We start from the raw sequence: 459,720 nt of genomic DNA, 5'->3' as shown, positions 1-459,720 counted from the left end.
AGGTATACCAGAACTACAAAGCCGCAATTGAGCGCGCCGGCATGAACATTCTGTTCGAATGCAGCCGCGATGAGTGCGGCAACCAGCGCCAGATCCAGGAGCTTGGCGCAAAACTGGCTATCAGCAATAGCGTATTTACCTTCTGGCAGGACCCCTATTACATTCTCGCTGAAGCCGATGAGGGCAAGGCCCACGTGGCGGTGTTCATTGGTGGCGACGACGGAGAAGCCGCGGTGCAACAGGTCATCATCGAGGAGTCCCAGATTCGCGACGACCTCATCGAAATCGACCTGACGTATCTCGATCAGCCACGTGAGCTTGATACCGAGATCGCTGTGATCACCCCCGCGCAGCGGGCACGGGACCATGCGCTGCTGTCGCGCTATCCAGGAGCGCGTATTCGCGAACGCACACACAGTGAATACGAACATTTCGTCATCCCGGTCAGCGTTGTGACTGCTTCACGCAACGTAGATGAATTCGAGAAGATCGAATTGACTGGCGAGCTGACCCGGCATTTCTATGAACTGAACAAGGTGTCCACGCTCAAGGTATACCGCAACTATACGTCCGCGCTGGCGGATGCCGGCTTCGAAATCCTCTATGAATGCTCAAGGGAGGCGTGCGGCAATTCCACAGAGATTCGCGCGCTGGGTGCCCTCATCGCCAATACCGGCAACGTCTATAACTACTATCGGGACCCGCATTACCTCGTGGCACGCCGCGAGACTGTCAACGGCCTGGCGTATATCGCCCTGTTTATCGGCGAGTACCGCGGCGATACCGCTGTCCAGCAGGCCGTTATTGAAACCGGCCCCATCGAGATGGGCCTGGTGGCAGTGGATTCGGACCTGCTGCACACCGAGCTGGAGGAATCCGGCAAGGCTTCGATAGAGGGGGTTCAGTTCGACACCGGCAAATCGACCATCAGAGCGGAATCCAAGCCGGCGCTCGAAGCGGTTGCCCAACTGCTGAACGATTACCCTGAGCTCCGCTTTTATGTGGTCGGGCATACCGATGATGTGGGTTCGCCCGAGCTCAACCTGCGCCTGTCAGCTGCGCGGGCGGAGTCTGTGGTTCAGGCGCTGGTCAAGGATCACGGGATAGCTCCCGCACGGCTGCACTCTGCCGGTATGGGGCCCTATGCGCCACTGGCGAGCAATACAACCGAAGATGGGCGATCCCAGAACCGTCGCGTCGAACTGGTCAGCCGTCTGCCCTGAGCGTCGCCACTGGCGGACACTGCAAAGCTGCTGAAAAGCATTCAACCGGCGCGTGGAGCTGATCCAGCGTATCAATTGAAAGCGCAGCTGATTAGCTTGTCCCAAGGTTGTCGAGCGCCTCGGGCCATCTTCGGACTCGACGACTGGCCACGGAGTGGCGCCAAAATCGGCGTAGCGCAGGCGCGCTACACCCCCAGAACAGCAATGCCACTTCCCTCGGATTGTCGGCGCCTCGGGCCATCTTCGGACTCGACGACTGGCCACGGAGTGGCGCCAGAATCGGCGTAGCGCAGGCGCGCTACACCCCCAGAACAGCAATGCCACTTCCCTCGGATTGTCGGCGCCTCGGGCCGTGTTCGGACTCGACGACCGGCCGCGCAGTGGCGCCAGAATCGGCGTAGCGCAGGCGCGCTACACCCCCAGAACAGCAATGCCACTTCCCTCGGATTGTCGGCGCCTCGGGCCATCTTCGGACTCGACGACTGGCCACGGAGTGGCGCCAAAATCGGCGTAGCGCAAGCGCGCTACACCCCCAGGTAGACACACTATCAGCGGGGGCTTTCTGGGAGTGTCGAGCTCCGTCTCGACAGCAAGGCTACGCCGAGCCCCGGCAATGCCAGGCACAAAAAAACCGGCCTGATTAATCATGGCCGGCTTTTTGATAGCACGTCGAATCAGAAGCTCAGCGCACGATCGCCTTGCTCATCGCGAATCCGCGTTGGCAGGCCAATTTCGTTGAGCAGATTGATAAACGGCTTGGGCGGTAGCTCCTCGACGTTCACCATCTTCTGCACGTCCCACTCGCCCTGTGCGATCAGGAGAGCAGCGGCCACTACCGGTACACCTGCGGTGTAGGAGATGCCCTGGCTGCCGACCTCTGCGTAGGCTTCAGCGTGGTCGGCGACATTATAAATGAACACTTCCTTCTGCTCCCCGTTCTTCTGCCCTTTCACCAGATCGCCGATACAGGTTTTGCCCTGATAGTCAGGCGCCAGCGAAGACGGATCAGGCAGCACAGCCTTGACCACTTTCAGCGGTATCACTTCCAGCCCTTCGGCTGTCTTAACTGGCTGTTCGGAGAGCAGCCCGAGATTCTTCAGCACAGTAAAGACATTGATGTAGTGCTCACCGAAGCCCATCCAGAAACGGATGTTGGGCACATTCAGGTTCTGCGACAGGGAATGCAGTTCGTCATGTCCGGTCATATAACTGGTGTGCTGGCCTACTACCGGCAGATCGTCAGTGCGCTTGACCTCGAACATCTGGTTTTGCGTCCACTCGCTGTTCTGCCAGGACCACACGCGGCCGGTGAACTCACGGAAATTGATTTCCGGATCGAAGTTGGTAGCGAAGTAGCGACCGTGGCTGCCGGCATTGATGTCGATGATGTCGATCTCGTCGACCTTGTCGAAATACTCGTTTACCGCGAGCGCCGCATAGGCATTCACCACGCCCGGATCAAAACCGACGCCAAGAATGGCGGTGACGTTGTTTTCAGCGCACAGCTCGCGGCGTTTCCACTCGTAGTTGGCGTACCACGGCGGCGTTTCGCAGATTTTGTCCTGCTCTTCGTGGATAGCCGTATCGAGGTAGGCGGCGCCCGTTTCGATACAGGCCTGCAGCACCGACATATTGATGAAAGCCGATCCGACATTGATGACTATTTGCGATTGTGTCTTGGCAATCAGCGCCTTGGTTGCTTCTATATCCAGCGCATCCAGGGCATGGGCTTGCAATTCACCGGCAACCTTGAGGCTGCCCTTTTCCCGCACGCTGTCGACTACCTGCTGGCATTTCTCGACAGTGCGCGAAGCGATGTGGATATTGCCCAGGATGTCATTATGCTGCGCAGATTTATGCGCAACTACCTGTGCAACGCCACCGGCACCAATAATCAGAACGTTTTTCTTCATGTCTCTTCCTCGAAACGCCTCCTTGGAAAAGGCTTGGGTGATGGCCTCAGGAGAGGCCGTTAACAAAGTCTTCGAAGCCGAACTCCTTGACCAGTTCAACCTGGCCGTCGAGTTGGCGCACCGCAATAGACGGCATCTTCACGCCATTGAACCAGTTCTTCTTGACCATGGTGTAACCGGCAGCGTCGATGAACGACAGCCTGTCACCAATCGCCAGTTCCTTATCAAACTGGAACTCGCCGAAGATATCCCCCGCCAGACAGGATTTACCGCAGACCATATAGGTGTTCGGTCCATCGCAGGGCTCCATCCTGGCAGGCTGACGATAGATAAGCAGGTCGAGCATATGCGCTTCGATCGAACTGTCCACGATCGCCAGGTTCTTGCCATTGAACAGGGTGTCCAGCACGGTCACTTCCAGCGAGGTACTCATGGTAATGGCCGCTTCGCCCGGCTCGAGGAACACCTGAACCCCGTACCGCTCGGAAAATGCCTTGAGCCGGGCGCAGAACTTGTCCAACGGATAGCCTTCGCCGGTGAAGTGAATACCACCACCAAGACTGACCCACTCAACCTGTTGCAGCAGCGAACCGAACCGCTGCTCTATCTGCGTGAGCATCTGGTCAAACAGATCGAAGTCACTGTTCTCGCAGTTGTTGTGAATCATGAAGCCGGACACCTGATCGATCACATCGGCGACCTTCTCGGCATCCCATTCGCCTAATCGGCTGAACGGACGCGAGGGGTCGGCAATCAGGTAATCCGAGCTACTGACCTGCGGGTTGAGGCGCAGGCCGCGGACGTGATGGCTGGAGGCGTCGGCAAAGCGCTGCAACTGGCTGATGGAGTTGAAGATGATCTTGTCGGAGTGCGCCAGAACCTCCTCGATCTCGTCGTCGGCGTAGGCCACGCTGTAGGCATGTGTTTCGCCGCCGAACTTCAGCTTGCCGAGCTTGACCTCATACAAGGAGGACGACGTGGTGCCGTCCATGTACTGGCTCATCAGGTCGAATACTGACCAGGTGGCAAAACACTTGAGGGCCAACAACGCCTTGGCGCCGGAGTGTTCCCGTACATAGGCAATCTTTTCCAGATTGCGCAGCAGCTTGCTTTTGTCGATCAGGTAATAAGGCGTATTGATCACTGAGTCACCCTCCGTCCAGCCCGACAGCCGGGGTCGCCCCCGGCGTGAAGAAAGCGCGCGATTATAGTGGAAACGGGAACGGGCTTCGAGGGAAAGATGTGGCGGGGGGTTTCAGGGCTTTTAAGCTGGAAACTGGAAGCTGGAAGCTGGAAGGGAGAGTTTGGTGGAGGGCAGTGGTTATGTGTCTGAATGTCCGGCGCTGTGTCCGGACATTCAGACAGGTTACTGCTTAGAAGTTGTAGCGTAGGCCGATGGAGATGAAATCAACATCCTCTTCGCTTTCTGTGAGGTCTTCACTCATATCCTTATAGCGTTCATATTCGGCCAAAACTTCAAGCTCCGGCATCAGAGCAAAGGAGGCACCAACGGCAAATGACTGAATATTTTCATCTTCGTCTTCGCTGAGCACGGTAGAACCGGCGAATATAATTCGCCCTTCAGTTTCCATCTTGTGGTAACCCACTTTGCCGTACAGCTTGAACCTATCGACTGGCAGCGTGGCTACAAGATTGGCTCCGAGGCCAGTGGAAGTGATTTCGGCTTTCGCTGATCCCGTCTTAGCAGTAAATTCGCCCAGATCGACATATTGGAATTCTATGCCTAGGTAACGGTTCAGCTGAATGCCGGCGCCAACCTTGAAAGCCGAAGAGTTGTCATCCGTAGATAGGCCAGCATCAGACAGAGCATCCAAATCGACCTCGCTTTGACCAACGTTACCAAACAAATAGCCATTCGGCTGAATCTCGGCCGCCTGGACGCCAGAAATCATGACGCCGGATACCAGCGCAGCAAGCAATGTTTTCTTGAGCATTGAAATGTCATCTCCTGATGATGTGATAGGCCGCCTTCATGGCAGCTCGTCCTTTATCCCGGCGCATCCATTGTCCGGGTGTCCGATACTACTCCGCAGCCACAACCCAACGCTACCCGAAAGAAGTTAGACTCCGCTTGGCGTAGCCCGACCGTGATATATTGGGCTGGGCCTCTAAATCAGCCATGTTGCTCATATCATTGCAGCGGGATCATCCATCTCCCCTGCTTGCCAGCGCAGCGTGCGCGGTGCGCCGGAACCTTCTTCGATAACATGAGCCACCCTCGGCACGGCATAGCACTGGTCGCCACGCTTCGGCTGCCAGTTATTGAACTGAGCATGGGTAATACCAACCTCCCAGGGCTCTGCCGATTCCCAGCCGATGGGAGAAAGCTCAAGACGCACTTCAGCACCAACAAGACTGACCGACTCGATGCGCAGCGGCAGATGGGCATGGGCCGCCGACATGGACTGCAAGCGCACCTCATGGGAGCGCATGTACAGCTGCAGTTCTTTTGATGTTACGGGCTCTCCCAGTCTTACCCAAGCCTCGCCTTGCCGTACTACTTGCTCTTCCAGCCGGCCGTCGAATACGTTGACGTGCCCCAGGAAATCAAACACGAATCGGCTGCCTGGCTCAGCGTACAACCTTTGCGGCGAATCGACCTGCTCGATCTTGCCTGCACTCATCACGGCCACCTGATCGGACAACTCCAGTGCCTCCTCCTGATCATGCGTCACGAACACGCTGGTGAAGTGAAACTCGTCGTGCAGCGTGCGCAACCAGCGGCGCAGATCCTTGCGCACCTTGGCATCCAGTGCACCGAAGGGTTCATCCAGCAACAGTATCTGCGGTTTCATCGACAATGCGCGGGCCAGCGCAATGCGTTGTTTCTGTCCGCCGGACAGCTGTGCAGGATAGCGGTTGGCCAAATGACCAAGCTGGACCATCTCCAACAAGGTATCGACGCGCTGGCGGATCTCCGCCGCCTTGGGCCGCTCCTTGGCGGGCAGCACTTCCAGCCCGAACGCGACGTTCTGCGCCACCGTCATGTGCCGGAATAGTGCGTAATGCTGAAACACAAAACCAACGCGCCGCTCACGCACGTGCAGCCGGGTGACATCCTCGCCCTGAAATAGAATACGTCCGCTATCGGCGGTTTCGAGGCCGGCGATAATGCGCAACAAGGTCGTCTTGCCGGAGCCCGACGGGCCCAACAGGCCAATCAGTTTGCCGTCCGGTACTTCAAGGGAGATGTTGTCCAGCGCCTGAAAGGAGCCAAAGCGTTTGGTGATACCTTCGATGGAAATACTCATCAGCGGTTGTCCGATTGATCATCCAGGGGAGCACGCTGACGAGCCTGCCGCCACTCCACAAAACTCTTCACAACGATGGTTATCAGCGCGATGCCTGCCAGCAACGAAGCGCTGGCAAACGCCCCCACCACGTTGTAATCCTGATAAAGAAGCTCGACATGCAGCGCCAGCGTATTGGTCTCGCCGCGGATATTGCCCGAGACGACCGATACCGCGCCAAACTCCCCGACTGCCCGGGCGTTGGTCAGCACAACGCCGTACAACAGTGCCCACTGAATATTGGGCAGGGTCACCCGGCGGAACAGCTGCCAACCAGTGGCACCCAGCACCACCCCCGCCTCTTCTTCTTCGCGCCCCTGCTGCTGCATCAGCGGAATCAATTCACGCGCGACAAAGGGACAGGTCACGAATACCGTGACCATGACGATGCCCGGCCAGGAGAACATCAGCTGCACGTCCCGGTCGGCCAGCCAGCTGCCGAGCCAGCCGTTGCTGCCGTACAAGAGTAAATACAACAGGCCAGCTACGACGGGTGAGACAGCGAAGGGAATATCGATCAGCGTGATCAGTGCCTTGCGTCCGGGAAATTCGAAGCGCGTGACCAGCCACGCGAGAAATACCCCAAAAACCAGGTTGATCGGCACGGTCAGCGCGGCTACGAAAAGCGTCAGGCCAATCGCATGCAGGGTGTAGCTGTCGGTCAGGTTACCCAGATAGGTCTGTAACCCACCGGAAAAGGCCTGAGTAAAAATGATCACCAGTGGCATGACCAGCATGGTGATCGTCAGCGCCAATGCCAGCCCTATAAGCGTCCATTTGACCCAGGGCTGATCGCCAGCGCGCATGGTTCTGCGTTGATGCATAGCGATTACCGTCCTTGCAGCCGGCGCAGATAACGCGCCTGCCATAGATTGATGCCAAGCAACAGGATCAGCGAAGCCACAAGCACGACCGAAGCGATCGCGCTCGCGGCCGCGTGGTCAAATTCCTGCAGACGGACAAAGATCATCAAGCTGATAATTTCACTGACGTAGGGCATGTTGCCTGCAATAAAGATGACCGCACCGAACTCACCGAGGCTGCGGGTGAAGGACAGCGCCACCCCGGTCATCAGGGCTGGCCACATTGCAGGCAAAAGAATGCGGCGAAATACGGTCCAGTCCGACGCACCCAGGCTGACAGCAGCTTCTTCATCTTCGGGTGCAAAATCCTCCAGCACCGGCTGCACCGTTCTGACGACAAACGGAAGGCTGGTAAAGGACATCGCCACAATGATACCCAGCGGGGTGAAAGCGACCTTTATTCCGAGCAATGCGAACAGCTGCCCGTACCAGCCATCCGGCGCGAAAAGCACCGTCAGGGTGATGCCCGCTACGGCAGTCGGCAAGGCAAACGGCAGGTCAACGAGCGCGTCCATCAGGCGCTTGCCGGGGAACTCATAGCGCACCAGAACCCAGGCCAGCAACAATCCAACCACGCCATTGATGATGGAGGCCAACGCGGCAGCCCAGAGCGTCACCTTATAAGACGCCACCACACGCTCATCGGTGACTACTGCCCAGTATTCAGCCCAGCCCATGCCTGCGGTCTGCACGATCAAACCTGTGACAGGCAGTATGAGCACGAGGCTGATAAAGAACAGCGATACGCCGAGGCTCAACGCAAAACCCGGCAAGACGCGCTTGCCGGGTTGGCTGGAACGGCCCGGCAACAAGCCGGAGGGAGATTGATTCATTTAGGGTATGAGTTACCGACGTTGAAGTTGGTCGAGCTTTCCACCGCTGGCGAAGTGCACTTTCATCACATTTTCCCAGCTGCCGCCGATCTCTTCGACGGGCAGCAGCTCCACTTCAGGAAACTGGTCAGCGAACTCGGCTTTGACCGTTTCGTTATGCACACGGTTGTAGAATCCGGCGATCAGGCGCTGCGCATCTTCCGTATAAAGGTTTTCGAGATACGCCTTGGCCAGCTCTTCGGTCCCGTTTTTCTCGACGCTCTTGTCGATCCAGGTCACCGGGAATTCCGCCAGGAAGCTGATCTTGGGAACCACGACTTCGTAGCCCTCATTCTGCGCCGCGATGTTGTTGACCTCGGCTTCGAAGGTGAGCAATACATCACCAATTCCACGCTCAACGAAGGTAGTGGTCGCACCCCGTCCGCCCGTATCGAATACAGCTACGTTACCCAACATGTTCCGCAGGAAGTCATCAATGGCGTCCTGGTCGTCACCAAATGTCTTCTGAGCGTAGCCCAGCGCGGCAAGGTAAGTGTAACGACCGTTACCAGAGGTCTTCGGGTTCGGTAGAACAGAGCTGACATCGTCGCGGACCAGGTCGTCCCAGTTACGAATGTTCTTCGGATTGCCCTCGCGGACCAGGAACGCCATGGTGGAGTAGTAAGGTGAGCTGGCATTTGGCAAACGCTCGCGCCAGTTCTCCGGAATCAGGTTGCCCCGTTGATGCAGGATATCGACATCGGTGACCTGGTTGTAGGTCACCACATCAGCGCGCAGTCCTTGCAGGATAGCTTGTGCCTGACGGGAAGAACCGGCGTGAGACTGCTTGATCTCAACCGTCTTGCCGGTTTTTTCCTGCCACTGCTTTGCGAATAGTTCGTTGTATTCGGAGAACAGTTCGCGGGCGATATCGTAGGAGGAATTCAGGAGTTCCTGGTCAGCGGCCTGGGCTGGAAGCGTCAACCCAACGCTCAGAAACAATGCGGCAACTTTTGAACCGGTACGCTTAGATAAAGCGATGAAACTGGCCATGCAATCCTCCCGATATGCTCACGCATTTTAAATGTTCGATCAGAGCAGGCAGGTTACCCAAGCCAACCAGATAGAACAAATTGTTTATTAGACAGATTTGGTTATTACTTAATCCGCTAAAGCATATAGCTTGGTGGGAATCCTAATAGCAAAAGAACAAACCAAAGGGTTCGGCCGTGAAAAAAAGCATCAGTTCACATTCGTCGTGACTGAAGCATCTGCAGACTGAGCACTCGTATTTCGAAGCATTAAAACGATATTGCGGTTTCCAGGCGCATAAAAGAACACCCCGACCTGTCTCCAGATCGGGGTGTTCTCGGTATAAGCGCTTGACGATGACCTACTCTCACATGGGGAGACCCCACACTACCATCGGCGATGCATCGTTTCACTTCTGAGTTCGGGATGGGATCAGGTGGTTCCAATGCTCTATGGTCGTCAAGCAATTCGTTGCTATGCGGTTGTTAGTCCACACGGCGTAAAGGGTTGGGAGCGTGATAGAAGCTCAGACAAGGTGGTAACTGTGATCTCTGCAGTTCCAGACTGTCGTTCAATCGGTGTCTTGTATAACACCGTAAATTGCTTGGGTGTTATATGGTCAAGCCACACGGGCAATTAGTACTGGTTAGCTCAACGCCTTGCAACGCTTACACACCCAGCCTATCAACGTCGTAGTCTTCGACGGCCCTTCAGGGGAGTCAAGCTCCCGGTGAGATCTCATCTTGAGGCAAGTTTCCCGCTTAGATGCTTTCAGCGGTTATCTTTTCCGAACGTAGCTACCCGGCAATGCCACTGGCGTGACAACCGGAACACCAGAGGTTCGTCCACTCCGGTCCTCTCGTACTAGGAGCAGCCCCTCTCAAATCTCAAACGTCCACGGCAGATAGGGACCGAACTGTCTCACGACGTTCTAAACCCAGCTCGCGTACCACTTTAAATGGCGAACAGCCATACCCTTGGGACCGGCTTCAGCCCCAGGATGTGATGAGCCGACATCGAGGTGCCAAACACCGCCGTCGATATGAACTCTTGGGCGGTATCAGCCTGTTATCCCCGGAGTACCTTTTATCCGTTGAGCGATGGCCCTTCCATACAGAACCACCGGATCACTAAGACCTACTTTCGTACCTGCTCGACGTGTTGGTCTCGCAGTCAAGCGCGCTTTTGCCTTTATACTCTACGCACGATTTCCGACCGTGCTGAGCGCACCTTCGTACTCCTCCGTTACTCTTTGGGAGGAGACCGCCCCAGTCAAACTACCCACCATACACTGTCCTCGATCCGGATAACGGACCAGAGTTAGAACCTCAAAGTTGCCAGGGTGGTATTTCAAGGTTGGCTCCACGCGAACTAGCGTCCACGCTTCAAAGCCTCCCACCTATCCTACACAAGCAAATTCAAAGTCCAGTGCAAAGCTATAGTAAAGGTTCACGGGGTCTTTCCGTCTAGCCGCGGATACACTGCATCTTCACAGCGATTTCAATTTCACTGAGTCTCGGGTGGAGACAGCGCCGCCATCATTACGCCATTCGTGCAGGTCGGAACTTACCCGACAAGGAATTTCGCTACCTTAGGACCGTTATAGTTACGGCCGCCGTTTACCGGGGCTTCGATCAAGAGCTTCGCCGAAGCTAACCCCATCAATTAACCTTCCGGCACCGGGCAGGCGTCACACCCTATACGTCCACTTTCGTGTTTGCAGAGTGCTGTGTTTTTAATAAACAGTTGCAGCGGCCTGGTATCTTCGACCAGCCAGAGCTTACGCAGTAAATGCTTCACCCTAGCCGGCGCACCTTCTCCCGAAGTTACGGTGCCATTTTGCCTAGTTCCTTCACCCGAGTTCTCTCAAGCGCCTTGGTATTCTCTACCTGACCACCTGTGTCGGTTTGGGGTACGATTCCTAGTTACCTGAAGCTTAGAGGCTTTTCCTGGAAGCATGGCATCAACCACTTCGCGTTCTAAAAGAACGCTCGTCATCGGTTCTCGGCCTTAGGATCCCGGATTTACCTAAGATCCCAGCCTACCGCCTTAAACAAGGACAACCAACGCCTTGCTGGCCTAGCCTTCTCCGTCCCCCCATCGCAGTAACTAGAAGTACGGGAATATTAACCCGTTTCCCATCGACTACGCCTTTCGGCCTCGCCTTAGGGGTCGACTCACCCTGCGTCGATTAACGTTGCGCAGGAACCCTTGGTCTTCCGGCGTGGGAGTTTTTCACTCCCATTGTCGTTACTCATGTCAGCATTCGCACTTCTGATACCTCCAGCCAACTTCTCAATTGACCTTCACAGGCTTACAGAACGCTCCTCTACCGCTCATCTTACGATGAACCCGTAGCTTCGGTGTATGGTTTGAGCCCCGTTACATCTTCCGCGCAGGCCGACTCGACTAGTGAGCTATTACGCTTTCTTTAAAGGATGGCTGCTTCTAAGCCAACCTCCTAGCTGTCTAAGCCTTCCCACATCGTTTCCCACTTAACCATAACTTTGGGACCTTAGCTGACGGTCTGGGTTGTTTCCCTTTTCACGACGGACGTTAGCACCCGCCGTGTGTCTCCCGTGCTGACACTCACTGGTATTCGGAGTTTGCATGGGGTTGGTAAGTCGGGATGACCCCCTAGCCCAAACAGTGCTCTACCCCCAGTGGTGATACACGAGGCGCTACCTAAATAGCTTTCGAGGAGAACCAGCTATCTCCGAGCTTGATTAGCCTTTCACTCCTATCCACAAGTCATCCGCTAACTTTTCAACGGTAGTCGGTTCGGTCCTCCAGTGCCTGTTACGGCACCTTCAACCTGCCCATGGATAGATCGCCCGGTTTCGGGTCTATACCCTGCGACTAAACGCCCTATTAAGACTCGGTTTCCCTACGCCTCCCCTATACGGTTAAGCTTGCCACAGAATATAAGTCGCTGACCCATTATACAAAAGGTACGCAGTCACGGAACAAGTCCGCTCCCACTGCTTGTACGCATACGGTTTCAGGTTCTATTTCACTCCCCTCACAGGGGTTCTTTTCGCCTTTCCCTCACGGTACTGGTTCACTATCGGTCAGTCAGGAGTATTTAGCCTTGGAGGATGGTCCCCCCATGTTCAGACAACGTTTCACGTGCGCCGTCCTACTCGATTTCACAGCTAAGAGCCTTTCGTGTACGGGGCTATCACCCACTACGGCCGCCATTTCCAGGGCGTTCCACTAAACTCTAAACTGCTTAAGGGCTGCTCCCCGTTCGCTCGCCACTACTTGGGGAATCTCGGTTGATTTCTTTTCCTCGGGGTACTTAGATGTTTCAGTTCCCCCGGTTCGCCTCACACACCTATGTATTCAGTGTGTGATACCTGGCTTATGCCAAGTGGGTTTCCCCATTCAGAAATGTCCGGATCATAGCTTGTTTGCCAGCTCCCCGAACCTTATCGCAGGCTACAACGTCTTTCATCGCCTCTGACTGCCAAGGCATCCACCGTATGCGCTTATTCACTTGACCATATAACCCCAAACAATCTTGCTGTTGCCAGCGCGACCGATCGAAGTCACATGTTATATCGACATGATTTCACGACAATCCGGAACTTGCGTTGAGATTACAAGTTACCTTAGCCATAACCCTGTGCAGTGAAACACAGTGCTATGTCTTGTCTTACTTCTATCACTTTCCCAAATTTTTAAAGAGCGGCTGGCTATTAAAGACCAGACATCAATGATCCACCCAATGGTGATCATTCATGTATGAACTCTAGGTCCAGCTAAGGCGTTGTCATTGCGTTCGGTACGTCGGTCTGTCTTGGTGGAGCCAAGCGGGATCGAACCGCTGACCTCCTGCGTGCAAGGCAGGCGCTCTCCCAGCTGAGCTATGGCCCCTTTAAGAACCGTCGCACCTCGACAATTGGTGGGTCTGGGCAGATTCGAACTGCCGACCTCACCCTTATCAGGGGTGCGCTCTAACCAACTGAGCTACAGACCCAATTATCTCGGGTACCTTGCAGCACAAAGCGCTGCAACCCAATCGCCTTTCTGTTGAATCAAGTAATTCGTGTGAGTGCTTGAAGAGTGTCGAGATCTATCGATTAAGGAGGTGATCCAGCCGCAGGTTCCCCTACGGCTACCTTGTTACGACTTCACCCCAGTCATGAATCACACCGTGGTAACCGTCCTCCCGAAGGTTAGACTAGCTACTTCTGGTGCAACCCACTCCCATGGTGTGACGGGCGGTGTGTACAAGGCCCGGGAACGTATTCACCGCGACGTTCTGATTCGCGATTACTAGCGATTCCGACTTCACGGAGTCGAGTTGCAGACTCCGATCCGGACTACGAACGGTTTTTCGGGATTAGCTCCACCTCGCGGCTTGGCAACCCTCTGTACCGCCCATTGTAGCACGTGTGTAGCCCTGGCCGTAAGGGCCATGATGACTTGACGTCATCCCCACCTTCCTCCGGTTTGTCACCGGCAGTCTCCTTAGAGTGCCCACCATTATGTGCTGGTAACTAAGGACAAGGGTTGCGCTCGTTACGGGACTTAACCCAACATCTCACGACACGAGCTGACGACAGCCATGCAGCACCTGTGTCTGAGTTCCCGAAGGCACCAATCCATCTCTGGAAAGTTCTCAGCATGTCAAGGCCAGGTAAGGTTCTTCGCGTTGCTTCGAATTAAACCACATGCTCCACCGCTTGTGCGGGCCCCCGTCAATTCATTTGAGTTTTAATCTTGCGACCGTACTCCCCAGGCGGTCAACTTAGTGCGTTAGCTGCGCCACTAAGAACTCAAGGTTCCCAACGGCTAGTTGACATCGTTTACGGCGTGGACTACCAGGGTATCTAATCCTGTTTGCTCCCCACGCTTTCGCACCTCAGTGTCAGTATCAGTCCAGGTAGTCGCCTTCGCCACTGGTGTTCCTTCCTATATCTACGCATTTCACCGCTACACAGGAAATTCCACTACCCTCTACCGTACTCTAGTTCAGCAGTTATGAAAGCAGTTCCCAGGTTGAGCCCGGGGATTTCACACCCATCTTACTGAACCACCTACGCGCGCTTTACGCCCAGTAATTCCGATTAACGCTTGCACCCTCTGTATTACCGCGGCTGCTGGCACAGAGTTAGCCGGTGCTTATTCTGCCGGTAACGTCAAAACTGACACGTATTAGGCGTCAGCCCTTCCTCCCGGCTTAAAGTGCTTTACAATCCGAAGACCTTCTTCACACACGCGGCATGGCTGGATCAGGCTTGCGCCCATTGTCCAATATTCCCCACTGCTGCCTCCCGTAGGAGTCTGGACCGTGTCTCAGTTCCAGTGTGACTGATCATCCTCTCAGACCAGTTACGGATCGTCGCCTTGGTGAGCCATTACCCCACCAACTAGCTAATCCGACCTGGGCTCATCTGATAGCGCAAGGTCCGAAGATCCCCTGCTTTCTCCCGTAGGACGTACGCGGTATTAGCGCCCGTTTCCGGACGTTATCCCCCACTATCAGGCAGATTCCCAGGTATTACTCACCCGTCCGCCGCTCTCAAGAGAAGCAAGCTTCTCTCTACCGCTCGACTTGCATGTGTTAGGCCTGCCGCCAGCGTTCAATCTGAGCCATGATCAAACTCTTCAGTTTAAAAACTGCTTGGGTTTTGAGAAAACCCTAAACTTGGCTCAGCTTTACAAATAAACTCGATGAATTCACAGAGTTACTTGCTTGGCTGATAATCTTGCGATCATCGAGCAATTCAGCAAGCACCCACACGAATTACTTGATTCAGATTGTTAAAGAGCGATTCGGCCGGCGTTTCCGCCTTGCCAAGGCCGCGTATTCTACGCTAACCTTCTGATCCGTCAAGCAATTTTGTGAAGTATTTTTGCTGCTTCACTTGCTGCCTGAATGGCCTGAACAGCGCTGCTGTTCCGTGCCAGGGAGGCGCATTCTACAGGAGCCAAGCTCGCTGTCAACACCTTCCGTAAACCTTGATGAGCTTCACTCATCGCTGCGAACAACCGATCCACCCAGCCCTTCGCAGAGCGGCGCATTCTACGCCTTCTCTTCAGCCTGTCAACCCCTAAATTATCGCTAACTTATTGATTGCAAAGCGCTTATTCCGTAGCGCCATGACTTGAGAGAGGCGCATTATAGGCGCTTGAATTGTGCCGTCAAGGCGTTTCTACTCGGATACGTGCAAATTTCTTCTTACCGGCCTGGCACACATATTCAGAGCCCGGATTGAACTCGAAGCTGCGCTCGACAACCTGCCCGTCTACCTTTACAGAGCCAGCTGCGAGAAGGTCCCGTGCAGCGGCCGCATTCTTTACCAGTCCAGCACGATTCAACACGGCGGAGACCGGTAATGGCCCAGCAGATTCCAACACAACCTCCGGCATATCGTCGGGCAACTCCCCATCAGCCAAGCGGTTACCGGCGGAACGATGTGCATTGGTAGCTGCCTCCTCACCATGGAAACGCGCTACCAGCTCTTCGGCCAGCCTGATCTTGATATCCCTTGGGTTCGCGCCCTTCTCGACATCAGCACGGAAACCCTCTATCTCGACCATGCTGCGGAAGCTGAGCAGCTCGAAGTAACGCCACATCAATGCATCTGGCATCGACACAATCTTGCTATACATCTCGCCCGGCACATCGTTGATACCAACGTAATTGCCCAGCGACTTGGACATCTTCTTGACGCCATCCAGCCCTTCGAGCAAAGGCATGGTGAGTGTGATTTGTGGCTCCTGACCGTACTGCCGCTGCAGCTCACGCCCCATCAGCAAGTTGAACTTCTGATCCGTGCCACCCAACTCTACGTCAGCCTTCATCGCTACCGAGTCGTATCCCTGCACCAGCGGATAGAGAAACTCATGGATTGCTATCGACTGACCACCCTTGTAACGCTTATCGAAATCATCTCTCTCCAGCATACGGGCTACGGTGTATTTGCCCGCCAACTGGACCATGTCGGCCGCACCGAGCTTATCCATCCATTCGGAGTTAAACAGGACCTGGGTCTTTTCCGGATCAAGAATCTTGAAGACCTGCTCTTTATAGGTTTCCGCATTAGCCATAACCTGATCGCGCGTCAACGGCTGCCGGGTGATGTTCTTACCCGAAGGATCACCAATCATTCCAGTGAAGTCACCTATAAGGAACAGCACCTGATGACCAAGCTCCTGAAACTGGCGAAGCTTGTTAATAAGGACGGTGTGTCCCAGGTGCAGATCCGGGGCAGTCGGATCAAACCCGGCCTTGATTCGCAGCGGTACGCCACGCTCAAGCTTGGCGCGAAGTTCGCCTTCTACGAGAATCTCTTCCGCACCGCGCTTGATCAGCGCCAACTGCTCGTCAACCGGCTTCATGTCGGGAATCCTGTGGCTGTCTGGAATAAAAAAGGAGCAAACCTTACAACATTGCCGCTCAATTTCAAGCTTGCACGGCCGATGAACAGATTATGCGGCGCCCGGCATGACGGAAAAACGTCAAGAGCCTGCGTTGTAAAAATGACGGATGATGCACATTATGACTTGCGCCTTCAGGGTTTCAGTTATAATTTAGCAAGTTAGTCAACATTCCATAGAATCAATCACAAGAGCGCTTATGCCTCCTCAAAAGACAAAGACGCCGCGATACCCAAAAAGCCATATTATGGCAGCCAGCGGAATCGCTGCAGCGCTGAGTATCTTCCTGCTAGTCATCCCTACGGCGGATGTCGAAGCGCGCCGGACGTTCGTTCCACTTGAACTTGAATCGTCCCCCATACTGGAAACCCAACCCTCTGTTTCAGAACAGCTGGATGCACTGATCGGCGAGACAATTACCCCACTCCAAGTGGCCGAGCCTGTTGATGCTCCCGTTCAAGCTGAAGCGTCTCCCGCGATTCTGCAATCGCTTACTCTCGCTCCGCCGATGAGCCCCGAACCTGCCGAAGCGACAGCAGCGCCCCCAACTGACTGGATCAGCGTCACCGTGGCCGCAGGCAATACGCTGTCAGTATTGTTCAGCCAGCTCGGATTCTCCGCTGCCTCGCTTCACTCTGTGGTATCCAGCAGTAAAGATGCACAACGGTTCACGCGGCTCAAAGTAGGCCAGGTCGTTGAATTCAAGAAGGACGACACAGGCGACCTGTTGGCCATCCGCTCCAAGCTCAACGATCTCGAAACGATCCGGCTCGACCGAAAGGGGGACACCTTTGCTTTCACGACTGAAAGCATCAAGCCGGATGTTCGGACACGGTTTGCCAACGGGGAAATCAACAGCTCGCTGTTCCTTTCAGCCCAGAAAGCCGGTTTGTCGCACAACCTGACCATGCAGATGGCCAACATCTTCGGCTATGACGTCGATTTCGCCAGAGAAATCCGTAAGGGAGACTCCTTCGAAGTGCTTTTCGAAGAGCTACATGTAGGCGAAAAGCGCGTGGGCACCAATAACATCCTGGCGGCCCGCTTTACCAACCGCGGCAAGATTTTCACAGCTGTTCGGTACACCGACAAAAACGGAAATAGCAGCTATTACCGCGCAGACGGCACCAGCATGCGCAAGGCTTTTATCCGGACACCGGTCGAGCTGGCTCGCATCAGCTCGCGCTACAACCCGAACCGCCGCCATCCGGTACTGAAAACCGTGCGCCCACACCGTGGTGTTGATTACGCTGCAGTGACCGGCACGCCGATCCGCGCGACGGGCGATGGCCGTGTCGTACATGCCGGACGCAAAGGCGGTTATGGCAACACTGTAGTGATCAAACACGGACAGAAATATCAGACCTTGTACGCTCACATGAGCCGCTTTGCCAAGGGTCTGAACGCCGGCGACAACGTCTCACAGGGTCAGGTAATCGGCTATGTTGGCACCACCGGGCTTTCTACCGGGCCGCACCTGCACTATGAATTCCTGGTAAACGGGACGCACGTGGATCCGCTTAACGTCAAACTGCCGGTATCCGACCCTATTCCAAAAGCCGAGCGCACAGCCTTTCTGGAGATCAGCAATAGCCTAATGGCCGCGCTGGATCAGCAAGGCAGTACTCAGCTGGCATCGCTGGCAGAATAATGTCCGAGCTTTATGTCGGTATCATGTCAGGCACCAGCCTGGATGGTATCGACATCGCGCTGGTTTCCTTCGAAGGCCAGCAGGCCGCATTGATAGGCGCGACCTGCCTGCCTTTTCCCGATTCTCTCCGTAACAATTTGCTCGCACTTTGCAAACCCGGCCCTGATGAAATCCAGCGGGCCGGGCATGCCGGTATCGCGTGGGCCGAACTCGCGGCCAGCGGAGTGCGTACGTTACTCGCCGAGCATTCAATTGACGCGTCACAGGTCAGCGCTATCGGCAGCCACGGCCAGACGATTCGACACCATCCCGAGCTGGGGTTTAGCTGCCAGATCGGCGCTCCTGCCCTGCTCGCCGAACTTAGCGGGATTTCCGTTATATGCGACTTTCGCAGCCGCGACGTAGCAGCCGGCGGCCAGGGCGCACCGCTGGTTCCGGCGTTTCATCATTGGCTGCTCAGCTCCCCGCAAACCGTTCGCGTTCTGGTCAATATCGGTGGCTTTGCCAACCTGACGGTTCTGAGGCCCAACCAGGCTGTATCGGGTTTTGATAGCGGCCCGGGAAATGTGCTGCTTGATCACTGGATCAGTCAACATCATGGCGAAGCCTTCGATCGCGATGGAGACTGGGCACGAAGCGGCACAGTGAAAGACGAAATCCTCAGCCGAATGCTGGATGATCCCTATTTCCAGCGTAAGCCGCCGAAAAGTACTGGCCGTGAATATTTCAATGCGTCCTGGCTGGAAAGCATACTGCAGCAGGCAAGCGAAACCTTCGATCCTGCCGATATTCAGGCAACCCTGCTAGAGCTCACCGCCCGATCCATCGCTCAGGATGTTTTCACCAGCGTCACCGATACGGCAGACATCTACCTGTGCGGCGGCGGTGCACGCAATGGCTGGCTGATGCAACGTCTCGAGCAATTACTGGCACCGCTATCGGTCAGCAGCACTCATGCGGTCGGTGTCGACCCCGACTGGATGGAAGCTATCGCCTTCGCCTGGCTGGCGTGGCGCTTTGATAAACGAGAAACCGCGAGCCTACCCGCCGTCACGGGAGCGCGAGGCAAGCGGATTCTCGGGGCGTTGTATCCGGCTTGATCAAGGTCGTGCTGTTTTGCCGGGTACGTTTCTGAACCTGAGCAGGAAAACCAGCAAACCGAGAAACGCCACACTCCAGCCAGTGGCAGCCAACACATGCATTTCCACGACCGGAATCAGCGTACCAGCGAAGATGCGGGCTACGGCAGCGAGACTGATCAACCCTGTCGCAAGGTAGATTGCCGGCGCAGCGTTGGGGTCCTTTCGAGTCCGCTGCGCCTGGCTACGCGCCATGACAGAAAGCGTCAGGCTCCCCAACGCTCCGACGCTAACCCCATGCAACGCCGTCGACAACGGCAGCGCCTGGAAAAGCAGCGCACCACCGATCAGGAGCCATCCAACAACCAACCAGGTATAACCTGCCGTCAAAGCAAGCAGATCCGACCGATCCAGACATTGCCAGACAGGCCAACGCAGCAGCCGGACCAGGGCCACACCCGCTGAAACAAGGAGTGAAATCCCCACAATTAACTGTGCCGCTTCGCCTGGAAGCAGATTGGCGATCAGAGCCGAAGCCAGCAACAGGAGCACATATCCCTCCAACCGCGGCTGAAGTCGGGCTTGAAGCTCGCGGTTCTGTTTCAACAGATGCGTCGCTATGGCGGGCGCGAGCATTCTTCCGCTCATGAAGAACATCAGCGCACTTAATAACAGAATGGCTTCGAACAACAATCCATGCGCCGGTCCAGGGTGATCCGCCAGCAGCAGAGTCTGAAACACGGCCGCAGCCACACATAGTCCAAGCAAAATGGGCGCAAGCGTTTTGTTGCGCCATTTTTTCGCGCCAGCGAAGCGCGGCACCACTTTGTAGGCAAGAACCGCAGCAAACAGAATATTGGCCAATGCCGACAGGTAACTTGCAGGCCAGCCGAGAAAAGCAACACGTGCAGCAAGCCAGAGCGAGAGCATCGTCCCCAGCCACCGCCGAGGCTGCGGACCAAGCACGTACCCCGCCACAACCGCGATGGCAAAGCCAAACAGCATTTCGTGGGCGTGACCTAGAGAACCGACCAGACCAGGAGGAGCAGCCAGTATTCCAAACTGTGCCAGCACGGACCACGGCAGGATAAATGCGCCGTAGGCGGTGGCGACAGGAAAAAAGATCAGACTGGCCAAGGGTTGTTTCGCTTGCTTGGACAAACCCTTTCTCCTACTCAGCGAAGGGAAGCCGGCGCTGCATTTGTTCGGATTTTCAAAGGGGGTACGACAACCACGAACAACGGTTATCGGGGCGGCGCCCAATGAGATGACAGGACACCGGTACGGCCCGCCGTAGCGGACAGGCTACTGACTCAGATAGAGAATGATGAACCGCAGCCGCACGTGCTAGCCGCGTTAGGATTGTTGATCACGAAACGGGAACCTTCGAGACCTTCCTGATAATCAACTTCTGAACCAGCGAGATACTGGAAGCTCATCGGATCCACTACCAGCCTCACACCGCCACGCTCGACAACCGTATCGTCCTCAGCCAGCTCATCGTCGAAGGTGAATCCGTATTGGAACCCCGAACAGCCGCCCCCCGTAACAAACACACGCAGGCTCAGGCGCTCATTGCCCTCTTCTTCGATGAGAGCACGCACCTTACCAACCGCGCTATCCGAGAAGTTCAGCGGAGTGGGGGTAAAGATTTCAGCAGTCGACATACAACCTCCAGCAGCGGGTACCGCAGCACAACAGACCCGGTATTATGGTTAACCCGAGTCTTTTGGTCAACTATTCACCCGGCTCGCTTCCTATCGAAGCCAGATTGACCGGCAGCTCGTCATTGGCCAGCTCGTTGCCCAGATATTTCAGCTGACCGCTTATCTGTGCGCCCATTACCATTTCCATGAAACGGTAATGGAGATCTCCGTTGATGCGGGCGTTGGTGTCCAGTTCCAAATGCTCGAACGCATACACATCACCCATTATCTGGCCATTCACTTTCACGCTGGGCGCCCTGATCACACCTTCAACCTGACCGTGCTCGCTGACCCGAACCAACCCCTGCTCGGCTTCAATGCTACCAATCACACGCCCATCAATTTGCAACGCTCCCTGGAAGCGGATATCACCGCGCACCACCGCGTCCTGGGCAATGACGGTCGTCTTCCCACCAAACTGACTGATGTCCATTTTTTTTAGCTTTTCGGTTTTCCACATCAGGATTTTGCTCCCGTTACTGTCCAGTCGAACATCTGTTCCACCAACGTCTTGCCGTCATGCTCGGCACGTAGATGCACACGTTTAGGTTGAAACCCTTCTGGAAGCGACAATTCGGCTTCCCTGCCACTGGCCGGCAGCACCTGAAAATAGCGAAAATCCAGCGCCAGCCCTTCATCGTCTCCGACCGCAGTCATGCTCGATAAAGGTATCACTACTTCCTCACCGTCGCGCGAGCCGTGCACCTCAATAAACAGGGTCGCCTGTGTTGTTTCGCTCTCGCTGCCTACCCGGCTGACCATAACCTTGTAGCGAAACACATCCGGGCGCTCGGTGGACTGCAACTCAAACGCCTGGAAGCGCAAGCCCGGCACCATCGCATTGGGCGCCAATGCACCCTGATAGGTAGCAAGATCCTGCTGCAACTTGAAGAGCTGCTGTTCCAGATCGGTGATAATCTTTCGACCATCTCTCACTGCTTCGCGGGCGACCAGCAGATCGACTTCCAGTTGCTGGTAACGCTGCTGCGTCTGGTCCAGCTCAGCCTGAAGCGTTTGATGGCTGTCACGCAGCTGGGAATGATTTTCGACTAATTGCGACCGCAGGGCGGCATCCCACCCAAGCCAGGCGGCAGCCGGAAATGCCAGTAACACAAATATCGCCAGGACGCGCCTGGCCAGGCGGGCGAACCGTGATTCCACCGGAACCACGGCAAGACGATGTCCGCGCCGTAACGGAACCCGGCGCAGCAACTGGTCGGTCAAGGCATCAGCGCCGGATGAGCGAGTCCGAGGCTTTCTTCGAGCCCCAGCGCAATGTTCATATTCTGGATCGCCTGTCCGGATGCGCCCTTGACCAGGTTATCGATCACCGAGAGCACCACCACCAGGTCGCCTCCCTGCGGACGATGAACCGCCAGCCGGCACTGGTTCGCGCCGCGTACGCTTCGCGTTTCAGGATGACTTCCTGCCGGCATCACATCGACGAAAGGCTCGTCTGCATAGCGGTCAACGAATAGCTGCTGCAGATCGACAGAATGATCCGTGACTGTGGCATAAAGCGTAGCGTGAATACCGCGGATCATGGGCGTCAGGTGTGGTACGAATGTCAGACCTATCTGCCCCCCTGATGCAATGCGCAAGCCCTGGCTGATTTCTGGAAGGTGCCGGTGTCCTATTACGCCATAGGCTTTCATGCTTTCACCCGCCTCGCCAAACAGCGCACCGACGCTCGCGCCACGTCCAGCACCGCTAACACCAGACTTGCAATCGGCAATCAGTCGCGTGGTATCGGCCAATCCGGCTTCAAGCAGAGGCAGTAGCCCCAGTTGCACGGCGGTCGGGTAGCAACCTGGCACAGCGATCAGCTGCGCGCTGCGTATTGCCTCCCGGTTTACTTCCGGCAGACCATAGACGGCCTGGCCAAGCAAATCGGCAGCGCCATGCGGCTGACCATACCATTGCGCCCACTCCTCGGCATCTTTGAGCCGGAAATCGGCGGACAGGTCAATCACCCGAACGCCCGTGGCCAGCAACTCGGCAGCCATCGAATGGGCAACACCATGTGGCGTGGCGAAAAACACGACGTCGCAGGCGCCGAGCCGCTGGACATCCGGAACACTGAAGGCCAGATTGTCATAATGGCCGCGCAAATTAGGGTACATGTCGATGACGCGGACGCCCTCTTCCGAACGGGAAGTGATGACCTCAACCTGCGCTTCAGGATGCTGAGCCAGTAACCGAAGCAGTTCCACTCCGGTATACCCGGTGCCGCCGACAATGCCGATCCTGATCATGATTGCTCCCCAAAACGATTGAACATGGCAAATAGACCTCTATGATAAGAGTCCGCTGGAGCAAATTACCAGTAAAGCTATCCCATCATCGGCAGCGTGCCGAAACTTGTTAAGGATCGTCAGGTGTATCTCTGGATCAAGGCATTCCATATCATCGCTGTCATCACCTGGTTTGCGGGCCTGTTTTATCTGCCTCGCCTGTTCGTCTATCACGCCGCTGCAGATGATCGGCTGAGCCTGGAGCGGTTCAAGGTGATGGAGCGCAAGCTTTATCGGGGCATCATGATGCCGTCCATGCTGGTAGCGGTAGTGCTGGGGCTCTGGATGGTGATGCTGCAGCCCGGGTATCTTGAGCAGGCCTGGCTACATGCCAAGCTCACGCTGGTCGCGCTGATAGTGCTCTACCACTTCGCCTGCGGTGCCCTGCTACGAACCTTCGCCGCTGACCAGAATACGCGCTCGCACGTGTTTTACCGCTGGTTTAACGAAGCTCCGGTATTGGTATTGATGGCCATCGTGCTGCTGGTAGTGCTCAAGCCATTCTGACCGACCGCTTTGCAATATGCCGTGGTTTCATTCTCGCCACGGTTGGTTAAACTGAAACTCTGCACGCGAAACGAGGAGCACCTAGTGGACTGTCTGTTCTGCAAGATAGCTGAAGGCAAGATCCCGGCTAAAACCCTGTTTGAAGATGACCAGGTCATCGCCTTTCATGACATCAATCCACAGGCGCCGGTGCACTTTCTGGTATTGCCTAAAAAGCATATCGCCACGTTGAACGACATGACCGAAGATGACCGCGCGCTGGTCGGGCATATGACCTACATCGGGCAGAAACTGGCGCTTGAACAGGGCTGTGACCAGGGGTTTCGGACAGTTTTCAACTGCAAGGAATTCGGTAGCCAGTCGGTATACCATATTCATCTGCATGTGCTCGGACAGCGGCAAATGGGCTGGCCGCCGGGCTAAACGGCCGCATCAGAACAGCCGCCGACCCATCTACCTGCCCTAGGAGTACGCGATGAGCGCTTCACGTCATTACAGTCTGATTGATCGATTACTGGTGCAAGCTGATCAGTCGCTGCGCACGCTGATCCCCGGCGCGGCTCAAGCCAACCGACCATCCCCGGCACAGCACATCACCAGTGACGATATACCCGAAAACGCGCGACGGCATATTGCCGGCCTCATGCGTATCAATCACACGGGAGAAGTCTGCGCGCAGGCTTTATATCAAGGGCAGGCTCTCACCGCGAAACTTCCGGATGTGCGAGGCAAAATGGAGCAGGCCGCGGCCGAGGAAATAGACCATCTGGCCTGGTGTGAACAGCGGCTGCGCGAGCTGTGCAGTCATCCCAGCGTTTTCAACCCGTTGTTCTATGGACTGTCATTCGGAATGGGGGCTGCCGCAGGACTGGTCAGCGATCGAATCAGTCTGGGCTTTGTTGCAGCAACCGAGCAGCTGGTAGAAAAGCATCTCGATGATCACCTCGAAGACCTGCCCGGGAACGACGCAAAATCGCGCGCTATCCTCGAACAGATGCGTGAAGACGAGATCGAACACGGGAACCAGGCCCTCGATGCAGGGGGGGCAGTGTTCCCGGCGCCCGTCAAATTGGCGATGACATTGATGTCACGGGTCATGACAAAGGCCAGCTACCGCACCTGAGGCGCAGCTGGCCATGGCGGGTCAGTCTACTTCGATGATCTCGTAATCGTGCGACATCTTCACGCCAGCGCGGCCAAACATGATCGAAGCAGAGCAGTACTTCTCGGCTGAAAGCTCCACCGCACGTTTGACGTGTTGCTCCTTGAGGTTCTTGCCGCTGACGATAAAGTGCACGTGCACCGCCGTGAACACCTTTGGCTCAGTCTCGGCGCGCTCGCCTTCAAGCACGGTCTGTACATCCCGGATATCCTGCCGCGCCTTGCGCAGGATGCTCACCACATCATAACTGGCGCACCCCCCCAGACCGATAAGCACCGTTTCCATCGGCCGGACACCCATGTTGCGTCCGCCTGCCTCAGGCGGACCATCCATAACCAATGTGTGGCCGCTGCCGGATTCGCCGACGAACATTGCCCCATCAACCCACTTGATATGCGCTTTCATATGCTCTCCAGCGGCACCAATTCACAATTCGAAAGACCGGCAGAATAACACAGGCCAAACGGGCCAGTGGCGGTATGGTCATTTGCAGTGAAACTGGACATAATCAGATTTGGTCTCGGAAATGAGGCTGCATGGATGCCAGGCATCCTATGATAAGGACCACAATAACGGAGCAAAAGGATAGTCCGGTTTTTTTGTCCAAGGACCCAGTTTATCAGCCCACTGCAAGGACACATCACATGGTTGCTATAGCCCCCATACCAAAAATAAAGAATATCGACGCTTATCTCTCTTATTGTCATCGCCGCCGCTTCGCCGCACGCAGCACCATCATCCACGCTGGCGACTCTTCCGAAACCCTCTTCTATATCGTCAAAGGATCGGTGACCATCCTCATCGAAGACGAGCACGGCCGGGAAATGATCATTGCCTATCTGAACCAGGGCGACTTTTTCGGCGAGATGGGCCTGTTCGATCAGCATCTCGCGCAACAGGACCGCAGCGCCTGGGTGCGCGCCAAATCGGAATGCGAAGTCGCGGAGATGAGCTACAGCAAATTCCGCGAGCTAAGCCAACGCGACCCCGAGCTGCTCTATGCGGTCGGTCGACAAATGGCCGAGCGCTTACGCAACACCACCCGCAAGGTAGGCAACCTGGCATTCCTCGACGTGACCGGTCGCGTCGCAGGCAGCCTGCTCGAGCTGTGCAAGCAGCCTGATGCGATGACCCATCCTGACGGCATGCAAATCAAGATTACCCGACAGGAAATCGGTCGTATCGTCGGCTGCTCACGCGAGATGGTCGGCCGAGTGCTGAAAAATCTTGAAGAGCAGGGTCTTATCGATGTGAAGGGCAAGACGATGGTGATCTTCGGCACCCGCTGAGGGCCTGCAGCAACATAACGGCTCATGTACAATCGCCGCATCATTTTCTCGTGGTGAGGCGATTATGGGCTTGAACAATCAGTGGATGCAGCGCGATATTTCTGTGCTCTGGCACCCCTGCACCCAGATGAAAGATCACGAACACATGCCGGTCATCCCGATCCAACGGGGTGAAGGGGTATGGCTGCATGACTTCGAAGGCAACCGCTATCTCGATGCCGTGAGTTCCTGGTGGGTCAATATTTTTGGCCATGCCAATCCGCATATCAATCAGCGAGTCAAGGATCAGCTCGACACCCTTGAGCACGTCATTCTGAGCGGCTTCAGTCATCCTTCGGTAATCGAGTTGTCCGAACGGCTGGTCCAGATGACGCCGGCCCCGCTCACCCGCTGCTTCTATGCTGACAACGGCTCGTCCTGTATCGAAGTCGCGTTGAAAATGAGCTTCCATTATTGGTTGAACATCGGCCAACCACGGAAAAAGCGCTTTATTACCCTGTCCAACAGCTACCACGGCGAGACCCTCGCCGCGCTGGCTGTGGGCGACGTAGCGCTGTACAAGCAAACCTATGAACCGCTGTTGATGGATGTGATCACCGTCCCTTCGCCCGATTGCTACGAGCGCGAAGAGGGCGTCAGCTGGGAAGCCCATAGCCGGCAGATGTTCGAGCACATGGAGAAAACCCTCGCCGAGAATCATGAAGAGGTCGCGGCTGTCATTGTCGAACCGCTGATCCAGTGCGCCGGCGGTATGCGGATGTATCATCCCGTCTACCTCAAGCTGCTGCGCGAAGCCTGTGATCGCTACGGCGTGCACCTGATCCATGATGAGATCGCCGTCGGCTTCGGCCGAACGGGTTCGATGTTCGCCTGTGAGCAGGCCGATATCAGTCCGGATTTCCTGTGCCTGTCCAAGGCGCTCACCGGAGGGTATCTCCCCATGGCTGTGTGCCTGACGACAGACAAGGTGTACGACGCCTTTTACGATGACTATGAGAACATGCGCGCGTTTCTGCATTCTCACAGCTATACCGGCAATCCGCTGGCCTGCGCCGCGGCCCTGGCGACTCTCGACCTGCTCGAGCAGAACGATGTAATCCAGGCCAACCGCAGCCTGGCAGCGCATATGAACAAGGCGACCAGCCATTTCACTGACCATCCGCACGTAGCGGAAGTGCGCCAGACCGGCATGGTTCTGGCTATTGAGTTGGTCAAGGACAAGCGCAGCCGCACGCCCTTCCCCTGGCAGGAGCGCCGCGGCATCCGTGTCTACCAACACGGCCTGAAGAACGAATCCCTGCTGCGCCCGCTGGGCAATGTAGTGTACTTCATGCCTCCCTACGTCATTACTCCGGATCAGATCGATCACCTGGCAAGCGTTGCCTGGGAAGGTATCCAGCTGGCGACGCGGGACTGATTGCATGCGCGTATCCCGCTTCTATCTGGACCAACTTCTGACTGAGGGCGAACATTCGCTCGCGGGCGATGTTGCCCATTACATCGGGCGGGTGCTGCGCCTGGCACCCGGAGCGCCGGTGCAGATTTTCAATGGTTCAGGCCAGGAGTGGGCGGGAGAAATCATTCAGGTCAGCAAGCGGGAAGTGATCGTGCGGCTGGATGCACCCATACCCGGTTTGCCGGAGTCGTCTCTGCGTATTCATCTCGGTCAGGCGATGTCCCGCGGGGAACGCATGGATTGGGTGATTCAGAAGGCCGTGGAGCTTGGAGCGGCCGAAATCACGCCGCTGTCTACCGAGCGCTGCGAAGTGAAGCTGCAGGGTGAGCGGGCAGAAAAGCGGCAGAACCACTGGCAACAGATCGCTGTCAGTGCCTGCGAACAATGCGGCCGTAGCGTCGTGCCGCGGATAAACCCGCCTACTGCAGTGGATGACTGGCTCACCAGCGTCGAGGCCGACCTGCGCCTGGTAATGCATCACCGTACCGATGAGAATCTGACCAGCATTCAGCCGCCCAAGAGCCTTGCTCTGTTGATAGGTCCCGAAGGTGGGTTAAGCGCTGATGAAATAGCCCGCGCCGAAAAAACGGGCTTCCATGCCACGCGTTTCGGCCCACGGGTATTACGTACCGAGACCGCTCCGGTTGTCGCTCTGAGCATTGCCCAGCATCTCTGGGGTGATTTCTAGAAACAGGTACCCTGTTCGGTGGAACCGGACGAAAACAGCTGGTGCTGAGATAGGGATCACATGGACTACTGGCATGTAGTATTGATCGCCATGGGAGGCTTTGCCGCCGGCGCGATGAACGCTTTGGCGGGAGGCGGCACCTTCTTCTCGTTTCCCGCCCTGCTCGCCGCCGGTATCGCCCCCGTCAGCGCGAACGCAACGAACGCCGTCGCTCTGTGGCCGGCAAGCCTTTCCGCTGCCATGGCCAACCGTCGTGTATTGCGTCGATTACCGCTGCGCAGCTATTTACTGCCATTGATGGTCGCTGCGCTGATTGGCGGTTTAGTGGGTGGCCTGATCCTGCTGATCACCACTGATCAGACCTTCACGTTATTGATCCCGTGGCTTCTACTGGTGGCTACACTGCTATTCACTTTCAGCAGGCAACTCGGCCGGCTTGTACGCAAAGGCGAAGAACTCCAAAGCGAAAACCGCATCGGACCGACCGGTTTCGTCTGCCAGTTACTCGTATCAATCTACGGCGGATTCTTTGGTGCCGGTATGGGCATTCTGATGATTGCCAGCCTGGCCATCTCCGGTCGTACCGAAGTGCTGGAAATCAATGCCATCAAGAACCTCATGTCTTCTACTATCTACAGCGTAGCGGCCGTGACTTTCATCATCGCTGGTGCGATTCACTGGCCGGCCTTGCTGATCATGCTGGTAGGAACGGTCAGCGGCGGCTATGCCGGCGGGCTGTTTGCTCGCGCTTTGCCTGATGCCTGGCTGCGCTGGCTGGTCATCGCCATCGGCTGGGGCCTGAGCCTGTATTATTTCTATGTCATATACGGCTGATTGACCGGCTCAGCGGGCTTGGGTAAGGTTCAGCCCGAGCGGATCAGCCCAACCGAGGTAATCATCATGGCCCGAAAGAAACCCATCGATTTCGAGCAGTCACTAGGTGCATTGCAGCAACTGGTAGAACGCTTGGAAAGTGGCGAACTCAGCCTCGAGGATTCCCTCACTGCCTTCGAGCAAGGCGTGGCACTCACGCGCGATTGCCAGCTCGCGCTCACACAAGCCGAGCAGAAGGTCCAGCAGCTGGTGGAGCAGAATGGCACCCCAACGACGCTGCCGCTGGATAACACCCCGGATGAGTGACTTTGATAGTTACCTGCGCCATTGCCAAGCCCGTATCAATGGCTATCTGACTCGGCGCTTCGACAATAACCACCCCCGTCTCGAACAGTTGTTTTCGGCGATGCGTTACAGCGTCACCATCGGTGGTAAGCGCGTGCGTCCGCTATTGGCCTATGCCAGTTGTGAAGCGCTCGACGGTCAGCCGGAGCAGGCCGATGTCGCCGCAGCCGCGGCTGAGCTGATTCACGCCTATTCGCTGATTCATGACGATCTACCGGCCATGGACGACGATGATTTGCGCCGCGGCCAACCCACCTGTCATCGCGCCTACAACGAAGCGACCGCGATATTGGCAGGGGATGCCCTCCAGGCTCAGGCCTTCGAATGGCTGAGCGGCGCGGAGCACATACCCGCAGAAACGCGTCTGCGCATGGTGCAGATACTCGCCGCAGCTGCCGGCCCCCGCGGCATGGTCGGTGGTCAGGCTATCGACCTCGCTGCAGTGGGCCAGCAGCTGGACGTACAAACCCTGGAAGATATGCACCGCCACAAAACCGGAGCCTTGATATGCGCCAGCATTCAGCTTGGCGCCCTGGCTAGCGGCAAGGCTTCCGAGCAACAGCTGACAGCACTCAACGACTATGCCGGCGCCATCGGTCTCGCCTTTCAGGTTCAGGACGATATCCTGGATGTCGAAAGTGAAACCAGCATACTCGGCAAACAACAGGGCGCTGATGCAGCCCGCGACAAGCCGACCTATCCTGCCCTGCTTGGCCTGCAAGGGGCACATAATCTGGCGAGTGAGCTGCGCGACCAGGCCATCTCAGCCTTGCAGCCCTTCGATGCCGGTGCCGACCGGCTTCGGCAAGTGGCGGACTATATAATCAAACGCCAATTCTGAACCGCCGGTAAGCCAAGGTTGGGCTATTGACCTGCATCGGGTAAACTGCTCGTTTATTTTCTTGCCACCGGGCGTGGCCACAAGAGCCCTGTTTGATGCCTAGCACTTTCCACGAGATACCTCTTGAGCGTCCCAGCACTCCGCTGCTGGACCGCATCAGCGACACCGACGTTCTGCGCGGTATGGATGAAGAATCCCTTCCGCAGCTGGCCGACGAGCTGCGCGCCTTTTTATTGTGGACCGTCGGCCAGACCGGCGGGCATTTTGGTGCCGGGCTGGGCGTCATCGAACTGACCCTCGCGCTGCATTACGTCTACCAGACGCCTGAAGATCGGCTGGTATGGGACGTCGGCCATCAAGCCTATCCGCATAAAATCCTGACCGGTCGCCGCGAATTGATGCATACCCTGAGGCAGAAGGAGGGTCTCGCAGCTTTCCCCCGGCGCGCTGAAAGTCCCTACGACACCTTTGGTGTCGGGCATTCCAGTACCTCGATCAGTGCCGCTCTGGGCATGGCTATCGCATCGCGCCTGCAAGGACTGGATCGCCGCTCGGTCGCTGTGATTGGCGATGGCGCGATGACCGCCGGCATGGCCTTTGAAGCCCTGAACCACGCCTCCGATGTCGGCGCCGACATGCTGGTGGTATTGAACGACAATGACATGTCGATTTCGCGAAATGTTGGCGGACTGTCCAACTATCTGGCGAAGATTCTTTCCAGCCGCACCTATTCGCATATGCGAGAAGGCAGCCGCAAAGTGCTTTCCAAGATTCCAAAGGCGTGGGAACTGGCGCGTCGTACCGAAGAGCATGCCAAGGGCATGCTGGTACCTGGCACTCTGTTTGAAGAGCTGGGCTGGAACTATATCGGCCCCATCGATGGTCATGACTTGCCGCTGCTGATCAGCACCCTGCGCAATATGCGTGGGTTGCCCGGTCCGCAACTACTGCACGTGGTCACACAGAAGGGCAAGGGCTTCTCTCCTGCCGAAGCAGATCCCATTGGCTATCATGCCATTACCAAGCTGGAGCCCTCCCGCTCCGCCAGCCCTCCAAGCGGCCCGGCGAAGCTGAAGTACTCAGCAGTATTCGGTCAATGGTTGTGCGATATGGCTGCGCTCGATAAACGCCTGGTCGGTATCACACCGGCTATGAAAGAAGGCTCGGATCTGGTCGCTTTCAGTGAGCGCTTCCCCGACAGGTATTTCGACGTCGCCATCGCTGAGCAGCATGCAGTGACCCTGGCGGCGGGCATGGCCTGTGACGGTGTGAAGCCAGTGGTCGCGATCTACTCTACCTTCCTGCAACGGGCCTATGACCAGGTCGTTCACGATGTCGCCGTGCAGAATCTTGACGTGTTGTTTGCCATCGACCGTGCCGGATTGGTAGGCGAAGACGGCCCGACCCACGCCGGCAGCTTCGATCTGTCGTTCCTGCGCTGCCTGCCGAACATGATGATCATGGCGCCAGCCGACGAGAATGAGACCCGGCAGATGTTGACGACCGGCTTTCTGCACCACGGCCCGACCGCCGTGCGCTATCCGCGCGGTACCGGCACAGGCGTAGCCATAGATTCCATGCTTCAGCCCCTCCCCATCGGAAAGGGCATCGTCACCCGTCAGGGTCAGCGAGTAGCCATTCTGTGTTTCGGCACCCTGCATGCCAATGCGCTGGTCGCTGCTGAAGCGCTCAACGCAACAGTGGCCAACATGCGCTTTGTGAAACCACTGGACACCGAGCTGATCAATCAGCTGATCGAGCAGCACGAGCTGCTGGTCACGCTTGAAGAAAACGCCGTGATGGGTGGTGCCGGCAGTGCGGTGAATGAATGGCTCATGGCTCATGGCATCAATCAGCCGGTACTCAATCTGGGATTGCCGGATATTTACGTCGAACATGCCAAGCCCTCGGAAATGCTTGCCGAATGCGGGCTGGATGCAGCCGGCATCGAGCGCTCGATTCGCGACAGGCTTTCCCTCCCCCCCGTCATCAACCACGCTTGACCTCTACTGGCAAAGCGCCTAGAGTCCTCTCCGCTTCCAGTCGCACTGGGTGCCTGGTAGTTCAAACTGCCAGGTGAAACGGGAAGTCGGTGCAACCCCGACGCTGCCCCCGCAACGGTAAAGGATCGCAGGCCTGCCTGCCGGTAATGTCATCCGCCACTGTGTTTCGTACATGGGAAGGCGACATTATCCTGGGGATTTTCACCAAGAGAATCCCACGATCCTGAGCCCGGAGACCGGCCCTGTGCGAAGACTCTATTCGGTGCGATATGTCCTTGTGGGCGCGCTGGATGGATTCGTAGCTGAGGTGTCGCGGAGGGCGTCACCCGGTCGGTGCATGCTGCCCTCCGTCACAGGCAACTCCACTGGCTCCTCGCCCTCCTCAAAAGCTTCTTTTGAGGATCAACATGAACAAGTTCGCCCTGTTTTTTCCCGCCATGCTGGCGTCCGCCGTCACTGCAGCCAATAGCCTCGACTTGCCGGATACGGTAGTTACTGCCTCGCGCATGGCACAGCCGACAATGAGCAGCCCCGCCGCGAGTAGTATATTTGATCGCGCCGATATCGAACGTCTGCAGCCGTCCAGTGTGGCTGATCTGCTACGCCGTGTACCAGGCGCTTCGCTGACCACCAATGGCGGGCTTGGGAGCCTGACTACATTATCGTTACGCGGGACCAGTGCAACCCAGACGCTGGTGCTGGTCGACGGACAACGCATCAGCAGCGCTTCAGCGGGACAGCCAAGTCTCGAGTTCCTCGATATCGAACAGATCGAGCGTATCGAAGTGATCCGCGGCCCTCGCTCAGCCGTTTACGGATCTGATGCAATCGGCGGCGTGATTCAGATATTCACCCGCCAGGGCGAGCCCGGCCTTCGTCCGCGACTCAAACTCGGAGTCGGCAGCAATCAGAGCTTCGTTCGCAGTGCCGGCCTTTCCGGCGGCGACCAGCGCACCACCTTCGACCTCGGCGCCACGCTCAGCGAAACAGCCGGCATAGATCGCACCCGCCACAACACCGGCGGCGATGAAGACCGCGACGGATTCCGGAACCGCGCTTTCAATCTCAGCCTCAACCACAACTTCAGCGACAGACTTAGCGGTGGCATCAAGCTCGCCGAACAGACAGGCAATACTGAATATGATCTGTTCGGAAACCCCGAGGATGATTTCGCGCTGAGCACGGTCTCGACGCACCTGCAGTGGGATGTAAGCGAAGCCTGGACGACCCGTCTGGAGGCCGGACATGCCGAGGATAAACGCGACAGCATCTATGACCTGGCCACTTATACCTACAACACCTACCGCGACTCAGCCAGCTGGCTGAATACGTTGAGCGTAGGCGATCAGCATCGGCTACAGCTGGGCATCGACTGGTATGAAGATCGCTTGCGGAGCAACTCCGCATTCACGCAGACCGAGCGCTACAACAATGCAGCCTTTATCCAGCATCAGTTCAAGGGCGAAGGCTTCACCACCGAGCTCGGCTGGCGGCATGATGATAACGAGCAGTTCGGCCACCACAATGCTTTCAATGCCGCTGTAATCCTGCCTGTGACCGCTAACCAGCAGCTTGTCGCGTCCTACGGTGAAGGCTTCCGCGCACCGACCTTCAACGACCTGTACACGAGCTTCGGCGCTAACCCGCTGCTCCAGCCTGAAGAATCACAGACCTATGAGTTGCAATGGCGCGGCCAGCACGATGGCGCTGAGTTGCAGGTGGCGGCGTACCGCACTGATATTGACGACATGATCCTTCTGGATCCATTTTTCGTTGCCCAGAACATCAGCCAAGCGCGCATCCACGGACTCGAAGCCAGCCTTGGCAAGCATCTGTTTGGCTGGGATACCTTGTTGGCCGCTGCCTGGCTGGACCCGCGTGAGCGCAGTACCGGCAATCAACTGCCACGACGCTCCAAGCGAACGCTGAGTCTGGACGCAGACCGTCAGCTTGGCTCGTTCGGCGTAGGCTTCAGCGTGATCGCCAATAGCGAGCGATTCAACGATCGTGAAAACGAGCAGCGGCTGCCTGGCTTTGGCACTCTGGAGCTGCGCGGTCATTGGCGCGCTACGTCCAGCCTGCGTCTGGATGCCAAGCTTAGCAATGTGCTTGAACGGGATTACGGCGTGGCGAACTACAGCACCGGCGGTCGAACCTATGCGTATCAAGAGGAAGGACTGAATGCACGACTCGCTGTGAGCTGGACCCCGGAGATCTAGCGTCAGGGCAGCCGGCAGCCGCAAAGCTGCCGGGCGCTTGCAGGTGCTCCCCCAGGTGCCTGTAAGACTGACGTTTCCGACAGAGCTGATCACCCTTTGTCTAGTACTGAAAACTTCCTGCAATAAATACTGTCGATACTTGGGCTAACCCCCAAGTCGCCGGCAGTCTTCCATGTTCAACAACCGTACCCGCGCACTCATCGTCGTTCCCTTGCTGGCCATCTCCTGGCTGGTTTACACAGGGCTCGACAGTACACCTGAGCCCGAAGAGGCCTTGCAGACGCTGGTTTTTCTACGGCATGCCGAGAAGCCTAACGATGGGCTTGGACAGCTGAACTGCCAGGGCCTGAACCGTTCCCTGGCCTTGCCCGCATTACTTCCGGAACGCTTCGGCGCGCCTGATTACGTATTTGCCGCCAATCCCGACAGAAGGGTGGAAGAAGGACCGGACGACGCGGAATTCAACTACCTGCGCCCACTGCTGACCATCGCCCCCACTGCTATTGCCCACGGGCTACCGATAAACACCTCGTTCAATGCCAACGACGTCGGGGATATCGTGGATGAGCTGACCGACCCGCAGTACCGCAACAGCACCATTTACACCGCCTGGTCCCGGGGATACGTGTCGGAAATCATGAACGAGCTGCTGGAGGAGGTGGACGCGGACGAAAGCCTGGCCGTCGACCGCTGGCACCGGGAAGACTTCGACAGTGTCTATGTCATCAAATTGCATTGGAGAAATGGTGTTGCTAAAGCCTCGCTGGAAGCTCAAGCGCAAGGCCTGAACGATACCGGATCAGCCTGTCCCGGCGAGCCACAGCAAGCGACGCCTCAATTGGCGGCCCGCGACAATTCGCGCTGACGCGCGATCAATTCGCAAAGTTGCGCAACGCCATCCAGCACATCTGGCGTCGGTCGAACCAGGCGGTCACTGTCGAGCACATGCAAGCCGTCCTGGCGCACCGCATTGAGTTGCGGAAACCGCCGCCAACGGTCGAGCCATTCTGTTACGGCCTTGCCGTCGTCTGCCAGAACCAGAATCAGATCAGGGTTAGCCGCCAGCACGCCCTCCCGGCCGACCTGCGGAGCCAATCCTGGCAAAGCATCGAATACATTGATCCCACCGCAGTGATTGACCGCATCACCAATCAGCTGGTTTCCGCTGACGGTGTATATCGGATCGTCCCATAGCTGGATAAATACGCGGGGCGCATCATCGCCCACCGGCACCGCGAGTTGCGATAGCGCCGCATTGTAGCGCCCAGTCACAGCAGCGGCCCGCTCGGCAACCTGAAGTACATCTCCCAATTGCTCGACCGCCGAGGCGATACTCTCGAGATCCTTCGGGTCGAAACGCAGCACCTGGATGCCCCAACCCTCCAGACGACTGAGCAAAGCCGGCGGATTGCCGGACTCCCATGCCAACACCAGGTCAGGTTTCTGCGAGACGATCAATTCCAGCGACAGGCTTTGATGGCCACCCACGCGCGGTACAGCGTCGAGCTCCGCGGAGCGTTGCCCTTCGTCGAGCACACCCACCAACCGCTCCGTTGCGTCGAGCATGATGACAATGTCGGTGAGAAACGGAGCCAGACTGACCACGCGCTCGGCAGCGGGTACGCAGATACTGTGGAAAAACAAGCCAGCCAAGAGCCAGCCACGCATCACTGCATCCGGGCCGTCGGAGGACGATAGAGCAACATGGCGCCCTGGCTGGCCAGTACCAGCAGAATCAGCGGTACGATTTCACCAACGGCAACGTAATGCAGCATCCCGATCCAGCCCGGCAGCTTCGCATTCAGCAGCCCGAGCAATTGTTGATGGTGCAATCGAGCCCAGGCCTGTTCGGCTGCAGGGGAGTCGCCATTGTTATCGGCTTCGACCAGCGCGAACCGGTATTGTCGGAAGCGCCACACCGTGAGCAATGTGCTGGCCAGTCCGACTATGAAGATGGGCACTGCGGCGTTGTCCAGCACCGGCTGCCAGTTATCACCCAGCAACCAGACCAGGGCAATGGGCAACAACAATGAGGCGGCGCACTGCATGCGCCAGTTACGCTGCAGCGCCTTCCAATGAGTATGAGTGTCCAGCATCAGTCTGCCTCGGCTTGATGAAGCTTGCCGAGCAGATGGCCCAACTTGCCCGCCTTGGTCGCGAGATATTTGCTGTTGTGGGGGTTTTCGCCAAACTGCAATGGCAGACGCTCGACCACCGGAATACCGAAACTTTCCAACGCCTTGACCTTGCGTGGATTGTTGGTAAGCAGCTTGAGACTGGTAATGCCCAAGTGGGCCAGCATGGGCTTGCAGATGGCATAATCGCGCTGATCCGCACCGAACCCCAACTGGACGTTGGCTTCGACGGTGTCGGCGCCGTTATCCTGCAAGTGGTAAGCGCGAATCTTGTTCATCAGACCGATGCCGCGACCTTCCTGTCGCAGATAGAACAGCGCGCCGCGGCCCTCTTCGGCAATAGCCTTGAGTGCGGCTTCGAGCTGAAAGCCGCAATCACAGCGCAGACTGAATAGCGCGTCGCCGGTCAGGCACTCGGAATGCAAGCGTCCCAACACCGGGCGGCCATCCGCTACATCTCCCATTGTGAGCACCACGTGTTCCTTGCCAGTTCCCGGTTCGAGGAAGCCATGCATGGTGAAAGTACCCCACTGGGTGGGGAGTTGGGATGACGCGACGAAGGTGACAGGCACACCGGTCTCCTGTGTGGACCACTGCAATAAAAGGGCATACATATTATCAGAGTGACGGGGGCGCGGCGATTGCAGTCGTAGGCGAAGCAACGCTGACGGAGATCAGTATCGGCGCTCCATGACCAATATATTGCCCTCGTCGACCAGGCGCAGCCGGCTGAGAAACGTCATACCCAGCAGAACTTCGGTGGGGTAGCTGCCCTCAAGCACCATTCCTTCGATATTGTAGAGCTCGATCTCGCCGGCCTTGATACGGTCCAGCCGTACGCGATACCCGTCCGCGATGCCGCTGGCGGTGGTCACGCCCACTCGGGTACCGGTCACCTTGTAGTCGATACCCAGACGCCGCGCATGAGCGGAGTTCATCGCCACGCTGGTGGCGCCGGTATCGATCAGAAAAGGGACGCCGTGGCCATTGATCGAGCCCTGAATGCGAAAATGACCACCCTGCCCGCGCGGCACCATCACCCGTTGCTGCTCTTGCTGCGCATTGCTCTGCGAGAAATCCTTTTGCAGCCGAAACTCCCGAGGCTTGCCCTTGATAGCCAGGCGAGCACTGCTGCTGTCGGCCGAGAGCAGTTCTATGCCCTGCGGTCCCGGCTTGCCAACACGGAGCATATGCCGCTGGCCATCGATGGTCACCACCGCCGCGCCGGAGAACAGCCCCACAACACGTATGGCGGGTTCGGCCAATGTCGGGCCAGCAATCAATAACAAGGTGAAGAACAGTGCGCAGCGGTGCGGGATATTCATTGAGCGGCATCCATTGTCAGTCTCAAGGCCGCGGCAATGATCAGCCGCGAGTATGCATCCTACGGTTAATCAAATCCGACCCAGCGCGAACTCGGCAATCAGCAGCACGATCAACGCCATGAACCCAGCAAGAATATCATCGAGCATGATGCCCAGCCCGCCGTGCACCTTTCTATCCACCCAGCCAATAGGCCAGGGCTTCCATATATCAAACAAACGGAACAGCACGAAGCCGGCAACCAGCCATCCCCAACCGTCCGGCGCCAGCCACAGGGCAATCCATACGCCGACAAACTCGTCCCAGACGATACCACCATGGTCATGCACACCCAGATCAGCCGCGGTGCGGTGACACAGCCAGATCCCGAGTAGCGTGCTGAGCACCAGCACCAGGCTGTATCCACCCGGCGGCAGCTGCTGCCACAGCAATATGAACGGCATGGCAGCCAGCGTGCCAAAGGTACCGGGCGCCTTGGGCGCAGCGCCGCTACCGAATCCGAACGCCAGAAAATGAATCGGATTACGCCAGATGGATGCGGGCGTTGGCTCGCGTAAGTCAGCCATATTATTCGGCTCCTTGAAAATGGTTGTAGCCGGCTGGCCGCCCGACGCGCTGCGGCCCCGTGCCCTCGTCCAGCCAGACGCCCTCTCCGGCCCGGATTTCGCCGATTACGCTGACGCTCCAGCCACGAGCTTGCCATTCATCAAGCGAAGCACGATGGGAGGCCGGCAGGCTGAACAGCAGCACGTAATCATCGCCACCGCCCAACATCCACTGCAACCGTTGCGATGCTTGCCAATTACCAAGCGCTGGCGAATGCGGGAGATCATCAGCACCAATATGCACGGCTACACCGCTACGGCTGGCGAGGTGGCCTGCATCAGCGAGCAGACCATCCGACACATCCAGTCCGGCGCTGGCGATACCTGCCAAGGCCTGTCCCAGCTCGCATTGAGCGCGTGGCCGCCAGAAGCGCTGATAAAGGTAATTCCGGTCGGCGATCGATAGCGTTGCGGGCATATCCTGCCCCAGCACGACAGCGAGACCGCCGGCCCCATCACCCAACGGGCCTCCAACACAGAGCAAATCACCGGGCATGGCACCGCTGCGCTGTAAACCGAGCCCGCACGGTACATCACCGAACACGGTAACGCCGATATTCAATGGACCGCGGGTGGTATCGCCGCCGATCAGACTGATCTGAAATGCCTGTGCCGCCTCAGCCAGGCCGCGGGCAAAATCGTTCAGCCAGTTTTCTTCAACGTCGGGCAGGGTCAGAGCAAGCGTGAAAGCCAGCGGCCGGGCAGCCATCGCCGCCAGATCACTGACGGCAACCGCCAGCGCGCGGTAACCCAGATCATCCGGCGAACAGTTGGAGGGGAAATGCGTGTCCTGTACCAACGAGTCGGTGGAGATCACCAACTGCCGGTAGGACGGGATGTTCAGCAAGGCCGCATCGTCACCAATACCCAGGGCAATGGCCGACTGATCGCCGGCAGCTTCCAGGGCAGCGCCCCGGAAATAGCGTTTGATCAGTTCGAATTCACCTAGGGTCTGTTCCCGTTTCATCGCGAGCCGCGTTGCTGTGTCAAATGGCGCCAGGCCGGGCGGCGATCCGCAAGGCGCGGGGCGCAGGTAATGGTTGTTCCCTTGTCAAGTCCGGCAACGCCGCATGGCGTCATTTGACACGCAACCTAGGCGGCCCCACCCGAAGGGACGGGGCCCGTTTAGCGCAGCACTGCGTTACTCGTCGCTCATTTGGAACAACCAAATCACGCTCCTCGCGCCTTGTTCTGCACCAAACGGGCCTCCGTCGCGGCCGTGATGAAACGGGAACAGACCCTAGCGGCATGACTGCGCTCCAGCCGTTGGCTTCAACGCCCCCGGCGGGATGCGTTGACCTCGACACTGCGCAGGCGTGGCGCCAGCTTGTCGAGAATGCCGTTGACGTATTTATGGCCATCGGTAGCGCCAAAAATCTTGGCCATCTCGATGCCTTCGTTGATAACGACCTTGTAAGGGACGTCGATGCGCTTGCTCAGTTCATACACGCCGATGCGCAGAACCGCCAACTCGATCGGGTCAATATCCTTCACCGGCCGGTCCAGCACGCTATCGAGATAGCCATCCAGCTCAGTGAGATTGCGCGGCACGCCGGTGAGCAACTCATGAAAATAGGCGCCATCAACCTTGCTGAAGTCATTGTCGGTACGGAACTGCGCCTCGATGTCAGACAACGGCATGCCCGCGATCTGCCAGGAATAAAGCGCCTGCACCGCCATGCTGCGCGCCTTGCGACGCGCTGAAGCCTTGGGGCGACCGGCCGCCGGCGGTTGCTGCTCGGAATCGCTCACTTAAGCCCCCAACTGCTTGATCACGCTGACCATCTCGATTGCGGACAAGGCTGCCTCAGCGCCCTTGTTGCCAGCCTTGGTGCCGGAACGCTCAATGGCCTGCTCGATGCTGTCGACAGTCAATACACCGAAAGCTACCGGCACGCCGAAGTCCAGCGACACCGCGCCGACGCCCTTGACGCATTCGCCCGCGACATATTCGAAGTGCGGGGTGCCGCCACGAATGACCGCGCCCAGAGTGATGATGGCGTCGAAGTCCTTGAGCTCAGCTACCTTCTGCACCATGAGCGGAATCTCGAAGGCGCCGGGAACCCGAATGATAGTGATATCGGCTTCCTTGACGCCGTGGCGCTTGAGCGTGTCAACGGCGCCAGCGACGAGGCTTTCCACCACAAAACTGTTGAAGCGACCTACAACCAGTGCGTAACGTCCGTCGGCTGCAATGAAATCGCCTTCAATGGTACGGATAGCAGTCATGTTTACTCTCTCTTAAAGAACCGGCTGCACTCCATGGCGCAGCCGCAAATCGATGCGTTTATTCGCAGGGCAGATATTCTACTACTTCCAGGTCGAAGCCGGATATGGCATTGAACTTCATCGGCGTGGACAACAGGCGCATCTTGCGTACGCCAAGGTCGCGCAGGATCTGCGAGCCGGCGCCCACAGTGTTGTATGTCGCCGGGCGCCGCGCCGGAGCTTCGTCGCCGGTCAGCTGCCTGACATGGTGCAACAGTTCTTCACCGTTCATCTGATTACCCAGCAGCAGGACCACGCCATTACCCTGTTCGGCCAGTTTGGCCATGGCGGCGCGCAAGCTCCAGCGGCCCGGCTGCTTGACCATGAACAGATCGCGGAGCGGATCCATGTTATGGACACGCACCAGGGTCGGCTCTTCGGGTTCGATTTCGCCAAGGGTCAGCGCGAGATGCACCGAACCGTCGAGGCTGTCGCGGTAGGTGACCAGGTTGAAGCTGCCCAGCTCGGTATCCAGCGGTTGTTCCGAAAGGCGCTGCACGGTGTGCTCGTTGAGCAGGCGATAGTGAATCATGTCGGCAATGGTGCCGATTTTCAGACCGTGTTCTTCGGCGAAGGCTTCAAGCTCGGGGCGGCGTGACATGCTGCCGTCCTCGTTCATGATCTCGCAGATTACGCCGGACTCACCAAACCCGGCCATCCGCGCCAGATCGCAAGCCGCTTCGGTATGACCGGCACGCGCCAGCACGCCGCCGGGCTGAGCCATCAGCGGGAAGATGTGGCCGGGGCTGACAATATCTTCAGCAACCGCGTCACGCGCTGCGGCAGCCTGCACAGTGCGCGCCCGATCGGCTGCGGAAATACCTGTTGTGACCCCTTCAGCCGCCTCGATCGAAACGGTGAATTTGGTGCCGAAACCGGAGCTGTTGCGTTGAACCATCAGCGGTAACTTGAGCCGCTCGCAATGCTCCAGGCTCATTGGCATGCAGATAAGGCCGCGACCGTGCCGCGCCATGAAGTTGATATGCTCTGCCTGGCAGGCCTCGGCGGCCATGATCAGATCGCCTTCGTTCTCGCGATCTTCGTCATCCATGAGGATGACCATCTTGCCCAGACGGATATCTTCAACCAGTTCTTCGATTGTATTCAGTTTCATAAGGCCCTCCCGGGCTCGCAATTCAGGGCTTGAGAAAGCCGTTTTCGGCCAGAAAAGCCAGGTTGATTGTGCTGCCTGAGCCGGACTCGGCAGCCTTGTCGCCGAGCAACAGGCGCTCCAGATAACGGGCAATAACGTCTACCTCCAGATTGACCGGGTGTCCGGGCTGGTATTCACCCATCACCGTCTCCTGAATGGTATGCGGCACGATATTCAGATCGAACACAGCGCCATCGACCGAATTCACGGTGAGGCTGGTGCCATCAACCGTAATCGAACCTTTCTCGGCGATGTATTTGGCCAGTGCCGCGGGCGCTTCGATACGAAAACGCACCGAGCGTGCTTCTTCGCTACGCGACAGTACATGCCCGACTCCATCAACATGACCGCTGACCATGTGACCACCCAGACGTGTACTCGCAGTCAGCGCCTTCTCCAGGTTGACCTGGCTGCCGGTCGTGAGCCGGGTAAACGCAGTACGACGCATGGTTTCCTGGCTGACATCCGCCCAGAACCCGTCGCCAGATAACTCTACCGCCGTCAGACACACGCCGTTTACGGCAATGCTGTCGCCCAGCTTCACATCGGCAAGATCCAGTTTGCCGGTCTTTACATACACTCGCACGTCACCGCTGCGCGGTTGCATGCTCTGAATTTGGCCCACCGCTTCGATAATGCCGGTAAACATAGACGCCTCTATTGGGGTTGGATGTCAGCCCGCGGTCACTCGATCATCAATCCGGTTAAATATACCGCCACGAAACCGACGGCGAAGGAAAGGAACAGCAGGCCGAAGCTGCGTAGATAAGACATGAAGGTCAGCCCCGGCACCTTGCTCATCGCCACGATGCCTGCGGCGGAGCCAATTATAAGCAGGGAACCGCCCACTCCGACAGCATAAGTCAGCCCCATCCACTCAGCCACGCTCATCTCGAGGTCGGATTTCAGCAGCGCGGCGGTCAGGGGTACGTTGTCGATCAGTGCCGACAGCACGCCCATCAGGAAGTTGGCGAACAACACCGGTACCACGTCATACAACGCAGTGAGGCCATGCAACACGCCAATAAACTGCAACATGCCGACCAGCAACAGGATGCCCAGGAAAAACAGCAGCGTCTCGAATTCGATGGCGCGGATATATTCCAGGATCGGATCCTTGGAAACATCTTCGTGTAGAAAATGGGCTACCAGAAACATCAGCGCCAGCCCGCCCAGAAAACTGAGCAGCGGTGGAATGTCGAACACCAGGCTGCCGAGGATTGTCCCGATGATCGTCAGCAGGAAAATAGCCGCGATAACGCGCTCTACCTTCTGCGAGTGCACCTTGGAGCTCTTGTCGATGACCACCTGATCGTTCATGCCGATGGAGAGCAGCGTGGCCAGCAACAGCACCGCAGCCAGCGAGGGCAGGATCAGAAATAGCAGATGGGTTATTTCAACTTTGCCGGCAAGAAATATCATCAGGGTGGTGACATCGCCAGTAATCATCGCAACCCCGCCGGAGTTCACCGAGAACACCACCAGCGTGGCGAAACGCAAGGTTTTGCGCAGTTCCAGTCGCAGGCTCAACACCAGTGCCATGGAAACCAGCGTGGCAGTGATATTGTCGGCGATCGATGAGAAAAAGAAGCAGAACAGCGCGGTAAGAAACAGCAGTTTACGTTCGCTTACCTGCGTCGGCAGTATCTTGAAGATGACGCTGTCAATCAGGCCTTTCTTGTTCAGGTACGCCACGAAGGTCATGGTCGCCATCAGGAACAACCAGAGCCCGGCAATATCCAGAATATTGTGATTCAGTGCCTCCTGTACCCTGGCACGGGCCAGTTCATCCGGCGCGGCAATAAACATCAGAATCCACGCCAGCGTGCCGAAGAACAGCACCACCATAGCCTTGCTTACATGGGTAACCTCTTCCAGCACTACGCCTGCCACAGCCAGCACCGCCAGCAGAATCAGAACGACCTCAATTGCACTCATATCACTGTCTCAGGAAGGAAAAACCGGTCGCGCGGTGATGCGCCAGTCCCGACCGACCGCACGCATGTCGATGATGTCGAGATCCTGGGCTTCACTCATGGAATCAAAGGGCAGCTCGACCAGCGGACGACCGCGACTGCCAAGCAAGCGGGGGGCCATATACACAACCAATTCATCTACCAGCCCGGCCCGGTAGAACGCGCCCGACAATCCGGCGCCGGATTCAACCAGCACCTCATTGCAGCCACGGCTGGCCAACTCGCGCAACAAGGCGTCGAGATCAACCTTTTCACCGGCCTCGTCTGGCAAGGACAGCAATTCGGCACCAGCGAAACCGTAATCCGGCACACGGCCTCGCAGTGTGCGACAGGCCACCAGCACCGGACCGGATTGGCGAAACAGCCTGCTCTCCAGTGGCACCCGCAGTCGCCCGTCAACCAGGACCCTGAGCGGTTGGCGCGCTGCGGCGGCGATTGCTTCGGCCTCAGGTAATCCGAGCTCGCTGGCACGCACGGTCAACGCCGAATCATCCAGCAGCACGCTGTCTGCGCCGCTGATCACCGCACCGCTGCGCGCCCGGAGACGCTGCACATCAGCGCGCGCATCCGTGCCGGTAATCCATTGGCTTTCACCGCTGGCCATTGCCGTGCGCCCGTCGAGGCTCATTGCCAGCTTCATGCGGACCCAGGGCAGACCGGTTTCCATGCGTTTGATGAAACCCGGATTCAGCGCCCGCGCCTCGCTCTCCAGCACGCCGCACTGCACGTCGATACCCGCGTCGCGCAGACGCGTAAGGCCTCGACCTGCAACCTGTGGGTTGGGATCCTGCATGGCTGCGACGACCCGCGCCACGCCCGCCTTGATCAGACCATCGGCGCAGGGCGGCGTCTTGCCGAAATGACTGCAGGGTTCAAGCGTGACGTAGGCGGTTGCGCCCCTGGCGTTATCACCCGCCATGGCCAGCGCATTAACCTCTGCATGGCCTTCGCCTGCCCGCACGTGCCAGCCTTCGCCAACGATTACGCCCTCGCGCACCAGCACGCAGCCAACGCGCGGGTTAGGTTCGGTGGTATAGAGTCCGCGCGCTGCCAGCTGCACGGCGCGGGACATCATCTGGCGGTCGCAAATGTCACGATCAGACATCCGGCTCGGCCTTTTCACGGCGCGACAAGCGTTCGATTTCTTCCCGGAACTGATCCAGGTCCTGGAAGCGGCGATACACCGAGGCAAAGCGGATATAGGCCACTTCGTCCAGCTGCTTGAGCTCGTCCATCACCAGTTCGCCGACCACCATGGCCTTGATTTCACGCTCGCCGGTGGCGCGCAGTCGATGCTTGATACGGCTGATGGCAGCCTCGATTTCCTCCACGCTCACCGGGCGTTTCTCCAGGGCCCGTAGCAGGCCGGCACGCAGCTTGTCTTCATCGAAGGGCTGACGGCGGCCGTCCTGCTTGACCAGCCGCGGCATCACCAGCTCGGCAATCTCGAAGGTGGTAAAGCGCTCCTGACAAGCCAGACACTCGCGGCGACGGCGTACCTGATCCCCGTCGGTCACCAGCCGGGAGTCAATCACCTTGGTGTCGTGAGCGCCACAGAACGGACAATGCATAGAGGAATCCTGAGGATGAAATAGCGGCCCCCATGTTACTCCCAACCAGACTGCTAATAAATCGTTGCGAAGGGTTACACTGCCCGTCCTTACGACCTACAAGATGCTCTCGATGCTGTTGAATCAACTCGAAACCACGCTGCAAGAGGTGCTGACCGAGGCGCGTCTGGTGCCTACCGAGCTGCCGGGGCTGCCCGAATTGCGCCTGTGGCTGCTGGATCCGGTCAATCTGGATCGCGCCTTTGCCGAGCAGGAGACGCGCGCCCTGCTCGATAAACCTCCGTACTGGGGGTTCTGCTGGGGCAGCGGCCTTGCGCTGGCCCGCTGGGTGCTGGACCATCCCGAACAGGTACGCGGCAAGCGCGTGCTGGATTTCGGCGCCGGATCGGGCATTGTCGCCCTCGCCTGCCGCGCCGCCGGTGCCCGCGCCAGCATTGCCTGCGACCTGGATGCCCCGGCGCGCTGGGCCAGCCAGTTGAATGCTGAACTCAATGAGCTCGACATCGAGCTCGCGGAGGACTTTTTCGCGGTCGACGGCAAGCTGGATATGATCCTGGCTGCGGATGTGCTTTACGATGCGGCCAACCGCGTGTTTCTCGATCACTTCGCCGCGCGCAGCAATCAGGTGCTGGTCGCCGACTCACGCGTTCGCGATCTTCGTCACCCGGGTTATCGACGCCTGGACACGCTGGTCGGCCAGACATTGCCTGACCTCGGCGAACCGCTGGAATTCCGTCAGGTTGCGCTCTACTGCGCTGGTCTTGAATATCCCTGACTCGCCACCATATTACTCCGATAGCCACCTTTGCCCTGGAAGCCCCATGAGCCAATCGCCTTATATTTTTGATGTTACCGCCGAGGATTTCGACCGCTTCGTTCTGGAAAACTCCTTCCATAAACCTGTGCTGGTCGATTTCTGGGCCGAGTGGTGCGCGCCCTGCAAGGCACTGATGCCGGTCTTGGCATCCATCACCGAGAGTCTCGGCGGCGAACTCTTGCTGGCCAAGGTGGACTGTGACGCACAGGCGGCTCTATCGGAGCGCTTCGGTATTCGCAGCCTGCCCACCGTGGTGCTGTTCAAGGACGGCCAACCGGTCGATGGCTTCGCGGGTGTGCAACCTGAAAGCGCAATCCGCACGATGCTCGCACCGCATATCACCGAGCCAGCCGAAGTCCCGCAGGATGAGTCGATGGATGTGGCTGGCCAAGCGCGGGAACTGATCGCTACCGGCGCCTATCAACAGGCCCAGTCGCTCTTGCAACAGGCGATTGACGCACAACCGGATGACGAGTTACTGGTGTTGCTGGCTAAAGCTCTAGTAGCGGGCGACCAGCTGGACGATGCTGAACAGGTGATTGGTTCGGTTACCGATAAGGACGCCCATAAACAGGCCATCAACGGGTTGAAGGCCCAGATCAGATTCCTGCGGGAGGCAGCCGGTTTCCCCGGCCGAGCCTCGCTTGAGGCACGCAGCGCGGCCGATGCAAGCGACAGCGAAGCTAGCTATCAACTGGCAATACTCGATCTCGCCGATGGGAATTACGAGTCCGCTCTCGCTACGTTACTGCTCCTGTTCCAGACCGACCGCGGGTATGCAGACAACAGTCCGCAGCGCAGCATGCTGGAAGTATTCGATCTGCTCGGGAACGACGACCCGCTGACCATTCAGTATCGGCGCAAGATGTATCAGGCGCTATATTGAGTAAATTGCGGGGAGCCGGCTTCGTCCATAGCGAGCGAGGGTCGGCAGCGCTGGCAGCCTGAGACCACACGTGCCTTGGAGGGGTCAGGTTCCATCCTGACCGGCTTGCTAGCCGGCGATATCGCTCGTCGAGACGGAGCTCGACACGCCATAGCGCCCGGTTTCATTTCGGAACAATGTGCTCATCGGCAGTGCCTCTGGTCGAGCCGGTGCTCGACGTTCCCGGGAGGTCCGGTTTCGCTATCAGCGATGTGCTTGCCGGCATTTCTGGTTGGAGTGCATGCGCTATGGAGGGTCAGGTTCCATCCTGACCGGCTTGCTAGCCGGCAATATCGCTCGTCGAGACGGAGCTCGACACGCCATAGCGCCCGGTTTCATTTCGGAGCAATGTGCTCATCGGCAGTGCCTCTGGTCGAGTTGGCGTTCTACCTTCCCGGGAAGGCCTGTCTCATACAAACCAGTGTGTGCGCGATAGCGCGGTCGTCGCTCAGCTATTGCCCACAGCCAGCGCATTCTGCGCGTACTGCTGCCACTGCCGTATCAAATCACGCTGCTCGGCACTGGCGCCGGGTTCAGCCTGTTTGAGACTACTGAGCAACTGATCCCATTGCCCCTGTTCCAACTGTATGCCCGCCGCACGCAGCCAATGTTCGGCTTGTCCACTGCGCGACGCGAGCGCCAGCCAGGCAGCGTGGGCCCGCTCGTGGTCGCGTGCCTGATGCCATAGCTGCGCCAGACGCTCACTGCGCGTCGCATTGCCGGTCAGTAACTGTTCATCAAGCAACGCCTGTAACAGACGCGCGGCCTGCCAGGGCGCACCGGCGCGTACCTGTAGCGCCACCAGGTTATCCAGATCTGACGCACTGAACCGGATACCCGACTCGTAGGCCAGCCGGAGTGTCGCCGCGGCAGCCACCTGGCGACCGCCCTGACTCTGCACGCCCGCCAGCTGCCGCCAGGTTTGCGTATTCTCCGGTTCACGCTTGAGCAATACCTTGAGCCAGCGCTCCGCTTCACGGTAGCGTTCCAGACGTTGATTCATTCCGGCGAGCAACTGATACCAGGAGGATTCGACACCCGGCTCCACCGCGACTACCTGCTCGGCAATGGGGATCGCCTTGCTGTACTGCTGCAAGCGACTGTACGCCTGAACCAACAATCGCTTCGGCTGATTACTCAATGCCTCCTGCGCATGTTCGCGCTCCAGCAAGGTGACGGCTTCGCGGTAGCGCTCCTGCATGATCAGCAACTGCGCCAGATTGATCCGGTCCTGTCGTGCGGCTTCATCAGACAATTGATCATGCGCCAGCGCCTTGCGCAGCCAATCGATCGCTTCGGCATTGCGGTCGCGGGCGATGGCCAGATATCCCAACCGCTGCTCCACCAGAGCGCGCTCCAGGCTGCCGTCGCCCGCTTGCTCCAGGGCAGATTCCAGGCGGGACTCAGCGCGGGCGTGGTCGCCAGCTTCCTGCGCCTGTTGCGCCGAATTCAGGGCGCTGAATACGCCGGGATTAATGGCCTGCTGCGCGTGTGCAGCGCCAGCAGAGAGCACCAGACAGACACCCAGAACAGATAGGGAATAGCGCAGGCGATTCATCAGCGTCCTCCATCAAGTCTGAAATACAGCGTCTTGGTTGCTTCCCTTGCCACTGGCTGGCCGTTTTCCCTACGGGGAGCAAACCGCCAACGGCTTGCCGCCCGGCGCGCTTCACGATCAAACACACCCCGTGGCTCGGCATGCGTCACCCGCAGATTATCCACCCTGCCCTCTGCAGTTATGGTGAAAGCCAGCGTCACCTCACCCTCAATACCGGCCGCCAATGCCCGTTGCGGATAGTTGGGCGGGATGTCGTTGAGCGGCGTAACCTCTTCCGACAGCGCGGGCTGGGTGTCCATCGCCGGCGCCGTTACTGGGGCCGGCGGAGTGCTTTGAACTTCCGCGGCGGTCAGTCCTTCGAGTTTGGGAGCAGTGCTCAGGCTGATCTGAGCGTCAATACTCGGAACCTCGATGTTCAGATCAAGCTCTGCACTGACTTGCGGCTGCTGTTGTGGGGGCGTGGGCTGGGGCGTCGGCTCAGGCGGCTGCGGCCGGTCAGGCGCTTCGCGCGGCTGACGCTCGCGGCTTTCGCTGGTGCTATCGCTGACACTGCGCACGAAGCTGACCCGCGCCAGCTCCTGATCCGGGGTACTGTCATCACGCGGCGGCATCACCAACACCACCATCAGCGCAAACAGCGCCAGGGCTATCAGCAGCGCACCGAGAAAGCTCAACAGCAATCGCATCAGCGGCTTCCGTTGCCGGCGGTCGCAGCCAGGGCGACATCCTGCACACCGGCCAGACGCACCTGGTCCATCACCTGGATCACCAGACCGCTGCGTGAATCCTGATCGGCCTGCACCACCACACTGCTGTCGGGCTGGTCTACGCGCATGCGCTCTACCGCAGCACGCACTGCACGAATATCCACCTGCTGGCCATCCATCCAGATTTCACCGCTCGGGCTGACGGCAATCAGAATATTACCCTTGGGCTGCTCGGAGGCGCTGGCGGCCGAGGGCGTCTGCACGGTAATCCCAGCTTCCTTGATGAAAGAGCTCGTGACGATAAAGAAGATCAGCATGATGAAAACGATATCCAGCATCGGGGTCAGATCGATCCCGGCTTCTTCATCATTGGTTGCGGTATGTCTGCGCATGCGCATAAAAATAAACCCTAGTCGTGACGCAGTTTGTCGGTCAGGCGCTGGAAGGCGCGACGGGACTGTTGATCCAGCCGTGCCAGGCAGAACAGTCCGCTGATGGCGATGACCATGCCGGCCATGGTCGGCACGGTCGCGCGGGAAACGCCGGAGGCCATGGCGCGCGGGTTGCCATTGCCGCTCAACCCCATGACATCGAATACCTGGATCATGCCGGTTACCGTTCCCAGCAGTCCCAGCAGCGGGCACAGAGCAATCAGCACCCGCACCATCGGCACGCTGCGGTTGAGCCGCATCTGCGCCTGAGATAGCCAGGCAGTGCGGATATGGCGCGCTGCCAGGCTGCGTCGCTCGGTTCGCCCCAGCCAATCACTGCGAAGCGCGCGGGCTTCCCTGGGGAAGACCCGAGCAAGAAACCACAGCCGCTCAAGCATTAGCGTCCACAGCAGAATGGTGGCGCACAGAATGGCCCACAGCACCCAGCCGCCGCTGTCAAAAAAGTCCTGCAGATGCAGCAGGCCTTCACTCACCCTTGCGCTCCTCACCGCCGAGATGCAGCGCGATCAGGCCGGCACTTTGCTGTTCCAGCACCTGGGTCAGGGCTTTGCTGCGTGCCGCCACCAGGCCATGCAGGAACAACAACGGAATCGCCACGACCAGGCCCAGTACCGTGGTGACCAACGCCTGGGAAATGCCCCCGGCCATGAGTTTCGGGTCTCCCGTGCCGTACAGCGTGATCGCCTGGAAGGTGGCGATCATGCCGGTAACCGTCCCCAGCAGACCCAGCAGCGGCGCCACGGCCGCAAGCAGCTTGATCAGCCCCTGCCAGCGATCGAGCTTGGGGGTTTCCTTCAGGATGGCTTCGTCCAGTTTGAGCTCGAGTGTGTCCAACTCCTCAAGCTTCGGCTGACTGCCAATAACGCCCAGCACACGGCCCAGCGGATTGTCGTCGCTCAGGCGATCCAGGCTGTCAATCTGCCGATCGACCCGCGCATTGGTGCGGTGCAGCCATACCAGCCTGGCTAACGCCAATAGCAAACCAAGCACCCCCAGCGCCATGATCACGTATCCCACTACGCCGCCCTGCCGCGCTCGCTCCAGCAGTGACGGAGTCAACTGGATCTGCTGGATCACGTTGCCGCGGGTCGGGTCGACGTGGAGATCCGCCAGCGAGTCGCGGGGCGCGACAAAATCTTCGACCAGGCCGCGCCCGGCAGGCTGGCGTGCTGCGACAAGCAGCCGGTCAGCCTCGGGCTGATAGATCAGATACTGATCATCCTGCAGCGCAGTAAAAGGACCGACGCTGACCACCGGCAAGGTTTGCTGTTCACCGTCCAGGCCGACGACTGGCGCTTCAAAGCGGCTGACCTTACCGCTGGCGGTCATGTCCTGCTGGAGCATGAACCAGAACTGTTCCAGCGATTCGATAGTAGGAATACCGCGGCTCTGCGATAACGCCTCCAGCTGATCCATGCGCTCGGGGAACTGCAGATTCAACAGCGAATCCTGCCACTGGCCCTGGGTATCGCCGGCGATCTGCCGGACCACACCGAACAGCTCGCCAAGATTTCCGCTGCGCTGGGCAAGCTCCGCCTCGCCTTCAGCCAATGCCGCTTCCAGCTCATCAAACTCGGCCTTCAGCCGATCAGCCTCGGCCTGGACTTCCGCCAGCTCGGCTTCAGCCGCTTCAACTTTACGTTGTTGCTGGTCACGCTCGGCAATAAACGCCGCTTCGCGGGCCTGCATGGCCTGCTGCTCCTGGCTGCGCACTTCGCGAATATCGCGCAGCAACTCATCAAGGCTGACAGGTTGAGCCGCGGCAAGCGGCGCCAGCGTGGCAAGGATACAACTGATGACGAGGCGCTTCATGGTGCGTCTCCCTGCGACTCAACCGGCGGCAACGGCAACCGCAGCATGACCGGCGTCTGTTGCTGATTAGCGATATTCAGCCCTTGCTGTAACGTGCGGTGATAATCATCCGACAGCTCAGCCCATTGCTTTCCGGCGGCGTCCCAATAACCCTGACGACGCCCATCGAGCGTCTGGTAGAACAGCATCACCCTGCCCAATCGCAGAAAGTCGACGACGCGTTGGCTGCCGTCCACTTCCAGCGGGCCGCGCCAGGCTTCGAGGGTGCGGCCGTAGTCACTTTCGATCTGATACGCCTCGAGCACGCGGCGGTATTTTTCCGCCACGCTGACATCGGGCTGCGCCATCAACTCGCGCAGCTGCGCGAGCCGTTCGTTGCGCTCATCCAGCTGAAACGGCACATCAAGCGAAACGAATGTTCCCAGCGAATCGAGCATGCGCTGCAACATTGGCAAGACTTCACGCTGGGTTTCCTCGATGCTCTCCAGCTGGGCTTGCAGCGACTCGAGTTCGCCGCGCTGAGTCTCCACCATTTCAGCCAGCTGCTGATTGTATTCAACCAGTTGCTCGCGCTGCTGTATGGCCTGGCGATATCGCTGCAGGGCGTCACGGGTGGCGTCGTCCAGCGCCTCGATACGTTGTTGGGACTCGCGAGCCTCGCCCATCAGTCTTTCACTTTCGGATAACGCTCGGTCGCTGGCATCCTGCGCCAGCAACGCACCTGGCATGCAGGCCAGGATCAACAACCAGACAACCTTCATTAAACGTCTCCCAGACGCCGGCTCGATTGAGCTCGACCACAAAAGAGACTCATTATCATCTGTGCGCCGGCAGACTTCAACCGTGCGTGGCGCCCCGTCGCAGGTCAGGGCGGACGTCCATTGCTCCAGGTCAATGTTTGGATGATCTGAACCACGTAAAGTCAGCCCATCGATACCCATCCAGGAGTACCCATATGTCACGCTTCGCTACAATCGCCGCTAGCCTTCTCATTGCCCCGGCACTTCTCGCCGCTTCCGTCGCTCAGGCTCACCAGGCGGGGGACGTTATCGTCCGTGCCGGTGCGGTGACTGTTGATCCGCGGGAAGATAGTTCGGGCATCGAAGCAGGCGGGCAGACTCTCGGCGGTAAGGCGACCTTGGATAGCAATACCCAGCTAGGCCTGAACTTCGCCTATATGCTCACCGATAATGTTGGGATTGAGTTGCTGGCCGCGACGCCATTTAAGCATGACGTTGGGATATCCGGGCTCGGGGGTCTTGATGGCAAGCTAGGCACTATCAAACACTTGCCACCGACTCTGAGCGCCGTCTGGTACCCGATGCAAAACAGTTCCGCGTTCCAGCCTTATGTCGGCGCGGGCGTGAACTTCACCTGGTTCTTCGACGAGGAACTGAGCAGCGCCCGGGAGGCCGTTGGGTTTGATGGTTTCCGACTCGATAACTCCTGGGGCCTGGCCGGTCAAGTCGGCGCGGATTTCATGCTGACTGATAACGTCATGCTGAACGCGCAGGTGCGCTATATCGACATCAGCACCACCGGCAAAACCAGCCTTGGCGGCGCCCGGGTAGAAGTGGATGTTGACGTCGACCCATGGGTCTACATGGTCGGCCTGGGCTACAAGTTCTAAGTATTCTCGAGCTGCCACAAGCAAACGGCCGCTGATGCGGCCGTTTTCGTTATGCGGACTCGAAACTCTTGAGCAGTTCCGGCAACTGGCTACGCCATGAACGTGGCTTGATGCCGTAGGTCATCAGAATCTTGCGGCTCACCAACGAGGCGTTCTGCGGCTCCAGGCCTGCCATCGGTTGAGTATTGAACGGTACGGGTTGAATTACCGGATCCTTGTCCAGCCGGTGGGTAGCCAACAACTCTTGAGTCACACTCTGTGCAAAGCTGATCCAGGTGGTGGGCTCGGTGCTACCGTAATGGTAGACCCCATGCACCGGCGCCTCGCAATCCAGCTGTTTGAGTACGGCCAGCATGACTCGCGCTGCGTCCGCGACCGGCGTCGGATTACCGCGCCACTCCTCGGCCAGCTGGACTGGATCCTGGTGTTGCAGTTGGTTAAGGAGGCGACCGAGTTGACCGTCCGGCGAACTATCGAGCAGCCAGCTGAAGCGCAGAATCAAATACCTGTCGCCGGCATTGCGAATCAGCTTCTCCAGTGTCGCGTGCAGCTCACCCACCGATTCGCCCGGGGCCGGCTTGTCCCGTTCGGTATAGGTGGTTTTCTTCAAGCCATCAAACACGCGGGTGCTTGATACCATAAAAGGGGTGATACCGCGCGACAAGCACGCCGTGATCAGTTGCTCACCATAAGCCCGCTGGCTGGCCAGCTGGGGCTCATTGTGCAGGCTCAGTTGGAACTGTTCATGGTAATAGGCAAGGTCGATGACGAGATCAGGCTGAAAGATGTCGAGGCAATCGTCTATCGTGCCGTCTAACCAGCCACCCTGTGGGCGTGCTGGTGCGTCAACTCTGATTGACTCTGTCGCCGCCTGGGACAGGAAGGCCTGTCCCAGCCGGGACTCCCCTCCAAGCAGCAATACCCGCATTCGCATTCACTTGCCCTTGTTTCTGCTCGTAGGCGCACATTGTGCAGTGTTTGCCCCGCTCCCGTCACCCCAGCCGTACTGCCGGGCTACGAGCGTATCGCTCAGGCATAGGTGATCAGTGACGCTCGGTCCGGCCGATCGAGATGCGGGACGCTGTTGAACCCACATAAACGCATTAACCGTGCATTGAATACGCAATGTATCAGCGCTGTATTACGGGTTTGCAGGTTTAACTCGATCATGGTTTCGCAGGGGGCCTGCAGCAACTGGCGCATCACCATCGCTATTGCGCCGCCGGAGCTCACTGCGAGCACGCGCTTGCCAACGCAACGCGCCATCAGATCCTCGCGCAAGCGCTGCACCCGGGCTTCAAAACAGGACCAGGTTTCCGGCAGTTCGCCCGCCAGTTCGTCCCGCGACCAGAGAAGAATGCCCTTGCGCAGCTGCTTGAAAAAATCCGCTATCGCCGGCTTCTCGGGCAGCTTTTCGTCCGGGAATTGCGCACAGTAGGCCGCGCGAATGGAATGGAAGTCGAATTCGTTAAGCTCTTCGAATACTTCGAAGGCCGTGTCAGACAAACCCAACCCCTGGCAGATCCCTTCGGCCGTTTCGCGGTGGCGCACCATGTTGCCGGTGAGAATGTGATCGAACTGCATATCACGTTCACGAAAATACTCACCCAGCAGTCGGGCCTGCTCGTGGCCGGTCTCGGAAAGCTTGTCGTAGTTGTCGGAACCAAAGGAAGCCTGGCCATGGCGTACAAAATACACTTCGGACATATCCGTCCCGCTCTATAAAAAGGCAAAAGAAAACCCGGCAACCGAAATATCCTCTCGGTCAAACCGGGTCCGGTCTGGCAATCAACTCCAGTTCAGCGATGCCCGCTCAGAACGGTTCTATCTACCTGAGCCAGGTTTTCTGCTTATTTTTCAGATGCCCCCGGTGTCAGGGTAGTTGTCGCTTGATCGGTTTTACCTGAATCCAATCCCGGGGACGGTATGAGTCATGCAATGCCACGTTATGCACCAGAGCGAAAAGAAGCCCTGCTGAGAAAGCTGTTGCCCCCGCACAACCTGTCTGTTGCTGAGTTGGCCCGGCAGGAAGGTATCTGCGAGCAGACGCTTTATAATTGGCGCAAACAAGCCAAAGCCGGAGGAGCTGTTGTGCCGGGAGATCAAAAGCTGACTGACAACTGGTCGGCAGAAGCCAAGCTGGCGGTCGTTATTGAAACCGCCGCATTGTCAGAGATTGAGCTGAGTGAGTACTGCCGCAGCAAGGGTCTCTATCCACAACAAGTAAAGGCTTGGAAAGCCGCCTGTCTGGCCGGCCAGCAAAGCGCCAAGACGCAAAGCCAAGCTGATCGTGAGCAGGCCAAGACAGACAAGAAACGCATCCGCCAATTGGAACGTGAACTCAACCGCAAAGAGAAGGCCTTGGCCGAAGCCGCCGCACTGCTGGTGTTGCGAAAAAAGCTGAATGCCTACTGGGGCGACGACAGCGAGGATATATGACCTCGCTGCCAGTCAGGCAGAACTATGTCGAATGGCTCACTGAGGCCATCACCAACGGTGCACGCAAGAAGCCGGCGTGTGGTGAGCTGGGCATCAGTTTGCGCACCTTCCAGCGCTGGACTCAAGAGAACACCATGAAGCCTGACGGCCGTACCACTGCCATACGCCCCGTACCAGCTAATGCGCTCACCAAGGCAGAACGTCAGGCCATTCTGGAGCTGTGCAACAGCGAAGAGTTCGCGCATTTGCCGCCAAGCCAAATTGTGCCGCGACTGGCTGACCAGGGTCGTTATGTCGGCTCTGAAAGCAGCTTTTACCGTGTGCTGCACGCCGCCGATCAGCAGTACCGTCGTGGCCGCAGCCAACCGCCTCGTCGGCATCCTGCGCCCACAACACATGTAGCCACAAAGCCCAACCAGGTCTGGTCCTGGGACATTACCTATCTGCCATCGCCGGTGCGTGGTCAGTATTACTACCTGTATCTGATTGAAGATATTTACAGCCGCAAAGCCGTTGGCTGGGAGGTGCACAGCGCCGAGTCTGGCGAAGAGGCTGCCGCCTTGTTGCAACGCAGCATTCTCAGCGAAAAATGCCTGCGTGAGCCGCTGGTGCTGCATTCTGATAACGGTGCACCCATGAAGTCTGCGACCTTGCTAACCAAAATGTATGACCTTGGCGTCACGCCTTCGCGCGGCAGGCCCCGCGTAAGTAATGACAACGCCTTCTCGGAATCACTGTTCCGAACATTGAAGTACTGCCCTCAATGGCCGCAGAACGGCTTCGCCAGCCTGGATGACGCCCGGGCCTGGGTCAGGGACTTCATGTACTGGTACAACCACGAGCACCGGCATAGCCGGATCCGCTTCGTGACGCCAGCGGAGCGCCATCTGCGCCTGGATGTGGATATCTTGGCAAAGCGTCATTCGCTGTATCAACAGGCACGCTCAGCGCACCCGGAACGATGGTCAAGGAATACGCGAAACTGGGACGCTGTGAGGGAAGTAACACTCAATCCAGAGAAGCAGCAAAACCTGCAAGAAGAACCGCAGCTACAGGCTGCATAAAAGTATGGTCTACGCGACAACTACGTTGACAAACACCGGATGGTTAAACCACTTTGTGGCGTTTTAAGTAAATTTTTTATCCTAGTCGCAGGAAAAACTTTACATTGCTGCTTTAGGCCAGCTGCCTTTGCGCGAGGAGCGCTAGCGGCAGGTACAATATCACGGCAGGTTCTCGAAGCCAGCCGGGTTATCACAAATGTACTGTAATTAGGCGGAGACTTTGCTCTGCATAACAGCACAAACCGACGGTGAGCTTCGATCGGGTGCAGTACACCAATCAGAAAATTTCCCCAGCCTGCGTGCAAGAGCCAGTGCGGCTGGGGCGCGCGGCGGCGGCGGCGGCGGCGGCGGCGGCGTGCTTACGCTGACCGGCGACTGGTGTCGCCAGTTACGACGATCCGGTGGTAGTAAGGCGACAACAAAAGCCCGCCCAGCCGGAAAGTTGGCTATTATCGATCCGTATGACTAAATGGGACCCCATCGACCGCATCGCATTCTCCAACCACATTCCCAGCGCTCTCACAGCCGATGAGAGCTTGATCGAAGCCAACCGGCTAGTTTCATGCGGAATGTGACGGACGACGTCGACCAGTCCGGCCAACCCTTGGATTCCCTGCGAAACATTCAGCGCTTGGCCTGATCGGAGCGTTCCCGGTCGATCTTTGGTAAAGGCTCATTGAGTTGACCGCCCTTCAGTCCATATTTGTAAGCGTTGTATTGCCACACCACGAATTGCTGCTTATACATCCTATTTTGCTCTCTTATCGCCGCTAGCTCCCTTTCAAGGTTAGCTATTCTCGAAGCCGCAGCCGCCAAGCTTGAAGGACGCGGCTTCGCTGGCTCCCCCTCCCGCTTACGCTTCTTTGCCAGACGATAAGCGGTAGCAATGTCCGTATTGGCGTTCAGAGATTGTCGTGTAGGCTTCTTTCCAACTAGCGGCTCTGCGCAAGAACAGATTCTTTCCCAGGTAAGTCTCTGTTCGTTCCAACTATGGATCAAGCTAATGATTGCACGCACGTCATGCTTATCGAGATGCTTAGCCAACGCCGCCTCCCCCTAACAGGTCTTTCAAGTCGGCGAGCACTGCCAGATCATCGTTATTACGTTCGGCGGCTGCCTCTGCTTTCTTTATGACGACACGCCGAAGCTGGGAAGAGTCATTTCCTTTGAGCTTGATCTGAGCACCATCCGCTATATTTGGATTCTCCAACACCGCAACCAGCTCGCGAAGTCTGGCAACTGTTTTCTCGTGGTACTGATACCAGCGGTCGGCTCCCATTTCTCCTTGTTGGACAGCCTCTTGCGCTTGCAGAAATAATCGCTCCGATTTTTCTAAGCGGATCTTTATGTTTGCCAGCTTAGCACTGTTACCTTTAATGCATACCTGTTCAGTACAGTTGACGCAATCCCTATATTTTGAGCATGGAGAAATAGTGTAATCATGGACGCAGTAGCCATATTCCGTTACGTGCGCAGCAGCCTGCTCCAGCGTATTGAACTCAAACATAGAAATTGGGCTATGGTTCGACACCTCGCCAACTGGACCGAAAAGCGATTTGGAGGGATCTATTTTCTCAGCGAGACCAACCATTTCTCTCTCGCTCATATGATTGTAAGTGCGGTTCTGCTTGACGTCAGCGCGTCCCGACCACTTCGCGATTTCCAAATTGGAAAGCCCACCTCGTTGCGCGATGGTATTTAGCAGGTGCCTGGCCTGATGCGATGTCATGCTAAGCCGCCCCCCACTGTCCGAACTGTAACCATGGCGATCGAAGATACTACGATGGGAGCCTTCACTAAGGGATGCACGCCGCGACAGATCGTTGTTGAAGTAGTTATTGGTCGGCTTGAGCAACTCTACCGGTGAGCAGGTCCGGTTCCCGTGGAATTGATGCTTGTTTAGCGTAAATAATGCATTGCTAAATTTAATATTTTTTTCACGGTCGTACCAAGGAAATTCTGGTGGGAGACGAGCTAGCACGTGCTCCCAAAGGGTTTCGAGCGTATGCACATTATCTTTTGCAGCAAGCCCTCGATTCCCCAAAGAAGTGTGACATTCTGCTCTCGTTTCGCAGGCGAGGCCTAAAGCTTTACATGCCTGCACCATCGTCAAAGGCTCCCGTTCACCGGCCTTAGGGCAATTAGAGTGACGATAGAATTTTGAAGGGTCTCTCTCGATCCAAATCGCAAGTTTTCGAGCGTGGCGGGAGAGTTCAGTGACCCTTCGCACTGCTTCTCTCGCTACCGAGACCATCACCGACGGTATCCACTTGATGTCGGCTTCGAAGCCTTTGCCAGCGTAAAATCGCCAACCATAGCGCTCCACGCCGCCCCTATCGTTCTCAAAAACCTCACAATCGACCGGTAGTGCCAGTACCTCCGAGATGCGTGACGGGGCGGACATTAGCATCGCAAAGGTCGCGGTGGTGAAGACATCTCGTTGGCTGGAGGGGTTACTTGCAAAGATCTCTGCTAGAGCATCCAATGCGAGCGGGTGAGGAAGCTTCTTTTCTCTGTTTGCTCTCCCTTCTCTACCGGTTTTGTTCCTATCCGCGGCTCGCTTGATGGGATTACGCCATCCTGTCAAACTCGTTGCGATGAGCGTATTCTCGGACAGAAATGTGGCCATCCGCTCGATCTCTCGACCACACTGATACGCGGCGCCCTGCGAATAGTGTTGTTTAGCAAGCATCGCTGCCTCATCAAGCACGGTCACCGAGACTCTCGCAACATCGGCTTCTCCCGTGACTTGAGTTAAGGCTAACTCTACAGCTCTTAGCGCTTTGAGTTCGTTCTTTGTTCCGGTGGGATTATGCCCTTGTTGATACCTGAAATATGCTTTCGCGAAATCTATGAAATCGCTGCCCATGATTTGATCAGGCGAAGGCTTCCGTGTCGTCACTCCTAGCTTCGAAAAGACTGCGAAGCTTGGCCAAACGACCGCGTCCCAATCGAGGTTCGCTCCGAAGACCGACAATTCACTTCTGCACTTTCTTATAAACGATTCTCTGTTGGCGTCAGAAGATGACCATAAAGCCGGCTGAAAATTAAAGATATCAGCCATGAGTATCCGCCATTATTTGCGAAGAGCGCCCCCTCCTCGCTGCGCAGCGCTGAATTACTTCTGCCACCGCAATGATGCTTCGATCGAGCACAGCGGCGATTTGGATATCTCCGGTAATTTTTTTTATGCGCTCTCGCTCTTCCAAGAGAGAACGGTAGACATCCTCATGCGGCCCCTCTACCCATGGCTGAAAATGCATGCACGTATAGCAAGGAATAGGCACGTTCGCTCCGCAGAAACCATGCTCTCCGCATGTCCCGACGGACTTACCCTCCTCACTACGAATCCGGCTGGAAGAATCGGCTCCACGTCTGGCATGTTCCTCGGAATCGACCAAGACCCCTGCAAAAGCCTGCGCATACGGTGCCAACTGGAATCCTACTGCCTCGTCCAAACGCTCGACGTGCTCGGGTACGTTCTCGACATAGCTTTTCGCGTTCTGATTATCAGAATGGTCTAACAATTCTGCGATAACCATCACGCCAAATCCTTCACGGGCTGCCCTGGTACCTATCGTATAGCGGAAACGCTGAGCGTTGCTATGTAAGAGATCTCCCGTGCGTTCGGATCTGATATCGGCGGCTGCAGCTACGTGATGCAAAGTGCTGGTCACCTCCGCTGAAGTCATATGGAGCTTGTCGGTTCGAACGATCTGGCGAAAATGTTGAGGAGAAGCGATGGTCCCGGCCACATCAAGGTCGGGAAATAGCGGCACCTGCATCCGGTCCGCATCCTGAAGCGCGAACCCCAACCGATTCTCAACCAGCCTAATCGCGTTCCTCGCCTGGCTGTGTAAAATTGCCCACAATTCATGCGGCATAGCAAATGACTTAAAGCTGACCCTGAAATCAGATCCTTGTTTCGCACGGGGTATGTTCAATATGTGAAACGGTTCGTTCTTGCTGTTGCGACCACTCGCCACATCGGCCACCCGAAGATGCGATATCTGGACAGGCCTACGACCGGTATTGCTCGCGATAACACATATTGCTAACTCACGGACGGTTATCAACCCTTTCTCGTAGCAGCGCACTGCGCCTTCGTTAAACGCTTCAAGCTCGATATCGGTGAATGCGCCTCGGCGCGGATCTTTACGCTTAACAGCGTCTCCCTTGCGGTTCCCCTTCAGCCGCCACCCATCAAGCATGGTGATGAGCGCTTCGTCAATGCCAGCATAACCGCGCTCATACCATTCCCGAAGGAAGCTTCGAATATGACCCACATACCATTCGTTGGTGTTCCTAAGCGATGAACGGTAGTTTATTAACGTTACATCGGTGATCTCGCTAGAACCCGTTTGACGCAGCAGGTGATAGAGACGCCCCACGATGTTCTTGGTGTAGCTAGCGGAATACTTAGAAGCAAAATCGGCGAGAGCGGACAGAAAGCCGCCTCTAGTCGTATCATTAAGCAGAGCCGCGACGTGCCCCACATCGACAGTTACGTTTTTATCTAGTACCCACCTCTCCTCCGTTAATGCGAAATCGTATCCCTCAGCCCTAGCGCGTATCCTGGACGACTTAAGCGGATGCAAACAGTTCTTCTTAATGGCCATCACCCACTCCCAATGGCTGTCTGATCCCAACTTTTTGCTGCAGTAGGAGCGCAGCCTCCATCCCTTTAAGAGCGACAAAGCGCTGGTTGTATGTTGCCGCCGTCCCAGAACCTTGCTTCCAACCCATTAGATACGAACGCATCTGCTCCTGCCGCTCCGGAGAAGGAGGAGCGTCCATACTGTCCATCTTTTCAGAGAACTTCCTGTTCCAGGTATGGCGCAGTTTGTGGCCTGTGACTGCGTGCAGCGTAGGTGAAACGTACCGCACCACTGCTACTACCTTGTGATACGCCGCAATAGACAACGGTTGCCCATATGTCGGGCCCGTCTTATGTGTAACTATTAGAAAATCGTGATTCTTGGCGCTACCAAGCATCCTGCGGTCTTGAATGATGTATTCGTGTAACTCTTTCACAAGCGTGTCGCCTAAAGGGAGACGACGGTCAAGAGTTTTGGCATTTGGTTCCCTAGTGCGCGGGTCGTCTGTCTCGTCCGGGCGCCGTACGACCTTCAGCTGATTCGATTCGAAGCATATATCTCTAATGCGGACATTGAGCAGCTCCCCGCCCCTTATTCCCAAATGGTATAGGAGAAGTATCATCAATCGATTGCGCCGCTGTATCGACTCATGAAAAGGATTCAAAGCCGACCTGGGGCGAAGCACCTCAAACAGGGTGTCTAGCTGGATATCTGTCAAAGACCTGTCCGACAACCCCTCATTCCTACCTCGTTTTCTAGGCCTGCCCGCCTTCAGATGCCGCGTCATACTCGCGGTCCGCTCTGCTTCGCCCGGTGTCGGAGAGGCTACAAGATGCTTACAAAGCCAACTCAAGTAGCCTGCTATCGTAGTCAAACGAGCATATTGCGTTCCGCTACTGACCACATCCGCTGACTGCTCCATCTCTTCCATAGTGAACATTTCGTTCACAGCTTCGGCTGCTCTCGCCTGCCGAACGTTGCGCTGCGTGAAGTCACGGAGGCCATCAAGCTCGTTGTCTTGGAGAAGATTTTTCGAAGTTATCCGCAACTCCAAGTCAATCCCGCGCTTTTGGAAAAAGCTAAGCATCACAGAAAGATGCGCGGCGGCAGCCTCCATCGAAGAAGAAGCGTCACCCTTGTTTCGGACCTGCGTGGTCAGGTACAGATTCGGATGATACAAGGGAAGGCTCGTTGTGCGGTCCACCACCAAGCAATAGCGCTCTCCGCTGTCCAGTACGAAGCTGCTGATTCCGAAAGGCACTTGGTAACACCTCGGCTTTTCCGCATTGATAAGTTACGACGTAGGTTGTGCACACCGACGATCGACTTAGGCCGCATAATGCCTAACAGCCCGTTACGACCAGCCTCTGTAAGCTTCTAGAATATAGTTTAAATACGCTTGAGATCGCCAAACGAAACGGACAATTTCAGAGAAAGCGAGACGTTTCACTTTCCGCCGGACGATCCGAAGCGACTCAGTGACTCCCCTGACCGGGGGCGGAGGGTCATTACCGACGTGATCAATCCTGCGAGTCGCTTCGCCGACTTTGGTTTCTTGAGGCCGCTAGCTTTGGCCGATGACGCCGCTTCGCAGCACATCGGCATCCGTTTCCCCGGCTTCACTCTCGCCCTTACCGCGCCGGCCGCCCATCGCGTTTCCCTGCGCAGCCCGAGTCGAATCAAGTCAGGACGATCGCCGTGCCGCTAACAGCGCTGAGAGTACCAAGAAGTTGCCGGGCGCCGAACACATACAGCTATCATTCAAATAGGGGGTTCAGGCTGGTCGACCGCGCCAACAAACGAGTACTCAAGATTGGATGGGGGTTATCACGCATGGAAATGAGCAGAGAAAGGAAATGCGAGACCACCGCAACCCGTGGCTGTGATGCGTGCCGATGCGGCTCGACAGCAGGCGGGGAATTTCAGTTCGCTACGTTGGAGGCCGACTGGAACAAAGGCTCTCGACATGAGGGAGAAAAGTACCAGTTACACCTGTGCGAGAGCTGTTTTTTTGGAACGCTAGGCTATGTCAAACAGCTACGACGCTCGCACCACATGTTTGAGGAGGACTACGACCCCAACGCAGATGCTCGCTTGGGTTTGATTGTTGAGGACGGCCACTGCGATGAGGACAAAACATGACGATGCCCGACGAACGAACGCGCTCCATTATTCAAGCCAGAGAGTTTTTGATCGCTGTGCGTCATGATAAGTCCTTGCCCCAAAGCGTACGCGATCAAGCGTATCGCTTACTACGACATTACCCGACCGCCGAAGAGGTGCTGCTTGCCGGAAAGAAAGAGGAACTGCGCGGCGAGGGTCTCATGGGTCGCTTTCTGAGCTCGCGCGCTGATTAGCGCTTTGCAACTCCGTGACGTGAGGCAGCAAGAGCGACGGCGTGCAGGTCAAGGCCTGGGCAATACGATATAGCTTGGCGACGGTGATATTCACCTCACCCCGTTCAATGCGCCCCATATAGCTTCGATCGATATTGCAGGCCAAAGCCAGGGCGTCCTGTGAAAGCCGGCAAGACATTCTCTGCGTCCGGATACGCGCTCCTAACGCTTTCGCCAACTGATCCATGACCGCCTCAATCTCACTTGAGGCAGCACTATCGCTCGATTGCGGACGACGGAGCCACGGATTATAATCCTCGTAGGCGTTTTGCCGAATCGCAAACAATCGACTGCACGCGCGCTCAATGTGTTGCTTGGGTCAGTCAAAGCGAAACGTTGTGTGAGCTTCTCATTTACAGCCAGCTCCAGAGCATCGGCAGCTAGAGCATACCGACGCGGACTCGAAAAACATGAGCGAAGATCAGCCAAAGCCCTCCCTCGCGGCGCAGGCCACGCCTTCTACGCCAGTTTACGAAGCAGAGCAGCGCCTCGGTGCGCTTTTTGAGGCGATCCGGCTCGACCTAGTTTCAGCACTAGGCGAAGAAGAAAAATTGAAGCAGTTAGTCGAAGATATGCCCTACTTGCGGGACAAGGTGAATTACGAGCTCCGAGATGCTCAGGATCGCAGCTCACGCCTTTTGGGACAGCTTCGCGCGGTCGAGAAAACACTCAGGGCTTTTCAATCCATATGAAGAGCCAACGCTGATGGCTCGCAGTCGCAGCCGTCGCCAGCGATCCGCTCATTTCGTACCTCGCATGCGTCGGAGCAAGCTTGAGGAGCATGCGAGATGTATTCCTTGAACCTCGGGGTATCCATCCTTCCCGCGCCGAAAACTGGCCTTGTTGGAAATGTGACGTTCAGTTGTTTGAGTGCGCCTATTCCCGCCGCCGGAATAACGGTCGCGGCTCTATCGCGGACTGCCCGTACAATACGCTCATTGAGCAAGGCCTTTGTAAGCGTCATGCGCCGAATATTGCCCGGCGAGATAACGTATTGATAGTTGGCCTGTACTACCGCCTGACCACGCATTTCGTCCGGGATTGCGAAGCGGCAGTGAAGCTCCCCATTTGATGACGACTTGAACAACACCTTCACCGCTGAAGAGGATTCGCAGCACCTGGATTCCGGAAGGCGCAGCAAAAATCAATGTGCGAAACCCGGGTCGCATGAAAGGCTCCAGCCATGCGGAGCGAGGATCGCAAGGCACACGCGACGTCAGTAGCGTATTTCGAGCCGCTTAAGGCGTGATGCCAGCGTGGTCGGCTTGATACCCAGAAGTGCTGCGGCCCCGTCTTTGCCAAAGAGCTTCCCCTCGCAGGCGGCGAGAGCCGCCTTGAGATTATCCCTTTCTAATGCACGTAGCTGCGCCTCGGTGAGAATGCCGCTGGCTGGTGCTTCCTCTGCCACGTTCGCTGTGACAGTCTGACCTACGGGCACATCCAGAGTCAGATCCCGCCCCTTGCTAGTGATCAACGCCCGTTCGATGACGTTCTGCAGTTCGCGGATATTGCCGGGCCAGCTGTAACTCTGCATCCGCTCGACATCTACCTTGCGCAGCCGTGGCGCAGGCCGGCCCAGGCGCGAGCAGATCTGTTTGACGAAGTGACTGGCCAGCAGCGGAATATCTTGTGGCCGGTCACGCAGCGCCGGCGACAGGATGGGGAACACATTGAGACGGAAATACAAATCTTCACGAAAGCGCTTGGCCTTCACCTCAGCCAGCAAGTCCCGATTGGTGGCGGTGATGATGCGCACATCGACGTTGCGCGTGCGCTCTTCACCGATGCGCTCGAACTGCCCCTCCTGCAGCACGCGCAGCAACTTGCTCTGGAGCTCCAGGGGAATCTCACCGATCTCGTCCAGAAACAGAGTACCCCCGTCGGCCAGTTCAAAACGCCCGACCCGGTCACGTATGGCACCGGTGAAAGCACCTTTGACGTGGCCGAAGAACTCGCTCTCAAACAGCTCCGCCGGAATGGCGGCGCAGTTGACCCTGATCAGTGGATTCTCACTGCGCCGGCTGGACTGGTGAATAGCCCTCGCTAAGAGCTCTTTGCCGGTACCAGATTCGCCGTGGATCAGCACACTGGCGTCGGTAGGGCCGACTACGTCAATCTGCTTGATGATGGTCAGGATGGGCTCGCTCTGACCCACTATCTCCCGATAATGATGCTCGATCAGGATTTCTTCCTGTAGGTAGGCATTCTGCTGCTCCAGACGCTGTTTGAGTTCCCGCAACTCATTCATTGCGCTCTCCAGGCGCTGCAGTGTCAGCCGGCGCTCGGTGATGTCACGGAACACCACCACTGATCCAATGATTGACCCTTCGGAAATGACCGGCGTGCTAGTGAACTCCACCGGAAACATGCTCCCGTCGCGGCGCCAGAAGACCTCCTGCTGCCCTTCGTGGACCAGGCCATCATGAACAGCCTTGTAGATAGGGCAATCCTCGACCGGGTAGTGACTGCCGTCCGCGTGGCTATGATGGTGAATTCGGTGGATGTTCTTGCCGATCACCTCGTTGGTCTTCCATCCAAGCATCCTGGCCGCGGCTGGATTGACGTAGGTAGCCAGGCCTGCACTATCGATGCTGTAGATCCCATCGCCAACCGCGCTAAGCAACTGCTGGTTCTCGCGCTCGTTCTCCTGAAACAATGTGAGAATGTTCTGCCACTCGATCAGCCCCGCCCGCATGGTGCGCTCGACGCTAGCCTGGCTCTGGCGATAACGCTCCTCATCCCGCTTTCGCACCACCAGAATCAGGTACATCACGCCTTTGAGCTTTAACGTAGAGGCCGATAATTCCAGCTCGACCCGCTCACCATCCTTACGCGCGCAGGTAAATGAATCAGACCAGCCCTTGCCGTCCTCCAGCACGGCCTGAGTGAACACGATCAGTTCGGGCAACGCATGACCAAAAAGCTTAGTAACAGTCAGCTCAAGAAGCTCATGCCGGGGATAGCCAAAGAGTTCGCAAGCGGCGATGTTGATATCTGCAAAGCGATTACCCACCGGATCGAACTGCACGATGCCGACGTTGCAATGCTCCAGTACCAAATGGCGCGAGGGGTAGGCCATGCCTGACCAACCGGATAGATAGTCCACATCGTCCAAGCTCATGCCTACGACCTTTCGTTATTTGTATCTACGGATTGTCGTATTTATACGACATCTCGTAGGTTAACGACAGCATCAGTTCGCCCCGAAAAAAGCAGATCAGATTCTTAACCTTTTCAAATACAAAGACTTGCAGCAAATCATAGTTTCTTGGCACAGGCATTGCTCTACCGAGGTTAACCGCAGGCAATTACTGCGTAGTCAACCTAATCGGAGAATCACAATGCCTACAGTCGAAACGCCCCACTACAAAGATGGTGACTTTCTCGTCAACTACGAAGAAAAGGTTTTTGAGGATGTTAAAGCCGAGCCTGGCGAAAAGTGCCTGCTGACCTTCCACACCATCGCCTTTGAAGGCTCAATCGGCCTGGTCAACATGCTGCAGGCCAAGCGTCTGCTGCGCAAAGGTTTCGAAACCAAGGTACTACTGTACGGCCCAGGCGTGCAGCTAGGTGTGCAGCGCGGCTTCCCGACTCTGGGCGCCGAAGCCTTCCCAGGCCACCTGGCCGTCAATAATCAGATCAAGGCATTCATGGAAGAAGGCGGCGAAGTCTATGCCTGCCGCTTTGCCCTGCAGGCTCTTTATGGACAGACCGAAAAGGCCCTGATTGAAGGTATTCGCCCGATCAACCCGCTGGACGTCATGGACCTGCGCCTACTCATGCGCCGTGAAGGTGCCCTGATCATTGATACCTGGACCGCCTGAGCCAATTCCCTCCCGTCAGCGGGAGGGAGCTGCACCCCTTCAGTCTTTCCAGCCGAGGATCAGGTATGACGATTATCAAAGCCGCCGCTGTTCAGCTCAGCCCCGTACTCTATAGCCGCGAGGGCACTGTCGATAAGGTCTGCCAGACCATAGCCGAGCTTGGCCGCGAAGGGGTTCAGTTTGCGGTCTTTCCGGAAACCGTAGTCCCCTATTACCCCTATTTCTCCTATGTGCAGCCACCTTTCAAGATGGGCAAAGAGCACCTTCGCCTGCTTAACGAATCCGTGGTGGTGCCCTCGGCGACCACTGCCGCGATTGGCGAAGCATGTCGTCGCGCCGGCATGGTAGTGAGTATCGGCGTCAATGAACGCGACGGCGGCACCATCTACAACGCCCAGTTACTCTTCGATGCCGACGGCACACTGCTGCATCACCGCCGCAAGATTACCCCCACCTACCACGAGCGCATGATCTGGGGTCAGGGTGACGGTTCAGGCCTGCGTACCGTGGATAGCCAAGTCGGACGTATCGGCTCACTCGCCTGCTGGGAGCACTACAACCCCCTGGCTCGCTACGCTCTGATGGCCGATGGCGAGCAGATTCACGCCGCCATGTTCCCCGGCTCGCTGGTCGGGTCCATTTTCGCCGAACAGATGGAAGTCACCATCCGCCATCACGCCTTGGAATCGGGCTGCTTTGTGGTGAACGCCACTGCCTGGCTCAGCCCCGAGCAGCAGGAACAGATAATCGCCGATACCGGCTGTGAGCTGGCGCAAATCAGCGATGGCTGCTTCAGCGCCATTGTCAGCCCGGAGGGCAAGCTGCTCGGTGAACCGCTGCGCTGCGGCGAGGGTGCAGTGATCGCAAACCTGGACCTGACACTGATCGACAAACGCAAACGCATGATGGACTCGGTAGGGCATTACAGCCGCCCCGAACTACTCAGCCTGCTGATTGATCGTCGGCCGGCTCCCCACGTGCATGAGCGCAACGCCGCTGCGGAGAACAGCAGCCAGATGATTAACGAGGAGCTTGACTATGCAAGCACGTGACCTTGCTCCCACGCAACTAATCGTGACCGACCTGCTCAGCGAGCTGCAGTGTCACGGCGTACGCTGGCAGGATCCTACTGGCCTGTCGCGCCAGGGCGGTGCTGGCCCCTCCGATCACAAGGCGCTGACTGCCGGTGATCATACCGCGATGATCCCGATACTTAACCGCGCCTCGCTGGACTCCCCTTATCTTGCTCGCCCCTTAGCCAACGGCAGCGGGGCAGAGATTCTGCGCGACGGTCTTGTGGTCGGTCAGGTCAGCATGCCCGGCGTACCCAAGTTCTATGCCATGAGCACTGATGACGGCACGCCCTACTGGAAGATCGCCACGCTGCACAGTAAGGATGTGCTGGCAACCACCATCTTGCAGCACTGTATCCGCATGAATGACGCCGCCAGCGCCTGCCAGTTCTGCGCTATCAATCAGTCGCTGAAGAACGACAAAACCATCGCCCGGAAACGCCCTGCGCAACTGGCGGAAGTTGCCAAGGCCGCCGTCGAGCTGGACGGGGTGAAACACATGGTGATGACCACGGGGACCCCGCAAACCTCCGATCGCGGCGCGGCCATCCTCTGTGAATCGGCAGCCGCCGTGACCGCAGCGGTCGATCTGCCGATCCAAGCCCAGTGCGAGCCACCGGATGACGACCGCTGGTTTCAGCGCCTCAAGGACAGCGGCGTGGACTCCTTGGGCATGCATCTGGAAGCGGTCACCGACCCGGTGCGCGCGCGCATCATGCCAGGCAAGGCAGAGGTGCCGCTGTCACGCTATTTCTCAGCCTTCAAGGCCGCTGTCGAGATCTTTGGCCGGGGCCAAGTCAGTACCTACATCCTCGCCGGGCTGGGCGATTCAGAGGACGCCATCGTCGAGATGAGCGAATTGTTGGCTGCCATGGGCGTGTATCCCTTCGTGGTGCCCTTTGTTCCCATTGACGGAACACCCCTGGCCAATCATCCCAAACCGGATAACGCCATGATGCAACGCCTGTACCCGCAGATCGGCGCCAGCCTGCAGCGGCACGGGCTGCATTCCGACGAAATTAAGGCCGGCTGCGCCAAGTGCGGTGCCTGCTCGGCACTGAAACGACACGAGTGAGGATCTGACCATGGCCGAACATCTCTTTGCCTTGACGGAAGATAGCTTCCCGGATTTCCGCGCCGACGATGTACTGGTCAAACCCGCCAGCGAAGCCTGGGAAAAATCTGAGTACTTTGCCTTGCGCCGCCGGGTGTTTTCCGAGGAGCAACAACTGCTGCCTCAGGACAAGGATGAAAACGACTTCCGGGCCATCCCCATAGTCGCTCTGGCTTGCCAGTGCGGCATGCCCAATGCTGTGGTCGGCGCCGTGCGCATCTACCAGTCAGAGCCGGGTCTCTGGTGGGGCGGCCGCCTCTGTGTCGCCGCGGACTACCGGCGTAACGGCTTGATCGGTACTGCCTTGATCAACGAGGCCGTATCCCGTGCAAAGGGCATTGGCTGCAACCGTTTCCAAGCCACGGTCCAGCTCTGTAACGAAACCTACTTTCAGCGCCTGCACTGGCAAACGCTCGATCATATCGAGCTACTCGGTCAGCCACATGCCGTGATGCAGGTAGAACTGCAGTATTACCCCTTTATGCCGCGAGAAATATCGTTGCTGCCGCTGAGAGCACGCCGTCATGGGTAAGCCGCTACAGGTCCAAACCCAGGAAAGCTTGGATGCATTGCTCGACGCACTGCGCGATACCCCGGCCATGCGGTCCAAATTTTCGATTCAGGGCCCGGCCGCGGCCCTAGGCCAGGCACAAGCGCCGGACCGTGATGCGCTCTACGCTCTACCTGGGGACGACACCGCGGCCATCCGCTGCGGCGATCACTACCAGTTGCTGGCTATAGAAGGGATGATTCCGCGCTTCGTTGAGCAAGCGCCCTGGTTTGCCGGCTGGTCGGCGGTCATGGCCAACGTCAGTGATATAGCCGCCATGGGCGGACGGGCTACTGCCGTGGTCAACGCCTATTGGCACCATGACGAGGCCTGCGCAGGTCAGATGCTCACGGGCATTCGCGCCGCCTGCCAGGCTTACGGTCTGGTGTTGGCTGGCGGCCATACCAGCCAAGCAACAGGTAACCCTGCTGCTCTGGCCGTCGCTATTACCGGCATGGCGAATCGTTTGCTGTCCACCCTGCACGTAGCCCCAGGGCAGACCTTAGGACTGGCCGTAGATCTGAACGGCAAATGGCATGCGGATACGCCCTACTGGAAGGCCTTCGAGCAGGTGCCTGCCGAGGTTCTGCGCAGCAAGTTGGAGGTGCTGCCGGTGTTGGCTGAAGCCGGCCTGTTGCAAGCCGCCAAGGACATCAGCAACGCCGGCCTGCTTGGCACGCTGCTGATGTTGCTGGAGCCCACCGGCTGCGGCGCGGAGATCGATCTGGATGTACTGCCGCGCCCTGACGACGGTGACATGTTGCGCTGGCTGCAGGCCTTCCCCAGCTTCGGTTTCCTGATAACTCTTAACTCCGATGACTGGGGCCCGGTGCAGGCTGCTTTTGTCGAGCAGGGTTTGAGCTGTGCACGGATCGGCAGCATCAATGCCAGCGCTCGGCTAGACGTACAGCAGGCCGGACGAGTCGTCACTTTCTGGGATCTCGCCAGCACACCCTTTACCGGCTTCACCTACCCGAAACAGGAGCACTAACATGCCCGCCGTAACATTCAAGGTTCGCTGGCCGGATGGCCGGGAGACCGCTGCGTACTCGCCCTCCACGGTCATTCACCAGCACCTGAAGCACAACGCCTTCTATCCGGTAGACGAATTTCTGCAGCGTGCCGAAACCGCACTGAATGCCGCATCCGAGCGCGTGCGGGAGGTCAAGGGCTTTCATTGCAGTGCCGCGATGGACACCCTGGCCCAGTTGCACCAGATCTCCAGAACACTCAGTCAGGGTGAGGTGCATATTAGCTTCACGCATACACCCTGATCCATTCCTCAATTGAAGGGACCGCATCATGACTTCAGCGAAGAAACCAGCGCACTTCAGCGTTATCATCATCGGCGGCGGCCAGGCCGGCCTGTCCGCCAGCTACTATCTGCAGCAGCAAGACATCGATCACCTGGTACTGGAGAAAAAGACGCTCACCAGCGCCTGGCGCACTCAGCGCTGGGACACTTTCTGCCTAGTCACCCCCAACTGGCAATGCACTTTGCCGGGCTACCCGTACGCCGGCGATGACCCGCACGGCTTTATGAAGAAAGACGAAATCATTGCCTACCTGGATGGTTTCATTGAGATGGTCAACGCCCCCTGCCGCACCGGGGTGGCAGTGCAACGGGTCCAGCCACGTCCCCAGGGCGGCTACTTGATCCATACCAGTGACGGCGATTTCAGTGCCGATCAGGTGATAGTTGCTTCCGGTGGCTATCAGATACCAATCATTCCGCGCCTCGCCGAGCGTGTTCCAGCCGAGATTCAACAGATTCATTCCGAGCAGTACCGCAACCCTGAGCTGCTGCCCGCAGGAAACGTTCTGGTCGTCGGTTCGGGCCAATCGGGCGCGCAGATTGCCGAAGACCTCCACCTGGCCGGCCGCAAGGTATACCTGGCCGTAGGCGATGCACCGCGCTGCGCCCGCTTCTACCGGGGGCGGGACGTGGTCGAATGGCTAGCGGACATGGGTTACTACGACATTAGCGTGGACAGCCACCCTCTACGCGAAGGAGTGCGTGACAACACCAATCATTATCTGACAGGCCGCGACGGTGGGCGTGATATAGACCTGCGCCGCTTCGCCACCGAGGGTATGGAGTTGTTTGGCCTGCTCACCGGTATGGATGGGGGTACTCTGCAGTTCGCACCCGACCTGTCCATCAAACTGGATGCGGCAGATGCGGTATATGAGCGTATCAACCGCAGCATCGACAAGTACATCGACGAGCAGGACATCGACGCCCCTCCCGGAGCGCCTTACAAGCCCCTGTGGCAGCCACCGGCTGAACGCGAACAGCTGAACCTGCAGGACGCCGGGATAACAAGCATTATCTGGTGCATTGGCTTCGCCCCTGACTTCCGTTATGTGGAGGCAGGCGTATTCAACGGCCACGGCCACCCGGTACACCAACGCGGCGTCACCGCCCAGCCAGGCCTGTACTTTCTTGGCCTACCTTGGCTGCACACCTGGGGCTCTGGCCGATTCAGTGGCATCGCGAGAGATGCCGAGTATCTAGCCGAACAAGTCAAAGCGAGATACCAGATGGCGTCTGTAGGATGAACACTAAGAAAAGCAGCGCGCTGGACCATGCCTAACCGCCGAGAGCTTGTACAGCTTATCTAGTCTAGATGCCTCATTATCGCATTCATCCATTGGTGCATGCCCATCGTGAGTAGCTGAGGTGTCCCACGACGCCTCAGCGCCGCTACCGAACGAGACGCCAACCTCGCAGGGACTGGGTTTCAGCTACGACTGGCTGGCACCAAACCAGTGGGAGCCCAGCTCGGACACGTTCGTCTCGGCCTTGCCCAGATATCTGCAAGCGTAGAACGCGCTGGCGTACGTGATAGTCATCTCGTGCAGCATCCACTGGCCGTTCGAGACTACGCTTACCAACCCATCCGCTAGGTCAAAACCCGTCCTCTGGATCGCTGTGATCACGAGCCAGAAGCGGGCTCTGAGACGCGTTCGAGCTGATACGGTAGTTCAACCTGCGGTAGCACCTATTCGCCCCCCTGACGTGCTTCGCTTGTGAGCAAATTGCCGTCCGCCATGAGCCGGTGAGGTGGCGCAAATAGGATCTGCAACTAGAAAGCTCACATGTCTCAAGCTCTCCGGTGCGATTCCATCGGCTAGAGCGCCTGCTCGGCTTGAACCTATGTCTAAAGAAGGCATCGACCCGGCGAGCATCGCTCTAATGGGCGCAGGGGACTTTACCGCTGACCCGCTTCGTACGAAGTCACCTATAAAAGAATCAAAGGTCAAATAGCTTTCTCGCGTTCATGCGTTTGCAAGATTAGTGGACTACTCACTGCTTCATATTGGGAAAATTCAAGAAGCTCTTCGTATTAATCGTCAGTCTATAGAGCCGTTCGCTCCTGGCCGTACGTGGCCGTCCGCTAGCTGACTTTCTCCGCACGAACCGACGCCCGCGACTACAGCCAGCGTGCTTTTGTTTCGACCACTTCCGCGAGACGCGCGGCGCCTTTCTTCGACTTGTTCGATCGCCTGAGCGCCGAGAAAGTCATCCGCAGAGCAGACAGACGATGCGTAACGAGTTTGAGCAGTATCCAGCAATCCGAGATTGACTAGTGGTCCTGCGGATGTTCAAGGGCGCTCTCTTCGAAGGCGTTGCTGGCGTAAAAAGTCTCATTAGTCCACTTTGGTCGGAAGCTGGCTCCACGATGGCAACTTCCGGGCCAAAAGCAGTCGTAGACGTGATGCACCCATCTCGCTGTCCTGCCCTAGCGAGCGACGTAGAAAGCGCCTGCCATCCAGATCGCTCACCTGACCTTTGCGTCTACTCCCGCCGCCGGAACAACGGTCGCGGCTCTACCGCAGACCGCCCGTACAATACGCTCATGCCAGCAAGGCCTTTGATAGCGTCATGCACCGACTTATCTTCACGTATGGCAAACGTATCAAATCCACATTGCCGCATGAGTGCCAGCTGGTCTCGAAGTACGTCACCGACTGCACGCAGCTCACCGGTCCAACCGAGCCGGGTACGTAGGAGGTAAGCCTGGCTGTAACCACGGCCATCGCGAAAACTCGGAAAATCGACGGCAATAATCGGTAGCACCGCCAACCAATCTGCGATGTCTTCTGGTTCATCATCAGGCTGAAGCAGCATGCCGTGTTCACTCGCCGATGCGCCGCTGAGCACGGCTTCGCTCTGGCTGCTCAACCATGTCGCTTTCGGAACGATGCAAGGCCCCGCAGGAAGGTCGCCTGCTTCGCGCACAAGCTGCCAGGGATCATCGTTGACGATTTCGCCTTGGCTGCCGGTCAGGCGAATAAGGTTGTTCATAGCCCCTCCTCTGTAGCACGGGCATAAACCTTCGCTTTGAACGGCTCCAAGCCGACTCGCGCAACCGTGTCTACAAACAGCTCGTCGCCTTCGCGCTGCTCGGTGTAGGTAGCAACGAGCCGCTCGATAACCCCAGGGACATCATCCGCGGCAAAGGCCGGACCGATTACCTTGCCGAGGCTACTCGTCTTGCCTTGCGCGCCACCGATGGTGATCTGATACCACTCACTGCCGTTCTTATCGACGCCTAGAATGCCGATATTCCCGATGTGGTGGTGCCCACAGGCGTTCATGCAACCCGAAATGTTAAGGCTGATTTCACCGATATCATGGAGATAGTCGAGGTCATCGAAGCGCTGCTGGATCGATTGAGCAACCGGAATCGATTTAGCGTTCGCCAGCGCACAATAATCGCCACCCGGGCAGGCAATGATATCGGTTAGAAGTCCGATGTTAGGCGAGCCGAGGCCTGCCTCGCAGGCTATCTGCCACAGCTCATACAGATCGGCCTTGCGCACGTCTGGGAGAACCAGATTCTGCTCATGGGCTACCCGCATTTCACCGAAGCCAAACTGTTCCGCCCATCGAGCAACCGCTTCCATTTGATCGGCGGTAGCGTCCCCCGGCGGTGCGCTGATGCCTGGCTTGGTGGAAAGCACAACCGAAGCGTAGCCTGATACTTTGTGCGGCTTCACATTCCGCTCTATCCAACGAGCAAAGGCCTTATCCTGACCCAGCTGACGACCCAGATTCGGGTCGGTCTGATCAAGCAAATCGTAAGTCGGGGGCTCGAAGAAAGAGGCGACGCGCTGATGCTCAGAAGTGGTAAGCTCAGCTGGACCTTCCTTGATGTGTTGCCATTCGCGCTCAACTTCTTCTGAAAAGGCCTCGATCCCGAGTGCTTTCACCAGAATCTTGATCCTTGCTTTATATTTGTTATCGCGGCGGCCGTACCGATTGTAGACACGGAGAATCGCTTCGACATAAGAAAGCAGGTGCTGCCAAGGCAGCGCATCACGGATTTGCTGGCTCAAGATGGGGGTGCGTCCAAGACCTCCCCCGACCATCACACGTAGCAACTTATCTCCGTTCTCGCCCCGGTAAAGATAGATGCCAATATCGTGCATCATGATCGCCGCACGGTCTTCCTCGGCAGAGCAAACCGCGATCTTGAATTTGCGCGGTAAATAGAGGAATTCGGGGTTGACGGTGGACCATTGGCGCAGCAGCTCAGCCATCGGACGCGGGTCCATCAACTCATCGGCCGCCACACCAGCAAACGCTTCGGTCGTGACGTTGCGCACACAGTTGCCGGACGTTTGGATAGCGTGCATATCCACGTCAGCGAGTAATTCGAGGATATCCGGCACGCGCTCAAGTTCGATCCAGTTGAACTGGATATTTTGTCGCGTAGTGAAATGACCGTAGCCCTTGTCAAATTCCCTCGCGATCCTTGCAAGCACCCTCATTTGCGTGGATGAAAGTGTTCCGTAGGGGATCGCTACGCGAAGCATATAAGCATGACGCTGCATATATAGGCCATTCTGCAAGCGCAACGGCAGGAACTCTTCTTCGGTGAGCTCACCGGAGATGCGTCTGGCTACCTGGTCTCGGAACTGCGCGACTCGCTCATGAACGAGGGCTCGGTCGAACTGATCGTATTGGTACATGTCTTGCCTCTCCTGCGGGACATAAGCTGCGAGCAACCAGTCGGAGGCTCTGCAGTTTTGTGTGCTCACTCTAATGTTGCGCTGAACTCATAAACAGATTCAGAACTGCCCGCAAAAGACGTATCAGATTTAGGTGGATTACGACATGCACCGCCTGTAACGGCAGCCGGCGCAAGCAGTGACCCGCTACAGATTGCCGCACCCAGATGGTCTGATACGGTTTTGTACATCATATCTGAGACTGTTTTCGGATCACCTTAGAGCTCACTATCTGCCCTGCCTCTCGTACAGATCAGCACTCGTTTTCCTCAGCTGGCTCTCCGGAAACTCCCACGCTGCTGCGCCGCAGCGACGGCCGGCAAGAGGCATCCTAGAATCTTGATAAGGGTCCGATAATGAGCGAACAAATTCCGGTCAAGCTGGTCGAGACGATCGACCGTGGCAAGCCAGCTCGGCTTACTCCTGCGCAGTCCGGTGGTCCTATCCACACTCGCAGTTTTACGGGGTTCTTCCGGAACGTTCGGTTGCTGGGAGTGGGCGCCCTGTTCCTGCTCTTTTTTGGAACGGTTTGGCTGGACTGGGATGGCCGGCAAGCCGTGTTGTGGGATTTGACCGCCAAAAAATTCTACATTTTCGGCGCGACGTTCTGGCCCCAGGACTTCGTGTTGCTGTCAGCTTTGTTGATGATCTGCGCATTCGGCTTGTTCTTTATTACTGTCGTCGCAGGCCGCATTTGGTGTGGTTATGCCTGTCCCCAAAGCGTATGGACCTGGGTTTTCATGTGGGCAGAGAAAGTGACCGAAGGCGATCACCTGCAACGATTGAAACTGGATGCTGCGCCTTGGTCTGGAAGTAAGATCCTCAAGCGAAGTGCGAAACACGCGCTTTGGGTCGCTGTCAGCCTGGTGACGGCTATCACTTTCGTGGGCTATTTCACGCCCATCAAACCGCTAGTCAGCGATCTTGTTTCGCTGGAAGTCGGACTGACCGCGGCGTTCTGGGTATTTTTCTTCTCTGCTGCCACCTACATCAATGCTGGCTGGCTGCGAGAAAAAGTTTGCACGCACATGTGCCCCTACTCGCGGTTTCAAGGCGCCATGTTCGACCAAGACACCCTGCTGGTCACGTACGACGCTGCGCGAGGCGAAGCGCGTGGCCCACGCAAGCGTGATATCGATCACAAAGCGGCGGGACTGGGTGACTGTATCGATTGCACCGTGTGCGTACAGGTATGTCCGACAGGCATCGACATCAGAGACGGGTTGCAACTTGATTGCATCAGTTGTGGCGCTTGCGTGGATGCCTGCGACGACATCATGGAAAGAATGGGCTACGAACCAGGCTTGATCCGCTACACCTCGGAACGCGGTCTGAATGGCGGCAAGACTCAATGGTTGCGCCCCAGAATGGTCGGTTACGCTGCCCTGCTAGCGCTAATGATCGGCTCGTTCGTCTGGGCGTTGGACTCGCGCTCGCTGGTATTGCTTGATGTAACGCGGGATCGTCAAATCTTTCGGGAAAATGCCGAAGGTCAAATCGAGAACGCCTACACTTTAAAGGTGATCAACAAGTCGCAACAGCAGCGGGACTTCAATCTCAGCCTTGCAGGGTCTTCGGATTATGTGCTCGGTAGCGTGCCCTCGCTTTCCCTTGCACCCGGCGAGATTCGCGACGTACCAGTGTATCTGGTTCGGGTGAACGATCACTTGAGGTCAGGATCGGACCAAGTACGCTTTGTCGTAACGGACCGGAACGACGCGTCCATTAGCCAAGTGACCGACTCGACCTTCGTTTCGCCAAGGCTGCGCTAAACCCATGCAGATGCCGCAGAATGAAATAATGGGCTTTCGCCCTGAACCCCTCGTCAAGCCAGACACGGGAACCATGAAGCGCTACGAAAAGTTTGCAGAAGAGATCGCAGAGCTTATACGAACCGGTGTATTGGCACCTAACGAGAAAGTGCCGTCTGTCCGGCACGCAAGTCAAACGTACGGGATCAGTCCGTCGACGGTTTTCCAAGCTTACTACCTGCTGGAAGACCGCGGACTGATTCAGGCACGTGCACGGTCAGGCTATTTCGTTCGCGAGCACGCGAAACGTTCCTTAAAGGAGCCCGACATCAGCAGCCACGAGATGGCTAGTACGGATGTTGATGTAAGCGAACTGGTTTTTTCGGTACTTGACTCCTTGCGTGACCCGCATACGGTGCATTTCGGCTCCGCCTTCCCAGGTCCGGATCTCTTTCCGTTGGACCGCCTTGCGAAATCTATGTCGCAAGCGTTGAAAGCACTTCCGTCACATTCATTCATTGCGGATCAGTCAGCGGGCAACCCTGACTTGAGGCGGCAATTGGCGCTTCGCTACATGATAAGCGGAGTCATGCTTCCTTCGGACGAACTGGTTATCACCAATGGAGCAATGGAAGCACTGAATCTGTGTCTTCAGGCCGTTACCCAGCCCGGCGATCTCGTGGCGATAGAGTCGCCATCTTTCTATGCTTGTCTGCAGGCTTTGGAGCGCCTGCAGCTTAAGGCTGTTGAGATCCCGGTACACCCCAGGGAAGGCATTGACCTTGATGCATTAAGCGAAAGCATGAACAGACTGCCCATCAAGGCTTGCTGGCTAATGAGCAGCTTGCAGAATCCAATCGGGGCAAGCATGTCAGAAGACAAGAAGGAGGCGCTTTATCATCTTTGCGTGCGCCATCAGATTCCGTTGATCGAAGATGATGTATTCGCTGAGCTCCACTTCGGGCAAAACCCGCCGAAGCCGATCAAGAGCTATGACAAGGAAGGGCTGGTCATGCACTGCAGTTCATTTTCCAAGTCTCTCGCTCCGGGTTATAGGGTGGGCTGGGTAGCTGGCGGGCGTTTCTCCGAGTGGATCAGCCGATTGAAACTGATGAATACAATCTCCCCATCCATCCCGGCCCAGGCGGCGATAGCTGATTATCTTCAGCATGGTGGCTACGATCGTCACTTGCGTCGGCTGCGCTACACATTGGAAACCCAGCAACATGCAATGCTTGTCGCAGCCGAAAAACATTTCCCGGCCGGTACCCGAGTAACCCGTCCCAAAGGCGGCTATCTGCTGTGGTTCGAATTTCCTGAGAAGGTGGATTCGTTGCAGCTGTTCCATAGCGCTCGTGCACAAGGTATCAGTCTCGCACCGGGTCCTATCTTTTCTGCCAGTCACCGCTTTCGAAACTGCGCACGCCTCAACTACGGGCAACCATGGGGTCCCTCAAGTGAGGATGCGATGGCTCTGCTCGGGAAGATGCTCTGTTCGTTTTGACTCTACGCTGTACTGTATTGTCGCATCCACTCATAAACCGATCTGCTTCTAAATCGACAGAAAACCTTATAACTAATTGAAAAACAAGCTTAATCTCTGCGTAACGCGCGATGGATCGGCTGCGACAGCGCCCGTCTGATCTGCATTTTATTCGACAACCTGAGACTGTTTGCTCCTCCTTCGCATCGATACAGTGCCGGCTATGTCGACAGAGTCTGCTCGACTTCCACCTCGCAGCAGGAAGGCACTTATGCATTCAACTCAAGCCAATCCATATAACTACAAGGTCGTTCGTCAGTTCACGATTATGACCATCATATGGGGCATTTTGGGTATGTCAGTTGGGCTACTGGCTGCCTCGCAACTGGTGTGGCCCGCTTTGAACTTCGATTTGCCCTGGACCAGCTTCGGACGAATCCGACCCTTGCATACCAGTCTGGTGATTTTCGGTTTTGCCGGGTCGGCCCAGTTCGCTGCCAGTTATTACACTCTGCAGCGCACTTGCCAGGTGCGGCTGGTATCCGACAGGCTTGCCGCGTTTACGTTCTGGGGCTGGCAAGCGGTCATTGTTACTATGTTGATTACGCTCCCGCTAGGCTATACCACGACTAAAGAATACGCCGAGATCGAATTCACTGGTGCGATAGGAATGGCAATCGTGTGGGTGGCATACGGAGTGCTGTTTTTCGCGACGCTACGCAAGCGGGCAACTAAACACATCTATGTTGGAAACTGGTTCTTTGCAGCCTTCATAGTGACGATCGCAGTGCTTCATATAGTCAACCATTTGGCAGTACCGATCAGCTGGTTCAAATCCTATCCGATTTACGCGGGCGCCACTGATGCGATGGTTCAGTGGTGGTACGGTCACAACGCGGTAGGTTTCTTCCTGACCACCGGCTTTCTCGGGATGATGTATTACTTTGTGCCCAAGCAAGCTAACCGGCCTGTGTATTCCTATCGCCTCTCGATCGTCCATTTCTGGGCATTGATTGCCCTTTACATTTGGGCCGGCCCCCATCATCTGCATTACACCGCGCTGCCGGATTGGGCTCAGTCGCTAGGCATGGTGATGTCGCTCATTCTGCTCGCTCCGAGCTGGGGGGGAATGATCAATGGAATGATGACCCTCTCGGGTGCGTGGCATAAGTTGCGTGACGATCCGATTCTGCGTTTTCTCGTTGTCGCGCTGGCTTTTTATGGCATGTCCACGTTCGAAGGTCCGATGATGGCAATCAAGACGGTCAACGCGCTTTCCCATTACACGGACTGGACCATCGGTCATGTCCATGCGGGTGCGCTCGGGTGGGTCGCCATGATCACCTTCGGATCGCTTTATCATATGGTCCCACGTCTTTATGGACGCGAAACAATGCACAGCGTCGGCCTGATCAACGCGCACTTCTGGCTGGCCACCATCGGAACCGTCCTGTACATCGTGTCAATGTGGGTTAACGGCATCAGTCAGGGTTTGATGTGGCGAGCGGTCAATGTGGACGGAACACTTACATACTCGTTCGTTGAAGCTTTGGAAGCGAGTCATCCCGGCTTCATCGTCCGTGCCATCGGCGGCCTGTGTTTCCTGACCGGTATGCTGATCATGGGTTACAACACGCTGCGCACCGTGCGGGCAGCACGCACGGCTGCCGCAACCTCCAGCCCGCAACTCATCTGACTGAGCAAGGCGAATCCTCAAGAGGTGAACATATGTTTCAGGATATCTGGTTGTTGATGTCGATCGGCATCCCCGCATTGGGCCTATACTACTGCTTATCGGCCCGCGGCCGGCAGGATTACGACGAGGCGTCTCGCCTGCCATTCGGCGACGAGCTGAATGATGCGTTCACGGTGGATGAGAAGATTTCCGCAAAAGTGCGAGCTGCCAAAAGCGGCGATGACGAAACGTTGACTGCCTGAACGCGAGCCACTAGTAGAGACCGCAGCGGCGCACGGCCCTCCGGTTTCGTTTTGGGCTATTGCGAGCGCCCGTTCGGAACAGCAGGCTATCTTGGCGGCTGTCAGCCCAAAAGCAGTCATCCAGCGCCCAACAGATCGCTGGTGATTTGATGATTTGGTGTCTTTTCTCTAACTACTAGTTCGCCTTGGCTAGTTTCCGAATTCGGCATGCGGATACCCCAAGGGTAGGGGTCTTCATTTTGAGCTTGCTGATATTGGTAAATTATTAATTCAGGCATATTGCGACCCGCATAACACGAGCCAAGTCTGATGGAGAGAATACTGGGAGCGGCTAGTATGAGGTGAATTCTCTTTGTGCCCTTGTATTTTAGGGTGGCTATGCAGCTCATGAAGTCTTGCATGAGTCTCTGGATAGATACTTCGCTGACCACTATGCCGGGAACTGGGTTTTCTATTTTAAGCTCAATAATATTAATTCCAGGGAAGGCGATTGTGAGCTCTAGGCGTTCAATGGGGTACGAGACCGAAAAAGCTAAGACTACGTCTTGGAATGTTGGCTCATAGTTTATAGGTAAAGAGTCCGTTAGATCGGCGCCCTCACACGGCGATACCCACATAGATGCTTTTCTATTCCAGTCAAGCCAATGGACTTTGCTTTCTGCTGCTAGTAGGTTCCCTGTGAGAAACAGGAGTGGAACAGGTGCCAGCCCTCCAGCATAGACGCTCAGATCGTCGCGATCTCTACCATCTTTGAGCTGCTTGAGACGAATGGGGATTAGGTTAACAGCGCTTACAGCTTCTTGCTTTTGTGCTGTTGTGCCTTGAACCAGCTGGCGTACATCAATGAATATGGATTCTCTTCTGCCGAGAATCAGAGAGGGAATCGCGCGTTGAATTGAACTATCTGCGGTTTGGCTCAGCCCGCGCAGTTCTAGAGCTATTACTAATTTCCTGCGCTGCTCCTGAAATGTGATCCAGGCGAAGTACAAGCCGACTGCTATGAGCAGTGCTCCGACACCTAAGCATGCGGCATTGACCCACCACTCCGCTTCGGTCGTATTTATTTCTCCTACGATATAACCACCATCATCGGACTCTTTACGGAAAACCAGTTTTGCAGCGAGCCATGGCCCGCCCAGCATCAAGGTGACTCCGGCACTAAGAAGCAGACCTGTCGGGCTCCTTCGAAAATATAAGGTGGCTAGATCAAATATGCTATCCATCAATTGAGCGGTTTTCATGGTTTAAAATGCCCTAGAAGAATTAGTGGCCGACCAGACTGCGCATGCCAGCAGCCAATAGTTTGTGTGCCTACAATTAGATAAAGAATTCCATTGCAGTCAAATTTGCCATTTCTTAAGACGCGCTCACAATCACTGAGGTCGGTACTGGAGGGCGTAGGATTAGCTTCAGGGTGAGTATGCCAAAGGCCTAGCTGAGTACCTTTGCCATTTGTTTGCATGTTCCAGAGTTCGGCTTCTCGTTGATGCCTCTCGCTTCTGAAAAAGCTTGTCCTAGAGCGTTGGTCTCCCAGTCCAGGAACTGTAAGCTCCTCGGCCAATAAACCATTCGTACCGCTATCGACGAACCCCAGAATCAACCCGCCTGCCTCTTTCGAGTAGAAGCGCCTTTGCGACCAGCCGAAAAGCTTCCTCACCACGTCTGGCGATAGAGATCCGCAGGCGCCTTCTTTTATCTCCCAAACGACGTGTCCACTAGTCAAACGCCGCAGCATGGGCACCTCGGCTGGGCGAGTTCGGATGGATTTATGTCCGAGGCGATGCGTAAGGTGCGCAGGGCGTCGTATGTAGCAGACGGCTGTATCCCTTCTTCTTTGGCGAGAGCCGCCTCCCCCGCCCAGCGTGAGTAGAGAGGAACATTGGTTAGTACACGCTCAGCAGCCAGGATCGCTGTCCGAGTTGCGTCTAGTGCTGAATAAGGCGTGAATGCGCCGCAGCCCGTCAATTGGCGAGTTACTTTTTGGCCGGGCTCCATGAGGGCGGTGCGCATACTAGGAAGGGAGCGCTGCGTGTCCGGATCTAAGTACAGACAGTCCAGGCATCCTGGAGTACCTGGGCGCATAGCAATTGCGTGCCCGCCCAAGCCAGCGGCTTCAACACTTGTTGATACGATCAATGATTGCCACTTCTCTCTGAATGCTCTTCGAACGATCGAGCGTTCAAGAGTCGAGTTACCGGTTGCAAGCACGATAGCGTCAGCCACGGCTAGCTTTCCTTTAGCCAGCACTGTTTGAACACTGGTCGCTCTAGCTTCGATCCGAATACCAGGCATCCGCTCTTTCAGAAGGTTTGCCAGCTCATCAACCTTGGACTTGGAGATCGACTGCTTCCCAAGTAAATGCCTGCCCAGGTTGTCAGGGCTGAATTTGTCATTGTCCACGAGGGTGATTTTGCTAACCCCTGCTAGGGCTAGATGTTCGGCCACGCGAGACCCTATAGAGCCACAGCCGGCAACAATGACGTGGCGCATGACTGGTTCTCCGCCTGTACGTTGAACCAGGTACTCATGGTCCTGCCGCTGTAGGAGATACGTGGATCGGATCTTCGCTGGGCGCAGTCCCCAATAGAGCAGTAGTAATGAGTGCCCAAAGCTGCTAGGGACGCGTAGAACGACGCCCCGGTTTTTTGATGCGGTTGCAACAGCGCGCAGAGCGGGCGACAGCCTACTGAGGAAGATGTCCCACCAGTCATTTTCCCACTCACTCAGAAGACCAAAGATTTGATGGATGGTGACATCAAGGAGTCCTAAACGCTCTTGATGACAGGCGGACAGCGTTGTTGTTCCTTGATTAACCCTGCACACTTTTGGCGTGATGGGGCCGCTTCTGCCCCTTCTCATGAAGGCGACTTCGGCATACAGGGACTTGGTGGAATCGAGCTTCTCGTCGAGAATTGCTGATGATGAGCCGTCATTGCGCAAATAGCCTTCCAGCTCATCGGCAAAGGCAAGCTGGCGCTCTTCCTCCGCCATGGCTGAGCTGTGGGCGAGCAATCTGGTTGCCTCTTGGAGTAACCATTCGATTACCCCAGGCACATCCTCTGGGTCGTACTCCAGCCCCTCGCGATCACTTACACATACATCGCCTGTGCAGCTGACGTGAGGCCATCCCCAAATTGGTGTTGGCCTGCGCCAATAGACGACAGGAAGTTCATCAACGTTCCAGCCAACTGTGACTAGTCGCAACGGCCATACGTGTCCCTCTCTATCAAGGGTGATGTCCCACGCAGGCACTTGAAGCTCTTGATCGAACACAACGATTTTAGCGCCAAGCTCTCGTAGCGCTAGCTCAACCTTGGCGACAAAAGCCTTTTGGATTTCGGTCAAGCGGAGCGACCAGAAGTGCTCACCCCCGCAGAGGTTTGCTTGGTAGTGTCGGACTTCTCTGGAACAGCGAAGTCTTCGCCAAATTTCTTACGCAGTATTTTGCACGCCTCATAGGTATCGGCCTGTGCTTCCGCTTCGTTTAAGGCATCACGCAGTTCTTCAAGTCGGCTCTTGAGATCGATCATTTGGTTGTCTGTCATCCGCTCGAAGAGATCGCTGTATGGCGCAACCGAAAGATGGACCTGTAGGCGCGAGCCCGTCCACCTGGCAAGCATTGCATCTACGAGGTCTCGTAGTGCAATCAGGTCTACGGATTTGCCATCGATGCTGTCATAGCGAGGTACGAACCAGTTGTACGCCGCCACCGTCAGACCGATGCTCGGGGTGTTTTTGTGGCCGATTTTTTCATCTCGCCACCGCTTGAAAGCTCGGACACATCGACGGAACTGGTCACGGTCTCTACCAGAGAACTGGCTGGTGATCTTTTCCGTAAGTTCCTGAGCCTCGGACGGCTTCCACTCCCTGTCAGCTAATGGGGTGCTTTCTCTGCACCAGGCGATTTGAGTTTGTCCTGCGGCGTTAGAGCAATAAACGGCAAGATCGATGTGATGGAGGGGAGCTTCGTCCCTGGAATATGTGACTGTTACACAGGGGCGGCGAATGTTAACTGTGCGGTTGTGCCGCTCTAGTGCATCGCGAACATATTTTTTCAATACCAGAGGATCGGGATAGTCGCCGGGCGAGCATTCAAAGAGGACTCCTATGTCCATATCCGGGTTGCCATCCAGCGGGTGGATACCAGTGTTCAGCGCATAGCTACCCTGATTGAAGGTTGTGTAAGGAGGCGCATTCGCACTGATGTTTTTCTTCAGGTCGGCGAGCAGAGTATCCCTTCTGTCACGGAGGTCCTGGCTGCTTTCGTAGCCGAAAAGAATTGTTCTATGAAAGCTTTCAAACTGGGTTTGCGCGCGAGCCATTTGCTGTCCTTGCTAGGTGGTTTGCTTATATATTGAAGCATGGCGTTTTGATTTCAAGGTGACCTTAAGTTTCTTTCTGCTGGTCTTTTGTTGAGACGCGCTAACCTCGAATGCGCACCGCGTTTTGCTCTCCTGGCTAAACTTTGACAATGCGGTTTCGGAGAGACGCCATCCAAATCGTACATGCGCATGCCCGCTGTCGATGACTGCTTCTGGCCCGATAACTGCCTTTCAGTATCCGCTTTGGGTAGGACTCGACCGTTGATGCCCTTCAACCGAAAGCGGATTTATTTTCGTTGCCGCGCCCGGTCCGAATTATGAGCGAGCGCTTCGCCTTGAAAAATGCTCGCTGCCCATTCTTCGAAGCAGTAAACAAAGCGCCTTGGAGATGATCCCACCGCCGCGCAACAAGCTTAGAAAAACGGGGCGATGTTTAGCAGCAGCTTCCGTCGAGGCAATGCGTTCCTCTATCTCGCCCGCAAAGCTGCAGGGAAACCCATGGTCCGCCCACTCCAAGCATTAGCTCCCCGCTGTTGACCCCGAGTATCACCTGTGGACATTCTTAACTCTTTACGTTTGTGCGAGGTACGACATAGCCTTCTTAGCTCAACGAACAAATCCATATTATTTATCTTGGTTAAAAGATGCGAAAGCCCCGTAAAACGGGGCTTCGCAAGCTTACATTTGACATTAACGTCCCAGGTAAACTCTAGAAGGGGATATCATCGTCAAAGCTGTCATAGTCCGGTGCAGGCTGCTGCGGAGCCTGTTGTGGGCGCTGTTGCTGTTGCGGAGCAGATTGCTGCGGCTGCTGCTGGGGCGCCTGACGCTGAGACTGTTGCCGCGGTGCCATCCCCTGTTCGCCGCCCTGCGGACGACCGTCGAGCAACTGCATCTGGCCGCCGATATCCACCACAATCTCGGTGGTGTAGCGCTTGACGCCGTCCTTTTCCCATTCGCGGGTTTGCAGGCGCCCTTCGATGTACATCTTCGAGCCCTTGCGCACGTATTCCCCAACGACTTCAGCCAGGCGACCAAAGAACACCACGCGGTGCCATTCGGTCCGCTCCTGTTGCTGTCCGGTCTGCTTGTCCTTCCAACTGTCACTGGTCGCGAGAGTCACGTTGGCGACCGCATTGCCATTAGGCAGATAGCGCACATCCGGATCGCCGCCTACGTTACCAATCAGAATTACCTTGTTGACGCCTCTGGCCATCTCACTAATCTCCTGTGTGCTGCCTGATTCAGGCCGGACTCAACACGCGGTCCAGCTGCTCACGATTCAGCACTTGAATGTCTACTTTGATGTATACAGCGGCTTCTTCCGCCACGATAACCGCCTCAGCCACCCCCGGTACGGCAAGTATTCGCCGGAGCAGATCCTCATCCCTGACTAGCTCGAGGGGCAACGGCAGACGGTAGCTGATTACATAGGCTGGTTGACGCATCTTAACACCAATCAGCAGCCATGAAAGGGCAAGCACGGCGCAGCAGACGAATACCCCGCCAAGGCCATAACCCCCGTATACCGCGCCGCCGAGCACGCCGCCCAGGGCCGCCCCAATGAACTGACTGGTTGAGTAGATGCCCATCGCAGTGCCTTTCGCGCCAGCCGGGGCAAGCTTGCTGAGCAAGGACGGAAGAGTGGCTTCCAGCAAATTGAAGCCGACGAAATACAGCACAATTGCTGCAACCAGCCAGCCAAGCGACGACATGCTCGCCCACAGCATCGGCTGCACGAGCGCTAACAAGAGGATCGCCGCCAACACCACCTGCTTGACCCGGCGGCGACGCTCAGCGTAGATAATGCAGGGCACCATCGCGGCGAATGAAATGACCAGCGCTGCGAGGTACACCCACCAATGCTGCTCGCTGGGCAAGCCGGCCTGCTCGCTCAGCGCCAGCGGGATCGCTACGAAACTCGCCATCAGGATTGCATGCAGCACCGCGATGCCATAGTTGAGCCGCCATAATTCAACATTGCGCAAAGCAGGCAATACTGCGGAACGAACGATGCCTGCATCGCGGTGGCGTGCGACGTGATGAGCAGGAGTGGGCACCACCCATAGCACCAGGAGCATGCCAGCAACTGCCAGCAGACTGGTCACATAAAACACGCCCTGCAAGCCGGCCATGCTGGCGATCAGCGGGCCGGCGACCATCGCCAGGCCGAAGGATACCCCAATGCTCATGCCGATCATTGCCATGGCTTTGGTGCGATGTTGATCACGGGTCAGGTCAGCCACCAGCGCCATGACTGCCGCAGCAATGGCGCCCGAACCCTGCAATATGCGGCCGGCGATCACCCCTTGAATACTCTCAGCCTGCCCCGCCACCAATCCGCCAAGTGCGAACAACACAAGCCCGCCAACGATGACCGGCTTGCGACCGATACGGTCGGATAACATGCCAAAGGGGATCTGCAGGAAGGCCTGGGTAAAGCCGTAGGCACCAATTGCCACCCCTATAAGCAGAGGTGTAGCGCCGTCGAGTGCCTGCCCGTAAATCGCGAGAACCGGCAGCACCATAAACAGTCCGAGCATACGGAAGGCGAACACCGCTGCCAGTGATGCGGCGGCACGGCGCTCGGCGGGCATCATGCTATCGGCCTGGTTCAATGGAAACTCCTGCCTGAACAAAAGGTGCGCATTTTAGCATGCTTGCAGGCAGCTTTTGCGAGCGCGACTCACGGGCGCTTCAGATCGATGCGCCATGATCCGAGCGCATCCGTTTTTGGCGCGTATGCCATGAGCAACGTATACTAATCAGCTTTGCTGGCCTTGGGTGGATGTACAGTGGATACCATCGTTATTCGTGGGGCCCGTACCCACAACCTGAAGAACATTGACCTCGACCTGCCCCGTGACAAGCTCATCGTCATCACCGGCCTGTCCGGTTCCGGGAAATCCTCTCTGGCGTTCGATACGCTCTATGCCGAGGGCCAACGTCGTTACGTTGAGTCACTTTCTGCCTATGCCCGGCAATTTCTGTCGATCATGGAAAAGCCCGACGTCGACCATATCGAAGGCTTGTCACCGGCGATTTCCATTGAACAGAAATCAACGTCGCACAACCCGCGTTCGACCGTCGGCACCATTACCGAGATCTACGACTACCTGCGGTTGTTGTTTGCACGGGTAGGCATCCCTCTTTGTCCGGATCATGGCGAACCACTCGCCGCCCAGACCATCAGCCAGATGGTCGATCAGGTGCTGGCGTATCCCGAGGGAAGCAAGCTCATGCTGCTCGCGCCGGTCATGCGTGATCGCAAGGGCGAGCACCTGGCGCTGATTGACGAGCTGCGGGCCCAGGGTTTCGTTCGTGCCCGGATCAACGGCCGCATCCATGACCTGGACGAAGCGCCAGTGCTGGAGAAAAACCGCAAACACACCATCGAGGTCGTAGTGGATCGGTTCAAGGTCCGCGAAGACCTCCAATTGCGTCTGGCAGAGTCCTTCGAGACCGCCCTCAAGCTGGCCGACGGTGTTGCGATAGTTGCTCCCATGGAGGGCGAAGACGGCGATGAAGTGACCTTCAGTGCCCGCTTTGCCTGCCCGATTTGCGGTCATTCGATCAGCGAGCTGGAACCGCGCCTGTTCTCGTTCAACAATCCAGCCGGCGCCTGTAGTACCTGTGATGGACTGGGGGTAAAGCAATTCTTCGATGCACGGCGGCTGGTCAATGGCGAGCTGACGCTGGCCGAAGGCGCCATACGCGGCTGGGACCGGCGCAACGTTTACTATTTCCAGATGCTCAGCTCGCTGGCCGGGCATTACGGCATCGACCTTGATACAGCTTTTGATGACCTGTCAGACAAACACCGCAAGCTTGTGCTGAACGGCACCGGCAGCGAAAAGGTGCCCTTCCGTTATCTGAATGACCGTGGCGACATCGTCAAGCGTGAGCATCCATTTGAGGGCATTCTGCCCAATCTGGAGCGCCGCTACAGGGAAACCGAATCGCAGACCGTGCGTGAGGATCTGGCCAAGTTTCTCAGCACCCAGCCCTGTCAGGATTGCCATGGCACGCGTTTGCGCCGCGAAGCGCGGCATGTGTTCATTGACGATCGCAACCTCCCGGGTATCACCACCATGCCGGTGGGGGCTGCGGCAGAATATTTCATGCAGCTGCATCTGCCCGGCAACCGCGGCGAAATTGCCGAGAAAATTCTCAAGGAGATCCGCGCGCGGCTGATGTTTCTGGTCAATGTCGGGCTGGATTACCTGAGCCTGGACCGTAGCGCCGATACCCTGTCGGGCGGCGAAGCTCAGCGTATCCGTCTGGCCAGCCAGATTGGCGCTGGCCTGGTGGGCGTCATGTACATTCTCGATGAGCCCTCAATCGGCTTGCACCAGCGCGATAACGAACGACTACTGGGCACGCTTATTCACCTGCGCGATCTGGGGAACACTGTCATCGTTGTTGAGCATGACGAGGATGCTATTCGCATGGCCGACTATGTGCTGGATATCGGCCCGGGCGCTGGTGTGCACGGCGGCCAGATAGTGGCGCAGGGCACGCCTGCTCAGGTGATGGAACACCCCGACTCCCTGACAGGCAAATACCTGTCCGGACGCGTCAAGATACCGGTACCAGCCGAACGGCATCCGCCGCGCAAGGATGAATGGCTGCGCCTGAAGGGTGCCTGTGGCAACAACCTGCAGAACGTCAATCTGGAAATCCCGATCGGCCTGATGACCTGCGTGACAGGCGTTTCCGGCTCAGGCAAATCAACACTGATCAACAACACGCTATATCCGATCAGTGCCACCGCACTCAATGGCGCCACCACCCTTGAGGCTTCCCCCTACGACAGCTTCGATGGCCTGCAGCACCTGGACAAGGTGGTGGATATCGACCAGAGCCCAATCGGCCGTACGCCGCGCTCCAATCCGGCCACCTATACCGGGCTGTTCACGCCGATACGGGATCTGTTTGCCGGCACCCAGGAGGCACGTTCGAGGGGCTATAAAGCCGGGCGTTTTTCCTTCAACGTCAAGGGTGGACGCTGCGAGGCGTGCCAGGGTGATGGCCTGATCAAGGTGGAAATGCACTTTCTACCGGACATCTACGTGCCCTGCGATGTCTGCAAGAGCAAGCGCTACAATCGCGAGACGCTGGAGATCAAGTACAAGGGCAGGAATATCCACGAAGTGCTGGAAATGACGATCGAGGAAGCCCGCGAGTTCTTCGGTGCCGTGCCGTCGCTGGCGCGCAAGCTACAGACGCTGATGGATGTAGGCCTGTCTTACATTCGTCTGGGTCAGTCGGCGGTGACGCTGTCGGGTGGCGAAGCGCAGCGGGTAAAGCTGGCTCGGGAACTGTCCAAACGTGATACCGGTAAGACGCTGTATATCCTCGACGAGCCGACCACCGGACTGCATTTCGCTGATATTCAACAGCTGCTGGATGTGCTGCATCGTCTGCGTGATCACGGCAATACCATTGTGGTGATCGAGCACAACCTGGATGTGATCAAGACAGCCGATTGGTTAGTGGATCTCGGTCCTGAAGGCGGGTCTAAAGGGGGGCAGATCATCGCGACCGGCACGCCGGAGGATATCGCCAAGGCCAAACAGTCCCATACCGGGCATTTCCTTGGTCCTTTGCTGGAGCGTGATAGCTGATTTCTGCACCAGGGAATCGGGACAGCGCCGAGAGACGCTGTCCCGTTATCCGCTCATAGGGCCAACAGTAAAAGTTGACCACCGTCTGGCGTCCAGTAACCAAGATTATGGGCTGTGATATCCCACCGCATAACCCCTTTCACTGCCTGCAGACGGCGCACAAAAAAGCCTGCAGCTGAACGCTGCAGGCTTCTACGGACCGAGCTCCCCTGTTAGCCGAGAACTTCCGTCAACGGGATTCCCAGCGCACCGGCCATGCCCTGACCGTACGCCGGATCAGCCTGGATACAATGACGTATGTGGCGGATCATGATGTGCCTATCAGCTCCGTCCATCGCCCGGGCAGTGTTCTGGAACAGACGCTGCTGCTCTTCCGATGACATCAAACGGAACAGGTTGCCTGCCTGGGTGAAATAGTCGTCATCATCAGCACGGTAGTCATAGCGCGCTGCAGCGCCTTCGAGAGCCAGAGGGGGCTCGCTGAAATCAGGTTGTTCCTGCCATTCCTGATCGCTGTTCGGCTCATAGGAAACGCGGCCGCCCTGGTTACCGTCCACCCGCATGGCGCCGTCGCGGTGATAGCTATGGAACGGGCAGCGCGGCGCGTTGACCGGAATCTGGTGATGGTTTACCCCCAGGCGATACCGCTGAGCATCCCCATAGGAGAATAACCGGCCTTGCAGCATCCGGTCTGGCGAGAAGCTGATCCCTGGAACCACATTGGCCGGTGTAAACGCAGCCTGCTCGACGTCCTGAAAGTAGTTTTCCGGGTTGCGGTTGAGCTCGAAATAGCCCACCTCGATCAGCGGATAATCGCCCTTCGGCCAGACCTTGGTCAGATCGAACGGATGGTAAGGCACCTTCGCCGCGTCCATCTCGGGCATGATCTGCACGAACATAGTCCAGCGCGGAAAATCCTTGCGCTCAATGGCTTCGTACAGGTCACGCTGGGAGCTTTCACGGTCACCGGCGACAAGCGCCGCCGCCTCTTCGTCCGTCAGGTTCTTGATGCCCTGCTGGGTCTTGAAGTGAAACTTGACCCAGTAACGCTCGTTATCGGCGCTGATGAAGCTATAGGTATGCGAGCCAAAACCGTGCATGTGCCGATAAGAAGCCGGGATGCCGCGGTCACCCATAACGTAGGTCACCTGATGCAAGGCTTCGGGCAAACTGGTCCAGAAATCCCAGTTGTTGTTGGCGCTGCGCATGTTGGTGCGCGGATCACGCTTGATGGCGTGGTTCAGATCAGGAAATTTCAGGGGATCGCGGAAAAAGAATACAGGCGTGTTGTTGCCCACCAGGTCCCAGTTACCTTGCTCGGTATAGAACTTCATGGAGAAACCACGAATATCCCGCTCTGCATCAGCAGCCCCGCGCTCACCGGCGACCGTAGAGAAACGCACGAACATGGAGGTTTTCTTGCCTACGGTAGAAAATATCCTGGCCTTGGTATAACGGGTAATGTCGTGGGTGACCACAAAGTCGCCGAAGGCGCCGGAACCTTTTGCGTGCATGCGGCGCTCAGGTATGACCTCGCGATCAAAATGGGCAAGCTTCTCCAGAAACCAGACGTCCTGCAACAACATGGGACCGCGCGGCCCGGCTGTCATCGAGTTCTGGTTTTCGGCAACCGGGGCACCGGCTACGGTGGTGAGTTTAGGTTTATCTGTCATGGGGAAGCTCCTTAGGTTGTCAGCATTCGGTGCATCCAGTGCGGTGTTCTGCCTTTCTGCGTAGGTGCGATGATAGGTAAACAAGCGCAGCGACCCCAATGACATAAATCAAGGCATGCAATAGAAAAAATTTAGGCAAAAAAAAGCCGGATCCAAGGATCCGGCTTTTCTCTTGCGCTTTACGTCTTACTCGTCGGCAGCTGCACTCAGCTCCGGACGATCAACCAGCTCCACATAGGCCATGGGAGCCGCATCACCAGTGCGGAAGCCGCACTTGAGAATACGGACATAGCCACCGGGACGCTCGGCATAACGCTTGCCCAGATCGTTGAACAATTTACCAACCGCTTCCTTGCTACGGGTACGATCAAATGCCAGACGACGGTTGGCTACGGTGTCTTCCTTAGCCAGGGTGATCAGCGGCTCAGCTACACGGCGCAATTCTTTGGCCTTGGGCAGAGTCGTTTTGATCAATTCGTTTTCGAACAGCGACACCGCCATGTTTTGAAACATGGCCTTACGGTGTGAGCTGGTCCGATTCAGGTGACGACCACTTTTACGATGACGCATCTCTCAATTCCTCGGTGTCGAGACGATCAGGCCGAAACCTTGTCGTCCTTCTTCAAGCTTGCAGGCGGCCAGTTGTCCAGACGCATACCCAGTGACAGACCACGTGAAGCCAGGACATCCTTGATCTCGGTCAGGGATTTCTTGCCCAGGTTCGGGGTCTTCAGCAATTCCACTTCGGTACGCTGGATCAGATCGCCGATATAGTAAATATTTTCCGCTTTCAGGCAGTTGGCCGAACGTACAGTCAACTCCAGATCATCAACCGGGCGCAGCAGGATCGGATCGATCTCGTCTTCCTGATGCTCAATCACAGGTTCGTGATCGCCTTTCAGGTCAACGAAAGCGGCCAGCTGCTGCTGAAGAATGGTAGCAGCGCGGCGAATAGCTTCTTCGGGATCCAGGGTACCGTTGGTTTCCAGGTCGATGACCAGTTTGTCCAGGTTGGTACGCTGTTCTACACGAGCGCTTTCCACTACATAGGCCACACGGCGAACCGGGGTATAGGTAGCGTCAAGCTGCAAGCGGCCGATCGAGCGGCTCTCATCGTCTTCAGACTGGCGAGCATCGGAGGGCTCATAGCCCCGACCGCGTGCCACAGTCAACTTCATGTTCAGGACACCATTGTCAGACATGTTGGCAATGACGTGATCCGGGTTAACGATCTCGACGTCATGGTCCAGCTGAATGTCTGCGCCGGTGACCGGCCCCTGCCCTTTCTTGGAAAGAGTCAGGGTAACGTGATCACGGCCGTGCATCTTGATCGCCAACCCTTTCAGGTTAAGCAGGATCTCGATGACATCTTCCTGTACGCCTTCGATGGCGCTGTATTCATGCAAAACGCCGTCGATTTCCGCCTCTACCACGGCACAACCGGGCATGGAGGAGAGCAGGATGCGACGCAGCGCATTGCCCAGGGTATGGCCGAAACCACGCTCAAGCGGCTCAAGGGTAATCTTGGCACGCGTAGGCGAGCTTTCCTGTACGTCGATATGACGTGGTGTTAGAAACTCGGTAACCGAACTCTGCATGGGGGCACCTTTTGCTTACTGACGCTTACTTGGAGTAAAGCTCGACGATCAAACTTTCGTTGATGTCGGCGTACAGGTCACTCCGTGCAGGCAGGGCCTTGAAGACACCTTCCTTCTTGGCTGCATCAACTTCCAGCCATTCGGACTGACCACGCTGTGCAGCAAGCTCCAGAGAACCGCTGATACGCAGTTGGTTCTTGGCCTTTTCGCGAACAGCAACCACGTCGCCCGGAGAAACCAGGAACGAAGCAACATTCACAGTCTTGCCGTTAACGCTGATCGCTTTGTGCGAAACCAGCTGACGCGCTTCGGCACGCGTTGAGCCGAAGCCCATGCGATAAACAACGTTATCCAGACGACGTTCGAGCAACTGCAGCAGGTTTTCGCCGGTCGCACCCTTCAAACGGGCAGCTTCCTTATAGTAATTAGCGAACTGACGCTCCAGAATGCCGTACATACGACGGACTTTCTGCTTTTCACGCAACTGAGTGCCGTACTCGGACAAACGACCACGACGCTGGCCGTGGACGCCCGGAGGGCTTTCCAGCTTGCACTTGGAGTCAAGGGCGCGAACACCGCTCTTGAGAAAAAGATCGGTGCCTTCGCGACGAGACAGTTTACATTTGGGACCAATATATCTAGCCATTTCCGTCTCCTGGTTACACGCGGCGCTTTTTAGGCGGACGACAGCCGTTATGTGGGATGGGGGTGACATCGGTGATGCCGCTGATCTTGTAGCCACAAGAGTTCAGAGCACGAACAGCCGATTCACGACCCGGGCCTGGGCCCTTCACATTAACGTCGAGGTTTTTCAGACCGTATTCCAGAGCAGCCTGACCAGCACGCTCCGCTGCAACCTGGGCAGCAAAGGGGGTGCTTTTACGCGAACCACGGAAACCGGAACCACCAGAAGTCGCCCAGCTCAGAGCGTTGCCCTGACGGTCGGTGATGGTGATGATGGTGTTATTGAAAGACGCGTGGATGTGGGCAATCCCATCGACCACCGTCTTTTTGACTTTCTTACGAACACGAGCAGCAGGCTTAGCCATATCTGTATATTCCTTCGCGATTACTTACGGATCGGCTTGCGTGGGCCCTTACGGGTACGCGCATTGGTCTTGGTGCGCTGACCGCGGACCGGAAGGCCCCGACGGTGACGCAGACCGCGATAGCAGCCCAGATCCATGAGACGCTTGACGTTCATGTTGATCGCACGACGCAGGTCACCTTCAGTGTTGCTCTTGCCCACTTCGGTGCGCAGCAGATCAACCTGCTCCTCGCTGAGATCCTTGATTTTTGCATCCGGCGCAATACCGGTTGCGGCACAGATCTGTTGTGCCTTGGTTTGACCAATACCAAAGATATAGGTCAAAGAGATAACAGTATGCTTGTTATCCGGGATGTTGACGCCTGCAATACGGGCCATCCAAATTTACTCCGTCTGACAGCTACTCTGACTCAACCCAAAACGAACTGTGTGTGAAAAAGGGTGCAGTAGGGTAGCGCTAACAAAAATAAAAATCAACCGCCCAGCCAGTTATCTGGCCGGGCGGCGGTTATCCTGAGACGTAGTCATCAATCAACGGGAAGGATTATTAACCTTGACGTTGCTTGTGACGGGGCTCAGCACTGCAAATAACCCGCACGCTACCATTGCGACGGACCAATTTGCAGTTACGGCAAAGCTTCTTGACTGATGCTGCAACTTTCATAACCGACTCCTAGAACCTTCAGATTCTCAGCGCAGCATTCCGCTGCCGTAGCCTTTCAGGTTCGATTTCTTCATAAGAGACTCGTACTGCTGAGAAACGAGGTGCGATTGTACTTGGGACATGAAGTCCATCACAACAACAACTACGATCAACAGTGACGTCCCGCCCAGGTAGAAGGGAACATTAGCCGATACCACCAGGAATTGCGGCAACAAACACACCGCAGTCATGTACATGGCACCAAACATGGTCAGTCGAGTCATCACCCCGTCAATATAACGAGCTGATTGCTCACCCGGACGAATACCCGGGATAAACGCGCCTGACTTCTTCAGGTTTTCAGCCACATCCTTGGGATTGAACATCAGCGCTGTGTAGAAGAAGCAGAAGAAAATGATCCCTGCGCTAAACAGAATAATGTTCAAAGGCTGTCCTGGGGCAATTGCCTGCGACAAGCCCTGCAGCCAACCCATGCCCTCGCCCTGGCCGAACCAGGTACCCAGAGATGCCGGGAACAGCAAGATACTGCTGGCAAAGATCGCTGGAATCACACCGGCCATATTCACCTTGAGGGGCAAATGACTGGTCTGGGCAGCGAATACCTTGCGACCCTGCTGACGCTTGGCATAGTTGACCGTAATCCGACGCTGACCGCGTTCGACGAATACCACGAAGGCAATCATCGCTACTGCCAGCAAAGCGATCGCGATCAGCGCGAAAATATTGATATCGCCCTGACGTGCCGCCTCGAAAGATTGGCCGATAGCGCTTGGCAATCCGGCAACAATACCGGCAAAGATCAGCATGGAGATACCGTTGCCGATACCCCGTTCGGTGATCTGCTCGCCCAGCCACATCATGAACATGGCACCCGCTACGAAGGTTGTCACCGCTACAAAGTAGAAGCTGAACCCAGTATCAAATGTCACGCCCTGTCCGGCCAGACCAACGGACATGCCGATCGCCTGGATAAATGCCAGTACCAGAGTCAGATAGCGGGTGTACTGGCTTATCTTGCGACGCCCGGATTCACCCTCTTTCTTCAACTGTTCCAGCGACGGACTAACCGCCGTCATCAGCTGCATGATAATCGATGCAGAAATGTACGGCATGATGCCCAGAGCGAAGATACTCATCCGCTCCAGAGCACCACCCGAGAACATGTTGAACAGGCTAAGTATGGTTCCCTCGTTCTGCCTGAACAGGTCAGCCAGTCGATCAGGATTGATACCGGGCACGGGTATGTGTGCCCCGATGCGGTATACGATGATCGCCAGGAACAGGAAGCGCAAGCGCCCCCACAGTTCCGTCAGGCCGCCTTGCTTCATTCCAGAGAGAGCGCCTTGCTTAGCCATTTAGTCCTCGATCTTGCCGCCAGCTGCTTCGATCGCTGCACGCGCACCTTTGGTGGCCATCAGCCCTTTGATGTTGACCGCTTTGGTCACATCACCGGAGAGAACGACCTTGGCACGTACGAATTTGTTGCCGATGATGTTGGCATCTTTCAAAGCCTGCAGGTCAACCACATCAACGTCCAGCTTGTTCAGCTCACTGGTACGGATTTCAGCGGTGACCATTGCAATCTTGGAAGTAAAACCAAACTTCGGCAAACGGCGATGCAGCGGCTGCTGACCGCCCTCGAAACCCGGAGCGACGGTGCCGCCCGAACGCGAGCTCAAACCTTTGTGGCCGCGGCCGGCAGTCTTGCCCAGGCCGCTGCCGATACCACGGCCGACGCGCAGCTTTTCACGGCGTGCACCCGGCGCGGAACGCAGATCATTCAGTTTCATGTCTTAACCCTCAACCCGAACCATGTAGGCGATCTGATTGATCATCCCACGCACAGACGGGGTATCTTCGACCTCGACGGTGTGATTGATACGGCGCAGACCCAGGCCTTTAACGCAGGCCTTGTGGTTCGGCAGACGACCAATCGCACTCTTGTACAGGGTCACTTTGATTTTTGCATTAGCCATTACAGGTTACCCCACGATGTCTTCAACGGTCTTGCCGCGCTTGGCCGCTACAGACTCGGGAGACTGCATTGACTTCAGACCCTTGTAGGTGGCCTGGACGACGTTAACCGGGTTAGTGGAACCGTAACACTTGGCCAGGACGTTATGCACACCAGCAGCTTCGAGGACGGCACGCATCGCGCCACCGGCGATAACGCCGGTACCTTCGGAAGCAGGCTGCATGAACACCTTGGAGGCGCCATGGGCAGCACGGACCGGATACTGCAAAGTCGAACCATTCAGATCCACCTGGATCATGTTACGACGTGCGGCTTCCATGGCCTTCTGAATCGCAGCTGGCACTTCACGTGCCTTGCCGCGACCGAAACCCACTCGACCATTACCATCGCCAACCACCGTCAATGCGGTGAAAGCGAAGATACGGCCACCTTTTACTACTTTGGCGACGCGATTAACCTGAACCAGTTTCTCGATATAACCTTCGTCGCGCTTCTGCTCGAAATTAGCCATAGCTCTACCCTTAGAATTCCAGCCCGCCTTCACGAGCGGCGTCGGCCAGCGCTTTCACGCGGCCATGATACTTGAAGCCGGAACGGTCGAAGGAGACCTGACTAATCCCAGCGGCCTTGGCGCGCTCGGCTACCAGGAGCCCGACTTTCTTGGCGGCTTCGACGTTGCCAGTACCGCTGCTGCGCAGGCTGGCATCCAGAGTGGATGCGCTGGCCAATACCTTCCCACCGTCGGCTGAGATCACTTGCGCGTACATGTGCTGCGAAGAACGGTACACGCACAGACGTACGGCTTCCAGCTCGCGCTGCTTGAGACGCGAACGGCGAGCGCGACGGAGACGGATAACTTTTTTATCGCTCATTTGCTATGCCCTACTTCTTCTTGGCTTCTTTACGACGCACGACCTCATCGGAGTAGCGTACACCCTTGCCTTTATAAGGCTCGGGACGACGGAAATCACGGATCTCCGCGGCTACCTGACCGACCAGTTGCTTGTCGATACCTTTAATGATGATGTCAGTCTGGCTCGGGGTTTCCGCAGAAACACCTTCAGGCAGCTGATAGTCGATCGGGTGGGAAAAGCCCAGCGCCAGGGACAGAGTCTGACCCTTGGCCTGCGCCTTGTAACCCACACCCACCAGCTGCAGCTTACGCTCGAAACCTTGGGTGACACCGGTAACCATGTTTTGTACCAGCGCACGAGTCGTGCCGGCCATGGCCATGTTTGGGCTGCCAGGACGTGCGGTGAACTTCAGTACGCCGTCTTCCTGAACAACTTCTACTGTCGAGTGGAGGTTCAGATCCAGAGAGCCTTTGGCACCCTTGACTGAAAGTTCCTGACCGTTCAGCTTTATTTCTACGCCCTGCGGTAATTTGACAGGGTCTTTAGCGACGCGAGACATCGTAACCCCCTATCAGAATACGGTGCAAAGAACTTCGCCGCCGATACCGGCTGCGCGAGCGGCACGATCAGTCATAACACCTTTATTGGTGGAGACGATCGAAACACCCAGTCCACCCTTGACCTTGGGAATCTGGTCAACGGACTTGTACTGACGCAGGCCTGGACGGCTGATGCGCTTGAGATCTTCTATAACCGGCTTGCCTTCGAAGTACTTGAGGTCGATCGACAGCACAGGCTTTGCATCGCCCTGAACTTCGTAACCGGCTACATAGCCTTCTTCTTTAAGTACTTTGGCGACAGCCACCTTCAGCTTTGCCGCAGGCATGCTGACACTGGACTTTTCAGCCATCTGGGCATTACGGATGCGGGTCAGCATATCTGCTAACGGGTCCTGCATACTCATGGGCTTTCTGCTCCTGAAACTGAGTAATTGAGGTCTGGATTACCAGCTGGCTTTAACCAGACCGGGTACATCACCGCGCATCGCAGCTTCACGCAACTTGATGCGCGAGAGGCCGAACTTGCGATATACGCCGTGTGGACGGCCAGTCATGCGGCAGCGGTTACGCTGGCGGACAGGGCTCGCATCACGCGGCAGTTTTTGCAATGCCATCTGAGCATTCCAACGGTCTTCAACAGACGCGTTGATGTTGCCGATGATGGCTTTGAGCTCAGCACGCTTAACAGCGTACTTGGCAACCGTACGAGTGCGCTTCAACTCGCGGTTCTTCATACTGACTTTTGCCATTACCTGACTCCTAGTTACGGAACGGGAAGTTGAACGCACGCAGCAGCGCACGACCTTCGTCGTCCGTCCGTGCAGTGGTTGTCAAAGTAATGTCCAGACCACGCAGGGCATCGATCTTGTCGTAATCGATTTCCGGGAAGATGATCTGCTCTTTGACACCCATGCTGTAATTACCGCGACCGTCGAACGACTTGATGTTCAGGCCACGGAAATCGCGCACGCGGGGCAGAGAAATAGCCAACAGACGATCCAGAAATTCGTACATCTGCTCACGGCGCAAGGTTACCTTGACACCGATCGGCCAGCCGTCACGAATCTTGAAACCGGCGATAGACTTGCGAGCATAGGTCACGATGCCTTTACGGCCAGTGATCTTCTCGAGGTCAGCCATTGCGTTTTCGATGACTTTCTTGTCACCAACTGCCTCACCAAGGCCCATGTTCAGGGTGATCTTGGTGAGCTTCGGAACTTCCATCACATTCTGCAGGCCCAGGTCTTCCTTGAGCTTGGGAACGAGAGTAGTCCGGTAGTGTTCTTTCAATCTTGCCATGGTAAGCACCTAGATTCTCAAGCGTCGACGGACTTTTGCGTCGACTTGAAAATACGAACCTTCTTACCGTCTTCGACCTTGAAGCCGACACGGTCGGCCTTGCTGGTCTCGGCGTTGAAGATTGCCACGTTGGAGACGTGGATGGGCGCCTCCTTCTCAACGATACCGCCTTGCGAACCAGCCATGGGATTTGGCTTGGTGTGCCGCTTGATAATGTTGACGCCGGAAATCAGCAGGCGAGAGTCAGCCAGGACCTTGAGGACCTTGCCGCGCTTGCCTTTGTCTTTACCGGCGATGACGATTACGTCGTCGTCACGTTTGATCTTTTGCATGACCGGGCTCCTTACAGCACTTCGGGCGCGAGGGAAACGATCTTCATGAACTGCTCGTTACGCAATTCACGCGTCACTGGCCCAAAGATGCGGGTACCGATCGGCTCATTCTTGTTGTTGAGCAGAACGGCTGCGTTGCCATCAAAACGGATCAACGAACCGTCTGTACGGCGTACACCGTGACGGGTACGCACGATGACCGCATTGAGCACCTGGCCTTTCTTTACTTTGCCGCGGGGAATCGCTTCCTTCACGGTCACTTTGATGATATCGCCAATGCCAGCGTAGCGGCGGTGAGAACCGCCCAGAACCTTGATACACATAACGCGACGTGCACCACTGTTGTCAGCCACATCCAGCATGGATTGAGTCTGAATCATAACTTTCTCCGACCCTTGAAAATTCCGCCAAGAAGCGCGGGCTTAAACTTGCGCCGCGCGCTCGTCGACCTGTACCAGGGTCCAGTTCTTGGTTTTAGCCAAGGGACGGGTTTCCCGAATAGTTACCAGATCACCGATGCGGCATTCGTTGTTCTCGTCATGTGCGTGCAGCTTGGTAGAGCGGCGCACGTACTTACCGTACAGCGGATGCTTTACCTGGCGCTCGATGAGCACAGTGACGGTCTTTTCCATCTTGTTGCTGACCACACGGCCAGTAACGGTACGAACTGTATTGGTCTCGGCCATGATCACTTACCACCTTTCTGGTTGAGCACGGTCTTGACTCGAGCGATGTCACGCTTGGCCTGCTTCAGCAGGTGGCTCTGACCGAGTTGACCGGTTGCCTTCTGCATGCGCAGATTGAACTGGTCACGCAGCAGCGTGAGCAGCTGCTCGTTGAGCTGCTCGGCAGATTTTTCACGAAGTTCTGTCGCTTTCATTACATCACCGTCCGCTTAACAAAGGTGGTAGCGAGAGGCAGCTTGGCAGCGGCAAGAGTAAATGCCTCGCGCGCCAGCTCTTCGGAAACACCTTCAATCTCATACAGGACCTTACCAGGCTTGATCTGGGCTACCCAGTACTCGACGTTACCCTTACCTTTACCCATCCGCACTTCCAAAGGCTTCTTGGAAATCGGCTTATCCGGGAAGACACGGATCCAGATTTTACCGCCACGCTTAACGTGACGAGTCAGGGCGCGACGGGCGGCTTCGATCTGACGGGCAGTCAGACGACCGCGGCCGACGGCCTTGAGTCCAAATTCGCCAAAGCTCACTTTACTGCCGCGATGCGCCAGGCCACGGTTGTGGCCGGTCATTTGCTTGCGGAACTTCGTACGCTTGGGTTGTAACATGTGCGTACCCCTTACTTAGCAGCTTTTTTCTTGGTCGCGACGGTTTTGATTTCTTCGGGCTGACCACCAATGATCTCGCCTTTGAAAATCCAAACCTTCACACCGATCACACCGTATGTGGTGTGGGCTTCATACGTTGCGTAGTCGATGTCGGCACGCAGCGTGTGCAACGGCACACGGCCTTCACGGTACCATTCGCTCCGGGCGATTTCGGCACCGCCGAGGCGGCCACCAACCTGGATCTTGATACCCTTGGCACCAATACGCATCGCGTTCTGTACGGCGCGCTTCATGGCACGCCGGAACATCACGCGGCGCTCCAACTGCTGAGCAACGCTCTGTGCTACCAGGGCAGCGTCGAGCTCCGGCTTGCGGATCTCTTCGATGTTGATATGCACCGGCACACCCATCTGCTGTGTCAGTTCCTGACGCAGCTTCTCGACATCCTCGCCCTTCTTGCCAATCACGATGCCTGGACGGGCAGTGTGAATGGTGATCTTGGCGGTTTGAGCCGGACGCTGAATCTCAACGCGACTGACCGAAGCGCTTTTCAGCTTCTTCTGAACGTACTCGCGTACCTTCAGATCAGTGTTCAGATAGTCCGCGTAAGTGCGGCCATCTGCATACCACACCGAAGTGTGCTGTTTAACAATACCGAGGCGAATGCCCGTCGGATGTACTTTCTGACCCATGATCGACTCCTACTTGTCAGCAACCTTGACCGTGATGTGGCAAGACCGCTTTACGATGCGATCAGCACGGCCTTTGGCGCGTGGCATGATGCGCTTCAGAGAGCGACCTTCGTTTACAAACACGGTGGAGACCTTCAGGTCATCCACGTCCGCGCCATCGTTGTGCTCTGCGTTGGCAATTGCCGACTCGAGCACTTTCTTGATGACTTCAGCGGCCTTTTTGTTGCTGAAAGCCAGCAGATTCAGGGCCTCTTCAACTTTCTTCCCGCGGATCTGGTCAGCGACCAAGCGCGCTTTCTGGGCAGAGAGTCGGGCGCCTTTATGACTAGCGGCTACTTCCATCTTCTAACCCCTTAGCGCTTGGCTTTCTTGTCTGCAGCGTGACCGCGATAGGTACGCGTAGCAGAGAATTCGCCTAACTTGTGACCGACCATGTCTTCGGAAATAATTACCGGTACATGTTGACGACCGTTATGTACTGCGATGGTCAAACCAACCATCTGCGGCAGAATCATCGAACGGCGCGACCAGGTTTTGACCGGCTTACGCTCGTTCTTCTCAACTGCAACTTCGATCTTCTTTAACAGGTGAAGATCGATAAAAGGTCCTTTCTTCAGAGAACGCGGCACTGTCGTTTCCCCTCTAATTACTTGCTGCGACGACGGACAATCATCTTGTCAGTCCGCTTGTTTGACCGAGTCTTGGCACCCTTGGTCGGGAAGCCCCATGGCGACACCGGGTGACGACCACCGGATGTGCGGCCTTCACCACCACCGTGCGGGTGATCAACCGGGTTCATGGCAACACCACGAACGGTCGGACGAACACCGCGCCAGCGCTTGGCACCAGCCTTACCCAGGGAGCGCAGACTGTGCTCACCATTGGACACTTCGCCCATAGTGGCACGGCACTCGCCAAGCACCTTGCGCATCTCGCCGGAACGCAGACGCACAGTTACATATGCGCCTTCACGCGCAACCAGCTGAACGGAAGCACCAGCACTGCGAGCTACCTGAGCGCCTTTACCCGGCTTCAGTTCGATCGCGTGGATAGTGCTACCCACTGGGATGTTGCGCAGCGGCAGCGTATTACCCGGCTTGATCGGCGCCTCGGCACCCGATACCAGCTGATCACCGGCAGTCACGCCCTTGGGGGCGATGATGTAGCGGCGCTCGCCGTCGGCGTACTTGAGCAGAGCAATATGAGCGGTACGGTTTGGATCATATTCGATACGCTCAACGACAGCAGGAATGCCATCCTTGTTGCGACGAAAATCAACCATACGGTAGTGCTGCTTGTGACCGCCCCCACGATGACGCGTGGTGATACGGCCATTATTGTTACGACCACCTGACTTGCCTTGCTTCTCTAGCAAAGGCGCATACGGAGCACCTTTGTGCAGGTCAGCGTTCACGACCTTGACAACGAAGCGGCGGCCAGCGGAAGTAGGTTTACATTTTACAATTGCCATGATGTACCCCTTAACTTATTCAGCGCTGGCAAAATCGATGTCTTGACCGGGCTGCAGGCTTACATATGCCTTTTTCCAGTCATTACGTTTGCCCAGGCCGCGTACGGTTCGCTTGGTCTTGCCTTTGACATTCAAGGTCGAAACGGTCTTGACCTTGACGTTGAACAGCTGCTCAACGGCCTTCTTTATTTCCAGTTTGGTCGCGGTGTTTTCCACCTTGAACACGAACTGGTTTTTGCTGTCAGCCAGCACGGTAGCCTTCTCGGACACATGCGGGCCAAGCAGTACTTTGAAAATGCGCTCTTGGTTCATCCCAGCATCTCCTCGAACTTCTTAACAGCAGGTACGGTGATCAGTACCTTGTCGTAAGCGATCAGGCTGACCGGATCCGAACCTTGAACATCGCGTACATCAACATGCGGCAGGTTGCGCGCAGCGAGGTACAGGTTGGAATCAAGACTGTCAGTAACGATCAGCACGTTCTCCAGGTTCAGATCCTTGAGCTTGCCGACCAATGTCTTGGTCTTCGGAGCGTCAACGGAAAAGTCTTCAACCACCACCAGGCGCTCAAGACGAACCAGTTCGGACAGAATGGAGCGCAGTGCACCGCGATACATCTTGCGGTTCAACTTCTGCTCGTGGTTCTGCGGACGTGCAGCGAAAGTGGTACCGCCCCCACGCCAGATCGGGCTGCGGATAGTACCAGCACGGGCACGGCCAGTACCTTTCTGGCGGAATGGCTTCTTGCCGCCGCCGGAAACGTCGGAACGTGTCTTCTGCTGCTTGGTACCCTGACGACCACCAGCCATAAAGGCAACTACGGCCTGGTGAACCAGAGTCTCGTTAAATTCTGTGGCAAAGGTCAGATCGGAAACTTCGATCGCGTTTGCGCCAGCTACATTCAAATTCATGGTAACTCCCCCTTAACCCTTGGCCTTGACAGCCGGGCGGACGACTACGTCGCTGCCGGGTGCGCCAGGTACCGCGCCCTTGATGAGCAGCAGGTTACGTTCGGCGTCAACGCGTACGATTTCCAGGGTCTGCACGGTCACTTGTTCAGCGCCCATGTGCCCGGCCATCTTCTTGCCCTTGAATACACGGCCCGGAGTTTGGCATTGGCCAATGGAACCTGGTACACGGTGGGATACGGAGTTGCCGTGGGTAGCATCTTGGCCGCGGAAGTTCCAGCGCTTGATCGTACCGGCGAAGCCCTTACCTTTGGACTGACCGGTGACATCGACCTTCTGGCCCGCTTCAAAAATGCTGACAGTGATTTCAGCCCCAGCCTGGTATTCGGTATCACCTTCCAAACGGAATTCGCATACCTGACGCCCTGCTGCGGTGTTTGCCTTGGCAAAATGTCCTGCCATCGGCTTGCTGACGCGCTTGGCGCGACGCTCGCCCACGGTGATCTGAACAGCTTGATAGCCATCCGAATCGAGGGATTTTACCTGGGTGATGCGGTTCGGCTCTACTTCTACAACCGTAACCGGAATGGAAACGCCATCTTCAGTGAAAACGCGGGTCATACCGCATTTCCGGCCGACTAAACCAATAGTCATCTTGTAAACCTCATGAGTGCACGGGGCTATTACCCGCTATGGCCGCCCATTTCAGGGCGTTGCACGACTTATAGCCCCCGTCGTGTGGGGCTATCAGCCGAGGCTGATTTGAACCTCAACGCCAGCTGCCAGATCCAGCTTCATCAGCGCATCGACAGTTTTGTCGGTAGGCTGAACGATATCCAGAACCCTTTTATGGGTGCGGATCTCGTACTGATCACGGGCATCTTTATTGACGTGCGGGGAAACCAGCACTGTAAAACGCTCTTTGCGCGTCGGCAAAGGTATCGGACCACGGACCTGAGCCCCAGTACGTTTCGCGGTATCCACGATTTCCTGGGTTGACTGATCTATCAGGCGGTGGTCAAAAGCCTTCAACCGAATACGAATCTGTTGGTTCTGCATTTGACCAGAAACTCCAAGCTTCAATTCTTCAGAGCACACCTCAATACCGCAGGTAGGCCCATCCAAGGGAGGCGCAATTCTACTGATGCACCTATCCAGTGTCAACCAAAATACAAAAGCCCCCGTTGAACGGGGGCTTTTGTTTATGGCATCAGATTATCAGGCGATAATCTTGGCAACCACACCGGCACCAACGGTACGTCCGCCTTCGCGAATAGCGAAGCGCAGGCCGTCTTCCATGGCGATCGGAGCGATCAGAGTAACAACCAACTTCACGTTGTCACCCGGCATTACCATTTCCACACCTTCCGGCAGCTCACAGGAACCAGTCACGTCAGTTGTACGGAAGTAGAACTGCGGACGGTAGCCCTTGAAGAACGGAGTGTGACGGCCGCCTTCATCCTTGCCCAGCACATACACTTCAGCTTCGAACTGGGTGTGCGGCTTGATGGTGCCCGGCTTGGCCAGTACCTGACCACGCTCAACGTCTTCACGCTTGGTACCACGCAATAGAACACCAACGTTCTCACCGGCACGGCCTTCGTCCAGCAGCTTGCGGAACATCTCGACGCCAGTACAGGTGGTCTTGACGGTATCCTTGATACCCACAATCTCCACTTCTTCCTGGACCTTGATGATGCCACGCTCGACACGACCCGTCACAACAGTACCGCGACCGGAAATAGAGAACACGTCTTCGATCGGCATCAGGAACGGCTTGTCGATGGCACGCTCAGGCTCAGGGATGTAGGCATCCAGAGTCTCGACCAGCTTACGTACGGCAGAAGTACCCATTTCGTTGCCGTCTTCGCCATTCAGTGCCATCAGCGCGGAACCGATGATGATCGGCGTGTCGTCGCCAGGGAAGTCGTACGCGCTCAGCAGATCGCGAACTTCCATTTCGACCAGCTCCAGCAGCTCTTCGTCATCAACCATGTCAGCCTTGTTCAGGAACACGACGATGTACGGGACACCTACCTGACGGGACAGCAGGATGTGCTCGCGAGTCTGTGGCATCGGGCCGTCAGCTGCAGAGCAAACCAGGATAGCGCCGTCCATCTGCGCAGCACCAGTGATCATGTTTTTCACATAGTCAGCGTGACCAGGGCAGTCAACGTGCGCGTAGTGACGAGTCGGGGAATCGTATTCTACGTGCGAGGTGTTGATGGTGATACCGCGAGCCTTTTCTTCCGGCGCGTTATCGATCTGGTCGAAACCACGGGCGGCTCCACCGTACGCCTCAGCACAAACGCGAGTCAGTGCTGCGGTCAGTGTAGTTTTGCCATGGTCAACGTGGCCGATAGTGCCCACGTTAAGGTGCGGTTTCTTACGTTCAAATTTCTCTTTAGCCACGGTTCATAACCTCTGTAATTAGCTTAGGTGCAAGTTAGCCTTGCTTCTTGATGATTGCTTCGGCGATGTTATTAGGGGCCTCGGCGTACTTCGAAAACTCCATGGAGTAGCTCGCACGCCCCTGGGACATGGAACGAACATCCGTGGCGTAGCCGAACATCTCACCAAGCGGAACCTCAGCGCGGATAACCTTACCGGAAGGGGAATCTTCCATACCCTGTACGAGACCGCGACGACGGTTCAAGTCGCCCATTACGTCACCCATGTAATCTTCCGGAGTGACAACTTCTACCTTCATGATTGGCTCGAGCAGAACCGCACCACCCTTCTGGGCCAATTGCTTGGTAGCCATGGATGCTGCGACCTTGAATGCCATTTCGTTCGAGTCGACATCATGATAGGAACCATCATAAAGCGTCGCTTTAAGGTTAAGCAGCGGATAACCGGCAAGGATACCGTTTTTCATCTGCTCTTCGATCCCTTTGTTCACCGCGGGAATATATTCGCGCGGGACCGAACCACCAACCGTTTCGTTAACGAAAATCAGGCCATCGCCTGCTTCCTCGGACGGCTCGAAGCGAATCCACACATGACCATACTGACCACGACCGCCGGACTGACGGACAAACTTGCCTTCGATTTCGCACTTGTTGCGAATCGCTTCACGATAAGCAACCTGCGGCTTACCGATGTTGGCTTCGACATTGAACTCGCGCTTCATGCGGTCAACCAGGATGTCCAGATGCAACTCGCCCATACCGGAAATGATGGTCTGGCCAGATTCTTCGTCAGTACGCACCCGGAACGAGGGATCTTCCTGAGCAAGCTTGCCCAGAGCGATACCCATCTTTTCCTGGTCGGCCTTGGTCTTCGGCTCAACGGCAACCGAGATAACCGGCTCAGGAAATTCCATGCGCTCGAGAATGATCGGGCTATCGGCTGCACACAAGGTATCGCCAGTAGTGACGTCTTTCATACCGATCAGAGCAGCAATATCACCAGCGCGAACTTCCTTGATCTCTTCGCGGGTGTTGGCATGCATCTGAACCATACGGCCGACACGCTCTTTCTTGCCCTTGACCGAGTTGATGACAGCATCACCCGAGGACAGAACGCCAGAATAGACGCGAACAAAGGTCAGCGTGCCAACAAAGGGGTCGGTAGCGATCTTGAAGGCCAGAGCAGAAAAAGGCTCGGCATCATCAGCGTGACGCTCGTCAACGCGCTCTTCGTCGTCAGGATGGATACCCTTGATCGCCTCAACCTGATCCGGAGCAGGCAGATAATCGATGACCGCGTCCAGGACCAGCGGCACCCCCTTGTTCTTGAAAGAGGTACCGCAAACCGCAGGAACAATTTCGTTAGCCAGGGTACGCTGGCGCAGACCGGCCTTGATTTCGTCGTAGGTCAGCTCACCGCCTTCCAGGTACTTGTTCATGAGCTCTTCATTGGCTTCGGCAGCAGCCTCAACCATTTGCTCACGATACTTCTCAGCCTGCTCCATGAGCTCAGCCGGGATCTCTTCCTCACGGAAGGTCATGCCACTGTCGGCGTCATTCCAGTAAATCGCCTTCATGCGCAACAGGTCGATCTGGCCTTCGAAGTTCTCTTCGGCACCGATCGCCAGCTGAATCGGCACAGGAGTGTGACCGAGACGCTTTTTGATCTGCTCGACAACGCGCAGGAAGTTTGCACCCTGGCGATCCATCTTGTTGACATAGACCAGACGCGGAACGCGATACTTGTTCGCCTGACGCCAGACAGTCTCGGACTGCGGCTCCACACCGGATGTGCCACAAAATACCACGACCGCACCGTCGAGGACGCGCAGCGAGCGCTCCACTTCGATGGTGAAGTCAACGTGACCGGGGGTATCAATAACGTTCACACGGTGACGCTTGTATTGCTTCTCGGAACCTTCCCAGAAAGCAGTAGTAGCAGCGGAGGTAATGGTAATGCCTCGCTCCTGCTCCTGCGCCATCCAGTCCATGGTCGCCGCACCATCGTGAACCTCACCCATCTTGTGGTTCACGCCGGTGTAAAACAGAATCCGTTCCGTGGTGGTGGTTTTGCCCGCATCGACATGCGCGCAGATACCGATATTACGGTACAGATTAATTGGTGTAGTACGAGCCACGGTATTCTCCTGAGTCGTTTAGAAGCGGTAGTGAGAGAAGGCCTTGTTGGCTTCAGCCATACGGTGCACATCTTCACGCTTCTTGACCGCAGCACCTTTGCCTTCAGAGGCATCGACCAGCTCACCGGCCAGGCGCAGGGCCATGGATTTTTCGCCACGCTTCCGGGCGGCATCGACCAACCAGCGCATCGCCAAAGCGTTGCGACGGGAGGGACGCACTTCAACCGGAACCTGGTAGGTAGCACCACCAACGCGACGGGATTTAACTTCAACCAGCGGAGCGATGGCATCCAGTGCCCGCTCGAATAGGTCGACTGGATCGTCGGTCTTGGTGCGATCCTTGACCTTGTCCAGCGCGCCATACACGATGCGCTCAGCGACAGCTTTCTTGCCGCTTTCCATCACGTGGTTCATGAATTTCGCGAGAATCTGACTGCCATACTTAGGTTCTGGCAGGATCTCACGTTTTGCCGCTACACGACGTCTTGGCATGATAAGCCCTCAAAACGGTCTTCAGGTTAGCCCGGGATCATAACGCTCACGTTACACCCGACCTTACTCTTATCGACTCAGGATAAATGAAATCAAAATTTACTTAGGACGCTTGGCGCCGTACTTCGAACGACCCTGACGACGATCCTTGACACCGGACGTGTCCAGCGAACCGCGCACGGTGTGATAACGCACACCCGGCAAGTCTTTTACCCGGCCGCCGCGAATCAGTACGACACTGTGTTCCTGCAGGTTGTGACCTTCACCACCGATGTACGAAGAAACTTCGTAACCGTTGGTCAAACGGACACGGCAGACCTTACGCAGAGCCGAGTTCGGCTTCTTCGGCGTGGTGGTATATACACGAGTACATACTCCACGACGCTGCGGACAGTTCTGCAGCGCTGGCACGTCGCTTTTTTCAGCAACGCGCTTGCGCGGCTTGCGAACCAGCTGGTTGATTGTTGCCATCTAGCAAAACTCCACTGATGTCTCTGGGACATATTTAATAAAAAATGGCAGGACAAGATGCCCCGCCAATTTTAGGGGTACGGAATTCTATAGAGCGCACCCCTTATCGTCAAGGTCCCGGCATCTGAGGACGCCGGGACACTTGTCAGTTGCCGCTCGAATTCAACGCATCGGAAAGTGCCTGTTCAACTTCACTGGCGCTTACCTTGACCGGCTTGTCGACCTGGCGCTGACGCTTGCGCTCAGCGTGATAGGCCAGACCGGTACCGGCGGGAATCAGACGACCAACAACTACGTTTTCTTTCAGACCGCGCAGATGATCGCTCTTGCCGGTAACGGCGGCCTCGGTCAGCACGCGGGTTGTCTCCTGGAAGGAAGCCGCCGAAATGAACGACTCGGTCGACAGCGACGCCTTGGTAATACCCAGCAGAACCCGGGAATACTTGGCCGGGAACTTGTCCTGAGCGCTCAACCCTTCGTTCGCTTCCAGCACCTGAGTCAGCTCGACCTGGTCACCCTTGATGAAGCTGGAATCACCGGATTCGGTGATCTCAACCTTCCGCAACATCTGACGAATGGTCACTTCGATGTGCTTATCGTTGATCTTCACACCCTGCAGGCGGTACACGTCCTGGATTTCGTTGACAATGTACTTGGCCAGCGCGCTGACACCCAACAGACGCAGGATATCGTGCGGATTGCTAGGACCATCGGAAATGACTTCGCCCTTGGTAACCTGCTCACCTTCAAACACGTTCAGGTGACGCCACTTCGGAATCAGCTCCTCGTAAGGATCGCTGCCGTCGGTAGGCGTAATGACCAGACGACGCTTGCCCTTGGTTTCCTTGCCGAAGGAAATCGTACCGCTGGTTTCGGCCAGGATCGAAGGCTCCTTCGGACGGCGCGCTTCAAACAGGTCGGCAACGCGCGGCAGACCACCGGTGATGTCGCGGGTCTTGGACGTCTCCTGCGGAATACGTGCAACAACGTCGCCCACGTTTACCTTGGCGCCATCGGTCAGGTTGACCAACGCATTCGGCGGCAGGAAGTACTGGGCCGGCACGTCGGTACCCGGCAGCATCAGTTCCTTGCCATTCTCGTCAACCAGTTTGATGGTCGGACGGATATCCTTGCCTGAAGCCGGACGGTCCTTCGGATCCATCACTTCGATGTTGGTCAGACCAGTCAGCTCGTCGGTCTGGCGCTTGATCGTGATGTTCTCGTCCATGCCGAAGAAGGCAACGGTACCGTCGATCTCCGTGACGATGGGGTGAGTGTGCGGATCCCACTTGGCGACGACACGGCCCGCTTCGACCTGGTCACCTTCCTTGATATTGATGAAGGCACCGTAGGGCAGCTTGTAGCGCTCACGCTCGCGGCCGTACTCATCTGCCACTGCCAGCTCGCCCGAACGGGAAACCGCAACCAGCACGCCGTCAGCACGCTCTACGTGCTTCAGGTTGTGCAGGCGAATGGTACCGCCATTCTTCACCTGTACGCTGTCCGCAGCGGAGGTCCGGCTCGCGGCCCCACCGATGTGGAAGGTACGCATGGTCAGCTGGGTGCCCGGTTCACCGATCGACTGGGCTGCGATAACACCTACCGCTTCACCGATATTGATCAGGTGACCACGCGCCAGATCGCGACCGTAACAGGTACGGCATACGCCGTAGCGTGTTTCACAGGCGATCGGCGAACGCACGATAACCTCATCGACGCTATTCTGCTCAAGGAACTCGACCCATTGCTCGTCAATCAAGGTGCCTGCTGGCACGATGGTTTCTTCGCTACCCGGACGAACCACGTCACGGGCGATGGTGCGGCCCAGTACGCGCTCACCGAGAGGCTCAACGATGTCACCGCCTTCGATGTGCGGCGCCATCAACAGACCCTGGTCAGTACCACAGTCGGTCTCGGTGATAACCAGGTCCTGGGCGACATCCACCAGACGGCGCGTCAGATAACCGGAGTTAGCTGTTTTCAGTGCCGTATCTGCCAGACCCTTACGGGCACCGTGAGTAGAGATGAAATACTGGAGTACGTTCAGACCCTCACGGAAGTTCGCGGTGATCGGCGTCTCGATGATCGAGCCATCCGGCTTGGCCATCAGACCACGCATACCTGCCAGCTGACGGATCTGCGCCGGGGAACCCCGGGCGCCGGAGTCGGCCATCATGTACATCGAGTTGAAGGACTCCTGCTCGACTTCGTTACCTTCCCGATCGGTAACCATCGACGACTTGAGGTTATCCATCATGGCCTTGGAAATTTCATCGTTGGCCTTGGACCACAAGTCGATGACCTTGTTGTACTTCTCGCCCTGGGTTACCAGACCGGAAGCGTACTGGTCTTCGATTTCCTTAACTTCTTCGGTGGCTTCATCAATGATCCGCGCTTTCTCATCCGGGATGACAAAGTCGTTCACGCCAATGGACGCACCGGAGATTGTCGAATAGGCAAAACCGGTATACATCAGCTGGTCAGCGAAAATGACTGTTTCCTTCAGACCGACAATCCGGTAGCACTGGTTGATCAGCTTGGAAATCGCCTTCTTCTTCAACGGCTGGTCACACAGCTCGAACGGCAGACCTTTCGGCAGGATCTGGAACAACAGCGCCCGACCGACCGTGGTATCCACGATGCGCGTTTCGGTGGTCCAGCTTTCATCCTTGTGCTTGATGGTCTCGGTTATACGCACCTTGACCATGGCATGCAGTTCCACCTGACCACTGCGATACGCCATCTCGACTTCGTTCACATCGGCGAAGCGCATGCCTTCGCCCTTCGCGTTAATGCGCGAGCGAGTCATGTAATACAGTCCCAATACCACGTCCTGCGACGGCACGATGATTGGCTCACCGCTGGCCGGAGACAGGATGTTGTTGGTCGACATCATCAGCGCGCGCGCTTCCAGCTGTGCCTCGAGGGTCAGCGGTACGTGCACGGCCATCTGGTCACCGTCGAAGTCGGCGTTATACGCAGCACACACCAGCGGGTGCAGCTGGATCGCCTTGCCTTCAATCAGTACCGGCTCGAATGCCTGGATACCCAGACGGTGCAGAGTCGGGGCGCGGTTAAGCAGTACCGGGTGCTCGCGAATCACTTCAGCGAGGATATCCCAGACCTCAGGCAGTTCGCGCTCAACCATCTTCTTCGCAGCTTTGATGGTTGTCGCCAGGCCACGGTGTTCCAGTTTGCCGAAAATGAACGGCTTGAACAGCTCCAGGGCCATTTTCTTGGGCAGACCGCACTGGTGCAGACGCAGGGTCGGGCCTACCACGATCACCGAACGACCGGAATAGTCGACACGCTTGCCGAGCAGGTTCTGACGGAAACGACCCTGCTTGCCCTTGATCATGTCAGCCAGGGATTTCAGCGGACGCTTGTTGGTACCGGTGATCGCACGACCGCGACGACCGTTATCCAGCAACGCATCTACCGACTCCTGCAGCATGCGCTTTTCGTTGCGCACGATGATGTCCGGAGCCGACAGATCAAGCAGACGCTTGAGACGGTTGTTACGGTTGATGACCCGGCGATACAGATCGTTCAGGTCGGAAGTCGCGAAGCGGCCACCATCCAACGGTACCAGCGGACGCAGATCCGGCGGCAGTACTGGCAGAACAGTCAATACCATCCACTCGGGCTTGTTGCCGGAGCCGTCGAAGGCTTCCATCAGCTTCAACCGCTTGGACAGCTTCTTGATCTTGGTCTCGGACGTTGTTTGCGGGATTTCCTCGCGCAGGCGAGCAATCTCGTGCTCCAGGTCCATCGCAGTCAGCAGCTGGAAGACCGCTTCGGCGCCCATGCGGGCATCGAAGTCATCGCCAAACTCTTCGAGCGCTTCAAAATACTGCTCGTCGTTCAGCAACTGCCCTTTTTCAAGGGTGGTCATGCCCGGTTCGATAACCACATAGCTCTCGAAATAGAGCACGCGCTCGATGTCACGCAGGGTCATGTCCAGCAGCAAACCGATACGGGACGGTAGCGACTTCAAGAACCAGATGTGAGCAACGGGCGATGCCAGCTCGATGTGACCCATGCGCTCACGACGCACCTTGGCCAGAGCGACTTCTACGCCGCACTTTTCACAGATGACGCCACGATGCTTGAGCCGCTTGTACTTACCACACAGGCACTCGTAATCCTTGACCGGGCCAAAGATCTTGGCGCAGAAAAGTCCGTCGCGCTCAGGCTTGAACGTACGGTAGTTGATGGTCTCCGGCTTTTTTACTTCGCCGTATGACCAGGACCGGATCATCTCCGGTGATGCCAAGCCGATCCGGATCGAATCGAACTCTTCAATCTGTCCCTGGGACTTGAGCAGGTTCAGTAAGTCTTTCAAGGCCTATACTCCTCGCAGTGTCTCAAGGGCGGAGCACTTCTCCGCCCGAGACGTGGGCAACCCGGGTTACTCGGTATCCAGTTCCATGTCGATGCCGAGTGAACGAATTTCTTTGACCAGCACGTTGAAAGACTCGGGCATGCCCGGCTCCATGCGGTGATCACCGTCCACGATGTTTTTGTACATCTTGGTACGGCCGTTCACATCGTCAGACTTCACAGTCAGCATTTCCTGCAAGGTGTAGGCGGCGCCGTAGGCTTCCAGCGCCCACACTTCCATCTCACCGAAACGCTGGCCACCGAACTGGGCCTTACCGCCCAACGGCTGCTGTGTTACCAGACTGTAAGACCCGGTAGAACGGGCGTGCATCTTGTCGTCGACCAGGTGGTTCAGCTTGAGCATGTACATATAGCCAACAGTGACCGGCCGATCAAAAGTATTACCGGTCCGTCCGTCGTACAGTTTCATCTGCCCCGAATCCGGTAGATCCGCCAGACGCAACATCGTCTTGATTTCGTGCTCCTTCGCGCCGTCGAAGACCGCAGTGGCCATCGGCACACCCTGGCGAAGGTTATTGGCCAGATCCAGTACTTCCTGGTCGGACAGAGAATCGAGGTCCTCGTTACGGCCGCCAACCTGGTTGTAGATCTCGTCGAGGAACTTGCGCACGTCAGCGATCTTGCGTTGCTCCTCGAGCATCACATTGATCTTTTCGCCCAGCCCCTTGGCCGCGAGGCCGAGGTGGGTTTCCAGGATCTGACCAACGTTCATACGCGAAGGAACACCCAATGGATTCAAGACCACATCGACAGGCGTGCCGTTCTCGTCGTGGGGCATGTCCTCGATCGGCATGATCACCGAGATAACACCCTTGTTACCGTGACGACCAGCCATCTTGTCACCCGGCTGAATGCGACGCTTGATGGCCAGGTAAACCTTGACGATCTTGAGTACGCCCGGCGCCAGATCATCGCCCTGTTGCAGCTTGCGCTTCTTGTCTTCGAACTTGTCGTCGAGCAATTTGCGACGATCGGTCAGATAGGCCTGAGCTCGCTCCAACTGCTCGTTCAGGCTGTCTTCGGTCATGCGCAGCTTGAACCACTGGCCGCGCTCAATGCCGTCCAGGGTCTCGTCGTTGAGCACGGCGCCCTTCTTCAAGCCGGCACCGCCTTCTACAGACTGACCATTCAGCGCAGCACGCAGACGCTCGAACGTTGCAATCTCAACGATGCGGAACTCTTCCTGCAGATCCTTGCGGATCTCGTCAAGTTGCTCCTTCTCGATGGCAAGTGCACGCGTGTCGCGCTCAACCCCATCACGAATGAAGACCTGAACGTCGATGACCGTACCCTTGGTACCGGTCGGAACGCGCAGCGATGTATCTTTAACATCGGATGCCTTCTCACCGAAGATGGCTCGCAAGAGCTTCTCTTCTGGCGTCAGCTGGGTCTCACCCTTCGGAGTGACCTTACCGACCAGAATGTCGCCAGCACCGACTTCCGCACCGACATACACAATGCCCGCTTCGTCCAGCTTGCCCAGCGCCGCTTCGCCCACGTTCGGGATGTCGGAAGTAATTTCTTCCGGCCCAAGCTTGGTGTCACGCGATACGCAGGTCAGCTCCTGGATATGGATAGTAGTGAAGCGATCTTCCTGGACCACCCGCTCGGAAACGAGAATGGAATCCTCGAAGTTGTAGCCGTTCCAGGGCATGAACGCGACGCGCATGTTCTGGCCCAGGGCCAACTCACCCATATCAACGGAGGAACCATCGGCCAGAATATCCTTGCATGCAACCACGTCACCCTTTCTTACCAGCGGACGCTGATTGATGCAGGTGTTCTGGTTCGAACGCGTGTACTTGGTCAATGCGTAGATATCGACACCGGCTTCGCCCGCTTCGATCTCGTCCTCGGAAACCCGAACAACGATACGGCTGGCATCAACAGAATCGATCACACCACCGCGGCGTGCTGTAACGCAAACGCCGGAATCGCGCGCAACGTTGCGCTCCATGCCGGTACCCACGAGCGGCTTTTCGGCACGCAAGGTCGGTACGGCCTGACGCTGCATGTTCGAACCCATCAAGGCACGGTTGGCATCATCATGCTCAAGGAACGGAATCAACGACGCAGCCACAGAGACGACCTGACGCGGCGAAACATCCATCAAGGTCACTTCGTTCGGTGTCTTGACGGTAAATTCGTTCATATGCCGAACAGCTACCAGATCGTCGGTCAGCTGACCGTCTTCGACCTTGGCGCTGGCCTGTGCGATGACGTGATCACCCTCTTCAATCGCGGAGAGGAAAACGATCTCGTCGGTAACCTTGGCATCACGAACCCGACGGAACGGGCTTTCCAGGAAACCGTACTGGTTGGTACGGGCATAGGTAGCCAGCGAGTTAATCAGACCAATGTTCGGGCCTTCCGGCGTTTCGATCGGACATACACGACCGTAATGCGTCGGGTGTACGTCACGTACTTCGAAGCCTGCGCGCTCGCGCGTCAGACCACCCGGCCCAAGAGCCGATACACGGCGCTTGTGGGTAATTTCCGACAGCGGATTATTCTGATCCATGAACTGGGACAGCTGGCTGGAACCGAAGAACTCCTTCACGGCCGCTGCAACCGGCTTGGCGTTGATCAGGTCCTGCGGCATCAGGCCTTCGCTTTCTGCCATGGACAGGCGTTCTTTAACAGCCCGCTCAACACGCACCAGGCCCACCCGGAACTGGTTTTCTGCCATCTCGCCGACCGAACGGATACGACGGTTACCCAGGTGATCGATATCGTCGACCACGCCTTTGCCGTTGCGAATGCCGACCAGGGTCTTGAGGACCTCAATGATGTCTTCTTTGCTCAGTACACCGGCGCCTTCGATCTCGTCACGGCCGATCCGGCGGTTGAACTTCATACGACCCACCGCAGACAGGTCATAACGATCACTGCTGAAGAACAGGTTGCTGAACAACGTCTCGGCGGCGTCCTTTGTCGGCGGCTCGCCGGGGCGCATCATCCGGTAAATTTCGACAAGCGCTTCCAGCTGGCTGGTAGTGTTGTCGATACGCAGCGTGTCGGAGATAAACGGACCGCAATCTATGTCGTTGGTATACAGCGTCTCGACGCGGGTCACCTGCCCCTTGATCAGCTTGCCGATGACCTCGGGAGTCACTTCGGTGTTGCACTCAACCAGGATCTCGCCAGTCGACGGATGCGCAATCGTCTTGGCGATGGTGCGGCCGATGATGTAGTCAAACGGCACGGACAGGCTGGTAATACCGGCCTTTTCCAGCTGATTGATGTGGCGTGCAGTGACGCGACGACCTTTCTCGACGATTACCCTGCCTTTGTCATCCTGGATATCAAACGTAGCGATTTCGCCGCGCAAGCGCTGTGGAACCAGCTCAAGTTGCAACTCTTCGCCCTGAACATCGAAGACGTTGGTTTCGTAGAAAATATCCAGCATCTCATCGGTCTGATATCCCAAAGCACGCAGCAGAACAGTCGCTGGCAACTTGCGACGACGGTCGATACGGACGAACACCGCGTCCTTGGGATCAAATTCGAAGTCCAGCCACGAGCCGCGGTAAGGAATCACGCGGGCGGAGTACAACAGCTTGCCGGAACTGTGCGTCTTGCCACGGTCGTGGTCGAAGAACACACCCGGGCTACGGTGCAACTGGGAAACGATGACACGCTCGGTACCATTGATGACAAAAGTACCGTTCTCGGTCATGACGGGGATTTCCCCCATGTAGACTTCTTGTTCCTTGATATCCTTGATCGCCTTGTTGGACGATTCGCGATCAAAGATGATCAGGCGCACTTTCACACGCAGCGGGACCGCATAGGTCACACCACGGAGTACGCACTCCTTGACATCGAAAGCCGGGTCACCCAACCGGTAACCGACATATTCGAGCGCCGCATTACCGGAATAGCTGATAATGGGGAAGACAGATTTGAAGGCCGCGTGCAGACCGATATCGCGGACATTCTCTTTTGCCGTACCGGCCTGCAGAAATTCCCGGTAGGAATCCAGCTGAATCGCCAGTAGGTAAGGGACATCCATGACATGCGGCAGCTTGCCAAAGTCCTTGCGGATACGTTTTTTCTCAGTATATGAGTAAGCCATCAGCGTTCCCCAGCTTGGTCACCTGCTTGATTGGCTAGCCCTGACGGGATAGCCTGAAAATGCGTGCAAGCCCTAAGTCTTGCTCACTCGCCTGGAGTGGCTCCGTCTGCGACATCGAAGCCGGTCAGAACGGAAAAAGGCCGGTGGCACACGGGCCACCAGCCATCAATCTGATTCAGCAAATCAGACTGTCGACGCAAGGTCGCGCAAGCTTACTTGAGCTCAACCTTGGCGCCAGCATCTTCCAGAGTCTTCTGAGCAGCCTCAGCTTCGTCCTTGGATACGCCTTCCTTGATCGCGCCAGGAGCGCCATCAACCAGCGCCTTCGCTTCTTTCAGGCCCAGACCTGTCAGCTCACGAACAGCCTTGATCACGTTGACCTTCTTCTCGCCAGCTTCCAGCAGCACGACGTTGAATTCAGTCTGCTCTTCAGCAGCAGCCGGACCAGCAGCCGGACCAGCAGCAACCGCGGCAGCAGCAGAAACGCCAAACTTCTCTTCCATAGCGGAGATCAGTTCTACGACCTGCATGACGGACATTTCGGATACTGCGTTGATGATATCTTCGTTAGTAAGAGCCATGACTCTAATATTCCTGTATTGGGGGATGGCTTTCAGGCCATCAAAACTTGTAAATCGAACGGCAAACCCAAGCACGCATCAAGCGGCTTCGGCTTCCTTCTGATCGCGAACAGCTGCCAGAGTACGAACGAACTTGCTGGTGGCGCCTTGAATAACGCTCATCAACTGGCTGATAGCCTCGTCGTAGGTTGGCAGTGTGGCCAGAATGTCGATTTGTTCAGCTGCAAGGAAGTTGCCTTCAAACGCTGCGGCCTTGATCTGGAACTTGTCCTGACCTTTTGCGAACTCCTTGAACATGCGAGCAGCAGCGCCCGGATGTTCATTGGAGAATGCAATCATGGTCGGACCGACAAAGACGTCGTTCAGGCACTCGAATTCGGTACCTTCAACTGCACGGCGCATCAAGGTGTTACGTACGACCCGTACGTAAACACCGGATGCGCGTGCTTCTTTGCGCAGACCAGTCATGGCAGCAACGCTCACGCCGCGGGCATCAGCCACAACGGCAGACAGCGCACCTTTGGCAGCTTCGTTGACTTCAGCGACGATGGCCTTCTTGTCTTCGAGCTTAATTGCCACGGGTTTCACTCCTGGATTTACCATGTGCCACTCTTTCGAGCGGCCTGTTTTGGTGTCTGATCCAGCCTGCACTGAATCGGGAGCACCATCTGCGTAGGCCTGAAAACAAAGGTTTTCGGTTTAAGGCTCGCACCACCTACGGTCTTGGATAGCCCCCACTACGCAGGGACCCCAATAAGTGACACGCCGCCAGGCGTGTCGATAAATCAGATTGCCAGCGATGCCTGGTCGATCTGAACGCCCGGACCCATGGTAGTGCTCAGGGAGACGCGCTTCAGATACACACCCTTGGAGGTGGACGGCTTGGCCTTCTTCAGGTCAGCCAGCAACGCTTCAACGTTTTCCTTCAGCTTGACCGCATCAAAGCCGACCTTGCCTATGGAGCAATGAATAATGCCGTTCTTGTCAGTACGATAACGGACCTGACCAGCCTTGGCGTTCTTTACGGCGGTGCCGACATCAGCAGAAACCGTACCCACTTTCGGGTTGGGCATCAGACCACGCGGACCGAGCAGCTGACCCAGCTGACCAACCACACGCATGGCGTCTGGCGATGCGATCACCACGTCGAAGTCCAGGTTACCGGCCTTCATGTCAGCTGCCAGGTCGTCCATACCGACCTTGTCTGCACCGGCGGCAAGCGCCGCTTCAGCATTAGCGCCCTGGGTGAACACGGCAACGCGAACGGTCTTGCCAGTACCATGGGGGAGCAAGGTCGCGCCACGGACTACCTGATCGGATTTACGCGGGTCAACACCGAGGTTGACCGATACGTCGAACGACTCAACGAACTTGACGTTGGACACATCAGCCAGCAGGGTGGCGGCATCTTCAAAGTTGTAAACCTTGTTGGCCTCGACCTTCTCGGCAATAGCCTTCTGACGCTTAGTCAACTTAGCCATTTACACACCCTCCACGGTAAGGCCCATGCTGCGAGCAGAACCTGCGATGGTGCGTACAGCAGCATCAAGGTCAGCAGCAGTCAGGTCGGCTTGCTTGGTATTCGCAATCTCTTCCAGCTGGGCACGTGTGACGGTGCCTACCTTCTGAGTATTAGGACGAGCAGAGCCGCCTTTCACGCCAGCAGCCTTCAGCAGCAATACGGCTGCTGGAGTACTCTTGGTTTCAAAGGTAAAGCTACGATCGCTGTATACGGTGATAATTACCGGAGTCGGCAGACCAGGCTCCTGGCCTTGGGTCTTGGCGTTGAACGCCTTGCAGAATTCCATAATATTCACGCCATGCTGACCCAGGGCCGGGCCCACTGGCGGACTTGGATTAGCCTGACCGGCTTTGACTTGCAGCTTGATGTAAGCTTGAATCTTCTTTGCCATGTTTCTTCTCCAGAGGGTGATAGCGCCTGACGGCTCCCCTATTGACTATATTCCCCACTGACAACAAAACCCCGCAACGCCTAAGGCAGTGCAGGGTTCAGGGGGACGAAAGAACTCAGCCCTTTTCGACCTGACTGAATTCTAGCTCCACAGGCGTGGGGCGACCAAAAATGAGAACAGCCACCTGAACTCGGCTTTTCTCATAATTAACTTCTTCAACAACACCGTTGAAGTCAGCAAAAGGACCATCGGTCACTCGCACAACTTCACCAGGTTCAAACAATGTCTTGGGCTTCGGCTTGTCGGTGCCTTCGGATACGCGGCGCAAAATCGCTTCGGCTTCACGATCAGTAATCGGAGCCGGCTTGTCAGCGGTGCCACCGATAAAACCCAAGACGCGAGAGGTATCTTTCACCAAGTGCCAGGTGCCTTCGTTCATTTCCATTTGAACGAGCACATAACCGGGGAAGAATTTCCGTTCACTCTTGCGTTTCTGGCCATTGCGCATCTCCACCACTTCTTCGGTGGGCACCAGAATTTCGCCGAATTGGTCTTCCATTCCAGCCAGCTTCACGCGCTCATGCAACGAGCGCATGACATGCTTTTCGAATCCCGAATAGGCATGCACGACGTACCAACGCTTAGACACGGATCACCTTTAACCAATAAACTGAGAAATGATCCAACCCAGAAGGGTATCGAGACCCCACAGGATCAGCGCCATCACCAACACCACCGCCACGACAATCAGTGTTGTCTGCGTGGTTTCGGGACGGGTTGGCCAGACGACTTTACGAATTTCGATGCGCGCTTCCTTAACCAGCGCCCAGAAGGACTTTCCTCTGGCTGTCTGCAGAGCTACAAAGCCTGCGACCAGCCCCAGTACCACCAACGCTACGGCACGATACAAAACAGGTTCTGCGGCAAAATGATGATTACCATAAACCCCAGCCAGGACCACAATGGCCACGACGATCCACTTGATTACATCTAAGCGATCATCGTGAAGCTCTGCTTTGGTGCTCATGAATCGTCAAATCCTGTCTTGGTAGCCAAAGCCAGATAAAATCTGGCAGGCCAGGAGGGAATCGAACCCCCAACCTGCGGTTTTGGAGACCGCCGCTCTGCCAATTGAGCTACTGGCCTGTAATCGCAGTCGAGCCGGCAATAGTACCGACTCAACAGCTCAAGATCAATTGCTAATTAAGCAATAATCTTGGCAACCACACCGGCACCAACGGTACGTCCGCCTTCGCGAATAGCGAAGCGCAGGCCGTCTTCCATGGCGATCGGAGCGATCAGAGTAACAACCAACTTCACGTTGTCACCCGGCATTACCATTTCCACACCTTCCGGCAGCTCACAGGAACCAGTCACATCAGTTGTACGGAAGTAGAACTGCGGACGGTAGCCCTTGAAGAACGGAGTGTGACGGCCGCCTTCATCCTTGCCCAGCACATACACTTCAGCTTCGAACTGGGTGTGCGGCTTGATGGTGCCCGGCTTGGCCAGTACCTGACCACGCTCAACGTCTTCACGCTTGGTACCACGCAACAGAACACCAACGTTCTCACCGGCACGGCCTTCGTCCAGCAGCTTGCGGAACATCTCGACGCCAGTACAGGTGGTCTTGACGGTATCCTTGATACCCACAATCTCCACTTCTTCCTGGACCTTGATGATGCCACGCTCGACACGACCCGTCACAACAGTACCGCGACCGGAAATAGAGAACACGTCTTCGATCGGCATCAGGAACGGCTTGTCGATGGCACGCTCAGGCTCAGGGATGTAGGCATCCAGAGTCTCGACCAGCTTACGTACGGCAGAAGTACCCATTTCGTTGCCGTCTTCGCCATTCAGCGCCATCAGCGCGGAACCGATGATGATCGGCGTATCGTCGCCAGGGAAGTCGTACGCGCTCAGCAGATCGCGAACTTCCATTTCGACCAGCTCCAGCAGCTCTTCGTCATCAACCATGTCAGCCTTGTTCAGGAACACGACGATGTACGGGACACCTACCTGACGGGACAGCAGGATGTGCTCGCGAGTCTGTGGCATCGGGCCGTCAGCTGCGGAGCAAACCAGGATAGCGCCGTCCATCTGCGCAGCACCAGTGATCATGTTTTTCACATAGTCAGCGTGACCAGGGCAGTCAACGTGCGCGTAGTGACGAGTCGGGGAATCGTATTCTACGTGCGAGGTGTTGATGGTGATACCGCGAGCCTTTTCTTCCGGCGCGTTATCGATCTGGTCGAAACCACGAGCGGCTCCACCGTACGCCTCAGCACAAACGCGAGTCAGTGCTGCGGTCAGTGTAGTTTTGCCATGGTCAACGTGGCCGATAGTGCCCACGTTCAGGTGCGGTTTTTTACGTTCGAACTTCTCTTTAGCCATCGAGAGATCCCCTATTCCTGAGTGCAATCGGTCACGCGACCATTAAATAAAAGGCAGATATTTGCATATCTGCCTTGATGCTGGAGCTCATGAGCGGATTTGAACCGCTGACCTCACCCTTACCAAGGGTGTGCTCTACCAACTGAGCTACATGAGCCTTTTACCTATTGCAGTACCAAACTGGAGCGGGTAGCGGGAATCGAACCCGCACCATCAGCTTGGAAGGCTGAGGTTCTACCGTTGAACTATACCCGCCGACTGCTCGGCTCGTGCGAAATCTGGTGGAGGGGGAAGGATTCGAACCTTCGAAGGCTAAGCCGTCAGATTTACAGTCTGATCCCTTTGACCGCTCGGGAACCCCTCCGTAAAAGAGGCGCCATTTTCATCACTAAGCGCTGACGTGTCAACACTTTTGTCAGAAAAAACCGTTACTTGAGCAAGCCCAGGGGCCGGCCTTGCATATTTCGACCCGCAACGCCTGCTGCTCGGACAGAAATCGCTCTGAGCGGTCATTGGAAACAACCCCGGCAGCGCTACCTATTTGGGCTGGCGCACGGTTATGCTCAACAACAGCCCTGCGCGCCAGTAGAAAACTACGCACCATTGCTAGCTGGATGATTGGTCCTGCTGTGCCTCTTTATTCTCCGCGCACACCTGATACTGCTGCTGCAGCTCAGGAAAATCCACTTGCAGCCGCGTGAGCAGAGCTTGATCCACTAATCGTCGGGCTTCCTGCGCAACCTGTACCAGATATTCGATATTCGTTTGATTGACCCGCTGCACCCTCGCCGGATACCCCTCGTTTCCCAACTCCGCCTGACGGCTGGCGGCTTCCTCTTCGCTTTCGAATATGCCAAATGAAACATTGTCAGCTAAAGGACCTTCAGTGATCAGATAACTTTCAACATCTCTATCCTGCAATATGGTGATCTGGGCCAGCGCCTCCCGCCGGCCGCCCTCTATATCCATCACCACCCAAAAATCTGGCTCGCCAGGTATCTCCCGCTCGATGACGGAGGACTGAATACCTAAGGCCAACAGGCGCTGCAAAAGCTGCTCAGCCCTGACCTCCCGGCTGAAGGTGCCAAAGTTAATGCACAGCGGCGCTGCAGCCTCGCGAACGGGCGGCACAAGCGGAATTACTTCGGCATCTGCGGGAACAACTGGCAGCCCCTCCTCCAGCGTTTGATCAGCCACCTCTCGCAGGGCGCGCTCGGCGCTGCGATCCTGCAACTGCCACAAACCGTACAGAATATTGAGGAGCAGCAGACACAGGAATATAGATTTCATCAGTCCACCTCCAGTGGGCACGCCAAAGCCAGTCCTTCGAATACCAGATCGCCAATCACATGGCAGCCACCAGGGAGTAGCTCTGCCATCCGGACAGCATCGCCTCCGGTGAGGATGACGACTATGCTGTCACCCAGCAGCTGGTGCGCTATGCGCAACTGCTCGCGCACGAAGCCCGATAACATAAGATCACACCCGTACTCCACGGCTTCGCCTGTTGACGTTCCGGGTTTGGGCAACTGCAGGTCACCCAGTGGCTGCTCATCGTAACGGACCAAGCGCGTATGACGCACCAGGGCAGTCCTCAGTAACTTGCTACCGGGTGCAATATATCCCCCGAGGTGCTTCCCGCTCGCGTCGACAAAATCGACAGTGACCGCTGTCCCAAGATCAATCACGACGCAGGCTTTCTTACACAACTCATAACCCGCAACCAAAGCCAGCCAGCGGTCCATGCCCAGCTTCGCACAATCATCGTATCCGTTCGTTACGCTCGCCAATGTCTTGCTAGCGCGCGCAAGCAAAGGGTGCAGCTTGAGCCAGCTAGTGAGCTGATCCATCACCAGTTGAGTCTCTTCAGCTGATCGAACGCTAACCAGCCTACACCCGCGAATTTCGCGCTCCTGCCCTCCAAGCAGTCGCTGCAGCTCGACCAGATCAGGAGCCATATCACGGTCACGCACTCGCCCCTCACGATCGACAAGACGCCATTTGATCAACGTGTTTCCACAATCGAGTTCAAGTAGCATCATTCAACCTCAAGCTTACCTCGCCACCGTTTATATGGGTCTCGCCTTGTGTCGAGACGAGCCTTAGCGCACCTCGTGCGGTCACCCCGCGGCTTACCCCTTCCTGCACCTGGTTTCCCGCGGTCACCTTGACGGCACGGTTGCGCCATGCATCCCGCTGCTCCCAACGCTCAACAAAGGGTAAGAAGCCGTCCTGCTTGAATACTTTCAGTGACCCGGCCAGACAGGATAGAAAAGCTGCGATCAGGCGGTTCCGATCAAGCTCTTGTTTTTGTCCGGACATCAAGAGCGATGTCCAGGGCTGGTCTATTTCCGGCGACTCATTCCGCATTAGCACGTTTACCCCCACGCCAATCACCACCAGGCATTCCGAGGTAAGATCGCCCGATAGCTCTGTAAGAATGCCCGCCAGTTTTCTTCCATCAAGCAGAACATCGTTAGGCCATTTCAATTTACATCCACGGTATCCGGCATCCTCAAGCGTTTCCACGAGTGCAAGGCCGACCACCAGGCTCAACCCTTCAAGCGACCGCGCCCCCCCCTCAAAAGGCTCGGCAATGGATAAGTATATGTTTTGAGCAAAGGGACTCGCCCATACTCGCCCACGCCGTCCACGTCCGGCCAGTTGCTGCTCACTGAGACAAACCAGCCGCCTAGCCCCAGCCGATTGCAGTTGACGCTGAGCCTCCGCATTGGTGGAATCAACTTGCTGGGACAGATGCCAGTCCCAGCTATCTCTCAAGGCTTCAGGAAGCGCAGCCTGGATCTGCATCAGGTCGAGAAGAACCGCATTGGGTGGAATGCGATAACCCTTCCCCCGCACCCGCTGCAGAGGGAACCCTTGCTTTTCCAGGCGGCTGAGAACTTTCCAGATCGCCGCGCGACTTACGCCCAATTCAGCTCCAAGCCGCTCACCTGAATGGAAGCGACCATCAGCCATCAATACGAGCAAGTCGTTCAGCATATTAATAAGCCATCTTGATTAACAGGCACGCATGATAGCGCTCAGGAGATCCAGTTTGAACGAATATGTTAGTTCATTCGCTGGTCACTGAGCGCTCAAGCACTTTCCAAATGATGGGCGCAGCTACCGCCTAGCGCCGTGAGACCATAGTTATGAGTTGAGCCTATCAGGAGTTGCCCGCAGGTGCAGTAGGATGTGATGGACGAGCTTAAGGCCTTTAGAAAACTACAGAGCGGCGCGTATCGCTGGCGGGAACCCCAACGATGCTATGGAGCTTTTGTTGCCCAGCCGCAGATACCGGCGCCTGGATCAGCATTAGGATATGGGTAAGTAATACGGTCCAGTCAGCACCCTCGCGTATTTTCCAGGCGCATAAAAGAACACCCCGACCTGTCTCCAGATCGGGGTGTTCTCGGTATAAGCGCTTGACGATGACCTACTCTCACATGGGGAGACCCCACACTACCATCGGCGATGCATCGTTTCACTTCTGAGTTCGGGATGGGATCAGGTGGTTCCAATGCTCTATGGTCGTCAAGCAATTCGTTGCTGTGCGTTTTTTAGTCCACACGGCGTAAAGGGTTGGGAGCGTGATAGAAGGTTTGGACAAGGTGGTAACTGTCATCTCTGCAGTTCCAGACTGTCGTTCAATCGGTGTCTTGTATAACACCGTAAATTGCTTGGGTGTTATATGGTCAAGCCACACGGGCAATTAGTACTGGTTAGCTCAACGCCTTGCAACGCTTACACACCCAGCCTATCAACGTCGTAGTCTTCGACGGCCCTTCAGGGGAGTCAAGCTCCCGGTGAGATCTCATCTTGAGGCAAGTTTCCCGCTTAGATGCTTTCAGCGGTTATCTTTTCCGAACGTAGCTACCCGGCAATGCCACTGGCGTGACAACCGGAACACCAGAGGTTCGTCCACTCCGGTCCTCTCGTACTAGGAGCAGCCCCTCTCAAATCTCAAACGTCCACGGCAGATAGGGACCGAACTGTCTCACGACGTTCTAAACCCAGCTCGCGTACCACTTTAAATGGCGAACAGCCATACCCTTGGGACCGGCTTCAGCCCCAGGATGTGATGAGCCGACATCGAGGTGCCAAACACCGCCGTCGATATGAACTCTTGGGCGGTATCAGCCTGTTATCCCCGGAGTACCTTTTATCCGTTGAGCGATGGCCCTTCCATACAGAACCACCGGATCACTAAGACCTACTTTCGTACCTGCTCGACGTGTTGGTCTCGCAGTCAAGCGCGCTTTTGCCTTTATACTCTACGCACGATTTCCGACCGTGCTGAGCGCACCTTCGTACTCCTCCGTTACTCTTTGGGAGGAGACCGCCCCAGTCAAACTACCCACCATACACTGTCCTCGATCCGGATAACGGACCAGAGTTAGAACCTCAAAGTTGCCAGGGTGGTATTTCAAGGTTGGCTCCACGCGAACTAGCGTCCACGCTTCAAAGCCTCCCACCTATCCTACACAAGCAAATTCAAAGTCCAGTGCAAAGCTATAGTAAAGGTTCACGGGGTCTTTCCGTCTAGCCGCGGATACACTGCATCTTCACAGCGATTTCAATTTCACTGAGTCTCGGGTGGAGACAGCGCCGCCATCATTACGCCATTCGTGCAGGTCGGAACTTACCCGACAAGGAATTTCGCTACCTTAGGACCGTTATAGTTACGGCCGCCGTTTACCGGGGCTTCGATCAAGAGCTTCGCCGAAGCTAACCCCATCAATTAACCTTCCGGCACCGGGCAGGCGTCACACCCTATACGTCCACTTTCGTGTTTGCAGAGTGCTGTGTTTTTAATAAACAGTTGCAGCGGCCTGGTATCTTCGACCAGCCAGAGCTTACGGAGTAAATCCTTCACCCTAGCCGGCGCACCTTCTCCCGAAGTTACGGTGCCATTTTGCCTAGTTCCTTCACCCGAGTTCTCTCAAGCGCCTTGGTATTCTCTACCTGACCACCTGTGTCGGTTTGGGGTACGATTCCTAGTTACCTGAAGCTTAGAGGCTTTTCCTGGAAGCATGGCATCAACCACTTCGCGTTCTAAAAGAACACTCGTCATCGGTTCTCGGCCTTAGGATCCCGGATTTACCTAAGATCCCAGCCTACCGCCTTAAACAAGGACAACCAACGCCTTGCTGGCCTAGCCTTCTCCGTCCCCCCATCGCAGTAACTAGAAGTACGGGAATATTAACCCGTTTCCCATCGACTACGCCTTTCGGCCTCGCCTTAGGGGTCGACTCACCCTGCGTCGATTAACGTTGCGCAGGAACCCTTGGTCTTCCGGCGTGGGAGTTTTTCACTCCCATTGTCGTTACTCATGTCAGCATTCGCACTTCTGATACCTCCAGCCAACTTCTCAATTGACCTTCACAGGCTTACAGAACGCTCCTCTACCGCTCATCTTACGATGAACCCGTAGCTTCGGTGTATGGTTTGAGCCCCGTTACATCTTCCGCGCAGGCCGACTCGACTAGTGAGCTATTACGCTTTCTTTAAAGGATGGCTGCTTCTAAGCCAACCTCCTAGCTGTCTAAGCCTTCCCACATCGTTTCCCACTTAACCATAACTTTGGGACCTTAGCTGACGGTCTGGGTTGTTTCCCTTTTCACGACGGACGTTAGCACCCGCCGTGTGTCTCCCGTGCTGACACTCACTGGTATTCGGAGTTTGCATGGGGTTGGTAAGTCGGGATGACCCCCTAGCCCAAACAGTGCTCTACCCCCAGTGGTGATACACGAGGCGCTACCTAAATAGCTTTCGAGGAGAACCAGCTATCTCCGAGCTTGATTAGCCTTTCACTCCTATCCACAAGTCATCCGCTAACTTTTCAACGGTAGTCGGTTCGGTCCTCCAGTGCCTGTTACGGCACCTTCAACCTGCCCATGGATAGATCGCCCGGTTTCGGGTCTATACCCTGCGACTAAACGCCCTATTAAGACTCGGTTTCCCTACGCCTCCCCTATACGGTTAAGCTTGCCACAGAATATAAGTCGCTGACCCATTATACAAAAGGTACGCAGTCACGGAACAAGTCCGCTCCCACTGCTTGTACGCATACGGTTTCAGGTTCTATTTCACTCCCCTCACAGGGGTTCTTTTCGCCTTTCCCTCACGGTACTGGTTCACTATCGGTCAGTCAGGAGTATTTAGCCTTGGAGGATGGTCCCCCCATGTTCAGACAACGTTTCACGTGCGCCGTCCTACTCGATTTCACAGCTAAGAGCCTTTCGTGTACGGGGCTATCACCCACTACGGCCGCCATTTCCAGGGCGTTCCACTAAACTCTAAACTGCTTAAGGGCTGCTCCCCGTTCGCTCGCCACTACTTGGGGAATCTCGGTTGATTTCTTTTCCTCGGGGTACTTAGATGTTTCAGTTCCCCCGGTTCGCCTCACACACCTATGTATTCAGTGTGTGATACCTGGCTTATGCCAAGTGGGTTTCCCCATTCAGAAATGTCCGGATCATAGCTTGTTTGCCAGCTCCCCGAACCTTATCGCAGGCTACAACGTCTTTCATCGCCTCTGACTGCCAAGGCATCCACCGTATGCGCTTATTCACTTGACCATATAACCCCAAACAATCTTGCTGTTGCCAGCGCGACCGATCGAAGTCACATGTTATATCGACATGATTTCACGACAATCCGGAACTTGCGTTGAGATTACAAGTTACCTTAGCCATAACCCTGTGCAGTGAAACACAGTGCTATGTCTTGTCTTACTTCTATCACTTTCCCAAATTTTTAAAGAGCGGCTGGTTATTAAAGACCAGACATCAATGATCCACCCATCGGTGATCATTCATGTATGAACTCTAGGTCCAGCTAAGGCGTTGTCATTGCGTTCGGTACGTCGGTCTGTCTTGGTGGAGCCAAGCGGGATCGAACCGCTGACCTCCTGCGTGCAAGGCAGGCGCTCTCCCAGCTGAGCTATGGCCCCTTTAAGAACCGTCGCACCTCGACAATTGGTGGGTCTGGGCAGATTCGAACTGCCGACCTCACCCTTATCAGGGGTGCGCTCTAACCAACTGAGCTACAGACCCAATTATCTCGGGTACCTTGCAGCACAAAGCGCTGCAACCCAATCGCCTTTCTGTTGAATCAAGTAATTCGTGTGAGTGCTTGAAGAGTGCCGAGATCTATCGATTAAGGAGGTGATCCAGCCGCAGGTTCCCCTACGGCTACCTTGTTACGACTTCACCCCAGTCATGAATCACACCGTGGTAACCGTCCTCCCGAAGGTTAGACTAGCTACTTCTGGTGCAACCCACTCCCATGGTGTGACGGGCGGTGTGTACAAGGCCCGGGAACGTATTCACCGCGACGTTCTGATTCGCGATTACTAGCGATTCCGACTTCACGGAGTCGAGTTGCAGACTCCGATCCGGACTACGAACGGTTTTTCGGGATTAGCTCCACCTCGCGGCTTGGCAACCCTCTGTACCGCCCATTGTAGCACGTGTGTAGCCCTGGCCGTAAGGGCCATGATGACTTGACGTCATCCCCACCTTCCTCCGGTTTGTCACCGGCAGTCTCCTTAGAGTGCCCACCATTATGTGCTGGTAACTAAGGACAAGGGTTGCGCTCGTTACGGGACTTAACCCAACATCTCACGACACGAGCTGACGACAGCCATGCAGCACCTGTGTCTGAGTTCCCGAAGGCACCAATCCATCTCTGGAAAGTTCTCAGCATGTCAAGGCCAGGTAAGGTTCTTCGCGTTGCTTCGAATTAAACCACATGCTCCACCGCTTGTGCGGGCCCCCGTCAATTCATTTGAGTTTTAATCTTGCGACCGTACTCCCCAGGCGGTCAACTTAGTGCGTTAGCTGCGCCACTAAGAACTCAAGGTTCCCAACGGCTAGTTGACATCGTTTACGGCGTGGACTACCAGGGTATCTAATCCTGTTTGCTCCCCACGCTTTCGCACCTCAGTGTCAGTATCAGTCCAGGTAGTCGCCTTCGCCACTGGTGTTCCTTCCTATATCTACGCATTTCACCGCTACACAGGAAATTCCACTACCCTCTACCGTACTCTAGTTCAGCAGTTATGAAAGCAGTTCCCAGGTTGAGCCCGGGGATTTCACACCCATCTTACTGAACCACCTACGCGCGCTTTACGCCCAGTAATTCCGATTAACGCTTGCACCCTCTGTATTACCGCGGCTGCTGGCACAGAGTTAGCCGGTGCTTATTCTGCCGGTAACGTCAAAACTGACACGTATTAGGCGTCAGCCCTTCCTCCCGGCTTAAAGTGCTTTACAATCCGAAGACCTTCTTCACACACGCGGCATGGCTGGATCAGGCTTGCGCCCATTGTCCAATATTCCCCACTGCTGCCTCCCGTAGGAGTCTGGACCGTGTCTCAGTTCCAGTGTGACTGATCATCCTCTCAGACCAGTTACGGATCGTCGCCTTGGTGAGCCATTACCCCACCAACTAGCTAATCCGACCTGGGCTCATCTGATAGCGCAAGGTCCGAAGATCCCCTGCTTTCTCCCGTAGGACGTACGCGGTATTAGCGCCCGTTTCCGGACGTTATCCCCCACTATCAGGCAGATTCCCAGGTATTACTCACCCGTCCGCCGCTCTCAAGAGAAGCAAGCTTCTCTCTACCGCTCGACTTGCATGTGTTAGGCCTGCCGCCAGCGTTCAATCTGAGCCATGATCAAACTCTTCAGTTTAAAAACTGCTTGGGTTTTGAGAAAACCCTAAACTTGGCTCAGCGTTTACAAATAAACTCGATGAATTCACAGAGTTACTTGCTTGGCTGATAATCTTGCGATCATCGAGCAATTCAGCAAGCACCCACACGAATTACTTGATTCAGATTGTTAAAGAGCGATTCGGCCGGCGTTTCCGCCTTGCCAAGGCCGCGTATTCTACGCTAACCTTCTGATCCGTCAAGCAATTTTGTGAAGTATTTTTGCTGCTTCACTTGCTGCCTGAATGGCCTGAACAGCGCTGCTGTTCCGTGCCAGGGAGGCGCATTCTACAGGAGCCAAGCTCGCTGTCAACACCTTCCGTAAACCTTGATGAGCTGCCTCATCGCTGCGAACAACCGATCCATCCAGCCCTTCGCAGAGCGGCGCATTCTACGCCTTCTCTCCAGCCTGTCAACCCCTAAATTATCGCTAACTTATTGATTGCAAAGCGCTTATTCCGTAGCGCCATGACTTGAGAGAGGCGCATTATTATAGGCGTCTGACGTTTGCCGTCAAGCAGTTTGAAGCAACTTTCTAGCGAAGGGACGATAAAGCCCGCTCCTTATACAGGGACGGGCTTATCCGGCGGTTAAACAGAGAGGAATTTGCTGATGTAAGCCTTGTCGATTTGCTCGCCTTCGGCTTCGTGAACGATTCTGCCCTTGTCGATCACCAGCATGCGATCAGCGACGGCGGTGGCGAAGCTCAATACCTGCTCGGATACGACGATGCTGATCTTGCGCAGCTGCTTGATTTCATTCAACGTCACTGCGAGCTGTTTGATAATCGAAGGCTGAATGCCCTCCGTTGGTTCATCCAGCAGCAGCACCTTGGGATCAGCCGCCAGCGCGCGCCCGATAGCCAACTGCTGTTGTTGACCGCCGGAGAGGTTTCCGGCTTTACGATGACGCATGTCGAACAACACCGGGAACAGCTCATAGATATCGTTCGGCACTTTCTTGCGTCCCGACGCTTCCAGCCCGGCCTTGATATTTTCCTCCACGGTCAGCGTAGGGAATACCATTCTGCCCTGGGGTACATACGCGATCCCCTTCGCCACACGCTGGTAGGATTCCGCCCGGGTCAAATCATCGCCCCGGAAGCGGATTTCGCCCGCGGTGCTTGGCAGCATGCCGATCAGCGATTTGAACAGCGTGGTTTTGCCCATACCATTGCGGCCCATGATAGCTACCGTTTCATTGGCCCCCACGTTCAATGAGACCCCGTGGATCACTTCGCTCATGCCGTAACTGACGCGCAGTTCGTTGACACTTAACATGTCCGGACTCCCTATTTAATGACCGAGGTACACTTCGATGACCTTCTCGTTTCGCTGCACGTCATCCATCTTGCCTTCGGCCAGTAATTTGCCCTGGTGCAATACGGTTACCCGGTGCGCGATATCCTTGACGAAATCCATGTCGTGCTCGATGACGATGACTGAACGGTTCTGACTGATTCGTCGCAACAGGTCCGCGGTGGCTTCGCGTTCGGAAACGCTCATGCCTGCTACTGGCTCGTCAAGCATCAACAGCTCCGGATCCTGAATCAGCAACATGCCGATCTCCAGCCACTGCTTCTGCCCGTGACTGAGCAAACCCGCGCTGGTATCGAGCCGATCGATCAGGAATATGTCGTCGGCGATCGCTTCGACCCGTTCCCGTACCTGGTCAGTGACCTTGAAAAACAGGCTGCCAAAAACGGTTCGTCCGGTTGGGTAGGACAGCTGCAGATTCTCCCGGACCGTCAGGTTCTCGTAGATGGATGGCGTCTGGAACTTTCGACCCACGCCTGCCTTGACGATGTTGTTCTCCGCGAGCCTGGTGAGCTCGGTGTCCTTGAACCTGATGGAGCCTGAGGTAGCACGTGTTTTGCCGCAGATCAGGTCCAGCAGCGTGGTTTTACCGGCGCCGTTGGGGCCGATTACCACGCGCACTTCGTTTCGCTCTACATAGAGGTTCAGTCCATCGACCGCCTTGAAGCCATCGAACGAAACAGTGAGATCCTCGACCGCCAATAAAATAGGAGCACTCATGACGTCACCTCCTGCGGCTTACCACTCGTTGGCGCTGGCTCGGCTGCCTGCTCATGCTTGACTGGCGCTGGCTTGCGCCGTGACGCGAGGAAACGATCAATGTGCGGCTGCACGAAGTCTTCATAAAGACCGGCCAGGCCGCGCGGAAACAGCAACACCACGCCAATGAACAACGCACCCATGAAGATGATCCACAGTTGCGGGAAGCTTTCCGACAACAGGGATTTCGCCAGGTTGACCAGCAAGGCGCCGTACACCGCACCAATCAGCGAGAGACGTCCGCCTACTGCGCAGAAGATAACCATTTCGATGGAGACGACGGTGCCTACAAAAGTGGGAGACATGAAGCCGACCTGCAGTGCAAACATGGCTCCGCCAATGGCCGAGAAGATGCCAGCCAGCGCGAAGACAAAGATCTTGATATTGGCGACGTCGTACCCGGAAAACCGCACCCGGTCTTCCTGATCGCGCATGGCGATGAGCAGTTTCCCGTAGCGACTGCTGAGCACGAACTGGCCAATCAACAGACAAAGGATCAACAGCACGCAACAGAGGAAATACAGTATGTATTTGGCGCTGTCCGGACGGATGTCCCAACCCAGCAGGGTACGCAGATCAGTGATTCCGTTGATCCCGCCGGTGTAACCTTGTTGGCCAATAATCAGAATGGTCGCAATCGAAGCAATTGCCTGCGTGATGATCGCGAAATACACCCCACCGACTCGACGCTTGAACATCGCTACCCCGATCACAAATGCGAACAATGCCGGCACAGTCAGGATCAACAGAACGGTCAAGGTCAGACTGTGGAAGGGCATCCAGAAAATCGGTAACTCGGTAATCTGGTTCCAGTCCATGAAATCAGGAATGCCTGGGGTACTCTGAATGGCGGTGTTTTCTGGACTCGAAGCTTCAAGTTTGAGAAACATTGCCATGCAGTAACCGCCCAGGCCAAAGAAAATCCCCTGCCCCAGACTAAGCACTCCACCGTAACCCCAGCACAACACCAGTCCGATCGCGACAAACGCGTAGGTCAGATATTTACCGATCAGGTTCAGGCGAAAGATATCCAGCGTCAGCGGCAGCACCACGAGCAATACAACGGCCAGCGCGGCCAGTTGCAGTAGACGCTGCCGCCCCCCGAATGCGCTAATCCAGTTTTGCATCACGTTAACCTCCAGCCGGCGCGCCAATCAGCGGCGCACCTTGCTTGCAAAAAGTCCCTGGGGACGGAACATCAGGATCCCGACGACGACCAGCAAGGTAATCACCTTGGCCATGGAGCCGCTGAGGAAGAATTCGAGGATCGACTGGGATTGGGCAATACCGAAGGCCGATACCACGGTACCGAGCAAGCTCGCTGCGCCGCCAAATACCACCACCAGAAAGGTGTCCACGATATAGAGCGAACCCGTGGTCGGGCCGGTAGACGCAATAGTGGTGAACGCCGCGCCCGCAACGCCGGCGATACCGCAACCCAACGCAAAGGTAAAACGATCGACGCGCTTGGTATTGATGCCCGCCGCGTTTGCCATCAAGCGGTTCTGGGTTGTCGCGCGCAATTTGATGCCCCAGCGCGAGCGATACATCATTATCACTACGCTTACGGTCATCAGCAGGGTTACCCCCATGACGAACAGTCCATTGAGCGGAATGTCGATCATGTCGCTTACCGCCCATGAGCCCATCAGCCAGTCCGGCATGCCGACACTCACTTCACGCGGGCCAAACGTTGAGCGATAGATCTGCTGGAGAATCAATCCCAGGCCCCAGGTCGCCAACAGGGTATCCAGCGGTCGATGATATAAACGACTGATCATCAATCTTTCAACGATGTAACCGAGCAGGAAAGCCCCAGCGAAGGCTGCAACAATTGCGAAGGGAAAGTAGACCTGCTGCAGCCAGGGCGAGGTGGTGGCCAGCTCGGAAACCAGCCAGGTAATGTAGGCTCCGAGGGTCAGAAACTCCCCGTGGGCCATATTGATAACACCCATCTGCCCGAAAATAATGGCCAATCCCAGGGCCATCAGCAGAAAGACGCAGAATAGACTCAGGCCACTGAATCCCTGCATGACAAAAATGGCCGCGAGCTCTTGCCCTGAATAACCGCCCATATTGGCTCTCCTGATTTACCGACGATGCGGTCGTAATCGACCGCATCTGCTACGTGGCTTATTGATAGCCTTCCGGGAAGGGGTTCGGCTCGATCAGTTCCGATTCGTACACCACCTCGGCCTGACCATCAGCCTTCCACTGTCCCATGCGCAGCTTGCTCCACAGGTGATGGTTTTCATGGACCTTGACGTAACCTTCGGGCGCAGTTTCCAGCTCGATATCGGCAGAGGCCGCAGCCACCGCATCAACGTCGAAGCTGCCCGCTTTCTCGACAGCGGCTTTCCACAACCAGGGTCCCAGATAGGCAGCCTGGGTCACGTCACCGATCACGCTGTCTTCACCCCAGCGCGCCTTGAACGCCTTGACGAACGCCTGGTTGTTCTCGTTTTCCAGTGACTGGAAATACTTCATCGAGGAGTAATAACCGGCGATGTTTTCACCACCAATGCCCAGCACTTCGTCTTCAGTGACCGAGATGGTAACGATAGTCTGACGTTCCGGTGTGATACCTGCTGCCTTGAGCTGCTTCCACCAGGCAACGTTGGAGCCGCCGACGATGCTGGCGTAAACCACATCAGGCTTTTTCAGGCGGATCTTGTTGATAAGTGAACCGAAGTTGGTGTTGCCGAGCGGGTAATACTCTTCGCCGATGACTTCGCCGCCGAGTACGTTCTCAATATGCTTGCGGGCGATCTTGTTCGAGGTGCGGGGCCAGATGTAATCCGAACCAACGAGGTAGTAAGTCTTGGCATCCTTTTCTTTGGCGATCCAGTCCAGTCCGGCGAGGTTTTGCTGGGTAGCTTCCTGCCCTGTATAGATCACGTTCTTGGACTGCTCGAGCCCTTCATAAAAGGTCGGGTAATAGAGCATCCCGTTTTCTTTCTCAAAAACCGGTAGTACGGCTTTGCGAGATGCAGAGGTCCAGCAACCGAACACCGCTGCGACCTTGTCCTGGGTGAGAAGCTTGCGAGACTTTTCCGCGAAGGTTGGCCAGTCGCTCGCGCCGTCCTCCTGAATTACCTCAATCTGCCGCCCTAGAACACCGCCCATGGCGTTGATCTGCTCGATGGCGAGCTTCTCAGCTTCGACCGAGCCGGTTTCACTGATAGCCATGGTGCCGGTGACGGAATGCAGGATGCCAACCTTAACGGTGTCATCGCTTACGGCAAGGCCTGTCGTATTGACCTTGTCAGTCGGGTGGTCCGCCGCGCCAGCGGCGCCAGCAAAGCCCAGGCCAGCGCCCAGGGCAACTGCCAGCAGATGGCGCTTCCAGGCCGGCGTCTTGCGAGTTGAGTCATGCATGAGGTGCTTCTCCTTGATTTGGATGTAACTGGCGAGCATGTCCAGTCCCCCGCTTCACTCGCCTGTTGAATCCACCTGAGCAACCCCTGTGCCATCTCAGCCTGTCCCGCTGCAAATTTTGCCAAATAAGCAGCTAAATTGTTGTAATACGGGAAGTTTATATTTCTGGCCACAGCCGTCCTCGCCTCACCGGAGCAACGCAGCGCCTGCTCCGAAATAGCGCGCTCCGACATTGTCATGCCATTGTCATAGCCCAATGCTGGACATTGTCATCCCGGCGCCGGCAGGCCTGCTGGCTATAACTGACAATTCGCTAACAACCCTCTGTTTTTAAACGTTTTTCTACTTCAATGACAAAGCTGGCACGGCATCTGCTCTATGCGTCATACCGGACCGATTGACCGGACCGAAACGCAACATCAAAAACGAGGATGCCCCCGTCATGGCTGAAACACTGATCAAGATCGACCTGAGCAAGAGTCCCAAGGAACACGACAACATTCATAACCGCTGGCACCCGGACGTGCCCATGGTGGCAACCGTCAAGCCCGGGGCAGATTTCATTATCGAGTGCATGGACTGGACTGGCGGCCAGATCGCCAATAACGACAGCGCCGAAGACGTCCGCGATGTCGACCTGACCAAGGTGCATTACCTGAGTGGTCCGGTAGCGGTCGAGGGCGCCGAGCCGGGCGATCTGCTGGTTGTCGACATTCTGGATATCGGGGCTTTTGCCGATCAGATGTGGGGCTTTAACGGCGTGTTTGCCAAGCAGAACGGCGGCGGCTTTCTTACCGAACATTATCCCGAAGCGCGCAAAACCATCTGGGACTTCAACGGCATCTACACCAAATCCCGCCATATTCCGGGGGTCGAGTTCATTGGCCTGATGCACCCGGGCCTGATTGGTTGCCTGCCCTCGCAGGAGCTACTGGATGAATGGAACACCCGTGAGCAGGCGCTGATTGATACTGACCCGGAACGCGTGCCCGGCCTGGCCAATCCGCCCTACGCACCCACTGCGCATGTTGGCCGCGCCGCCGGCGATGTCGCCAGCAAGATCGCAGCGGAAGGTGCGCGCACCGTACCGCCGCGTGAACATGGCGGCAATTGCGATATCAAGGATCTGACCAAGGGCTCGCGTGTGTTCTTCCCCGTCTATGTAAAAGGCGGCGGCTTGTCGATGGGCGATCTGCACTTCTCCCAGGGTGACGGCGAGATCACATTCTGTGGTGCCATCGAGATGGCCGGCTGGATCCATGTCAGGGTCAACCTGATCAAGGACGGCGTAAAGAAATATGCCGTGAAGAATCCGATCTTCCAGCCAAGCGATCTTTCTCCCAGCTACAAGAAGCACCTGATCTTCGAAGGCATATCGGTCGACGAGAACGGCAAGCAGCATTATCTGGATGCCCACGTTGCCTATCGCCAGGCCTGCCTGAACGCCATCGAGTACCTGAAAAAATTCGGTTACAGCGGCGCTCAGGCCTATTCGATCCTCGGCACCGCACCGGTGCAGGGCCACATCAGCGGCATCGTCGACGTGCCCAACGTCTGCGCAACGGTATGGATTCCTACCGAAATATTCGACTTCGACATCCAGCCCAACGCCGACGGACCCACCATCGCGGTCAGCGGTGACGAAATACCTACGGCCATCTGGAATAAATAAAGCGCTGATAGACGGTTGCTCCGCCATGGAGCAACCCGTCAGCCCCCGTTGCACCGTCAGGAAGCATCCATATGCCGATTTATGATTTCGACTGCCCAGCGTGCGGGGTCTTCGAAGCGCTATTGCCCAGCGCCGAGCGCGATACGCCGCGCAACTGTCCCGACTGCGGACAAGCCATGCAGCGGCTGGTGTGCGCGCCGCGTCTGCAGATCCTCAACACACAACAACGCACCGCTCATGAGACCAACGAGCGCAGCGCCCATGCCCCGAAGGTAAGCCACGGGCACAGTTGTTGCAGTTCCGGTGCTTGTAGCCATACGCCACGCGCCGATGGTCAACCGCCGGCACTCAAGCAACAAACCGGCCCCCGCCGTCCCTGGATGATCAGCCACTAACCGCTGCGCAGCCGGGCCGGGGACGTTCACCCCAGATACCGGAGCCCGCACAGCATGATGATTTCCTCCCCGGAACGGGTAACCCAACAGATGAAGCGTGAACTGGTGGTCATCCTGGAAATGGCCAAGCTGATGGAGAAACCCCTGGACGCGCCGCGCACCATTCAGGGACTGCTCCGGCTGCTGTCGCAGCTCTATGGTCTGAATTGTGGCCGGGTTAGCCTGCCGGACGCGCCCACCAGCACCCTTCAGGTGCGTTATTCCTATGGCCTGTCGATTGACGACCTGAAGGCCGGGCGCTTCAACCTCAACTTCAACGAGGGGGTAACCGGCTACGTCATGCGTACGGGTTCCATCGGGCTGGTGCCGGATGTGGATAAGGAGCCGCTGTTTATCCGCCGCATCACCGAGTTGTCTCACCACCGGGGCGGCCGCATGGCCTTTATCGCCATACCCATTCTAGAGACCGGGACGCCAATCGGCGTCTTGTCGGTACAGCGTGAGGGATTGCACGAACGGCCCTTCGATAACGACATAAGCTTGCTGCGCGTAGCGGCGGCGATGATCGGCCAGCTACTGCGCATTCATAGTTTCGTCGTGGAACAGACCGCTCATCTGGTCAAGGAAAACCAGCATCTTCGCCACAGCATCGCTGTCGAGGGGATGCTCAAACAAAGCCTTGCGCACGGCATTCTCGGCACCAGCCAGTCGCTGATGGACGCGGTGCGTTCGGCCATTCAGGTCGCACGAAGCGATGCCCCGGTCATGCTGTTGGGCGAGTCAGGGACCGGCAAGGAAAAATTCGCGCGCATGATTCACCAGCAAAGCGACCGCCGGGAACAACCCTTTATTTGCATTAACTGCGCTGCGATTCCGGCCGATCTTCTCGAGTCCGAGCTGTTTGGGCATGTCAAAGGTGCCTTCACCGGCGCCTCGCACAGCAAGCTGGGCAAGATCATCCAGGCCGACCGGGGCACGCTGTTCCTCGATGAAATCGGTGATATGCCGCTCTCGTTGCAATCCAAGCTGCTGCGCGTGTTACAGGAAAAGAAGGTCGACCCGATCGGCAGCATGCAGTCGGTCCCGGTGGACTTCCGGGTGATCACCGCTACCCACGTCAATCTGCAGGAGTCGGTCAACCAGGGCAACTTCCGTCTGGATCTGTTCTACCGGCTGCACGTGGTACCGGTGCACCTTCCGCCCCTGCGTGATCGCCAGGACGATATCAGGCAATTGGCGCTGCACTTTCTCAACGAGCTCAATCATCACTACGAGCGCAACTGGAGCCTGGCGGCGGATGCCTTCGCCGTGCTGGAGCACTTTGACTGGCCGGGCAACATCCGCCAGCTACAGAACGTGCTTGAACGCACCGCGCTGACCAGTGATCAGGATCTGATCAACGGCGAGCAGCTCCACCAGAGCCTGGCCTCGGAAAGCGCCATTACCATTCCGCAAAGATCCCATGGCCTGCCGCACGTGATCGCGACAGTACCCGAACCAAAAGCCGCCGGTGATGACCGCCGCAGCTACAGCCGTTCCTATAACTGGGTCCAGCAGGACGAAGCGGAGGTCATCCGCAGCATGCTCGCGCTGACCAACAACAACCAATCCGAAGCTGCACGGCGATTGAATATAAGCCTGAGGCAGCTTCGCTACCGGGTCAGCAAGCTGGGTATCGAACGCCCACACATCTGACCCATCTGATACGGAGAAAGAACCATGCGTCACGGTGATATTTCAAGCAGCCCGGACACTGTTGGTGTGGCGGTCGTCAACTACAAGATGCCACGTCTGCACACCAGGGATGAGGTATTGGAGAATGCCCGCAAGATTGCCGACATGATTATCGGCATGAAGCGCGGGCTGCCCGGCATGGACCTGGTGGTGTTCCCGGAATACAGCACCATGGGCATCATGTACGACAACGACGAAATGATGGCCACCGCCACCACCATACCAGGGGACGAAACCCGGATATTCAGTGAAGCCTGCAAGCAGGCCCGCACCTGGGGCATCTTCTCGTTGACCGGCGAACAACATGAAGAGCATCCGCATAAAGCGCCATACAACACCCTGGTGCTGATCAACGATCAGGGCGAAATCGTGCAGAAGTACCGCAAGTGTATTCCCTGGTGTCCGATCGAAGGGTGGTATCCCGGCGACCGCACCTATGTCACCGAAGGCCCCAAGGGCATGAAGATCAGCCTGATCATTTGCGACGACGGTAATTACCCGGAGATCTGGCGCGACTGCGCGATGAAAGGCGCCGAATTGATCGTACGTTGCCAGGGCTACATGTATCCGGCCAAGGAACAGCAGGTGATGATGTCGAAAAGCATGGCCTGGGCCAACAACTGCTATGTCGCCGTGGCCAATGCCAGCGGCTTCGATGGCGTGTATTCCTACTTTGGTCACTCGGCGATCATCGGCTTTGACGGTCGCACCCTGGGCGAATGCGGCGAAGAGGAAATGGGCATTCAGTACGCCCAGCTATCCGTCTCGCAGATCCGCGATGCGCGGACCAACGATCAGTCGCAGAACCATCTGTTCAAGTTGCTACACCGTGGCTATACCGGTGTGTACAACTCCGGCGACGGTGATCGCGGTGTAGCGGACTGTCCGTTCGACTTCTACCGTACCTGGGTGCTGGATGCGGAAAAGGCGCAGCAGGATGTGGAGAAAATGACCCGCGGCACCATCGGCGTGGCTGACTGCCCGGTCGGGGAGCTCCCGCATCCCGGACGTGACCGGGAAGCCGGCGCTTGAGGCTGAACTGCGGCCCAACGGGGCCGCTTGACTGCTTCGTACAAGCCGCAGACAAGGATGCGAGACATGCCCTTCATCAATGACGTACTGGAGCAAAACCAGCGCGCCAGCGGTACCTTGCCGCTGACGCACACCTCGCGTTTTCGCTTTGATCCGCAGCAGGTGATGACGCTGCTGCGCTCACGCATCGTCGGCCAGGGTGCCGCCCTCGATACCATTGAAGCCAGCCTGATGGTGATCAAGGCTGAACTCGGCGATCCGCGTAAACCGCTCGCGGTGATCCTGCTCATGGGACCCACTGGCGTGGGCAAAACCGAAACCGTGCGACTGCTCGCCGAGGCGATTCATGGCAAAGCCGATGCGCTGTGTCGGATTGACATGAATACCCTGGCGCAGGAGCACTACGCCGCCTCCCTTACCGGTGCCCCACCCGGCTACGTTGGCAGCAAGGAAGGCACCACACTCTTCGACAAGACCGCGATCGAAGGCAGTTACAGCGCCCCCGGCATCGTCCTGTTCGATGAACTGGAAAAGGCCAGCGAGCCGGTGGTGCGGGCCCTGATGAATATCTTTGATAACGGCCAGCTGCGCCTCAGTTCCGGTACTGCCACCCTGGATTTTCGCAACAGTCTGATTTTCATGACCAGCAACATCGGCGCGCAGGCGCTGTGGACCTATCAACAACGCCAGCAACAGGGGTGGCGCAAGCTGCTACCAAACCCGTGGCAATTACGCCGCGAAGCAAGACTGATCGATCAGGCGCTGGAAAAGCACTTCACACCCGAGTTTCTCAACCGTATAGATCAGCGGTTGCGCTTTCAGCGACTGGGCGATGAGCAGGTCGGGCAACTGGTAAGTCTGGCGTTGGCCCGTTTGAATCAACGCCTGACGCGGCACGGTCTGGAACTCGTGCTTTCGCCCGACGCTCACGAATGGCTTGGAAAACAGGGGTTCGACAGACGCTACGGAGCACGCTCCATGACCCGTGCGTTTCGCCAGCATCTTGAGCCAAAGGTGGCGCGCTGGCTGCTTGATCAGTCCGGCGCGGAAGCCGGCGAACAGTTGCTGGCGACGTTGGCACCGGACGGAATACGCCTCACCCTGGTGCATCCAGCTCAGTCTGGCTCGTCCGCCTGATCGGCCCGGCTGGATACGCATCTGGTCAGCTCGCTGGGCAACAGGCACAAAAAAACCCGCCGAAGCGGGTTTTTTGTTTACCGGCTGAATCAGATGCAGTCTTCGACTGACTTCAGCGGGTAATGCGCCGGGTATGGCAGGGTAGCCACGCCGGAGTCGATCGCAGCCTGGGCAACTGCAGCAGGCACTTCTTCGATCAGACGGACATCCATCGGCTTGGGAATGATGTAATCCCGGCCGAATTCCAGGTTGATCCCGCCGTACGCAGCAGAAACATATTCCGGTACTGGCTCTTTGGCCAGCTTGCGGATGGCGTGAACGGCTGCAATCTTCATTTCTTCGTTGATGCGAGTAGCACGAACGTCCAGTGCCCCACGGAAGATGAAGGGGAAGCCCAACACGTTGTTGACCTGGTTCGGGTAGTCCGAACGACCGGTCGCCATAATCACGTCAGGACGTGAAGCATGCGCCAGCTCCGGGTTGATTTCCGGATCAGGGTTCGAGCAGGCGAATACGATCGGGTTCTCAGCCATCAACTTCAGCTCGGCCGGTTGCAGCAGGTTCGGGCCGGACAGACCGACAAATACGTCGGCGCCTTTCATGGCATCAGCCAGGGTGCGCTTGTCGGTTTCAGTGGCGAAGATTGCCTTGTATTCGTTCAGATCGTCACGGCCAGCGTGGATAACGCCTTTACGGTCGAGCATGTAGATGTTTTCAACGCTGGAACCGAGGCTCACCAGCAGCTTCATGCAGGCGATAGCTGCGGCGCCCGCGCCCAGGCACACGATCTTGGCATCTTCGATCTTCTTGTCGGCCAGCTCCAGCGCATTGATCATGGCTGCAGCAGTCACGATAGCGGTACCGTGCTGATCATCATGGAAAACCGGAATATCGCACTGCTCGATCAGAGCGCGTTCGATTTCAAAGCACTCAGGTGCCTTGATGTCTTCCAGGTTGATGCCACCGAAGGTGCAGGAGATGCGCTTGACGGTGTCGATGAAAGCCTGCGGGCTTTCCGCTTCGACTTCGATATCGAATACATCGACACCGGCAAAACGCTTGAACAACACACCCTTGCCTTCCATTACCGGCTTGCTGGCCAGCGGGCCGAGGTTACCCAGACCCAGGATAGCGGTGCCGTCGGAAATCACCGCGACCAGGTTGCCCTTGCCAGTGTATTTGTAGGCATTGTTGGCGTCCTTGGCAATCTCGCGGACAGGCTCGGCAACGCCAGGGCTGTAGGCCAGCGCCAGGTCCCGGGCAGTGGCAGTCGGCTTGGTCAGCTCAACGCTCAGCTTACCCGGACGCGGGTGGGCATGGTACTCGAGTGCATCGGTTCTCAAATCAGACATGTTCAAAATTTCCGGTCAGGTTGCTCATGCGGACGGCCGAGAATACAGAAAACCCACTATACGAACAAGATCATTCATGAGATCAATGTCAAGGACATATTCTTATATCCATGTGTCATTGCAATGAAGCGACGCAGGCATGGTTTTCGCTGCGGATCAGTAGCGCTGCAGCATGAGGGGATGACTGGCGGGCAACATGAAAGGCTTATGCCCCGGCTTCAACCTGCCTCGGGTACGGTCGATCACCCAGCCGCGTGCTTCAACTTCGCTGCCCGCCAACTTCTCGACCTGGAGCTCTTTGAAATAGCCAAGCTCCCGAGTGGCGATACGTAGCACCAGCGGACCGTCAAGCTCCAACCAGTAGTACTTTCCTGCCTTGCTGACCGATTGCACCCGACCGCGGACAATCTGAAATCCGCCGGAGGCCACCTTGGCCGCCGGCGTGAAGGCAGCGCCTTTCCACACGCCCAGGGAACCTTGGCGCGCAACGCGCTCGGCCACAGCATGGCAATCAACCAGTTCGACATTTGGCGGAACGGCCAACGCATAGCCCAACCCTTCGCGCAGAAGTTGCGCTTCGACATTGGCGCCCGCCGCAAACAGATGGCCGAGCGTGCGTCCGTAATGATCCCTGGGTTCATCGCCGACCGACAGCAGCAGCTCCCGGGCGTCGGTCAGCTGCTGCAGCCGACGACGAGCCGCCTGCGCAAAGGGCTCGGACGCTTCACCTCGCCGACCAATCTCGGGCGTATTGATACCGATCAACCGGAGCCGTCGACCGTCCCTCAGTTCAAGGGTATCGCCATCTATGACATGGCGAACCGACACCGGCTCGCTGGGGCCGACGAGCTTGCAGGCATCGGCAAATACTGACTGGGCTGAAAGCCAGACAATAAAAAAGGCGCCCGTGAGGAGCGCCTTTCTGGTATCGAGCATTGCCAACATCTGGCAGCCGATCCTTACTTCTTGGTGCTGAGTGCACCGAAACGCTGATTGAAGCGCTCGATACGACCACCGGTGTCCAGCATCTTCTGCTTACCGGTGTAGAAAGGGTGGCACTCGGAGCACACGTCAAGGTGGATAGTTTCACGCAGTGTGGAACGGGTCTTGATCACGTTACCGCAGCTACAGGTCGCTTCGAGATCTTGGTACACAGGATGCAGATCAGCTTTCATGGTGATTCCTCGGTTTTTTGTGCCGCCACCGGACCAACATGATCAGGCACCGCACTGGACAATCGCACCGCTACCATACACTGGTACCGGAAAACAGGCCGGCGATGATAACAGAAACAAGGACAGACGCAAGCATCCCCGAGATGCGCCTTGGTGCTACCATCAGCGACGAATTATTCAGGGAGTGTTTCGTGTCCGGCCCGATTCTGCAGGTTGCCCTGCCTTCACCCTTGCGTCGCCTGTTCGATTATCTTGCGCCAGCCAATACGCCATTGGAAGCCCTGCGTCCGGGCCTGCGCGTTCGGGTGCCCTTCGGTAACAGACAACTGGTCGGCCTGATCGCGGAGGTGAGCGATAGCTCCGAGGTACCGGAAAACAAGCTCAAGCGCGCCACGGAGCTGCTGGATTTCGAGCCGCTGTTACCTGATTCGCTCTGGCAACTATGCACCTGGACGGCCAGCTATTATCAGCACGGCCTGGGCGACACCTTGAGCAGCGCGCTGCCGATACTGCTTCGCCAGGGCGAGCCAGCGCTGGCGCGTCAGGACCTGATCTGGCAATTGCTACCCGGGGCTTATCCGGAACATCCCGCAGTCAGTCGCGCCGCCAAACAGAAACACGCCATCCAGACGCTGCAGCAACATCCACATGGTTTGTCCCATGCCCTGTTGAGCCAATGGGGGCTGGCACGCGCCACGCTCGAGGCGCTGGAAAAGAAGGGGCTGGTGCAGCAGACCAGTCAGTCGCAGCATCATGTGCACGAGCCCCTTCCTTTATTACGTGAAGCGCCGCTAACAGCCAATGCTGAACAAGCGGCGGTACTTGCCGAAATATTGCCTGCCGAGCCAGAGCCCGAACACGCGACGGCAAACAGCCAGCCCGCTCCCGGCTTCCGGGCCTGGTTGCTGGAAGGCGTAACCGGCAGCGGCAAGACCGAGATCTACCTGCAGGCGATCGAACACTGCCTGCGCCAGGGACGTCAGGCCCTTGTGCTGATACCGGAGATCGGCCTCACGCCGCAGACACTGGAGCGCTTTCGTCGCCGCTTCAGCGTGCCGGTGGTCATCCTGCATTCCGGCCTGAATGACCGCGAGCGCCTGGATGCCTGGATTGCCGCCCGCGACGGCGAGGCTGGCGTGGTGATTGGCACCCGTTCGGCTATCTTCACCCCGCTTGCCCGGCCCGGCCTGATCATCATCGATGAAGAACATGACCTGTCCTATAAACAACAGGAAGGCCTTCGCTATAACGCACGGGACCTGGCGGTGTACCGGGCGCGCCTGGAAAAGATCGGGATTCTGCTTGGCTCGGCTACGCCTTCACTGGAAAGCCTGCACAACGTACAGCGCGGCCGCTACCAACTGTTGCGCCTGACCCAGCGCGCCGGGAACGCCCGGCCGCCCAGCTTTCAATGCCTGGACATCCGCAGTCGTCCACTGGATGCAGGCCTGTCCCGGCCGCTGGTGCAAGCAATGCGCGACCATCTCAACCAGGGCAATCAGGTGCTGGTGTTCATCAACCGCCGCGGCTTTGCGCCGACGCTGATGTGCCACGATTGCGGCTGGATTGCCGAATGCAAACGCTGCGATGCGCGCATGACGGTGCACCAGTCGCCTCACCATCTGCATTGTCATCACTGCGGTAGCCAGCGCCCGGTCGACCGGGTCTGCCCCAAATGCACGGGAGAGGATCTGCGCCCGTTAGGCGCGGGAACCGAACGCACCGAAGAATTTCTGGCCAGCGGCCTGCCGGACTATCCGGTGCTGCGCATCGACCGCGACACCATGTCCCGCAAACAGGCCATGCAGTCGATGCTCAAGACCATTCACAGCGGGGAGCCCTGCGTGCTGGTCGGTACGCAAATGCTTGCCAAGGGACATCACTTTCCCGACGTCACGCTAGTGGCCATTCTGGATGCCGACGGCGGCCTGTTCTCGGCTGATTTCCGCGGCCCCGAACGCATGGCGCAGATGATCACCCAGGTGGCCGGACGTGCCGGGCGTGCGGACAAGCCCGGCCAGGTACTGATCCAGACACACATGGCCGAGCATCCCTTGTTGATTGATCTGACCGAGCATGGTTACGCGGCGATCGCCGAGCGCGAACTTGCCGCACGCCAGGCTTCGCTCCTGCCTCCTTACAGCTTCCTGTCATTGCTGCGCGCCGAGGCCAATTCGGCCGCACTCGCCAACCAGTTTCTCGAAGAGGCCTGCGAACTCGCGGAACAGATATGCGAAGCCGGTAACTGGACCGGTGTCGACCTGCTCGGCCCGGTCCCCTCCCCAATGGAGCGGCGGGCGGGGCGTTTCCGTGCGCAGTTGCTGATTCAGGCCGACCAGCGCTCGACCATGCACCAGCTTTTATATAACTGGCTGCCACAGCTGGAACAGCATCCGCTTGCGCGCAAGGTGCGCTGGTCAATTGATGTTGATCCGCTGGATATGTTTTAGGGCGGGTGGTTCGTGATGACTTCAAAAGCAAATCCCCCCCTAGCCCCCCTTTTTCAAAGAGGGGAACTGTCCGTGCTTCGTTCAACCTGACTCGCACGTAGCGAATATCGAGCATCGGTTGAACTCGCCGCCACACGCTGCCCGATCGAGCCAGCTGTCTGTCAGGGTGGAGCAAGTGTTGAAAACAGGGATGTTTTCATCAAGCCCCCCAGGGACGGGTTCACGGCGTCTTGCGTAATCCTGGCAGATGGCTGGCGATCGGCTCCGATCTCATCGCCGCACCCCCTATAACGACAATGCGATTTGGCAAGCCGCTCTAGAAAACGGATAATGCCGGGTTTTCCACAGGCATTTGCCGGATACCCGATTACCCATGAAAAACCTCATCAGCCAGCTCCTTGCCAGCGCCGTTAGCAGCCTGCAAAGCCAGGGCGTTTTGCCCGCCGACCTTACGCCTAACATTCAGGTCGAGACCGCCCGCGATAAGGCCCATGGCGATTTTGCCAGCAATCTTGCGATGATGCTGGCCAAGCCCGCCGGTATGAAGCCCCGGGATCTGGCTGAAAAACTGATTGCTGCGCTGCCTGAGCACAACGCCGTCGCCAGCGTCAGCATCGCCGGTCCCGGCTTTATCAACTTCTTTCAGGATTCAGGCTGGCTTGCAGGCCAGTTGGAAGCAGCGCTGGCTGATGACCGGTTGGGTGTCGCGCAGGCAGATCCGGCGCAGCGTGTGGTGGTGGATTATTCCTCTCCTAACCTGGCCAAGGAAATGCACGTTGGCCATTTGCGCTCCACCATTATTGGTGACGCCGTGGCGCGCATTCTGGAGTTTCTCGGGCACAAAGTAATTCGTCAGAACCACGTGGGCGACTGGGGCACACAGTTCGGCATGCTGCTGGCCTATCTGGAAGAAAACCCGGCCGACGCCGAATCTGAGCTCGGCGATCTGGAGAATTTTTACCGCCAGGCCAAGCGCCGTTTCGATGAAAGCGAAGCGTTCGCCAACCGCGCCCGTGAGCGCGTTGTCCAGCTACAAGCCGGCGACCCGCAATGCCTGGCCCTCTGGCAACGTTTCAATTCGATTTCACTGGGTCACTGTCAGGCCGTTTACGATCGTTTGGGCGTCAGTCTGAGCGAGCAGGACGTGCGCGGCGAAAGCACCTATAACGACAAGCTCGCTGACGTCGTCGACAGCCTTACCGACAAGGGGATGCTGACTGAAAGCGAAGGCGCCCGTTGTGTGTTCCTCGATGAGTTCAAGAACAGCGAAGGCAAGCCCCTGCCCGTGATTGTTCAGAAGGCTGGCGGCGGATATCTCTACGCCACCACCGATCTCGCTGCGATGCGCTACCGCCATGAGCAGCTGCAGGCTGACCGCGTGCTGTATTTCGTCGACCAGCGCCAGGCGCTGCATTTTCAGCAGGTTTTTGCCGTCGCGCGCAAGGCCGGCTTTGTGCCCGCCGACATGCAGCTTGAGCACATGGGCTTCGGCACCATGAATGGCGCTGACGGGCGGCCCTTCAAGACCCGCGATGGCGGCACGGTCAAGCTGATCGACCTGCTCGACGAAGCAGAGCTGCGGGCCCATAGGCTGGTAAAGGACAAGAATCCCGAACTGGGCGAAGATGAGCTGAACCAGATCGCCCGGGCAGTGGGCATCGGCGCGGTCAAGTATGCCGATCTGTCGAAGCACCGCAGCAGCGATTACAGCTTCAACTTCGAGCAGATGCTCAGCTTCGATGGCAATACTGCGCCCTATCTGATGTACGCCTATACCCGCGTCGCCAGCGTGTTCCGCAAACTGGGCAGCGGTATGGATCAGCTGGACCAGCTCGGCCCACTGGTTCTCGAAGAGGAAGCCGAAAACGAACTGGCCGCTCACCTGGCGCAGTTCGGCAATACCCTGAATTACGTCGCCCGTGAAGGCACACCCCACGTACTCTGCCATTACTTGTACGAATTGGCCGGGCGCTTCTCCAGCTTCTACGAACGCTGCCCTATCCTTGCCGCCGAACAGGCCAGCCAGCGCGACAGCCGTCTGCGCCTGGCCGCCCTGACTGGACGAACACTGCAGCAAGGCCTTACTCTGCTCGGCATTGAAACCTTGGAGCGCATGTAAGCAGTATGGCCAAAGGACGCAAAGCCCCAGTACGTGGCGCCAGCCGCGCTAAAGCTTCCGCCGGGCGAGGGATTCCGCCGTGGTTGTGGCTGGTCAGTGGCCTGGTTATAGGCATTTTTGTGGCATTTCTGTTCCAGCTGGAACCCGGCCGGGAGACTGTCAAACGCGACACGAATCCGCCAGCGCAGATACAACCGAAAAAGCCCACAAAACCTGCTGAGCCGCAGCCGCGTTACGACTTCTACACCTTGCTGCCGGAATCCGAGCAGCTGGTTCCCGAGTCCTCAGTGCCCAAGCAGGCGCCACCTGCACCGGCAAAAAAAGAAGAAGTCGCCAAGCCGCAGGACAGTACACGGTTTTTCCTGCAGGCCGGATCATTTCGCAAGCGTGGCGATGCTGATCGGGTGCGGGCGCAGATTCTCATGCTCGGGCTGGATGTCAAACTGGAAGATGCCAAGCTGGGCGACGGTGAAACCTGGTACCGCGTTCAGGTAGGCCCCTTCCAGGATCGCAGCAGCGTCAGTGAGGCGCAAAAAACCCTCGCCGGCAACGGTTACGACAATCTGCTGCTACAACAGCGTTCCGAGACACGCTGAACTGCAATTGCAGCTTGAAATCCGCGCTCCTGACCCCAGATAGGTTTCATTAGGGGATCTCTGCAAAACGTAACGAGCGAAGGTCAGGCAAGGCGAAATCGAGCGAAAACGCGCAGCTTACGCGGTTGTAAGTGAGCATTTTTCGCGAGGTTTCAACGCAGCATGGCCAAGCGCAGTAGTTTTGCAGAGGTTCCGAAGCGGTGATGCAGTCATGTGTCACCGATCTTTTGACAGCCAATCAGGAGCTGCGTGTGACTACTATCGTTTCAGTCCGCCGCCACGGCAAAGTGGTAATCGGTGGCGACGGCCAGGTTTCCCTCGGCAACACCGTCATGAAAGGCAACGCGCGCAAGGTGCGCCGGCTCTACAAGGATCAGGTCATTGCCGGGTTCGCTGGCGGTACCGCAGACGCCTTCACGCTGTTCGAGCGCTTTGAAGCCCAACTGGAAAAACATCAGGGCAACCTGGTACGCGCCGCCGTCGAGCTGGCCAAGGATTGGCGTACCGATCGCGCCCTGCGTCGTCTTGAAGCCTTGCTGGCCGTGGCCAACAAGGATGCATCGCTGATCATCACCGGCAATGGCGATGTCATCGAGCCGGAAGAAGGCGGCCTGATTGCTATCGGCTCCGGCGGCCCCTTCGCTCAATCATCTGCCCTGGCGCTACTGCGCCATACCGACCTGTCAGCCCGTGAGATCGTGGAATCCAGCCTGAACATAGCCGGCCAGATCTGCGTCTTCACCAACCACAACCCGACCATCGAGGAGCTGGACGCCAATACCTGAGGCGTTCGGAATCAGCATGTCCATGACCCCCCGCGAAATTGTCCACGAGCTGGACCGCCACATCATTGGTCAGCAGGACGCCAAGCGCGCAGTGGCCATTGCGCTGCGCAACCGCTGGCGCCGTCAGCAGCTGCCCGATGCGCTGCGCAATGAAGTGACCCCCAAGAATATTCTGATGATCGGGCCAACCGGTGTCGGCAAGACCGAAATTGCCCGCCGCCTGGCCAAGCTGGCGCAGGCGCCCTTTATCAAGGTTGAAGCGACCAAGTTCACTGAGGTCGGTTACGTTGGCCGCGACGTCGAGTCGATTATCCGTGACCTGGTCGATGCCGCGATAAAGATGCTGCGCGAACAGGAAATGAGCAAGATGGGCCACCGCGCCGAGGATGCTGCAGAGGAACGGATTCTCGATGCGCTCCTGCCGCCGCCGCGCCAGGGCGTAAGTGACGAGCCGGCCCGGGAAGATTCCAGCACCCGTCAGCTGTTCCGCAAACGTCTGCGTGAAGGTCAGCTGGATGACAAGGATATCGATATCGAAGTGGCCGACGCCCCGGTCGGCGTCGACATCATGGCGCCGCCCGGCATGGAAGAAATGACCAGCCAGCTGCAGAACATGTTCTCCAACTTTGGCAAGGGCAAGCGCAAGACCCGTACCCTTAAGGTCAAGGATGCGATGAAGTTGGTCCGTGACGAGGAAGCCGCTCGCCTGGTCAACGAAGACGAACTGAAAACCCGCGCCATCCACGTGGTAGAGCAAAGCGGCATCGTGTTCCTCGACGAGATCGACAAGGTCAGCAAGCGCGCCGACAGCGGAAGCGGTGCGGATGTGTCCCGGGAAGGGGTACAGCGTGACCTGCTGCCGCTGATCGAAGGCAGCACGGTGAACACCAAATTTGGCATGGTCAAGACTGACCATATCCTGTTCATCGCCTCAGGTGCCTTTCATCTGACCAAGCCGTCGGATCTGATTCCGGAACTGCAGGGCCGCCTGCCGATTCGTGTCGAGCTGCAATCGCTGTCGCCGGATGACTTCAAGCGCATTCTTACCGAGCCGGATGCATCGCTGACCGAACAGTACCGCGCGCTGATGCAGACCGAGGGATTGGGCATCGAGTTTGCCGATGACGCCATTGCCCGCCTGGCTGAAATCGCCTGGCAGGTAAACGAGAAGACCGAAAACATCGGCGCGCGCCGTTTGCACACCGTGCTCGAACGCCTGCTGGAAGAGATTTCCTTCAGCGCCGCCGACCTTGCCTCCAGCCAGGATGGCAAGGCGATGGTTATCGATGCGGCTTATGTTGACGAGCACCTCGGAGAACTGGCGGTGAACGAGGATCTGTCGCGGTATATCCTCTAGTCGTTTAGCTGGAAGCTGGAAGCTGGAAGCTAAAGGCTGGAGGCTGGAAGCCTGAATGTTGAAGTGTTTGTCGGTTGACGAGTTTGGGACATACCAAATTCGAGCCCCCCACACATCACTACGACTTCCAGCTTCCAGCCTCAAGCTTTCAGCCCCGCGCCCCAAACCTAAACTCCTAACCCGAACCTCCACCCAGCCATCCTCCTGAACACAGCGACCGAGACCCTGCCATGCATACCGCAATCCCCACCGATATCAAACTCAAGAAGGCCTCCCGCACCCTGATGCTCAGCTATGCCGATGGGCAAAGTTACTCGCTGCCGGCGGAATACCTGCGGGTCTATTCACCTTCGGCTGAAGTGCGTGGGCACGGCAACCCTGTGCTGCAGACCGGCAAGATCCATGTCGGCTTTACGGGCATCGAGCAGGTGGGCAACTACGCGGTAAAACTGGAATTCGACGACGGCCATGAAACCGGGCTGTATAGCTGGGATTATCTTTACGAGCTTGCGACGCAGCGGGAGCGTTTGTGGCAGGCCTACCTTGACCAGCTCGCCGAAGCCGGCGCCAGCCGCGATCCCGACGAGGCAGTGGTGCGCTTCGTACCCTGATCGGGTGTAGCCAGGCTCTGATGTATTAAACGCTCCCCTTCCAACCGGCGGAACTTCACATCGCCGGCACAGGTCTCTTGTCCTTGCTGCATACCGTTGCGTTAATGGTCTCGGCTGAGCGGGCCGCTGCCCTACGCAGCGCTTGAGCAACCCTCGCTCCAACGCATCGACGCCCTCTCGATCCTCGACGAGACCAGGACAAGGAAAGCTTGATGTCAGGCCATAGCGACCATTCACTGGACGATCTGGAGCGATCTTTAGCCGCGACGTTGCGCAAGCTGGCAGGCTCCGCGGTCTCACAACCCTGCCACCATGCACAGCACACGCTGGCGCTGCTTGCTGAGCTTAGCGACGCGTTAACCGGCAGGCCCACCGAAGAAGCCGTCTGGCAAGACGCACGTTTTGCCCATCCCGCGTGGCAAAGGCCATTACGCCGCAGGCTTGTGGGCGCCTGGTCTGCCTGGATGAAAGGCACCCATGGCTGGGTGGACGGGCTTGATGTATCCGCTCATGACCGAGCGCGACTGAAACTGGCCCTGCGGCAACTTCAGGATGCAATTGCGCCGTCCAACAGCCCCTTCAACCCCGCTTTGGCGGAACGCCTGAAACAAACCGGCGGGAGTTGTCTGCGCGAAGGTATCAGCAATCTGCTGGAAGACATCGTCGCTCAGCGTGTGTTGCCAGCTGCGGGTAACCCCAACACTCTTCTGGTCGGTCGGGATCTGGCGACTACGGCAGGACAGGTGGTTCACCGGACGCCGCTACTCGAACTGATTCAGTACCTGCCGCTTACCAGCGCAGTGCATGCCGTGCCTTTACTGGTTATCCCTCCACCACTCAATCGCTATTACTTGCTCGATATGCAGCCCGACAGCAGCTTGACCCGTTACGCCCTCGCACAGGGTATGCAGGTGTTCATGATCAGCTGGCGCAATCCCAATCCGAGCAATGCGGCATGGGGTCTGACGCATTATATCCAAGCAGCTGCCGCCGCCCTGGAAGCAGTTTGTGCCATCTCCGGTAATCCCCAGGCAAACCTGCTCGGGGTGTGCAGTGGCGGGGTAATAGGGTTGGGGCTGCAGGGCTGGCTGACCGGCCAGAACATGTCAAGCCCGGTCAGCGCTGCAAGTTACCTTGGCACACCCCTGCATGTTCGCCAGCACAGTGAGTTGAGCTTGCTGGCCAGCCCGGCCCTGCGACAGCGCCTGCGCAATCTTGCGTGGCGCAAGGGTTGCATTGATCACCGTCAGCTCGCTGCAGGCTTCGCCTGGTTGCGCCCCGGGCAACTGGTGTGGCCGCACTTTCAGCGTTACCTGCTGGCTCAGCCAGGGCCGCCTGACCCACTAACTTTCTGGAGTCAGGACAGCACACGGTTGCCCGCTCAGCTGGTTCACGATCTGCTCCATCTGCTGGAGCGGGACGCCCTGAGCGTGTCCGGCGCCCTGGTAATCGATGGTATTCCCATCGAACTGGATAAACTGCGAACCCCATCCTGGCATCTAGGGGCCGAGCGTGATCACATCGTGCCCTGGCAAAACGCTTATCCGGGCGACAGTCTGGGTGGCGATAAAACCTTCACGCTCAGCCATAGTGGACACATCCAGAGCCTGGTCAATCCGCCGGGCCACCCAGGCGCCTGGTATCAAAGCGCGGCGGCCAGAACCGGCATGACGATCGATCAATGGCAAGCCGCCAGCGAACGGCAAGCGGGCAGTTGGTGGCCTGATTGGGTTACCTGGCTTCGGCGCCACAGCGGCGATTTACGCAACGCGCCGGCCGTGATGGGCAACACAACCTATCCAGCGCAATATCCGGCACCAGGCCGTTACGTACATCAGCTATAGGAACGTGATGGCGACATTGACGGGGACCACATGAAAACGCGAGATCGCATCCTCCTGTGTGCGCTTGAACTGTTCAACGAACACGGTGAACCGAACGTCACCACGCTGGATATCGCGAACGAGCTGGATATCAGCCCCGGGAACCTCTACTACCATTTTCGCGGCAAGGAAGCGCTGCTTGTCAGCCTGGTGGAGCAGTTTCAGGATCACACCCGCGATCTGCTGGAAATGCGTGGCGACCCGCAACAGCTCGAGCCCGAAGACTACTGGCTGTTCATGCACCTGTTGTTTGAAGCCATCACCGACTTTCGCTTCCTGTTCCAGGACCTGTCCAACCTGACCGGGCGCTACGACTTCATCAGACGCGCCATGCAACATTGGCTGGCCGCCCTACGTGACAGTCTGAACAATATGTTGATGGCGCTGCGCGAGCAGGGACATCTGACCGCCGACGATGCCGATATCGAACGACTGCTTGATGCCCTCTGCCAGACGTTTGTGTTCTGGCTGGATTTTCAACGCGTAACACGCCGCGACGATATGGGACCGTCGCAAGCCGTTCGCCAGGTGTTGGGATTGATGCTGCCCTACCTTGATGAGCCCAGCCGGGACTGGATGCGCACGCTGATAGACCGTTACAGCTAACCAGGGTCTATTGACGTCTCATCGCGAGCCGCGATGAAACGTCAACAGACCCTAACCCTGCCAATAAAAAACCCGACCGGTAGCCACCGATCGGGTTCTGGTTCCAGCTGACACATCAGCGGGTCAGACGGGGTACGTCAGGTTCCCGTCTCGCCCGGCTGCGTCTTCTTGTCTGAACCCTCATCGGCAGCCGACTTCGATGGCGCCTTGGCTTTGGTTGCGGCCTTGGGCTTGGTCGGACGCTGCTTGTTCGCTGCTGCCGACTTGCCATTCGCCCTGGTATCCAACTCTGGCTCCAGTTTGGCGGGTTCCTCCGGTGCGACCGGGGCGGCAGCTACCTCTGGCTCGGTCTCCAGCTTATCGGTCGTTTCATGCACTGCTTCGGCAGCCGGTGAGGCTGGCGCAGGCGCGGGGGATACGCTGGCTGCGCGGTGCGCTCCCAACTCACTGACCAGTCTGGACAACTCCTCGATCTTGTCATCCAGAGCCTGCAGCTCGCTGCGAGTAGGCATGCCCAGACGGGACAGAGCGCTTCCGAGTCGCTTGTCAAACGCCGCTTCCAGTTCAGTCCAGCGGCCGCTGGCTCTACTCCAGGGCTTGTCACCCTTAGACTCGAAGCTGTCAGCAGCGCCATCCTTGGCCTTGCCTGCGCGAGATTTGAACTCCCCGACCTTTTTTTCGATATTGGCCTTGGCCGTCTGCTCGGCTTCCTCGCCGTCCTTGATCAGCGTCTCGAAGAGCTTGACCCCTTCCTTGCCAACCTTGGCATAGGCACCCAGGCCTGCGAGCCAGATCTGCCGTGAATAATTTTCCAGATCATTGGCCCATTTTTCCTTGTCGTGCTTTTTATCGTCCGTCATGGAAGCACCTCCTCTGAAAGCTTACTTGGCCTGCATTGATCTCAGCGAAGCGCTCAGCATGTCCAGCTTGTTGGACAACTGCTCGATATCCGATTTGCTCGGAATACCCATGCGCTCCAGCGCCGAGGCCACGCGCTCGTCGAACATTTCTTCGACTTTATGCAGATTTCCGCCGTTACGCTCCTGCAAGCGGTCCTTCAGGCTGGCGACCTTGCTGCCGGCAGCATCGATGCGCTCGGAAATGAATTCCTTGCTGTTCTGCTCCAGCTGCTCGCCTTCGCTGACCAGTGTCTTGAAGTAGTCGGCGCTGTCCTTACCGGCCTTGGCATACACGCCAAGTCCAGCAAGCCAGATCTGGTGAGCGTATTTGCGCACGTCTCCAGCAAACGCCAATGCATTTTCTTCTGCTTCGATGGTATTGAGCTTGACCATGGTGTAACTCCCGACTGTTGAGTGAGACGTAAGCCGGGTCAATTACCGGCTTCTGATGGTCAAACTACGCCGGAGAATTAGAAAAAACATACTAATCACAGAGGTCTGCTGACCGTTCATCGGCGGCGCGATGTCCAGGTCAGCAGATGCCAGGTCAGGCCAGGTACTTGTCCAGCGCCTTTTCGATTTCGTTCCTTACCATGCCGGACATGGGCGTGAACATCATGCCGAGTTTGACCACGACCCTGACGCTTTCCTCGGCCACATAGATGGTGCCGTCGGCGCCACTGCGCTTGAACGTCAGCTGATCGCCATCCCATTCGCACTTTGCATCGAGCTTCTGGGCCAGTTTATCGGCCAGCTTCTGTGCGCGTTCCCGGGCGGTTTCCTTACCCAGAGCGTGTTCTCGCGTGATATCTACGGTTGCCATGAATTGTATCTCGTCTGCGAATTGATCCAGGCGGCATCATGCCGCAATGCCGGCTTTGCGTCATCCGCGACTGCGACAGCCTGTCCGCTGCAAAACCAGCCCCGGCCCCTCGATTTGCGGTTAGAATGTCGGTTGATTTGCCAAGGCGCCGACCCAATGACTGACAAGCACAACTCAGACAACACCACTCATTTCGGCTTCAAGAGCGTGCCGGAATCGGAGAAAGCCGCAAAAGTCGCGGATGTATTCCATTCCGTGGCGGCCAAATATGATTTGATGAATGACCTGATGTCGGCTGGCGTCCATCGACTGTGGAAACGCTTCACCATCGAGCTTTCAGGTGTCCGCCGGGGCAACCGGGTTCTCGATATTGCCGGTGGCACCGGCGATCTGGCCCGCAAGTTTTCGTCTCTGGTCGGCCCCGATGGTGAAGTAGTGCTGGCCGATATCAATGCATCGATGCTGAAGGTCGGCCGGGATCGTCTGCTCGACTGCGGCGTGTCCGGCAATGTCCGCTTTGTTCAGGCGGACGCCGAAGCGCTGCCCTTCCCTGACAATCATTTCGATTGCATCACCATTGCCTTCGGCCTGCGCAACGTTACCCACAAGGAAGCGGCGATCGCCTCGATGCTGCGGGTGCTCAAACCCGGTGGCCGGTTGTTGGTGCTGGAATTCTCCAAGCCGCGTAACCAGTTGTTCTCCAGAGTCTACGATCAGTATTCCTTCAAGCTCCTGCCGTTGATGGGCAAACTCATCACTCAGGATTCCGAAAGCTACCGTTATCTGGCCGAGTCGATCCGCATGCATCCGGATCAGGAAACCCTCAAGGCGATGATGGAAGAAGCCGGTTTCGCCCGCGTCACCTACCACAACATGACCGGCGGAATCGTGGCGTTACACCGAGGAATCAAACCCTGATGCTGACGCAGGCCATGCTCGCGGGAATCGAGTACAGCCTGGAACAGGCTATTGCCCGTGACCCGCTGACCGCCAGGCGCCTCGGTGCGCTGGAGGCTAAGGTTATCCTGATACGCGGCAGCGCGCCTGACTGGCAGGTGTTTGTATTGCCCGGCGAAGGCAAAATCCGCTTGATGAGCCAGTCCGAGCTTGACCCCGACTGCACTCTCGCAGCGCCCAGCAGCCTGCTGGCGCAGCTGGCATTCAGCGATCAGCGTCAACGCTTGCTGCAAGATCAACAGGTGGTCCTGAGTGGCGACAGTCAGGTATTGGTCACCCTGCAGAATATCTTCGGCGACCTGCGGATTGATGGCGAAGCCGAACTGGCACGCTGGCTGGGCCCGGTTCCCGCGCATGGCATTGCCAATCTGCTGCGCAGCGGCCGCGACTGGGGCACGCAGACGCATCAGAGCCTGAACCACAGCCTGGGCCGCTATCTGACTGAAGAAACCCGCCAACTGGTGGGCAAAGCCGAGGCCAACGTCGCCGCAGAAGAACTCCACGCGCTGCAACTGCGCCTGGACCGGCTTGAAGCCCGCCTGCAACGCCTAGAGAATCCGCCTCAGGACACCCCCGACGCATGAACCTCACCGCGTTTGTTCGCCTGTTTCGCATACTGCAAATCTTTACCCGCTATCGGCTCGATCAGCTCATTCTGCAGCTGCCGCTGCCGTGGTTTGCGCGGTTCGTGTTGAAAATCGGCCCCTGGCGTTTGCATCGCGCGCCGAAGATGAGCCGCGGCGCCCGCTTGCGCCGTGCCTGTGAGGATCTGGGCCCGGTATTCATCAAGTTCGGGCAGATCCTGTCTACGCGCCGCGATCTGCTGGCGGACGACGTTGCAATCGAGCTGGCCTGGCTGCAGGACAAGGTCCCGCCCTTCCCCTCCGAGCTCGCCAGGCAGCGCATCGAAGAACAGCTGGGTCAGACCATTGACGAGGTGTTCGCCAGCTTTACCGACCAGCCGCTGGCCTCGGCATCGGTGGCCCAGGTACACGCAGCGCGTCTGCATGACGGTACCGAGGTGGTGGTAAAGGTCACCCGACCCGGCGTTGGCGCAACTATTCACCAGGACATCCAATGGTTGTTTCTGGCCGCACGCACACTTGAACGCTTTTCCAGTGAGGGCCGTCGGCTACGCCCGGTGGAGGTCGTCAGCGATTACGAGCGAACCATATTCGACGAACTCGACCTGTACCGTGAAGCGGCCAACGCTTCACAACTGCGGCGCAATTTCGAGAACTCCACACTGCTCTATATCCCACAGGTCTACTGGAACTGGTGCCGTCACAAGGTCATGGTGATGGAGCGCATCAGCGGGCTGCCGGTTACGGATATGGAGGCGCTGCTCGATCAACGCACCGACATGAAGAAACTCGCCGAGGCCGGCGTGGAAATTTTCTTTACCCAGGTGTTTCGCGACAGCTTCTTCCATGCCGATATGCATCCGGGCAACATTTTTGTGTCGCGTAGCCATCCCTGGCAGCCGCAATACATTGCCATCGATTTCGGGATCGTCGGCAGCCTCAACCCGGAGGACCAGGATTATCTCGCGCGCAACCTGCTGGCGTTCTTCAAGCGCGATTACCGCCGCGTGGCACAGCTGCATATCGACTCCGGCTGGGTGCCAGCGGGCACGCGCGTCAATGAATTCGAAGCGGCGATCCGCAGCGTCTGTGAACCGATCTTCGCTCGGCCGTTGAAGGATATTTCCTTTGGTCAGTTGTTGTTGCGCCTGTTTCAGACCGCTCGACGCTTCAATATGGAGATCCAGCCGCAGCTGGTGCTGCTACAGAAAACGCTGCTCAACATTGAAGGCCTGGGCCGGCAGTTGTATCCCGATCTGGATCTTTGGAGCACCGCCCAGCCCTATCTGGAACGCTGGATGCGTGAGCGCATGATGCCGCAGCAGCAGGCACGTGTGCTGCACCAACAACTGGAGCAGATCCCACCGCTGCTGACCTCCACGCGGCGCGCCATGGACCGTCTGGCGGAGCGAGAACCGGAGCCAGCAGCTCGCAAGCACGATTCCAGCCGCGCTTTGCGGCTGATTGGTGTCGTGCTGGTGGTGCTTGGCGCCAGTGGTCTGGGCACGGATGTCAATCTGTGGACCCAGGCGCAGCCGCTCCACTGGCTGCTGGTGGGCACGGGTGGTTGGCTGGTGATCCGTAAACACTAGACCCTGTCTATAGACCCTGAGGGATACCGTCGAACTGGCATCCGTCCCCTGATAACTGGCACACTTGTACGCATGATAGATACTTCCTTGAATACGGCCTGGCTCGACGAAATAAAGTGGGACGCAAATGGCCTCATCCCTGCGATTGCCCAGGATATTCACAGCAATCGCGTGCTGATGGTCGCCTGGATGAATCGTGAGTCGCTGCAGCTCACCGTGCAGGAGAATCGGGCGGTATACTGGTCCCGTTCGCGCCGCAAGCTATGGCGCAAGGGCGAAGAATCCGGCCATATCCAGGTACTGCACGAACTGCGCCTGGACTGCGACAGCGATGTGCTCGTGATGATGGTCGAGCAACTCGGCGATATCGCTTGCCATACCGGCCGTCAGAGCTGTTTTTACCGGGTATTCACTGACGGTGAATGGCAGACAGTCGAACCGGTCATCAAGGACCCACACCACATTTACGAGCATAAACATGAGTGACACGCTGAGCCGGTTGGCCGAAGTACTGGAGCAACGCAAACAGGCTGGAGCGGACGCTTCCTACGTGGCCAGTCTGCACGCCAAGGGGCTGAACAAGATCCTGGAGAAAGTCGGCGAGGAATGTACCGAAACGCTTCTGGCCGCCAAGGATTGCCAGCACAGCGATGACAAGTCGGAGCTGATCTATGAAACGGCCGATCTGTGGTTCCACAGTCTGGTCATGCTCAGCCATCTGGGTCTCGGGCCAGAGGATGTACTGAAAGAACTTGAAAGACGTTTTGACCTTTCCGGTCTGGCCGAAAAGGCGTCGCGTCAACATAACTGAGGGCGTTGCCCTGGAGGTTTGCAATGGGTTTTGGCGGCATTAGTGTTTGGCAATTACTGATCGTATTGCTGATCGTGGTCCTGCTGTTCGGCACCAAGCGCCTGAAGAGCATCGGCGGCGATCTGGGCGAAGCCATCAAGGGCTTCCGCAAATCGGTCAATGATGAAGATGAAAAGCCCTCGGTTCAGAACAAGACCGGGGACACCCTGGACGTTCAGCCTGAGAAAAAGTCGGAAACTCACCCCCGGGACTGATCGTCCATGTTTGATATCGGCTTCATTGAAATGCTGGTGGTGGCCATCGTCGCCCTGTTGGTACTGGGGCCCGAACGGCTGCCCGGCGCTGTGCGCACGGCCGGGCTGACCATTGGTCGCATCAAGCGCGGTTTTGCTGACGTGCGCTCTCAGGTCGAGCGTGAGATCGGCGCTGACGAGATTCGCCAGCAGCTTCATAACGAGCGGATCATGTCCAACCTGGAGAAAAGCGGTAAACAGGGCAAGCAGGACGGCAAGCCGGAAAAACCTGCCAGACCGGATCCCGGTGCCCCGGTCGCAGACCCCAAGGTCACCGATTCAAACGTCAAGCGTGCCGGTAACACGCCCGTAACATCCACCGAGCAGACTGCCCCGACAGCCGATACAGTGGCGACCCTCGACGGCCCGACGCCGTCGGTTGACGATACCACCGATGACTCTCCGACACGTCCCGATGAGCGATAAGCGCACCCCGGCCCAGCTGGCCGAAGACATGCCCCTGGTGGCACACCTCACCGAACTCCGCTCGCGACTGCTGCGTATAGTCGTGATCTGGATGCTGGTGTTCGCTGGCCTGTTCTACTTCGCCAACGACCTGTATACCTTCATATCCGAGCCGCTGCGCGTGTTCCTGCCGGAAGGCACCAGCATGATTGCCACCGACGTGGCATCGCCCTTCCTGACGCCCTTCAAACTGGCCCTGATCAGCGCATTGTTCCTCGCCATGCCCTTCGTGCTGCATCAGATCTGGGGCTTCATCGCCCCGGGCCTGTACCGCCACGAAAAACGACTGGCGATACCCTTGCTGGCGTCCAGCATCATTCTGTTCTATTCCGGCATGGCGTTCGCCTATTACGTGGTGTTCCCGCTGGTGTTCGGTTTCTTCACCAGTACCGCGCCGGCCGGCGTGGCTGTCATGACCGACATCAACAAGTATCTGGATTTCGTCCTGACCCTGTTTATGGCATTCGGGCTGTCGTTTGAAATCCCGGTGGCGACGGTTCTGCTGGTTCTCACCGGGGCGGTGGATGTAGCCAAGCTGCGTGAAATACGGCCTTACGTGATCGTGGGCTGTTTCATCATCGGTATGGTGCTGACGCCTCCGGATGTGATTTCCCAGGCCTTGCTGGCAGGTCCCATGTGGTTGCTGTACGAGGTAGGGATTCTGTTCAGCCTGCTGCTCAAACGTAAGAAGGACGCCGAGCAGGACGCGCAGGACAATCCACCAGCATGAACCTGCTCTTGCTCGACGAGCAGGATTTCAGCGATGCCTCCCATGTAAAACTGAGCGGTCGCCGTCTGCGTCATATGCTCGAGATTCAGCAGCTGAGCACCGGCGATACGCTCCGGATTGGCCGGATTGGCGGGATGATGGGACAGGCACAGGTTCTCTCGCTCTCGGATAACCAGGCCGAACTCAGCATTACCCTGGACGCTCCTCCGCCCCCCAAGCTCCCACTCACGCTGCTGCTGGCGATGCCGCGGCCCAAGATGTTCCGCCGCATCATGCAGCACTGCGCCACCCTCGGTGTGCCGCGCATTATTCTACTCAACAGTTATCGCGTCGAGAAAAGCTTCTGGCAGACACCTTTTCTTGAACCGGCTGCGCTACGCGAGAATCTGTTGCTGGGGCTTGAGCAGGCCCGGGATACGGTTTTGCCTGAAATCATCATCGAGAAGCGCTTCAAGCCCTTCGTTGAAGACCGTCTCCCCGAGCTGATTACCAATACCCGGGCCCTCGTTGCCCATCCCGGCGATTACCCACCCTGCCCACGCGCCCTGAATTCCCCGGCAACCTTGGCTATCGGGCCGGAAGGCGGCTGGATACCCTATGAGGTGGAAAAACTGGTGGAAGCCGGTTTCGCTCCGGTGCAACTGGGCGAGCGGATTCTGCGGGTGGAAACGGCCGTTACAGCCTTGATATCCAGGCTGTATTGATCAGCCCTGTGCGGGGGCGATAATCTGCTGCGCCTCGTCCTGCCAGCCCTCCCCCGCTTCCACTCTTACATCCCGGGCTGTAACCGGTTCACCACACTCGGAACAGACGGTAACCGGTCGCATAGCCAGTCCGCAGCCTTTGTGGAGATGCCGGACCGGAGCGCCGCGCTCGTCCGCCATATACCTGTCCCCCCAACTCACCAGTGCCAGAATGGCTGGATGCAGTTCGAGTCCTTTATCGGTTAACCGATACTCTTCACGCAGCGGACGTTGCTGATAAGGCACCTTGCTCAATACGCCGTGCTCCACCAGCTTTTTCAGGCGCTCAGCCAACACATGCCGCGTGATGCCAAGCCGCTTCTCAAACGCATCGAAACGCCGCACGCCAAGAAAACAATCGCGCAGAATCAACAGCGTCCACCGATCTCCCACTACAGCTAGCGTTCGAGCTATGGAACAGGGCTGCTGCTCGAGTTCTTCCCAGCGCATGGTTAATCCTCTTCTCGACAAGGGCTCAAGCGTAACTTGACAAGTTCCAAAAAGAAACTGACTATCAGTCAAGTTCCAAAAAAGAACTTAACTTACACAAGTAGGAGCGTTTCATGTCCAGACCACCCATCGCCGTAGTGATCGGCGCAGGCGATGCCACTGGCGGCGCTATAGCCCGGCGTTTTGCTCGTGAGGGCTTTGCGCTGTGTGTCACCCGCCGTCAGGCAGACAAGCTGGCGCCACTGGTCACTGACATCGAGGCTGCCGGTGGCAAGGCTTACCCGTTCGGCTGTGATGCCCGCCGTGAGGAGCAGATGGTCGCGCTATTTGATGAGATTGAACGCGACCTGGGCGAGATTGAGGTGGTGGTGTTCAATATCGGCGCGAATGTGCGTTTCTCCATTACCGAGACCACCGAGCGGGTGTATCGCAAGGTATGGGAGATGGCCGCGCTGTCGGGCTTTCTTACCGGTCGCGAAGCGGCCAGGGTAATGCTGCCGCGCCAGCGCGGCACAATTATCTTCACCGGCGCCACGGCTTCACTGCGCGGCGGCAGCGGATTCAGCGCCTTTGCCGGCGCCAAGTTCGCACTGCGTGCCCTCGCCCAGAGCATGGCCCGCGAGTTGGGACCGCAGGGCATCCATGTCGCGCATCCGATCATCGACGGCGCCATCGACACCGCGTTTATCCGGGACACCTTTCCTGAACGCTACGCACTGAAGGACCAGGCAGGCATTCTCGATCCCGTGCACATCGCCGAGCAGTATTGGCAGCTGCACTGCCAGCCACGGGACTGCTGGACCCATGAGCTGGACCTGCGCCCCTGGATGGAAACCTTCTGAAAATCTCTGGATAAGGATCACACTATGAGCAAAAAAATCGAGTTCTTTTTTGATGTCGGCAGCCCGGCCAGCTATCTCGCATGGACTCAGATCAAGGCCATTGCACAACGCCACAATGCTGCCGTGGAACTCAAGCCAATGCTGCTTGGCGCCGTGTTTCAGGCCACGGGCAATAGCTCACCGGCGAGCGTACCGGCCAAGGGCAATTACACCCGCCAGGATTTTCAGCGCTTCGCCCGGCGTTACGGCGTCCCGCTCAACCACAACCCGTTTTTTCCGATCAATACGCTGCAGCTGATGCGCGGTGCCGCCGCTTACCAGAACACGGAACACTTCGAGCGCTATCTGTCTGCGGTCTTCACTGCCATCTGGGTGGAAGAACTGGACATGGGCAAGCCGGAGATCGTTGCCGGGGTGCTCGAACGTAACGGATTCAACCCGGCCGAAGTGATGGGCTTGATCGGTGATCCGGCAGTGAAGGACCGGCTGCGCCAGACCACCGACGAGGCCATATCCAGAGGCGTATTCGGCGCACCGAGTATTTTCGTTGGGGACGAACTCTTCTTCGGTCAGGATCGACTTGAGTTTGTTGAAGAGGCGCTAGCGCGAGAGGACTAGCACCGACTCATACCTCCAACAGAAAGGTAACCGGTCCGTCGTTAACCAGATGCACCTGCATGTCAGCACCGAACCGACCGCTGCTGACCTGCGGGTGCCGCTCACGGGCCTGGCCGAGCAGGTATTCGAACACCTCAGCGGCTCGCTCTGGCGGAGCCGCTGTGGAAAACCCCGGCCGCAAGCCTTTGCGGGTGTCAGCTGCCAGGGTGAATTGCGATACCAAGAGCAGCCCGCCATCGACATCCTGAAGCGAGGCGTTCATGCGGCCTTCGGCATCACCGAACACCCGATAACGTAGCAACCGTTGCAATAATTTATCGGCGCTGACCTGGTCATCCTCCGGCTCGATGCCGATCAGCACCAACAAACCGCGATCAATGGCTCCGACAATCTCGCCATCCACTTCCACCCGCGCCTGGCTGACCCGCTGCAGCAATCCCTTCATGCCTATTCTGCCTGGGGAGGCAGGTGTAACAGGCGTTGCGCCATGGACTGTGTGGCACGAACCAGCGCGTCGGCCGTGCCGGCCTCGGACGCAGCGTGCCCGGCGTCACGGATAATCTGTAGCTCACTGCCCGGCCAGCTCTGGTGCAAGGCGTAGGCATTATCCAGCGGACACACCATGTCATAACGACCATGGATAAGAATGCCAGGGATATGTGCAATAGACGGCATGTCACGCAGTAGCTGATCCGGCTCAAGAAAAGCCTTGTTGATAAAGTAGTGACACTCGATCCGGGCCATTGCATAAGCACGACGTGAGTCATTGAACCGGTCGAGCACTTGCGCACTGGGACGCAACGTGGCGCAGCGGCCTTCCCATACTGACCAGCTCCTGGCCGCGTGCATCCGGCGGATCTCGTCATCACCAATCAACCGGCGATAATAGGCCGAGACCATATCGCCACGCTCGACCTCCGGAATAAGCGAAGCATAGTCCTCCCAGTAATCCGGAAAGATGTGGCTCGCGCCTTCCTGGTAAAACCAGCGTATGTCCTGGTCGCGGCAGAGAAAAACACCACGCAGGATAATGCCACTGACCCTGTCCGGATGCGCCTGGGCATATGCCAATGCCAGCGTCGAACCCCAGGAGCCACCGAACAGCACCCATTTATCGATCTTCAGATACTCACGCAGCGCTTCCATATCGCTGACCAGATGGGCTGTAGTGTTGTTCTCGAGACTGGCGTGCGGCGTCGAGCGACCCGCTCCGCGCTGGTCGAAAGTGATGATGCGATACACCGAAGGGTCGAAGAAACGCCGGCTTAGCGCGTCGCAACCGGCACCCGGTCCGCCATGCAGAAAGACCACCGGCAGACCGTCCGGCTCACCGCTTTCATCAACATATAAAACGTGGGGGGCCTCGACGGCCAGTTCATGGCGAGCGTAGGGTTTGATCTCCGGATACAACAGTTGCATGGTCGGGCTCCTGAATGTCGACTCGTCTCAACCGATACTGTTTTTACCAACATTACTCACCGGCGTTATTACTGTCACCTGCCTGCGTCATCTAGCCGAACGGACGCACACCAATCAACCATTGATGCAACCAGAGCGCGAATATAACCCAGAGTACCAACCCGACTACTACCGCCATCACATCACGGCTGAACTTGCCTGCAGGCCGTATCACACCGGCAGCGCGATCACGTCGGCGCAGGACAATAAACAGCGCTACGGCCCACGCCAGGAAGCCTCCAAACAGCAGCAGATCGGCCAGGGTGCCGTTGGCCAGAAGGTGCGCAATGGCCCAGAACTTGACGCCGAGCAGCATCGGGTGCCCTATCCGCGCTTTCATCTTCGTGCCGGGCAGATAGGTGGCTACCAGCAGAATGAATGCCGGTATCGTCAACAGCGCCGCAAGATGCCGTGTCCAGACCGGCGGGATCCATAACCATGTGGGATCAAGCCGTGCCTGACCATAACCCCAGACGATAAGCACCAGACCGATCAGCGCGGCTAATGAATAGATACCCTTCCAGGCATTCTCCCCGAGCCGCTGTTTTTGCGCAGCGCGCCAATCGGGAGCGAACAACCCCGTCGAATGAATGCCGAGAAAGATCACCAAACCTGCTACCAGAGCTAACATTTTCTATCCTTTCTGTTGTTATGGGTGTGCGGGCAGCATGGGGATCAGCGCACACCCGATGCGACGCCGCGTTGACTCCCGATAACGGCAACCCGCAAACCGTTTTAGCGCATTCTTGCCGTCAGCGATTCGCCTTCCGCAGTAAGCAGAACCAGCGCATCCTGTTCGTTGAACCTGAATTGCTGCACACGCTGCAGCATATCGAGAAAGCGATGTTCCTGCTCCATTAATGCCGGCGGGCAGGCTTTTTTAGTGCTGATTACGTCCCCCACCACCAGCGCTTCTGTGGTCAATTCATACTCGGCCGAGTAGTTATTGCAGGACGCCTGTCCCGCCAGTCGATCATTATGCAAAAAGGCCAACTCGACCCGCGAGCCATCGATAATCCCTCCGCCGTTGATATCCTCAACAACCCACTCAGCGCCCTGCAGCAAGCGCGCTGGGTCTCCGCCACAACCCTGCAACGCCTCTCCATCAACTGTCAGGGAAACCTCGCGCGGGTACGGCATCGCGGTCATGCTGTCGTAACAGATGCTGCGATGGGCGGTCAGGCGTAACCCGTGATCACTGCCCTCCTGGCCGGCTTCGATGGTCACGCCCTCGCTATTGTCGTCAATGATCTGGTACGGCGCTGTGAATTCCTGATCCTGATCGGGACGCTGCCAGGTCAATTCGCCGTTCTCCAGCCGCACATGCCAGGCCGGCTCGTTGCCAGAGGCGAGGAATGGTTTGGGCAGCGCTCCCGGGGGCACGCATTCGGGGTAAGCTTTGCCTTGGAGTGTCAGCAAGGCGCTGTTCCCGCGGCTCCAGAAACGCGTCGCAGGGTCCCCTTCAGCCTCGAACCGGGCGCCAGCATGCGTCTCAACCGGGAGCAATATGTATTCGTCGTCTGCCACCTCGAGAATCAGATCATCGCCTTCATAACCAACGCTGATCTGAGCCTGCCCACAGGACAGGATGCTGGAGAAGGCTGCCTCTCGATGCGGTAGCAGTACCAACTCACCGAGGTTGATTTCCTCCGCTGTTGGGCCGATCTCCACGGGTTCGGCCAACCAGGTGGCCCGTTCACCTTCCATGATCATGGCGCGTAACTGATAGGCATCGGCGCGCTGCAATTGCTCGGGGTCGACCTCGAGCACAAAATGCACGGGGACGTTACGGCCGATCAGATCGATGCGCTGGCGGGCCAGAACACTTTCCGGCTCAGTTTCACCCGGCGCTGCGTAGCGCAGCTCGATCACAGCCTGACTTTCCGGTTGCAGGGCCGTGCGCGCCTGATAGGTCAGGTCGCCTGTGATGCGCAACATCTGCGTCTGTTCATCCCCCGCCGGAGAGGCGTCAACGGGGGGCGTTTGAGCAGGCGCGGGCGAGTCATCGCTACAGCCGGTCAACATGGACAGCGAGACACTCATGAGCATGGCAGATAGCAGATACCGCATTAATGGACTCCTCTGATGGCATCCCGTCAGACTGCCACATCCCTCACCGCGTTCACAGCACAGCAATCAGGGGCAGAGTCAACTGACCCGCCACCAGCGATTCACGAAGTCAAATCAGAAGGCAGCAACGGGATCAGAAGCTGGAGCCCGGCTGTTTGAGAAAGGCGATTTCGGCATCAGTGGACGGGCGACCCAACGCCGCGTTGCGATGAGGGTAGCGACCGAAACGCTCAAGAATCTCCTTGTGGCGCTGCTCAACGCGAAAACTGGTCTCCAGGCCTTCGGTTGAAAACAATCGCATTGCCTGCTCATGGAGCACTAACGATTCACTGTGCATGAACGGCATATACATAAAACCACGTTGCTCGACAGGTAGTTCACGGTCGGCGCCTGCGGCAATGGCCTCCTGCGCCAGCACCAGAGCCATGCCATCCCAGGCGAACGCCTGGGGGCGGTCGCGGTAGATATTTCGCGAGAACTGATCCAGCACTATGATCTCTGCCAGCCGGCCCTCGGCACTCTCGCGCCAGCTAAAGAGCTCGCCGCGAGTAGCCTGCCCGTGCACCGCGCCAAAGCGGTCAACGATGAGCCGGTCAAGTTGCGGATCTTTCTTCCACCACATCGCTGGCTTGAGTTCGTTGAACCAGAAATTCAGAACATTGGAGTACATACGCTCATGCTCATCAGTAAGAACTGCCCCGCTGCTGGTATCACGCCAATAGTCACACGCCTCGAACTTCACAATATGAAGCTGGCGGGACGCTCGGTCCTGCCAGCATCAGGCTCAGAAAGCCGCGACAATGTCTGCGCCTAGATCACGCCGCAGGCAATCCGCTTCCCGCCACCACCAAGAGGCTGGGGCTCGTCAGAATGATTGTCACCTCCAGCATGAATCATGAGCGCACGACCTTTGATTTCTTCCAGCGTTTTGATTCGCGGCGCGAGAACCGGGTAATGGGCATTGCCATCATCGCCGACATACAGCGCCGGCAGGTCACCCAAGTGGCCTTGACCATAGGGCCCGTCATGCTCGCCCTTGTCGTCTGGATCGAAATGACCACCGGCCGACTTGGCTGCCACGTTCTCGCCCTCGCTCATGGCCGGCTCACAGTTTCCTGTTTCATGTACATGGAAGCCATGAATCCCGGCGGGCAGTGAATTCAACTTGGGGGTGAAGACCAAACCATGTTCGGTTTCATTGATAGTTATCTGACCAACGAATTCGCCTACTCCATCGCTGCTGACCTGGTTCATGGTGACTTCGCTGGACGCAGCCTGGACAGTCCCTACGGACATCGCCGCACCCAATGCCAGCCAATGAATTGCTCTCATAATGTCTCCTTTGTTTGCTTGGTCGAGCTTTAAAGCTCGGTTATGCATCGTTTCTATCTATTCCGCCGCCCCAGCGTTTCAGGAAGCCTGCGACGACCATGCTGAGGCAGTGGCTTGCTCTTCAGTAAAACCACGGCATACCGCCGCCAGTTTGTTGCCATCCGGATCGCGAACATAGGCCGCAAAAAAGTCATCCGCGTAGTGCGGACGCAGCCCCGGTTCACCCTCACTGGTGCCACCGTTATCCAGCGCCGCCTGGTAAAACGCCCGTACGGCGCTCCAGCTATCAGCTTTCAGCGCAACCATGGTGCCGTTACCAACCGTGGCAGCACCTCCATCGAAGGGTCTGCACAGCCACAACGCCAGCTCCGTTGCGCCCTCCTGTTCGTATACACCCCAGCCGACGATATCTTCCCATCCCGCTTCGTCCTGAGATCCACCACAACGGGAGATACCGAGCGGAGCAAGGGCCTGGTCGTAAAAGCGCGCCGAGCGCTCCAGGTCGCTACTGCCAAGTGTGATATAGGTGAACATGGAATGTCCTGCCTTTCGCCTGCCTGACAATACAGCCTAGTTCAGTTTAGCCAGCTGATACGCGGGAAACTCGACAGCCAGCTCAAAATCGCAGCAGGCCCTGAAACGAAACAGGGCTGCGCGAAGGCAGCCCTGTTGTTCTACTCATGCTTAATCCTTACCACGGGTCACCATGCCGTAAATCACCAGCAGGATGATCGCACCAATGACCGCACCAATGAATCCTGCGCCTTCTCCAGCCTCGTAAAGCCCCAGCGCCTGCCCGCCATAGGTCGCCAGGAGAGAACCGCCGATACCGAGCAGAATGGTCATGATCCAACCCATACTGTCGTTGCCCGGTTTGAGAAAACGGGCGATCAGGCCCACGATAAGGCCAATGATGATCGTACCGATAATACCCATGGATATACCTCCTCTGGTCTCAAGCGCAAACATTGCGTAACGCTTGAGACCAGAGAGGTGCAACTCAGTTCGCTAACGACAGGGTCGGCATAAACAACGCCGCGCCTTGTTCGAGCGATGCGGTCGGCATTGCAGGGCTAAAACTGGCAGCGACCCGCCCCGGCATTGGCCATCACATGGCTCTTGACCTGACTGGTCGGCAGCAGATCATAGCGATAAGGTGGCGTGTAACTGACAGCAGCGCCGGGGTTCGGACCGGCAATACTGCAATCGGAGCCATCCTGCCAGGTCACGTTGTTGAACTGATTGTTGCGAGCATCCCAGAAGCCGATCTGGCTGCTGTAACAGGAAACAATCGGGTTCCTGGCGTTCTCGAAGACGTTGTTGTCGATCCGCACCCGGTTACCCATGCGGGTATTGATACCGGTATCCAGAATCCGGCTGTAGTAGTTGTTGTAGATATGCGTCTGGCCGAAGCGCAACAAGGGCGCGCGGGAGTAGACGTTATCGAAGTGGTTGAAAGCAAAGGTAATGCGACGGTCATCCTCGCTGCTGTCACTGTGGCCCCAGAGCGAAGTTTTCCAGCTGTCGCGAAAGATGTTGTACGACAGGGTGACGTGGCTGACGTCGAGCTTGCCGTCAATCAGGCTGTCGTAGTAATCCTTGTCCACGTCCAGCGTGTTGTAGAAGGTATTGTGGTCGACCCAGACGTTGCGCACCGGCCGCGTACCATCAAGCTCGATACCGTCACCACTGCCGTCGCGAACGTGATGAATGCTCAGGTTACGGATAATGATGTTGCTTGAGCCCCTTACCAGCAGCCCGCGCCCGTCCAGTACGCCGCGGTTGCCAACACCGGTAATCGACAGGTTACCGGTATCCTTGATATCAAACCGGTTTACCCCGGAGTTGCCCGCATTGATGGTGCCGTTGACGCGGATAACGGTACGGTGCGACTTGTTGCTCTTCCATGCATTGGTGTGATTGCTGATAGCCGCGGACAGCTCACGTCCGGTGCTGACCGTCACTTCCTGACCGCCGGCCCCACCGGTAGTGCCGTTACCCTGCGCGGCAAAGCCCGGCGGGCTGGAAAGGCAGGCCGTTGCGCCGGGCGTGCCGCCGCCACCGGTATCGCCAACCGCGCGAAACTCCCACTGCTGGTTCACACCGCCAGTATCAGTCCACTGGCGAATATCACCGCCACCGCGCGTGCTCCACTCCCACACATCCAGTGCCAAGCCACTGTGCCGCGAGATAATCTTGTGGTGGCGATCGCCGGCTTCCTTGATCTCCCATTGCTGGTTATAGCCTTGTGTAAAGGACCACTGGCGTATATCACCTCCAGGCTCGGTACTGAATTCATACACATCCAGCGATTTCGTGCTGTGCGCCGGACGGATCGAATAAAAACCGTTGCCCAGATTATCCACGTCGAATTGCTGGTTAGCCGCACCGTTCAGATTGCTCTGTATGACGTTGGCGCCATCGGTATTGCTGTTCCCCTCTACCGCAAGCGCCAGCCCACTGTGGCGCGAGACGATGGTATAGCGACCGTCTTCAACCTCCGCATGCGCGGCGGCAGAAATAAGCAGACTGAGCAGCAGCAGACCCGGCCGTTGTAATCGATGGGTATTAATAAGAGGCATGGAAAGTCTCCAGTCAGGTGAGTTGGGTGCGCTACTGCCCGGTCAACCGGTTGCCGCTACGCGCGTGCTGGCGGTTATCTCTGCTCCCGGCTCCGGTGTCGGCACCGGATTGGCCGAAAGCATCATGGTCCCGGGCAAAACAGGGAGACCGGACCCGGCAGTCACTGGCTCCGGGGCGGCTAAAATAAAGGTGGGTGCGACGAGGGCCGCGAGCAAACGGAGGGCTGAGCATGGTGGCATTGTTGGCTTCCTGATTGTGTCCCGGCCAGGGTGCAGTAACCCTAGTCGGCGCGCTCAGAAAGGCATAACGCCAAAACCTGAAAAAGCGGGGCAGTTCGCAAACCCAATCGGGTGGGCAGCCGCCGCAGGCCAGCCCTTTCACACAAATGGGTTAAGTCGTTGATCTATATGTGAATTGACCACTACCCGAGAAGCATGATGTGGTATTCATCTCCGCGCAAAAGCGGACGAGCAGACACAAAAAACCCGCCGGAGTGGCGGGTTCTTTGATCAGCGTAAAGCCTTAGCCCTTGCTGGCGCGCTTGCGCAGGTTCTCGTCGAGAATCTTCTTGCGCAGGCGAATCGACTTCGGCGTGACCTCGACCAGCTCGTCATCATCAATGAACTCCAGCGCCTGTTCGAGGGTGAAGCGGATCGGCGGAACCAGTGCAATGGTCTCGTCCTTGCCGGAAGCGCGCATGTTGTCGAGCTTCTTGCCCTTGGTGGGGTTGATCACCAGATCGTTGTCACGGCTATGGATGCCGGCCAGCTGACCTTCATAGATCTCATCACCCGGTGCAAGAAACAGCTTGCCGCGGCTCTGCAGGGTTTCCAGCGAATAGGTCAGCGCCTTGCCCGAAGCCATGGAGACCAGCACACCGCTCTGACGCTGGCCGACTTCACCACTCTTGATCGGACCGTAATGACTGAAGGTAGAGGTCAGAATACCGCTGCCCGAGGTCATGGTCAGGAAGGAGTTACGGAAACCGATCAGCCCGCGTGCCGGTACGGTGTACTCGAGACGGATACGGCCCTTGCCATCCGGAACCATGTTGCTCAGGTCGCCTTTACGCAGACCCATCTGCTCCATCACCGGACCCTGGTGAATTTCTTCGATATCGATGGTGACGTTTTCGTACGGCTCCTGCTTCTCGCCGTCGATTTCCTTGATAACCACTTCCGGACGGCCTACGGCCAGCTCGAAGCCTTCACGACGCATGGTTTCAATCAGTACCGACAGGTGCAGTTCGCCACGACCGGAAACCTTGAACTTGTCAGCGTCATCGCCCTGCTCAACACGCAGCGCAACGTTGTGCAGCAGTTCCTTTTCCAGACGCTCCTTGATGTTGCGGCTGGTAACGAACTTGCCTTCCTTACCGCAGAAGGGTGAATCGTTGACCTGGAACGTCATCGAGACGGTCGGCTCGTCGACTGACAACGGTGGCAGCGCTTCGACATTGTTCATGTCGCACAGCGTGTCGGAAATATACAGCTCGTCCATACCACTGACGCAGACGATATCGCCAGCCTGAGCCTGATCGACTTCAACGCGCTGCAGACCCGAGTGACCCATGATCTTCAGGATCCGGCCCTGGCGCTTCTTGCCATCGGCACCAATGGCGATAACCGGCGTGTTGGTCTTGACGGTGCCGCGGGCGATACGACCGATACCGATTACACCCAGGAAGCTGTTGTAGTCCAGCTGGGAGATCTGCATCTGGAACGGGCCGTTAACGTCAACATCAGGCGCCGGAACGTGGTCGACGATTGCCTGGAACAGCGCATCCATGTCGTCGTCCATATTCTCGTGGTCCAGACCGGCGATCCCGTTCAGGGCGCTGGCGTACACGATAGGGAAGTCCAACTGCTCATCGGTAGCGCCGAGGTTATCAAACAGATCGAAGATCTGGTCGACGACCCAGTCGGCACGCGCGCCGGGACGGTCAATCTTGTTGATGACCACAATCGGGCGCAGACCCGCCTTGAATGCTTTCTGGGTAACGAAACGCGTCTGCGGCATGGGACCATCCTGCGCGTCAACCACCAGCAGCACGGAGTCGACCATGCTCATTACGCGTTCTACTTCGCCACCGAAATCGGCGTGGCCGGGGGTGTCGACGATATTGATGTCGTAGCCATTCCATTTCAGAGCGGTGTTCTTCGCCAGAATGGTGATACCGCGCTCTTTTTCCTGGTCATTGCTGTCCATCACGCGCTCGTTCTCGAGCTCCTTACGGTCCAGGGTGCCGGACAGACGCAGCAGCTTATCGACCAATGTGGTCTTGCCGTGGTCGACGTGGGCAATGATGGCTATGTTACGGAGATTCTCGATCACTATGGACGTCCTGGGAAATGCGCGGCAGTTCGCCGGCTTATAAAAATGAGGGGGGCATTATACAGAGACAGCCGTGACAGTGTATGTTTTTTGTACGAAACACCGCCACGCGCTATTTTTCGAACCGTCTGCAGCTCTCGCTCAGACCTTGGGCAATCGTAGCACACGGATGTTGCCATGCCCCGCATCGAGCAGATACTGAGCGTGCAGCTGGCTCATTACGCCCTTGTCGCAGTACAGGAGATAAGCGCGCGAAGCGTCCAGTTCGGAGAAGCGGCTGTTCAACGTATAGAACGGAACGTGCATGACCTCAACGCCCGACAGTTGTAGCGGATTGAGCTCCTGCTCGTCCGGCGCACGGATATCCAGCACTACCTGACCGGGCAGCGCCTGGCTTACCAGCTCCACGGCGTCGGCTCCCTCGAGGTCCAGTTCAAGCTCGCTGCAATCGGTATAGCGAGCATTCTTTACCGCCTCGTCGAGAATCGCGAAATCGAACCCGGCTTCAGCCTCGGCCACCTTCGCCGGCGTCGTGCGGATCGCCGGATTGACCGAGATCACCCCGCAATACTCCGGCATGCTGCTGGAAAAGGCTTCGGTACCGATGCGCCGCGCCGTATCGATAATGTCCATCTTGCTGCTGGTAATCAGCGGACGCAGCACCAGCAGATCGCTGACCTGATCGATCACCGCCAGATTCGGCAGGGTCTGGCTGGCCACCTGCGAAATGGCCTCGCCAGTGACAAGGGCGTTCAAATCCAGTCGCCAGGCGATGCGGTTGGACGCTCGCAGCATCATGCGCTTGAGCACAACACCCATCTGGCTGTTCTCCACGTTTTGCAACAGCTCCGCCACCACACCCTCGAACGGAACGCTGATAAACCGCAGGCGATGGCTGGCGGCGTAGCGTTCCCACAAATAATGCGCTACCTGCCGTACGCCCAGCTCGTGGGCGCGGCCACCGAGATTGAAGAAGACGAAATGTGGCAGAAGCCCGCGCTGCAGCATCTGATAACTGGCGACAGTGGAATCGAAGCCACCGGAAAGCAGGCTGAGCACCGGCTCCAGCGTCCCCAGTGGAAACCCGCCCATCCCTTCATGGCGCGCCTGGATTAGCCACACCCGGTTGTCCCGAATCTCCATTTTTACTGCGATCTCGGGTGCCTTGAGCGATACGCCCGCCGCACCGCAACGCAACATCAGCTGCTCGCCAACCAGCCGCGCTGCGTCCTGGGAGCTGAATGAATGCCGTCCCACACGCTTGCAGCGCACTGCAAAAGTGCGTCCACGAACCTGCTCTCCAAAGCAGGCGATACACAGCTCCGCCAGCTCCTCAAGTGTGCCCAGCGGGTAATCACGCACCTCAAGCAGATGGGCGATACCCGGCGTATTACACAGGCGCTCGATACATTGCTGCTGCAGGGCCGGATCATCACCGAGAATCACTTCAAGACTGTCCCAGGAACCAGCCACCCGCGCAGCAGGATCGATCGCCGCGAGCAGCACCCGGACGTTAGTCTTGAGCTGGTGCACGAATCGCTTGCGCACCTGGCGCGTCTTGATGGTGATTTCGGGAAAGAACTTGATAATCAGTTTCATGGGCAGCTACAACCAGGCAAAGCGCAGCATTATACGCGCTTACCGGGGGTTGATGGGGCGTTGAGCGTCGAACGGCGGGGCTGGAAGCTGGAAGCTGGAAGCTGGAAGCTGGAAGCTGGAAGCTGGAAGGGTTAGGTCGGAGTTGTTGGTTGATTGTTGCGCTTGCTCCGCCAGCGATGGTCAATTTATGAAGCGACCGTTGGCGCAAACAGCACGACAGCTGCGAAGTGTGGACAGGTCTTTCGACTCACCCGGCTGATGGCCGGACCTCACCTGCCAACGCAAGGTTCGACCTTCCAGCCTGAAGCCTACGCTTCCAGCTTCCGCCTCCAGCCGCGCGACAATCTGCACCATTTTTGATCACTAACGTGCTTTACTGCACTCTTATTGCGCAGCGCAACGGCACCTTTTTGCACCAAAAGCCGCGCTACTGCTCTATCATGCTCATTTCAGCGTGCACTTAGAAATGGCACAGCTTTTGCTACCTTGTAGCTCAGCGGATGCGGGAACTGAATTCCGCTCGAATTTGAAGATCCGGGCGAGACGCCCGGGCAAATGTTTCTTTGGAGGAAACCATGTCGAAAGCGATGCAACTGATCCAGGAATTTGACGTGAAGTGGGTCGATCTACGCTTCACGGATACAAAGGGCAAGCAACACCACGTAACCATGCCGGCCCGCGATGTAAAGGATGACTTCTTTGAAGAAGGCAAGATGTTCGACGGCTCCTCCATCGCTGGCTGGAAGGGAATCGAAGCTTCCGACATGATTCTGATGCCTGATGACGAAACCTCGGTCCTCGACCCTTTTACCGAAGAGCCGACCCTGATCATCGTCTGCGACATCATCGAGCCGTCCACCATGCAGGGTTATGAGCGCGATCCGCGCAGCATCGCCCGGCGTGCCGAGGAGTATCTGAAGTCCACCGGCATCGGCGATACCGTTTTTGTCGGCCCGGAGCCCGAGTTCTTCGTGTTTGACGAAGTGAAGTTCAAGTCCGACATGTCAGGCTCCATGTTCAAGATCTTCTCCGAGCAGGCGGGCTGGAACACTGACGCCGACTACGAAACCGGTAACAAGGGTCACCGTCCCGCTACCAAGGGCGGCTACTTCCCGGTGCCGCCGGTTGATCACGACCACGAAATCCGTACCGCCATGTGTAACGCCATGGAAGAAATGGGCCTGGTCATCGAAGTACACCACCACGAAGTAGCCACCGCTGGCCAGAACGAGATCGGTGTGCAGTTCAACACGCTGGTGCACAAGGCTGACGAAGTACAGACTCTGAAATACTGCGTGCATAACGTGGCGGATGCCTTCGGCAAGACTGCTACCTTCATGCCCAAGCCGCTGTATGGCGATAACGGATCCGGCATGCACGTGCACATGTCGATCTCCAAGGATGGCAAGAACACCTTCGCAGGTGAGGGCTATTCCGGTCTGTCCGATACTGCGCTGTTCTTCATCGGCGGTATCATCAAGCATGGCAAGTCATTGAACGCGTTCACCAACCCGTCGACCAACTCCTATAAGCGTCTGGTTCCGGGCTTCGAAGCACCGGTCATGCTGGCCTACTCGGCTCGCAACCGTTCCGCGTCGATCCGCATTCCCTATGTCTCCAGCCCGAAAGCGCGTCGTATCGAAGCACGCTTCCCTGATCCGGCTGCCAACCCCTACCTGGCCTTTGCTGCACTGTTGATGGCTGGCCTGGATGGCATCCAGAACAAGATTCACCCTGGCGACGCTGCAGACAAGAACCTGTATGACCTGCCGCCGGAAGAAGCGCAGCAGATTCCGCAGGTCTGTGGCAGCCTGAAGGAGGCACTCGAGGCGCTTAGCGGCGACCGCGAGTATCTGACCAAGGGCGGCGTATTCACCGATGAACTGATCGATGCGTTCATCGAACTGAAAGCGGCAGAAGAGCTGAAAGTGCGCACTTTCGTTCATCCGCTCGAATACGACCTGTACTACAGCGTCTGATCGATTGCAGACATGCAGGAGGGCGTCCGTTTGGACGCCCTTTTTTTTCGTCTGTCAGCAACTGTGACATAGCAACTTGCCAGCCACCCCGCGGAGTGCAACTCTAGGGTCTGCCCAAGGGTAATCCACAGGAGTGAAGCAGCATGTTTCGCATATCGATTCTGGCCAGCATGATCTTGCTGGCGCTATACGCTGGCAGCCTTTCAGCCCAGGTCTATTCGTGGACCGACGAAAACGGCAACCGTGTTTTCTCCGATCAGCCTCACCCGAAGGCAGACAGCATTGATCTGGGGCCGGTGAATACCATCGAGCCACCATCACCCTCAGCGATGGAATGGCAAAACGACCGGGACCGTTCGCAGACGTCCGGACAGCAATCCCAGACGGTTTACCAGCGCCTGGCGATTACCTCACCCACACATGATCAGGCCGTTCGCGCCAACGACGGTACGTTAAGTCTTACCGTGGAGACCAACCCACCGCTGAGCAGCAACCACCTGCTACGTGCAGAAGTGGATGGCAAACTTGCCGAAGAGGCGGTACCCGGAAACGGCAATGCAGCCCATCAGCTGCAGATCAACGAGCTGGATCGGGGCAGCCACACGGTCACCGCTGTCGTCGTTAACGCTCGAGGCGAAATCATCCAGCGCAGCGACCCGCTGCGGATTCACATCCAACGCACCTCGCTCAACCAGCCTGGCCGCGCCAACGCCAATCAGGCGCCGCGTGCTCCCGCCGCGCCACGCGCACCTAACGTCCCCGCCCCCAGCCGATCGGGTAACTGAAACAGAACACCCACCCTACAGGTGCGCACCTGTTTGGTGCACACTTGTCATTTCAATGCCCATCTCAACAGCATCATCGACTCGCCTGGACCAACCCGGCCACATGGGGTGCAGGGTTCTGGTGCGTTGCCATCCATTCAGGCGAACAGTGGATTGATCGACGGCTCCATAAACGGGCCTTTTTTGAGGGTATGGTCTGAAATGTAGCCTTCCCACTGTTTATCCGCCCTCATTTGTGAGCAGTGCTCCAGGGTGGTTCGCTTTTTGCATTTATCTGATCAAACAATGGGGACCACTATGCTGCCAGACCGAATTCAGATTCTCGAAAACCTCACCACTGCAGTCGTTTTGTTGGACGACCAGCTGTGCCTCGGTTATCTGAACCCGGCTGCGGAGATGCTGCTGGAGGTAAGCGGTCAGCGGCTTCAGCAGCAGCCCGTCGGGGATTTCTTTCATGACCGTGCCTCAGCGCTGGCTTCCCTGCATGATGCGCTGGACAACATGCACGCTTTCACCAAACGCGAAGCCCAGCTCAGCCTGAACAACGGCAACAGCCTGGTGGTGGACTATACGGTGACTCCGCTTGCCGCGGCCGGGTATAACTGGATCCTGATGGAAGTGCACCCCCGGGACCGCTTGCTGCGCATCACCAAGGAAGAAGCCCAACTGGCCAAGCAGGAAGTCACCAAGGTACTGGTGCGCGGCCTCGCCCACGAGATCAAGAACCCGCTGGGCGGCATTCGTGGCGCAGCGCAGCTGCTTGCCCGTGAGCTGCCCAGCCAATCACTGCGCGACTATACCGACGTCATCATTGAAGAAGCTGACCGTCTGCGTAACCTGGTCGACCGTATGCTTGGCCCCTACCGCCCGCCGAGCCTGCAACCCCTGAACATCCACGAGATCACCGAGCGGGTTGCTCATCTGATACAGGCCGAAACCCATGGGCAGATCGATCTGCAGCGTGACTACGATCCGAGCATTCCCGAACTCATGGGTGACCGCGAACAGCTTATCCAGGCAGTGTTGAATATCGTGCGCAATGCCATGCAGGCGATCACCGAAAATGGCCAGGTTGAGCAGGGCCGCATCATCCTGCAGACCCGGGCACTGCGACAGTTCACCATCGGCCACAAGCGCCACCGGCTAGTCTGCCACCTGCGCGTAATCGATAACGGGCCGGGCATTCCGCCTGCACTGCTCGATAGTATTTTCTATCCCATGGTCAGCGGCCGTGCCGATGGCACGGGATTGGGCCTCTCCATCACGCAAAATATCATCAGCCAGCATCAGGGACTGATCGAGTGCGAGAGCTCACCCGGCCATACTCAATTCAACCTGTTCCTTCCGCTGGAACAACACCCGGAGACTAATGCATGAGCCGAGCCGAAAACGTCTGGATTGTTGATGATGACCGCTCAATACGCTGGGTTCTGGATAAGGCACTGCAGCAGGAAGGAATGGAGCCGGTCTGTTTTGACAGCGCCGACAGTGCGCTGGCCAGGCTGTCGCGCCAGCACCCGGACGTATTGATCAGCGATATCCGTATGCCCGGCACCAGTGGTCTGGATCTGCTGGCGCAGATTCGCGATCAGCACCCCAATGTTCCAGTCATCATCATGACGGCGCATTCCGATCTGGATAGCGCCGTGGCCTCCTACCAGGGCGGCGCATTCGAATATCTACCCAAGCCCTTCGATGTCGACGAAGCGGTAGCCCTGGTTCGACGCGCCCTCGCGCACAGCCGCGAACAGCAGAGTGCCGCGCAGGACACGACGCAGATGCGTACCCCGGAGATCATTGGCGAAGCGCCAGCGATGCAAGAGGTATTTCGGGCCATAGGACGCTTGTCCCATTCCAATATCACCGTGTTGATCAATGGCGAATCCGGGACCGGCAAGGAGTTGGTTGCCCATGCCCTGCACCGGCACAGCCCGCGCGCGCGCAACCCGTTCATCGCGCTGAATATGGCCGCAATTCCCAAGGATCTGATGGAGTCGGAGCTCTTCGGTCACGAAAAAGGCGCTTTTACCGGCGCCGCTGTACAACGTCGCGGGCGCTTCGAGCAGGCCGACGGCGGCACACTGTTTCTTGATGAAATCGGCGATATGCCAGCGGAAACCCAGACGCGGCTGTTGCGCGTACTGGCAGATGGTGAGTTCTACCGGGTCGGTGGTCACACCCCGATCAAGGTCGACGTTCGCATCATTGCCGCCACACACCAGAACCTGGAAGGTCTGGTCCAGGCAGGAAAATTCCGCGAAGACCTGTTCCACCGCCTGAACGTTATTCGCATTCATATTCCGAAGCTCGCCGAACGCAGCCAGGACATACCCACCCTGGCACAGCATTTTCTGGCCCGCGCCGCGCAGGAATTGTCAGTTGAACCCAAGGTTCTCACGGCACAGACCCAGGAATATTTGAGCACCCTACCCTGGCCAGGCAACGTCAGGCAGCTGGAAAATACCTGCCGCTGGATCACGGTTATGGCTTCAAGCCGTGAAGTCCTGATTGAAGACCTGCCGCCCGAGATGCTCACTCAGCACCAGGAAACGGTCGGGGACGACCACTGGGAGCTCAGCCTGCGCAACTGGGCCGATCAGGAGCTGGCCCGTGGCGTGACCAATCTACTGGATGCTGCAGTGCCGGCATTTGAAAAAATCATGATCGAAACCGCGCTGAAACATACCGCTGGCCGACGTCGGGACGCCGCGCAATTGCTCGGCTGGGGGCGCAATACCCTGACCCGCAAGATCAAGGAGCTGGGCATGAACAGCGAAGGCGCGGAAGAGGAGGAGATGGAATAGACATAGGAAGCTGGAAGCTGGAAGCTGGAAGCTGGAAGCTGGAAGCTGGAAGCTGGAAGCTGGAAGCTATGAGCTTGGGAATGCTGCTGGGTTGCACAAGCCTGCGATATGAATAATTTTTGATATGTGGCGGCTTGCTGCTGGTGACTTGGGCCGCATACACTGCCGTCCACTCCCCTGACTCGATACGCCAGCATGTTTCATATCGCCTTGCTTGAACCGGAAATCCCGCCCAATACCGGCAACATCATCCGCCTGTGCGCTAATACAGGCTGCACCTTGCATCTCATTGAACCGCTGGGCTTTGAGCTGGACGACAAGCGGCTACGCCGCGCGGGACTGGATTATCACGAGTTTGCCGAGCTGAAAACCTACCCGGACCTCGCCAGCTGTCTTGCCCAGGTTCAGCCACAGCGGGTGTTTGCCCTGAGCACAAAGGGTACGCGCAGCTACACCGATGTGCGCTTCAGTGAGGGGGATATGTTTCTGTTCGGTCCGGAAAGCCGCGGCTTGCCAGCGGAGGTTCGTGAGAGCCTGCCAGCCGACCAGGTGCTACGCATACCGATGCTGCCAGACAGCCGTAGCCTGAACCTGTCCAATAGCGCAGCAGTACTGATATTCGAGGCCTGGCGCCAGCAGGGCTTTGCTGGCGCGCTGGGGTAAGCAGCCTCACAACTCTTCAAGGTCTGCTCCGTTTCCTCGCGAGCCGCGACGGAACGGAGCAGACCCGCACCATACTAGCGAACCTGCATGACTACCTTGCCCACCGCTTTGCGCGAGCTGAGCAGTTCCAGGGCCTGCTCATATTCGCCCAATGCGAAGCGCTCAGACACCAGCGGCTTCAGCTTCCCTTCGGAATGCCAGGCAAACAGCTGGCGGAAGTTGTCCAGATTGGCCTGTGGCTCGCGTGCGGCGAAGGAACCCCAGAACACCCCTACAATTGACGAGCCCTTCAGCAGCGCCAGGTTGATCGGGAAATCGGGAATACGGCCACTGGCGAAACCGACGACCAGCAAGCGGCCTTTCCAGTTGATTGCGCGAACCGCCTCGTCGAACAGATCGCCGCCGACCGGATCATAGATCACGTCCGCGCCCTTGCCCCCGGTGAGCTCCTTGACCGCGTCCTTGAGGCTGACTTCGCTGTAGTTGATCACCTCATCGGCGCCGGCATTGCGAGCGACCTCGAGTTTTTCAGCAGAAGACGCCGCAGCGATAACTCGAGCGCCCATGGCTTTGCCAATTTCGACCGCCGCGAGACCGACGCCACCGGACGCGCCCAGCACCAGGAGCGTCTCACCCGGCTTGAGCTCGCCACGTTGCGTCAGGGCATGCATGGAAGTGCCGTAGGTCATGCTGAAACCGGAAGCGGTGGTGAAATCCATGTCATCAGGCATCGGCAACACCTTTGTGGCATCTGCAACGACCTTTTCGGCAAAACTGCCGTAGCCGGTCAAGCCCATCACCCGATCGCCAGGCTTGAGGTGCTTTACATTGCTGCCCACGCTGGCCACCACCCCTGCGGCTTCACCGCCCGGGGAGAACGGAAAGGGCGGCTTGATCTGATACTTGCCCTGAATGATCAGCGTATCGGGGAAGTTGACCCCGGCAGCGTGGATATCGATAACGACCTGGTTATCGCCGGCGACCGGATCGGTAGTCTCTTCCAGAACCAGGCTGCTGGCCGGTCCGAACTCTTTGCATAATACGGCTTTCATGATGTCTCCCTTGGGCGGTTTTCCAACAGTCTAGCGGCATACGCCGCGCACGGGTCAATTACCATGTCTGCGGTTGATCAGCATGCATAAGACCGGCGGGCGTAATGAATTGGCGCTACAGCCCTGCTCGGATATGCTGTGGCAAAACCAGCGGAGTAGTAGACGTGAAAGGATTGAAGAAGGCATGGCTGGCATTAGCTTTGGCAATTTCTGCGGGATTGCCGGCCCAGGCGGCGACCGACACCCCAGGCACCTCACCCTACGTGGATCTGAAACCCGCTTTCATAGGCACCATCGGCCCCGGTCCGCGACTGCAGTACCTGAAAGTGGACGTGGCGCTACGTGCCAGCGATAACGCTGCGGTGTCACGTATCGAATATCACAACCCACTGATACGCAACATCCTGGTCACGCTCTTCGCTCGCCAGACCCCGGACGCTCTGGCAGGACTGGAAGGCAAGGAGCAGCTGCGCAGCGAAGCACTGCAAGCGGTCCAGCAGGTACTGGAAGAAGAGGAAGGTCAGCCGCTGGTCAGGGATCTGTTGTTCAATAATCTCATTACGCAGTGAGTTAAAAGTGGCACCCGGCGCTGTCGCCCGCCAGCTGTCAGGATTGCGCAAGACGCCGTGAACCCATCCCTGGGGGCTTGGTGAAAACGTCCCTGTTTTCAACACTTGCTGCACCCTGACAGCCGGCGGGCTCGATCAGACATTGATGTGATGCGGAGAATGAACCCGTATTGGCTTGTGCCATCCGGAAACTCAAATCTTTCTGCGAAGCAAGGCGACAGGGTTGCGTCGACCGTCCGATGACATGGATGTCATCGACGAGCTTACAGGGACGTACCTGCAGCGTGTCGGCGCGGCCCTGTCGGCTTGCGGCAGCTGTCCCCGAACTTCCACCAGAGCCGGACTCGTCTAGCTTGGGGTCAGGCTCCGACATTGAGATGGCTAACTATCGAAGTTACTGGCTCAGGTAGGTACTGACGAAGGAGTCAAAATCCACATCGTCCCTCGCCTCGATAGCGGTCTGCTCGGCCAGCGATTCCTCCACCTGTGTCCGAAAGTCGTCGAGACTTTCGGCATCGAGCGGCCGCGCCATGAAATATTCCCGGTGCGCTTCCGATTGCGCCAGGGCAAAACGGAAGAAACTGTTGCCGTGTCGCTGAATCTCCGCAAGCACCCGCGCCGAAGGCGTTAGATCGGGATCGTGCAATTTGTCCCGCTGCTGACTCAGGCTGTCGCTGAAGTCGGACGTCGCATGCGCCTGATCGAGCAGTCGTGAGCAGGCAGCAATGTCGTTCAGCAGTTCCAGCCCCCAGTCCTTGAGCGCGACCGCGGTTCCGTTCTGCTGCAGATTCAAGCCCGGTTCCCGGCCGCGTTTCACCGCCAGGTCGAAATTCACGCCCGCTTCCTCACATTCCGCAGGCTCGAATTCGGGACTGTCCTGTAGCGCGCAAAATAACAGGAAGCTATCCAGGAACCGCGCGGTGGTGGGCTCGATCCCCAGCGGCGCGAAGGGGTCAATATCCATGCAACGCACTTCAATATATTCCACGCCGCGCGCTGCGAGCGCGTGCACCGGTTTTTCGCCACTGCGCGTGACGCGCTTGGGACGAATCGGGCTATAGAACTCGTTTTCAATCTGCAGCAGATTGGTATTGAGCTGCTGCCAGTTGCCCTGCGCATCATGGGTGCCCATTTCAGCGTAGGGCTCATAAGGCATGCTGATGGCTTGCTGCATGCTCTGGATATACTGATCCAGCCCGTTGTGGCAGATATTCAGGCCCGACTGGGCGTTGTTGTTGTAGCCCAGGTCGCTCATCCGCAGACTGGTCGCGTAGGGCAGATACAGACTCTTGTCACCCAACCGCTGCAACCTGTGGTCGCGTCCCTGCAGGAAGCTCGCACACACCGCAGGTGACGCGCCGAAGAGATACATCAACAACCAGGCGTAGCGACGGAAATTGCGGATCATCGCCATGTAACGGGCCGACTGGTAATCCTGCGCCGGGCGCTGATCGCCGTCATGCTGCTGCAACACTTGCCAGACCTGGTCGGGTAGCGAAAAGTTGTAGTGAATGCCTGCGATGCACTGCATGGCCTTGCCGTAACGAATCGCCAGACCGCGGCGATAGACATGCTTGAGCATGCCGATGTTGGAAGTGCCATACCAGCCAATCGGAATATCCTGATCACGCTCCGGTAATAGACAGGGCATGGACTGGATCCACAACCGCTCGTCACCCAGCTGGCTATAGGTGAAGCGGTGAATACGGTCGAGGCTCTCGAACAAACTGTCGATGCTGGTACAAACCGGCGTGATCAGCTCCACCAGTGCTTCGGAATAGTCCGTGGTAATGGTCGGATGCGTCAGGGCCGAGCCCAGAGCCGTGGGATGCGGGGTCTGAGCCAAAGCACCCATTTCGGTAATTCGCAGACTTTCCTTCTCGATGCCGTGCTTGCAGTCGAGCAACTGCTCACGGCAGGTCGGCTGACCAAGAAGTTCGAGATACTGGCTGAGCGTTGGTGACAAGGTTGTCACTCCTTGGGCATGGAAACCGGTGACACCCTGCGCACCGGATTTTTTAACAGTATAGAAGCGTTCAGATGCGTGCAAAGGTACCCAGACACTTGGCTACCAGCACGCCGTCCTGCCAAATTTCACCGTCGACGATGATGGTGCGTGTACCGGCATGAACCACCTTTCCGGTGCATTCCAATTCGCCGCCGGTTACCGCGCGGGTGTAATTAATCTTGGCTTCGATGGTTGCCGTGCTTTCATCAGGCTCCAGCACGCTGAAGGCGGCAGCGCCCATGGCGGAATCCAGCAGACTGAAAATCACCCCGCCGTGTACCCGCTCGGTGGAATTGAAGTGATGTTCCAGCACCGGCAGGCGCAAAACACAGCTGCCCCGCTCGATCGAGTGAAATTTGACACCGAGCGACTGGGTAAAAGCGCTCATGCGGCTCTCCATGATCTCGGCCAGCTTCGGATGTTCGGTCATATCAGCGCTTCTTCAGGTTTTTCGCGTTTGCGAACAGGTTGGCAAACGTACCAGTCGCAGCGGGCTGAGCGCCAGCTTTTGATGTGCCTTGCTTGGCCGTGCCCCGCGATCCAGAGCGATGGGGGCGACGTTCGCCATTGCGAGTCGAAGCAGACCCAGCTACAGCGGACGCAGCGGCACCCGACGCAGTGGCGCCCAACTGATCATCCATGCGCATGGTGAGACTGATACGCTGGCGTGGCACGTCGACTTCAAGCACCTTCACCTTGACAATATCCCCGGCCTTGACCACGTCACGCGGGTCTTTGACGAACTGGTGCGAAAGCATGGAAATGTGCACGAGCCCGTCCTGATGAACGCCGATATCAACGAAGGCGCCGAAATTGGCTACGTTGCTGACTACGCCTTCGAGCACCATGCCGGGCGTCAGGTCGCCAATCTTCTCGACGCCTTCCTGGAATGCGGCGGCCTTGAATTCGGGGCGCGGGTCACGGCCCGGCTTGTCGAGCTCCTTGAGGATGTCGCTGATAGTCGGAATGCCGAAGTGTTCGTCGGTGAATTTGGCCGGCTCCAGCTTGCGAAGAAAAGCGGAGTCGCCAATCAGGCCACGAATGTCCCGGCCGGTTTCCCCTGCGATACGTTCGACCAGAGGATACGCCTCGGGGTGAACGGCGGAGGCATCCAACGGATTATTGCCGCCCATCACACGCAGAAAGCCGGCTGCCTGTTCAAAGGTCTTGGCGCCAAGCCGGGTGACCTTGAGCAGCTCGCGACGGCTGGCGAACGCACCGTGGGCGTCACGATAGTCCACGATATTTTGCGCAATGGTCGGATTCAGGCCCGATACACGCGTAAGCAAGGGCATTGAAGCCGTGTTCAGGTCCACCCCCACGGCGTTTACGCAGTCTTCGACCACAGCGTTGAGGCTACGCGCCAGCTTCAGCTGGGACACGTCGTGCTGGTACTGGCCAACGCCAATCGATTTGGGCTCGATCTTCACCAGTTCCGCCAGCGGGTCCTGCAGGCGCCGCGCGATGGAAACCGCGCCACGGTAGGTAACATCCAGATCGGGAAATTCCTTGGCAGCCAGTTCGGAAGCCGAATACACCGAGGCGCCCGCTTCGGAAACCGTGATCTTCTGCATTTCCAGGTCTGGACACAGCTTGAGCAGGTCCCCGGCCAGCTTGTCACTTTCGCGTGATGCCGTGCCGTTACCAATGGCAATCAGATTCACTCCATGTTTCTTGCACAGCGACGTCAGCACCGCAAGTGACTGATCCCACTGGTTACGGGGCGCATGGGGAAAGATAGTGGCGGTGTCGACCAGCTTGCCGGTGGCATCGACGACGGCCAGCTTGACGCCTGTGCGCAGACCCGGATCCATTGCCAGCGTGACTTTGGGGCCGGCGGGTGCGGCCAGTAACAGGTCTTTGAGATTGTTGGCGAAAACGCGGATCGCCTCGTCTTCTGCTGCCTCACGCAGATCGCCCAGCAGCTCGGTTTCGACATGACCCAGCAGTTTGACCCGCCAGGTCCAGCGGACGACCTCGGCCAGCCATTTGTCAGCCGGGCGACCCTGATCAGTAATATCAAAGGCTTCGGCGATCATGCCCTCACAGGGATGCGTAGCAGTCGACGGCGCATCCGGATCGCCCAGCTGCAACGAGATGCTCAATATCCCTTCGTTGCGACCGCGCAGAATGGCCAATGCCCGGTGCGAAGGCACATTGCGAAACGCCTCGTCATACTCGAAATAATCACGGAACTTGGCGCCTTCCTGCTCTTTGCCGGCAATCAGACGTGACGTTACGCGGGCGTCCTGGCGCATCGCCTGACGCAGACGCTCAAGCAGTCCCGCATCTTCGCTGAAGCGTTCCATGAGGATGTACTTGGCGCCATCAAGCGCAGCTTTGACGTCTGCTACGCCCTTGTCGGCGTCAACGTATTCGGCCGCCAGTTGGCTGGGGTCCTGGCCGGGATCGTCAAACAGCTGGTCGGCCAAGGGTTGAAGGCCGGCTTCAATGGCAATCTGACCCTTGGTGCGGCGTTTAACCTTATAAGGAAGGTACAGATCTTCAAGACGGGTTTTGGTATCGGCCTCGCGGATGCTCTGCTCCAGCTCCGCCGTCAGCTTGCCCTGCTCGCTGATACTGGCAAGTATGCTCTGGCGCCGATCATCCAGTTCGCGCAGATAGCGCAGCCGCTCTTCAAGAAAACGTAACTGGGTATCATCAAGACTGCCGGTGACTTCTTTCCGGTAGCGTGCGATAAACGGAACGCTGGCACCTTCATCAAGAAGGCTTACGGTAGCGATCACCTGTTCGGGGCGAACTGCCAGCTCGCTGGCAATACGTGAAGCAATACTTTCCATCGGCACGGGCACCCAGTCTTTTCAACGAGCCGCGCAGTATAACCGAGTCTCGCGGTAAACGAGGAAACTGGACGCAGCAGCCCTTGCTGCCAACGGCTAAGGTGTACTAATACGAAGCTGGAAAAGGTGACGAGACGGCGCGGCGTCATAGCCCGGATCAAACGCCACCAGACATTTCCTGTAACAAGGGGTCAATGAGCAAACCCGACGGCTTGCGCGACAATGATCTCTATATCAGACAAGGCGAGACGCATGAACAGCGAAGGCGAAAAAATCCTTATTGTCGATGACGACGTACGATTGCGGCGGCTCTTGGAGCGTTTCCTGACGGAGCAGGATTATCGCGTGCGCGCCGTTGAGAACACCGAGCAGATGGACCGTTTGCTGGCCCGTGAACTCTATTCTCTGATCGTGCTCGATCTCATGCTGCCCGGTGAAGATGGCATGACGGCTTGCAAACGTCTGCGCGATCAGGGCAATCGCACGCCGATCATCATGTTGACCGCCAAGGGCGACGAGACCAGCCGCATCGAAGGGCTGGAGATGGGTGCCGATGACTATCTGCCCAAACCGTTCAATCCCCGGGAGCTGGTGGCACGTATCAAAGCCGTACTACGTAGACAGTCGCCGCAGGTGCCAGGCGCGCCGAGCTCGGATGATAACGAAGTAACCTTCGGCGATTTCGTGCTCAGCCTGGCGACCCGCGAGCTCAAACGGGGCGACGAAGTCCATATGCTGACCACCGGGGAATTCGCCGTGCTCAAGGCGCTGGTCCAGCATCCACGCGAGCCGTTGACGCGGGACAAGTTGATGCAGTTGGCACGCGGCCGCGAATGGGATGCGCTGGAACGCTCGATTGACGTCCAGATTTCCCGCCTGCGCCGCATGCTTGAACCCGACCCGTCAAAGCCACGCTATATCCAGACAGTCTGGGGCGTGGGCTACGTATTCGTACCGGACGGCAAGTGAAGGGAGGTCCCGGCTGGCATCCTTTACTGCCGCGTAGTTTTTTCGCCCGAACCCTCCTCCTGGTGCTGGTGGTCACGCTGTTCTCCAAGCTGCTCACCATTGTCTATCTGATGAGCAACGAGGATCTGCTGGTCGACCGCCAATATAGCCATGGCACGGCGATGCTGGTACATGCCTATTGGACCAGCAATCCCGAAGCGCGTAGTGACCTTGAACGTATGACCGGCATGGAGCTGGTTGCCGAGGAAAATGTTCCGCAAGGGGAAATCCATTGGCCTTATTCAGGCATTTTCACCAATCAGGTACGCGACGAGCTCGGTGACCGCACCCAGGTACGGGTGCGGACCCAGGAAGAGCCAGCCATCTGGATCCATCAAGCCAATTATGGGAATAACTGGCTGAAGGTTCCGCTTTATGCGCATCCGCTACGCGGCCAGCGCATCTGGTGGGTGGTCACCTGGCTGTTATTGATCGGTATGTTGTCCACTGCAACCGCCTGGATCTTCGTGCGCCAGCTGAACAGACCGCTCAAGGTACTGGAACTGGCCGCCCGGCGGGTCGGACGCGGGCAGCGAATCCGGCTGCTGGATACCGGAGGGCCGGCAGAAATTGCCGAGGTATACCGGGCCTTCAATCAGATGGCACATGACGTCGAGCAGGCCAACCGTGATCGCACTCTGTTGCTCGCGGGGGTGTCGCATGATTTGCGCACACCGCTGACACGCATGCGGCTATCAACCGAAATGCTGTCATCCAGCGACCCTGAACTCACCGAGGGAATGATCAGGGATATCGAGGATATGGACGCGATCCTCGACCAGTTCATGGCATTCATCCGCGAAGGTAATGCCGAGGCTTCCGAGCCGGCGGATATCAATGAGCTGATCAGGGAAGTAGCCGCGCCGCTCAATACCGGAGAGGAAAAGGTACGACTGTGTCTTGAGCCCGTTCCGATCACACCGCTACGTCGACTATCGATCAAGCGCGCGATAACCAACCTGATTGAAAACGCGCTCAAGCACGGCGGCGCAGGGGTTGAAGTCTGCACCTACGAAACCCGCACCGGTGCCCAGCGTTATCTAGTCGTTGCAGTGCTGGACAGGGGGCCCGGCATCGAACCGGCCGAATCGGAATCGCTGTTTACGCCCTTCACCCGGGGCGACCGGGCGCGCTCGATCAAGGGAACCGGATTGGGCCTGGCGATCGTCAAGCGCATAGCCGATACCCACGGCGCAACGGTACAGCTGCTCAACCGCGGCGGCGGTGGTACCGAAGCCCGCTTCAGTATTCCGGTAGCAGACTGAAGAACCGGCCGGGATCAAACCCGGCCAAAGGATGTTGCGAGCCGCCTGTCAGGCGCGTAGCAATCCGGTATCGGCCAACGCCTGTTCGATGGCCAGCAGATCGGGGATCAACATGCTCTGCGAATCGCCACCAAGGCTGACTTCCTGGAGGACGAACTCAGCACCTTCGTCTGTGGTTTCGATTTCGCCACGAATCACTTTGCGTGACCGCGGGATGGCAGAGATCCGCATGCCAACAAACTTCAGCCCTGACCCGCCGCCCAGCGCGTTGAGCACCAGTGTACGAGGCTGGGCGGAGCTGTCCGCCGAAGGGGTTTGTCCCAGCAGGCGTTCCGGATCAATCAAGGGGACCAGCTGATCCCGCCAGGTTGTCCAGCCGAGAAACCATTCGGGCCCCTCGGTAGCTGGCTGGCTCAGGCGGTATCCCACCAGCTCGGCAACCGCGATGTTAGGCAGTAACAGGGGTTTTGAAGCGAGCGGTACAACCAGTCCGTTCAAGCTTTCCAATGCATCTGACGTTGCCATCTTGTCCTCTCGATAATATCCGTGGCGCCAGGTCTATCGACCCTTCGTCGTGATCATGTTGTCACCCCGCCGCTTTGCAGCAGGCACGCCATGCATTGACGCAGCCTGCAACCTGCCAATTCGCATGAGTGTATCGGGCCACGGCTGCGCTGATTTTTCCGCAGCGCTAGAGCGCAACGAGCCATTCCTGGTCGACCCACTGTTGCATCGCCGTTGCGAGCTCCTCCGGTGATCCCTGCCGACTGCTGTATCCGGCAAGCTGGACCGCCAGCGGCATCGTCGCGCAGGCTGCGCTTTCCGCACTCTGCGTCCACACCTGCATGCCCTTTGCGTGCATGCGGCCGCACGCACTCACTCCGTCTTCACCCATACCGCTGAAGATGATCGCGCCACATCCCGGACTGAAAGCCCTGACGACCCCATCCAGCAACACCTCGATAGCTGGCTGATAAGCGCCTGGCCAGGGCTGATCAGACAATCGCACCTCACCGCCGGGACCAAACTCGATTGCGCGCTTGATAGGCGCGACCATCACCTCGCCTTCGTGCAAACGCGAGCCTTCCTCGCAATTAAAGAACCGCCAATTGTTGTGACGGCCCAGAATGTGCGGAAGTTTGTACTCGAAGCCTGCATCGATGTGTTGTGCGTAAACGAATGCTACTGGCAGATCTGCAGGCAACGCATCCAGAAAACTTTTTACTGCTGCCGGGCCGCCAAGCGAGGCCGCGAGCAACCAGACGCAACGCGCAACAGGCACCCCTGACTGGTTTGGAGGCGCTACCGACAAGTTCGGCGCTTGCCCCTCGGGCGGGTCGCCCAGCAGAGGCTGAAGCTTGTTATACAACCTGCGTTTCCAGCGTGGGTACTCCTCGTTGTGCCGGTCAGGTACTTCCCCCGTCCCCAATAGAACCGGGACCGGGCTATGTTCAAGCAGCCACTCGGCAAGCTCTGATTCTTCCGATAACTCGAGCAACCATGCGTCAGTATCAACCGCCGCCAGTTGCGCACAATCCAGCCGCTCAGGCTCATTGGCGAAGACAACCCGATAGCCGAACTCGACCAACACCTCAGCCAGCAGCTTTCGCTTGGCTGGCTGGCTGGCGAGCAAGGCAATGGCCGGTGCCGGCGTCTCATTCACGAATGGTAACCAGCTTGCCTATCGCCTCGAGCAGCTCGGTTTCCTGATAGGGCTTGCCGAGGTAATCGTTAACACCGATAGTCCGCGCCCGCTCGCGGTGTTTTTCACCGGTTCGGGATGTGATCATGATGATCGGCAGATTCTGGAGCCGCTCATCGTGACGCACCAGGGTGGCTACTTCAAAGCCATCCATGCGGGGCATCTCGATATCCAGCAGCATGATATCCGGCTGGATATCCTGCAGCATGGCAATAGCTTCGACGCCGTCCTTGGCAGTCACCACTTCCATACCGTGACGCTCAAGCAGTCGCGTAGTGACCTTGCGAACCGTAATCGAGTCATCCACCACCATGACCAGCGTCGAGCGCTCTTCGAGCGGCGCAGCAATGCTCTGAGCGCGCTCAGCGGCCAGTCGTTGCTGTGACTGCAACGCCTGCTGGGCACGAATCACGGCCAGCAGATCAAGGATGACGACGACCCGGCCGTCACCGAGGATGGTGGCACCCGAGATACCCGGTACGACCGCAAACTGTTTCCCGAGGCTCTTCACAACGATTTCCCGCGAGCCTGCCAGCGCGTCCACCTGGACAGCCATGCTGTGTTCGGCCCCCCGCACCAGGATCACCGGAAGAGGCAAGGAATGCCCGGTTAGTCGGGGCTGTTGGCCGGTGACCAGCAACTCTCCGAGATACCGCAGATCATAGGTTTTACCGGCGTATTCAAAGGGTGGCGCATCGGGAGCATAGTAGGCCTCCAGCTCGTAGCCCGAGACACGAACGATACCTTCAATGGTATTCAGCGGAATGGCGAACAGGTCATCGCCGGAGTAAACCATCAGCGCGCGGTTCACCGATACGGTAAAGGGCAGGCGGATGGTAAAGGCGGTGCCCTGGCCCGGCTCGTTCACCAGCGTCATGCTACCGCCGAGCTGCTTGACCTCCGCGTTGACCACATCCATGCCGACGCCGCGGCCCGATATCTGGGTAATCTTGTCGGCGGTAGAGAAGCCTGCCTCGAGGATCAGCTGCAAAATCTCGTCGTCAGACAACTCGACATCAGAATCCAGCAAGCCTCGCTCGATGGCCTTGCGGCGTACCGCATCCAGGTTGATGCCCTTACCGTCATCAGCGAGCTGTAGCACGATCTCGCTGCCTTCACGGCGCAGATCCAGGGTAATGCGTCCTTCTTCCGGCTTGCCGGCGGCTTCGCGCCCCGCCGGCATCTCGATACCATGGTCAACCGCGTTACGCAGCATATGCTCCAGCGGGCCGATCATGCGCTCCAGCACGCTGCGGTCCATTTCCCCTTCAGCATTACCGACGACCAGTTCGACCTGTTTTCCCAGTTCGCCGGCGACCTGTCTGACTACCCTGCGCATGCGTGGCAACAAGCGGTCGAATGGCACCATCCGGGTACGCATCAGACCTTCCTGCAGTTCGGTATTCACCCGAGCCTGCTGGATAAGCAGAGTTTCCGCATCGCGGCTCTTGGAGGCCAGGGTTTCTTTCAGATCAAGCAAGTCGGACGCCGACTCGAACAGCGAGCGGGACAGTTGCTGCAGCTGCGAATACCGGTCCATTTCCAGCGGATCGAATTCTTCGTAGGCCTGTTCTATTTCTTCCTGATGGCGTGAAAGGATCTGCGCCTGGGTTTCCATATCCAGCCGGCGCAGCTGATCCCGTACCCGCTCGATAGTACTTTCCACGTCCTGCAGCGTATGGCTCAAATCGGTCACTTGCTGCTCGATACGGCCGCGGAAGATGGAGGTTTCACCCGCCAGGTTCACCAGGTCCTCGAGCAGGCCAGCCGGCACTTTAACGGTTTCCTGAGCGCTGTTACGAGCGTTCGACCGACGCTCGTCACCCGCTTCCATCGCCTGCTGAAGGATCGCCTTGACGTCGGCCAGTGTCTTGCCGGAGTCGATAACGCGAGGCTTTTCCGCGGACTTGCTGGAAGTCGTTACAGAGCCGGGCTGTGTATGCGCCGTCAGCGACCAGTCGATTGCCGACAGTTCCTGCCCTGAAGCGAGCATTTCGATCGCCGACTGAAGCTCGCTCAGTGAGCGCTCCAACAGCTCGACATGGTCAGGCTCGCTTTCGTGCAGCGCGGTTTCGAGCAACTTCGCCTGCTCTGCCAGATCGTGCTGGTTGGCGAGACGGGCGCTGCCTTTCAGTGTCTGCACCCTGTGCAACAGATCGTGCGCAGCCGTGGGGTCGTCTTCCCTGCGCTGCAACAGCGCAGCGCAGGGCTCGAGCAGCTCCCGCGCTTCCTCGAGGAACATCGCGAGCATGCCTTGCATGGGCTGGGAGAATGCCGAAGGTTGTGCCGCAGCTGGAGAGCTCGTCGCCTTGACATTGAATTCCGACTGCGCGGCTGAATCGCGGGATGGCAATTCCACTGGCTGATCAGGATGTGCCCGATAAGCGCGTATTGCGCCGATCAATCCCAAGCCATCGCTGATCGGGCGTCCGGCGGTGACGCCCTCTACCATATCGGCAAGGCTGTCGTGGCAGGCATGCAGTAACGCGGCGAGATGCTCGCTGGGTTGATAGCGGAACTCGCATATCCCCTCGTAGAGAAACTCCAGCTCGTGCGCCAGATCGCCAACCGGGCGAATCTCGGCCATGCGGGCGCCGCCTTTGAGGGTATGAAGATCGCGCTGCAAGGCTTCTACCGCAATGTTGTTGCCCGTGTCGTCGAGCCAGGTGCGCAAGCTTTCGCCTGAACTCTCGATAATTTCCTGCGCCTCTTCCAGGAAGATATCGACCAGCTCATGATCGGTAACCGCTTCGCGCGGATGCCACATGCCTGGCGGTGTATCGTCCTGCGAGCCTTGCGAAACAGTCTGTTCCTGCGCCTCGGCAGATCCGGTCGGCTCCTCTTCCGCCAGGGAAACGATGGCGTCCGGCGTACGCTCGTCAACAAACAGTGCGTGCAGCGCCGCCATCTCGTTCTCGGCAGGCACCACAAACTGATGGGAGGCGACCTGATCCATCATTACGATCAGACGATCATGGGCCGCTTCGAGCGCTAACGCGACACTGTCATCAAGCTGCAATCGACCGTCGAGAATAGCCTCATGCACTTCTTCCAGACGCAGGCACAACGTCTCCAGCGTATTCAGCTCGACATCGCCGGCGACCTCTCCCAGCTCTCTCAAGCTACGCACCAGACCGTATCCGTCGATATCACCTTCCCCACGGCGCCATGCCTGCAGCGCATCGGCTGCATCCAGCAACAGCTCTATGCCCTCGGTAAGGAAAATGGACAGTAAACCTGCCTGGTTATCGCGACTGTCTTCCGCGTCGGAGCGACGGCTTTCCAGCTGGCTGAGTCCCTCATCATGGAGCGCTTTCACCCGTCCAAGGAAGCTATCGGAGCCTGCAATGGCTTGTTCGGGGTCCGATTGCAGCTGTACCAGACCTGTTTCGATCATACCGACGACTTCGGCAAGCAGCGCTGCCAGCGACGCATCGGCGTCGATCAGGTTGCCCTTGAAATCCTTCGCCAGTTTTTCCAGTGGCGTGACCAGTCTGGCGATCGGCTGAATACCAGCCATGTGCGCGCTACCCTTGAGCGTATGCAGCGCACGCTGCAACGCATCACTGATTGGCTGCGGCACGGAGTCTTCACAGCGGGCGATGAAGCGACGAATTTCCTCTATATGCACCTGTGTTTCATTGTTGAAGATTTCCAGCAACACTGGATCCATGCCTTCGGACGCTTCAGCCACGCCGGCGTCTACCGCAACCAGCGCTTCGGCATCATCAAGGTGCAACTCGGCCTCGGCCTGCTCAGTTTCCGGCATCGCGGCAGTCGCGTCGGCGTCGGTTTGCAGTGCGTCAGACTGGTCACCTGTTTCCAGTGCTTGAGCCTGCTCTTCGTCCACATCACCTGGAGCTGCCGGTAGCAATTGAGTGGTCTCGTCGTCTGGCTCGAGCCCCGCAGGTTCAGCACTCAGCAGTTCAGCGTCTAGCTGGGCGTTTATCCAGTCCTCTTCCGGCTCATCCCCTTCGCGAGGCTCTGAAGCCTCGACCATAGCTTGCTCGGACGAGGACTCGGTCAGCTCGCTCTCGGGCACAACAACAGGCTCTTCGTCGAGCGCTGGCGATTGGTCTGAAACACAACCCGCAGCCAACGCTTCAGTATCAACCACTTCTTCAGGCTCGGCTTCACCCAGGCTGGCTGCTTCACCCGCCAATTGCACGGGCGCGGGCGCGTCTTCGGGCAGTGTCAGCCCTTTGGATAGCGCGTCGGCATGAGCGGACAACCGGGAGACTTCCGGCAACTGCTGCTGGGTGTTTGCTGCAAAGTCTTCTACCAGACGGGGCATGAGCTCACGTACAGCATTGATTACCGAGAACACTGTCGGCGTCAGCTCGATACTGCGGTCTATCACCCGGTTGAGCATGTTCTCCACTGACCAGGAGAGTTCGGCCAGTACGCCAGCCCGAACCATCCGGCCGCTACCCTTGAGCGTATGGAAAGATCGGCGCACTTCGGCGCGCGCCTTGTGGTTTTCCGGCTCGGCCTGCCAGATCGGCGTGAACTCGGCCAAGGCCTCCAGCACTTCGCCCGCTTCTTCGATAAAGATCTCGACCAGCTCGGTATCCAGCTCCTCGACGTCTTCCATCTCTTCTGCCGGCGTTTGCACCGCAGTCGCCTCCCCCGGGATTACCGAGGTCGGCTGATTGTCGGCTTCAGCCTTGCGCCGGGAGACGCCAGCGGGGTCATAATCAAGCACCGCAAGGCGTTCCTCGGCTACCGAGAGAATACTGTCACCGCGGTCACTGTCGTCTTCCGCCAGGCGCTCGAGGTAATAGTCGATGCTGGTAATTACATCAGCCAATGCGTCGAGCGATTCCCAGTCGGGAATGGACTGGGTGGTGATCAACTGCTCGATAACGTACAAACGACAGGCACCGAGGGTATCGGCGGCGCGTTGCAATCCGAGCATTTCCATGCCGCCGCGAACGCTGTTGAGGTATTCATCTACAGGCTGGAGTTGATCATGATTCCATTGCTGGGCAATGAAAGAATTGATGGCGTCGCGAGTATGCTCGAGCGCATTTCGCGCCTCCTGAACTACCTGCTGATGCACCTGCGCCATGTCCTGGCTAACCGGAGCCTGACTCGTCTCGGACTCGCCGTCTGCCTCGGCAGCTTCGCCACGCTCCTGCCCTGAAACGCCTTGCAAGCTGGCTTCAACGAATAACAACCCGCCGGCAATGTCCATCAGGCCAGCATCATCGACTTCGATGTCGCCATTTGCGAGCTGTTCCAACCGCACGATCTGATCCTGCAATACACGCCGCGGCTGGCCTAGCCCAAGCATCGCCAGCGTGTCGGCAATCTGTTTCAGGGTTGGCAACAAGGCCTTGAGGTTCCCCAGATCGGAACGGTCGCTGCGTACGAACAGGTCGAGCCGCTCCTTGACTTGCAAAAGCTCTTCGCCCAACGCCACAACTACTGACTGCATGGCACTGCGATCCGGCCCCACCAATCGGCTGCCCGATGACTGGGCATCGCGTTCGGCCTGGGTCCACAGGGTACGCAGTTGGTAACGATCCTTGAGCGCATCCAGCCTCGGACTGCTGCCCAGGCTTTTGGCAACATAGAACAACAGATTACGCTGCAATTCCGGAGGAGGTGTCTCACCGCGCGCAGCAATGCCTTTCTCCACCAGCCTGCGAAGCTCACGATCACCCTCGCGCAACAGATTGCGAATTGCCGTACCTGTCTCGATCGTTCCCAGCTCGAGTCCTTCGGCCACGCCCGCGAAAATGGTCCACAGGTCGCCAAAGGGAACCCCTTTGAATAGCGACTCCAGGCGAGCGAAAACTCTGCCCAGCTGATGGCTATTGGCAGCGACGTTTTGCTCTCGAATGATGCCGGCCTGGGCGATCTGCATGGCCTGACGCAATTTGCGCAGGCGCATGACGATCAGATCATCAGCAAATTCGGGGGCCGGCGACAGGTCGATATCACCTTGCTCCCCAAGGTCCGGACTGAAGAGTGCATTTTCGGATAACAGCTTTTCGCCACGAGCCGAACGCATATCGTTAAGCAGCGGCAATAGCACCAACGGCAAGTCGCGACGCCCACTCTGCACCCGGTCAAGGTATGCCGGCATCTGCAATATCGATTGCATCAGGACTTCCAGCGCCTCCCCTTCACGGCTCGCGGTGCCATGCATCAAGGATTGCGCCAGCTGTTCCATTTCTTCAGCCAGCAACGCTGCGCCATAAAACTCGACCATCTGCAGTGTGCCGTGAACCTGATGAATATAGGTCAGGCAAAAACGCAGACGTGTTGAGTCCTCGGGGTTTTCTACAAAAGCTTCCAGAGCCTGGCGTGCCTGGCCCAATGTCTCGGAAATTTCGCCTTTGACCCAGTCGAGGGCGACATAATCATGCCGATCACCCATATTCACTCCAGACTTCCGTTACTTTCCCGTCGCACATAGGCCTGCACCCGGTCATCGGGTACACGCTCGAGCAAGGGATTTTTCCAGTCCACAATCTCACCTAAACCAATGACCAACATGCCGCCCGGTGCCAATCGGCTGGCCAGCAGGTTGAGCAAGTCGCGGCGACGCCAACGACGGAAATAGATGAGCAGGTTCTGGCAGAAAATGATATCCAGATCCCGGATCGGGGCCTGGGCCAGTTCGAGAATATTCAGGCGGGTAAAGCACACCCTGTCGCGCAGCGCCGGTATGACTTCATACCGTCCGTCCCTGAGAGCGCTAAACCAGGTGGATCGTTCTGTCTGTGTGAGCCCTCCCAACCGGGCAGTGGAATACCGGGCGACGCGCCCCTGTTCGAGAGCCTTGGGGCTGATATCACTCGCCCAGATACCAAAGCCATCCTCGTTCATGCCAGCTGAACGCAGGCATTGGGCGGTCGTTACTGCAAGTGAATAGGCTTCCTCACCGCTAGCGCAGCCGACACTCCAGAGGTGCAACGGCCGCTTTTCGGAAACACTGCTCAAGCGTTGTTGAAGATGCCGGGTCACACAATCGAACGACGGTCTGTGGCGCATGAAACTGGTTTCGCGAACCGTCACGTTGTCCAGCAATGCCGACCACTCAATGGCGCCTATCGCTCCCTGAGTTACATGCTCGTAGTAGGTCTGGTAGTCGGTCATCTGTTTCTCGCGCATCCGTGCACACAAACTGGTCTGCAAAAACAATCTGCGTTGATCCCCCACACAGACACCTGTGCGCGATTCAAGCAATGCCTGCCACTGACGGAACTGTGTGTCGTCCATATCCGGCAGGTGCTGCAATGACCAGTTCGACGCTTTCACAGTAAGCCCCTCGCGTTAGCCGGCTACAGGGGGCCCGTAGGCCCCCTTGCATCGGTCAGCCGTCCTGCTGCGGCAGGGTGAAGCCGTCAACTGACTGGCGCATGCTTTCTGCCAGCTTCGCCAGTTCGCCAATGCTTCGTGCGGTAGTGGTCGTACCCGCGGAGGTCTGCGAAGTAATCTCCTGGATCACGTTCATGGTGTTGGAAATGTGACCGGCAGAGGAAGCCTGCTGTCGGGCAGCGTTGGAGATGTTCTGAATCAGCGCAGCAAGGCTGGTCGATACCTTTTCGATCTCCTCCAGAGCGACACCGGCGTCCTGCGCCAGCCGGGCTCCCTGCACCACCTCGGCAGTGGTATGTTCCATGGAGATTACCGCTTCGTTGGTGTCGGTCTGAATGGTCTTCACCAGTGCCTCGATCTGCTTGGTCGCACCGGATGAACGCTCGGCCAGGCGCTGTACCTCATCGGCGACCACGGCAAAGCCGCGGCCGGCATCGCCCGCCATAGATGCCTGAATCGCAGCGTTCAAGGCGAGGATGTTGGTCTGGTCAGCAATGTCGTTGATCAGACTCACGATATCGCCAATTTCCTGGGAGGATTCACCCAGACGCTTGATGCGCTTGGAAGTATCCTGGATCTGCTCGCGGATGGTATCCATACCCACGATGGTGTTCTGCACCACTTCGTTGCCCTTGTTGGCAATCGCCACTGAGCGCTCGGCCACTGCTGAGGACTCTGCGGCGTTGGCTGACACCTGGTCGATGGACACGGCCATTTCGTTGACAGCAGCCGAGGCTCCGGCAATTTCCTGGGCCTGATGCTCGGAAGCCTCGGCCAGATGAATCGCGGTGCTCTGCGTGCTTTGGGCGGCTGTAGCGACCTGCAGGGCTGTATGGTTGATGGTTTCCACCAGGGCGCGCAGCTGGTCGATCGAGAAATTGATCGAGTCGGCGATGGCACCCGTAAAATCTTCAGTCACTGTGGCTTCGGCTGTCAGGTCACCATCGGCCAGGTCAGCAATTTCGTCGAGCAGACGCAGAATAGCGGCCTGGTTGCGTTCGTTCTTTTCTGCGGTTTCGGCCAGGCGCGCACGGGTTTCTCGCGTCATCTGGACGCCGATCAGGAAAATGCAGCCAAGCGCTATAAGAGCAAGCGCGTAACCCACCAGGGTATTCGTCCAGCGCGCGTCGCTACGCTCTTCAAATCCGCGAGACAAGTCAGACGCGTTTTCCAGCAGTAGCTGGGAATCGGTGAAAATATCATTGGCGGCCAGGCGTACCTGATACAGCTCCGGCGAGGTCAGCAGGATCTCGTCGACCGAATCCGATACATAGCTGAACATGTCGGCAACGTCGTTCAGACGCATGATGGCGTCTTCATCGGTTACCTGGGCGATGCCCAGATCCTCGTCACCCTGCAACATGCCTTGTAGAACACGTCCGAACAGACTCGCGTCCCGACCAAAGCTGTCAGCAGCCAGTACCGAGTCAGCATCGCCTGACAACACCCGGTTTACCGAACCCAGAATACGCTCGGCGAGTAGCGACTGGCGCTGCGCCAGAGAGACCTGGCTGGCGCTGGCACCGGCCGTGATAAGCACATCCACAATGTCCTCATATTCGACCTGTAGCTGCGGAACCGTGTCAGCCAGGGTGACGGCTACTTCATGTAGAGACAGAACCGTGGCTTCACTGGCGAGAATCACATCGGCGTTCTGGCGCACCCGATCCCAGTCGTCCTGTACCCGAGCGACCTGCTCCTGCAGGGCTGCCGGAGCCGCGGGCAAGCCAGTTTCTTCGCGGCCTTCGGACAGATAGTCCCAGCGCTCCTGAAAGTCATCGCGGGCGGAAGCCAGCAGGCCGAACGCTTCAGGCGTACCGGTAGCTGCTTCGGTTGCAGATTTGGAGATCTGCTGCGACAGCACCCTTAACTCACCGGAGTGACCGATATATTCAGTGTCGTATGCACTCTGAATATTCAGGTAAAGGAAGTTGACGAATAGCAACAACAACGAAACGATCAGGACGGCAAACAAGCCGGTGATAGTTCGGTTGCCACGCATGGCGGATAGTTTCTGTGTATCGAGCTTTTTCATCATCTGGCCCCTACCTGGCCCACGGCATTTTCTTTATGAAGCTTGAACTCTTGCGTACCGGCAAACACCGGCCGCCCCTGGTCAGATCGCTACGTCGAGAAACGTCTGATCGCGCGCCAACGCACGGAAATTAAATACCAGCGAAACCTGTTCCCGAACATAGGCGCCGACCACATAAGGCTTGAACGCCTCGGCCGCATCCTGTGTCTCGGATGTAAAGGTGCTGACCGGGAAATGCTGCATTCCCAACACCTCGTCCACCAACAGCCCGACGAACACGTCGTCCCGGTCCAGCACCAGAACGCGGCGCTGTTTACGCGGAACGCTTATCGAAGAACCGAAAAAGCGACTGAGGTCGATGATGGGCAACAGCCGGCCCCGAACGTTCGCCACCCCCCGTACCCAGGATTTCACCCTTGGCAAGGCGGTATAACGTGGTTCGTGCAGTATTTCTGCGACTTCTCCCATAGCGGCGACCATCGACTGGCCCGCCAGTCGGAAACCGACTCCGCTCCAGGTCTCGCTTACCACTTCCTGGGCAGGCAGACCCGCGGCCTGTTGCCGGCACTGGGCAACGAGCTGCTGGAGAACATCGAAAGGGTGAGTAGAATCTGCCATGCCATCCCTGTTCTGGTTGCAAACGTGGCATTAGACGAGTGTGCGCTCGTCTTTAGCTGCCAAGTACTGACTTGAGAGTATCGATCAGAGTGGATTCGTCGACAGGTTTAGTCAGGTAATCCCTTGCACCCTGACGCTTGCCCCACACCCTGTCGGTTTCCTGATCCTTGGTAGTAACGATAATGACCGGAATATGCGAAGTTTCGGCATCCTTGGTCAGTTGCCTGGTGGCCTGAAACCCATTCAGCCCGGGCATCACGATATCCATAAGCACCGCGTCAGGCTTTTCCTGACGGGCAAGCGCCACCCCATCAGCACCATTTTCGGCCTTGAGAACTTCGAAACCATTTTTTTCGAGCATGCCGGTAAGCTTGTATAGCTCGGTCGGCGAATCATCCACTACTAGAATTCGAGCCATCGGACTCCCCCGGAGAATCTAATCGGCGAGCAGGGCTCAGGCCCCGGCAGCACCAGCGACTTTGTTTTGGGTTTGCGGAACATGGGCGCGGATCGCGCCGAGAAGCTCTTCCTTGCTGAAGGGCTTGGTAAGGTATTGATCAGAACCCACTATGCGGCCCTTCGCTTTATCGAACAGGCCATCCTTGCTGGACAACATGATCACAGGGGTAGCACGGAAGGCACTGTTGTTCTTGATCAGCGCGCAGGTCTGATAGCCGTCGAGACGCGGCATCATGATGTCGACAAAAATGATATCGGGGTGATTGTCAGCAATCTTGGCCAGGGCGTCAAAGCCGTCCACCGCAGTGATGACAGTGCATCCGACTTTTTTCAGCAGCGTTTCTGCCGTCCGTCGAATGGTCTTGCTGTCATCGATGACCATGACCTTCAGGCTCTCGAAATTTTCTTCCATTAGACCAGCCCTTTTTATATATGGGTCGATTTGAGCGGCATGGTGCCTACCCCCCGACCAGCCATTCCCTTAGAGCGTACTTTTAGCACAGTTTATATGACCAATCTATAAAGGTTGTTCATATCTGAAGCATTCTGCGAGTTTAATCAACCTTTTGCCGAAAGCGCCCCAGAGGGTAAACTCGAACGCTTCCAGAACATCACAGCGGTGGCACCGAATGCGTACACGTCTTGGTATTGTCATGGACCCAATCAGCGCTATCCATTACAAGAAGGACAGCTCCCTGGCCATGCTTCTGGCCGCTCAAGCCAAAGGCTGGGAGCTACATTATCTTGAGCCTCGGGATCTCTTCATGCAGAACGGCAAGGCAATGGGTTGCATGCGCCCCCTCACTGTCCACGCCGACCCGCAGACGTGGTACGCATTGGGCGAAGAACGTCACGCCAGCCTGGCGGAAATGGATGTCATCCTGATGCGCAAGGACCCGCCCTTCGACAATGAATTCCTCTACGCGACGCACATCCTCGAAGCGGCTGAAAAGGAAGGCGTATTGGTGGTGAATCGACCTGCCAGCTTGCGCGACTTCAACGAGAAACTGTTCGCCACTCAGTTCCCACAATGCGCGCCACCGAACGTGGTCACGCGCCGAGCAGACATACTGCGCGCTTTCGCCCGCACGCACCGTGACGTGATTCTCAAACCGCTGGATGGCATGGGCGGTACGATGATCTTCCGCGTACGCGAAGATGACCCCAACCTCAGCGTCATAATTGAAGTCCTGACCAATCACGGGCAGCAGCAGATCATGGCCCAGCAGTATCTTCCGGAAATCAAGGATGGCGACAAGCGCATCCTGATGATTGAAGGCGAGCCCGTACCTTATTGTCTGGCGCGCATTCCACAAAAAGGCGAAACGCGCGGCAACCTGGCCGCTGGTGGCACAGGCGAAGCACGCCCGCTTACCGAACGGGACCGGTGGATCGCCGCCCAGGTCGGGCCAGTGTTACGCGAACGGGGCCTGTTGTTTGCCGGGCTCGATGTGATTGGTGACTATCTAACCGAGATCAACGTGACCAGTCCCACCTGTATCCGTGAGATCGACGCTGCGTACGACACCGACATCGGCGGTCAGCTTATGGATGCCATTGCTCGCCAACTGGAAGCGCGACCGGGCGCATAGACTTTTTCACTGATCGGCGGCAGACTGCGATGCACAATGGATAGCACGGTTTGCCGCCATCAGACCCTAGGGTCTGTTGCCGTTTCATCGCGGCCGCGACGGAGGCCCGTTTCGTGCAGAACAAAACACGAGAAGTGAAGTTTGGTTGTTCCAAATGAGCGACGAGTAACGCAGTGCTGCGCTAAACGGGCCCCGTCCCTTCGGGTTGCGTGGCAAATGACGCCATGCGGCGTTGCGGGACTTGGCAAGGGAACAACCATTGCCTGCGTCCCGCGCCTTGCCTGGCGCCATTTGACACAGCAACGCGGCTCGCGATGAAACGGCAACAGACCCTAGCAAACCCTCGCACTTATCAGCCTACGGAAAGCATGAAGAACGCAGCTACAGCCAGCTCCCCTGTTACAGAGCAGACCGTCACGTCCCGTGACCGCCTGGGGTTCACCCTGTTCCTGGCGGCAGTACTGCACGCGCTGCTTATTCTCGGCGTCACGTTCGACCTGCCGACACCCAGCGAGCTGTCCAAATCGCTGGAGATCACGCTTGCCACGCAACAATCGGACGAGGCTCCGGAGGAAGCTGACTATCTGGCGCAAATGAACCAGGAAGGTAGCGGTACCCTGGATGAAAAGGCCGCGCCCAGCACCGTCGAGGAAGCCCCTTTCCAGGACACCGAGATTCTTGAGGTCAGCCCGGCCCAGGAAATCAGCGCGCCACCACCTGAGCCGGAGCAACCACAACAGACTGTGACCACCACCGCGCCCAGCCCCGACCGGGTCAGCAAAGCCCCGGAAAGACCTGAGCCAGTCGAGTCACCGCGGCCGACCCAGCGCTTCGATATGTCGCGTTTGTCTCAGGAAATCGCCAGTCTTGAGGCCCAACTCGCCGAAGAGCGCCAACAGTATGCCAAACGTCCACGTATCCACCGCCTGAATGCCGCTTCGACCATGCAGGACAAGGGCGCCTACTATAAGGAAGCCTGGCGGCGGAAGGTCGAGCGCATCGGCAACCAGAACTATCCAGCCGAGGCCCGTGACCAGCGGATCTACGGCAGTTTGCGTATGCAGGTGCAAATCAACCGTGACGGCACCCTGCGTGACGTGAAGATTCTTGAAAGCTCAGGGCAACGGGTGCTCGACAATGCAGCGCTGCGCATCGTTCGTCTCGCCGCGCCCTTCGCTCCCTTCACCGGCGATCTGATGGATGTCGACGTTCTGGAGCTGATCCGCACCTGGCGTTTTGAACCGGGTGACCGGGTTTCCAGCTTCTGATTGGTATCGTCCTCCAATCTCCGCCGATGCGCCCAGCCAATTGCATAATCCGACATCCTCTGTAGCTTCGCGCTTGCAGCGGTCAGTGCTACCCCCAATACTATGGGCATGACCGACATTACCTCGAACTATCTGACCCATCATTTCCTGATCGCCATGCCGCACATGGCGGATCCGCGATTCATGCACAGTCTCATTTACGTGTGCGATCACAGTGAAGAAGGCGCAATGGGGCTGGTCGTCAACCAGCTCAGCGGCCTGAGCATGAGCGATATTCTCGAGCAGACTTCCCCTGAGCTGGATGTACCCTCCGATATCGCCGACATACCGGTGTACAGCGGCGGGCCTATCCAGACCGAACGGGGCTTTGTTCTTCATAGAGGAACGCGGCGCTGGGAAGCCACCCTCGATCTGGGGTCTATTCAGCTAACCACCTCACGGGACATCCTGTTTGACATGGTCAACGGTCAGGGCCCGGAAGAATCACTGGTGGCGCTGGGTTATGCCGGCTGGGAGCCAGGTCAGCTCGATCAGGAACTGGGCGATAACGCCTGGCTGAGCTGCCCGGCGGATCACCACATCCTGTTCGGGATGCCGAGCGAACAACGGCTTGGTGCAGCGGCGCGCACGCTGGGAATAGACCTCAGCTTGCTGACCAGCCAGGCAGGGCACGCCTGATGACCCCAGCGGTACGCGTACTGGGTTTCGACTTCGGTACCCGACAAATCGGCGTTGCGGTTGGCCAGAGCCTGACCGGCAGCGCCGAGCCGCTGATTGTACTGCGCGCCCGCGACGGTATTCCTGACTGGAATCAGATCGCCCGGTTGATCGATGAATGGAAGCCCGACGCACTCGTGGTAGGACTGCCGATCAACATGGACGGCACGCCTAGCGCGATGAGCGCTCGCGCCGAGAAATTCGCCAGACGGCTCGAAGGCCGTTTCCGCGTGACCGCCCATTGCATTGACGAGCGCCTGTCCACTTTCGAAGCCAAGCAACAGCTGCGTGACACCGGCCGCAGCCCGACCAGCTATAGAGACAGCCCGGTCGACAGTCTGGCAGCAGCCCTGCTGCTCGAGACCTGGCTGGGTAATCTGTCCAAGGAGAGTCAATGACCGCCCTACCCGAGGTTGACCCGCTGCTCGACAGCATGGCCGAGGAACTGACCCGTTATCTGGAGCACCATCAGCGCAGCGACCCGGCCTTCGTCGGCATCCATACCGGAGGCGTGTGGATTGCCAAGCAACTGCATAGCCGCTGCTTCCCTGATGCGCCCCTGGGTACGCTGGATATCGCTTTTTATCGCGACGATTTCGAACAACACGGTTTACCTCAACGGGTGCGCCCGTCGGAACTCCCGTTCAGTATTGATGACCGTCACCTGGTGCTGGTCGACGACGTACTGATGACCGGCCGTACCATTCGCGGCGCGCTCAACGAATTGTTCGATTACGGTCGCCCGGCCTCGGTCACCCTGGTCACGCTACTGGATATTGAAGCCCGCCAGCTGCCCATCCGCGCGGATATCCTGGGAGCCAGCCTGGTGCTGCCCCCCGGGCGCCGCGTTAAACTGACCGGCCCTTCGCCATTAAAGTTGACCCTGAACCCCGCAGACTGAGAGCCCCATGAGCGTGAATTCCAGCCAACTCCAATTGAACCAGCAGGGCCAGCTTCGACATTTTCTGACCATCGGGGGGCTTCCCAGAGAGCTGCTCACCGAACTGCTCGACACCGCCGATTCGTTCCTTGAAGTGGGCGAGCGCGCGGTGAAGAAGGTGCCGTTACTCCGCGGCAAGACGGTATGTAACGTGTTCTTCGAGAACTCGACCCGCACCCGAACCACCTTCGAGCTGGCTGCCAAGCGCCTGTCAGCCGACGTACTCAATCTGAACATTTCCACCTCCTCGACCAGCAAAGGGGAAACACTGTACGACACCCTGCGCAACCTCGAGGCCATGGCGGCAGACATGTTCGTGGTGCGCCACGGCGATTCCGGCGCGGCGCATTTCATTGCCCAGAACGTCTGCCCTGACGTGGCGATCATCAATGCCGGGGACGGCAATCACGCGCACCCGACCCAGGCCATGCTGGATATGCTGACCATCCGCCGGCACAAGGGCGGCTTCGAGAATCTCTCAGTGGCTATCGTGGGCGACATCCTGCATTCGCGGGTCGCCCGCTCGAACATGCAGGCACTGCGCACCCTGGGATGTCCTGATATTCGGGTGATCGCTCCGCGCACATTGCTGCCGTCAGGTATCGAGCAATACGGTGTGCGAGTGTTCAACGACCTGCGCATCGGCCTGCGAGACGTGGACGTCGTCATCATGTTGCGCCTGCAGAAGGAACGCATGCAGAGCGGTCTGCTGCCCAGCGAAGGTGAGTTCTATCGCCTCTATGGCCTGACCAGCGAAACCCTGGCGCTGGCCAAACCCGACGCACTGGTCATGCATCCTGGCCCCATCAACCGCGGCGTAGAAATCGAATCCGCCGTCGCAGACGGACCGCAATCGGTCATCCTCAATCAGGTGACCTACGGGATCGCCGTGCGGATGGCCGTTATGTCGATGGCCATGGCCGGTCAGAACACCCAGCGCCAGCTCAATCAGGAAACCCAGTAACCATGCGACTGACTATCGAAGGTGCGCGCGTCATCGACCCCGCCAGCCAACTTGACGAGATAACCGACCTGCACATCGCTGACGGCCGAATCGAGGCCATCGGCTCGGCACCGGAGGGGTTCAAGGCGAAAGTCATCGACGCCCGCGGGCTGATTGCCAGCCCCGGACTGGTGGATCTGAACGTCAGCCTGCGCGAGCCCGGCCTGTCCCAGAAGGGCACCATTGCCAGCGAAACCCGCGCTGCGGCGGCAGGCGGCGTAACCAGCCTGTGCTGCCTGCCGGACACTAATCCGGTGCTCGACGAACCGGCGGTTGCTGAACTGATACTCGACCGCAGCGAGCGGGCTGGCCAGGTTCGCGTATTTCCTGTTGCCGCATTAACCAAGGGCCTGGATGGGGAACACCTGAGCGAACTGGTGTCGCTGCGTGATGCCGGCTGCGTCGCCTTCACCCAGGGGCTGGCGCCGATGAAAAGCAACCGCATCCTGCGCCGGGCGCTGGAATACGCCGCCGGGTTCGACCTGCCGGTTATATTCACGCCGCAGGATCCGGCGCTGGCTGAAGGCGGCCTCGCCCACGAAGGGGCCACCGCATCGCGTCTGGGCCTGACAGGCATTCCGGAAGCAGCAGAAACCGTCGCCCTGGCGCGGGATCTACTGCTGATCGAGCAGACCGGTGTACGCGCACACTTCAGCGGCCTGACCAGTGCCCGCGCCATGGATATGCTGGCCGATGCCCAGGCCCGCGGCCTGCCGATTACTGCTGATCTGGCGATGTACCAACTGATGCTGTGTGACGAGGACCTGGAAGGCTTCTCAAGTCTGCTGCATGTGCAGCCGCCGCTGCGCAGCCGCGAAGACCAACATGCGCTGCGCCAGGCGGTACAGTGCGGCGTCGTGCAGGCCATTTCATCACACCATCAACCCCACGAGCCTGAAGCCAAACGGGTACCTTTTGCTGCGTCTGCCCCAGGCATCAGCAGCGTCGAGGTATTGCTACCGCTGGCGCTTACTCTGGTGGCAGACGGCTTGCTGGAACTGCCGGCGCTGCTGGCGCGCCTGACCTGCGGTCCGGCCAGAGCATTGCATCTGCCGGCGGGACAGTTGAGCATCGGCGACTGGGCGGACATCACCCTGTTCGATCCGGCCGCCTCCAGCGAAATCGGTCAGAACTGGCTATCCAGGGGGGCCAACTGTCCCTTCCTGGGGCTGGGCGTGCCGGGCGCGGTTACCCACACCTTCAGCGCCGGCCGTCTGGTCTATCAGGCGTAGGATTTGAACTGGAGAAAGCCCGCTCCGGGTCCGGAGCGGGCTTGACTGATGATTAGCGGCCGGGGTTAGCGGCGAGGCTTAGCGCCGCCGGAATTCGTCCGCGTCAGGCTCAAGGGACAGGCCGGTGTTGCTATCACCCATGAGATGCTTGCCATCTGTCTCCGAGCCCAGCTTGATCAGCAGACGCAGATCGTTAGCCGAGTCGGCGTGGGCGAGTGCATCTTCGTAGGTAATCTCACCCTGGCTGTAGAGTTTGTATAACGCCTGATCGAAGGTCTGCATACCCAATTCGTTCGAGCGCGCCATCAAAGGCTTGAGCTCATGCACTTCGCCCTTGCGAATCATGTCCGCAGCCAGCGGCGTGTTGAGCAACACCTCAATGGCCGCGCGCCGCCCCTTGCCATCCGGTGTCGGGATCAATTGCTGGGCAACGATCGCCTTGAGATTCAGCGACAGATCCATCCACACCTGCTGATGCATGTCAGTCGGGAAGAAGTGGATGATCCGGTCCAGCGCCTGGTTGGCGTTATTGGCATGCAGCGTGGCCAGACACAGGTGGCCGGTTTCGGCGAAGGCCACCGCGTGGTCCATGGTTTCCTTGGTTCGCACCTCGCCAATCAGGATCACATCCGGCGCCTGACGCAGGGTGTTCTTCAGTGCCGTCTCGAATGAATCGGTGTCGATCCCGACTTCACGCTGGGTAACGATGCAGTTCTGGTGCTGATGAATAAATTCGATGGGATCTTCGATCGAGATGATATGGCCGCTGGAGTTCTTGTTGCGATAGCCGATCATCGACGCCAGCGAAGTGGATTTACCGGTGCCCGTGGCACCAACAAAGATCACCAGGCCCCGCTTGGTCATCGCCAACTTCTTGAGGATCTCCGGTAATCGCAGATCCTCCATGGTCGGAATGTTCACTTCGATGCGCCGCAGAACCATCCCTACCAGATTGCGCTGATAGAAGGCACTCACCCGGAAACGCCCGATACCCCGGGCGCTGATCGCGAAATTACATTCCCGCTGGTCAGCGAAATCGCGCCGCTGGGCCTCGGTCATCACGCCGAGTACCGTTTCGCGGGTCTGTTCGGGCGAAAGCGGCGTCTTGGTCACGGGCATGATTTTCCCGTTCACCTTCATGCTGGGCGCTACGCCCGCAGTGATGAACAAGTCGGAAGCACCCTTCTCGACCATCAGCCGCAATAATTTTTCAAATTCCATTACTATCCCTCGATCGCCGTCCGGGCCGGTAGCTGAGTATCGGCCTGCGTTGGCAAATAGTTAGATGCCATCAGCCACTTTGGCTTTTTCGCGCGCCGCATCCCGAGTGACGAGTCCTTTAGCCACCAGGCCCTTCAAACACATATCCAGCGTCTGCATGCCGATATTCCCACCGGTCTGGATGGCGGAATACATTTGCGCAACCTTGTCCTCACGAATCAGGTTACGAATCGCTGGCGTGCCCATCATGATTTCATGGGCCGCGACCCGGCCGCCGCCGATCTTCTTCAGCAGCGTCTGGGAGATAACCGCCTGCAGCGACTCCGACAGCATCGAGCGCACCATGGATTTTTCCTCCGCCGGGAACACGTCCACTACCCGGTCGATGGTCTTCGCGGCTGAGGTGGTGTGCAGCGTGCCGAATACCAGATGGCCGGTTTCTGCGGCGGTCAGTGCCAGGCGAATGGTTTCCAGATCGCGCATCTCGCCGACCAGGATGATGTCCGGGTCTTCACGCAGCGCCGAGCGCAGCGCTTCGGAGAAGCCCAGCGTGTCGCGGTGCACTTCGCGCTGATTGATCAGGCATTTCTTGGATTCGTGAACGAATTCGATCGGGTCTTCGATGGTCAGAATATGCTGATACTTGGTGCCGTTCAGATAATCGAGCATGGCCGCCAGGGTCGTCGACTTGCCCGAGCCCGTTGGACCAGTGACCAGCACCAATCCACGCGGCACATCAGAGATTTTCTTGAACACCTCGCCCATGCCGAGGTCTTCCATGGTCAGCACCTTGGACGGAATGGTCCGGAAGACCGCGCCTGCGCCACGGTTCTGATTGAAAGCGTTAACCCGGAAGCGGGCAACGCCGGGCACTTCGAAGGAGAAGTCGGTTTCGAGAAATTCTTCGAAATCCTTGCGCTGCTTATCATTCATTATGTCGTAGATCAGCGCGTGCACCTGCTTGTGCTCCATCGCCGGCACGTTGATCCGACGCACATCGCCATCCACTCGAATCATGGGCGGCAATCCGGCCGAAAGATGCAAGTCCGACGCGCCCTGTTTGGCGCTGAAGGCTAACAGCTCAGTAATATCCATAGGGTTCCCCATAGCGTCCTGCATGCATGTAGAATGCCGGCAGATCAAATCCGATTGGCAAGGTATCCAGAGACAGTAATGTCCACGATAGCAGACAATATTGCAAACGTTCGCGACCGCATTTTCCGCGCCGCAGAGAGCGCCGAGCGCGACCCGCAGGAAGTGACGCTGATGGCGGTGACCAAGACCCGGGAAGCAACTGCAATACGGGACGCATGGGCACACGGTATACGCGATTTTGGCGAGAATTACCTTCAGGAAGCGCTGGACAAGATAGCCGCGCTGCAAGACCTACCGCTCACCTGGCACTTCATCGGCCCCATTCAATCAAACAAGACCCGTGCCATCGCAGAGCATTTCGACTGGGTGCACAGCGTTGACCGCCTGAAAATCGCCCAGCGACTCTCCGATCAGAGGCCTGCGGACCTGCCGCCGTTGAATATCTGTCTGCAGGTCAATATCAGCGCTGAGGCAAGCAAATCCGGCGTAATGCCCGACGATTTGCCCGCGCTGGCAGCTGCGGTATCCAGCCTGCCCCGGCTGCGGCTGCGCGGGCTGATGGCGATTCCGGCGCCAGCGGATGACAGCGCGGCGCGGCGCGTTCCGTTACAACAGTTGCGTCAGGCCATGCAGGCTCTGCCGCAAACGCTTGATACCTTGTCCATGGGCATGACCGATGATCTGACTGAAGCCGTGCAGGAAGGCTCGACAATCGTACGTATCGGTACCGCGCTGTTCGGCCCCCGGGACTATTCAAACCCTCTTTCCGATCAAGGATAAATCATGACCGCTCCGACTATCGGCTTTATCGGCGCCGGCAATATGGCCACCAGCCTCATCGGCGGCATGCTGCAGCAGGGCATGCAACCCGAGCGCGTCCTGGCCAGCGATCATAGCGCCGAGCAGGCCGACAAACTGGCCGCCGAACTGAACATCCGCACCACCACGGACAACGCCAGGCTGGCCGCCGAATGTGACGTACTGGTGCTGGCGGTAAAGCCTCAGGTCATGCAGACGGTGTGCCGTGCGCTGCCCACCGAGCGCAAGCCGGGTCAGTTGATCATCTCCATTGCCGCCGGCATCAGCAGTGCCAGTCTCAGCGACTGGCTGGGCGAGCACTCAGCTATCGTGCGCTGTATGCCCAATACGCCTTCGCTGCGCCGCCAGGGTGTCAGTGGTCTGTTCGCCAACGCCGCCGTGTCGCCCGAGCAGAAACGCCAGGCCGAAGACATCCTCAACGCGGTCGGCATCAGCCTGTGGCTCGAAGAGGAATCACAGATCGATGCGGTCACTGCCGTGTCGGGCAGTGGTCCGGCCTACTTTTTCTACATGATGGAGGCGATGATCGCCGCAGGGGAACAGCTCGGATTGCCACGCGCCACTGCCGAACGCCTGACGCTGTACACCGCGCTGGGCGCAGCGGACATGGCCGTACACAGCGATGTCGACGCTGCGGAACTGCGCCGCCGCGTCAGCTCGCCAGGCGGAACTACCGAACGGGCAATCAACAGCTTCGCCAATGATGACCTGCCGGAAATTGTCGCGCGGGCCATGCAGGCCGCCGCCGCACGTGCGGCCGAAATGTCCAGGGAACTTGCATAAGGAACCACTATGAATAACGTCAACATGGCAGCAATATATCTGGTGCAGACGCTTGGCAGTCTGTATCTGCTGGTGGTTTTGCTGCGTTTCATCCTGCAGCTGATACGCGCCGACTTCTACAACCCGCTTTCCCAGTTCATCGTGCGCGCCACCCAACCTCTGCTCAAGCCGCTGCGCAAGGTTGTGCCAGGCTTTGGTGGGCTGGACATGGCCTCCCTGGTGCTGGCGATTCTGATCCAGCTGGTACTGATTGCGATCATCGTCATGCTGATGGGGTACGCGCTGCCAAACATCGGGCAACTGCTTGTCTGGTCACTGATAGGCGTCACCGCCCTGTTCCTCAAGATCTTCTTTTTCGCCCTGATTATCAGCGTGATCCTGTCCTGGGTCGCACCGCACAGCAGCAACCCTGCAGCCATGCTGGTACAGCAACTCTGCGAACCCGTGCTGGCGCCCATTCGCGGCATACTTCCGTCGATGGGCGGGCTGGATCTCTCGCCGATTTTCGCCTTCATTGCCCTGCGCCTGGTCGACATGCTGGTCGTCGCCAATCTGGCTGCCGCGACCGGTATGCCCCGTGGTTTGACCCTGGCGCTCTAAGGGCCAGCGACACGCAACGGGGCGAGCTTATGGCGTTCTACTCATGGCGCGACGACAGTCTGATTCTGGACTGTCACCTGCAGCCTGGCGCCAGGGCCGTGGGCTTTGCCGGGCTGCACGGCGAACGCCTGAAGATTCGTATCAGCGCCCCGCCAGTGGATGGCAAAGCCAACGAGATGCTGTTGAAATTCCTGGCCACAGCGTTCGCCGTGCCGAGGCAGCGGGTCAGCCTGCTCAGTGGCCAGCAAAGCAGACAGAAACGCGTTGCCATTGAGGCGCCTGGCGTATTGCCGCCCGAACTGAAGATCAGCCGCTGCTGATATTGCACCCACCCGTTGCGCTCTTTAGACTGGCGCCTCGTTCGCTGGGTGCGCGCGCTGTATCTATCCTCTCCTGCGCTACCAGTTAATAGGGTCTGTTGACGCTTCGTCGCAGCCGCGTTTAAGGAACAAACTCCCGATGTCCGGATTTCCTGCTGATTCAGTTGGCCTGGTCGCTCCCCAGCGTCAGTCCTTCTCAGAGCCGCTGCGGCTGGCCTGCGGCAAGACTCTGACCCAGTTTGACCTGGTATACGAAACCTACGGCACACTTAACGCCAGCCGCACTAATGCCGTGCTGATCTGCCATGCGTTGTCCGGGCACCACCACGCCGCTGGCTATCACAATGTGGATGACCGCAAGCCCGGCTGGTGGGATGCCTGCATTGGTCCCGGCAAGCCGATTGATACCAACCGTTTCTTTGTGGTCAGCCTGAATAATCTGGGCGGTTGCCACGGTTCCACAGGTCCCGGCAGCATCAATCCGCAAACCGGCAAGATCTACGGCGCAACCTTTCCGGTTCTGTCAGTTGAAGACTGGGTGCATAGCCAGGCGCGCCTGGCTGATGTGCTGGATATCGATTGCTGGGCCGCGGTAGTGGGCGGCAGCCTCGGCGGTATGCAGGCCATCCAGTGGGCGATCAGCTATCCCGAGCGCCTTCGCCATTGCGTGGCAATCGCCGCGGCACCCAAGCTGTCGGCGCAGAACATCGCCTTCAACGAGGTCGCGCGACAGGCCATCATCACTGACCCGGATTTTCACAACGGTGACTACGCCGCCTTTGGCGTCATCCCCAAACGTGGCCTGATGCTGGCCCGCATGGTCGGCCATATCACTTACCTGTCGGATGATTCGATGGGCGAGAAATTCGGCCGCGAGCTGCGTACCGATCGGCTCAACTACGATTTCACCAGTGTGGAGTTCCAGGTCGAAAGCTATCTGCGCTACCAGGGCCAGGAGTTTTCCGCGCGCTTTGATGCCAACACTTATCTGCTGATGACCAAGGCGCTGGATTATTTTGACCCCGCCGAGAGCCACGGTGGCGACCTGACCAAGGCGTTGCAAAACGTCAAAGCTCGCTTCCTGGTGATTTCCTTCACCACCGACTGGCGCTTCTCTCCGGCGCGCTCGCGGGAGCTGGTCAATGCGTTGATGGCCGCTAACAAGCCGGTAAGCTATCTGGAAATCGAGGCAGCCCAGGGCCACGATGCCTTCCTGCTGCCGATACCCCGCTATGCCGACGCGCTGAGTGGTTATATGAACCGTATCGAGGTGGACGCATGACCTTGCGCGCCGATCTGCAAATCATCGAACAATGGATTCGGCCCAACAGCCACATACTCGACCTGGGTTGCGGCGATGGCGAGCTGTTGAGCTACCTGCGTGACAGCAAGGGCGTGCACGGCTATGGCCTGGAAATCGATCCGGACAAGATCAGTGCCTGCGTGCGCAAGGGCGTCAACGTGATCGAGCAGGACCTGGACAAGGAACTCGACAACTTCGAGGACAAGAGCTTCGATACAGTGGTCATGACCCAGTCCTTGCAGGCCATGCACTATCCGGATCGCGTCCTCGAAGACATGCTGCGCATCGGCAAGGAAGGCATTCTGACCTTCCCCAATTTCGCACACTGGCGTTGCCGTTTGTATCTCGGATTACGCGGCGAGATGCCGGTGTCCGATTTCATGCCCTACACTTGGTACAACACGCCCAACATTCACTTTTGCACATTCAGGGATTTTGAGGATCTGTGCCGCGAGCGCTCTATTCAGATCCTGGACCGGCTGGTAGTAGACCAGTCGCATCAGGCTGGAAGACTGAGCGCCCTATGGCCGAACTTGTTGGGTGAGATCGCAATCTACCGTGTTACACGCTGATCAAGGAGTACCGTTATGCTACGCAAGCTGCTATGCACCATGCTGTTTCTGGCCGCCCCTCTCGCCATGGCACAAGCACAGAGCCCCGCCGAGCCCGAGCGCTTTGGCGATCTGCTGGTGTACCGCACCGTATTCAACAGCAGTTACCTGCCCCCTGAAACCGCTGCCAACGTAGGACTGGAACGCGGCCCGACCCATGGTGTGATCAATATCGCCGTCCAGCGTCAAACGCCGGAAGGTCCCGAGCCGATCGATGCCATTGTCGAGGGCAACGTACGAAACGTGCTGGAGCAGCGCCAGGATCTTGATTTCATTCGCGTACAGGAAGAAGAAGCCATCTACTTCGTAGCGAACTATACAGCTGCCCAGCGTGGCGTTTTGCGCTTTGAAGTCTCGGTGCAGGCAGAAGAAGGCGCACCGGAACACACCATGACCTTCATGCAGGAATTCTATCCGGATGAGTAAGGCGTTGCCTTTTCGCCAGCTGGTGCTGGCCAGCGGTAACCGCGGCAAACTGGCCGAGCTGCAGGCCATGCTGGGGGATGCGGTGGACGTTCTGCCGCAGAGCCAGTTTCTCAGCGAGGAAGCTGAAGAAACCGGCCTCACCTTCATCGAGAACGCCATACTCAAGGCCAGGCACGCTGCACGCGCGTCCGGCCTGCCGGCGTTGGCCGATGATTCCGGCTTGGCTGTGGATGCGTTAGGCGGCGCGCCGGGCATCTATTCCGCACGGTACGCAGGGGGCGGCGGCGATGCAGCGAACAATACCAAGCTGCTTGAAGCGCTTGCTGACGTGCCGGAAGCCGAGCGTGGAGCGCGATTTATTTCCGTAGTGGCGCTACTGATGCACGCGGATGATCCGACGCCCATTGTGTGTGAAGGCGCATGGCGTGGACGCATTCTGACCGACCCCCGCGGCAGCAATGGCTTTGGCTATGATCCGCTGTTCTGGGTGCCGGAGACCGGGTGCTCCAGCGCCGAACTGCCGGCCGACGAAAAGAACCGCCTGAGTCACCGTGGTCGGGCCATGGCGCAACTGCGTTCCCGCCTCGGGCTGTCGTGATCAATCCCCGCCGCGCGCCAGGCTCAACTGGCGCGGCTGCCATCCTGCAACGACCGCCTCTTGCCGCCTACGTGCATATCCCCTGGTGCGTGCGCAAATGTCCGTATTGTGATTTCAACTCGCACACCAGCGACTCAGGCCTGCCTGAAGACGCCTACATCGATGCGCTGATAGCCGATCTCGAAGAGGATCTGCCCGGCACGCACGGGCGCGAACTCACCTCTATCTTCTTTGGCGGTGGCACACCAAGCCTGTTTTCCGCGGCGAGCCTCGGTCGGCTGCTGGAAGCGATGGCCACTCGGTTGAATTTCGCCGCGGATATTGAAATCACGCTGGAAGCCAATCCGGGCACCTTCGAACAGGACAAGTTCGCGGACTATCGCAGCGCGGGCATCAACCGGCTGTCGATCGGCATTCAGAGCTTCAACCCGGCGCACCTGAAGGCCCTGGGTCGCATTCACGACGACCGCGAAGCGCTGAGCGCCGTGGACATGGCCCGCCGCGCCGGTTTCGATAATCTCAATCTGGACCTGATGCATGGCCTGCCCGGCCAGACCCTGGCGGATGCGCGCGCCGATATCGAGCAGGCGATCGCCCTCGGTCCTGAACACCTCTCCTGGTACCAGCTGACTCTTGAGCCCAATACCGTGTTCTATTCACGGCCGCCAACCCTGCCGGTGGAAGACGTGCTCTGGGATATCCAGGAAGCGGGTCAGGCGCGGCTGGCCGAAGCGGGATTCATTCAGTATGAGATTTCAGCCTATGCCCGCGGGCAGCAGGCAAGGCACAACCTCAACTATTGGCAGTACGGCGATTTTATCGGTATCGGTGCGGGCGCCCACGGCAAATTCAGCCATCCCGATGGTCGCATTGAACGCTACTGGAAGACCCGCACGCCGAAGGATTACCTGGATCCGGCCCGCCCCTTCTGCTCCGGGCGCAAGGAGCTGGGGGCAGCGGAACTGCCCTTTGATTTTCTGATGAATGCCCTGCGTCTGGTCGAAGGTGTGCCGACCGGGTACTACGCGGCGCGAACGGGCCTGGCGCTGGCAGACATCACTCCGCAACTACAGCTGGCGATGGACAAAGGCTTGCTGGAACCATGGGAAGAACGCCTGCGCCCAACCGAGCGCGGGCGGTTGTTTCTCAATGATCTGCTTGAGATGTTTCTCGAGTCATAGCTCGATGGGGATGAACCGCCAATCCGCGTCGCCAGCTTGGAACAAAGCTCCACGCTCCACGACAGCACCAGCTATGGAGGGTCAGGTTCCATCCTGGCCAACCTACGAGCCGGCGACGCCTATGGTCGAGATGGAACTCGACCCTCCATTCACCTGGGCGTTGTTTTGGACGGCGTGCTTGTCAGCGAAGTCTCACTTCCGAGCGCGCGCCGCGGCCAGGAATGCCGCCATCTCTTCTTTCTTGTCCGCCTCGATCTTCTGGACATGCGGGTTCTGGCTCAGCTGTGTGAGCAGCGCCTTCGCCTCGGGGAAGTCTTCCAGCAGATCCAGCCCGAACAGCTTTTTCGCCACCGCAGAAGCCAGGTCGATACTGAACAGGAACATGATATCGGCGATGGTCATTTCCTCGCCCGCCACATAGGGGGCAAATTTGCCGTGGCGCTTCAGCGCTGCGACGCCACCCAGCAGATCCGCCCTGGCCTTGTCCTTGACCAGCTGATCGACCTTGCCGCCAAAGAAGACTTCCGGATAACAGCTACGCGCCGGCAATTCGATATACAGCTCGATTTCCTTGGTCAGCGCGCGGACCTCCGCCCGGCGGAACGGATCCTGCGGCAGTAGCGGTTTGCCCGCTTGCGTTTCCTCCAGATACTCGAGAATGACGTTGGTCTCGCTGATGAAACCCTGCCCGGTTTGCAGGCATGGCACCTTGCCCCGCGGACTGATGGCCAGGAATGATTCATCCTGGCTCGGATGCACGATATTGACCTCGAATTCGATGCCTTTTTCCAGCAGCGCCAGCTTGACCATGTTGAAATAGTTACTGACGTTGAAACCGTGAAGCCTGAGCATGCTGCGTCTCCTTCTTATGTTTGGACCCTGATTGCTACAGTTGTATCGATCGGCGCGCCAAAGGTACATCGACATAAACCCAGTGAATGATTAGTACCCATTGCCGAAACAGCCACCAACTCGCACCGGTTTAGGGCTAGACTGCCCATATCGAAGCGGCTTCAACCCACCAGAAGGTAATGCCATGCTGACACCTGAAGAAATCGAAGACATCAACCTGCTAGGCCAATTCAACCTGGCCAATACGCTGGAGGGGCTGAAAATACACGCCCACGATGCTCCAGAGCAGACCGTAGCTGCCGCCAGGCGCTTGCATGAGAAAGGATTGGTGACACAAACGGATGGAGGGTATCTGACCAGCCTGGGTATAGAAGCTGCCGAGCACTGTCAGGCGTTGCTGACGATTCTTCGCTGAAAAGAGCTAACCGACTTTCCCGCAGGCCGCTGAGGGGCGCGATAAACCCATGTGGTGCTGCGGGTTCAAGCAGGTGGATGCCACCCGCGCCTCAGTCAATATCCAGCTCAATGTCATCCCCCACCAGATCGCCCAACACCCGACCGAGCACCTCGCCCAGCGTCTCGTCATCATTGTCGTACATCCAGCCCTGCTCCGAATCGAAACCGAAATGCAGGGTAGCCCCAGGGGCTGCAAGCCAGAGTTCGCGTGACGCAGGTTGACGACCCAGCACGACGCGCGCTCCGTCTGCCGTATGCAGAATAAGTGAGCCTTCAACGTGCTCCATCTCGAGATCCAGGCCGCAGGCATCGACTGCATGCTCAATCTTGTCCTGGACAAGGTCGACCTGCTTGTTGAAATCCGCTTCAGTGAGTTCGTTCATGTTTGTCCTCTAATACAACGCGACGTCAGCAGACCCTAACCAGACCAGTCCGGGTGCGTCGAACCTGACGGCTGGGTATACTGCCGGATATTCTCTGTTTATCAACAAGGTTTTTTCCATGAAGCGATCCATCGCGCTGTTCTTCGGAATCCTGGTACTGGCCGGTTGTGGCCAGAAGGGTCCATTGTTCCTGCCCCAGCAAACCCCAAGCGAGACAGTCGAGCCGGCCCGGGACGAACTGAACCAGCAACCCACCGAAGAGCAGTGAAGCGCCCGATGACAGCCTTTGAATACCAGAATGGTGAATTACACGCCGAATCCGTAGCCCTGTCCGCTATTGCGGCAGAGTATGGCACACCCTGTTTTGTCTACTCGCGCCAGGCAATCGAGCAGGCCTACCGGGCCTGGGACGACGCGCTTGCAGACGTGCCGCATCTGGTCTGCTTCGCAGTGAAGGCCAACTCCAACCTCGCTGTGCTGAATGTTCTGGCACGCCTCGGCGCCGGCTTTGACATTGTTTCCGGCGGCGAGCTGGAGCGGGTCCTGGCCGCCGGCGGTGATCCGTCCAGGGTTGTATTTTCCGGGCTGGGCAAGACCGCCGAGGAAATGCGCCGCGCCCTGGAGCTGGGTATCCACTGCTTCAATGTCGAGTCCGAACCCGAGCTCGAGCGTCTGCAGCAGGTGGCGGCTGAACTGGGCGTGCAGGCCCCGATATCCTTGCGCGTGAACCCGGACGTGGATGCCGGCACCCATCCGTATATCTCCACCGGCCTGAAAGAGAACAAGTTCGGCATCGATATCGCTAACGCGCCGGCCGTATACCGCCGCGCCGCCGAGCTACCGAATATCGTCGTGCGCGGTGTGGATTGCCATATCGGCTCGCAGCTGACCGACGACACGCCCTTCATTGATGCACTACAACGTCTGCTGGGGCTGATTGATGCACTGGCCGCGGACGGCATCCAGATTCGCCATCTGGATCTTGGCGGCGGCCTCGGTGTGACCTACCGCGATGAACAGCCGCCCGCGCCGGGTAGCTATCTGCGCAAGGTGCTCGAGCAGCTGGCTGGACGCAACCTGGAACTCATGTTCGAGCCGGGGCGTTCAATCGTTGCCAACGCAGGGGTACTGTTGACTGCGGTGAACATGCTCAAGCCGACCCGGCACAAGAACTTCGCCATCATCGATGCGGCGATGAACGACCTGATCCGCCCTGCGCTGTACAGCGCCTGGATGGGAATCGACGCGGTGCGGCCCCGCACCGATATTCCAGCTTCCACCTGGGATATCGTCGGACCGGTATGTGAAACCGGTGACTTCCTGGGCAAGGACAGAGAGCTCGCCCTCGCCGCCGGCGACCTGCTGGTGGTGCGCTCCGCCGGTGCCTATGGCTTTGTCATGAGTTCGAATTACAACACCCGTCCGCGCGCCGCTGAGATCATGGTCGACGGCGTCCATACGCATCTGATTCGCCGGCGCGAGACAGTCAGCGAGCTGTTTTCTGGCGAGTCACTGCTGCCCGAGGCCTGACATGCTGCTGCGATTTACCAAAATGCATGGGCTAGGCAATGACTTCATGGTCATCGACCTGGTCACCCAGCATGTCCAGCTGTCGCCGCGGCTCATACGCCTGTGGAGCGATCGGCACACCGGCGTCGGCTTCGACCAGTTGCTGGTGGTCGAGCCGCCACGCAGCCCGGATGCGGATTTTCGCTATCGGATTTTCAATGCCGATGGCAGCGAGGTCGAGCAGTGCGGCAATGGCGCGCGCTGTTTCGCGCGGTTCGTCCAGGACAAACGCCTCACTGCGAAATCCGAGATCCATGTGGAGACCGCAGGCGGACCCATCGTTCTCAATGTGGCCGAGGATGGGCGGGTAACAGTCGATATGGGTGCACCGCGTTTCAACCCGGCGGACATTCCCTTCGAAGCCGACGCCGAAGCCGTCATTTACGCGCTGGAAGTCGAGGACGAACAGCTGGAGGTGGCTGCAGTTTCCATGGGTAACCCCCACTGCGTCACCCTGGTAAACGATATAGATACGTTTCCCGTCGAGCGGCTCGGCCCGGCTATCGAGCGCCATCCGCGTTTCCCACGCCGGGTCAACGCCGGCTTCATGCAGATCATCAATCGGCACAGTGCGCGCCTGCGGGTGTACGAGCGCGGTGCCGGCGAAACCCGCGCCTGCGGTACCGGCGCCTGCGCCGCTGCCGTAGCGGGCATCCGCATGGGGCTGCTCGACTCGCCGGTTGATATCACTCTACCCGGCGGAACCTTGCACATCCGCTGGGACGGAGACGGCCGACCCGTCATGATGACCGGCCCGGCCAGCCGGGTTTACGAAGGACAGGTACGCGTATGACCGAGAAGACCGAGCCACGCGAGACGCAACTGGATGCCGAGCAGGTCGCTGAATACCTGCGCCAGCATCCGGCGTTTTTTGCCGAATATGACGAACTGCTGCCCGATCTCATCATCCCGCACCAGCGCGGCCAGTCGGTCTCGCTGGTTGAGCGTCAGGTCAAACTGCTGCGTGAGCGCAATATTGACGTGCGGCACCGCCTTAATGATCTGATGGAAGTCGCCCGGGATAACGACCGGCTGTTCGAGAAAAGCCGCCGTCTGGTATTGGGGCTGCTTGAGGCTCAGAGCCTGGACCAGGTGATCGCCAGCATCGAAGACAGTTTGCGCAACGACTTTCAGGTGCCCTTTGTCAGCCTGATCCTGTTCAGCGAAGCCAACCGCTTTACCAACGCTCGCTGCGTGACTCACAGTGAAGCACGTGAAGCCATCGGACATCTGCTCGACAGCAACAAGACCCTGAGTGGCGTGTTGCGTCCCGATGAGCTGGGCTTTCTGTTCGGCGAATCCGGGCAGGAGGTCGCCTCCACCGCCCTCGCGCCGATCCAGCATCATGGTTTGCATGGCGTGCTGGCCCTTGGCAGCCGCGACGCACAGCAATACAAGAGCGCGACGGGGACGCTATTCCTGGGTTACGTAGCCGATGCCCTCGCCCGCGTACTGCTGCGCCAGCGCCCGATGATGGATGAACCCAAGGATTAAAACCTTGCGCGCCGCCATCGTGGTCGTCTCCGGCCAGCCGCCAAGCGCTGCCGCATTGAATCTATGGCGCACTGCAAGGGAGCCCGCATGACATCCGGAACGCCTCTGCAGACAGATCTGGACGCCTTTCTTGAGCATCTGCGCAGCGAGCGCCAGCTGTCTCCGCGAACCCTTGAAGCCTACCGGCACGATCTGTCGGGGCTGGCGGATTACCTGCATGAACAGGGCGTGCGCGACTGGTCCATGGTGGATACAGAGTACCTGCGCCGCTTTGTAGCCAGACGGCATGAGCAGGGGCTGTCCGGCCGAAGCCTGCAGCGGGCGCTCAGCTCGGTGCGCAGTCTGTATCGCTATCTGATCCGCGAGCGCCGCTGCCGGCATAACCCGGCACTGGATCTGCGTGCTCCAAAGTCGCCGAGCAAACTGCCCCGGGCTCTGGATGCAGACCTGACTGCGCGGCTGCTCAACGAAAACGACGATGATGACTGGCTGGCCGTCCGCGACCACGCCATGCTCGAGCTGTTCTACTCATCCGGGTTGCGCCTCGCCGAACTGGCGGGGCTCAACGTGCATGAGGTGGAATTGACCAGCGGCGAAGTGCGAGTGCTCGGCAAGGGCAACAAGATCCGCATCGTGCCGGTCGGCCGCCATGCCCGCGAAGCCCTGCAGCGCTGGCTGAAGGTGCGGCTGGCGCCAAATGGCTCCGAGCAACCGCTGTTTATCGGCAAGCAAGGGCGACGCCTGACTCCCAGAGCTATCCAGCTGAGAGTGCGCCAGCGCGGCGTGCAGCACATCGGTCAGCATCTGCACCCACACATGCTGCGACACTCCTTCGCCAGTCACATCCTGGAGTCTTCCGGCGATCTGCGCGCCGTGCAGGAGCTGCTCGGCCATGCCGACATCAGCACCACCCAGATATACACGCATCTGGATTTCCAGCATCTGGCCCAGGTGTATGATCAAAGCCATCCCCGTGCCAGGAAGTCATCCGACAAGCCTGGCGAACCCAAGAACCGAGACAAATCATGATCCGCCTGCTGACATTCGATCTGGATAACACGCTCTGGGAAACCGAGACGGTGGTCGCAGCCGCCGAACTGACATTGCTCGAGTGGCTGAAGGTTAATGCACCCTTGTTTGCCGAACGGCTGGACGCGGAAGCTCGTCGTCAACTGCGCAAGGAGGTGTTGGCGATCGACCCGGACCTGAGCCACCGGGTTACTGCGCTGCGCATTGCCATATTGGAACTGGGGCTGCGCAAAGCGGGTTATGCCGAGGATCAGGTGAAAGATCTGGCGCAGCGGGGTTTTGATGTGTTTCTCGAGGCGCGCCATGCGGTGACCTTCTTTCCGCATGTGGAAAACCTGTTGCAGCAACTGGCTCCGCACTATCAGCTCGCGACGATTTCCAACGGCAACGCCGATGTGCGCCGTCTGGGACTTGAGAAGTATTTTCGCATTATCGTGTCAGCCGACGACGTCGGCCGCAGCAAACCCGATCCTGCGCCCTTCCTCGCTGCGTTGGAACGCGCCTCGGCGGAGCCCAGCGAAACCCTGCATATCGGTGACCATCCGGTTGACGACATGCAGGGTGCCCAAGCAGTCGGATTGCATACGCTCTGGTTCAATCGATTGGGTTTGCCCTGGCCGGACCAGCCCAGGCCCCACGGTGAAGTGCGCTGCCTGAGCGAGATACCGGAGTGGCTACAGCGCTATGACATTCGAACGGCTGATCCCTCAGAGCGTTAGACTCTAGATAGGTCTGCTGCCGTATTTGCTGTCCGGTTTCCTGGGCGGGTCGCTGACCACATTGGAATCGATCTCCTGCACCTGCCCGCCGCGCGCCATGAACTCGGCAATCTGCCGCTCCAGCATCTCTCGCTCGCGCGCCTTGGCCTCGATAGACAGCCCTTCCAGCGGATCCTCCACAGGAGCCTTCTTGCGAGTTTTTACGACCGGCGCGTCTTCATCATCGTCTGATGTGTCGTCCACATTGGGGTCGTTCAGCCCGGTCAGCTCCTGATCCTGATCCTGCTCTTGATCTTCGATGTCGTCGTCACTCATTACCTTGGTCTCGCGCAGAAAAAAACAGGCTATTTATAGCGCAACCAGAAAATTTGGCCAGCGACAAATTCAGATTTTTTCCAGTTGCGTTTCCGGTTCAAAAAGCCTGGCGTAGAGGCCTCGCCATATTTTCAGTAGTGTGCGCGCCGACAAGCGTCCGGCATCACGCAGCCTGGCTACATTTCACGTGAGCTGCTGATCCGGTCCGCCATCTGCCGAAGCACGCCCTGCTCGGCGTCCAGAACCTTTTCCATCAACTCCTGGGCCTCGGGAATTGCCGCCTTGTTTGCCATCGACTCATAAGTATTGACGATCTGGTTATGCACATCGACAACCTCACTGGCGATGTCTTCGAAGCTCATGGTGCCGAACGGCAACTTGCGACGATCGTTCGGCGGGAGCGTTTCGGTCAGATGTTCGTACAGCCAGGTATTGAGCGCCTTGGGATCAGCCTGACGTTTGAAGCCCTCCACTTCCGTTGCAAGCGTACGCTCATGCTCGGCCACGTATTTCATAAGCCATTTGGCGCAATCGTCCTGCTGCTCATCGAGCCCTTCTTCCAGGCAAGTGGCCATGTGGTTATGGAACTTCGTAGTCCATTCCAGCAAGTACTGGAAAGTCTCAGCCTGCATAGTCTTCTCCTGTCGTTGTTCTTAGCTGTGACCGCGCTCACCTCTGCAAGTTTAGCCCTGAAGCGTTGCAAGCACGCGCCGGCTGCCGGCATCTTCCCGGTGCTCACCCAGGTAGATTCCCTGCCAGGTTCCGGTGGCAAGCCGGCCCTTGGTGACCGGAACGCTCAGCTGAACGCCCAGCAGGCTGGCTTTGACATGCGCAGTCATGTCGTCCGGCCCTTCATAGGTGTGTTTGAAATAGGACGTGTCATCCGGCACCAGGCGGCGCAGGAAGGCTTCCAGATCACCGCGTACCAGCGGATCGGCATTCTCATTGATACTCAAAGAGGCGGAGGTATGCAGCAACCACAAATGAAGCATGCCCATTTCCACCTTCGCCAGTTCAGGCAATGCGGAGACGATCTCCTCATCGACCAGATGAAAGCCCCGGGAGCGGGGCTTGAGACTGATGGTTCGTTGCAACCACATTGCGGTTCTCCTCGAGTGAAACGCAAACAGGGCGCCATCGGGCGCCCTGTTTTGCATAACTTACCTTTTCAAAGGTTTGGCAGGCGACGCTGCTCAGCCTTTGGTGCTGGTAAATTCCGGATAGGCTTCCATTCCACATTCGGAAATATCGGCGCCTTCGTATTCCTCTTCCTCGCTGATGCGAACACCAATGATTGCCTTGATGATATACCAGACAAGCAAGCTGGCCAGGAACACCCAGAGGAAGATGCCGACCACACCCGCCAACTGGCCGCCGAAGGTCGCTTCGGCGTTGGTCAGCGGCACCGCCATTACACCCCAGATACCGGCAGAACCGTGGGCGGAAATCGCACCGGCCGGATCGTCCTGCTTCAGCTTGTCCAACGCCAGGACGCTGAAAACCACGATCACACCACCAACCGCACCGATCATCATTGCCGAAAGGGCACTGGGTGAAAGCGGATCAGCAGTGATAGAGACCAGGCCTGCCAGCGCACCGTTGAGGATCATGGTCAGGTCAGTCTTGCCGAACAGGATACGTGAGACGATCATCGCCGCAATCAGACCGCCCGCCGCAGACATGTTGGTGTTTACCAATACCTGAGCCACGTTGTTGGCTGAATCGATGTCGGAAATTTTGAGTTCCGAGCCGCCGTTGAAGCCGAACCAGCCCATCCACAGGATGAAGATACCCAGTGTCGCCAGTGCAAGGTTGCAACCCGGAATGGCGTTGACCTGACCGTTGGGACCGTATTTGCCCCGACGTGGCCCAAGGACCAGTACACCCGCCAGAGCCGCCGCAGCACCTGCCATGTGCACAATGCCAGACCCGGCATAATCCGAGTAACCGACATCAGACAACCAGCCGCCGCCCCAGCTCCAGGCGCCCTGGATCGGGTAGATGAAGCCAGTCATGACAACCGCGAACAACAGGAAGGACCAGAGCTTCATACGCTCGGCGACCGCACCCGAGACAATCGACATACAGGCGCCAGCAAAGACGATCTGGAAGAAGAAATCCGCGCGGGAAGAGTAATAGGGCGCATCGTCCCCACCTGCCAGCGCCGCATCGGCGGTGTTTTCGCTACCGATCAGAAAACCCAGGCTTGGAAAGATCGGGCTGTCGGAGGAGTACATGATGTAGTAGCCGATCAGCAGATACATGACCGACGCGATAGCGAACAGTGCAATGTTCTTGGCCAGAATTTCGGTAGTGCTCTTGGCGCGGACCAGGCCGGCCTCAAGCATGGCGAAGCCGGCGGCCATCCACATCACCAGAATGCCGCACAGCAAAAAGTAGAACGTATCCAATGCATACGTCACTTGCGAGATATCCATAATAAGCCCCCCAAATAGGCTTGGTTACTGCGTCAATTAACGATCCCTAGATTGCGTCCGTATCGGTTTCCCCGGTTCGGATGCGGATCGCCTGCTCCAGGTTAACTACGAAGATCTTCCCGTCACCGATCTTCCCGGTGTTTGCTGCCTTGGTAATCGCCTCGATAACCCGATCCAGCATGTCGTCTCCGATTGCCACATCGATCTTCACCTTGGGCAGGAAATCGACTACGTATTCCGCGCCACGATAAAGTTCGGTATGCCCCTTCTGTCGACCAAAACCCTTGACCTCGGTTACCGTGATGCCCTGGACCCCGATCTCGGACAAGGCTTCACGCACGTCATCCAGCTTGAATGGCTTGATAACAGCCGTTACTAATTTCATATCGATACTCCCGTGTATATGGACTGCCCTGGGGGACAGGGACAAGTCTATGCCGAGTTAGAGGCTTTTAGAAACGGGACGACGCATGGAGGTTGTCGCAGTTATCGGTCCTTGCGGCGAAACTGGTCTGGCAACGGTCCCTATGCTCAGTGCAACTGCTTCGTCTCCGTGCTCCCTTCGGTAAAGCCAAGCTCGCTTCCGGGAAGCAACCCAATTTGGTTCGCCTACCAGCTGCAGCTGCGGATTGCCCTGCAGAATCCCTGCCACATTATGATTTCCCTTTATAATCAATGCGTTATTCCCCGCATGGCATTTTGCCAAGCGAACCGGCCAGCGGCCCCGTGCCCCACCGTGGTGCAGGCAATACCCGTCCGTGCGCCATTGATGAACATCGATGACCGCTTACAAAGTACCCTCAAGGGCTGTGCTAAACTGCGATTTTGTCGCCCGCCGGCAGGACAATTTCTCAAAATGCAGCGTGATCGAGCGCAACCGTTTTCAGGAAGCCGTATTCTGCCCGGGCCCAGCGAGAGCGAATCGCCATGTTGCATAAAGTCCTGATTGGCGCGGTCAGCAGCCAGGCCGCACGATTGTTGATCAATGAGAAAGGTCTTCCGGGGCCTGATGTAGAACAGCACCTCAAAGCCTTGCTGCAGAGCGCGCTTTCCAAGCTCGACGTGGTGAGTAGAGAGGAATTCGAGACGCAGCAGCTGGTTCTTGAACGTACCCGCGCACGGCTTGAAGCCCTGGAAAAGCGCGTGGAAGTCATCGAGCAAGGCACGCAAGCACCGTCCACCTGATTCGCAGGTGGGCCTGATCAAGGAGCGATCATGTCCCTGGCGATTGTCCACAGCCGCGCCAAACTAGGCGTGCAGGCGCCTGCCGTCACCGTTGAGGTGCATCTGGCCAATGGAATGCCCAGCCTGACACTGGTCGGGTTGCCTGAAACCGCCGTGCGCGAAAGCAAGGATCGCGTACGCAGCGCCCTGCAGAATGCCCGCCTCGAATTCCCCGGCCTGAAGCGCATCACCATCAATCTCGCGCCCGCTGACCTGCCCAAGGAAGGCGGACGCTTCGATCTGGCGATTGCACTGGGCCTGTTATCCGCCAGCGGTCAGATTCCCGCCGACGTGCTGGACCAGTGCGAATGCCTGGGCGAGCTGGCGCTGTCCGGCGAGTTACGCCCGGTTCAGGGCGTGTTGCCAGCGGCGCTGGCGTGTCGGGACCAGGGCCGCACGCTGTTGTTACCACGCGCCAATGCCATGGAAGCGGCATTAGTCCGGGGCTTGCACATTGTCGCCGCCGACCACCTGTTGGAGCTGTGCGAACACCTGCGCGGCGAACGCACCCTCGAACCAGTATCACCAAACCCTGCGCCAGAGCTGCCTCGCTACCATGCCGACCTTGACGAGGTGCAGGGTCAGGCGCAGGCCAAACGCGCGCTGATCGTCGCGGCCAGCGGCGGTCACAATTTACTTTTATTTGGCCCTCCGGGTACGGGGAAAACCCTGCTGGCGAGTCGCCTACCCGGAATCCTCCCGCAGCTGGTCGAGGGCGAAGCACTGGAAGTGGCGGCCATCCAATCGGTGTGTGGGCAGGGCCCGCTACAGACCTGGCCAACACGGCCCTTCCGTGCGCCCCATCATGGTGCATCTGCTGCAGCGCTAGTCGGCGGCGGCAGTCAGCCGCGCCCCGGAGAGATCAGCCAGGCCCACCGGGGCGTACTGTTTCTCGACGAATTGCCCGAGTTTGATCGCAAGGTCCTTGAGATGCTGCGTGAGCCGATGGAGTCAGGCGAGATACACATCGCTCGCGCACGTGAACAACTGAGCTTCCCTGCCCGTTTTCAATTGATCGCAGCGATGAACCCATGCCCCTGCGGATACCAGGGAGACCCATCCGGACGCTGTCGCTGCTCCGCTGAGCAAGTGGAACGCTACCGCGGCAAACTGTCCGGCCCGCTGCTGGACCGGATCGACCTGCACGTCGCCATGCACAATGAAGCCTTCAGCCTTGCCAACAAAGAGCCTGGCAAACCCAACAGCGCGGAAGCCGCCGCCCAGGTAGCCGCTGCACGCCAACAGCAGCAACAGCGCCAGGGTAGATTGAACGCGCATCTGGATCTGGCGGGCTTGCGTGACCATTGCCCGTTGAAGGATGAGGATGCACGCTGGATGGAGCGCGCTATAGAGCAGCTGGGTTTATCCCACCGCGCCAGCCATCGGGCATTGAAAGTGGCGCGGACATTGGCGGATCTTGATAATCAGACGGCTATCGGCCGAGCGCATCTGGCGGAGGCGTTGCAATACCGGCAACTGGATAGAAGGCCCAGCTAGGGTCTGACTCAGAGGCTACCGAGCAAGTCATCTTCGCGGCCCATCCGGTAGGCGTCCAGAAAATAGCACAACTCCTCAAAGGGCAACGCCGGACTGATGAAGTAGCCCTGTACCTGATCACAGCCCATCGCGGTCAGCGCGTCCAGCTGGCTGCGCTCTTCCACACCCTCCGCCACCACCGCCAACCCAAGGCTGTGGCCCATGTCCACCACGGCATTCACCAGCTTGCGGTCGCCTTCGATCTCGCTGATTTTCCTGACGAAGCTGCGGTCAATCTTCAGCAGACTGATGGGCAGGCTGTGCAGATGCACGAAGGAGGAATAACCGGTTCCGAAATCATCCAGCGAGAAGCGCACCCCCAGTTCCGTAATGCCTTGCATCGCCGCGAGCACCTGCTCGGAACGTTGCATGATGGCGGTTTCAGTCAATTCGAATTCAAGGCGGTGTGGGTCGATGCCAGTGGTTCTCAGTACCCGGCGGACATTGCTCAGCAACTGGCTGTCCTGGAATTGCCGAAAGGACACGTTCACCGCAATGTGAATATCGGCGAACCCGCGGCGACTGAGCTGGTTCAGGTCATGGCAGGCACGGGCCATGACCCAGTAGCCCATGGGGACGATCAGGCCGGTCTCTTCTGCCAGTGGAATGAACTCGTTTGGCCCCAGCAAGCCACGTTCCGGATGGCGCCAGCGTATGAGCCCCTCCAGACCGACAATCTGCCCACTGCGAAGATCCACCCGCGGCTGGTAATGCAGCTCGAACTGATTGCGGCGCAAAGCCAGACGCAGCGCAGCCTCAAACTCGATCAGGCTGCTCGCGTGCAGATTGACCCGGTCATCATAGAAGTGAAAGTTGCAACCGCGCTGTCCTTTCGCTTGTTGCATGGCCATATGGGCATGCAGCAGCAGACCATCCACCGTAAGGCCGCCCTCGGGATAACTGGCGATACCGATGCTACAGCCCAACAACAGGCTTTCGCCGTCAATGTTGAACGGCTCGGCCAGCTCGTTGGTCACCTTCTGAGCGATCAACAGGATATTCGCCGATTCGCTGTAATCCTCGACCACCACGCCGAATTCATCGCTACCCATGCGTCCTACGGTATCGGTACTGCGCAGGACGCGACGCAGCCGCTCAGACACTTCCCGTATGATGCGATCGCCCGCTGTGTGGCCAAGCGTATCGTTGACGTGGCGGAAATTGTCGAGATCGATGACCAGCACCGCAAGCGGCTGCTTGTTTCGCGACGCGCGGTGCATTCCCTGACGCAGACGATCATTCAGCAGCTGACGATTACAGCATCCGGTAAGCGGATCGTAACTGGCTGCGCGATCAAGCGCTGTCTGCAAACCGTGCCGTTCGATCGAATATTCCAGGCAACGGATCAACTCGCTAGTTCTGGCCTGAATCCAGATACTGTCGTCCACGCCTTCAGGCAACGCGGCAACAGACGATGTATCGGTCAGCTGGATAAGCGGTACAGTGCAACCACCGGGCGGATTGAGCAGATCGCCGCGTGCCAACACAGCGGCTACGGATCCTGCCTCGATCATGGCGTAAGCTCGACTCCAACCGTCGCAGCGACGCAACTCGAAGATACCGGCATGCGTGGCCGAAAGCGTGCGGCAAAGCTGCGCAAACGCTCCGTCGTCCTTGTCCAGCACTACTATTAGCTGGGTACTACGGTCGGCGAGCAAACGATCCTCCCTGGATCACGGTTTTCTACATGTAATTCAAAAGCTTCAAGCAGTCCGAAGCCAATCATGGCAATTCGGCATTATCAGAACCGAGTCCAGCAAGACTATCTGGCGACCACAGCGCTGTCGAGCCCCGCGTAGGCTGGTAGAATGCTAGCCCAATGCAGGAGAAGATCATCGGTGGCTACCCTTAACCCTCGTCAAAACGAAGCAGTCCGTTATATCAGCGGGCCGATGCTGGTGCTCGCCGGTGCCGGGAGTGGTAAAACCAGCGTGATCACGCGCAAGATCGCCTACCTGGTCAAGGAATGCGGCATACGCGCGAAGAACATCGTCGCTGTGACCTTTACCAACAAGGCCGCGCGGGAAATGAAGGAACGAGTCGGCCAGTTGATTCAGGGCAGCGAGGCCCGCGGCCTGACTGTCTCGACCTTCCACAACCTGGGTCTGAATATCATCCGCACGGAACACAAGCGGCTGGGCTACAAACCGGGCTTTTCCATCTTCGATCAGCAAGACGCGCAGGCGCTGATCACCGACCTGATGCACCGCGATTATGGCGCCGACGAAGGAATCGAAGGCATTCAGTCGATGATTTCGACCTGGAAGAATGATCTGATCACCCCGGAAGAAGCACTGGCCAAGGCCAAAAGCCCGCAGGAACAGACCGCAGCCAGCGTCTATATGCATTACAACCGTACGCTGAAGGCCTACAACGCGGTTGATTTCGATGACCTGATCCTGATTCCGGTAATGCTGTTCCGGGACCATCCCGACGTGCTGGAGAAGTGGCAGTTCCGCATCCGCTATATGCTGGTCGATGAGTATCAGGACACCAACGCCACGCAGTACCTGTTGGTGAAAATGCTGGTTGGCCGCGAGGCGCGTTTCACTGTGGTGGGTGATGATGACCAATCGATCTATGCCTGGCGGGGCGCACGCCCCGAGAACCTGGCCCAGCTGAAGGATGACTTCCCGGGACTCAAGGTGGTCATGCTCGAACAGAATTACCGTTCCACCAGCCGCATCCTGCGCGCTGCCAACACGCTGATCGCCAATAACCCGCACGTGTTCGAGAAGCAGCTATGGAGCGAACTGGGCTATGGCGATCCGATCCGTGTGATTCGCTGCCGTAACGAGGAAGCCGAGGCCGAACGGGTCGCCACAGACATTCAGACCCAGAACCTGAAGCACCGACGCGCCTGGAAGGAATTTGCGATCCTGTATCGCGGCAACCACCAGTCTCGGCTGATCGAACTCAAGCTGCAGCATCATCAGATTCCCTATCACCTGTCCGGCGGCACCAGCTTCTTCGCTCGCCAGGAGGTCAAGGATCTGATGGCTTACTTCCGCTTGCTGGTGAACCTGGACGATGACAATGCGCTGCTGCGGGTGGTCAATGTGCCCCGCCGCGAGATTGGCCCGGCCACGCTGGAAAAACTCGGCAACTACGCCAACGACCGCGGGATCAGCCTGTTCAAGGCCTGCGATGAAATTGGCCTGGCGGAGCAGATGGAGCCGCGCTATCACGAACGGCTGCAGCGCTTCAGCCGCTGGCTGGACAATGTGCGCCAGCAATGCATGGACGGTAATCCGATCGAAGCGCTGCATCGCATGATCGTCGATCTGGATTACGAGAACTGGATACGCCAGAACTGCTCCAGCGACGAGATCGCCGCCAAGCGCATGGGCAACGTGTGGTTTCTGCTGGATGCACTGAAAAGCACGATCGAACGGGACGAGACCGGGGAAACCACCTTCGAGGATGCCATCGCCAAACTGGTGCTACGGGACATGCTCGAGCGTCACGAAGAAGAGGAGGACACTGATCGCGTTCAGTTGATGACCCTCCACGCCTCCAAAGGCCTGGAATACCCCCACGTCTATATCCTCGGCATGGAGGAAGAAATCCTGCCGCATCGCTCCAGCATCGAAGCTGACAGCGTCGAGGAAGAGCGCCGCCTGGCCTACGTCGGCATCACCCGCGCCCGAAAGAATCTGACATTCAGCTTCGCTGCACGCCGCCGCCAGTTCGGCGAGATCATTGATTGCTTGCCGAGCCGGTTCCTGGATGAGTTGCCCAGCGAAGATCTGGAGTGGGAAGGCACCGAAGACGTACCGGTAGAGCAGAAGCAAGCGCGCGGCAACACGGCGCTCTCGGACATCCGCAGCCTGCTGGGGCGGTAGCACAGAGAGCGCAGAAACAAAAAAGCCACCCCGAGGGGTGGCTTTTCGCAACGACTCAGCTCAGTTGAGCGAGAGAACCCACTCGGCCAGAGTCGTGGCCTCTTCTTCGCTTACCGCGTTCGGCGGCATGGGAATCGCGCCCCACTTGCCACTGGAACCCTGAGTGATGCTGGTAACCAGGGTGGCGACGGCATCATCCTGACCGGCGTATTTGGCAGCCACTTCTTTCAGAGCAGGGCCCACCAGCTTATTGTCTACGCTATGGCATGCGCCACACGGCTTGGAGTTGAACAGCGTTTCGCCCTCGCTACCACCGGCTGAAGCGGTATCCGCAGCATCGCCACCTGCAGGTGCAGCGGCAGCAACGGCCTCCGCACATTCCTCACCTGCCACGCAAACTTCACCATAGGGCTGGATACGCTCGGCAATCGCTTCGTTATCCATCGCAGCAGCAAAGGCATTGCCGGCGGTCAGAGCAAGCATGGCCGCAGTGGCCGCCAGGAGTTGTTTCAGAGTCGTCACCTTATACATCCTCATCATGACCATAGGTTCAGCCCAAGTACCATGCCCGGACAATGTGCGCGAGTATACCGGTAAACCCCCGGCCGTTAAAATAGCCGCCGCACAATAGGGACAATGCGTCGCGCCCGCAAAAGAGCTTGCCGCCGGGCATGGACGCCGGGCGCATCAATGCGTATTATTGCGACCCTGCAACGCACCCGTAGCTCAGCTGGATAGAGTACTGCCCTCCGAAGGCAATACTCATCGACTTGAACCCCGGTGCGGCTAAGTGTCAGAATGCAGCGTTTTTCCTATAACGCACCCGTAGCTCAGCTGGATAGAGTACCGCCCTCCGAAGGCGGGGGTCACAGGTTCGAATCCTGTCGGGTGCGCCATTTCCCTTTACAATCAACAGCTTACGACCCTCACAACCCTTTTTCTTGTGCCCAAATCGGCGGCTACAGAAAATAAATACTCACTCGCTTTTTCAAAGCCCTTCGCCAGAATGACCTCTGCTCTCCAGCACTGAAAAAACCTAAAAAGGACCGTGTGCCCAAAATGTGCCCAAACCGTGCCCACTGATTTTTTGCGTGTGGAGAAGCAGTCGTGATATTGAGTATTGCCCTCCGAGCCAATATTGACTCGCTGCTACTGGCATTTCAGCAATACCAGTAGCAAACCGTCTGTCACACATTCGTACAGGTCAAGCGTATTCCATGGCCCGACAGACCGTCACCCCTGCTGCAACTCAACCAGCACATCCGTTGCCCACTTCTGCTCCGAGTTATGCACTTGAGCTGCGTCGATCACTGCAGCCTACTTTTCTGCCCTAGCTTTAAGGTGAGACCCACAAGGGCGCCCAACACAATAATCCCAGCAGGCACGGTAAAGAAATACATCAACAGATGTATGGACCACTCTTCGAACATACCCTCGTTCACTCCGCCCTTCCTAGCACCATAAGCCATAGAGAGCCCTGTCAAACCAACAAAAAAAAGCCCCCCAGCCATGACACTAAACAGAAGCAACCACTTAAAAAAGCGCGGCGCAGCCCAAATAAAAACAATCAATACAGGAATTATCAGTAAGGGCATCCCCTGCCTCCAAGAAACGAACTAATCAGACATATCCTCTCGCGAGAGGATATGCAAAACCTTCACCTCCAAACTCATTCTATTTATGCAGCAATAAACCTAATTTCACTTACATCCTCGTTCAAGACTTGAAGGGCGGATGGATTATCAACGGCAAACCCCAGCAGGCTGGACTGATACTCAATTGCCGGAGTAACTTCTTTACGATACTCCAAAAAAGATACGATGTTTTCAGCAGCCTCATAAGGTAACCCCTCGACCCACTCATTATTGGCTGCAACGGTATCGACTAGAACCGAGTTTATTTCTAGCCAATCCTGCTTCAGGTCACGCAAGGCATTATAAGCATAGCCCGGCGAACCTATTCGTTGTTGTACATGGGCCTGCAAAAAACCAAGGTACATCATGCGCTCCTGTAGGTTCCGCATCACATCAATGAAATCCAGCCCCCCCTTGGTACCCACTCCCGCAGCTGCATGGCGAAGCATCAGCTTTGTTTCAGCATACTGTGTGTGCAGGCCAGCAAGCTGCCCTTTCAGCATGCCAATATCATTCTCTTCCGAATATTGTCGAATAGTCTTTAGAACAGAACTGAACTCAGCATGACGACGGATATCGCCCTGCACCTTCACATCCCTAGCCATTTCTATCAGCAGGTCAAGCTTTTCCGATTGCATACTTATCTGCTCAGGTATTGCTTCGTTCGCCAGCCGCACGACCGGCTGGCGAACGCCTTATCACTTCCGGCCAGGTTGGCGGGTAACGCGCAGATACGGTGTCTGCTCATCCCATCCCTCAGGGAAGCGTTTTTTGGCCTCTTCGTTGGAGAGCGACGGAACGATGATCACATCCTCGCCATTTTTCCAGTCCACCGGCGTGGCCACTTTATGGTTGTCGGTTAGCTGGAGCGAGTCAATAACGCGCAGGATCTCGTCCAGATTGCGCCCGGTGCTGGGTGGATACGTCAGCATCAGACGGATTTTCTTCGCGGAATCAATAATGAATACCGTTCGAACAGTCACCTTGGGATCGGCTTTTGGATGGATCATTCCGTACTGGTCGGCAACCACCTGATCCTTGTCTGCCAACAGGGGAAAATTGAGCCCCTTGCCCTGGGTTTTCTCGATATCCTTCGCCCAGTCTTTATGGGAGTCGAGCGGGTCGACGGAGACCCCGATCAGCTTCACACCGCGACTGGCGAACTCGTCCTTACGCTTGGCGAAGGCGCCGAGCTCTGTGGTACAGACAGGGGTGTAGTCGGCGGGGTGTGAAAACAGCACGGCCCAGTCGTCTCCCAGCCACTCATGAAACTGAATGTTTCCCTCGGTGGATGCGACGGTGAAATCGGGAGCGGTTTCTCCAAGTTGCAATGTCATCGTTTCATTCTCCTTTGCTTTGGCTGTCGTTCTCGGTTCGTCAGTACAGACGATATCTTTAAAGTCAACTTTAAGGTCAAGGCGTTTGTCAGATGTTTTTTAGCCTGATCCATCGAGCTCGACGTTCGTGCCCGATTTTTCGGGTATGAAACTGACATAGAGGAAAAGCACGGTGCCCAGCACAATGGCGATATCGGCAAGGTTAAAGGCTGGCCAGTGCCAGGATTGCCAATAGACATCAAAGGAATCCACAACATAGCCGCGGAATATCCGGTCAATCAGGTTGCCCATGGCACCGCCAAGAATAAGACTGTACGCGATGGCTTCTCCCCTGCGGCGGCACTGAAGAATCAACCTGATCAGTACGATCGAGACCACTACCGCGATTGCGATAAGAAAGTAGCGCTGCCAGCCTCCACCATCGGCAAACAGACTGAATGCGGCGCCGGTGTTCCAGACATGAACCCAGTTAAAGAACGGGGTCACCGGAATCGATTCGCCATACGCCATTGACTGCTGGACCAGCCATTTTACAACCTGATCAGACGCCGCAATCAGGCCCGAAATAGCCAGCAGGCCATACGGCAAGTGTTTTTTGGCAACGATGGACATTGTTTAACCCTTAAGCGCGAGGATGCGCCTGGCCCCGTTGAGTACGATAACCCCCGCAATGCTGCCGATGATCAGGTCCGGGTAGTTGGAGCCAGTCCACGCGACCAGGGCGCCAGCGGTAATGACCCCCAGATTGATCACCACATCGTTGGCTGAGAATATCCAGCTCGCCTTCATGTGCGCCCCACCCTCCCGATGTTTGGATATCAGCAGCAGACAGGTGGTATTGGCGATCAATGCAATGAACGCAATCCCCATCATTACCAGCGACTCCGGCTCACTGCCGAAGACAAAGCGCCTCACCACCTCTGCAAGTACGCCTACAGCCAGTATCAGTTGGAGTACGCCCGCGAGATGCGCCGCACGCACCTGCATTTTCACGCTATGCCCAACCGCATACAGCGCGAGCCCATACACGGCCGCGTCGGCAAAATTGTCCAGGGATTCTGCAATCAGGCCGGTGGAGTGCGCGATCAGGCCGGCCGTCATTTCCACCACAAACAGGACGGCATTGATACCGAGCAACCAACGCAGGGTGCCGGACTCCTGCTCGGCAGAGATAGCCGTATCCCCGACCGCCTTAATTGACTCAGGGTCGGCAGCGGCCGTTTCCTGAAGCGAAGCTCCCAGCCCGAGGGTCGCCAGCTTCGCGGTGATAGGCTCAGCCTCGCCATCGTGCACAACCTTCAACTGCCGATCAGACAGCTCAAAGGACAGCCCGCGAATGTCTTCAAAACCGTTCAGGGCCAGGCGAATCATCCGTTCCTCCGAAGGACAATCCATCTTCGGTACGGTATACACACTGATCCAGTTGCCGGACGCTTCAGAGGCCTTCGACCCGGTGTTACCCTCTGCGGGTGTTGTGTCGCAGCCACAGGCGTCTTCACAGGATTTACTCATGATACGGCTCCACTTGCGTATTGTCGGATTATGATTTAAAACCATATAGCCACTATAAGGTCAATAGAGCAGATACCATTTGTTGAGGAGACACCCGATGCGCATTGGTCAGTTGGCGCGGTCCGTAGGGGTTGACACCCAGACCATCCGTTTCTATGAGCGAGAGGGCTTGTTACCACCGCCGGATCGTCAGGACAACGGCTACCGTATTTACACTGAACGGCATGTTGAGCGACTGGCCTTCATCCGGCGCTGCAGAATACTTGAGCTGTCACTCGCTGAAATTCACGAGTTACAGCGTTATCAGGGCGCGCCCCATCAGCCTTGCAGGGCCATCAACACCTTGCTTGATGATCACATCGCTCAGGTACGGTCTCAGATAACCGATCTGCAGGTACTGGAGAAACAACTTGTGTCGCTGCGAGCAAGTTGTAACGATGATCGGGAAATTGAGGCCTGTGGGGTTCTCGAAGGGCTCAGCGAAGGAAGCATGCAGTAGTAGCCTGAAGCAGGTATGCTCAGTATTAGGGTAGCCAGCGTGGAAAGATCAATATACTTGCGTAGGTGCTGAACATCCGCTCCCTGGCGGAGTTTTTCGACAACACGGAGCCTGAGTAGTCGGCAGATAGAGCAAGCACTTCATCATGTCTTGTTTCGTTGAAAAGGCTGCATCAACTGTTGCCAGTAGTTCATTGGTAATTCGGCGCTGAAACAATACCAAGATCCTTAGTGCTGATCGCTCGCTCGGAATCGTAGTAAGCCGTGCCGTGCAAGGATCTTAGCGGCAATGGGTGAAGTGATCATTTGTATCACTGCAAAGAATGCGGCAGGAATCGCAATTTCTGAAGGTAAGCCAGATGCGGCGACAAAAGCAGCAGCAATGCTAAATTCTTTTTTGCTCACGGTGAAGAGATAGGTAATCACTTCTTTCCGGTCAGAGGTTAGCAACCGTGAGGACATTCCTATCAGGTAGCCAATCAGATTAAGACTCAGGGCTGCTCCAGCAATCAAAAAAGCGTACCAGCCATAACCAATGATAGTTTCTGCGTTTGGGCCTACTACAGCCAGTAGTATCAGAAGATATATGATTGATCCAATTCCCGCGTACGTTGAATCATGGCGTGCAAAAAAATCTGGAAATCCTGTGCGTAAGCTCACTCCAACAACAGTGGGAACGGGTAGCTGGCAAACAGGAAGCGTAGCTGGAAGGGGACACTGAGCACCCACTGTCTGAGTGGTACCTTGGGCAAGACCTCATCGACCAGCAGCGCGGCGCTGTCGACCATGCGCCGGACGCCACAGCTGGGACAGAACCCTCGGCGTTTACAGGAGAAGGCCACCAGCTTCTCGTGGTGGCAGGATTGGCAGCGTACGCGCAGAAAGCCGTGTTCCAGGCGGCCGCACTTGAGGTAGTCCTCGAACTCGCGGGCGACATAGCCTGGCAGGGGTGAGCCTTGGGCGGCCATGAGCCGGGCAAACTCGGGGTAATGACGCTCAACCAGTTGGTACAGCAGGGTCTGCTCGGGCCGGTGGCGGACATGGGTGGCCGGCCGAGGCGCTTGGGCGGTAAGAGACATGACGGCATCCGTTCCATCGGTACTGGTGTGTGGATGCCTTCAGGGTAGTGCAGCTTGGGGAAATGTGCGGAGATTGATGCTGTGGGTGACAGCAAAAAGGCACTGGCAGAGCTGGAACAGAAGGAGTTTCCCCAGGTGGGTCAGGTCACCTGTAGTATCGGTTTTGCGGCTGTGGACCCTGCCCAGCCACCGGCCAATATCCTCGACAACGCCGACCAGGCCCTGTATTACGCCAAGGGCAATGGTCGCAACCGGACCTGCCACTACGAAAGTCTGGTGGAAACCGGGCAGATAGCTAGGCGAGACAATATGGAAGGCAACGCCAGCGTCGATTTTGATATTGATGCACTGTTTGGGTAATGCCGTTTTATTGCGAGCGCAAAGTGTCCAGCAGCTCCCTGTTCATCAATATCCATATGCCGGCAGCGGCAATAAACGGCAACATCAGATACCCGAACTGATAGCCCAGGGCAATGGCATTCATTTGCCAGGGGGCAAAATCGAGCTGAGTGGTGACATCGCTGCCGGTTTCAAAGGCCAGGGTTTTGACTGTGTCGAGGGCAATACCAAACGCCTGAAAAGGCAGCAGCAAAACATAGGGGACCCTGATTATTCGGGCTTGGTTGCCCTGCCTTTGTAGATATAACCGGCAATTTTCGGTGCATTGGGCATATACAGATTCTCCAGCTCCTGAATCTCAAAGCCGGCATGTTCAATCAATTCCGCGATGTGCCGGTTCAGGTGGCAGCCGCCGGCCAGCTTTCGCCATCCCGGTGTTATCCGGTGCTGCCATTTGCGCGTGGTGTCGTGTGGGGCTTCTCCGTGTTCCAGGAACAGCAGGTCGCCACCGGGCTTGAGTACCCGCTTCATCTGCAGCAAGGCCGTGTGCCAGTCCGGAATGGTGCACAGGGTAAAGGTAAGCAGAACGGTATCAACCGAATTGTCCTGCAGCGGAATCTTCTCACCCGGCAGGTCCAGCCATTCAACCCGCACCGGTGACCGGCCCAGGTTCGGCAAGGCTTTGCGCCGCATGCCTTCCGATGGCTCCAGCCCGTACACCATCTCTACGAGGTCCTGATTATAGAATTCCAGGTTAATACCCGAGCCCATTCCCACTTCCAGCACACGGCCGCGAGCCCTTGGCACAAGTTGGCTGCGCAGTTTCATCACCTGCCCCATGGAGCAGGCCTTGTCGATGATGTGGGGAAGAATCCGGTCTTCATAGAAGCTCATAGGTTCACCGTCATTGCTTTATATCAAAGGTGCGACAAACTGCCCTATTTCTTTCTGCTACAATTCCCGTAGCATCATAATCAACTGCCGGTAATAACAACATAACAAAATCGCCAAGGATAGGGAATATAAACAGGTATTCCATTGTCGTCGAGCCTGAAATGCTTGCTCGTTACGGAGCCTATTTCTCCGCCAAAGACCCCTCGAAACCCTGAAATGTCCATGAATTGCGCCAAATTCACCTGCCTTGCTGGCTGCAGCGCGAGCAGTGGACCGATAAAGGGCTCTAGGTGCGTTCCTAACCCTGGGAATACTAAGACCAAACCAGCTGAAGTGATAACGAACCAAACAAGATTAGACTCCACAAAATAGATGAATCTGATCATATCTTGGAGTCCACCGTGCCCGGTGAGGTTGGGCGACCTTCACACTGCGCGAACAACTCGATGGCTTTGTCGCAATAAGCACAGTGCCCATCGCAGCAGTCGTGCATCAGAAACGCTATGAGATCAGCAAGTACAGGAAAAATAGCACTGTAAATTATTGAACGCCCCTGGCGTCGTTTTTCTAAAAGGCCTGCGTGTTCTAGATGGTTGAGATGAAAAGAGAGTCGCGATGATGAGACACCACCTAGCGCGTCTCCTATCTCACCAGCCGGTAATCCATTGGCTCCTTTCACCACCAGTAGTCTAACGATGCGAAGTCGTGTTTCTTGAGAAATCGCCCCAAACGCCCTTACAGCTTCTGCTTCATTTCAATATCTCAATACCTATTGCTATATTGAAATATTAGGTGTCCCCTGGTCCAGTCGGCGTGGCCCGCGGTCAGTCCGGAACCTCGGAGATCGCACGGATCATCAAATCCACCATGGCCGGGCTGTCCCATTCCGCGGCACCGACCAGGCGGCCAATTTCGCGACCGTCATGATCAAGCAGCAGCGTTGTAGGAACACCTTCTATGCCCAGTGTTGAGGTCGCCAGTGTGGACGGATCAATATACTGGCGAAGATGCTGAATGCTTGTTTCCCGGTAGAATTTTTCAACAACGCTGATGCCTACGTGGTCAACGGACAGCGCGACCACTTCAAATTGCTCGCCGCCCAGTTGAGCCTGGAGTGAGTCAAGCGTCGGCATTTCCTCACGGCAGGGTGCGCACCAGGTCGCCCAGATATTGAGCAAAATCGCCTTACCCTTAAAGTCAGCCAGTGTCAGCGGCCTGCCGTCTTCGTCTTCAAAAGCCAGCTCGGGCAGAGTGCGAGGGGACTCCCAGATCAGGAAACCCTGGGGCCCCACCGACTTCGGAACCTTCCCTGCAGCCATAACTTGAGCGGCTATGGAAATAGCAAGCGCGAAAAGGACTACGGCGATTCCCCGGGCGGCAGATATGCGCTGGTGACTCATTGGACATTACTCCTGATTACAGTGGTCGGTTTGTTGCCGGCATGGTGCCCCACGCGTTACTCACTCTGTAACAGCTCTTCAATTCGCCCGTGCAGTCGGCCCCAGAACCCATCATCGGCTGCCGCGTTGGGGCCTTTGGCAATGGCCGTCAGGTAGGTCACCAGGTGTTCAGGCTTGAATTTCAATCCATGGAACCGGGCCCGCATCTGCCCTTCCGGGTCAATCACGTGGGTTACCACACCATGGACCTGTACACCCTCACCCGTATCCCTGAACTGAACGCCGTAGGCTTTAGCAAGTTCTGGTGTCAGTTCAGGTGGTTCCATCCTGGCTCGGTAGAGGAATTGCCAGTTGCGGGGATTCAGATCGAAATTCTCGCCGTAGGCACGCATGTTTCTCCGGGTGCCTGCAACATCTTCCCGGTCCGTGGCAATGGTGATGAACACCACCTCTTCACTCAGCCCTTCTTCTTCAACCCCGGTTTGCAACTGCCGGATCAGGTTCATATGCAAAGGGCAGGCCTCGGTACAGCGCGTGTAGAGAAAGTTAAGCACAACGGTTTTGCCGTTTAAGTCGGCAAGGGCAAGGGTATTGCCATCAACGCCTGTAAGATCAAATTCAGGGGCCGGCTGATCCACAAACTGGGCATACCGCTCTTTCTCGTTCAACGAGGCCTCCACATCTTCCATGGAATGGGCCATGGCATTGGTGCTGACCTGGGCAACCATGGCAATCAGCAATTCTGAATACACTGTTCACAGTCATTCTCCATTTGAGTTGTTTTCCGAAGGGAGTCCCGGTTTATTGTGGCTTGATATCGTCCAGATTCAGCGCAACGGGCAGGTCAGCTGGTGCCAGGCAAACGCCCTCGTCACTGCAGGCCTGTACCCGTACCGTCATGTCTAGCTTGCCTGCCTCTTTCAGCGCGGCGGTCTGTTTTTCGTCTGGCAGCAGCCGGATACTCGCACCGTCGTCGTACACCTCCAGGGCGGTGTCACCCAGTGTGATGTCACTGACCCTGCCGCGGGGGTACTGGGTCGGGATGTCAAGCGACTGACCGTTGACCGAAGAACTGGCGACGGTGGGAATCAGGAACTCCATGGAGGCCGGGTTGGCGTTCACGTGCCAGCCCGATTCAATGTCCAGTGTCAGAATAATTTCACCGGTCTCCCCTATCAGGGCTTTGCCGCCTTCCGCAAGATTGAGGCGGACCTTATCGGAAGAATCTGCCAACCCCGTGCGGGCAACTGGTGCCTGGGGGTCGGAATTGGCTCGTTCGGTCTGGGCCGAGCCAGGAGCGTTTCCGGAATTGGTACCGATCAACGTGAACGCCGCGATCGCGATCAGAAAAACCGCTACGCCGGTCAGCAATACTTTGGTTCGGGTTGTCATGGTTCATCTCCAGTAGCTAGCGTTGTGAGTTCTCGGTGCGGTTGATCGCCTCGACCAGGCTGTCGGTATCAAATAGCCCAGTGAAACGGGCGACAACGGTGCCGTCAGCGTCAAAAATCGCCGCAAAAGGTAAAGCCTGCCCTCCCGTTGCGGTTAACAATGCGTCTTTTTCGGGATCGCTTGCTGTCACATCAACCTGAATCGGCACCATGCCGGCCCGCGCTACGGCTTCAGCCACAGCGGGCTCTTTATACACGGTGCGCTCCAGGACCTTGCAGTTGATGCACCAATCGGCAGTGAACTCCAGCAAATACGGTGTGTCCCGGGCTTTTGTGTCCGCCAGGAGTTCTGCGGAGTAGGGCTGCCAGACAAGTTCGTCTTCGCCGCTGCCCAACGGAGATACGAATACCACTGTCACCGCAAGGGCAAGGCCTGTCGCCGTTGCAGTGATCACGCGAACGGCACCGCTCCCCTGAACGAAACGACGGAGACCCCAGACCAGCACCAGCGCCAGCCAGGCCCACCACAGCCAGGGGTATACCGCTTTGGGCACCAGGCTCGCGCTGAAAAAGACGGCGGCGGCCAGCAATATCAGCGCGAGCACTTCACGAATGGCCAGGGTCCAGGGGCCCGCCTTGGGCAACCGGCTCAGCCACTCGGGCCTGAGCATCAGTACCGCGTAGGGCAACGACAGCCCCAGCCCGATACTGCCGAATATCCCCATGATGACCGGTGTCGGCTGGGTAACGGCAAAGGCCAGAACGCCACCGAGGAATGGTCCTGCGCAGGGCGCGGCCAGAATCGCACTCAACAGCCCGGATACATAGGCTTCAAAGTAACGCCGGCCATGCGCCGAGGCGGCGAATGTCGGGACGGGGATGGGCAGATCGAGCCAGGTAATCACCGCAAACCCGACCATTAACGCAACCAGGACGGCCACGAATAGCGTTGACTGGAACAACGTGCCCCAGTTCCACTGCAGCAGTGCGGTCAGGCCGCCCAGCGTCAGGAAAAAGGTGAGTGTTCCGGCCGTGAATGCCAACGCGGCCAGCACCCGATGGGACCTCTGGCCGCCCGCCTCCCGCAGGATGGTCCGGACCTTGATGGGAATCGCGGGCAGAACACAGGGCGTCAGGTTGAGCAGTAGACCTGCCATAACCGCCATCATGATCTGGCCGGCAATGAGTAATGAGGGCAGCTGATCCATTACTCAGTGACTCCCAGCATCCTGCCGAGCGCTTCCTGGCTGGGCACACCAGTCTGGCCCCGCCATTGTCCGCTCGTGTCCTTGAACAGCAGCCCTGGCGTCCCGCTGAAACCCGCCTCGGCCATCCACTGACCGTGTTGTTCGAGGGCCTGTTGAAGGTCGGCCGGGATCGGAGTGAGTTCAGAAATGCCGCGGCCGTCACCGCTTTTTCCGAAGTTTTCCTCAAACACCTGGAGCGCCGCGGCTCGATCCTCTGCGTTCATGATTGCTGCAGAAAGCCCCAGGCTGGACGGTTTGAGAAACCCGACCATGACCCAGTGCAACCTGACTTTCCCCTCCGCAACCCAATCCCTGGTTTGCTGCCAGAATTTGTGGCAAAAAATGCAGTTGGGATCCGCGAAGATATAGACCTCAGGGGCATCTTTACCGCCCTCGCTCACCAGATGGGGGTCCCGGGAGAGCTGCTCGGCAACCGACGCATACGTCGGCTTCGGTATATAACGAGCGGAATATTCGCTGGTCAGATCGTTGCCATCACTCTCCAGAAGTGCGCCGGAAAAAGTGAGGTCACCGAGACCATAGAGGATTCCGGTTTTCCCGTCGCCGGTCTTTACAACATAGCCGGTCACGCCCTCGGCTGGCGTGGAGAAGCGTTCAGTCACCGTAAAACCGATTCTCTCCTGCAGTGCCTTGATTCCCGGGTCCATTGGTGGTGACGCCGAGGCCAAGGCAGCGAATAAACTCAAAAAAAGTGCCATCGAAAGCTTATGGCAGAGCACGGTCATGCCGCGCACCGGGTATTCCAGATAGAATGACATCACAGATACGTTCCCGTTTTCATGTATTCATCAGTCGATAAAATCACCAGCAAAGCTGCCTACGTGGTGGTCTACCGCGCAAGGCCAAACGACAGGCACTCGAAGCGAAAGCCTCTGGTAATCAAAGGTTCAGGAGACTGTTGATTACTTGGGAGGAAAAGGGTCTGGGCCAGAAAGTACACGGCCGGAATGAGAAGAATAGCCTTTCGGGCAGGGGGAAGATAACAGCAATACCGAATCCGTAAGTGCAGATTTCCCGACATGGGCAGTTGAACACGGGCTATTACAGCTGCCCTGGGCATTGAGCCGGGCGCAGTCATGCAGCGCCTGGGTGTCTGGCAACATGACAGAGGCCTCGACCATGGGTTTCACCTCAAAAGAGGTCGCGGCAACTCCCTGTGCAACGGGGAGAAGAGCCACGAGCAGTAGTACTGCCAGTCCCATAAGCCGTGTGGTCATCGCACTGATATCCTGATTACAGAACAGCTAAAACATCTCTCACGTGTGGAAGATAAAGGATTACTTTAACTTACATTAGTCGAGGTGCAAACAGGCGGAAACGCTCCATCACCGCATCCCCCAATGCTGCTACCAAGGTCAGATGATGCCGGCGCACATAAGTCCCGAGCAGGCCGCTCACAACATCCACATACACGAAGGGATCAGTGAAGATGAATTCGTGAAGATGCGCACCGAGCGTGACGCCACACTGGCAATGCCTCGGCTGCTCCTGCCCTCGGTCCAGGTCAACATGAATGCCGGCCGGGTGCCTTTCACCGAGGCTGATGGCCAAGTCTATCTCAAGATACTGTCAATGGCCATTAACAGGAGCGAAGACTATGATGGACGGAATGATGAACGGCGGGGCAATGATGTGGGGCATGGGGCTGATAGGGCTTCTAGTCATTGTACTTCTTGGCTTCGGAATCGCGGCACTGGTGAAGTATCTGTTCAAAAAATGAAGAGGCCAATGTTAGGAGGCTCGACATTGGATGGCTGACCAGGATGATAATCGCATTGATGCGGCCATGCTGAAGGAAACTCTACACCTGAGTGGGCAGGTAGGAATCTGAGGGCATGGCTGTAGTAGACTTCGCCCTCAGGCCTACGCCTTGAAACGGAACCCTTTGCAGTTAAGCTGGCCCTTGAGTCGGGCGCCGAATCGACCTCGGAGGATGGTTACCCCTGAGGGGTATGCGCCATCTGCTCGCAATACTGCTGTAATCGTTCAGGTAGATCCGTCGGGCATACGCCACACTCCTTGTTTCCCGGGACGGCATAGTCGATGAACTTGGGATAAGCGAGATTGAGCTTGTCCATGATCTCCCGAAACTCCTCCAGGCTTTTACCCTGACCCAGCCGGACGTTGCGATCTTTTTCCTGTCCAATTGTCGAAATCCGCCGCTGCTTGTAATCATGGGCGGGATAGACCAGATAGTCCTCTGGCAGGGTGAAAAGTTTTTCAGTCACGGACCGGTAAAGGGTATCGGTATTCCCGTTTTGAAAATCCGTTCTGCCACAACCTTCGATCAGAAGAGCGTCGCCGGTGAAAATACGGTCGTCCAGACGGTATGCGAAATGGCCATCGGTATGGCCCGGCGTGTGAATCGGCTGGAAGCTGAGCCGACCGACCTGAAAGGGCCTCCCCTCCTCAACTCCTACGTCCGTGCAGGGCAGGCAATCCATGGCAGGCGCCGCGATTTTACTGCCCGCTTTCTGCTTTAGCTCGCGGGCGGAAGTGATGTGATCGGCGTGGATATGGGTATCCAGAGTGTATTCCAGCTTGAGCCCCAGCTTTGATACCTCTGCCAGGTCGCGCTCGACCGAGTTGATAACCGGATCAATCAGGACCGCTCGTCCGGTTTCCTCGCAGCCCAGAAGATAGGTGTAAGTGCTGGATACGGGTTCATACAGTTGTCGAAAGATCATGTGATGTCCCCTGTCTGCGTCGGCGCTTCCATCCGCAAATGCTACCATCAACCTGCATGGGCAACCGGCTTGCTGTGTGCTTTATGAGAAAGAAGCTACGTATATCTGGGATAGGATCAAGCGTGCGACAGCGAAGACTCTAGCCGATTCCGCGGCGACGGCTGCCTGGCTGATGTCGTATTTCGGCCCAGATAAAGAGGGCAGCACCGAGGACGATCCATACGTCCGCCAGGTTGAACGATGGCCAGTGCCACTGGGCATAATGAAAATCGAGAAGATCCTCGACGTAGCCCAAGCGTAAGCGATCTGCGACATTGCCCAACGCACCGCCGAGGATAGCGCTGAGTGCGAGCCGATAACTCAGTACGCTCGGTGAACGCCAAAGCCAGTACACCAGTAACGTCGAGATAACCAAGGCCAGCCCGATGAAAAGCGGCTGCTGCCAACCGCCGGCATCCGCTAGAAAGCTGAACGCCGCCCCCGTATTGTGGCGGTGGACCCAATTGAAGAAGGGCGTGACCGATACACTTTCTCCATACATAAGCATGGTACTGGCAAGGTACTTGCTCGCCTGATCCGCCAGCAGTAACAGGAGCGAGAGCCACAGCCAGCGCATCGTTTTTCTCGGCTCGTGGGCTTTCTCTGCGAGCCAATTGCCATAAGTAGACAAATTCCTTCCTCCTCACCCAATTGAAAATCTGCTCGCTATAGAGTGGCGGGCGTCATGTACCCAGCCGATGATACTGGCGAATTCGAAGAAGCAGGAGCAAGCCGAGTCCGAGTGCGATCACACCAAGGACAGGCCAATCCCTCCAGCGCACATAAGGGGTCGCACCAGTTCGCGGTGTCACCTCGACGCTGAGGCTGGCTACGCGGAACTGAGGAGCGCGCTTGAGGATCTTTCCCTCGTAGCTGACAGCTGCTGTGATACCCGTGTTCGTGGCTCGCAGTAGGTCACGTCCGGTTTCGATGGCACGCATGCGGGCCATCTGGAAATGCTGGAGAGGGCCGAGCGAGCTGCCGAACCAGGCATCATTACTGACATTCACCAGCACCTGCGCTTCGGGCAGAAGTTCCGTGACTTCAGCACCAAAGACCGCCTCGTAGCAGATGAGTGCCCCTACGGGCACCCCGGCTGCATTCAGGACGTGCGCGTCCCGTCCCGGTGTAAAATCGGACATGGGCGCCCCGAGCACGTCGAGGGCCGAACCCAAAAACTCCCGAAACGGAACATATTCACCGAAGGGCACCAGGTGGCGTTTGTAGTAGAAGCCTGAGGGATCGGAGAGGCTTACCACTGCATTATAGACGCGGCCATCCGCCTCGCGTACCGGGACGCCAATCATTAACAAGGTGCCTGCCTGATCGGCTAACGCCTCAAGCTCAGCAAGATATTCTTTGGCCTGGTCATGCCACATCGGGATTGCCGCTTCTGGCCAGATCACGATGTCGGCCCCGAGATGCTGCTTTGTAAGCGCCTGATAGCGCTCAAGTGTGATTTCCCGGTAATCCGGGTCCCATTTCTTGTCTTGCGCGATGTTTCCTTGCAAGAGGGCGACATCGATAGGGTCAGCGGCTGGCTGCGTCCACTCGCGATCCAGGAGCTGCAAGCCAGCGAGAGTAACGATTAACACGGCACCGGCTACCGCTGCACGGCGCAGGCTTGGGCCTAAGATAACCCACGCAAGACCGCCGGCGAACAGTGCCACCAGAAAACTCACGCCAAGCACACCAAAGACAGGAGCGATAGTGGCGAGTGTGGTGTCGGTCTGGCTGTAGCCGATAAAGAGCCAGGGAAAGCCGGTCAAGAACCAGGTGCGCATCCATTCACTCAACACCCATGCCGCTGGTAGTCCTAGCCAGAGCGCCATCGCATCCATCTCAGGTCTCAGGCGGCGCACGAGATAGGCGACGCCCCATGGGAAGAGGGCGAGCAGCGAGACAAAGGCCGCTGTGGCTAACGCCGCCACCACAGGGCCATTGCCGTACTGGCTGATGCTGATGAAGACCCAGGAGACACCTACGCCGAAGTAACCAAGGCCAAAGAGGTAGGCCGACCATAGCACCTGACGCTTTGAAGATTGCGCGGTCAGGGCAAAAAATGCAGCCAGAGCGATCATTGCAAGCCATGCCCAGCCCACAGGGGCAAAGGCAAGCGGCATGGCGCCTCCGGCAAGTAGAGATATCCCCCTTGTTAGAAGCGCCTTGTGGCGCATGCCCGTGGAGGGTAGCGCGTACTTATCACCCAATGCTCTCGCCTCCGAAGCCAGTATCAACCCTGTGGCTCATGCTTTTTTGCTCCGCTCAATTCAGTCCGCAGCCACAGGGGCCATCACAAGATTTACTCATGACACGGCTCCACTTGAACAATATGGTGTTACCATTCAAAACCATATAGTAGCTATAAGGTCAACAGGGTAGAGAATACGTTGAGGAGAAGCATGATGCGCATTGGACAGTTGGCACGGTCAGTAGGGGTCGATACTCAGACTGTCCGATTCTACGAACGGGAGGGCTTGTTGCCACCGCCAGATCGGCAGGAAAACGGTTACCGTGTCTATACCGAGAAGCCACCATCAGCCTGCTGGAAAACCCCAAGCCGGTCAGCAATAGCACCGGTAAAAGCTCCCTTTTTGTGACCAAACAATGTTGAGTCGATCAACTCGGAAGGAATGGCACCACAGTTCACCGCTACAAAGGGCTTGACTGCACGCGGCCCAGCATTGTGGATCGCCCTGGCAAACAGCTCTTTGCCGGTACCAGTTTCACCATAGATCAGCACAGGTACCAGCTTTTGCGCTAGCACCTCTGCCTGCTGCTTAAGCAACAGCATGGTTTCGTTACGCGTGATGATATTGTCGAAGGCCGCATTAACCGGTGCCGCCTGCATGAGTGTCACCGCCGGAGTAATACTGACCCACCAACGTCGACTTAAAATTGACCCACCTGAAGCAAAATGGCCGCCTAATCAAATGACCAGAGCGGCGGCCGATGTTGACTCAGGAGAGACTCGTGGAAATTCATGTATTACATGGCCAAGGCAACAGCATTCGCGCCATCGCAAAGCAGCTCGGAGTGTCGCGCAATACGGTGCGGAGGTATCTGCGGGACCTGACCGTTGTAGCTAGCTATCCGGGCCGGGCTGCTCGCCCAGCAAAGCTAGAGCCCTACAAAACCTATCTTCTAGCGCGGATCGAGGCGGCCAAACCGCACTGGATACCGGCAACGGTTCTGTTCAGCGAGATTCAGGATCGTGGCTACGCTGGCGGGATCACTCAACTCAAGACCTACGTCGCCGAGTTCAAGACGGCCGTGCCTGAACCGGTAGTCCGTTTCGAGACGCCGCCAGGCAAGCAAATGCAGGTCGATTTCACGACCATCTCTCGTCACCGGCGCACGATCAAAGCCTTCGTCGCCACGCTGGGCTATAGCCGTGCTACCTACGTCCGGTTTTCCGAGCATGAGCGTCAGGATGACTGGCTGCGCGGGATCGAAGAGGCATGCCATTACTTCGGCGGGGTGCCCCAGGAGCTCCTCTTCGACAACGCCAAGACCATCATGATCGAGCGGGATGCTTACGGCGAAGGCCAGCATCGTTGGAACGCGCAACTGCTGGCGACCGCGCGTGATTATGGCTTTATCGCCCGCGCTTGCCGACCCTACAGAGCTCGCACCAAGGGCAAGGTCGAGCGCTTCAATGGTTACTTGAAAAACAGCTTCATCACGCCTCTGGCAGCCACTCTGAATCAGGCTGGGCTTCGGCTGGATGTGGCCACGGCCAATGCCCACATAGGTCCCTGGCTCGAGCGTGTGGCGCATCAGCGTATCCATGGCACCACCGGCATCAAGCCTCAGATATTGCTGGATCAGGAGCGCTTCCAGCTCAGACCTTTGCCACGGCAGGCAAAACGGGGGCCAGAGCAAATGCCAGTCACCGCACGGCCTGTGCCCAGGGAGAGCTTCCAGCATCCGCTGAGCACCTATGACCGACTGCTGGAGGCGCGTCCATGAACCTACAGCATCAGCGCATCCAACACGCCTGCGCGAACCTAAAGCTCGACACGCTAGCCAACGAATGGTCAGCCATGGCCGACCGTTGCGCCTCGCAAGAAGACACCTTGGCCGACTTCCTCGAACAGCTATTGCGCATGGAACTGGACGCACGGTCCCTGCGCTCCCGCGAGACCTTACTCAAGTTTGCCGGCTTCCCTGGACGTAAGCTCTTCGAGGACTATGACTTTAAATTCGCCAGCGGAGCGCCGCGCAAACAGCTGAACGAACTGACAAGCTTGGCCTTCGTGGAACGAGCAGAGAATGTCGTACTCCTCGGCCCTAGTGGCGTTGGAAAGAGCCATCTCGCCATCAGCCTGGGTCACAAAGCCGTCGCTCAAGGCATCAAGACGCGCTTCATCGCCGCAGCCGATCTGATGCTGCAACTGGCAACAGCCCGCAAACAGGAACGCCTAGAGCAATACTTGAAGCGCAGCGTGCTAGCTCCGCGGCTGCTGATCATCGATGAGATCGGCTATCTGCCGTTTGGCCGCGAAGAAGCCAATCTGTTCTTCAATGTCATCGCCAAGCGATACGAGCAAGGCAGTGTCATCGTAACCAGTAACCTCCCGTTCTCGCAGTGGTCCCATGCCTTCGCCGATGACACGACGTTGACGGCAGCGCTGTTAGACCGGTTGTTACACCATGCGCATATCGTGCAGATCCGTGGCGAGAGCTACCGTCTGAAGGACAAGAACGCTGCGGGTATCGCGCCGGTCTCGGCCAGCAGCCAGGATCTATTAACCAACAATTAATCGCCAAGGGTGGGTCAGTTTTAAACCGACGATATCGCCGATAAGTGGGTCAGTTTTGAACCGTCGTTGACACATGAGCATGTTGTTCAGACTTGCGGCACTGATTTCTGCGGCAGCCGGCACATACTCCGCAGCGATCTCAAAGGGTATGTCGATCTGCTGAACGCCCTGCTCCAGCGAGGATTGGTAATAGAGGGCGGGATAGCGCGTCTTGCCCAGCAGAATCCATACTGCCTGCATCGCAGGCGTACCCGGACTGAGCAAAATGGCCAGAGGCTCACCGCTGCTCTGCAGCCTGCGCAAATGACGCTCTGCAGCCTGATAAATCTCGGCAAAGTTGACCGGTGAGCTCAGGGGCTCGTGGTAAACATTCAGCGGCGTTTCGGTATTCTCCGCCAGCCAGGCGCGGTAGCTCTCCAGCTGCTCTGGCGGATAGGAACAAAGCAGTTCAGCCCTGGCAAAGCTGCCAGCATGCAATGTAGAAAACACAGGGCCCGGCAGACCGCCAGCCGGCGCTTTGAGATCATTCCCGCCAATCCAGCTCACCAGAATCGGCAACTGCTTTTTCACCATCCATGCCCCCAAACAGCCATTCTTGTCTGTCCACTACACAAGCCAACAGAACTGCTTAGTGCTCAGCTCACTACAACCTGAAAAGCTCAGCCATCACAACGCAGTTTATGCCATTCAATTGCTACGGCCTTGGTCATCAAGGTCACTGACTCGCTCGCTAGGAACGTATTCAACCAAGTCTTCTATCTTGCAATCAAAGTAACGGCACAGCCCATCAATATGCTCAGTACTGGTGCTGAATCCCCGCCGATTGATCATCTTCGACAAGGTTACCCGGTGGATGCCGGCACCCTCCGCCACTTCCGCGATGGTAATGCGGCGCCCCTCCTCAAACTCCCTGCGGGCGATCATTTCTTTGATCTTGAAACGAAGCATATTGGCTACATCCGTTACTTATATTTTTCAAATGTTAGCAATTGGCTGCAAAAAAAGCTTGCCTAACGAACCCATCGAAGCTATACATATACACATGTAGCCAATTAGCTACATATGAAGCCCAAGGAGAACGTTATGACTACTCAATACCTAACCACCGACGAGCTTGCAGCTCGCATCAAATATGACGCCAGAACAATTCGCGACCGACTCAAGGATAGCGTTTTGCTTGAGGGCGTTCACTACATCCGACCCTTTGGTGGGCGCAAAATTCTTTATATCTGGGAAGCCATTGAGCGAGACATGGGCGGCACATCCAACAGCCCTCTTGCCATCCCCATGGCCAACGGAGGTGTCATGCATGGCTAGTATCCGTGTACGAGAACAGACAGGAAAACTGTTCTTCGATTTCCGTTACCGTAACAAACGATGCCGTGAGCAAACGGCCCTGGATGACACACCTACCAACCGGCGCAAGCTGGAAGGGATTTTGAAAAAGATCGAGGCTGAAATCACTCTGGGGACGTTCGAGTATGCCCGGTATTTTCCGGGCAGCAAGAATGCCCAAAAGTTTGCTGAGACCGCGACAGCTCAGGCGCCACTCAAGCACCACACAACGCCACTTTTTAGTGACTTTGCCGATACCTGGTTTGCCGAAATGCAGGCTCAGTGGCGACGCTCGCACATTGATACGGTGGCAGGCACTTTGCGCGCCTACTTGAAGCCAGAATTTGGTGAGAAGGACGTCGGCTCCATCACCAAGGCAGAGATTTTGTCTTTCCGTTCCCAGCTCGCCAAAGTCAGAAACGGTAAAGACAAACCGCTGTCAGCAGAGAGAATCAACCACATCATGACGCCTTTGCGCATGATCCTTAACGAAGCAGCCGACCGGTATGAGTTTACCTCACCCTATCAAGGCATAAAATCGCTAAAGGTACCGCGGACTGATGTTGAGCCGTTCACCGTCGACGAGGTCAAGCTGATCCTGCAAACAGTGAGGGCCGATTTTAAAAACTATTACACCGTGCGTTTTCTGACCGGAATGCGCACCGGTGAAATCGATGGATTGCAGTGGCAATTTGTCGACTTTGAGCGCCGACAAATTTTGGTGCGCCAGGCTCTGGTGAAGGATGAACTGGTTTATACCAAAAATGATGGTTCGTTCCGGACCATCGATATGTCTGGCCCTGTTTACGACGCACTGCAGGAGCAGCATAAAGCGACCGGTCAATTCGACTACGTGTTCTGCACGCGCAACGGCAAGCCTATCGCCCACCGCAATATCACCCAACGGGTGTGGTACCCCTTGTTGCGGCACCTGGGACTACGTAAACGGCGGCCCTATCAAACCCGTCATACCGCAGCAACGCTCTGGCTAGCGGCAGGTGAGTCACCGGAATGGATTGCCCGCCAAATGGGCCATACCACCACCGAAATGCTGTTCCGCGTTTATTCCCGCTATGTGCCTAACCTCACACGCCGTGACGGCTCTGCCATGGAACGCTTGCTGGTCAGTGAATTCAACCAAGCCAGCCATTCCGATGCTCAGGAGAAAGAACATGCTTAAGATATCCGCTAACACCTGCCGCCGCCTTGCTAGAGCCATCCAGGTTGCATTGCGAATCCCCGAGGGAGATGCGCTGGTCTTTTTGATTGGACGCGGCCACGAAGCATCCAATCTGGATGCGCTGGAGACCTGGGTGACTGAAACATTGCCACAACTGGAAGAAGAGTGTGGCAAGGCGGTGCTGCCCTATTTGCTTGATCGCCTGGAAAGCACTCTGGACCAGTGGGGGGCAGCCTGATGAACAGCTCACTGCCATCCACCTTTTCAAATAACGATGCAGATGCCTTTTGGTTGACTGGCTGCCTGGAAACTCAACAGGCCTACCAGGTATCTCCTCTGAAATCCTGTATTTTCCTCGTTTTGGAAAATCTTGCAGGACGCCATGAGGTTCTAGCAGCCTTGGACAACCATCCGGGGTCATGGCCAACCAATGGATTAGTCGCCGTCTCAATGCACGTCACGGCCCATGGGGGCTTTTTGACCGTTGACGATCAGAAGCTATTAACAACCCATGCTTTTCAGTCACTCAGCCATCTACCCGCCAGCAAAGTGGGCTCAGTCACGACCGTAATGGACGTTGAGCGGTGGATAGACAGCTGCCCATACCCGGCGCTTCAACGCTTCGCCTATCAGGTACTTGGAGAGCCCAATATTGGCTGTCGATTTTTTAGCTACCCAGCAAGCGCTAACCACCACCACTGCTATCCGGGTGGGTTGGCTGAGCACAGTCTGGAGGTGGCTCAGTCAGTCTATGCCGTAAGCAGCAGCTTCTCTGAGCATGAGCGCTGGCTGGCCGCGCTCGCTGGCCTGCTCCATGACCTCGGCAAGGTACGAAGCATGCAGCCAGATGGGCGACGAACAGAAACTGGATATTTGGTGAGTCACGAGCTGCTGGGATATGAGCTAGCTATTCCGGCCCTCAACACGCTGGAAAAAGAATGGCCAGACGGCGCCAATGGGCTTCGCTACCTGTTTGAGTGGCTGATCAAGCCAAAGCAGCAACGACCAGTATTGCCCGTTGCCCTGGCCATCAAGCAGGCAGACATCATGAGTGCTGCCGCCAATAACCGGCAAAAAGTCTTCAGTGATAAGCCTGTCTGGCAGACCTTTGCCCGATGCGATGGACCTGGCCCTGAAAGTACTTTCTGGCTGCCAAGGCCACCGCACGCTGACTAAGGGAGGTCAGTGCTGCCATGGTTTTACGTCAGCCGCGAGCTTGACTTGGGCGAAAGCCATGCCAGTATAAATACTGATTATCCATACAGCTTTATGGCGAAAGGTAAGCCTTTAGCCCGCTATCAGTTTCCTATCGGAGCTTAATATGCCCACTCTCAATGAAATGACTAACCTGCTGTTCGGCGATGGAGAGCCAATGCAGGGCGCCACCTTCACGCTGGAAGAGGCGATTGAACAAGCCAAGACCTATGCCACGCACAAGCCCTTCAGGATTGTCCGTGACTGGATATGGGCTGATCTGGATGTGGGCGAGAAAATCGCCCTGGATCTGGAGTCACGAGGTACCAACCCGGTGATGGTCTATGCGCATGAGGTCATGTACGACAGCACTTCCCGCTTCGAACCCGGCAATTGGGTAAGGACCACACCTCTTATAAGGTTTACTCCACCTGGCTTTTTTGAAACCCGAAACACGGTCTATGTCTTGATAGGTGAAGGCAAACGTAAAACAACATCGCTGGACGCCATTATGAGCATTCACTGACCCAGCCAAAGGCATGCGTTTGGAGGGTGCAGACATTGAGGCGGGTAGTGACAGCTGATGGAAGGCTGCCCTGCCCGCTGTACTGAGACCCTCATTCTTACCCACTAGGGCCTATCAGTAAGGAGCCAGAACCATGGAAATTCGAGATGGATTGTCGGCATCAATTCAAGCGGATTTTGAAAAGTCGCTTGGTGAGGTACCCCGTCTGCTGGAAAGCCTTGATAACCCGCCTGGCAACGATCTACTGGCAGACATTGCCGCCACAGAAGCTCTTGCACTTAGCCTGCTGGTGTTTGGCAGTACGGCAAAAGCAAAGCACTACCTGCAAGAATCCAACACTCGCCTTGCCGGCATGACCCCACTGCACTGCATCCAAGCTAGTGACAATGCACGAGACAAGGTCATCGCTGATCTGATCAGGCTGATAGAAGGCTACGTTTTATGAGCAGGCGCTAAGTATTACGGTCTGTATTCAAATAACTCACATAAAGAGCAGCATGCAGATGGTTACGCAAGAAAATGACCTGCCGGGCGAGAACGAGAGCCACATGATTGGCTTGCGTGTGGCCATTACAATCCTCAAGGGCTGGAAAGCCACCCGGAGCCAAATTCAGAAAATATTGGGCATTTCCAGCTACGCTCTGGACCGAGTCACCGCCGGAAATGCTCCATCAAAGCTGGATGGCGAGCAGGCTGAGCGCATCAGCATGGTGCTGAACATCCACGCCGCCATGCGCACGCTTTTTGAAAATCCAGCAAACGTATACGGTTTTATGAGACGCCCCAACGACAATGATTTTTTTAACGGCCGCGCACCGCTCGATGTTATTGCTGAGGGCCGCCTGCAGGACCTTGTCGAAACGCATCGGCGCATCGAAAGCCTTAGCAATGGCACTTGGTGAGGTGTCCATGACAACGGCACCGCAGCTTGCTGCACGACAAGTACGTGAATGCGATAAGTCGCGAGCCCCAATAACCAGGGCAAGAGCACTGCCATTGCAGCTCCGAGGCTGGTCGGTTCCATTAGCAGCATAAACGCAATACCCGCGGCTGCTGTGAGAAAAGCCGCATAGTTGAAAGTTTTCTCAAGGGTGCGGCAGTCCATGTTCACTGAAGGTCCCTTGATCCGTGAACTGATTTATTGGAAACCAAACCTCAAATACGCGCTGGCTCGCCAAAGGCAGCAGCCTGCCATGAGCATCATTGCTGACAACGTAACGCACAGGAGAGACCCCATGAAAATCCGCGAGACAAAAAACGTTCTGGTCACTACCGATGTGCTCTGTGATGTATGCGGCACATCCACCACAAAACCCGGCACCCCTGCGCAGTATGGCGTGCTGTCAGCCCACTGGGGCTATGGTTCGCAGCATGATGGTGAGCGGTATGAGGTGCACCTGTGTGAGGGCTGCTTTTTCAGCACCCTGACAGGACTGCGACGTCAGCGGATGGTTGAGCATTTGTTCGACGAAGTATCCGATCAGGCGATAAAACCTGACGCACCGTTCGGTCTGGTTGAACGTGATAACTATTTCAAGGACTGAGTAATACCGCGCCTCAGTATGCCTCAGCCATACGGAGAACCGTCCGGACTCAACAGCCGTGCAAAAGCCGCTCTCGCAGCCGTTGTACTGTCTGTTCGCAGGACAAACCCAACGCGGGATCAGCATGAATCAGTTGAGGCAGCTTCTCGTCGGGCCAGCCTCGGGCATCATCATCAATGGCCAGCCAGTCGCAGGGTGAGTTCATTCGAGCCAGATAGGCCTGAATCTGCTCGTAGCGTGTCTGTAGGTCCCAAAACGTTGCTGCTCCAGATTCGCCGATTTTCATTTTTGAGTGCCAGGTGGCGCCAACCACCAAAGCTCTTAAGCATTCCGGTAACGCATTGCAGGCACGCCTGAATCCGAGATGACGTGCCCAACTCGTTGACAGGACAATCCTCACATCAGCGCCCTCAATCGCTGACAGTAGCTGTGGTACCCACATGAAAAGCTCACCCGGTCCACGCAGCACCGGGCGCCCGCGCTTCAGGTAGACCTCGTCAGGGTGCAGCACCCCGTCATAGTCCAGGAACAACAGCATGAGTCCTCCTGCCATAAATGCTTCGTCCGAGCTGTGAATGTCATGCACACCATTGCCACGCTCCGCTGATGGGCTTGTCTGAACGGAAAGCCCTTTCTCCGGCAACCAGCATTGATTAGCCGCAGAGCCGTCGGAACCACTACCGTGAGCCTAGATACGACTTGCCAGATCCAGCACTATCGACGGGTTAATGGGCTGGTATTGCTCGTTACAGGTGCAGGCATTAATCAGGGTGAGCGGTCCGCGCCGATAGGTGCCGTACCCTTCATGAATATGCCCAAAGATATGAGCTTTGAGGGACAGCCTGTCAATGCGCTGCAACAGCTCAATACACCCAACATGCCTGAGCCCCAGCGCTAGCTCAACCTCATCTCCGATCCCCCTCGGCGGGCCGTGGGTGATCAGCACATCCGTTTTGTCAGGGATGCGCGACCAGGCATCGTACAGCGGTGGACCCGGGTCCAGCATGAATGCCCAATTCATAAATGTGGGTGTCCAGGGCGAGCCCCAGAAACGAATGCCTTCAATTTCAACGCCACTGTCCTCAAGGTAAATCGCGTGACTGAGCGCCTCGCGTGCCTGCTCCGGGCTGTCCTGGAATGCCCAGTCATGGTTACCGGCGATCACGACCTTGTACCTGTGAGGCAGTGTACCCTGCCAGTCATTCAGCTCCTCAACATTGTCCAGCGTGCCCTGCCCCAGGCTATGACCGGCGTGGATCAGCACATCGCCATCTGGAATGTCCTGGATGCTGCGATGCATGCTATGAGTGTCGGAGATGCAAACAAGTTTCATCGGATTTTCTGTCGTGGGTTGTGAGTCGCTGCGTCGACCGGGTTGCTGACCAGCTCATCCTGCTGCGACCAGTCTAAAAATGGCAATAAGCGTGCGATGTTCCGCGCATCGTCAACCCCACGGTGTGGCTGGCCGTCAAACACCAGCTCATGATAAGCCAGTGCATGAGCAAGGCTGGTTTTCTTGCGCTGCCTGGTGGTACGTCGCCAGAGCTTCTTCAAGTTCAGGTGCGGCAGGCTCAGCAGTTGTGAATCGGCATTATCGAGGGCGCATTGTGCTGTCAGCTGGTTCAGATCGTAGTTGCCCCAGCTGCACCAGAGAGCAACCGTTTCCGTACCTTCAAGCCAGGCGTTCATTTGATCAATAGCCTCCTTGAGCGGTGGCGCGTTATCCACCATGGCTTGCCTGATTTGTGTCAGTGCGATACCCCCCTGTGTCAGCCTAGTTGTCCAGTAGGCAGTTTTGCCTGAAACCACATCACAGGGGGTCAACCACCCAAGAAACATCCATTTGACAATCAGGCCCGTTATCGGTGGCAAGAAAACCCATTGTGCAAGAGGAATTACCCCTGTGCCTGTCCATGTGACTACCGGCATTAACTCGCTATAATTCCATCTTAAACCTGCCGAACCATCCAGGCCTCCAGGTCCGGTTCCCAGGTCCAGTATTCGGTTTCGATACGCATGGTGAAACGGCCGTAGTTGCTGTCCGACCACAGGGTGGCCTCCATCCCCTCAATCAATGATTCCGCCGAGGGCGCACCACCCAGTGCACTGCCCGGAAAAACACTTAGAAAAGCCACCACCCATAAGCATTTCATACACTGCCTCTTTGAGTTAATCGTCTGATTACCCAGAGAAATCAGAGCCCACTCCTTTCAGACCATGCCTCATAGATCCGCTTTTCCCATTTGCTCTGGAAATAGGCGATAGCGGCTTTTTGATCGTCCCTGGAGAGCTCGCCTGCGAAGGCCGGCATTTTCCCACCCATCGGGGCGCCACCTTGATTGATCGTACCCATCAGCGTGTCGAACGAATGGTGCCAGGCATGGCCCGTTCCGTTGAGCGGTGGCGGCGGATAGGAGCCATCCCGCAGGGGCTTTTTCCAATTGAAAGCCCCTTGGGCATTGCCGCCATGGCAGCTTGCGCAGTTGTCGTCGAAGACCACTGCGCCGCGTTCGACCTGGGCCTGTGTGTACCAGCGGTCATCCACCGTCTGTTTACCGCAGCCGCTGATTAGCGCTACCGCAAGAACGCCTACTGAGATAGTTACCAAATGCATCATTCTTGTTCCTCGATTTCCTTGCGCCTCAAATTCCTCAATCGCGGAATAAAACGGGGAGTTCTGGCTGCATAGGCCCGCCAATCGGAGCCGAACACTTTTTCTGTTTCACGCTCCTCGTGAATAGACAGGCGCGAGTACATCCACACCAGCACCGGGAACATGGCCAGCGTCAGCAGCGTTGGCCACTGCAGGAGAAAACCGAACATGATGAGCACGAAGCCGGAATACTGGGGGTGGCGAACGTGGGCATACAGGCCGGTTGCGGCCAACTGCCCTGCCTTTTGCGCGGCATACAGGGTACGCCAGCCAGCCGCAATCAGATAAAACCCGAGGCCAATAAACACTGTGCTCAAGAGATGAAATGGCCCAAAGTGTGGGGACCCCTTCCAACCAAACAGCATTTCCAGCAAGTGGCCACTGTCGTGAGCCAACCAGTTAACGTCGGGATACTGGCTCTGCAGCCAGCCGGAGAGGAAGTAGAGCGTCAGCGGGAACCCGTACATCTCGGTGAACAGTGCCACCAGAAACGCGCTGAAGGCACCAAACGAACGCCAGTCCCGGCGGGTCTGTGGTTTGAAGAAACTGAAGGCGAAGAATATGAAAATCGCCGAATTCAGCACCACTAGGCTCCAAAGGCCATAATCCGATGCACCATCAGTCATCACGCTGCTCTCCACTCTTTCCCGGTTGCTCTGCCTGGTGGTTATGTCCTCCATGTCCTCCATGCCCTCCGTGCCCTCCGTGCATAAAAATATGGATCAGCGGACAAGCAAGCAGTATCAGCCAGGGCAAGGCGCCAAGCAGATGAACCTTGTGTTCTCCCCAGAGTAAAACCAGTGCGATAACGGCAAATATTGCCAAGGTAATTTTAAAGCGTCGATCCATGAGCGGTTCCTTTGCGAAAAAAACAGTGTCAGAACAGAGTACTAATGGGCTTCAAGGGATATCTGATGGCCTATGCCGCTCAGCGCGATCTCATCAACCACATCGAGGGATTCCGGGTCGAGCACCCAAAGCTTGTTCTCTGCCCGACTGGTCACCAGTAGCTGGCCATCGTAGGGAGAGACCGCAAGATGATAGGGCGCAGGAGCCAGCGGCCTGGTGTGGCGGGCGCCGCTGGCTAGCTCAATCCGGACCACCTGGTTGCCGCCCTGGCTGGTGGCATAGAGGGTCTGGCCATCTGCGCTCAAGCCAACGCCATGGGGCGCCTCCCCAACCTCGTACCGGTCCGCCACCGCGCCTTTGGCAAGCTCAATGACAAGAACCTGGCCGGATGCAGCATCATTCACGTAGAGCCGCTGGTTGCCGGGGGCAAGCACCAGATGCTCTGGGTTGCCGCCAACCCGCAGGTTGCGCTCGACGAACCAGTGCTCGGTATCCACTTCGCTGACCGTGCCATTACCGGTATTGCTGACCAGAAGGGATTGGCCGTCGTCGGTTTGCACCAGATAGTTGGGGGCCGGCCCCGTCGCCACAGTTTTGACCAACTGACCGGAATCCAGATCCACAACGCTGATGCTGCCACTGGCAGGATGCGTGGAAACGGCATAGCGACTGTCGGAAGTCACCAGCACATGGTGCACCGGCCCCGGCACTTCCAGTTTGCGGTCAATCGTCTTTGTGGCCGTGTTCACCAAATAGAGCAGCCCGGTACTCCCTGCTTCCAATTCAGTAGACTGCCCGCCCCCATGATGAGCGGCGTGTTCATCTTCTGAAACGCCTTCGGGGCGACTAACCGGCTCCTGACGATCATGCGCCGACAAACTACCCACCACCAGATGCCGGCCATCCGGGGTCAGTGCCGAACCGTGGGTATTCAGTGTGCCGCCAATGGACGACGTCACCTTGCGGTTTTCCAGATCAATAACGCCGACGGCATCCGCTGTGCCCATGGGAACAAATGCCCGGTTCGTGTCTGCGGCCACCATCAGCGAAAAACTCATAGCGACACTGGCCGTAATTCCAGCAATCCACTGCTTGCGAAACGAATGTTTCATAGCGTGCCCTTTTTGGTCAGAGGGTTTCAGTAAGATTTCCTCGCCCGGTAAGCAAGATCCCGAACAGGCATGGTCATTACTTGGCAGTTCATCACACCAAGCTGAAACAGGCCTGAAAACAGTTGCGAAACATGCATCCGTTTGACCAGAATCAAGGTGGAACGATTCACAATTACCATGGACGACCAATGCAAGACGAGCCCCAGGAAAACCAGCGAACAACCAAAACCCACGCCGACCAGCTCAACCGGCAGTGTTACTGCATCACTCTTGACCGAAAAGCGCTCACTGACAGCCTCCAGAAGCAGTTTTCAGACGCCGGGAACGGATCGTCGTCGGTCCCCGAGCTCCACCACCTGTTTTCAAACACACCGGTTTTTGTACCCCAGGCGGACATCGCGACGATGGAGCGGATCGTTCAGGCGATCGAATCGGCTGCCGAGCTTCCGTCCTACCGGGAAAGAGCTCTGTCCTGGGCGCCGGACATCGCCGGTTTTGATCCAGGCCCCATCGGGGCCTTCATGGGCTACGACTTTCACCTGGGCGAGAACGGGCCTCAGCTGATCGAAATCAACACCAACGCCGGCGGCGCATTTCTGAACACGGTATTGGCCCGGGCTCAACACCGATGCTGTGACCCGTCCCAGCAGACCGCTGGCACCAACCGGGCACTGGATGGGTTCGAGGACGCAGTGTTTGCCATGTTCCAGCAGGAATGGCAACGGCAAGGTGGCGACTCGACGCCCGGTTGCCTGGCCATTGTGGACGATACCCCAGAATCCCAGTTTATGTTCCCGGAATTCCAACTGGCCCAGCAGTTATTCCAGGCCAGAGGCATAGAGACCTTGATCCTCGACCCATCGGAGCTTGAGTATGTTGATGGTGCCCTGAGCGCCCACGGCAAGCCTATCGACATGGTGTACAACCGCCTGGTGGATTTTGCCTTGGAGGCCCCGGCTCTTGGGGCGCTGAGGTGCGCCTACCTCGACGGCGCGGCGGTCGTCACGCCCAATCCACGCGCCCATGCGCTTATGGCCGACAAACGGAACCTGATCCTGCTATCTGATGCCCAAACCCTGCGCGACTGGGGCCTGAGTGAAACCGAGGCAGGATTTCTGGATAGAGCTGTATCGAAGACCCGGCTGGTTTCAGCAAGTGATGAGGCGGAGTTGTGGAGCAACCGGCGTAAACTGTTTTTCAAACCGGTAGCGGGCCATGGCAGCAAGGGCGTCTATCGGGGCGAAAAACTAACCCGCCGCGTTTTCGAAGAGATCCTGAAGGGTGATTACATCGCGCAGAACTTCGTTCCCGCCGGAGAACGCACGCTGAGAGTGGATGGCACGGTCACCACCAGAAAGGTCGATATCCGTTTGTACACCTATGCTGGGCAACTTCTGCTTTCCGCCGCACGGGTTTACCAAGGCCAGGCCACTAACTTTCGTACCCCAGGCGGTGGGTTCGCACCCGTCTTTCAGGTGTGATCACTACCGCTTACCCTGGCCTCTCGATCTATTTGGTTGCTTTAAAGGTCGTCCATGCGCCCTACCTGGCGAGCGAGACGCATGGATTCGTTCTGCTCCATGGTCAACAGTGATTCCAGCAGTTCCTTTGCTTCTGGAATCTCGGCCTTTCCAACCAGTGTCTTGTAGAGATCAATAATCTGATCGTGGAAGTCAAAGACCTCGCGGGAGATGCCAGCAAAATCCAGCTTTGCGTAGGGCTCGTCGCAGGTTCGGTGAGTTTTGATCGGGTTATGAGAGAGGTAGTCGATAACTCGGGTCTCCAGAGCCTTCGCATCTCCCTGGCGCTCAAACTCGTTTACGATCCGCTCTATTTCCGATTCATGAGCTGCCAGATAATCCAAAAGCGCACGGGCCCGTTCTTCCTCGTGCTTTGTTGCGCAATGGGACAGACAGCTCGCCAGATGTGAGTGCAGATCGCGCGTCCAGTCGATCAGTTGTCCAAAAGTCTTTATATCCATATCTTTTTTCCTTTTTTCTTCTCCATAATATGACTGACATCAAATAGGTATCCCGTCGTCAAATGAGGAGTCCTATTTGCATTTCCAGTGTTCAGTTGGGCTATGCGCTCGCCTGGCTAATTCGCTAATCCTGAATAGCCCCCAGTATTCTAGACACTCGCCAGGCTCTGGTAATGGCGCTTTTCGTACTCGACCGGTGACAGGTCACCACTCGTGCCGTGCCGGCGCCTTGGGTTATAAAACATCTCAATGTAATTGAACACGTCTTGTCTTGCAGCCTCGCGTGTTGGATAGATTTGTCGCTTGATTCGCTCCCGTTTGAGTAATTGAAAGAAGCTTTCAGCTACCGCGTTGTCATGGCAGTTTCCCCGGCGGCTCATGCTGCCCACCAGGTGATTCGCTTTCAGGAAGCTCTGCCAGTCCCCGCTACTAAACTGACTGCCTTGGTCCGAATGAACCATCACACATCCTTGCGGCTTGCGACGCCACACTGCGGCTAACAGCGCGTCCAGCGCCAAGTCAGATGTCATACGCGGCTTCATCGACCAGCCGACAACCTGACGCGAGAACAGGTCGATAACCACGGACAAATACAACCAGCCTTCGTAGGTGCGGATGTAAGTAATGTCTGTCACCCAGGCAACATTGGGCGCCGCTACATCGAACTGGCGATCCAAGTGATTGGGTGAAACTACCGCAGGCTTCCCACCGTAATGACCAGGGCGGCGGCGATAACCCGTCTGTGAGCGCAATCCCTCGCAGCGCATGAGGCGGGCTACCCTGTGCTTACCGCAAGCCTCACCCGCTTCACGAAGATCCAGATGAATTTTGCGATAGCCATACACGCCGCCGCTTTCCAGCCAAGAGTGTTTTATCTGGCCCAACAGACGCTGATCTTCCCGAGCGCGATCAGACAGCTTGTTGCGACACCATGCATAGTAACCGCTGGGGTGCACAGTCATCATTTTGCACAGGCGGCGCACGGGATATTTGTCCACTTGGCTCTGAATAAACGCGTACCTCAGTCGGACTCTCTGGCGAAGTACGCGGTGGCCTTTTTTAATATATCTCGCTCTTCTGATACGCGCTTGAGCTCGGCCTTCAATCGCCGGTTCTCAGCCTGAAGATCATCATCCTGCTGTCGCTGGGCGGTGGGCTTGGAGTAGCGCTTGAGCCATTGATACAGGCTATGTGCCGACACGCCTAATCGAGCGGCGACCTCGGCAACGGAATGGCCTCGATCTGCCACCTGCTTGACGGCTTCGATTTTGAATTCTTCGGTGTAGCGTGGATTGCTCATTGGACCTCCTGGGTGCCTCGATTATAAGGCCTGGAGGTGTCTACGAAACTAGGGGCTATTCATCCTTGTCCAGCTTTTTCTTCATGGTGGCTTTGACATCAATTTCTGTCAGCACACCGAAGCCGTGATCAGTGAGGGCCTGACGCGCTCTTCTGTCCACGTCCTCGAAATCGACATCTTTGATAACTCGATCGATTGTGTATGACATAGCTACCTCCAATGATTCAGAAGTTCATTGCTTTGACCCGAGTTTCACCACCCTCAAACGCAGCGCATTCACAATCACGCTGACCGAGGACAACGACATGGCGGCCGCTGCAAAAATGGGCGACAGCAGTATCCCGAAAAACGGGTACAAAACCCCTGCCGCTATCGGAACACCGGCGGAGTTGTAAACGAAGGCGAAAAACAGGTTCTGACGGATATTGCGCATGGTCGCCAGAGACAAACGGCGCGCCTCGACAATGCCCATCAGGTCGCCGCGTAGCAGCGTAATGCCGGCGCTTTCGATGGCGACATCGGTCCCGGTGCCCATGGCCACACCGACATCCGCCGTTGCCAGTGCAGGCGCATCGTTTACGCCGTCACCCGCCATCACGACAACACGGCCTTCGTCTTTCAGGCGCTGGACGATCTTGCCCTTATCTTCCGGCAGGACTTCCGCTTCCACTTCGTCGATATGCAGTTTTCGGGCAACTGCTTCAGCTGAAGTGCGGTTATCGCCGGTCAGCATGACCACCCGGATGCCGTCTTTTTGCAGCGCGGAAATAGCGGCTTCGGTGGTTTCCTTGACCGGATCGGCAATCGCCAGCAACCCTGCGACGTTTCCGTCGACAGCAGCAAAAATCACGGTAGCACCATCTTTTCGGAGCTGGTCGGCGTCGCCGTCAAATCGCGTGGTGTCGACATTTTCCGACTCCATGAGAAGGCGGTTACCAAGTAGCACCCGCTTGCCGTCTATTCGACCGGTAACCCCTTTACCATTCGGAGAGTCAAAGTCTTCCGCATCCGGAAGCTTCAGGTCCATGCCCTTGGCTTTATCGAGTATGGCGTGAGCCAGTGGGTGCTCACTGCCTTTCTCCAGGCCGCCTGCATAACGCATGAGACTACTGTCATCGAACCCGTTGGCCGCGACAAGCCGGGTGACTTGCGGCTTGCCCTCTGTCAGCGTGCCGGTTTTATCCACCACCACGGTGTCCACCTTCTCCATACGCTCCAAGGCTTCCGCATCGCGAATCAGAACGCCACTTTGAGCACCGCGTCCGACACCCACCATGATGGACATGGGCGTCGCCAAGCCAAGTGCGCAAGGGCAGGCAATGATCAGAACACTGACCGCTGCAATCAGCCCGAACGCCATAGGCGGCGTGGGCCCGAAGAATGACCAGGCTATAAAGGCGATAATGGCGATCACGATCACCGCAGGCACAAAATAACCCGCCACCTTGTCGGCCAGGCCCTGAATGGGCGCGCGGCTGCGCTGGGCGCTCGCCACCATCTGCACAATCTGGGACAGCATGGTGTCACGGCCAACCTTGTCGGCCCGCATGATAAAGCTGCCCTGCTGGTTGATACTGCCGCCGATCACCTGGTCGCCGGATTTTTTGCTGACTGCCAAAGGCTCACCGGTCACCATGGATTCATCCACGTTGGAGCTGCCTTCAAGCACCTCGCCGTCCAACGGCACCTTGTCTCCCGGACGTACCCGCAAGCGGTCACCGACCTTGACCTGATCAAGCGACACATCGGATTCGCTGCCATCGTCGTCCAGTTTTCTGGCCGTCGCCGGTGCCAGATCCAGCAGGGCCTTGATGGCACCAGAGGTTTTCTCTCTGGCACGCAATTCCAGCACCTGCCCCAGCAGCACCAGCACTACGATGACAGCAGCCGCCTCGAAGTAGACGGCGACCGACCCGTCTTCCTGCCGGAAGGCGCCTGGGAAGATCTGCGGCGCCAGGGTCGCCACCAGGCTGTAGATCAGCGCGACGCCGGTACCAATGGCAATGAGCGTAAACATGTTCAAGTTACGGCTAACCACGGATTTCCAACCCCGGACGAAGAAGGGCCAACCGCACCAGAGCACCACAGGCGTTGCCAGCACCAGTTGAATCCAGTTGGACATCTGCGGGGCTATAATGTGATCGAGTCCGGTGAGGTGCCCACCCATCTCCAGTACCAGTACAGGCAGGGCCAGCACCAGGCCGATCCAGAATCGGCGGGTCATGTCTTTGAGTTCTTCCGAGGGCCCGTCGTCCAGGCTTACCTGCTCGGGCTCTAGGGCCATGCCGCAGATTGGGCAGTCCCCTGGCCCTTGCTGCCGAATCTCGGGTGCATGGGACAGGTATACATAGTGCCCGGCGCTACCGGCTCTTGCTGTTTCTTTTCCCAATCGAGGTACTGCTCAGGGTCCTCGTCGAATTTGGACTGGCAGCGCGAGGAGCAAAAGTACCAGGTTTTACCGCCATGCTGGCTGCGATGTTCCGCGGTGTGCGGATCCACTGACATGCCACAGACCGGATCCTTGGCGGCGTGCTCGCCAGGGGCTTTATCGGTGTGATGATCGTGCTGATGGGTGTGATGGTGCTCAGCCATTCCGATCTCCTGTTTTGTCTACAGGCCAGTCTGCAAACGCAATGAAATACAGCAGAACCAGATTGACGATAGGGATCAGTATCAGTACACCCATCCACCCCGGATACCCCGTGCGCTGGCAAATACGCCAGGCCGGAATGACCACCACAATGGCAATCACCAGCATCCACAGCCAGTGTCCTGCCCACATGGTGTTCCCGAACATGTTATCTCCCATCATGGCAATAGCCTCTCTTCCTGATTCAGATTAATGATGATGCGCATGACTCTCTTCCTGTTTCGCTTGCGCCGATTCCGGTGATCTTTTAAGGAAAATCTGCTCGGATACTGCAATCACGATCATGGTCACGACTGCCACGCTGATGACGAACGGGTCCGTATTAAGCTTTACCCAGACGAAGCCGCCCAGCGCCAAAAGATCCAACAAGATGGCTGTTGCTGGCACCCAGATGTTGGCCTTGATGTCTTTGCGTAGATAACGCAGTACACCCCAGTGAATGGCAATGTCCATAATCAGGTAAAAGACGATACCCAATGCGGCAATTCGGGACAGGTCGAAGAAGGCGGTCAGAATCAGCCCCAGGACCACGGTATAAACCAGAGTGTGCTTCTGGATGCTGCCGGGCATGCCAAAGTGACTGTGGGGAACCAGTTTCATCTCTGTCAGCATCGCCAACATGCGGGACACAGCAAAGACACTGGCCAGAATCCCGCCTGCCGTGGCCATCATAGCAATGGCGACGGTAAACCAGACACCGTACTCGCCAAGCGCGGGACGCGCAGCGGCAGCCAGGGAGTAATTCTGTGTTTCGATGATTTCAGCCAGCGACAGATTGCTGGCGACGGCAAACCCCACCAGCGTGTAGATCACCACACAGGCGGCAATGGAAATAATGATGGCACGGCCAACATTCCGCTTTGGGTCTATTACTTCGGAGCCACTGTTGGTAATGGTAGTAAAGCCTTTGAATGCCAGGATACCCAACGCAGTCGCGCCCAGGAAGTTGCCCAGCGTTCCGGCTTCGCCAGGCTCTGAAAAATCAACCGAGATTGAGTCAGCAATCCAGATCCCGACGAGACCGAAAATCAGTATGCCTCCGATTTTCAGGATACCGATGAAGGAGGCCACGCCCTGAATGAGACGGTTGCTAAGCAGGTTGATCAAAAACGCCGCGAGAATAAGTGATACACCGAGAATGGGTACCATGCGACCGGTGTCGTCACCGCCGAAAAGCTGCATGGTGTAGGCACCGAATGTACGGGCCAGAAAACTCTGAGCAATGACCATGGAGAAGTACATCAGCAAGGCGTTGAAAGCCGTTGGCAGTCGGTTTCCGTAAGCTTTATGCAAGTACATACCAATGCCCCCGGCCGACGGGTAGGCGTTGGAGATCTTGATGTAGGAATAGGCGCTGAAGCTCACAATCACAGCCGCAGCGAGAAAGGCCAGCGGGAAAAGTACGCCGGTCATCTGGGCCATCTGCCCGGTCAACGCAAAAATACCGGCGCCAATCATGACGCCGGTACCCAGCATGACTGTCCCTGGTAAAGTGAGACTGCCCTCCTGGTAGCGGGTAGTTCGATCTTCCTCCCTGTTCATTCAACCTCCTGTTATTTTTTCATGGGTGGAATCTTGGAACAGCAGAACGGCTCATGCTTGGCATTTGCCCGGACGTTGTCGTCGGTAACCCGGTACCAAGCCAATTTGCGCCGGGTCCACCATCCGGTTTTCAATCGGCCACCGCAGGCCTTGACCAGTTCCAGTAATTCATCGACAGACCAGTGGGTTCCGTCATATGTCACCCGCAATGTGCCATTCGGTTTACGCTCGGCGAAATCAACGCAGGGGTGGTGGTTAAGATCGTGGATGAGATCCTCCCACTGACCTTCTCCCATCCCCTCGATGGCCAATTTCCGGCGCAACAAAAACTGTTCCTGATTGGTTGCTTTGTGTGCTTTGGTTATGGGGCGACACCTCTCTTCCAGATAACTTCTCCCTGTATCAAAACACTTCAATCTGAACTGCGGCTGAAAATGGACACATGCTTTCGGTGAATTTGAGTTACATCAAATCATAGACGAAAAAAGGCCATGGGTTTCCCATGGCCCTTCAGCATCAGAATGCGATTCGAGCGCCGATTACGGCAAACCAATCTTCTGTGCCGCCGCCGCTCGCCTCGGCCAGGTCGGCACTATCGCCATACTTACGCTCGTGCACCACACCCACATAAGGCGAGAACGCACGGTCTATCAGGTCGTAGCGGAGCCGGAGGCCGGTTTCGGTGGAAACCAATCCTTTGCCGATGCCAATTTCCCTGTCTTCACTGAACGCTACCGTCGCATCCAGCGTTGCGGAAAGGATCCAATAGTTAGTGAGCAGCAGCTCGTACTCTGCGTCAAGTTCGGCTGAGGTATCTCCATCCTTGCTGACATACAAGTTTGCATCGATCTCAAACCATTGGGGTGCCAGCCCGGCTACACCGAGAACAGCATACGTACGATCCGGTCCCTCGGGGGTGTCGAAACGCACACCCGCTTTGGCGTCGAAGAACTTGGAAATGGGGATCTGGCCGACCAGCTGGTTTTCCAGCGTTTCGTAGGCCTGCTCCTCGATCTCGTACTCCCCGGTTGTGAGCAACCGGACTTTAAAATCGTCAGTGCCATAGAAGGCATCCGCATTCCAGACGCCCAGCTCCTCGCCATCGTCGCTGTAGCGGTACTCAAATTCCTCGAATTGAACGCCCCAGGTTGTGAGCGGCTGTTTACGAGCCGTGGTGTCGGAAATCATTTCCTGAGCTGTCACCGCCGTTGAGACACCAATAGAGGCAAGAAAACTGACGGCGACAAGTGATCGAATACAACTCATGCCTCACCTCCATCTTCAGCAATCACGTCTGTTTTGGCCTGCGTTGAATCTGGCCCACCTTCAATAATTACCTTGCGGAACATACCAGCGGCCGCGTGATAGGACAGGTGACAGTGGAACGCCCACTGGCCGGGCGCGTCGACCTCGGTTTCCATGTAAACCGTGGTGCCTGGCTGCACACTGACCGTGTGCTTGATCGGGTTCCATTGGTCTGCACCAACATCGAGAATGGACCACATACCGTGCAGGTGCATAGGGTGAGTCATCATGGTCTCGTTCACGAATTTGAAGCGAACTCGCTCACCGTATTTGAGACGAATTGGGTCTGCGTCTTCGTACTTGACGCCATTAATGCTCCAGGTATAACGCTCCATATTGCCGGTCAAACGAAGCTCAATTTCCCGGGTCGGTTCGCGGTCTTCATACAGTGGATCTTGGGCCTTCAGGTCAGCATAGGACAGGAACTTGCCGCCATTGGCTGCCGTGGGTACAAGGCCACTTCCCTTGGCGTAAAAGGGGTCGCTTTGGCCGCCTTTTCCCATCGCCATGGAACCATGATCCATGCCTTCCATGTTGGAATGATCCATGCTGTCCATGTTGGAGTGGTCCATTCCCTCCATTGAGGAGTGATCCATCCCGGACATATCTTCTGAGCTGTCCATATCCATGTTCCCATGATCCATGCCCGCCATGCTGCCATGGTCCATACCAGGCATACCGCCCATATCAGCCATGGTCAGTCGGGCAGCTTCACGCAGTTGCGGCACTGCCGCTTCCATGCCCTCTTCGGGGGCCAGTGTTGCCCTGGCGTATCCGGAACGTCCCATGGATTCGGCGAAGATGGTGTACGCCTGCTCATCCTTCGGACGTACGATCACGTCGTAGGTTTCCGCTACACCAATCCGGAATTCATCGACACTAACGGGCTGAACGTTGTTGCCATCGGCCTGAACGACGGTCATATCCAGACCAGGAATCCGGATATCAAAGTAGGTCATGGCCGAAGAGTTGATGAATCGCAGCCGGATGCGTTCGCCCGGCTCAAAAAGCCCAGTCCAGTTCTGGTCCGGCCCCTTACCGTTGATCAGACCCGTAAAGCCTTGCAGGTCCTCAACGTCCGCTTTCATCATGCGCATGTCGCCCCAGGCCATCCGGTCTCGGACCGTATTCATCAGGCCATTCTTTGACGCGTCCGAGAAAAACTCGCCCACGGTTTGCTGCTCGCGGTTGTAATAGTCCGGCATCATTTTCAGGTTGCGCATGATGCGGTCACCGGAATGGGGGTGCTTGTCAGTCAACTGCACCACGTACTCGCGGTCATAACGAAACGGCTCACGTTTTTCCGGTTCGATCACAATGGCACCATAGGCGCCGTCCGGCTCCTGAAAACCAGAGTGGCTGTGGAACCAGTAGGTGCCTGCCTGCTGGATAGGAAACTCATAGGTAAAGGTTTCACCCGGCTTGATGCCCGGGAAACTGATACCAGGCACACCGTCCTGGTTAAAAGGAAGGATCAGGCCGTGCCAGTGAATGGACGTCATCTCATCCAGGTTGTTGGTCACGTTGATCCGGACGTTCTCGCCTTCCTTGAAACGCATTACCGGTCCCGGAGATGCGCCGTTGTAGCCTATACCTTCTTTCTCAAAATCGCCGGTATCAATTTTAACCCGGTCAACCGTAAGGTCGTACTCACCGGCCATAACCATGGCGGGCATCAGCAGGCTCAAAAGTCCTGTCAAAAGACGTACTTTCATCTGTTTCACCCCATACTACACATCGTAGAAGCCGAGCCGAGGAACGAGCCTCAGCCCGCACTCGCGGACTTCAGTCAAGCGAGTCACTCGAAATTGACCTCACCGTACATCCCGGCCTGATAGTGGCCCGGCACGTTGCAGGCAAATTCGATATTGCCTTTATCAGAGAACTTCCATACCACTTCTTTACTTTGGCCCGGTTCCAGCAACACGCTGTTCGGGTCGTCATGCTTCATGGAATGGCCATTCCCCATATCCATATTCATCATGTCGTGGTTCAGCTTGCCGCCCTGGATGACGCCATGCTCAACCATCATCATCATTTCCTCTTGATGAGCTTCGTGCATGTCGGGAGTGCCAACACTGAACTCATGGACGAGGTTTCCCTTGTTCTCCACCACGAAGCGAACGGTTTCACCCGGCTTTACACTGATTTCTTCGGGTTCGTAGTAGTTGTCGTACATCTCGACAGTTACGGTTCGGCTGGCCTCCGACGCTTTGCCAGGTTCACCGCTTGTAGCGCCGTGCCCGTGGCCACCATCATGGGCGCCAGCCGCAAACGCTGTTGCCGACATTGAAAGCGCCATACCCGCTACGAATAGTTTTGATGCATTCATCTTTTTATCCTCTGTAAAATATTGCTCGAAAAACACTGCAGGATTGAGCCCCAATCTTGAGCAATGTCCAGAATCGGTTGTTATCTTCTCTCACTAACCTGAATTCTTTCTGAAAAACTCGAACTATTTTCCGTTCAGGCTGAATTCAGGTTAATCAGTCACACTTTCGACCGCGGACCATACATAGAAGGAAAAACTCATGCGTTTACTGCTCGTCGAAGATGACCGCTTGCTTGCTGAGGGTCTGGTCAGGCAGTTGGGAAAAGCAGGTTTCAGCGTTGATACAACTCCCAGTGCCCGAGAAGCCGTCGTTCTGGGTGAGCAAGAGGATTACCGTGCTGTTGTTCTGGACCTGGGTCTACCTGATGGCAACGGGCTGGACGTATTGAGAAAGTGGCGAACGAATCACGTCAGCTGTCCGGTCTTGATTCTGACCGCGAGAGGCGATTGGCAGGATAAGGTTAACGGCTTAAAAGCCGGGGCAGACGATTACCTGGCAAAACCTTTTCAGACAGAAGAGCTAATCGCACGCCTCAACGCACTCGTGCGTCGAAGTGAAGGAAGGGTCCATGCTCAGGTTAAAGCCGGCCGCTTTGAACTGGACGAAAACCGCCAGAGTCTCAAGATGGACGACGGCGTGGAACATACACTTACCGGCACCGAATTCCGGCTGCTACGTTGTTTGATGAGCCGCCCTGGCCACGTCTTTTCCAAAGAACAACTAATGGAACAGCTTTACAACTTGAATGATAGCCCGAGCGGAAACGTCATTGAGGCGTATATTCGGAGGTTAAGGAAGCTAGTGGGCAGCGAAACCATCTCAACACGACGCGGCCAGGGGTACATTTTTAATGCGATTCCTTAAAAAGCCTGCGTCCGTAAAAGGAACCTTGCTTGCGCTGTTACTGCCCGCCGGAATTGGTCTAATGGGGGTGGCGTGGTTGGTCCATGGCTTGCTGCTCGACCGAATGTCTCGGGAATTCGTTGAAAGCCGACTGAAAGATGAAGTCGTTTTCCTCGAGCACCAGATTCGCGACGCGAATGGTGAAGTTGACACTCTCCAGACGGGCGATTATTTCCAGGATGTTTTTCATCATGCCTTTGCCATACATACACCCGAACAGACCATCATTTCACCCGATACTTGGGAGCCCTTGTTAACGCCTCTGATTGAAAACGAAGAAGACGGAACCGTTCGCGTAGAAGATGCCGAAACCACTGATACTCCCTTAGACATCCTCGCCTACCGAAAGTCTTTTCAGGTCGGTGAAACACCCATCGTCGTAATCGTTTCTGAAGATCTGGGTGCGCTGAAACGCAGCCAAGCTGCACTTCATGCCTGGACCGCCGTAGTATCAGTTCTGTTGATTATGCTCTTGGTCGCCGTGCTCTGGTTCGGAATCACGGTGTCCATGCGACCGGTTGTCACACTCAAAGCCGCATTAAAAAGACTCCAGGACGGAGAGATCTCCCGAATCAACGTTCAGTCGCCAGAGGAGTTCCACCCGCTGGTTCTTCAACTAAATCAGTTGCTGGACTCCTTAGATCAGCGACTGGAGCGCTCCAGGGACGCTCTCGCAAACCTGTCTCATAGCGTCAAAACCCCCATCGCAGCCGTCCGGCAGATACTGGAAGACGACACACGTCCTCTCGACACCAATCTAAGGCGCCAGATGGTGGAGCGACTAAGCGATATCGACAGGCAATTAGAAGCTGAAATGCGTCGAAGCCGTTTTGCAGGGCCCCAGATTGGAAAAAGCGCCTACCCCATAAAACAGGCACGGGATCTTTTGTGGATGCTCGGTCGTTTATATCCGGAAAAGTCGTTTGAACTATCGAGTTCTCTGCCTGAAGACAGCCGATGGCCGATAGAAGAACATGATCTAAATGAAGTATTGGGCAACTTACTCGACAATGCTGGCAAATGGTCTTCGAGATGCGTAGAGCTCTCTGTGGAACAAGGCAGCGGCTTCAAGCGAATAGTTGTTGCTGATGATGGCCCAGGGGTTAATCACAAGGATTTAGCCAGTTTGGGCCAAAGGGGTCTGCGGCTAGATGAGCAAACACCTGGGCACGGTCTCGGCCTTGCTATCGTTCGAGATATAGTGACTCGCTATGAAGGTAAAATCAGCTTTTCGACTAAGTCCTGTAGCGGTTTACGCGTTTCTATCGAATTATTAAGATAAAATCGAATGTTCGCTTTTGTTTAGCAGCGGACCGATCGAGGCGTCCGGTGGAGGCCGTAGGCCAGCAAGGTCAGGGACTGGCGAGCCTAAGAGAGACAGAGAGAAATAGATTTCTCTCTGTCCGGTTGCTGCAATTTGTGAAATTAAGATGTAATCGAGTTCGAGTTCACATCCAGTGGAATGCATTCGACCATAATCAGTATTGATAAAATGTAAACGAGGGAAGCGGCTGTCATTTATGACGGCCGCTGTTTCAACCGGCTCGCTGACTTCCGAATCAGTGTAGTGATTTTATCTTAAACCCATGTCCCGGCTCTGCTTAAATTGGTAGAAAATATAATATTATATAAGCTCACCCTTCGAATTTGGTTGAAGTATGGCTTCCAGTTTAAATTCGGACGAAGAAAGCTATGACTTGGATATTCACTAAATACTTGATCACTGCGCTCATGGTGATTCTGGTGTCTGAAGCGGCAAAGTACAGTGATCGTATCGGTGGTCTAATCGCAGCGCTTCCAATGGTTACTGTGCTGACCTTGATTTGGCTGCATGTTGAGCAGCAGCCAGACCAGAAAATTGCCAATCATGCATGGTACACCTTCTGGTATGTAATCCCGACGCTGCCAGCGATGCTTGTTTTTCCCGCTCTCATGTCACGATTCGGCTTCTGGCTGGCCCTCATGGGTTATGTATTAGCAACGTGCGTATGCTTCATCGTGTTTACGTTTGTGGCACGACGCTTTGGATTAGAGCTGCTTTGATAGATCAATAGGTAGTCTGGTGAGTGGCGGCCGTAATAGCTGAGTACAACACCTTGCCGGGGGCAGAGGCACTCAGCTATTGCGGCCGCCAAGCTATAAGCATGAAAATGCGCTGTCAATACATGGTCGTCACGGCAACTGCGTGTCCAAACCAGGTCGCATAAATAAAAAAATGTAAATCACCCTCCCTGCCCTGGGCACTTCGTGCCAGAGGCTCGATACTCAAGTATATTTAGATTCCCGTTGGAATCTTTGTACGTCATCTGGGCAGGCATTACACCGCAGCCAATGCGTGTTGATGTAATATGTATGACACGCTCAATATCTAGATCCATCCCATAGCGGTAATGCACGGTTTCAGGCGGATTTTTATCAATCGATAGTGCGTACTCTCTCCATCTCTTTTCGTTTTCCTGAATCATAGATCCATAAACTTTATCAGCACTACCCTCTGCCATGGCAAATGAGGAAATCAGCATAATAGAAACCATTGCAACTCTTGTTTGAATACTCATTTTTTCCTGCCTGAATAGCCCCTAGTTTCGTAGACACCTCCAGGCCTTATAATCGAGGCACCCAGGAGGTCCAATGAGCAATCCACGCTACACCGAAGAATTCAAAATCGAAGCCGTCAAGCAGGTGGCAGATCGAGGCCATTCCGTTGCCGAGGTCGCCGCTCGATTAGGCGTGTCGGCACATAGCCTGTATCAATGGCTCAAGCGCTACTCCAAGCCCACCGCCCAGCGACAGCAGGATGATGATCTTCAGGCTGAGAACCGGCGATTGAAGGCCGAGCTCAAGCGCGTATCAGAAGAGCGAGATATATTAAAAAAGGCCACCGCGTACTTCGCCAGAGAGTCCGACTGAGGTACGCGTTTATTCAGAGCCAAGTGGACAAATATCCCGTGCGCCGCCTGTGCAAAATGATGACTGTGCACCCCAGCGGTTACTATGCATGGTGTCGCAACAAGCTGTCTGATCGCGCTCGGGAAGATCAGCGTCTGTTGGGCCAGATAAAACACTCTTGGCTGGAAAGCGGCGGCGTGTATGGCTATCGCAAAATTCATCTGGATCTTCGTGAAGCGGGTGAGGCTTGCGGTAAGCACAGGGTAGCCCGCCTCATGCGCTGCGAGGGATTGCGCTCACAGACGGGTTATCGCCGCCGCCCTGGTCATTACGGTGGGAAGCCTGCGGTAGTTTCACCCAATCACTTGGATCGCCAGTTCGATGTAGCGGCGCCCAATGTTGCCTGGGTGACAGACATTACTTACATCCGCACCTACGAAGGCTGGTTGTATTTGTCCGTGGTTATCGACCTGTTCTCGCGTCAGGTTGTCGGCTGGTCGATGAAGCCGCGTATGACATCTGACTTGGCGCTGGACGCGCTGTTAGCCGCAGTGTGGCGTCGCAAGCCGCAAGGATGTGTGATGGTTCATTCGGACCAAGGCAGTCAGTTTAGTAGCGGGGACTGGCAGAGCTTCCTGAAAGCGAATCACCTGGTGGGCAGCATGAGCCGCCGGGGAAACTGCCATGACAACGCGGTAGCTGAAAGCTTCTTTCAATTACTCAAACGGGAGCGAATCAAGCGACAAATCTATCCAACACGCGAGGCTGCAAGACAAGACGTGTTCAATTACATTGAGATGTTTTATAACCCAAGGCGCCGGCACGGCACGAGTGGTGACCTGTCACCGGTCGAGTACGAAAAGCGCCATTACCAGAGCCTGGCGAGTGTCTAGAATACTGGGGGCTATTCAAGCTGCTTGGGGGAACCTGACTCATCAAAAGATCTCACTCAGCGTGATTCTGGGGCGACCGTCCGACTTGGGATGTCACAACCCGTTGGCCATTGCAAGGGTGAATTGGCCACTCAGCCTTGCCCTATAGCAGAATCCTAGCAGACAGCTGTACGTTTATACAGCGTCAACCGCACGAAGTCTCAGCTCTTCGGCAATAGCCTCCGGACCCGTTGACACCATAATGAACAGGACCAATTCTCCTGCAAAACTACGATCGGGATTTTCGTGTCCTCACCACTTTCATGAGTCTCGGATAGCGCTTATTTGACGGCAGCGACTGTGAGAAGAGCAGCGGTAACGGTGAGTGCTGCCAGCTCACGATGGTTAGGTTGTAGGCGGTCACAGTCGTGCTCTGGTGCCAACGCAGTACGCAATCACACCCACCAACGAAGTACTTCGCTGCGGACATCCGCCGGCCATTTCCGACATCCATCATCACGCCGATAAAAAATGAAGATCACTAACAGCCAGGCGAAGCGAGCCGTTTTATTCGCCCACCTGGACTAGTTTCAGCTGTGCTCGCTCGGACACCGAATAAACCCAGCCAACGACCCCTTGTCATCATCGCGCGTCAGTCAATCCGTACACACTGCAGGCGCAGCGCATTTGAACGCGATCGGGGCCGAACTCGAGCTCATCGCTAGCGCTGCAATCATGGGCGACAGTAATAAAACCGTGAACGGGGTGAGATCATCCGCTGCGATAGAAATGCAGAGGCCGTTATATAACAAGAAGGCGAAAATCAGGAAATCCGGCGTGATATTCTCGGACCACGGCAGACGCTGGAGCGGTACGGCAGGGTTGTGAAGAATCCTAGCGAAAGCGGAGTGATGAAAACACCTCTTCATCCAGACAAGACTCCATCCGTTGGCTCGGCGGGCGTAGCGACTGATCATCAGCTTTTGTCTGCTCAAACGCGAATCAACATCGGCCACTCCGCGCATCCATAACTCACAGTCAGGTTAAAGAGTCCTACCACGCCTCGTCATATTACAAAATTGTAATGCTGGTGCAATCTACCCGCAATTTTGAGAGGAATACGATAAAACGTTCGTTCCAAAAAGCCTCCTAAAAGAAGAAAATCATATGAATAAAAACATCAGTCGCACGTTGATTGCCTCGTCAATACTGTTTGCCGCTCACTCCGGAGCTGTATCAGCACAAGAACATATTGCATCTGGCTTCGTAGATGGAAGCAACCTATCGGTACTGAACCGAAATTTCTATTTTAATCGAGACGACCGTCATGGTCAGTTCAGTCCGAAAGGGACAGGATATTCTGAAGCATGGGCACACGGCATCACGGTTAACTTCGAGTCAGGTTATACCGAAGGGACAGTTGGTTTTGGTTTGGATGCTTTCGCGATGTTGGGTTTGAAACTCGATACTGGCGACGGACGAAACGGCGGACGCAGCACCTTTGACGTACTTCCTGTCGACTCCCAGGGCAAAGCCGAAGACGAATACACAAAGATCGGGGCGGTAGCTAAGCTGCGCGCCTTTGACACAGTAATCAAGATAGGTGACGTTTTTCCGGCTAACCCTGTTGTCCACTACGGAGATTCACGGCTACTTCCTGAAAGTTTCAGGGGCGTTACACTGGCCAATACACATGTTGAAGGATTGACCGTACAAGGCGGTCGACTCACTGGCATGAGCCAGCCAACCAGCAGCAGTATGCATGATGATTTCGCAACATTTTATGCAGGCGCGGTCGACTCTCCATGGGTGGCTTATTTCGGAGGGGATTATATCCTCAATCCCGAATTAGGGTTCAGCCTATATACAAGCCGCCTTAAAGACGCCTGGGATCAAACGTATGTTGGTATTTCCGGTGAGCTGCCAATGTCCGAACGAATTTCGCTGTTTGGTGGCATAAATTATTACGATGCCCGCGACGAGGGCAAGAAGCTACTCGGAGAGTTTAGCAACCAGATATGGAGTGCTAGAGTCGGAATTGCGACCGATGCCCACAGCATCGCGGTGTCCCACCAGCGCAACCATGGAGATGACGATTTCGATTATCTGCGGCAATCCGATGCAATCTTTCTCGATAACGCATCTCAGTATAATGATTTCAACGCACCAAAAGAGCAGTCGTGGATGTTTCGTTATGATCTGGACATGACTGAGTATGGCGTGCCGGGACTTTCATTCATGACCCGTTATGCCAAAGGAAGCGAGGCCGACTATTCAAATGCTAACGCGGTCTATATGAGACGGGATGCGGGCGGGGACCCGCTTACTGACCAGAAGCGTTGGGAGAGAGACATCGAAGCCAAGTACATAGTGCAGTCCGGAAAACTCCATGGCCTGTCTTTTAGGGTGCGCCAGGCTACTGCACGTGCAACCGCTTTTGAATCGGATCTAGATGAAGTCAGGATTATTATAGAATACCCGCTTGATATTATCTGATCTGAAACTTGATATGGGCGCCCAAGGGGCGCATTTCATTTCAATGGCCAATCGTTTTCGCGTCGCCACATTCTCCCGATGAAGATTCCACATCTAACGTAACATGATGAATGGAAAAGGTATCTTTGAGCATTTTCTTGAGATCATTCTTGATGTCCTCACTTCGGCTCATCAGCTGGTCCTCAATCACAACGTGGGCCTCGAGTGATGTCCGGTGTTCATCTATGAGCCAGATGTGCAGGTGATGAACGCCACACACCCCTGAAACGGCCAACGACCTTGATATAACCTCCTGGGGATCTATATCTTTTGGTGTGGCAGACATGAGTATGCGTATGGCGCCGCCTATTTCTGTAAATGCTTGCCACAATATATACCCAGCTATCATTAGCGTTATCAGAGGATCTATAAATACCCAGTCGTACAGAATAATCAAAGTACCTGCGATGATGACTCCAACGGACCCCAATGCATCTGACACGTTGTGTAAAAACGCCGCCCGAATATTAATACTGGACTTTGATAATGAATAGGTCAGCATGGCCGTTATCGTGTCAACCATTAAAGCGACAGCTGCGACAATGACAACAGTCCACCCCTGAACAGGCTGCGGTTCGATAAAGCGAAAGATCGCTTCGTAAACCAGGTACAGGCCGATCACGATCAAGGTGGTGTAGTTTATAAGCGCTGCAATCAACTCTGCTCGAACATATCCGAACGTCCACTCTTCGTTGGCTGGACGCCGAGCTATCCTTCTGGCGATATAGGCGATAGCCATCGAGATCGCGTCGCTCAGGTTGTGTATCGCATCGGCAACCAGTGAGAGGCTCCCTGACAATATTCCCCCCGCTATCTGCACCACGGTTAGGATAAGATTGACGGCTACGGCCCACCAAACGCGTTTATCACCAGCCTGTTCGTTATGTGGATGTTGATGTCCCACGTTGCCTCCTGTCGCTAGTGAAATCACAGTTTGTATCGGGTGATGCACCCTGCCATTTTGCCGTGGCGATCCCGACGTTATGTCGTAGCCCCTTCGACTGCCTTGTGCTTGCGATCGTTTCGATTGAGTAGTGAACACAACATGGGCAAAACGAACAACGTTAGAAGCGCCTCCCGACGAAGCCGGGAGCGCTACTCCAAAAGCCACGAACTTCATCAACGCGGCTCGTTTATCAGACGACAGTGCTATCCTCGACACCATCCTCGATCCGAATTGCCCGTCTGACATCGCTGACGAAAATGCGCCCATCACCCCGTAGCCCGGTATGGGCCACGTCTTTCAGTACCTGAACCACCTCGTCCACGTACTGGTTATGACACACCACCTCGATTTTTACGTGCTTGACGAAATCCGCCGTGCCGTCAATCGGGTTGGCCGCGCTGGTATGGGCCTTGCTCCGCCCAAAACCACGCACCTCGGAGACACTCATACCGCTGATACCGCTCACCCGGTGCAACGCCAGGGTCACTGCTTCGAGCTTGTGGTTCTTGATATAGGCTTTGATCTCTTGCATGGAGTTATCTCCTTTCAACGGGTTTCGCCGATATCAGCTGGTTTATCAGCGAACCATTGATAAAGAGCGGGAATAACCAACAGGGTAAGAATCGTAGCTGTGACCAGTCCGCCGACCACGACGGTGGCCAGAGGCCGTTGCACTTCGCTGCCGGCGCCGCTGGCGAACAAGAGCGGAAACAGCCCAAGCGCCGTTGTCACAGCAGTCATGATCACCGCTCGCAGACGTGCACACGCCGCCCGGACACTGGCTTCAGCAACGGAAACGCCATCTCTGACCAACTCATTGAGATAGCTGACAAGCACCAGACCGTTTTCCAATGCGATACCAAAAAGCGCGATGAAACCAATTGACGCAGGTACTGACAAGCTCTGCCCCGTCAACCACAAGCCAACGATACCGCCCACCAGAGCCAACGGGATGTTGAGCATGATCAGTAAAGCGTTACGCAGCGAACCAAAGTTTGCGTAAAGCATTATGAACACCAGCGCCAGAGTAATCGGCACCACGATCATCAGGCGCTTGTTGGCCTGTTGCTGAAGCTCGAACTGACCACCCCACTTGAGAAAATACCCCGGCGGCAAGTCGACCTGTTCCGCAATAGCGGCATCGGCTTCGGCAACAAAGGAGCCGATGTCCCGATCACGCACGTTGGTTTGAATGGTGATGAAACGCTGATTGTTTTCTCGGGTGATTTGCCGTGGCCCGACAACTTCTTCGATACTTGCCAGCTCCTCCAGGGGGATCCGCTGGCCGGAGGCGTTTTCGAGAATCAACTGCCGAATGACTTCCATCTCGTTTCGCGCCTCCTTTTTCAGACGCACATATATATCGAAACGACGAATACCCTCGAACACCTGTCCCGCTTCGCTACCACCGACCGCCACGCTCAACGTATCGTGAATATCACTCACATTGAGCCCGTAGCGGGCGATCGCAGCCCGGTCCAACGTAATGCGCAGTTGCGGTGTGCCACCGATCTGATCGCGTTGAACATCCTGAGCTCCACGCACTGTGCCCATCACCTGTTCGATCTCTCGTGCTTTTTCAACAAGCACATCAAGGTCATCACCAAAGAGCTTGGCTGCAAGTTCGGCCTTGGTCCCCGTCAGCAACTCATCCACAGCTGCGGCGATAGGTTGTGTGAAGTTGAACTTGGCACCGGGGAAATCTTCAAATCTCTTGCTCATTGCGGCGTAAAGACCGTCCAATGTATCCGCGCTTACCCACTCCTCCTGTGGCTTGAGAGCAACGAATATCTCGGCGTTGTTTACCGGATCGGCGTGAGCGCCAACTTCACCCCGGCCAATACGCGAGACTACCTGCGTTACCTCCGGAAAATCCTCCATCAATTGCCGTTCAAAAACAGTGATAGTGGTTTTGGCTTTCTCCAGCGAGATAGAAGGCGCCATGGTAGCGCGAATCAACAGGTCACCCTCATTCAGACGCGGCACAAATTCCGAGCCCAGACGCGGCGCTACTGCAGCGCCCACGGCCAGAACGACGACCGCCAGCGCCAACGCGATCCAGCGGCGAGCAACCATTGCCTCTACCAGTGGTTTATAACCTTTGAGCAGAAAGCTGATGATGTCCTTGCGTGGCTTGTCCTCACGAACCTTGGGACTCCTCATCAGGAGCGAAGCGGCTACTGGAGCGATCACTAGCGCGAAGATCAGCGATCCAAACATCGCCACCGCCACCGTGTAGGCCAGCGGTTTGAATGTCGCACCTTCCACGCCCTGTAAAGTGAATAGCGGCAAGAACACGACAATGATAATGCTGATCGCAAACAGGATCGGTCTTGCGACCGACTGGCAGGCGCGCATCACGATATGCAGACGCGACTCATCAGGCTTGGCTTCGCGCAACATGCGATCAACGTTTTCAACCACCACAACCGCGCCATCCACCATCATACCGATAGCGATGGCAAGCCCACCCAGCGACATCAGGTTCGCGGATATTCCGAAAATTTTCATCGCAAGAAAGGTAAAGCCGACCGAAAACGGAATGGAGAGCGCCACCACCAGGCTTGGCCTGAGACCACCCATAAAAGCCAGCAGAACCAGGGCTACTAGAATGATGCCCTGCAACAGAGCATTGATCACAGTGGTTACGGCCGCTTTCACGAGCGTAGCCTGGTCGTAATACGGCTGCACCTCGATGCCTTCAGGCAGGTTGTCGTTGATTGTCGCCAACTCCTGCTTTACCGCATTGATCACGTTGGAGGTGTTGCTGCCGATCAGCTTCAATACCATGCCGACAACCACCTCGCCGTTGCCATTCTTGGTGGTCAGTCCGCGGCGAATTTCTCCGCCAATGTCCAGATCGCCAAGTTGGTTCAAATAAACGGGAGTCCCGTCGATGGTCTTCACCACAATGTTGCGAAGAGACTCGAGATCTGTGGCAAGACCCACCGACCGCACAATGTACTCTTCGTCATTTTTGACGATGAACTGGGCGCCGGCATTGGCGTTGTTGGCTTCAATACGCTCCTTGATTTCCGGCAAACTGACGTCGTAGCGAAGCAGCGCGTTCGGATCGACATTCACCTGAAACTGTTTCACTTCGCCGCCAATCGAAAGAACTTCGGTTACGCCCTTGACGGTCTGCAAATTGAACTTGACGATCCAGTCCTGAATCTCACGCAGCTCGGTAGTGCTGTACTGACCGCTGGTGTCCTCGAGTACATAAAACAGTATCTGCCCAAGCCCTGTAGTAATAGGCCCCATGACCGGCTCGCCAAAACCGGCGGGAATCGACTCCCGGGCGACCTGAAGCCTCTCGCCCACCAATTGCCGGGCGAAATAGATATCAGTTCCATCCTCAAAATAGATATTGACAACTGACAGCCCAAAGTTGGAAATCGAACGCACATGGTCGAGTTCTGGCAGACCATTCATTGCACTTTCGATCGGATAGGTGACGTATTTTTCCACTTCTTCGGGTGCCAATCCCTCAGTTTCTACGAACACCTGGACCAATGCCGGCGAAATGTCAGGGTAGGCGTCCACCGGCAGGGTGCGATAGGCGAAGTAGCCGCCCACCAGGGTCGCCAGAGCTAGCACGACTACCAGTAGCCGGTTATCCAGCGCAAAACGGATAATGCCTTGCATACTGTTCTCCTGGGCTAGTGGTTGTGACCGGATTCAAATTCATTCTTCTGCAGCTGCGCCTTAAGCACGAAACCGCCCTCGGCAATGTAACTTTCTCCGGGTTCAAGACCGCTCAGGACTTCGACCATTTTTCCATCGTCGCGACCGAGCTTCACTGACCGCGGCTCCCAGCGCTCGCCTTCCTGTACAAAAACCGTTGGCTGACCCTCCAAATCAATGATCGCACCCTCGGGAACTACGACGTCTACCGGGTACTCGCCAATGGCAATATCACTCTGAACGAACATACCCGGTTTCCATGCGCGGCTCTCATTTGGCAGGAAGACTCGAGCCAGGCCAGTACGCGTGCGCTCATCTACCGACGGGGCCACATAGTCGATGCGAGCATCAACCGGCTCTGGGCCATAGCTGGTACTGAGACGAACCGGCTGACCAACCTCCACCAACGGTACTTGCTTGGGATAGAGCGCTATGTCAGCCCAGAGAGTAGACACATCCGCGACCACGAAGGCAGTGTCATCCGGTGACAAATGTTCTCCCAACGTAACGTCCCGATTGATCACCACCCCGTCGATCAGCGATGTGAGGTTGAAGCGTGCAAGCGTTTCAGAACTCTCTGCCACGGCAAGGGTTTCGCCGGCACTGACCTTGTCGCCGATCTTTGCCCGCACCTCAACGATTTTCGCCGCAAAACGCGGACTGATGTGAGCGACGGCTTCCTTGTTCAGTTGGATCTCGCCTGGCAATGACACCTGCTGGCGAATGACACCCGCGTCAGCAACGGCAATTTCACCACCGAACTCGCGTAACAGATCAGCGCTAAGGGTCAGAACCGGCTCTTCGTTCTCCTCGTGGCCTTCGTGGCCCTCAGCCTGACCTTCTTCGGCATGACCGTCATGATCGTCATGTCCTGCTTCTTCCGCAGCATGGTCACCTTCCCGCTCACCGTGCTCCTCTTCAGAATGTTCTGCTTCAGCTTCTGGCTCTTCCGATTCATGCTGATGCGAAGCTTCCTCCTCGGTGTGAGCGGCTCGTGTTTCCACTTTTGGATCGGTTACCGCAATTGCGCTGTGAAGCGGCAGCCCTGCCAGGAGCAAACTGCCAAGTACCAGATTCAATAGTTTGTTCATCGAGATTCTTCCTGTCGTGACGTTTGCTCTGCACCAGCGGATCCATCCAGGTAGGGCAGACGGAATTCGGACGACACACCGCTTGCGGTATCGGCTCGGGTAAGAATTTGTCCGCTTCCCGTCAGAGGCTGGCCCGTCAGGGTTTCAAGGGTAATAAGGGTTTGATGGAAGTCGGTGGCGGCGACAACCGCGTCGTTCTCGACGGCCAGCACTTGCTGCCGGGCCTGCACGAGTTCGAGATAGGAGAAGCGCCCCACCCTGTAACCGTCCTGAATCAACTCGAGAGTCTCCCGTGCTTCGGGCAGGATATCGTTACGCAGTACCGTGACCTGGTTACGTGTCTGTTCCAGTTGTGCGTATGCATTGTGTAGCTCGGTAAAAATCTTGACCCGTGTTGCCTCCTCTTCCAGATCGAGCTTCGCTAGGCCCTCACGGGCGGCCTGGATATTTCCCTGATTCTGGTCATTAACGCCCAGCGGCATGGAGAACTGCAGCACCATTCCGATATCGTTCGTTTCCCGAATGTGTTTGAACCCGGCGCCGACCTCAATGTTCTGTCGGCCGCGAGCGGTAGCGAGTTCAAGCTCGGCCTCGCGTAACCTGCCCTGTGTCAGAAATCGCTGCAATTGCGGTGCTTGCTCGAGTTGAGTACGAATACGGGCGAAGTCCGGAAGCTCCACCAATGAAAAAAGTTCCGCGCCCACAATCGCAAAATCCGGTTCACTGTCCCCCCACAAACTTGCCAGGCGGCGCTTGGCATTCGCCAGCCGAACCTCGAGATTGCTAACCGCCAGCGCAGCCTGCATCGCATCCGTTCGTGCGCGACCAAGCTCGGCCCTGCTTGCGCTACCAGCGTCGAAACGTCTATTGGCCACGGATTGAGCGGCTAAAGTCCATTCAACAACCTGCTCGGAGAAATCCAACAATCTCTGGGTTTGCGCCACTTCCAGATAGCGGCTTGCAGCTGCCGCCAGAACATCAAGGCGAGCAAGCTCGTAATCACGCTCCACCGCCTGGCGCTGCCAACTGCCGACGTCGCGCCGCAAGTTGCGTTTATTACCCATCTCAATGACTTGGCTCAATGCCAGGGTGGTTTCCATTGCATCAACCCCCGAAAATGCTCCGTTGCCAAGAACATTTTCGACTTCCACGGAAAGAACAGGATTGGGTCGCAGGCCCGCCTGCAGGGTTCGCGCTTCGGCGGCACGGATTTCATAGGGATAAACAGCCAACTCGGGGCTGGACTGCAGAACACGAGCTAGTGCCTTAGGCAAGGTCAGTATTGCGGTCTCGCGGTCGGCTGCCCAAGCAAGGTTTGACAACCCCAACATACTGCAGACAAACAGGAGCCTCGCCTGACGCGGCCATCGGGCCGGACGTAGACGACAAATAAGGGCGAGCATAAACCACCTCACATAAGGTTGAACCACAATTGGAATGTCGTAGGGCCGGCTGTGCTGGTATTTACAGTCACGCTGCCTTGATGGATCTGCATGATCGAACGGACGATCGAAAGACCAAGTCCAGTCCCTCCTTCGTCACGTGAGCGCCCGCTATCCACGCGAAAAAATCGCTTGAATATCGCTTCGGTGTGCTCTTCGGGTATACCGGGGCCATCGTTTGTCACAGACAACACGATAGATTGACCTTGACTCTCGATGAGTATCGGAATGTTGCTGTGGTGAGACGCGTGTCTGATGGCGTTCGATAGTAGGTTCGATATGGCTCGCTGCACCATCAGCCTGTCGCCCACGATAACGCCGTCTCCCTGGACGGTCAGCGATATTCCCTTTTCTTCAGCCATAATATTAAACAGGTCGACTACCTGTTCAGCTTCTCTTTTTAAGGATATTTGATCTGACAGATCAGCTGAATCCGACTGAAGAGCTTGCGAAAGGTAGAGCATGTCTGAAACGATCCGAGATATTCTGCCGAGCTCTTCTACACATGATTCTAATGTTTCTTTGTATTCGGAGGATAATCTGTCTCGAGAAAGAGCCACCTGCGCTTTCCCCATTAGATTAGTAATCGGAGATCGCAATTCGTGGGCCAGATCATCCGAAAAATCGGAAAGTTGTTGCACGCCGCCCTCAAGCCTTCCCAACATGAAATTTACGCTGTCTGCTAGCTCTTTAAGCTCCACGGGCAGACCAGAGGTTATTATTCTTCCATCAAGATCATTTGTGGTAACGATGGAAGTCAGCTCTCTGAAGTTGCTCAGCGGAGCCATTCCTCGTCGGGCAATCCACCAGGATCCGAACCCAATTAATACCAGGAACAGCGGCACCGCTAATATGGTCGAATTCAGGTATGCACTAAGCAGTTCGGAATCACCGGAACGATTACTGAAGAGTACTAGCAGAAAACTCTCATTGCTCCCGGCAATGCGCACGATGTTAGATTCTATTAGCGCCTCGATGCCATGCTGAGAGAGTCGTTTTTTATATGTATCAGGTTCGACGGCACAAGTACTTCCAGTTAGCAAATGACTTGGCACCGAGCCAACCGTAAAATTTAGTTTATTCGGCCTTTGAGCATCGCATACTAGCAGGCCTAGATCTGGATGGCCGGACACTAAGTCGCCCAGCGGGTGCGAGCTAGTATCTTTAACAAGCGACAGGTTAGACTCTGATATTACATGTTCGATTTGATTTAACTTTTGTTCTAACCTGGACTCGGCAATTATTCCCAATTGATTGCGCAGCGTCATCCAGGATTGACTGAATATCAAAATAACGAGAATTGATCCCATAACACCTACAGACAATCCAATTCGCAGCGACAAACTCAAAGGCTTGGTCATCCGCGATCCTCAAGGACATACCCTACCCCGCGCAGGGTGTGGATTAGCTTCCTGTCAAAGGGTTCGTCTATTTTGGCGCGCAACCTTCGGACAGAGACGTCAACTACGTTAGTGTCACAATCGAAGTTAATGTCCCATACTAACGAAATTATTTGAGTTCTTGTCATAACGACACCAGAATTTCGCATGAGCAGATGTAATAAGGAAAATTCCTTAACAGTCAGATCGATGCGCTGCCCTGCTCGGTATGCACGATGTCTGGCGGGATCAACCTCAAGGTCAGCCACTTTCAGAGAGTCGGTTTCAGTCAGTTTCTCACTTCGCCTCAGAAGCGATCTGATTCTTGCCAGCAATTCAGGGAATTCGAAGGGCTTAACCAGATAATCATCTGCACCCAGGTCCAATCCTTTCACCTTGTTCGACAGCCTGCCGCTAGCAGTTAACATCATTACGCGCGCATCGCTAGTGCGGCGAATATCCTCCAATATCGACCAACCGTCCATGCCAGGCAAATTTACGTCCAATATTACTAAAGCATACTGCTGGCTTTTGAACAGGTGTATTCCATCCGTTCCCGTTAAAGCGTAGTCAACGGTGTAACCAGATTCGCTTAGACCTTGTTGCAAATATTCGGCTGTCTTCAATTCGTCTTCGATGATCAAGACTCGCATCGTTGCACCTTTTTGGCCTTCCATCTTCGTGTTCTGATGCGCGGGCGTCGCTAATTGTAAAAAAAGGCGCCCAAAGGCGCCTAAAACATCTCTTGTTGAAGGAGTAACTACCCAAGAGATGAAACTGAAATTATCTGTTCGCTGGATCTGATTTTTCTGTCGTTTTCAAGAATAACTCATCATTATTCAGGATACGCTGCTTACGCTCTTTTACTTCATTGCCCTTACGCTCATCAAGAGGCAGACCATATCCGTGACGATCGGCAAGCATCGTCCTCAATTTCAAGCTCCCATCTTCAGCCTGCACTGCTGTACTGGCTCCCATCAAGACAAAAGCCATGCTAAATACGGCCATCATGTTGCGATATGTCATAGCGCCCTCGGCTTGGCATTGGGTATGAATTCCATGCCGCTATTATCCAGTTCAAGCCTGACGAGAGGATTAGCCTTAAATGACAATTTTGTCATTTAGGGCTCCCTCGCTTTTTTTCTGCTGCATCTGCTCTCGGATGGGAAATGCCCTGTCTGTAAAAAGCCTCTGTCGAACCCGTTCCACAGCAAGTGTCTGCGGGCGTTACGGTGCGGCTTTCGCAACAGCCGGCCGGTTGTGCCACGGCATTCGTTTCACAGCCGGCCTCTTGCTTCGTCACGGCATCAGGTTTACAGCAGCTACTCGATGGGGCTACGACACCAGCTTCACTGCCAGCGCCTTGCTGTTCATCGCGACCGCGCCACTTTGGCCAAGCATCCCGCCCGACCTGAACGGAAGAGTGCAGGTACAGTAGCGCGAGTGCCACCCCAACGATCAGATCCGGCCACTGCGACTGGGTCAGCATGACTAGCCCGGCCGCGCCTAACACGCTTAGGTTAGCGATAACATCGTTTCGCGAGCACAACCAAGTCGAGCTCATATTGATGTCGTCGCTGCGGTGACTATAAAGCAACGCCAGGCAGCTCAGGTTGGCGGCGAGCGCAACAAGACCGATCAGACCCATCCACCCCGCCTCTGGCACCACGCCCAAGAAGCTCTTACGGATGGCTTCACCGATAATTAAGATGCTGAATAGTAAAAGAAAGCCACTTTTGAAAAGGGCAGCCCCCGCAGCTTGTTGCACTGAGAGGGCGTTGCTCGGATAAGCGCGAAGCAACCGATTGTGGGATCTTGGCGGGAATCAGTGAAGGAAGCGAACCGCGCTGATAGTTGTCAGCGCTATTAAGGTAGGCAAGATCGATTATTTATCCGGTATATCATTGTTTTATATATGTTTATTAAAACAGGCCTGCGCATTGATATAAAAAACGATATGGGAAAAGGGCTGGCGAAGGAAAGCCAGCCGATACCCGCTCCAGAAATAATGGGATTTTCAGGCGTGAGAGAGACGCATAGTCACCCAGCAGAATGCAAGACATGCCATACACCTAATGCTGTTTGAATATACAGCATTCTGTCGTGTTTATGCCTGCGGGTCAATTAACACCCATCCCTAGCAGCAGAGTGATTTTCCGTCCAGTGTGTACGTGTCTGAACGCACTCAACCATCGACCCCCTCCAACTCACTGAGCCAGCTGAGCTGAGTATCAGCTGGCAATGCCTAGCAGCATCAATAAATCGCAGAGCACTTCACTTTAAAAACTTCAGCAGCCGAATAAAGCACTACTTCCTCCGCCACCTCACTAAAATAGTCAGGAATATTGCGTCACAATATGACCAAAACCACAGCTGCGTTCTGCAAATTATTATTAAGTATTATTATACCGTGAAAACATCACCCAAATTCTATCATTTTAAAAATTTCGCCCTCATCCCTATTGAAAACTCCCCGACTTGGTTTTAGCTTTACATGCAAGCAGATAATTAACGCATACCCACAAATTGCTGTTAGGCGTACAAATGAGTGAATCTTCGAGTATTGAAATTTATCGCCTGCCGATATCCACGGCTTATCGCAACGGCGACCATATCGAGTGGCCTCTAGTGGATAAAGAAATTCGTAGATCACAGCAAATGCTAGCGACACTTATTACTAGGGCCCAGCCAATTTTTGGCGATCTCGTACAACTAGAACCAGTTGAGCGTGCGGACGATACTAGTGTGAGCCTGATCGTACGCGCACATTTGGAGGAGCAACAACTGGAGCTCATCCCCGAGATCCGGACAACCGTTACCGCACTTTTCTCTGAGGCATGCGAGGCACTAAACCTCATCGCTGCATCCACTGCACAGGCAGCCGAAATTGCGATCCGCGCCGGGAACCCCGCTGACAGCACCGACACAACAATTTATGCGCGCGCCCCTGTAGCTGAGCTGGCGCAGATTTTACGCGAGTACCTGCCCGCAGGCGCTCAGCCCGGAGCGGATCTAGGCATGGTGACCTCGCCGGTCGTCACGCCACCGCGCGGCATAAGCGGTCGCCTGAGAGACGAGGCAGAGGAAATCCTAGTAGCTGAGATTATGCATGTCTGCGACCATTCACGACACGCTCTAGTAAAAGCCGGTAATAAACTCAAAAAAATAACTTTCCCACCCGAGCATCGCACAGAATTACTGCATGCACAGCTCGAATTCACAACCCTTAACCTACAAGTTTCCACAAACTACAAATTTTTTAACGGCGCAAAAAAAGCGTCCAACTATACGCTACTACGAGTTGTCGCCGCCACAGAAAACCCTCAACAGCAACAACTCAAAATACAAGACTGAAATTAGCCACCACTCAAAACCAGCCAATGAAATTTCACGCAGAACTTCACAAACCCTAAAAAGGATCAAGTCCATATTGAGGTGTACACTAGAATGGCCTACGACAACTTACCGCAATGAATCTGCATTGATTATTAATCTCAAACAAAACATTAGTTATCCAACTCCAATGTTGCAGCCATCACCAGTAACGCTCGCCACAGCGCCCTGTTTGGGCCGTTTAGATTGGAAAGTTTCAGGCCTATACCACTGAAATTTGAGCTATTCCTGACAACCCAGCTAATGCTATATCTCCTCAGCAATATATGCACCGCTTCGGTATCGGTTTTCTTGGAGAGGGTCGCAACTATTTCAGCGCCCATAAACTTGGCTAAATCCGTGATCGCCCTCAACTGCTCTCCCTGCATCACATCACATGTCCACTGCGCTGCATTGGCCGTTTCAACCCATACGGCCAAGGCATCGACAAGAACGGTTTGCTCTGACGCTGTCATCACTGAAAACCGCTTTTGAATTTCCATCAGTCGAATACTGAGCACATCGGTCTCTCGCCGATACTGGTCAACCTGCTGACTGCTGGATGCCAGAGCCAGGGGATCATCTGATTGCGTCGCTAACCTGTAGCCGTCGTAGCCCGTTCGCATTTCTACGGCCCGAGCCTTTCTCAGGATGCTACTGGAGGCAGCCTTATCCAATCCCAGATTTTCAGCTATAAACTCGATAGGCTGGCCGCTGTTGCGAAATCGGCGCAGCAGCATGTCGACATCAATCAGGCGCGGCCGGCGCATGTCAGGTAACGAACCTAGCAGGTCAGCGATCGTGACATCCTGCGGCAACTGTGTGGAAATGGCCGGCTCTGGTATCGGAGGTAATCGCCCCTCAGATGACCTGCGTGTAGTTCGCCGACGTGTGCGTATTGTCGCGCTCGCGACCTGCTCAGCGTAGGCCTTGGCGTGATCAGAGAGCTGCGGCACTGTTCGATATAGAGTTGCCAACTGATCCACACAGTGGGTGTAACTGCCCAAGGTGGTTCGCTCAGAGGCATGACCTGCAGCAACCGCAATACTTCGCAGCGGAAACCCTGCAGCATCACCAAATAATTCCGACTCGGCTTTGTCCGACAAATGCTCAGAAAAGCCCGGGATTGGCAGCACGGCCTGCGCTGCCACTGCTCGTGTCACCCAGCCATGGCGCAGATGATGAAACCGCGTGCGGCGATCACCCGTTACCCGACGGAGCAAATCGTTGAGGAGCCTGCCGGCCTCCGCCCGATCGAGCAGATCTTGAGATCCTGAGCGATCAGCCATGAGCATCGCACCAGGGTTTTCACTAAAATCGGCCTCACCTGCTGCGAGCAGGCGGTCCAGCACCTGCTGTTCCAGTGGATCCAGTCTTTCTGTCAGCAACAAAACTCTGACACCCGCCGGCGATTTTACCTCGCCATACATCGCGTTATGGACCCAGACATACACACACTCTCCATCACGCTGCACATCGGTATAAGCCAGCCTGAGCGCCTCGCCAAAACGCAGGCCAAAGCGGAACCCGAAAATGAGCAGACCAGCATACTGCCATCGCCGGCGGTCTCCGAGTGTCGCCTCAGCAGTTATCACGGCCAGTGCCCGTCTGTACTCCGCTGAGGTGACAAGGTTTGCATCGGCAAAGCCTGGCTGCGCAACACCACCGGCGGCAGCCATTATGGCGGACCAGTCAAGATCCTCCAGAAGATACGCCTCCCGCAAAAACGCATGCATTTCGCTCAGTCGGCAGGCCAGCTCAAACCGTCGCTCGGGCTTTTCTCGCTCAACGGCGCGCAGATACAGCTCCTCGTACGCGACCTCATCCAGACTCCCCACATCCAGGTGGGTACTCACTGGCAGAAGACGCGAAGAGACCAGAACGGCGTATTTTTCAACCGTCGCGAAGGCCAGATCCCGCTTGCTTCGTGTTCCGTGCTGACACAGATGAACCGTCCAGGCAGCCAGCATAACGGGCAGTGCTGACCACCCAGAGTCTATAGAGGCCTTCTGCAGGAGGTCCGAGAGCATTCGTTTGGATCGCTTCCTAGCAGACAGATTGCCAGCCCGTTCAGCATGTCTAGCCTTGGAAATCAAACCGCGGAGCTCATACAGAAAAGCACGCGACTCACCCTCAGTGTGCCGCTGTTTGCGCGCCTGGCTGGTCGATGGAGACCACAGTTCCAGGTTGGCATTACTGATTTCTGGCAGTGCCTCGTCAGGCACAAGTTGCCGTCCTGTCACCACCCTCACCCACTGAGGCAGAGGGAGCGATACTGCCGGAACATCACCGCTCAGGCATGAGGCTACAAACCCGGGAATCTCAAGCACAGCTGCAGCCCGGGATGATTTAGCCAACCACTCAAACGGGCAGTTGATCGCAGAGCCACCAATGCCATTTAGGAGGGATTTGATGGCCTTTTCCAGAGCGGCTTTTCTGATTACCAGACCCGGTGCAGCGGCCCTGAAAAGGCCATGGATTAGCCGCTGCGATACCTGATCAGGGAACCACCTGAAAACAGCCCCTTGACCAAGAGGCAAATCAACAAATTCATGCCCATGCAATCGATAGGTATTGCCGTGCACCACATCGCCCAGACACTTCAGTCTGGCGGCATTGGCCAAGCCGCCAAACAGCGCAGCGCTGACAACAATCTCGGCAACCCGCACATGAAAATCAGGCTGCGCCCCTTTTTTACCCTGCTCTGTCAGATACCCGGTAAACGCGATTCTTGCACGCTGCGTAGCCTGATAGCTCTCCAACGTGTCAGCATTAAACGGTGAAGGCTCAACATCGATCAGACGCACTCGGGAAACTCTTCGCAGAGTTGCCAGCCCTCCGGAACGAGTTCGCAAATAGCGATAGAGCAGCTGAAGCCCCCAGTTAACCGAAACGCCTCGCTTAGGAGCCTCAGCGACAATCTGCTCTACTATCTGCTGAACGGCATCGACGTCCAGCGGGGAACCCGAAGGGAACCGCTCTTGCCATAGCGCCCTGAACAACTGTGCAGCAGTGGACTTCTTCTGATTGCGTTCGGCCTCACGCCGCTGCGCGCCAAAAACCGACTTCTCTGCGGCAGCAGTTTTTGACGGTATTTCAGGACGATGCCTGATTCTCGCACCGTCAAGCGGTGATGGAACGACAGTCCAGCCAGCGATTTTCAGGCCTTCATTCAAAAAAGGCCGTATCTTTGCCAGCGTCTCCAGCACCGAGCTGGTCGACGTCGATCCCAGCGGGTGATCTATCCCATCTGTATGCCCCAGCTGAATGCTGACCCAGTCAGCCCGCTGAGAGGCATGCAGCAGCGTGTTTGCCGTGACGTGCCGCAGCAGATTTATCGGTATTCTCCAGCGGTCTTGCCAGCGTAACGCCAGGGCTGACGGTGTTACCCGATCCCAGCCATCCTCACTCTCACGCAGATAAAAAAATAGTGGCATGGGGGTGCCGCCTTCGGCCAGCATCCAAATCTGCGACGCCAGACCGCTCGCCGGCGCCTTCGCGCTTAGCTTGGATGCCAGCAGACGCAGGTAAGCCGAATACATTCTTACCTGCTGCGCTGCCATATCCGGCAATGCCACCAACCGCCAGGCCCGACTGTCATCACTGACCTTGTCACAGATCAGCAGCAGCCCCAGATCCAGTTCAAAGTGACGCAGCTCACTGAACGGCTCCCTGACCGCTCGATGCCCGGTACAGCAAAACAGCACCGCCGTACAGTAGTCGACAAACGCATTGTGCCGATCAGCCAGGCTGGCATTACTGGAAATTGCATTCTGCAGCGCCTTCAGACTGGCTTCGGGCAGCGCGTTAACCACTTGCGGCTTAGGGTAAAACCCCGTAACGGCTGATCTGCTCATACGGCTGACAGCATGTCCTCAACGACCCCACGATAGCGATGCTGGAGCTCTTCCAGGCTGTGGACCACGTAATAACTGATCATCGGCGATACCTGCTCAGGCCCGGACGCCAGATAGTGAACGAGCGCGAGATCCCGGTATTTGAGGGTCAATTCGATTGCCAATGCTGCAGGAATTCGCTCGTAACGAATACGCGTGTAACGCCCACCGGCACGGACCCGATCCAATAGGTTTTTTACATGCCCTCTGGCTGAAGCCTCGTCAACATTCAACGCCTCAGCCAAGGTACAACCTCGCCGCTGAATACATGCTGCCACCCAGGCTGACACGGCCTGAGGCAACTGCAACGTCAGTACAGGCTCTTGAGGGAGAAACAGCTCGGCAACCTCCGCGTCAGGTGTATAGGCATTACTCGGGAGCCGTATCTTTCTCCGATACTCGCCGCCAACGTCAAAGACACCTTCCGGTCCAATAGGCGTCTCAAGCAGATTTTCCAGGGGCATGCCCGTGACGTATATCAGCGCCACAAGACCTGCGGCCAAACGCAGGCCCGCATCCTCGCTGTTCATGTATTCGCACAGTCGTGAAGCTAGCCAACGACGTTCAATCACTGTTAGACGGGTATAGGTGTTAGGGGTTAACCGTTGATGCCGGGAAATCCAGTGACGTGTTTCACGCGCTTCTGCATCAATTTCCTGCTCAGACGCCAGCTCATCCTGATCAATCTCCTCAGGCGAGACATGCAAAGCCACTGCCTTTGGCGGTTCCGCCGTTTGGCTGTCTCCGGGCTCAGTGACCAGCAAACGGTACGACGGAATCGCATCTTTGATAGCAGCCCCCGGGGATGATCGCCGCTCCGCCACATCGGGTTGAGCAATCACAGCAGCAGGCTGTTCCGGCGTTGAGGTGCCTGCTGATGCAAGCCGTTCAAGAAGATTGCGCAGTCGCTTTAGCGGGTCATCGTCCGTAACGGGGAGCGTATCAATAAAGACACTCCACTCAGACCAGTCCCCGGACACATCCAGGGGCAGCTTCGCCATACTTGACCGCGGGTTACTGTTGGCAATCAATTGCCGAAGGTCGACGGCCAGACTGAGGATTCCCTTGGCACTTTGCTGTTGAATCAGTACCTCGAGAAAGAGGCGCTGAGTCAGCAAGACCTGTTTTCCCAAGCCGCTCATGGGCTCCTGCAGCAGAAAGGCTGGAAGAGGATATTTTTTGAATTTCCCCCCAAGCGGATTACCGGCACGGGTGGTGGCATCTACTCGCGTCCAGACCAGCTTGTTCTGGTGACGCTTACCTGCCTCTTGAACGGACGCCAGCGCCTCGACCCAGTCATTGACCGGCGTGGATTTGGCAGGTATCGACGACAATACAGCCAGCACGCGCTCAACCAGATTCACGGCTGCGGGAAAATCATTATCAATGCCCAGTAGATCTTCAATCTGTCGAACGGTTACTGCATGTGGCGAATCTCCCAGAATGCTTGTAAGTACGCCACTAGAATCCTTGAAGTAGTCGTATCCCTTCTTTGCCTGCATTGATCACCTAAACCAGAGAATGGATCTTTAGTCGAGGCTAGCAAGGCTGGTCGTAAGCTGCCAGTGGGTTGCGGCACTAAAATCATCTTGGGCATCATGATGACTAATCAGCCTTGGGTTGATGCCTCCATGAGGCTAGGCGTGATTCATGCTTGTGAACTGGTATTCGTTGAGGATTGGTCGCAAAAAAGCCCCCGCAGAATGATTCAACTCAGACGATTTTCAGGCTTGCTTGGAGCCTTCCCAGCTGGTCATGTTCGATTGATTCAACGTTTGGTTCAGCCTAACTTCTAATACAATGCGGGGGCTACCTTAGAGCAGCTTTATGTCATGCGCGCACACATTCCATGCGCCATATTCTGTGCCAACTCTCTGAAGTAAAATTCTCACCAGCTTCAAATCCGCATAATACGGCACAGATTTACATTCTTAATAATTCTTTTATTTCAACAGTATAGCCATAGAACTTGCATTAGTGACTTTTAATGCATAATAAAATAATCCTGTGCCAGATCATTTTTTCTGCCCTCCGAAGGCAGGTTCGAATCCTGTCGGGTGCGCCATTTCCTCTCGTTGTAATCACTTTCTCAGCCACACCTCCAGCTGCTCCCTGTGCTCATATCAAGCGTTGTAGGCGAACTGCGGCGGACGACTTGACCGCCCGTGCATCAGGCGCGAGCATGCAGGCACAACAAAAACAGTTTCAGGGAATCATTCATGTCCGCCTTCGAGCGCCGGTGTTTTGCCGTGGCCGTTGTACTGGGGCTGATCTACCTCGCTTTACTACCTTTCCAACCCTACCCGCTCAGCTGGCTACTCAAGCCTATTCCCATGCTGTTGTTTGCCGTGCTCGCCTGGCGCGCATATCCCGGCAAGATCGGCGTATGTCTGGCCGTGGGATTTGTTGCCGCAGCGGCGGGAGACTTCTTTCTCGACTATGGTGCCCGGGACGGCCTGTTTATTCAGGCGCTGAGTGCGTTTCTGATCAACCAGCTGGCATTTATCGCTGGCTTTGCGCTGATGGCCAGAGGCAAGCCCTGGCTGCGCTGGCGCATGCTACCCGTCACGCTGTACAGCCTGCTGCTCGTCCTGTGGCTGGTTCCCGCCGCTGGGGCCTACCAGATACCGGTAGCAATCTATTTATTGTGCCTTTACACCATGGCGTTCATGGCCTGCCGGGTAAATGACAAGGTAGATATGCTCTGGCTGGGCGCCATGCTATTCGTGATTGCCGATTCGCTGATTGGGATAAACAAGTTTGCCCAGCCCTTCACCTATGCCATCCCGGTAATCGTGATCTGTTACTTCACGGGGCAAACGTTGATTGTTTTGGGGGTAGTGAGGCTGAACGGGCAGGTTAGCGCTTTAACCAAGTGAGCCATTGGGGCCGCCGTCGGTGAGCGCGGCGCGGATTATGTAGGCAAGCCCGTCCACGTGCGCTAACCAGATTGGTATTCAAGCGCAGGCGGTGCTGAGACGACCTTTGAACACCTCTTTCAAGGCGCGGGGTTGCGCAGCGACAACGAACCCCCCGCTTTGGCGAAAAACCAGGTTCCGAGAACAATGCCGCATCAGTGCGCAGAGCAAATCGTGTCGAGATTCCGATCACAGCTACTGGGGCGGCTATCGAAAACTAAGCAGCACACTCATTGGCGCGCTACCTTCATGGCTTTTGTAGTCGACCGGCCCATAGTATGTGAACGGTGCCGCTTTGCCGTTGCGCAGTTTGTTCTCACGCACAAATAAATGCACGGATAGCCCAAGACGCTCATGATTGATCAGTTCTAAACCGCGCTTACCCGCGGGTGTCGTTGAGGCCTGGCTCTGCCAGTGGAAAGTCGTTTCATCAACCCAGTGATCGACGTAACGATGCTGAGCGGCTTTTCCCTGCTTATTGAGCGTGACCAGCAGAACATGGGCGCCGGCTTCCTTTAAGAAAACGTGACCGCTCTGCCAGTTTCCGGGATTAAATTCTGTACCGAATAAAGCAGGAATGTCCTCTCGCAACAACTCTTGCCCGCGGGCCATCTCCAACGGTGAGATAACATCATTGAGCCGCGCAAAAGTTCTAAATTGCTCAGCAAACTCTGGTGTGACTGCAATATCATCATATTCAGGGTTCGCGGCTTCGAGAATATATTCACCGGAAGACTTTCTAACTGTTCTTAGCAAGTACTGAGTGTCTCCAGCTTCGTCCAATCTTTCAATGGCCAACGTGGTGTCAGAAATAGCCCCCGCCGATTCTGAGCTGATTTGTTCCAGTAATAGGTAATCCCCGTCATGGATAGGACGTTTTCCTCCATTCATGGAATCTCCAGAGGCTCTAGCAATAAAATGTCTGTCCCGGTTCAGCCGGCCATGGCCGCTTCCAATAGATCGGTACTCCACATCTTCTAACTGATCGACCGTGCTGTTTCTGAAGTGGCCACAGGCGATTTTCAATGTTGGAAAATATGGAAGCGCCGTATCGCTAGCCAACATAGGGATGACGTTGTTCGAGTTGCCAATATCGGTTTTGGAGCCTTGTCGTGCTTCATAGGAAGCTATTCTGTAATCGATGAGTTCTTGGACCATAGACTCGAATGTCGCTAATGAAGATGACTCAACGGTGAACGCAGGCTCGAATCGCCCTTCTACGACGTGAAAAAGAACAGACGACTTGTTTGTCCAATGGTCTACCGGGTTTTTTCTCCAATACTGCTGCCATTCAGTGGAACCACCATCGAAGTGACGAACCGATTCGGCTACCTCAGAAAATAATCGCGGCCGGCGTTTCAATATTCTCCATGATTCCTGTGCAAGCGCAGGGAGATCTGCCGCTTTCTCCCAACCATTGACTGCTTGAAACGCTTCTAGAAGTATCATTTTGAATGACTTAGTCAGGGAGGTTTTCTCGACTTCCACAAAAAACCCTTCATGCGCGGTCAATAGCGCCTCTTCCTTTTCGGCGAGGTCACCCATGGTATTTAGCAGACCAAACCAGCTTCCGTGCTGCTTCCGAGTCTGGGTAATATTCGCACCAAAATGATAATACTCGGTGAGTGAAGGCCGCCGACCAAGCGTGTCTTTCAGCGCCTGATAGTCCTTCTCTGCGCCCTTCTGATCTAACCCTTTCAGAAAGTCGATCACTTCCAGATCATAATTAACGAAGCAGCCTTCAGGAAGGTCGAGTCTATTCTGCTCAGCCCTTCGAGCGAACTCAGCCAGCTGCCGAAGATTCATCGCCTGTCCCATCAGAGCCTGAGGCTTATGAAGAAAGCTCTGATGATTTCCGACGAAATCAAGAATTACGAGTCGTTTTTTGCCTTGGCTCTTACGCAAACCTCGACCGATTTGCTGAAGAAACAGAACCTTCGACTCTGTCGGCCTAAGCAACAGAACCGTGTCAATCGCGGGCAGATCCACACCTTCATTGAACAAATCAACGGAGAAAATTACATCCAAGCCACCGGAGTCAAGTAACTCCAGAGCCTCGCCCCGAGACATTTCAGAATCGCCGTGATCTGACACCGCCCGCACATCATGTTTTTGAAAGTACCTGGCCATATAGTCAGCGTGTGTGCGAGATACGCAAAAGGCCATGGTGCGTAGCTGTTTATGTTGACTCCAAACCCTAAAGGCGTGGCGCGCTCGCCCCATAGTAGCGAGTTTGTTGGCCAATAATTCCGGATCAAACTTACCGTTCCGCCAGGGGATTGCCTGATACTCGACGGTTTCATCGTAGATACCGTAGTAATGGAAGGGGACGAGAAAATTGCCCCGAACACCATCAAACAAAGGGCACTCATATACAAGGTTGTCGTCACAGAGCGAAAGAATGTCAGAGCGGTCAGATCGATCAGGTGTTGCCGTCAACCCTAACAAAAATTGTGGTGCAAAGTGTTTCAAAAGGCGGTGATATGTCGGTGCGGCCGCATGATGAAATTCGTCTACGACGATATAGTCAAAATGCTGCGGAGCAAACCGCTCCAAATGAGTCTCTTTGCCCAGTGTTTGAATGGATGCGCAGAGGATATCGACAGAGCGGTCCCGCTGCTTCCCCATATAAAACCCAACGCGGCTATCTGGCTTGATCCGAACAAATGTCTCCGCCGCTTGGTACAAAATCTCTTCTCGGTGCGCCACAAAAAGTATTCGTCGCGCACCCAACTGTTTGGAATCGAAGGCTGACAACCACGTTTTTCCAAGCCCCGTTGCCAGTACCACGAGACCTCTCGTGTAGCCTTCCTCCCGGGTGGCATCTAGAGCTTTCAGCGCAGCCTTCTGAACTGCATTAGGAGTTGGCAGAGCTTCCTGCTCCATGCTTCCAGGCGCAACGGGCTGAGGCGGAGGAACCCGCCGCCTTGCATATCCATCAATCCAATTATCTGTAAGCGGAACCACTTTCGGGTGCCGGAACAACTCATCAAAGCGGTTTACAGCCTCCAAGTAGCCGGTGTCCGGCGGGTAATCCACCTGATAGTTCCACTCCAACCCGTCCTGAAGCGCTTGCCTACTGATATTGCTTGAACCAATAAAGGCTCTCCCCCAGTGACTGCCGCCACGGCGGCCCGCAAAGAGATACGCTTTCATATGAAAGCTACTGCCCTTACTTTCATAAACCGCAACTTGTGCTCCATGGTCTTGGAGCAGGGACAACTTGCGCAAGGCTTCTGGATCGGTGATATCTAGGTAGTCGCTAGTAAGAATTCGTACCCTTGCCGGCGCGGGTTCCCTCTCTTTTTGCAGCACATCCAGAAGATCGGGCAATAACAGGTTCAAGCCGGTCGTTTTCACGAATGCCACAGCCATATCGACCTGATTTGATGACCGGATCGCATGACAGAGTTTGGGCAGGAAATGATGCTGACTCCCACCTACTGTCAACCGCTCATGTACTGCGGGAGCTTTGTGCACGAGTATGTTTAGCCACTGCTCGTCACGATCTGGTCGTTGATCCTGGGTCCGCCAGAATTTTATCTCCAGATCCTTCTCGATGCATTCAAACCACAGAGCGGCTCTTTCTTCGTTAGCATCTGTGAAGTGCCTCCCATCGCTCTCTCGTTCGCTCTCGCCGAATTTGAAACTGGCATACAGGGTTCCCCCGGGCTTAAGAGCCATCCAGAGACGACCTAAAACGCTGGGAATCTGATTTTCAGGAAGGTGTAGCAAGCTTGCACAAGCCCATACGCCGTCGTAAACGGAGCGTTCATCCACATCAAGGAAAGACCGATGAGCAATTGGCAATCCAGTCTTCTGTTGTGCAAGGGCAGTTATCGCCTGCGATGCATCAAATGCAGAAATACGATAGCCCAGGCGATGAAAGTGCATGGCGTCGCGGCCAGAGCCGCAACCCGCATCGAGTATGTGGCCACCCGCGGTTACATCTGCGAGGAAGACGCGATAAATACCGTCCATCGAAACATCGAAGGTCGAATCCACGAACGCTTCGGCATTGGCATCGTAATAGCCCAGCGTATCGGACATGCGGTAGTTTCCTTACTGCTGATTCGCGCCTGATTTGTGTTCGCCAGGTTACCAGTGGTCGAGATATTGTCCAGCGACGTGCTTTCATGGGAACGGGGCTCCTCCGGCAGCTAGCTCTACTCCGCTACGTTCAGCAGCCCATGGTCAGGGGAAAGCGCTATATCCCGCTATTCCTTAGCTAAAAGGCCATTCCCTCCCAAAAAACGAAACCTCCCCCCTTTTCCAGGTCATACAAAGGCAAGCGGCGGCGTTGGGTCGCCAGCAGTATTGCCAGAGAGCGTGATAGTGAAGCGTACCAAGTCCCATATTCCGGTTTTCCTGGCTGCGGCGTGTTTGTTTGCCGCTTCCGTTGTTGCGGCCGAGCCGCTGCGTATTACCCAGCTGCAGCGCTGCGGGGATGTGCTGGACACTCAGCAGCCGACGTTCTGCCTGCAGGCCAGCGGTTTAAGCTCGGGTGACTGGCAGGCCAGGCTGAACGGTGCGCGGATCGAGCAGCGCAGCGGTGCCGACGAGCTGATTCGGTTTCAGCTGAACGCGGATGATGTTGAAAGCGGTCCGCTGTGGCTGGAGCAGAACGGTGAGGCCAGCAACCCGGTATGGCTGAGTCTCGGTTCAAGCTATGTGCTGGCAGCTGGTGAAGATGAAGTCGCTGAAAATTCCGATGGGCTGACCACCTATCTGGATCTGGTCAGCGTGATTATCGAGGAACAGCACGACGGGGCTGAAGAGGCGCGCCGACTGGCAGATAAATACGACGCCGAGGTAGTCGGCGCAATCCCGCCGCTGAACACCTATCAGCTTCGGTTACCGGCCAGCAATCTGGATGAGCGTGACGCTATGGTGCTGCGCCTTGGGAACGAGGTGAGCGTGGACGCGGTTGTGATCGAAGAGTCCGGGGCGGAGAAAAGTATTGAGCGCGACACGGATACCGCTTCTGCGAAGGAAAATGAGGAGTGGGCATCCAATCGGTTCATGGATGCAGTGAACTTCTATCAGCGTCGGCTGAAGGCGCGCGATGGCAGGATCAAGACTCACCCGGTCCGCCTGGGTGTGATCGAGCGGGATGTGGATTTCGATACCCCGGACTTTGCCGGTTACTCCGGCGATTGCCGCAAGAACACAACCCGCACCTGCGTATATGCCCCCGATGCAGGCAAAGCCGATGGCCACGGCACTACGGTGGCCGGCGTTCTTGCAGCCGGGTGGGACGATGGCGGAAACAGCGGCTTTCTGAGCGCACTGGACAAGGTCGGGCCGGGCTTTGATGTGATCGTTGATCGTGGGTCGGATGCGGGAATCACTGCCAATATCGCTGCGTCGGTCAATCTGGTGCAGGACGGTGCGCGTGTTCTGAACTGGAGCTGGGGCATTCATCGTGTAGGCGCGATTGACGTTAACGGTGACCCGATTGATTCACTGGTCCGCTCCGGAATTGCCATGAGCGGCTATGAAGAACTGCTCGAAGAATTCTTCCTGTGGCTGCGCAGCGAGCACCCTGATGTCGTGGTGGTGAATTCAGCGGGTAATGGATCATCCTTTTCCGGGCGCGATGAGTATCGGCTCCCCTCGTCCTTTATTACCGACCAGCTGTTTGTAGTGGGCGGTCACCTGCGCAGTGACGAGGATGTCAACGTAGCGGACCCGCAGTACGCCACTCGCCGCAAGGCCTCAAACATCGATATGCGGGTCGATATTACCGCTGCAGCCTGCGTCCAGGGCTCTACTCCAACACCACACAAAAAAGGCGCCGAGCACTGTGGTACGTCCTACGCCACGCCATTGGTCGCCGGGTTGCTAGCGGCCATGCTGTCCATCAACCCCGATCTTGAGCCGGATCAGTTACGCATGTTGCTGCGGCGCAGCGCCATGACGATCGGTGAAGAACACGATTTCGAACCGATGGAAGCTGACGACCTGACCGCGCCGATTCTGCCCTCCGAGCGTGGCAATGATTTGAACAATCCTGAGGTAGGCCACTCGGCCAGGCTGGATATGTATAAAGCACTGGATCTTGCGGTGCAGAGTCTGGATAGTGTGCGGTGAATTTGAACGAACGGCCGAGCAGATCTGGAACCCGTGAAGCATTTCGGGCTTTCCAACTGGTATTGTCGAGACCTGTCCCGTGTACGCGACAGACGCTTTGAACCTATCGCGGGTTCATCCACTCGAAAATCCGGGCACATAGCTCCTTCGGCCAGCACTTTACGCCACTATTTTTGCCTTCAGGAACACCCCATGAGCGAATCAGCCCCTCGCAAATCCCCTCGCCCCCGTTTCACCACTGGTGTAATAGGCCTGGACACTGTTTTGCGTGGAGGCATGATCCCCGCTGCCGTCTATATCGTTCAGGGCTCCCCTGGCGCAGGCAAGACGATCCTGGCGAACCAGGTGTGCTTTCATCGGGCGACTCTCGGCGAGCATTCTCTGTATGTGACCTTACTTGCCGAGTCCCACGACCGCATGGTTGAACACCTGAGCGGGTTGAGCTACTTCGATGAAGATCAGGTGCCAGCGTCGGTCTACTATGAAAGCGCATTCAGCGTGCTGGAACAGGAAGGGCTCGACGGAATACTTCGACTCCTGAGTCGCGAACGCAAAGCCCGCAGCGCGTCGCTGATCGTCCTCGATGGGCTGTTCGTGCTGGAAGAGAGCGTCCACACGGAGAGCGACTTTCGCAAATTCGTCAATAACCTCTCGACCTTTGCCAACCTCACCGACACCACCATCCTGTTGTTGACCAACAGTGCGCGCGGGCCGCATAGCCCCGAATACACCATGGTCGATGGCTGGTTCGAACTCGGCAGGCAGCAGATTGACTACCACAGCCACCGTTATTTTCAGGTGCACAAGTTCCGGGGGAGCGGCTTTATTTCAGGCAACCACATGGCAAGCATTTCCGACGAAGGGATACGTGTGTTTCCTCGACTCGAAAGCAGCCTGGGGCGCGTGCGCGGGCCGGTAACCGACAGAACGAATCTTTCAACGGGTATCCCCAGCCTGGACCGGATGATGGGCGGCGGCGTTCGAACAGGATCTGCCACGCTACTTGTAGGTCCGTCCGGAATCGGTAAAACAACGCTCGGGCTGCAATTCATCGCGCAGTCCGCACCGCACGAGCCGGGATTGATCTTCAGCTTCTATGAAAGCAAAGATGACCTGATCGACAAGGCGCAGTCCCTCGGTATTGAACTCGAGGCCCTGATCCGCGACGGTATTGTTGAGGTGGTCTGGCAACCGGCTACCGAAAATACGCTTGATGAACTCGGCTATCGATTGCTGGAGGCCGTACGTCGGCGCAACGTCAAACGCCTTTTTGTCGACGGCATCAATGCGTTCCAACAGTCTGTGGCATACCCCGATCGGATCGGACGCTATCTGGCCGCATTAACCAACGTTCTCCATACGGAAGGCGTTACCGTGGCCTGGACCATGGAAACCGAGGAGCTGATGGGCGGAGAAATTCGCTTGAAGTTCGGGTCTATTTCGGCGGCAGCTCAGAACATCCTGTTGCTGCGCTACCTTGAACTCGACAGCTCGACCCGGCGCTCGATCTCCGTGGTGAAAGTACGTTCCAATGCCTTTGATCCGGCCATTCGCGAATTCTTCATTACTGAGGAGGGTGTCGTTATTGACGAGCGGTTCCGGCGAATCGACGACGTCCATACCGAGCATGGGCATCCACGCCGGATCCAAGGCGACAAATAGATGAGCCACTCTCAGCTCACCGAAAACACCCCATGCATTCTGCTCGTTGATGACGAACCCAGCATCCTTTTCACGCTAGCGATATTGCTGGAGGAAGAAGGGTATCGGGTAATCAGTGCCGACCATGGGCGCGATGCGCTGAGTCGTCTGGCAGAAGAGCTACCCGACCTCATTATCACTGACTTCATGATGCCCTACCTGACTGGAGCGGAGCTGATCGAGGCGGTGCGCGCTGAGCCGAAATATGCGGGCATTCCGATTCTGATCATGAGTGCTGCGTTACCCGCCGGCATCGACCCTCACGAAATCGCCGATGCCTATTTGCAGAAGCCTGCCGACCTTGACGAGCTGCTCAGCGTTATCAAGCGATTGCTCCAGGCCTGAGGCACCCCGGGCTCAGTACTGCAAAATGCCTTTTCCCGATCGGGCTAATCTGCTGTTGCTTGACATCAACTCAGCGTCAAATATCAACCTTCTCTTTTACAACCCGGTTCTCAGACTTCTATAACGACGGCATCAATCGGCCAGAAATTCAGGCCTTCGCTGATGAGCACGCCGTTACTCAACGTATGAAGTTTGCCGTGATGGATAATCTTGAGCGGTTTACGACCCAGTATGACCGCGCCCGAAGCGATCATCTGGTCAACATAGGCACGCATCTTGGGGTCCTGCCGGCGCTCGGCCCTGGCTCTGGTCATGCTTGATTCCCTGGATCTGGATGAAGACGTAATATTGGCGATATCAGTTCGCCACTATATATCCAAGCATTAACCGTGCCAGTGCTTTTCAACGAAAACCACCAAGCCACTGATGCGCTTCGTTATACGACGCGTCAGGTGTAGGGCATTCCACAACACGCTCAGCTGCGTACGAAGCGGCGATTGCATTGACGCGACGGTCACTCTTGCAATGTGCGGCTCAGCTCAAACCGATAATCATGCCGCTCCAGCGGTCCGTCCAGGCCAACCTGGTAAGTATCGACTATCACCTGGTCATCATCCATCACCGTCAGCAACCGGAACATCGGCACGTGGTGGTCTTCGTTCGGAATCTTGGTGCGTTCCAGCGCGGGGATATGCAGGTGGTGCACGCCATCGAGCTGTTTGGAGTGGTCGGTGCGGTCCATATCCATGTGCAAATCGCCTGAAATCATGGCGATCAGGTTGGGCTGGGCGCTGATCTCGGCGAAGCCGGGGTGGTGGATGCCCTTGTCTTGGTTTTCCGGGAAGGTGCCGGCGGGGGCGCCGTGGGCCACTAACAATACCGGCTTGGGATGCAACTTCTGGATCTGCTGTTTGACCCAGGCCACGCCCTCATCGTTGAAGTCTCGACCTTCATCCGGTGACGCCATGACCAGCGCCAGTTGTTCGAATTCCATCACGTAGCTTGGACCCTCGATCTCTACCTTGCCTTCATTCCAACGCTGGGCGTATCCCATATAACGTTCGACGGTGGAGCCATGCTCTTCATTGCCCATGATCGGGTAGAACGGCAGGTCAGGCGTTGCAGGACCGGGGTGACGGCTTCGTACTGCAGCTCGGTGCCTTTGTGGGCTATGTCACCGACGCCGATCACGAAGTCCAGATCAAGGGTATCGCTGAGGTGATTGACGTGGCCGACCGCGGCAGCGAGGCCGGGGAATTCAGCCTTGGGCTTGGGTTCGGCGTCGCCAAGAATGGCGAAGCGCAGTATCGGTTCAGCGGCGCTGGCCTGCGCCGGGGCTAATGCGCTGCTGGCGAGCAGCACGCAGGCGGGAATCAGGGTGCGGAGTTTCATGGTGGTTCCTTATCAAGTGGATAATCAAGCGTGTGGTTTTGAGGCCGTTCATCGAGCTGGTGCTCGACGTTCCCAGGAGTTGCCCCGCGGGTCCCTTGGGCGTTCAGCGTTCCTGGGGGGATCGAGCACCACGGGCCGCGATCGGACTCGACTATTCGGTGCCGGGTACAGCGCCGGATTTCAGCTGCCGATCACCTTGCCCTGGTCATGGGTAATGACAACGGTGGTGGACCGGGGACGGCTGTGGCCGTCGCTGGCGGGATAGCTGATATCGGGATGCTGGACGTTGACCCATAGGGTGCGGTAGTCAGGTGTCCAGGTGATGCCGGTGATTTCGGCCCCCCGCGGACCGACCAGGAAGCGGCGCACTTCCCGGGTCTGTGGGTCGGCGCAGAGCAGTTGATTGCATCCAGTGTTGACCGTGTGCGCCGCCTCTTCATCGGAATCGGTCTGGATCCACAGCCGCCCTGCGCCATCGAAGGCAAGGCCGTCGGGGGAAGAAAAGATGTCGCCGTTAATATTGCCGATCAGATTATCCGGTAGCGGCTGGCCGTCAGCGTCCGTTGCGCCGGGCCGGTCGCCAGCGAGCAGAAACACATCCCACTCGAAATGCGTGGCGGCGGGGTCGGCATTGGCTTCCCGCCAGCGCAGTATCTGTCCGTGCTGGTTATCTGAACGGGGGTTAGCGGCGTCGAGTGGAAAGCGTTCGCCCCGCTCGCTGTTGTTGGTCAAGGTGACGTAGACCTCACGGCTCTCCGGATGCACCGCGACCCATTCCGGGCGATCCATGGGCGTGGCGCCCAATACGTCAGCAGCGCCCCGTGCGTTCAGCAGCACCGCCTGTTGGTCGGCAAAACCATTGTCAGGCGTCAGTCCGTTCGAGCCCCACAGCAGCGGCAGCCACTGGCCCTGCCCGTTTGCATCAAAGCGCGCGGCATACAGAGTGCCGCTATCGAGAAGCTGGCGACTGGCTTTGGGATTGGCCGCATCGTGGCGGCCATCGGGTACGAATTTCCACACGTACTCACCGCGGGCATCATCCCCGGAATAGATCGCCATGCGTCCGTCTTCGCCCAGCGAGACGACCGAGCATTCCCGCCCCAACCGGCCCATGGCAGTGCGCTTGATCGGTGTACTGTCGGGATCGAAGGGGTCGATTTCCACTACCCAGCCGAAGCGGTTTGGCTCGTTCACATGGCCTAGATAGTCCTGCGCTGGATCCGGTGTCGCATCGAAGCGCGGATCCACCGACTCCCAGGCGTAGTAGGCACTGCTCTGGCCCTGGCCGATGCCGTAGCGCTGATGGGTTGGGCGGGCGGCATGGTCTGCGGCGTCGCGGTTAACGAAGTAGTTATGAAAGTTCTCTTCGCAGGTCAGGTAGGTGCCCCAGGGCGTAACGCCCATGGAGCAGTTATTCAGCGTGCCTAATATCTGCGTACCGCTGGGGTCACAGGCGGTGCGCATACGCAGATCGCCAGCCAGCGGGCCGCTGATGGCCATAGGCGTCATGGCGCTAATACGACGGTGCAGGCGCGAGCCGAGCACCCGCTGCCATTGGCCGTCGGCGGCGCGGTGGATTTCCAGCACGCTGACACCATGGGCGGCCTGCTCCTTGCGCACCTGGTCGAGCGGGCGCTGCCTGCGGCCATTATCCAGCTCAGTGAAAGTCAGGCCATGGGTATGCAGGGTGGGGTTGATGTATTCATGATTGATCACCAGCAAACCATGGTCGTTGGGCGCATCCTCGAAGGGGAAGAAGTGCATGCCGTCGTGGTTATCGCCCGCTTGTAGCAATTGCGCCTGCCAATCCTGGGAGGCGTCGTCCAGCCATTCGGGTGCAGCATCCAGCACCGCATCGCCCCAGCTGAAGAAAGGCCGCGCGCTGTAACCCTCGGCCACCAGAATCTGATCGAACGCCGGCGAGGTCTGCGCGGCGGCGCCGGTAAAGCCCAGCAGCGGGCCGGCCAGCTGCACACCGGCGCTGCGCTGGCAACCCAGCAGGCTACCGCCAAACAGCCCAAAGGCAGCTAGCGCCAGTCCGCCCTTGAGCACCTGCCGCCGGCTGCGGCTGATGATGGTATGCAGATCCGCAGCCTCGCTCGGGTTAAGCCGGCGATCGTCAACCGCCTGCAGGTCGGCGTGATAGTGCTGATGTCCCTGTCTCATGTTCTGTCCGTCATTGAATGCGATAGCGAAAGGTGTTGCGTACATTGGGTACGGCAACCGCCTGGCCATTGATGATGCGTGGCTGATAGCGGAAGGATTTGGCTGCGGCCAGCGAAGGGCGAATAAACATTGGATCATCGCAGGCGCCCTCCACCACCTCGGGGTCGCTGACCCGGCCCGAACGGGTAACCGTGTAGGACACGGTGCAATCCCCTTCCAGTGCCTGGTCGAGCGCGCGACGCGGATAGGCTGGCGGCTTCTTGCTGATCGGCTGGTACTGGGCGATCTCCGCCGCTTCAGCAGCGCGGCGGGCTGCTTCGGCTTCTGCCAGGGCATTGGCTTCGGCCTGGGCGGCGAGGCGCTGCTGCTCTTCACGGGCGCGTTGCTCGGCCAGCTCACGCTCCTGTTGTTCGCGGCGGGCCTGCTCTTCCCTTTTTTTCTCTTCCCGCTCCTGTTCACGGCGTTGTTCAGCCAGACGCTGTTGTTCCTCCCGCTCACGCTGCTGTTTTTCTAGCCGCTTGCGAGCAATCTCGGCTTGGTCTATCTGCGGCTCGGGGGCGGGTGCTTCGGCGACGACTGGCTCGGGCTCCGGTTCGGGTAGCTGTTCTGGCAACGGGGCAGGCGGCTCGGGTGCCGGACTGGGCATGGTGATCAATTGTGTGACCATGACCGGTTGCGCGGCGCTGGCTGGGGCCTGCGGTGACCAGCTGTTCCACAGCATCAGCAACGCAGCGGCATGCAGCAGACTTGTGCCCAGCGCCGGAACCAGCCAGCGCTCCCCCCGGCGAGACGGGCGTGAAGGGGTGGTGTGTATCGGCTCATTCATGCTTCAGGGCGCCTCGGTTATCAGGCCCAATCGACTAACACCACCCTGCTGCAGGGCGGCCATGCCCTCTACCACCAGGCCATAGTCGGCATGCTGATCGGCGCGGATGAACACCTGGGTGTCCGGCCGAGCGACGACCAGCGCGCTGATGCGTTGGCGCATTTCGTCCAGGGACTCGCTGCTGTCGGTGTATTCCTCAGTGTTGACCGTATCGTCTTCATTCCAATGGTAGTGGCCTTGCTCATCAATCGACAGGGTGACTATGTTCAGCGGGTCGTCGCTGGGCAGCGCCTCACTGGCAACCTTCGGCAGTTCGAGCTGAATGCCCTGGGTCAGCATGGGTGCGGTGACCATGAAGATCACCAGCAACACCAGCATGACGTCGATATAGGGCACCACGTTCATATCCGAGTTGAGCCGCGCCTTTTTACGAACCGGGCGCATGGCTCAGCTCCCCTTCCGGTTGTGCATCCGGCGATGCAGGATGGTAGAGAACTCCTCAGCGAAGGTGTAGTAGCGGTTGATCAGACCTTCGCTGCAGGCGGCGAAGCGGTTGTAGGCAATCACCGCCGGAATCGCTGCAAACAGGCCTATGGCCGTGGCGATCAGTGCTTCGGCAATGCCCGGTGCGACCGTGGCCAACGTCGCCTGCTCAGTCTGCGACAGGCCGATAAAGGCATTCATGATGCCCCACACGGTGCCGAACAGACCGATATAGGGGCTGACCGAACCGACCGTGGCGAGGAACGGCAGATGTTTTTCCAGTCGTTCCTCCTCCCGTGCGATGGCGATGCGCATGGCTCGCTGCACGCCCTCCATTACCGCTTCCGGTTCGGTTTCCTGGTGGCTGAGCTGGGCAAATTCGCGGTAGCCGACATGGAAGATCCCCTCCACGCCGGGACTCTCTGTTTCCTGGGCACGGTACAGCTGGCCCAGATCGGTCCCCTTGGTCCAGAAGCTGCTCTCGAACCGCGCCAGCGAGCGGCGCGCCGTGCCCATCAGGCCGCTGCGCTGAACGATGAGATACCAGGAAGCGAGCGAGGCGAGGACCAGAATCAGCATGACCAGCTGTACCAGCAGGCTGGCATCAGTGATCAGGGCCCAAGGTGTCATGCTGTGACCGGTAGTTGGCATAGGTATTTCCCTCAGTCCAGTTGCAGTGCGGCGGCGATGTCCTGCCACGGCACGTATTTGTAGTTCTGGTTGGTTTCCGGCATGCGTTTGCGGCCGTCCTGCACCACCAGCATGCCCTGGCTCCATTGGCCACCGAGGTTGGCCGAGGTCACTTCCAGGCCGTCCGTCTCGGATACGCCGTCGATACCCAGCTGGCTGTTGAGACCCAGGCGGAAGCTGCCACGCAGCGCAAAGGGCGGCTCGGCATCCAGCACCACATAGCTGTCGTTACCCTGGCTGGAGATCACCAGATAGGGATGCTCGGGATGCTGATAGAGGGCCAGGCCTTCGATGTCGGCCTTGATCGGCGCGTCGACGCCGATCACTCGGGTCATTTCGGTGGAGGCATCCTCCCCTGCATCCAGGGCCCATACCGCTGCGCCCTCCTCGCCAACGAACAGGCGCTGGCGCTGATCGTCCATCACGCAGCCCTCCGGCTGGCTGGCCACGGCAAATTCGCGGACCAGTTCGCCGCTGATCTCGCCGCTGCGGCCATCCAGGCGGTATTGCAGGAAGCGCCCATCCTTGTCGTTGGGAATGGCATACAGCGTGCCGTTCGGACCCTGGCCCATGCACAGGCCGTAGATTTCCTGCAATGGCGTCGCAATCTGACCCAGGTCGCGCAATTCGCCCTGCTCGGGATCGATGGCAAACAGATGCAGGCTGTTGTGATCGCGGTTGCTGGCCACTGCCAGGTCAACACGCTGTTCACCCAGCTGGAAACCGCCGCGCACATCGACATTATTCAGGCGACCAACCGACAGATACTGCAATTGCTTGCCGTCCAGGTCGTACACTGCCAGGCCGTTGCGCTTGTCGGTACCCAGTACCCGTGAGGCGCCAGGATTGCTCGGATGCAACCAGATGGCCGGATCATCGGCAGCGTCGCCGACACTGGGGATGGGGTCGGTCTGCACGCTGGGCAGCAGTACCGGCACCGGAGTTTCGGCGGGCCGGGCTGCCAAGGGCGAGTCAATAACGCTCTGGTAGAACCTGCCGTCATCACCGTCGACCATCAGCAGTTGAGCCTGGCCGTCCTGAACGCGCGCAGTCAGTCGCTCCGGCTCGATCACACCTTGCAGCGCAATCGGTGCCAGGCTATTCCAGCCGTCGTCACTCAATTGATAGCTATGCAGCTGGCGGGCGTCCGGGTCCAGCGCCAGCAGTCCACCGGGTATCACCGCCAGACCGGCGACCATGTCCTGAAGGCCGCCGAAGGGCGCAACCATATCCACCGGCTGGCGGCTCAGTTCGGCCTCGGGGTGGGCACCATAGGCCCAGATGCCGACGCTCTCCTCGCTGACATACAGCAGGTGCTGCTGGTCATCCACCGCGCAATGCTCGCTTTTCGGCGGCAGACGCAGGCTACGCACATGGGCGGCAGAACCCAGCAAGCCGTTGACGCTGCCGACCAGCCACTGATCGCCCATGCCTTCTTCACCCACGATGAACAGGTGCAGATTCTGCGACTCATCCTGGTACAGGCACAGGTTCTCGATGCGGTAGTCACTGCTGGGCAACACCAGCTGGCGCTGCACGACCAGGCTGCCGGCATCGGTTTGCAGCAGGTTTGGCTGCTGGCTGGCGGCCTCCGTGGTGGCGATCAGCAGCTGATTGTTCTGGTGGCGGACATCCAGGGTGGTGAAGTTGCCGGGGTGCTGCGCCAGGCGCTCGCCGCTGGCGTCCAACAGCGAGATGCCATCGGCGTCGGCTGCAAGCCGGTTGGCGGGTAGGCCCCCCTCGGTCGCAAACAGATGCCAGGACTCGGCGCGGGCAGCGTTGCCGGGTGCCCAGTGTTCGAGTGCCATGCCAGCTTGGTCTACAGCGATGTGAGTAGGCGCCGCATCGCTACTGTCGCCGGTAGCTGCGGAGCAGCCCACCAGCAGACTGGACAGGGCCAGCGCTGCGAGGGGCTTCAAATGAAATCCTTGGTACATATGCAATCCCGTGCTGTGAGGATGGGGCAGCGCCAGCATGATGCAGGCCGGCGCTGGCGCCGATTCAGAAGTGGGTAAGGGTCAGGCCAATCTTGTAGCTGGGGCCGTATTCCTCGTACTGGCTGTTATAGCGAGGCGAGCCGGTGTAAACGTAATAGGACTCGTCAGTAAGGTTCTGCGCCTCGAAGAACACTTGCAGGTTGTCGCGCAGGAAGTAGCTGGCGCTGAAGTCCAGGAACATCTGGTCATCGACTTCGGCGTCGTAGCGTGCATCCAGCACATCACCCACCTCATACAGGTAGTCGGACTTGTAGTTGGCCGACAGCCGCAGGCTGGTGCGGTCGTTCTCCCAGCCCAGCGTCAGATTGCCGGTGACATCGGATTGGCCGGGCAGGCTGATGCTGCGGCCGCGCATGGCGCCGAGATCCTGGTCAAACTGTTCGATATCCGCGTCCGAACTAGTGAAGGTGGTGTTGGCATTCACCAACAGGCCGTTCCAGGGTGCGGACAACCAGTCGAACTTCTGCGAGTAAGCCAGCTCCAGCCCGTAGACCTTGGCGCTGTCGCCATTTACCGAGGTAATGGCCTCGCGGAATCCGGTGTATTCCCCGGTGCCAGCAATATCGGCGGTGTAGACGAAGTTTTCGATGTCCTTGTAGAACACAAAGGCAGACACAGCTCCGGCGCGGCCCAGGTAGTGCTCAATACCCAGGTCGAAGTTGGCCGACTCCATGGGGTTGAGGTCGGGATTACCGAACTCGGCCTCATCGTCATCCAGCACGAAGCCGGGGAATAGCTGACCAAAGGTCGGGCGCACGACACTGTTGGTCCAGGCGGCGCGGACCTGGGTTTTGTCGTTGAGCTGGTAGATGGCATGCAGACCCGGCAGCCAGTGGTCGTAGGTGTTGCTGGTGTCGTTGGCGACAAACTCACCCTGGTCCAGACCGGTGCCGCGTGCGGTCAGCTCCGTACCCTCATAGCGCAAACCAGCGATAATGCGCAGGTTGTCGATATCCAGCGTATTCATCAGATAGGCGGCGTTGATGTCCTCTTCGATGGTAAAGTCGTTGATGCGCGACTCCTCGTCATCGTAGAAGTCAGCCCGAGCGAGGCCACTGATCAGGTTCTTGACTGCGCGGTCGGAGATCTGCGGTCCAAAGCGACCCAGTCCGTAGTCGGTAGTGCCGCGGCTAAAGCTGGACAGGTTCAGCTGTTCATCGCTGAAGCCCTGCTCGTCGAAGCCCTCGTAGATCCAGACTTCCAGATCATTATCCTTCTCCCGGCGGCTGAGCTTGCCGCCGAAGGCGAGCTGCGAGGGCAGGCCGCTCAGATAGAAGTCGCGGGTCAGGTCGAGCTTGATGTTCCGCTCGGTATCGGTCGTGCGGGTCTTCTCCCACTCCACTTCGTCCAGCGTGAAGTTGTTCGGATCATGGATGTCCTGCCCGGCTTGTAGCCGCGGTTTGCGCCTACCGCCGAAGCCGATATCACTGAACTCGTCATTCCCTGCGAAGGCAGCATTGGCAATGCCGCCGGGGTTCTCTTCTCCGGCCTTGCTGTAGCCGGCTTGGGCGCTGACGCCCCAGTCGCCCAGTTGGCGCTTGCCGCCAAATACAAAGCTTTCGACTTCCTGGGTATCCGTGCGCGCCTTGAGTTCGCGGCTGACTTCAGCATCCCCCAGCTCACCAGCCAATTGCGGGTCGGCAAACTCGGTCACCATCCCCTGGCGCACTTCATCGTCTTTAAAGCGGCTATAGAGGCTGCGAAACCAGATCTCGCTGTTTTCATCGGGGCGGTAATCCAGGTTCAGGCCCAGGCCGGTGCGCTCACGGGTGATGTCGTAGCGGCGTTGCTCCAGTTCTTCGAGCCGGTCACCGTCATCGAAATCCCAGGCGCCGCCGGTTTCGACGTTGTCTGAACCAAATTCGCGTTCCTGCCAGCTCAGCGCAGCGGCGACGCCGAAGTTATCGACCCCATCACCAATGCTGAAGCGGTTGCTGAAGGCGCCCGACAGTTTGGGACTATTCTCGCCGGTGTTCTCGTCGTGACTGCCTTCAGCACTGAGGCTGTAGAACAGCCCGTCATGGTCGAAGGCCGAGAGGCTTTCGACTTCAATGGTGCCACCCAGCGAGTTGGCGTCCATGTCCGGGGTCAGTGTCTTGACCACCGACAGCGACTGGATCAGTTCGCTGGGCAGCACGTCCATGGCTACCGCGCGGCGGTCATCCTCAGGTGCCGGCACCAGCGTGCCGTTAATGGTCACGCTGTTAAGGTCCGAGCTCAATCCCCGCACCCGCACGAAGCGACCTTCACCCTGGTCTCGTTCCACTGACAGGCCGGGAATGCGCTGCAGCGCCTCGGCCGCATTGTCGTCCGGCAGCTGGCCGATGCCGTCAGCATGCACTACGCTCTTTATAGTGTTGGCGCGGCGCTGGTCGTCCAGTGCCTGTTCCAGCTGAGCCGCCTGGCCAATGACTTCAACCACCTCCGGCTGCCGCTCCTGGGCAACCAGCGGTGCGCTTACAGCGATGGCCAACGCCAGCGCGCTGAGGCGAAATCCGGTACTGCGAGTCGTAACGTTTTGCACAGACATGGTTGGTCCTCCCCTGGAAAAGAATGCGACCGCAGCCGGGCCGTCCTGGAGCTGCACGTTAGGGGGGGCAGATGTCAGTTATGTGACGGTTGCGGGGCGAATAGTGGCAAACAGAGCCGATCTTGGGGATAAACGTCAGGGTTTGAGCTGATTCGACCTTGGCGGCGGAGCGGAACCGCCAAGACCAGCGCTGCACAGCTCCCGGTTTACCCAAGGCGCAATGACCATCGCGGCGCCGGGTAGTGCGCAATACGCTGCCAGCATCCCACTACCCTGAGCTGATATGACTCCCCTCCCTGCCACCGGATTGTCATATTCAGCTGGTTAGCTGGCGCCCAAGGAAGGGAGATCACCGTGAAATCCATGTTTGCAACTCACCGCGTCAAGCTCACTGCACTGCTGGTCGCAGCCAATGCGGGCCTGATCCTGCATCTACTGGTGGGGGAGATAAAGCCTGTCTTGGCGTGGGATTGGCTGGATATTGCCGGCGAAGGTGGCTCGGCGCTGCTCCTGCTGTTGTGGACCTGTCTGCTGTTGAAGAGCCGACCGGCAGGCCACGTAACCAACCTGTTGTTCCTGGGCCTGGCGTGCCTGTTCTTCAGCCTGTTCATGGATAGCGTGGATGAATTCGTTGCCCTGCCCGACGCAATAACCTGGGACGGCTGGCTGGAGTCAGGCCCGATGCCCATCAGCTTTGTCTTGCTGACCATGGGCATTTTCCACTGGCACCGTGAACAACTGGCAATCAACGAACAAATGCGCAACCGCGAGCGGGTCTTTCGTGAGCATCGGCATTTCGACAAACTCACCCCGCTGGGCGACGCCAACTACCTGCGCACGCAGTTACAGCTGGCGCTTGGCGAGGCCGCAGAAGAGCAGCAGCCGTTGTCATTGATCATGCTGGATATGGACGGCTTTTCCCGGGTTAACCGTGGCTACGGCCACGCCGAGGGGGACCGTTTGTTGCAGGTGCTGACGCAACTGATGCTGCTCAATCTGCGCCAGCATGACCTGCTCTGCCGGCTGGCCGGCGACCGCTTCGTGATAGTCCTGCCGCAAACTGGAGAACAACAGGCGCAGGTGCTGGCCACCGAACTGAGCCAGGCCGTGCGCAGCCTGGCCTACAAGAGCAGCCGTCACGGCGAGCGAATGGATCTGACCGCCACTGTTGTGGCGCTGATGGCTCGCGAGGAGGGCTCGGAAGCGCTGCTGCAGCGATTGAACATCACCATGGCCCGGGCCAAACAGAGCCTGACCATGCACTGCGGACGGCAGACAGGTTGAGCAGCTGGCTGGAGTGCGACACGCGGTTCATCCCGGCACACTATCAGCCCGCCAGTCTTATCGACCTGGCGCTGGGCCGGGGCGTGAATGTGCATCGGCTGATGCAGGGCACCGGGCTCTTCCATGACGATATTCTTGCCGGCAATCGACTGATCAGCCCGCTGCAGTTTTTACAGCTGATCGCCAACCTACAGCAGCAAATGCAGGCCGACGACACCAGCTTCCTGCTCGGAGAACAGTGGTTACCTGGGCATTACGGAGCGGCCAGCCACGCCCTGCGCCACGCAACCAATCTGCATGAGGCACTGGAGCGGCTGGTACGCCTGCAACCGCTGCTATGGCCGTTACTGCGCCTGCGCCTTCGAGTCGACGAGCATCATCTCTGGCTGGATTGGGGCGACAGTTTCGGAGCCGGCAAGCAGCACCTATTTCTGATCGAGGCAGGGATGGCCGCGGTGACCGGCATGAGCCAGTGGCTGTCCGGCCAGCGTCTGCCCTGGACCTTCCACCTGGCCCATGCACAGCCGCGCTATATCGAGCAGTACTGGGTGCATCTTGGTGAGCAACTGCGCTTTAACAGCCCGCTGAATCAGATGTGCCTGCCACGAGCCCATCTGATTCAGCCCTGGAGCAGCGCTTCGGCCACCGCCGGGCTAGTCGCCGAACGCGAGGGCCTGACTGTGGTGGCGGCGCTACCGGCATCACGGAGTCTGCTGGATGCTCTGCATGATTACTTCGTAGCGCAGGTTCGCCAGCCACTGCGCCTGGAAAGCGTGGCCGAGGCCTTCGACATGAGCTCGGCAACCTTGAAACGTAAGCTGCAGAAGCATGGCACGCATTTTCAGCAGCAGCTTGACCACGCTCGCTCCAGTGTCGCCCTGGAGCTGTACCTGAGCCGTGGGTATTCAAGCGAAGAGGTCGCTGACTATCTCAATTTCAATGACCGGGCCAATTTTCGCCGCTCGCTACGTCGGTGGACTGGGCTATTACCGGGTGAGCTGAAGGATTGGTTGAGCAGGGCATAACCGAAATACGCGGAATCCAACGGAGTGCTGGCGACAGATCTGGACGAGCTACAAACAGAAGGGTGCTATAGGCCGAGCGGCCGGCAGCCCTAGATCAGCCAACCTCGGTACCCTGTCGCTATCGTTGCGCTTGCTTCATACTTCGAGTTCGTGGCCCGTTCATATCGGCTGATATTTCAACGATCAATAGCGCCCTGTCCAGCCAATCGGCTCGATGGGTAGCGCGTCAGGAAGTACGTTTAATGGATATTCTGTTTTTCTGGCCGACGTTCGCCATTTTCATGCTGGGGTTCATTCTGATCGGCATTGGCTTCAGCCTGAGAGAGAAACCGGCCGGTATTGCGCTGCTGTGGATGGGTACGCTGTGCATGCTGGCGCTGGTGTTTTATCACGTGAGTAACGCGGTGGCTCTCTGAAACAGTCCCGCCGGCAACGGGACTCATCAGTCAAATGTAACCGTACTATCACATAGCAGCAGACGCCCACTCGGGCACAGGTTATGCGACCGTTATCTATTCAGGGTCAGCAGCACCGCACTGGCAGGGCCTACAGCGACAGTAAACGTACCGTCCTGTGCTTCGATCAGCTCTCGATACTCAGTGCCCACCGGGTGGCCGTCGGGGCTGCCGTCAAAGGTTTGCCCGCCGAGGGTGATGCCCTGCTGTGCTTCGAAGGACGGCGCCAGCAGGCGCTTCACTTCGCCGATGGCGTAACCGGGGATGGTTACCCGCACTGGACCTGACGCGGCTGGGTCCTTGTTGATCAGCGCGAGTGAGATCCGGTTGGTGTCAGGATCGCGGGTAGCCCAGGCCTTTACGTTTACATCACTGGCCAGCGAGATCGGCAACATTTCTGCCTGGTTGCTTGCCACTTCGGCGAAAAACAACATGCCGTAATATACAGGCAGCACTTTTCTCAGCGCGTAACCGGTCGGGAATCGCGCATCAGCAGGCGGCTGAGCCTCGGTGTCGGATGCCTGATATTGCGCCTCGGGAACATCAAACAGAAACGCGCCATACAGATCCCAGCTATGCGTGGTGTTCCAAGTATTGCTGTGCACATTGACCCCGTTGATGCCTGCATAGGCGTATTCAAACAGGGCGTCTGCGGCCCACAACGTAGCTTCGAAGGCGTCGCTGACGCCCGGCTCGCCCGCGCAGGTGATCGAGTTCATCTCGGTCAGGCGGTACGGCTTGGCCATCTTGGTAGCGACCTTGATGAAAGGCTCGGCGGCCTCGCGGTTGTCAGTGACAGCATCAGGCTGCAACAGGAACCCCGGCTGGGGATCGCCACCGCAGGCGGAGCTGCCGCCGTTATAGGCGTGCTGACTGACGATGCCGATGGTCTGATGCTCTTGGGTGAGCAGCCGTTCGAGTTCCAACGGCGTACCGAAATCCGACGCTTCAACGAGGGGAAATGGCGCGCTACCGGCGAATCCGGCCATCGATGGGCCCATCAAGGGCGGGCCGCCGGGAATGTTGCTCATGATCTGGCGGGCAAAGAAGCGGAACTCGCCCATGTAATCTTCAAAATCATAGCCACTATCGCGATGGTCGTTGTGTACGAACAAATCAGGCTGGTTGCCCAGCTCGAGTGCCTCGATCGAGCCGACCGGCATCTCCTGCACATAGGTTCGCGCCTGCAGCGCTGCCAGCCCGGGCACACCGGCACCCATGTTGAGCCCCATGAAAAAGGATACGTCCTCCCCGGCAGCATTCAGGTCGCGCGCAAGCTGCGCCATGGGGGTGACGGTGTTCGGCGCCGGTTCGCCAGTACGGTCGGTACTGCTGCCGCCGATACGCAGCGATAACGGACTGCCGCTGCGCTCGATCAGGTTGGTCAGCAATTGACGATAGATGGGGTTGGTCCCGATTGCCGGGTCGCCCATCATCATCTGCGCCTGCCCCCATTCATGGGACAAGCCGAGGAATCCCTCGGGAATACGTGGCCCGGTCTGTTCAGGATCAATCGAGACATTCGCCAGTACGCTGGGGCCTTCGTCGACGTTGACGGTCACTTCATATTCAACGGGCTCGCCCTGCGCGTTAATGGCAGACAAGGTATAAGTCGTGGTCTGCGCTGGCGCAACGATCGCAGAGGATTCGGGGGTAGCGGTCAGTTCACCCAGCTTCACAGACTGAACATTGCCAAGCTCCCAGGCGAGCTCGGTCGTCTGACCTGCGGTAATGGATGTTGGCGATGCGGTGAACTGCTGAATGGCGCCGACCGTTTCAGCCGGGGCATCCGGCCCGCTGGCGGCGCATCCGGCCAGCAACATTGCACAGCAGGCCGACATGGCTATCTGCAGTGTTGAGCCTGTCTGGCGAGATGCGCCAACTGTTGCCTGGCCGCGCAGCAAGTCCCGTGTGCCAGTCTCGTCCATAGTCCTTAACCCCTTGGGAATATAAAAATCACAATAACCACTCGATCGGCAGTATGGAGAGTATCAACACGCCAACGCGCCTTAATAACCCGGTGTGCGGTTCGCTGTCATAGCGCCGCAGCTGATCCCCCCGCTGTTCTATCCAGACGAGTTGGCCATCATCGTCCAGCTGAACGACATAGGCATTGGCGGGAATACTGGTATCGAAGGCGCGGCTTATCTGCCTGGCCATCGTTGGGCTATCAATGACAAAGCCTAGCTCAGTATTCAGGTTTGCCGAACGCGGATCAAAATTGAACGATCCAACGAATATACGATCACGGTCTACTGAAAAAGTTTTCGCATGCAAACTGGAAGCAGAACTGCCGAAGGGCCCAACGCTTTCGTTACGTTCCGCTTGCGGCGACATCCGGCGCATTTCAAACAGCTCTATTCCGGCGTTGAGCAAATCCTTGCGGCGCTTGGCATAGCCTGCATGCACGGCGGTGACGTCAGTCGCATTCAGGGAATTGGTCAGGACCCGAACGCTTACGCCCCGGGCTACCAGATCAGCAAAAGCGTCAACACCTGAAGCGGTGGGTACGAAATAGGGGGAAACCAGCACGACTTCAGTAACCGGGTCATCCAGTATCTCGCCCAACTGATGCGTCAGCAGGCCTTCACCTTCTAACGCGCCTTGTCCCTTGGCCGGATCGTCGCTGACCATGCGGGTCTTCGCCCACCCCAGCTCTAGTGCACCATCGAGCAGCTGGGACATGAATTCCGATTGCCGTACGGCTTGCAGATACACCGCACCCATTGAACCTGCTTGCGGTTGTAGCGACCCTTCAGTCAACTTTTCCAGCTGATGGTTCCCCACCGCGGGCAGGATACCTTCCACCGGATAAGCCGATTCACTGGCCCAGTAACGATCGAAATCGGTGCCAACGTCCCCGACTATCGGTCCCACTGCCAGCACATCCAGATCTGCGAATAGCACGCCTTCCGCTGCGCCGAAATACTCATCCCCGATATTGCGCCCACCGACAATGGTCGCCTGCGCATCGGCGGTAAAGGACTTGTTATGCATGCGCCGATTGGCGCGTGAAAAATTTGTCAGAAAGCCAATCCACTTAAGACTTCTAACCGCGAAAGGATTGAACAGACGTACTTCGATCTGCGGATGCGAATCCAATGCAGCCAACTCGGTATCCAGGCCCGCCGTACCGTTATCGTCAAGCAACAGGCGCACCCGAACCCCACGCTCCGCCGCGTCATGCAAGGCGTCGAGCAAAAATCTGCCACTGTTGTCGTCATGCCAGATGTAATACTGCACATCCAGTGTGCGCTCTGCTGCCTGCGCGAGAAGCATGCGCGCAGCAAATGCATCGTAGGGGTCCGCCAGCGGATAAATACCACTTTTACCAGGATGCGCGTCGACGCGAGGAGCAATCGCCTGTCCCAGGCGCGTTTCGCGGGCATCTGCTGCCAATAGGACAGAAGAGACGCTACGCCCTTCGAGGGTTGGCAAGGAACATCCGGCGAGTAGGCCAGCACTGCAGATCACCAGCAGCACGCTGGCAACATTCCCCAACCTCCGCCAGCTTGGATATGCCATCAGCTCAAACGCAGCGCCGGACTCAACCTGAGCATGTCGAGCACTCCGTCGACCAATATTGGAGCTTTGTCCGGCAGATCGAGACCCTCCGGGTTCATTAGCCATTGATCAATGGTCCCACTGATAAAACTATGCACGCAGCGGCTGGCAAGTGCAGCATCCAGATTGGCCGGCAACTGCCCCTTGGCCATGGCGAGGCGCACTGCGCTTTCGGTATTTTGATCACACAAGCTGCGGAAATCCCGAATGCGCTGACGCAAGCCGCACATTTCGTCGGTATATTCACACTTGTGAAAAATGATCTCATTGATACGTCGGATTCCAGGATCAAGCGCTACACGCTGGAATATCGTCACCAACAACTCCCGCAGCCGTCCAAGGGGATCGGGTTCGCCCTCGTTTCGGCTAGCTTCGCCGAGTGGTTGCAACGGCATGTGAGCCGTTTCCAGCAGCGCAGCCAGCAGTTCGGTTTTATCTTCGAAGTGCCAGTAAATCGCGCCACGCGTCACACCGGCAGCCGCCGCTATCTCGGCCAGCGAAGTGCGCGATATGCCCTTTTTATGAAAGCATAATTCCGCCGCCTGGATGATCTGGCTACGGGTTTCCTGTGCTTCCTCTTTTGTGCGTCGAGCCATGTGGCGATCTCGCTTGGTGCAGGATCTTCGGCCCTTTTATTGCAGGGGCAACGAGGATCAATAATGTTAACGAAGCTAAAAACGCTTACAAACATACGCGAATGTAAGTATATTGTCGCCCATTACCGACCAGTGCCCTTTTGGGCCGGTTTAATCATTTTGTGCAATTATCCATGGGGTTCATTCATGCCAGCCAAGCCAGCCCGCGCAGCTCTGCTTCCGGTCCTGCTCATCGCCGCGTTGTTAAGCGCCTGCGGAAACGAAGAAGAGACTGCTCCCTCCGCTGCCGAGCAGGCGACGCCTGAGGTCGGCATTGTGACGCTCGAAGCCGAGCCTTTCACCCTGACAACCGAGTTGCCCGGCCGCACTGCGGCTTATCGGGTAGCTGAGGTCAGGCCCCAGGTAAACGGCATTATCCAGAAGCGTCTGTTCAAGGAAGGCAGCGATGTGAAGGCTGGCGACCAGCTCTATCAGATCGACCCGGCTATCTACGAAGCCGCACTGGAAAGCGCCAAAGCGGCCCAAGCATCAACCAAGTCGCTGGCCGACCGCTACGATGTGCTGGTCAAGGAAAATGCAGTGAGCCGGCAGGCCTATGACGAAGCCCGCGCCTCAAACATGCAGGCCGAGGCCGCGTTGGAGCGCGCCCGTATCGATCTGCGCTATACCAAGGTGCTTGCCCCCATTTCAGGACGGATAGGCCGTTCCGCTGTGAGCGAGGGCGCCCTGGTAAACAATGGCCAGGCGGCCGCCATGGCGACTATTCAGCAGCTGGACCCGATTTATGTCGACGTTACCCAGCCAGCGCGGGAGCTGTTGCGTCTGCGCCGCGACCTGGCGGCGGGCCGGCTGGAGCGCGCTGGTGACAACGCCGCCAAGGTCAACCTGACGCTGGAAGATGGCACGGTTTACGAGCATGACGGCACCCTTGAATTTTCCGAGGTGTCAGTCGACGCGGGCACTGGCTCGGTAACCCTGCGCGCCGTATTCCCCAACCCCGACAAGATCCTGCTCCCCGGCATGTTCGTTCATGCAGAATTGATATCCGGCACCCGCAGTGAAGCCATTCTTGCACCACAGCAGGGCGTAACCCGCACCCCGACAGGTGCTGCCACGGCTCTGGTCGTCAACGACGAGAATATAGTCGAGCTGCGCAATATCCAGGTAGACCGTACCGTCGGCAACCTCTGGTTGGTGAGCGAAGGCCTCAATGCAGGTGATCGCCTGATTACAGAAGGCTTCCAGTTCATCCGCCCCGGTGCCGAGGTCAAGGCCGTTCCTGCTGGTAACGTTGACCAGCCGGCACCGCAACCCGGTCAGGAAGGTTAATCATCCATGCCACATTTCTTTATCGACCGACCCATTTTTGCCTGGGTTATCGCCCTGGTGATCATGCTGGCTGGGGGGCTGTCTGTTCTCAGCTTGCCGGTCAACCAGTATCCAAGCATCGCACCGCCCGCCGTGCGGATTTCCGTCAGCTATCCTGGCGCCTCGGCGCAGACCGTGCAGGACACGGTCGTCCAGGTGATCGAACAGCAGATGAACGGGATCGACGGACTGCGCTACATCAGTTCGCAGAGCAACTCCGACGGCAGCATGCAGATCAACGTGACCTTCAACCAGGGCACCGATCCCGATATTGCCCAGGTTCAGGTACAGAACAAGCTGCAACTGGCAACGCCGCTGCTGCCGCAGGAAGTACAGCAACAGGGTATCCGTGTTACCAAATCGAGCAGCAACTTCCTGATGGTAGTGGGTGTCGTCTCGACTGATGGCAGCCTGACGCGGGACGATCTTTCCGACTATGTCGTGTCCAACATTCAGGACCCGATCTCACGTACCGATGGTGTAGGTGACTTCCAGGTGTTTGGCGCGCCCTACTCCATGCGCATCTGGCTGGACCCCGCCAAGCTGAACAACTTCGAGCTCATGCCATCGGACGTCAGCGCCGCTATTCGAGCGCAGAACGTGCAGATTTCGTCCGGCCAGTTTGGCGGCTTGCCGGCGGTGCCTGGCCAGCAGCTGAACGCGACCATTATCGGCAAAACGCGGCTGCAGACCCCCGAGGAATTCCGCAACATTCTGCTGAAGGTCAACAGTGACGGCTCGCAGGTCCGCCTGGAGGATGTCGCACGGGTTGAAATGGGTTCGCAAAGCGCAGCCATTACTGCGCTCTACAACGGCATGCCTGCCACGGGCATCGCGGTCAACCTGGCCACCGGCGCCAACGCGCTGGACACCGCCAACGCGGTCAAGGAGACGATCGCAGAACTCCAGCCGTTCTTCCCGCCGGGCATGGATGTGGTCTATCCGTTTGAAACAGCGCCGGTGGTGTCGGCGTCGATCGAAGGCGTGGTGCATACGCTGTTCGAGGCGATCGTGCTGGTGTTCCTGGTCATGTATCTGTTCCTGCAGAACTTCCGCGCCACGCTGATTCCGACCCTGGCTGTACCGGTGGTACTGCTGGGTACATTCGGTGTGCTGGCGGCCTTTGGCTTCAGCGTGAACATCCTGACCATGTTCGCCATGGTGCTTGCCATCGGCCTGCTGGTGGATGACGCGATCGTCGTGGTGGAAAACGTCGAACGGGTCATGGAAGAAGAAGGTCTGCCACCGGTCGAGGCGACCCGTAAATCCATGACCCAGATTCAGGGCGCACTGGTCGGTATCGGCCTGGTGTTGTCCGCGGTATTTGTGCCCATGGCTTTCTTCGGTGGCTCCACCGGGGTGATCTATCGCCAGTTCGCGATCACCATCGCGTCAGCCATGACCCTATCAGTACTGGTTGCGCTGATCTTTACGCCTGCGCTCTGCGCCACCATGCTCAAGCCCATCCCGAAGGGCTCGCATCAAGAGAAGCGCGGATTCTTTGGCTGGTTCAACCGCACCTTCAATCGCGGCGTGAATCGATACGAGCGGGGCGTGTCCTCGATACTGCGTCGCAAGGCCCCTTATCTCCTGCTGTACGTGGTGATAGTGGGCATCATGGCGCTACTGTTCACCCGCCTGCCTTCAGCGTTCCTGCCGGACGAGGATCAGGGCGTCCTCTTCGCCCAGGTGCAAACGCCGGCCGGGTCGACCGCCGAGCGTACCCAGGCGACCGTGGACCGGATGCGTAACCACCTGCTCACGGAAGAAGGCGACATCGTCGAATCTGTGTTTACCGTAACCGGGTTCAGTTTCGCCGGACGAGGCCAGAACTCCGCCATCGCCTTCGTCGGTCTCAAGCCCTGGGATGAGCGCCCAGAGCCGGAGCAGAGCGTCTTCGCCCTGGCTGAGCGCGCGCAGCAGGAATTCAACACTTACCGGGATGCCAAGGTGTTTGCTTTTGCTCCGCCTGCCGTTATGGCGCTGGGCAACGCGACGGGTTTCAATTTCTTCCTGCAGGACAATGCCGGTGTTGGGCATGAGACCTTGATGCAAGCACGCAACCAGTTCCTCGGGATGGCTGCAGAACATCCGGTGCTCACCGCCGTGCGGCCCAACGGCCTGGACGACGAACCGCAGTACCAGCTGATTGTGGACGACGAACAGGCGCGCGCACTGGGCGTATCGCTAAGTGATGTTAACGCTACCCAGTCGGTCGCCTGGGGTTCCAGCTACATCAATGACTTCATCGACCGTGGCCGAGTCAAACGGGTTTACGTCCAGGGCGAAGCCGAAGCACGCATGAATCCGGAGGATCTGGACAAATGGTTCGTGCGCAACAGCCAGGGCGAGATGGTGCCGTTCAGCGCCTTCGCCACCGGCGAATGGATCTACGGTTCACCAAAACTGGCACGCTACAACGGCGTTGCGTCCATCGAAATCATGGGCGAGGCAGCTCCCGGCTACAGCACCGGTGATGCCATGGCAGCGGTCGAAGAGCTGGCCAGTCAATTGCCCCCCGGCGTAGGCGTTGCCTGGACAGGCCTGTCCTTCGAAGAGCGGCTCTCCGGCGATCAGGCACCCATGCTGTACGCGTTGTCCTTGCTGGTGGTCTTCCTGTGTCTTGCCGCGCTATATGAGAGCTGGTCGATCCCGCTGGTCGTATTGCTGGTAGTGCCACTGGGCGTGATCGGTGCATTGCTGGCGACCCTGGGTCGCGGCCTGTCCAATGACGTGTTCTTTCAGGTCGGGCTGCTTACCACGGTCGGGCTGACGGCGAAGAACGCCATTCTGATCGTCGAATTCGCCAAGGACCTGCATGAGCAAGGCATGAGCCTGGTCGATGCGGCGGTTGAGGCCTGCCGGATGCGTCTGCGACCGATCATCATGACCTCGATGGCATTCACCCTCGGCGTGGTCCCCTTGGCATTGGCCAGCGGTGCCGGCGCCGGCAGCTCGCATGCGATCGGTACCGGTGTCATCGGCGGCATGCTTACCGCAACCGTTCTGGTCATATTCTGGGTGCCGCTGTTCTTCGTTATGGTGTCCTCGGTATTCAGCCGCCGGAAGCAGGACGAACCCGACAGCGAAGCTGTTACCACCGAGGAACCTGCACAGTGAAAAGAACTTTATTAAGCGTATCGCTGGCAGTCACGCTCAGCGGCTGCTCGATGATTCCTGATTTTCAGCGGCCCGAGTCCCCGGTAGCAAACACCTGGCCTCAGGGCGACGCCTACTCGGCAAGCACCAACGAACACACCGCCGATCTGGGTTGGGGTCAGTTTTTCCAGGATCCTGCGCTACGTGAGTTGATTGGCATAGCCCTGGAAAACAACCGCGATCTGCGTATTGCCGCGCTGAACGTCGATGCGACGCGCGCGCTGTACCGCATCCAGCGTTCGGATCTGTTTCCCTCGATCAGCGCTGACGGCGGCGGCAACCGCAGCCGTACGCCGGCGAGCCTGAACCCAGGGGGCGAAGCGGGCATCAGCAGCCAGTACAGCGCGGCCCTGGGCATTGGTTGGGAGCTTGATCTGTTCGGCCGCTTGGGTAGCCTGCAAGAGCAGGCCCTGGAAGAATATCTGGCCACCGAAGCGGCCCAACGCAGCGTCCAGATAAGTCTTATCGCCGCCGTGGCGAATACTTATTTGACCTGGCAGGCGGACCAGGCGCTGCTGGAGATAACCCGAGGCACCCTGGAAACCTACGACGAAAGCCTGTCGCTGACCCAGCGCAGCTTCGATGTCGGTGTAGCGTCATCGCTGGAACTGACCCAGGCCCGCACCGCCGTGGAAACAGCACGTAGCAGTCTCGCGCGTTATACCCGCCTGGTGGCTCAGGATCGTAACGCACTGGCCCAGTTACTCGGCCAGCGCATCCCCTTCGCGGGCGTTGACCCCATCGACCTGCAACGCAGCTATCTCACGGATTTGCCGGTGGGCTTGCCGTCGGAGCTGTTGGTCAACCGCCCGGATATCGTCGAAGCTGAGCGTCGCCTGCGCGGTGCCAACGCCAATATTGGCGCGGCACGGGCAGCCTTCTTTCCGAGCATCAGCCTGACCGGTGCGGCGGGTAGCGCCAGCAGTGATCTGGACGGGCTGTTCGAAAGCGGTTCGGATTACTGGAGCTTCTCGCCAAGCATCAGCCTGCCGATCTTCAACGCCGGCCGTCTGCGTGCGAACCTTGAGTATGCAGAGATCATTCGCGACGCCCGCGTAGCGGAGTATGAGCGCTCCATTCAGGAAGCCTTCCGTGATGTATCGGATGGCCTCGCTGCACGCGATACCTATGTGCAGCAGGTAGAGGCTCAAAGTGATCTGGTGGAAGCCAGCGAAAGCTACTTCCAGATTGCCGAACGTCGTTACCGTACCGGTGTGGATAGCTACCTCACCCTGCTTGATGCCCAGCGTCAGTTGTTCACCGCACAGCAGCAGCTGATCGGTGATCGTCTGGGCCAGCTGGTCAGTGAGGTCGAGCTGTTCAAGGCGTTGGGTGGTGGTTGGCAGGCTGAGGTTTCAGCCACGCAATGAGGTGACCCTTGCCGGCCCTAGCTTCAGCTAGTGCCGGCGGGGCGCGTCTTGTCTGAACGATCAACGCATCATGCGGCTGACTGTTCGGCCTGACGCTCCAGTTCGGCTTTCAGTTCCGGATCCAGTTTCAACTGCCGCGCCAGCTCGTCCAGATAGGCGCGCTCCATATAGTTCTCTTCGTCCACCATCAGCAAACTGGCCAGATACATTTCAGCGGCCATTTCCGGCGTGCCGGCGGCCTTGGCAATCTCGGCCGGATCAAGTGGTCGACGCAACTCCTGATCGAACCAGTTCTGCAACTCCCGGTCCTCAGTCAGTTTGTTGATTTCTCCTTCGATCAATTCCCGTTCGCGATCATCAACGTGCCCGTCCGCCTTGGCCGCACCTATGACCGCACGCAGGATGGCCTGGCTGTGCTCTTCAACCTGTGGCGGCGGCAGCCGATCAATTGTCCGGGGCTCCCCCGCCGTGCTGTTGCCGGTACGTTGTTGCCAACTGCCGTAGGCCTTGTAGGCAATGACACCGAGGGCAGCCAGACCGCCGTAGGTCGCGACCTTCTTGCCGACCTTGCGGGCCTTCTTGTTGCCCATGAGCAAGCCTATCGCCGAGCCGCCCAGGGCGCCTCCGCCGACGCCAGACAACAAACCGCCCAATGGCGAGTCACTGCGCCCGGCGGATTGTGTGGATGATTTCGCGCCGGCTTGCCCTTGCAGCAGATCGGAACCGGACTTCAATAATTGATCGAGCAGACCTCGGGTAATCATGAGTAAAGCCTCAAATTCAGGGGGTTTAAACCAGCTGCAGCGCCAGGCTGCCGCCAGTCTGAAGGCAGGTCGGGAGTTGCTGATGCTCTGATAGACTCTGGCTCAGAGGAGCGGTTCAGGCGATAACGTATCTGCTAATTGCCGCATAATGGCACTTTGCCCTACCCTGATGATTGGCTGTTCCGGCTTGCAGGATCAAACGGAGCGACGCCTACATCGATTTTCAGGATTCCAGATGATTGATTACAGCAACAAGCGCGTGCTGATAGCGGATGACTTTTCCGGTTTTCGTACATCAGTCACCGGGATGCTTCGGCAAATGGCAGTGCGCGATGTCGATGCGGTTGCAACCGGCGAGGAGACCCTCGCGTTATGCCGCAATACCCGATACGACGTCATTCTCCACGATTACAACCTCGGTGACGGCAAGAACGGCCAGCAGGTGCTGGAAGAATTGCACCATACCAGGCGCATCAGCCCCCACTGCATCTTTGTCATGGTGACCGCCGAGAGCAGCCAGGCGATGGTCATGGCAGCGCTTGAATGCGAACCGGACGCGTATCTCACCAAGCCGTTCAACCGCGCCAGTCTGGAGCAACGCCTGGAAAAGCTGTTCCAGCGCAAGGCCGCACTCAAACCGATACTGGACGCAATCAGCCGGGATGACCCGCAGGCCGTGGTTAGCGCCTGCCGCACGATGATCCAGGCGCAGCCGCGACTCGCCCCGCTATGTCAGCGTTATCTGGCCGATGCGCTGGCGCAGCTTGGCCAGGCTACGGAGCTGGAATCGCTATTGAATGGGCTGGTCGGCGATCGGCCACTGCCCTGGGCACTTGTCGCACAGGGCAATCATTTGCGCAGCAAAGGCAGGCTCGATGAAGCGCAGGCTCTATATGAAAAAGGTATAGAGCTGTTCCCGATGCTACCCGCCCTGTTTGATGGGCTGTCAGCCATACATGACGCACGTGGCGATAGCCTCGCTGCTCAGCAATACCTCGAGAAGGGAATACGGATTTCGCCCCACGCGCTGCAACGTCAGGTAGAGCTGGGCAGGCTGGCGCGGCGCAACGACGATTATGCCCAAGCTACCAGGGCCTTCCGCCAGGCTGTCGGCCTGGGTCGTAATTCCGCCTTCCGCAACCCGGAAACGCACCTTCAGTTGGCCGCTACCTTGACCGAGCAGGACGGTCCAGGCGTGATCAACCCCAAAGTGTTGCTCGAGATTCGCCAGACGCTGGCCGAGGTGGACAAGACCTGGAAAAACGATCCGGCTTTGATTGCCCGCTCAAATCTGCTGCAAGGGAGCGCGCTGGCCAAAAATGGCCAGAAGGGCGAAGCAGAGCGCTATGCACAGATGGCTACCGAGCGCCTTGAGTCTCTTGAGGGTGGCCTGGCTCCGGAACTAGCACTGGATATGGCCAGGCAACTCCGCGAACTAGGCCGTGCTGACAGTGCAGACGCTGTATTGTCCACCTGTGCGGAAATGTATGGAGACGATCCGGCCATCCTCGAGCAAATCGCCGAGCAGACTGACAACCCGGACATCATCAAAGCCGGTGAGCACGCCAAAGCGCAGAACCGTGAGGGCATCAAACGCTATCAGCAGAAGCAGTTTGCGGAAGCGCTGGAATTGTTTCGTCAGGCCAGCGCAAGCCAACCGCGCAACATCAGCTATGCACTGAACACGGCGCAGTCCCTGCTGCGGTTACTCGCACAAACGCCCGACGACGATCTCAAGGCTGAATGTCTGAGATGTCTCGCTCAGGCGCACAATATGCCCGCAACCGACAAGCGTTACGAGCGCTATCAAAAACTGCGCAAGGCGGCTGACGCGCTATGAGCGATCATGACGACCAGCCCGGCGAAGGGCTCGATTTTTCCACTGTCATTGCCTCCACTGTGCATGACATGAAGAACTCGTTAGCGATGCTGATGCAGGCCTACAGCGAATCCCTGGCCAGCTTGCCAGAGGAACTGAGTGGCAGCCGCGAACAGGGCGTGATCGAGTATGAGTCCCTGCGCCTTAACGGCATGCTGGTGCAGATGCTCGGGCTGTACAAGTTGCAGGTGAACCAGCTGCCCCTGCGCCCTGCCTGGATTGAAATGGACGACTTTCTCGAAGCGCAGCTGGCCCGCCACGACAATATCCTGCGGGCCCGTCACATTGCCGGCAGTTATGAGGTCGTGGAAGAAGGCATGCTCGGCTACTTCGATGCCGAGCTGGTGGGCTCGGTGGTGGCCAATGTGATCAACAACTCCATTCGCTATGCGCGCTCGGCCATACAGCTGCATGCGGGTATGCGCGACGGCCAGCTGTCGATCGCCATTTGTGACGACGGTGAAGGCTATCCTCCGGCGATGATCGAACGGCAATCGGAGTATGTGATGGGCATCGATCTGAGCACCGGTAGCACCGGGCTCGGGCTGTACTTTGGCGAACGCATCGCCCGGCTTCATCAGCGCAACGGGATACAGGGTCATATCGAGTTAAGCAATGACAGTTCCCTGGGCGGCGGCAATTTCCAGATCCTCTTGCCCTGACTCCCTGATTGCTTATGATGCGTCAACAGCGCGGTTGTTAGCGGTTTCCAGAGTATCCGGCTCCGACTACTCTCGGTAGTCAGCATTCAAGCACGCCGGAGAATAACAACATGTTCGAACGACACTACGATGTCTGGCCCGCCCTGGTTCCGCACTTCCTCGACTTGCCCAGGACCAGCCTGTATAGCAACCTGGCGGTGTCTGCGCTGCGCTATCCGGACCATCCTGCCATTCTGTATTACGGCACCGACCTCAGCTACCGCGAGCTGAAGCATCAGGCGCAGAGCCTCGCGGGGCACCTGCAGCAGAACGGCGTAAAGGCCGGCGACAGGGTATTGCTCTACATGCAGAACAGCCCGCAGTTTGTGGTGGGCTTCTATGCGATTTTGCGCGCCAACGCGGTGGTCGTGCCGGTCAACCCGATGAACCGCCGCGCCGAACTGGAATACCTGATCACCGATACCGAAGCCGACGTTGCACTGTGCGGCCTCGAATTGCTCGACCAGGTTACCGGACTGCTTGATGAAGGGTCGCTGCGGCATGTGGTAGCTAGCGCCTATAGCGAATATGTACGTGAACCCCCGATGGCAGAGCTGCCCGATGCGGTAAAGCTACCCAGCGACATACCGCAGCTGCCGGGTCTGGTTGCCTGGCAAAACACACTCGCGGCAAACCATGTCCCTGGCCCGCTAACAACCGGCCCGGACGACCTCTGCGTGATCCCCTACAGTTCCGGCACCACCGGCAATCCCAAGGGCTGCGTCCATACGCACCACAGCGTCATGGCGACAACTGTGTACTGTTCGGTATGGGGCAACGCCCAGCACCACAGCGTGCAGCTGGTGTCTGTGCCGCTGTTTCACGTGACTGGCATGCAGGTGTGCATGAACAGCGCGATTTATATCGGCGGCACTCAGGTGATCATGACCCGCTGGGATCGCAAGACCGCCGCACAACTGATCGAGTGCCACCGGATCACCAGCTGGCGAAACATCTCGACCATGGTGGTGGATCTGCTGTCAGAGCCAAGCATCGACGACTATGACCTTAGCAGCCTGCAGTCCATAGGCGGGGGCGGGGCAGCCATGCCGGCCGCGGTGGCAGCGAAACTGGAAAACAAGACCGGACTGCAGTACTCCGAGGGTTATGGATTGTCGGAAACCATCAGCGCCACCCACATGAATCCGCCCCAGGCGCCCAAGCCGCAATGCCTGGGCATCCCAATCATTGGCGTCGATTCGCGGGTCATCAGTGTCGATACGCTGGAGGAACTCGGCCCGGGTGAAAGCGGCGAAATCATCATGCACGGTGAGCAGATATTTCAGGGTTACTGGCGACGTGACGAAGCAACCGCAGAGGCCTTTATCGAACTGGATGGCAAGCGTTTCTTCCGCTCCGGCGACATCGGCTACTACGACGAAGAGGGCTACTTCTTCCTGGTCGATCGGGTCAAGCGCATGATCAATGCCTCCGGCTTCAAGGTCTGGCCGGCAGAAGTCGAATCGCTTCTTTACGGGCATCCGGCGGTGCAGGAAGTCTGCGTGATCTCGGTACCCGACGAGCGGCGCGGTGAAACCGTCAAGGCGGTGGTTGTCCGCGCTGCAGGTCAGCAGGCGGACGCAGACGATATCCTCGTCTGGTGTCAGCAGAACATGTCCGCCTACAAATGCCCCAAGCTGATCGAGTTTGTGGACAGCCTGCCCAAATCGCCTACAGGAAAGATCATGTGGCGAGCATTGCAGGAACAAGAGTGGAGCAGCGCGGGCTGAGCAGTCTGGCTATTCCGATACCAGCCTGCGTGGGTCAGCATGGCGGGAGCTCAACCGGCTCCGCTCCCGCCAGCTCGCTCAACCCTTTGCTGCAGGAAACCAATGCCGGGTGCGGTTGGCAAAGGCTACCAGCGAAAGCATCACCGGCACTTCAACCAATACCCCTACCACGGTGACCAGCGCGGCCCCCGAGTTCAGGCCGAACATGCCGATGGCCACCGCTACCGCCAGTTCGAAGAAGTTCGATGTTCCGATCATGGCGCACGGCGCTGCGACATTGAACGGCACCTTCCAGAGTTTCGCTGCGGTATAGGCGAGCGCGAAAATACCGTATGACTGGATCAGCAGCGGAACCGCTATCAAGGCGATCAGCGCTGGTTGATCGAGGATAACCTGGCCTTGAAATCCAAACAGCAACACCACCGTTGCAAGCAGACCCAGCACCGAGAACGGCTTGACCCGCGCATTGAAACGCTTCAGCGATTGCTCGGCTGTTTGAGGAGAAACCCCCGCGCTGAACCTGACCCGCGTGATGATCCCGGCCAACAACGGAATCACCACATAAAGCCCTACCGACAACAACAAGGTCGCCCAGGGAACGTCTATTTCGGTAACGCCGAGCAACAGCGCCACGATTGGCGCAAAAGCGAAGATCATGATGACGTCGTTCAGAGCCACCTGAGCCAGGGTATAGGTGGCATCGCCCCGCGTTAGCTGAGACCAGACAAACACCATGGCCGTGCAAGGCGCTGCGCCGAGCAGAATCAGCCCCGCGATGTACTGACCCGCATTGGCAGGATCAATCAGATCAGCGAACAGATACTCGAAGAACAGCACACCCAACAGCGCCATGCTGAACGGTTTGATCAGCCAGTTGACCGTGAGCGTGATGACCAGGCCTTTGGGCCGCTCGTGCAATCGACGCAGGCTGGAAAAGTCCACCGAAACCATCATCGGATAGACCATAAACCAGATCAGCACCGCCACGACAAAATTCACCGAGCCGTATTCGACCGCTGCCAGCAGCTCGAAGGCGCCAGGAAACAGGCTGCCAAGTGCAATGCCTGCGACAATGCCCAGGGCTACCCAGAGCGATAGATAGCGTTCGAACGCAGAGATCGCCTGCGGCGCGTTACTCATGGGATACTCCCTGTGGATTACATGGGCCATCCGTAGCGCAAAGCGCGCCATGTTGCTGTACCTTTTCAATGGTTGGCCGCAGCCAATCCGATAGCAGCTCCAGGCCGTCCGGATTCAGCGAATAACACACACGTGGCCGTTCTATCTCGCCGCACACAATGTTCGCCTGCTTGAGAATGCGCAAATGCTCGGACACGGTAGACTGAGCGAGGCCAAGCGCTTCAACTATTTCGCCACCCACGCACACGTGGCGCTTCAGAAGCAACTCGACTATACGCAGCCGTGCCGGATGACCCAGCGCGCGCGCAGCTTCAGCTACCTCAACGAGCGTATCTTGCATATCGGTTTTCATCGGGCCCCAGCGGAACATTGACCAATCACGACAGTCACTTATCGCATATCGTCGTTTGGCGATTTTACTCCTGGATAACCGTTATGAGAAGACTGTTACTCGCCTACACCGGTGCTCTATCACGGCAGATTCCCTCGAATCTGTCGCCCGCATGGGTGAATTTTTTGAACGTTAATTCATTTACTCTACACCCGCGATTACCAAGGGCTAGACACATATGGAAATGCTGATTGGACTTATCGGCCTGGCAGTGCTGATAGTAGTTTATGTTCGACGTTTTTTGCTTCGCAGGGAAACTCCACCGCTCCAGGCGGCTACCTTCGATGGGGAAATCTTCAAAGTTGGCAAGGCTGCAATAGCCAGGCGAGCCGGTACTGACACCAAATCCAGCGTGGTGGTGGTGCACGGTTTCGCTGAGAATTTCACCTACTTCAGCCGCTATTACGCAGCGCCCCATCTGGAGCTCATCAAGCTCAGCTGCGCTGATTATCATTTACCAGTCGAGAACCCGAATTACGTGGCTGCGGAATGGACCTTCGTTCCCAAGCATCAGCCGGGAACGATTGCCTACGATGCGGCAGTATTGAATCTCGCCATTGAGCACCTGGTCAGCCACAGCTCGCTGCGGGTACATGGCCATTCGCGCGGCGGTGCGGTAGTGCTGGAGGCGGCACGCCAGCGTCCAGACCTGTTCGTCGACGCCGAAGTGATCCTGGAAGCGCCGATGTTGCCGCAGGCCCGGCCGGTCCAGCAGATCTCGCCAATCATCGCCTGGCTGCTGCCGTTTTACCTGGCAGCCTGGCAGCAGCAGCCTATCTCGGATAAAAATCGCTCGCGATGGGGCTCGCTGGAGGATCCGCACAAGCGTGACCTGGTTATGGGTTTTCCCTTCAACGCCCGGCACCTGTCGACGATGGTCACCAACATACAAGACATGGCGGACTGGACAGCATCCACCGGCCCTGATATTTACCGCCATGTCCGTTGCGGCGCTGTGCTGGTGCCTGCAGAGGATCGTATTCTGGACACCGCTTCGATGCGTGTCAGCGCCCAGCAAGCCGAGAATCTTCAGGTTATTGAGATAGAAAATGGGAGCCATTTTGTGATTCACGATCACCCGTCTTCAGTCCCGCCGGTCCTGCAGGCCTGATGAGTTACAGTTTCGAACCTGTCGGACAGGTCCATTCGTGTTTCCGGGAAAAGTTCGGCATTCCTCGCCAGCCCGCCCTGGCGCCCGCTTCACAAGCCGTCATCGAGTTACTTCCGCCCTATCATCAAGCCGAGGCAACGGAGGGGCTGGAGTCGGTCAGCCATATATGGATTCTGTTTGTTTTCCACGCCGCACCATCCGGTGAAGCGCACCTGAGAGTGCGTCCACCTCGGCTCGGCGGCAACCGTAAAATCGGTGTATTTGCCAGCCGGGCAACCCACAGGCCAAACCCGATCGGCCAGTCGGTAGTGAAACTGGACGCTGTAGAACCAGGCAGGCTGCTGATCTCCGGGCATGACCTGCTCCACGGCACGCCTGTACTGGACATCAAACCCTACGTGCCATACGTCGATGCCGTAGCCGGAGCGACCAATGCGCTGGCATCGGCAGCGCCTGGTTTGATCGAGGTGCAATGGTCCTCGGAGGCACTGGTTCAAGCCCGGGAGCATGCCAGCCGGTTAGAGCAACCGGTGGTCGAACTGGTGGAACAATGTCTGGCGCAGGATCCCAAGCCGGCCTACCAGCAGCCCGGACCGGACCGCCAGTACGGCGCTCTGTTCTGGGATTTCAACGTCACCTGGCATTACCCTTCAGCCGACCGCATTCGCGTGCTTATGCTGTCAACTGCATCCGCGTGAGATGGCGTGCTCTGCGCTTCTCACCATGCAATAATCGCCTTGACTGAAACCTACGGAGCGTCCAACTGATGATCGATCTGGGCCATGTCGTCCTGCTGATTCTGGCGCTCTGGGCCGGCACCTGGATATGGCGGGGCATGGGCCTGCGCGACCGGGCGCTGAGCCTGGTACGCAGCCATTGCAGCAAAGCTGACGTTCAGTTGCTGGATGAAAGTATCGCATTGGCCCGACTCAGACCCGGTCGCAATCGCAGCGGACGCATCGGACTGATCCGCCGTTATGGTTTCGAGTTTACTGTCACCGGCGAACGGCGCTATCCGGGCTACATCGAGCTTCACGGCGCGCAGCTACTCAATCTGGAGCTGGCGCCTCATCCGTTCCCCGGGAAAGGGCCGGACGAACCGCCGTCTAACGTCCACTACCTACGCTAGAACAAGCACTGTTCCACACTGGGAGAAAGCGGTGTAAGTGCCGCTTCGTTCCACGTGGAACCTGTCGGAAAGCCTGCCATCACAGCATGACAGGCTGAGAACGATTCGACAGATCCTCAGGCGATTTTGCTCCAATCTGTACCCTGATCGCGCCAGCGCTTCGACTACCACCTTCCAGGGCATGGCTATGCTTGAACAGATCCCTACCCACCTTATCGCCGGCCCATTGGGGTCAGGCAAGACCACATTGATCCGACATCTGATTTCCGAGAGACCGGATGGCGAGCGATGGGCCATTTTAATCAACGAGTTCGGCGAGGTAGGCATTGACGCGGCGTTGCTGCAAAACGATGACGATGGCGTAAGCCTGGCAGAAGTGCCCGGCGGATGTTTGTGCTGCGTGAACGGCCTGCCCTTCCAGGTCGGATTGAGCCGATTATTGCGTCGTACCCGGCCTGATAGACTGTTCATAGAAGCTTCGGGGCTCGGACATCCTTCGACTCTCCTGGCGCAGCTTCGCGGATTCCCATGGAAGGACGTGCTCGCATTGCAACCCATGTTGATGGTGCTGGATGCCCAGGCTCTGCATACCGGTAGAGAGTTGGTAGATGCTCAGCGTTCAGCCCTGTCGCAAGCAGGACTGCTGATACTCAATAAATCGGCCGCACTTGGCATGGCGGATCGCAAAGCGATTCTTTCCAGGCTCCAGACTATTGCGCCGGTTTACTGGTGCCAGCACAGCCAATTGCCATGGGAGAACGTGCCGCGGCAAACGGAGCCGTTGTCCATCGCGCCTGGCCTGGATGATTTGCCCGATGCTCCCGCTGGGCCAGCTACCCTTTGGCGCAGCGTGGATGACTGGCACTGCCGTCAGTCCAGTCGCGATGTCTGGTACAGCATCGGCTGGCAGATTCATCCTGCGCAGCAGTTCAAACGTGAAGCGCTGGAGGATTGGCTAAGCCGGTCAGACTGGCAACGTGCCAAGGGTGTTGCGCATACCGAGGATGGGTGGATGAGCTTCAACGGTACAGGGGAAAAATCTCTGAACTGGCAACCCAGCCCCTGGCGGAGCGACAACCGGATCGAATTGCTGATGACGCAAAGGCCAGACTCTCACCAATTGGAAAGCGGCTTGCAAGCAGCGCGGCGTAACCAGTAAGGTTGGCTTTTTGACATCGCCGATACCTTATGAAGTCGATACTGCTTGCGCCTGTTCTCTTGGGCATCATCGTTGAAGTTCATGCTGGCGCCTGCCTGATCGAATCTGACGACGGTCATGAACCGATACGTTTGTGTCAGGAAAACATGACCATCCCTCAGGATCTCTTCGAGAACAGCTTCTGTCAGCCGGATATCCCCGAACGTAGCTTCAAGATTGAGATGGTCGATACCTGTCCAACCGGCGCCTATGGAATCTGTGAAGGCTCCCGTACGGACGGGGTCGGCTACCAGCAGTCCATTTATTACTACTCAAACGCCAGCGATGCGCCTGTACTGAAAGCGTATTGTGAAAAGATCAGCCGGGGCAGATGGGTTGAGCCGAGGGCTCAATGAGATTTGACGCGGTGCCATCGACGAGCCGGGTTCATCGTACAGGCGCTGGCTGTTCAGCGAGAGGGCCGAGATCCAGGAACATGCCCGACTCAAGCTCCAGCCGCGCTGCTGTTCCGGCTGCGACCTCAATGACAAACCGCACGGGGCGTTCCACCCGATAAATCTCGCAGGGCGTGTCCTCACACGGCGGAACATCGGCAAAGACTTTCATCAGTTTGCTTTGATCATCGACAAACAGCAGATCGAGGCTGATCAGCATGTTGCGCATCCAGATTGCCGGCGTGGTGTCGGGCGGAAAGTCGAACAACATCCCTTCATGGGGCGCAAGAGATGCCCGCCCCATCAGACCCTGACGGCGACTTGCAGGGTCATCTACCACATCCAGGTAAAAGCGTTCGTCCCCCAGAGTCACTTCCAGAGGGTCGGCGTGGGCAGCGGCCGTCGCAGACAGGACCATCAGAGCAGCCACCAGCCACATCCAGAGATTTTTCACAGGGTGTCCTTCAGCAGGTTCTGATAGACCACCGTCGTCAGATACAACCGCTCCTGTTCGCCCAGGTCGGTAAATTCGACGCCGGTGGTAACCTGTCCTGAGCCTGCGTCATCTTCCTGGACGGCGCGCACTTTTGCTTTGACGGTCATGTATACCTCCATCCCCGCAGGGTTAACGCGAAAGGACAGTTTCAACTCATCGCCTTTTTGCGCAAAAACAGCAGGAGAAATCATCCGCGCCCCGCCAACGCTCAGGTCGACAATCTTCGCCGATGACTGCGCGTGATCAGTTAAAACGGCCGTGACGAGCTGAAGAGGAACCCGTGCAGAACTTCGGATACGCATGGATTGAACCGTGCGTGGATAAGCCAGGTGCAGGTACGGAAAGGGCGCGAGGTTGGACTTCAATACCCGTGTCCTGTACGCCACCGCGTCTTTACCAACAAATCCCCTGACCAGGAACTGTTGCCCTTCCTTGATGAACGCCAATTTGCCCTGGTGGATGGGTGTGGTCACCATGATACTGACGGGAGCGTGCACACCGATCATGCGTACCTGATACCGTTCCGCATGGGTGGGATGGAGGGTCTGTAACTGAACCGGGTCGCCTGGCGCGAGTTGTATCTGTTCCAGAGTCGACGTTTGAATATCGCCCGGCGCCCCATTTCCGGCGACATCCAGCTTTTCCTCTGCAGCCGCTGGCTCCGGTGCCGAGCGATACAGTCCAAGCTTGAATAGCTGGGTGAGCATTGGCTGGCTGTCCAGCACCCGCGATTGTTCGAATATGATCTGTCCTTCGGCATCCGTTACGTTCCAGGGCAGCGGTGCTCCCAGTACGATTTCATCTTCTTTAAGCGGTATCAGCGGCACACCATATCTCCAGTCAGGGCCGGCTCCAGAGCCAGGGGAACCTGGGAATGTAGCAGCAGCGGGTAGCGTTTCGCCATCACCTGACGATGCATGGTCCGTTCAGTTATACAGATCTGCGCGGGTCAACGGCAGGGAATGTCCGCCGTCTGCGCGCGGTTTTACGGCCAGAATCTGATGCAGGTTCATCCAGTTGCGTTTGAAGCCATAGGCACAGCCTGCCAGATAAATCCGCCAGATCCGCAATGTTTTGTCCGGGACGAGCTGTGCCGCTTCTGCAAGGCGTTCTTCGAGATTGCGGCTCCAGTGGTCCAGGGTCAACGCATAGTGCAACCGCAGGCTTTCGACATCGACCACTTCCAGTCCCTGGTCACTCATGTTGGCGATCGCTGTGGCTAGGTGTGGCAGTTCTCCGTGCGGAAAAACATAGCGGCCAATGAACTTGCCCGCGCCCCGGCTGACAGGCCTGCCATCGACATGTCTGGAGGTTATGCCATGGTTCATGGCTAACCCGCCGGGCTTGAGTTGCTCGAACAGGATGCGAAAATACTCAGGCAGATTGGCGTGGCCGACGTGTTCAAACATTCCGACGCTGACCACTTTGTCAAAAGAACCATCTGGCGGCAGGTCCCGATAGTCCAGTAACTCAAGCTGGATCTGGTCGGTCAGCCCCTCACGGCTGATTTTTTCATTCGCCAATTCAAGCTGCGATCTGCTGAGGGTGATGCCGTGTACCTGGACCCCGTAATGCCTGGCTGCGTGTCTGGCCAATCCGCCCCAACCACAACCGACATCCAGCAGACGTTCACCCGGCTTGAGTCGCAGCTTGCGACACAGATGGTCCAGCTTTTGAACCTGCGCCTGGGCTAGCGCGTCGTCAGGCTTTCGGAAATAGGCACATGAATACACCATTTCCGGATCAAGCCAGAGTGTGTAGAAGTCGTTTGAGAGGTCGTAATGGTAAGCAATGGCCTCGGCATCGAGCTGTTTATCGTGCGCCGTGCGTTCCGGAGGACGCTCCGATGCTTCACCCAGCAGCCCCTTGCTTAACCTGTCGGCCACTTCAATCACATCCATTATGTTTCCGCGCACTTCGATTCGCTGGTTGATATATGCCTCGCCGAGCTTGTCCAGGCTCGGCTCCTGCAGCTCTGCCAGCAACGAAAGATCATTGATCTCGAGCGTGACGGTAGGCGCCGGGCCCAGATCCATGCTGGGTCCGCCCTTGATCTCGACCCTCAGGGGCAATTTCAATCCGCTGAGGGTTTGGGATAGCTGCGCAAACATCCGGAATATCTCCTGGCCAGGTTGGATATACCCTTTGAATATAGATTAGCCTGCGGAAATATCTATTTATTGGGCTGCCGCGAACAGGTGAACCGCACTGGCGGCCTAATGACGGACGCAGTCCGGTTGCTGGCAGGAGCAATGACCTGAGATGGTCGACAGGCGTGCATGGCCTGGAGGGAGGATGCCGCTGCGCTTGTACAACAAGGAACAGGCGGCCCGCACCCTATCAGGCGCGAGCCTGCTGATCATTTTTTGCGGGTCGGACGTTTCCAGTCTTCGATATTACGCTGACGCCCCCGCGCAACCCCGAGTGCTCCGGCAGGGACATCGCCGGTAATGGTGGATCCGGCTGCAGTAGTAGCCTGGTCACCAACGCTAACGGGCGCCACCAGGGCCGTGTTCGAACCAATAAACGCGCCCTCACCGATCAGCGTCATGAACTTGTTCACGCCGTCGTAATTGCAAGTGATGGTACCGGCACCTACGTTGGCATTATTACCGACACGGGCATCCCCAACGTAGGAGAGGTGATTGATCTTCGCCCCTTCACCCACCTCGGCCTTCTTGGTTTCGACAAAATTGCCCACCTTGGCCGTGCGCTGAAGTACTGTGCCGGGTCGTAGCCGTGCGTAGGGTCCGACGTCGCAGTCTTCACCAACCAATGCACCCTCCAGATGGCTGAACGCTTTGATGACTGTGCCCGCCTCGATATCACAATCCTTGAGCACGCAGTTCGGTCCGATATGAACGTTGTCACCGATGCTTACGCGGCCCTCAAGCACCACGTTGATGTCCATGAAGATATCCCGCCCAACCAGGACTTCGCCACGCACATCCAGACGTGCCGGGTCCGCCAGGGTGACCCCTGATTCCATCAGCCGCGTTGCTTCCTTTTGCTGCCAGGCGCGTTCCAGCACGGACAGCTGTTGCCGATTATTGGCACCCATCACTTCGAGCTCGTCGCCTGGCTGGGCTACTTCGACAGCAACCGACTGCGAGACAGCCAGGGCGACCACGTCTGTCAGGTAATATTCGCCCTGGGCATTGTCATTGGACAGGCTACCTAGCCAGTCAGCCGCCTTGCAGCCGGGCAGAGCCATGATGCCTGTGTTGCCTTCGCTGATGAGCAGCTGCTCGGAGCTGGCGTCTTTCTGCTCGACGATCGCCTGTACCTGCCCCTCTGAATCGCGAACGATACGGCCGTAACCCGTCGGATCTGCCATCTCCACGGTCAGCAACCCAAGGCTACTGCTGCCGGCTTGCTGACTCAGCCTGTTTAATGTCTCGCTGCGTAGCAACGGCACATCACCGTAGAGCACCAGAATCTGATCGGCGGCCGAGATGTGTGGCAGAGCCTGTGCTACTGCGTGGCCGGTACCCAGCTGCTCGCTCTGCATAACCCAGTTGATATCCGCAGCGTCCATCTCCTCGCGCACCCGTTCAGCACCATGACCGATCACCACGTGAATTTTCGCCGGTGACAAATTCCGGGCGCAATCGATAACGTGGCCGAGCATGGGCTTGCCAGCGACCGGATGAAGGACCTTCGGCAGAGCCGAGCGCATACGAGTGCCTTGTCCGGCAGCGAGGATGACTACGTGCAGATTCATTGATCCGTTCCTGGGATGTGTTATTGACGAGGGGCAATGATAGAAGCCGCGAGCTGACAGTCGCAAGCAACTCCGATAAAGGGATAGTGATCAAGGGCGATCAGTTCACTGATGCCAGAGAGAGCGTGCCTGGCTTGAAGGGTGTTTAACAAACAAGAAAAAAGGCAGCCCAGGCTGCCTTTTCCGGGCTCAGCGGTTGTTGACCGCTGGGCCGCCATACTTCTTGCGAAGCTCCTGCACGGTACGCAGTTGCGCAGCGGCCTCGGCAAGTCTTGCAGAAGCAGAGCCGTAATCGAACTCGGCACCTTTCTCGCTAAGCGCAGCCTCGGCAGCTTTCTTCGCCTCAACGGCGGCTGCCTCGTCGATGTCACCAGCACGGATAGCCGTGTCGGCAAGCACCTTGACCATGCTCGGCTGGACTTCAATGAAACCACCGGAAATGTAGAACACTTCCTCATTGCCGTCCTGCTTGATAACCCGTACCGGGCCAGGCTTGAGATCAGTCAGCAGCGGCGTGTGACCGGGCAAAATACCCAGATCACCCATATTGCCGTGTGCCACGACCATTTCCACCAGGCCGGTGAACAGCTCTTCTTCCGCGCTGACGATATCGCAGTGCACTGTCATAGCCATTTCATTGCCTCGGTTATGCGCCCGCTTGCGCGGGCGCTACCATTACATTTTCTTCGCTTTCTCGATTGCTTCTTCGATGCTGCCGACCATGTAGAACGCCTGCTCGGGCAGGTGGTCGAACTCGCCATCCAGGATGCCTTTGAAAGCACGAATGGTGTCCTTCAGCGAAACGTACTTGCCAGGCGCACCGGTGAAGACTTCGGCAACGAAGAATGGCTGCGACAGATAGCGCTGGATCTTACGAGCGCGGGCTACCAGTTGCTTGTCTTCTTCGGACAGCTCGTCCATACCCAGAATCGCGATGATGTCCTTCAGCTCTTTATAGCGCTGCAGAACATACTGAACGCCACGTGCGGTGTCGTAGTGCTCCTGACCGATAACCTGCGGGTCAAGCTGACGAGACGTGGAATCCAGCGGGTCAACCGCAGGGTAGATACCCAGCGATGCGATATCACGCGACAGTACCACGGTCGCATCCAGGTGGGCGAAGGTGGTGGCTGGCGAAGGGTCAGTCAAGTCATCGGCAGGTACGTATACCGCCTGGATGGAGGTGATGGAACCCTGCTTGGTGGAAGTGATGCGCTCCTGCAGAACACCCATCTCTTCGGCCAGTGTCGGCTGATAACCTACCGCAGAAGGCATACGACCCAGCAGTGCCGATACTTCGGTACCGGCCAGGGTGTAACGGTAGATGTTGTCGATGAACAACAGTACGTCACGGCCTTCGTCACGGAATTTTTCGGCCATGGTCAGGCCAGTCAGGGCGACGCGCAGACGGTTACCCGGCGGCTCGTTCATCTGACCGTAAACCAGCGCTACCTTGTCCAGTACGTTGGAGTCCTTCATCTCGTGATAGAAGTCGTTACCTTCACGAGTCCGCTCACCCACACCGGCAAATACGGAATAACCGCTGTGCTCGATGGCGATGTTACGGATCAGCTCCATCATATTCACGGTCTTGCCGACACCGGCACCGCCGAACAGACCAACCTTACCGCCCTTGGCAAACGGGCAGATCAGGTCGATAACCTTGATGCCGGTTTCCAGCAGTTCATTCGAACCTGCCTGCTCGGCATAGGAGGGCGCTTGGCGGTGAATACCCCAACGCTCTTCTTCACCAATCGGGCCCGCTTCGTCAATCGGGTTACCCAGCACATCCATGATCCGGCCCAGGGTCTTGATACCCACCGGTACAGAAATGGCAGCGCCAGTGCTGCTCACAGCCAGGCCGCGCTTGACACCTTCGGTGGTACCCATGGCGATGGCGCGTACGATGCCATCACCCAGTTGCTGCTGGACTTCCAGGGTCAGACCCTTCTCGTCAACCTGCAGCGCGTCATACACATTCGGTACGTCTTCGCGTGCGAATTCCACGTCGATGACGGCGCCGATGATTTGAACGATACGTCCGCTACTCATGTTTGGTTCCTCTAAGTGGTATGAAACCGTAATCGCTAGACCGGGTCGCGTCAGACCGCGGCGGCGCCGCCGACGATTTCCGAAATTTCCTGAGTGATTGCTGCCTGACGCGCCTTGTTATAGATAAGTTGCAGGTTATTGATGATGTCCCCTGCGTTATCCGTAGCGCTCTTCATGGCAACCATTCGGGCAGCTTGCTCACTGGCATTGTTCTCGATCACCGCCTGATAGACCTGTGATTCGATATACCGCACCAGCAGCCCGTCGAGCAGCTCGCGCGCGTCCGGTTCGTAGACATAGTCCCACTGCTTCTGCAGTTCTTCCTTGTCAGCCGGAACGAGCGGTATCAGCTGCTCTACCTGGGGTTGCTGCACCATGGTGTTAACAAACTTGTTGGATACCAGAAACAGACGATCGATACGCCCTTCATGGTAACCGTCAAGCATCACCTTAACGCTGCCGATCAGGTCATTCAGTGTCGGTTGCTCGCCGAGGCCATTGATGGCCGCTACCACGTTACCGCCATAACTGCGGAAGAACGCGGCGCCCTTGCTGCCGATAACGCACAGCTCGGTCTCAACGTTGCGGTCACGCCACTCTTTCATATTCTGAACCAGCGCCTTGAACAGGTTAGTGTTCAAGCCACCAGCAAGACCACGATCCGTGCTGACCACGATATAACCCACCCGCTTGGTTTCACGCTCTTGCATGAACGGGTGGCGATACTCCGGGTTGGCATTGGCCAGATGGCCAATTACCTGACGGATACGCTCAGCATATGGACGGCTGGCAGCCATGCGCTGTTGAGCTTTGCGCATCTTGCTGACCGCCACCTTTTCCATGGCGCTGGTGATCTTTTGCGTACTTTTAATGCTCGCGATCTTACCGCGAATCTCTTTTGCGCCTGACATGTCACACCTCTGAGGTTATCCCGTGGCTGCATCGCACGATACGGGATGCGACCTGCGTCGCACCCCGCAATGGGCTTACCAGCTCTGGGTCGCCTTGAAGTTCTCGATGCCAGACTTGATACCGGCTTCGATCTCGTCGTTGTAGTCGCCCTTCTCGTTGATCTTGGCCAGCAGATCGGCCTTGTCACGCTTGAAGTAAGCGAGCAGCGCCTTCTCGAACGCGCCGATCTTGCTCAACTCGACGTCGGTCAGGAAGCCTTTTTCAGCGGCGTACAGGCTGATAGCCATTTCCGCGACTGACATGGGCGCGTACTGGCCCTGCTTCATCAGCTCGGTAACGCGCTGACCATGCTCAAGCTGCTTGCGGGTCGCTTCGTCCAGGTCGGAAGCGAACTGGGCGAATGCTGCCAGTTCCCGGTACTGAGCCAGCGCGGTACGGATACCACCGGACAGCTTCTTGATGATCTTGGTCTGAGCAGCACCACCCACACGGGATACCGATACACCGGCGTTCACCGCAGGACGGATACCCGAGTTGAACAGGTTCGACTCAAGGAAGATCTGACCGTCAGTGATCGAAATCACGTTGGTCGGAACGAAGGCGGATACGTCACCCGCCTGGGTTTCGATCAGCGGCAACGCGGTCAGCGAGCCAGTCTTGCCCGTCACAGCACCATTGGTGAGCTTCTCGACATACTCTTCCGAGATGCGCGAGGCGCGCTCAAGCAAGCGGCTGTGGAGATAGAACACGTCACCCGGATAGGCTTCACGGCCCGGCGGACGACGCAGCAGCAGGGAGATCTGACGATAGGCAACAGCCTGCTTGGACAGATCGTCATATACGATCAGAGCATCTTCGCCACGGTCACGGAAATATTCGCCCATGGTGCAGCCGGCATAAGGTGCCAGGAACTGCAGCGCAGCCGGATCGGAAGCAGAAGCAGCGACAACAATGGTGTGACCCATTGCGCCGTTTTCTTCCAGCTTGCGCACCACGTTGGCGATGGTTGAACGCTTCTGACCAACCGCGACGTAGACACACTTGATGCCCGAATCTTTCTGGTTGATGATCGCGTCGATCGCCATGGCGGTCTTACCGGTCTGACGGTCGCCAATGATCAGCTCACGCTGGCCACGGCCGATCGGAATCATCGCGTCGACTGATTTGTAACCAGTCTGGACCGGCTGGTCGACCGACTTACGCCAGATCACACCCGGAGCGACTTTCTCGACCGCATCAGTCAGCTTGGCGTCAATGACTCCCTTGCCGTCGATCGGGTTACCCAGCGCGTCTACAACGCGACCGAGCAGTTCGGGGCCAACTGGAACTTCCAGGATACGGCCTGTGCACTGGGCAGTCATGCCCTCGCTCAGGCCCAGGTAATCACCCAGTACAACCGCACCGACGGAATCGCGCTCCAGGTTCAGGGCCATACCGTACAGGCCACCGGGGAACTCGATCATTTCGCCGTACATTACATCAGCTAGGCCGTGGATACGCACGATACCGTCAGATACGCTGACGATAGTGCCTACATTCCGGGCCTGCGAAGTCACATCGAGTTTCTCGATGCGCTGTTTGATAATTTCGCTAATTTCGGAAGGATTCAATTGCTGCATGCCATGTCCCTCAAATCAGGATTTCAACGTTTCGGCCAGCTTTGCAAGCTTGCCGCGGACCGAACCGTCGATGACCAGGTCACCCGCACGAATCAACACACCGCCAATAAGGGCCGGGTTGATGGTCACATGGGGAGTTACTGTGCGGTCTAACCGCTTCGACAACGCGGTAGCCAGCGTTTTCTGTTGATCGTCATTCAGTTCGAAGGCGGTTTCCACCTCCACTGCAATGCTGCGATCGTGTTCCGCCTTGTGCTGCTCGTAGAGCTCGGCGATAACCGGAATCAGGAGCAATCGATCGTTATCAGCCAAAGCCCGGACAAAATTGCCGAACTCCGCGTCGAACTGACCTTCGCCAACCATGAGCAGGTCTTCAGCCTTGCGCTCTGCGGTCACTGCCGGATTGCGCACCCTATAGCCAAAAGCTGCATCGGAGACCACCGCACCCGCCAAAGCCAGCATGCCTGACCAGGCATCCAGCTTATTGGAGGATGAAGCGACTTCGAAAGCAGCTTTTGCATAAGGTCGAGCTAGCGTATTAGTAGTAGCCATAGCTCGCCTCGCTTAGAGTTGTGAGGCCAGTTTGTTGACCAGCTCACTGTGGGCCTTGGGATCCACTTCGGATTCCAGAATCTGCTCGGCACCCTGGATAGCCAGTACGGCAACCTGGGCACGAAGTTGATCCTTGGCGCGGTTCATTTCCTGCTCGATTTCGACCTTGGCAGCCGCAATCAGGCGCTCACCCTCGGAACGTGCCTGCTGTTTCGCTTCCTCGACAATGAGGTTGGCACTCTTGTTGGCCTGCTCGATGATCTGAGTAGCCTGTTCCTTGGTCTCACGCAGAGTCTGGGAAGCCTTTTCCTGGGCCAGGCCCAAGTCACGCTGGGCGCGGCCAGCCGCATCCAGACCTTCGGCGATTTTTTTCTGGCGTTCCTGCATGGCCTGGGTAATCGGCGGCCATACGTACTTCATGGTAAACCAGACAAAAATAGCGAAGGCAATCGTTTGACCAAACAGCGTCAGATTAATATTCACAGCGATTTACCTCGTGCTATTTCGTTGTATCCCGATGAACGAGACGATCATCTCCGGCAGGGGTTGCCTGCCGGGTTTCCGAATCGTCCGATCAGGCGCCCATACCAGGAGCGACAACGAAGATCAGGTACATCGCGATACCAACACCGATCATCGGCACGGCGTCGAGCAGACCGGCCATCAGGAAGGTCTTGGTTTGCAGGTTAGGCCCCAATTCAGGCTGACGTGCAGTGGATTCCAGCAGTTTGCCGCCCAGCAGGGCGAAGCCAATACCAGTACCCAGAGCGCCCAGACCGATCATGATGGAGGCAGCAATGATAACGAGTTCCATAATTACTCCTAAGGTTCAAGTTGAAGTTCAAGTTTATCGTTGGTTGAACACGGTTCCGGCTGCTCAGTGTGAATCCTCATGAGCAGCACTCAAATACACCACGGACAGCACCATGAAGATGAAGGCCTGTAGCGGAATTACCAGGATGTGGAAAATAGCCCACGGCACGTTCAAGCCCCACTGCAGATAGAAGGGCAACAACGCGATCAGAATGAATACCACCTCGCCAGCGTACATGTTGCCGAACAGTCGCAACGCCAGACTCAACGGCTTGGTCAGCAGGCCGAGGATTTCGAGGAACAGGTTAAACGGGATCAACGACCAGTGCTTGAACGGGGTGAAGGACAGCTCGTGAACGAAGCCGCCAACGCCTTTGATCTTGATGCTATAGAAGATAATCAGGATGAATACACCCAATGACAGCCCGAAGGTACCGTTCGGATCGGCTGTCGGGACGATCTTGAAGTAATCCAGACCCAATGCGTGGGCCAGACCCGGAATATAGTCCACCGGAATCCACTTCAGGGAGTTCATCAGAAACACCCAGACAAATATGGTCAGCGCCAGGGGTGCCACCAGGGGGCTTTTGCCGTGGAAGGTATCGCGCACGATGTTCTGGATGAATTCGACAACCATCTCGACCATGTTTTGCGCGCCAGTGGGCGTGTCGACCGTGGCCCGGCCAGCTACATAACGGAACAGACCGAGGAAGATCAGACCCATAAAGATGGACCAACCCAGGGTGTCCACGTGCACCGCCATGAAACCCATATCGGTTGCTTCGGCGCCGCTCCTGGCCAGGGTCCAGGTTGTTTCTTCGACGACACTGCCGTCCGCACGAACGTAGCCACCAGGCAGCTTACCGAAGGTAAGGTTCTGCAAATGGTGCTGGATATACTCAGCTGATGAAGTTGCCATATTTGCCTCAGACACTAATGCTTTGGAAAGCTTCTGACGATCAGCATTGCGCTGGCTCCCACTGCCAGCACCGCGAGGTAGCCGGCAAATAGCGCGGGGACCTCAAGCGGTTTCACTGCCAATAGCACCAGCACAAAAAGCGCTGCCGTCAATATCAGTTTGCCTGCCTCGCCGGAATACAGTTCGCTGACGATGGCACGGGCCGATCGAGCTCCGCTGTAGCGGTACACCCGATAGGCAAAATAGGCGTTGGGCACGAGGGCTATCATCCCTCCCAACAAAGCCGAGCAGGCGGAAACAGGGCCCTGGAAAATCCACAGGGTCAGCGCAACCAGCCCAGCCATAATTGCTTGTGCTACCAAAACCGGAAATGCGGGCAACCGATGAAACGGGGTTCTGTTGGGCGTTCTTGCGTCCATTTTCCCGCCTCGGTGATTAGCCTCGGCCTGATCTCCGGGTTAATTAATGCAATAAACTGGTGCAATTTGCGCCAGTCAAAACAGCGCGAGGAGTATAGGTGGATTAAACTCTGGGTTCAACAGGCACAGGGGAAATCCGTTTCGATTGCAGCAACCCTGCATTTCGTTGAGAAACTATTCCACCATCCGTGGCGCTACAACTCATTTAATGTGCATCAATACGCCATCAAGTTCGTCCAGCGAACTGTAGCTGATAACGAGCTTCCCCTTGCCCTTGGCGCCGTGCTGGATGCTGACGTTTGCTCCTATCCGCTCCGCCAAATCCTGCTGGAGACGTTCTATATCGGGGTTCTGACGCGTTTCGGATGCTTCACGCCGCGGATTCAACAACTGCCTGACCAGTGCTTCGGCCTGGCGCACGGTCAAGCCCTTGGCCACTACCTGACGCGCTGCCTGGGTTTGCTGTTCCGCTGGCAAACCCAGTAAAGCCCGGGCGTGACCCATCTCGATATCGCCACGCTCCAGCAACAATTTGACATCTTCTGCCAGGGACATCAGACGCAAGAGATTGGTGATGGTTACCCGGGACTTGCCCACCGCGTCTGCCACCTGCTGCTGGGTAAGCTCGAATTCCTGTTGCAGGCGCTGTAGCGCGATCGCTTCTTCGATGGGGTTGAGGTCCTCGCGCTGGATGTTTTCGATGAGCGCCATGGCAATGGCGGCTTCATCGGGAACCTCGCGGATAACCGCAGGAATCGCATCCAGGCCAGCCAGCTGTGTAGCTCGCCAGCGGCGTTCGCCGGCGATGATTTCGTAACGGTCGCCTTCAATGGGACGCACCACGATGGGTTGCATGACGCCCTGAACCCGAATCGAGTTGGCCAGTTCTTCCAGCGCCTGGGGGTCCATGTCACGGCGGGGTTGGTACTTGCCGCGCTGAATCAGGTCAATCGGAATTTCCTTGAGCTGCTGGTCCTGACTGTCGACATCCTGGTTGGCGGGCAACGGTTGCCCCAGTAGTGCGTCGAGCCCTCGTCCCAAGCCGCGTTTCTTGACCGCCATGCCTGTATCGTCCTTTTCCTGTTATTCGGTTGCGTCTGTCACGGCTCGGGCTTTATCAGCCTGTTTACAGCGTCGGATCAGCTCACCGGCCATGGCCAGGTAGGCGACCGCGCCCCTCGATTGCTTGTCATAAGCGAGTGCTGGCATGCCATAACTGGGTGCTTCAGCGAGCCGCACATTGCGCGGAATCACCGTTTTGTATAATTGGTCACCAAAATGCGTCGTCAGCTGCGCGGATACTTCCCGGGTAAGGCTGTTGCGCGGATCATACATGGTGCGCAGCAGGCCTTCGATTTGCAGCGACGGGTTCAGCTTCGCACTGATACGCTGAATGGTATTGACCAGAGCCGATAACCCTTCCAGTGCGTAATACTCACACTGCATCGGAATGATTACCGCATCCGCAGCCACCAGCCCGTTCACGGTGAGCATATTCAGCGAGGGCGGGCAGTCGATAAGAATGAAATCATACGCGTCGCGCACGGAAGCCAGTGCATTGCGCAGGCGATGCTCCTTGACCTGCGAATCCAGCAGCTCCACCTCCGCCGCTGTGAGGTCTCCGTTGGCTGGCAACAGGTCGTAGTTACCATATTCGGAGTGACGCAGAGCTTCGCTCAATTCGCACTGACCGGTCAGCAACTCATACACCGAGTTCTCCAGATCAGCCTTGTCCACACCGCTACCCATGGTGGCATTGCCCTGGGGATCGAGATCAATCAGCAGCACCTTGCGCTTGGTAGCAGCCAGCGAAGCCGCCAGATTGACGCTGGTGGTAGTCTTGCCGACGCCGCCTTTCTGATTGGCCATTGCCAATACCTTTCCCACTCCGACCTCCTATCCGTTTCCAGGCTATGCCAATTCGGGCTGGATCAACCGTCGCAGTATCAGCAGATGTCGACTGCCTTGGCAACCGGGGACTGCTAATTGTTCGCTGCGCAGGACTTCGAAATCATCGGGCAAGACATTCAGCTCTTCATCGGGATACAAGCCTTTCATCGCCAGCCAGCGCGTCTGGCGATCACTCAGGTGGCGGGTCAGGTTGGCAAAATCCGCCATGGAGCTGAATGCCCTGGACACGATCCCATGAAACGCCGGCTCGGCTGAGAAGGTTTCCACGCGGTTATTCACCACCGCAACGTTTGCCAGCTTCAGCTCAAATTTCGCCTGCGTGAGAAAACGGGTTTTTTTGCCGTTGCTGTCGAGCAGGGTGAAATGCGCGTCCGGTCGCATGATTGCAAGAATCAGCCCGGGCATTCCGCCACCGCTACCCACGTCCAGCCAGCGATCACCTTCCACGAAGGGCAGAATGCTGAGACTGTCCAGCAAATGGCGGCTGACCATTTCCGCCGGATCACGGACGGCGGTGAGGTTATAGGCCTTGTTCCACTTGTTGAGCAAAGCCAGGTACCCGAGCAGCTGCTGCGCCTGGTCGTTGCTCAAGGCGATATCCAATTGCCGTGCACCTTCGGCGAGCTGCGTCGCGTGGTCGCTCATGCGTTCAGGCCTCCTTGGCCAGACCGCTTTTACCCACAGCGCTGCGCTTTTTCAGATGGATCAGCAGCAGACTCACGGCAGCAGGCGTTACACCCGGTATCCGGGATGCCTGGCCGAGCGTTTGCGGCCGCACGTCGGCCAGCTTGTGCTTGATCTCGTTCGATAGTCCGCTAAGCGCCTGGTAGTCCAGATCGAGCGGCAACGCGGTTTCTTCATTCTGGCGCAGACGGTTGATCTCTTCCTGTTGCCGCTCGATGTATCCAGCGTACTTGGCATGAATCTCGACCTGCTCCGCGACATCGGCAGCGATATCCACCTGGCCGGTGACTTCGCAGAGACCGGGATAGGTCACTTCGGGCCGGCGCAACAGATCGATCAGGCTGTATTCATGATTCAGCGGCGTCGCGAAGCGTTCCGCAAAAGCTCTGCCGCTGTCACTGGTCGGCTGCACCCAGGTAGTACGCAGGCGCTGCTGCTCCAATTCAATAGCGTTTCGCTTGGCACTGAACCGCTCCCAACGATGGTCATCGACCAGCCCCAGTTCGCGGCCTTTTTCGGTCAGACGCAGATCGGCATTGTCCTCACGGAGCACCAGACGGTACTCGGCGCGGGAGGTAAACATGCGATATGGCTCTCGCGTGCCCATGGTGATCAGATCGTCAACCAGTACACCGATGTACGCTTCATCGCGCCGAGGACACCAGCTTTCCTGACCCTGGGCCCGGCGCGCCGCGTTCATACCTGCCAACAACCCTTGCGCAGCGGCCTCTTCGTAGCCGGTGGTGCCATTGATCTGACCGGCGAAGAACAAGCCGCCGATGACCTTGGTTTCCAGCGAATACTTCAGATCCTGCGGGTTGAAATAATCGTATTCGATGGCATAGCCGGGACGCAGGATATGGGCGTTCTCCATTCCCTTGATCGACCGCACCACCTGCAGTTGTACATCGAACGGCAGAGAGGTCGAAATGCCGTTGGGATACAGCTCGTGGGTTGTCAGGCCTTCCGGTTCGATGAAGACCTGATGCTGGTCCTTGTCGGCAAAGCGATGGATCTTGTCTTCGATCGATGGGCAATAGCGCGGCCCCACACCCTCGATAATGCCGGTGTACATCGGCGAGCGGTCGAGATTATTGCGAATGATCTCGTGTGTGCGCTCGTTGGTGTGGGTAATCCAGCAATTGACCTGTTCCGGATGTTCGCTGACATCACCGAGGAACGACATGACCGGAATCGGTGTGTCACCCGGCTGGGCAGTCATCTGACTGAAATCCACGGTCCGGCCATCGATGCGCGGTGGGGTACCGGTTTTCAGTCGATCGACGCGCAATGGCAATTCGCGTAGCCGTGCCGCCAGGCTGATGGCCGGCGGGTCACCAGCACGGCCTCCAGTGTAGTTATCCATTCCAATATGAATCAGGCCACCGAGGAAGGTCCCGGTAGTCAACACAACGTTGTCGCAATGAAAACGCAAGCCCATCTGCGTGACCACACCGCGAACCTGGTCCTGTTCGACGATCAGATCATCGCAGGCTTGCTGGAATATCCACAGGTTCGGTTGGTTTTCCAGAGCGTGGCGGATCGCCGCTTTGTACAGAACGCGATCAGCCTGCGCCCGGGTGGCGCGGACAGCAGGGCCCTTACGGCTGTTGAGCACGCGAAACTGAATGCCTGCCTGGTCAGTGGCGCGGGCCATGGCGCCGCCGAGTGCGTCGATTTCCTTGACCAGATGACTCTTGCCTATGCCGCCGATTGCCGGGTTGCAGCTCATCTGACCGAGCGTTTCAACATTGTGGCTCAGCAAGAGGGTCTTCGATCCCATACGGGCAGCCGCCAGCGCGGCTTCAGTACCGGCATGGCCACCGCCAACCACGATTACGTCAAATCGGCTCGGGAAATCCAACAGTGCACCTCGTTGCCAGGATGCAGCCCTGGCGTCGGAAAAAGGGGCTGATTATAGGCCCAGTGTCAAAAAAATGCAGCCCGCAGCTGTTTATTTTTTGAGCAAAGGCGTTGGCGCTGTAGAGGCTCTGGTTGTTAATACATATATCAAGACAAGTATTTAAAAAGCTTTATGTTAATACTGTATATGGTGAAGCACTTATCTGTGGATAACCGGATAAATCCTCGATCTATCAGTAATTTGAACGAAGTATAAGGTTGTGGCCGTCCTGCTGGTAACCCTTGTCCGGATGGGTCTGCTTCCTGTGTATAACCAGCGGTCTTATCCACAGGTCAGTTTCACCTCAAGTCATGCACAGGGTTATGGACCGGGCTCAGGCCCGGTTGTACACAGGATTCAATGCCGCGTTTTCAGATTGAGTATAAGTATTCAACTCAGCGGTGAAGTGCCATTTGTATCCATGAGCTAAGGTAAACAGACGCTAACCAAGCCGGAGCACTTTCATGATTCCCCATCGATTACTTCCCTTATCAGCCTCCTTTTTTTTGGCTGCCAGCATTTTCGCCGGCCACGCGCAGGCCGCGCCGGAAGAGGTACTGACCGATATCCGCAACCGAACGGACGCTGTCGAACAGCAATTGATTACCTGGCGTCGCGATATCCATCAGCACCCGGAGCTTGGCGGCCAGGAGACCCGCACAGCCGCCCTGGTAGCTGAGCACTTGCGTGAGCTCGGTATGGAAGTGCAGACAGAGGTTGGCCGCACTGGCGTGGTCGGGATTCTCAAGGGCGGGCAACCGGGTCCAACCGTGGCGCTGCGTGCGGACATGGACGCTTTGCCAATCGAGGAGCCGGACGGCTTACCCTTTGCCTCGCAGGCCACCGGCACGTATTTCGGTGACGAGACCCCGGTCATGCATGCCTGTGGCCATGACGCGCACACCGCGATGCTGATGGCAGCGGCGGAGGTGCTCACGGAGATGAAGGACAACCTGCCCGGAACCGTCATGTTTATTTTTCAACCGGCCGAAGAAGGTTCCAGCCTGGTCAGGCCCGGAGAGGGAAAGAGTTGGGGCGCCGAGCTGATGCTCGAGGAAGGTCTGTTCAAGGATCATAAACCTGAGGCAATTTTCGCCGTGCACGTCATGCCCGGGAAGGCCGGGTCGCTGAGCTGGCGTACAGGTGCCAGCCTGGCGAGCAGCGACATGCTGGAGATCAATGTAAACGGGAAGCAGGGCCACGGAGGCATGCCCTGGAACACTGTAGATCCAATCGTGGCATCTGCGCAGGTCATCATGGGGCTGCAACCGGTGGTCAGTCGCAAAGCTAATCTGACCAAATCGCCGGCGGTAGTGACCATAGGCTCTGTCCATGGCGGATCCGGGCCCAATATTGTGCCCGAGCGGGTGGAGATGACCGGCACCATCCGCACCTATGACGAGGATGTTCGCGCGCAGGTCGGCCGAGATATCAAAACCAGTGCAGAGAAGATTGCCGAAAGCGCCGGTGCCACGGCAGAGGTCTCGATCATCCCGATGTACCCCCCCACCGTTAATGACGCTGATCTGGTCGAAATGATGGCACCCGTTCTGGAGCAGGTTGCCGAAAGTGGCACCAGCCAGGCGCCGCTACAAGGCGCAGCCGAGGATTTTGCCTTTTATGCGCAAGAGGTGCCCGGGTTCTACTTTTTCCTCGGGGTTACGCCCCCGGACCAGGATCCAGCCGAGGCTGCACCCAATCACAACCCCGAGTTTTTCGTACATGAAGAGGCGCTGGTGGTGGGCGCTCGGGCCATGGCGTCAATGGCGGTGAGTTATCTACACCAATCCGAAGAGTGATAGGTGCGCAGCCCTATGTTTTGCATGCGGCTGCGCAGCAGCTCACTTGCCGATGCAGAAACTGGAGAAAATCCTGCCTAACAGATCGTCGGCACTGAAATCGCCGGTGATCTGACCCAGGGCCTGTTGTGCCATTCGAAGATCCTCTGCAAGCAGCTCTCCGGCGCCCATCAGGGTCAGCTGCCGGTGCCCATGATCAAGATGCTCGCTAGCCTGCTCCAGCGCCTCCAGATGCCTGCGGCGAGCACTGAACAAGCTCTCCGCAGTCTGTTGATAACCCATGCAGGTTTTCAGATGCTCGCGCAGCAAGTCGATGCCTGCGCCCTGCTTGGCGCTCAGATGCAGTAATTCACTGCCGTCCTGGCCCTGCGTCTGGCCTACCGGCTCCTGCGTCAGGTCGGTCTTGTTGTAGATCAGCGTTACCTTGCCGGGATCCGGCTGCTGCAGCAGAAACTCGGGCCATAGCTGATCGGGGTTCTGAGCTTCAGGCTGTGATGCGTCAACCACCAGCAAAATGCGGTCAGCCTCGTTTATCGCCGTCATGGCTCGCTCAACCCCGATTTTCTCCACCAGATCCTCGGTGTCACGCAGTCCGGCTGTATCGATGATGTGCAGTGGCATGCCATCGATGTGGATATGCTCGCGCAGGATGTCCCGCGTGGTGCCGGCGACATCCGTAACGATGGCGCTTTCGCGCCCGGCAAGCGCATTGAGCAGACTTGATTTCCCGGCATTGGGCCGACCCGCAATCACCACGTTCATGCCATCGCGCAACAACGCGCCCTGTCCGGCCTCGCTACGCACTTTTGCCAGCCTTTCACGTACGTCCTGCAGCTGGCTGAGTACATGACCATCGGCCAGGAAATCGATTTCCTCCTCCGGAAAATCGATCGCCGCTTCCACATAGATACGCAGATTGCTGAGTGCTTCGGTAAGGCCCTGCACCCGCTGCGAGAAGGCGCCCTGAAGTGATTGCACGGCATTGCGCGCCGCCTGTTCGGAGCTCGCTTCGATCAGATCAGCAATGGCTTCGGCTTGGGCCAGGTCGAGCTTGTCATTCAGAAAAGCTCGCTCACTGAATTCGCCGGGTCGGGCCAGCCGCGCGCCGCATCCGATACAGGCCTTGAGCAGCAGATCCATGACGACGGGACCACCATGACCATGCAATTCGAGCACATCTTCGCCCGTGAAGGAATGTGGGCCCGGGAAGAACAGCGTCAGGCCCTGGTCCAGAGGCTGATCATCAGTCCAGAGCGTGCCGAAATGCGCATGCCGCGGTACCGGTTGCAATCGTGAAACCTGGCTGGCCACATCAAGCGCACCGGGTCCGGATACTCGCACTATGCCCACACCGCCTTGACCGGGAGCGGTGGCGATAGCCGCAATGGTGTCGGCGTGATAACTGCGATTCATGGGGCGCTCCTGAAGGAATTGCACGGATTATAGATAGCAAAACGCCCCGAAATCGGGGCGTTTTAAACGAGCTGCCAGTGATCAGGCCTTGGCTGCTGCGCCTTTTTCGATCTGGCGAGTAATGTACCACTGCTGCGCGATCGACAGCATGTTGTTCACTACCCAGTACAGCACCAGACCCGCCGGGAACCACAGGAAGAAGAAGGTGAAGATGATAGGCAGCATCTTCATCACTTTTGCCTGCATCGGATCCGGTGGTGCAGGATTCAGCTGCTGCTGGATGAACATGGTTGCACCCATCAGGATAGGCAGGATGAAGTAGGGATCTTTCTGTGACAGATCCACAATCCAGCCCAGCCATTCGGCCTGGCGCATCTCCACGCTCTCCATCAACGTCCAGTACAACGCGATGAATACGGGCATCTGCACAAGGATCGGCAGACAGCCACCCAGCGGATTGATCTTTTCCTTCTTGTACAGCTCCATCATCGCAGCCGACATTTTCTGACGATCGTCGCCATGCTGCTCACGCAATGCCTGCAGTTTGGGAGCCACGCGGCGCATGTTGGCCATGGAGCGGTAACTGGTCGCAGAAAGCGGGAAAAACACCAGTTTGATCAGAATGGTGAGCAGGATAATGCTCCAGCCCCAGTTACCGACAAAGCTGTGGATAAGGCTCAGGACAAAGAACAACGGCTGGGCGATCCACCAGAGGAAACCGTAATCAACCGTCAGCTCCAGCCCTTCGGAAATTTGCTCGAGACGGTCCTGAATCTTCGGACCGGCATAGAAATCCGCCGAAATAGTGCCTTGCTGACCAGCGGCAACGCTGGATGCCGGGCTGATGAAGCCGACAATGTAATTACCCTGGCTATCTTTGCGCGTCTGGTAGACGTTGCTCTGATCCGCTGCAGGGACCCAGGCGCTGACAAAATAATGCTGCAACCAGGCGATCCAGCCACCGTTGACCGGTTCGCGCAGACGTACGTCGTCCATATCACCGAGGCTGATTTTCTCGTAGGAATCATCCGCTGCCCAGTACGCCGCACCCAGATAAGTCGCCATGCCTGTCGCGCTGGAACTGGACGGATCACCGCTGCCATCGCGCTTGATCTGACCAAACAGGTTGCCGTTCCAGGTTGCTTCGCTCTGGTTATCGACAATGTACTCGACACCGATCAGATAATCGCCACGCGTGAAAGTGAAACGCTTGGTATAGCTGACATTGTTCTCTTCAAAACGAAGGTCGACGACCAGTGTGTCGTCTCCATCGTCCAGAACATAGGAGTTCTGCTCAACGCTGTACGTTGGCCGGCCGGCTTCGCGCGCATCCGGGCCATTCTGTCCGGCCAGTCCGCTCTGGGCGATATAGATGCGGTTGGACGATTGTTCCAGTAGCTGGAATGGCAGGTCCGGCCGATCCTTGCGGGTCGGATAGCCCGGAAGTGACAACGAAACGATATCGCCGCCAACCGGATTGATGCTGACGTGGAGCTGGTCGGTTCTGACCCTGATCAACTCTGAACCGGCAGCGGATTCAACCGGTGCACTGTCGTTCGCAGTCATAGGTGCACTGGCGTCAGGCACGTCATCATTGCCAGCTGTCTGGTTCTGATCTATCGCCGGTACATCCGGTAAATCGTTCTCACCACCAGCAGGAGCGGTGTCGGTGACAGCAGGCGGCAGGTCAACATCGCCATAGTCGTTATTCCACTGCAGCACCATGAGATAAGTAATCACGAGCAAGGCAGCTATGAGGATATTTCGTTGCATGTTCATGGTTTGTCGGCCATCTGGGAAGTACGGTGAGCAGGCTTTGACGGTACGGGATCGTAACCACCCGGGTTCCATGGATGACAACGAGAAAGACGTTGCGCACTCATTGCGCAGCCGCGAAGAAAACCGTGTTGCTCGATGGCTTCCTGGGCGTAACAGGAACAGGAGGGATAGAAACGACAATGACTGGCCATCAGCGGACTGATAGCGTATCGATAAATCTTGATCAGTCCGAGCGCGAGGTTACGCATTGGATGACGGAGATCCGGAACGGCGTGATTGATTCTGTTTGCCAGCCGACTTGATAAGCCGACGCCACATTTCTGAGAACAGCGAATGTAACGCCGCATTATCAATATCACCCAAGCCCCTGCGGGCCAGGACAACAATGTCCAGGTCTTCCAGTTCAGCACGATGATGTCTGAAGGAATCGCGTGCGATGCGTTTGACCTTGTTGCGATCTACCGCACGGCGGACATTCTTTTTGGCAATGACCAAACCCAACCTGCTATGGCTCAGGCCATTACGTCTGGCCAGCAACAACAAGTTAGGTCCCGAGGCCTTGCAAGTGGCTCCATCGAAGACGTTCTTGAATTGTGCAGGCGTAAGCAGCCTGTATTCAGGACCGAATCCGAGATCCACCTGTGATCCCGGGCTTAAGCTGACAGCTGCTTGCGGCCTTTCGCGCGACGACGGGCCAGAACGGCACGGCCGTTCTTGGTGGCCATACGGGCACGGAAACCATGGTTACGCTTGCGCTTCAAAACGCTGGGTTGAAATGTTCTTTTCATCTTCAGATACCTGATTGATTCATGCCAGAGCTGGTGAGCCCCTTCAAGGGACCGGTGATTCTAGAGAAGAAGGTCTGTTCGGTCAATTCGATTCGCATCCCATACTTAAAAAAACAATATAAGAGTAATTCTTTTTAAAAGATTGATGATGTTGATGTAAATGAGCAGCCACTTTTCTGTGGATAAGCCGCTCAAGGGCAATGCCACTGCGCATTTCAGCGGAGCATAACCTGGTGCACAAGCTGTTTCGGAATGACCTCAACTGATGTGGACCTGCTGTGGATAACCAGGTCGGATATCCACAGGCCGTTTTCACGCCCGGTTATCCACCCGGTTTTGGACAGGGTTCATCGCGGGTTGTACACAACCTTCAAGACCCCTGGTTTCGCTTGTTCGGCGTTTATATCGCCTCTCATCGTTGCCAGAAACTGGCTTGTGGCATACCGCCGCAAACCATGGATCGGTGTGGATAAGTCGAGGGGTTCCAGCTAGAATACTGCCCCTAGGCAAAGCCAGAATGGCTGCACAGTGACGTGCACTGTTTTCATTCAAAAACAAGCCGCTAGGGTATAGCGCACCGGGGGATTTAGTGTCTGTTGCACTCTGGCAGCAATGCATCGATTTTTTACGAGATGAGCTACCTGCTCAGCAGTTCAATACCTGGATTCGTCCGTTGCAGGTAGACGGTGACGATCACGAGTTGCGGCTGTATGCGCCGAACAGGTTTGTTCTCGATTGGGTTAATGACAAATACCTCAATCGCATACAGGAGTTGCTGGATGATCTGTCGCAGGGGCAAGCTCCGTTACTGTCTTTATTGATTGGTAGCCGTCGCGCGACCTCCACCGGCAATGCTCAAAGCCCAGCGGTTCGGGCGGAGACAAATAGACAGGGGCCCGCTACTGCGACTGCCCCGGTAACGCCACGTACCCAGGTTATTTCCCAGGGCTTTCAACCCGAACCGACCGCGGACTCACCCCGACAAGCTGAATATGACCCGCATCCGCCGCAACGCGCCGATTCGGGTCCATCGGTCGTCAAGCACACAAGCTATCTCAACCGCAGCTTCACCTTTGAGAATTTCGTTGAGGGCAAATCCAACCAGCTTGCTCGAGCGGCAGCCTGGCAGGTGGCGGATAATCCCAAGCATGGTTATAACCCCTTGTTTCTATATGGCGGGGTCGGCCTGGGTAAGACACACCTTATGCATGCGGTCGGCAATCATCTTCTGAAGAAAAATCCGGCAGCCAAGATCGTTTATCTGCACTCGGAGCGCTTTGTCGCGGATATGGTCAAGGCATTGCAGATGAACGCCATCAATGATTTCAAACGCTACTACCGTTCAGTTGACGCCTTGCTCATCGACGACATTCAGTTTTTCGCCAAGAAGGAGCGCTCTCAGGAGGAATTCTTCCATACTTTCAACGCGTTGCTTGAAGGTAACCAGCAAGTCATTCTGACCAGCGACCGGTATCCCAAGGAAATCGACGGGCTTGAGGAACGTCTCAAATCGCGTTTTGGTTGGGGCCTGACTGTTGCTGTCGAACCCCCTGAGCTTGAGACTCGGGTCGCGATTTTGATGAAGAAGGCTGAACAGTCGCGGGTGGATCTACCCCATGACGCCGCGTTCTTTATCGCCCAGCGTATTCGCTCGAACGTCCGCGAGCTGGAAGGCGCATTGAAACGGGTTATCGCCAGCGCGCATTTCATGGGCCGCGACATCACTATCGAGTTGATTCGCGAATCGCTGAAGGATCTGCTGGCTCTGCGCGACAAATTGGTGAGTATTGATAATATCCAGCGAACCGTTGCCGAGTACTACAAGATAAAATTATCGGATCTGTTATCCAAGCGCCGCTCGCGTTCGGTAGCACGCCCGCGTCAGGTGGCCATGGCTTTGTCCAAGGAACTGACCAACCACAGTCTTCCGGAGATCGGTGACGCTTTTGGCGGACGCGATCACACTACGGTCCTGCATGCGACACGGAAAATTGCCGAGTTACGTGAAATGGATGCCGACATCCGCGAAGATTATAAAAATCTGCTCAGGACATTGACCACCTGATCAAGGTGATGCCTGGCAACCAAGCCATCCTGCACGAGGTCGAAGGAAGACAATGCAATTCACCATCCAGCGCGAAGCCCTGTTGAAGCCCCTGCAACTGGTGGCCGGTGTTGTAGAGCGGCGCCAGACTCTACCGGTGCTATCCAATGTTCTGCTGGTAGTCGACGGCAATACCCTGTCGCTCACCGGTACGGACCTGGAAGTTGAACTCGTCGGTCGCATCAATCTTGAAGAAGGCGCCGAGGCTGGCGAAATTACAGTCCCCGCGCGCAAACTTATGGATATTTGCAAGTCATTGCCGGACGACGCGACCCTCACGGTCAAGGTTGATGATAATAAAGCCGTGATCAAGGCAGGTCGTAGCCGTTTCACCCTGGCCACTCTGCCTGCAGCTGACTTTCCTAATGTTGAAGACGGCCCGGGCGCGATGAGTTTCGCGGTCGGCCAGAACAAGCTTCGTCGGTTGATCGAGCGCACCAGCTTTGCCATGGCTCAGCAGGACGTGCGCTACTACCTCAACGGCATGTTGCTGGAGATCAATAACGGTCAGTTGCGATCTGTGGCAACTGACGGTCATCGCATGGCCATGTGTACGGTCGACGCGGGTATCGACTACCAGGAACGTTACCAGTTGATCGTTCCTCGCAAGGGGATACTTGAGCTGGCGCGCCTGCTGGGCGAGGCGGATGATCTGGTTAACATTACTCTGGGCTCGCATCATATTCGTGCGACCACGGGTGACTTTACTTTCACATCCAAACTGGTAGATGGAAAGTTTCCTGATTACGAGCGCGTGCTGCCCCGCGGCGGCGACAAGGTGGTTCTGGCTGACAGGCAAACCATGCGTAATGCCTTTGCCCGCACTGCTATCCTGTCCAACGAGAAATATCGGGGCATTCGTTTGATGCTCAGCGAAGGGCAGTTGAAAATTCAGGCAAACAATCCTGAGCAGGAAGAAGCCGAAGAAGAAATCATTGTTGATTACTCAGGCGCTTCGTTGGAAATTGGTTTCAACGTTAGCTACCTGTTGGACGTGATGAACGTTTTGGGCAGCGAGCATGTGAAGCTGATCTTGTCTGACGCAAACAGCAGTGCGTTGGTGCAGGAGTCCGAGAATGACGACAGCCTGTACGTCGTTATGCCCATGCGTCTCTAATCCCAACAATGCCCCTTAAGCGCCTTGCTGTTACCGGGGTGCGCAATTTGCACCCGGTAACGCTCTTCCCTTCCCCCCGCATCAATATCATTTCTGGTCCCAACGGCAGCGGCAAAACCAGTTTGCTCGAAGCCGTTCATATCCTTGGTATGGCGCGATCATTTCGCAGCACCAAATTGCAACCGGTAATTCAGCACGAACAAGACGCCTGTACGGTGTTTGCTGAGGTTGTTCTGCATTCCGGCCAATCATGTTCCATGGGGATCACGCGGAACCGCCAAGCCGAATATCAGATCCGATTGAACGGTCAAACGGCGCGTAGCACAGCGCAGCTCGCTGAAACCCTTCCCTTGCAGCTCATCAATCCTGACAGTTTCAAGTTGCTGGAAGGTGCGCCCAAACAGCGCCGCCAGTACTTGGACTGGGGAGTGTTCCACGTGGAACATCGGTTCCTTCCCGCTTGGCAGCGATTGCAAAAAAGCCTCAAGCAACGGAATTCGTTGCTCCGGCGTGGTAGAATCGAGCGTTCGATGATCAGCCCCTGGGAGGCCGAGCTGATACAGGCCGGTGAGCAGATCGATACCTATCGGCAGGTTTATCTCAAAAAGCTTAAGCCTGCCTTTGAGCAGGTACTCGCTCAGCTGATCGAGTTGCCTGACCTTAAACTGAGTTACTTTCGTGGCTGGGATAAGGACAAGGCGCTGAAGGCGGTGTTGGATGCTCAGTTCGAGCGCGATGTGCAATTGGGACACACGCAAGCCGGTCCGCAGCGCGCCGATCTACGCTTGCGTATGCAAGGCATGAACGCGGTTGACATACTGTCCAGAGGGCAACAGAAGCTGGTTGTGTGTGCGTTGAAAATTGCCCAGGGCTATCTATTACGGGATAGCGACAAGCTGAAGGATTGTGTATTTCTTATCGATGATCTGCCATCCGAACTTGACCAGCAACACCGGAAGTCGCTGTGTGCATTACTCGAAGCACTAGAGTGCCAGGTTTTTATTAGTTGCGTTGAGCCGGAACAGCTGGATGGCTGTTGGCAAGACGCAACACCTCGGGCCATGTTCCACGTGGAACATGGTCAAATTATACAGACCGAATGACGTCTGGAGTGACTACAAGATGACTGAAGAAAGAGCTTACGATTCCTCAAGTATTAAGGTCCTCAAGGGCCTCGATGCGGTGCGCAAACGCCCGGGCATGTACATCGGGGACACGGACGACGGTACCGGTCTCCATCACATGGTCTTTGAGGTGGTTGATAACTCGATCGATGAAGCCCTTGCCGGTCACTGCACGGACATCAACATCATTATTCACGCTGATGAATCCATCACCGTTAACGATAACGGGCGGGGCATTCCGGTAGACGCTCATGAAGAGGGTGTTTCGGCGGCAGAAGTGATCATGACGGTGCTGCATGCCGGCGGTAAGTTCGACGAGAATAGTTATAAGGTATCCGGCGGGCTTCATGGCGTAGGCGTGTCCGTGGTTAACGCGCTGTCTGAGAAGCTTGTGCTGACGATTCGCCGCGAAGGGAAGGTGTGGGAGCAAGATTACTCCCACGGCGTCCCTCTGGCGCCTTTGAAGCCCATTGGTGACGCTGATACCAACGGTACGCAGATCTACTTCAAGCCCTCCTCCGAAACATTCACCAGCATCAGCTTCTCATGGGATATCCTCGCCAAGCGTCTGCGTGAACTGTCTTTCCTGAACTCCGGTGTGGGCATTAATTTGATCGATGAACGTACCGGTCGGCAGGAACTATTCAAGTATGAAGGCGGCCTTCGCGCGTTCGTTGAGTACCTCAACGTGAACAAGACCGCGGTCAACTCCGTCTTCCATTTTGATATACAGCGCGACGACGGTATTGCCGTTGAGGTCGCGATGCAGTGGAACGACAGCTTCAATGAGAGTCTGTTGTGTTTTACTAACAACATTCCGCAGCGGGACGGTGGGACCCACCTGGCGGGTTTCCGCAGCGCACTGACGCGGACGCTCAATAGTTATATTGAGCAGGAAGGCTTGTTGAAGAAAATGAAGGTCAGCACTTCAGGCGACGATGCTCGTGAGGGTTTGACAGCCATCATTTCCGTTAAAGTCCCGGATCCGAAGTTTTCTTCCCAGACCAAAGACAAGCTGGTCTCTTCGGAGGTGAAAACCGCTGTTGAGCAGGAAATGAACAAGCAGTTTGCTGACTATTTGCTGGAACGGCCCAACGAAGCCAAGGCGGTCGTCGGCAAGATGATTGACGCGGCACGTGCGCGCGAGGCGGCTCGTAAGGCACGGGAGATGACGCGTCGTAAGGGTGCGCTGGATATCGCCGGGCTGCCAGGAAAATTGGCAGACTGTCAGGAGAAAGACCCCGCCTTGTCCGAACTCTACATAGTGGAGGGCGATTCCGCCGGCGGCTCAGCCAAACAGGGCCGCAACCGTAAAACACAGGCCATACTCCCGCTCAAGGGCAAGATTCTGAACGTCGAGAAAGCCCGCTTCGACAAGATGCTTTCTTCTGCCGAGGTTGGCACGCTGATTACTGCGCTGGGCTGCGGCATCGGCCGCGAAGAGTTCAATATAGACAAGCTGCGTTATCACAACATCATCATCATGACCGATGCCGACGTTGACGGCTCGCACATCCGGACATTGTTGCTGACGTTCTTTTTCCGGCAGATGCCGTTGTTGATCGAACGGGGTTACATTTATATCGCACAGCCTCCGCTCTACAAGATCAAGAAAGGCAAGCAGGAGCAGTACCTCAAGGATGACGATGCGCTGCAGGATTATCTCACGCAATCTGCGTTGGAGGATTCCTACCTGTTCGTCAACGAGCATGCACCCGGGATCACTGGCGAACATCTCGAGAAAATCGTTCAGGAATTCCGTGCGGTAATGAAGACGCTGGATCGCCTGTCACGCTTGTATCCAATTGAACTGATGGAGCATTTCATCTATCTGCCGCGCCTGACCGCCGAAAACGTGGCGGACAAGGCGTTCATGGAAGAATGGATCGGCAAGTTCGAAACCATGGTCAAGACCGGAGAGAAATCAGGCCAGCAATACAATATCAGCCTGCGCGAAGACCGCGAGCGTAATCTCTGGTTGCCGCAGGTAGAGTCGATTTCCCACGGTCTATCCAGCTATTACACCTTCAATCGGGATCTGTTTGCGAGTAACGATTACCGGACCATGGCTGAGCTGGGCGAGAAACTGCAGAGCTTGCTCGAAGATGGCGCCTATATGCAGCGTGGCGAAAAGAAAAAGCCGATCACCCATTTCAAGGAAGGTCTGGAATGGATGATGAACGAAACCGCCAGACGTCATACTATCCAGCGCTATAAGGGACTGGGAGAGATGAATCCCGATCAGCTGTGGGAGACGACCATGGATCCCGACAGCCGTCGCATGTTGCGGGTGAACATTGAAGATGCCATCGCCGCTGACCAGATCTTCAATACCTTGATGGGCGACCACGTCGAACCGCGGCGCGAATTCATCGAGAGCAATGCGCTGGCGGTGTCCAATCTGGATGTGTGACCACTAGAAGCGAACACAAGCCAAGCTTTTCTGCTAAAAAAACCCGGGAGGCATCAGCCTCCCGGGTTTTTTATTGGTTGTCGAGAGCACTTGATTCTATCTAGCCCACTGCCTGGCGACGCGGTTCTACGCTCTGCTCGGTTATGATCGATTCAGAGGTAGCGTGCAGAATATTACTGATCTGACCTTCCAGAGATTCGAGGTGCGCGAGCATGTTTTCATGAGAAATGAGCAACTCGCAGTCGTCAGGACATTGGGCTAGCGCCTGTTTTCCCATTTCTACAAACCATCTGGTTTTCTCTATACGAAGCTGAAGCTGAGCGATGTGATTATCGACTTGTATCATGAGGGTTACTTCCTTTTCAGGCGCTTAACAAATATCCCTTTCGCATCTCGAACGGCTGGATTTGGAGCCGGGATATGGCTTGTCATTTCTTGATGTCTGCTGCGGTCTTCAACGAACCGAAAGGTCAGAATCTTTCGCCATTTTTTGTCTTGCATGAATTGTTATTTTCGCGGGAGCTGCCCTGCTAGCTCACTCAGTATCAGTCTAGTGCGGAAAATGTGTGACGCAGTACCGCTTGTCTGATTCGAGTGGTCTACTGCGCTCTTTCAGACAACTCGTCAACACAGATCTGACTCAGTGCGAGCGTATAGTGTCTGGTTGAACGTCGGCCAAAAAAAGACCGGCATAAGCCGGCCTTTGAAATGCAGGTATCAGTTACGGTAGCGGCCCGAAATCTGTGCAGTTGCCGGTATCGATGTATTTCTTGAGTACGTCCCACTGCGCCTTCTGCTTACCGTCCTTGCCAGGTTCGACCGAGAGCTTGTAGTTGCCCCAGGATGGCCCTGCTGCCCAATAGCTTACCGGAATGCAGTTCTCCTGCAGATACCCGAGCATATTATCCATAGCTTTCAGATACTTGGGATCGTTGGGTACGCCGAACTCCCCGATATGCCCGCGTTTGTAGTTCTCCTTGAGCCAGTTCACGAATGGCTTGACCCGGTTCACACCTACCATTGGATCGAATTTTTCGTAGGCCTGTTTATAGCTGCCACTGGCGTCCGGATCGAGATAGACATGCGCTGAAAACACCAGGTTATTAGACGGGTCATCAAGTTCCAGTAGCGCGTCGGCATATTTAGGCCAGCGAGCGGCGCTGGACCAGGAGGTCCCTTCGATGAAGATCGGCTTCAGAGTGTCGTGCTTGCGCACTCCGTCGATGCCGGCCTGGGCGGCAGCCGGCCATTTATCGTCGGCGCCGTAGGGCTCGTTCATGATGTCATAGGCGTATAGCGCAGGGTGATTACCCCAGCGCTCCGCTATGCGCGACAGCAAGTCCTCAAAGGCTTCTACCGGTACCTTCTTGGTACCGATCACGTCGCCGCGGTAGCGGGCGTAATTGTGGACGTCGAGCAGGATATTAATGTAGTTGTGTTCAGCCTGATCCAACATATCGTCGATATGCCCGGCATACACTTCATCGAATTTGCCTTTCAGTTTTGGTTGAAGCCGCTCCCACTTGATAGGGAAGCGTACCGAGGTGATGCCTTTCTCTGCCCAGCGGTCGAAATAGGCGTCCGGTGGGAAAAAGTAATGTGTTCCTTCTTTACCTGGTAGCGCGCTGCTGGTGAACTCGGCCCCTGCCACGTTGAGACCGATCAATGCTATTGGACCGCCGGTGTCGATATCGCCAGCGCGCGCCTTGTTGTCCGATTTATTATTCGTTTTGGTGCCGGTCGACGGCGTGCTGCCCGCCTTTTGGTCGCCAGTGTCGCTGGCCTCCTCGCTGACAGAATCGGGCGCCTCGCCAGCTTCGATCTGTTCGATTTCAGGGTCTTCAAATTCGGGTTCGCTATCGCCACTGCCGCTACGACAACCTTGGCTGGAAACTACTATCAGACCAAGCGCGACAGGCATCAGCCATCTACGAAAGGGATGGAGGCTGTCCGTCTTCATGGGTAAACCTTCTTGTTCGAGTGAGTTGGGAACGGAGAAGATAGTAAGAGGCAGATGGCAATCTGTGGCCAAGGCGATGCCGGTTTGTGACCAAGGTTTGGTTGAGGCTTTAAAAGAGTGACAAGGGTCGCAAAACGAAACGGCAAAGCCGCGCAATTCGGGGACTCCAAGCGGTTGAGATGAGGCTTTCCTGAAGCGCTTAACCCGCCCCAAACCCTTGTGTTTGATGGCTTAGTGCCTTATACGGGTGCCCTTTCCTTGCGGCCCGGTAACCGACCAGATTGAAATCAAGGATTCGGTCGGTCAGGCTGTTCCTATGAATTAGCGTATGGGATCAAGGAGGACTCACAGGAGAGAGAAGGTTGTGCTGCCGTTGAGAAGACGAGCCCGGCGGTGTGTCCGTTGCCGGGCTGCTATGGCGGGGTGAAGGGTGAACCTGGTTAGCGGGCGGTGGTTTCGGCCAGCGCGTCGTTTACCCACTGCTCGGCGCGCTTGTTCAGCTCGACGATAGACCGTGGATCGGTGCCCTTGGGGTACATTGCCGGGCCGATTTTCACCGTTATGGTGCCGGGGCGTTTGCCCCAGCCGACCTTGGGCCAGAACTCACCGGCGTTGTGTGCCACCGGTACTACCGGCACGTTATTACTGCAGGCCAGCGCGGTGCCGCCACGTGAAAACTTCACCGGCGTGCCGGGAAGCACGCGGGTGCCCTCCGGAAATACCAGAATCCAGAAGCCTTCTGCCAACCGCTCCCCTCCTACCTTGGCGAGCTGCCTGAGCGAATCACGTCCATTGCTACGGTCGATGGCGATAGGTTTAGCCAGAGCGAAGGCCCAGCCAAAGAAGGGAACATAGAGCAATTCCTTTTTTATCAGTTGGGTCTGTGGACGAAACACTTGCTGCAAAAAGAAGGTTTCCCAGGTGCTCTGATGGTTCGCCAGAATCACTCCGACCTGCTCAGGGATATTTTCCTGGCCGATTACCTCATAGCGGATCCCGACCAGATGCCGGGTCAGCCAGATTGCCATACGGCTCCACCAGCCGATGATCAGCGTATATCGCCAATGCGGCGACAGAAAGGGCGCGACGATCAGCATCAGCAAACCCCAGATGCCTGCGCTTGCGGACAATAGCAGGTAGAAAAGAATGACGCGCAGGGGCATCAGAAAGGACATGTTCAGTCTTCCAGCAAGTAAGCGGCCACAGCGGCCAGATCATCAAATACCAGCGTGCCAGGCGGCAGGACCTTTTGCTCGGTAGTGGCGCCCTTTCCGGTCCGTACCAAGAAGGGTCGACAACCTACCGCTACGCCTGCCTGCAGATCCCGCGGGCTGTCACCAACAGTGGGAACGCCATCGAGCGGCACCTCAAAATGCGCAGCGATGTTTTCAAACAACCCTGACAGGGGCTTTCGGCAGGTGCAGTTATCATCCGGCCCGTGGGGGCAGTGCACAATCAGATCAACCCGGCCGCCCTGCTGGGCAACCAGGTCCTGCAGATGCTGGTGCATGGCCTCAAGCGTGGCCTGGTTGAAATAGCCGCGCGCCAGACCAGACTGATTGGTGGCGACTGCAACGGTCCACCCGGCCTGGCTGAGCGCGGCTATAGCTTCGATCGAGCCGGGTATGGGAATCCATTCATCCAGCGTTTTGACGAAATTGTCCGAGTCCCGATTGATGACGCCATCGCGGTCCAGAATGATCAGTTTCATAAGCCTAGGGTCTGTTGACGTTTCGTCGCGAGCCGCGTTGCTGTGCCAAATGACGCCAGGCCGGGCGGCGTTCCGCAAGGCGCGGGACGCAGGTAATGGTTGTTCCCTTGCCAAGTCGTGCAACGCCGCATGGCGTCATTTGACACGCAACCCGAAGGGACGGGGGCCCGTTTGCTCCAGCACTGCGTTACTCGTCGCTCATTTGGAACAACCACAAAAACGCCTGGAGCGTTTTTGCGCGTGAGCCCCGAAGGGGTGAAACACATGGATGTGGTGAACAAACTTCACTCCTCGCGCCTTGTTCTGCACCAAACGGGCCTCCGTCGCGGCCGCTACGAAACGTCAAGAGACCCTATCTCGATGCGCCGATCAACCCAGCAGCGAAATATCCGCTACCCCCAGGAACAGGCCACGCAGGCGCGCCAGCAAGGCGTAACGGTTGGCTTTTATCGCAGGCTCTTCGGCGTTGACCAGTACCTGATCGAAAAATGCATCCACTGGCTCACGCAGCGCGGCAAGTGACTCCAGGCTGCCGGTGTACTGGCGATCACGCGCGAGCGGCCCGGCGGCACTTTCGGCGTCCTGGACGGCCTTGGCCAGATTGACCTCGGCTGGCTCGTGCAACAGGGCCGGATCGACAGTGGCCTCGATAGCGATGTCGGCCTTGGACAGAATATTGGCCACGCGTTTGTTGGCGGCGGCCAGGGCTTCTGCTTCCGGCAGCCGGCGAAACGCTTGCACAGCCTGTACGCGCTGGTCGAAATCCAGTGGCGAGGTGGGCGCTACCGCACGCACGGACTGATACACCGCTACGTCGATGCCCTCGTCTTCATAGCGGGCACGCAACCGGTCGAAGATGAAGTCCTGGACCTGCTCAACCAGGCCCTGCGCCTTCACCGAATCGCCGTATTGGGCGACGGCCGTTTCCAGCGCCGCATGCAGGTCCAGTTCCAGTTTCTTCTCGATCAGGATCCGCAGCACGCCAAGCGCTGCACGGCGCAGAGCGTAGGGATCCTTGCTCCCGGTGGGCAGCATGCCGATGCCGAAAATGCCTACCAGCGTGTCCAGCTTGTCTGCCAGTGCCACCGCGGCGCCTGTCAGGGTAGACGGCAACTCACCGCCTGCGCCGCGCGGCATGTACTGCTCATTCAGTGCGAGCGCCACGTCCTCGGCTTCGCCGTCATGCCGGGCGTAGTAATAGCCTGCGATGCCTTGCAACTCGGGGAACTCGCCGACCATTTCGGTCGACAGGTCACATTTGCTCAACAGGCCTGCACGTGCCGCCTTCTCTGGCTCACCGCCGATCTGGCCGGCGATGGCCCCGGCAAGGCTCGACACCCGACTGGCCTTGTCATACACGCTGCCGAGCTGCGCCTGGAACACGACATTGGCCAGGCGTGCGTTATGGCTTTCCAACGGCTGTTTCTGGTCCTGCTTGAAGAAGAACTCCGCATCGGTCAGGCGCGGGCGCACGACCTTTTCGTTGCCCGAAATAATCTGCGCCGGATCGTGGCTTTCAATGTTCGCGACGGTGATGAAACGCGGCAGCAGGCGCCCATCAGCATCCAGCAGGCAGAAATATTTCTGGTTGTCCTGCATGGTCGAGATAAGTGCTTCCTGAGGTACATCAAGGAAACGTTCCTCGAAACTGCATACCAGTGGCACCGGCCATTCGACCAGGGCGGTGACCTCATCCAGCAGGTCGTCCGGCATGATCGCCGTGCCGTGCTGCTCTGCGGCAAGCTGTTCGACGCGCTGGCGAATCATCTCGCGGCGCTCGTTGAAATCCGCTATTACCTTTGCCTTGCGCAGATCATCGGCATAACTCGCCGGCGTGGTGATACGCACTTCATCCGGGTGATGAAAACGGTGCCCGCGCGAGGTGCGGCCAGCGTGTTGCGCCAGGATTTCGCCGGGGATCATCGAGTCACCCTGGATCATCACCAGCCACTTGGTGGGGCGGACGAACTCGGTTTTGCGATCCGACCAACGCATGCGTTTGGGGATCGGTAGCGCAGCCAGCGCAGCGTCCACGATATCCGGCAACAGGTCATGCGCTGGCTGGCCTGGAATGCTCTGCACGTAACGTAGCTTCGGGCCGCTGCGGTCCAGTTCAGAGACTTCCACGCCACATTTGCGGGCAAAGCCCTGGGCCGCCTTGGTCGGATTGCCGTCGGCATCGAAGGCCGCCTGCAGCGGCGGGCCGTCCATCTGATTGGTACGGTCGGGCTGCTGGGTCGCCAGCTGTCCGACAAAGACCGCCAGTCGCCGTGGCGCGGCGTAATACCGGGCTGAATCGTAACTCAGACCGGCATCCTTCAAGCCTTTTTCGACGCCTTCCAGAAAGGCTTCAGCAAGGCGCTTGAGCGCTTTGGGCGGGAGTTCTTCAGTACCCAGTTCTACCAGGAAATCGAGCGGCAGCATTATTCGGCCTCCTTCAGTTTGGCCAGTACTTCATCACGCAATTCGGGAGTGGCCATGGGAAAGCCGAGTTTTGCCCGGGCTTGCAAATAGCTCTGGGCGATGGCGCGCGACAACCCACGCACGCGCAGAATGTAGCGTTGACGCTCAGTGACGGAGATGGCACGACGCGCATCCAGCAAGTTGAACGTATGCGAGGCCTTGATGACCATTTCGTAGGCCGGCAATGGCAGTTCGGCGGCAATCAACCGGTTTGCTTCGCTCTCGTAGAAGTCAAACAGCTCGAACATCCTGTCGACGTTGGCGTGCTCGAAGTTATAGGTCGACTGTTCCACCTCGTTCTGGTGGAACACATCACCATAGGTCACCTTGCCGAACGGGCCATCGGAATACACCAGGTCGTACACCGAGTCGACACCCTGCAGATACATTGCCAGCCGCTCGAGACCGTAGGTGATCTCGCCAGTCACCGGGTAGCACTCGACACCGCCCACCTGCTGGAAATACGTGAACTGGGTAACTTCCATACCGTTCAGCCAGACCTCCCAACCCAGGCCCCAGGCGCCTAGCGTCGGCGATTCCCAGTTATCCTCCACGAAGCGAATATCGTGAACCAGCGGATCCACGCCGATGTGTTTCAGCGACTCCAGGTACAGCTCCTGAATATCATCCGGGTTCGGCTTGAGCACTACCTGGAACTGATAGTAATGCTGGAGGCGGTTGGGGTTGTTGCCGTAGCGGCCATCAGTCGGACGGCGGCTGGGCTGAACATAGGCTGCGTTCCAGGTTTCCGGACCGATCGCCCGGAGGAAAGTAGCGGTATGGAAGGTCCCGGCGCCCATTTCCATGTCGTAGGGCTGCAGAATCACGCAACCCTTCTCTGCCCAGAAACTTTGCAGGGCAAGGATAAGTCCTTGAAAGGTATGGACGGCTGGATTGGTCTGAGTCACGTTTTCACCCGGTTAGGCTGTGAAGAAAGGCGGAAGTATACAGTCAGACCGGGGTGACATACAGGCGAAGACCGAGCGACTGACGCCCACAATGGCTAGGGTCTGTTGCCGTTGCATCGCGAGCCGCGTTGCTGTGTCAAATGGCGCAAGGCCGGGCGGCGATCCGCAAGGCGCGGGATGCAGGTAATGGTTGTTCCCTTGCCAAGTCCCGCAACGCCGCATGGCGTCATTTGCCACGCAACCTAGGCGGCCCCACCCGAAGGGACGGGACCCGTTTAGCGCAGCACTGCGTTACTCGTCGCTCATTTGGAACAACCACAAAAACGCCTGGAGCGTTCTTGCGCGTAAGCCCCGAAGGGGTGAAACACATGGATGTGTTGAACAAATTTCACTCCTCGCGTCTTGTTCTGCACCAAACGGGCCTCCGTCGCGACCGCGATGAAACGACAACAGACCCTAAGCTACACTGGCACCCTAACAACTGACGCAGCGAAGACCCCATGAACACATCTGTACCGCCTATCACCCGCTGCCAGTGGTGCTCCGGGGACCCTGTCTATCAGGCTTACCATGATAATGAATGGGGTGTGCCCGAGTTTGATGGTGACCGGCTGTTCGAGAAGCTGGTGCTGGACGGATTGCAGGCAGGCTTGTCCTGGATCACCATCCTCAAGAAGCGCGAGCGTTACCGCGAGATATACCGCGGTTTTGATGTCAGCTTCATGGCAAGCCAGACGGACCAGGACCTGCAGCGGCTGATGGACGATGCCGGCATCATCCGTAATCGGCTGAAAATCAGTGCGGCCCGGCAGAACGCCCGCGCCTGGTTGGCCCTCAGGGAGCAGACCGATCCGGCGCAGTGGCTCTGGCAGTTTGTCGGCGGCGCGCCACGCATCAATCACTTCAGCAGCTTCGCAGAGGTGCCGGCCATTACCCTTGAAGCCGAAGCCATGAGCAAAGCGTTGAAGAAAGCCGGGTTTTCCTTTGTCGGTCCGACCATCTGTTATGCCTTCATGCAGGCCACCGGGATGGTCATGGACCATACGACCGATTGCTTTCGCTACCCTGAGCTCGCCGGATGAGTTGGCGTATCTCGCCCTGACGCGCTGCTGCCTTTACAATGCGTTTTTCGAAACAGTGCGGGGTTACTTGTGGAACGGCTCAAGGGCGCTTTGATTGTCGGCTTTCTCCGGCTGTTTTCCATGCTGCCGTTTCGCTGGGCGCAGCGCCTGGGTGCAGGCATGGGCTGGCTTACCTGGAAGCTGCCCAACCGCTCCCGGGAAGTGGTGCGTATAAATCTCGCGCACTGCATGCCCGGGTTGAGTGCCGAAGAACGCGAGGCACTGGTCGGCGAGACGCTGATCAATACCGGCCGCAGCATAGCGGAAAGCGCCTGCGCCTGGATGTGGAAGCCCTCCAAGACCCTGAGCTACGTCAAGGAAGTCGAGGGCGAGCACCTGCTGCGTGCTGCTCTGGATGCTGGTGAGGGTGTGGTGTGTATCACCAGCCATCTGGGTAACTGGGAAGTCCTGAATCACTATTACTGCTCACAATGCTCGCCACTTATTTTTTACCGCCCGCCCAAGCAGAAAGCAGTGGATGATCTGCTCAGGCGTCAGCGCACCCAGCTGGGCAACCAGGTGGCTGCTTCTACGCGTGAAGGCATTACGAATGTTATCCGTGAGGTGCGTAAAGGCGGTGCGGTGGGTATCCCGGCGGACCCCGAGCCCGCGCTCAAGAGCGGTGTTTTCGTACCTTTCTTTGCGGTCCAGGCGCTGACCAGCAAATTCGTTCCGGGACTGGTCAAGGGGGGCAAGGCGCGAGCCCTGTTCCTGCATTGCGTTCGTTTGCCTGACCATAGCGGCTTCAAAGTCATTCTCGAAGAGGCACCCGAGGCGCTATACAGTGATGATGAAACCGAAGCGGTCGCCGCCATGAGTGGGGTGATCGAGCGCTATGTCCGTCAATGGCCAAGCCAGTACATGTGGAGCATGAAGCGGTTCAAGAAACGCCCCTCGGGAGAAAAGCGCTGGTACTGAGCGTCCCGCTGGTAATGCGTGGTCACAGGGATAACAAAATATACAAGCAGGAGCTTGAGCATGGCCAATCAGCGTCAATATCCACGCACCATGATGCGGTGCCGAATCAGGATTACTCACCCGGATCTGGGTGATGTGTACGGTCAGACGCGTGATCTGTCCGATGGCGGTGTGTTCGTGGAGAACGCTGATCTGGCGACGCTGACGCCTGGCGCCGAAGTACAGGGGCAAGTGCAGGACATGCCAATCGAGGCGCCGGTCCTGCGCATGGTTGTTCAGCGGGTGATCCCCGGCGAGGGTGCAGGCCTGGCGTTTCTGGACGAAGAATAAGGATCCCGCAGCTAGCGGAGCTGCGCAATCCTCACGTCATCAACGACGCCAGAACATCGGAGTCAGCAGGATGATCAGCGTAAAGACCTCAAGTCGGCCCAACAACATGGCGAAGCTGAGTATCCATTTCACCGTGGCCGAGAGGTCCCCGTAGTGCGCTGATACGTCCCCCAGCCCCGGCCCCAGGTTATTGATACAGGCAGCCAGTGCCGAAAAAGCGGTGACGAAGTCCAGGCCAGTGCCGAGCAGAATCAGAAACATGACGGCAAAGGCGAACACGTACACCGCACAGAACCCCCATACAGCTTCTACGACCCGGTCTGGCACCGGCTTGTTGCCAAGCTTGACCGGGAACACCCCGTGCGGGTGCAGCAAGCGTTTTGTTTCACGTGTGCCCTGCTTGTATAGCAGGATCACACGGATCACCTTCATCCCTCCGCCGGTGGAACCTGCGCAGGCGCCGATGAAACTGGCGTAAAGCAACAGGAACGGCAGCACTGTCGGCCAGACTGAAAAATCGGTGACGCTGAAACCGGCCGTTGTGGCAATTGAAATCGTCTGGAAGGCACCGTAGCGGATTGAGGTCCAGGTATCGTAATACTCGACGTGGATCAGCATGGCGCAGCACACCACAAACAGCGCGACCAGAATTAACAGGTACGAGCGGCATTCCGGATCGTGCCAATAGCTTTTCAGTGAGCGAAAACGCCACGCCAGAAAATGCAAGGCGAAGTTGATGCCCGAGATGACCAGAAACACCATGCAGATCAGCTCGATCAGTGGACTATCGTAGTAGCCGATACTCAGATCATGGGTAGAAAATCCGCCGATCGCTACCGTTGAAAAGCTGTGACCGATGGCGTCGAATGGCTCCATTCCCGCTGCCCAGTAAGCCAGTGCACAGGCCACCGTGAGGCCGGTGTAGATCAGCCACAGCACCTTGGCGGTCTCGGCAATCCGCGGCGTCAGCTTGTTCTCTTTCAGCGGCCCGGGCATCTCGGCGCGATACAGCTGCATGCCACCCACGCCCAGCAGCGGCAGAATGGCCACCGCCAGTACGATAATCCCCATACCGCCAAACCATTGCAGTTGTTGACGATAAAACAGCAAGGCCCGCGGCAGGGTATCCAGGCCCGTGATGACCGTGGCGCCCGTTGTCGTGAGGCCGGAGAAGGATTCAAACACCGCATTGGCTACGCTCAGATCCGGCATATCCAGCAGATATAGCGGCACCGCACCGAACAGCCCGAGGACCAGCCAGAACAATACGGTAATCAGATAACCGTCACGGGTACGCAGTTCGTTGCGTCTGCCACGAACCGGAAGCCAGGCCAGAAAGCCGAATGCAAAGGTAATCAGAAAGCCGGTGACGAAGGCCTCGCGCGCATGCTCGCCATAGAACCAGCCCACCCCCGCCGAGGGGAGCATGCTGGTGGAGAACAACATCAGCAAAATGCCGATGATGCGCTGGATCTGTGGATACTGCATGGGGTCGGTTACCTTAGAGAAATGTCAGCCCGACCTGGAACAGGCGCTCGACATCGCGAATGTGTTTCTTGTCGATCACGAACATGATCACATGGTCCTCGGATTCGATCACGGTAGCGTCGCGGGCAATCAACACCTCGTCGCTGCGTACGATGGCACCAATGGTGGTACCGGGCGGCAGATCGATGTCGCCGATGGCGCGACCGACCACCTTGGACGAGCGGGAGTCGCCGTGCGCCACCGCTTCGATCGCCTCCGCCGCGCCGCGCCGCAACGAGTGCACGTTGACGATATCGCCCCGCCGAACATGCGCAAGCAGGGTACCGATGGTTGCCTGGGAGGGCGAGATGGCTATATCAATTTCGCCGCCCTGCACCAGATCGACATAGGCCGGATTGTTGATCAATGCCATGACCTTGCGCGCGCCCATCCGCTTGGCCAGCATCGATGACATGATGTTGGCTTCGTCATCGTTGGTGACTGCACAGAAAATATCGACTTCCTCGATGTTCTCCTCAATCAGCAATTCCTTGTCCGAGGCACTGCCGTGCAGAACAATGGCGCGGTCGAGGTTTTGCGCCAGGTAGTCCGCCCGAGCCTTGTTCTTCTCGATGATCTTGACCTGGTAGCGAGTCTCCATGGCCTCGGCGAGGCGTTCGCCAATGTTGCCGCCACCGGCAATAAGCACCCGTTTGTTGGTGCGATCAAGGCGCCGTAGTTCGCTCATCACCGCGCGTATGTCCGGCGTGGCGGCGACGAAGAATACTTCATCATCTGCCTCGATTACGGTGTCGCCCTTGGGGATGATTGGGCGATCCCGGCGGAAAATCGCGGCGACCCGCGTCTCCACGCCAGGCATGTGTTGGCGCAGAAAGCGCAATTCCTGACCCACCAGCGGCCCGCCGTAATAGGCTCGTACGGCTACCAGCTGCACCTTGCCCTCGGCGAAGTCGAGTACCTGCAACGCGCCGGGATTCTCGATCAGACGCTTGATGTAGGTGGTTACTGCCTGCTCAGGGCTGATCAATACATCAATCGGCACCGCATCGTTGTGAAACAGCCCACCACGCGTGAGATAGGCCGACTCACGTATACGCGCAATCTTGGTCGGCGTACGGAACAGTGTGTAGGCGACCTGACAGGCGATCATGTTTGTCTCGTCGCTACTGGTGACCGCGATCAGCATGTCGGCGTCATCAGCACCGGCATGGCGCAAGATGGTAGGAAACGAACCACGGCCAACCACGGTGCGAATGTCCAGGCGATCACTCAGATCGCGCAGGCGCACCGTATCGGTATCGATCACGGTGATGTCATTGGCCTCGCTGGACAGTTCTGTTGCCAGGCTGCTGCCCACCTGACCGGCGCCGAGAATAATGATCTTCATGACGCAGACGGCTCCTTATCTTCAGCGGGAAAACGACCGCGGCGGGTAGTGGCGGCTATTTTGACCAGTTTGGCCAGATAAAAGCCATCATGACCGTTCGGCTGCGGTAGAAGTTGCCGGCCGCACGGCTGCGGTTCGCCGTAATCTGCGGCAATCGACAATTCTCTTGCACTGGGTTCGCGCTGCAGGAACGCCTCCACTACGCGCGTATTTTCTTCCGGTAGGACCGAACAGGTGGCGTAAACCAGAATGCCGCCGACCTCCAGCGTTTGCCACATGGCATCGAGCAGGCTCCCTTGTAGCGTCGCCAGTTCACTTATATCGGCCGGCTGTCTAGCGAGCTTGATATCCGGGTGACGACGAATCACACCGGTTGCGGAACAGGGTGCGTCGAGCAGGATACGGTTGAACGGTATACCGTCCCACCAGGCATCCAGATCGCGGGCATCCGCCGCTTTGAGTGTGGCTGTCAGGCCCAGGCGATCCAGATTTTCCTGCACCCGTGCCAGGCGCGACGGCTCGAGATCCAGCGCAACCAGCTCACTCAGGGCAGGCTGTTGTTCAAGCGTGTGGCAGGTTTTACCACCCGGGGCGCAGCAGGCATCCAGTACCCGGTCGCCAGGTCTGGCTTCCAGTAATGGAGTGGCCAGTTGCGCCGCTTCATCCTGCACGCTGACCAGGCCCTCGGCGAAGCCTGGTAATAGCTGAACGTCGCAGGGCTGCAGCAAGCGGATACCCACTGGGCTGTGAAGACAGGCCTCGGCGGCAATGCCAGCCTTTTCCAGCTGTTGCAGGTAAGCCGAACGCTCGGTCTGGCGCTGGTTGATGCGCAACGTCATGGGTGGATGGGCGTTGTTCGCCTCGCAGATGGCTTCCCAATGCTGCGGCCAGTCGGCCTTGAGCTGCTTTTGTAACCAGCGTGGATGGGCCAGGCGGACCACCGGATCGCGTGCCATGTCGGCAAACAGCTCTTCGGACTCGCGCTGCGCGCGTCGCAGCACGGCGTTGAGCATGCCTTTGGCCCAGGGTTTTTTCAGGGTTTTGGCGGCACTGACGGTTTCATCAATGGCAGCGTGGGCTGGAACGCGGGTGTAGAACAGCTGATACAGGCCGACCAGCAACAGTGCCTGGAGGTCACGGTCAGCGGCCTTGAGCGGTTTATCCAGCAGGCGGTTGGCCAGCGCTTCGAGGCGAAAGAACCAGCGCGCGGTGCCAAAGGCCAGTTCCTGAGTCAGTGCGTGATCACGTGGGGCAACCTGCTTCAGCTGGCCCGGAAGGCTGGTACCGAGCGAAGCCTTGCCGGCCATGATCAGCGCCAGTGCGTTGGCCGCCGCCAGGCGCGGACTCACTGGCCGTTTTCCAGGGTCAGGCCAGGCGTGAAGTGGTCGCGTCGCGCGTTGTATAGATCAGCAAAGGCCAGCGGCTTGCCGCCGGGCAACTGCACCCGCGTCAGACGCAGCGCGTCCTCGCCACAGGCGACCAACAAACCGCTCTTGTCTACCGCAAGGACTTCTCCCGCAGCGCCCGCGCCAGCTTCTGGCCCCGCAGCCCATATCTTGAGTGGCTGGTCGTTCCAGCGGGCATGCGCCAGTGGCCAGGGGTTGAATGCACGGATCATGCGATCAAGCTCGGTTGCTGAACGGGTCCAATCGATACGTGCATCACTCTTGCCGAGTTTGTGTGCGTAGGTTGCCAGGCTGTCATCCTGTACCGCGGGTGCTGCCTCGCCTTTGGCCAGCTGCTCGATCACAGCGGTTACTGCCGGCGGACCTATCATGGCAAGCCGGTCGTGCAAGCTACCGCCGGTGTCTTCAGAGCTGATGGGCGTTGTGGCTTTGAGCAGCATGGGGCCGGTGTCCAGTCCTGCTTCCATTTGCATGACGGTCACGCCTGATTCGCTGTCGCCTGCTTCGATCGCACGCTGGATGGGTGCTGCGCCACGCCAGCGTGGCAGCAACGATGCATGGCTGTTGATACAGCCCAGACGCGGGATGTCCAGTACCGCTTGCGGCAATATCAGGCCGTAGGCGACTACCACCAGCAGATCCGGTTTGAGCGCAGCCATCTCAGCCTGGCTATCAGCATTCTTCAGCGTTTGTGGCTGGTAGACCGGCAGTCCGTGTTTCAGCGCAAGCTGTTTAACCGCGCTTTGCGTGAGCTTGTGTCCGCGGCCCGCAGGTCGGTCAGGCTGGGAATAGACCGCCACGATATTCAGGCCCTGCTCGATAAAGGTGCCAAGATGAGCAGCGGCAAACTCGGGGGTGCCGGCGAAGATGATGCGAAGGTCTGACGCTTTCATGGGGATCCGTAAAGAAAAGGCTTGCCGAAGCAAGCCTTGAGACTATCCAGGCAGACCCACGTGTTCAGCCGTTGGCCTGCAGTTTATGCTGCTTTTCCAGCTTCTTGCGAATGCGGTCGCGCTTGAGATTGGAAAGATAGTCGACAAACAGCTTGCCGTTCAGGTGATCGCATTCATGCTGGATACATACCGCAAGCAGGCCTTCGCAAACCTGTTCGAAGGGTTTGCCATCGCGATCCAGGGCCTTCACCCGCACGCGTTCCGGACGCGTGACGGTTTCGTAAAAACCGGGCACGGACAGACAGCCTTCCTGCATCTCCTCCAGGTCCTCGGTCAGAGGCTCGAATTCCGGGTTGATGAACACCATCGGCTCGTCCAGATTTTCGGACACATCAATGACCACAATCCGCTGATGCACATTGACCTGAGTCGCAGCCAGGCCAATCCCGGGCGCTGCGTACATGGTTTCGAACATATCGCTGATCAGTTGGCGCACCCCGTCGTCTACTTCGACTACCGGTTGGGCGACAGTACGCAGCCGCGGATCAGGAAATTCAAGAATATTTAATATGGCCATATCGGTTTGTGATGCACTTGTGGATCAGATATAAGTTGTGCTGCTAAGATGATCGCAGCTAGGAAATAAAGCGGGTCTGGCTCCTCGTAGCGCAGGAGTATGTACTCAGACCTCGGGTGCTGACCTACATAATAAAGGGATTCGTGTCATGAGGAAAACATTACTCGGCCTCCTGTTGGTGGCTTCGAGCTTTTTAGCTCAAGCGCAGGAGTCGGTATTCAGGGAAGATCACCCGGAACGGTATCAGGTTGTGAAGGGCGATACGTTGTGGGACATATCAGGACGTTTCCTCAGTCTGCCATGGAAATGGCCAGAAATCTGGCATGCCAATCCGCAAATCGATAATCCCCATCTGATCTATCCGGGCGACATCATTTCGCTGGTCTACGTTGATGGCCAACCACGGCTGACAGTCAACCGTGGGCAGGGCGGTACCATCAAACTGTCCCCTACCATACGCTCCCGTCCGGTTGCCGAAGCAATCCCGACCATTCCGCTCGAGGCGATCAATGCCTTCCTGCGGGCCGGCCGCATCCTCGACACTGAAGAGCCACTGGAGCAAGCGCCCTACGTGATCGGCGGCGAAGCGGAAAGCGTTGTTGCCGGCGCCGGTAACCGGGTCTATGCCCGGGGTGACACAGAAAATGACGTAGCGGCCTATGGCATCTACCGGCGCGGCCGGTCCTATACCGATCCGGAGAGCGGCGAATTCCTCGGTATTCATGTGCAGGAAATCGGCAACGGCCAGGTCATGGGCTCGGAGCGGGATATCACTACGCTCAACATCACGCGCAGCCGCCAGGAAGTTCGGGTCGGCGACCGCTTGATGGAAACCGAAGAACGCGCCGTATCCTCCACTTTCTTCCCGAGCGATCCGGACCAGGAAGTGAATGGACTGATTCTCGACGTGCCGAACGGCGTTACCCAGATTGGTCAGTACGATGTCGTATTGCTGAACAAGGGTGCGGTCGATGGCCTGAAAGAAGGGAACGTGCTGGCGATCTACAAGACCGGCGAAGTGGTCCGCGATCGCATTCAGAACAACCAGGTCCAACTGCCCGACGAGCGCGGCGGCTTGCTGATGGTGTTCCGCGTCTATGAACGCATGAGCTACGGAATCGTACTCAATGCCAGTCGCCAGCTGGCGATCATGGACAAGGTCCGCAATCCCTAGAAACTGAATGTAGCGGCGCCTTAAGGGTCTGTTCCCGTTTCATCGGGTTGCGTGGCAAATGACGCCATGCGGCGTTGCGGGACTTGGCAAGGGAACAACCATTACCTGCGTCCCGCGCCTTGCCTGGCGCCATTTGACACAGCAACGCGGCTCGCGATGAAACGGGAACAGACCCTAGGCGCCGCTTTTTATCAAGGATGATCCATGGCTCTTCAGCTGTCCGATCCGCGACAGGCCTGGCTCGCCCTGTCCATGCTCGATGGTCTCGGGTCTCGATCCCTCAAGCGTCTGCTCAGTTACTTCCCGTCCGCCGTCGAAGCCCTCGATGCTGATTTTATGACCCTGCAACGCCTGGGTGTAAGCGCCGGGCTGCAAGACAGCATCCAGAAGCTGCAACAAGGCGATAACGAAATACTCGGCCGTATCGATGCTGCGTTGGCCTGGCTTGAAGCGCCCGATTGTCACCTGTTGCACCGTGAATCACCGGACTATCCGCCATTACTGCGCGAGATTGCCGATCCGCCACCGGTGCTCTTTGTCCGCGGTAATCCCTTGTTATTGAAGGACCCGCAGCTGGCCATGGTCGGCACCCGGCATCCCGGGCCCCATGGCGCCGCGACGGCCAGAGCCTTTGCGCGTAGCTTTACCGAGAGCGGGTTGGTAGTGACCAGCGGAATGGCTCTGGGTATCGACGGCGCCTGTCATCAGGGCGCGCTTGATGTCTCTGGCCAGACCATCGCTGTCTGGGGCACGGGGCTGGATAATTGTTATCCCAAGCGTCATCGCAGACTGGCGGACGACATCCTGGCCAATGGCGGTGCGCTTGTCTCGGAATTGGCACCGGCTATGGGGCCGCATGCCAGCCAGTTTCCCAGGCGCAACCGGATCATCAGCGGCCTGAGTCTGGGCACGCTGGTGGTCGAGGCCAGCCTCAACAGCGGCTCGTTGATCACCGCACGCCTGGCACTCGAGCAGAACCGCGAAGTATTTGCCATGCCCGGCTCGATCCATAACACCCAGGCGCGCGGCTGTCACCGCCTGCTCCGTGACGGCGCTACGCTGGTCGAGACTGTCCAGGATGTACTCGACGTCTTGCGCGTACCGCTTACTGCCGCCCTTGCTGAACCTGCCACCCGCAACGGGACGCGCGAGACAGATCATCCGCTGGATAAATGGTTGAGTCATGAGCCGGTCAGCGCGGATTGGCTCAGCCAACACAGTGGGTTGCCGGTGCAACAGGTCCTGCAAGGTCTGCTCGAGCTTGAATTGGAAGGCATCGTGCAACAGACTCCGCACGGTTATTCTCGTCGCTGATCTTGAGCGGTTCGTCTGGCTCGGCTACTGTCGCTACTTGCAATCGAGATGAGGCGCGGCATGTTGGCAAACTGGCGAATCAGGCAGGTGGACAGAGTTCTGCATGCGGGCGGAGTCATCGCCTATCCGACCGAAGCGGTGTGGGGCCTGGGCTGCAATCCATGGAAGGCCGATACCGTCGAGCGCCTGCTTGACCTCAAGCAGCGGCCGGTAGAAAAAGGCCTTATTCTCATCGCAGGCGCGATCGAGGAGTTCGATTTTCTACTATGGGACTTGCCCGATAGCCAGTTGGCCAAGCTGCGTCTTTCCTGGCCAGGCGCCAATACCTGGCTGGTGCCGCATGAAGATCGGTTGCCGCCCTGGATAACCGGGCAGCACGAAACGGTTGCATTACGTGTCAGCAATCACCCGACTGTGCGTCAGTTGTGCGCCGTGACCGGACCTCTGGTTTCCACCTCCGCGAATCCGTCCGGTCGACCGCCGGCGCGCTCGCGGCTGCGGATAGAGCAGTACTTTCACGGTGCACTGGATGACGTCGTGCCCGGCCCGTTGGGAGGGCAGCGTAATCCGAGTATCATCAGGGATCTGAGAACCGAAGCCATCATTCGCCCTGCCTGAGAAACCGCTGTGAACAAGACTCCCCAACCCGCCGACGTTGCTGCAGTAAAAGCCTATCTGACCGAACTGCAGGACCGTATCTGCGCCGCGCTGGAACAGCTAGATGGGCGGTCGCAGTTTGCCGAGGACGAATGGCAGCGCCCCGGCGGCGGCGGTGGACGTTCGCGGATCATCGAGAACGGCAGCTTGCTGGAAAAAGGCGGTGTTGGATTCTCCCACGTATTTGGCGATGGCATGCCCCCGTCGGCCACAGCGCACCGGCCGGAACTGGCAGGGCGGCACTTCCAGGCGATGGGCGTATCGCTGGTCATGCACCCCGAGAACCCGCACATACCGACATCGCATGCCAATGTGCGCTTTTTCATCGCAGAGAAAGCCGATGCTGATCCGGTCTGGTGGTTCGGCGGGGGCTTTGATCTGACGCCCTATTACGCCCATGAAAAAGACTGCGTGCACTGGCACCGGGTCGCCCGGGATGCCTGCGCGCCCTTCGGCGACGACGTGTATCCGCGGTTCAAGGCCTGGTGCGACGAGTATTTTTATCTGAAGCATCGTCAGGAAGCGCGCGGGATCGGCGGCTTGTTCTTTGACGATGTAAACCAATGGGGTTTCGAGCGCAGTTTCGAATTCATGCGCGCCATTGGTGATGCCTACCTCGAGGCGTATCTGCCGATTGTCGAGCGGCGCAAAGCGCAGGCTTACACAGCCGAGCAGAAAGCCTTTCAGGAATACCGCCGCGGTCGCTATGTCGAATTCAATCTGGTCTATGATCGCGGCACCCTGTTCGGATTGCAGACGGGCGGCCGCACCGAATCGATACTCATGTCTTTGCCGCCCACCGTACGCTGGGGCTATAACTGGCAGCCTGAACCGGGCAGCGCCGAGGCGCGACTCACCGAGGACTTTCTGCCGGTCCGTGACTGGCTCAAGGAGCAACCCTGATGGATCGTTACGCCGTGATCGGCAATCCGGTCGCGCACAGCAAGTCCCCGCTGATTCACCGCATGTTCGCTGAACAGACCGGCAAACAGCTGTCTTATGAAGCGCTACTGGCACCGCTGGATGATTTCGCCGGTACCCTGCGCACCTTTCTGGCGGTCGGCCAGGGCGTGAACATTACCGTACCCTTCAAGGAACAGGCCTGGACGATTGTCGATCAACGCACAGCCGCTGCCGAGCGTGCCGGCGCGGTGAACACCATCATGCGTTTGCCAGACGGTCAGCTATTGGGCGATAACACTGACGGCAAGGGTCTGGTACGGGATATCCAGCACAATGCCGGGCTCTCGCTGGCCGGCTTGAAGATATTATTGGTCGGGGCTGGCGGCGCGTCCCGCGGAGTGCTGCAACCTTTACTGGAAGCCGCGCCGGAGCAACTCTGTGTGGTCAATCGCACTGTGGAAAAAGCCGAGCAGCTCGCGGCTATCTTCGCTGATCTGGGGCCGGTCAGTGCAGCGGGGTTCGACTGGATCGAAGAACCGGTGGACTTGATCATCAATGCCACCTCGGCAAGCCTGCACGGTGAAGTGCCGGCGATGTCTTCCGATTTGATTCGCCCAGGGCATACCTGGTGCTACGACATGATGTACAGCAAGGAGCCGACTGCGTTCAATCGCTGGGCCAGCGAACAGGGCGCCGCGCGCTGTATTGACGGGCTCGGGATGCTGGTCGAGCAGGCAGCCGAAGCCTTCCTGCTCTGGCGGGGTGTGCGGCCGGATACCGGTCCGGTACTGGCTGCCCTGGGCTAGAGAACCGCTGAGAACTGCTGCGCTCGGCCATATTGCGTTGAAATCCTCCTCAAAATGCTCATTTACAGAACGTAAACTGCGCTTTTTCGTCGGATTTCGCCTTGTCTGGCCGTCGCTCGCGACGTTCTCAGCGGCTCCCTGGATTCCTTAGCTGCTGCGCTCGGCCATACTGCGTTGAAATCTCGCGGCGCAGCGTTACTGCCGAGCGGAGCGCACCGCCGCGGCCAGTTGTCCGGTCAGCTCCAGCACTGCCTCGACGGCTTTCTCACCTGTAGCTGCGCGTTCGATACATTCCACCAGCGCCGAGCCTACTACCACCCCTTCGGCGTCCCGGGCGAAGCTGGCAGCCTGTTGCGGAGTGCGCACGCCGAAACCCACACACACCGGTAATGCGGACTGCTGCCTGATGGCGCCGATTGCATCGCGTACCTGAGCCCCGTCTGCCTGGCCGACTCCGGTGACCCCATTTAGCGAAACGTAGTAGAGAAAGCCGCTGGCCTGCGCCAGTACTTTGGGTAAGCGTTGGGCATCGGTTGTCGGCGTCGCCATACGGATCATGTCGATTCCGTACTGCCGTGAGAGTGGCCCTAGTTCGGCGTCGTGCTCGGCGGGCAGGTCGACGATCAGCAGCCCGTCGACGCCCGACGCGCTGGCATCACGCATGAACTCAAGCGCGCCGTATCGATGGATCGGGTTGTAGTAACCCATCAATACCACCGGTGTGGCGTCGTCGTGCTCACGGAATTGACGCACCATTTCCAGCGTCTTGCGCTGGGTCTGGCCGCCGCGCAGGGCGCGCAGTGCTGCGGCCTGGATTGCCGGGCCGTCTGCCATTGGATCGCTGAAGGGCATGCCTAACTCGATGATATCCGCGCCTGCGCCCGGCAAGTGTTTCAGCAATGCCAGACTGGTCTCGTAATCAGGATCGCCGGCACACACGTAGGTAACCAGCGCGGCGCGATTCTCAGCCGACAGTTGCTGAAAACGGGCTTCGAGACGTGAGTTCATGCTTGTTCCTCCATCAGACGCAGCACAGTGGGCATATCCTTGTCACCGCGCCCGGACAGGCAGACCACCATCAGATGATCGCTCGGCAATTGCGGCGCCAGCCGGGCTACCTCGGCCAGGGCATGGGCGGTTTCCAGCGCAGGGATGATGCCTTCCTGGCGACAGCAGGTGTGAAACGCCGCCAGTGCCTGGTGATCATCGATGGCGGTGTATTCCACCCGGCCCTGCTCATGCAACCAGGCGTGCTCGGGCCCGATGCCGGGGTAGTCGAGGCCGGCGGAGATCGAATGGGCGTCGGTTATCTGGCCGTCTTCATCCTGCAGCAGATAGGTGCGATTGCCGTGCAGCACTCCGGCGAACCCCCCTTTGAGACTGGCCGCATGCTTCCCGCTGGCGAGGCCTTCCCCCGCTGCTTCGACACCAATCATGCGCACGGCTTCTTCATCCAGAAACGCATGAAACAGGCCCATGGCGTTCGAGCCGCCGCCGATGCAGGCCACCAGACTGTCCGGCAGACGACCCTCACGGTCGAGCATCTGCTGGCGCGTTTCACGGCCTATTACAGCCTGGAATTCACGCACCATGGTCGGATAGGGATGCGGACCGGCTACGGTACCGATCAGATAAAAGGTGTTGTCGATATTGGTGACCCAGTCGCGCAACGCCTCATTCATGGCGTCTTTCAGGGTGCCGGTACCGGAGGTGACCGGCACGATCTCTGCGCCCAGCAAGCGCATGCGCGCCACATTGTCACGCTGGCGCTCGATGTCGGTTGCGCCCATGTACACCACGCATTGCAGGCCGAAGCGCGCCGCCACGGTGGCAGTCGCCACGCCGTGCATGCCGGCGCCGGTCTCGGCGATGATGCGGGTCTTGCCCATGCGCCGCGCCAGCAGAATCTGCCCGATACAGTTGTTGATCTTGTGCGCGCCGGTGTGATTGAGCTCCTCACGCTTGAAGTAGATCTTTGCTCCGCCGTAAAGCGCCGTCAGCCGCTCGGCGAAGTACAACGGGCTGGGCCGACCAACAAACTCGGCCTGGAAGCGATCCAGTTCGGCGAGAAAGTCGGGTTCGGCCATGGCTGTATTGAAGGCTTGCTCAAGCTGCAGAATCAGCGGCATGAGCGACTCGGCGACGAAACGACCGCCGAACGAGCCAAATTGTCCCTGGGCGTCTGCGCCCTGGCTGAAACGCGTTGTGGCTGTCTGCATGATCGGTTCCTCTACTGAGTTCAGCATCGCGGTTATGAAAAAAAACCATGGAGGCGATGCTAAGGCAGGCAGGACCAGGAAAAAATCGATAAGATGGCTGCAACCTGTGAGAAAAAGTGGCCGATCGATGACCAGCAGATTGCCCTCGCTCAATGCGCTGAAAGCCTTCGAAGCGGCCGCTAGCCTGGAAAGCGTGAGCCAGGCAGCGGATCGGCTGAATGTCACACACGGTGCCGTCAGTCGCCAGATACGCACGCTGGAGGACGAGCTCGGGGTTAGGTTGTTCGAGAAGGCTGGCCGTGGCGTGCGGCTAACACCAGCCGGCAAGCGCCTGCGCGATGGCAGCCGGGATGCCTTCGAGCTGTTGCGCGCCACCTGTGCGGAAATCGCCGAGCTGCGAGTAGGCGCTCCGTTTCTGTTGGCCTGCCCGGGGAGTCTGCTGGCGCGCTGGTTCATTCCCCGGCTCGATCGGTTGAATGCAGAACTGCCCGGGCTCAATCTGCATCTGTCGGCCAGCGAGGGCGAGCTGGACCCGCGTCGTTCCGGCGTCAGCGCGACGCTGTTGTTCGCAGCGCCACCCTGGCCGGCGGATATGCACCTGTATCCTCTGCTGGGCGAGCGCATCGGACCGGTGTTCAGCCCCGGTTATGCCGGCGCCGCGGCGTTGCAGGGCAAGCCGTCCGCGGTGCTTGCCGGTGAGCCCCTGTTGCATACCTTGTCCCGCCCGCAGGCCTGGACAGACTGGGCGCGCGCGGCCGGGCTGGATGCGGCTTCGTTGCAGACCGGACAAGGTTTCGAGCATCTGTATTACCTGCTTGAAGCAGCACTGGCGGGGCTCGGCGTGGCGATCGCGCCTGAGCTGCTGGTCGCCGATGACGTCGCGTCCGGCAGACTGCTGGCCCCCTGGGGGTTTGTCGAAACGGCTAACCAGTTGGCGCTCTGGGTGCCGGCGCGCCAACCGCAACGGCAGGCAGAAGCGTTGGCCGACTGGCTGAAAACCAATCTCGTTTCCATCAACAGTCCCGCCAAGCCCGGGTCAGCGGAGTAAAGATGCGAGCTCCTGCAGTCAGAACCCTCCGAGCGATTTTACTGTTAACACTGGCCGGCCTGTTTGCTGGATGCAGCACCGCGGAATACGCCCACCAGGCATGGCAAGGCCAGCGCGCCGTGATCCGTGACAGCGTGCCGATACGAGCCATTCTCGAAGATCCAACAGCCGACCCGAATCTGCAATCGAGGCTGGCGGCCGCCTTGCAAGCGCGGCGTTTCGCCAGTGACACCCTCGCCTTGCCGGATAACCCCAGCTATACGCGCTACACCGCCTTGCCTCGCCTCTACGTGGTGTGGAATGTGTTTGTCACACCGGAATTTTCGCTGGACCCGGTGGAACACTGCTATCTCGTTGCCGGCTGCGTTGCTTACAAGGGGTATTTCCAGGAGGAGCGCGCACACCGGGAAGCATCAGCCTGGCGCGAGCGGGGCATGGATGTGTTCGTTGGCGGTGTGCCGGCCTATTCCACGCTTGGCTGGTATGACGACCCGGTGCTCAGCTCGATGATGCACTGGGACGATGACTACGTAGCCAAACTGATATTCCATGAGTTGGCCCACCAGCAGTTCTATATCAAGGACGACACGGCGTTCAATGAGTCCTTCGCCAGCTTTGTCGGCCAACAAGGGCTCCGCCAGTGGCGGGCGTCTCGGAACTTGCCGCCACCCGACATGGCATTGGATCGGCGCCAGCAGCAACTCACGGAACTGGTACTGGCGGCGCGCGATGGTCTGGCAACTCTCTATGCCAGTAACCTCAGCGAGGCAGAAAAACGCGCCGCCAAGACTGAGCGTTTCGCTCAACTGCGCGCTGACTACCAAAGGCTGCGCGACGAGCAATGGGAGGGTTTTGCCGGCTTCGATCAATGGTTCGGGGATTCCTTGAACAACGCCGCGTTGCTGCCATTTGGATTGTATGACCAGTGGATTCCTGCATTTGAGCGGCTGTTCCAGCAGGTCGGGGAAGACTGGACGGCCTTCTACGCGGCGGTAGAGCAGCTTGGAAATATGGAAGGCCCGGACAGAACCCGACGTCTCGTTCAGCTGGCTGGCGAGTCCTGACCAGCCGTCTTTGATTACTTACGACAGCCGTGGCGGTGAGACCTTTGTTCCATTTTCGCGCTGACCAGGCTCCACTTTACCGTTGAACAGGCCGACAGGATCAGCCGCTCTGCGGCGATTCAGCAGTGTATTGACTGTGATGGCGGGACATTTTGATAATTTGTCCAAACCCCTGCGAAGCGTCTAGCATGGTACTCTAAGCCAAAATAACAGCAACCGAGGCCTTACCATGAAAGCAGTTGGATATCATCAGGCTGGCGACATCAATCGTGCAGACGCGCTCATCGACATCCATTTGCCGATTCCCTCCCCCGGTCCGCGTGACCTGTTGGTCAGAATCAACGCAATTTCGGTCAATCCGGTCGATACCAAAATTCGTAGAACGCGTGAGCCTGCTTCGGACGTCGCTGAGGTGCTGGGTTGGGATGCGGTAGGTATCGTCGAAGGCATCGGCGAGGAAGTCAGCGGCTTCGCAGTGGGAGATCGGGTTTTTTACGCCGGTGCGGTCAATCGGCCTGGCAGCAACGCCGAATATCAACTGGTCGACGAGCGCATCGTCGGGCACGCTCCGGAAAACCTGAGCGATGCAGAAGCCGCCGCGTTGCCGCTTACAGCCATCACCGCCTGGGAATTGCTGTTCGACCGTCTCGGTGTCGCGGAAGGCAACGGCGCCGGACAGAGTCTGCTGATTGTCGGGGCTGCGGGGGGCGTAGGTTCGATACTGGTGCAGCTGGCGAGCCGGTTGACGCGGCTGAAAGTGATCGCGACCGCTGCCCGTCCGGAAAGTGTGGAGTGGGTAAAGACGCTTGGCGCGAAATACGTCATCGATCACAGCCAGCCCTTACTGCCTCAACTGGAAGCCCAGGGCCTTGGGCCGGTGACCATGGTTGCTTCGCTTACTCATACCGCTGAACACTTTGATCAATACGTGGAATGTCTGGCGCCGCAGGGCAAGCTCGCCTTGATTGATGATTTCGAAACACTGGATATACGCAAACTCAAGCCCAAGAGCATCTCCTTGCACTGGGAATTCATGTTCACCCGCAGTCTGCATCAGACACCGGATATGCATGCGCAAGGGCTTCTGCTCGACCGGATCGCAGCCCTGGCGGACAAGGATACGCTGCGCACCACGCTGGCCGAACACTTTGGCGTCATCAACGCGGCCAATCTGATCAAGGCCCACCAATTGCTTGAAAGCCATAAATCACGCGGCAAGATCGTACTTGAGGGCTTCGCGTAACCCCTGGGTGTTCCGGCGTATTTCAGTGCTGCTGTGCTGCCCTCTGGCGGCGCGCAACAGTTTTACCTAATCTGTGAGGATCGACTGACCTTAAGGAGCCTTTGACAACTCAGCGAGCGAAGGCCAGGCAAGGCGAAATCCGGCGAAAAAGCGCACCGGGCTGGGCATACCAGCCTAGGTTGTGTAGATGGAGCGGTTTTGAGACGCCGGGTTTCGGAAGGATTTCAATGCAGCATGGCCGAGCGCAGTAGCTGTTCAGAGGCTCCTTGAAGGGACTCGCTTTCCAATAATAATAAAACAGGCAGGTGGAACCATGAATTACCCAAGCCTCGGCTTTGCCCTGGGTGAGACGCTGGACATGCTGCGCGATCAGGTTCAGTCCTTTGTCGCGGCAGAATTGGCCCCGCAGGCGGCTGCCATTGATCGTGACAACCAGTTCCCCGCTGGCATGTGGCGCCGTTTCGGCGATCTGGGGCTGCTCGGCATCACGGTTGAAGAGCAATATGGCGGCGCGGGACTGGGCTACCTCGCCCACGTTATCGCCATGGAGGAGATAAGCCGTGGCTCTGCCTCGGTCGCCCTGTCCTATGGCGCCCACTCCAATCTCTGCGTCAACCAGATCAACCGCAACGGCACCGCCGAGCAGAAGGCGCGTTATCTGCCGAAGCTGATCAGCGGCGAGCACGTCGGTGCGTTGGCCATGAGTGAACCCAATGCCGGTTCCGATGTGATGAGCATGTCCCTGCGTGCCGAGCGCCGCGGTGACCGTTTTGTGCTCAACGGCAGCAAGACCTGGATTACCAACGGTCCTGATGCCGATACTTATGTCATCTACGCCAAGACCGAACCCGAAGGCGGATCGCGCAGTGTCAGTGCATTCATCGTCGAGCGCGACTGGCTCGGTTTCAGCCAGGGCGACAAGTTCGACAAGCTGGGGATGCGCGGCTCCAACACCTGTCAGCTGTTTTTCGATGACGTCGAGGTGCCCGAGGACAACCTGCTCGGCGAACTCAACGGCGGGGCGCGCGTGTTGATGAGCGGTCTGGACTACGAGCGCGTGGTGCTGTCCGGCGGCCCGGTGGGCATCATGCAGGCCTGCCTGGATGCCGTGCTGCCCTATATCCACGAGCGGCAGCAGTTCGGCCAGGCCATCGGCGAATTTCAACTGATTCAGGGCAAGGTCGCCGACATGTACACCCAGCTCAACGCCAGCCGCGCCTATCTGTATGCCGTGGCTCAGGCCTGTGACCGCGGCGAAGCCACCCGCAAGGATGCCGCCGGGGTGATTCTTTACACCGCTGAGCGCGCCACGCAGATGGCGCTGGATGCCATCCAGATTCTCGGCGGCAACGGCTACATCAACGATTACCCCACCGGCCGCCTGCTGCGCGATGCCAAGCTCTACGAAATCGGCGCGGGCACCAGTGAAATACGGCGCATGTTGATCGGGCGCGAGCTGTTCAATGAGACGCGCTAAAAGACTTCACCCAATAGTCGGAGGGGGTATCGGGTCACGTTGTTTGGTCATAGGCCGAAGCAGCCCCAACCCTTGGCGTAGCGCAGGCGCACTACACCCCCAGGTCAGTGCGCTTGCGCTGGTTTTCCCCTGGGGTTGTCGAGCGCCGGCTCGACGACAGTTTGCAGCCAGCACCCAATTCGCTATTGGATGCGGACTCATAGAGGTCCGTCGGGACAATGAATCTCGCGGTGACGTGAACCCTTGGCGTAGCGCAGGCGCGCTACACCCCCAGGGGAGCGCACCTGCGCGATCAGGGCCGCCTTCCTGGGGTTGTCGAGCGCCGGCTCGACGACAGTTTGCAGCTGGCACCCAATTCGCTATTAAATGCGGACTTATAGAGGTCGGTCGGGACGACGGACCTCGCGGTGACACCAACCCCCGGCGTAGCGCAGGCGCACTACACCCCCAGGCAAGTGCGCCTGGGCTTGCTTCCTCCTGGGGTTGTCGAGCGCCGGCTCGACGACAGCTTGCAGCTGGCACCCAATTCGGTATTGGATGCGGACTTATAGAGATCGGTCGGGACGATGGACCTCGCGGTGACACCAACCCCCGGTATAGCGCAGGCGCGCTACACTCCCAGGTTGCCCCGCAGCGAGCCCGCATCTGATGATTCTCAATAGCCGTATCAGCCCACAATCCAGCGACTTCATCGAGAAGGCTAAATCCATGCGTACGCTGGTCGAGGAGCTCCGCACGCTGCTGGCGCGCATCGCCGAAGGCGGCGGTGCCAAGGCACAGGAGCGACATTTGGCCCGCGGCAAGCTGCTGCCGCGTCAGCGTATCGATACCCTGCTCGACCCCGGTTCGCCCTTTCTGGAAATCGGCCAGCTGGCGGCGCATGACGTCTACGATGAAGCCGTGCCAGCCGCGGGACTGATCGCCGGTATCGGCCGTGTCGAGGGCGTCGAGTGCATGATCCTGGCCAATGATGCGACGGTGAAGGGTGGCTCTTACTACCCACTCACTGTGAAAAAGCATCTGCGCGCCCAGGCCGTCGCCAACGAAAATCGCCTGCCCTGTATCTATCTGGTCGATTCCGGCGGGGCCAATTTGCCGCGTCAGGATGAAGTGTTCCCCGACCGTGAACACTTCGGCCGCATCTTTTTCAACCAGGCCAACATGAGCGCCCAGGGCATTCCGCAGATCGCCGTGGTGATGGGCTCCTGCACCGCCGGCGGCGCCTACGTGCCGGCTATGGCTGATGAAGCCATCATGGTGCGCAACCAGGCGACCATCTTTCTCGCCGGCCCGCCTTTGGTGAAAGCCGCCACCGGTGAAGTGGTCAGCGCCGAGGATCTGGGCGGGGCCGATGTGCATTGCCGGTCTTCGGGCGTGGCCGATCACTATGCCGAGAATGATGAACACGGGCTGGCGTTGGCAAGACGTTGTATCGCCCACCTCAACTGGCGCAAGCAGGGCGTACTGAACAGTCGCGAGGCCATTGCCCCGCGCTTTCCGGCAGAGGACTTGTACGGGCTGATCCCGGCTGATCCCAAGCATCCGCTGGAGATACGCGAAGTCATTGCCCGGCTAGTCGACGACAGTGCTTTTGATGAATTCAAGGCGTTATTCGGCACCACCCTGGTGTGCGGCTTCGCCCACCTGCACGGTTACCCGGTGGCGATACTGGCAAACAACGGGGTGTTGTTCAGCGAGTCGGCGCAAAAGGGCGCGCATTTCATCGAGCTGGCTTGCCAGCGCGGCATTCCGCTGCTGTTTCTACAGAACATCACCGGTTTCATGGTCGGGCAGAAATACGAGGCCGGCGGCATCGCCAAGCACGGTGCCAAGCTGGTCGCCGCGGTGGCCTGCGCCCGCGTGCCCAAGTTCACCGTCATCATCGGCGGCAGCTTTGGCGCCGGCAATTACGGCATGTGCGGCCGGGCCTATGATCCGCGCTTTCTGTGGATGTGGCCGAACGCGCGAATCGGCGTGATGGGTGCGGAACAGGCCGCCGGCGTGCTGGTGCAGGTCAAGCGCGAGCAGGCCGAACGCCACGGCGAGACGTTCTCCAGCGAGCAGGAACAGGCGTTGCGCCAGCCGATTCTCGATCAGTATGAACATCAGGGGCACCCTTATTATTCCAGCGCCCGGCTCTGGGATGACGGCGTGATCGACCCGGCGCAGACCCGGGACGTTCTCGGACTGGCGATTTCCGCTGCCCTCAACGCACCCATCGAGCCGACGCGCTTCGGTGTATTCAGAATGTAAGCGGCTTGCCAGTTACGGCTCCACAGACAGCGGAAGACAGATGTATGACTGATTTCACTACCATTGAGCTTGAACGTGATGCACAGGGCGTCGCCACGCTGTGGCTCAACCGGCCGGACAAGAACAACGCCTTCAACGCCGAGATGATTGCCGAACTGCTGCAGGCTATCGATCAGGTGCAATCTGACGATTCGCTGCGTTTTCTGGTTTTTCGCGGACGTGGCCGACATTTCTCCGCGGGCGCGGACCTGGCCTGGATGCAGGCATCCGCGGAACTGGACTACAACGCCAATCTCAGCGACGCCCGTGAGCTGGCGCAATTGATGGCCAGCCTCAGCCAGCTGCGGCTGCCAACGCTGGCCGTGGTGCATGGTGCCGCCTACGGCGGCGCGCTGGGGCTGGTGAGTTGTTGCGATATGGCGATCGGCGCTGAAGAAGCACAGTTCTGTCTGTCGGAGGTACGCATCGGCTTGATTCCGGCCGTGGTCAGTCCGTTTATCGTACAGGCCGTGGGCACGCGCGCCGCCCGGCGTTACGCGTTGACCGCCGAGCGCTTTGATGGCCGGACCGCCCGCGAGCTGGGATTGCTTGCCGAGTGCTATCCGGCCGAGTGTCTCGATCAGGCCCTGCAGGGCTGGGTCGACAATATGTTGCTCAACAGTCCGACAGCCATGCGCGCCACCAAGCTGTTGATGCTGGAGGTCAAGCAGGGCGAGTTTTCCACACCGCTGCGCCGCTACACCGAAGCCGCTATCGCGCGCATCCGTGTCAGCCCCGAGGGTCAGGAGGGGCTGAAAGCCTTTCTGGAAAAACGCAAACCGGCATGGCAAGCATGATCAATCGGCTACTGGTCGCCAACCGCGGCGAAATTGCTTGCCGGATCATGCGCACCTGCCGCGAGCTGGGCATTGTCACCGTTGCCGTGCACAGTGATATCGACCGCGATGCGCGGCACGTACGGGAGGCAGACATGGCGGTCGGACTCGGCGGTGCCAAGCCCGCCGACAGTTACCTGCGCATTGACGCCATCATCGAGGCCGCGCGCCAGAGCGGTTGCCAGGCCATTCATCCCGGCTACGGTTTTCTCTCGGAGAACGCCGAATTCGCCCGCGCCATCGAAGCCGCCGGGCTGATTCTGCTTGGCCCGCCTGCGTCGGCCATCGACGCCATGGGCAGCAAATCCGCCGCCAAGGCATTGATGCAGGAGGCCGGTGTGCCGCTGGTGCCGGGTTATCACGGCGCGGATCAGAGTCTCGACAGCTTCCGGGATGAAGCGGCACGTATCGGCTATCCGGTGCTGCTCAAGGCCAGCGCCGGCGGTGGCGGCAAAGGCATGAAGGTGGTCGAGTCCGAGCCTGAGCTGGCCGAGGCATTGGCCTCGGCGCAGCGGGAGGCGCGGTCATCCTTCGGTGATGAGCGGATACTGGTTGAGAAATACCTGCTCAAGCCCCGGCACATCGAAATCCAGGTGTTTGCCGACCAGCATGGTGGATGCATCTATCTCAACGAGCGCGATTGCTCCATCCAGCGGCGGCATCAGAAGGTGGTCGAGGAAGCGCCAGCGCCCGGGCTGACGCCCGCGTTGCGGGCGGCGATGGGCGAGGCGGCGGTCAAGGCTGCTCAAGCGATTGGTTATGTCGGTGCCGGAACCGTTGAGTTTTTGCTGGATGAGCGTGGCGATTTTTTCTTCATGGAGATGAACACCCGGTTGCAGGTGGAGCATCCGGTGACCGAGGCGATTACCGGGCTGGATCTGGTCGCCTGGCAGATACGCATTGCCGTGGGTGAGCCGCTGCGGTTAAGTCAGTCTCAGGTGCCGCTCAATGGTCACGCCATAGAAGTGCGGCTCTACGCCGAGGAACCTGCCAGCGGCTTTCTGCCCTCCACCGGCCGGCTTGATCTGTACCGCGAGCCGGCCGCGGGTCCCGGCCGCCGGGTAGACAGCGGCATCGAGCAGAGTGACGAGGTGTCGCCCTTCTATGATCCGATGCTCGCCAAGCTGATTGCCTGGGGGGAGACGCGCGAAATGGCCAGGCGCCGCTTGCTGCAAATGCTGGGCGAAACGGTGGTTGGCGGGCTGCATACCAATCTAGCGTTTCTCACGCGGATCATCTCCCATCCCGCCTTTGCCGCGGCGGGGCTGGATACCGCTTTCATCCCGCGTCACGAGGCGCAGTTGCTGCCCAGTCCAGAACCCTTGCCGGATGCGTTCTGGCAGGCGGCCGCCGACGCCTGGCTTGCCACTGAGCCGCCCATCCAGCGGGGCGATGATATGCATTCGCCCTGGGCCCGCCTCAACGGCTGGCGCGCGGGCCTGAGCAATGCCCAGCCGCTGCATCTGAGCTGCGCCGGGGAACGTAAGCGAATCGTCCCCTGCGCTGATCACGCGGCAAAGGTTGCCGCGAAATACTTTCGTCAGGGTGCGACGCTGTACTTTCAGTGGCAGCACGATTGGCTGGCAGTACGGGCGGTCGATCCGCTTGCGGAAGTGCAGGCTTCTCTTGCACCGCAGGGCAGTCTGACCGCACCGATGAACGGCAACATCGTTCGGGTGCTGGTGCAGGCTGGGGATGAGGTGGCAGCCGGCGCGCCGCTGGTTGTGCTGGAGGCGATGAAGATGGAGCATAGTATTCGTGCCCCGGCCGCCGGTCGGGTGCGTGAGGTTTTCTACGCTGAGGGCGCGATGGTTGCCGAAGGCGCGGTATTGATCGATCTGCACAGCGCCGCTGAAGCCCAACAGCGCAGCGAAACCTGAGCATCATTAAAGGACAAACAGCATGAACCAGAGCCTGCCCACCCAGGTACGCCTTGTTGAAGTGGGCCCCCGCGACGGGCTGCAGAACGAGAAGCAGCCGATCAGCGTTGCGGACAAGGTGCGGCTGGTCGATGACCTGACCGACGCTGGTCTGCGATATATCGAGGTGGGCAGCTTCGTCTCGCCCAAGTGGGTGCCGCAGATGGCCGGCAGCGCCGAGGTGTTCGCCGGTATCAGGCAGCGTCCCGGCGTGATCTATGCGGCGTTGGCGCCGAACCTCAAGGGACTGGACGCGGCGCTGGCGGCGGGTGTGAAGGAGGTGGCGGTGTTTGCCGCGGCCTCGGAGTCGTTCTCGCAGAAAAACATCAACTGCTCCATCGCCGAAAGCCTGGCGCGCTTCGCTCCGCTCATGCAGCAGGCGCAGCGGCACGGCATGCGCGTGCGCGGCTATGTCTCCTGCGTGCTGGGTTGCCCCTATGAGGGCGCGGTGCCGCCTGAGCAGGTGGCGAGTATCGCCACTGAGCTGCTGTCGATGGGCTGCTATGAGGTGTGCCTGGCCGATACCATTGGCGTGGGCACCGCCGGCGAGACGCGCAGCCTGTTCGATTTTGTCGGCCGCGATATCTCGCGTCAGCAGCTGGCCGGCCACTTCCACGATACCTATGGCCAGGCGCTGACCAATATCTACGCCGGACTGCTGGAAGGTATCAGCGTATTCGACAGCTCGGTTGCCGGACTCGGCGGCTGCCCCTACGCCGCAGGTGCCACGGGAAATGTCGCCACAGAAGACGTGCTGTATCTGCTCAACGGGCTGGGTATCCATACCGGCGTCGATCTGGATCAGGTGATAGCTGCCGGACAACGCATCTGCACCCTGCTCGACAAGCCGAACGGCTCGCGTGTAGCGCGGGCCAGTGTAGGGTCTGTTGCCGTTTCATCGCGGCCGCGACGGAGGCCCGTTTAGTGCAGAACAAGGCGCGAGGAATGAAGTTTGGTTGTTAAAATGAGTGACGAGTAACGCAGTGCTGCGGTAAACGGGCCCCGTCCCTTCGGGTTGCGTGGCAAATAACGCCATGCGGCGTTGCGGGACTAGGCAAGGGGACAACCATTACCTGCGTCCCGCGCCTTGCCTGGCGTCATTTGACACAGCAATGCGGCTCGCGATGAAACGGCAACAGACCCTAGCCAAAGCCTGAAGGATTACGTTATGTCCGCACCGCTCTGGACGCCCACGCCCGACCGCATTGCTGCCAGCCGCATGGACGGCTTTCGGCGGTATGTTGAACAGCGCCATCAGCTTGAATTGGTCGATTACCCTGCACTCCACGCCTGGAGCATTGAGCAGCGCAGCGTCTTCTGGCAGGCGATTGCGGATTATTTTGAGGTGCGTTTTACCACGCCGCCTACCGACGTACTGCTGAACGGCGAAGCCATGCCGGGCGCTCAATGGTTTCCCGGCGCGACGCTGAATTTTGCCGAGCATTTGTTGCGCCGCCGGGATGATCATCCGGCATTGGTTGCCATCGCCGAGGACGGGCATCGTGAGCAGTTTTCCTACGCTGAACTGAGCGCCCATGTTGCCGGACTACAACGGGCGCTGCGTGAAGCAGGTGTCGTGGCAGGCGACCGGGTTGCCGCCTTTATGCCGAATACCTGGCAGACGGTGGTTGGCATGCTCGCTGCGACCAGCCTGGGTGCCGTGTGGTCATCCTGTTCGCCGGACTTCGGCACTCAGGGTGTGGTTGATCGTTTCGGTCAGATTGAGCCCAAAGTACTGATCGCCTGCGCCGGCTATCAATACGCGGGCAAGCAGATCGATCTCACCGACAAGCTCAAAGACATCCTCGCTCAACTGCCGTCGCTGGAGCGGCTGGTGCTGGTGCCCTATACGCACGCCGAGGCAAGTTCAGCGGATTTCGCATCCGTTGTACCCACCAGCCTGTGGCAGGATTTTTATCAGCCCGGCGGCGAGCCGGAGTTCGTGGCAGTACCCTTCGGTCATCCGCTGTACATCCTCTACTCCAGCGGTACCACGGGCGTGCCCAAGTGCATCGTCCACGGTACCGGCGGCACGCTGCTGCAGCACCTCAAGGAGCATGGTCTGCATACCGACCTGGGGCCGGAGGACACCCTGTTCTATTTCACCACCTGCGGCTGGATGATGTGGAACTGGCTGGTCTCGGGCCTGGCGGTTGGCGCCACGCTGGTGCTGTACGACGGCTCCCCCTTCGAGCCGCAAGCGCAACGGCTGATGGATCTGATCGAGGCAGAGGGCATCAGCGTGTTCGGTACCAGCGCACGCTATATCGCAGCGCTGGAAAAGGCAGGCTGCAAGCCCCGCGAAACCCATCAGTTGAGCCGCCTCAAAACACTGCTGTCGACCGGCTCGCCGCTGGCACCGGAAGGCTTTGAATATGTTTACCGTGAGATCAAGGCGGACCTGTGCCTGTCTTCCATCTCCGGCGGTACGGATATCGTCTCCTGCTTCGCGCTGGGCAATCCGGTACTACCGGTGTGGCCCGGTGAGTTGCAGTGCGCGGGATTGGGTATGGCGGTCGAGGTATGGGATGAGCAGGGCAAGCGCGTCTACGGCGAGAAAGGCCAGCTGGTCTGTACGCGGCCTTTTCCGTCGATGCCTGTCGGGTTCTGGAGGGACGAGCACGGCAGCCGTTTTCACAAGGCCTACTTCGCACGGTTTCCAGGCGTCTGGGCGCATGGTGATTACGCGGAGGAAACGCCGAACGGCGGGCTGATCATTCATGGCCGGTCTGACGCGGTCCTCAACCCGGGCGGCGTGCGCATCGGCACCGCCGAAATCTATCGGCAGGTGGAGAAGGTCGATGAAGTGCTGGAATCCATCGCCGTTGGCCAGCATTGGCAGGGCGATGAGCGAATCGTACTGGCGGTGCGGCTGCGTGACGGCGTGATGCTGGACGCGGCACTGGAACAGCGCATCCGCCGGGTGATCCGCGCCAATGCCACCCCGCGGCATGTGCCGGCGCGCATTTTCGCAGTCGCTGATATTCCGCGTACGGTCAGCGGCAAGATCGTCGAAGTGGCCGTTCGCGAGACGATTCATGGGCGGCCGGTGAAGAACACTGATGCTCTGGCCAATCCTGAGGCGCTGGAATACTTCCGCGATCGGCCGGAGCTGGCTAGCTAAATCCCCTTTTCTCGGGGCAAGTGTCTCCGGCCACGTTCGGGTTCAACGATCAAGCGGGGCTAAACCCTGGGTTGGCTTGCGCCTCGGGGCCTCGTTCGGACGCGCCGACGGGGTTTGGTGCTCTTTTCTTTGCGAATTTGGCGTAGCGCAGGCGCGCTACACCCCCAGGGTGAGCGTTGCTACGTAGTGCTGCATTCTTTCAGCTGGCGTAGCGGTTGCCGAGTGGTTTTCCTGGGGTTGGCGTGCGCCTCGGGCCGCGTTCGGACGCGCCGACGAAGCGGGGTCAACCTGGGGTTGGCGTGCGCCTGCGCGCCGACGGGGTTTGGAGCGGCTCCCGAGTTTGGCGTAGCGCAGGCGCGCTACACCCCCAGGACACGCACCGTGTATCGAGTCTTGATTCCGGGCGGGTCCTCAAGATGCCTACGCGCGATCGTCGACTTTAACCGAATCAGGGGAAACCCTCAGACTACTCTCCGGTCACAACCTCATGACAGGCATTTGAGGCTGAGCCAGTCAAGACCATTCTCCCCGGGCGCGCGCTTCTTCAGCGGCCTGCGGTCAGCCTCTCTTTGTCTGCATGCAGTCACATCCAGATCAAGCGAGGTTCCCATGGCTACAGTCAGCGAATATTTTGTCGAACGGCTTTACCAGTGGGGTATACGCCGCATCTACGGTTACCCCGGTGACGGCATCAACGGCGTGTTCGGCGCGCTCAGCCGAGCCAACGGCAAGATTAAGTTCATTCAGGCCCGGCATGAGGAAATGGCGGCCTTCATGGCTTCAGCTGACGCCAAGTTTTCCGGCGGTCTCGGGGTCTGTATCGCCACGTCCGGCCCGGGCGCTTCGCATCTGTTGACTGGACTCTACGACGCGCGCATGGACCACATGCCGGTGCTGGCCATAACCGGACAGCAGGCGCGTACCTGTCTGGGCGGCCATTACCAGCAGGAGCTGGATCTGATGTCCATGTTCAAGGACGTCGCCGGTGCCTTTGTGCAGCAAGCCAGTGCGCCGTCGCAGGTGCGCCACCTGGTCGATCGGGCCATTCGCACCGCCTACGGCGAACGCAAGGTCACCGCAATTATTTTGCCGAACGATCTCCAGGAGATGGAATACAGCGAACCTGAGCGCTCCCACGGCACTATCCATTCCGGTATCGGTTACAGCCGCCCCAGGGTGGTGCCCTATGAGGCAGATCTGCGGCTGGCTGCGGAAGTGCTGAATGAAGGCAATAAAGTCGCCATTCTGGTGGGCGCTGGCGCGCTGCAGGCCACTGACGAAGTTATTCGGATCGCAGAAAAACTCGGTGCTGGTGTTGCCAAGGCGCTGTTGGGCAAGGCTGCGCTGCCCGACGATCTGCCCTGGGTGACGGGCTCGATCGGCCTGCTTGGCACCGAGCCCAGCTACAAGCTGATGACCGAATGCGACACCTTGCTGATGATCGGATCGGGCTTTCCCTATTCCGAATTTCTCCCTGAAGAAGGCCAGGCGCGCGGCGTGCAGATAGACCTGAAGGCCGACATGCTCAGCCTGCGCTATCCGATGGAGGTGAATCTGGAGGGCGACGCCGCAGAGACCTTGCAGGCGTTGCTTCCGCTGTTGCAGGACAAGACCGATCGCAGCTGGCGCAAGGAAGTGGAAGGCTGGCGCGCCGACTGGGAGCAGACCCTTGAAGCCCGCGCGATGGTATCGGCCAACCCGATCAATCCGCAGCGGGTGGCGTTCGAACTGTCGCCGCGCCTGCCGGACCGCGCAATCATCACCTGCGATTCAGGGTCTGCCGCCAACTGGTTTGCCCGCGACATCAAGATCCGCCGCGACATGATGTGTTCGCTGTCCGGCGGGCTGGCCTCCATGGGTGCTGGTGTGCCCTACGCCATCGCCGCCAAGTTCACCCATCCTGACCGGCCGGTGATTGCTCTGGTCGGCGATGGCGCCATGCAGATGAACAACATGGCCGAGTTGATAACGGTCGCCAAGTACTGGCAGGAATGGACCAACAAGCAGTGGATCTGCGCCGTATTCAATAACGAGGACCTCAATCAGGTGACCTGGGAGCAGCGGGTCATGGAGGGCGATCCCAAATACGAAGCGGCCCAGCGTATTCCCAGCGTGCCTTATCACCAGTTCGCCGAATCGATCGGATTGAAGGGCATCTATGTCGACAGTGAAGACCGTGTAGCGGCAGCCTGGGAGGAGGCACTGGCTTCCGATCGACCCGTGTTGATCGAGTTCAAGACTGACCCGGATGTCCCGCCGCTGCCGCCGCACATCAAGCTGGAGCAGGCCAAACAATACGCCTCGACATTGTTGCAGGGCGATCCGGACCAGCGCGGCATCATCACCCAGACAGTCAAGCAGGTGCTCGGTGGCGTGCTGCCACAGAATGACGACAGCGGCAGTGGGAAGGATCAGGGCGGGCAATGAGTTTGTCCCCCGCTCCGCTGATCAGCAGCGTGCGCGCCTCGGCTTATCGGATCCCGACCGAGGCGCCCGAGGCGGACGGCACGTTGCAATGGGACGCCACCACGCTGGTATTGGTCGAGCTGGAGGCCGCAGGCGAAACCGGCCTGGGTTATACCTACGCCGATGCTTCGCTGGTGCCTTTGATCGACAGGCAGCTGCGTCCGGCGCTCGAAGCTGCCAGCGCGCTGGATATCGGTGCCATTCTCGATGAATTGTGGGCCAGCGTGCGCAATCTCGGGCGCTCCGGGCTGTGCGCCTGCGCCATTTCCGCCGTCGATACGGCGCTATGGGATCTCAAGGCCAGGCTGCTCGGTCTGCCGCTGGTGCGGCTGCTGGGCGCCAGACGCGAATCGGTCCCTGTCTACGGTAGCGGTGGCTTCACTACCCAGGCCGGCATCTCGCTGTGTGAGCAGCTCGCAGCCTGGACGCGGGATGACGGCTGCCGCTGGGTCAAAATGAAAGTGGGCACGGACCCGGCTGCGGATATTCACCGTGTGGAGGAGGCGCGACAGGCGATAGGCGATGCCGGTCTGTTTATCGACGCCAACGGAGCACATAGCAGCCGCAGCGCTATTGCTTTCGCCCGCCGGATCGCCGATTCACAGGTGAGCTGGTTCGAAGAGCCAGTCAGTTCCGACGATGTACGCGGGTTACGCGCCGTACGCGATGCCATCAGTGCCTCCGGCCAGCCGATGGATATCGCCGCTGGTGAATACGCTTACACCCCTGACGATGTCCGCCGTCTGCTTGAAAGCGGCGCGGTTGATGTCCTGCAGGCCGATGTGACGCGTTGCGGTGGTATCAGCGGCTTTCTGCAGGCGGCAGCGCTGTGCGAGGCGTTCCATGTCGACCTTTCGGCGCATTGCGCGCCGGCCTTGCATCGGCACGTGGCCTGCGCTGCGCCGCGTCTGCGCCATATCGAATGGTTTCAGGACCATGTGCGGCTTGAAAGCATGCTCTTCGAAGACGCCCCGCAGGCCCGGGAAGGGGTGATCAGGCCTGATCTCGATCAGCCCGGCCACGGGTTGAGATTTCGCCACGCCGATGCCCGGCGCTACGCAATCTGACGCAACCCGACAGAATTTGACGGAACTTAAGGAGTCGCGATGTTCTCCAGAACGCAGCTCAGGGCGCTGGCAGTCGGCGTCACTACGCTTTTGAGTCTGGCTTCACTGCTCTGGCAGAAACATGAGCGACCCGGACGGGGCCGGCTGCTGCATACCCACGGGCGGGAACACGTCATGCTGGATGCGGCGCACACGCTGAACCGTGGCGCAGGTTTGCTGGCGTTCTCCGTGGCGGCGGACAGCGCGATGGAACACTACCGCGGTGATTTCCAGAATCGCGCAATGTACACGCCGCTAGTGACCTCGGTGCTCTCGCTGGTGATAAGCGGGCAGGGGCAGCAGGATCCCCGCGCTGGCAATAACCCGCTGCGCAACGCCGTTTACGTCGGCACGATAGGAACCGGTCTGGCCGGGACCGCATTCCATCTCTACAACATCGGCAAGCGTCCGGGCCGGTTGAGCTGGAGTAATCTGTTCTACGCGGCGCCTGTTGGTGCACCCTCTGCGTTGGTTTTGTCCGGAGTACTGGGTTACTTCTCCGAGCGCCTGCGTGGTGAGACACAGGACTTTATCCCGCGGATATTCGGCTTGCCGGTTGGCCAATCGGTGGGGTTGATGGCTGCGGCCGGGTTGCTCGGCACGGCACTGGAGGCTGGTCTGTTGCATTTTCGCGGCGCCTTTCAGAACCCGGCAATGTACATTCCGGTAAGCGCTCCCCCATTGGCCGCCGGCCTGCTGGTCGCCACCGTAGCGGCGGGTCCGGCATACGGCCGGTTGCGTTGGTTGTCCCGATTGGTCCTGCGTTTCACTGCGGTAATGGGGCTTGCGGGCGCGGGTTTCCATGCCCTGGGTATTGCCCGCAACCACGGCGGTTGGCGCAACTGGCGACAGAACCTGCAAGCGGGCCCGCCCTTGCCGGCTCCGCCGAGCTTCACCGGTCTGGCATTCGCCGGGCTGGCCGCGCATACCTTGCTGGAAGATGACCGGGAGCTGGCGCCATGAGCCGGCGATACCCCGAATACGACGTGCAGTCCAAACGGGGCGGGCCATCCTGGAACGACGTGACCCGACAGATTGTGGACGCGCGTCTGGCCATTCCGCGTGAGCCGCGGTTTCTGGACGCCACGCAATGGACCATTTTGTGTGCGCTCTGTGCCTGTGTCGTACCGCAACCGCAGAATCGGCCCGAGGTACCCCTGGCGGCGCTGATTGACGCGCGCTTGCTTGCCGACCACGGTGACGGCTATCGGGACGCGCGACTGCCCCCGTTCCGGCAAGCCTGGCGCATCGGCCTGGCCGCGCTGGATGCCGAAGCGCTGGATCGCCATGCTGAAGGCTTCGCCGAGCTGAGCCGCACGCAACAGGACGAGCTGTTAGCCGATGCGCAGGCCGGCGACCTGGTTCACCCTGCCTGGCAGGGCATGCCGTCTCGCTTGTTTTTCAGTCTGCGTCTGGCGCACGACATCACCGCCGCCTATTACCGCCACCCCGTAGCCTGGAATGAAGTAGGGTTCGGCGGTCCCGCAGCGCCCCGGGGCTATGTACGTCTGGGCGCCAATCACCGTGACGCCTGGGAACCCGCTGAAGCCAGGCCGGGGGCTGAATCCAGAGCGCGGGAGTTGAATCGCCATGTCCGCTGAGTTGTATCTCGAGGCGCTGGAAACACCGCGTGGCCGTGGCGGACGCGCGCCGGATGTGTTCAGCCCGACCGGTTGGGTGCCGATGCGCGAGTATCCGCTCGACGAGCCGGTGGATTTCGCCATCGTCGGTACGGGCGCGGGCGGCGGTACGCTGGCTGCGAAACTCGCCGAGGCAGGTTTTTCAGTGGTGGCCTTCGACGCCGGCGCATGGTGGCGGCCGCTGTCGGAATTCGCCTCCGATGAAGAACATCAGCAGAAGCTGTTCTGGACCGATGAGCGGGTATGCAGCGGCGATAACCCGCTGGTGCTCGGCACCAATAACAGTGGCAAGGCCGTTGGCGGCAGTACTGTGCATTACGCCATGGTATCGCTGCGGTTCCGTCCTGAATGGTTCAGATCGCGCAGTCTGTTGGGCTACGGCGTCGATTGGCCGATTGACTGGCAAGACATGTGGCATTACTACCGTGAAGTCGAGCAGGAGCTGGGTATTTCGGGTCCGGTCCGCTATCCGTGGGGACCCAAGCGTCCGCGCTATCCCTATCGCCAACACGAGCTCAACGCCTCGGCGCTGGCCTTGGCGCGCGCCTGTGAAGCGCAAGGCATCGACTGGACATCGACGCCGTTGGCGACGTTGTCGGCACCGCGCGAGCAGGCGCCGCCCTGTGTCTACCGGGGGTTCTGTGTGACGGGTTGCTCGACCAATGCCAAACAGAGCGTCCTCAATACCTGGCTACCACGGGCGCTGAAAGCCGGCGCTGAGGTGCGCGACCTGGCTATGGTCGGACGCATCGAGACCGCGCCGGACGGCCTGGCCAGTGGTGTGCATTATCACCGGGATGGCAGCTGGCATTTCCAGCGCGCCCGTCATGTGGTGGTAGCCGGCTACGCCATTGAAACGCCCCGGCTTTTGCTTAATTCGGCCTGCCCGCGTTATCCGGATGGGCTGGCCAATAGCTCAGGACTGGTCGGCAAGAATCTGATGGTGCACAGCAACCAGGCGGCCTGGGGGCTGGTCGACGACGAAATCCGCTGGTACAAGGGCCCACCTTCACTGGCTATCAGCGAACACTGGAACTACTGCGACGACAATAAGGACTTCTTCGGTGGTTATGCCTTCATGAGTCAGGGGCCGCTGCCGGCCGCCTGGGCCGAAACCCAGGTCGGCAATCGCGGTCTGTGGGGCCAGGCGCTGGTTGATGAGATGGAGAAGTACAATCATCAGGTGGGCCTGAAGATTGTCGGCGAGACGCTGCCCCAGGAACGCAACAGGGTCAGCCTGGCAGACGAGCGCGATGCCTACGGCTTGCCCATCGCGCGCGTCAGTTATTCCTTCTGCGATAACGATCTGCGGTTGATCAATCATGCGATGCGTTTTTTGCGTGGCGGTCTGGAAGGCATCGACGCACGCGAGATATGGTCCGAGACCGAGGGCACCGCGCATCTGATGGGCACCGCCAGAATGGGCAATGACCCACGCACCAGCGTGGTCAACGCCGATTGCCGCAGCTGGGATATCCGCAATCTGTGGATCTGCGACGGTTCGGTATTTCCAACTTCCGGCGGCGTTAATCCGTCACTCACCATCCAGGCCATCGCCTGCCGCACGGCTGACCGCATAGGCGACATGGCGCGGCGCGGAGAGCTCTAAGCGGCTCTATCAAATCCCTGCACAGCTCGGTCAGCTCTTCGCGCACTTGGAGCTTCTGGAATGTGGTGAGTATTGACGCGCGGTCTTGTTTGTCTCTTCATTATGCATGATGGCATCAATATTGATGTAATGAGGATTCCAGATGAGAACAACCGTTACGATTGATGACGCATTGTACGAAGAGGCGCTGGAAGTTGCCGATCCGGCGATGGATAGGAATGAGCTTTTCAGAGAGGCAGTGAAGACCTTCATTCGAGTCCAATCGGCCAAGCGACTCGCAGCGCTTGGCGCAACCATGCCCGAAATGCAGGATATCCCCCGGCGCAGCGTGGAGGCTCCAGATTGAGCGAGGTGATAGTCGACACATCGGTTTGGGTCGATCACTTTCGTCACGGCAACGATGCCCTGGTTCGTCTTCTTGAGTTTGATCAGGTATTAACGCATCGGCTAATCGTTGGTGAAATTGCCTGCGGGACCCCTCCGAGTCGCAACCAGACTCTGTCCTGGCTTGGTAGGCTGAACAGGCTCAACAAGCTAGCGTTCAGGAAACCGTAGATTTTATCCAGCGTGAACGTTTGTATGGCATGGGTTGTGGCCTTGTCGATTTAATGCTGCTTGCTTCGACCCTGGTCACGCCTGGGGCGCAAATCTGGACGCTGGATAAGCGGTTGTGCGCTATGGCAGAACGATTCGGCGTTATGCACCGGCCGATTCATTAAGCAAACCAGAACCTCCTCGAAACTCTGTTCAGACAGCATCAGGCCGCTCGGCCGCAGCGATCACACAGTTGCGGCCCTGCGATTTCGCCAGGTACAGCTTGGCATCGGCGCGTTCCAGCTGCTCACGGGGCTCCCACAGTGGTGCCTGGCAGGCGCTGATACCGGCGCTGAAACTGCAGCGGAACAGGCCATTGCTGCCGCTGAATTGCAGTTCGTTGAAAGCAACGCGGATCTCATCGAGGATGCGCTTGGCGTCTGCCGCGTGACAATCGGGCAACACCGCGACGAACTCCTCGCCGCCATAGCGCCCCAGACGGTCGATCTTGCGCAGGCGCTGGCGCAACAGGTTGGCCAGCGCGCGAATCACGCTGTCGCCCACCGCGTGCCCGTGCTGATCGTTGACCGATTTGAAGTGATCGATGTCGATCATGGCGATGCTCACCGGGCGGTGCGTGCGGCAAGCGCGCTCCAGTTCGATTTCCACCTGCTCCTTGATGTCGGCGTGTTTGAGCAGGCCGGTCAGACTGTCGCGCGCCAACGCCTGGCTGAGCAGCCTGGCGCGCTGGGCGCGGGAATACACGGCATTGACCAGAGCATTGTCGGAAATCGGCTTGGTGATGAAATCGTCCCCGGCCTTGAGCAGGGCATCCTTCTGCCGGGTAACGTCGGTCTCGGCAGACAGATACACCACCGGTACGCGTAACCAGTTGTCGTCCAGACGGATGATCTGCGCCAGCTCGGGCCCCGAATAGTCCGGCATATTGATATCCATGAGGATCACATCCGGCATGAAGGCATCCATCTGCTCGAGCAGCCTGCGCGGATCATTGACGATCTCCACGCGCATGGCCGCGTTGTTCAGCACCGCCTGATACCGCTGCGCCAGGGTTTCATCGTCATCGACCAACAGGATGCGGAACGGCTCGCTTAGCAGATTGTTGAAGCAGCGCTCGAGTCGGTCTTCCAGCTTCGCCAGATCCACCGGTCGGGTGAACAGCCCCTGGGCACCAGCGCGCACGGCGCTCAACTGAAGTTCGAAATCCTCGTTGTCGCTGATCAGGAGCAACGGCAAAGCCATGGTGCGTTGTGCCTGAATTTCCTGGAGCTTCCCGAGCAAGTCGCTGTTCTGGGCATCGGGGCTGATATTTAGAATCAGCGCATCTGCTTCAGCCCCCTTCAAGGCATGCAGGAGTTCACTTGTCTGGGTGTGAAGCACCACCTGATAGCCAAAGCTCTCCAGGGTATGACACAGACGATTGGCGAACTGATCGTCGTGCTCAAGAACATGAATGCAGTGCGGACGATCGATGCGCTCATCAGCGGGTTGCGGCGGAGCGACCGGCGACTCTTGCGTTTCGTTGCGTCGCAGCAGGGCCAGTTGACTGAAACCTTCGATCAGGGTCTGCCGTGACATGCTGTCGCATTGCTCGCGTTCCTTCAGCTCGCGGACATAGAGTTCCAGCTCGCGCGCGCGCGCGCCCAGGGCCGGGTAACCAAAGGTGCCCGCCGCACCGGCCAACTTGTGCAGCTGTTCGCGAATATACTGCAGCGAGTCTGAAGCAGATTGCCATGTGTCGGGCAGCTCATGTACCAACTGTTCCAGCGCGGGGAGTTCGGTATCCAGACGCTCGCGAAAGCCATCTGCAAGGATCGCCAGCTGCTGGCGAAGTTGTTCAGCCTTGTCCATGCCAAGCCTCCCAGACCTGTCGTAGTTGGTCAGACAGCGCCATGGGGTCGAACGGTTTGACAATAACGTCGGCGGCGCCCAGGCGCTTGTATTCGTCGATCTCCTCGGGTTGCATCTTGGCGGTCATGAACACCAGCGGACAGCTGTCGAGCACTTGCATCTGTTCGAGTTGGCGCAGCGTTTCCGGCCCGTCCATTTCGGGCATCATCACATCCAGCAGGATGAGATCCGGCTGGAAGTGCTCCACGGCGGCCAGGCCTGCGGCCCCGGAGGCGCAGGTCCTGACGGTGAAGCCGCCGAGAACTTCCAGGGTGACCCGAGCAATTTCCTGAATCGATACGTCGTCTTCAATGTGCAGGATACGTTCAAGCTGTTTCATGTAAGGGGCTCCAGCGGTGACTCCGCCTGCATCCGTGCTGCGTTGCAGCTGATCAGTGTCCATCAGGTTTCACTTCCGTCGGTCGGTTCTGCAGCCAGCTCGCACCAGAACACCGAGCCTTTGCCAGGTTCGGATTCGAACCCGACCTGCCCGCCCATATGCTCCACCAGGTCTTTGGTCACGGCGAGCCCCAATCCCGTTCCGCCGCGCCGCCGGGTCGTTGAACTGTCGACCTGGGAGAAACGCTCGAACAACCGGGCGTGGGCTTCCTGCGGTATGCCTTCACCTTCATCGACGACGCTGATGCAAACACGACCCTCAGCGTAACGGGCATCAAGGGTAACGGTACCGCCCTGATGGGAAAACTTGGCCGCATTGGAAAGGTAGTTGGCCAGTACCTGGGCCAGCCGGCGCGGATCGGCGTGGACCAGTACCGGATCTACCTGACCACAGCGCAGCGTGACATCGAACTGGTCAGCGTAGCTACGGTTTGCATCCAGCGCCTGCTCCAGCAATGGCTGCAGCGGTACATGTTGCATGTCGAAATGCATTCGATTGACCGCCAGCTTGTCCAGGTCCAGCAGATCGTTCACCAGATGGGTCAGGGTGCGGCTGTTGTTCGAAGCAATGGCCAGCATCTTGTGCATCGGCGCAGGCAACTCGCCCAGCGCGCCGCCTTCGATCAGGCCCAATGCACCGCTGATGGCCGTTAGCGGTGTGCGTAGCTCATGGCTGACGGTGGAGACGAACTCCGATTTCATCTGTTCAATCCGGTAGCGCTCGGTGACGTCCCAAACAAAGCCGCTGATCCACAGCAGTTGGCCCTCGCTGTCGTATTCGCCGCGGCCCTTGTCGCGCACCCAGATTTCATGGCCCTGGGCGTGAACGATTCGATAGGTCAGCTCGAAGCTTTCGCCCTGGGCCAGGTTCGCCGCCCCGCCTCGATTACGCGGTGTGTCTTCGGGGTGAATAATGCTGACGTAACTGCGCACCTGGCTGTTGACGAAATCCTCTGCCGGATAACCGGTGATCACTTCGATTTCATCGCTCAGATAGGTGACGGTCCAATGCTCATCCGCCGCGCAGCGATAGACCGCTCCGGGCAGATTACTCACCATGTTGCGGAAACGGGCTTCGCTGCGCTGCAGCTCGCGGGTTGCCTGGATGAGTTCGGTGATATCCGTGGCAACGCCAAGGAAGCCGGTCAACTCATTATTCTGATCGCGGATGCCGGTCACGGTCAGGTTGACCAGCCGCTGACTGCCGTTCTTGTTGATATAGGTCCAGGGCAGGGTTTCCGGTTTGCCGCGGCGCGCATTGGCCAATAGCGCTTCGCGGTGGTCCACGGCATAGCCAAGCTCGGTGCTGAGTATTTGCGCCCGCCGCTCCAGTTCGCTATCCAGGTGGTAGCTTACCGGTGTGCGCTTGCCGATCATCTCATCGGCGTTGTAGCCGAGCAGTTTGCAGGCACCGGTGTTGAACAGGGTAATACTGCCTTCCAGATCTGTCGTGACCACCGCCACCTCGGTGGAAGCATCGATAACGGCCCTGAGAAACGCCCGCGCCTGTCGGATTTCCGTGTCGCGTCGCATGTCATCGGTAATATCCGTGCATGTTCCACTGGCCCAGAGCGGCTGGCCGTTGGCGTCACGGCTGATGAGTTGGCCGCGGTCATGAACCCAGACCCAGTGGCCATCCTTGTGCCGTACCCGGTATCTGAAATCGATGTGTTCAAGCTTCCCGTTGAGGTGTGCCTGTATCAGGCGATCCGCCTCCCCGCGGTCCTCGTGGTGGATGAGCTCTCGCCAGACATCCACCGTCGTGGCCTGGATGTCCGCGGGCGTGCGGCCGTTGATGTTATGCCAGCGTTGGTTATAAACAGTCTCACCGGTTTGCACGTTCCATTCCCAGGTGCCCAGGTTGGCGCCCTGAATAATGCTGGCCAGCCGCGCGCGTTCCAGCTCCAGAGCCATTTCCATCTGTTTGCGCTGGGTAACGTCTGCAGCGAAGCCGTGCCAGATCAGGGTGCCATCGGGCAAGGATTCGGGGCTGGCAATGGCGGCTATCCAGCGCTCGCCGAAAAGGGGGTGTTTTATGCGGAATTCATCTTGCCACTCCGTAACCATCTGACGAGAGAGCTGGATGCTCTCGGTGACGCGCTGACGATCGTCCCCATGTATTCTGCAAAGCACTGTCTCGACATCTTGCTGCGCCTGCTGGGTGCTGGTGCCGCATATTTCCTCTAGGCCCTGGCTGCAATAGGGGAACCAGCCGTGCCCTGAGCTATCTTGTTGATATTGATAGATAACGCCTGGCAGGTGTGTGGTCAGCTTGTCGAAGCGCGCCAGCAATTGTTCGCGCTCCTGTTGCATCAGGTCCCGTCGCAATGCCTCGCTGACCCAGGGGCCGAGCAGACGTACGAATTCCAGGTCGGTTTCATCGAAGGGGTGAGGTCGCGGCTCCGATGAAGAGAAATTCAAGGTGCCGTAGCGCTCGTCGCCAACCTGCAGGCTAACCGCGATATAGCTGCGCAGACCAAAGGTGCGATAGCAGGGATGGTCGTTATGAGGTGACTGCTCCATATCATTGATGGCCAGCACATCCTGGTACTGCAGCGTCAGCGCACAGTAGGTTGTCCCGAGAGGAAACTGCTGCCCCTCGGTTACTTTCCCGTTCTTACTGTGCACGGCAACGACGCGGTAATTCTCGTCCTGAATATGGCTGACGATACCCATGTCCATGCCCAGGTAGCGACAGCCCAGCTCCAGAACCTGTTTGAGCTGCCGGGTGATATCCGGCTCGGGCACACCGGCGATTTCGTTCATTGCCCGTAGCGCCTGACGTTGGTGTTCCAGACGCTGAGCTGTGGTGCGCTCTTCCCGGTCCTTGACCAGCGCGTGAATCAGCTGGCCCAGGCTGCTCAGCAGGGGCGCGAGGAATGCTGTGAGCTGCTCGTCGTAGCCACTGCTGCGGTTGGCCAGGGCAAGCATGCCTATCATTTCTTCGCCGAAGTAGATGGGCAGACCGGCAAAGGTTTCCAGCGGCGGATGGCCGGGCGGCAGCCGATTGTTATTGGGGTCTGACGCTGCGTCGTTGGACAGGTAGGCTTCACCGGTTACCAGAACCTGTCCGAACAGGGTGTCCAGCCGACGAAAGATCATGCCCTGGGGGCCTCTTCCGCGGAATATGGCGGCGCTGTCTTCATCCCAGGCAATGTTGGTAATGGCGTGGGTCTTCAGATAGGGCTCGCCATGTTCGTCGCGCAGTACCTGCCCGACAAAGCCGAACTGGCTTTCCGTCACTCTGAGGATCTGCTCCAGCAGATGATCGAAGCTCTGGTTGAGATTGTTCTCGTTGATGTAGGCCGATTGGGTGGCAACGATAATCTCCGAAAGCTTGCGGTTTGCCTCGCGCAGATCCGCCTCTTCCAGCAAGCTTTGCCGCCAGGCCTGCTCCTGACGTCGCACAACGAACCGGGTGCCCAACATCAACGCGCCCATCAACGCCAATGCAGCCAGGTAACCGAAGCCCCAGTACAGCGGCGACAGGCGCTTGCCGTTGAGGTAACTGTTCCAGAGGGGCGTGATATCGCGTGAGGCCAGCATGACCGCATGTGGCGGGGCGTCATTGTCGGTATTGCTGAAATGCCGTAGCAGAATCGGCGTAAGCAGGTAATGACGGTCATCGACCTGGACGCGCTGCGCCTGGCCTTGCAGCGCATCGGTTGGCAGCTCGCCTGCCAGCAGCCAGGGCAGGATACGTGGTCGCGAGTAGCTATTGATGAGCCACTCGGTGCCCGCGAGCCGGAACGCACCCGCGCTGGGCTGATCAAGGACTACGTCCTTGATCGCCGATGAATTGACCAACACCGCCAGGCCAGATTCCAGCTCTTCATCGAGCTGATGCAGGCCCGAGCCGAGCCCGAAGCCAACCTCGATACTGGCAATGACCTCCTCGTCATCATAGTCAGTGGCGAACACCGGTACGATCGCACGGATGCCCGCGCCGTAATGTCCCGCACCCAGACCGCTAAGCGGTATGCCGGTGCGTTGCACGCGGTCAGCCATGGGCCGGATAGTCGCCATCGAATCGCCCCATGCGACCGACTGATGCATGCGCAGCAGGCTGACCACGCCAGGGCTCAGGTGAATATTGAGCTGATCGGCACCGGATTCCTTGAGCACAACCCAGAAACGCCGCAGGTCGCTCTCCAGCTGAGCGCGCAGGGTTATGACTGCCTGGCTGTCCAGGCCGTCGCGCTCGGCGAGTACCTTGATGCGCCTGATCAGGCGCAGGGTATCGGGGTCTGCCGAAACACTATTGGCTGCCATCAACGCCTTACGGCGGAGCGATTGCTGCGACTGTTGCACCGCCAGACGCTGCATCTGCGAATGGGTGGCGAGCTGCGCGTCCCACGACTGGTCCCGTTTCTCCTGGCTGGACCAGGCGAAGAAGGCGAACAACAATCCCAGCAAGGCTGCGCCGGTTATGCGCAGCAGGCATTCATTAGTGGGTAACAGCTTTGGCAGCATTCAAGAAGGTTTCCGTAATACGCGGCGCGGAAATGAATTCAGCGGAAGACTCGGATCAGAGACTGTTGGTCACATGTCCGCCGTCGACATTGATGATAGTGCCGGTCATGAATGCTCCGGCATCGCTGGCCAGCAGCAAAAGCGGCCCGCTGAGATCTTCCATATCGCCCAGGCGACGCATAGGTACCTTGCGGCGAATATAGTCCTGACCCTGATCGGTATCGAAGTAGTCGGTATTCATCTCGGTGCGAAAGTAACCCGGTGCCAGCGCATTTACCCGGATGTTATTGCGTGCGAGTTCCACCGCCATGGCCTTGGTCAGCTGCACTACCCCAGCCTTGGCCACCGCATAATGACTGAGCGCCGGGCCCACCCGCAAACCCAGGATTGATGCGATATTGATCACGCTGCCGCCCTTGCCTGCCTTGGCCATCGCGACGGTTGCGCGATGCGCCACGCGCCAGGCACCGTCGAGGTTGGTGTCGAGCATGCTGCGCCAGTTGCCTTCGGTGAGATCCAGAAAGGGCACCGGATTGCTGATGCCGGCATTGTTGACCAGGATGTCAGCCACGCCCCAGGCCTGCTCAGCCTGTTTGAAGCCGGCATCGACGCTGTCAGAATCGGTCACATCCATCGCAACGGCCAGCGCCTCCTGACCCTGCGCCTGCAGATCCGCCACCAGGGCTTGCAAACGTTCGACCCGGCGCGCGGCGACAATAACCCGCGCACCGGCGCCAGCCAGTACCCGCGCGAAATGTTCGCCCAGCCCGCTGGAGGCACCCGTAATTAATGCGGTTTTGCCGGTCAGGTCGAAACGGTCTGCGCTCATGTGATGGGGTACTCCTGTAATCTGGTTGTTGGTAACGCCTGCCAGTATCGACCAAACGCAGCAACGTGGCCATGCGTTGCGCAGGGGAGTTTCGCTTTTATCCCAACGGCATATATTCACGCATTGGCGAAAATAATCCTGGCCGGACGGCCGATGAAGGCGTATTCGCCTACAATCTATCTATTCATATAGTTAATAATGCGCGTCATGGCACCTACTGGAACCGGAACCTACATGCAGGAACCCATACCAAGCCTGGATACCGACAAACTGCGCGCTGCGGCCGATCAGGCGCAGCGGCTGTTGAAAGCCATGGCAAACCCGGATCGTCTGGTGTTGCTGTGTCGGATTATCGAGGACGAACTCAGCGTAGGTGAGCTGGAGACGGAGCTGGGCATTCTGCAGCCGACCCTCTCGCAGCAGCTGGGCGTCCTGCGCCGGGAGGGGCTGGTTGAGACCCGGCGGGAGGGCAAGCAGATCTATTATCGTATAGCGAGTCCCCAGGCATTGGCAGTGATCGATACCCTGTATCGGTTGTATTGCTCAGCGGAGGCTGGATGAGCATAGCCCGCATGACGCCTTGCCCGACTCCCCTGCAGCAACGGTTGCTGGTATCTGATGCCCCCCAAGCGAGACGCCTATGTTGACCAATCCCAGGCTGCAGCCACCGGGCGGCGATGGTTATTTGGCGTGGCTGCGCAATTACCGTAAGGCCTGGCTGGGGGGCGACGTTACCGCCGGAATTATCGTCAGCATCATGATTATTCCGCAGAGCATGGCCTATGCGATGCTCGCGGGTTTGCCGGTGGAGATCGGTCTGTACGCCAGCATCCTCCCGCTGATCGCTTATGCCCTGTTTGGCAGCAGCATGAATCTGTCGGTCGGGCCCGTCGCCGTTACCGGCTTGATGACAGCGACGCTGCTGGCACCGGTGGCTACGATAGGCACCGAGCATTACCTGCAGATGGCGATCTGGCTTGCCTTGTTGTCAGGCGTCATGTTGTTTGTGCTCGGCCTGCTGCGCATGGGCTTTCTCGCCAATTTTTTGAGTCATCCGGTGATCAGCGGATTCATCAGCGGCGCCTCCATCTTGATCATCCTCAGCCAGTTGCCGCATCTGTTTGGCCTTGGCGGTATGCCCGCCAGCCCACAGGACCTGCTCGATAACTGGACGCCCATCAATTCGCTGATACTGGGCATGGGTTTGCTGGGGCTGCTGTGGCTGATCTACGCGCGCAGCCGCATGGCCGAGCATCTGCAGCAGCTCGGGATGAGAGCAGATATTTCCCGGTTGGCCTCCCGCCTTGCGCCGATACTGGTGGTGGTGCTGGGAATGGCCGTCACGCTCGGTTTTGACCTGGCGGTTCATGGGGTGCCCGTGGTGGGCGAGTTGCCCGCCGGTCTGCCGAGCCTGCAATGGGTGACGCCGGATTTTGCCAGCCTGCGTTCGCTGTTTCTGCCTGCCGCGCTGATCAGCCTGGTCAGCTTTGTCGAGAGCGTGTCACTGGCCCAATCGCTGGCGCGGCGCAAACGCCAACGTATTGATGCCGACCGCGAGCTACTCGGCCTGGGCGCAGCTAATCTGAGCGCCGGCTTGTCCGGTGGTTTTGCGGTATGTGGCGGTTTTTCGCGGTCGATCGTGAATGTCGAGGGCGGAGCTAACACGCCGCTGGCAGGCGTCATCGCTGCCAGCGTGATCGCGCTGATCCTGTTGACCATCGCGCCGCTCTTCGCAAGTCTGCCGCTGGTTGTGCTGGCGGTCATCATATTGGTCGCCGTGACGCCGCTTATTGATATCGCCGGGCTCCGGCGCGCCTGGTGCTATGACCGCGCAGAGGGGCTGACCCTGCTGAGTACCGCGCTGGGGGTGGTATTCATCGGTATCGAAGGCGGCATCGTGCTGGGCGTGAGCCTGTCGATTGCCTCCCAGTTATGGCGCGGCAGTCGCCCTCACGTAGCGGTCGTTGGTCGAGTGCCGGGCACCCAGTATTTCCGCAGTACCCGCCGCCATCTGGTGGAAATCGAGCCGCATCTGCTGGCGCTGCGGGTCGATGAAAGCATCTTCTTCGCCAACAGCAAGGCCATCGAACAGGGCGTGCTGCAGGCACTGGTCGAGTATCCCGATACCCGCCACATGCTATTGATCATGTCGGCGGTCAATCATATCGACGGTACCGGGCTGGATATGCTCAGCGAGCTTACCGAAGGATTGGCCGAGCGGGATATCACTGTGCACCTGGCGGAGGTTAAAGGGCCGGTGATGGATCAGCTGGCCAAGACCGACTGGGTGAGCGGGCAGGTGGGTGAGGTGTTCCCCAGTACTGACATCGCGTTCAACACGCTGGGTGGGCTGAACCGGCTCAATCGCGCCGCCAACGAAGCGCGTGCCGAAGAAGATTGATCCGTTGGGTCTGCGACACCGGGCCGCGCAGGCCTGCGCTGTCGGAGTTTTGTTTCGTATAGTCGTTATAATCCGTCCCGGTTCGGCCTCATCGGTGGTCGTACCGGTGCGTATGCACAGTAAAACCAGCCCTGAATAAGGAGTAAGGATGAAGATCGCAATCGCCGGCGCACTGTGCGCCGCTCTGCTGGCAGCCAGCGTGACTGCCCAGGCAGAGGTTTCACCGGAAGATCAGATCAAGTTGCGCAAGGCCGGGTACAGCTTCATGGGCTGGAACATGGGCAAGATCAAGGAGCAGGTGATCGACGAAACCGTCTCCTACAACCCGGACCAGGTGCTGGCGGCTGCCAATGCCATTTCCGCCATTTCCAAGTCGGGCATGGGTGCGCTATTTGGTCCGGGTACCGAGACGAATGTGGGCGACCAGGTCACCCGCGTGAAGCCTGAGATGTTCGAAAATACGCCTGACGTCATCACGCTTTCCGGAGACCTGACCCGGGCCGCTGAGAATCTGGTTGCTGCGGCTGATGAAGGCGATCAAAGCAAGGTACGCACCGCCTTTGGTGAAGTGGGGCAGACCTGCAAGGCCTGCCACGACAAGTACCGTCAGAAGTAATCGGGTCCGTTACCAGGCCGGCGTGGCAGGCGCCGGCGCTGGTGCCGGAATCCAGGCGCCTGATGCCGCCCAGACTGCCAGTCCTGCGAGTATCAGCACGACCAGCAGCGCGATCCAGCTGCCACGGCGGGTGTCCGAGACGGGCTCGCTCACATCCTTTTTCCCGTGCAGCATCGCCCCGACCAGCTTTTTACCACGCAGCTGATAAACAGCGATCGCCAGAATGTGCAGCCCAATTACCACGTAGATCAACTCCTCGGTCCAGCGATGCCAGCTGCTCAGGGTGTTGCTGAAACTGGAGGACACCAGACTGCGCAGGGGACCGGTGAAGGCGATATCGTCGGTCGCCACCAGACCCGACAGCGCCTGAAAGCCGAACAGGCCCAGCATGGCGAGCACCGATAAACCGCCAACAGGGGTGTGCCCTGCGCTCTGCTGGTGCCCTCGGAAATGCGCAAGCAGAGCACGTGGTGTGGGGAAAAAATCACTGAAGCGGGCATGCGTCGAGCCAACCAGCCCCCAGAGCACCCGAAACACCAGCAAACCCAGTACAGCCAGGCCGAATCGCTCGTGCCAGACCATCCAGGTGCCGCCCAGGTAGATGGTGGCCAACGAGCCGGTAACGGCCACGACCAACAACCAGTGAAACAAACGCAACGGAAGATCCCACACTCGAACCTGCATACCACGGACACTCCTGAAATCGACGATGCGAAAGGCTAACCGCGGGAACCTGGGTCGGCAAGCGAAGCGCCCGTCACGTGGCCCCAGGTTTGCTGCCAGTCACCGTTATGTTTGCTGAATTGTGCCCGCTTTGCCCTATAATCGCGGCACGTTCAACGCCAAAAGAAGATGGACCTCATGTCGTGTTTCAACCGCTGGGTTCGCGCCCTGTCAGTATCCCTGGTTGCCGCCCTGGCGACCGCCTGCTCGGACCAGACCACCGAGCCTGAGCAAGCTCCTCGTCCGGTCAAGATCTTCACTGTGGGCGATCCTGCAAGTAATCAGATTCGGGAATTTCCGGCCCGGCTGAAATCACCCGAGGAAGCCGAGCTGTCCTTTCGTATCGGAGGACAATTACACAACCTGGCTGTACGTGAAGGTCAGCGGATTGCCCAGGGCGAGCTGGTGGCCGAGCTGGACGACACCGATTACCGCTTGCGGCTCAATGACGCTCAGTCTTCCTACGATCTGTCCCGCTCGCAGCTGGAGAGGATGAAGCAGCTGGTTGACCGCAAGATGGTCTCGCAGGCGGAAGTCGACGAGCGCCAGGCGCAGTTCAATCAAGCCGAGGCGGCACTTGAACTGTCCCGCCAGCAACTGGCCTACACCCGCTTGCTGGCTCCCTTCGATGGCCTGGTGGCGCGCACCCATGTCGAACGTTATCAGGTGGTGCAGGCCAATCAGCCGATCGCCACCTTGTATGCCGGCGGCAGTATGGATGTGGTGTTCCAGGTGCCGGAAAATTTGCTGTCCTCGTTACGCCGGGATATGAACGTCACCAATTATCACCCTCGTGTGCGTATGGAGAACCTGCCGGATCTCGACCTCGATGCCCGCTACAAGGAGCATGCCAGTCAGCCGGATCCTAAAACCCTGACCTATCAGGTCACCCTGAGCGTACAACCGCCCGAAGGTCTGATCCTGCTGCCGGGCATGAGCGCCAAGGTGATTATCGACTTCGCCAAGCTGCGTCACAGCGGTGAACTGTCGGTAACCGTCCCGGTCGAGGCTGTGTTCAGTCCGGATACGGGAACGGCCGATCAGCGCCGGGTCTGGGTGGTCACCGATAGCGAGGACGGACTGAAGGTCAGCGCTCGCGACGTGAAGGTGGGTGAACTGACCCGCAATGGCATCGAGATCCTGGAAGGGCTGCAACCTGGCGAGCAGATCGTCGCCGTCGGCAGTTCAGAGCTGTCGGAGGGTCGCAGCGTGCGGGCCTGGGAACGCGAGCGGGGACTGTAAATGGACGTTGCCGGTTATTTTATCAACCGCCGGGTCAGCAGCTGGCTGATCGCGTTGATTCTCGGTATTGGCGGCTTGATCGCCTTTCTCGGGCTGGGCCGTCTCGAGGATCCCGCCTTCACCCTGAAAATGGCCATGGTGGTGACGCCCTATCCCGGTGCCTCCCCGCAGCAGGTGGAAGAGGAAGTTACCTACCCGCTGGAAAATGCCATCCAGCAGCTGCCCTACATCGAAGAAATTACCTCCATCAGCAGCGCCGGGCTGTCGCAGATCACCATCGAAATCCAGAGCCAGTACGGCGCGGAGGAGCTGGCACAGATCTGGGACGAGATGCGCCGGCACGTCAACGATGCGCGACCCAATTTGCCGCCCGGGGTAGGTGATCCACAGATCAACGATGACTTCGGCGATGTGTTTGGCACCTTCATGATGCTCAGCGGTGAAGGCTACAGTTTCACCGAGTTACGCGATTTCGCGGATTACCTGCGCCGCGAGCTGGTACTGGTGCCCGGCGTGGCCAAGGTATCGGTAGCCGGCGCGCCGCAGGAGGAGATCCATCTGGAGATTTCCCGCGCCCGTCTCGCCAGTCTAGGCATCGCGCCGCAGCGACTGCAGCAGGTACTCAGCAATCAGAACGTGGTCTCGGACGCAGGCCACATGCTGGTCGGCAGCGAATCGATTCGCTTGCATCCCACGGGTGAATTCCAGAGCGTCAGCGAGCTGGAACAACTGATCATCAGCGAGCCCGGCAGTGGCCAACGGATCTATCTGGGCGATATCGCCGATGTGCGTCGTGGCTTCACCGAGCGGCCGGGCAATCTCTATCGCTCCGCTGGCGAGCCGGCGCTGGGACTGGGCGTATCCTTCGCCGCCCACGTCAATGTTGTGGATGTGGGCGAGGCGGTAGCGCAGCGCCTGGCGGAGCTGGATCAGGATCGTCCGGCGGGGATGCGCATGGCGGTTTTCTACAACCAGGCGGATGAAGTGCAGAGCTCGGTGCGTGGCTTTGTGCTCAATTTCCTCGCCTCGGTGGCCATCGTTATCTGTGTTCTGCTGGTGTTCATGGGGCTGCGCAGCGGATTGCTGATCGGTATGGTGCTGGCGCTGACGGTGCTGGGCACTTTTATCTTCATGAAGATACTGGGCATCGAACTGCAGCGCATCTCCCTCGGCGCGCTGGTGATTGCGCTGGGGATGCTGGTGGACAATGCCATCGTCGTGGTGGAAGGCATATTGGTGGGACGCCAACGCGGTGAGAGTACCTTGCAGGCTGCGCGCAATATCGTCAGCCAGACAATGATGCCGCTGCTGGGCGCCACGGTCATTGCGATCATTGCCTTCGCACCAATCGGCCTGTCCGACCACGCGACCGGCGAATACACCATCTCGCTGTTCCAGGTGCTGCTGATTTCGCTGTTTCTCAGCTGGGTCACCGCGATCACCCTCACCCCGTTTTTTGCCAGCCTGCTGTTCAAGGATGCTGCGCCTGGTGCGGACCAGCCTGAAGCGACGGATCCCTACCGCGGCATCATTTTTACTGCGTACCGCGCCATGCTCGGCCTGGCACTGCGTCAGCGCACAGTCACTCTGGTGGTATTGGCGGTCTTGATGGTCGGTTCGATCATCGGCTTCAGTCAGGTACGCCAGAGCTTCTTTCCTCCGTCCAACACGCCGATGTTCTTCGTCGACCTGTGGTTTCCGAAGGGCAGCGATATTCGTCATACCGAGGAGATCGTTGCGCAGATCGATCGTTATGTCCTGCAGCAGGAAGGTGTGCAACAGGTCAGCACCACCATCGGCCAGGGAGCGCTGCGTTTTATCCTGACCTACTTCCCCCAGCGCAGGCACGCCAACTACGCGCAGCTATTGGTGCGCACCGAGAATCGTGATCAGATCCAGCCGCTGATCAGGCAGCTCGACAGCTATCTGCATGATGAGCATCCCGGCGTGCAGGCCAAGATCAAGCAGTTGATGCTGGGGCCGGGAACGGACAGCAAGATCGAGGCGCGCTTTACCGGGCCCGACCCGATCGTGCTGCGTCAGCTGGGCGCCGAGGCGACCACTATCATGCGTGAGGATCCGGTTTCCGATGCGGTGATGCATGACTGGCGCGAGCGGACCAAGCTGGTCCGTCCGCAGTTCGTCGAGTCCCAGGCGCGTGAACTGGGCGTCGACAAGCGCGACATGGACAGCATGCTGAAAATGAATTTCAGTGGCTTGAATGTTGGTCTGTATCGGGACGGCACGCGGATGCTGCCCATCGTTGCCCGCACGCCGGCCGACGAGCGTCTGGATGCCTCCGGACTGGATGACTTGTTGGTATGGAGCAACGGACGCGCAACCTATGTACCGATCGAACAGGTGGTCAGCGGCTTTGTTACCGAGTGGGAAGACCCGCTTATCATGCGTCGCGATCGCAAGCGGACCCTTACCGTACAGGCCGATCCGGCAATCACCAGCGGCGAGACGGCCGCCCAGCTGTTCGAGCGGCTGAAACCCAGGATTGAAGCGATCGAGTTGCCAAGAGGCTACAACCTGGAATGGGGTGGTGAGTTTGAGAGTTCGACAAAAGCCAAGCGCGCCGTATTCGGTTCCTTGCCGCTGGGTTACCTGGTGATGTTCCTGATCACCATCCTGCTGTTCGACTCGTTCAAGCGCGCCATTGTGATCTGGTTGACCGTGCCCTTGGCAATCATCGGTGTCACCGTCGGCTTTTTGCTGACCGGTATCCCCTTCGGCTTCATGGCCCTGCTGGGCTTTCTCAGCCTGAGCGGCATGCTGGTGAAGAACGGCATCGTGCTGGTGGATGAAATCCGCCTGCAACTGGACAGCGGACGGGACCCTTACGATGCGCTGGTCGCCTCCGCCATCAGCCGGGTCCGCCCGGTGTCCATGGCCGCCCTGACCACCATCCTCGGCATGGCCCCGCTGCTCACGGACGGCTTTTTCCAGAGTATGGCGGTGGTAATCATGTTCGGCCTGGGCTTTGCCACGGTACTGACCCTGGTCGTACTGCCGGTGTTGTATAGCCTGTTTTACCGGATCGCGCCGGTCGCGCGCTGATTCGCCGGGACAGGAGCCGGTCAGCCGGCTCCTGTCTGCCCTGCTCCTTTCATCGATCCGTCACTATTCCTCCATTCTGGCACCTCGCGGATGTCGTCAATGCAGTGCAGGCTCGGTTCGGCCACTTGCATCACTTGTTATAAAAGCTCACCGACCGGTTGCTCACATCTGAGCCCCTCCCTCTTCCGCTGCACCAAAGCCGGGCGGTATGACAGCTTGCGGTCCGCGCCTGCTCTCCTCCAGCGACTTTTCCGTTTCTTTTGTAAAACAGTCAGATAGCTACCGCGTGCAGGAAACTGGCACGCCCGGTGCAACGGTAATGACAGGCGTTATGACCTGTTAATACAAGTTGACCAACCGGCAAGGTGAAGACAATGACGAACCGAAAAGGCCTGATTGCTCTCGCACTAAGCAGTACGTTTCTGTTCGGTGAAATAGCGACGGCAAAGACTCTGGAGATCGGCATTGGCCACCAGAGCATGGTGACTAATACCGTTTCCGGTGGCGTGATTCTGGAGAAGCTCAACCTCATCGAAAAGCACTTGCCCACTACGGGGCAGTACGAAGATACGCAGTTCAAGATCGTTTTCCGGGATTACGACTCCGGCCCACCAATTACCAACCAGATGCTGGCGGCCAAGCTCGACTTCGGCGTCATGGGTGATTACCCGCTCATCGTCAACGGCGCCAAATTCCAGGAAACCGGCAAGCAGCAGACCCGCTTCATTGCGGTGACCGGTTACAACCTCAAGGGCACCGGCAACGGCATTGTCGTTCCCTACGACTCCCCGGCCCAGTCGCTGGCCGACCTTGCTGGAAAGACTCTGTCCGTACCGGTGGGCAGCGCTGCCTGGGGCATGACGCTGAAGGCGCTGCGCGATGCTGACCTGTTCGACAAGGTACAGATCGCCAATCAGTCACCGCCGGTAGGCGCAGCCAATATCGCCGCAGGCCGCATAGATGCCCACGCCGATTTCTGTCCCTGGTCGGAGATCATGGAATTTCGCGGTACTGCCCGCAAGATTTTCGATGGTAGCGAGGCCGGCGTGCCGACCTTCCACGGCACCGTTGTACGCGAGGCTTTTGCCAAGGAGCATCCCGAAATCGTTGAGGCCGTGCTGATGGCAACGCTGGAGGCCCAGCACTGGATTCAGTCCGACCCGGTCCTGGCGGCTACCAAGGTGTCCGAGTGGACCGGCGTCGAGAAGGAGGTGCTCTACCTCTACTTCAGCCAGGGTGGGATTTCCACCATGGAAGCCAGCATCAAGCCCCAGTGGATCGAGGCGCTGAAGTACGACCACGCGCTGCTGCAAAAAGAAATGCAGATCCCCGATCTGGATTTCAATGCCTGGATCGATGACAGCTATCTCAAACGTGCCTATGCCCGCGCCGGCCTGGATTACCCGGCTCTGGTGCAGAAGGTTGTTAGCCCGCAGCCGGGCAACCAGGGGCTGCCCGCCGCAGAGATGTGGGTCGAGGGCAAGGGCATCCAGAGATTCCCCGCCATTGCCGACATGCTCGCCGCCGCCAAGACAGCGCAGGCCGCCGGGGAAGAGGTCAGCGCCACTTATATATATGACAACACCACCGGGCTGAAGCTGTTCGGCAAGGCGGCCTACCTGGTACGCGACGATGCCGGCTCAGTGGTGGCCTTCATGAAGAAATCCGACTCCGAAACCCATATCGCCACCCACGGCGGGACTGCGCTGCTCAAAGGCAACACCGTAGCCATGCTGCCCTGACGTTGAAGGAGTAGAGACATGAATATGAAAGCGAACGCAGCCATGGCCACACCGGTGTCACACCCGGCGGACCTGGCCCCGGACTCCCACGCTGAAGCCACGGTTGAAGCCCATGCGCCGGATCAGACGCAGGAGCAGGCCGACGATGTGGCACAGGCGGCCCACGCACGGATCGCAGCACGTCATGCCTTGATGGAGAAGAGCAAGCGTTACCTGGTACGCACCGCGGCATTGATCATGGCAGTAGTGTTCTGGCATCTGGCGACGACCCATGACGTCAACCTGTTCGTCAACTTCGAGCATGTGCCAGAGCCCCTGCAGGTAGGTGAAGCCTTTATGGGCGAGCTGGCAGGTAGCGAGTTCTACCTGCATATCGCGCACAGCCTGGAGCGTATCGCCATTGCATACGGTCTGGCAGTCGTACTGGGCGTGACGCTGGGGGTGTTGATGGGGCGGTCGAAGTGGGCCGAAGACATCATCCTGCCCTATATCGAACTGCTGCGGCCCATCCCGGCGGTGGCCTGGATTCCGCTGGCGATCCTGATGCTCCCCACCGAGCAGTCGAGCATCGTGTTTATCACCTTCCTCGGCGCACTGTTCCCGGTGGTGCTCAACACCGTGCACGGCGTGGAGCAGACCAGCGGTGTGCTGGTGCGGGCGGCGCGCTGCCTGGGTGCCAGCAACCGCTCGATTCTCTGGCACGTGATCATCCCTGGCGCCATGCCGAGCATCGTCACCGGGCTGGCGGTGGCCATGGGCGTGGCCTGGTTCTCGCTGCTGGCCGGCGAGATCATCAGCGGCCAGTACGGCATCGGTTACTTCACCTGGACGTCTTACACGCTGATCCAGTATCCGCAGATCATCATCGGCATGCTCACCATCGGGCTGCTCGGTACGCTCAGCACGCTGCTGGTACGCAAGGCCTGCAGCCCGCTGCTGCGCTGGCAGCCCACAGGAGGTCGCGTATGAACGCAGTGTCCCCCGATAGCCGTCTCGCCGTGCTGGATCACAGCCGGCTCAAGGCGAAATCAACCCGGAACGTGGACGGCCGCGGCAACATCAAGGTCAGTGGCGTAGACATCGAGTTCGGCCACCAGGGCGCCCGCACCGTAGCGGTGAAGCAGGCGAACCTGGAGATCAACTCAGGCGAGTTCGTCTGTTTGCTGGGGCCTTCGGGCTGCGGCAAGTCAACCCTGCTCAACGCCATCGCCGGCTTCGTCAATCCCACCCGCGGCGAGCTGACCGTGGATGGCAAGGCGGTCACTGAACCAGGCCCGGACCGCGGCATGGTATTCCAGCAGCACTCGCTGTTTCCCTGGAAGAGCGTGCAGGACAACGTCGCCTTCGGGCCGCTGATGGCTGGTGCCAGCCGCGCGGAGGCCAGTAGTGTGGCGCGCACCTTTCTTTCGCTGGTGGGTCTCGCGGCTTTCGCCGATGCCTACCCAGCCAATTTGTCCGGTGGCATGCAGCAGCGCGTGGGCATCGCCCGGGCGTTGGCCAACTATCCCAGCGTATTGCTGATGGACGAACCCTTCGGCGCACTGGATGCGCAGACGCGGATCATGATGCAGGAGAATCTGCTGGAGATCTGGCGCGAGTTCCGCAACACCGTGGTGTTCGTCACCCACGACATCGATGAGGCAGTGTTTCTCTCTGATCGCATCGTGGTGATGAGTGCCAGCCCCGGGCGGATCATTGCCGACATCAAGGTCTCGCTGCCGCGTCCGCGCGAACAGGCATTGCTCACCAGCCCCGAGTTCATGGTGCTCAAGCGCCAGTGCCTGGAGCTGATCCGCGAGCAGACCCTGAATGCCTTTCAGCAGCAAAACAAGGCGGGCTGATCATGCCTATTTGTGCTCAATCAGCCATGTTCGCGTTTTTCCTCGACATGACATGTCATGACAAGCGGGAGAGCAGCCATGCAGGGAGTTGATCAGCTTATGCCCGGCCAGTCGCCTTTGCCTTTGTATGTGCAGATCCGCGACAGCCTGCGGCGCAAGATCCTGGAGGGCAGTTACGCCATCCACGAGCGGTTGCCGTCCGAAAACGAAATGATGAATGCCTTTGGGGTCAGCCGCATCACCATCCGCCAGGCGCTGCGCGATCTGCACAACGAAGGGCTGGTGTTCAGCGCTCAGGGCAAGGGCACCTACGTCAGCAAACCCAAGGCCGTGCAGAACGTGCAGCGCCTGCAGGGTTTCGGCGAGGCGATGGCCGCCCAGGGTTACGAGGCGACCGCGCGGTTGCTGAGTATTCGCCAGTGCAAGCCGGCCAAGCCGGTCATTGCCGCGCTGCACCTGCCGGCCCACGAGGACGTGGTCGAGGTCAAGCGGGTGCGCTATCTGAACCGCGAGCCGGTGTGCCTGGAGAGCAGCTACTTCCCGCTGGATATAGGCCAGCCGCTGTTCTCCCGGGACCTGTCCGGCGACATCTTTCCCATGCTGGAAAACGCCTTCGGCATCCCCCTGGGCAGCGCCGATATCGGGCTCGACGCTGTGTTGGCCGATGACGAAACCCACGAGCTGCTCGGCGTTAAGACCGGCGAGGCGATCCTCCGTGTGGAGCGCCTTACCCACGACCGCAGCGGCCGCCCCGTTGATTTCGAATACCTGTGTTACCGCGGTGACTCATTCAAATACCAATTTCGCGTAGAGCGGAAATAGGAGATTAGCCATGACTACAACCATCAACGACATCCCCGTAATCGATACCGACGTGCTGGTGATCGGCGGTGGCACCGCTGGCCCGATGGCTGCGGTAACCGTCAAGGAGCAGGACCCATCGCTGAAGGTCATCCTGCTGGAAAAGGCCAACGTCAAACGCTCCGGCGCCATCTCCATGGGCATGGACGGCCTCAATAATGCGGTGGTGCCTGGCCATGCCACGCCCGAGCAATACGTCAAGGAGATCACCATCGCCAACGACGGCATCGTGCACCAGCCAGCACTGATGGCCTACGCGACCCGCTCATTCCCGATGATTGAGAAGCTCGACTCCTGGGGCGTGCATTTCCAGAAGGACGAGACCGGCGACTACGACATGAAGAAGGTACATCACCTGGGCACCTACGTGCTGCCGATGCCCGAGGGTCACAACGTCAAGAAGATCCTTTATCGCCGCCTGCGCCGCGTACGCGTGGAGATCGAGAACCGCTTCCAGGCGACCCGTCTGCTCAAGGATGCCGATGGCAATATCGCCGGCATGATCGGGGTGAATACACGCACCGCCGAGCCGATCATCATCCGCGCCAAGGCAGTGATCATGGCTACCGGCGCCGCCGGCCGCATCGGCCTGCCGAACTCCGGTTACCTGTTCGGCACCTACGAGAACCCGGCCAACTGCGGTGACGGCCACGCCATGGCCTACCACGTGGGCGCCGATCTGGTGAATCTGGAATGCTTCCAGGTCAACCCGCTACTCAAGGACTATAACGGCCCGGCCTGCGCTTACGTCACCGGCCCGCTTGGTGGCTTCACCGCCAACGCCTACGGTGAGCGTTTCATCGAGTGCGACTACTGGTCCGGGCAGATGATGCTGGAGTTCTTCAAGGAGCTGGAATCCGGTACCGGCCCTGTGTTCCTCAAGCTCGACCATCTGGCCGAGGAAACCATCCAGGAAATCGAGACCGTACTGCATACCAACGAGCGTCCGACGCGTGGCCGCTTCCACGATGGCCGCAAGGTCGACTACCGCCAGCGCATGGTGGAAATGCACATCTCCGAGATCGGCTTCTGCTCCGGGCATTCCGCCTCCGGCGTGTGGACCGACGAGACTGGCGCCACCACCGTGCCCGGTCTGTATGGCGCCGGCGACATGGCCTCGGTTGCGCACAACTACATGCTCGGCGCCTTCGTCTACGGGCAGATCTGCGGTGAAAGCGCGGCTGAATTCGTCAAGGATCGCGCCGTGCCCCAGCTGGATGAAGCCTTTATCTCCGCAGAACTTGCGCGCATTCAGGCGCCCATGAAGGTCAAGGACGGTATCCCGCCCGAGCAGATGGAATACAAGGTGCGCCGCCTGGTGAACGATTACCTGCAGCCACCAAAGGTCACCAAGAAGATGGAAATCGGCCTGGAGCGCATCCTTGCCGTGCGCGACGACCTGCCCATGCTCTCGGCCGCCGACCCGCACGAGCTGCTGCGCGCGCTGGAAGTGCAATCGATCATCGACTGCGCCGAGATGGCCGCCCGCGCCTCGCTGTACCGCACCGAATCCCGTTGGGGCCTGTACCACTACCGCGTCGACTTCCCCGAGCAGGACAACGCCGAGTGGTTCTACCACAGCCGGCTGTTCAAGGACGCGAACGGCAACATGGCCAGCGGCAAGCGCCCGGTCGCCGAGTACATCGTGCCGCTCGGCGAAGAGAAGGACGCCTACAGCAAGATGCGGGTCAAGAAAGCCGCCAACGCCTGACCGACAAAACCTATTAGCTTTGACGAGGAAACAACCATGCCCATAGTCAACCACCACTCCAGCGTCCCGGTCGTCGTCGACGAAGACAAATGCATCGCCGACAAGGGCTGCCGCGTCTGCATCGACGTCTGCCCGCTCGACGTCCTGTGGATCAACGAAGCCACCGGCAAGGCGCACATGAAGTACGACGAATGCTGGTACTGCATGCCCTGTGAAACCGACTGCCCCACCGATGCGGTGAAGGTCAACATTCCCTATCTGCTTCGCTGAGGCCAACGCTATGAAAACCTATGACGATCCAGACCTGCAGGACATTGCCGAAAAACTCGCCTCCAGCGATCCGGGCATCCGCCGCGTGGCGGTGCTCGATCTGGTCGACAGCGGCGAGCCGGAAGCCGCCGAGCTGCTGATCCAGGCATTGAACGACCCGGATCCCTCCGTGCGTCAGGAAGCGGCCAAGGTGGTCGATGAATTCGATGCCGTGGATATCGCCGATGCGCTGATTGCCGCCCTGGGCGACAGCGACGAGGTGGTGCGCAATTCCGCCGCCCACGCCCTGGCCGACCTCAAGGACCCGGCGGCGGCCAATCCGCTGCTCGAAGCGCTGGAAAACAGCCATGACAACTTCGTGGTGGCCGGCATTCTCCGTGCGCTCAAACCCTTGCGCAATACCGCCGCCCAGGCGCCCGCACTGAAGCGACTGACCGACCCGGACCCGCTGGTACGCCGCGAAGCGGTCGGCGTCATTGGCTGGCTGAAGCAACCAGAGAACCTTCCGGCGCTGATGGAACGCACCCAGCAGGACGAGGATTCCGAGGTGCGGCGTGCCGCCACCGGTGCGCTGGTCTATGCCGAGCCCGCCCAGGTAGGGCCAATCCTTGTGCGCCTGCTGGGCGATGAGCACTGGCAGGTACGTATCGAGGCGGCCGTTAGCATCGGCAAGCTGGACTACCAGGACGCGCTATCCGAACTGCTTAAATCCACCCGCGACAGCTTCTGGCAGGTGCGCGAGAAGGCGGTCGATGCGCTCGGCAAGCTCGGCGCCATCGGCGCTATTCCTGTGCTGGGTGAATGTTCCCGCGACCCGATGAGCAACCTGCGCAAGGCCGCGATCGGCGCGCTGGGCAGCATCGGCCACGATGACGGCCGTCCTTTCGTCACCGCAGCCATGGATGATCCTGACCCGGACGTGCGCAAGCTCGCGCGTTGGGCCATGTCGAAACTGGACGCCGCTGCTGCCTGAGCCGCCGGTCCCGGCCACGTGCCGGGTCGGCTGGGGTTGCAGGCTGGCACCTGGAATATTGGAGATTGCGCCATGACATTCGTCGTTACTGAAAACTGTATCCGCTGCAAATACACCGACTGCGTCGAAGTTTGTCCGGTGGATTGCTTCCACGAAGGCCCCAACTTTCTGGTCATCAACCCGGAAACCTGCATCGACTGCAGCCTGTGCGTGCCGGAATGCCCGGCTGATGCCATCTTCGCCGACAAGGATGTGCCGCCGGATCAGGCGCACTTTACCGGGTTGAACGCCGAGCTGGCGTTGCTCTGGCCGGTCATCAGCCAGACAAACGAGCCCATGCTCGGGGCTGATGACTGGGTCGACCAGGGCGAAAAATTGCAGTTTCTGGAGCGCTGAGTCATGCCCGAACTTGTCATGACGAGTGCGCTGAAACAGACGTTGGTGGCCCTGCTGATCGCGGGCGCCGCCAGTGACAGCGCTCGCCCGGTCCTGCTGGAAGAACGGCTGGCCAAGCTGGCCGAAGCGCCCGCATTGGTAGTGCCCGATCGTACCGGGCCGCCCACCTGAGGAGTAACGCTATGTCGATGCAAATGATTGTTGAGGCACCAAAGGAAGTGCGTCTGAGAAAGGCGCAGAAAGTGCTCGAAGTCCTGTGGCAGGACGGCGAGCGCAGCAGCTACAGCTGCCTGGCGCTGCGCAAGTCCTGCGCCTGCTCGGGTTGCGCGCGCGCACAGCAGGTCGGCGCGCTGACGCTGATTGATGCCGATGTGGGTATTGATCGGCTCGAGGCGTCGGGCATCAGCGGGCTGCAATTTTATTTTTCCGATGGGCATTACCGCGGGCTCTATCCCTGGAGCTATCTGCGCGAACTGGCAGATCTGGCTGACAGCCAACCTCGCGAGCAAGTGGCGTGAACGAGCGCGCCCAACCCCGCGAGCTGTTGCTGTGGATGGCTGCGCGCAGGTTGTATCCCGGCGTCGCGCTCTGCGTGGTGCTGGCGCTGGCGGGCAGTTTTCTCGCCGAGCATTACGGCACGCCTGCGTTACTGCTGGTGCTGTTGCTGGGTTTCGGCTTTGCCAGCCAGGCTAGCGATGAGCGGGTGCAGCCGGGGGTCACCTTCTGCAGCCGTCAGGTGCTGCGGATCGGGGTGGCGCTGCTGGGCGCACGCATTGGGGTGGAGCAATTGATCGCCGTCGGCAGCCTGCCGCTTTTAGTTGTACTCAGCTGCGTGCCGCTGACCATCGCCGCTGCGCTGGGGCTGGGCCGTTGGCTCGGGCTGCCAACCATGCAGAGCCTGGTCGCCGGGGTGGCGGTTGCGATCTGTGGAGTATCGGCAGCCATTGCGGTAGCTGCGGTGATTCCGGCCGGCAGGCTGGAGGAGCGCCGCCTGCTGACGGTGGTCGTCGGGGTCACGGCGCTGGGTACGCTGTCGATGCTGCTCTACCCGCCGCTGCTGTCCGCGCTGGGTTATAGCGATGTGCAGGCCGGGCTGCTGTTGGGCGCGGCTATCCACGATGTCGCCCAGGCCGCGGGGGCGGGGTATCTGGTATCGGATAGCGCCGGGGATATCGCCACGCTGACCAAACTGCTGCGGGTGGCGCTGCTGGCCCCGCTGGTCATCGCGCTCAGCTTGCTGCTGCACCGTGGCGAGGGCGGCAAGGCAGAGTTTCCCTGGTTTCTGCTTGGCTTTCTTGCGCTGTTCTGCTTCAACAGCCTCGGCTGGCTGCCCGCCATGCTCAAGGAGATTCTGGTATCGGCTTCCACCGCCTGCCTGCTGGCCACCATGGCCGCGCTGGGTATGCGCACCAGCCTCGGCGCGCTGCTCGCCCAGGGCTGGAAACCGATGTTCCTGTTACTGGTTACAAGCCTGCTGCTGATGGCGTTTGCCACCGGTTCGCTGGCGTTGTTTTCAAGCTGATTTATCGATCAATCGTTGGAGGATGCCGCTATGGCTGCAATAGGTACGGAAAGTGTACTGAGTGTTCACCACTGGAATGACACGCTGTTCAGCTTCAAGACCACGCGGGACCAGAGCCTGCGCTTCGAGAATGGGCACTTCGTCATGATAGGCCTGCCGGTGGAAGGCAAACCGCTGATGCGCGCGTACAGCATCGTTAGCGCAAATCATGATGAGTATCTGGAGTTTCTCAGCATCAAGGTGCCGGATGGCCCGCTGACATCCCAGTTGCAGCACCTGCAGGAGGGCGACTCGCTGTTCATCAGCCGCAAGCCGGTCGGCACCCTGGTGATCCATGACCTGCGGCCCGGCAAGAATCTTTTCCTGTTCGGCACTGGCACGGGACTGGCGCCCTTTATGAGTATCATCCGCGACCCGGAGACCTACGAGCGCTTCGAGAAAGTGATATTGGTTCACTGCGTGCGCCAGGTCAGTGAACTGGCCTACCACGACTACCTTACCTACGAGCTTCCCGAGCATGAATTCCTTGGCGAAGACGTACGAGAGAAGCTCATCTATTACCCCACCGTAACGCGCGAGCCGTTCCGCAATCAGGGCCGCATCACCACGCTGCTGGAGAGCGGCAAGCTGGCCAGCGACATCGGCTTGCCGCCAATCAATAGCGAAACCGACCGGATGATGATGTGCGGCAGCCCGGCGATGCTTGAGGAGCTGACCGCCATGCTCGACGGTATGGGCTTTCGCGCCTCGGCCCAGCAGGGTGAGCCCGGTGACTACGTGATCGAACGGGCCTTTGTTGAAAAGTGAGGAAGAGTACATCAGGTTGGAAAACGATCAGCCGCCCGGCCGCTCTGGCCGGGCCAGGAGTACACCATGTCCAAACCCGCACTCAAGACAGTCGTAAACGAACTGGCCGTCCAGGCCGAACTTGCGCTGGCCGCTTGGGTCGATCCGGTCCTTGGTACCGATCTGATCAGTGCCAATGCCATCCGCAAGCTGGAGGCCTTTACCTATCGAATCTATCTCGATATCGAGCTGGGCTTTCCGGCGCAGGGTTACCGCGAACAGCTGGCACAAGCGCTGGAAGCCCATCTGCTCAAACATACCCAGGCTCTGGCCGTGGAGGTTAATGTCAGTTGGCGCATCGAGCGCCCGCCTCAAACCAGTCAATCGGTGCCGGGAGTCAAGCATCTCATCGCCGTAGCCTCTGGCAAGGGCGGGGTTGGCAAGTCCACCACCGCGACCAACCTGGCCCTGGCGCTGGCCGCTGATGGCGCTCGGGTAGGCATGCTGGATGCCGATCTTTACGGCCCCAGCCAGCCGCGCATGCTCGGACTGGCCGGGTTGCCGGAAGTGGCTGAAGGTCGCATGCAGCCGATGGTTGGTCATGACATCCAGACCATGTCCATTGGTTTTCTTATCGAAGAAGAATCGCCGGTGATCTGGCGCGGTCCGATGATCACCCAGGCGCTGTCGCGTTTGCTCAACGAGACCGACTGGCAGGAGCTGGATTATCTGATCATCGACATGCCCCCCGGCACCGGTGACATCCACCTGACCATGGCCCAGCGCATGCCGGTTTCCGGTGCGGTAATTGTCACCACCCCTCAGGATATCGCGCTGCTCGACGCCCGCAAGGGACTAAAAATGTTCGAGAAAGTAAACATTCCGGTGCTGGGTATAATCGAGAACATGAGTACCCACATCTGCAGCCAATGCGGCCATGAAGAGCATATCTTCGGAGCGGGAGGAGCGCAGCGAATGGCGGAGCAATATGGCAGTGAACTGCTGGGTGAGCTGCCTCTGGATATCCACATTCGCCTGGGTGCTGATGAAGGGCGACCAGTGCTAGCCAGTGATCCGCAGGGTACCCTCGCTCAGATGTATGTGAATATCGCTCGCCGCATAGGGGCGAAATTAGCAAACCAGGCTACCAAGACGGCACCCCTGTCCCCCACTATCTTGATCGATTGATGGGTCTGTTCATTCCGTAGGCGCAGAACGTCGTTGTCGGGTTCGATTCAGCGTGCCCGTGGGGCGCGCCAGCCGAAGGGGATCGGTTGTGCCAGCGAACCCGATCTAGAGCCAAGATTCAGGATCTGGTTCCCTGATCCGGGTCCGTAAAGGTTGCGCTTGAGGGCCTCATCACAAATCGACACTTGCCTCGCAGGTGTCGATGGTGCAACGAAACAGCCCGCTTATACTGCCTCACTCTCGCCATCCCTTGGTTGGATGAGGAAGCTTTTACTTCCGAAATCTCCTGCATTACCAGGTTGCGCCCAGCCCGTCTGCGACGGGATGAACCAACAGGAGACCTCTCCATGTCAGCTACCCGAACCACGCCTTTTCGACGAACCCTCATTGCCGCGGCGCTACTCTGTGCAACTGCCGGTACAGCCCTCGCGGAGACCGGCAATCCGCGGGTCAACCAGCTTGGTTATATTCCGGTTGGACCGAAGATCGCCGTTTACGCCACGGGCAGTAATGCGCCCTTGGATTGGGAGCTTCGTCGCGGCAACACCGCCCTGGCTAGCGGTCAGACCATTCCCTTTGGGCATGATGGCGCCAGCGGCGAAAACCTGCACCACATCGACCTCAGCGACTTTGACGAATCCGCCGACAACCTCACACTGCACGTGGGCAGCGACCAGAGCCATCCCTTCGCGGTCGACGAGAACCTCTTCAGCGGTGTGCTCTACGACTCGCTCAAATACTTCTATCACAACCGTAGCGGCATTCCGATCGAGACCCGCTTTACCGGTGGCGGCAACTCCAGCTTCGCCGCGGACAGTCGCTGGGCCCGTCCGGCCGGGCATCTGAATCAGGGCGCCAACCGCGGCGATGAAAACGTTCAATGCTGGCCGGGGACCTGCAACTATTCGCTCGACGTGACCAAGGGCTGGTATGACGCGGGCGACCACGGCAAGTACGTGGTGAACGGCGGTATCTCCGTGTGGAAGCTGCTGAACATGTACGAACGCGCACTGCACCTGGGCAGCAATGCCGCGGCCTTTGCCGATGGCACGCTGAATATCCCGGAAAGCGGCAACGGTGTGCCGGATATCCTCGATGAAGTGCGCTGGCAAATGGATTTCATGCTGTCCATGCAGGTGCCGGAAGGCCAGCCGAAGGCTGGCATGGCGCATCACAAGGTGCATGACATAGGCTGGACCGGGCTGCCATTAGCGCCGCATGAAGACGGTAACGAGCGGGCGCTAGTGCCGCCAAGCACCACCGCAACGCTCAACCTGGCCGCTACGGGGGCACAGTGCGCCCGGCTCTGGAAGGATATCGACAGTGCCTATGCCAACCGCTGCCTGACTGCAGCGCAGACAGCCTGGGAAGCCGCAAAGCGTAACCCCAATGATCTCTACCGCGGTGGCTACGACGATGGCGGCGGCGCCTATGGTGACGGCAACGCAGCGGACGAGTTCTATTGGGCGGCGGCTGAGCTGTATATCACCACCGGCGATGAGCGTTACCTGCAAACCATCAACAGTTATCAGGTCAATCGTATCGACTTTGGCTGGCCGGATACCGAACTGCCGGGGCTGATGTCCCTGGCCGTGGTGCCCACGCCGCACACCGCCGGCCTGCGCGTGAGCGCCCAACGCAAGGTCGCCGAAATTGCCGATAACCACGTCAATACCATCAACAGCGTGGCCTATCTGGTGCCGACCAGCCAGCATGAATATTACTGGGGCTCGAACAACGTCATGGCCAACAAGCTGTTCCTGGTCGGCCTGGCCTATGACTTCACCAAGGACCGCCGCTATGGCGATGCATTCGGCAAGGCACTCGACTATCTGTTTGGTCGCAACACCCTGTCCTTCTCCTTTGTGTCGGGGCACGGCGAGAACGCATTGAAACAGCCGCACCACCGTTTCTGGGCCGGCGCGCTGAACGGTAATTACCCTTGGTTGCCGCCAGGTGCGCTGGCGGGCGGGCCCAATACCGGGCTTGAAGACGGCGTATCCCAGGCTGCGCTGGGCGGGTGTGGCGCGCGACCGGCTTCCTGCTATGTCGACAAGATCGATGCCTGGTCGACCAACGAAATCACCATCAACTGGAACGGTGCGTTGGCCTGGGTCCTGGCCTTCTATAACGACTATGCCGGCGCCGCCGAAGGTGGCCCGGTAAGCCCGCCACCGGATACCGACACACCACCTGATAATGAAACGCCCACTGACCCGCCGCCGCCCACCGCCGGTGGTCCGGTGCAGTGCGAATACGTGGTGTCGAATGAGTGGAACGTCGGCTTCACCGCGGCGGTACGCATCATCAATAACGGCAGCGAACCGGTCCAGGACTGGAGCCTGGAGTGGCGCTACGATGATGGTACCGAGATCACCAATATCTGGAATGCCAAACTATCAGGTAATGATCCCTACCGCGCGACCGATGTCGGCTGGAACGCTGTCGTGCAGCCAGGCCAGAGCATGGAATTCGGTTTCCAGGCCAACAAGGGCAGCGGCCCGGCGCAGGTTCCGACTGTGAGTGGGGCGGTGTGTCAGTAGTGGCAAAACCTTCGTGCCGGAGCGCCAGGCGCTCTGGTATGAGCACACAGGTCCCGAAGATGGATGTCTCTCTGGCCCGATAGCCTTGGTTAACGCTTCTGCCGCCGCTCTGCCCGGGCCACTCGCTGATTCTCATCCAGCACGTCAGCCAGCACTTCCTGCACGTAGTGAATATGCTGGTCCGAGAGTTCCCGCGCAGCATCCGCTTCACCGGCCATGATTGCCCGATACAGTGCGTTGTGTTGTTTCATCAGCATATCGCGGGTTTCGGTACGCTGGGCATACATGCCGCCGATATTGGTCACCACGTTGCGCTTGAGCAAGTCGAAAAGGCCACGAATGGTGTGCAGCAGCACGACGTTGTGACTGGCCTCGGCTATGGCCAGATGAAAGCCGGCATCCGCCGCGCCTTCGTCGGCCCGGCTGGCCTTGCCGGCCCCGGAATAACAGTCCTGTAGAGCCTCAAAGGCTTCGGTCAAACGCTGGCGATCCGGCTCGGTCGCCCGTTGCGCCGCGTAATAGGCACAGGCGCCTTCGAGGGTATGGCGAAACTCCAGCAGGTCGCGCTGTGCTTCGGGATTGTCTTCCAGCAAGGGCAGCAGGGGATCACTGAATGTCGAGCCCAGGGACTCGGCGATATAGTTGCCGCCGCCTTGACGGCTGACCAGCAAGCCCTTGGCCGCCAGCTTCTGGATCGCTTCGCGCAGCGATGGTCGCGAGACGCCGAGCTGCTCTGCCAGCACCCGCTCGGCGGGCAAGCGTTCACCGGCCTTGAGTGTACCTTCGAGGATCATGCCTTCCAGTTTGGCGACGATGTCATCCGACAACCGGCGCACCTTTATCTGACCGAACCCCATTTCTCTCTCCAACTGTGGCTGGCCCTTGCTTCGCGCTCGGTACCGCTGACGAATCAGTTTAACCAGCCGCTGGGGACCGGGCAACGACGCCGCGTAGCGTGCTTCTTCGACCAAAGGGGTATATCCCGCGGATTGACAGCCAAACCTCTGACTCTTAGTGTGAATCCCGTGCTTTGTAAATTGGTCTTACCAATTAATGCGGGGCCCGAGAATAAATCCAATAATGTGCTGAGGTTTTCCCGTGTCGAATCCCATTTTTCCTGATAATCGTGCTGTGGGCTGTATGTGCCACTGCATCCACGGCTAAGGGGAGCATCACCATGTCCACTGGTCTGCTCGCTCTCCTGGCATTTGCTCCCATTCTTCTGGCCGCCATATTGCTGGTTGGCCTCCGCTGGCCGGCGAAACGCGCCATGCCCCTGGTCTACCTGGTTACCGCAGCCGTTGGTCTGTTCGCCTGGGACATGAGTCTCAACCGGGTCCTGGCGTCAACCCTTCAGGGGTTGATCATTACCCTCGGGCTGCTGTGGATTATCTTTGGCGCGATACTGCTGCTCAATACGCTCAAGCATTCGGGCGGCATCACCGCGATCCGCGCTGGCTTCGCCACTATCAGTCCCGACCGCCGTATTCAGGCGATCATCATCGCCTGGCTATTCGGGTGCTTTATTGAAGGCGCCTCGGGTTTTGGCACGCCGGCGGCAATTGCTGCGCCCTTGCTGGTGGCCATCGGTTTTCCGGCCATGGCTGCGGTGCTGATGGGCATGCTGGTACAGAGCACGCCAGTGTCCTTTGGTGCCGTGGGTACGCCCATTGTCGTCGGGGTCAGCACCGGGCTGGATTCTGCCGTCATCGGTGCACAGCTGGTCGAACAGGGGTCATCCTGGGTTCAGTTCCTGCAGCTGGTCACCAGCGAAGTGGCCATCATCCATGCCGTCGTCGGTACCGTTATGCCGCTGATCATGGTGCTGATGCTGACGCGCTTCTTCGGAGCGGAGAAGAGCTGGAAGGCCGGCTTCGAAGTATTGCCTTTCGCTCTTTTTGCCGGCCTGGCGTTTACCCTGCCCTATGCCGCGACTGGCATCTTCCTCGGGCCGGAATTTCCGTCGCTCGGCGGCGGCTTGATCGGCCTCGCAATCGTAACCACTGCCGCGCGCAAGGGTTTTCTGCTGCCCAGGACCACCTGGGACTTTGCCCCTGCCAGAGACTGGCCAACCGAGTGGCTGGGCACTGTGGAGATGAAGCTGGATCAGCTCACTGCCAAATCAATGAGCAGTTTGCGAGCCTGGCTCCCCTATGTCCTGGTCGGTGCGCTGCTGGTGATCAGCCGCGTAATGCCGGAGCTGAGCTTCGCTCTGAAAGCGGTGGTTGCCAACTTCCCCGATCTGCTGGGCGAGACCGGCGTGAGTGCCAACTTCATGCCGTTGTATCTGCCGGGCGGCATTCTGGTGGCGGTGGTCATCGCCACCTTCTTCCTGCACGGCATGAAGGCACGGGAACTCGGCGCCGCCGTAAAGGAGTCTTCTGGCGTGCTGCTCAGCGCCGGCTTTGTGCTGCTGTTTACCGTGCCCATGGTGCGCATTCTGATCAATTCCGGCGTCAACGGCGCCGACCTGGACAGCATGCCGATTCTGATGGCACGTTGGGTTGCCGATAGCGTGGGTGGCATTTATCCACTGCTGGCGCCGAGTATCGGTGCGCTGGGTGCGTTTATCGCTGGTTCCAATACCATCAGCAACATGATGTTCAGCCAGTTCCAGTTCGGCGTAGCCAGTAGCTTGGGTATTTCCAGTGCGCTGATCGTCGCCGTGCAGGCCATCGGTGCCGCAGCCGGGAATATGATCGCCATTCACAACGTAGTCGCTGCGTCGGCCACCGTGGGGCTGCTCGGACGCGAGGGCAATATCCTGCGCAAGACCATATGGCCAACCTTTTACTATGTGCTGTTCACCGGGTTGATTGCATTGTTCGCCGTTTACGTACTGGGTGCTAGCGACCCGTTGGCAGCCGGTTGACCCAAGGTGCGCCTGGCACGGCCGGAGCGCATGGACATTTTCTCGCCCGGAAACACGGGACGCCATTGACTATTCTGGCGTTCCGGTCTCCAGGCGTCTTTTTCCAGCTTTAGAGTAATGCTCATGATCATTTCAGCCTCTACGGATTACCGCGCCGCGGCACAACGCAAACTGCCAGCGTTTCTCTTCCATTACATAGATGGCGGCTCCTACGCGGAACATACGCTCAGACGTAACGTCGAGGATCTGGCCGGGATCGCCCTGCGCCAGCGCGTGCTACGTGACATGTCCGAGCTGAGCCTGGAGACCCGCCTGTTCAACGAGACACTGTCGATGCCGGTGGCCCTGGCTCCCGTCGGGCTGACCGGCATGTACGCACGGCGAGGCGAAGTGCAGGCGGCGAAAGCGGCAGCGGACAAGGGCATCCCCTTTACCCTGTCCACCGTATCGGTGTGTCCGATCGAGGAAGTCGCGCCGGCTATCAAGCGGCCGATGTGGTTTCAGCTTTACGTGCTCAAGGATCGCGGTTTCATGAAGAATGCGCTGGAGCGGGCCAGGGCGGCTGGCGTCACTACCCTGGTATTCACCGTCGACATGCCGGTGCCCGGGGCTCGCTACCGTGATGCCCATTCCGGTATGAGCGGCGCGAACGCGCCCATGCGCCGAATGCTGCAGGCCATGACGCGTCCCGCCTGGACTTGGGATGTTGGCCTGTTCGGCCGGCCCCACGATCTGGGCAACATCTCCACCTACCGTGGCAATCCCACCGGGCTGGCGGACTACATCGGCTGGCTGGGCGAGAATTTTGATCCGTCCATATCCTGGAAGGATCTGGAGTGGATCCGCGAATTCTGGGACGGTCCTATGGTCATCAAGGGCATCCTCGATCCCGACGATGCGCGTGACGCAGTGCGCTTCGGTGCTGACGGGATCGTGGTATCCAACCACGGCGGACGCCAGCTCGACGGCGTGCTGTCCAGTGCGCGCGCGCTGCCGTCGATTGCCGATGCGGTGAAGGGCGATCTGACCATCCTGGCCGACTCCGGCGTTCGCACGGGCCTGGACGTGGTGCGTATGCTAGCGCTGGGCGCCGACACCGTGATGCTGGGGCGCGCCTATGTGTACGCGCTGGCTGCGGCCGGTGGCGCCGGGGTGAGCAATCTGCTGGAGCTGATCGACAAGGAGATGCGCGTGGCCATGGTGCTGACCGGCGCCAAAACCATCGCAGAGATCAGCGCCGATTCCCTGGTACGCGAGCTCGGCCGCTGAGCCCGGCACCCTTGATGACGACCGGAGCCTCCATGACTACCTCTAGCCTGCCAACAGCTTTTCTGACGGCCGTCGAACGCGTGATCCCGCGCGAGCGGCGCTTTGACGATCCGCTTTCCACGCTGGCTTTTGGCACGGATGCCAGCTTCTACCGGCTGATCCCGAAGCTGGTGGTGAGGGTCGAGTCGGAGGCGGAAGTCGTGCAGCTGCTCAGGCTGGCGGGTAGCCATCAGGTACCGGTCACCTTCCGCGCCGCCGGCACCAGCCTGTCCGGCCAGGCGATCTCCGATTCGCTGCTGATCCTGCTGGGCGATCACTGGAACGGCCGTGAGGTCCGTGATCAGGGCCGGCAGATCCGCCTGCAACCAGGGGTAATCGGCGCCCAGGCCAATACCGCGCTGGCGCCCTTTCTACGCAAGATCGGGCCCGATCCGGCCTCGATCAATGCGTGCAAGATCGGCGGGATCGTCGCCAACAATGCCAGTGGCATGTGCTGTGGTACCGCCCAGAACACCTACCACACCCTGGCCGGGATTCGCCTGGTGCTGGCCGATGGCAGCGTGTTCGACAGTGAAGATCCGCTGAGCGTCTCAGCCTTCGAGACCAGCCACGCCGAACTGCTTGGACACCTGGCCGAACTCGGCCGCCTGACCCGCGCCAATACCGCCCTGGCCGACAGAATCCGCCACAAGTACCGGCTGAAAAACACCACCGGACTGTCCCTAAACGCCCTAGTCGACTTCGATGCGCCGCTGGATATCCTCAGTCACCTGATGGTCGGCTCCGAGGGCACTCTGGGCTTTATCAGTTCGGTCACCTACAACACGGTGCCGGACCACCCGCACAAGGCCAGCGCGCTGCTGGTGTTCCCCGATGTGCACAGTTGCTGCCGTGCCGTGACGGTACTCAAGCCGCAGCCGGTGTCGGCGGTGGAGCTGCTGGATCGGCGTAGCCTGCGCTCGGTAGAGAATCAGCCGGGCATGCCTGATTGGGTGAAAGGTCTGTCGGCCAATGCCTGCGCCTTGTTGATCGAATCCCGCGCCGCCAGCCAATCGCTGCTGCATGAGCAGCTGGCGTTGATCATGGCGTCGATTGCCGACTTCACGCTGGAAAAGCGCGTCGACTTTAGCGAAGAGCCGGCTGTTTACAACCAGCTGTGGAAAATTCGCAAGGACACCTTCCCCGCCGTCGGCGCGGTGCGCCAGACCGGCACCACGGTGATTATCGAGGACGTGACCTTCCCCATCGAGCAACTGGCCGACGGGGTCAACCGGCTCATCGAGCTGTTCGAGCGCCACGGCTATGACGAGGCGATCATTTTCGGTCATGCGCTGGAAGGTAACCTGCATTTTGTGTTTACCCAGGGCTTCGACGACCCGGAGCAGGTAGCGCGTTACCAAGCCTTTATGCAGGATGTGGCGCAACTGGTGGCGGTGGAATTCGGCGGCTCGCTGAAAGCCGAGCACGGCACCGGACGCAACATGGCGCCCTTCGTCGAGCTCGAATGGGGCAACGACGCCTACCAGCTGATGTGGCAGATCAAAGGTCTGCTCGATCCGCAGGGCATTCTCAACCCGGATGTGGTGCTCAGCGATGATCCGCAGATTCACCTCAAACACCTCAAACCGCTGCCGGCGGCCGACGAGATCATCGACAAGTGCACCGAATGCGGCTTTTGCGAGCCGGTCTGTCCGTCACAGGGGCTGACCCTGAGCCCGCGCCAACGCATTGTTATCTGGCGCGATATTCAGGCGAACAAGCGCGCCGGCATCGATACCAGCATCATGGAACGCGCCTACCGCTATCAGGGCATTGATACCTGTGCCGCCACCGGGCTGTGCGCCCAGCGCTGCCCGGTGGGAATCAACACCGGCGACCTGGTGCGCACGTTGCGCGGCCGCGCTGCGAACAATACGCGCATCGCCGACTGGCTGACGGATCACTTTAGCGGCGCCATGGGCGCTACCCGCTTGATGCTATACGCCGCCAAGGGGGCACGCATCACGCTGGGCGCGCCGTTGCTGGCCCGCACCACGGCAGCGCTGAGCAAGGTCAGCGGCGGACGGATACCCCGGTGGACAGCCGCCATGCCGCAACCGGTTCGCGGCATGCGCCTGCCCATCGCTGTCGCTGATTCCCGGCCACGGGTAGTCTATCTGGCCGCGTGCGTCTCCCGCGTCATGGGGCCAGCCGCCGGTGATGCAGAGCAGATGCCGCTGCTGGACAAGACGCAGGCCCTGCTGGAAAAAGCCGGCTATCAGGTGGTATTCCCGGCACAACTAAGTGAGCTCTGTTGCGGACAGCCCTTTGCCTCCAAGGGCTACGCCGAACAGGCCGAACGTAAGCGGCAGGAAATGATCGCGGCTTTGCTCGAAGCCAGTCGCGGCGGGCTGGACCCCATCTACTGCGACACCAGTCCCTGCACCCTGCGTCTGTTGCAGGATGGGGCGGACCCACGGCTGGATCTGTACGATCCGGTGCGTTTTATCCGCGAGCATTTGCTGCAGCGTCTGGAGTTTACTGCGCAGCAGGCTCCGGTCGCGGTGCACGTCACCTGCAGCACCCAGCATCTGGGCGAGGCCCAGGGGCTCATCGACATCGTCAAGCGCTGCACCACCCAGGTGGTCATTCCCGAGGGCATCCACTGCTGCGGCTTCGCCGGCGACAAGGGTTTCACCACGCCCGAACTGAACGCCCATGCCCTGCGAAATCTCAGGGATGTCGTGCAACACTGCGCGGAGGGCATCAGCACCAGCCGCACCTGCGAGATTGGCCTGAGTCAGCATGGCGAGGTCGATTATCACGGGCTGGTGTATCTGGTGGACCGGGTCACGCGGGCGCGGGCGCAATAGGGCCCTCTGCCAGAGCCTTGTGGCCGGGCCCTGACTGCCCGGCCTGATCTCTGGCGGCGGCGCCATCCTCCGCCAGAACCTCCTGCTTTGAAATCCCAAACGCCAGCTTCACATGCTTACCTGTGCATAAAACGCTCTGGCATGAGGGTTTTGTTCATTTTCCTGGGTTATCAATGCAACACAGCCAGCTCATGCGCTGTCCATAGTGTTGCACCCTGCACAGACTTTTCCGGTCCACCCATCCTTTGACGGACAGGCGCATGCGCCGCGCACGGAACAGTGTTTCCGCAACCCAGCAAGTCGAGACTGCCATGAAAAAACAATTGACCGCGGCATTATGCCTGCACCTCTGGTTACTGCCAGGTTATGTTCTGGCCCAATCAGATGAGGTTTCGCAGAGCGATCAGGAGATCGTCGATGTCGTGCTGATAGGCGGCGGGACCATGAGCGTAACGCTGGGCACCTGGCTCAATGAGCTTGAGCCCGATTGGAATATTCAGTTATACGAACGCCTCGACGGCATTGCGCAGGAGAGTTCCGATGGCTGGAATAATGCTGGCACTGGCCACTCCGCCTTTTGCGAAATGAATTACACCCCGACCACGGATGACGGCGGTGTAGATATTGCGCGCGCGATCGGCGTCACCGAACAGTTTGAGATATCGCGGCAATTCTGGGCTCATCAGGTCGAGCGGGGCGTTCTCTCTGATCCACAAAGTTTTATCTCGTCAGTACCGCATATGAGTCTGGTTTGGGGACAGGAGAATATCGACTTTCTGAACGAGCGCTACGAGCGGATGTCGGAAAATCCCCTCTACACCGGCATGCAATACACAGAGGACGAAGCCACCATCGCGGAGTGGCTGCCATTGGTCATGGCGGGCCGCGAGGAAGACACGCCCATGGCCGCCACCCGCATGGATCTGGGCACCGAAGTCAATTGGGGTGTGCTGACGCGTCAGATGGCTGATCACCTGGCACAACAGCCAAACATATCGCTGGCGACCAATAGTGAGATACGTGGGCTAGAGCGTAACGAGGATGGAACATGGCGCGTCACTGTGGCCAATCTTGAAAGCGGAGAAACAGAGACCGTTAATAGCCGCTACGTTTTCAATGGTGCCGGCGGTGCGGCGCTCCTGTTGCTTCAGGAGTCCGGTATCCCTGAGGCCAAGCAATACGCCGGTTTCCCGGTGGGCGGCTCCTTTCTTTACACCACGAACCCCGAAGTAGTGTCCCAACATCAGGCGAAGGCGTACGGCCTGGCGGCTGAAGGGTCGCCACCGATGTCGGTGCCGCATCTCGACCTGCGTTACCTGAATGGCCAGCCGACTCTGTTTTTTGGACCCTTCGCTACTTTTTCGACGAAGTTTCTGAAAGAAGGCTCCTGGACGGATTTGTTCAGTTCAATGACCTTCAGCAATATCCTGCCGATGATGGAAGTGGGGCTGAGTAACTTCAATCTGGTGCGCTATCTGGTTAGCGAAGTGCTCCAGGACCGCGAGGATCGGCTCGACGCACTACGTGCCTATTATCCTGAGCTGAACCCCGACGACTGGGAACTCACGAACGCCGGCCAACGGGTGCAGATCATCAAGAAGACCGATGAAGGCGGAACCCTGCAGTTCGGCACCGAGGTGGTGGTCTCCGAGGACGGCACCTTTTCGACACTCCTGGGCGCGTCTCCTGGGGCATCCACTGCTCCGCCAATCATGCTCAATCTGCTGACACGGGTCTTCCCCGAGCAAGTTGAAAGCGCTGAGTGGCAGGCGACGCTCAAGGAAATCATTCCATCGTTTGATATGAAGCTGGCCGAGAATCCCGAGTTGTTGCGCGAGGTTCGCCTGAATTCGTCCCAGGTACTGGAGCTGGAAGGCCAGGAAGCTTTTGTTCGAGCCAACCTGCCAGGCGGCGACAGCGGCACCACGCAGGATACCGGCGCCACTAGCGAAGCGTTGGAGGAAACCACCGAACCAGTGGGCGGCCCAACGGGAGACATAGAGAACGCGGACGAGGAAGAGCGAATGGAAAGCGCTACAGACCGCTGAAGCGCGAGATACCGCGACAGGTCTGGTTTGGCCGGCCTTCCCTCTGGGAGAGCCGGCCATTCCATCTGGCCGGTTGCGATCAGTACGTGGCAGCAGTTCCCCTCGAGTTTCTGGTTGATTCACATCCTGCGTCTGATGCGCTTGGACTCTGAGATCGCCAGATCCGAGACCCGGCTATTGCGCGTTTCAGATGCGCGTTTCAGAACATACGAGTGAAAGATGGCGACAGCCCATACTTGTGAACCGCATCCCGCAGTGCATCAGGAAACGTAGGTATTATCCCCCAGCTTGGACGATCACCCGCCCGGATATAAACAACGCTCAGCGTCAGGGAAGGCCTTTTGAGAACGTTACTTCTAACCTGCACAGCCTTCACCCTGATTGGCTGCGCTGCGCAATCTCCCGAGTCCCAACTTCAGCGCAAGGATACGGTTCGTGTTTGCCAGCATGCGAGCTGCGTCGAGCAGGACGCGAGCAAGGTTACCTTCGAAGCTCAACCGGTCGATGAGGAAAGCGCACGGCGCTTGCAGGCGCTGACGGAACTGGCCGAAAACGATCCCCGCGCGGCGCATGATCTAAGCCTGCGGCTTTTTCGTGGTGATGGCGTACAGCGCAATAGCTACCAGGCCATCCAGTGGCTACGCAAAGCAGGTGATGCGGGCCTTATGGATGCGCAACTGGGGCTCGGACAACTCTATCTGAATGGGTTCGAGGAAATGGGCCCGGACCCTTCAGAAGCCCAGGCCTGGCTCTCCCGCGCGGCATCGCAGGGCAGCAAGGAAGCGCAGCAATTGCTTCCTCAGGCGCAGGCAGCCCGCAACGTTGAGCACGCAAGATACCGCGCTCGCGAGGCCATGCGCACCCAGTGGGCACCCTGGTACCTGAGCGCCCGCTATTACTGGTACTGGCGCGGTGCGCGTTGGTATCTGCATTGATTGTTGCCAACCGCACCCACTCATTTCCAAAGACAGAAGACAACACGGACATGTACAAGAAAACTCTGCCCCTGATCGCACTCGCTTCAGCCCTGGCTCTGACCGGTTGTGTTACACCCGGCGGGAACATAAAAACCGGCAATAACGCCACCGCGGCAACGGGCGCTGCTGGCGGTGCCAGTAGCGTCGATGCCAACAGCGCGCTGGAGCGCTGTGATGCACCGCTAGGCACCCTCGCAGTGGATGACGGGCGCGGCAAGGAATGGTTCGCCAATTTTGGCCGCGCCACTCAGGTGACCACCATCGAGCCCCTGATCCGCCTGGCCGTGCAACAGTCCAACTGTTTCGTTATTACTTCTGTAGGGAATAACCGTACCGAAAGCCGGCTCAGCGCTATCACGGACAAACAGCGAAACTCCGGCGAGTTCCGCGCTGGTTCCCAGCAACACAAGGGTCAGCGCGTTGCAGCTGACTACTTCCTGGAGCCGGCAATCATCATCAATAACGACTCGGCTGGCGGGCTGGCCGCAGGAATGGGTGGGCTTGTAGGTGGCATTGCCGGTGCGGTGGCGGGTTCGCTACAAAGCAGACAGTCTGTAGTGACCATGAGCATGTTTGATATTCGCTCCGGCGTGCAACTGTCCATCTCCGAAGGTAATGCCACTGCGACCAACTTCGGCGCAGGGCTGGGCGGGTTGACCGGACGTGCTGCGGGCGGTCTGGGCGGCTTCTCCCGCACGCCGGAAGGCAAGGCGACGGTTGCGGCGTTCATGGATGCCTACAACGGTATGGTTATCTCCCTGCGCAACTACCAGGCACAGGAAGTTGAAGGCGGCCTGGGTAAAGGCGGCCAACTGAAAGTTGGTATGTAGTCACTGCCAATTTGATCGAACGGAGGCATCGAGCCTCCGTTTTTGTTCCGCCAGGTCACGGCTGTTATCAAGAGGGCATCCCGGAATCCCACATGTCCAACAGCTCAATCATCTCCTCGCGAACCTTCCCCTGCCCGACAGCTGTCAGCCAGACGTTGTCGTCTGTTGCACACTGGGCCAGCCGCGCCACCGAGGCGGGCGTCAGTGCGCCGAGCCTTGGATAACCGCCAATGGTCTGGCGATCATTCATCAGTACTATGGGCTGCCCGTCCGGGGGCACCTGCACGGCGCCGAGGGGAATTCCTTCCGAGATCAAGGGTGCGCCTGTATAGCGTAAAGGCTTGCCGGACAGTCGGACGCCCATGCGGTCGGAACGGGGGTCGATTCGCCATGGGTGGTTGAAGGCTCTGAACAACGACTCGCCGGTAAATCCGGCAATCTGCGCGCCGGGTATCAACTCCAGGCGGACAGCATGGCCGTATGCGGGTATGTGTTGCTCTGGCATGGTACGCGGAGAGCTTGCCAGGCTTTCGAATTCTAAACGGTCATCCCGTCTGAGCGCCTGGCCCGAGCCGTCGAGCCCACCCAGGCTCTCACGCGTTACTGTCGAGGCGGATCCAAGCACCCGTGGGGCCCTGAATCCGCCGGGTGCGGCGAGGTAAGCGCGAACGCCGCTGAAGGGCGAATTGAATTCCAGGCGTTGGCCGCGTTGCACTGGAAAACTGCGCCAGGGCGCGATGGCCTGCTCATCAAGCGTGACGCTCAAATCAGCGCCTGCCAGCGCCAGCGTGGTATCGGATTCGCAGCGCAGGGTGACGCCGCCCATCGGGATCTCCAGGGCGCAGGCGGTCGGCACGTTACCCAGCATCCAGTTGGCCCAACCCATGGCAATCCAGTCCAGCGCGCCGCCCTGGGTGACGCCGAGATGGCGAACACCAAAACGTCCGCCATCCTGTAGCTGGGCCAGGCCGAGGCTGCGTTCGACTGTGAGCCTGTTCATGCGTCACCCGATACGGGCGTGTCGTCGCCGCCCAATCGGACAAATTCGGCGTGCTCGACCGGCACGAACCGCACGCGATCGCCGGGCCGCAGCAGGCTGTAGCCATCCCGGTTTCGATCAAACAATGGCGCTGGCGTGCGGCCCACCAGATTCCAGCCGCCCGGTGATGCCAACGGATAGGCCGCGGTCTGGCGCTCAGCTATGGCTACGCTGCCAGCCGGCACCCGTTTGCGTGGCGTGGCCAGGCGCGGTGCGGCGAGCTGCTCATCAAGCAGACCCATGTAGGCGAAACCCGGTGCAAAGCCCAGTGCGAACACCTGGTACTCCTGGTCGCTGTGCAGCGCGATGACCTGACTCACACTCAACCCAGTGAGGCCTGACAGACGTTCGAGATCGGGCCCAACGCTGATGTCGTACCACACTGCAATCTCATGTTCGCGACCGGCGTGCTCGGGTGGGAGAGGCTGCAGCCCTGCCAGTGCCGTGGTGATCAGCTGGCGCGCGGTGATCTCATCCAGCTGACGCAGATCGTAGTGCAGCATCAGGGTGGTGTAGGACGGCACTAGGTCGATCAGCTGGTCACCGAACTGCCGGCGTAATTGCTGGGATGCTGCCAGCAACCAGGGCATGTTGCCTTCCTCGATGCGATCGAACAGACGAATCATCAAGGTATCGACTGCAGCCCGCTCGATGTGCAGTTTCATATCCGCGAGGCAGCGTCCAGCGCCGCGGCGATCTGCCGGACCACGGCCACCGATTCGGCGTTGTCGCCATGTACGCATAGCGTATCGGCGGCCAGCATAAGAGAGGACCCGTCAGAAGCGCGCAGAGGCTCACCGCGGGCGAGTATCAGTGATTGTTGAAGAATCAGTGCGGTGCTCTGGTGCACCGCACCGGATTGATCGCGCGGTACCAGCTGACCGGAGGCGTCGTATGCGCGATCAGCGAAGGCCTCGAAGATGAGCTCCAGACCGAATTCAGCGGCCAGACTGCGGACCGCGCTGTTGTCCTGCTGCGCCAGCACGACCAACGGCAAGGCCGGATCATAATCACTGGCGGCCTGCATGACGGCGCGGAGCACATCGGGTTGCTGCATCATGTCGTTGTACAGTGCGCCGTGCGGCTTCATATAGCTGACCCGCCCGCCCTCGGCGCGGCAAATGCCGTCCAGCGCGCCGATCTGATACAGCAACATGTCGCGGATTTCCTGGGCCGAGCATTTCATTGAGCGCCGGCCAAAACCCATCAGGTCCGGATAGGACGGATGGGCGCCGATGCGTACGCCATGCTCCAGCGCCCGCAATGCGGTACGACGCATGATCCCAGGGTCGGAGGCGTGATAGCCGCAGGCGATGTTGGCGCAATCAATGTGCGGCATGACCTCTTCATCCAGCCCCATGCGCCAGGCGCCGAAGCTTTCTCCCATATCGCAGTTCAGCAGAAGCTTTCGCATGCGGTTCCTCGTCAGGCAACGCGACGGCGTTCAAGTGACCCGAACCAGTCCAGCGTATCCTCCCAGAGAGGCTGTGCACTGGAGCGGAAATAGCCCATGTGTCCCATGGCAGGCAGCCCG

At 57.7% G+C, this 459,720-nt stretch carries 432 protein-coding genes, 9 tRNA genes, 6 rRNA genes, 9 pseudogenes and 1 riboswitch (2 of these 457 running past the window's edge); of the genes and pseudogenes, 187 read left to right on the top strand and 269 right to left on the bottom strand.

Annotated features, from left to right (window positions below):
• Positions 1-1,223, top strand: partial view of an OmpA family protein gene (locus G3M63_RS06735; protein WP_163982244.1) — the 3' portion only. The gene continues 253 nt to the left of window position 1, outside the view; 1,223 of the gene's 1,476 nt are visible here — the last part of the coding sequence; the start codon falls outside the window, past its left edge; its stop codon occupies positions 1,221-1,223.
• A 674-nt stretch (positions 1,224-1,897) separates the two neighbouring features.
• Here the strand turns inward: G3M63_RS06735 and G3M63_RS06730 are convergent.
• The 13 genes from G3M63_RS06730 to tyrS form a co-directional block, all read right to left on the bottom strand.
• On the bottom strand, positions 1,898-3,136 hold the full coding sequence (locus G3M63_RS06730; protein ID WP_163982242.1) for a saccharopine dehydrogenase family protein: 1,239 nt from the start codon (positions 3,134-3,136) through the stop codon (positions 1,898-1,900).
• A gap of 46 nt (positions 3,137-3,182) precedes the next feature.
• On the bottom strand, positions 3,183-4,280 hold the full coding sequence (locus G3M63_RS06725) for a carboxynorspermidine decarboxylase (protein ID WP_163982240.1): 1,098 nt from the start codon (positions 4,278-4,280) through the stop codon (positions 3,183-3,185).
• A 229-nt stretch (positions 4,281-4,509) separates the two neighbouring features.
• On the bottom strand, positions 4,510-5,091 hold the full coding sequence (locus G3M63_RS06720; RefSeq protein ID WP_163982238.1) for a porin family protein: 582 nt from the start codon (positions 5,089-5,091) through the stop codon (positions 4,510-4,512).
• 192 nt (positions 5,092-5,283) lie between these two features.
• The gene (locus G3M63_RS06715) at positions 5,284-6,408 is read right to left on the bottom strand and encodes a sulfate/molybdate ABC transporter ATP-binding protein (protein WP_163982236.1); all 1,125 of its coding nucleotides are present in this window, start codon (positions 6,406-6,408) and stop codon (positions 5,284-5,286) included.
• Positions 6,408-7,271: a sulfate ABC transporter permease subunit CysW gene (gene cysW / locus G3M63_RS06710; protein WP_150301494.1), complete on the bottom strand. Its 864-nt coding sequence runs from the start codon at positions 7,269-7,271 to the stop codon at positions 6,408-6,410. The genes G3M63_RS06715 and cysW overlap by 1 nt, the downstream gene beginning before the upstream one ends.
• A gap of 5 nt (positions 7,272-7,276) precedes the next feature.
• Positions 7,277-8,143 carry a sulfate ABC transporter permease subunit CysT gene (cysT, locus tag G3M63_RS06705; RefSeq protein WP_163982234.1) on the bottom strand — a complete coding sequence of 289 codons (867 nt, stop codon included), beginning with the start codon at positions 8,141-8,143 and terminating at the stop codon, positions 7,277-7,279.
• Positions 8,144-8,155: 12 nt separating this feature from the next.
• Positions 8,156-9,175, bottom strand: a complete 1,020-nt coding sequence (gene cysP / locus G3M63_RS06700) for a thiosulfate ABC transporter substrate-binding protein CysP (protein ID WP_163982232.1) — start codon at positions 9,173-9,175, stop codon at positions 8,156-8,158.
• 327 nt (positions 9,176-9,502) lie between these two features.
• A 5S ribosomal RNA gene (gene rrf / locus G3M63_RS06695) occupies positions 9,503-9,618 on the bottom strand.
• Positions 9,619-9,769: 151 nt separating this feature from the next.
• Positions 9,770-12,659, bottom strand: a 23S ribosomal RNA gene (locus G3M63_RS06690).
• 298 nt (positions 12,660-12,957) lie between these two features.
• Positions 12,958-13,033, bottom strand: a tRNA-Ala gene (locus G3M63_RS06685).
• 26 nt (positions 13,034-13,059) lie between these two features.
• Positions 13,060-13,136 (bottom strand) — tRNA-Ile (locus G3M63_RS06680).
• A 104-nt stretch (positions 13,137-13,240) separates the two neighbouring features.
• A 16S ribosomal RNA gene (locus G3M63_RS06675) occupies positions 13,241-14,777 on the bottom strand.
• Together the 16S, 23S and 5S rRNA genes with 2 tRNA genes alongside form the textbook arrangement of a ribosomal RNA operon.
• Before the next feature lie 530 nt (positions 14,778-15,307).
• The gene (gene tyrS, locus G3M63_RS06670; RefSeq protein WP_163982230.1) at positions 15,308-16,507 is read right to left on the bottom strand and encodes a tyrosine--tRNA ligase; all 1,200 of its coding nucleotides are present in this window, start codon (positions 16,505-16,507) and stop codon (positions 15,308-15,310) included.
• A 238-nt stretch (positions 16,508-16,745) separates the two neighbouring features.
• On the opposite strand from tyrS, the gene G3M63_RS06665 reads away from it, so the two are divergent.
• Positions 16,746-18,197 (top strand): peptidoglycan DD-metalloendopeptidase family protein, encoded by a 1,452-nt coding sequence (locus G3M63_RS06665; RefSeq protein WP_163982228.1) that lies wholly within the window; start codon positions 16,746-16,748, stop codon positions 18,195-18,197.
• A complete protein-coding gene (locus G3M63_RS06660; RefSeq protein WP_150302277.1) occupies positions 18,197-19,297 on the top strand; it encodes an anhydro-N-acetylmuramic acid kinase in 1,101 nt (366 codons plus the stop codon). Before G3M63_RS06665 ends, G3M63_RS06660 begins: the two co-directional genes overlap by 1 nt.
• Here the strand turns inward: G3M63_RS06660 and G3M63_RS06655 are convergent, their stop codons facing one another.
• The 5 genes from G3M63_RS06655 to argC form a co-directional block, all read right to left on the bottom strand.
• Positions 19,298-20,437 carry an NnrS family protein gene (locus tag G3M63_RS06655; protein ID WP_163982226.1) on the bottom strand — a complete coding sequence of 380 codons (1,140 nt, stop codon included), beginning with the start codon at positions 20,435-20,437 and terminating at the stop codon, positions 19,298-19,300.
• 152 nt (positions 20,438-20,589) lie between these two features.
• Positions 20,590-20,943: an iron-sulfur cluster insertion protein ErpA gene (erpA, locus tag G3M63_RS06650; RefSeq protein ID WP_150302279.1), complete on the bottom strand. Its 354-nt coding sequence runs from the start codon at positions 20,941-20,943 to the stop codon at positions 20,590-20,592.
• A gap of 70 nt (positions 20,944-21,013) precedes the next feature.
• A complete protein-coding gene (locus G3M63_RS06645; RefSeq protein WP_150302280.1) occupies positions 21,014-21,442 on the bottom strand; it encodes a polymer-forming cytoskeletal protein in 429 nt (142 codons plus the stop codon).
• Entirely contained in the window at positions 21,442-22,206 is a 765-nt protein-coding gene (locus G3M63_RS06640; RefSeq protein WP_163982224.1) for a DUF6776 family protein, read from the bottom strand. Before G3M63_RS06640 ends, G3M63_RS06645 begins: the two co-directional genes overlap by 1 nt.
• Positions 22,203-23,237: an N-acetyl-gamma-glutamyl-phosphate reductase gene (gene argC, locus G3M63_RS06635; protein ID WP_163982222.1), complete on the bottom strand. Its 1,035-nt coding sequence runs from the start codon at positions 23,235-23,237 to the stop codon at positions 22,203-22,205. The genes G3M63_RS06640 and argC overlap by 4 nt, the downstream gene beginning before the upstream one ends.
• A 123-nt stretch (positions 23,238-23,360) precedes the next feature.
• On the opposite strand from argC, the gene hemJ reads away from it, so the two are divergent.
• The 3 genes from hemJ to coq7 all read left to right on the top strand — a co-directional run bounded on the left by hemJ (position 23,361) and on the right by coq7 (position 24,906).
• Positions 23,361-23,783: a protoporphyrinogen oxidase HemJ gene (gene hemJ, locus G3M63_RS06630; protein ID WP_163982221.1), complete on the top strand. Its 423-nt coding sequence runs from the start codon at positions 23,361-23,363 to the stop codon at positions 23,781-23,783.
• An 84-nt stretch (positions 23,784-23,867) separates the two neighbouring features.
• A complete protein-coding gene (locus G3M63_RS06625) occupies positions 23,868-24,206 on the top strand; it encodes a histidine triad nucleotide-binding protein (protein ID WP_150302284.1) in 339 nt (112 codons plus the stop codon).
• 52 nt (positions 24,207-24,258) lie between these two features.
• Entirely contained in the window at positions 24,259-24,906 is a 648-nt protein-coding gene (gene coq7 / locus G3M63_RS06620) for a 2-polyprenyl-3-methyl-6-methoxy-1,4-benzoquinone monooxygenase (RefSeq protein WP_163982220.1), read from the top strand.
• 21 nt (positions 24,907-24,927) lie between these two features.
• On the opposite strand, the gene G3M63_RS06615 is transcribed toward coq7, so the two are convergent.
• Complete coding sequence (locus tag G3M63_RS06615; protein WP_150302286.1) at positions 24,928-25,350, bottom strand: OsmC family protein; 423 nt, start codon at positions 25,348-25,350, stop codon at positions 24,928-24,930.
• Between the two features lie 239 nt (positions 25,351-25,589).
• Between G3M63_RS06615 and crp the strand changes: the two genes are divergently transcribed.
• The 9 genes from crp (at position 25,590) to G3M63_RS06570 (ending at position 35,485) form a co-directional block, all read left to right on the top strand.
• The gene (crp, locus tag G3M63_RS06610) at positions 25,590-26,234 is read left to right on the top strand and encodes a cAMP-activated global transcriptional regulator CRP (RefSeq protein WP_150302287.1); all 645 of its coding nucleotides are present in this window, start codon (positions 25,590-25,592) and stop codon (positions 26,232-26,234) included.
• Positions 26,235-26,298: 64 nt separating this feature from the next.
• Positions 26,299-27,651, top strand: a complete 1,353-nt coding sequence (locus tag G3M63_RS06605) for an adenosylmethionine--8-amino-7-oxononanoate transaminase (RefSeq protein WP_163982218.1) — start codon at positions 26,299-26,301, stop codon at positions 27,649-27,651.
• A gap of 4 nt (positions 27,652-27,655) precedes the next feature.
• Positions 27,656-28,378 carry a 16S rRNA (uracil(1498)-N(3))-methyltransferase gene (locus G3M63_RS06600; protein WP_163982216.1) on the top strand — a complete coding sequence of 241 codons (723 nt, stop codon included), beginning with the start codon at positions 27,656-27,658 and terminating at the stop codon, positions 28,376-28,378.
• A gap of 60 nt (positions 28,379-28,438) precedes the next feature.
• Positions 28,439-29,212 carry a sulfite exporter TauE/SafE family protein gene (locus G3M63_RS06595; protein ID WP_163982214.1) on the top strand — a complete coding sequence of 258 codons (774 nt, stop codon included), beginning with the start codon at positions 28,439-28,441 and terminating at the stop codon, positions 29,210-29,212.
• A gap of 66 nt (positions 29,213-29,278) precedes the next feature.
• Positions 29,279-29,518: an exodeoxyribonuclease VII small subunit gene (locus G3M63_RS06590; protein WP_163982212.1), complete on the top strand. Its 240-nt coding sequence runs from the start codon at positions 29,279-29,281 to the stop codon at positions 29,516-29,518.
• The gene (locus G3M63_RS06585) at positions 29,511-30,398 is read left to right on the top strand and encodes a polyprenyl synthetase family protein (protein WP_150302292.1); all 888 of its coding nucleotides are present in this window, start codon (positions 29,511-29,513) and stop codon (positions 30,396-30,398) included. The genes G3M63_RS06590 and G3M63_RS06585 overlap by 8 nt, the downstream gene beginning before the upstream one ends.
• A 95-nt stretch (positions 30,399-30,493) precedes the next feature.
• Entirely contained in the window at positions 30,494-32,401 is a 1,908-nt protein-coding gene (dxs, locus tag G3M63_RS06580; protein ID WP_163982211.1) for a 1-deoxy-D-xylulose-5-phosphate synthase, read from the top strand.
• 30 nt (positions 32,402-32,431) lie between these two features.
• Positions 32,432-32,661: riboswitch (cobalamin riboswitch) on the top strand.
• 147 nt (positions 32,662-32,808) lie between these two features.
• Positions 32,809-34,620: a TonB-dependent receptor domain-containing protein gene (locus G3M63_RS06575; protein ID WP_163982209.1), complete on the top strand. Its 1,812-nt coding sequence runs from the start codon at positions 32,809-32,811 to the stop codon at positions 34,618-34,620.
• Between the two features lie 172 nt (positions 34,621-34,792).
• Complete coding sequence (locus G3M63_RS06570) at positions 34,793-35,485, top strand: histidine phosphatase family protein (protein ID WP_150302295.1); 693 nt, start codon at positions 34,793-34,795, stop codon at positions 35,483-35,485.
• Here G3M63_RS06570 and G3M63_RS06565 read toward each other — a convergent pair.
• The 13 genes from G3M63_RS06565 to nrdR form a co-directional block, all read right to left on the bottom strand.
• Complete coding sequence (locus G3M63_RS06565; RefSeq protein ID WP_163982207.1) at positions 35,455-36,288, bottom strand: cobalamin-binding protein; 834 nt, start codon at positions 36,286-36,288, stop codon at positions 35,455-35,457. The two genes, G3M63_RS06570 and G3M63_RS06565, sit on opposite strands and share 31 nt — an antisense overlap.
• Complete coding sequence (locus tag G3M63_RS06560; RefSeq protein WP_150302297.1) at positions 36,288-36,716, bottom strand: hypothetical protein; 429 nt, start codon at positions 36,714-36,716, stop codon at positions 36,288-36,290. The genes G3M63_RS06565 and G3M63_RS06560 overlap by 1 nt, the downstream gene beginning before the upstream one ends.
• Complete coding sequence (ribA, locus tag G3M63_RS06555) at positions 36,716-37,327, bottom strand: GTP cyclohydrolase II (RefSeq protein WP_150302298.1); 612 nt, start codon at positions 37,325-37,327, stop codon at positions 36,716-36,718. Before ribA ends, G3M63_RS06560 begins: the two co-directional genes overlap by 1 nt.
• A 102-nt stretch (positions 37,328-37,429) precedes the next feature.
• Positions 37,430-38,080 (bottom strand): TIGR02281 family clan AA aspartic protease, encoded by a 651-nt coding sequence (locus G3M63_RS06550; RefSeq protein WP_163982205.1) that lies wholly within the window; start codon positions 38,078-38,080, stop codon positions 37,430-37,432.
• 69 nt (positions 38,081-38,149) lie between these two features.
• Positions 38,150-38,644 carry a phosphatidylglycerophosphatase A gene (locus G3M63_RS06545; protein WP_163982203.1) on the bottom strand — a complete coding sequence of 165 codons (495 nt, stop codon included), beginning with the start codon at positions 38,642-38,644 and terminating at the stop codon, positions 38,150-38,152.
• Position 38,645: 1 nt separating this feature from the next.
• A complete protein-coding gene (gene thiL, locus G3M63_RS06540; RefSeq protein ID WP_163982201.1) occupies positions 38,646-39,650 on the bottom strand; it encodes a thiamine-phosphate kinase in 1,005 nt (334 codons plus the stop codon).
• A gap of 305 nt (positions 39,651-39,955) precedes the next feature.
• A complete protein-coding gene (gene nusB / locus G3M63_RS06535) occupies positions 39,956-40,435 on the bottom strand; it encodes a transcription antitermination factor NusB (RefSeq protein WP_163982200.1) in 480 nt (159 codons plus the stop codon).
• Positions 40,436-40,912, bottom strand: a complete 477-nt coding sequence (gene ribE / locus G3M63_RS06530) for a 6,7-dimethyl-8-ribityllumazine synthase (protein ID WP_150302303.1) — start codon at positions 40,910-40,912, stop codon at positions 40,436-40,438.
• Positions 40,913-40,970: 58 nt separating this feature from the next.
• Complete coding sequence (gene ribBA / locus G3M63_RS06525) at positions 40,971-42,065, bottom strand: bifunctional 3,4-dihydroxy-2-butanone-4-phosphate synthase/GTP cyclohydrolase II (RefSeq protein ID WP_150302304.1); 1,095 nt, start codon at positions 42,063-42,065, stop codon at positions 40,971-40,973.
• A gap of 22 nt (positions 42,066-42,087) precedes the next feature.
• On the bottom strand, positions 42,088-42,753 hold the full coding sequence (locus G3M63_RS06520) for a riboflavin synthase (protein WP_163982198.1): 666 nt from the start codon (positions 42,751-42,753) through the stop codon (positions 42,088-42,090).
• 35 nt (positions 42,754-42,788) lie between these two features.
• The gene (gene nhaD, locus G3M63_RS06515) at positions 42,789-44,042 is read right to left on the bottom strand and encodes a sodium:proton antiporter NhaD (protein WP_163982196.1); all 1,254 of its coding nucleotides are present in this window, start codon (positions 44,040-44,042) and stop codon (positions 42,789-42,791) included.
• 9 nt (positions 44,043-44,051) lie between these two features.
• On the bottom strand, positions 44,052-45,185 hold the full coding sequence (gene ribD / locus G3M63_RS06510; protein ID WP_163982194.1) for a bifunctional diaminohydroxyphosphoribosylaminopyrimidine deaminase/5-amino-6-(5-phosphoribosylamino)uracil reductase RibD: 1,134 nt from the start codon (positions 45,183-45,185) through the stop codon (positions 44,052-44,054).
• Positions 45,178-45,651, bottom strand: a complete 474-nt coding sequence (gene nrdR, locus G3M63_RS06505) for a transcriptional regulator NrdR (protein ID WP_150302307.1) — start codon at positions 45,649-45,651, stop codon at positions 45,178-45,180. Before nrdR ends, ribD begins: the two co-directional genes overlap by 8 nt.
• A gap of 112 nt (positions 45,652-45,763) precedes the next feature.
• On the opposite strand from nrdR, the gene G3M63_RS06500 reads away from it, so the two are divergent.
• The gene (locus G3M63_RS06500) at positions 45,764-46,426 is read left to right on the top strand and encodes a methyltransferase (RefSeq protein ID WP_163982192.1); all 663 of its coding nucleotides are present in this window, start codon (positions 45,764-45,766) and stop codon (positions 46,424-46,426) included.
• A 46-nt stretch (positions 46,427-46,472) separates the two neighbouring features.
• Complete coding sequence (gene trxA / locus G3M63_RS06495; protein WP_163982191.1) at positions 46,473-47,354, top strand: thioredoxin; 882 nt, start codon at positions 46,473-46,475, stop codon at positions 47,352-47,354.
• 487 nt (positions 47,355-47,841) lie between these two features.
• On the opposite strand, the gene G3M63_RS06490 is transcribed toward trxA, so the two are convergent.
• Genes G3M63_RS06490 through G3M63_RS06465 form a run of 6 tightly spaced genes read right to left on the bottom strand, consistent with a single transcriptional unit; the run spans position 47,842 to position 52,683 of the window.
• Complete coding sequence (locus G3M63_RS06490) at positions 47,842-48,951, bottom strand: lipopolysaccharide assembly protein LapB (protein WP_163982190.1); 1,110 nt, start codon at positions 48,949-48,951, stop codon at positions 47,842-47,844.
• Positions 48,951-49,637, bottom strand: coding sequence for an energy transducer TonB (locus G3M63_RS06485; RefSeq protein WP_163982189.1), 687 nt, complete (start codon positions 49,635-49,637; stop codon positions 48,951-48,953). The genes G3M63_RS06490 and G3M63_RS06485 overlap by 1 nt, the downstream gene beginning before the upstream one ends.
• Positions 49,637-50,056, bottom strand: coding sequence for a biopolymer transporter ExbD (locus G3M63_RS06480; protein WP_150302343.1), 420 nt, complete (start codon positions 50,054-50,056; stop codon positions 49,637-49,639). Before G3M63_RS06480 ends, G3M63_RS06485 begins: the two co-directional genes overlap by 1 nt.
• An 11-nt stretch (positions 50,057-50,067) precedes the next feature.
• A complete protein-coding gene (locus G3M63_RS06475; protein WP_223825131.1) occupies positions 50,068-50,583 on the bottom strand; it encodes a MotA/TolQ/ExbB proton channel family protein in 516 nt (171 codons plus the stop codon).
• Positions 50,576-51,922 carry a MotA/TolQ/ExbB proton channel family protein gene (locus tag G3M63_RS06470; RefSeq protein ID WP_163982188.1) on the bottom strand — a complete coding sequence of 449 codons (1,347 nt, stop codon included), beginning with the start codon at positions 51,920-51,922 and terminating at the stop codon, positions 50,576-50,578. Before G3M63_RS06470 ends, G3M63_RS06475 begins: the two co-directional genes overlap by 8 nt.
• On the bottom strand, positions 51,919-52,683 hold the full coding sequence (locus tag G3M63_RS06465) for a DUF3450 domain-containing protein (RefSeq protein WP_150302341.1): 765 nt from the start codon (positions 52,681-52,683) through the stop codon (positions 51,919-51,921). Before G3M63_RS06465 ends, G3M63_RS06470 begins: the two co-directional genes overlap by 4 nt.
• Before the next feature lie 194 nt (positions 52,684-52,877).
• On the opposite strand from G3M63_RS06465, the gene G3M63_RS06460 reads away from it, so the two are divergent.
• On the top strand, positions 52,878-53,552 hold the full coding sequence (locus G3M63_RS06460; RefSeq protein ID WP_150302340.1) for an OmpW family protein: 675 nt from the start codon (positions 52,878-52,880) through the stop codon (positions 53,550-53,552).
• Positions 53,553-53,601: 49 nt separating this feature from the next.
• Here G3M63_RS06460 and G3M63_RS06455 read toward each other — a convergent pair whose 3' ends face one another.
• Positions 53,602-54,486 carry a sugar nucleotide-binding protein gene (locus G3M63_RS06455; RefSeq protein WP_163982187.1) on the bottom strand — a complete coding sequence of 295 codons (885 nt, stop codon included), beginning with the start codon at positions 54,484-54,486 and terminating at the stop codon, positions 53,602-53,604.
• Between the two features lie 95 nt (positions 54,487-54,581).
• Complete coding sequence (locus tag G3M63_RS06450) at positions 54,582-55,259, bottom strand: histidine phosphatase family protein (RefSeq protein WP_163982186.1); 678 nt, start codon at positions 55,257-55,259, stop codon at positions 54,582-54,584.
• A 231-nt stretch (positions 55,260-55,490) separates the two neighbouring features.
• Here G3M63_RS06450 and G3M63_RS06445 point away from each other — a divergent pair.
• Positions 55,491-57,055 (top strand): IS3 family transposase gene (locus G3M63_RS06445; RefSeq protein ID WP_163984141.1). Its coding sequence is split into 2 segments (ribosomal slippage): positions 55,491-55,953 and positions 55,953-57,055, totalling 1,566 coding nucleotides; the frame shifts between segments, so codons are not numbered across the junction.
• Positions 57,056-57,679: 624 nt separating this feature from the next.
• On the opposite strand, the gene G3M63_RS06440 is transcribed toward G3M63_RS06445, so the two are convergent.
• The 4 genes from G3M63_RS06440 to G3M63_RS06425 are packed head-to-tail and all read right to left on the bottom strand — an operon-like array spanning position 57,680 to position 62,914.
• A complete protein-coding gene (locus tag G3M63_RS06440) occupies positions 57,680-58,099 on the bottom strand; it encodes a hypothetical protein (protein WP_163982185.1) in 420 nt (139 codons plus the stop codon).
• On the bottom strand, positions 58,092-60,119 hold the full coding sequence (locus tag G3M63_RS06435) for an integrase (protein WP_163982184.1): 2,028 nt from the start codon (positions 60,117-60,119) through the stop codon (positions 58,092-58,094). The genes G3M63_RS06440 and G3M63_RS06435 overlap by 8 nt, the downstream gene beginning before the upstream one ends.
• Complete coding sequence (locus G3M63_RS06430) at positions 60,112-61,674, bottom strand: site-specific integrase (RefSeq protein ID WP_163982183.1); 1,563 nt, start codon at positions 61,672-61,674, stop codon at positions 60,112-60,114. The genes G3M63_RS06435 and G3M63_RS06430 overlap by 8 nt, the downstream gene beginning before the upstream one ends.
• Positions 61,664-62,914 carry a site-specific integrase gene (locus G3M63_RS06425; protein ID WP_218573662.1) on the bottom strand — a complete coding sequence of 417 codons (1,251 nt, stop codon included), beginning with the start codon at positions 62,912-62,914 and terminating at the stop codon, positions 61,664-61,666. Before G3M63_RS06425 ends, G3M63_RS06430 begins: the two co-directional genes overlap by 11 nt.
• 877 nt (positions 62,915-63,791) lie before the next feature.
• Between G3M63_RS06425 and G3M63_RS06420 the strand changes: the two genes are divergently transcribed.
• A complete protein-coding gene (locus G3M63_RS06420; RefSeq protein WP_163982182.1) occupies positions 63,792-64,010 on the top strand; it encodes a BPSL0761 family protein in 219 nt (72 codons plus the stop codon).
• On the opposite strand, the gene G3M63_RS06415 is transcribed toward G3M63_RS06420, so the two are convergent.
• Entirely contained in the window at positions 63,976-64,236 is a 261-nt protein-coding gene (locus G3M63_RS06415) for a helix-turn-helix domain-containing protein (protein WP_163982181.1), read from the bottom strand. The genes G3M63_RS06420 and G3M63_RS06415 overlap by 35 nt on opposite strands.
• A gap of 223 nt (positions 64,237-64,459) precedes the next feature.
• Here G3M63_RS06415 and G3M63_RS06410 point away from each other — a divergent pair, with 223 nt between their 5' ends.
• A complete protein-coding gene (locus G3M63_RS06410; protein ID WP_163982180.1) occupies positions 64,460-64,741 on the top strand; it encodes a hypothetical protein in 282 nt (93 codons plus the stop codon).
• Positions 64,742-64,925: 184 nt separating this feature from the next.
• On the opposite strand, the pseudogene G3M63_RS06405 reads toward G3M63_RS06410, so the two are convergent.
• A pseudogene (locus G3M63_RS06405) lies at positions 64,926-65,020 on the bottom strand (oxidoreductase); the annotation flags it as partial.
• A 245-nt stretch (positions 65,021-65,265) separates the two neighbouring features.
• Entirely contained in the window at positions 65,266-67,170 is a 1,905-nt protein-coding gene (locus tag G3M63_RS06400) for a sigma 54-interacting transcriptional regulator (RefSeq protein WP_163982179.1), read from the bottom strand.
• Positions 67,171-67,390: 220 nt separating this feature from the next.
• On the opposite strand from G3M63_RS06400, the gene G3M63_RS06395 reads away from it, so the two are divergent.
• The 7 genes from G3M63_RS06395 to G3M63_RS06365 all read left to right on the top strand — a co-directional run bounded on the left by G3M63_RS06395 (position 67,391) and on the right by G3M63_RS06365 (position 73,172).
• Positions 67,391-67,873 carry an MSMEG_0572/Sll0783 family nitrogen starvation response protein gene (locus G3M63_RS06395; protein WP_163982178.1) on the top strand — a complete coding sequence of 161 codons (483 nt, stop codon included), beginning with the start codon at positions 67,391-67,393 and terminating at the stop codon, positions 67,871-67,873.
• A gap of 65 nt (positions 67,874-67,938) precedes the next feature.
• Positions 67,939-68,925: a Nit6803 family nitrilase gene (locus G3M63_RS06390; protein WP_163982177.1), complete on the top strand. Its 987-nt coding sequence runs from the start codon at positions 67,939-67,941 to the stop codon at positions 68,923-68,925.
• Entirely contained in the window at positions 68,912-70,021 is a 1,110-nt protein-coding gene (locus G3M63_RS06385; RefSeq protein ID WP_163982176.1) for an MSMEG_0568 family radical SAM protein, read from the top strand. The genes G3M63_RS06390 and G3M63_RS06385 overlap by 14 nt, the downstream gene beginning before the upstream one ends.
• A gap of 10 nt (positions 70,022-70,031) precedes the next feature.
• Positions 70,032-70,592 carry an MSMEG_0567/Sll0786 family nitrogen starvation N-acetyltransferase gene (locus tag G3M63_RS06380; RefSeq protein WP_163982175.1) on the top strand — a complete coding sequence of 187 codons (561 nt, stop codon included), beginning with the start codon at positions 70,032-70,034 and terminating at the stop codon, positions 70,590-70,592.
• Entirely contained in the window at positions 70,585-71,601 is a 1,017-nt protein-coding gene (locus G3M63_RS06375; RefSeq protein WP_163982174.1) for a sll0787 family AIR synthase-like protein, read from the top strand. The genes G3M63_RS06380 and G3M63_RS06375 overlap by 8 nt, the downstream gene beginning before the upstream one ends.
• A gap of 1 nt (position 71,602) precedes the next feature.
• Positions 71,603-71,884 carry an MSMEG_0570 family nitrogen starvation response protein gene (locus G3M63_RS06370; protein WP_163982173.1) on the top strand — a complete coding sequence of 94 codons (282 nt, stop codon included), beginning with the start codon at positions 71,603-71,605 and terminating at the stop codon, positions 71,882-71,884.
• A gap of 28 nt (positions 71,885-71,912) precedes the next feature.
• On the top strand, positions 71,913-73,172 hold the full coding sequence (locus G3M63_RS06365; protein ID WP_163982172.1) for an MSMEG_0569 family flavin-dependent oxidoreductase: 1,260 nt from the start codon (positions 71,913-71,915) through the stop codon (positions 73,170-73,172).
• Between the two features lie 1,240 nt (positions 73,173-74,412).
• Here the strand turns inward: G3M63_RS06365 and G3M63_RS06360 are convergent.
• Both G3M63_RS06360 and G3M63_RS06355 read right to left on the bottom strand, forming a co-directional pair.
• The gene (locus G3M63_RS06360) at positions 74,413-74,922 is read right to left on the bottom strand and encodes a DUF934 domain-containing protein (RefSeq protein WP_163982171.1); all 510 of its coding nucleotides are present in this window, start codon (positions 74,920-74,922) and stop codon (positions 74,413-74,415) included.
• Complete coding sequence (locus tag G3M63_RS06355) at positions 74,919-76,592, bottom strand: nitrite/sulfite reductase (RefSeq protein ID WP_163982170.1); 1,674 nt, start codon at positions 76,590-76,592, stop codon at positions 74,919-74,921. The genes G3M63_RS06360 and G3M63_RS06355 overlap by 4 nt, the downstream gene beginning before the upstream one ends.
• Positions 76,593-76,987: 395 nt before the next feature.
• On the opposite strand from G3M63_RS06355, the gene ccoG reads away from it, so the two are divergent.
• The 4 genes from ccoG (at position 76,988) to G3M63_RS06335 (ending at position 81,803) form a co-directional block, all read left to right on the top strand.
• Positions 76,988-78,403 (top strand): cytochrome c oxidase accessory protein CcoG, encoded by a 1,416-nt coding sequence (gene ccoG / locus G3M63_RS06350; protein ID WP_163982169.1) that lies wholly within the window; start codon positions 76,988-76,990, stop codon positions 78,401-78,403.
• 73 nt (positions 78,404-78,476) lie between these two features.
• On the top strand, positions 78,477-79,886 hold the full coding sequence (gene mapR, locus G3M63_RS06345; protein WP_163984199.1) for a GntR family transcriptional regulator MpaR: 1,410 nt from the start codon (positions 78,477-78,479) through the stop codon (positions 79,884-79,886).
• 250 nt (positions 79,887-80,136) lie between these two features.
• Positions 80,137-81,561, top strand: a complete 1,425-nt coding sequence (ccoN, locus tag G3M63_RS06340; protein ID WP_163984198.1) for a cytochrome-c oxidase, cbb3-type subunit I — start codon at positions 80,137-80,139, stop codon at positions 81,559-81,561.
• A 32-nt stretch (positions 81,562-81,593) separates the two neighbouring features.
• Positions 81,594-81,803, top strand: coding sequence for a hypothetical protein (locus G3M63_RS06335; RefSeq protein ID WP_163982168.1), 210 nt, complete (start codon positions 81,594-81,596; stop codon positions 81,801-81,803).
• 116 nt (positions 81,804-81,919) lie between these two features.
• Here G3M63_RS06335 and G3M63_RS06330 read toward each other — a convergent pair whose 3' ends face one another.
• The 6 genes from G3M63_RS06330 to G3M63_RS06305 form a co-directional block, all read right to left on the bottom strand.
• Positions 81,920-83,044, bottom strand: coding sequence for an SAVED domain-containing protein (locus G3M63_RS06330; protein WP_163982167.1), 1,125 nt, complete (start codon positions 83,042-83,044; stop codon positions 81,920-81,922).
• A complete protein-coding gene (locus G3M63_RS19710) occupies positions 83,041-83,538 on the bottom strand; it encodes a Mov34/MPN/PAD-1 family protein (protein ID WP_163982166.1) in 498 nt (165 codons plus the stop codon). The genes G3M63_RS06330 and G3M63_RS19710 overlap by 4 nt, the downstream gene beginning before the upstream one ends.
• Positions 83,523-85,148, bottom strand: coding sequence for a ThiF family adenylyltransferase (locus G3M63_RS06320; protein WP_163982165.1), 1,626 nt, complete (start codon positions 85,146-85,148; stop codon positions 83,523-83,525). Before G3M63_RS06320 ends, G3M63_RS19710 begins: the two co-directional genes overlap by 16 nt.
• The gene (locus G3M63_RS06315; protein WP_163982164.1) at positions 85,145-86,125 is read right to left on the bottom strand and encodes a cyclic GMP-AMP synthase DncV-like nucleotidyltransferase; all 981 of its coding nucleotides are present in this window, start codon (positions 86,123-86,125) and stop codon (positions 85,145-85,147) included. Before G3M63_RS06315 ends, G3M63_RS06320 begins: the two co-directional genes overlap by 4 nt.
• 709 nt (positions 86,126-86,834) lie before the next feature.
• Positions 86,835-87,341, bottom strand: coding sequence for a single-stranded DNA-binding protein (gene ssb / locus G3M63_RS06310; RefSeq protein ID WP_163982163.1), 507 nt, complete (start codon positions 87,339-87,341; stop codon positions 86,835-86,837).
• Between the two features lie 28 nt (positions 87,342-87,369).
• Positions 87,370-88,725 carry an MFS transporter gene (locus G3M63_RS06305; protein WP_163984197.1) on the bottom strand — a complete coding sequence of 452 codons (1,356 nt, stop codon included), beginning with the start codon at positions 88,723-88,725 and terminating at the stop codon, positions 87,370-87,372.
• Positions 88,726-88,920: 195 nt separating this feature from the next.
• Here G3M63_RS06305 and uvrA point away from each other — a divergent pair, with 195 nt between their 5' ends.
• Positions 88,921-91,752, top strand: a complete 2,832-nt coding sequence (gene uvrA / locus G3M63_RS06300; protein ID WP_163982162.1) for an excinuclease ABC subunit UvrA — start codon at positions 88,921-88,923, stop codon at positions 91,750-91,752.
• Positions 91,753-91,964: 212 nt separating this feature from the next.
• On the opposite strand, the gene G3M63_RS06295 is transcribed toward uvrA, so the two are convergent.
• The 59 genes from G3M63_RS06295 to urtA form a co-directional block, all read right to left on the bottom strand.
• Positions 91,965-93,425: a catalase gene (locus G3M63_RS06295; RefSeq protein WP_163982161.1), complete on the bottom strand. Its 1,461-nt coding sequence runs from the start codon at positions 93,423-93,425 to the stop codon at positions 91,965-91,967.
• 186 nt (positions 93,426-93,611) lie between these two features.
• A complete protein-coding gene (rplQ, locus tag G3M63_RS06290; RefSeq protein WP_150302334.1) occupies positions 93,612-93,995 on the bottom strand; it encodes a 50S ribosomal protein L17 in 384 nt (127 codons plus the stop codon).
• Positions 93,996-94,021: 26 nt separating this feature from the next.
• Positions 94,022-95,023, bottom strand: a complete 1,002-nt coding sequence (gene rpoA / locus G3M63_RS06285) for a DNA-directed RNA polymerase subunit alpha (protein ID WP_150302333.1) — start codon at positions 95,021-95,023, stop codon at positions 94,022-94,024.
• Between the two features lie 25 nt (positions 95,024-95,048).
• On the bottom strand, positions 95,049-95,669 hold the full coding sequence (gene rpsD / locus G3M63_RS06280; RefSeq protein ID WP_150302332.1) for a 30S ribosomal protein S4: 621 nt from the start codon (positions 95,667-95,669) through the stop codon (positions 95,049-95,051).
• Between the two features lie 13 nt (positions 95,670-95,682).
• Positions 95,683-96,072, bottom strand: coding sequence for a 30S ribosomal protein S11 (rpsK, locus tag G3M63_RS06275; RefSeq protein WP_022962893.1), 390 nt, complete (start codon positions 96,070-96,072; stop codon positions 95,683-95,685).
• A 20-nt stretch (positions 96,073-96,092) separates the two neighbouring features.
• Positions 96,093-96,449, bottom strand: coding sequence for a 30S ribosomal protein S13 (gene rpsM, locus G3M63_RS06270; RefSeq protein ID WP_150302331.1), 357 nt, complete (start codon positions 96,447-96,449; stop codon positions 96,093-96,095).
• Between the two features lie 169 nt (positions 96,450-96,618).
• Positions 96,619-96,735 carry a 50S ribosomal protein L36 gene (rpmJ, locus tag G3M63_RS06265; RefSeq protein WP_084672050.1) on the bottom strand — a complete coding sequence of 39 codons (117 nt, stop codon included), beginning with the start codon at positions 96,733-96,735 and terminating at the stop codon, positions 96,619-96,621.
• A gap of 26 nt (positions 96,736-96,761) precedes the next feature.
• Positions 96,762-98,090: a preprotein translocase subunit SecY gene (gene secY / locus G3M63_RS06260; RefSeq protein WP_150302330.1), complete on the bottom strand. Its 1,329-nt coding sequence runs from the start codon at positions 98,088-98,090 to the stop codon at positions 96,762-96,764.
• Positions 98,091-98,525 (bottom strand): 50S ribosomal protein L15, encoded by a 435-nt coding sequence (gene rplO, locus G3M63_RS06255; protein ID WP_150302329.1) that lies wholly within the window; start codon positions 98,523-98,525, stop codon positions 98,091-98,093.
• Positions 98,526-98,528: 3 nt separating this feature from the next.
• The gene (gene rpmD / locus G3M63_RS06250; protein WP_150302328.1) at positions 98,529-98,711 is read right to left on the bottom strand and encodes a 50S ribosomal protein L30; all 183 of its coding nucleotides are present in this window, start codon (positions 98,709-98,711) and stop codon (positions 98,529-98,531) included.
• A 6-nt stretch (positions 98,712-98,717) separates the two neighbouring features.
• Positions 98,718-99,221, bottom strand: a complete 504-nt coding sequence (gene rpsE, locus G3M63_RS06245) for a 30S ribosomal protein S5 (RefSeq protein WP_150302327.1) — start codon at positions 99,219-99,221, stop codon at positions 98,718-98,720.
• Positions 99,222-99,231: 10 nt separating this feature from the next.
• On the bottom strand, positions 99,232-99,582 hold the full coding sequence (gene rplR / locus G3M63_RS06240) for a 50S ribosomal protein L18 (RefSeq protein ID WP_150302326.1): 351 nt from the start codon (positions 99,580-99,582) through the stop codon (positions 99,232-99,234).
• Positions 99,583-99,592: 10 nt separating this feature from the next.
• Positions 99,593-100,123 (bottom strand): 50S ribosomal protein L6, encoded by a 531-nt coding sequence (gene rplF, locus G3M63_RS06235; RefSeq protein ID WP_150302325.1) that lies wholly within the window; start codon positions 100,121-100,123, stop codon positions 99,593-99,595.
• 12 nt (positions 100,124-100,135) lie between these two features.
• Positions 100,136-100,528: a 30S ribosomal protein S8 gene (rpsH, locus tag G3M63_RS06230; RefSeq protein WP_150302324.1), complete on the bottom strand. Its 393-nt coding sequence runs from the start codon at positions 100,526-100,528 to the stop codon at positions 100,136-100,138.
• A 39-nt stretch (positions 100,529-100,567) separates the two neighbouring features.
• Entirely contained in the window at positions 100,568-100,873 is a 306-nt protein-coding gene (rpsN, locus tag G3M63_RS06225; RefSeq protein WP_150302323.1) for a 30S ribosomal protein S14, read from the bottom strand.
• A gap of 10 nt (positions 100,874-100,883) precedes the next feature.
• Positions 100,884-101,423 carry a 50S ribosomal protein L5 gene (gene rplE / locus G3M63_RS06220; RefSeq protein ID WP_150302322.1) on the bottom strand — a complete coding sequence of 180 codons (540 nt, stop codon included), beginning with the start codon at positions 101,421-101,423 and terminating at the stop codon, positions 100,884-100,886.
• Between the two features lie 17 nt (positions 101,424-101,440).
• Positions 101,441-101,755: a 50S ribosomal protein L24 gene (gene rplX / locus G3M63_RS06215; protein WP_150302321.1), complete on the bottom strand. Its 315-nt coding sequence runs from the start codon at positions 101,753-101,755 to the stop codon at positions 101,441-101,443.
• Between the two features lie 11 nt (positions 101,756-101,766).
• A complete protein-coding gene (gene rplN / locus G3M63_RS06210) occupies positions 101,767-102,135 on the bottom strand; it encodes a 50S ribosomal protein L14 (protein WP_088277353.1) in 369 nt (122 codons plus the stop codon).
• 42 nt (positions 102,136-102,177) lie between these two features.
• Positions 102,178-102,441 carry a 30S ribosomal protein S17 gene (gene rpsQ, locus G3M63_RS06205; protein WP_150302320.1) on the bottom strand — a complete coding sequence of 88 codons (264 nt, stop codon included), beginning with the start codon at positions 102,439-102,441 and terminating at the stop codon, positions 102,178-102,180.
• Positions 102,442-102,443: 2 nt separating this feature from the next.
• Positions 102,444-102,635 (bottom strand): 50S ribosomal protein L29, encoded by a 192-nt coding sequence (rpmC, locus tag G3M63_RS06200; protein ID WP_150302319.1) that lies wholly within the window; start codon positions 102,633-102,635, stop codon positions 102,444-102,446.
• The gene (rplP, locus tag G3M63_RS06195) at positions 102,635-103,048 is read right to left on the bottom strand and encodes a 50S ribosomal protein L16 (RefSeq protein ID WP_150302318.1); all 414 of its coding nucleotides are present in this window, start codon (positions 103,046-103,048) and stop codon (positions 102,635-102,637) included. Before rplP ends, rpmC begins: the two co-directional genes overlap by 1 nt.
• An 11-nt stretch (positions 103,049-103,059) precedes the next feature.
• Complete coding sequence (gene rpsC / locus G3M63_RS06190; RefSeq protein ID WP_150302317.1) at positions 103,060-103,740, bottom strand: 30S ribosomal protein S3; 681 nt, start codon at positions 103,738-103,740, stop codon at positions 103,060-103,062.
• 9 nt (positions 103,741-103,749) lie between these two features.
• Positions 103,750-104,082, bottom strand: coding sequence for a 50S ribosomal protein L22 (gene rplV / locus G3M63_RS06185; RefSeq protein ID WP_150302316.1), 333 nt, complete (start codon positions 104,080-104,082; stop codon positions 103,750-103,752).
• Between the two features lie 11 nt (positions 104,083-104,093).
• Positions 104,094-104,369, bottom strand: coding sequence for a 30S ribosomal protein S19 (gene rpsS, locus G3M63_RS06180; RefSeq protein ID WP_150302315.1), 276 nt, complete (start codon positions 104,367-104,369; stop codon positions 104,094-104,096).
• A 17-nt stretch (positions 104,370-104,386) separates the two neighbouring features.
• Positions 104,387-105,211, bottom strand: coding sequence for a 50S ribosomal protein L2 (gene rplB, locus G3M63_RS06175; protein WP_150302314.1), 825 nt, complete (start codon positions 105,209-105,211; stop codon positions 104,387-104,389).
• A 15-nt stretch (positions 105,212-105,226) separates the two neighbouring features.
• Positions 105,227-105,523: a 50S ribosomal protein L23 gene (rplW, locus tag G3M63_RS06170; protein WP_150302313.1), complete on the bottom strand. Its 297-nt coding sequence runs from the start codon at positions 105,521-105,523 to the stop codon at positions 105,227-105,229.
• The gene (gene rplD / locus G3M63_RS06165) at positions 105,520-106,122 is read right to left on the bottom strand and encodes a 50S ribosomal protein L4 (RefSeq protein ID WP_150302312.1); all 603 of its coding nucleotides are present in this window, start codon (positions 106,120-106,122) and stop codon (positions 105,520-105,522) included. Before rplD ends, rplW begins: the two co-directional genes overlap by 4 nt.
• Before the next feature lie 12 nt (positions 106,123-106,134).
• Complete coding sequence (gene rplC / locus G3M63_RS06160) at positions 106,135-106,773, bottom strand: 50S ribosomal protein L3 (RefSeq protein WP_150302311.1); 639 nt, start codon at positions 106,771-106,773, stop codon at positions 106,135-106,137.
• A 93-nt stretch (positions 106,774-106,866) separates the two neighbouring features.
• Positions 106,867-107,178, bottom strand: a complete 312-nt coding sequence (rpsJ, locus tag G3M63_RS06155; protein ID WP_028614853.1) for a 30S ribosomal protein S10 — start codon at positions 107,176-107,178, stop codon at positions 106,867-106,869.
• Positions 107,179-107,337: 159 nt separating this feature from the next.
• Positions 107,338-108,531 (bottom strand): elongation factor Tu, encoded by a 1,194-nt coding sequence (tuf, locus tag G3M63_RS06150; protein WP_163982159.1) that lies wholly within the window; start codon positions 108,529-108,531, stop codon positions 107,338-107,340.
• 34 nt (positions 108,532-108,565) lie between these two features.
• Complete coding sequence (gene fusA, locus G3M63_RS06145) at positions 108,566-110,668, bottom strand: elongation factor G (protein WP_150302403.1); 2,103 nt, start codon at positions 110,666-110,668, stop codon at positions 108,566-108,568.
• Between the two features lie 18 nt (positions 110,669-110,686).
• A complete protein-coding gene (rpsG, locus tag G3M63_RS06140) occupies positions 110,687-111,160 on the bottom strand; it encodes a 30S ribosomal protein S7 (RefSeq protein WP_150302404.1) in 474 nt (157 codons plus the stop codon).
• Positions 111,161-111,259: 99 nt separating this feature from the next.
• Positions 111,260-111,631, bottom strand: a complete 372-nt coding sequence (gene rpsL / locus G3M63_RS06135; protein ID WP_022964798.1) for a 30S ribosomal protein S12 — start codon at positions 111,629-111,631, stop codon at positions 111,260-111,262.
• A 145-nt stretch (positions 111,632-111,776) separates the two neighbouring features.
• A complete protein-coding gene (gene rpoC / locus G3M63_RS06130) occupies positions 111,777-115,976 on the bottom strand; it encodes a DNA-directed RNA polymerase subunit beta' (RefSeq protein ID WP_150302405.1) in 4,200 nt (1,399 codons plus the stop codon).
• A 66-nt stretch (positions 115,977-116,042) separates the two neighbouring features.
• Positions 116,043-120,113 (bottom strand): DNA-directed RNA polymerase subunit beta, encoded by a 4,071-nt coding sequence (rpoB, locus tag G3M63_RS06125; RefSeq protein WP_163982160.1) that lies wholly within the window; start codon positions 120,111-120,113, stop codon positions 116,043-116,045.
• Positions 120,114-120,325: 212 nt separating this feature from the next.
• A complete protein-coding gene (gene rplL / locus G3M63_RS06120; protein ID WP_150302407.1) occupies positions 120,326-120,694 on the bottom strand; it encodes a 50S ribosomal protein L7/L12 in 369 nt (122 codons plus the stop codon).
• 78 nt (positions 120,695-120,772) lie between these two features.
• Positions 120,773-121,273, bottom strand: a complete 501-nt coding sequence (gene rplJ, locus G3M63_RS06115) for a 50S ribosomal protein L10 (RefSeq protein ID WP_150302408.1) — start codon at positions 121,271-121,273, stop codon at positions 120,773-120,775.
• 206 nt (positions 121,274-121,479) lie between these two features.
• Positions 121,480-122,175 carry a 50S ribosomal protein L1 gene (gene rplA, locus G3M63_RS06110; RefSeq protein ID WP_150302409.1) on the bottom strand — a complete coding sequence of 232 codons (696 nt, stop codon included), beginning with the start codon at positions 122,173-122,175 and terminating at the stop codon, positions 121,480-121,482.
• The gene (gene rplK, locus G3M63_RS06105; protein WP_150302410.1) at positions 122,176-122,607 is read right to left on the bottom strand and encodes a 50S ribosomal protein L11; all 432 of its coding nucleotides are present in this window, start codon (positions 122,605-122,607) and stop codon (positions 122,176-122,178) included.
• A gap of 115 nt (positions 122,608-122,722) precedes the next feature.
• Positions 122,723-123,256 (bottom strand): transcription termination/antitermination protein NusG, encoded by a 534-nt coding sequence (nusG, locus tag G3M63_RS06100; protein WP_150302411.1) that lies wholly within the window; start codon positions 123,254-123,256, stop codon positions 122,723-122,725.
• A 9-nt stretch (positions 123,257-123,265) separates the two neighbouring features.
• Entirely contained in the window at positions 123,266-123,634 is a 369-nt protein-coding gene (gene secE / locus G3M63_RS06095; RefSeq protein ID WP_150302412.1) for a preprotein translocase subunit SecE, read from the bottom strand.
• Positions 123,635-123,677: 43 nt separating this feature from the next.
• Positions 123,678-123,753, bottom strand: a tRNA-Trp gene (locus G3M63_RS06090).
• 57 nt (positions 123,754-123,810) lie between these two features.
• Positions 123,811-125,004 (bottom strand): elongation factor Tu, encoded by a 1,194-nt coding sequence (gene tuf, locus G3M63_RS06085; protein WP_163982159.1) that lies wholly within the window; start codon positions 125,002-125,004, stop codon positions 123,811-123,813.
• An 81-nt stretch (positions 125,005-125,085) separates the two neighbouring features.
• Positions 125,086-125,161, bottom strand: a tRNA-Thr gene (locus G3M63_RS06080).
• 24 nt (positions 125,162-125,185) lie between these two features.
• Positions 125,186-125,259: transfer RNA gene (locus G3M63_RS06075), tRNA-Gly, on the bottom strand.
• A gap of 24 nt (positions 125,260-125,283) precedes the next feature.
• Positions 125,284-125,368 (bottom strand) — tRNA-Tyr (locus G3M63_RS06070).
• A gap of 242 nt (positions 125,369-125,610) precedes the next feature.
• Positions 125,611-126,315: a hypothetical protein gene (locus tag G3M63_RS06065; RefSeq protein WP_163982158.1), complete on the bottom strand. Its 705-nt coding sequence runs from the start codon at positions 126,313-126,315 to the stop codon at positions 125,611-125,613.
• On the bottom strand, positions 126,294-127,043 hold the full coding sequence (locus G3M63_RS06060) for a type III pantothenate kinase (RefSeq protein WP_150302434.1): 750 nt from the start codon (positions 127,041-127,043) through the stop codon (positions 126,294-126,296). The genes G3M63_RS06065 and G3M63_RS06060 overlap by 22 nt, the downstream gene beginning before the upstream one ends.
• Complete coding sequence (gene birA / locus G3M63_RS06055; protein WP_256669960.1) at positions 127,033-128,007, bottom strand: bifunctional biotin--[acetyl-CoA-carboxylase] ligase/biotin operon repressor BirA; 975 nt, start codon at positions 128,005-128,007, stop codon at positions 127,033-127,035. Before birA ends, G3M63_RS06060 begins: the two co-directional genes overlap by 11 nt.
• A 423-nt stretch (positions 128,008-128,430) precedes the next feature.
• A 5S ribosomal RNA gene (gene rrf, locus G3M63_RS06050) occupies positions 128,431-128,546 on the bottom strand.
• 152 nt (positions 128,547-128,698) lie between these two features.
• A 23S ribosomal RNA gene (locus tag G3M63_RS06045) occupies positions 128,699-131,588 on the bottom strand.
• Positions 131,589-131,886: 298 nt separating this feature from the next.
• Positions 131,887-131,962 (bottom strand) — tRNA-Ala (locus G3M63_RS06040).
• Positions 131,963-131,988: 26 nt separating this feature from the next.
• A tRNA-Ile gene (locus G3M63_RS06035) sits at positions 131,989-132,065 on the bottom strand.
• Between the two features lie 104 nt (positions 132,066-132,169).
• A 16S ribosomal RNA gene (locus G3M63_RS06030) occupies positions 132,170-133,706 on the bottom strand.
• A gap of 610 nt (positions 133,707-134,316) precedes the next feature.
• Positions 134,317-135,006 (bottom strand): urea ABC transporter ATP-binding subunit UrtE, encoded by a 690-nt coding sequence (gene urtE, locus G3M63_RS06025; RefSeq protein ID WP_163982157.1) that lies wholly within the window; start codon positions 135,004-135,006, stop codon positions 134,317-134,319.
• Positions 135,007-135,021: 15 nt separating this feature from the next.
• Entirely contained in the window at positions 135,022-135,762 is a 741-nt protein-coding gene (gene urtD / locus G3M63_RS06020; RefSeq protein WP_150302142.1) for an urea ABC transporter ATP-binding protein UrtD, read from the bottom strand.
• Positions 135,759-136,928, bottom strand: a complete 1,170-nt coding sequence (gene urtC / locus G3M63_RS06015) for an urea ABC transporter permease subunit UrtC (protein WP_163982156.1) — start codon at positions 136,926-136,928, stop codon at positions 135,759-135,761. Before urtC ends, urtD begins: the two co-directional genes overlap by 4 nt.
• A gap of 27 nt (positions 136,929-136,955) precedes the next feature.
• The gene (gene urtB, locus G3M63_RS06010; protein ID WP_150302140.1) at positions 136,956-137,876 is read right to left on the bottom strand and encodes an urea ABC transporter permease subunit UrtB; all 921 of its coding nucleotides are present in this window, start codon (positions 137,874-137,876) and stop codon (positions 136,956-136,958) included.
• Between the two features lie 58 nt (positions 137,877-137,934).
• Positions 137,935-139,179: an urea ABC transporter substrate-binding protein gene (urtA, locus tag G3M63_RS06005; protein ID WP_163982155.1), complete on the bottom strand. Its 1,245-nt coding sequence runs from the start codon at positions 139,177-139,179 to the stop codon at positions 137,935-137,937.
• 442 nt (positions 139,180-139,621) lie between these two features.
• Between urtA and fmdA the strand changes: the two genes are divergently transcribed.
• The 5 genes from fmdA (at position 139,622) to G3M63_RS05980 (ending at position 145,149) form a co-directional block, all read left to right on the top strand.
• Positions 139,622-140,851, top strand: coding sequence for a formamidase (fmdA, locus tag G3M63_RS06000; protein ID WP_163982154.1), 1,230 nt, complete (start codon positions 139,622-139,624; stop codon positions 140,849-140,851).
• 71 nt (positions 140,852-140,922) lie between these two features.
• The gene (locus G3M63_RS05995; RefSeq protein ID WP_150302137.1) at positions 140,923-141,246 is read left to right on the top strand and encodes an FmdB family zinc ribbon protein; all 324 of its coding nucleotides are present in this window, start codon (positions 140,923-140,925) and stop codon (positions 141,244-141,246) included.
• 54 nt (positions 141,247-141,300) lie between these two features.
• Positions 141,301-142,941 (top strand): sigma 54-interacting transcriptional regulator, encoded by a 1,641-nt coding sequence (locus tag G3M63_RS05990; RefSeq protein WP_218573661.1) that lies wholly within the window; start codon positions 141,301-141,303, stop codon positions 142,939-142,941.
• A gap of 24 nt (positions 142,942-142,965) precedes the next feature.
• On the top strand, positions 142,966-144,012 hold the full coding sequence (locus tag G3M63_RS05985; protein ID WP_150302135.1) for an aliphatic amidase: 1,047 nt from the start codon (positions 142,966-142,968) through the stop codon (positions 144,010-144,012).
• Between the two features lie 66 nt (positions 144,013-144,078).
• Positions 144,079-145,149, top strand: a complete 1,071-nt coding sequence (locus G3M63_RS05980; protein WP_163982153.1) for an AAA family ATPase — start codon at positions 144,079-144,081, stop codon at positions 145,147-145,149.
• Between the two features lie 89 nt (positions 145,150-145,238).
• Here G3M63_RS05980 and G3M63_RS05975 read toward each other — a convergent pair whose 3' ends face one another.
• The 3 genes from G3M63_RS05975 to rpmE all read right to left on the bottom strand — a co-directional run bounded on the left by G3M63_RS05975 (position 145,239) and on the right by rpmE (position 147,676).
• A complete protein-coding gene (locus G3M63_RS05975) occupies positions 145,239-146,501 on the bottom strand; it encodes a malic enzyme-like NAD(P)-binding protein (RefSeq protein ID WP_163982152.1) in 1,263 nt (420 codons plus the stop codon).
• 156 nt (positions 146,502-146,657) lie between these two features.
• Complete coding sequence (locus tag G3M63_RS05970; protein WP_150302132.1) at positions 146,658-147,437, bottom strand: thermonuclease family protein; 780 nt, start codon at positions 147,435-147,437, stop codon at positions 146,658-146,660.
• A 23-nt stretch (positions 147,438-147,460) separates the two neighbouring features.
• A complete protein-coding gene (gene rpmE, locus G3M63_RS05965; RefSeq protein ID WP_150302131.1) occupies positions 147,461-147,676 on the bottom strand; it encodes a 50S ribosomal protein L31 in 216 nt (71 codons plus the stop codon).
• Between the two features lie 191 nt (positions 147,677-147,867).
• Between rpmE and G3M63_RS05960 the strand changes: the two genes are divergently transcribed.
• From G3M63_RS05960 to G3M63_RS05925, 8 genes are all read left to right on the top strand, one after another.
• Positions 147,868-150,126 (top strand): primosomal protein N', encoded by a 2,259-nt coding sequence (locus G3M63_RS05960; protein WP_163982151.1) that lies wholly within the window; start codon positions 147,868-147,870, stop codon positions 150,124-150,126.
• Between the two features lie 373 nt (positions 150,127-150,499).
• A complete protein-coding gene (gene argS, locus G3M63_RS05955; protein ID WP_163982150.1) occupies positions 150,500-152,245 on the top strand; it encodes an arginine--tRNA ligase in 1,746 nt (581 codons plus the stop codon).
• Positions 152,246-152,250: 5 nt separating this feature from the next.
• Positions 152,251-152,841, top strand: a complete 591-nt coding sequence (locus G3M63_RS05950) for an SPOR domain-containing protein (protein ID WP_150302128.1) — start codon at positions 152,251-152,253, stop codon at positions 152,839-152,841.
• Between the two features lie 251 nt (positions 152,842-153,092).
• Complete coding sequence (gene hslV / locus G3M63_RS05945) at positions 153,093-153,626, top strand: ATP-dependent protease subunit HslV (protein WP_150302127.1); 534 nt, start codon at positions 153,093-153,095, stop codon at positions 153,624-153,626.
• Between the two features lie 16 nt (positions 153,627-153,642).
• On the top strand, positions 153,643-154,983 hold the full coding sequence (hslU, locus tag G3M63_RS05940) for an ATP-dependent protease ATPase subunit HslU (protein WP_150302126.1): 1,341 nt from the start codon (positions 153,643-153,645) through the stop codon (positions 154,981-154,983).
• A gap of 230 nt (positions 154,984-155,213) precedes the next feature.
• Positions 155,214-155,594 carry a gamma-butyrobetaine hydroxylase-like domain-containing protein gene (locus G3M63_RS05935; RefSeq protein WP_163982149.1) on the top strand — a complete coding sequence of 127 codons (381 nt, stop codon included), beginning with the start codon at positions 155,214-155,216 and terminating at the stop codon, positions 155,592-155,594.
• A 212-nt stretch (positions 155,595-155,806) separates the two neighbouring features.
• The gene (locus G3M63_RS05930; RefSeq protein WP_163982148.1) at positions 155,807-157,438 is read left to right on the top strand and encodes an alpha/beta hydrolase; all 1,632 of its coding nucleotides are present in this window, start codon (positions 155,807-155,809) and stop codon (positions 157,436-157,438) included.
• A 30-nt stretch (positions 157,439-157,468) separates the two neighbouring features.
• Positions 157,469-158,083, top strand: a complete 615-nt coding sequence (locus G3M63_RS05925; protein WP_163982147.1) for a TetR/AcrR family transcriptional regulator — start codon at positions 157,469-157,471, stop codon at positions 158,081-158,083.
• A gap of 137 nt (positions 158,084-158,220) precedes the next feature.
• Here G3M63_RS05925 and G3M63_RS05920 read toward each other — a convergent pair whose 3' ends face one another.
• The 3 genes from G3M63_RS05920 to G3M63_RS05910 all read right to left on the bottom strand — a co-directional run bounded on the left by G3M63_RS05920 (position 158,221) and on the right by G3M63_RS05910 (position 159,805).
• Positions 158,221-158,943 (bottom strand): phasin family protein, encoded by a 723-nt coding sequence (locus tag G3M63_RS05920; RefSeq protein WP_163982146.1) that lies wholly within the window; start codon positions 158,941-158,943, stop codon positions 158,221-158,223.
• Between the two features lie 21 nt (positions 158,944-158,964).
• Positions 158,965-159,375, bottom strand: coding sequence for a phasin family protein (locus G3M63_RS05915; RefSeq protein ID WP_150302121.1), 411 nt, complete (start codon positions 159,373-159,375; stop codon positions 158,965-158,967).
• A gap of 154 nt (positions 159,376-159,529) precedes the next feature.
• Positions 159,530-159,805: a polyhydroxyalkanoic acid system family protein gene (locus tag G3M63_RS05910; RefSeq protein ID WP_163982145.1), complete on the bottom strand. Its 276-nt coding sequence runs from the start codon at positions 159,803-159,805 to the stop codon at positions 159,530-159,532.
• A 156-nt stretch (positions 159,806-159,961) separates the two neighbouring features.
• Between G3M63_RS05910 and ubiE the strand changes: the two genes are divergently transcribed.
• The 9 genes from ubiE to G3M63_RS05865 all read left to right on the top strand — a co-directional run bounded on the left by ubiE (position 159,962) and on the right by G3M63_RS05865 (position 165,941).
• Positions 159,962-160,723 carry a bifunctional demethylmenaquinone methyltransferase/2-methoxy-6-polyprenyl-1,4-benzoquinol methylase UbiE gene (gene ubiE / locus G3M63_RS05905; protein ID WP_150302119.1) on the top strand — a complete coding sequence of 254 codons (762 nt, stop codon included), beginning with the start codon at positions 159,962-159,964 and terminating at the stop codon, positions 160,721-160,723.
• Complete coding sequence (locus tag G3M63_RS05900) at positions 160,723-161,346, top strand: SCP2 domain-containing protein (RefSeq protein ID WP_163982144.1); 624 nt, start codon at positions 160,723-160,725, stop codon at positions 161,344-161,346. Before ubiE ends, G3M63_RS05900 begins: the two co-directional genes overlap by 1 nt.
• Positions 161,343-162,938 (top strand): ubiquinone biosynthesis regulatory protein kinase UbiB, encoded by a 1,596-nt coding sequence (gene ubiB / locus G3M63_RS05895; protein ID WP_150302117.1) that lies wholly within the window; start codon positions 161,343-161,345, stop codon positions 162,936-162,938. Before G3M63_RS05900 ends, ubiB begins: the two co-directional genes overlap by 4 nt.
• Positions 162,939-163,010: 72 nt before the next feature.
• Entirely contained in the window at positions 163,011-163,424 is a 414-nt protein-coding gene (hisI, locus tag G3M63_RS05890) for a phosphoribosyl-AMP cyclohydrolase (RefSeq protein WP_163982143.1), read from the top strand.
• Positions 163,417-163,749, top strand: coding sequence for a phosphoribosyl-ATP diphosphatase (locus G3M63_RS05885; protein ID WP_150302115.1), 333 nt, complete (start codon positions 163,417-163,419; stop codon positions 163,747-163,749). Before hisI ends, G3M63_RS05885 begins: the two co-directional genes overlap by 8 nt.
• Positions 163,750-163,772: 23 nt before the next feature.
• Positions 163,773-164,003 (top strand): twin-arginine translocase TatA/TatE family subunit, encoded by a 231-nt coding sequence (tatA, locus tag G3M63_RS05880; protein ID WP_150302114.1) that lies wholly within the window; start codon positions 163,773-163,775, stop codon positions 164,001-164,003.
• Positions 164,004-164,009: 6 nt separating this feature from the next.
• Positions 164,010-164,468, top strand: a complete 459-nt coding sequence (tatB, locus tag G3M63_RS05875) for a Sec-independent protein translocase protein TatB (RefSeq protein ID WP_163982142.1) — start codon at positions 164,010-164,012, stop codon at positions 164,466-164,468.
• Positions 164,437-165,237, top strand: a complete 801-nt coding sequence (gene tatC / locus G3M63_RS05870) for a twin-arginine translocase subunit TatC (protein WP_223825117.1) — start codon at positions 164,437-164,439, stop codon at positions 165,235-165,237. Before tatB ends, tatC begins: the two co-directional genes overlap by 32 nt.
• Positions 165,234-165,941 carry a 16S rRNA (uracil(1498)-N(3))-methyltransferase gene (locus tag G3M63_RS05865; protein WP_163982141.1) on the top strand — a complete coding sequence of 236 codons (708 nt, stop codon included), beginning with the start codon at positions 165,234-165,236 and terminating at the stop codon, positions 165,939-165,941. Before tatC ends, G3M63_RS05865 begins: the two co-directional genes overlap by 4 nt.
• On the opposite strand, the gene G3M63_RS05860 is transcribed toward G3M63_RS05865, so the two are convergent.
• Positions 165,942-166,430 (bottom strand): helix-turn-helix domain-containing protein, encoded by a 489-nt coding sequence (locus G3M63_RS05860; RefSeq protein ID WP_163982140.1) that lies wholly within the window; start codon positions 166,428-166,430, stop codon positions 165,942-165,944. It abuts the gene before it with no gap.
• A gap of 113 nt (positions 166,431-166,543) precedes the next feature.
• On the opposite strand from G3M63_RS05860, the gene G3M63_RS05855 reads away from it, so the two are divergent.
• The gene (locus tag G3M63_RS05855) at positions 166,544-167,272 is read left to right on the top strand and encodes an SDR family oxidoreductase (protein WP_163982139.1); all 729 of its coding nucleotides are present in this window, start codon (positions 166,544-166,546) and stop codon (positions 167,270-167,272) included.
• 24 nt (positions 167,273-167,296) lie between these two features.
• Positions 167,297-167,890, top strand: coding sequence for a 2-hydroxychromene-2-carboxylate isomerase (locus tag G3M63_RS05850; protein WP_163982138.1), 594 nt, complete (start codon positions 167,297-167,299; stop codon positions 167,888-167,890).
• Between the two features lie 7 nt (positions 167,891-167,897).
• Here the strand turns inward: G3M63_RS05850 and dtd are convergent, their stop codons facing one another.
• The 11 genes from dtd to thiI all read right to left on the bottom strand — a co-directional run bounded on the left by dtd (position 167,898) and on the right by thiI (position 179,266).
• Positions 167,898-168,335, bottom strand: coding sequence for a D-aminoacyl-tRNA deacylase (gene dtd, locus G3M63_RS05845; protein WP_163982137.1), 438 nt, complete (start codon positions 168,333-168,335; stop codon positions 167,898-167,900).
• A gap of 2 nt (positions 168,336-168,337) precedes the next feature.
• Positions 168,338-169,309 (bottom strand): prolyl aminopeptidase, encoded by a 972-nt coding sequence (gene pip / locus G3M63_RS05840; protein WP_150302108.1) that lies wholly within the window; start codon positions 169,307-169,309, stop codon positions 168,338-168,340.
• 91 nt (positions 169,310-169,400) lie between these two features.
• Positions 169,401-169,979, bottom strand: coding sequence for an NnrU family protein (locus G3M63_RS05835; protein ID WP_163982136.1), 579 nt, complete (start codon positions 169,977-169,979; stop codon positions 169,401-169,403).
• A 104-nt stretch (positions 169,980-170,083) separates the two neighbouring features.
• The gene (locus tag G3M63_RS05830; protein ID WP_163982135.1) at positions 170,084-171,418 is read right to left on the bottom strand and encodes an META domain-containing protein; all 1,335 of its coding nucleotides are present in this window, start codon (positions 171,416-171,418) and stop codon (positions 170,084-170,086) included.
• A 133-nt stretch (positions 171,419-171,551) separates the two neighbouring features.
• The gene (locus G3M63_RS05825) at positions 171,552-172,088 is read right to left on the bottom strand and encodes a DUF924 family protein (RefSeq protein WP_163982134.1); all 537 of its coding nucleotides are present in this window, start codon (positions 172,086-172,088) and stop codon (positions 171,552-171,554) included.
• Positions 172,089-172,228: 140 nt separating this feature from the next.
• The gene (gene sodC, locus G3M63_RS05820) at positions 172,229-172,750 is read right to left on the bottom strand and encodes a superoxide dismutase family protein (RefSeq protein WP_150302104.1); all 522 of its coding nucleotides are present in this window, start codon (positions 172,748-172,750) and stop codon (positions 172,229-172,231) included.
• A gap of 78 nt (positions 172,751-172,828) precedes the next feature.
• Entirely contained in the window at positions 172,829-173,284 is a 456-nt protein-coding gene (locus G3M63_RS05815) for a VOC family protein (protein ID WP_163982133.1), read from the bottom strand.
• A gap of 150 nt (positions 173,285-173,434) precedes the next feature.
• Positions 173,435-173,686 carry a GlsB/YeaQ/YmgE family stress response membrane protein gene (locus tag G3M63_RS05810; RefSeq protein WP_150302102.1) on the bottom strand — a complete coding sequence of 84 codons (252 nt, stop codon included), beginning with the start codon at positions 173,684-173,686 and terminating at the stop codon, positions 173,435-173,437.
• A 137-nt stretch (positions 173,687-173,823) separates the two neighbouring features.
• Positions 173,824-175,332 (bottom strand): RICIN domain-containing protein, encoded by a 1,509-nt coding sequence (locus tag G3M63_RS05805; protein ID WP_163982132.1) that lies wholly within the window; start codon positions 175,330-175,332, stop codon positions 173,824-173,826.
• Positions 175,333-175,855: 523 nt separating this feature from the next.
• Positions 175,856-177,667: a translational GTPase TypA gene (typA, locus tag G3M63_RS05800; RefSeq protein WP_163982131.1), complete on the bottom strand. Its 1,812-nt coding sequence runs from the start codon at positions 177,665-177,667 to the stop codon at positions 175,856-175,858.
• Between the two features lie 141 nt (positions 177,668-177,808).
• Positions 177,809-179,266: a tRNA uracil 4-sulfurtransferase ThiI gene (gene thiI / locus G3M63_RS05795; protein WP_163982130.1), complete on the bottom strand. Its 1,458-nt coding sequence runs from the start codon at positions 179,264-179,266 to the stop codon at positions 177,809-177,811.
• Between the two features lie 575 nt (positions 179,267-179,841).
• On the opposite strand from thiI, the gene glnA reads away from it, so the two are divergent.
• The 5 genes from glnA to trmL all read left to right on the top strand — a co-directional run bounded on the left by glnA (position 179,842) and on the right by trmL (position 185,497).
• Complete coding sequence (gene glnA / locus G3M63_RS05790; RefSeq protein WP_150302098.1) at positions 179,842-181,245, top strand: glutamate--ammonia ligase; 1,404 nt, start codon at positions 179,842-179,844, stop codon at positions 181,243-181,245.
• Positions 181,246-181,388: 143 nt separating this feature from the next.
• A complete protein-coding gene (locus G3M63_RS05785) occupies positions 181,389-182,030 on the top strand; it encodes a DUF4124 domain-containing protein (RefSeq protein WP_163982129.1) in 642 nt (213 codons plus the stop codon).
• Between the two features lie 297 nt (positions 182,031-182,327).
• Entirely contained in the window at positions 182,328-183,407 is a 1,080-nt protein-coding gene (glnL, locus tag G3M63_RS05780; RefSeq protein ID WP_256669957.1) for a nitrogen regulation protein NR(II), read from the top strand.
• Positions 183,404-184,834, top strand: a complete 1,431-nt coding sequence (ntrC, locus tag G3M63_RS05775) for a nitrogen regulation protein NR(I) (protein ID WP_163982127.1) — start codon at positions 183,404-183,406, stop codon at positions 184,832-184,834. The genes glnL and ntrC overlap by 4 nt, the downstream gene beginning before the upstream one ends.
• Before the next feature lie 195 nt (positions 184,835-185,029).
• Positions 185,030-185,497, top strand: coding sequence for a tRNA (uridine(34)/cytosine(34)/5-carboxymethylaminomethyluridine(34)-2'-O)-methyltransferase TrmL (gene trmL, locus G3M63_RS05770; protein ID WP_163982126.1), 468 nt, complete (start codon positions 185,030-185,032; stop codon positions 185,495-185,497).
• Between the two features lie 74 nt (positions 185,498-185,571).
• Here the strand turns inward: trmL and G3M63_RS05765 are convergent, their stop codons facing one another.
• A complete protein-coding gene (locus tag G3M63_RS05765; RefSeq protein WP_150302093.1) occupies positions 185,572-186,549 on the bottom strand; it encodes an NADPH:quinone oxidoreductase family protein in 978 nt (325 codons plus the stop codon).
• A gap of 164 nt (positions 186,550-186,713) precedes the next feature.
• Here G3M63_RS05765 and G3M63_RS05760 point away from each other — a divergent pair, with 164 nt between their 5' ends.
• Positions 186,714-187,118 carry a flagellar basal body-associated FliL family protein gene (locus G3M63_RS05760; protein WP_371923531.1) on the top strand — a complete coding sequence of 135 codons (405 nt, stop codon included), beginning with the start codon at positions 186,714-186,716 and terminating at the stop codon, positions 187,116-187,118.
• A gap of 394 nt (positions 187,119-187,512) precedes the next feature.
• On the opposite strand, the gene gshA is transcribed toward G3M63_RS05760, so the two are convergent.
• The 3 genes and pseudogenes from gshA to G3M63_RS05745 form a co-directional block, all read right to left on the bottom strand.
• Positions 187,513-189,084: a glutamate--cysteine ligase gene (gene gshA / locus G3M63_RS05755; RefSeq protein ID WP_163982124.1), complete on the bottom strand. Its 1,572-nt coding sequence runs from the start codon at positions 189,082-189,084 to the stop codon at positions 187,513-187,515.
• 70 nt (positions 189,085-189,154) lie between these two features.
• A complete protein-coding gene (locus tag G3M63_RS05750; RefSeq protein ID WP_150302090.1) occupies positions 189,155-189,556 on the bottom strand; it encodes a PaaI family thioesterase in 402 nt (133 codons plus the stop codon).
• 198 nt (positions 189,557-189,754) lie between these two features.
• Positions 189,755-191,927 (bottom strand): annotated as a pseudogene (locus G3M63_RS05745) (Tex family protein); the annotation flags it as partial.
• 252 nt (positions 191,928-192,179) lie between these two features.
• Here G3M63_RS05745 and ompR point away from each other — a divergent pair.
• Both ompR and G3M63_RS05735 read left to right on the top strand, forming a co-directional pair.
• Positions 192,180-192,896 (top strand): two-component system response regulator OmpR, encoded by a 717-nt coding sequence (ompR, locus tag G3M63_RS05740; protein ID WP_150302089.1) that lies wholly within the window; start codon positions 192,180-192,182, stop codon positions 192,894-192,896.
• Complete coding sequence (locus G3M63_RS05735; protein WP_256669956.1) at positions 192,893-194,200, top strand: ATP-binding protein; 1,308 nt, start codon at positions 192,893-192,895, stop codon at positions 194,198-194,200. The genes ompR and G3M63_RS05735 overlap by 4 nt, the downstream gene beginning before the upstream one ends.
• A 48-nt stretch (positions 194,201-194,248) precedes the next feature.
• Here G3M63_RS05735 and G3M63_RS05730 read toward each other — a convergent pair whose 3' ends face one another.
• The 8 genes from G3M63_RS05730 to pilG all read right to left on the bottom strand — a co-directional run bounded on the left by G3M63_RS05730 (position 194,249) and on the right by pilG (position 206,758).
• Positions 194,249-194,725, bottom strand: a complete 477-nt coding sequence (locus G3M63_RS05730; protein ID WP_163982123.1) for a chemotaxis protein CheW — start codon at positions 194,723-194,725, stop codon at positions 194,249-194,251.
• A gap of 166 nt (positions 194,726-194,891) precedes the next feature.
• Positions 194,892-195,863, bottom strand: a complete 972-nt coding sequence (locus G3M63_RS05725; RefSeq protein ID WP_163982122.1) for a chemotaxis protein CheB — start codon at positions 195,861-195,863, stop codon at positions 194,892-194,894.
• Entirely contained in the window at positions 195,856-202,290 is a 6,435-nt protein-coding gene (locus G3M63_RS05720) for an Hpt domain-containing protein (protein WP_163982121.1), read from the bottom strand. Before G3M63_RS05720 ends, G3M63_RS05725 begins: the two co-directional genes overlap by 8 nt.
• Before the next feature lie 2 nt (positions 202,291-202,292).
• On the bottom strand, positions 202,293-203,135 hold the full coding sequence (locus G3M63_RS05715; RefSeq protein ID WP_371923576.1) for a protein-glutamate O-methyltransferase CheR: 843 nt from the start codon (positions 203,133-203,135) through the stop codon (positions 202,293-202,295).
• A 94-nt stretch (positions 203,136-203,229) separates the two neighbouring features.
• Positions 203,230-205,269 carry a methyl-accepting chemotaxis protein gene (locus G3M63_RS05710; protein WP_150302084.1) on the bottom strand — a complete coding sequence of 680 codons (2,040 nt, stop codon included), beginning with the start codon at positions 205,267-205,269 and terminating at the stop codon, positions 203,230-203,232.
• An 81-nt stretch (positions 205,270-205,350) separates the two neighbouring features.
• Entirely contained in the window at positions 205,351-205,887 is a 537-nt protein-coding gene (locus tag G3M63_RS05705) for a chemotaxis protein CheW (protein WP_150302083.1), read from the bottom strand.
• A 52-nt stretch (positions 205,888-205,939) separates the two neighbouring features.
• Positions 205,940-206,305, bottom strand: a complete 366-nt coding sequence (gene pilH, locus G3M63_RS05700) for a twitching motility response regulator PilH (protein WP_150302082.1) — start codon at positions 206,303-206,305, stop codon at positions 205,940-205,942.
• Between the two features lie 36 nt (positions 206,306-206,341).
• A complete protein-coding gene (pilG, locus tag G3M63_RS05695; RefSeq protein WP_150302081.1) occupies positions 206,342-206,758 on the bottom strand; it encodes a twitching motility response regulator PilG in 417 nt (138 codons plus the stop codon).
• A 217-nt stretch (positions 206,759-206,975) separates the two neighbouring features.
• Between pilG and gshB the strand changes: the two genes are divergently transcribed.
• From gshB to G3M63_RS05660, 7 genes are all read left to right on the top strand, one after another.
• Entirely contained in the window at positions 206,976-207,938 is a 963-nt protein-coding gene (gene gshB / locus G3M63_RS05690; RefSeq protein WP_163982120.1) for a glutathione synthase, read from the top strand.
• 368 nt (positions 207,939-208,306) lie between these two features.
• The gene (locus G3M63_RS05685; protein WP_163982119.1) at positions 208,307-209,206 is read left to right on the top strand and encodes an energy transducer TonB; all 900 of its coding nucleotides are present in this window, start codon (positions 208,307-208,309) and stop codon (positions 209,204-209,206) included.
• A gap of 108 nt (positions 209,207-209,314) precedes the next feature.
• A complete protein-coding gene (locus tag G3M63_RS05680) occupies positions 209,315-209,884 on the top strand; it encodes a YqgE/AlgH family protein (RefSeq protein WP_163982118.1) in 570 nt (189 codons plus the stop codon).
• Complete coding sequence (ruvX, locus tag G3M63_RS05675; RefSeq protein ID WP_163982117.1) at positions 209,884-210,321, top strand: Holliday junction resolvase RuvX; 438 nt, start codon at positions 209,884-209,886, stop codon at positions 210,319-210,321. The genes G3M63_RS05680 and ruvX overlap by 1 nt, the downstream gene beginning before the upstream one ends.
• Complete coding sequence (gene pyrR / locus G3M63_RS05670; protein WP_150302076.1) at positions 210,318-210,824, top strand: bifunctional pyr operon transcriptional regulator/uracil phosphoribosyltransferase PyrR; 507 nt, start codon at positions 210,318-210,320, stop codon at positions 210,822-210,824. Before ruvX ends, pyrR begins: the two co-directional genes overlap by 4 nt.
• Before the next feature lie 7 nt (positions 210,825-210,831).
• On the top strand, positions 210,832-211,827 hold the full coding sequence (locus G3M63_RS05665; protein ID WP_150302075.1) for an aspartate carbamoyltransferase catalytic subunit: 996 nt from the start codon (positions 210,832-210,834) through the stop codon (positions 211,825-211,827).
• A gap of 2 nt (positions 211,828-211,829) precedes the next feature.
• Complete coding sequence (locus G3M63_RS05660; RefSeq protein WP_163982116.1) at positions 211,830-213,098, top strand: dihydroorotase; 1,269 nt, start codon at positions 211,830-211,832, stop codon at positions 213,096-213,098.
• 78 nt (positions 213,099-213,176) lie between these two features.
• Here G3M63_RS05660 and G3M63_RS05655 read toward each other — a convergent pair whose 3' ends face one another.
• Positions 213,177-214,319: a PilT/PilU family type 4a pilus ATPase gene (locus tag G3M63_RS05655; RefSeq protein WP_150302073.1), complete on the bottom strand. Its 1,143-nt coding sequence runs from the start codon at positions 214,317-214,319 to the stop codon at positions 213,177-213,179.
• Positions 214,320-214,379: 60 nt separating this feature from the next.
• Complete coding sequence (locus G3M63_RS05650; RefSeq protein ID WP_150302072.1) at positions 214,380-215,414, bottom strand: type IV pilus twitching motility protein PilT; 1,035 nt, start codon at positions 215,412-215,414, stop codon at positions 214,380-214,382.
• A 78-nt stretch (positions 215,415-215,492) separates the two neighbouring features.
• On the opposite strand from G3M63_RS05650, the gene G3M63_RS05645 reads away from it, so the two are divergent.
• The 9 genes from G3M63_RS05645 to hemW all read left to right on the top strand — a co-directional run bounded on the left by G3M63_RS05645 (position 215,493) and on the right by hemW (position 222,055).
• Positions 215,493-216,194 (top strand): YggS family pyridoxal phosphate-dependent enzyme, encoded by a 702-nt coding sequence (locus G3M63_RS05645; protein ID WP_163982115.1) that lies wholly within the window; start codon positions 215,493-215,495, stop codon positions 216,192-216,194.
• A 3-nt stretch (positions 216,195-216,197) separates the two neighbouring features.
• Positions 216,198-217,016, top strand: coding sequence for a pyrroline-5-carboxylate reductase (gene proC / locus G3M63_RS05640; protein WP_163982114.1), 819 nt, complete (start codon positions 216,198-216,200; stop codon positions 217,014-217,016).
• A 9-nt stretch (positions 217,017-217,025) separates the two neighbouring features.
• Entirely contained in the window at positions 217,026-217,616 is a 591-nt protein-coding gene (locus tag G3M63_RS05635; protein ID WP_163982113.1) for a YggT family protein, read from the top strand.
• Positions 217,617-217,645: 29 nt separating this feature from the next.
• Complete coding sequence (locus tag G3M63_RS05630; protein ID WP_163982112.1) at positions 217,646-217,936, top strand: DUF167 family protein; 291 nt, start codon at positions 217,646-217,648, stop codon at positions 217,934-217,936.
• Between the two features lie 139 nt (positions 217,937-218,075).
• Entirely contained in the window at positions 218,076-219,218 is a 1,143-nt protein-coding gene (locus tag G3M63_RS05625) for a homoserine O-acetyltransferase (protein ID WP_150302067.1), read from the top strand.
• A 2-nt stretch (positions 219,219-219,220) separates the two neighbouring features.
• Positions 219,221-219,811: a methionine biosynthesis protein MetW gene (gene metW / locus G3M63_RS05620; protein WP_163984192.1), complete on the top strand. Its 591-nt coding sequence runs from the start codon at positions 219,221-219,223 to the stop codon at positions 219,809-219,811.
• A 15-nt stretch (positions 219,812-219,826) separates the two neighbouring features.
• A complete protein-coding gene (locus G3M63_RS05615) occupies positions 219,827-220,276 on the top strand; it encodes a DUF4426 domain-containing protein (RefSeq protein ID WP_163982111.1) in 450 nt (149 codons plus the stop codon).
• Positions 220,269-220,874 (top strand): RdgB/HAM1 family non-canonical purine NTP pyrophosphatase, encoded by a 606-nt coding sequence (gene rdgB / locus G3M63_RS05610; RefSeq protein WP_163982110.1) that lies wholly within the window; start codon positions 220,269-220,271, stop codon positions 220,872-220,874. The genes G3M63_RS05615 and rdgB overlap by 8 nt, the downstream gene beginning before the upstream one ends.
• Positions 220,871-222,055 (top strand): radical SAM family heme chaperone HemW, encoded by a 1,185-nt coding sequence (hemW, locus tag G3M63_RS05605; RefSeq protein WP_150302064.1) that lies wholly within the window; start codon positions 220,871-220,873, stop codon positions 222,053-222,055. Before rdgB ends, hemW begins: the two co-directional genes overlap by 4 nt.
• A gap of 192 nt (positions 222,056-222,247) precedes the next feature.
• On the opposite strand, the gene G3M63_RS05600 is transcribed toward hemW, so the two are convergent.
• Entirely contained in the window at positions 222,248-222,907 is a 660-nt protein-coding gene (locus G3M63_RS05600) for a glutathione S-transferase family protein (RefSeq protein WP_163982109.1), read from the bottom strand.
• 184 nt (positions 222,908-223,091) lie between these two features.
• Between G3M63_RS05600 and G3M63_RS05595 the strand changes: the two genes are divergently transcribed.
• A complete protein-coding gene (locus G3M63_RS05595) occupies positions 223,092-223,322 on the top strand; it encodes a TIGR02647 family protein (protein WP_150300058.1) in 231 nt (76 codons plus the stop codon).
• A gap of 91 nt (positions 223,323-223,413) precedes the next feature.
• On the opposite strand, the gene cyaY is transcribed toward G3M63_RS05595, so the two are convergent.
• Positions 223,414-223,746, bottom strand: a complete 333-nt coding sequence (gene cyaY, locus G3M63_RS05590; protein ID WP_163982108.1) for an iron donor protein CyaY — start codon at positions 223,744-223,746, stop codon at positions 223,414-223,416.
• A 118-nt stretch (positions 223,747-223,864) separates the two neighbouring features.
• On the opposite strand from cyaY, the gene G3M63_RS05585 reads away from it, so the two are divergent.
• The 6 genes from G3M63_RS05585 to G3M63_RS05560 all read left to right on the top strand — a co-directional run bounded on the left by G3M63_RS05585 (position 223,865) and on the right by G3M63_RS05560 (position 228,557).
• Positions 223,865-224,014 (top strand): lipoprotein, encoded by a 150-nt coding sequence (locus G3M63_RS05585; RefSeq protein ID WP_150300056.1) that lies wholly within the window; start codon positions 223,865-223,867, stop codon positions 224,012-224,014.
• 8 nt (positions 224,015-224,022) lie between these two features.
• A complete protein-coding gene (lysA, locus tag G3M63_RS05580; RefSeq protein ID WP_163982107.1) occupies positions 224,023-225,276 on the top strand; it encodes a diaminopimelate decarboxylase in 1,254 nt (417 codons plus the stop codon).
• Position 225,277: 1 nt separating this feature from the next.
• The gene (gene dapF / locus G3M63_RS05575) at positions 225,278-226,108 is read left to right on the top strand and encodes a diaminopimelate epimerase (protein ID WP_150300054.1); all 831 of its coding nucleotides are present in this window, start codon (positions 225,278-225,280) and stop codon (positions 226,106-226,108) included.
• Positions 226,105-226,809, top strand: coding sequence for a DUF484 family protein (locus tag G3M63_RS05570; protein ID WP_150300053.1), 705 nt, complete (start codon positions 226,105-226,107; stop codon positions 226,807-226,809). Before dapF ends, G3M63_RS05570 begins: the two co-directional genes overlap by 4 nt.
• Positions 226,810-226,914: 105 nt before the next feature.
• Complete coding sequence (xerC, locus tag G3M63_RS05565; protein WP_163984191.1) at positions 226,915-227,838, top strand: tyrosine recombinase XerC; 924 nt, start codon at positions 226,915-226,917, stop codon at positions 227,836-227,838.
• Entirely contained in the window at positions 227,835-228,557 is a 723-nt protein-coding gene (locus tag G3M63_RS05560) for an HAD family hydrolase (protein WP_163982106.1), read from the top strand. The genes xerC and G3M63_RS05560 overlap by 4 nt, the downstream gene beginning before the upstream one ends.
• Before the next feature lie 3 nt (positions 228,558-228,560).
• On the opposite strand, the gene G3M63_RS05555 is transcribed toward G3M63_RS05560, so the two are convergent.
• The 5 genes from G3M63_RS05555 to glnK all read right to left on the bottom strand — a co-directional run bounded on the left by G3M63_RS05555 (position 228,561) and on the right by glnK (position 231,695).
• Positions 228,561-228,872, bottom strand: coding sequence for a hypothetical protein (locus tag G3M63_RS05555; RefSeq protein ID WP_150300051.1), 312 nt, complete (start codon positions 228,870-228,872; stop codon positions 228,561-228,563).
• Positions 228,873-229,048: 176 nt separating this feature from the next.
• Entirely contained in the window at positions 229,049-229,504 is a 456-nt protein-coding gene (locus G3M63_RS05550) for a hypothetical protein (protein WP_150300050.1), read from the bottom strand.
• Positions 229,505-229,555: 51 nt separating this feature from the next.
• Entirely contained in the window at positions 229,556-229,972 is a 417-nt protein-coding gene (locus G3M63_RS05545; protein WP_163982105.1) for a secondary thiamine-phosphate synthase enzyme YjbQ, read from the bottom strand.
• A 93-nt stretch (positions 229,973-230,065) separates the two neighbouring features.
• Positions 230,066-231,310 carry an ammonium transporter gene (locus G3M63_RS05540; RefSeq protein ID WP_178100951.1) on the bottom strand — a complete coding sequence of 415 codons (1,245 nt, stop codon included), beginning with the start codon at positions 231,308-231,310 and terminating at the stop codon, positions 230,066-230,068.
• 46 nt (positions 231,311-231,356) lie between these two features.
• A complete protein-coding gene (gene glnK, locus G3M63_RS05535; protein WP_093396590.1) occupies positions 231,357-231,695 on the bottom strand; it encodes a P-II family nitrogen regulator in 339 nt (112 codons plus the stop codon).
• A gap of 542 nt (positions 231,696-232,237) precedes the next feature.
• Here glnK and G3M63_RS05530 point away from each other — a divergent pair.
• On the top strand, positions 232,238-232,495 hold the full coding sequence (locus tag G3M63_RS05530) for an accessory factor UbiK family protein (protein WP_150300047.1): 258 nt from the start codon (positions 232,238-232,240) through the stop codon (positions 232,493-232,495).
• Between the two features lie 30 nt (positions 232,496-232,525).
• The gene (locus G3M63_RS05525; protein WP_163982104.1) at positions 232,526-234,031 is read left to right on the top strand and encodes a YifB family Mg chelatase-like AAA ATPase; all 1,506 of its coding nucleotides are present in this window, start codon (positions 232,526-232,528) and stop codon (positions 234,029-234,031) included.
• Between the two features lie 8 nt (positions 234,032-234,039).
• Here the strand turns inward: G3M63_RS05525 and G3M63_RS05520 are convergent, their stop codons facing one another.
• Entirely contained in the window at positions 234,040-235,728 is a 1,689-nt protein-coding gene (locus G3M63_RS05520; RefSeq protein ID WP_150300045.1) for a bifunctional diguanylate cyclase/phosphodiesterase, read from the bottom strand.
• A gap of 180 nt (positions 235,729-235,908) precedes the next feature.
• Between G3M63_RS05520 and rep the strand changes: the two genes are divergently transcribed.
• A complete protein-coding gene (gene rep / locus G3M63_RS05515; protein ID WP_150300044.1) occupies positions 235,909-237,915 on the top strand; it encodes a DNA helicase Rep in 2,007 nt (668 codons plus the stop codon).
• Between the two features lie 60 nt (positions 237,916-237,975).
• Here rep and G3M63_RS19515 read toward each other — a convergent pair whose 3' ends face one another.
• The gene (locus G3M63_RS19515; RefSeq protein WP_371923575.1) at positions 237,976-238,308 is read right to left on the bottom strand and encodes a c-type cytochrome; all 333 of its coding nucleotides are present in this window, start codon (positions 238,306-238,308) and stop codon (positions 237,976-237,978) included.
• A gap of 426 nt (positions 238,309-238,734) precedes the next feature.
• On the opposite strand from G3M63_RS19515, the gene G3M63_RS05505 reads away from it, so the two are divergent.
• Positions 238,735-238,811: transfer RNA gene (locus G3M63_RS05505), tRNA-Arg, on the top strand.
• A gap of 411 nt (positions 238,812-239,222) precedes the next feature.
• Here G3M63_RS05505 and G3M63_RS05500 read toward each other — a convergent pair.
• From G3M63_RS05500 to G3M63_RS05480, 5 genes are all read right to left on the bottom strand, one after another.
• Positions 239,223-239,510 (bottom strand): hypothetical protein, encoded by a 288-nt coding sequence (locus tag G3M63_RS05500; protein ID WP_163982103.1) that lies wholly within the window; start codon positions 239,508-239,510, stop codon positions 239,223-239,225.
• An 83-nt stretch (positions 239,511-239,593) separates the two neighbouring features.
• Positions 239,594-240,187 carry a hypothetical protein gene (locus tag G3M63_RS05495; RefSeq protein ID WP_163982102.1) on the bottom strand — a complete coding sequence of 198 codons (594 nt, stop codon included), beginning with the start codon at positions 240,185-240,187 and terminating at the stop codon, positions 239,594-239,596.
• 60 nt (positions 240,188-240,247) lie between these two features.
• Positions 240,248-240,886 (bottom strand): peroxiredoxin, encoded by a 639-nt coding sequence (locus G3M63_RS05490; protein WP_163982101.1) that lies wholly within the window; start codon positions 240,884-240,886, stop codon positions 240,248-240,250.
• Positions 240,887-240,985: 99 nt separating this feature from the next.
• Positions 240,986-241,498 carry a signal peptidase II gene (lspA, locus tag G3M63_RS05485; RefSeq protein WP_058089839.1) on the bottom strand — a complete coding sequence of 171 codons (513 nt, stop codon included), beginning with the start codon at positions 241,496-241,498 and terminating at the stop codon, positions 240,986-240,988.
• A gap of 3 nt (positions 241,499-241,501) precedes the next feature.
• Positions 241,502-242,398, bottom strand: coding sequence for a cation transporter (locus G3M63_RS05480; RefSeq protein ID WP_058089840.1), 897 nt, complete (start codon positions 242,396-242,398; stop codon positions 241,502-241,504).
• 97 nt (positions 242,399-242,495) lie between these two features.
• Here G3M63_RS05480 and cadR point away from each other — a divergent pair, with 97 nt between their 5' ends.
• Entirely contained in the window at positions 242,496-242,897 is a 402-nt protein-coding gene (cadR, locus tag G3M63_RS05475) for a Cd(II)/Pb(II)-responsive transcriptional regulator (RefSeq protein WP_008173755.1), read from the top strand.
• A gap of 227 nt (positions 242,898-243,124) precedes the next feature.
• Here cadR and G3M63_RS05470 read toward each other — a convergent pair whose 3' ends face one another.
• Both G3M63_RS05470 and G3M63_RS05465 read right to left on the bottom strand, forming a co-directional pair.
• A complete protein-coding gene (locus G3M63_RS05470) occupies positions 243,125-243,556 on the bottom strand; it encodes a hypothetical protein (RefSeq protein ID WP_201765125.1) in 432 nt (143 codons plus the stop codon).
• A 17-nt stretch (positions 243,557-243,573) separates the two neighbouring features.
• Positions 243,574-243,975 (bottom strand): annotated as a pseudogene (locus G3M63_RS05465) (transposase zinc-binding domain-containing protein); the annotation flags it as partial.
• 81 nt (positions 243,976-244,056) lie between these two features.
• On the opposite strand from G3M63_RS05465, the gene G3M63_RS05460 reads away from it, so the two are divergent.
• Positions 244,057-244,335 carry a diguanylate cyclase domain-containing protein gene (locus G3M63_RS05460; protein WP_001611016.1) on the top strand — a complete coding sequence of 93 codons (279 nt, stop codon included), beginning with the start codon at positions 244,057-244,059 and terminating at the stop codon, positions 244,333-244,335.
• A 7-nt stretch (positions 244,336-244,342) separates the two neighbouring features.
• On the opposite strand, the gene G3M63_RS05455 is transcribed toward G3M63_RS05460, so the two are convergent.
• The 9 genes and pseudogenes from G3M63_RS05455 to dsbG form a co-directional block, all read right to left on the bottom strand.
• Positions 244,343-244,567, bottom strand: a complete 225-nt coding sequence (locus G3M63_RS05455; protein ID WP_022964283.1) for an exosortase H-associated membrane protein — start codon at positions 244,565-244,567, stop codon at positions 244,343-244,345.
• A 17-nt stretch (positions 244,568-244,584) separates the two neighbouring features.
• Complete coding sequence (locus G3M63_RS05450; RefSeq protein ID WP_022964284.1) at positions 244,585-245,208, bottom strand: class I SAM-dependent methyltransferase; 624 nt, start codon at positions 245,206-245,208, stop codon at positions 244,585-244,587.
• A gap of 80 nt (positions 245,209-245,288) precedes the next feature.
• On the bottom strand, positions 245,289-245,594 hold the full coding sequence (locus G3M63_RS19395; RefSeq protein WP_178100949.1) for a hypothetical protein: 306 nt from the start codon (positions 245,592-245,594) through the stop codon (positions 245,289-245,291).
• A pseudogene (locus tag G3M63_RS19705) lies at positions 245,591-245,935 on the bottom strand (ArsR/SmtB family transcription factor); the annotation flags it as partial. The gene G3M63_RS19395 and the pseudogene G3M63_RS19705, both read right to left, overlap by 4 nt.
• A 97-nt stretch (positions 245,936-246,032) precedes the next feature.
• A complete protein-coding gene (locus tag G3M63_RS05435) occupies positions 246,033-246,608 on the bottom strand; it encodes a TlpA disulfide reductase family protein (RefSeq protein ID WP_163982100.1) in 576 nt (191 codons plus the stop codon).
• A 56-nt stretch (positions 246,609-246,664) separates the two neighbouring features.
• Positions 246,665-247,360, bottom strand: coding sequence for an SCO family protein (locus tag G3M63_RS05430; RefSeq protein ID WP_011784891.1), 696 nt, complete (start codon positions 247,358-247,360; stop codon positions 246,665-246,667).
• Positions 247,361-247,409: 49 nt separating this feature from the next.
• Entirely contained in the window at positions 247,410-248,000 is a 591-nt protein-coding gene (locus G3M63_RS05425; protein ID WP_094625685.1) for a protein-disulfide reductase DsbD domain-containing protein, read from the bottom strand.
• Positions 248,001-248,016: 16 nt separating this feature from the next.
• The gene (locus tag G3M63_RS05420) at positions 248,017-249,207 is read right to left on the bottom strand and encodes a protein-disulfide reductase DsbD (protein ID WP_163982099.1); all 1,191 of its coding nucleotides are present in this window, start codon (positions 249,205-249,207) and stop codon (positions 248,017-248,019) included.
• Positions 249,207-250,025 carry a thiol:disulfide interchange protein DsbG gene (gene dsbG, locus G3M63_RS05415; RefSeq protein ID WP_011784888.1) on the bottom strand — a complete coding sequence of 273 codons (819 nt, stop codon included), beginning with the start codon at positions 250,023-250,025 and terminating at the stop codon, positions 249,207-249,209. The genes G3M63_RS05420 and dsbG overlap by 1 nt, the downstream gene beginning before the upstream one ends.
• A 625-nt stretch (positions 250,026-250,650) precedes the next feature.
• Here dsbG and G3M63_RS19510 point away from each other — a divergent pair.
• A pseudogene (locus G3M63_RS19510) lies at positions 250,651-250,833 on the top strand (MBL fold metallo-hydrolase); the annotation flags it as partial.
• 31 nt (positions 250,834-250,864) lie between these two features.
• Positions 250,865-250,987, top strand: a complete 123-nt coding sequence (locus G3M63_RS19505) for a hypothetical protein (RefSeq protein ID WP_022964288.1) — start codon at positions 250,865-250,867, stop codon at positions 250,985-250,987.
• 217 nt (positions 250,988-251,204) lie between these two features.
• Here G3M63_RS19505 and G3M63_RS05405 read toward each other — a convergent pair whose 3' ends face one another.
• The 3 genes from G3M63_RS05405 to lnt all read right to left on the bottom strand — a co-directional run bounded on the left by G3M63_RS05405 (position 251,205) and on the right by lnt (position 254,116).
• Positions 251,205-251,954 carry an MBL fold metallo-hydrolase gene (locus tag G3M63_RS05405; RefSeq protein ID WP_022964289.1) on the bottom strand — a complete coding sequence of 250 codons (750 nt, stop codon included), beginning with the start codon at positions 251,952-251,954 and terminating at the stop codon, positions 251,205-251,207.
• A gap of 139 nt (positions 251,955-252,093) precedes the next feature.
• Positions 252,094-252,570, bottom strand: coding sequence for a signal peptidase II (gene lspA, locus G3M63_RS05400; protein ID WP_028615086.1), 477 nt, complete (start codon positions 252,568-252,570; stop codon positions 252,094-252,096).
• Between the two features lie 106 nt (positions 252,571-252,676).
• Positions 252,677-254,116 (bottom strand): apolipoprotein N-acyltransferase, encoded by a 1,440-nt coding sequence (lnt, locus tag G3M63_RS05395; RefSeq protein WP_163982098.1) that lies wholly within the window; start codon positions 254,114-254,116, stop codon positions 252,677-252,679.
• A 282-nt stretch (positions 254,117-254,398) separates the two neighbouring features.
• Here lnt and G3M63_RS05390 point away from each other — a divergent pair.
• Positions 254,399-254,524 (top strand): annotated as a pseudogene (locus G3M63_RS05390) (MerR family DNA-binding transcriptional regulator); the annotation flags it as partial.
• Here G3M63_RS05390 and G3M63_RS05385 read toward each other — a convergent pair.
• Positions 254,524-254,841: pseudogene (locus G3M63_RS05385) on the bottom strand (sigma 54-interacting transcriptional regulator); the annotation flags it as partial. The pseudogenes G3M63_RS05390 and G3M63_RS05385 sit on opposite strands and share 1 nt — an antisense overlap.
• A 104-nt stretch (positions 254,842-254,945) precedes the next feature.
• Between G3M63_RS05385 and istA the strand changes: the two are divergent.
• On the top strand, positions 254,946-255,965 hold the full coding sequence (istA, locus tag G3M63_RS05380; protein WP_163982097.1) for an IS21 family transposase: 1,020 nt from the start codon (positions 254,946-254,948) through the stop codon (positions 255,963-255,965).
• Positions 255,962-256,759: an IS21-like element helper ATPase IstB gene (gene istB, locus G3M63_RS05375; protein ID WP_163982096.1), complete on the top strand. Its 798-nt coding sequence runs from the start codon at positions 255,962-255,964 to the stop codon at positions 256,757-256,759. The genes istA and istB overlap by 4 nt, the downstream gene beginning before the upstream one ends.
• On the opposite strand, the gene G3M63_RS19500 is transcribed toward istB, so the two are convergent.
• On the bottom strand, positions 256,745-257,332 hold the full coding sequence (locus G3M63_RS19500; protein ID WP_163982095.1) for a hypothetical protein: 588 nt from the start codon (positions 257,330-257,332) through the stop codon (positions 256,745-256,747). The two genes, istB and G3M63_RS19500, sit on opposite strands and share 15 nt — an antisense overlap.
• Before the next feature lie 114 nt (positions 257,333-257,446).
• Positions 257,447-257,707 (bottom strand): helix-turn-helix transcriptional regulator, encoded by a 261-nt coding sequence (locus tag G3M63_RS05365; RefSeq protein WP_163982094.1) that lies wholly within the window; start codon positions 257,705-257,707, stop codon positions 257,447-257,449.
• Between the two features lie 135 nt (positions 257,708-257,842).
• Between G3M63_RS05365 and G3M63_RS05360 the strand changes: the two genes are divergently transcribed.
• From G3M63_RS05360 to G3M63_RS05325, 8 genes are all read left to right on the top strand, one after another.
• A complete protein-coding gene (locus G3M63_RS05360; RefSeq protein ID WP_163982093.1) occupies positions 257,843-258,076 on the top strand; it encodes a hypothetical protein in 234 nt (77 codons plus the stop codon).
• Positions 258,069-259,274 (top strand): Arm DNA-binding domain-containing protein, encoded by a 1,206-nt coding sequence (locus G3M63_RS05355; RefSeq protein WP_163982092.1) that lies wholly within the window; start codon positions 258,069-258,071, stop codon positions 259,272-259,274. The genes G3M63_RS05360 and G3M63_RS05355 overlap by 8 nt, the downstream gene beginning before the upstream one ends.
• Positions 259,267-259,512, top strand: coding sequence for a hypothetical protein (locus G3M63_RS05350; protein ID WP_163982091.1), 246 nt, complete (start codon positions 259,267-259,269; stop codon positions 259,510-259,512). Before G3M63_RS05355 ends, G3M63_RS05350 begins: the two co-directional genes overlap by 8 nt.
• On the top strand, positions 259,512-260,450 hold the full coding sequence (locus G3M63_RS05345) for an HD domain-containing protein (RefSeq protein ID WP_163982090.1): 939 nt from the start codon (positions 259,512-259,514) through the stop codon (positions 260,448-260,450). The genes G3M63_RS05350 and G3M63_RS05345 overlap by 1 nt, the downstream gene beginning before the upstream one ends.
• 145 nt (positions 260,451-260,595) lie before the next feature.
• Positions 260,596-260,994: a hypothetical protein gene (locus tag G3M63_RS05340; RefSeq protein WP_163982089.1), complete on the top strand. Its 399-nt coding sequence runs from the start codon at positions 260,596-260,598 to the stop codon at positions 260,992-260,994.
• Between the two features lie 133 nt (positions 260,995-261,127).
• On the top strand, positions 261,128-261,439 hold the full coding sequence (locus G3M63_RS05335) for a hypothetical protein (protein WP_163982088.1): 312 nt from the start codon (positions 261,128-261,130) through the stop codon (positions 261,437-261,439).
• A 52-nt stretch (positions 261,440-261,491) separates the two neighbouring features.
• Positions 261,492-261,896 carry an antitoxin Xre/MbcA/ParS toxin-binding domain-containing protein gene (locus G3M63_RS05330; protein ID WP_256669953.1) on the top strand — a complete coding sequence of 135 codons (405 nt, stop codon included), beginning with the start codon at positions 261,492-261,494 and terminating at the stop codon, positions 261,894-261,896.
• Positions 261,897-262,229: 333 nt separating this feature from the next.
• Entirely contained in the window at positions 262,230-262,538 is a 309-nt protein-coding gene (locus G3M63_RS05325) for a hypothetical protein (RefSeq protein WP_163982087.1), read from the top strand.
• A 49-nt stretch (positions 262,539-262,587) separates the two neighbouring features.
• Here the strand turns inward: G3M63_RS05325 and G3M63_RS05320 are convergent, their stop codons facing one another.
• The 8 genes from G3M63_RS05320 to G3M63_RS05285 form a co-directional block, all read right to left on the bottom strand.
• Positions 262,588-263,076, bottom strand: a complete 489-nt coding sequence (locus G3M63_RS05320; protein ID WP_163982086.1) for an HAD domain-containing protein — start codon at positions 263,074-263,076, stop codon at positions 262,588-262,590.
• A gap of 150 nt (positions 263,077-263,226) precedes the next feature.
• Positions 263,227-263,871 carry a metallophosphatase domain-containing protein gene (locus G3M63_RS05315; RefSeq protein ID WP_163982085.1) on the bottom strand — a complete coding sequence of 215 codons (645 nt, stop codon included), beginning with the start codon at positions 263,869-263,871 and terminating at the stop codon, positions 263,227-263,229.
• Positions 263,868-264,377, bottom strand: coding sequence for an exonuclease domain-containing protein (locus G3M63_RS05310; protein ID WP_371923574.1), 510 nt, complete (start codon positions 264,375-264,377; stop codon positions 263,868-263,870). The genes G3M63_RS05315 and G3M63_RS05310 overlap by 4 nt, the downstream gene beginning before the upstream one ends.
• A 110-nt stretch (positions 264,378-264,487) precedes the next feature.
• Entirely contained in the window at positions 264,488-264,691 is a 204-nt protein-coding gene (locus G3M63_RS05305; protein ID WP_178100945.1) for a hypothetical protein, read from the bottom strand.
• A gap of 41 nt (positions 264,692-264,732) precedes the next feature.
• On the bottom strand, positions 264,733-265,155 hold the full coding sequence (locus tag G3M63_RS05300; RefSeq protein ID WP_218573660.1) for a cytochrome c: 423 nt from the start codon (positions 265,153-265,155) through the stop codon (positions 264,733-264,735).
• Positions 265,152-265,817 carry an isoprenylcysteine carboxylmethyltransferase family protein gene (locus G3M63_RS05295; protein ID WP_163984188.1) on the bottom strand — a complete coding sequence of 222 codons (666 nt, stop codon included), beginning with the start codon at positions 265,815-265,817 and terminating at the stop codon, positions 265,152-265,154. The genes G3M63_RS05300 and G3M63_RS05295 overlap by 4 nt, the downstream gene beginning before the upstream one ends.
• Complete coding sequence (locus tag G3M63_RS05290; protein ID WP_163982083.1) at positions 265,810-266,040, bottom strand: DUF2933 domain-containing protein; 231 nt, start codon at positions 266,038-266,040, stop codon at positions 265,810-265,812. The genes G3M63_RS05295 and G3M63_RS05290 overlap by 8 nt, the downstream gene beginning before the upstream one ends.
• A gap of 41 nt (positions 266,041-266,081) precedes the next feature.
• Positions 266,082-267,152 carry a YncE family protein gene (locus tag G3M63_RS05285; RefSeq protein WP_163982082.1) on the bottom strand — a complete coding sequence of 357 codons (1,071 nt, stop codon included), beginning with the start codon at positions 267,150-267,152 and terminating at the stop codon, positions 266,082-266,084.
• A 131-nt stretch (positions 267,153-267,283) separates the two neighbouring features.
• On the opposite strand from G3M63_RS05285, the gene G3M63_RS05280 reads away from it, so the two are divergent.
• Positions 267,284-268,633, top strand: coding sequence for a hypothetical protein (locus G3M63_RS05280; RefSeq protein WP_256669951.1), 1,350 nt, complete (start codon positions 267,284-267,286; stop codon positions 268,631-268,633).
• A gap of 41 nt (positions 268,634-268,674) precedes the next feature.
• Here G3M63_RS05280 and G3M63_RS05275 read toward each other — a convergent pair whose 3' ends face one another.
• The 10 genes and pseudogenes from G3M63_RS05275 to G3M63_RS05230 all read right to left on the bottom strand — a co-directional run bounded on the left by G3M63_RS05275 (position 268,675) and on the right by G3M63_RS05230 (position 278,262).
• Positions 268,675-269,133, bottom strand: coding sequence for an ATPase (locus tag G3M63_RS05275; protein ID WP_065336094.1), 459 nt, complete (start codon positions 269,131-269,133; stop codon positions 268,675-268,677).
• A gap of 149 nt (positions 269,134-269,282) precedes the next feature.
• Positions 269,283-270,433, bottom strand: a protein-coding gene (locus G3M63_RS05270; RefSeq protein ID WP_153274282.1) for an IS3 family transposase whose coding sequence is annotated in 2 segments (ribosomal slippage) — positions 269,283-270,196 and positions 270,196-270,433 — 1,152 coding nt in all. Because the reading frame shifts where the segments join, the coding sequence is not laid out codon by codon here.
• Between the two features lie 55 nt (positions 270,434-270,488).
• The gene (locus tag G3M63_RS05265; protein ID WP_163981500.1) at positions 270,489-270,641 is read right to left on the bottom strand and encodes a hypothetical protein; all 153 of its coding nucleotides are present in this window, start codon (positions 270,639-270,641) and stop codon (positions 270,489-270,491) included.
• Between the two features lie 24 nt (positions 270,642-270,665).
• Positions 270,666-273,025 (bottom strand): annotated as a pseudogene (locus tag G3M63_RS05260) (heavy metal translocating P-type ATPase).
• Complete coding sequence (locus G3M63_RS05255) at positions 273,018-273,245, bottom strand: hypothetical protein (protein ID WP_163982081.1); 228 nt, start codon at positions 273,243-273,245, stop codon at positions 273,018-273,020. Before G3M63_RS05255 ends, G3M63_RS05260 begins: the two are co-directional and overlap by 8 nt.
• 27 nt (positions 273,246-273,272) lie before the next feature.
• Entirely contained in the window at positions 273,273-274,625 is a 1,353-nt protein-coding gene (locus tag G3M63_RS05250; RefSeq protein ID WP_163982080.1) for an APC family permease, read from the bottom strand.
• Positions 274,626-274,636: 11 nt separating this feature from the next.
• Positions 274,637-274,990, bottom strand: a complete 354-nt coding sequence (locus G3M63_RS05245) for a hypothetical protein (RefSeq protein ID WP_058092398.1) — start codon at positions 274,988-274,990, stop codon at positions 274,637-274,639.
• 151 nt (positions 274,991-275,141) lie between these two features.
• Positions 275,142-275,891, bottom strand: a complete 750-nt coding sequence (locus tag G3M63_RS05240) for a copper resistance protein B (RefSeq protein WP_163982079.1) — start codon at positions 275,889-275,891, stop codon at positions 275,142-275,144.
• The gene (locus G3M63_RS05235) at positions 275,888-277,645 is read right to left on the bottom strand and encodes a copper resistance system multicopper oxidase (RefSeq protein ID WP_163982078.1); all 1,758 of its coding nucleotides are present in this window, start codon (positions 277,643-277,645) and stop codon (positions 275,888-275,890) included. Before G3M63_RS05235 ends, G3M63_RS05240 begins: the two co-directional genes overlap by 4 nt.
• Before the next feature lie 83 nt (positions 277,646-277,728).
• Positions 277,729-278,262 carry a cupredoxin domain-containing protein gene (locus tag G3M63_RS05230; RefSeq protein ID WP_106761014.1) on the bottom strand — a complete coding sequence of 178 codons (534 nt, stop codon included), beginning with the start codon at positions 278,260-278,262 and terminating at the stop codon, positions 277,729-277,731.
• A gap of 199 nt (positions 278,263-278,461) precedes the next feature.
• Here G3M63_RS05230 and G3M63_RS05225 point away from each other — a divergent pair, with 199 nt between their 5' ends.
• From G3M63_RS05225 to G3M63_RS05215, 3 genes are all read left to right on the top strand, one after another.
• Positions 278,462-279,127, top strand: a complete 666-nt coding sequence (locus G3M63_RS05225; protein WP_163982077.1) for a response regulator transcription factor — start codon at positions 278,462-278,464, stop codon at positions 279,125-279,127.
• Positions 279,114-280,448 carry an ATP-binding protein gene (locus G3M63_RS05220; RefSeq protein ID WP_058340738.1) on the top strand — a complete coding sequence of 445 codons (1,335 nt, stop codon included), beginning with the start codon at positions 279,114-279,116 and terminating at the stop codon, positions 280,446-280,448. Before G3M63_RS05225 ends, G3M63_RS05220 begins: the two co-directional genes overlap by 14 nt.
• A gap of 410 nt (positions 280,449-280,858) precedes the next feature.
• Positions 280,859-281,209 carry a DUF3147 family protein gene (locus G3M63_RS05215; RefSeq protein ID WP_163982076.1) on the top strand — a complete coding sequence of 117 codons (351 nt, stop codon included), beginning with the start codon at positions 280,859-280,861 and terminating at the stop codon, positions 281,207-281,209.
• A gap of 179 nt (positions 281,210-281,388) precedes the next feature.
• Here G3M63_RS05215 and G3M63_RS05210 read toward each other — a convergent pair whose 3' ends face one another.
• Entirely contained in the window at positions 281,389-281,724 is a 336-nt protein-coding gene (locus G3M63_RS05210; protein WP_163982075.1) for a DUF2790 domain-containing protein, read from the bottom strand.
• A gap of 73 nt (positions 281,725-281,797) precedes the next feature.
• Here G3M63_RS05210 and G3M63_RS05205 point away from each other — a divergent pair.
• Positions 281,798-282,948 (top strand): IS3 family transposase gene (locus G3M63_RS05205; RefSeq protein ID WP_153274282.1). Its coding sequence is split into 2 segments (ribosomal slippage): positions 281,798-282,035 and positions 282,035-282,948, totalling 1,152 coding nucleotides; the frame shifts between segments, so codons are not numbered across the junction.
• A gap of 635 nt (positions 282,949-283,583) precedes the next feature.
• On the opposite strand, the gene G3M63_RS05200 is transcribed toward G3M63_RS05205, so the two are convergent.
• A complete protein-coding gene (locus tag G3M63_RS05200; RefSeq protein WP_163982074.1) occupies positions 283,584-283,943 on the bottom strand; it encodes a hypothetical protein in 360 nt (119 codons plus the stop codon).
• A gap of 151 nt (positions 283,944-284,094) precedes the next feature.
• On the opposite strand from G3M63_RS05200, the gene G3M63_RS05195 reads away from it, so the two are divergent.
• On the top strand, positions 284,095-285,423 hold the full coding sequence (locus tag G3M63_RS05195; protein WP_090271446.1) for an OprD family porin: 1,329 nt from the start codon (positions 284,095-284,097) through the stop codon (positions 285,421-285,423).
• 40 nt (positions 285,424-285,463) lie between these two features.
• Here the strand turns inward: G3M63_RS05195 and G3M63_RS05190 are convergent, their stop codons facing one another.
• The 9 genes from G3M63_RS05190 to G3M63_RS05150 all read right to left on the bottom strand — a co-directional run bounded on the left by G3M63_RS05190 (position 285,464) and on the right by G3M63_RS05150 (position 295,775).
• Positions 285,464-286,366 (bottom strand): cation diffusion facilitator family transporter, encoded by a 903-nt coding sequence (locus G3M63_RS05190; RefSeq protein ID WP_218573658.1) that lies wholly within the window; start codon positions 286,364-286,366, stop codon positions 285,464-285,466.
• A 232-nt stretch (positions 286,367-286,598) separates the two neighbouring features.
• Positions 286,599-286,940: a P-II family nitrogen regulator gene (locus tag G3M63_RS05185; protein ID WP_090271440.1), complete on the bottom strand. Its 342-nt coding sequence runs from the start codon at positions 286,938-286,940 to the stop codon at positions 286,599-286,601.
• A 14-nt stretch (positions 286,941-286,954) separates the two neighbouring features.
• Positions 286,955-290,056 carry an efflux RND transporter permease subunit gene (locus tag G3M63_RS05180; RefSeq protein ID WP_090272038.1) on the bottom strand — a complete coding sequence of 1,034 codons (3,102 nt, stop codon included), beginning with the start codon at positions 290,054-290,056 and terminating at the stop codon, positions 286,955-286,957.
• A 14-nt stretch (positions 290,057-290,070) separates the two neighbouring features.
• Positions 290,071-291,186 carry an efflux RND transporter periplasmic adaptor subunit gene (locus G3M63_RS05175; RefSeq protein WP_090272039.1) on the bottom strand — a complete coding sequence of 372 codons (1,116 nt, stop codon included), beginning with the start codon at positions 291,184-291,186 and terminating at the stop codon, positions 290,071-290,073.
• Entirely contained in the window at positions 291,183-292,589 is a 1,407-nt protein-coding gene (locus G3M63_RS05170) for a TolC family protein (RefSeq protein WP_090272040.1), read from the bottom strand. The genes G3M63_RS05175 and G3M63_RS05170 overlap by 4 nt, the downstream gene beginning before the upstream one ends.
• Before the next feature lie 8 nt (positions 292,590-292,597).
• The gene (locus tag G3M63_RS05165) at positions 292,598-293,989 is read right to left on the bottom strand and encodes a heavy metal sensor histidine kinase (protein WP_163982072.1); all 1,392 of its coding nucleotides are present in this window, start codon (positions 293,987-293,989) and stop codon (positions 292,598-292,600) included.
• The gene (locus G3M63_RS05160) at positions 293,986-294,660 is read right to left on the bottom strand and encodes a heavy metal response regulator transcription factor (RefSeq protein WP_090272042.1); all 675 of its coding nucleotides are present in this window, start codon (positions 294,658-294,660) and stop codon (positions 293,986-293,988) included. Before G3M63_RS05160 ends, G3M63_RS05165 begins: the two co-directional genes overlap by 4 nt.
• 130 nt (positions 294,661-294,790) lie before the next feature.
• A complete protein-coding gene (locus tag G3M63_RS05155; protein WP_090272043.1) occupies positions 294,791-295,033 on the bottom strand; it encodes a hypothetical protein in 243 nt (80 codons plus the stop codon).
• A 91-nt stretch (positions 295,034-295,124) separates the two neighbouring features.
• Entirely contained in the window at positions 295,125-295,775 is a 651-nt protein-coding gene (locus G3M63_RS05150; protein ID WP_231702237.1) for a cation transporter, read from the bottom strand.
• Between G3M63_RS05150 and G3M63_RS19495 the strand changes: the two are divergent.
• Positions 295,763-295,858 (top strand): annotated as a pseudogene (locus tag G3M63_RS19495) (Cd(II)/Pb(II)-responsive transcriptional regulator); the annotation flags it as partial. The gene G3M63_RS05150 and the pseudogene G3M63_RS19495 overlap by 13 nt on opposite strands.
• Positions 295,859-296,551: 693 nt before the next feature.
• The gene (locus G3M63_RS05145; RefSeq protein ID WP_163982071.1) at positions 296,552-297,361 is read left to right on the top strand and encodes a hypothetical protein; all 810 of its coding nucleotides are present in this window, start codon (positions 296,552-296,554) and stop codon (positions 297,359-297,361) included.
• A 152-nt stretch (positions 297,362-297,513) separates the two neighbouring features.
• Here the strand turns inward: G3M63_RS05145 and G3M63_RS05140 are convergent, their stop codons facing one another.
• A complete protein-coding gene (locus G3M63_RS05140) occupies positions 297,514-300,921 on the bottom strand; it encodes a hypothetical protein (RefSeq protein WP_163982070.1) in 3,408 nt (1,135 codons plus the stop codon).
• 311 nt (positions 300,922-301,232) lie between these two features.
• Positions 301,233-302,777, bottom strand: a complete 1,545-nt coding sequence (locus G3M63_RS05135) for a hypothetical protein (protein ID WP_163982069.1) — start codon at positions 302,775-302,777, stop codon at positions 301,233-301,235.
• Positions 302,778-303,494: 717 nt separating this feature from the next.
• On the opposite strand from G3M63_RS05135, the gene G3M63_RS05130 reads away from it, so the two are divergent.
• Positions 303,495-304,154: a lysoplasmalogenase gene (locus tag G3M63_RS05130; protein WP_163982068.1), complete on the top strand. Its 660-nt coding sequence runs from the start codon at positions 303,495-303,497 to the stop codon at positions 304,152-304,154.
• A 246-nt stretch (positions 304,155-304,400) separates the two neighbouring features.
• On the opposite strand, the gene G3M63_RS05125 is transcribed toward G3M63_RS05130, so the two are convergent.
• The gene (locus G3M63_RS05125; RefSeq protein WP_163982067.1) at positions 304,401-308,243 is read right to left on the bottom strand and encodes a DUF3427 domain-containing protein; all 3,843 of its coding nucleotides are present in this window, start codon (positions 308,241-308,243) and stop codon (positions 304,401-304,403) included.
• 306 nt (positions 308,244-308,549) lie between these two features.
• Here G3M63_RS05125 and G3M63_RS05120 point away from each other — a divergent pair, with 306 nt between their 5' ends.
• The 3 genes from G3M63_RS05120 (at position 308,550) to G3M63_RS05110 (ending at position 312,332) form a co-directional block, all read left to right on the top strand.
• Positions 308,550-310,286: a S8/S53 family peptidase gene (locus G3M63_RS05120; protein ID WP_163984186.1), complete on the top strand. Its 1,737-nt coding sequence runs from the start codon at positions 308,550-308,552 to the stop codon at positions 310,284-310,286.
• A 192-nt stretch (positions 310,287-310,478) separates the two neighbouring features.
• On the top strand, positions 310,479-311,948 hold the full coding sequence (locus G3M63_RS05115) for an ATPase domain-containing protein (RefSeq protein WP_150300042.1): 1,470 nt from the start codon (positions 310,479-310,481) through the stop codon (positions 311,946-311,948).
• On the top strand, positions 311,949-312,332 hold the full coding sequence (locus G3M63_RS05110) for a response regulator (RefSeq protein ID WP_150300041.1): 384 nt from the start codon (positions 311,949-311,951) through the stop codon (positions 312,330-312,332).
• Positions 312,333-312,442: 110 nt separating this feature from the next.
• On the opposite strand, the gene G3M63_RS05105 is transcribed toward G3M63_RS05110, so the two are convergent.
• The 9 genes from G3M63_RS05105 to G3M63_RS05070 form a co-directional block, all read right to left on the bottom strand.
• Positions 312,443-312,646 carry a hypothetical protein gene (locus G3M63_RS05105; RefSeq protein WP_150300040.1) on the bottom strand — a complete coding sequence of 68 codons (204 nt, stop codon included), beginning with the start codon at positions 312,644-312,646 and terminating at the stop codon, positions 312,443-312,445.
• A 200-nt stretch (positions 312,647-312,846) separates the two neighbouring features.
• A complete protein-coding gene (locus G3M63_RS19450) occupies positions 312,847-313,386 on the bottom strand; it encodes a hypothetical protein (RefSeq protein WP_218573657.1) in 540 nt (179 codons plus the stop codon).
• The gene (locus tag G3M63_RS19445) at positions 313,350-313,724 is read right to left on the bottom strand and encodes a hypothetical protein (protein ID WP_218573656.1); all 375 of its coding nucleotides are present in this window, start codon (positions 313,722-313,724) and stop codon (positions 313,350-313,352) included. The genes G3M63_RS19450 and G3M63_RS19445 overlap by 37 nt, the downstream gene beginning before the upstream one ends.
• 180 nt (positions 313,725-313,904) lie before the next feature.
• A complete protein-coding gene (locus tag G3M63_RS05095) occupies positions 313,905-315,890 on the bottom strand; it encodes a PhoX family phosphatase (RefSeq protein WP_163982066.1) in 1,986 nt (661 codons plus the stop codon).
• A 10-nt stretch (positions 315,891-315,900) separates the two neighbouring features.
• Positions 315,901-316,716, bottom strand: coding sequence for an energy transducer TonB (locus G3M63_RS05090; protein ID WP_163982065.1), 816 nt, complete (start codon positions 316,714-316,716; stop codon positions 315,901-315,903).
• A 3-nt stretch (positions 316,717-316,719) separates the two neighbouring features.
• On the bottom strand, positions 316,720-317,160 hold the full coding sequence (tolR, locus tag G3M63_RS05085) for a protein TolR (protein ID WP_150300036.1): 441 nt from the start codon (positions 317,158-317,160) through the stop codon (positions 316,720-316,722).
• Between the two features lie 3 nt (positions 317,161-317,163).
• Positions 317,164-317,829, bottom strand: coding sequence for a protein TolQ (gene tolQ / locus G3M63_RS05080; protein WP_150300083.1), 666 nt, complete (start codon positions 317,827-317,829; stop codon positions 317,164-317,166).
• Positions 317,830-317,861: 32 nt separating this feature from the next.
• A complete protein-coding gene (locus G3M63_RS05075) occupies positions 317,862-319,826 on the bottom strand; it encodes a phytase (RefSeq protein WP_371923529.1) in 1,965 nt (654 codons plus the stop codon).
• A gap of 64 nt (positions 319,827-319,890) precedes the next feature.
• The gene (locus G3M63_RS05070) at positions 319,891-322,416 is read right to left on the bottom strand and encodes a TonB-dependent receptor (RefSeq protein ID WP_163982063.1); all 2,526 of its coding nucleotides are present in this window, start codon (positions 322,414-322,416) and stop codon (positions 319,891-319,893) included.
• Positions 322,417-322,779: 363 nt separating this feature from the next.
• On the opposite strand from G3M63_RS05070, the gene G3M63_RS05065 reads away from it, so the two are divergent.
• The 3 genes from G3M63_RS05065 to G3M63_RS05055 all read left to right on the top strand — a co-directional run bounded on the left by G3M63_RS05065 (position 322,780) and on the right by G3M63_RS05055 (position 325,141).
• Positions 322,780-323,700 (top strand): GGDEF domain-containing protein, encoded by a 921-nt coding sequence (locus tag G3M63_RS05065; RefSeq protein ID WP_163984185.1) that lies wholly within the window; start codon positions 322,780-322,782, stop codon positions 323,698-323,700.
• Positions 323,697-324,725: an AraC family transcriptional regulator gene (locus tag G3M63_RS05060; RefSeq protein WP_163982062.1), complete on the top strand. Its 1,029-nt coding sequence runs from the start codon at positions 323,697-323,699 to the stop codon at positions 324,723-324,725. The genes G3M63_RS05065 and G3M63_RS05060 overlap by 4 nt, the downstream gene beginning before the upstream one ends.
• 242 nt (positions 324,726-324,967) lie before the next feature.
• Entirely contained in the window at positions 324,968-325,141 is a 174-nt protein-coding gene (locus G3M63_RS05055; RefSeq protein ID WP_163982061.1) for a hypothetical protein, read from the top strand.
• 92 nt (positions 325,142-325,233) lie between these two features.
• Here G3M63_RS05055 and G3M63_RS05050 read toward each other — a convergent pair whose 3' ends face one another.
• The 3 genes from G3M63_RS05050 to G3M63_RS05040 are packed head-to-tail and all read right to left on the bottom strand — an operon-like array spanning position 325,234 to position 329,340.
• A complete protein-coding gene (locus G3M63_RS05050; RefSeq protein WP_163982060.1) occupies positions 325,234-327,108 on the bottom strand; it encodes a glycosyl hydrolase family 79 C-terminal domain-containing protein in 1,875 nt (624 codons plus the stop codon).
• A gap of 28 nt (positions 327,109-327,136) precedes the next feature.
• Positions 327,137-328,705 (bottom strand): phospholipase D family protein, encoded by a 1,569-nt coding sequence (locus G3M63_RS05045; protein WP_163982059.1) that lies wholly within the window; start codon positions 328,703-328,705, stop codon positions 327,137-327,139.
• On the bottom strand, positions 328,705-329,340 hold the full coding sequence (locus tag G3M63_RS05040; protein ID WP_150300030.1) for a TetR family transcriptional regulator: 636 nt from the start codon (positions 329,338-329,340) through the stop codon (positions 328,705-328,707). Before G3M63_RS05040 ends, G3M63_RS05045 begins: the two co-directional genes overlap by 1 nt.
• A gap of 186 nt (positions 329,341-329,526) precedes the next feature.
• On the opposite strand from G3M63_RS05040, the gene G3M63_RS05035 reads away from it, so the two are divergent.
• From G3M63_RS05035 to adeC, 3 genes are read left to right on the top strand one after another with little or no spacing between them, the layout of a single operon-like run.
• Positions 329,527-330,669 (top strand): efflux RND transporter periplasmic adaptor subunit, encoded by a 1,143-nt coding sequence (locus G3M63_RS05035; protein ID WP_163982058.1) that lies wholly within the window; start codon positions 329,527-329,529, stop codon positions 330,667-330,669.
• Positions 330,670-330,675: 6 nt separating this feature from the next.
• Positions 330,676-333,828: an efflux RND transporter permease subunit gene (locus tag G3M63_RS05030; RefSeq protein ID WP_163982057.1), complete on the top strand. Its 3,153-nt coding sequence runs from the start codon at positions 330,676-330,678 to the stop codon at positions 333,826-333,828.
• Positions 333,825-335,237 carry an AdeC/AdeK/OprM family multidrug efflux complex outer membrane factor gene (gene adeC / locus G3M63_RS05025; RefSeq protein WP_163982056.1) on the top strand — a complete coding sequence of 471 codons (1,413 nt, stop codon included), beginning with the start codon at positions 333,825-333,827 and terminating at the stop codon, positions 335,235-335,237. Before G3M63_RS05030 ends, adeC begins: the two co-directional genes overlap by 4 nt.
• A gap of 68 nt (positions 335,238-335,305) precedes the next feature.
• Here adeC and G3M63_RS05020 read toward each other — a convergent pair whose 3' ends face one another.
• Positions 335,306-336,001 (bottom strand): tellurite resistance TerB family protein, encoded by a 696-nt coding sequence (locus G3M63_RS05020; protein WP_163982055.1) that lies wholly within the window; start codon positions 335,999-336,001, stop codon positions 335,306-335,308.
• A gap of 235 nt (positions 336,002-336,236) precedes the next feature.
• Here G3M63_RS05020 and G3M63_RS05015 point away from each other — a divergent pair, with 235 nt between their 5' ends.
• The 3 genes from G3M63_RS05015 (at position 336,237) to G3M63_RS05005 (ending at position 340,311) form a co-directional block, all read left to right on the top strand.
• The gene (locus tag G3M63_RS05015; RefSeq protein WP_163982054.1) at positions 336,237-337,841 is read left to right on the top strand and encodes a tetratricopeptide repeat-containing response regulator; all 1,605 of its coding nucleotides are present in this window, start codon (positions 336,237-336,239) and stop codon (positions 337,839-337,841) included.
• On the top strand, positions 337,838-338,542 hold the full coding sequence (locus tag G3M63_RS05010) for a sensor histidine kinase KdpD (protein ID WP_163982053.1): 705 nt from the start codon (positions 337,838-337,840) through the stop codon (positions 338,540-338,542). Before G3M63_RS05015 ends, G3M63_RS05010 begins: the two co-directional genes overlap by 4 nt.
• Before the next feature lie 110 nt (positions 338,543-338,652).
• Positions 338,653-340,311, top strand: coding sequence for a long-chain-fatty-acid--CoA ligase (locus G3M63_RS05005; protein ID WP_163982052.1), 1,659 nt, complete (start codon positions 338,653-338,655; stop codon positions 340,309-340,311).
• Positions 340,312-340,389: 78 nt separating this feature from the next.
• Here the strand turns inward: G3M63_RS05005 and arsB are convergent, their stop codons facing one another.
• Positions 340,390-341,451: an ACR3 family arsenite efflux transporter gene (gene arsB / locus G3M63_RS05000; RefSeq protein WP_163982051.1), complete on the bottom strand. Its 1,062-nt coding sequence runs from the start codon at positions 341,449-341,451 to the stop codon at positions 340,390-340,392.
• The gene (locus tag G3M63_RS04995; RefSeq protein ID WP_218573655.1) at positions 341,444-341,791 is read right to left on the bottom strand and encodes a helix-turn-helix transcriptional regulator; all 348 of its coding nucleotides are present in this window, start codon (positions 341,789-341,791) and stop codon (positions 341,444-341,446) included. Before G3M63_RS04995 ends, arsB begins: the two co-directional genes overlap by 8 nt.
• 229 nt (positions 341,792-342,020) lie before the next feature.
• On the opposite strand from G3M63_RS04995, the gene G3M63_RS04990 reads away from it, so the two are divergent.
• The 5 genes from G3M63_RS04990 (at position 342,021) to G3M63_RS04970 (ending at position 345,636) form a co-directional block, all read left to right on the top strand.
• Positions 342,021-342,953: an alpha/beta fold hydrolase gene (locus tag G3M63_RS04990; protein WP_163982049.1), complete on the top strand. Its 933-nt coding sequence runs from the start codon at positions 342,021-342,023 to the stop codon at positions 342,951-342,953.
• A complete protein-coding gene (tsaA, locus tag G3M63_RS04985) occupies positions 342,953-343,651 on the top strand; it encodes a tRNA (N6-threonylcarbamoyladenosine(37)-N6)-methyltransferase TrmO (protein ID WP_163982048.1) in 699 nt (232 codons plus the stop codon). The genes G3M63_RS04990 and tsaA overlap by 1 nt, the downstream gene beginning before the upstream one ends.
• A 68-nt stretch (positions 343,652-343,719) precedes the next feature.
• Complete coding sequence (locus G3M63_RS04980; protein WP_150300018.1) at positions 343,720-344,082, top strand: DUF3301 domain-containing protein; 363 nt, start codon at positions 343,720-343,722, stop codon at positions 344,080-344,082.
• Between the two features lie 187 nt (positions 344,083-344,269).
• Entirely contained in the window at positions 344,270-345,241 is a 972-nt protein-coding gene (locus tag G3M63_RS04975; RefSeq protein WP_163982047.1) for a GTP-binding protein, read from the top strand.
• A 29-nt stretch (positions 345,242-345,270) separates the two neighbouring features.
• Entirely contained in the window at positions 345,271-345,636 is a 366-nt protein-coding gene (locus tag G3M63_RS04970; RefSeq protein ID WP_163982046.1) for an NADH:ubiquinone oxidoreductase, read from the top strand.
• Positions 345,637-345,667: 31 nt separating this feature from the next.
• Here G3M63_RS04970 and G3M63_RS04965 read toward each other — a convergent pair whose 3' ends face one another.
• From G3M63_RS04965 to mnmG, 17 genes are all read right to left on the bottom strand, one after another.
• The gene (locus tag G3M63_RS04965) at positions 345,668-346,129 is read right to left on the bottom strand and encodes a DUF192 domain-containing protein (protein ID WP_163982045.1); all 462 of its coding nucleotides are present in this window, start codon (positions 346,127-346,129) and stop codon (positions 345,668-345,670) included.
• Complete coding sequence (locus G3M63_RS04960) at positions 346,126-346,998, bottom strand: flagellar brake protein (protein WP_163982044.1); 873 nt, start codon at positions 346,996-346,998, stop codon at positions 346,126-346,128. The genes G3M63_RS04965 and G3M63_RS04960 overlap by 4 nt, the downstream gene beginning before the upstream one ends.
• A 99-nt stretch (positions 346,999-347,097) precedes the next feature.
• Positions 347,098-348,282: a C17 cyclopropane fatty acid synthase CfaB gene (cfaB, locus tag G3M63_RS04955; protein WP_163982043.1), complete on the bottom strand. Its 1,185-nt coding sequence runs from the start codon at positions 348,280-348,282 to the stop codon at positions 347,098-347,100.
• 248 nt (positions 348,283-348,530) lie between these two features.
• Entirely contained in the window at positions 348,531-349,895 is a 1,365-nt protein-coding gene (gene glmU / locus G3M63_RS04950) for a bifunctional UDP-N-acetylglucosamine diphosphorylase/glucosamine-1-phosphate N-acetyltransferase GlmU (protein ID WP_163982042.1), read from the bottom strand.
• 189 nt (positions 349,896-350,084) lie between these two features.
• On the bottom strand, positions 350,085-350,528 hold the full coding sequence (locus G3M63_RS04945) for a F0F1 ATP synthase subunit epsilon (RefSeq protein WP_150300011.1): 444 nt from the start codon (positions 350,526-350,528) through the stop codon (positions 350,085-350,087).
• A 42-nt stretch (positions 350,529-350,570) separates the two neighbouring features.
• Positions 350,571-351,947, bottom strand: a complete 1,377-nt coding sequence (atpD, locus tag G3M63_RS04940; protein WP_163982041.1) for a F0F1 ATP synthase subunit beta — start codon at positions 351,945-351,947, stop codon at positions 350,571-350,573.
• 50 nt (positions 351,948-351,997) lie between these two features.
• Positions 351,998-352,858, bottom strand: a complete 861-nt coding sequence (gene atpG, locus G3M63_RS04935) for a F0F1 ATP synthase subunit gamma (protein ID WP_150300009.1) — start codon at positions 352,856-352,858, stop codon at positions 351,998-352,000.
• Positions 352,859-352,933: 75 nt separating this feature from the next.
• Positions 352,934-354,478: a F0F1 ATP synthase subunit alpha gene (gene atpA, locus G3M63_RS04930; RefSeq protein WP_163982040.1), complete on the bottom strand. Its 1,545-nt coding sequence runs from the start codon at positions 354,476-354,478 to the stop codon at positions 352,934-352,936.
• 15 nt (positions 354,479-354,493) lie between these two features.
• The gene (locus G3M63_RS04925; protein WP_150300007.1) at positions 354,494-355,030 is read right to left on the bottom strand and encodes a F0F1 ATP synthase subunit delta; all 537 of its coding nucleotides are present in this window, start codon (positions 355,028-355,030) and stop codon (positions 354,494-354,496) included.
• 12 nt (positions 355,031-355,042) lie between these two features.
• Positions 355,043-355,513, bottom strand: a complete 471-nt coding sequence (locus G3M63_RS04920) for a F0F1 ATP synthase subunit B (protein WP_150300006.1) — start codon at positions 355,511-355,513, stop codon at positions 355,043-355,045.
• A gap of 91 nt (positions 355,514-355,604) precedes the next feature.
• Positions 355,605-355,844 carry a F0F1 ATP synthase subunit C gene (atpE, locus tag G3M63_RS04915; RefSeq protein WP_150300005.1) on the bottom strand — a complete coding sequence of 80 codons (240 nt, stop codon included), beginning with the start codon at positions 355,842-355,844 and terminating at the stop codon, positions 355,605-355,607.
• 63 nt (positions 355,845-355,907) lie between these two features.
• The gene (atpB, locus tag G3M63_RS04910; protein ID WP_150300004.1) at positions 355,908-356,762 is read right to left on the bottom strand and encodes a F0F1 ATP synthase subunit A; all 855 of its coding nucleotides are present in this window, start codon (positions 356,760-356,762) and stop codon (positions 355,908-355,910) included.
• A 14-nt stretch (positions 356,763-356,776) separates the two neighbouring features.
• Positions 356,777-357,181, bottom strand: a complete 405-nt coding sequence (locus tag G3M63_RS04905) for a F0F1 ATP synthase subunit I (RefSeq protein WP_150300003.1) — start codon at positions 357,179-357,181, stop codon at positions 356,777-356,779.
• Positions 357,182-357,382: 201 nt separating this feature from the next.
• Positions 357,383-358,243, bottom strand: a complete 861-nt coding sequence (locus G3M63_RS04900) for a ParB/RepB/Spo0J family partition protein (protein ID WP_150300002.1) — start codon at positions 358,241-358,243, stop codon at positions 357,383-357,385.
• 21 nt (positions 358,244-358,264) lie between these two features.
• A complete protein-coding gene (locus tag G3M63_RS04895) occupies positions 358,265-359,068 on the bottom strand; it encodes a ParA family protein (RefSeq protein ID WP_163982039.1) in 804 nt (267 codons plus the stop codon).
• 24 nt (positions 359,069-359,092) lie between these two features.
• The gene (gene rsmG, locus G3M63_RS04890; protein WP_163982038.1) at positions 359,093-359,737 is read right to left on the bottom strand and encodes a 16S rRNA (guanine(527)-N(7))-methyltransferase RsmG; all 645 of its coding nucleotides are present in this window, start codon (positions 359,735-359,737) and stop codon (positions 359,093-359,095) included.
• A 4-nt stretch (positions 359,738-359,741) separates the two neighbouring features.
• Positions 359,742-361,640, bottom strand: a complete 1,899-nt coding sequence (mnmG, locus tag G3M63_RS04885; RefSeq protein ID WP_163982037.1) for a tRNA uridine-5-carboxymethylaminomethyl(34) synthesis enzyme MnmG — start codon at positions 361,638-361,640, stop codon at positions 359,742-359,744.
• Positions 361,641-362,143: 503 nt separating this feature from the next.
• On the opposite strand from mnmG, the gene G3M63_RS04880 reads away from it, so the two are divergent.
• The gene (locus G3M63_RS04880; RefSeq protein WP_163982036.1) at positions 362,144-363,478 is read left to right on the top strand and encodes an amidohydrolase; all 1,335 of its coding nucleotides are present in this window, start codon (positions 362,144-362,146) and stop codon (positions 363,476-363,478) included.
• Between the two features lie 42 nt (positions 363,479-363,520).
• On the opposite strand, the gene mnmE is transcribed toward G3M63_RS04880, so the two are convergent.
• The 5 genes from mnmE to rpmH form a co-directional block, all read right to left on the bottom strand.
• The gene (mnmE, locus tag G3M63_RS04875; RefSeq protein ID WP_163982035.1) at positions 363,521-364,891 is read right to left on the bottom strand and encodes a tRNA uridine-5-carboxymethylaminomethyl(34) synthesis GTPase MnmE; all 1,371 of its coding nucleotides are present in this window, start codon (positions 364,889-364,891) and stop codon (positions 363,521-363,523) included.
• A gap of 81 nt (positions 364,892-364,972) precedes the next feature.
• Complete coding sequence (yidC, locus tag G3M63_RS04870) at positions 364,973-366,670, bottom strand: membrane protein insertase YidC (RefSeq protein ID WP_163982034.1); 1,698 nt, start codon at positions 366,668-366,670, stop codon at positions 364,973-364,975.
• Positions 366,667-366,918: a membrane protein insertion efficiency factor YidD gene (gene yidD, locus G3M63_RS04865; RefSeq protein WP_218573654.1), complete on the bottom strand. Its 252-nt coding sequence runs from the start codon at positions 366,916-366,918 to the stop codon at positions 366,667-366,669. Before yidD ends, yidC begins: the two co-directional genes overlap by 4 nt.
• Complete coding sequence (rnpA, locus tag G3M63_RS04860; RefSeq protein ID WP_150299994.1) at positions 366,911-367,309, bottom strand: ribonuclease P protein component; 399 nt, start codon at positions 367,307-367,309, stop codon at positions 366,911-366,913. The genes yidD and rnpA overlap by 8 nt, the downstream gene beginning before the upstream one ends.
• A 14-nt stretch (positions 367,310-367,323) precedes the next feature.
• Positions 367,324-367,458 (bottom strand): 50S ribosomal protein L34, encoded by a 135-nt coding sequence (rpmH, locus tag G3M63_RS04855; protein WP_105644045.1) that lies wholly within the window; start codon positions 367,456-367,458, stop codon positions 367,324-367,326.
• A 589-nt stretch (positions 367,459-368,047) separates the two neighbouring features.
• Here rpmH and dnaA point away from each other — a divergent pair.
• From dnaA to gyrB, 4 genes are read left to right on the top strand one after another with little or no spacing between them, the layout of a single operon-like run.
• Positions 368,048-369,523 (top strand): chromosomal replication initiator protein DnaA, encoded by a 1,476-nt coding sequence (gene dnaA, locus G3M63_RS04850; protein WP_163982033.1) that lies wholly within the window; start codon positions 368,048-368,050, stop codon positions 369,521-369,523.
• A 52-nt stretch (positions 369,524-369,575) separates the two neighbouring features.
• Complete coding sequence (dnaN, locus tag G3M63_RS04845; protein ID WP_150299992.1) at positions 369,576-370,679, top strand: DNA polymerase III subunit beta; 1,104 nt, start codon at positions 369,576-369,578, stop codon at positions 370,677-370,679.
• 8 nt (positions 370,680-370,687) lie between these two features.
• Entirely contained in the window at positions 370,688-371,782 is a 1,095-nt protein-coding gene (gene recF / locus G3M63_RS04840) for a DNA replication/repair protein RecF (protein WP_163982032.1), read from the top strand.
• A gap of 19 nt (positions 371,783-371,801) precedes the next feature.
• A complete protein-coding gene (gene gyrB / locus G3M63_RS04835) occupies positions 371,802-374,216 on the top strand; it encodes a DNA topoisomerase (ATP-hydrolyzing) subunit B (protein ID WP_150299990.1) in 2,415 nt (804 codons plus the stop codon).
• Between the two features lie 100 nt (positions 374,217-374,316).
• Here the strand turns inward: gyrB and G3M63_RS04830 are convergent, their stop codons facing one another.
• From G3M63_RS04830 to glyQ, 6 genes are all read right to left on the bottom strand, one after another.
• Positions 374,317-374,562: a hypothetical protein gene (locus G3M63_RS04830; RefSeq protein WP_150299989.1), complete on the bottom strand. Its 246-nt coding sequence runs from the start codon at positions 374,560-374,562 to the stop codon at positions 374,317-374,319.
• A 375-nt stretch (positions 374,563-374,937) separates the two neighbouring features.
• Entirely contained in the window at positions 374,938-376,332 is a 1,395-nt protein-coding gene (locus G3M63_RS04825) for a glycoside hydrolase family 5 protein (RefSeq protein WP_256669948.1), read from the bottom strand.
• Between the two features lie 284 nt (positions 376,333-376,616).
• Entirely contained in the window at positions 376,617-377,351 is a 735-nt protein-coding gene (locus G3M63_RS04820; RefSeq protein ID WP_150299988.1) for a 1-acyl-sn-glycerol-3-phosphate acyltransferase, read from the bottom strand.
• Positions 377,352-377,353: 2 nt separating this feature from the next.
• Entirely contained in the window at positions 377,354-377,887 is a 534-nt protein-coding gene (gmhB, locus tag G3M63_RS04815) for a D-glycero-beta-D-manno-heptose 1,7-bisphosphate 7-phosphatase (RefSeq protein WP_163982031.1), read from the bottom strand.
• Positions 377,888-378,256: 369 nt separating this feature from the next.
• Positions 378,257-380,311: a glycine--tRNA ligase subunit beta gene (gene glyS / locus G3M63_RS04810; RefSeq protein WP_163982030.1), complete on the bottom strand. Its 2,055-nt coding sequence runs from the start codon at positions 380,309-380,311 to the stop codon at positions 378,257-378,259.
• Positions 380,311-381,258 carry a glycine--tRNA ligase subunit alpha gene (gene glyQ, locus G3M63_RS04805; RefSeq protein WP_150299985.1) on the bottom strand — a complete coding sequence of 316 codons (948 nt, stop codon included), beginning with the start codon at positions 381,256-381,258 and terminating at the stop codon, positions 380,311-380,313. Before glyQ ends, glyS begins: the two co-directional genes overlap by 1 nt.
• A 521-nt stretch (positions 381,259-381,779) precedes the next feature.
• Between glyQ and G3M63_RS04800 the strand changes: the two genes are divergently transcribed.
• The 3 genes from G3M63_RS04800 (at position 381,780) to G3M63_RS04790 (ending at position 383,627) form a co-directional block, all read left to right on the top strand.
• Complete coding sequence (locus G3M63_RS04800) at positions 381,780-382,340, top strand: DNA-3-methyladenine glycosylase I (RefSeq protein WP_163984183.1); 561 nt, start codon at positions 381,780-381,782, stop codon at positions 382,338-382,340.
• 69 nt (positions 382,341-382,409) lie between these two features.
• Positions 382,410-383,297 (top strand): lysophospholipid acyltransferase, encoded by an 888-nt coding sequence (locus G3M63_RS04795; RefSeq protein WP_163982029.1) that lies wholly within the window; start codon positions 382,410-382,412, stop codon positions 383,295-383,297.
• A 60-nt stretch (positions 383,298-383,357) separates the two neighbouring features.
• Positions 383,358-383,627 (top strand): PilZ domain-containing protein, encoded by a 270-nt coding sequence (locus tag G3M63_RS04790; RefSeq protein WP_150299983.1) that lies wholly within the window; start codon positions 383,358-383,360, stop codon positions 383,625-383,627.
• A 39-nt stretch (positions 383,628-383,666) separates the two neighbouring features.
• Here the strand turns inward: G3M63_RS04790 and G3M63_RS04785 are convergent, their stop codons facing one another.
• The 5 genes from G3M63_RS04785 to def form a co-directional block, all read right to left on the bottom strand.
• On the bottom strand, positions 383,667-385,115 hold the full coding sequence (locus G3M63_RS04785) for a TrkH family potassium uptake protein (RefSeq protein WP_150299982.1): 1,449 nt from the start codon (positions 385,113-385,115) through the stop codon (positions 383,667-383,669).
• Between the two features lie 13 nt (positions 385,116-385,128).
• Complete coding sequence (trkA, locus tag G3M63_RS04780) at positions 385,129-386,502, bottom strand: Trk system potassium transporter TrkA (protein ID WP_163982028.1); 1,374 nt, start codon at positions 386,500-386,502, stop codon at positions 385,129-385,131.
• Positions 386,499-387,851 (bottom strand): 16S rRNA (cytosine(967)-C(5))-methyltransferase RsmB, encoded by a 1,353-nt coding sequence (gene rsmB / locus G3M63_RS04775; RefSeq protein ID WP_163982027.1) that lies wholly within the window; start codon positions 387,849-387,851, stop codon positions 386,499-386,501. The genes trkA and rsmB overlap by 4 nt, the downstream gene beginning before the upstream one ends.
• On the bottom strand, positions 387,848-388,801 hold the full coding sequence (fmt, locus tag G3M63_RS04770) for a methionyl-tRNA formyltransferase (RefSeq protein ID WP_163982026.1): 954 nt from the start codon (positions 388,799-388,801) through the stop codon (positions 387,848-387,850). The genes rsmB and fmt overlap by 4 nt, the downstream gene beginning before the upstream one ends.
• 64 nt (positions 388,802-388,865) lie before the next feature.
• Entirely contained in the window at positions 388,866-389,378 is a 513-nt protein-coding gene (def, locus tag G3M63_RS04765; RefSeq protein WP_150299978.1) for a peptide deformylase, read from the bottom strand.
• A gap of 148 nt (positions 389,379-389,526) precedes the next feature.
• On the opposite strand from def, the gene G3M63_RS04760 reads away from it, so the two are divergent.
• From G3M63_RS04760 to aroE, 5 genes are all read left to right on the top strand, one after another.
• Positions 389,527-390,552 (top strand): LysM peptidoglycan-binding domain-containing protein, encoded by a 1,026-nt coding sequence (locus G3M63_RS04760; RefSeq protein WP_163982025.1) that lies wholly within the window; start codon positions 389,527-389,529, stop codon positions 390,550-390,552.
• Positions 390,553-390,756: 204 nt separating this feature from the next.
• Positions 390,757-391,866, top strand: coding sequence for a DNA-processing protein DprA (gene dprA / locus G3M63_RS04755; RefSeq protein WP_163982024.1), 1,110 nt, complete (start codon positions 390,757-390,759; stop codon positions 391,864-391,866).
• Positions 391,867-391,926: 60 nt separating this feature from the next.
• A complete protein-coding gene (locus G3M63_RS04750; protein WP_163982023.1) occupies positions 391,927-392,484 on the top strand; it encodes an L-threonylcarbamoyladenylate synthase in 558 nt (185 codons plus the stop codon).
• 9 nt (positions 392,485-392,493) lie between these two features.
• Positions 392,494-393,426 (top strand): oxygen-dependent coproporphyrinogen oxidase, encoded by a 933-nt coding sequence (hemF, locus tag G3M63_RS04745; RefSeq protein WP_163982022.1) that lies wholly within the window; start codon positions 392,494-392,496, stop codon positions 393,424-393,426.
• Positions 393,426-394,232, top strand: coding sequence for a shikimate dehydrogenase (gene aroE / locus G3M63_RS04740; RefSeq protein ID WP_163982021.1), 807 nt, complete (start codon positions 393,426-393,428; stop codon positions 394,230-394,232). The genes hemF and aroE overlap by 1 nt, the downstream gene beginning before the upstream one ends.
• A 195-nt stretch (positions 394,233-394,427) precedes the next feature.
• Here aroE and trpA read toward each other — a convergent pair whose 3' ends face one another.
• Both trpA and trpB read right to left on the bottom strand, forming a co-directional pair.
• Entirely contained in the window at positions 394,428-395,240 is an 813-nt protein-coding gene (gene trpA / locus G3M63_RS04735; RefSeq protein WP_163982020.1) for a tryptophan synthase subunit alpha, read from the bottom strand.
• Complete coding sequence (gene trpB, locus G3M63_RS04730; protein ID WP_163982019.1) at positions 395,237-396,451, bottom strand: tryptophan synthase subunit beta; 1,215 nt, start codon at positions 396,449-396,451, stop codon at positions 395,237-395,239. The genes trpA and trpB overlap by 4 nt, the downstream gene beginning before the upstream one ends.
• Before the next feature lie 127 nt (positions 396,452-396,578).
• Between trpB and G3M63_RS04725 the strand changes: the two genes are divergently transcribed.
• The 16 genes from G3M63_RS04725 (at position 396,579) to G3M63_RS04650 (ending at position 416,621) form a co-directional block, all read left to right on the top strand.
• Entirely contained in the window at positions 396,579-397,499 is a 921-nt protein-coding gene (locus tag G3M63_RS04725; protein ID WP_150299970.1) for a LysR family transcriptional regulator, read from the top strand.
• Positions 397,500-397,501: 2 nt separating this feature from the next.
• The gene (locus tag G3M63_RS04720) at positions 397,502-398,563 is read left to right on the top strand and encodes an aminopeptidase (RefSeq protein ID WP_163982018.1); all 1,062 of its coding nucleotides are present in this window, start codon (positions 397,502-397,504) and stop codon (positions 398,561-398,563) included.
• Between the two features lie 229 nt (positions 398,564-398,792).
• The gene (locus tag G3M63_RS04715) at positions 398,793-399,806 is read left to right on the top strand and encodes a zinc-binding alcohol dehydrogenase family protein (protein WP_163982017.1); all 1,014 of its coding nucleotides are present in this window, start codon (positions 398,793-398,795) and stop codon (positions 399,804-399,806) included.
• Positions 399,807-400,119: 313 nt separating this feature from the next.
• Positions 400,120-401,283, top strand: coding sequence for an isovaleryl-CoA dehydrogenase (locus G3M63_RS04710; RefSeq protein ID WP_163982016.1), 1,164 nt, complete (start codon positions 400,120-400,122; stop codon positions 401,281-401,283).
• A 407-nt stretch (positions 401,284-401,690) separates the two neighbouring features.
• Entirely contained in the window at positions 401,691-401,834 is a 144-nt protein-coding gene (locus tag G3M63_RS04705) for a hypothetical protein (protein ID WP_163982015.1), read from the top strand.
• A 94-nt stretch (positions 401,835-401,928) separates the two neighbouring features.
• Positions 401,929-403,536: a carboxyl transferase domain-containing protein gene (locus tag G3M63_RS04700; protein WP_163984182.1), complete on the top strand. Its 1,608-nt coding sequence runs from the start codon at positions 401,929-401,931 to the stop codon at positions 403,534-403,536.
• Positions 403,537-403,580: 44 nt separating this feature from the next.
• Positions 403,581-404,372, top strand: coding sequence for a gamma-carboxygeranoyl-CoA hydratase (locus G3M63_RS04695; protein ID WP_163982014.1), 792 nt, complete (start codon positions 403,581-403,583; stop codon positions 404,370-404,372).
• Complete coding sequence (locus G3M63_RS04690) at positions 404,369-406,291, top strand: acetyl/propionyl/methylcrotonyl-CoA carboxylase subunit alpha (RefSeq protein WP_163984181.1); 1,923 nt, start codon at positions 404,369-404,371, stop codon at positions 406,289-406,291. Before G3M63_RS04695 ends, G3M63_RS04690 begins: the two co-directional genes overlap by 4 nt.
• Before the next feature lie 22 nt (positions 406,292-406,313).
• Positions 406,314-407,255 carry a hydroxymethylglutaryl-CoA lyase gene (locus G3M63_RS04685; RefSeq protein ID WP_163982013.1) on the top strand — a complete coding sequence of 314 codons (942 nt, stop codon included), beginning with the start codon at positions 406,314-406,316 and terminating at the stop codon, positions 407,253-407,255.
• Positions 407,256-407,498: 243 nt separating this feature from the next.
• Positions 407,499-409,454, top strand: coding sequence for an acetoacetate--CoA ligase (locus G3M63_RS04680; RefSeq protein WP_163982012.1), 1,956 nt, complete (start codon positions 407,499-407,501; stop codon positions 409,452-409,454).
• A gap of 609 nt (positions 409,455-410,063) precedes the next feature.
• The gene (locus G3M63_RS04675; RefSeq protein WP_163982011.1) at positions 410,064-411,881 is read left to right on the top strand and encodes a thiamine pyrophosphate-requiring protein; all 1,818 of its coding nucleotides are present in this window, start codon (positions 410,064-410,066) and stop codon (positions 411,879-411,881) included.
• The gene (locus tag G3M63_RS04670; RefSeq protein WP_163982010.1) at positions 411,878-412,987 is read left to right on the top strand and encodes an enolase C-terminal domain-like protein; all 1,110 of its coding nucleotides are present in this window, start codon (positions 411,878-411,880) and stop codon (positions 412,985-412,987) included. Before G3M63_RS04675 ends, G3M63_RS04670 begins: the two co-directional genes overlap by 4 nt.
• A gap of 39 nt (positions 412,988-413,026) precedes the next feature.
• Positions 413,027-413,989, top strand: coding sequence for a hypothetical protein (locus G3M63_RS04665; protein ID WP_163982009.1), 963 nt, complete (start codon positions 413,027-413,029; stop codon positions 413,987-413,989).
• Positions 413,986-414,627, top strand: coding sequence for a gluconate 2-dehydrogenase subunit 3 family protein (locus G3M63_RS04660; protein WP_163982008.1), 642 nt, complete (start codon positions 413,986-413,988; stop codon positions 414,625-414,627). Before G3M63_RS04665 ends, G3M63_RS04660 begins: the two co-directional genes overlap by 4 nt.
• Positions 414,617-416,275 carry a GMC family oxidoreductase gene (locus G3M63_RS04655; protein ID WP_163982007.1) on the top strand — a complete coding sequence of 553 codons (1,659 nt, stop codon included), beginning with the start codon at positions 414,617-414,619 and terminating at the stop codon, positions 416,273-416,275. Before G3M63_RS04660 ends, G3M63_RS04655 begins: the two co-directional genes overlap by 11 nt.
• A 142-nt stretch (positions 416,276-416,417) precedes the next feature.
• Positions 416,418-416,621 (top strand): type II toxin-antitoxin system VapB family antitoxin, encoded by a 204-nt coding sequence (locus G3M63_RS04650; RefSeq protein WP_150299956.1) that lies wholly within the window; start codon positions 416,418-416,420, stop codon positions 416,619-416,621.
• A 401-nt stretch (positions 416,622-417,022) separates the two neighbouring features.
• On the opposite strand, the gene G3M63_RS04645 is transcribed toward G3M63_RS04650, so the two are convergent.
• From G3M63_RS04645 to G3M63_RS04630, 4 genes are all read right to left on the bottom strand, one after another.
• The gene (locus G3M63_RS04645; protein ID WP_163982006.1) at positions 417,023-418,681 is read right to left on the bottom strand and encodes a diguanylate cyclase; all 1,659 of its coding nucleotides are present in this window, start codon (positions 418,679-418,681) and stop codon (positions 417,023-417,025) included.
• Positions 418,668-419,060 carry a response regulator gene (locus tag G3M63_RS04640; protein ID WP_163984180.1) on the bottom strand — a complete coding sequence of 131 codons (393 nt, stop codon included), beginning with the start codon at positions 419,058-419,060 and terminating at the stop codon, positions 418,668-418,670. The genes G3M63_RS04645 and G3M63_RS04640 overlap by 14 nt, the downstream gene beginning before the upstream one ends.
• A 62-nt stretch (positions 419,061-419,122) precedes the next feature.
• Positions 419,123-423,592 carry a PAS domain-containing protein gene (locus G3M63_RS04635; protein ID WP_163982005.1) on the bottom strand — a complete coding sequence of 1,490 codons (4,470 nt, stop codon included), beginning with the start codon at positions 423,590-423,592 and terminating at the stop codon, positions 419,123-419,125.
• 55 nt (positions 423,593-423,647) lie between these two features.
• Positions 423,648-424,421: an SDR family NAD(P)-dependent oxidoreductase gene (locus G3M63_RS04630; protein ID WP_163982004.1), complete on the bottom strand. Its 774-nt coding sequence runs from the start codon at positions 424,419-424,421 to the stop codon at positions 423,648-423,650.
• 234 nt (positions 424,422-424,655) lie between these two features.
• On the opposite strand from G3M63_RS04630, the gene G3M63_RS04625 reads away from it, so the two are divergent.
• From G3M63_RS04625 to G3M63_RS04615, 3 genes are all read left to right on the top strand, one after another.
• Complete coding sequence (locus G3M63_RS04625) at positions 424,656-424,982, top strand: helix-turn-helix transcriptional regulator (protein WP_150299950.1); 327 nt, start codon at positions 424,656-424,658, stop codon at positions 424,980-424,982.
• 79 nt (positions 424,983-425,061) lie between these two features.
• Positions 425,062-426,822, top strand: coding sequence for a SulP family inorganic anion transporter (locus tag G3M63_RS04620; protein ID WP_163982003.1), 1,761 nt, complete (start codon positions 425,062-425,064; stop codon positions 426,820-426,822).
• A gap of 148 nt (positions 426,823-426,970) precedes the next feature.
• A complete protein-coding gene (locus G3M63_RS04615; RefSeq protein ID WP_163982002.1) occupies positions 426,971-427,438 on the top strand; it encodes a cytochrome c in 468 nt (155 codons plus the stop codon).
• Between the two features lie 9 nt (positions 427,439-427,447).
• Here G3M63_RS04615 and G3M63_RS04610 read toward each other — a convergent pair whose 3' ends face one another.
• Positions 427,448-428,122 (bottom strand): cytochrome b/b6 domain-containing protein, encoded by a 675-nt coding sequence (locus G3M63_RS04610; protein ID WP_163982001.1) that lies wholly within the window; start codon positions 428,120-428,122, stop codon positions 427,448-427,450.
• Positions 428,123-428,299: 177 nt separating this feature from the next.
• Between G3M63_RS04610 and G3M63_RS04605 the strand changes: the two genes are divergently transcribed.
• The 16 genes from G3M63_RS04605 (at position 428,300) to G3M63_RS04535 (ending at position 446,299) form a co-directional block, all read left to right on the top strand.
• Positions 428,300-429,403 (top strand): efflux RND transporter periplasmic adaptor subunit, encoded by a 1,104-nt coding sequence (locus tag G3M63_RS04605; protein ID WP_163982000.1) that lies wholly within the window; start codon positions 428,300-428,302, stop codon positions 429,401-429,403.
• The gene (locus G3M63_RS04600; RefSeq protein WP_163981999.1) at positions 429,404-432,466 is read left to right on the top strand and encodes an efflux RND transporter permease subunit; all 3,063 of its coding nucleotides are present in this window, start codon (positions 429,404-429,406) and stop codon (positions 432,464-432,466) included. It begins immediately after the preceding gene.
• 374 nt (positions 432,467-432,840) lie between these two features.
• Positions 432,841-434,208: an ABC transporter substrate-binding protein gene (locus G3M63_RS04595; RefSeq protein WP_163981998.1), complete on the top strand. Its 1,368-nt coding sequence runs from the start codon at positions 432,841-432,843 to the stop codon at positions 434,206-434,208.
• A gap of 192 nt (positions 434,209-434,400) precedes the next feature.
• Complete coding sequence (locus tag G3M63_RS04590; protein ID WP_178101032.1) at positions 434,401-435,177, top strand: ABC transporter permease; 777 nt, start codon at positions 434,401-434,403, stop codon at positions 435,175-435,177.
• A complete protein-coding gene (locus G3M63_RS04585) occupies positions 435,174-436,049 on the top strand; it encodes an ABC transporter ATP-binding protein (RefSeq protein WP_163981997.1) in 876 nt (291 codons plus the stop codon). The genes G3M63_RS04590 and G3M63_RS04585 overlap by 4 nt, the downstream gene beginning before the upstream one ends.
• Positions 436,050-436,127: 78 nt before the next feature.
• Positions 436,128-436,871, top strand: coding sequence for a GntR family transcriptional regulator (locus G3M63_RS04580; RefSeq protein ID WP_150299942.1), 744 nt, complete (start codon positions 436,128-436,130; stop codon positions 436,869-436,871).
• 10 nt (positions 436,872-436,881) lie between these two features.
• Complete coding sequence (locus tag G3M63_RS04575; RefSeq protein WP_163981996.1) at positions 436,882-438,621, top strand: fumarate reductase/succinate dehydrogenase flavoprotein subunit; 1,740 nt, start codon at positions 436,882-436,884, stop codon at positions 438,619-438,621.
• Between the two features lie 36 nt (positions 438,622-438,657).
• Positions 438,658-438,891, top strand: a complete 234-nt coding sequence (locus tag G3M63_RS04570) for a ferredoxin family protein (protein WP_150299940.1) — start codon at positions 438,658-438,660, stop codon at positions 438,889-438,891.
• 10 nt (positions 438,892-438,901) lie between these two features.
• Positions 438,902-439,864, top strand: coding sequence for a HEAT repeat domain-containing protein (locus G3M63_RS04565; RefSeq protein ID WP_163981995.1), 963 nt, complete (start codon positions 438,902-438,904; stop codon positions 439,862-439,864).
• A gap of 72 nt (positions 439,865-439,936) precedes the next feature.
• Entirely contained in the window at positions 439,937-440,260 is a 324-nt protein-coding gene (fdxA, locus tag G3M63_RS04560) for a ferredoxin FdxA (RefSeq protein WP_150299938.1), read from the top strand.
• 3 nt (positions 440,261-440,263) lie between these two features.
• Positions 440,264-440,431, top strand: a complete 168-nt coding sequence (locus G3M63_RS19385; RefSeq protein ID WP_178100943.1) for a hypothetical protein — start codon at positions 440,264-440,266, stop codon at positions 440,429-440,431.
• 11 nt (positions 440,432-440,442) lie between these two features.
• Positions 440,443-440,778, top strand: coding sequence for a DUF971 domain-containing protein (locus tag G3M63_RS04555; RefSeq protein ID WP_163981994.1), 336 nt, complete (start codon positions 440,443-440,445; stop codon positions 440,776-440,778).
• Entirely contained in the window at positions 440,775-441,782 is a 1,008-nt protein-coding gene (locus tag G3M63_RS04550) for a YeiH family protein (protein ID WP_256669945.1), read from the top strand. Before G3M63_RS04555 ends, G3M63_RS04550 begins: the two co-directional genes overlap by 4 nt.
• A 30-nt stretch (positions 441,783-441,812) precedes the next feature.
• On the top strand, positions 441,813-442,589 hold the full coding sequence (locus G3M63_RS04545; protein WP_150299936.1) for a ferredoxin--NADP reductase: 777 nt from the start codon (positions 441,813-441,815) through the stop codon (positions 442,587-442,589).
• 66 nt (positions 442,590-442,655) lie between these two features.
• Entirely contained in the window at positions 442,656-443,756 is a 1,101-nt protein-coding gene (gene apbC / locus G3M63_RS04540) for an iron-sulfur cluster carrier protein ApbC (protein ID WP_163981993.1), read from the top strand.
• A 347-nt stretch (positions 443,757-444,103) separates the two neighbouring features.
• Positions 444,104-446,299: a glycoside hydrolase family 9 protein gene (locus tag G3M63_RS04535; RefSeq protein WP_163981992.1), complete on the top strand. Its 2,196-nt coding sequence runs from the start codon at positions 444,104-444,106 to the stop codon at positions 446,297-446,299.
• An 89-nt stretch (positions 446,300-446,388) separates the two neighbouring features.
• Here the strand turns inward: G3M63_RS04535 and G3M63_RS04530 are convergent, their stop codons facing one another.
• Entirely contained in the window at positions 446,389-447,156 is a 768-nt protein-coding gene (locus G3M63_RS04530) for an FCD domain-containing protein (RefSeq protein ID WP_163981991.1), read from the bottom strand.
• Between the two features lie 320 nt (positions 447,157-447,476).
• Between G3M63_RS04530 and G3M63_RS04525 the strand changes: the two genes are divergently transcribed.
• The 6 genes from G3M63_RS04525 (at position 447,477) to G3M63_RS04500 (ending at position 457,147) form a co-directional block, all read left to right on the top strand.
• The gene (locus G3M63_RS04525; RefSeq protein WP_163981990.1) at positions 447,477-449,171 is read left to right on the top strand and encodes an L-lactate permease; all 1,695 of its coding nucleotides are present in this window, start codon (positions 447,477-447,479) and stop codon (positions 449,169-449,171) included.
• Between the two features lie 123 nt (positions 449,172-449,294).
• On the top strand, positions 449,295-450,440 hold the full coding sequence (gene lldD, locus G3M63_RS04520; RefSeq protein ID WP_163981989.1) for an FMN-dependent L-lactate dehydrogenase LldD: 1,146 nt from the start codon (positions 449,295-449,297) through the stop codon (positions 450,438-450,440).
• 32 nt (positions 450,441-450,472) lie between these two features.
• Entirely contained in the window at positions 450,473-453,292 is a 2,820-nt protein-coding gene (locus tag G3M63_RS04515) for an FAD-binding and (Fe-S)-binding domain-containing protein (protein ID WP_163981988.1), read from the top strand.
• A gap of 311 nt (positions 453,293-453,603) precedes the next feature.
• Positions 453,604-455,340, top strand: a complete 1,737-nt coding sequence (gene mqo / locus G3M63_RS04510; protein ID WP_163981987.1) for a malate dehydrogenase (quinone) — start codon at positions 453,604-453,606, stop codon at positions 455,338-455,340.
• 341 nt (positions 455,341-455,681) lie between these two features.
• Positions 455,682-456,275 carry a tetratricopeptide repeat protein gene (locus G3M63_RS04505; protein WP_256669942.1) on the top strand — a complete coding sequence of 198 codons (594 nt, stop codon included), beginning with the start codon at positions 455,682-455,684 and terminating at the stop codon, positions 456,273-456,275.
• A 50-nt stretch (positions 456,276-456,325) separates the two neighbouring features.
• Positions 456,326-457,147, top strand: a complete 822-nt coding sequence (locus G3M63_RS04500) for a hypothetical protein (RefSeq protein WP_163981986.1) — start codon at positions 456,326-456,328, stop codon at positions 457,145-457,147.
• A gap of 67 nt (positions 457,148-457,214) precedes the next feature.
• Here the strand turns inward: G3M63_RS04500 and G3M63_RS04495 are convergent, their stop codons facing one another.
• The 4 genes in view from G3M63_RS04495 to G3M63_RS04480 are tightly spaced (at most 11 nt apart) and all read right to left on the bottom strand, a layout consistent with a single transcriptional unit that may run on beyond the window.
• Entirely contained in the window at positions 457,215-458,147 is a 933-nt protein-coding gene (locus G3M63_RS04495; RefSeq protein ID WP_163981985.1) for a biotin-dependent carboxyltransferase family protein, read from the bottom strand.
• Complete coding sequence (gene pxpB / locus G3M63_RS04490) at positions 458,144-458,851, bottom strand: 5-oxoprolinase subunit PxpB (protein ID WP_163981984.1); 708 nt, start codon at positions 458,849-458,851, stop codon at positions 458,144-458,146. The genes G3M63_RS04495 and pxpB overlap by 4 nt, the downstream gene beginning before the upstream one ends.
• Positions 458,848-459,600, bottom strand: a complete 753-nt coding sequence (locus G3M63_RS04485; RefSeq protein ID WP_163981983.1) for a 5-oxoprolinase subunit PxpA — start codon at positions 459,598-459,600, stop codon at positions 458,848-458,850. Before G3M63_RS04485 ends, pxpB begins: the two co-directional genes overlap by 4 nt.
• Before the next feature lie 11 nt (positions 459,601-459,611).
• On the bottom strand, positions 459,612-459,720 hold the 3' end of the coding sequence (locus tag G3M63_RS04480) for an alpha/beta fold hydrolase (RefSeq protein ID WP_163981982.1). Its footprint extends 755 nt past the window's final position; only the last 109 of its 864 coding nucleotides appear in the window; its start codon lies beyond the right edge, outside the window; it ends in the stop codon at positions 459,612-459,614.

Source organism: Pseudomonas sp. OIL-1 (genome assembly GCF_010669185.1).
GTDB lineage: Bacteria > Pseudomonadota > Gammaproteobacteria > Pseudomonadales > Pseudomonadaceae > Halopseudomonas > Halopseudomonas profundi.
Note: the sequence above shows the minus strand (reverse complement) of the source record. Positions and strands in the feature narration are given on the sequence as shown.

What these genes read in the sequence shown, in the direction of transcription:
- cfaB (WP_163982043.1), bottom strand. Translation starts at nt 348,282, where the DNA reads ATGTTTGCGCAGCTATCCCAAACCCTCAGCGGATTGAAATTGCCCCTG.
- G3M63_RS05435 (WP_163982100.1), bottom strand. Translation starts at nt 246,608, where the DNA reads ATGAGTCACCAGCGCATATCTGCCGCCCGGGGAATCGCCGTAGTCCTT.
- G3M63_RS06295 (WP_163982161.1), bottom strand. Translation starts at nt 93,425, where the DNA reads ATGACAGATAAACCTAAACTCACCACCGTAGCCGGTGCCCCGGTTGCC.
- G3M63_RS04750 (WP_163982023.1), top strand. Translation starts at nt 391,927, where the DNA reads ATGTTGGCAAACTGGCGAATCAGGCAGGTGGACAGAGTTCTGCATGCG.
- G3M63_RS06550 (WP_163982205.1), bottom strand. Translation starts at nt 38,080, where the DNA reads ATGAATATCCCGCACCGCTGCGCACTGTTCTTCACCTTGTTATTGATT.
- gshB (WP_163982120.1), top strand. Translation starts at nt 206,976, where the DNA reads ATGCGTACACGTCTTGGTATTGTCATGGACCCAATCAGCGCTATCCAT.
- rpsE (WP_150302327.1), bottom strand. Translation starts at nt 99,221, where the DNA reads ATGGCTAATTTCGAGCAGAAGCGCGACGAAGGTTATATCGAGAAACTG.
- G3M63_RS06500 (WP_163982192.1), top strand. Translation starts at nt 45,764, where the DNA reads ATGCTGTTGAATCAACTCGAAACCACGCTGCAAGAGGTGCTGACCGAG.
- G3M63_RS05990 (WP_218573661.1), top strand. Translation starts at nt 141,301, where the DNA reads ATGATGATTTCCTCCCCGGAACGGGTAACCCAACAGATGAAGCGTGAA.
- G3M63_RS05655 (WP_150302073.1), bottom strand. Translation starts at nt 214,319, where the DNA reads ATGGAATTTGAAAAATTATTGCGGCTGATGGTCGAGAAGGGTGCTTCC.
- ntrC (WP_163982127.1), top strand. Translation starts at nt 183,404, where the DNA reads ATGAGCCGAGCCGAAAACGTCTGGATTGTTGATGATGACCGCTCAATA.
- rplW (WP_150302313.1), bottom strand. Translation starts at nt 105,523, where the DNA reads ATGAACCAAGAGCGCATTTTCAAAGTACTGCTTGGCCCGCATGTGTCC.
- G3M63_RS04610 (WP_163982001.1), bottom strand. Translation starts at nt 428,122, where the DNA reads ATGCAGGTTCGAGTGTGGGATCTTCCGTTGCGTTTGTTTCACTGGTTG.
- G3M63_RS05070 (WP_163982063.1), bottom strand. Translation starts at nt 322,416, where the DNA reads ATGTCTGTGCAAAACGTTACGACTCGCAGTACCGGATTTCGCCTCAGC.
- G3M63_RS05865 (WP_163982141.1), top strand. Translation starts at nt 165,234, where the DNA reads ATGAACCTGCTCTTGCTCGACGAGCAGGATTTCAGCGATGCCTCCCAT.
- G3M63_RS05830 (WP_163982135.1), bottom strand. Translation starts at nt 171,418, where the DNA reads ATGCGGTATCTGCTATCTGCCATGCTCATGAGTGTCTCGCTGTCCATG.
- cysW (WP_150301494.1), bottom strand. Translation starts at nt 7,271, where the DNA reads ATGCATCAACGCAGAACCATGCGCGCTGGCGATCAGCCCTGGGTCAAA.
- recF (WP_163982032.1), top strand. Translation starts at nt 370,688, where the DNA reads ATGCCCCTTAAGCGCCTTGCTGTTACCGGGGTGCGCAATTTGCACCCG.
- trkA (WP_163982028.1), bottom strand. Translation starts at nt 386,502, where the DNA reads ATGAAGATCATTATTCTCGGCGCCGGTCAGGTGGGCAGCAGCCTGGCA.
- ribE (WP_150302303.1), bottom strand. Translation starts at nt 40,912, where the DNA reads ATGACTGCTATCCGTACCATTGAAGGCGATTTCATTGCAGCCGACGGA.
- def (WP_150299978.1), bottom strand. Translation starts at nt 389,378, where the DNA reads ATGGCCATATTAAATATTCTTGAATTTCCTGATCCGCGGCTGCGTACT.
- G3M63_RS05075 (WP_371923529.1), bottom strand. Translation starts at nt 319,826, where the DNA reads ATGTACCAAGGATTTCATTTGAAGCCCCTCGCAGCGCTGGCCCTGTCC.
- rpsN (WP_150302323.1), bottom strand. Translation starts at nt 100,873, where the DNA reads ATGGCAAAAGTCAGTATGAAGAACCGCGAGTTGAAGCGCACTCGTACG.
- dsbG (WP_011784888.1), bottom strand. Translation starts at nt 250,025, where the DNA reads ATGTCATTCTATCTGGAATACCCGGTGCGCGGCATGACCGTGCTCTGC.
- G3M63_RS06660 (WP_150302277.1), top strand. Translation starts at nt 18,197, where the DNA reads ATGTCCGAGCTTTATGTCGGTATCATGTCAGGCACCAGCCTGGATGGT.
- G3M63_RS05175 (WP_090272039.1), bottom strand. Translation starts at nt 291,186, where the DNA reads ATGAACAAACTATTGAATCTGGTACTTGGCAGTTTGCTCCTGGCAGGG.
- G3M63_RS19500 (WP_163982095.1), bottom strand. Translation starts at nt 257,332, where the DNA reads ATGGTGAAAAAGCAGTTGCCGATTCTGGTGAGCTGGATTGGCGGGAAT.
- G3M63_RS05295 (WP_163984188.1), bottom strand. Translation starts at nt 265,817, where the DNA reads ATGACTGATGGTGCATCGGATTATGGCCTTTGGAGCCTAGTGGTGCTG.
- G3M63_RS05625 (WP_150302067.1), top strand. Translation starts at nt 218,076, where the DNA reads ATGTCCGGATTTCCTGCTGATTCAGTTGGCCTGGTCGCTCCCCAGCGT.
- G3M63_RS05680 (WP_163982118.1), top strand. Translation starts at nt 209,315, where the DNA reads ATGACCGACATTACCTCGAACTATCTGACCCATCATTTCCTGATCGCC.
- G3M63_RS06375 (WP_163982174.1), top strand. Translation starts at nt 70,585, where the DNA reads ATGGGTAAGCCGCTACAGGTCCAAACCCAGGAAAGCTTGGATGCATTG.
- G3M63_RS05325 (WP_163982087.1), top strand. Translation starts at nt 262,230, where the DNA reads ATGAAAATCCGCGAGACAAAAAACGTTCTGGTCACTACCGATGTGCTC.
- dapF (WP_150300054.1), top strand. Translation starts at nt 225,278, where the DNA reads ATGCTGCTGCGATTTACCAAAATGCATGGGCTAGGCAATGACTTCATG.
- hisI (WP_163982143.1), top strand. Translation starts at nt 163,011, where the DNA reads ATGATAGATACTTCCTTGAATACGGCCTGGCTCGACGAAATAAAGTGG.
- argC (WP_163982222.1), bottom strand. Translation starts at nt 23,237, where the DNA reads ATGATCAGGATCGGCATTGTCGGCGGCACCGGGTATACCGGAGTGGAA.
- G3M63_RS05035 (WP_163982058.1), top strand. Translation starts at nt 329,527, where the DNA reads ATGCCAGCCAAGCCAGCCCGCGCAGCTCTGCTTCCGGTCCTGCTCATC.
- G3M63_RS05335 (WP_163982088.1), top strand. Translation starts at nt 261,128, where the DNA reads ATGGAAATTCGAGATGGATTGTCGGCATCAATTCAAGCGGATTTTGAA.
- urtE (WP_163982157.1), bottom strand. Translation starts at nt 135,006, where the DNA reads ATGTTAAGTGTCAACGAACTGCGCGTCAGTTACGGCATGAGCGAAGTG.
- G3M63_RS05145 (WP_163982071.1), top strand. Translation starts at nt 296,552, where the DNA reads ATGAGTGAATCTTCGAGTATTGAAATTTATCGCCTGCCGATATCCACG.
- rplB (WP_150302314.1), bottom strand. Translation starts at nt 105,211, where the DNA reads ATGGCAATTGTAAAATGTAAACCTACTTCCGCTGGCCGCCGCTTCGTT.
- mapR (WP_163984199.1), top strand. Translation starts at nt 78,477, where the DNA reads ATGAAGCGCTACGAAAAGTTTGCAGAAGAGATCGCAGAGCTTATACGA.
- G3M63_RS05910 (WP_163982145.1), bottom strand. Translation starts at nt 159,805, where the DNA reads ATGGCAACCGTAGATATCACGCGAGAACACGCTCTGGGTAAGGAAACC.
- rpmJ (WP_084672050.1), bottom strand. Translation starts at nt 96,735, where the DNA reads ATGAAAGTTGCAGCATCAGTCAAGAAGCTTTGCCGTAACTGCAAATTG.
- glnL (WP_256669957.1), top strand. Translation starts at nt 182,328, where the DNA reads ATGCTGCCAGACCGAATTCAGATTCTCGAAAACCTCACCACTGCAGTC.
- G3M63_RS05315 (WP_163982085.1), bottom strand. Translation starts at nt 263,871, where the DNA reads ATGAAACTTGTTTGCATCTCCGACACTCATAGCATGCATCGCAGCATC.
- G3M63_RS06430 (WP_163982183.1), bottom strand. Translation starts at nt 61,674, where the DNA reads ATGGCCATTAAGAAGAACTGTTTGCATCCGCTTAAGTCGTCCAGGATA.
- pilG (WP_150302081.1), bottom strand. Translation starts at nt 206,758, where the DNA reads ATGGAAGAAAATTTCGAGAGCCTGAAGGTCATGGTCATCGATGACAGC.
- G3M63_RS05320 (WP_163982086.1), bottom strand. Translation starts at nt 263,076, where the DNA reads ATGCTGTTGTTCCTGGACTATGACGGGGTGCTGCACCCTGACGAGGTC.
- ccoG (WP_163982169.1), top strand. Translation starts at nt 76,988, where the DNA reads ATGAGCGAACAAATTCCGGTCAAGCTGGTCGAGACGATCGACCGTGGC.
- G3M63_RS05810 (WP_150302102.1), bottom strand. Translation starts at nt 173,686, where the DNA reads ATGGGTATTATCGGTACGATCATCATTGGCCTTATCGTGGGCCTGATC.
- rplN (WP_088277353.1), bottom strand. Translation starts at nt 102,135, where the DNA reads ATGATTCAGACTCAATCCATGCTGGATGTGGCTGACAACAGTGGTGCA.
- G3M63_RS06390 (WP_163982177.1), top strand. Translation starts at nt 67,939, where the DNA reads ATGACGATTATCAAAGCCGCCGCTGTTCAGCTCAGCCCCGTACTCTAT.
- G3M63_RS04945 (WP_150300011.1), bottom strand. Translation starts at nt 350,528, where the DNA reads ATGGCTATGACAGTGCACTGCGATATCGTCAGCGCGGAAGAAGAGCTG.
- G3M63_RS05235 (WP_163982078.1), bottom strand. Translation starts at nt 277,645, where the DNA reads ATGAAAGTACGTCTTTTGACAGGACTTTTGAGCCTGCTGATGCCCGCC.
- yidD (WP_218573654.1), bottom strand. Translation starts at nt 366,918, where the DNA reads ATGCGTAACCTCGCGCTCGGACTGATCAAGATTTATCGATACGCTATC.
- G3M63_RS05425 (WP_094625685.1), bottom strand. Translation starts at nt 248,000, where the DNA reads ATGACAACCCGAACCAAAGTATTGCTGACCGGCGTAGCGGTTTTTCTG.
- G3M63_RS05450 (WP_022964284.1), bottom strand. Translation starts at nt 245,208, where the DNA reads ATGAGCTTCTATGAAGACCGGATTCTTCCCCACATCATCGACAAGGCC.
- G3M63_RS05020 (WP_163982055.1), bottom strand. Translation starts at nt 336,001, where the DNA reads ATGATTACCCGAGGTCTGCTCGATCAATTATTGAAGTCCGGTTCCGAT.
- tolR (WP_150300036.1), bottom strand. Translation starts at nt 317,160, where the DNA reads ATGCGCCCGGTTCGTAAAAAGGCGCGGCTCAACTCGGATATGAACGTG.
- rplL (WP_150302407.1), bottom strand. Translation starts at nt 120,694, where the DNA reads ATGGCTCTTACTAACGAAGATATCATCAACGCAGTATCCGAAATGTCC.
- G3M63_RS05480 (WP_058089840.1), bottom strand. Translation starts at nt 242,398, where the DNA reads ATGAGTAAATCCTGTGAAGACGCCTGTGGCTGCGACACAACACCCGCA.
- G3M63_RS05585 (WP_150300056.1), top strand. Translation starts at nt 223,865, where the DNA reads ATGAAGCGATCCATCGCGCTGTTCTTCGGAATCCTGGTACTGGCCGGT.
- G3M63_RS04530 (WP_163981991.1), bottom strand. Translation starts at nt 447,156, where the DNA reads ATGGGGTTCGGTCAGATAAAGGTGCGCCGGTTGTCGGATGACATCGTC.
- G3M63_RS04620 (WP_163982003.1), top strand. Translation starts at nt 425,062, where the DNA reads ATGTTGACCAATCCCAGGCTGCAGCCACCGGGCGGCGATGGTTATTTG.
- G3M63_RS04485 (WP_163981983.1), bottom strand. Translation starts at nt 459,600, where the DNA reads ATGCGAAAGCTTCTGCTGAACTGCGATATGGGAGAAAGCTTCGGCGCC.
- G3M63_RS06380 (WP_163982175.1), top strand. Translation starts at nt 70,032, where the DNA reads ATGGCCGAACATCTCTTTGCCTTGACGGAAGATAGCTTCCCGGATTTC.
- rplV (WP_150302316.1), bottom strand. Translation starts at nt 104,082, where the DNA reads ATGGAAGTAGCCGCTAGTCATAAAGGCGCCCGACTCTCTGCCCAGAAA.
- atpB (WP_150300004.1), bottom strand. Translation starts at nt 356,762, where the DNA reads ATGGCAACTTCATCAGCTGAGTATATCCAGCACCATTTGCAGAACCTT.
- G3M63_RS05715 (WP_371923576.1), bottom strand. Translation starts at nt 203,135, where the DNA reads ATGGACGACACACAGTTCCGTCAGTGGCAGGCATTGCTTGAATCGCGC.
- G3M63_RS05980 (WP_163982153.1), top strand. Translation starts at nt 144,079, where the DNA reads ATGCCCTTCATCAATGACGTACTGGAGCAAAACCAGCGCGCCAGCGGT.
- G3M63_RS06435 (WP_163982184.1), bottom strand. Translation starts at nt 60,119, where the DNA reads ATGGCTGATATCTTTAATTTTCAGCCGGCTTTATGGTCATCTTCTGAC.
- pilH (WP_150302082.1), bottom strand. Translation starts at nt 206,305, where the DNA reads ATGGCTCGAATTCTAGTAGTGGATGATTCGCCGACCGAGCTATACAAG.
- G3M63_RS06385 (WP_163982176.1), top strand. Translation starts at nt 68,912, where the DNA reads ATGCAAGCACGTGACCTTGCTCCCACGCAACTAATCGTGACCGACCTG.
- G3M63_RS05930 (WP_163982148.1), top strand. Translation starts at nt 155,807, where the DNA reads ATGTCAGGCCATAGCGACCATTCACTGGACGATCTGGAGCGATCTTTA.
- G3M63_RS05995 (WP_150302137.1), top strand. Translation starts at nt 140,923, where the DNA reads ATGCCGATTTATGATTTCGACTGCCCAGCGTGCGGGGTCTTCGAAGCG.
- aroE (WP_163982021.1), top strand. Translation starts at nt 393,426, where the DNA reads ATGGATCGTTACGCCGTGATCGGCAATCCGGTCGCGCACAGCAAGTCC.
- G3M63_RS06585 (WP_150302292.1), top strand. Translation starts at nt 29,511, where the DNA reads ATGAGTGACTTTGATAGTTACCTGCGCCATTGCCAAGCCCGTATCAAT.
- rplD (WP_150302312.1), bottom strand. Translation starts at nt 106,122, where the DNA reads ATGAATTTGAATGTAGCTGGCGCAAACGCGATCGAAGTTTCCGATCTG.
- rplE (WP_150302322.1), bottom strand. Translation starts at nt 101,423, where the DNA reads ATGGCAAGATTGAAAGAACACTACCGGACTACTCTCGTTCCCAAGCTC.
- G3M63_RS04975 (WP_163982047.1), top strand. Translation starts at nt 344,270, where the DNA reads ATGCTTGAACAGATCCCTACCCACCTTATCGCCGGCCCATTGGGGTCA.
- lysA (WP_163982107.1), top strand. Translation starts at nt 224,023, where the DNA reads ATGACAGCCTTTGAATACCAGAATGGTGAATTACACGCCGAATCCGTA.
- G3M63_RS05135 (WP_163982069.1), bottom strand. Translation starts at nt 302,777, where the DNA reads ATGCAGGCAAAGAAGGGATACGACTACTTCAAGGATTCTAGTGGCGTA.
- G3M63_RS05570 (WP_150300053.1), top strand. Translation starts at nt 226,105, where the DNA reads ATGACCGAGAAGACCGAGCCACGCGAGACGCAACTGGATGCCGAGCAG.
- G3M63_RS06665 (WP_163982228.1), top strand. Translation starts at nt 16,746, where the DNA reads ATGCCTCCTCAAAAGACAAAGACGCCGCGATACCCAAAAAGCCATATT.
- G3M63_RS06730 (WP_163982242.1), bottom strand. Translation starts at nt 3,136, where the DNA reads ATGAAGAAAAACGTTCTGATTATTGGTGCCGGTGGCGTTGCACAGGTA.
- G3M63_RS04500 (WP_163981986.1), top strand. Translation starts at nt 456,326, where the DNA reads ATGTACAAGAAAACTCTGCCCCTGATCGCACTCGCTTCAGCCCTGGCT.
- ubiB (WP_150302117.1), top strand. Translation starts at nt 161,343, where the DNA reads ATGAACCTCACCGCGTTTGTTCGCCTGTTTCGCATACTGCAAATCTTT.
- G3M63_RS05130 (WP_163982068.1), top strand. Translation starts at nt 303,495, where the DNA reads ATGTCCGCCTTCGAGCGCCGGTGTTTTGCCGTGGCCGTTGTACTGGGG.
- G3M63_RS04595 (WP_163981998.1), top strand. Translation starts at nt 432,841, where the DNA reads ATGACGAACCGAAAAGGCCTGATTGCTCTCGCACTAAGCAGTACGTTT.
- G3M63_RS05665 (WP_150302075.1), top strand. Translation starts at nt 210,832, where the DNA reads ATGAGCGTGAATTCCAGCCAACTCCAATTGAACCAGCAGGGCCAGCTT.
- G3M63_RS04675 (WP_163982011.1), top strand. Translation starts at nt 410,064, where the DNA reads ATGGCTACAGTCAGCGAATATTTTGTCGAACGGCTTTACCAGTGGGGT.
- G3M63_RS06560 (WP_150302297.1), bottom strand. Translation starts at nt 36,716, where the DNA reads ATGCTGGACACTCATACTCATTGGAAGGCGCTGCAGCGTAACTGGCGC.
- G3M63_RS05225 (WP_163982077.1), top strand. Translation starts at nt 278,462, where the DNA reads ATGCGTTTACTGCTCGTCGAAGATGACCGCTTGCTTGCTGAGGGTCTG.
- G3M63_RS05240 (WP_163982079.1), bottom strand. Translation starts at nt 275,891, where the DNA reads ATGAGTTGTATTCGATCACTTGTCGCCGTCAGTTTTCTTGCCTCTATT.
- G3M63_RS06615 (WP_150302286.1), bottom strand. Translation starts at nt 25,350, where the DNA reads ATGAAAGCGCATATCAAGTGGGTTGATGGGGCAATGTTCGTCGGCGAA.
- arsB (WP_163982051.1), bottom strand. Translation starts at nt 341,451, where the DNA reads ATGAGTAACGCGCCGCAGGCGATCTCTGCGTTCGAACGCTATCTATCG.
- G3M63_RS05500 (WP_163982103.1), bottom strand. Translation starts at nt 239,510, where the DNA reads ATGCCCTTACTGATAATTCCTGTATTGATTGTTTTTATTTGGGCTGCG.
- G3M63_RS05555 (WP_150300051.1), bottom strand. Translation starts at nt 228,872, where the DNA reads ATGAGTGACGACGACATCGAAGATCAAGAGCAGGATCAGGATCAGGAG.
- G3M63_RS04570 (WP_150299940.1), top strand. Translation starts at nt 438,658, where the DNA reads ATGCCCATAGTCAACCACCACTCCAGCGTCCCGGTCGTCGTCGACGAA.
- G3M63_RS05220 (WP_058340738.1), top strand. Translation starts at nt 279,114, where the DNA reads ATGCGATTCCTTAAAAAGCCTGCGTCCGTAAAAGGAACCTTGCTTGCG.
- G3M63_RS04990 (WP_163982049.1), top strand. Translation starts at nt 342,021, where the DNA reads ATGGAAATGCTGATTGGACTTATCGGCCTGGCAGTGCTGATAGTAGTT.
- G3M63_RS06715 (WP_163982236.1), bottom strand. Translation starts at nt 6,408, where the DNA reads ATGAGTATTTCCATCGAAGGTATCACCAAACGCTTTGGCTCCTTTCAG.
- dprA (WP_163982024.1), top strand. Translation starts at nt 390,757, where the DNA reads ATGGCTCTTCAGCTGTCCGATCCGCGACAGGCCTGGCTCGCCCTGTCC.
- G3M63_RS05785 (WP_163982129.1), top strand. Translation starts at nt 181,389, where the DNA reads ATGTTTCGCATATCGATTCTGGCCAGCATGATCTTGCTGGCGCTATAC.
- G3M63_RS06370 (WP_163982173.1), top strand. Translation starts at nt 71,603, where the DNA reads ATGCCCGCCGTAACATTCAAGGTTCGCTGGCCGGATGGCCGGGAGACC.
- secE (WP_150302412.1), bottom strand. Translation starts at nt 123,634, where the DNA reads ATGAGCACCAAAGCAGAGCTTCACGATGATCGCTTAGATGTAATCAAG.
- G3M63_RS06365 (WP_163982172.1), top strand. Translation starts at nt 71,913, where the DNA reads ATGACTTCAGCGAAGAAACCAGCGCACTTCAGCGTTATCATCATCGGC.
- G3M63_RS04585 (WP_163981997.1), top strand. Translation starts at nt 435,174, where the DNA reads ATGAACGCAGTGTCCCCCGATAGCCGTCTCGCCGTGCTGGATCACAGC.
- ssb (WP_163982163.1), bottom strand. Translation starts at nt 87,341, where the DNA reads ATGGCCAGAGGCGTCAACAAGGTAATTCTGATTGGTAACGTAGGCGGC.
- G3M63_RS04685 (WP_163982013.1), top strand. Translation starts at nt 406,314, where the DNA reads ATGAACCAGAGCCTGCCCACCCAGGTACGCCTTGTTGAAGTGGGCCCC.
- ribD (WP_163982194.1), bottom strand. Translation starts at nt 45,185, where the DNA reads ATGTCTGATCGTGACATTTGCGACCGCCAGATGATGTCCCGCGCCGTG.
- rpsC (WP_150302317.1), bottom strand. Translation starts at nt 103,740, where the DNA reads ATGGGTCAGAAAGTACATCCGACGGGCATTCGCCTCGGTATTGTTAAA.
- G3M63_RS04760 (WP_163982025.1), top strand. Translation starts at nt 389,527, where the DNA reads ATGAGGAAAACATTACTCGGCCTCCTGTTGGTGGCTTCGAGCTTTTTA.
- G3M63_RS06480 (WP_150302343.1), bottom strand. Translation starts at nt 50,056, where the DNA reads ATGCGCATGCGCAGACATACCGCAACCAATGATGAAGAAGCCGGGATC.
- cyaY (WP_163982108.1), bottom strand. Translation starts at nt 223,746, where the DNA reads ATGAACGAACTCACTGAAGCGGATTTCAACAAGCAGGTCGACCTTGTC.
- G3M63_RS05850 (WP_163982138.1), top strand. Translation starts at nt 167,297, where the DNA reads ATGAGCAAAAAAATCGAGTTCTTTTTTGATGTCGGCAGCCCGGCCAGC.
- G3M63_RS05170 (WP_090272040.1), bottom strand. Translation starts at nt 292,589, where the DNA reads ATGCTCGCCCTTATTTGTCGTCTACGTCCGGCCCGATGGCCGCGTCAG.
- G3M63_RS05010 (WP_163982053.1), top strand. Translation starts at nt 337,838, where the DNA reads ATGAGCGATCATGACGACCAGCCCGGCGAAGGGCTCGATTTTTCCACT.
- G3M63_RS06545 (WP_163982203.1), bottom strand. Translation starts at nt 38,644, where the DNA reads ATGGCTGACTTACGCGAGCCAACGCCCGCATCCATCTGGCGTAATCCG.
- G3M63_RS04655 (WP_163982007.1), top strand. Translation starts at nt 414,617, where the DNA reads ATGTCCGCTGAGTTGTATCTCGAGGCGCTGGAAACACCGCGTGGCCGT.
- G3M63_RS05125 (WP_163982067.1), bottom strand. Translation starts at nt 308,243, where the DNA reads ATGTCCGATACGCTGGGCTATTACGATGCCAATGCCGAAGCGTTCGTG.
- fmdA (WP_163982154.1), top strand. Translation starts at nt 139,622, where the DNA reads ATGGCTGAAACACTGATCAAGATCGACCTGAGCAAGAGTCCCAAGGAA.
- glnA (WP_150302098.1), top strand. Translation starts at nt 179,842, where the DNA reads ATGTCGAAAGCGATGCAACTGATCCAGGAATTTGACGTGAAGTGGGTC.
- rpsH (WP_150302324.1), bottom strand. Translation starts at nt 100,528, where the DNA reads ATGAGTATGCAGGACCCGTTAGCAGATATGCTGACCCGCATCCGTAAT.
- G3M63_RS04670 (WP_163982010.1), top strand. Translation starts at nt 411,878, where the DNA reads ATGAGTTTGTCCCCCGCTCCGCTGATCAGCAGCGTGCGCGCCTCGGCT.
- G3M63_RS05765 (WP_150302093.1), bottom strand. Translation starts at nt 186,549, where the DNA reads ATGAAAGCCGTATTATGCAAAGAGTTCGGACCGGCCAGCAGCCTGGTT.
- proC (WP_163982114.1), top strand. Translation starts at nt 216,198, where the DNA reads ATGACCGCTCCGACTATCGGCTTTATCGGCGCCGGCAATATGGCCACC.
- G3M63_RS05285 (WP_163982082.1), bottom strand. Translation starts at nt 267,152, where the DNA reads ATGAAACATTCGTTTCGCAAGCAGTGGATTGCTGGAATTACGGCCAGT.
- ribBA (WP_150302304.1), bottom strand. Translation starts at nt 42,065, where the DNA reads ATGAAACTGAATACAATCGAAGAACTGGTTGAAGATATCCGTCTGGGC.
- G3M63_RS05090 (WP_163982065.1), bottom strand. Translation starts at nt 316,716, where the DNA reads ATGAATGAGCCGATACACACCACCCCTTCACGCCCGTCTCGCCGGGGG.
- trxA (WP_163982191.1), top strand. Translation starts at nt 46,473, where the DNA reads ATGAGCCAATCGCCTTATATTTTTGATGTTACCGCCGAGGATTTCGAC.
- rpoB (WP_163982160.1), bottom strand. Translation starts at nt 120,113, where the DNA reads ATGGCTTACTCATATACTGAGAAAAAACGTATCCGCAAGGACTTTGGC.
- G3M63_RS05855 (WP_163982139.1), top strand. Translation starts at nt 166,544, where the DNA reads ATGTCCAGACCACCCATCGCCGTAGTGATCGGCGCAGGCGATGCCACT.
- G3M63_RS04900 (WP_150300002.1), bottom strand. Translation starts at nt 358,243, where the DNA reads ATGGCGGTCAAGAAACGCGGCTTGGGACGAGGGCTCGACGCACTACTG.
- rpmC (WP_150302319.1), bottom strand. Translation starts at nt 102,635, where the DNA reads ATGAAAGCGACAGAACTTCGTGAAAAATCTGCCGAGCAGCTCAACGAG.
- rplF (WP_150302325.1), bottom strand. Translation starts at nt 100,123, where the DNA reads ATGTCTCGCGTCGCTAAAGACCCTGTCAAATTACCGCAGGGCGTAGAA.
- G3M63_RS05290 (WP_163982083.1), bottom strand. Translation starts at nt 266,040, where the DNA reads ATGGATCGACGCTTTAAAATTACCTTGGCAATATTTGCCGTTATCGCA.
- cysT (WP_163982234.1), bottom strand. Translation starts at nt 8,143, where the DNA reads ATGAATCAATCTCCCTCCGGCTTGTTGCCGGGCCGTTCCAGCCAACCC.
- G3M63_RS05345 (WP_163982090.1), top strand. Translation starts at nt 259,512, where the DNA reads ATGAACAGCTCACTGCCATCCACCTTTTCAAATAACGATGCAGATGCC.
- G3M63_RS06465 (WP_150302341.1), bottom strand. Translation starts at nt 52,683, where the DNA reads ATGAAGGTTGTCTGGTTGTTGATCCTGGCCTGCATGCCAGGTGCGTTG.
- dtd (WP_163982137.1), bottom strand. Translation starts at nt 168,335, where the DNA reads ATGAAGGGATTGCTGCAGCGGGTCAGCCAGGCGCGGGTGGAAGTGGAT.
- dnaN (WP_150299992.1), top strand. Translation starts at nt 369,576, where the DNA reads ATGCAATTCACCATCCAGCGCGAAGCCCTGTTGAAGCCCCTGCAACTG.
- argS (WP_163982150.1), top strand. Translation starts at nt 150,500, where the DNA reads ATGAAAAACCTCATCAGCCAGCTCCTTGCCAGCGCCGTTAGCAGCCTG.
- G3M63_RS05365 (WP_163982094.1), bottom strand. Translation starts at nt 257,707, where the DNA reads ATGCTTCGTTTCAAGATCAAAGAAATGATCGCCCGCAGGGAGTTTGAG.
- G3M63_RS05160 (WP_090272042.1), bottom strand. Translation starts at nt 294,660, where the DNA reads ATGCGAGTCTTGATCATCGAAGACGAATTGAAGACAGCCGAATATTTG.
- G3M63_RS19445 (WP_218573656.1), bottom strand. Translation starts at nt 313,724, where the DNA reads ATGAAACTCCGCACCCTGATTCCCGCCTGCGTGCTGCTCGCCAGCAGC.
- G3M63_RS04650 (WP_150299956.1), top strand. Translation starts at nt 416,418, where the DNA reads ATGAGAACAACCGTTACGATTGATGACGCATTGTACGAAGAGGCGCTG.
- tatA (WP_150302114.1), top strand. Translation starts at nt 163,773, where the DNA reads ATGGGTTTTGGCGGCATTAGTGTTTGGCAATTACTGATCGTATTGCTG.
- lldD (WP_163981989.1), top strand. Translation starts at nt 449,295, where the DNA reads ATGATCATTTCAGCCTCTACGGATTACCGCGCCGCGGCACAACGCAAA.
- ubiE (WP_150302119.1), top strand. Translation starts at nt 159,962, where the DNA reads ATGACTGACAAGCACAACTCAGACAACACCACTCATTTCGGCTTCAAG.
- G3M63_RS05300 (WP_218573660.1), bottom strand. Translation starts at nt 265,155, where the DNA reads ATGATGCATTTGGTAACTATCTCAGTAGGCGTTCTTGCGGTAGCGCTA.
- G3M63_RS06575 (WP_163982209.1), top strand. Translation starts at nt 32,809, where the DNA reads ATGAACAAGTTCGCCCTGTTTTTTCCCGCCATGCTGGCGTCCGCCGTC.
- G3M63_RS05600 (WP_163982109.1), bottom strand. Translation starts at nt 222,907, where the DNA reads ATGCTCAGGCTTCACGGTTTCAACGTCAGTAACTATTTCAACATGGTC.
- rplC (WP_150302311.1), bottom strand. Translation starts at nt 106,773, where the DNA reads ATGACTATTGGTTTAGTCGGCCGGAAATGCGGTATGACCCGCGTTTTC.
- fmt (WP_163982026.1), bottom strand. Translation starts at nt 388,801, where the DNA reads ATGAAAGCGTCAGACCTTCGCATCATCTTCGCCGGCACCCCCGAGTTT.
- G3M63_RS05650 (WP_150302072.1), bottom strand. Translation starts at nt 215,414, where the DNA reads ATGGATATTACTGAGCTGTTAGCCTTCAGCGCCAAACAGGGCGCGTCG.
- G3M63_RS04615 (WP_163982002.1), top strand. Translation starts at nt 426,971, where the DNA reads ATGAAGATCGCAATCGCCGGCGCACTGTGCGCCGCTCTGCTGGCAGCC.
- G3M63_RS04645 (WP_163982006.1), bottom strand. Translation starts at nt 418,681, where the DNA reads ATGGACAAGGCTGAACAACTTCGCCAGCAGCTGGCGATCCTTGCAGAT.
- G3M63_RS04545 (WP_150299936.1), top strand. Translation starts at nt 441,813, where the DNA reads ATGGCTGCAATAGGTACGGAAAGTGTACTGAGTGTTCACCACTGGAAT.
- rpsG (WP_150302404.1), bottom strand. Translation starts at nt 111,160, where the DNA reads ATGCCAAGACGTCGTGTAGCGGCAAAACGTGAGATCCTGCCAGAACCT.
- G3M63_RS06570 (WP_150302295.1), top strand. Translation starts at nt 34,793, where the DNA reads ATGTTCAACAACCGTACCCGCGCACTCATCGTCGTTCCCTTGCTGGCC.
- G3M63_RS05105 (WP_150300040.1), bottom strand. Translation starts at nt 312,646, where the DNA reads ATGACCAGAGCCAGGGCCGAGCGCCGGCAGGACCCCAAGATGCGTGCC.
- G3M63_RS05490 (WP_163982101.1), bottom strand. Translation starts at nt 240,886, where the DNA reads ATGACATTGCAACTTGGAGAAACCGCTCCCGATTTCACCGTCGCATCC.
- crp (WP_150302287.1), top strand. Translation starts at nt 25,590, where the DNA reads ATGGTTGCTATAGCCCCCATACCAAAAATAAAGAATATCGACGCTTAT.
- sodC (WP_150302104.1), bottom strand. Translation starts at nt 172,750, where the DNA reads ATGAGAGCAATTCATTGGCTGGCATTGGGTGCGGCGATGTCCGTAGGG.
- rpsK (WP_022962893.1), bottom strand. Translation starts at nt 96,072, where the DNA reads ATGGCTAAGCCTGCTGCTCGTGTTCGTAAGAAAGTCAAAAAGACGGTG.
- G3M63_RS06355 (WP_163982170.1), bottom strand. Translation starts at nt 76,592, where the DNA reads ATGTACCAATACGATCAGTTCGACCGAGCCCTCGTTCATGAGCGAGTC.
- G3M63_RS04695 (WP_163982014.1), top strand. Translation starts at nt 403,581, where the DNA reads ATGACTGATTTCACTACCATTGAGCTTGAACGTGATGCACAGGGCGTC.
- G3M63_RS06470 (WP_163982188.1), bottom strand. Translation starts at nt 51,922, where the DNA reads ATGAAGCGCCTCGTCATCAGTTGTATCCTTGCCACGCTGGCGCCGCTT.
- G3M63_RS06565 (WP_163982207.1), bottom strand. Translation starts at nt 36,288, where the DNA reads ATGCGTGGCTGGCTCTTGGCTGGCTTGTTTTTCCACAGTATCTGCGTA.
- G3M63_RS06520 (WP_163982198.1), bottom strand. Translation starts at nt 42,753, where the DNA reads ATGTTTACCGGCATTATCGAAGCGGTGGGCCAAATTCAGAGCATGCAA.
- G3M63_RS05350 (WP_163982091.1), top strand. Translation starts at nt 259,267, where the DNA reads ATGCTTAAGATATCCGCTAACACCTGCCGCCGCCTTGCTAGAGCCATC.
- istA (WP_163982097.1), top strand. Translation starts at nt 254,946, where the DNA reads ATGTTGACTCAGGAGAGACTCGTGGAAATTCATGTATTACATGGCCAA.
- rplK (WP_150302410.1), bottom strand. Translation starts at nt 122,607, where the DNA reads ATGGCAAAGAAGATTCAAGCTTACATCAAGCTGCAAGTCAAAGCCGGT.
- G3M63_RS04635 (WP_163982005.1), bottom strand. Translation starts at nt 423,592, where the DNA reads ATGCTGCCAAAGCTGTTACCCACTAATGAATGCCTGCTGCGCATAACC.
- urtB (WP_150302140.1), bottom strand. Translation starts at nt 137,876, where the DNA reads ATGGGCGGTTATTCAGGGCAAGAGCTCGCGGCCATTTTTGTCATGCAG.
- G3M63_RS19450 (WP_218573657.1), bottom strand. Translation starts at nt 313,386, where the DNA reads ATGGGATACGCCCAGCGTTGGAATGAAGGCAAGGTAGAGATCGAGGGT.
- trpB (WP_163982019.1), bottom strand. Translation starts at nt 396,451, where the DNA reads ATGCAGACAGCCACAACGCGTTTCAGCCAGGGCGCAGACGCCCAGGGA.
- G3M63_RS04565 (WP_163981995.1), top strand. Translation starts at nt 438,902, where the DNA reads ATGAAAACCTATGACGATCCAGACCTGCAGGACATTGCCGAAAAACTC.
- tatB (WP_163982142.1), top strand. Translation starts at nt 164,010, where the DNA reads ATGTTTGATATCGGCTTCATTGAAATGCTGGTGGTGGCCATCGTCGCC.
- G3M63_RS05615 (WP_163982111.1), top strand. Translation starts at nt 219,827, where the DNA reads ATGCTACGCAAGCTGCTATGCACCATGCTGTTTCTGGCCGCCCCTCTC.
- yidC (WP_163982034.1), bottom strand. Translation starts at nt 366,670, where the DNA reads ATGAACATGCAACGAAATATCCTCATAGCTGCCTTGCTCGTGATTACT.
- G3M63_RS06420 (WP_163982182.1), top strand. Translation starts at nt 63,792, where the DNA reads ATGACGATGCCCGACGAACGAACGCGCTCCATTATTCAAGCCAGAGAG.
- G3M63_RS05860 (WP_163982140.1), bottom strand. Translation starts at nt 166,430, where the DNA reads ATGCGCTGGGAAGAACTCGAGCAGCAGCCCTGTTCCATAGCTCGAACG.
- G3M63_RS05355 (WP_163982092.1), top strand. Translation starts at nt 258,069, where the DNA reads ATGGCTAGTATCCGTGTACGAGAACAGACAGGAAAACTGTTCTTCGAT.
- pip (WP_150302108.1), bottom strand. Translation starts at nt 169,309, where the DNA reads ATGCAACTGTTGTATCCGGAGATCAAACCCTACGCTCGCCATGAACTG.
- G3M63_RS04605 (WP_163982000.1), top strand. Translation starts at nt 428,300, where the DNA reads ATGTCGTGTTTCAACCGCTGGGTTCGCGCCCTGTCAGTATCCCTGGTT.
- lspA (WP_028615086.1), bottom strand. Translation starts at nt 252,570, where the DNA reads ATGCGCTGGCTGTGGCTCTCGCTCCTGTTACTGCTGGCGGATCAGGCG.
- istB (WP_163982096.1), top strand. Translation starts at nt 255,962, where the DNA reads ATGAACCTACAGCATCAGCGCATCCAACACGCCTGCGCGAACCTAAAG.
- tuf (WP_163982159.1), bottom strand. Translation starts at nt 125,004, where the DNA reads ATGGCTAAAGAGAAGTTCGAACGTAAAAAACCGCACCTGAACGTGGGC.
- G3M63_RS05685 (WP_163982119.1), top strand. Translation starts at nt 208,307, where the DNA reads ATGAAGAACGCAGCTACAGCCAGCTCCCCTGTTACAGAGCAGACCGTC.
- atpG (WP_150300009.1), bottom strand. Translation starts at nt 352,858, where the DNA reads ATGTCAGGCGCAAAAGAGATTCGCGGTAAGATCGCGAGCATTAAAAGT.
- G3M63_RS04630 (WP_163982004.1), bottom strand. Translation starts at nt 424,421, where the DNA reads ATGAGCGCAGACCGTTTCGACCTGACCGGCAAAACCGCATTAATTACG.
- G3M63_RS04575 (WP_163981996.1), top strand. Translation starts at nt 436,882, where the DNA reads ATGACTACAACCATCAACGACATCCCCGTAATCGATACCGACGTGCTG.
- G3M63_RS05040 (WP_150300030.1), bottom strand. Translation starts at nt 329,340, where the DNA reads ATGGCTCGACGCACAAAAGAGGAAGCACAGGAAACCCGTAGCCAGATC.
- mqo (WP_163981987.1), top strand. Translation starts at nt 453,604, where the DNA reads ATGAAAAAACAATTGACCGCGGCATTATGCCTGCACCTCTGGTTACTG.
- G3M63_RS05110 (WP_150300041.1), top strand. Translation starts at nt 311,949, where the DNA reads ATGAGCCACTCTCAGCTCACCGAAAACACCCCATGCATTCTGCTCGTT.
- atpD (WP_163982041.1), bottom strand. Translation starts at nt 351,947, where the DNA reads ATGAGTAGCGGACGTATCGTTCAAATCATCGGCGCCGTCATCGACGTG.
- G3M63_RS04680 (WP_163982012.1), top strand. Translation starts at nt 407,499, where the DNA reads ATGTCCGCACCGCTCTGGACGCCCACGCCCGACCGCATTGCTGCCAGC.
- G3M63_RS05645 (WP_163982115.1), top strand. Translation starts at nt 215,493, where the DNA reads ATGTCCACGATAGCAGACAATATTGCAAACGTTCGCGACCGCATTTTC.
- G3M63_RS06720 (WP_163982238.1), bottom strand. Translation starts at nt 5,091, where the DNA reads ATGCTCAAGAAAACATTGCTTGCTGCGCTGGTATCCGGCGTCATGATT.
- G3M63_RS06305 (WP_163984197.1), bottom strand. Translation starts at nt 88,725, where the DNA reads ATGATGCCCGCCGAGCGCCGTGCCGCCGCATCACTGGCAGCGGTGTTC.
- G3M63_RS04715 (WP_163982017.1), top strand. Translation starts at nt 398,793, where the DNA reads ATGAAAGCAGTTGGATATCATCAGGCTGGCGACATCAATCGTGCAGAC.
- G3M63_RS04995 (WP_218573655.1), bottom strand. Translation starts at nt 341,791, where the DNA reads ATGCAAGATACGCTCGTTGAGGTAGCTGAAGCTGCGCGCGCGCTGGGT.
- G3M63_RS05255 (WP_163982081.1), bottom strand. Translation starts at nt 273,245, where the DNA reads ATGATGGGAGATAACATGTTCGGGAACACCATGTGGGCAGGACACTGG.
- cadR (WP_008173755.1), top strand. Translation starts at nt 242,496, where the DNA reads ATGCGCATTGGTCAGTTGGCGCGGTCCGTAGGGGTTGACACCCAGACC.
- G3M63_RS04830 (WP_150299989.1), bottom strand. Translation starts at nt 374,562, where the DNA reads ATGATACAAGTCGATAATCACATCGCTCAGCTTCAGCTTCGTATAGAG.
- G3M63_RS05275 (WP_065336094.1), bottom strand. Translation starts at nt 269,133, where the DNA reads ATGGATATAAAGACTTTTGGACAACTGATCGACTGGACGCGCGATCTG.
- G3M63_RS04690 (WP_163984181.1), top strand. Translation starts at nt 404,369, where the DNA reads ATGATCAATCGGCTACTGGTCGCCAACCGCGGCGAAATTGCTTGCCGG.
- G3M63_RS06335 (WP_163982168.1), top strand. Translation starts at nt 81,594, where the DNA reads ATGTTTCAGGATATCTGGTTGTTGATGTCGATCGGCATCCCCGCATTG.
- rpsL (WP_022964798.1), bottom strand. Translation starts at nt 111,631, where the DNA reads ATGGCAACAATCAACCAGCTGGTTCGCAAGCCGCGCAAGCGCGTTGCT.
- G3M63_RS05045 (WP_163982059.1), bottom strand. Translation starts at nt 328,705, where the DNA reads ATGGCATATCCAAGCTGGCGGAGGTTGGGGAATGTTGCCAGCGTGCTG.
- G3M63_RS05215 (WP_163982076.1), top strand. Translation starts at nt 280,859, where the DNA reads ATGACTTGGATATTCACTAAATACTTGATCACTGCGCTCATGGTGATT.
- trmL (WP_163982126.1), top strand. Translation starts at nt 185,030, where the DNA reads ATGTTTCATATCGCCTTGCTTGAACCGGAAATCCCGCCCAATACCGGC.
- G3M63_RS06315 (WP_163982164.1), bottom strand. Translation starts at nt 86,125, where the DNA reads ATGGCTCGCGCGCAAACCCAGTTTGAAAGCTTTCATAGAACAATTCTT.
- G3M63_RS05495 (WP_163982102.1), bottom strand. Translation starts at nt 240,187, where the DNA reads ATGCAATCGGAAAAGCTTGACCTGCTGATAGAAATGGCTAGGGATGTG.
- G3M63_RS05030 (WP_163982057.1), top strand. Translation starts at nt 330,676, where the DNA reads ATGCCACATTTCTTTATCGACCGACCCATTTTTGCCTGGGTTATCGCC.
- G3M63_RS05730 (WP_163982123.1), bottom strand. Translation starts at nt 194,725, where the DNA reads ATGGCAACGTCAGATGCATTGGAAAGCTTGAACGGACTGGTTGTACCG.
- G3M63_RS05405 (WP_022964289.1), bottom strand. Translation starts at nt 251,954, where the DNA reads ATGATCTTTCGACAACTGTATGAACCCGTATCCAGCACTTACACCTAT.
- G3M63_RS05340 (WP_163982089.1), top strand. Translation starts at nt 260,596, where the DNA reads ATGCCCACTCTCAATGAAATGACTAACCTGCTGTTCGGCGATGGAGAG.
- G3M63_RS04515 (WP_163981988.1), top strand. Translation starts at nt 450,473, where the DNA reads ATGACTACCTCTAGCCTGCCAACAGCTTTTCTGACGGCCGTCGAACGC.
- G3M63_RS05005 (WP_163982052.1), top strand. Translation starts at nt 338,653, where the DNA reads ATGTTCGAACGACACTACGATGTCTGGCCCGCCCTGGTTCCGCACTTC.
- G3M63_RS05975 (WP_163982152.1), bottom strand. Translation starts at nt 146,501, where the DNA reads ATGTCTGATTTGAGAACCGATGCACTCGAGTACCATGCCCACCCGCGT.
- G3M63_RS19710 (WP_163982166.1), bottom strand. Translation starts at nt 83,538, where the DNA reads ATGCTGCGGCGTTTGACTAGTGGACACGTCGTTTGGGAGATAAAAGAA.
- G3M63_RS05360 (WP_163982093.1), top strand. Translation starts at nt 257,843, where the DNA reads ATGACTACTCAATACCTAACCACCGACGAGCTTGCAGCTCGCATCAAA.
- G3M63_RS05180 (WP_090272038.1), bottom strand. Translation starts at nt 290,056, where the DNA reads ATGCAAGGCATTATCCGTTTTGCGCTGGATAACCGGCTACTGGTAGTC.
- G3M63_RS06455 (WP_163982187.1), bottom strand. Translation starts at nt 54,486, where the DNA reads ATGCGAATGCGGGTATTGCTGCTTGGAGGGGAGTCCCGGCTGGGACAG.
- G3M63_RS19505 (WP_022964288.1), top strand. Translation starts at nt 250,865, where the DNA reads ATGATGGACGGAATGATGAACGGCGGGGCAATGATGTGGGGCATGGGG.
- secY (WP_150302330.1), bottom strand. Translation starts at nt 98,090, where the DNA reads ATGGCTAAGCAAGGCGCTCTCTCTGGAATGAAGCAAGGCGGCCTGACG.
- pxpB (WP_163981984.1), bottom strand. Translation starts at nt 458,851, where the DNA reads ATGAAACTGCACATCGAGCGGGCTGCAGTCGATACCTTGATGATTCGT.
- G3M63_RS05900 (WP_163982144.1), top strand. Translation starts at nt 160,723, where the DNA reads ATGCTGACGCAGGCCATGCTCGCGGGAATCGAGTACAGCCTGGAACAG.
- G3M63_RS05140 (WP_163982070.1), bottom strand. Translation starts at nt 300,921, where the DNA reads ATGTATTCGGCTTACCTGCGTCTGCTGGCATCCAAGCTAAGCGCGAAG.
- G3M63_RS06060 (WP_150302434.1), bottom strand. Translation starts at nt 127,043, where the DNA reads ATGCTACTTGAACTCGATTGTGGAAACACGTTGATCAAATGGCGTCTT.
- mnmE (WP_163982035.1), bottom strand. Translation starts at nt 364,891, where the DNA reads ATGAATCGCAGTTATCACGCCGACACCATTGCGGCTATCGCCACCGCT.
- rplO (WP_150302329.1), bottom strand. Translation starts at nt 98,525, where the DNA reads ATGAAACTGAATGATCTGCGTTCCGCGCCGGGTGCACGCCGTGAAAAG.
- nrdR (WP_150302307.1), bottom strand. Translation starts at nt 45,651, where the DNA reads ATGCATTGTCCGTTCTGTGGCGCTCACGACACCAAGGTGATTGACTCC.
- G3M63_RS06330 (WP_163982167.1), bottom strand. Translation starts at nt 83,044, where the DNA reads ATGAAAACCGCTCAATTGATGGATAGCATATTTGATCTAGCCACCTTA.
- pyrR (WP_150302076.1), top strand. Translation starts at nt 210,318, where the DNA reads ATGACCGCCCTACCCGAGGTTGACCCGCTGCTCGACAGCATGGCCGAG.
- G3M63_RS04980 (WP_150300018.1), top strand. Translation starts at nt 343,720, where the DNA reads ATGATCGATCTGGGCCATGTCGTCCTGCTGATTCTGGCGCTCTGGGCC.
- G3M63_RS05985 (WP_150302135.1), top strand. Translation starts at nt 142,966, where the DNA reads ATGCGTCACGGTGATATTTCAAGCAGCCCGGACACTGTTGGTGTGGCG.
- rpsD (WP_150302332.1), bottom strand. Translation starts at nt 95,669, where the DNA reads ATGGCTAGATATATTGGTCCCAAATGTAAACTGTCTCGTCGCGAAGGC.
- tyrS (WP_163982230.1), bottom strand. Translation starts at nt 16,507, where the DNA reads ATGAAGCCGGTTGACGAGCAGTTGGCGCTGATCAAGCGCGGTGCGGAA.
- G3M63_RS04590 (WP_178101032.1), top strand. Translation starts at nt 434,401, where the DNA reads ATGGAGAAGAGCAAGCGTTACCTGGTACGCACCGCGGCATTGATCATG.
- G3M63_RS04665 (WP_163982009.1), top strand. Translation starts at nt 413,027, where the DNA reads ATGTTCTCCAGAACGCAGCTCAGGGCGCTGGCAGTCGGCGTCACTACG.
- rpsJ (WP_028614853.1), bottom strand. Translation starts at nt 107,178, where the DNA reads ATGCAGAACCAACAGATTCGTATTCGGTTGAAGGCTTTTGACCACCGC.
- G3M63_RS04785 (WP_150299982.1), bottom strand. Translation starts at nt 385,115, where the DNA reads ATGCAGTATCCACAGATCCAGCGCATCATCGGCATTTTGCTGATGTTG.
- gyrB (WP_150299990.1), top strand. Translation starts at nt 371,802, where the DNA reads ATGACTGAAGAAAGAGCTTACGATTCCTCAAGTATTAAGGTCCTCAAG.
- G3M63_RS05305 (WP_178100945.1), bottom strand. Translation starts at nt 264,691, where the DNA reads ATGAAATGCTTATGGGTGGTGGCTTTTCTAAGTGTTTTTCCGGGCAGT.
- atpA (WP_163982040.1), bottom strand. Translation starts at nt 354,478, where the DNA reads ATGCAGCAATTGAATCCTTCCGAAATTAGCGAAATTATCAAACAGCGC.
- ccoN (WP_163984198.1), top strand. Translation starts at nt 80,137, where the DNA reads ATGCATTCAACTCAAGCCAATCCATATAACTACAAGGTCGTTCGTCAG.
- birA (WP_256669960.1), bottom strand. Translation starts at nt 128,007, where the DNA reads ATGCTGAACGACTTGCTCGTATTGATGGCTGATGGTCGCTTCCATTCA.
- rpsQ (WP_150302320.1), bottom strand. Translation starts at nt 102,441, where the DNA reads ATGGCCGAGACCAATACAGTTCGTACCGTTACTGGCCGTGTGGTCAGC.
- urtD (WP_150302142.1), bottom strand. Translation starts at nt 135,762, where the DNA reads ATGAGTGCTCCTATTTTATTGGCGGTCGAGGATCTCACTGTTTCGTTC.
- rplP (WP_150302318.1), bottom strand. Translation starts at nt 103,048, where the DNA reads ATGTTACAACCCAAGCGTACGAAGTTCCGCAAGCAAATGACCGGCCAC.
- G3M63_RS05935 (WP_163982149.1), top strand. Translation starts at nt 155,214, where the DNA reads ATGCATACCGCAATCCCCACCGATATCAAACTCAAGAAGGCCTCCCGC.
- rsmG (WP_163982038.1), bottom strand. Translation starts at nt 359,737, where the DNA reads ATGAGCGACCACGCGACGCAGCTCGCCGAAGGTGCACGGCAATTGGAT.
- G3M63_RS05925 (WP_163982147.1), top strand. Translation starts at nt 157,469, where the DNA reads ATGAAAACGCGAGATCGCATCCTCCTGTGTGCGCTTGAACTGTTCAAC.
- lspA (WP_058089839.1), bottom strand. Translation starts at nt 241,498, where the DNA reads ATGTCCATCGTTGCCAAAAAACACTTGCCGTATGGCCTGCTGGCTATT.
- G3M63_RS06605 (WP_163982218.1), top strand. Translation starts at nt 26,299, where the DNA reads ATGGGCTTGAACAATCAGTGGATGCAGCGCGATATTTCTGTGCTCTGG.
- G3M63_RS04555 (WP_163981994.1), top strand. Translation starts at nt 440,443, where the DNA reads ATGTCGATGCAAATGATTGTTGAGGCACCAAAGGAAGTGCGTCTGAGA.
- G3M63_RS04660 (WP_163982008.1), top strand. Translation starts at nt 413,986, where the DNA reads ATGAGCCGGCGATACCCCGAATACGACGTGCAGTCCAAACGGGGCGGG.
- G3M63_RS05420 (WP_163982099.1), bottom strand. Translation starts at nt 249,207, where the DNA reads ATGGATCAGCTGCCCTCATTACTCATTGCCGGCCAGATCATGATGGCG.
- G3M63_RS05815 (WP_163982133.1), bottom strand. Translation starts at nt 173,284, where the DNA reads ATGTTCACCTATATCACACTTGGCAGTAGCGACCTGGAGCGCTCGGCG.
- rpmH (WP_105644045.1), bottom strand. Translation starts at nt 367,458, where the DNA reads ATGAAAAGAACATTTCAACCCAGCGTTTTGAAGCGCAAGCGTAACCAT.
- rpmD (WP_150302328.1), bottom strand. Translation starts at nt 98,711, where the DNA reads ATGGCTAATGCAAAAATCAAAGTGACCCTGTACAAGAGTGCGATTGGT.
- coq7 (WP_163982220.1), top strand. Translation starts at nt 24,259, where the DNA reads ATGAGCGCTTCACGTCATTACAGTCTGATTGATCGATTACTGGTGCAA.
- G3M63_RS05750 (WP_150302090.1), bottom strand. Translation starts at nt 189,556, where the DNA reads ATGACCGAACATCCGAAGCTGGCCGAGATCATGGAGAGCCGCATGAGC.
- G3M63_RS05115 (WP_150300042.1), top strand. Translation starts at nt 310,479, where the DNA reads ATGAGCGAATCAGCCCCTCGCAAATCCCCTCGCCCCCGTTTCACCACT.
- G3M63_RS05835 (WP_163982136.1), bottom strand. Translation starts at nt 169,979, where the DNA reads ATGTTAGCTCTGGTAGCAGGTTTGGTGATCTTTCTCGGCATTCATTCG.
- G3M63_RS05710 (WP_150302084.1), bottom strand. Translation starts at nt 205,269, where the DNA reads ATGAAAAAGCTCGATACACAGAAACTATCCGCCATGCGTGGCAACCGA.
- G3M63_RS04820 (WP_150299988.1), bottom strand. Translation starts at nt 377,351, where the DNA reads ATGTCCTTTCTGATGCCCCTGCGCGTCATTCTTTTCTACCTGCTATTG.
- G3M63_RS05185 (WP_090271440.1), bottom strand. Translation starts at nt 286,940, where the DNA reads ATGCAAGAGATCAAAGCCTATATCAAGAACCACAAGCTCGAAGCAGTG.
- atpE (WP_150300005.1), bottom strand. Translation starts at nt 355,844, where the DNA reads ATGGAACTCGTTATCATTGCTGCCTCCATCATGATCGGTCTGGGCGCT.
- G3M63_RS04640 (WP_163984180.1), bottom strand. Translation starts at nt 419,060, where the DNA reads ATGAAACAGCTTGAACGTATCCTGCACATTGAAGACGACGTATCGATT.
- G3M63_RS06360 (WP_163982171.1), bottom strand. Translation starts at nt 74,922, where the DNA reads ATGAACAACCTTATTCGCCTGACCGGCAGCCAAGGCGAAATCGTCAAC.
- rplQ (WP_150302334.1), bottom strand. Translation starts at nt 93,995, where the DNA reads ATGCGTCATCGTAAAAGTGGTCGTCACCTGAATCGGACCAGCTCACAC.
- G3M63_RS04625 (WP_150299950.1), top strand. Translation starts at nt 424,656, where the DNA reads ATGCAGGAACCCATACCAAGCCTGGATACCGACAAACTGCGCGCTGCG.
- rpoA (WP_150302333.1), bottom strand. Translation starts at nt 95,023, where the DNA reads ATGCAGAGTTCGGTTACCGAGTTTCTAACACCACGTCATATCGACGTA.
- thiL (WP_163982201.1), bottom strand. Translation starts at nt 39,650, where the DNA reads ATGAAACGGGAACAGACCCTAGGTGAATTCGAACTGATCAAACGCTAT.
- G3M63_RS04525 (WP_163981990.1), top strand. Translation starts at nt 447,477, where the DNA reads ATGTCCACTGGTCTGCTCGCTCTCCTGGCATTTGCTCCCATTCTTCTG.
- G3M63_RS06450 (WP_163982186.1), bottom strand. Translation starts at nt 55,259, where the DNA reads ATGTCCGAAGTGTATTTTGTACGCCATGGCCAGGCTTCCTTTGGTTCC.
- G3M63_RS05635 (WP_163982113.1), top strand. Translation starts at nt 217,026, where the DNA reads ATGAATAACGTCAACATGGCAGCAATATATCTGGTGCAGACGCTTGGC.
- G3M63_RS04790 (WP_150299983.1), top strand. Translation starts at nt 383,358, where the DNA reads ATGGCCAATCAGCGTCAATATCCACGCACCATGATGCGGTGCCGAATC.
- G3M63_RS05195 (WP_090271446.1), top strand. Translation starts at nt 284,095, where the DNA reads ATGAATAAAAACATCAGTCGCACGTTGATTGCCTCGTCAATACTGTTT.
- G3M63_RS05210 (WP_163982075.1), bottom strand. Translation starts at nt 281,724, where the DNA reads ATGAGTATTCAAACAAGAGTTGCAATGGTTTCTATTATGCTGATTTCC.
- glyS (WP_163982030.1), bottom strand. Translation starts at nt 380,311, where the DNA reads ATGCTGCCGCTCGATTTCCTGGTAGAACTGGGTACTGAAGAACTCCCG.
- thiI (WP_163982130.1), bottom strand. Translation starts at nt 179,266, where the DNA reads ATGAAACTGATTATCAAGTTCTTTCCCGAAATCACCATCAAGACGCGC.
- dxs (WP_163982211.1), top strand. Translation starts at nt 30,494, where the DNA reads ATGCCTAGCACTTTCCACGAGATACCTCTTGAGCGTCCCAGCACTCCG.
- G3M63_RS04495 (WP_163981985.1), bottom strand. Translation starts at nt 458,147, where the DNA reads ATGAACAGGCTCACAGTCGAACGCAGCCTCGGCCTGGCCCAGCTACAG.
- G3M63_RS05545 (WP_163982105.1), bottom strand. Translation starts at nt 229,972, where the DNA reads ATGTGGTTGCAACGAACCATCAGTCTCAAGCCCCGCTCCCGGGGCTTT.
- G3M63_RS04880 (WP_163982036.1), top strand. Translation starts at nt 362,144, where the DNA reads ATGATTCCCCATCGATTACTTCCCTTATCAGCCTCCTTTTTTTTGGCT.
- G3M63_RS05330 (WP_256669953.1), top strand. Translation starts at nt 261,492, where the DNA reads ATGCAGATGGTTACGCAAGAAAATGACCTGCCGGGCGAGAACGAGAGC.
- G3M63_RS05705 (WP_150302083.1), bottom strand. Translation starts at nt 205,887, where the DNA reads ATGGCAGATTCTACTCACCCTTTCGATGTTCTCCAGCAGCTCGTTGCC.
- G3M63_RS05660 (WP_163982116.1), top strand. Translation starts at nt 211,830, where the DNA reads ATGCGACTGACTATCGAAGGTGCGCGCGTCATCGACCCCGCCAGCCAA.
- lnt (WP_163982098.1), bottom strand. Translation starts at nt 254,116, where the DNA reads ATGCCGCTTGCCTTTGCCCCTGTGGGCTGGGCATGGCTTGCAATGATC.
- tatC (WP_223825117.1), top strand. Translation starts at nt 164,437, where the DNA reads ATGACTCTCCGACACGTCCCGATGAGCGATAAGCGCACCCCGGCCCAG.
- G3M63_RS05280 (WP_256669951.1), top strand. Translation starts at nt 267,284, where the DNA reads ATGCATCCGTTTGACCAGAATCAAGGTGGAACGATTCACAATTACCAT.
- nhaD (WP_163982196.1), bottom strand. Translation starts at nt 44,042, where the DNA reads ATGAGTGCAATTGAGGTCGTTCTGATTCTGCTGGCGGTGCTGGCTGTG.
- urtA (WP_163982155.1), bottom strand. Translation starts at nt 139,179, where the DNA reads ATGCATGACTCAACTCGCAAGACGCCGGCCTGGAAGCGCCATCTGCTG.
- rpmE (WP_150302131.1), bottom strand. Translation starts at nt 147,676, where the DNA reads ATGAAAGCTGATCTGCATCCTGTGTACCAAGATCTCGAAGCGACCTGT.
- G3M63_RS05970 (WP_150302132.1), bottom strand. Translation starts at nt 147,437, where the DNA reads ATGCTCGATACCAGAAAGGCGCTCCTCACGGGCGCCTTTTTTATTGTC.
- G3M63_RS05095 (WP_163982066.1), bottom strand. Translation starts at nt 315,890, where the DNA reads ATGAGACAGGGACATCAGCACTATCACGCCGACCTGCAGGCGGTTGAC.
- G3M63_RS05825 (WP_163982134.1), bottom strand. Translation starts at nt 172,088, where the DNA reads ATGTACTCCAATGTTCTGAATTTCTGGTTCAACGAACTCAAGCCAGCG.
- ompR (WP_150302089.1), top strand. Translation starts at nt 192,180, where the DNA reads ATGAACAGCGAAGGCGAAAAAATCCTTATTGTCGATGACGACGTACGA.
- G3M63_RS05920 (WP_163982146.1), bottom strand. Translation starts at nt 158,943, where the DNA reads ATGACGGACGATAAAAAGCACGACAAGGAAAAATGGGCCAATGATCTG.
- G3M63_RS05550 (WP_150300050.1), bottom strand. Translation starts at nt 229,504, where the DNA reads ATGCAGGCTGAGACTTTCCAGTACTTGCTGGAATGGACTACGAAGTTC.
- G3M63_RS05540 (WP_178100951.1), bottom strand. Translation starts at nt 231,310, where the DNA reads ATGGATATCTCGCAAGTGACGTATGCATTGGATACGTTCTACTTTTTG.
- G3M63_RS06595 (WP_163982214.1), top strand. Translation starts at nt 28,439, where the DNA reads ATGGACTACTGGCATGTAGTATTGATCGCCATGGGAGGCTTTGCCGCC.
- G3M63_RS19395 (WP_178100949.1), bottom strand. Translation starts at nt 245,594, where the DNA reads ATGATCAGATTCATCTATTTTGTGGAGTCTAATCTTGTTTGGTTCGTT.
- G3M63_RS05230 (WP_106761014.1), bottom strand. Translation starts at nt 278,262, where the DNA reads ATGAATGCATCAAAACTATTCGTAGCGGGTATGGCGCTTTCAATGTCG.
- G3M63_RS05630 (WP_163982112.1), top strand. Translation starts at nt 217,646, where the DNA reads ATGGCGTTCTACTCATGGCGCGACGACAGTCTGATTCTGGACTGTCAC.
- hslU (WP_150302126.1), top strand. Translation starts at nt 153,643, where the DNA reads ATGTCCATGACCCCCCGCGAAATTGTCCACGAGCTGGACCGCCACATC.
- G3M63_RS05885 (WP_150302115.1), top strand. Translation starts at nt 163,417, where the DNA reads ATGAGTGACACGCTGAGCCGGTTGGCCGAAGTACTGGAGCAACGCAAA.
- G3M63_RS05915 (WP_150302121.1), bottom strand. Translation starts at nt 159,375, where the DNA reads ATGGTCAAGCTCAATACCATCGAAGCAGAAGAAAATGCATTGGCGTTT.
- G3M63_RS06600 (WP_163982216.1), top strand. Translation starts at nt 27,656, where the DNA reads ATGCGCGTATCCCGCTTCTATCTGGACCAACTTCTGACTGAGGGCGAA.
- G3M63_RS06410 (WP_163982180.1), top strand. Translation starts at nt 64,460, where the DNA reads ATGAGCGAAGATCAGCCAAAGCCCTCCCTCGCGGCGCAGGCCACGCCT.
- G3M63_RS06485 (WP_163982189.1), bottom strand. Translation starts at nt 49,637, where the DNA reads ATGCGATTGCTGTTGAGCTTTCTCGGTGCGCTGCTGATAGCCCTGGCG.
- trpA (WP_163982020.1), bottom strand. Translation starts at nt 395,240, where the DNA reads ATGAACTCACGTCTCGAAGCCCGTTTTCAGCAACTGTCGGCTGAGAAT.
- glmU (WP_163982042.1), bottom strand. Translation starts at nt 349,895, where the DNA reads ATGAATCTGCACGTAGTCATCCTCGCTGCCGGACAAGGCACTCGTATG.
- G3M63_RS04580 (WP_150299942.1), top strand. Translation starts at nt 436,128, where the DNA reads ATGCAGGGAGTTGATCAGCTTATGCCCGGCCAGTCGCCTTTGCCTTTG.
- G3M63_RS04710 (WP_163982016.1), top strand. Translation starts at nt 400,120, where the DNA reads ATGAATTACCCAAGCCTCGGCTTTGCCCTGGGTGAGACGCTGGACATG.
- G3M63_RS05950 (WP_150302128.1), top strand. Translation starts at nt 152,251, where the DNA reads ATGGCCAAAGGACGCAAAGCCCCAGTACGTGGCGCCAGCCGCGCTAAA.
- G3M63_RS05050 (WP_163982060.1), bottom strand. Translation starts at nt 327,108, where the DNA reads ATGGACGAGACTGGCACACGGGACTTGCTGCGCGGCCAGGCAACAGTT.
- ruvX (WP_163982117.1), top strand. Translation starts at nt 209,884, where the DNA reads ATGACCCCAGCGGTACGCGTACTGGGTTTCGACTTCGGTACCCGACAA.
- G3M63_RS04725 (WP_150299970.1), top strand. Translation starts at nt 396,579, where the DNA reads ATGACCAGCAGATTGCCCTCGCTCAATGCGCTGAAAGCCTTCGAAGCG.
- G3M63_RS05015 (WP_163982054.1), top strand. Translation starts at nt 336,237, where the DNA reads ATGATTGATTACAGCAACAAGCGCGTGCTGATAGCGGATGACTTTTCC.
- G3M63_RS05720 (WP_163982121.1), bottom strand. Translation starts at nt 202,290, where the DNA reads ATGGGTGATCGGCATGATTATGTCGCCCTCGACTGGGTCAAAGGCGAA.
- G3M63_RS04600 (WP_163981999.1), top strand. Translation starts at nt 429,404, where the DNA reads ATGGACGTTGCCGGTTATTTTATCAACCGCCGGGTCAGCAGCTGGCTG.
- G3M63_RS05250 (WP_163982080.1), bottom strand. Translation starts at nt 274,625, where the DNA reads ATGAACAGGGAGGAAGATCGAACTACCCGCTACCAGGAGGGCAGTCTC.
- G3M63_RS19385 (WP_178100943.1), top strand. Translation starts at nt 440,264, where the DNA reads ATGCCCGAACTTGTCATGACGAGTGCGCTGAAACAGACGTTGGTGGCC.
- gmhB (WP_163982031.1), bottom strand. Translation starts at nt 377,887, where the DNA reads ATGAAACTGATCATTCTGGACCGCGATGGCGTCATCAATCGGGACTCG.
- rdgB (WP_163982110.1), top strand. Translation starts at nt 220,269, where the DNA reads ATGAGTAAGGCGTTGCCTTTTCGCCAGCTGGTGCTGGCCAGCGGTAAC.
- rpsM (WP_150302331.1), bottom strand. Translation starts at nt 96,449, where the DNA reads ATGGCCCGTATTGCAGGCGTCAACATCCCGGATAACAAGCATACTGTT.
- G3M63_RS05525 (WP_163982104.1), top strand. Translation starts at nt 232,526, where the DNA reads ATGTCCCTGGCGATTGTCCACAGCCGCGCCAAACTAGGCGTGCAGGCG.
- tsaA (WP_163982048.1), top strand. Translation starts at nt 342,953, where the DNA reads ATGAGTTACAGTTTCGAACCTGTCGGACAGGTCCATTCGTGTTTCCGG.
- G3M63_RS05155 (WP_090272043.1), bottom strand. Translation starts at nt 295,033, where the DNA reads ATGACATATCGCAACATGATGGCCGTATTTAGCATGGCTTTTGTCTTG.
- urtC (WP_163982156.1), bottom strand. Translation starts at nt 136,928, where the DNA reads ATGCAAAACTGGATTAGCGCATTCGGGGGGCGGCAGCGTCTACTGCAA.
- G3M63_RS05530 (WP_150300047.1), top strand. Translation starts at nt 232,238, where the DNA reads ATGTTGCATAAAGTCCTGATTGGCGCGGTCAGCAGCCAGGCCGCACGA.
- G3M63_RS05055 (WP_163982061.1), top strand. Translation starts at nt 324,968, where the DNA reads ATGGATATTCTGTTTTTCTGGCCGACGTTCGCCATTTTCATGCTGGGG.
- G3M63_RS05560 (WP_163982106.1), top strand. Translation starts at nt 227,835, where the DNA reads ATGATCCGCCTGCTGACATTCGATCTGGATAACACGCTCTGGGAAACC.
- rplA (WP_150302409.1), bottom strand. Translation starts at nt 122,175, where the DNA reads ATGGCTAAGTTGACTAAGCGTCAGAAGGCTATTGCCGAGAAGGTCGAG.
- G3M63_RS05310 (WP_371923574.1), bottom strand. Translation starts at nt 264,377, where the DNA reads ATGTTTCTTGGGTGGTTGACCCCCTGTGATGTGGTTTCAGGCAAAACT.
- G3M63_RS05595 (WP_150300058.1), top strand. Translation starts at nt 223,092, where the DNA reads ATGCTGACACCTGAAGAAATCGAAGACATCAACCTGCTAGGCCAATTC.
- G3M63_RS05265 (WP_163981500.1), bottom strand. Translation starts at nt 270,641, where the DNA reads ATGTCATACACAATCGATCGAGTTATCAAAGATGTCGATTTCGAGGAC.
- G3M63_RS06395 (WP_163982178.1), top strand. Translation starts at nt 67,391, where the DNA reads ATGCCTACAGTCGAAACGCCCCACTACAAAGATGGTGACTTTCTCGTC.
- glnK (WP_093396590.1), bottom strand. Translation starts at nt 231,695, where the DNA reads ATGAAATTAGTAACGGCTGTTATCAAGCCATTCAAGCTGGATGACGTG.
- G3M63_RS05165 (WP_163982072.1), bottom strand. Translation starts at nt 293,989, where the DNA reads ATGACCAAGCCTTTGAGTTTGTCGCTGCGAATTGGATTGTCTGTAGGT.
- G3M63_RS06460 (WP_150302340.1), top strand. Translation starts at nt 52,878, where the DNA reads ATGTCACGCTTCGCTACAATCGCCGCTAGCCTTCTCATTGCCCCGGCA.
- G3M63_RS04925 (WP_150300007.1), bottom strand. Translation starts at nt 355,030, where the DNA reads ATGGCTACTACTAATACGCTAGCTCGACCTTATGCAAAAGCTGCTTTC.
- G3M63_RS06645 (WP_150302280.1), bottom strand. Translation starts at nt 21,442, where the DNA reads ATGTGGAAAACCGAAAAGCTAAAAAAAATGGACATCAGTCAGTTTGGT.
- fdxA (WP_150299938.1), top strand. Translation starts at nt 439,937, where the DNA reads ATGACATTCGTCGTTACTGAAAACTGTATCCGCTGCAAATACACCGAC.
- tolQ (WP_150300083.1), bottom strand. Translation starts at nt 317,829, where the DNA reads ATGACACCTTGGGCCCTGATCACTGATGCCAGCCTGCTGGTACAGCTG.
- G3M63_RS06400 (WP_163982179.1), bottom strand. Translation starts at nt 67,170, where the DNA reads ATGAGCTTGGACGATGTGGACTATCTATCCGGTTGGTCAGGCATGGCC.
- apbC (WP_163981993.1), top strand. Translation starts at nt 442,656, where the DNA reads ATGTCCAAACCCGCACTCAAGACAGTCGTAAACGAACTGGCCGTCCAG.
- G3M63_RS06590 (WP_163982212.1), top strand. Translation starts at nt 29,279, where the DNA reads ATGGCCCGAAAGAAACCCATCGATTTCGAGCAGTCACTAGGTGCATTG.
- rplR (WP_150302326.1), bottom strand. Translation starts at nt 99,582, where the DNA reads ATGAGCGATAAAAAAGTTATCCGTCTCCGTCGCGCTCGCCGTTCGCGT.
- cysP (WP_163982232.1), bottom strand. Translation starts at nt 9,175, where the DNA reads ATGGCCAGTTTCATCGCTTTATCTAAGCGTACCGGTTCAAAAGTTGCC.
- G3M63_RS05805 (WP_163982132.1), bottom strand. Translation starts at nt 175,332, where the DNA reads ATGCCTCTTATTAATACCCATCGATTACAACGGCCGGGTCTGCTGCTG.
- G3M63_RS06415 (WP_163982181.1), bottom strand. Translation starts at nt 64,236, where the DNA reads ATGGATCAGTTGGCGAAAGCGTTAGGAGCGCGTATCCGGACGCAGAGA.
- G3M63_RS04905 (WP_150300003.1), bottom strand. Translation starts at nt 357,181, where the DNA reads ATGGACGCAAGAACGCCCAACAGAACCCCGTTTCATCGGTTGCCCGCA.
- rplX (WP_150302321.1), bottom strand. Translation starts at nt 101,755, where the DNA reads ATGCAAAAGATCAAACGTGACGACGACGTAATCGTCATCGCCGGTAAA.
- G3M63_RS04535 (WP_163981992.1), top strand. Translation starts at nt 444,104, where the DNA reads ATGTCAGCTACCCGAACCACGCCTTTTCGACGAACCCTCATTGCCGCG.
- G3M63_RS04970 (WP_163982046.1), top strand. Translation starts at nt 345,271, where the DNA reads ATGAAGTCGATACTGCTTGCGCCTGTTCTCTTGGGCATCATCGTTGAA.
- G3M63_RS06490 (WP_163982190.1), bottom strand. Translation starts at nt 48,951, where the DNA reads ATGAATCGCCTGCGCTATTCCCTATCTGTTCTGGGTGTCTGTCTGGTG.
- G3M63_RS04720 (WP_163982018.1), top strand. Translation starts at nt 397,502, where the DNA reads ATGCGAGCTCCTGCAGTCAGAACCCTCCGAGCGATTTTACTGTTAACA.
- erpA (WP_150302279.1), bottom strand. Translation starts at nt 20,943, where the DNA reads ATGTCGACTGCTGAAATCTTTACCCCCACTCCGCTGAACTTCTCGGAT.
- G3M63_RS05065 (WP_163984185.1), top strand. Translation starts at nt 322,780, where the DNA reads ATGTTTGCAACTCACCGCGTCAAGCTCACTGCACTGCTGGTCGCAGCC.